Source organism: Psychrobacter pocilloporae, assembly GCF_029872915.1.
Classification (GTDB): Bacteria; Pseudomonadota; Gammaproteobacteria; order Pseudomonadales; family Moraxellaceae; genus Psychrobacter; species Psychrobacter pacificensis.
The window spans coordinates 1441787-1903159 of the sequence record NZ_PGFT01000001.1; the positions used below are offsets into that span (position 1 = coordinate 1441787).

General features: G+C 43.5%; 359 protein-coding genes, 2 tRNA genes, 1 other RNA gene and 15 pseudogenes (2 of these 377 only partly in view). 173 read left to right on the forward strand and 204 right to left on the reverse strand.

What is annotated here, in order from left to right; genetic code table 11:
- Positions 1 to 987, forward strand: the 3' portion of a protein-coding gene (locus CUR83_RS06235; protein WP_093069056.1) for a YbfB/YjiJ family MFS transporter. 270 nt of this gene lie to the left of the window's left edge; the window shows 987 of its 1257 coding nt (coding positions 271-1257); the start codon falls outside the window, past its left edge; it ends in the stop codon at positions 985 to 987.
- A 22-nt stretch (positions 988 to 1009) separates the two neighbouring features.
- Here CUR83_RS06235 and CUR83_RS06240 read toward each other — a convergent pair whose 3' ends face one another.
- A complete protein-coding gene (locus CUR83_RS06240) occupies positions 1010 to 1498 on the reverse strand; it encodes an Lrp/AsnC family transcriptional regulator (RefSeq protein WP_284719313.1) in 489 nt (162 codons plus the stop codon).
- 221 nt (positions 1499 to 1719) lie between these two features.
- Between CUR83_RS06240 and leuA the strand changes: the two genes are divergently transcribed.
- Positions 1720 to 3504 (forward strand): 2-isopropylmalate synthase, encoded by a 1785-nt coding sequence (gene leuA / locus CUR83_RS06245; RefSeq protein WP_071001441.1) that lies wholly within the window; start codon positions 1720 to 1722, stop codon positions 3502 to 3504.
- Between the two features lie 279 nt (positions 3505 to 3783).
- The gene (locus tag CUR83_RS06250; RefSeq protein ID WP_071001442.1) at positions 3784 to 4404 is read left to right on the forward strand and encodes a hypothetical protein; all 621 of its coding nucleotides are present in this window, start codon (positions 3784 to 3786) and stop codon (positions 4402 to 4404) included.
- Between the two features lie 162 nt (positions 4405 to 4566).
- Here the strand turns inward: CUR83_RS06250 and accC are convergent, their stop codons facing one another.
- From accC to CUR83_RS06270, 4 genes are all read right to left on the reverse strand, one after another.
- Positions 4567 to 5928, reverse strand: a complete 1362-nt coding sequence (gene accC, locus CUR83_RS06255) for an acetyl-CoA carboxylase biotin carboxylase subunit (protein ID WP_071001443.1) — start codon at positions 5926 to 5928, stop codon at positions 4567 to 4569.
- A 125-nt stretch (positions 5929 to 6053) separates the two neighbouring features.
- The gene (gene accB, locus CUR83_RS06260) at positions 6054 to 6482 is read right to left on the reverse strand and encodes an acetyl-CoA carboxylase biotin carboxyl carrier protein (protein WP_277077867.1); all 429 of its coding nucleotides are present in this window, start codon (positions 6480 to 6482) and stop codon (positions 6054 to 6056) included.
- Positions 6483 to 6723: 241 nt separating this feature from the next.
- Entirely contained in the window at positions 6724 to 8091 is a 1368-nt protein-coding gene (locus CUR83_RS06265; protein WP_284719824.1) for an MATE family efflux transporter, read from the reverse strand.
- Between the two features lie 345 nt (positions 8092 to 8436).
- Positions 8437 to 8925 carry an EVE domain-containing protein gene (locus CUR83_RS06270; protein ID WP_284719314.1) on the reverse strand — a complete coding sequence of 163 codons (489 nt, stop codon included), beginning with the start codon at positions 8923 to 8925 and terminating at the stop codon, positions 8437 to 8439.
- A 508-nt stretch (positions 8926 to 9433) separates the two neighbouring features.
- Here CUR83_RS06270 and hemW point away from each other — a divergent pair.
- Positions 9434 to 10699, forward strand: coding sequence for a radical SAM family heme chaperone HemW (gene hemW, locus CUR83_RS06275; protein WP_284719825.1), 1266 nt, complete (start codon positions 9434 to 9436; stop codon positions 10697 to 10699).
- A 108-nt stretch (positions 10700 to 10807) separates the two neighbouring features.
- Here hemW and CUR83_RS06280 read toward each other — a convergent pair whose 3' ends face one another.
- Positions 10808 to 10948, reverse strand: a complete 141-nt coding sequence (locus tag CUR83_RS06280) for an entericidin A/B family lipoprotein (protein ID WP_071001446.1) — start codon at positions 10946 to 10948, stop codon at positions 10808 to 10810.
- 261 nt (positions 10949 to 11209) lie between these two features.
- On the opposite strand from CUR83_RS06280, the gene CUR83_RS06285 reads away from it, so the two are divergent.
- The gene (locus CUR83_RS06285; protein ID WP_284719315.1) at positions 11210 to 11770 is read left to right on the forward strand and encodes a tRNA (cytidine(34)-2'-O)-methyltransferase; all 561 of its coding nucleotides are present in this window, start codon (positions 11210 to 11212) and stop codon (positions 11768 to 11770) included.
- A gap of 92 nt (positions 11771 to 11862) precedes the next feature.
- Here the strand turns inward: CUR83_RS06285 and CUR83_RS06290 are convergent, their stop codons facing one another.
- From CUR83_RS06290 to tusD, 4 genes are read right to left on the reverse strand one after another with little or no spacing between them, the layout of a single operon-like run.
- On the reverse strand, positions 11863 to 12222 hold the full coding sequence (locus CUR83_RS06290) for a TusE/DsrC/DsvC family sulfur relay protein (RefSeq protein ID WP_071001448.1): 360 nt from the start codon (positions 12220 to 12222) through the stop codon (positions 11863 to 11865).
- Complete coding sequence (locus CUR83_RS06295; RefSeq protein WP_071001449.1) at positions 12219 to 12548, reverse strand: hypothetical protein; 330 nt, start codon at positions 12546 to 12548, stop codon at positions 12219 to 12221. Before CUR83_RS06295 ends, CUR83_RS06290 begins: the two co-directional genes overlap by 4 nt.
- A gap of 53 nt (positions 12549 to 12601) precedes the next feature.
- Positions 12602 to 12925 carry a hypothetical protein gene (locus CUR83_RS06300; protein ID WP_071001450.1) on the reverse strand — a complete coding sequence of 108 codons (324 nt, stop codon included), beginning with the start codon at positions 12923 to 12925 and terminating at the stop codon, positions 12602 to 12604.
- Positions 12926 to 12977: 52 nt separating this feature from the next.
- Positions 12978 to 13442 carry a sulfurtransferase complex subunit TusD gene (gene tusD, locus CUR83_RS06305; protein ID WP_284719316.1) on the reverse strand — a complete coding sequence of 155 codons (465 nt, stop codon included), beginning with the start codon at positions 13440 to 13442 and terminating at the stop codon, positions 12978 to 12980.
- Positions 13443 to 14120: 678 nt separating this feature from the next.
- On the opposite strand from tusD, the gene glnE reads away from it, so the two are divergent.
- From glnE to CUR83_RS06335, 6 genes are all read left to right on the forward strand, one after another.
- On the forward strand, positions 14121 to 16985 hold the full coding sequence (gene glnE, locus CUR83_RS06310; RefSeq protein ID WP_156770946.1) for a bifunctional [glutamate--ammonia ligase]-adenylyl-L-tyrosine phosphorylase/[glutamate--ammonia-ligase] adenylyltransferase: 2865 nt from the start codon (positions 14121 to 14123) through the stop codon (positions 16983 to 16985).
- A 583-nt stretch (positions 16986 to 17568) separates the two neighbouring features.
- Positions 17569 to 18498: a branched-chain amino acid transaminase gene (locus tag CUR83_RS06315; RefSeq protein WP_071001452.1), complete on the forward strand. Its 930-nt coding sequence runs from the start codon at positions 17569 to 17571 to the stop codon at positions 18496 to 18498.
- A gap of 106 nt (positions 18499 to 18604) precedes the next feature.
- Positions 18605 to 19441 carry a glycosyl transferase gene (locus CUR83_RS06320; RefSeq protein WP_071001453.1) on the forward strand — a complete coding sequence of 279 codons (837 nt, stop codon included), beginning with the start codon at positions 18605 to 18607 and terminating at the stop codon, positions 19439 to 19441.
- A gap of 73 nt (positions 19442 to 19514) precedes the next feature.
- Entirely contained in the window at positions 19515 to 20381 is an 867-nt protein-coding gene (locus CUR83_RS06325) for a glycosyltransferase (RefSeq protein WP_284719317.1), read from the forward strand.
- A gap of 65 nt (positions 20382 to 20446) precedes the next feature.
- A complete protein-coding gene (locus CUR83_RS06330) occupies positions 20447 to 21526 on the forward strand; it encodes a glycosyltransferase (RefSeq protein WP_071001455.1) in 1080 nt (359 codons plus the stop codon).
- Between the two features lie 65 nt (positions 21527 to 21591).
- On the forward strand, positions 21592 to 22701 hold the full coding sequence (locus CUR83_RS06335) for a glycosyltransferase (protein ID WP_071001456.1): 1110 nt from the start codon (positions 21592 to 21594) through the stop codon (positions 22699 to 22701).
- 66 nt (positions 22702 to 22767) lie between these two features.
- Here CUR83_RS06335 and CUR83_RS06340 read toward each other — a convergent pair whose 3' ends face one another.
- The 4 genes from CUR83_RS06340 to CUR83_RS06355 all read right to left on the reverse strand — a co-directional run bounded on the left by CUR83_RS06340 (position 22768) and on the right by CUR83_RS06355 (position 26891).
- Entirely contained in the window at positions 22768 to 23535 is a 768-nt protein-coding gene (locus CUR83_RS06340; RefSeq protein WP_284719318.1) for a hypothetical protein, read from the reverse strand.
- 81 nt (positions 23536 to 23616) lie between these two features.
- Complete coding sequence (locus tag CUR83_RS06345; protein ID WP_093069079.1) at positions 23617 to 24630, reverse strand: NAD-dependent epimerase; 1014 nt, start codon at positions 24628 to 24630, stop codon at positions 23617 to 23619.
- Positions 24630 to 25796, reverse strand: coding sequence for a nucleotide sugar dehydrogenase (locus CUR83_RS06350; protein ID WP_093069086.1), 1167 nt, complete (start codon positions 25794 to 25796; stop codon positions 24630 to 24632). Before CUR83_RS06350 ends, CUR83_RS06345 begins: the two co-directional genes overlap by 1 nt.
- 93 nt (positions 25797 to 25889) lie before the next feature.
- The gene (locus tag CUR83_RS06355; protein WP_284719319.1) at positions 25890 to 26891 is read right to left on the reverse strand and encodes a stealth family protein; all 1002 of its coding nucleotides are present in this window, start codon (positions 26889 to 26891) and stop codon (positions 25890 to 25892) included.
- Between the two features lie 289 nt (positions 26892 to 27180).
- Between CUR83_RS06355 and CUR83_RS06360 the strand changes: the two genes are divergently transcribed.
- Complete coding sequence (locus CUR83_RS06360) at positions 27181 to 28305, forward strand: glycosyltransferase (RefSeq protein WP_284719320.1); 1125 nt, start codon at positions 27181 to 27183, stop codon at positions 28303 to 28305.
- Here CUR83_RS06360 and CUR83_RS06365 read toward each other — a convergent pair.
- The 5 genes from CUR83_RS06365 to aspS all read right to left on the reverse strand — a co-directional run bounded on the left by CUR83_RS06365 (position 28302) and on the right by aspS (position 33066).
- Positions 28302 to 28670, reverse strand: coding sequence for a hypothetical protein (locus CUR83_RS06365; RefSeq protein ID WP_284719321.1), 369 nt, complete (start codon positions 28668 to 28670; stop codon positions 28302 to 28304). The two genes, CUR83_RS06360 and CUR83_RS06365, sit on opposite strands and share 4 nt — an antisense overlap.
- Before the next feature lie 8 nt (positions 28671 to 28678).
- Complete coding sequence (locus tag CUR83_RS06370) at positions 28679 to 29161, reverse strand: hypothetical protein (RefSeq protein WP_227674310.1); 483 nt, start codon at positions 29159 to 29161, stop codon at positions 28679 to 28681.
- Between the two features lie 105 nt (positions 29162 to 29266).
- A complete protein-coding gene (locus CUR83_RS06375) occupies positions 29267 to 30061 on the reverse strand; it encodes a glycosyltransferase (protein ID WP_284719322.1) in 795 nt (264 codons plus the stop codon).
- Between the two features lie 130 nt (positions 30062 to 30191).
- Positions 30192 to 31172: a lysophospholipid acyltransferase family protein gene (locus CUR83_RS06380; RefSeq protein ID WP_284719323.1), complete on the reverse strand. Its 981-nt coding sequence runs from the start codon at positions 31170 to 31172 to the stop codon at positions 30192 to 30194.
- 67 nt (positions 31173 to 31239) lie between these two features.
- Entirely contained in the window at positions 31240 to 33066 is a 1827-nt protein-coding gene (gene aspS / locus CUR83_RS06385; RefSeq protein WP_284719826.1) for an aspartate--tRNA ligase, read from the reverse strand.
- Positions 33067 to 33440: 374 nt separating this feature from the next.
- On the opposite strand from aspS, the gene sohB reads away from it, so the two are divergent.
- From sohB to CUR83_RS06410, 5 genes are all read left to right on the forward strand, one after another.
- A complete protein-coding gene (sohB, locus tag CUR83_RS06390; protein ID WP_071001464.1) occupies positions 33441 to 34421 on the forward strand; it encodes a protease SohB in 981 nt (326 codons plus the stop codon).
- Positions 34422 to 34691: 270 nt separating this feature from the next.
- Positions 34692 to 35939 (forward strand): acyl-CoA dehydrogenase family protein, encoded by a 1248-nt coding sequence (locus tag CUR83_RS06395; RefSeq protein WP_071003587.1) that lies wholly within the window; start codon positions 34692 to 34694, stop codon positions 35937 to 35939.
- A 175-nt stretch (positions 35940 to 36114) separates the two neighbouring features.
- Positions 36115 to 37359 carry a phosphotransferase family protein gene (locus tag CUR83_RS06400; RefSeq protein WP_284719324.1) on the forward strand — a complete coding sequence of 415 codons (1245 nt, stop codon included), beginning with the start codon at positions 36115 to 36117 and terminating at the stop codon, positions 37357 to 37359.
- A gap of 42 nt (positions 37360 to 37401) precedes the next feature.
- Positions 37402 to 38163 carry a histidine phosphatase family protein gene (locus tag CUR83_RS06405; protein WP_093069100.1) on the forward strand — a complete coding sequence of 254 codons (762 nt, stop codon included), beginning with the start codon at positions 37402 to 37404 and terminating at the stop codon, positions 38161 to 38163.
- Between the two features lie 159 nt (positions 38164 to 38322).
- The gene (locus CUR83_RS06410) at positions 38323 to 39192 is read left to right on the forward strand and encodes an SDR family oxidoreductase (RefSeq protein WP_186474628.1); all 870 of its coding nucleotides are present in this window, start codon (positions 38323 to 38325) and stop codon (positions 39190 to 39192) included.
- Between the two features lie 88 nt (positions 39193 to 39280).
- Here CUR83_RS06410 and CUR83_RS06415 read toward each other — a convergent pair whose 3' ends face one another.
- The 5 genes from CUR83_RS06415 to CUR83_RS06435 all read right to left on the reverse strand — a co-directional run bounded on the left by CUR83_RS06415 (position 39281) and on the right by CUR83_RS06435 (position 46120).
- Positions 39281 to 40981: an AMP-binding protein gene (locus tag CUR83_RS06415; RefSeq protein ID WP_093069102.1), complete on the reverse strand. Its 1701-nt coding sequence runs from the start codon at positions 40979 to 40981 to the stop codon at positions 39281 to 39283.
- A gap of 561 nt (positions 40982 to 41542) precedes the next feature.
- Positions 41543 to 43240, reverse strand: coding sequence for an AMP-binding protein (locus CUR83_RS06420; protein ID WP_093069107.1), 1698 nt, complete (start codon positions 43238 to 43240; stop codon positions 41543 to 41545).
- Positions 43241 to 43809: 569 nt separating this feature from the next.
- The gene (locus tag CUR83_RS06425; protein WP_227674309.1) at positions 43810 to 44586 is read right to left on the reverse strand and encodes an ABC transporter permease; all 777 of its coding nucleotides are present in this window, start codon (positions 44584 to 44586) and stop codon (positions 43810 to 43812) included.
- A gap of 103 nt (positions 44587 to 44689) precedes the next feature.
- Positions 44690 to 45526: an ABC transporter ATP-binding protein gene (locus CUR83_RS06430; protein ID WP_093069109.1), complete on the reverse strand. Its 837-nt coding sequence runs from the start codon at positions 45524 to 45526 to the stop codon at positions 44690 to 44692.
- A gap of 6 nt (positions 45527 to 45532) precedes the next feature.
- Entirely contained in the window at positions 45533 to 46120 is a 588-nt protein-coding gene (locus tag CUR83_RS06435; RefSeq protein WP_093069112.1) for a hotdog family protein, read from the reverse strand.
- Between the two features lie 314 nt (positions 46121 to 46434).
- On the opposite strand from CUR83_RS06435, the gene xthA reads away from it, so the two are divergent.
- The 3 genes from xthA to CUR83_RS06450 all read left to right on the forward strand — a co-directional run bounded on the left by xthA (position 46435) and on the right by CUR83_RS06450 (position 49451).
- Positions 46435 to 47259, forward strand: coding sequence for an exodeoxyribonuclease III (xthA, locus tag CUR83_RS06440; RefSeq protein WP_093069123.1), 825 nt, complete (start codon positions 46435 to 46437; stop codon positions 47257 to 47259).
- A gap of 173 nt (positions 47260 to 47432) precedes the next feature.
- Positions 47433 to 48656 carry a bifunctional glutamate N-acetyltransferase/amino-acid acetyltransferase ArgJ gene (gene argJ, locus CUR83_RS06445; RefSeq protein ID WP_093069124.1) on the forward strand — a complete coding sequence of 408 codons (1224 nt, stop codon included), beginning with the start codon at positions 47433 to 47435 and terminating at the stop codon, positions 48654 to 48656.
- A 396-nt stretch (positions 48657 to 49052) separates the two neighbouring features.
- The gene (locus CUR83_RS06450) at positions 49053 to 49451 is read left to right on the forward strand and encodes a DUF4377 domain-containing protein (protein WP_058024290.1); all 399 of its coding nucleotides are present in this window, start codon (positions 49053 to 49055) and stop codon (positions 49449 to 49451) included.
- Positions 49452 to 49849: 398 nt separating this feature from the next.
- Here the strand turns inward: CUR83_RS06450 and CUR83_RS06455 are convergent, their stop codons facing one another.
- Positions 49850 to 51283 (reverse strand): L-serine ammonia-lyase, encoded by a 1434-nt coding sequence (locus CUR83_RS06455; RefSeq protein WP_093069127.1) that lies wholly within the window; start codon positions 51281 to 51283, stop codon positions 49850 to 49852.
- Positions 51284 to 51830: 547 nt separating this feature from the next.
- Here CUR83_RS06455 and CUR83_RS06460 point away from each other — a divergent pair.
- Entirely contained in the window at positions 51831 to 53255 is a 1425-nt protein-coding gene (locus CUR83_RS06460; protein WP_284719325.1) for a solute carrier family 23 protein, read from the forward strand.
- 145 nt (positions 53256 to 53400) lie between these two features.
- Here the strand turns inward: CUR83_RS06460 and CUR83_RS06465 are convergent, their stop codons facing one another.
- Entirely contained in the window at positions 53401 to 54333 is a 933-nt protein-coding gene (locus tag CUR83_RS06465) for a DMT family transporter (RefSeq protein ID WP_284719326.1), read from the reverse strand.
- A 383-nt stretch (positions 54334 to 54716) separates the two neighbouring features.
- Here CUR83_RS06465 and CUR83_RS06470 point away from each other — a divergent pair, with 383 nt between their 5' ends.
- Positions 54717 to 55727 (forward strand): WG repeat-containing protein, encoded by a 1011-nt coding sequence (locus CUR83_RS06470; RefSeq protein WP_284719327.1) that lies wholly within the window; start codon positions 54717 to 54719, stop codon positions 55725 to 55727.
- 111 nt (positions 55728 to 55838) lie between these two features.
- On the opposite strand, the gene CUR83_RS06475 is transcribed toward CUR83_RS06470, so the two are convergent.
- Positions 55839 to 56888 (reverse strand): alpha/beta fold hydrolase, encoded by a 1050-nt coding sequence (locus CUR83_RS06475; protein ID WP_186474614.1) that lies wholly within the window; start codon positions 56886 to 56888, stop codon positions 55839 to 55841.
- 27 nt (positions 56889 to 56915) lie between these two features.
- A complete protein-coding gene (locus tag CUR83_RS06480; protein ID WP_057759803.1) occupies positions 56916 to 57080 on the reverse strand; it encodes a rubredoxin in 165 nt (54 codons plus the stop codon).
- Positions 57081 to 57430: 350 nt separating this feature from the next.
- Here CUR83_RS06480 and CUR83_RS06485 point away from each other — a divergent pair, with 350 nt between their 5' ends.
- Entirely contained in the window at positions 57431 to 57997 is a 567-nt protein-coding gene (locus CUR83_RS06485; protein WP_083328800.1) for an adenine phosphoribosyltransferase, read from the forward strand.
- Positions 57998 to 58083: 86 nt separating this feature from the next.
- On the opposite strand, the gene CUR83_RS06490 is transcribed toward CUR83_RS06485, so the two are convergent.
- Complete coding sequence (locus tag CUR83_RS06490) at positions 58084 to 58536, reverse strand: surface-adhesin E family protein (protein ID WP_186474613.1); 453 nt, start codon at positions 58534 to 58536, stop codon at positions 58084 to 58086.
- A 102-nt stretch (positions 58537 to 58638) separates the two neighbouring features.
- Positions 58639 to 59583 (reverse strand): transaldolase, encoded by a 945-nt coding sequence (locus tag CUR83_RS06495; protein WP_284719328.1) that lies wholly within the window; start codon positions 59581 to 59583, stop codon positions 58639 to 58641.
- 499 nt (positions 59584 to 60082) lie between these two features.
- Between CUR83_RS06495 and pheA the strand changes: the two genes are divergently transcribed.
- The 6 genes and pseudogenes from pheA to CUR83_RS06525 all read left to right on the forward strand — a co-directional run bounded on the left by pheA (position 60083) and on the right by CUR83_RS06525 (position 67216).
- Positions 60083 to 61255: a prephenate dehydratase gene (gene pheA, locus CUR83_RS06500; protein WP_071001479.1), complete on the forward strand. Its 1173-nt coding sequence runs from the start codon at positions 60083 to 60085 to the stop codon at positions 61253 to 61255.
- Positions 61256 to 61365: 110 nt separating this feature from the next.
- The gene (hisC, locus tag CUR83_RS06505) at positions 61366 to 62508 is read left to right on the forward strand and encodes a histidinol-phosphate transaminase (protein WP_186474607.1); all 1143 of its coding nucleotides are present in this window, start codon (positions 61366 to 61368) and stop codon (positions 62506 to 62508) included.
- A gap of 222 nt (positions 62509 to 62730) precedes the next feature.
- Entirely contained in the window at positions 62731 to 65022 is a 2292-nt protein-coding gene (locus CUR83_RS06510; RefSeq protein WP_186475544.1) for a bifunctional prephenate dehydrogenase/3-phosphoshikimate 1-carboxyvinyltransferase, read from the forward strand.
- A gap of 226 nt (positions 65023 to 65248) precedes the next feature.
- Positions 65249 to 66198 (forward strand): annotated as a pseudogene (gene rarD, locus CUR83_RS06515) (EamA family transporter RarD).
- 57 nt (positions 66199 to 66255) lie between these two features.
- Positions 66256 to 66693 (forward strand): dihydroneopterin aldolase, encoded by a 438-nt coding sequence (gene folB / locus CUR83_RS06520; protein ID WP_186474603.1) that lies wholly within the window; start codon positions 66256 to 66258, stop codon positions 66691 to 66693.
- Between the two features lie 19 nt (positions 66694 to 66712).
- Positions 66713 to 67216: a 2-amino-4-hydroxy-6-hydroxymethyldihydropteridine diphosphokinase gene (locus CUR83_RS06525; protein ID WP_228724592.1), complete on the forward strand. Its 504-nt coding sequence runs from the start codon at positions 66713 to 66715 to the stop codon at positions 67214 to 67216.
- Between the two features lie 170 nt (positions 67217 to 67386).
- On the opposite strand, the gene cysE is transcribed toward CUR83_RS06525, so the two are convergent.
- The 5 genes from cysE to ggt form a co-directional block, all read right to left on the reverse strand.
- A complete protein-coding gene (gene cysE, locus CUR83_RS06530; RefSeq protein WP_186474601.1) occupies positions 67387 to 68298 on the reverse strand; it encodes a serine O-acetyltransferase in 912 nt (303 codons plus the stop codon).
- Between the two features lie 188 nt (positions 68299 to 68486).
- On the reverse strand, positions 68487 to 69365 hold the full coding sequence (locus CUR83_RS06535; protein ID WP_186474599.1) for an RNA methyltransferase: 879 nt from the start codon (positions 69363 to 69365) through the stop codon (positions 68487 to 68489).
- Positions 69365 to 69745: an Hpt domain-containing protein gene (locus CUR83_RS06540; RefSeq protein WP_186474597.1), complete on the reverse strand. Its 381-nt coding sequence runs from the start codon at positions 69743 to 69745 to the stop codon at positions 69365 to 69367. The genes CUR83_RS06535 and CUR83_RS06540 overlap by 1 nt, the downstream gene beginning before the upstream one ends.
- 71 nt (positions 69746 to 69816) lie before the next feature.
- Positions 69817 to 73536 carry a DNA polymerase III subunit alpha gene (gene dnaE, locus CUR83_RS06545; RefSeq protein ID WP_284719329.1) on the reverse strand — a complete coding sequence of 1240 codons (3720 nt, stop codon included), beginning with the start codon at positions 73534 to 73536 and terminating at the stop codon, positions 69817 to 69819.
- 296 nt (positions 73537 to 73832) lie between these two features.
- Entirely contained in the window at positions 73833 to 75797 is a 1965-nt protein-coding gene (gene ggt / locus CUR83_RS06550; RefSeq protein ID WP_284719330.1) for a gamma-glutamyltransferase, read from the reverse strand.
- 311 nt (positions 75798 to 76108) lie between these two features.
- On the opposite strand from ggt, the gene CUR83_RS06555 reads away from it, so the two are divergent.
- Positions 76109 to 78247, forward strand: coding sequence for a hypothetical protein (locus CUR83_RS06555; protein ID WP_284719331.1), 2139 nt, complete (start codon positions 76109 to 76111; stop codon positions 78245 to 78247).
- Between the two features lie 55 nt (positions 78248 to 78302).
- Entirely contained in the window at positions 78303 to 79886 is a 1584-nt protein-coding gene (locus CUR83_RS06560; RefSeq protein ID WP_240364972.1) for a hypothetical protein, read from the forward strand.
- A 110-nt stretch (positions 79887 to 79996) separates the two neighbouring features.
- On the opposite strand, the gene CUR83_RS06565 is transcribed toward CUR83_RS06560, so the two are convergent.
- A complete protein-coding gene (locus CUR83_RS06565) occupies positions 79997 to 80512 on the reverse strand; it encodes a Spy/CpxP family protein refolding chaperone (RefSeq protein WP_240364971.1) in 516 nt (171 codons plus the stop codon).
- Positions 80513 to 80787: 275 nt separating this feature from the next.
- Between CUR83_RS06565 and CUR83_RS06570 the strand changes: the two genes are divergently transcribed.
- The 5 genes from CUR83_RS06570 (at position 80788) to CUR83_RS06590 (ending at position 83940) form a co-directional block, all read left to right on the forward strand.
- The gene (locus CUR83_RS06570) at positions 80788 to 81474 is read left to right on the forward strand and encodes a response regulator transcription factor (RefSeq protein WP_252962413.1); all 687 of its coding nucleotides are present in this window, start codon (positions 80788 to 80790) and stop codon (positions 81472 to 81474) included.
- On the forward strand, positions 81474 to 83069 hold the full coding sequence (locus CUR83_RS06575) for a sensor histidine kinase (protein ID WP_284719332.1): 1596 nt from the start codon (positions 81474 to 81476) through the stop codon (positions 83067 to 83069). The genes CUR83_RS06570 and CUR83_RS06575 overlap by 1 nt, the downstream gene beginning before the upstream one ends.
- Before the next feature lie 244 nt (positions 83070 to 83313).
- On the forward strand, positions 83314 to 83517 hold the full coding sequence (locus CUR83_RS06580; RefSeq protein WP_071001493.1) for an ESPR domain-containing protein: 204 nt from the start codon (positions 83314 to 83316) through the stop codon (positions 83515 to 83517).
- A gap of 44 nt (positions 83518 to 83561) precedes the next feature.
- A complete protein-coding gene (locus CUR83_RS06585) occupies positions 83562 to 83771 on the forward strand; it encodes a hypothetical protein (protein WP_071001494.1) in 210 nt (69 codons plus the stop codon).
- The gene (locus tag CUR83_RS06590) at positions 83701 to 83940 is read left to right on the forward strand and encodes a hypothetical protein (protein WP_156770947.1); all 240 of its coding nucleotides are present in this window, start codon (positions 83701 to 83703) and stop codon (positions 83938 to 83940) included. Before CUR83_RS06585 ends, CUR83_RS06590 begins: the two co-directional genes overlap by 71 nt.
- 135 nt (positions 83941 to 84075) lie before the next feature.
- Here CUR83_RS06590 and maiA read toward each other — a convergent pair whose 3' ends face one another.
- Positions 84076 to 84723 carry a maleylacetoacetate isomerase gene (gene maiA, locus CUR83_RS06595; protein WP_212564520.1) on the reverse strand — a complete coding sequence of 216 codons (648 nt, stop codon included), beginning with the start codon at positions 84721 to 84723 and terminating at the stop codon, positions 84076 to 84078.
- A 181-nt stretch (positions 84724 to 84904) separates the two neighbouring features.
- On the opposite strand from maiA, the gene CUR83_RS06600 reads away from it, so the two are divergent.
- Entirely contained in the window at positions 84905 to 85762 is an 858-nt protein-coding gene (locus tag CUR83_RS06600) for an IclR family transcriptional regulator (RefSeq protein ID WP_284719333.1), read from the forward strand.
- Positions 85763 to 85880: 118 nt separating this feature from the next.
- Here the strand turns inward: CUR83_RS06600 and CUR83_RS06605 are convergent, their stop codons facing one another.
- From CUR83_RS06605 to CUR83_RS06625, 5 genes are all read right to left on the reverse strand, one after another.
- Positions 85881 to 86105: a hypothetical protein gene (locus CUR83_RS06605; protein ID WP_284719334.1), complete on the reverse strand. Its 225-nt coding sequence runs from the start codon at positions 86103 to 86105 to the stop codon at positions 85881 to 85883.
- Positions 86106 to 86350: 245 nt separating this feature from the next.
- A complete protein-coding gene (locus CUR83_RS06610) occupies positions 86351 to 86926 on the reverse strand; it encodes a VOC family protein (protein ID WP_071001498.1) in 576 nt (191 codons plus the stop codon).
- Between the two features lie 140 nt (positions 86927 to 87066).
- Positions 87067 to 88356 (reverse strand): fumarylacetoacetase, encoded by a 1290-nt coding sequence (gene fahA / locus CUR83_RS06615; protein WP_284719335.1) that lies wholly within the window; start codon positions 88354 to 88356, stop codon positions 87067 to 87069.
- 200 nt (positions 88357 to 88556) lie between these two features.
- Positions 88557 to 89753: an amino acid aminotransferase gene (locus CUR83_RS06620; RefSeq protein ID WP_284719336.1), complete on the reverse strand. Its 1197-nt coding sequence runs from the start codon at positions 89751 to 89753 to the stop codon at positions 88557 to 88559.
- Positions 89754 to 89910: 157 nt separating this feature from the next.
- A complete protein-coding gene (locus CUR83_RS06625) occupies positions 89911 to 90858 on the reverse strand; it encodes a LysR family transcriptional regulator (RefSeq protein ID WP_284719337.1) in 948 nt (315 codons plus the stop codon).
- A 161-nt stretch (positions 90859 to 91019) separates the two neighbouring features.
- Here CUR83_RS06625 and hppD point away from each other — a divergent pair, with 161 nt between their 5' ends.
- From hppD to CUR83_RS06645, 4 genes are all read left to right on the forward strand, one after another.
- A complete protein-coding gene (gene hppD, locus CUR83_RS06630) occupies positions 91020 to 92135 on the forward strand; it encodes a 4-hydroxyphenylpyruvate dioxygenase (protein WP_284719338.1) in 1116 nt (371 codons plus the stop codon).
- Positions 92136 to 92276: 141 nt separating this feature from the next.
- Entirely contained in the window at positions 92277 to 93218 is a 942-nt protein-coding gene (phhA, locus tag CUR83_RS06635; protein ID WP_284719339.1) for a phenylalanine 4-monooxygenase, read from the forward strand.
- A 115-nt stretch (positions 93219 to 93333) separates the two neighbouring features.
- Positions 93334 to 93675 carry a 4a-hydroxytetrahydrobiopterin dehydratase gene (locus tag CUR83_RS06640; protein WP_058024261.1) on the forward strand — a complete coding sequence of 114 codons (342 nt, stop codon included), beginning with the start codon at positions 93334 to 93336 and terminating at the stop codon, positions 93673 to 93675.
- Positions 93676 to 93777: 102 nt separating this feature from the next.
- Positions 93778 to 95184: a Na+/H+ antiporter NhaC family protein gene (locus CUR83_RS06645; protein ID WP_093069194.1), complete on the forward strand. Its 1407-nt coding sequence runs from the start codon at positions 93778 to 93780 to the stop codon at positions 95182 to 95184.
- 77 nt (positions 95185 to 95261) lie between these two features.
- Here the strand turns inward: CUR83_RS06645 and CUR83_RS06650 are convergent.
- The 6 genes and pseudogenes from CUR83_RS06650 to CUR83_RS06675 all read right to left on the reverse strand — a co-directional run.
- A pseudogene (locus CUR83_RS06650) lies at positions 95262 to 95645 on the reverse strand (transposase family protein); the annotation flags it as partial.
- Between the two features lie 8 nt (positions 95646 to 95653).
- Positions 95654 to 96094 (reverse strand): IS5/IS1182 family transposase, encoded by a 441-nt coding sequence (locus tag CUR83_RS06655; RefSeq protein ID WP_071001767.1) that lies wholly within the window; start codon positions 96092 to 96094, stop codon positions 95654 to 95656.
- An 81-nt stretch (positions 96095 to 96175) separates the two neighbouring features.
- Complete coding sequence (locus CUR83_RS06660) at positions 96176 to 96922, reverse strand: siderophore-interacting protein (protein ID WP_093069197.1); 747 nt, start codon at positions 96920 to 96922, stop codon at positions 96176 to 96178.
- Positions 96923 to 97106: 184 nt separating this feature from the next.
- A complete protein-coding gene (locus CUR83_RS06665) occupies positions 97107 to 99365 on the reverse strand; it encodes a TonB-dependent siderophore receptor (protein WP_284719340.1) in 2259 nt (752 codons plus the stop codon).
- 124 nt (positions 99366 to 99489) lie between these two features.
- Complete coding sequence (locus tag CUR83_RS06670) at positions 99490 to 101298, reverse strand: ATP-binding cassette domain-containing protein (protein WP_284719341.1); 1809 nt, start codon at positions 101296 to 101298, stop codon at positions 99490 to 99492.
- Between the two features lie 211 nt (positions 101299 to 101509).
- The gene (locus tag CUR83_RS06675) at positions 101510 to 103831 is read right to left on the reverse strand and encodes a TonB-dependent receptor (RefSeq protein WP_093069204.1); all 2322 of its coding nucleotides are present in this window, start codon (positions 103829 to 103831) and stop codon (positions 101510 to 101512) included.
- Positions 103832 to 104293: 462 nt separating this feature from the next.
- Between CUR83_RS06675 and CUR83_RS06680 the strand changes: the two genes are divergently transcribed.
- The 4 genes from CUR83_RS06680 to CUR83_RS06695 all read left to right on the forward strand — a co-directional run bounded on the left by CUR83_RS06680 (position 104294) and on the right by CUR83_RS06695 (position 107927).
- On the forward strand, positions 104294 to 104896 hold the full coding sequence (locus CUR83_RS06680; RefSeq protein ID WP_083328806.1) for a cytochrome b/b6 domain-containing protein: 603 nt from the start codon (positions 104294 to 104296) through the stop codon (positions 104894 to 104896).
- A gap of 37 nt (positions 104897 to 104933) precedes the next feature.
- A complete protein-coding gene (locus CUR83_RS06685; protein ID WP_071001505.1) occupies positions 104934 to 105605 on the forward strand; it encodes a response regulator in 672 nt (223 codons plus the stop codon).
- Between the two features lie 60 nt (positions 105606 to 105665).
- Positions 105666 to 107150, forward strand: a complete 1485-nt coding sequence (locus CUR83_RS06690; RefSeq protein WP_284719342.1) for an ATP-binding protein — start codon at positions 105666 to 105668, stop codon at positions 107148 to 107150.
- Positions 107151 to 107228: 78 nt separating this feature from the next.
- The gene (locus tag CUR83_RS06695) at positions 107229 to 107927 is read left to right on the forward strand and encodes a VIT1/CCC1 transporter family protein (RefSeq protein WP_071001507.1); all 699 of its coding nucleotides are present in this window, start codon (positions 107229 to 107231) and stop codon (positions 107925 to 107927) included.
- 38 nt (positions 107928 to 107965) lie between these two features.
- Here the strand turns inward: CUR83_RS06695 and CUR83_RS06700 are convergent, their stop codons facing one another.
- From CUR83_RS06700 to CUR83_RS06715, 4 genes are all read right to left on the reverse strand, one after another.
- The gene (locus CUR83_RS06700) at positions 107966 to 108817 is read right to left on the reverse strand and encodes an SDR family oxidoreductase (RefSeq protein WP_071001508.1); all 852 of its coding nucleotides are present in this window, start codon (positions 108815 to 108817) and stop codon (positions 107966 to 107968) included.
- 77 nt (positions 108818 to 108894) lie between these two features.
- Complete coding sequence (locus tag CUR83_RS06705; protein ID WP_284719343.1) at positions 108895 to 109878, reverse strand: TauD/TfdA family dioxygenase; 984 nt, start codon at positions 109876 to 109878, stop codon at positions 108895 to 108897.
- Positions 109879 to 109917: 39 nt separating this feature from the next.
- Positions 109918 to 111543 carry an AMP-binding protein gene (locus CUR83_RS06710; RefSeq protein ID WP_252962418.1) on the reverse strand — a complete coding sequence of 542 codons (1626 nt, stop codon included), beginning with the start codon at positions 111541 to 111543 and terminating at the stop codon, positions 109918 to 109920.
- Between the two features lie 56 nt (positions 111544 to 111599).
- The gene (locus CUR83_RS06715) at positions 111600 to 112451 is read right to left on the reverse strand and encodes a thermostable hemolysin (protein WP_284719344.1); all 852 of its coding nucleotides are present in this window, start codon (positions 112449 to 112451) and stop codon (positions 111600 to 111602) included.
- A 581-nt stretch (positions 112452 to 113032) separates the two neighbouring features.
- On the opposite strand from CUR83_RS06715, the gene CUR83_RS06720 reads away from it, so the two are divergent.
- A complete protein-coding gene (locus tag CUR83_RS06720; protein WP_201606695.1) occupies positions 113033 to 113680 on the forward strand; it encodes a glutathione S-transferase in 648 nt (215 codons plus the stop codon).
- A gap of 115 nt (positions 113681 to 113795) precedes the next feature.
- Here CUR83_RS06720 and CUR83_RS06725 read toward each other — a convergent pair.
- The 6 genes and pseudogenes from CUR83_RS06725 to CUR83_RS06750 form a co-directional block, all read right to left on the reverse strand.
- A pseudogene (locus CUR83_RS06725) lies at positions 113796 to 113990 on the reverse strand (integrase core domain-containing protein); the annotation flags it as partial.
- 12 nt (positions 113991 to 114002) lie between these two features.
- Positions 114003 to 114221 (reverse strand): annotated as a pseudogene (locus CUR83_RS06730) (transposase); the annotation flags it as partial.
- A 384-nt stretch (positions 114222 to 114605) separates the two neighbouring features.
- Positions 114606 to 115700 (reverse strand): NADH:flavin oxidoreductase/NADH oxidase, encoded by a 1095-nt coding sequence (locus CUR83_RS06735; protein WP_093069215.1) that lies wholly within the window; start codon positions 115698 to 115700, stop codon positions 114606 to 114608.
- Positions 115701 to 115838: 138 nt separating this feature from the next.
- The gene (locus CUR83_RS06740; protein ID WP_071001513.1) at positions 115839 to 116684 is read right to left on the reverse strand and encodes an IclR family transcriptional regulator; all 846 of its coding nucleotides are present in this window, start codon (positions 116682 to 116684) and stop codon (positions 115839 to 115841) included.
- Positions 116685 to 116965: 281 nt separating this feature from the next.
- The gene (locus CUR83_RS06745; RefSeq protein ID WP_186474569.1) at positions 116966 to 118234 is read right to left on the reverse strand and encodes an MFS transporter; all 1269 of its coding nucleotides are present in this window, start codon (positions 118232 to 118234) and stop codon (positions 116966 to 116968) included.
- 115 nt (positions 118235 to 118349) lie between these two features.
- Positions 118350 to 119504 carry an acyl-CoA dehydrogenase family protein gene (locus tag CUR83_RS06750; protein ID WP_058025401.1) on the reverse strand — a complete coding sequence of 385 codons (1155 nt, stop codon included), beginning with the start codon at positions 119502 to 119504 and terminating at the stop codon, positions 118350 to 118352.
- Positions 119505 to 119870: 366 nt separating this feature from the next.
- Between CUR83_RS06750 and CUR83_RS06755 the strand changes: the two genes are divergently transcribed.
- From CUR83_RS06755 to CUR83_RS06780, 6 genes are all read left to right on the forward strand, one after another.
- Positions 119871 to 120647 carry an enoyl-CoA hydratase gene (locus CUR83_RS06755; protein ID WP_284719345.1) on the forward strand — a complete coding sequence of 259 codons (777 nt, stop codon included), beginning with the start codon at positions 119871 to 119873 and terminating at the stop codon, positions 120645 to 120647.
- A 64-nt stretch (positions 120648 to 120711) separates the two neighbouring features.
- The gene (locus CUR83_RS06760) at positions 120712 to 122298 is read left to right on the forward strand and encodes a 3-hydroxyacyl-CoA dehydrogenase (protein ID WP_284719827.1); all 1587 of its coding nucleotides are present in this window, start codon (positions 120712 to 120714) and stop codon (positions 122296 to 122298) included.
- Between the two features lie 66 nt (positions 122299 to 122364).
- Positions 122365 to 123567 carry a 3-oxoadipyl-CoA thiolase gene (locus tag CUR83_RS06765; RefSeq protein ID WP_284719346.1) on the forward strand — a complete coding sequence of 401 codons (1203 nt, stop codon included), beginning with the start codon at positions 122365 to 122367 and terminating at the stop codon, positions 123565 to 123567.
- Positions 123568 to 123628: 61 nt separating this feature from the next.
- On the forward strand, positions 123629 to 125317 hold the full coding sequence (locus CUR83_RS06770; protein ID WP_212563564.1) for a fatty acid--CoA ligase: 1689 nt from the start codon (positions 123629 to 123631) through the stop codon (positions 125315 to 125317).
- A 165-nt stretch (positions 125318 to 125482) separates the two neighbouring features.
- On the forward strand, positions 125483 to 125962 hold the full coding sequence (locus tag CUR83_RS06775) for an acyl-CoA thioesterase (protein WP_071001519.1): 480 nt from the start codon (positions 125483 to 125485) through the stop codon (positions 125960 to 125962).
- Between the two features lie 198 nt (positions 125963 to 126160).
- Positions 126161 to 127156, forward strand: coding sequence for a hypothetical protein (locus CUR83_RS06780; RefSeq protein WP_227517170.1), 996 nt, complete (start codon positions 126161 to 126163; stop codon positions 127154 to 127156).
- A 145-nt stretch (positions 127157 to 127301) separates the two neighbouring features.
- Here CUR83_RS06780 and CUR83_RS06785 read toward each other — a convergent pair whose 3' ends face one another.
- Positions 127302 to 128216 carry a LysR family transcriptional regulator gene (locus CUR83_RS06785; protein WP_071001520.1) on the reverse strand — a complete coding sequence of 305 codons (915 nt, stop codon included), beginning with the start codon at positions 128214 to 128216 and terminating at the stop codon, positions 127302 to 127304.
- 190 nt (positions 128217 to 128406) lie between these two features.
- Between CUR83_RS06785 and CUR83_RS06790 the strand changes: the two are divergent.
- Positions 128407 to 129003, forward strand: a pseudogene (locus CUR83_RS06790) (IS1595 family transposase).
- 813 nt (positions 129004 to 129816) lie between these two features.
- Here the strand turns inward: CUR83_RS06790 and CUR83_RS06795 are convergent.
- Positions 129817 to 130812, reverse strand: a complete 996-nt coding sequence (locus CUR83_RS06795) for a phosphatase PAP2 family protein (protein ID WP_071001521.1) — start codon at positions 130810 to 130812, stop codon at positions 129817 to 129819.
- A 386-nt stretch (positions 130813 to 131198) separates the two neighbouring features.
- On the opposite strand from CUR83_RS06795, the gene CUR83_RS06800 reads away from it, so the two are divergent.
- The 5 genes and pseudogenes from CUR83_RS06800 to CUR83_RS06820 all read left to right on the forward strand — a co-directional run bounded on the left by CUR83_RS06800 (position 131199) and on the right by CUR83_RS06820 (position 135830).
- Complete coding sequence (locus tag CUR83_RS06800; RefSeq protein ID WP_071001522.1) at positions 131199 to 131651, forward strand: DoxX family protein; 453 nt, start codon at positions 131199 to 131201, stop codon at positions 131649 to 131651.
- Positions 131652 to 131787: 136 nt separating this feature from the next.
- The gene (locus CUR83_RS06805; protein WP_071001523.1) at positions 131788 to 132612 is read left to right on the forward strand and encodes a DODA-type extradiol aromatic ring-opening family dioxygenase; all 825 of its coding nucleotides are present in this window, start codon (positions 131788 to 131790) and stop codon (positions 132610 to 132612) included.
- Positions 132613 to 132935: 323 nt separating this feature from the next.
- Positions 132936 to 134063, forward strand: coding sequence for a M14 family metallopeptidase (locus CUR83_RS06810; protein ID WP_071001524.1), 1128 nt, complete (start codon positions 132936 to 132938; stop codon positions 134061 to 134063).
- Between the two features lie 286 nt (positions 134064 to 134349).
- Positions 134350 to 135204: an SDR family NAD(P)-dependent oxidoreductase gene (locus tag CUR83_RS06815; RefSeq protein WP_186474529.1), complete on the forward strand. Its 855-nt coding sequence runs from the start codon at positions 134350 to 134352 to the stop codon at positions 135202 to 135204.
- Between the two features lie 45 nt (positions 135205 to 135249).
- Positions 135250 to 135830: pseudogene (locus CUR83_RS06820) on the forward strand (IS1595 family transposase).
- 478 nt (positions 135831 to 136308) lie between these two features.
- On the opposite strand, the gene CUR83_RS06825 reads toward CUR83_RS06820, so the two are convergent.
- From CUR83_RS06825 to pqqA, 6 genes are all read right to left on the reverse strand, one after another.
- Positions 136309 to 137358 carry a dipeptidase gene (locus tag CUR83_RS06825; RefSeq protein ID WP_186474528.1) on the reverse strand — a complete coding sequence of 350 codons (1050 nt, stop codon included), beginning with the start codon at positions 137356 to 137358 and terminating at the stop codon, positions 136309 to 136311.
- A gap of 2 nt (positions 137359 to 137360) precedes the next feature.
- Positions 137361 to 138518: a pyrroloquinoline quinone biosynthesis protein PqqE gene (gene pqqE, locus CUR83_RS06830; RefSeq protein ID WP_284719347.1), complete on the reverse strand. Its 1158-nt coding sequence runs from the start codon at positions 138516 to 138518 to the stop codon at positions 137361 to 137363.
- Entirely contained in the window at positions 138515 to 138811 is a 297-nt protein-coding gene (pqqD, locus tag CUR83_RS06835; RefSeq protein ID WP_058025981.1) for a pyrroloquinoline quinone biosynthesis peptide chaperone PqqD, read from the reverse strand. Before pqqD ends, pqqE begins: the two co-directional genes overlap by 4 nt.
- On the reverse strand, positions 138808 to 139569 hold the full coding sequence (gene pqqC / locus CUR83_RS06840) for a pyrroloquinoline-quinone synthase PqqC (RefSeq protein WP_284719348.1): 762 nt from the start codon (positions 139567 to 139569) through the stop codon (positions 138808 to 138810). Before pqqC ends, pqqD begins: the two co-directional genes overlap by 4 nt.
- 21 nt (positions 139570 to 139590) lie before the next feature.
- Positions 139591 to 140502 (reverse strand): pyrroloquinoline quinone biosynthesis protein PqqB, encoded by a 912-nt coding sequence (gene pqqB / locus CUR83_RS06845; protein WP_284719349.1) that lies wholly within the window; start codon positions 140500 to 140502, stop codon positions 139591 to 139593.
- A 79-nt stretch (positions 140503 to 140581) separates the two neighbouring features.
- Complete coding sequence (pqqA, locus tag CUR83_RS06850; protein ID WP_075107140.1) at positions 140582 to 140656, reverse strand: pyrroloquinoline quinone precursor peptide PqqA; 75 nt, start codon at positions 140654 to 140656, stop codon at positions 140582 to 140584.
- Positions 140657 to 140902: 246 nt separating this feature from the next.
- On the opposite strand from pqqA, the pseudogene CUR83_RS06855 reads away from it, so the two are divergent.
- Positions 140903 to 141046: pseudogene (locus tag CUR83_RS06855) on the forward strand (IS3-like element ISPar2 family transposase); the annotation flags it as partial.
- Between the two features lie 309 nt (positions 141047 to 141355).
- On the opposite strand, the gene CUR83_RS06860 reads toward CUR83_RS06855, so the two are convergent.
- On the reverse strand, positions 141356 to 142825 hold the full coding sequence (locus tag CUR83_RS06860; protein ID WP_284719350.1) for an ATP-binding protein: 1470 nt from the start codon (positions 142823 to 142825) through the stop codon (positions 141356 to 141358).
- Position 142826: 1 nt separating this feature from the next.
- The gene (locus CUR83_RS06865) at positions 142827 to 143549 is read right to left on the reverse strand and encodes a heavy metal response regulator transcription factor (RefSeq protein WP_075107096.1); all 723 of its coding nucleotides are present in this window, start codon (positions 143547 to 143549) and stop codon (positions 142827 to 142829) included.
- A gap of 383 nt (positions 143550 to 143932) precedes the next feature.
- Here CUR83_RS06865 and CUR83_RS06870 point away from each other — a divergent pair, with 383 nt between their 5' ends.
- From CUR83_RS06870 to CUR83_RS06920, 11 genes and pseudogenes are all read left to right on the forward strand, one after another.
- Positions 143933 to 144217 (forward strand): hypothetical protein, encoded by a 285-nt coding sequence (locus CUR83_RS06870; protein WP_284719351.1) that lies wholly within the window; start codon positions 143933 to 143935, stop codon positions 144215 to 144217.
- 173 nt (positions 144218 to 144390) lie between these two features.
- On the forward strand, positions 144391 to 144669 hold the full coding sequence (locus CUR83_RS06875) for a hypothetical protein (RefSeq protein WP_071001531.1): 279 nt from the start codon (positions 144391 to 144393) through the stop codon (positions 144667 to 144669).
- An 86-nt stretch (positions 144670 to 144755) separates the two neighbouring features.
- Positions 144756 to 145349, forward strand: a complete 594-nt coding sequence (locus tag CUR83_RS06880) for a c-type cytochrome (protein WP_071001532.1) — start codon at positions 144756 to 144758, stop codon at positions 145347 to 145349.
- Positions 145350 to 145484: 135 nt separating this feature from the next.
- Positions 145485 to 146126 carry a DUF411 domain-containing protein gene (locus CUR83_RS06885; protein ID WP_284719352.1) on the forward strand — a complete coding sequence of 214 codons (642 nt, stop codon included), beginning with the start codon at positions 145485 to 145487 and terminating at the stop codon, positions 146124 to 146126.
- Positions 146127 to 146381: 255 nt separating this feature from the next.
- Positions 146382 to 146789, forward strand: coding sequence for a multicopper oxidase domain-containing protein (locus CUR83_RS13435; protein ID WP_284719353.1), 408 nt, complete (start codon positions 146382 to 146384; stop codon positions 146787 to 146789).
- A pseudogene (locus tag CUR83_RS13440) lies at positions 146746 to 146841 on the forward strand (hypothetical protein); the annotation flags it as partial. The gene CUR83_RS13435 and the pseudogene CUR83_RS13440, both read left to right, overlap by 44 nt.
- Before the next feature lie 15 nt (positions 146842 to 146856).
- A complete protein-coding gene (locus CUR83_RS06900; RefSeq protein WP_284719828.1) occupies positions 146857 to 148059 on the forward strand; it encodes a multicopper oxidase domain-containing protein in 1203 nt (400 codons plus the stop codon).
- A 25-nt stretch (positions 148060 to 148084) separates the two neighbouring features.
- A complete protein-coding gene (locus tag CUR83_RS06905) occupies positions 148085 to 149167 on the forward strand; it encodes a copper resistance protein B (protein ID WP_223332678.1) in 1083 nt (360 codons plus the stop codon).
- A 27-nt stretch (positions 149168 to 149194) separates the two neighbouring features.
- Positions 149195 to 149680 carry a DUF305 domain-containing protein gene (locus CUR83_RS06910; RefSeq protein ID WP_058025818.1) on the forward strand — a complete coding sequence of 162 codons (486 nt, stop codon included), beginning with the start codon at positions 149195 to 149197 and terminating at the stop codon, positions 149678 to 149680.
- A gap of 63 nt (positions 149681 to 149743) precedes the next feature.
- Positions 149744 to 151801: a polymorphic toxin-type HINT domain-containing protein gene (locus CUR83_RS06915; RefSeq protein ID WP_284719354.1), complete on the forward strand. Its 2058-nt coding sequence runs from the start codon at positions 149744 to 149746 to the stop codon at positions 151799 to 151801.
- Between the two features lie 5 nt (positions 151802 to 151806).
- The gene (locus CUR83_RS06920) at positions 151807 to 152199 is read left to right on the forward strand and encodes a CDI toxin immunity protein (protein ID WP_284719355.1); all 393 of its coding nucleotides are present in this window, start codon (positions 151807 to 151809) and stop codon (positions 152197 to 152199) included.
- A 190-nt stretch (positions 152200 to 152389) separates the two neighbouring features.
- Here CUR83_RS06920 and CUR83_RS06925 read toward each other — a convergent pair whose 3' ends face one another.
- From CUR83_RS06925 to CUR83_RS06945, 5 genes are all read right to left on the reverse strand, one after another.
- On the reverse strand, positions 152390 to 152917 hold the full coding sequence (locus CUR83_RS06925) for a hypothetical protein (protein WP_284719356.1): 528 nt from the start codon (positions 152915 to 152917) through the stop codon (positions 152390 to 152392).
- A 107-nt stretch (positions 152918 to 153024) separates the two neighbouring features.
- Positions 153025 to 153603 (reverse strand): integrase arm-type DNA-binding domain-containing protein, encoded by a 579-nt coding sequence (locus CUR83_RS06930; protein ID WP_284719357.1) that lies wholly within the window; start codon positions 153601 to 153603, stop codon positions 153025 to 153027.
- A gap of 111 nt (positions 153604 to 153714) precedes the next feature.
- Positions 153715 to 153790, reverse strand: a tRNA-Arg gene (locus CUR83_RS06935).
- A gap of 70 nt (positions 153791 to 153860) precedes the next feature.
- On the reverse strand, positions 153861 to 154694 hold the full coding sequence (locus tag CUR83_RS06940) for a hypothetical protein (protein ID WP_284719358.1): 834 nt from the start codon (positions 154692 to 154694) through the stop codon (positions 153861 to 153863).
- A gap of 73 nt (positions 154695 to 154767) precedes the next feature.
- Entirely contained in the window at positions 154768 to 155268 is a 501-nt protein-coding gene (locus tag CUR83_RS06945) for a hypothetical protein (protein ID WP_223332669.1), read from the reverse strand.
- A 405-nt stretch (positions 155269 to 155673) separates the two neighbouring features.
- Between CUR83_RS06945 and CUR83_RS06950 the strand changes: the two genes are divergently transcribed.
- From CUR83_RS06950 to recD, 3 genes are all read left to right on the forward strand, one after another.
- Positions 155674 to 160182, forward strand: a complete 4509-nt coding sequence (locus tag CUR83_RS06950) for an exodeoxyribonuclease V subunit gamma (protein ID WP_223332667.1) — start codon at positions 155674 to 155676, stop codon at positions 160180 to 160182.
- A gap of 72 nt (positions 160183 to 160254) precedes the next feature.
- Positions 160255 to 164769 (forward strand): UvrD-helicase domain-containing protein, encoded by a 4515-nt coding sequence (locus CUR83_RS06955; RefSeq protein WP_186474511.1) that lies wholly within the window; start codon positions 160255 to 160257, stop codon positions 164767 to 164769.
- A gap of 73 nt (positions 164770 to 164842) precedes the next feature.
- Complete coding sequence (gene recD / locus CUR83_RS06960) at positions 164843 to 167047, forward strand: exodeoxyribonuclease V subunit alpha (protein ID WP_071001541.1); 2205 nt, start codon at positions 164843 to 164845, stop codon at positions 167045 to 167047.
- An 82-nt stretch (positions 167048 to 167129) separates the two neighbouring features.
- On the opposite strand, the gene CUR83_RS06965 is transcribed toward recD, so the two are convergent.
- A complete protein-coding gene (locus CUR83_RS06965) occupies positions 167130 to 167693 on the reverse strand; it encodes a hypoxanthine-guanine phosphoribosyltransferase (RefSeq protein WP_071001542.1) in 564 nt (187 codons plus the stop codon).
- Positions 167694 to 167785: 92 nt separating this feature from the next.
- Entirely contained in the window at positions 167786 to 168454 is a 669-nt protein-coding gene (locus tag CUR83_RS06970) for a hypothetical protein (protein ID WP_071001543.1), read from the reverse strand.
- Between the two features lie 307 nt (positions 168455 to 168761).
- Between CUR83_RS06970 and CUR83_RS06975 the strand changes: the two genes are divergently transcribed.
- The 3 genes from CUR83_RS06975 to CUR83_RS06985 all read left to right on the forward strand — a co-directional run bounded on the left by CUR83_RS06975 (position 168762) and on the right by CUR83_RS06985 (position 171949).
- Positions 168762 to 170444: a carbon starvation CstA family protein gene (locus tag CUR83_RS06975; protein ID WP_071001544.1), complete on the forward strand. Its 1683-nt coding sequence runs from the start codon at positions 168762 to 168764 to the stop codon at positions 170442 to 170444.
- A gap of 115 nt (positions 170445 to 170559) precedes the next feature.
- On the forward strand, positions 170560 to 170871 hold the full coding sequence (locus CUR83_RS06980) for a cory-CC-star protein (protein ID WP_093070887.1): 312 nt from the start codon (positions 170560 to 170562) through the stop codon (positions 170869 to 170871).
- Between the two features lie 52 nt (positions 170872 to 170923).
- Entirely contained in the window at positions 170924 to 171949 is a 1026-nt protein-coding gene (locus tag CUR83_RS06985) for an ArsA family ATPase (protein ID WP_093070889.1), read from the forward strand.
- A gap of 28 nt (positions 171950 to 171977) precedes the next feature.
- Here CUR83_RS06985 and CUR83_RS06990 read toward each other — a convergent pair whose 3' ends face one another.
- From CUR83_RS06990 to CUR83_RS07000, 3 genes are all read right to left on the reverse strand, one after another.
- Positions 171978 to 173672: a DUF3482 domain-containing protein gene (locus CUR83_RS06990; protein WP_093070892.1), complete on the reverse strand. Its 1695-nt coding sequence runs from the start codon at positions 173670 to 173672 to the stop codon at positions 171978 to 171980.
- A gap of 125 nt (positions 173673 to 173797) precedes the next feature.
- Positions 173798 to 174772 carry a sterol desaturase family protein gene (locus CUR83_RS06995; RefSeq protein WP_093070894.1) on the reverse strand — a complete coding sequence of 325 codons (975 nt, stop codon included), beginning with the start codon at positions 174770 to 174772 and terminating at the stop codon, positions 173798 to 173800.
- Between the two features lie 121 nt (positions 174773 to 174893).
- The gene (locus tag CUR83_RS07000) at positions 174894 to 176273 is read right to left on the reverse strand and encodes a DUF2868 domain-containing protein (RefSeq protein ID WP_186474508.1); all 1380 of its coding nucleotides are present in this window, start codon (positions 176271 to 176273) and stop codon (positions 174894 to 174896) included.
- Positions 176274 to 176460: 187 nt separating this feature from the next.
- Between CUR83_RS07000 and CUR83_RS07005 the strand changes: the two genes are divergently transcribed.
- Positions 176461 to 177240 carry an SDR family oxidoreductase gene (locus CUR83_RS07005; protein ID WP_284719359.1) on the forward strand — a complete coding sequence of 260 codons (780 nt, stop codon included), beginning with the start codon at positions 176461 to 176463 and terminating at the stop codon, positions 177238 to 177240.
- A 61-nt stretch (positions 177241 to 177301) separates the two neighbouring features.
- On the opposite strand, the gene CUR83_RS07010 is transcribed toward CUR83_RS07005, so the two are convergent.
- From CUR83_RS07010 to CUR83_RS07065, 12 genes and pseudogenes are all read right to left on the reverse strand, one after another.
- Positions 177302 to 178843 carry a bifunctional 2-methylcitrate dehydratase/aconitate hydratase gene (locus CUR83_RS07010; protein WP_284719360.1) on the reverse strand — a complete coding sequence of 514 codons (1542 nt, stop codon included), beginning with the start codon at positions 178841 to 178843 and terminating at the stop codon, positions 177302 to 177304.
- Between the two features lie 152 nt (positions 178844 to 178995).
- A complete protein-coding gene (locus CUR83_RS07015; protein WP_284719361.1) occupies positions 178996 to 179622 on the reverse strand; it encodes a GNAT family N-acetyltransferase in 627 nt (208 codons plus the stop codon).
- Between the two features lie 109 nt (positions 179623 to 179731).
- Complete coding sequence (locus CUR83_RS07020; RefSeq protein ID WP_284719362.1) at positions 179732 to 181585, reverse strand: ABC transporter ATP-binding protein; 1854 nt, start codon at positions 181583 to 181585, stop codon at positions 179732 to 179734.
- Positions 181586 to 181623: 38 nt separating this feature from the next.
- Positions 181624 to 182868 carry a 2-methylaconitate cis-trans isomerase PrpF gene (prpF, locus tag CUR83_RS07025; RefSeq protein ID WP_284719363.1) on the reverse strand — a complete coding sequence of 415 codons (1245 nt, stop codon included), beginning with the start codon at positions 182866 to 182868 and terminating at the stop codon, positions 181624 to 181626.
- Positions 182869 to 182879: 11 nt separating this feature from the next.
- On the reverse strand, positions 182880 to 184562 hold the full coding sequence (locus CUR83_RS07030; RefSeq protein ID WP_284719364.1) for a hypothetical protein: 1683 nt from the start codon (positions 184560 to 184562) through the stop codon (positions 182880 to 182882).
- A 38-nt stretch (positions 184563 to 184600) separates the two neighbouring features.
- Positions 184601 to 184861 (reverse strand): Txe/YoeB family addiction module toxin, encoded by a 261-nt coding sequence (locus CUR83_RS07035; RefSeq protein WP_037025847.1) that lies wholly within the window; start codon positions 184859 to 184861, stop codon positions 184601 to 184603.
- Between the two features lie 101 nt (positions 184862 to 184962).
- Positions 184963 to 185223: pseudogene (locus CUR83_RS07040) on the reverse strand (type II toxin-antitoxin system Phd/YefM family antitoxin); the annotation flags it as partial.
- 218 nt (positions 185224 to 185441) lie between these two features.
- A complete protein-coding gene (gene acnD, locus CUR83_RS07045) occupies positions 185442 to 188075 on the reverse strand; it encodes a Fe/S-dependent 2-methylisocitrate dehydratase AcnD (RefSeq protein WP_186475537.1) in 2634 nt (877 codons plus the stop codon).
- A gap of 303 nt (positions 188076 to 188378) precedes the next feature.
- Entirely contained in the window at positions 188379 to 189506 is a 1128-nt protein-coding gene (prpC, locus tag CUR83_RS07050; protein ID WP_284719365.1) for a bifunctional 2-methylcitrate synthase/citrate synthase, read from the reverse strand.
- Positions 189507 to 189572: 66 nt separating this feature from the next.
- On the reverse strand, positions 189573 to 190466 hold the full coding sequence (gene prpB / locus CUR83_RS07055; RefSeq protein ID WP_284719366.1) for a methylisocitrate lyase: 894 nt from the start codon (positions 190464 to 190466) through the stop codon (positions 189573 to 189575).
- Between the two features lie 359 nt (positions 190467 to 190825).
- Positions 190826 to 192112 (reverse strand): NRAMP family divalent metal transporter, encoded by a 1287-nt coding sequence (locus CUR83_RS07060; protein WP_425301269.1) that lies wholly within the window; start codon positions 192110 to 192112, stop codon positions 190826 to 190828.
- A gap of 316 nt (positions 192113 to 192428) precedes the next feature.
- Complete coding sequence (locus tag CUR83_RS07065) at positions 192429 to 193442, reverse strand: LysR family transcriptional regulator (protein ID WP_186474499.1); 1014 nt, start codon at positions 193440 to 193442, stop codon at positions 192429 to 192431.
- Between the two features lie 246 nt (positions 193443 to 193688).
- On the opposite strand from CUR83_RS07065, the gene CUR83_RS07070 reads away from it, so the two are divergent.
- Positions 193689 to 194651, forward strand: a complete 963-nt coding sequence (locus CUR83_RS07070) for a hypothetical protein (protein WP_186474498.1) — start codon at positions 193689 to 193691, stop codon at positions 194649 to 194651.
- Positions 194652 to 194836: 185 nt separating this feature from the next.
- Here CUR83_RS07070 and ppc read toward each other — a convergent pair whose 3' ends face one another.
- Together ppc and CUR83_RS07080 are read right to left on the reverse strand one after the other, a co-directional pair.
- On the reverse strand, positions 194837 to 197623 hold the full coding sequence (ppc, locus tag CUR83_RS07075) for a phosphoenolpyruvate carboxylase (RefSeq protein WP_186474497.1): 2787 nt from the start codon (positions 197621 to 197623) through the stop codon (positions 194837 to 194839).
- A 233-nt stretch (positions 197624 to 197856) separates the two neighbouring features.
- Positions 197857 to 199131 carry a tyrosine-type recombinase/integrase gene (locus CUR83_RS07080; RefSeq protein ID WP_284719367.1) on the reverse strand — a complete coding sequence of 425 codons (1275 nt, stop codon included), beginning with the start codon at positions 199129 to 199131 and terminating at the stop codon, positions 197857 to 197859.
- Positions 199132 to 199827: 696 nt separating this feature from the next.
- Here CUR83_RS07080 and CUR83_RS07085 point away from each other — a divergent pair.
- Entirely contained in the window at positions 199828 to 200121 is a 294-nt protein-coding gene (locus tag CUR83_RS07085) for a DarT1-associated NADAR antitoxin family protein (RefSeq protein ID WP_227517171.1), read from the forward strand.
- Here the strand turns inward: CUR83_RS07085 and CUR83_RS07090 are convergent.
- Positions 200118 to 201074, reverse strand: coding sequence for an EamA family transporter (locus CUR83_RS07090; RefSeq protein ID WP_071001563.1), 957 nt, complete (start codon positions 201072 to 201074; stop codon positions 200118 to 200120). The two genes, CUR83_RS07085 and CUR83_RS07090, sit on opposite strands and share 4 nt — an antisense overlap.
- 162 nt (positions 201075 to 201236) lie before the next feature.
- Between CUR83_RS07090 and CUR83_RS07095 the strand changes: the two genes are divergently transcribed.
- Positions 201237 to 202637: an aminotransferase-like domain-containing protein gene (locus tag CUR83_RS07095; RefSeq protein ID WP_071001564.1), complete on the forward strand. Its 1401-nt coding sequence runs from the start codon at positions 201237 to 201239 to the stop codon at positions 202635 to 202637.
- 95 nt (positions 202638 to 202732) lie between these two features.
- Here the strand turns inward: CUR83_RS07095 and CUR83_RS07100 are convergent, their stop codons facing one another.
- Positions 202733 to 202930 (reverse strand): HPP family protein, encoded by a 198-nt coding sequence (locus CUR83_RS07100; protein WP_227517172.1) that lies wholly within the window; start codon positions 202928 to 202930, stop codon positions 202733 to 202735.
- A 237-nt stretch (positions 202931 to 203167) separates the two neighbouring features.
- Between CUR83_RS07100 and CUR83_RS07105 the strand changes: the two genes are divergently transcribed.
- The gene (locus tag CUR83_RS07105) at positions 203168 to 203341 is read left to right on the forward strand and encodes a hypothetical protein (protein ID WP_156770951.1); all 174 of its coding nucleotides are present in this window, start codon (positions 203168 to 203170) and stop codon (positions 203339 to 203341) included.
- A gap of 101 nt (positions 203342 to 203442) precedes the next feature.
- A complete protein-coding gene (locus CUR83_RS07110; RefSeq protein WP_071001565.1) occupies positions 203443 to 204447 on the forward strand; it encodes a virulence RhuM family protein/type II toxin-antitoxin system death-on-curing family toxin in 1005 nt (334 codons plus the stop codon).
- A gap of 396 nt (positions 204448 to 204843) precedes the next feature.
- Here CUR83_RS07110 and CUR83_RS07115 read toward each other — a convergent pair whose 3' ends face one another.
- Complete coding sequence (locus tag CUR83_RS07115) at positions 204844 to 205329, reverse strand: hypothetical protein (protein ID WP_071001566.1); 486 nt, start codon at positions 205327 to 205329, stop codon at positions 204844 to 204846.
- A gap of 210 nt (positions 205330 to 205539) precedes the next feature.
- Here CUR83_RS07115 and CUR83_RS07120 point away from each other — a divergent pair, with 210 nt between their 5' ends.
- The gene (locus CUR83_RS07120) at positions 205540 to 206208 is read left to right on the forward strand and encodes a hypothetical protein (protein ID WP_071001567.1); all 669 of its coding nucleotides are present in this window, start codon (positions 205540 to 205542) and stop codon (positions 206206 to 206208) included.
- A gap of 130 nt (positions 206209 to 206338) precedes the next feature.
- On the opposite strand, the gene CUR83_RS07125 is transcribed toward CUR83_RS07120, so the two are convergent.
- The 6 genes from CUR83_RS07125 to yghU all read right to left on the reverse strand — a co-directional run bounded on the left by CUR83_RS07125 (position 206339) and on the right by yghU (position 216127).
- The gene (locus CUR83_RS07125) at positions 206339 to 207094 is read right to left on the reverse strand and encodes a M90 family metallopeptidase (protein ID WP_071001568.1); all 756 of its coding nucleotides are present in this window, start codon (positions 207092 to 207094) and stop codon (positions 206339 to 206341) included.
- 378 nt (positions 207095 to 207472) lie between these two features.
- Positions 207473 to 210040 carry an excinuclease ABC subunit UvrA gene (uvrA, locus tag CUR83_RS07130; protein ID WP_284719368.1) on the reverse strand — a complete coding sequence of 856 codons (2568 nt, stop codon included), beginning with the start codon at positions 210038 to 210040 and terminating at the stop codon, positions 207473 to 207475.
- A 234-nt stretch (positions 210041 to 210274) separates the two neighbouring features.
- Positions 210275 to 211519 (reverse strand): DUF819 family protein, encoded by a 1245-nt coding sequence (locus tag CUR83_RS07135; protein WP_071001570.1) that lies wholly within the window; start codon positions 211517 to 211519, stop codon positions 210275 to 210277.
- A gap of 264 nt (positions 211520 to 211783) precedes the next feature.
- Complete coding sequence (locus tag CUR83_RS07140; RefSeq protein ID WP_284719369.1) at positions 211784 to 213400, reverse strand: DEAD/DEAH box helicase; 1617 nt, start codon at positions 213398 to 213400, stop codon at positions 211784 to 211786.
- A 561-nt stretch (positions 213401 to 213961) separates the two neighbouring features.
- A complete protein-coding gene (locus tag CUR83_RS07145) occupies positions 213962 to 215044 on the reverse strand; it encodes a DUF1176 domain-containing protein (protein WP_284719370.1) in 1083 nt (360 codons plus the stop codon).
- Positions 215045 to 215287: 243 nt separating this feature from the next.
- Positions 215288 to 216127: a glutathione-dependent disulfide-bond oxidoreductase gene (gene yghU, locus CUR83_RS07150; RefSeq protein WP_093071037.1), complete on the reverse strand. Its 840-nt coding sequence runs from the start codon at positions 216125 to 216127 to the stop codon at positions 215288 to 215290.
- A 783-nt stretch (positions 216128 to 216910) separates the two neighbouring features.
- Between yghU and CUR83_RS07155 the strand changes: the two genes are divergently transcribed.
- Positions 216911 to 218287 carry a DHA2 family efflux MFS transporter permease subunit gene (locus tag CUR83_RS07155; RefSeq protein ID WP_093071035.1) on the forward strand — a complete coding sequence of 459 codons (1377 nt, stop codon included), beginning with the start codon at positions 216911 to 216913 and terminating at the stop codon, positions 218285 to 218287.
- Between the two features lie 156 nt (positions 218288 to 218443).
- Here the strand turns inward: CUR83_RS07155 and bfr (CUR83_RS07160) are convergent, their stop codons facing one another.
- From bfr (CUR83_RS07160) to CUR83_RS07170, 3 genes are all read right to left on the reverse strand, one after another.
- Positions 218444 to 218926 (reverse strand): bacterioferritin, encoded by a 483-nt coding sequence (bfr, locus tag CUR83_RS07160; protein ID WP_284719371.1) that lies wholly within the window; start codon positions 218924 to 218926, stop codon positions 218444 to 218446.
- A gap of 62 nt (positions 218927 to 218988) precedes the next feature.
- Positions 218989 to 219477: a bacterioferritin gene (gene bfr / locus CUR83_RS07165; protein WP_093071032.1), complete on the reverse strand. Its 489-nt coding sequence runs from the start codon at positions 219475 to 219477 to the stop codon at positions 218989 to 218991.
- A 374-nt stretch (positions 219478 to 219851) separates the two neighbouring features.
- Positions 219852 to 220043: a (2Fe-2S)-binding protein gene (locus CUR83_RS07170; RefSeq protein ID WP_058025142.1), complete on the reverse strand. Its 192-nt coding sequence runs from the start codon at positions 220041 to 220043 to the stop codon at positions 219852 to 219854.
- Positions 220044 to 220349: 306 nt separating this feature from the next.
- Between CUR83_RS07170 and CUR83_RS07175 the strand changes: the two genes are divergently transcribed.
- Entirely contained in the window at positions 220350 to 220679 is a 330-nt protein-coding gene (locus CUR83_RS07175; RefSeq protein WP_071001576.1) for an ArsR/SmtB family transcription factor, read from the forward strand.
- Between the two features lie 131 nt (positions 220680 to 220810).
- Here the strand turns inward: CUR83_RS07175 and CUR83_RS07180 are convergent.
- The 5 genes and pseudogenes from CUR83_RS07180 to CUR83_RS07200 all read right to left on the reverse strand — a co-directional run.
- Positions 220811 to 221530, reverse strand: a pseudogene (locus CUR83_RS07180) (sulfate/molybdate ABC transporter ATP-binding protein); the annotation flags it as partial.
- Between the two features lie 97 nt (positions 221531 to 221627).
- Positions 221628 to 222566, reverse strand: coding sequence for a sulfate ABC transporter permease subunit CysW (gene cysW, locus CUR83_RS07185; protein WP_093071030.1), 939 nt, complete (start codon positions 222564 to 222566; stop codon positions 221628 to 221630).
- A gap of 1 nt (position 222567) precedes the next feature.
- Positions 222568 to 223452: a sulfate ABC transporter permease subunit CysT gene (gene cysT / locus CUR83_RS07190; protein WP_071001578.1), complete on the reverse strand. Its 885-nt coding sequence runs from the start codon at positions 223450 to 223452 to the stop codon at positions 222568 to 222570.
- 227 nt (positions 223453 to 223679) lie between these two features.
- Complete coding sequence (locus CUR83_RS07195; protein WP_071003608.1) at positions 223680 to 224771, reverse strand: sulfate ABC transporter substrate-binding protein; 1092 nt, start codon at positions 224769 to 224771, stop codon at positions 223680 to 223682.
- A gap of 258 nt (positions 224772 to 225029) precedes the next feature.
- Positions 225030 to 226157: a sulfate ABC transporter substrate-binding protein gene (locus tag CUR83_RS07200; RefSeq protein WP_284719372.1), complete on the reverse strand. Its 1128-nt coding sequence runs from the start codon at positions 226155 to 226157 to the stop codon at positions 225030 to 225032.
- Positions 226158 to 226523: 366 nt separating this feature from the next.
- Between CUR83_RS07200 and CUR83_RS07205 the strand changes: the two genes are divergently transcribed.
- On the forward strand, positions 226524 to 227042 hold the full coding sequence (locus tag CUR83_RS07205) for a hypothetical protein (protein ID WP_284719373.1): 519 nt from the start codon (positions 226524 to 226526) through the stop codon (positions 227040 to 227042).
- Between the two features lie 104 nt (positions 227043 to 227146).
- Here CUR83_RS07205 and sat read toward each other — a convergent pair whose 3' ends face one another.
- Entirely contained in the window at positions 227147 to 228409 is a 1263-nt protein-coding gene (gene sat, locus CUR83_RS07210; RefSeq protein WP_071001581.1) for a sulfate adenylyltransferase, read from the reverse strand.
- Positions 228410 to 228764: 355 nt separating this feature from the next.
- On the opposite strand from sat, the gene CUR83_RS07215 reads away from it, so the two are divergent.
- The 3 genes from CUR83_RS07215 to CUR83_RS07225 are packed head-to-tail and all read left to right on the forward strand — an operon-like array spanning position 228765 to position 231723.
- Positions 228765 to 230450 (forward strand): nitrite/sulfite reductase, encoded by a 1686-nt coding sequence (locus CUR83_RS07215; protein WP_212563540.1) that lies wholly within the window; start codon positions 228765 to 228767, stop codon positions 230448 to 230450.
- Positions 230443 to 231033, forward strand: coding sequence for a DUF934 domain-containing protein (locus tag CUR83_RS07220; RefSeq protein ID WP_212563539.1), 591 nt, complete (start codon positions 230443 to 230445; stop codon positions 231031 to 231033). Before CUR83_RS07215 ends, CUR83_RS07220 begins: the two co-directional genes overlap by 8 nt.
- A 51-nt stretch (positions 231034 to 231084) precedes the next feature.
- Positions 231085 to 231723 (forward strand): phosphoadenosine phosphosulfate reductase domain-containing protein, encoded by a 639-nt coding sequence (locus CUR83_RS07225; RefSeq protein ID WP_212563538.1) that lies wholly within the window; start codon positions 231085 to 231087, stop codon positions 231721 to 231723.
- Positions 231724 to 231757: 34 nt separating this feature from the next.
- Here the strand turns inward: CUR83_RS07225 and CUR83_RS07230 are convergent, their stop codons facing one another.
- Positions 231758 to 231943, reverse strand: a complete 186-nt coding sequence (locus tag CUR83_RS07230) for an SDR family NAD(P)-dependent oxidoreductase (RefSeq protein WP_284719374.1) — start codon at positions 231941 to 231943, stop codon at positions 231758 to 231760.
- Positions 231944 to 232253: 310 nt separating this feature from the next.
- Here CUR83_RS07230 and cysG point away from each other — a divergent pair, with 310 nt between their 5' ends.
- The 3 genes from cysG (at position 232254) to CUR83_RS07245 (ending at position 239555) form a co-directional block, all read left to right on the forward strand.
- Positions 232254 to 233876, forward strand: coding sequence for a siroheme synthase CysG (gene cysG / locus CUR83_RS07235; RefSeq protein WP_284719375.1), 1623 nt, complete (start codon positions 232254 to 232256; stop codon positions 233874 to 233876).
- A 153-nt stretch (positions 233877 to 234029) separates the two neighbouring features.
- Positions 234030 to 235601 carry an exonuclease SbcCD subunit D C-terminal domain-containing protein gene (locus tag CUR83_RS07240; protein WP_212563536.1) on the forward strand — a complete coding sequence of 524 codons (1572 nt, stop codon included), beginning with the start codon at positions 234030 to 234032 and terminating at the stop codon, positions 235599 to 235601.
- Between the two features lie 78 nt (positions 235602 to 235679).
- Positions 235680 to 239555 carry an AAA family ATPase gene (locus tag CUR83_RS07245; RefSeq protein ID WP_284719376.1) on the forward strand — a complete coding sequence of 1292 codons (3876 nt, stop codon included), beginning with the start codon at positions 235680 to 235682 and terminating at the stop codon, positions 239553 to 239555.
- Between the two features lie 135 nt (positions 239556 to 239690).
- Here the strand turns inward: CUR83_RS07245 and CUR83_RS07250 are convergent, their stop codons facing one another.
- Positions 239691 to 244535 (reverse strand): NAD-glutamate dehydrogenase, encoded by a 4845-nt coding sequence (locus tag CUR83_RS07250; protein ID WP_284719377.1) that lies wholly within the window; start codon positions 244533 to 244535, stop codon positions 239691 to 239693.
- A 567-nt stretch (positions 244536 to 245102) separates the two neighbouring features.
- Between CUR83_RS07250 and purD the strand changes: the two genes are divergently transcribed.
- Together purD and CUR83_RS07260 are read left to right on the forward strand one after the other, a co-directional pair.
- A complete protein-coding gene (gene purD / locus CUR83_RS07255) occupies positions 245103 to 246413 on the forward strand; it encodes a phosphoribosylamine--glycine ligase (protein ID WP_093071009.1) in 1311 nt (436 codons plus the stop codon).
- A 391-nt stretch (positions 246414 to 246804) separates the two neighbouring features.
- Positions 246805 to 248199, forward strand: coding sequence for an ABC1 kinase family protein (locus tag CUR83_RS07260; RefSeq protein WP_071001591.1), 1395 nt, complete (start codon positions 246805 to 246807; stop codon positions 248197 to 248199).
- Positions 248200 to 248376: 177 nt separating this feature from the next.
- On the opposite strand, the gene CUR83_RS07265 is transcribed toward CUR83_RS07260, so the two are convergent.
- The gene (locus CUR83_RS07265) at positions 248377 to 249033 is read right to left on the reverse strand and encodes a class I SAM-dependent methyltransferase (RefSeq protein WP_071001592.1); all 657 of its coding nucleotides are present in this window, start codon (positions 249031 to 249033) and stop codon (positions 248377 to 248379) included.
- Between the two features lie 182 nt (positions 249034 to 249215).
- Here CUR83_RS07265 and CUR83_RS07270 point away from each other — a divergent pair, with 182 nt between their 5' ends.
- Both CUR83_RS07270 and CUR83_RS07275 read left to right on the forward strand, forming a co-directional pair.
- Positions 249216 to 249407 carry a DNA gyrase inhibitor YacG gene (locus CUR83_RS07270; RefSeq protein WP_058025847.1) on the forward strand — a complete coding sequence of 64 codons (192 nt, stop codon included), beginning with the start codon at positions 249216 to 249218 and terminating at the stop codon, positions 249405 to 249407.
- Positions 249408 to 249448: 41 nt separating this feature from the next.
- The gene (locus CUR83_RS07275) at positions 249449 to 250630 is read left to right on the forward strand and encodes an aspartate aminotransferase family protein (protein WP_071001593.1); all 1182 of its coding nucleotides are present in this window, start codon (positions 249449 to 249451) and stop codon (positions 250628 to 250630) included.
- A 108-nt stretch (positions 250631 to 250738) separates the two neighbouring features.
- Here CUR83_RS07275 and CUR83_RS07280 read toward each other — a convergent pair whose 3' ends face one another.
- The 7 genes from CUR83_RS07280 to CUR83_RS07310 all read right to left on the reverse strand — a co-directional run bounded on the left by CUR83_RS07280 (position 250739) and on the right by CUR83_RS07310 (position 258961).
- Positions 250739 to 251638 carry a LysR family transcriptional regulator gene (locus CUR83_RS07280; RefSeq protein WP_071001594.1) on the reverse strand — a complete coding sequence of 300 codons (900 nt, stop codon included), beginning with the start codon at positions 251636 to 251638 and terminating at the stop codon, positions 250739 to 250741.
- 234 nt (positions 251639 to 251872) lie between these two features.
- A complete protein-coding gene (dnaX, locus tag CUR83_RS07285) occupies positions 251873 to 253966 on the reverse strand; it encodes a DNA polymerase III subunit gamma/tau (protein ID WP_284719378.1) in 2094 nt (697 codons plus the stop codon).
- 158 nt (positions 253967 to 254124) lie between these two features.
- Positions 254125 to 255651, reverse strand: a complete 1527-nt coding sequence (gene lysS / locus CUR83_RS07290; protein ID WP_093070814.1) for a lysine--tRNA ligase — start codon at positions 255649 to 255651, stop codon at positions 254125 to 254127.
- Positions 255652 to 255734: 83 nt separating this feature from the next.
- A complete protein-coding gene (locus tag CUR83_RS07295) occupies positions 255735 to 256085 on the reverse strand; it encodes a helix-turn-helix domain-containing protein (protein ID WP_071001597.1) in 351 nt (116 codons plus the stop codon).
- Complete coding sequence (locus tag CUR83_RS07300) at positions 256075 to 256383, reverse strand: type II toxin-antitoxin system HigB family toxin (protein WP_071001598.1); 309 nt, start codon at positions 256381 to 256383, stop codon at positions 256075 to 256077. The genes CUR83_RS07295 and CUR83_RS07300 overlap by 11 nt, the downstream gene beginning before the upstream one ends.
- Before the next feature lie 104 nt (positions 256384 to 256487).
- Positions 256488 to 257579, reverse strand: coding sequence for a peptide chain release factor 1 (gene prfA, locus CUR83_RS07305; protein ID WP_058024705.1), 1092 nt, complete (start codon positions 257577 to 257579; stop codon positions 256488 to 256490).
- A gap of 236 nt (positions 257580 to 257815) precedes the next feature.
- On the reverse strand, positions 257816 to 258961 hold the full coding sequence (locus tag CUR83_RS07310; protein ID WP_071001599.1) for a beta-ketoacyl-ACP synthase III: 1146 nt from the start codon (positions 258959 to 258961) through the stop codon (positions 257816 to 257818).
- A 278-nt stretch (positions 258962 to 259239) separates the two neighbouring features.
- On the opposite strand from CUR83_RS07310, the gene pnuC reads away from it, so the two are divergent.
- The 4 genes and pseudogenes from pnuC (at position 259240) to CUR83_RS13450 (ending at position 260939) form a co-directional block, all read left to right on the forward strand.
- Entirely contained in the window at positions 259240 to 259944 is a 705-nt protein-coding gene (gene pnuC, locus CUR83_RS07315; RefSeq protein WP_093070811.1) for a nicotinamide riboside transporter PnuC, read from the forward strand.
- Positions 259895 to 260494, forward strand: a complete 600-nt coding sequence (locus CUR83_RS07320) for an AAA family ATPase (RefSeq protein ID WP_284719379.1) — start codon at positions 259895 to 259897, stop codon at positions 260492 to 260494. Before pnuC ends, CUR83_RS07320 begins: the two co-directional genes overlap by 50 nt.
- Positions 260495 to 260554: 60 nt before the next feature.
- Positions 260555 to 260806: pseudogene (locus CUR83_RS13445) on the forward strand (inner membrane CreD family protein); the annotation flags it as partial.
- A gap of 4 nt (positions 260807 to 260810) precedes the next feature.
- Positions 260811 to 260939 (forward strand): inner membrane CreD family protein, encoded by a 129-nt coding sequence (locus CUR83_RS13450; protein WP_425301272.1) that lies wholly within the window; start codon positions 260811 to 260813, stop codon positions 260937 to 260939.
- Between the two features lie 109 nt (positions 260940 to 261048).
- Here CUR83_RS13450 and CUR83_RS07325 read toward each other — a convergent pair whose 3' ends face one another.
- Positions 261049 to 261732: a DUF421 domain-containing protein gene (locus CUR83_RS07325; RefSeq protein WP_284719380.1), complete on the reverse strand. Its 684-nt coding sequence runs from the start codon at positions 261730 to 261732 to the stop codon at positions 261049 to 261051.
- A 287-nt stretch (positions 261733 to 262019) separates the two neighbouring features.
- Between CUR83_RS07325 and CUR83_RS07330 the strand changes: the two genes are divergently transcribed.
- On the forward strand, positions 262020 to 262937 hold the full coding sequence (locus CUR83_RS07330) for a DMT family transporter (RefSeq protein WP_284719381.1): 918 nt from the start codon (positions 262020 to 262022) through the stop codon (positions 262935 to 262937).
- 500 nt (positions 262938 to 263437) lie between these two features.
- Here the strand turns inward: CUR83_RS07330 and CUR83_RS07335 are convergent, their stop codons facing one another.
- A complete protein-coding gene (locus tag CUR83_RS07335) occupies positions 263438 to 263851 on the reverse strand; it encodes an organic hydroperoxide resistance protein (protein WP_284719382.1) in 414 nt (137 codons plus the stop codon).
- Between the two features lie 165 nt (positions 263852 to 264016).
- Between CUR83_RS07335 and CUR83_RS07340 the strand changes: the two genes are divergently transcribed.
- Positions 264017 to 264877, forward strand: coding sequence for an AraC family transcriptional regulator (locus CUR83_RS07340; protein ID WP_284719383.1), 861 nt, complete (start codon positions 264017 to 264019; stop codon positions 264875 to 264877).
- A gap of 621 nt (positions 264878 to 265498) precedes the next feature.
- Positions 265499 to 265828, forward strand: coding sequence for a hypothetical protein (locus tag CUR83_RS07345; protein ID WP_071001605.1), 330 nt, complete (start codon positions 265499 to 265501; stop codon positions 265826 to 265828).
- 70 nt (positions 265829 to 265898) lie between these two features.
- Here the strand turns inward: CUR83_RS07345 and hrpA are convergent, their stop codons facing one another.
- The 5 genes from hrpA to CUR83_RS07370 all read right to left on the reverse strand — a co-directional run bounded on the left by hrpA (position 265899) and on the right by CUR83_RS07370 (position 273561).
- On the reverse strand, positions 265899 to 270113 hold the full coding sequence (hrpA, locus tag CUR83_RS07350; protein ID WP_071001606.1) for an ATP-dependent RNA helicase HrpA: 4215 nt from the start codon (positions 270111 to 270113) through the stop codon (positions 265899 to 265901).
- A 234-nt stretch (positions 270114 to 270347) separates the two neighbouring features.
- Positions 270348 to 270665 (reverse strand): hypothetical protein, encoded by a 318-nt coding sequence (locus CUR83_RS07355; protein ID WP_071001607.1) that lies wholly within the window; start codon positions 270663 to 270665, stop codon positions 270348 to 270350.
- Between the two features lies 1 nt (position 270666).
- A complete protein-coding gene (locus CUR83_RS07360) occupies positions 270667 to 271254 on the reverse strand; it encodes a DUF1543 domain-containing protein (protein WP_071001608.1) in 588 nt (195 codons plus the stop codon).
- 68 nt (positions 271255 to 271322) lie between these two features.
- A complete protein-coding gene (locus tag CUR83_RS07365) occupies positions 271323 to 271505 on the reverse strand; it encodes a hypothetical protein (protein ID WP_071001609.1) in 183 nt (60 codons plus the stop codon).
- Positions 271506 to 272139: 634 nt separating this feature from the next.
- On the reverse strand, positions 272140 to 273561 hold the full coding sequence (locus CUR83_RS07370; protein ID WP_071001610.1) for an SLC13 family permease: 1422 nt from the start codon (positions 273559 to 273561) through the stop codon (positions 272140 to 272142).
- Between the two features lie 402 nt (positions 273562 to 273963).
- Here CUR83_RS07370 and CUR83_RS07375 point away from each other — a divergent pair, with 402 nt between their 5' ends.
- Entirely contained in the window at positions 273964 to 274128 is a 165-nt protein-coding gene (locus CUR83_RS07375; protein ID WP_167669405.1) for a hypothetical protein, read from the forward strand.
- Between the two features lie 64 nt (positions 274129 to 274192).
- On the opposite strand, the gene CUR83_RS07380 is transcribed toward CUR83_RS07375, so the two are convergent.
- A complete protein-coding gene (locus CUR83_RS07380) occupies positions 274193 to 274891 on the reverse strand; it encodes a YoaK family protein (protein ID WP_093070797.1) in 699 nt (232 codons plus the stop codon).
- A 135-nt stretch (positions 274892 to 275026) separates the two neighbouring features.
- Complete coding sequence (locus CUR83_RS07385; protein WP_075107468.1) at positions 275027 to 275836, reverse strand: enoyl-ACP reductase FabI; 810 nt, start codon at positions 275834 to 275836, stop codon at positions 275027 to 275029.
- Between the two features lie 384 nt (positions 275837 to 276220).
- Between CUR83_RS07385 and folE the strand changes: the two genes are divergently transcribed.
- The gene (folE, locus tag CUR83_RS07390) at positions 276221 to 276817 is read left to right on the forward strand and encodes a GTP cyclohydrolase I FolE (protein ID WP_186474442.1); all 597 of its coding nucleotides are present in this window, start codon (positions 276221 to 276223) and stop codon (positions 276815 to 276817) included.
- 643 nt (positions 276818 to 277460) lie between these two features.
- Here folE and CUR83_RS07395 read toward each other — a convergent pair.
- The 11 genes from CUR83_RS07395 to ffs all read right to left on the reverse strand — a co-directional run bounded on the left by CUR83_RS07395 (position 277461) and on the right by ffs (position 292133).
- Complete coding sequence (locus tag CUR83_RS07395; protein ID WP_093070795.1) at positions 277461 to 278765, reverse strand: iron-containing alcohol dehydrogenase; 1305 nt, start codon at positions 278763 to 278765, stop codon at positions 277461 to 277463.
- Between the two features lie 183 nt (positions 278766 to 278948).
- Complete coding sequence (locus tag CUR83_RS07400; protein ID WP_071003609.1) at positions 278949 to 280616, reverse strand: ABC transporter ATP-binding protein; 1668 nt, start codon at positions 280614 to 280616, stop codon at positions 278949 to 278951.
- Between the two features lie 16 nt (positions 280617 to 280632).
- A complete protein-coding gene (locus tag CUR83_RS07405; protein ID WP_071003610.1) occupies positions 280633 to 281691 on the reverse strand; it encodes an ABC transporter permease in 1059 nt (352 codons plus the stop codon).
- A gap of 62 nt (positions 281692 to 281753) precedes the next feature.
- Entirely contained in the window at positions 281754 to 282824 is a 1071-nt protein-coding gene (yejB, locus tag CUR83_RS07410; RefSeq protein WP_093070793.1) for a microcin C ABC transporter permease YejB, read from the reverse strand.
- A 101-nt stretch (positions 282825 to 282925) separates the two neighbouring features.
- A complete protein-coding gene (gloB, locus tag CUR83_RS07415; RefSeq protein ID WP_093070791.1) occupies positions 282926 to 283705 on the reverse strand; it encodes a hydroxyacylglutathione hydrolase in 780 nt (259 codons plus the stop codon).
- Between the two features lie 145 nt (positions 283706 to 283850).
- Positions 283851 to 285683, reverse strand: a complete 1833-nt coding sequence (locus CUR83_RS07420) for an extracellular solute-binding protein (protein ID WP_093070822.1) — start codon at positions 285681 to 285683, stop codon at positions 283851 to 283853.
- A gap of 440 nt (positions 285684 to 286123) precedes the next feature.
- Positions 286124 to 287266 (reverse strand): 3-phosphoserine/phosphohydroxythreonine transaminase, encoded by a 1143-nt coding sequence (serC, locus tag CUR83_RS07425; RefSeq protein WP_284719384.1) that lies wholly within the window; start codon positions 287264 to 287266, stop codon positions 286124 to 286126.
- A gap of 92 nt (positions 287267 to 287358) precedes the next feature.
- Entirely contained in the window at positions 287359 to 288249 is an 891-nt protein-coding gene (locus CUR83_RS07430; RefSeq protein ID WP_093070785.1) for a DNA polymerase III subunit psi, read from the reverse strand.
- 62 nt (positions 288250 to 288311) lie between these two features.
- Positions 288312 to 291191, reverse strand: coding sequence for a M48 family metalloprotease (locus CUR83_RS07435; protein ID WP_284719385.1), 2880 nt, complete (start codon positions 291189 to 291191; stop codon positions 288312 to 288314).
- Between the two features lie 39 nt (positions 291192 to 291230).
- Positions 291231 to 291827: a LemA family protein gene (locus CUR83_RS07440; RefSeq protein ID WP_071001620.1), complete on the reverse strand. Its 597-nt coding sequence runs from the start codon at positions 291825 to 291827 to the stop codon at positions 291231 to 291233.
- A 209-nt stretch (positions 291828 to 292036) separates the two neighbouring features.
- An RNA gene (ffs, locus tag CUR83_RS07445) (signal recognition particle sRNA small type) lies at positions 292037 to 292133 on the reverse strand.
- Between the two features lie 252 nt (positions 292134 to 292385).
- Here ffs and CUR83_RS07450 point away from each other — a divergent pair.
- Positions 292386 to 293102 carry an SIMPL domain-containing protein gene (locus CUR83_RS07450; RefSeq protein ID WP_093070777.1) on the forward strand — a complete coding sequence of 239 codons (717 nt, stop codon included), beginning with the start codon at positions 292386 to 292388 and terminating at the stop codon, positions 293100 to 293102.
- A gap of 106 nt (positions 293103 to 293208) precedes the next feature.
- Here CUR83_RS07450 and CUR83_RS07455 read toward each other — a convergent pair whose 3' ends face one another.
- Both CUR83_RS07455 and glnA read right to left on the reverse strand, forming a co-directional pair.
- Positions 293209 to 293901: a DUF4124 domain-containing protein gene (locus CUR83_RS07455; RefSeq protein ID WP_093070775.1), complete on the reverse strand. Its 693-nt coding sequence runs from the start codon at positions 293899 to 293901 to the stop codon at positions 293209 to 293211.
- Between the two features lie 222 nt (positions 293902 to 294123).
- Positions 294124 to 295533 (reverse strand): type I glutamate--ammonia ligase, encoded by a 1410-nt coding sequence (gene glnA / locus CUR83_RS07460; RefSeq protein ID WP_093070773.1) that lies wholly within the window; start codon positions 295531 to 295533, stop codon positions 294124 to 294126.
- Positions 295534 to 296347: 814 nt separating this feature from the next.
- Here glnA and CUR83_RS07465 point away from each other — a divergent pair.
- The 5 genes from CUR83_RS07465 (at position 296348) to CUR83_RS07485 (ending at position 300785) form a co-directional block, all read left to right on the forward strand.
- Entirely contained in the window at positions 296348 to 296971 is a 624-nt protein-coding gene (locus CUR83_RS07465; protein ID WP_093070771.1) for an anthranilate synthase component II, read from the forward strand.
- Positions 296972 to 297072: 101 nt separating this feature from the next.
- Positions 297073 to 298194, forward strand: coding sequence for an anthranilate phosphoribosyltransferase (gene trpD / locus CUR83_RS07470; protein ID WP_093070769.1), 1122 nt, complete (start codon positions 297073 to 297075; stop codon positions 298192 to 298194).
- 72 nt (positions 298195 to 298266) lie between these two features.
- Positions 298267 to 299142 carry an indole-3-glycerol phosphate synthase TrpC gene (gene trpC / locus CUR83_RS07475; protein WP_223332524.1) on the forward strand — a complete coding sequence of 292 codons (876 nt, stop codon included), beginning with the start codon at positions 298267 to 298269 and terminating at the stop codon, positions 299140 to 299142.
- Positions 299143 to 299249: 107 nt separating this feature from the next.
- Complete coding sequence (locus tag CUR83_RS07480) at positions 299250 to 299981, forward strand: Smr/MutS family protein (protein ID WP_186474426.1); 732 nt, start codon at positions 299250 to 299252, stop codon at positions 299979 to 299981.
- Between the two features lie 171 nt (positions 299982 to 300152).
- On the forward strand, positions 300153 to 300785 hold the full coding sequence (locus CUR83_RS07485) for a DNA-3-methyladenine glycosylase family protein (RefSeq protein ID WP_212564472.1): 633 nt from the start codon (positions 300153 to 300155) through the stop codon (positions 300783 to 300785).
- A 40-nt stretch (positions 300786 to 300825) separates the two neighbouring features.
- On the opposite strand, the gene CUR83_RS07490 is transcribed toward CUR83_RS07485, so the two are convergent.
- A complete protein-coding gene (locus CUR83_RS07490) occupies positions 300826 to 302793 on the reverse strand; it encodes a mechanosensitive ion channel family protein (RefSeq protein ID WP_284719386.1) in 1968 nt (655 codons plus the stop codon).
- 400 nt (positions 302794 to 303193) lie between these two features.
- Here CUR83_RS07490 and CUR83_RS07495 point away from each other — a divergent pair, with 400 nt between their 5' ends.
- The 9 genes from CUR83_RS07495 (at position 303194) to CUR83_RS07535 (ending at position 318720) form a co-directional block, all read left to right on the forward strand.
- A complete protein-coding gene (locus CUR83_RS07495; RefSeq protein WP_284719387.1) occupies positions 303194 to 305131 on the forward strand; it encodes a TonB-dependent receptor in 1938 nt (645 codons plus the stop codon).
- Positions 305132 to 305443: 312 nt separating this feature from the next.
- The gene (gene ahcY / locus CUR83_RS07500; protein ID WP_212564469.1) at positions 305444 to 306868 is read left to right on the forward strand and encodes an adenosylhomocysteinase; all 1425 of its coding nucleotides are present in this window, start codon (positions 305444 to 305446) and stop codon (positions 306866 to 306868) included.
- 13 nt (positions 306869 to 306881) lie between these two features.
- The gene (gene metF / locus CUR83_RS07505) at positions 306882 to 307730 is read left to right on the forward strand and encodes a methylenetetrahydrofolate reductase [NAD(P)H] (protein WP_071001631.1); all 849 of its coding nucleotides are present in this window, start codon (positions 306882 to 306884) and stop codon (positions 307728 to 307730) included.
- A 297-nt stretch (positions 307731 to 308027) separates the two neighbouring features.
- Entirely contained in the window at positions 308028 to 308894 is an 867-nt protein-coding gene (locus CUR83_RS07510; RefSeq protein WP_071001632.1) for a 16S rRNA (uracil(1498)-N(3))-methyltransferase, read from the forward strand.
- 160 nt (positions 308895 to 309054) lie between these two features.
- Complete coding sequence (locus CUR83_RS07515) at positions 309055 to 310767, forward strand: putative bifunctional diguanylate cyclase/phosphodiesterase (protein WP_071001633.1); 1713 nt, start codon at positions 309055 to 309057, stop codon at positions 310765 to 310767.
- A 494-nt stretch (positions 310768 to 311261) separates the two neighbouring features.
- Positions 311262 to 313055: an acyl-CoA dehydrogenase C-terminal domain-containing protein gene (locus CUR83_RS07520; RefSeq protein ID WP_071001634.1), complete on the forward strand. Its 1794-nt coding sequence runs from the start codon at positions 311262 to 311264 to the stop codon at positions 313053 to 313055.
- Positions 313056 to 313384: 329 nt separating this feature from the next.
- A complete protein-coding gene (locus tag CUR83_RS07525; RefSeq protein WP_212564468.1) occupies positions 313385 to 315169 on the forward strand; it encodes an acyl-CoA dehydrogenase C-terminal domain-containing protein in 1785 nt (594 codons plus the stop codon).
- 233 nt (positions 315170 to 315402) lie between these two features.
- Positions 315403 to 317850 carry a site-specific recombinase gene (locus CUR83_RS07530; protein WP_071001636.1) on the forward strand — a complete coding sequence of 816 codons (2448 nt, stop codon included), beginning with the start codon at positions 315403 to 315405 and terminating at the stop codon, positions 317848 to 317850.
- Positions 317851 to 318084: 234 nt separating this feature from the next.
- A complete protein-coding gene (locus tag CUR83_RS07535) occupies positions 318085 to 318720 on the forward strand; it encodes a BLUF domain-containing protein (protein WP_071001637.1) in 636 nt (211 codons plus the stop codon).
- A 194-nt stretch (positions 318721 to 318914) separates the two neighbouring features.
- Here CUR83_RS07535 and CUR83_RS07540 read toward each other — a convergent pair whose 3' ends face one another.
- From CUR83_RS07540 to CUR83_RS07550, 3 genes are all read right to left on the reverse strand, one after another.
- Positions 318915 to 319751: a symmetrical bis(5'-nucleosyl)-tetraphosphatase gene (locus tag CUR83_RS07540; RefSeq protein ID WP_071001638.1), complete on the reverse strand. Its 837-nt coding sequence runs from the start codon at positions 319749 to 319751 to the stop codon at positions 318915 to 318917.
- A 51-nt stretch (positions 319752 to 319802) separates the two neighbouring features.
- The gene (rsmA, locus tag CUR83_RS07545) at positions 319803 to 320657 is read right to left on the reverse strand and encodes a 16S rRNA (adenine(1518)-N(6)/adenine(1519)-N(6))-dimethyltransferase RsmA (protein WP_071001639.1); all 855 of its coding nucleotides are present in this window, start codon (positions 320655 to 320657) and stop codon (positions 319803 to 319805) included.
- Between the two features lie 621 nt (positions 320658 to 321278).
- Entirely contained in the window at positions 321279 to 322112 is an 834-nt protein-coding gene (locus CUR83_RS07550; RefSeq protein WP_186474716.1) for a cation efflux transmembrane domain-containing protein, read from the reverse strand.
- A gap of 172 nt (positions 322113 to 322284) precedes the next feature.
- On the opposite strand from CUR83_RS07550, the pseudogene CUR83_RS07555 reads away from it, so the two are divergent.
- Positions 322285 to 323166: pseudogene (locus tag CUR83_RS07555) on the forward strand (IS982 family transposase).
- A gap of 205 nt (positions 323167 to 323371) precedes the next feature.
- Here CUR83_RS07555 and dsbD read toward each other — a convergent pair.
- On the reverse strand, positions 323372 to 325543 hold the full coding sequence (dsbD, locus tag CUR83_RS07560) for a protein-disulfide reductase DsbD (protein ID WP_093070750.1): 2172 nt from the start codon (positions 325541 to 325543) through the stop codon (positions 323372 to 323374).
- 113 nt (positions 325544 to 325656) lie between these two features.
- Positions 325657 to 325860 (reverse strand): annotated as a pseudogene (locus tag CUR83_RS07565) (transposase); the annotation flags it as partial.
- A 55-nt stretch (positions 325861 to 325915) separates the two neighbouring features.
- On the opposite strand from CUR83_RS07565, the gene CUR83_RS07570 reads away from it, so the two are divergent.
- The 5 genes and pseudogenes from CUR83_RS07570 to lspA all read left to right on the forward strand — a co-directional run bounded on the left by CUR83_RS07570 (position 325916) and on the right by lspA (position 329656).
- Positions 325916 to 326566, forward strand: coding sequence for an IS1595-like element ISPssp3 family transposase (locus tag CUR83_RS07570; protein ID WP_284719388.1), 651 nt, complete (start codon positions 325916 to 325918; stop codon positions 326564 to 326566).
- A gap of 53 nt (positions 326567 to 326619) precedes the next feature.
- Positions 326620 to 326847, forward strand: a pseudogene (locus tag CUR83_RS07575) (threonine synthase); the annotation flags it as partial.
- Between the two features lie 348 nt (positions 326848 to 327195).
- On the forward strand, positions 327196 to 327939 hold the full coding sequence (locus CUR83_RS07580; protein WP_071001644.1) for a TorF family putative porin: 744 nt from the start codon (positions 327196 to 327198) through the stop codon (positions 327937 to 327939).
- A 202-nt stretch (positions 327940 to 328141) separates the two neighbouring features.
- On the forward strand, positions 328142 to 328792 hold the full coding sequence (locus CUR83_RS07585) for an IS1595 family transposase (protein ID WP_284719389.1): 651 nt from the start codon (positions 328142 to 328144) through the stop codon (positions 328790 to 328792).
- Positions 328793 to 328948: 156 nt separating this feature from the next.
- On the forward strand, positions 328949 to 329656 hold the full coding sequence (gene lspA / locus CUR83_RS07590) for a signal peptidase II (protein WP_284719390.1): 708 nt from the start codon (positions 328949 to 328951) through the stop codon (positions 329654 to 329656).
- Positions 329657 to 330261: 605 nt separating this feature from the next.
- Here lspA and merA read toward each other — a convergent pair.
- From merA to pdxA, 6 genes and pseudogenes are all read right to left on the reverse strand, one after another.
- Positions 330262 to 331653 (reverse strand): annotated as a pseudogene (merA, locus tag CUR83_RS07595) (mercury(II) reductase); the annotation flags it as partial.
- A gap of 68 nt (positions 331654 to 331721) precedes the next feature.
- Positions 331722 to 332141: an organomercurial transporter MerC gene (gene merC / locus CUR83_RS07600; protein ID WP_186475527.1), complete on the reverse strand. Its 420-nt coding sequence runs from the start codon at positions 332139 to 332141 to the stop codon at positions 331722 to 331724.
- Positions 332141 to 332425, reverse strand: coding sequence for a mercury resistance system periplasmic binding protein MerP (gene merP, locus CUR83_RS07605; protein WP_008110847.1), 285 nt, complete (start codon positions 332423 to 332425; stop codon positions 332141 to 332143). The genes merC and merP overlap by 1 nt, the downstream gene beginning before the upstream one ends.
- Positions 332426 to 332471: 46 nt before the next feature.
- Positions 332472 to 332819 (reverse strand): mercuric transporter MerT family protein, encoded by a 348-nt coding sequence (locus CUR83_RS07610; RefSeq protein WP_016899520.1) that lies wholly within the window; start codon positions 332817 to 332819, stop codon positions 332472 to 332474.
- Positions 332820 to 333006: 187 nt separating this feature from the next.
- Positions 333007 to 333378 (reverse strand): mercury resistance transcriptional regulator MerR, encoded by a 372-nt coding sequence (merR, locus tag CUR83_RS07615; RefSeq protein WP_033011277.1) that lies wholly within the window; start codon positions 333376 to 333378, stop codon positions 333007 to 333009.
- 430 nt (positions 333379 to 333808) lie between these two features.
- The gene (gene pdxA / locus CUR83_RS07620; RefSeq protein ID WP_071001651.1) at positions 333809 to 334891 is read right to left on the reverse strand and encodes a 4-hydroxythreonine-4-phosphate dehydrogenase PdxA; all 1083 of its coding nucleotides are present in this window, start codon (positions 334889 to 334891) and stop codon (positions 333809 to 333811) included.
- A gap of 298 nt (positions 334892 to 335189) precedes the next feature.
- On the opposite strand from pdxA, the gene dnaB reads away from it, so the two are divergent.
- From dnaB to argF, 3 genes are all read left to right on the forward strand, one after another.
- Positions 335190 to 336593, forward strand: a complete 1404-nt coding sequence (gene dnaB, locus CUR83_RS07625) for a replicative DNA helicase (protein ID WP_284719392.1) — start codon at positions 335190 to 335192, stop codon at positions 336591 to 336593.
- A 164-nt stretch (positions 336594 to 336757) separates the two neighbouring features.
- Positions 336758 to 337864: an alanine racemase gene (gene alr, locus CUR83_RS07630; RefSeq protein WP_071001654.1), complete on the forward strand. Its 1107-nt coding sequence runs from the start codon at positions 336758 to 336760 to the stop codon at positions 337862 to 337864.
- A 216-nt stretch (positions 337865 to 338080) separates the two neighbouring features.
- On the forward strand, positions 338081 to 339004 hold the full coding sequence (argF, locus tag CUR83_RS07635) for an ornithine carbamoyltransferase (protein ID WP_071001655.1): 924 nt from the start codon (positions 338081 to 338083) through the stop codon (positions 339002 to 339004).
- 119 nt (positions 339005 to 339123) lie between these two features.
- Here the strand turns inward: argF and rpiA are convergent, their stop codons facing one another.
- Positions 339124 to 339783, reverse strand: coding sequence for a ribose-5-phosphate isomerase RpiA (rpiA, locus tag CUR83_RS07640; RefSeq protein WP_071001657.1), 660 nt, complete (start codon positions 339781 to 339783; stop codon positions 339124 to 339126).
- 288 nt (positions 339784 to 340071) lie between these two features.
- Between rpiA and ilvA the strand changes: the two genes are divergently transcribed.
- From ilvA to CUR83_RS07675, 7 genes are all read left to right on the forward strand, one after another.
- Positions 340072 to 341625 (forward strand): threonine ammonia-lyase, biosynthetic, encoded by a 1554-nt coding sequence (ilvA, locus tag CUR83_RS07645; RefSeq protein WP_071001658.1) that lies wholly within the window; start codon positions 340072 to 340074, stop codon positions 341623 to 341625.
- A 171-nt stretch (positions 341626 to 341796) separates the two neighbouring features.
- Positions 341797 to 342219, forward strand: coding sequence for an RNA-binding S4 domain-containing protein (locus CUR83_RS07650; protein WP_284719393.1), 423 nt, complete (start codon positions 341797 to 341799; stop codon positions 342217 to 342219).
- Between the two features lie 170 nt (positions 342220 to 342389).
- A complete protein-coding gene (locus CUR83_RS07655; RefSeq protein WP_083328818.1) occupies positions 342390 to 342887 on the forward strand; it encodes a low molecular weight protein-tyrosine-phosphatase in 498 nt (165 codons plus the stop codon).
- A 237-nt stretch (positions 342888 to 343124) separates the two neighbouring features.
- Complete coding sequence (gene murB / locus CUR83_RS07660) at positions 343125 to 344234, forward strand: UDP-N-acetylmuramate dehydrogenase (RefSeq protein ID WP_071003614.1); 1110 nt, start codon at positions 343125 to 343127, stop codon at positions 344232 to 344234.
- The gene (locus CUR83_RS07665; RefSeq protein ID WP_071001661.1) at positions 344224 to 344997 is read left to right on the forward strand and encodes a YdcF family protein; all 774 of its coding nucleotides are present in this window, start codon (positions 344224 to 344226) and stop codon (positions 344995 to 344997) included. Before murB ends, CUR83_RS07665 begins: the two co-directional genes overlap by 11 nt.
- Before the next feature lie 129 nt (positions 344998 to 345126).
- Positions 345127 to 345402 (forward strand): cbb3-type cytochrome oxidase assembly protein CcoS, encoded by a 276-nt coding sequence (ccoS, locus tag CUR83_RS07670; protein ID WP_058024050.1) that lies wholly within the window; start codon positions 345127 to 345129, stop codon positions 345400 to 345402.
- 99 nt (positions 345403 to 345501) lie between these two features.
- Positions 345502 to 346380 carry a sulfite exporter TauE/SafE family protein gene (locus tag CUR83_RS07675; protein ID WP_093070024.1) on the forward strand — a complete coding sequence of 293 codons (879 nt, stop codon included), beginning with the start codon at positions 345502 to 345504 and terminating at the stop codon, positions 346378 to 346380.
- 113 nt (positions 346381 to 346493) lie between these two features.
- Here CUR83_RS07675 and CUR83_RS07680 read toward each other — a convergent pair whose 3' ends face one another.
- Positions 346494 to 347648 carry a DEAD/DEAH box helicase gene (locus CUR83_RS07680; protein WP_093070021.1) on the reverse strand — a complete coding sequence of 385 codons (1155 nt, stop codon included), beginning with the start codon at positions 347646 to 347648 and terminating at the stop codon, positions 346494 to 346496.
- 278 nt (positions 347649 to 347926) lie between these two features.
- Positions 347927 to 348142: a cold-shock protein gene (locus CUR83_RS07685; RefSeq protein WP_058024053.1), complete on the reverse strand. Its 216-nt coding sequence runs from the start codon at positions 348140 to 348142 to the stop codon at positions 347927 to 347929.
- 417 nt (positions 348143 to 348559) lie between these two features.
- Here CUR83_RS07685 and aroQ point away from each other — a divergent pair, with 417 nt between their 5' ends.
- Both aroQ and CUR83_RS07695 read left to right on the forward strand, forming a co-directional pair.
- Complete coding sequence (aroQ, locus tag CUR83_RS07690; RefSeq protein WP_093070019.1) at positions 348560 to 349096, forward strand: type II 3-dehydroquinate dehydratase; 537 nt, start codon at positions 348560 to 348562, stop codon at positions 349094 to 349096.
- Positions 349097 to 349237: 141 nt separating this feature from the next.
- On the forward strand, positions 349238 to 350539 hold the full coding sequence (locus CUR83_RS07695) for an ABC1 kinase family protein (protein WP_093070016.1): 1302 nt from the start codon (positions 349238 to 349240) through the stop codon (positions 350537 to 350539).
- A 36-nt stretch (positions 350540 to 350575) separates the two neighbouring features.
- Here the strand turns inward: CUR83_RS07695 and CUR83_RS07700 are convergent, their stop codons facing one another.
- Positions 350576 to 351406 (reverse strand): ion transporter, encoded by an 831-nt coding sequence (locus CUR83_RS07700; protein ID WP_093070013.1) that lies wholly within the window; start codon positions 351404 to 351406, stop codon positions 350576 to 350578.
- A gap of 318 nt (positions 351407 to 351724) precedes the next feature.
- Between CUR83_RS07700 and CUR83_RS07705 the strand changes: the two genes are divergently transcribed.
- Complete coding sequence (locus tag CUR83_RS07705; protein WP_093070005.1) at positions 351725 to 352474, forward strand: YebC/PmpR family DNA-binding transcriptional regulator; 750 nt, start codon at positions 351725 to 351727, stop codon at positions 352472 to 352474.
- 118 nt (positions 352475 to 352592) lie between these two features.
- Here the strand turns inward: CUR83_RS07705 and CUR83_RS07710 are convergent, their stop codons facing one another.
- Positions 352593 to 353165, reverse strand: coding sequence for a methylated-DNA--[protein]-cysteine S-methyltransferase (locus tag CUR83_RS07710; RefSeq protein ID WP_093069992.1), 573 nt, complete (start codon positions 353163 to 353165; stop codon positions 352593 to 352595).
- A gap of 54 nt (positions 353166 to 353219) precedes the next feature.
- Positions 353220 to 354131, reverse strand: a complete 912-nt coding sequence (gene ftsY / locus CUR83_RS07715) for a signal recognition particle-docking protein FtsY (protein ID WP_228724683.1) — start codon at positions 354129 to 354131, stop codon at positions 353220 to 353222.
- Positions 354132 to 354883: 752 nt separating this feature from the next.
- On the opposite strand from ftsY, the gene CUR83_RS07720 reads away from it, so the two are divergent.
- From CUR83_RS07720 to CUR83_RS07730, 3 genes are all read left to right on the forward strand, one after another.
- A complete protein-coding gene (locus tag CUR83_RS07720) occupies positions 354884 to 355036 on the forward strand; it encodes a hypothetical protein (RefSeq protein ID WP_186474399.1) in 153 nt (50 codons plus the stop codon).
- 64 nt (positions 355037 to 355100) lie between these two features.
- Positions 355101 to 356600, forward strand: a complete 1500-nt coding sequence (locus tag CUR83_RS07725; RefSeq protein WP_252962459.1) for a M16 family metallopeptidase — start codon at positions 355101 to 355103, stop codon at positions 356598 to 356600.
- A gap of 68 nt (positions 356601 to 356668) precedes the next feature.
- On the forward strand, positions 356669 to 358243 hold the full coding sequence (locus tag CUR83_RS07730) for a M16 family metallopeptidase (RefSeq protein ID WP_284719394.1): 1575 nt from the start codon (positions 356669 to 356671) through the stop codon (positions 358241 to 358243).
- Between the two features lie 132 nt (positions 358244 to 358375).
- Here the strand turns inward: CUR83_RS07730 and CUR83_RS07735 are convergent, their stop codons facing one another.
- Both CUR83_RS07735 and CUR83_RS07740 read right to left on the reverse strand, forming a co-directional pair.
- Complete coding sequence (locus CUR83_RS07735) at positions 358376 to 358969, reverse strand: hypothetical protein (protein ID WP_143007420.1); 594 nt, start codon at positions 358967 to 358969, stop codon at positions 358376 to 358378.
- 254 nt (positions 358970 to 359223) lie between these two features.
- The gene (locus CUR83_RS07740; RefSeq protein WP_284719395.1) at positions 359224 to 360126 is read right to left on the reverse strand and encodes a D-Ala-D-Ala carboxypeptidase family metallohydrolase; all 903 of its coding nucleotides are present in this window, start codon (positions 360124 to 360126) and stop codon (positions 359224 to 359226) included.
- Between the two features lie 348 nt (positions 360127 to 360474).
- Here CUR83_RS07740 and rodA point away from each other — a divergent pair, with 348 nt between their 5' ends.
- Together rodA and CUR83_RS07750 are read left to right on the forward strand one after the other, a co-directional pair.
- The gene (gene rodA / locus CUR83_RS07745; RefSeq protein ID WP_284719396.1) at positions 360475 to 361617 is read left to right on the forward strand and encodes a rod shape-determining protein RodA; all 1143 of its coding nucleotides are present in this window, start codon (positions 360475 to 360477) and stop codon (positions 361615 to 361617) included.
- 909 nt (positions 361618 to 362526) lie between these two features.
- A complete protein-coding gene (locus CUR83_RS07750) occupies positions 362527 to 363141 on the forward strand; it encodes a septal ring lytic transglycosylase RlpA family protein (RefSeq protein ID WP_071001681.1) in 615 nt (204 codons plus the stop codon).
- A 90-nt stretch (positions 363142 to 363231) separates the two neighbouring features.
- Here the strand turns inward: CUR83_RS07750 and radA are convergent, their stop codons facing one another.
- The 11 genes from radA to CUR83_RS07805 all read right to left on the reverse strand — a co-directional run bounded on the left by radA (position 363232) and on the right by CUR83_RS07805 (position 373922).
- Positions 363232 to 364668 carry a DNA repair protein RadA gene (radA, locus tag CUR83_RS07755; RefSeq protein ID WP_240366385.1) on the reverse strand — a complete coding sequence of 479 codons (1437 nt, stop codon included), beginning with the start codon at positions 364666 to 364668 and terminating at the stop codon, positions 363232 to 363234.
- Between the two features lie 267 nt (positions 364669 to 364935).
- Positions 364936 to 365715 (reverse strand): LPS export ABC transporter ATP-binding protein, encoded by a 780-nt coding sequence (lptB, locus tag CUR83_RS07760; protein WP_071001684.1) that lies wholly within the window; start codon positions 365713 to 365715, stop codon positions 364936 to 364938.
- A 66-nt stretch (positions 365716 to 365781) separates the two neighbouring features.
- Positions 365782 to 366264, reverse strand: a complete 483-nt coding sequence (lptA, locus tag CUR83_RS07765) for a lipopolysaccharide transport periplasmic protein LptA (protein ID WP_223334273.1) — start codon at positions 366262 to 366264, stop codon at positions 365782 to 365784.
- A 153-nt stretch (positions 366265 to 366417) separates the two neighbouring features.
- Positions 366418 to 367002 carry an LPS export ABC transporter periplasmic protein LptC gene (gene lptC / locus CUR83_RS07770; RefSeq protein ID WP_058024069.1) on the reverse strand — a complete coding sequence of 195 codons (585 nt, stop codon included), beginning with the start codon at positions 367000 to 367002 and terminating at the stop codon, positions 366418 to 366420.
- Positions 366999 to 367565: a KdsC family phosphatase gene (locus CUR83_RS07775; protein ID WP_093069982.1), complete on the reverse strand. Its 567-nt coding sequence runs from the start codon at positions 367563 to 367565 to the stop codon at positions 366999 to 367001. The genes lptC and CUR83_RS07775 overlap by 4 nt, the downstream gene beginning before the upstream one ends.
- Before the next feature lie 76 nt (positions 367566 to 367641).
- Positions 367642 to 368634 (reverse strand): KpsF/GutQ family sugar-phosphate isomerase, encoded by a 993-nt coding sequence (locus CUR83_RS07780; RefSeq protein WP_093069980.1) that lies wholly within the window; start codon positions 368632 to 368634, stop codon positions 367642 to 367644.
- 220 nt (positions 368635 to 368854) lie between these two features.
- Positions 368855 to 369385 (reverse strand): RNA chaperone Hfq, encoded by a 531-nt coding sequence (hfq, locus tag CUR83_RS07785; RefSeq protein WP_058024072.1) that lies wholly within the window; start codon positions 369383 to 369385, stop codon positions 368855 to 368857.
- A 417-nt stretch (positions 369386 to 369802) separates the two neighbouring features.
- Positions 369803 to 370966, reverse strand: coding sequence for a tRNA (adenosine(37)-N6)-dimethylallyltransferase MiaA (miaA, locus tag CUR83_RS07790; protein WP_223334202.1), 1164 nt, complete (start codon positions 370964 to 370966; stop codon positions 369803 to 369805).
- A gap of 52 nt (positions 370967 to 371018) precedes the next feature.
- Positions 371019 to 372755 (reverse strand): DNA mismatch repair endonuclease MutL, encoded by a 1737-nt coding sequence (gene mutL, locus CUR83_RS07795; RefSeq protein WP_284719397.1) that lies wholly within the window; start codon positions 372753 to 372755, stop codon positions 371019 to 371021.
- 41 nt (positions 372756 to 372796) lie between these two features.
- Positions 372797 to 373327 (reverse strand): tRNA (adenosine(37)-N6)-threonylcarbamoyltransferase complex ATPase subunit type 1 TsaE, encoded by a 531-nt coding sequence (gene tsaE, locus CUR83_RS07800; protein WP_284719398.1) that lies wholly within the window; start codon positions 373325 to 373327, stop codon positions 372797 to 372799.
- Positions 373320 to 373922 (reverse strand): 6-pyruvoyl trahydropterin synthase family protein, encoded by a 603-nt coding sequence (locus CUR83_RS07805; RefSeq protein ID WP_212564460.1) that lies wholly within the window; start codon positions 373920 to 373922, stop codon positions 373320 to 373322. The genes tsaE and CUR83_RS07805 overlap by 8 nt, the downstream gene beginning before the upstream one ends.
- A 342-nt stretch (positions 373923 to 374264) precedes the next feature.
- Here CUR83_RS07805 and CUR83_RS07810 point away from each other — a divergent pair, with 342 nt between their 5' ends.
- On the forward strand, positions 374265 to 374411 hold the full coding sequence (locus CUR83_RS07810) for a hypothetical protein (RefSeq protein ID WP_212564459.1): 147 nt from the start codon (positions 374265 to 374267) through the stop codon (positions 374409 to 374411).
- 72 nt (positions 374412 to 374483) lie between these two features.
- On the opposite strand, the gene CUR83_RS07815 is transcribed toward CUR83_RS07810, so the two are convergent.
- Positions 374484 to 374816, reverse strand: coding sequence for a YnfA family protein (locus CUR83_RS07815; protein WP_212564458.1), 333 nt, complete (start codon positions 374814 to 374816; stop codon positions 374484 to 374486).
- Between the two features lie 197 nt (positions 374817 to 375013).
- Positions 375014 to 375535: a PhzF family phenazine biosynthesis protein gene (locus CUR83_RS07820; protein WP_223334195.1), complete on the reverse strand. Its 522-nt coding sequence runs from the start codon at positions 375533 to 375535 to the stop codon at positions 375014 to 375016.
- Between the two features lie 352 nt (positions 375536 to 375887).
- Between CUR83_RS07820 and htpX the strand changes: the two genes are divergently transcribed.
- Positions 375888 to 376802 (forward strand): protease HtpX, encoded by a 915-nt coding sequence (gene htpX / locus CUR83_RS07825; RefSeq protein ID WP_223334193.1) that lies wholly within the window; start codon positions 375888 to 375890, stop codon positions 376800 to 376802.
- A gap of 1011 nt (positions 376803 to 377813) precedes the next feature.
- Here htpX and CUR83_RS07830 read toward each other — a convergent pair.
- Together CUR83_RS07830 and CUR83_RS07835 are read right to left on the reverse strand one after the other, a co-directional pair.
- Complete coding sequence (locus CUR83_RS07830) at positions 377814 to 379088, reverse strand: saccharopine dehydrogenase family protein (protein WP_223334191.1); 1275 nt, start codon at positions 379086 to 379088, stop codon at positions 377814 to 377816.
- Positions 379089 to 379393: 305 nt separating this feature from the next.
- Positions 379394 to 380635 carry a carboxynorspermidine decarboxylase gene (locus CUR83_RS07835; RefSeq protein ID WP_071001704.1) on the reverse strand — a complete coding sequence of 414 codons (1242 nt, stop codon included), beginning with the start codon at positions 380633 to 380635 and terminating at the stop codon, positions 379394 to 379396.
- Between the two features lie 99 nt (positions 380636 to 380734).
- On the opposite strand from CUR83_RS07835, the gene CUR83_RS07840 reads away from it, so the two are divergent.
- Positions 380735 to 381400, forward strand: coding sequence for a DUF924 family protein (locus CUR83_RS07840; RefSeq protein ID WP_083328820.1), 666 nt, complete (start codon positions 380735 to 380737; stop codon positions 381398 to 381400).
- Between the two features lie 120 nt (positions 381401 to 381520).
- Here the strand turns inward: CUR83_RS07840 and CUR83_RS07845 are convergent, their stop codons facing one another.
- The 3 genes from CUR83_RS07845 to lpxB all read right to left on the reverse strand — a co-directional run bounded on the left by CUR83_RS07845 (position 381521) and on the right by lpxB (position 385150).
- Positions 381521 to 382693 carry a CAP domain-containing protein gene (locus tag CUR83_RS07845; RefSeq protein WP_093069955.1) on the reverse strand — a complete coding sequence of 391 codons (1173 nt, stop codon included), beginning with the start codon at positions 382691 to 382693 and terminating at the stop codon, positions 381521 to 381523.
- 245 nt (positions 382694 to 382938) lie between these two features.
- The gene (locus CUR83_RS07850; RefSeq protein WP_284719399.1) at positions 382939 to 383811 is read right to left on the reverse strand and encodes a ribonuclease HII; all 873 of its coding nucleotides are present in this window, start codon (positions 383809 to 383811) and stop codon (positions 382939 to 382941) included.
- Between the two features lie 22 nt (positions 383812 to 383833).
- On the reverse strand, positions 383834 to 385150 hold the full coding sequence (gene lpxB / locus CUR83_RS07855; protein WP_223334187.1) for a lipid-A-disaccharide synthase: 1317 nt from the start codon (positions 385148 to 385150) through the stop codon (positions 383834 to 383836).
- Between the two features lie 453 nt (positions 385151 to 385603).
- Here lpxB and CUR83_RS07860 point away from each other — a divergent pair, with 453 nt between their 5' ends.
- Complete coding sequence (locus tag CUR83_RS07860) at positions 385604 to 386686, forward strand: 3-deoxy-7-phosphoheptulonate synthase (protein WP_284719400.1); 1083 nt, start codon at positions 385604 to 385606, stop codon at positions 386684 to 386686.
- 229 nt (positions 386687 to 386915) lie between these two features.
- Here CUR83_RS07860 and pepN read toward each other — a convergent pair whose 3' ends face one another.
- Positions 386916 to 389516: an aminopeptidase N gene (gene pepN / locus CUR83_RS07865; protein WP_284719830.1), complete on the reverse strand. Its 2601-nt coding sequence runs from the start codon at positions 389514 to 389516 to the stop codon at positions 386916 to 386918.
- A 394-nt stretch (positions 389517 to 389910) separates the two neighbouring features.
- Here pepN and CUR83_RS07870 point away from each other — a divergent pair, with 394 nt between their 5' ends.
- The 3 genes from CUR83_RS07870 to CUR83_RS07880 all read left to right on the forward strand — a co-directional run bounded on the left by CUR83_RS07870 (position 389911) and on the right by CUR83_RS07880 (position 392614).
- Positions 389911 to 390546, forward strand: coding sequence for a DUF6231 family protein (locus tag CUR83_RS07870; RefSeq protein ID WP_284719401.1), 636 nt, complete (start codon positions 389911 to 389913; stop codon positions 390544 to 390546).
- A 281-nt stretch (positions 390547 to 390827) separates the two neighbouring features.
- The gene (gene pal, locus CUR83_RS07875; protein ID WP_093069940.1) at positions 390828 to 391346 is read left to right on the forward strand and encodes a peptidoglycan-associated lipoprotein Pal; all 519 of its coding nucleotides are present in this window, start codon (positions 390828 to 390830) and stop codon (positions 391344 to 391346) included.
- Between the two features lie 464 nt (positions 391347 to 391810).
- Positions 391811 to 392614: a 4'-phosphopantetheinyl transferase superfamily protein gene (locus CUR83_RS07880; RefSeq protein WP_284719402.1), complete on the forward strand. Its 804-nt coding sequence runs from the start codon at positions 391811 to 391813 to the stop codon at positions 392612 to 392614.
- Between the two features lie 116 nt (positions 392615 to 392730).
- Here CUR83_RS07880 and CUR83_RS07885 read toward each other — a convergent pair whose 3' ends face one another.
- A complete protein-coding gene (locus tag CUR83_RS07885; protein ID WP_284719403.1) occupies positions 392731 to 393597 on the reverse strand; it encodes a hypothetical protein in 867 nt (288 codons plus the stop codon).
- 592 nt (positions 393598 to 394189) lie between these two features.
- Here CUR83_RS07885 and CUR83_RS07890 point away from each other — a divergent pair.
- Positions 394190 to 394948 carry an IclR family transcriptional regulator gene (locus tag CUR83_RS07890; RefSeq protein ID WP_284719404.1) on the forward strand — a complete coding sequence of 253 codons (759 nt, stop codon included), beginning with the start codon at positions 394190 to 394192 and terminating at the stop codon, positions 394946 to 394948.
- Positions 394949 to 395108: 160 nt separating this feature from the next.
- On the opposite strand, the gene mmsB is transcribed toward CUR83_RS07890, so the two are convergent.
- From mmsB to CUR83_RS07935, 9 genes are all read right to left on the reverse strand, one after another.
- Complete coding sequence (gene mmsB / locus CUR83_RS07895) at positions 395109 to 396050, reverse strand: 3-hydroxyisobutyrate dehydrogenase (RefSeq protein WP_284719405.1); 942 nt, start codon at positions 396048 to 396050, stop codon at positions 395109 to 395111.
- A gap of 286 nt (positions 396051 to 396336) precedes the next feature.
- Positions 396337 to 397596, reverse strand: a complete 1260-nt coding sequence (locus CUR83_RS07900; RefSeq protein WP_284719406.1) for an enoyl-CoA hydratase/isomerase family protein — start codon at positions 397594 to 397596, stop codon at positions 396337 to 396339.
- A gap of 326 nt (positions 397597 to 397922) precedes the next feature.
- A complete protein-coding gene (locus tag CUR83_RS07905) occupies positions 397923 to 398225 on the reverse strand; it encodes an enoyl-CoA hydratase-related protein (RefSeq protein ID WP_284719407.1) in 303 nt (100 codons plus the stop codon).
- A complete protein-coding gene (locus CUR83_RS07910; RefSeq protein WP_284719408.1) occupies positions 398177 to 398362 on the reverse strand; it encodes a hypothetical protein in 186 nt (61 codons plus the stop codon). Before CUR83_RS07910 ends, CUR83_RS07905 begins: the two co-directional genes overlap by 49 nt.
- Positions 398363 to 398394: 32 nt before the next feature.
- Positions 398395 to 399555, reverse strand: coding sequence for an acyl-CoA dehydrogenase family protein (locus CUR83_RS07915; RefSeq protein ID WP_284719409.1), 1161 nt, complete (start codon positions 399553 to 399555; stop codon positions 398395 to 398397).
- Between the two features lie 186 nt (positions 399556 to 399741).
- Positions 399742 to 401226 carry a CoA-acylating methylmalonate-semialdehyde dehydrogenase gene (locus CUR83_RS07920; RefSeq protein WP_284719410.1) on the reverse strand — a complete coding sequence of 495 codons (1485 nt, stop codon included), beginning with the start codon at positions 401224 to 401226 and terminating at the stop codon, positions 399742 to 399744.
- Between the two features lie 317 nt (positions 401227 to 401543).
- Entirely contained in the window at positions 401544 to 403565 is a 2022-nt protein-coding gene (locus CUR83_RS07925; protein ID WP_284719411.1) for a propionate--CoA ligase, read from the reverse strand.
- A gap of 314 nt (positions 403566 to 403879) precedes the next feature.
- The gene (locus tag CUR83_RS07930) at positions 403880 to 405550 is read right to left on the reverse strand and encodes a fatty acid--CoA ligase (protein ID WP_284719412.1); all 1671 of its coding nucleotides are present in this window, start codon (positions 405548 to 405550) and stop codon (positions 403880 to 403882) included.
- Positions 405551 to 405857: 307 nt separating this feature from the next.
- On the reverse strand, positions 405858 to 407012 hold the full coding sequence (locus tag CUR83_RS07935) for an MFS transporter (RefSeq protein ID WP_284719831.1): 1155 nt from the start codon (positions 407010 to 407012) through the stop codon (positions 405858 to 405860).
- A gap of 465 nt (positions 407013 to 407477) precedes the next feature.
- On the opposite strand from CUR83_RS07935, the gene CUR83_RS07940 reads away from it, so the two are divergent.
- Both CUR83_RS07940 and CUR83_RS07945 read left to right on the forward strand, forming a co-directional pair.
- Complete coding sequence (locus CUR83_RS07940) at positions 407478 to 408224, forward strand: hypothetical protein (RefSeq protein WP_071001719.1); 747 nt, start codon at positions 407478 to 407480, stop codon at positions 408222 to 408224.
- An 88-nt stretch (positions 408225 to 408312) separates the two neighbouring features.
- Entirely contained in the window at positions 408313 to 409059 is a 747-nt protein-coding gene (locus tag CUR83_RS07945; protein ID WP_071001720.1) for a hypothetical protein, read from the forward strand.
- Between the two features lie 207 nt (positions 409060 to 409266).
- On the opposite strand, the gene CUR83_RS07950 is transcribed toward CUR83_RS07945, so the two are convergent.
- Positions 409267 to 410634 (reverse strand): DASH family cryptochrome, encoded by a 1368-nt coding sequence (locus tag CUR83_RS07950; RefSeq protein ID WP_071001721.1) that lies wholly within the window; start codon positions 410632 to 410634, stop codon positions 409267 to 409269.
- Positions 410635 to 411136: 502 nt separating this feature from the next.
- Here CUR83_RS07950 and CUR83_RS07955 point away from each other — a divergent pair.
- On the forward strand, positions 411137 to 411382 hold the full coding sequence (locus CUR83_RS07955; RefSeq protein ID WP_071001722.1) for a hypothetical protein: 246 nt from the start codon (positions 411137 to 411139) through the stop codon (positions 411380 to 411382).
- A 118-nt stretch (positions 411383 to 411500) separates the two neighbouring features.
- Here the strand turns inward: CUR83_RS07955 and CUR83_RS07960 are convergent, their stop codons facing one another.
- Complete coding sequence (locus tag CUR83_RS07960) at positions 411501 to 412985, reverse strand: aldehyde dehydrogenase family protein (RefSeq protein ID WP_071001723.1); 1485 nt, start codon at positions 412983 to 412985, stop codon at positions 411501 to 411503.
- Positions 412986 to 413333: 348 nt separating this feature from the next.
- Here CUR83_RS07960 and CUR83_RS07965 point away from each other — a divergent pair, with 348 nt between their 5' ends.
- The 7 genes from CUR83_RS07965 (at position 413334) to CUR83_RS07995 (ending at position 421819) form a co-directional block, all read left to right on the forward strand.
- Positions 413334 to 413939, forward strand: coding sequence for a TetR/AcrR family transcriptional regulator (locus tag CUR83_RS07965; RefSeq protein WP_071001724.1), 606 nt, complete (start codon positions 413334 to 413336; stop codon positions 413937 to 413939).
- Positions 413940 to 414228: 289 nt separating this feature from the next.
- On the forward strand, positions 414229 to 415440 hold the full coding sequence (locus tag CUR83_RS07970) for an iron-containing alcohol dehydrogenase (RefSeq protein WP_284719413.1): 1212 nt from the start codon (positions 414229 to 414231) through the stop codon (positions 415438 to 415440).
- Positions 415441 to 415710: 270 nt separating this feature from the next.
- Complete coding sequence (locus CUR83_RS07975) at positions 415711 to 416760, forward strand: NADP-dependent oxidoreductase (RefSeq protein ID WP_284719414.1); 1050 nt, start codon at positions 415711 to 415713, stop codon at positions 416758 to 416760.
- Positions 416761 to 417006: 246 nt separating this feature from the next.
- A complete protein-coding gene (locus CUR83_RS07980; RefSeq protein ID WP_277077760.1) occupies positions 417007 to 417684 on the forward strand; it encodes a type 1 glutamine amidotransferase domain-containing protein in 678 nt (225 codons plus the stop codon).
- Positions 417685 to 417727: 43 nt separating this feature from the next.
- Positions 417728 to 418357 carry a glutathione S-transferase family protein gene (locus CUR83_RS07985; RefSeq protein ID WP_071003624.1) on the forward strand — a complete coding sequence of 210 codons (630 nt, stop codon included), beginning with the start codon at positions 417728 to 417730 and terminating at the stop codon, positions 418355 to 418357.
- Positions 418358 to 418725: 368 nt separating this feature from the next.
- Positions 418726 to 420414: an efflux MFS transporter permease gene (locus tag CUR83_RS07990; protein WP_284719415.1), complete on the forward strand. Its 1689-nt coding sequence runs from the start codon at positions 418726 to 418728 to the stop codon at positions 420412 to 420414.
- 88 nt (positions 420415 to 420502) lie between these two features.
- The gene (locus CUR83_RS07995) at positions 420503 to 421819 is read left to right on the forward strand and encodes an HlyD family secretion protein (protein WP_075106054.1); all 1317 of its coding nucleotides are present in this window, start codon (positions 420503 to 420505) and stop codon (positions 421817 to 421819) included.
- 106 nt (positions 421820 to 421925) lie between these two features.
- Here CUR83_RS07995 and pdxH read toward each other — a convergent pair whose 3' ends face one another.
- From pdxH to cysS, 5 genes are all read right to left on the reverse strand, one after another.
- The gene (gene pdxH / locus CUR83_RS08000) at positions 421926 to 422570 is read right to left on the reverse strand and encodes a pyridoxamine 5'-phosphate oxidase (protein WP_284719832.1); all 645 of its coding nucleotides are present in this window, start codon (positions 422568 to 422570) and stop codon (positions 421926 to 421928) included.
- A gap of 88 nt (positions 422571 to 422658) precedes the next feature.
- Positions 422659 to 424026 (reverse strand): phosphoglucosamine mutase, encoded by a 1368-nt coding sequence (glmM, locus tag CUR83_RS08005; RefSeq protein ID WP_071001729.1) that lies wholly within the window; start codon positions 424024 to 424026, stop codon positions 422659 to 422661.
- A gap of 197 nt (positions 424027 to 424223) precedes the next feature.
- The gene (gene guaB, locus CUR83_RS08010; RefSeq protein ID WP_093069890.1) at positions 424224 to 425696 is read right to left on the reverse strand and encodes an IMP dehydrogenase; all 1473 of its coding nucleotides are present in this window, start codon (positions 425694 to 425696) and stop codon (positions 424224 to 424226) included.
- Between the two features lie 259 nt (positions 425697 to 425955).
- Entirely contained in the window at positions 425956 to 427920 is a 1965-nt protein-coding gene (locus CUR83_RS08015) for a mechanosensitive ion channel family protein (RefSeq protein WP_227517175.1), read from the reverse strand.
- 164 nt (positions 427921 to 428084) lie between these two features.
- Positions 428085 to 429545: a cysteine--tRNA ligase gene (gene cysS, locus CUR83_RS08020; RefSeq protein WP_071001731.1), complete on the reverse strand. Its 1461-nt coding sequence runs from the start codon at positions 429543 to 429545 to the stop codon at positions 428085 to 428087.
- A 191-nt stretch (positions 429546 to 429736) separates the two neighbouring features.
- On the opposite strand from cysS, the gene CUR83_RS08025 reads away from it, so the two are divergent.
- Entirely contained in the window at positions 429737 to 430333 is a 597-nt protein-coding gene (locus CUR83_RS08025) for a cob(I)yrinic acid a,c-diamide adenosyltransferase (RefSeq protein WP_071001732.1), read from the forward strand.
- Positions 430334 to 430623: 290 nt separating this feature from the next.
- Here CUR83_RS08025 and CUR83_RS08030 read toward each other — a convergent pair whose 3' ends face one another.
- On the reverse strand, positions 430624 to 431571 hold the full coding sequence (locus CUR83_RS08030; protein ID WP_071001733.1) for a hypothetical protein: 948 nt from the start codon (positions 431569 to 431571) through the stop codon (positions 430624 to 430626).
- A gap of 345 nt (positions 431572 to 431916) precedes the next feature.
- On the opposite strand from CUR83_RS08030, the gene CUR83_RS08035 reads away from it, so the two are divergent.
- From CUR83_RS08035 to CUR83_RS08080, 10 genes are all read left to right on the forward strand, one after another.
- Entirely contained in the window at positions 431917 to 432645 is a 729-nt protein-coding gene (locus tag CUR83_RS08035) for a glycerophosphodiester phosphodiesterase (RefSeq protein ID WP_284719416.1), read from the forward strand.
- 472 nt (positions 432646 to 433117) lie between these two features.
- On the forward strand, positions 433118 to 434296 hold the full coding sequence (locus CUR83_RS08040) for an acyl-CoA desaturase (protein WP_284719833.1): 1179 nt from the start codon (positions 433118 to 433120) through the stop codon (positions 434294 to 434296).
- 446 nt (positions 434297 to 434742) lie between these two features.
- A complete protein-coding gene (locus CUR83_RS08045; protein WP_071001736.1) occupies positions 434743 to 436209 on the forward strand; it encodes a protein adenylyltransferase SelO in 1467 nt (488 codons plus the stop codon).
- Between the two features lie 351 nt (positions 436210 to 436560).
- On the forward strand, positions 436561 to 438879 hold the full coding sequence (locus CUR83_RS08050; protein ID WP_071001737.1) for an NADP-dependent malic enzyme: 2319 nt from the start codon (positions 436561 to 436563) through the stop codon (positions 438877 to 438879).
- 270 nt (positions 438880 to 439149) lie between these two features.
- A complete protein-coding gene (locus CUR83_RS08055; RefSeq protein WP_071001738.1) occupies positions 439150 to 440328 on the forward strand; it encodes a tRNA nucleotidyltransferase/poly(A) polymerase-related protein in 1179 nt (392 codons plus the stop codon).
- Between the two features lie 35 nt (positions 440329 to 440363).
- Positions 440364 to 441176 carry a pteridine reductase gene (locus tag CUR83_RS08060; RefSeq protein ID WP_083328827.1) on the forward strand — a complete coding sequence of 271 codons (813 nt, stop codon included), beginning with the start codon at positions 440364 to 440366 and terminating at the stop codon, positions 441174 to 441176.
- Positions 441177 to 441269: 93 nt separating this feature from the next.
- A tRNA-Ile gene (locus CUR83_RS08065) sits at positions 441270 to 441346 on the forward strand.
- Between the two features lie 170 nt (positions 441347 to 441516).
- Entirely contained in the window at positions 441517 to 442788 is a 1272-nt protein-coding gene (locus CUR83_RS08070; RefSeq protein WP_071001740.1) for an integrase family protein, read from the forward strand.
- Between the two features lie 328 nt (positions 442789 to 443116).
- A complete protein-coding gene (locus tag CUR83_RS08075; protein WP_284719417.1) occupies positions 443117 to 446650 on the forward strand; it encodes an SIR2 family NAD-dependent protein deacylase in 3534 nt (1177 codons plus the stop codon).
- Positions 446651 to 451948, forward strand: a complete 5298-nt coding sequence (locus CUR83_RS08080; RefSeq protein ID WP_284719418.1) for an AAA family ATPase — start codon at positions 446651 to 446653, stop codon at positions 451946 to 451948.
- Positions 451949 to 451976: 28 nt separating this feature from the next.
- On the opposite strand, the gene CUR83_RS08085 is transcribed toward CUR83_RS08080, so the two are convergent.
- From CUR83_RS08085 to CUR83_RS08105, 5 genes are all read right to left on the reverse strand, one after another.
- Positions 451977 to 455237 carry a site-specific integrase gene (locus CUR83_RS08085; protein ID WP_071001751.1) on the reverse strand — a complete coding sequence of 1087 codons (3261 nt, stop codon included), beginning with the start codon at positions 455235 to 455237 and terminating at the stop codon, positions 451977 to 451979.
- Positions 455230 to 457554 carry a hypothetical protein gene (locus CUR83_RS08090; protein ID WP_071001752.1) on the reverse strand — a complete coding sequence of 775 codons (2325 nt, stop codon included), beginning with the start codon at positions 457552 to 457554 and terminating at the stop codon, positions 455230 to 455232. The genes CUR83_RS08085 and CUR83_RS08090 overlap by 8 nt, the downstream gene beginning before the upstream one ends.
- Positions 457554 to 458114 (reverse strand): hypothetical protein, encoded by a 561-nt coding sequence (locus CUR83_RS08095; RefSeq protein ID WP_071001753.1) that lies wholly within the window; start codon positions 458112 to 458114, stop codon positions 457554 to 457556. Before CUR83_RS08095 ends, CUR83_RS08090 begins: the two co-directional genes overlap by 1 nt.
- A 233-nt stretch (positions 458115 to 458347) precedes the next feature.
- Positions 458348 to 459973 carry a long-chain-fatty-acid--CoA ligase gene (locus tag CUR83_RS08100; RefSeq protein WP_071001754.1) on the reverse strand — a complete coding sequence of 542 codons (1626 nt, stop codon included), beginning with the start codon at positions 459971 to 459973 and terminating at the stop codon, positions 458348 to 458350.
- A 198-nt stretch (positions 459974 to 460171) separates the two neighbouring features.
- Positions 460172 to 461373: the 3' portion of an alkyl/aryl-sulfatase gene (locus tag CUR83_RS08105; RefSeq protein WP_071001755.1), read on the reverse strand. It continues 766 nt past the right edge of the window; only the last 1202 of its 1968 coding nucleotides appear in the window; its start codon lies off the right edge, out of view — the gene reads right to left on this strand; the stop codon is at positions 460172 to 460174.

Genomic DNA, 461373 nt, shown 5'->3' on the forward strand with positions numbered 1-461373 from the left:
ATAATCAGTGTTGTCACAACAATGCTACTCGTTATACCAAATATGTCGCTCACGTTATGGTATATCATTCGCCTAATCGCAGGCATTGCAAGCGGGGTAGCGATGATATTGAGCTCATCGTTTGTGATTCAAAACCTGAGCCCCGAGCGCCGTTCTATACTCTCGGCCGTACATTATGCAGGTATTGGTGTTGGTATTAGTGCTTCTGCCATTGTGACATGGTGGCTTCTAACATTGGGCTATCACTTTGATGTGATTTGGCTGGTTGCAGGCTGCACCAGTTTACCGCTGATATGGCTCCTCTACGCGATAAAACCCAAACCAGTAGATAGTTCAGTATCACAGCGGACCGACTATGATCAGCACGTGTCCGTTTATCAGAGCTATTTGAACTTCAAACGCTCTTTATATGAAGCGATTTCTGGACACCATAAAGCGCTTGCTTTGCTTTTTGTCAGTTATATATTGGCAGGATTTGGTTATATCAGCTCAGCAACTTTCCTGCCCGTTATGGCAGCGCAGCGCTTAACGACACAGACCTATGCTGGATTGATGATTTGGTTGGTGGTTGGTGTTTTTGCGATGCTATCAAACCCGTTATGGGGCGCGCTTGCCAAACGTATCGGTGAGGTAAAAACCCTAATGGGTCTCACGGTATTACAAGCGTTTGGCATGTGTTTGCCTATATGGTTTGATGGTGCGCTTGGATTATACGGCAATGCTATTATTCTAGGGTTGACCTTCGTCGGTATGGTATCGATGACCCTCACGTTGTTTAAAAACATCAATCCTGCTTATTCTAATTTACTGATTGCATTGGCAACGCTCGCCTATGCGCTAGGGCAGTTCTTGGGACCTTTGGTGACGGTAGCATTGGCAGGAGAGGATGGCAATTTCAATGCAGGGTTACTGGTCGCTGCTATTGGGTTGATGATTGGACTGATTTTGATAATAATGTTTCGTAGACAGTCACCAACGCTCGCTTAGCATTTTTAACGCCATGAGCGCTCTATACGACGCTACGGCTGAATACCTCCCGCAGCTCAAAACTGGTATGTACTTGAGCAACGCCCTCAATACGATTGAGGCGATGCAATAAAAACTCCTCATAATGTGCCATATCACGCACTCTGACTTTAATCAGATAGTCTTCTGTACGTCCTGTGACAATACTACAGCTGACAACTTCATCAAAACTCTGAACGCTACGCTCAAATTGCTCAAAACGCTCAGCCGTATGACGATCCATACTGACGGCGATAAACACGGCAAGCGGATAGCCCAGTTTTTGCGCATCGGTTTTGGTATGGTAGCCTGTAATGATATTAGCGTCTTCTAAGCGTTTAATACGGCGGGCACAAGGGGTGGCAGAGAGATTGACACGCTCAGCAAGCTCCGTGATACTCATACGTGCCTGCGTCTGTAACAAGCGCAATAATTGCTTATCGATGTCATCTATATCTATTGTGCCCATACTTCTAAAATGACTTTCTGGCATTTTTAGTACCTCAATAGTGAATTTAGTTGATTGTAACTACTAAATTGGGTTTTTTCACTAAAATCATAGAAAATAAAGTAAAAAATAGCAGGTTTCTATTCGCTAAACTTTGCTATTATTATGGTGTAACTACTCGTTATCTCGTATGATAAATACAATTCTAAACAACAGCTAATCATCTAGCTAAACATACAAATAACCATATCATCTAAGGATTGATTATGTCTGACCAAACCACGCCTACGGCAGTCGCAAAGACTGCAAAGATTACACCGAAAAATGCCGCTTTTGACTTCCGTAAATACCGTCCATTTGCCTTTGCGCCATCGCTGCCAGATCGTACGTGGCCGAGCAAAACAATTGAGAAGTCGCCAATATGGGCAAGTGTAGATCTGCGTGATGGTAATCAGGCACTGATTGATCCAATGACCATTGAACAAAAAATGCGCTTTTTTAAGACCTTAGTAGAGGTGGGTTTTAAAGAGATTGAGATTGGTTTCCCGTCAGCGGCGCAGGTTGAATTTGACTTTACCCGTAAACTTATCGAAGAAAACCACGTACCGGATGATGTGACGCTACAAGTATTGGTACAAGCACGTGAGCATTTGATCGCCCGTACTTTTGAATCATTAAAAGGCGTCAAACGTGCCGTCGTCCATGTCTACAACTCAACCAGCCGTGTACAACGCGAAAAAGTCTATGCCAAAAACAAAGACGAAATTAAAGAAATTGCTATCACTGGCGCCAAACTACTGAAAGAGTATGCGGCCAAATACCCTGAGACAGATTGGGTGTTCCAGTACTCGCCAGAGAGCTTTAGTCAAACAGAGACTGAGTACGCAGTAGAAGTTTGTGATGCGGTTTGTGATGTGTGGCAGCCACAACAAGGCCAAGAGGTGATTTTTAACTTGCCAGCGACTGTTGAAGCATCTATGCCGAATGTCTTTGCGGATCAAGTAGAGTATTTCTGCCGCAATCTTCCTCAGCGTGAGCATGTCATTATTAGTCTTCATACTCATAATGACCGTGGCTGTGCTGTAGCCGCAGCCGAATTGGGTGTTTTGGCAGGTGCAGATCGTATCGAGGGCACGTTGCTTGGTAATGGCGAGCGTACAGGTAACATGGACATTATGGTCATGGCCATGAACTTGTTTAGCCAAGGTATCGATCCCGAGCTTGATTTTAGCAACATGAGTGAAATCGTACAGGTCGTGAGCGAGTGCAATAACTTACCGCTACACCCGCGCCATCCTTATGTGGGTGAATTGGTCTTTACCGCCTTTAGCGGCTCACATCAAGATGCCATTAAGAAGTCACTCGATTACAATGAAAACAACCAAACTGAGACTGACAACGTGTGGGATGTGGCCTATTTGCCAATTGATCCTGCGCACATTGGTCGTAGCTATCAAGATGTAGTACGTATCAATAGCCAGTCGGGCAAAGGTGGTGTTGCGTATATCTTGCAGCGTAATTATGGCTTTAACCTACCACGTTGGATGCAGATTGACTTTAGCCGTGTGGTACAAAAGCAAGCGGAAGCGGTTGCCCGTGAATTACAAAATGATGAAATTTTACAAACCTTTGAGGATACCTACTTGCAGCAAGGTAAGTTTGAGTTACTAGATTATAATGTCAGTAACAAAGGCGGTGAGGTGTATTTCAGCGGCCAAGTCCAGATGAATAACGACACCATTGATATCGATGGTACGGGTAATGGTCCATTATCATCGTTTATCGACGGTCTTGCACAGCATACGGGTAAATCATTGCATATTATTAACTATGCAGAGCATGCCATTAACCCGCATCATAATAGTGGTAACGGTATCGATGATGATACCAATAGTGATAATAAAACCAATGCAAATGCCGCCGCTTATATTCAACTGAATGTAGATGGCGAAGTGTACTCTGGCATCGGTACATGTAGTAGCACGGTCTCAGCCATGCTAAAAGGGGCGTTATCAGCCTTTGCTCAAGCATTGAGTGTAGCAGCTGCTTAGTATTAGATAACTATATCGTAATACTTTACTGGTCTTGATTTCATAAATATATAACACCGTAGCTCTTTGTACTCAACAAGCAAAGCTACGGTGTCATTTTTTTATGAGTAGAAAGCGACTAGATTATCGGGCATTATCTTACTTCAACGTCACTACTGACTAAGGTTTTGCTTATCGTTTGGATTAAGGTATTTTGCCCAATAGCATAATGTTACTTGTGTTTTTGGTGTCTACGACTTACGCTAATGTATATAAAATATTATAAATAAAAGGTTAATCATGGAACCTATATCATTTGCTTCATTTACATTGGCATCTATTCTGGCTTCATTGCCAGTGAATGGTGAGACAGTTACTGAGCCGACAATCACTACGCATATTAGTCCAGCCATTACAGGACAGTGGGAGATAGATTTAAACAGTTCTATCACCATGACCAAAGACGCGAAAGCTCAGCAAGCGGCATCATCGAATAGTCTGCAAAAAAACAGTTCAGAGCCTAAGGTGGTAGCTGATATGGACGGTGGCATAATCACTCAAAGTGAAGCGCGCATCGTGAACGCTGACCCAACAAGCCGCAAAAACTTAATGGCATCCGTAAATAAGTCAAACCAATGCCGTGAGCTATATAATTTTGGCGCGGACAATGAGATGTGGGCGGTCAGTGGCAAAGAGTGGACATACGGTCGCTATCTAGTCACACACCGCGAAGAAGGCCTGCCCGTCATCGCTATCAAGACGATTTATGATAATAACGAAGTAGACTGCTCAGGCAACCAAGTGGATCAAAGTGACGAAGCGTTGATTGCGTTTTTATACCATGATGGCAATCAGATGCAGTGGTGTGCTGATCCTGACGGTACAGAGTGCTTTATGACTTTTAATAGAGTATTGCCATAATAAGTGGCTTGTATCATATTGCACGAGTTATTCGACATCTACTAAGCATAAAAAAGCCGCTATATCGATAGCGGCTTTTTTTGTGGAAATTGATTTTTATGGGAAATGACTACTGTCCCAGTCAGTACGAGTAAGCAAACTACAGCTTAGCGCTGTTTTGATCTATGCCTCTTTCTCGGCTTTGTCTGTGTTTAGAAGCTCTCTTTCGAGATAATGAATGTTTTGCGCTTCCTTGGCAAAATTATCATCTGACAAAATCACATCACGGTGTAGCGGTATATTGGTTTTGATGCCTTCAATGATCAATTCATCTAATGCATGTAAGGTTTTAGCAACCGCTTGCTGACGAGTTTGACCATGGCAGATAAGCTTACCAATGAGTGAATCATAGTAAGTCGGTATCTCATAGCCAGGGTATAGATGTGAATCGAATCGAACACCTGCGCCACTTGGCGCAAACAGTTGATTGACAGTACCAGGGCAAGGAACAAAAGTTGCTGGATCTTCAGCATTGATACGGCACTCAATCGCGTGGCCTTGGATTTCAATCTCACTTTGACGATAAGATAAACCATAGCCGGCTGCAATTTTTAGCTGTTCAACGACGACATCGATACCAGTAATCATCTCGGTTACTGGATGTTCAACCTGTACGCGCGTATTCATCTCAATAAAGAAAAATTCATTATTCTCAAACAAAAACTCAAACGTACCAGCGCCGCGGTATTTCACAAGCTCACAGGCTCTCACACAGGCCTTCAGGATAGGTTCGCGGACATCATCTGGGATATCTGGCGCAGGCGCTTCTTCTAGTACCTTTTGATGACGACGCTGCAATGAGCAATCACGGTCATACAGATGGATAGCATTACCATTGCCATCACCCAGTACCTGTACTTCTACGTGGCGCGGGTTTTGAAGATAGCGCTCCATATAGACAGTATCATCACCGAACCAAAGCTCAGCTTCTTGCTTAGCAGCCTGCACTTGACCGACCAGCTCATCAAAACGTTCAACCACACGCATACCGCGTCCACCGCCGCCAGAAGCCGCTTTGATCAATAGCGGAAAACCGATATTGCGCGCTTGTTCTTCAGCATTATGTAGCGTAACTGCACCCACAGAGCCAGGCACGGTTGGTACGCCCGCTTTTTTCATGGCGTTGATCGCAGAGACTTTATTACCCATCAAGCGAATGTGATCTGCATTAGGGCCAACGAAGGTCAATCCTGCTTCTTCTACGCGCTCAGCAAACTCAGCATTTTCAGACAAAAAACCATAACCCGGATGAATAGCATCCGCGCCAGTGATTTCAGCGGCAGTTAAGATAGTATTAATATCAAGATAACTTTGATTGGCATTAGGCTTACCAATACAAATTGCCTCATCAACAAAGCGCAGGTGCATCAAGTTGGCATCAGCAGTAGAGTAGACGCCTACCGTTTCGATACCTAGCGCTTTACAAGCTCGAACGATGCGCAGGGCAATCTCACCTCTATTGGCAATGAGCAATTTTTTTATCATGGGTTCATCCTTGTCGAAGCATCAGTTATTGACCAAGTTTTGATATCTAGCATCCTGTTATTTGACTTTGATGCGATACCTATATCAAAAACCAGCCATAATGAAATAAAGTATGGCAAATATCGTTACGCTTTATAACGTATGACAGGTTGGCCGAACTGTACGACTTCAGAATTATCTACCAAGATTTCGTCAACAATACCGCTTTGAGTCGCTTCAAGAGGGTTCATAATTTTCATCGCTTCGATAATACCTAGAGTATCACCCGCTTGAACTTTTTGACCAACTTTTACAAATGGTGGGTCGTTAGGACTTGGCGCTGAATAGAAAACACCAACCATTGGCGAGTTTTCGACGCTACCCGCTTTTTCCGCAGGTTTTCCTTCAGCAGCAATAGACGCTGCGCTAGCAGTTGGTGCGGCCATCATGGTGGGTGTAGGCGCATCATAGTGACGAGTCAAGCTAATATGCTCATCGTCTGAACTGATTTCTAAATTAACCAGTTCACTTTCTTCCATAAGGGCGATGAGGGTGCGTATTTTTTCAATATCCATAGTTTTTATCTGACCTTGTACTAAATTCGAAAATAGTGTAACTAAATATTGTCTAATTAGTTGCTAATGATACCTAGATTCAGAGTAATGAGCAATCAATGTACAGTTGTTAACTGAGATTTTTTACATATTTTGACGTAAGCCATCTTTTTAGCAAGAAATCATCTACGATTTATCATAGTCTATGTGACCATATATCGCTAGCAATGGTTATGAGGTGTGACGTTTTAATCAATCAGTTTCAACCCCACAGCGCTGTTAAACGTCTTTGCTGATAGCGCAAACGAAGGGTCAATAGAATAGAAGATAAGAATAGGCCAGTGATTAATGCCATCCAAAAGCCTTGAGCGCCAACATCAGTGAAACGCACTAAATAGATACCTAGTGGTAGCGCCACTAACCAATAGCAAAAAAGCGTGACCCACATCGGTATGGTGGTGTCTTGCATGCCGCGTAATATACCCGCGACATTGACCTGCCAGCCATCAAATAACTGATAGGCAAGGGCAAAGATGAGCAAGTGCATCGACTCCGTTCTGACCGCTGGATTATCGGTAAATGCTGCTGCCAACTCTGGTCTAAATAGCCATATACCAAGCATACAAGTGAGCGCAATCAATACGGTCCAGACAAGTCCAGTTGCTTGTACTTGACGTAAGGCTAAGAGGTTTTTTTGACCATAACGATTTGAGACCATAATCGTGAGTGCCATCGCAACAGATATCGGTATCATAAACAGCTGTGACGTCACTGATAACGCTACTTGGTGTGAGGCTGTTGCAAGCTCTCCGAGCGGGCTGATAACAAGAGCGCCCAAACTAAATAAACTGGCCTCAAAAAAGATAGAGACACCAATAGGAATCCCCAATTTTAGAAGTTTTTTGATCTGTGTGCGATTTGGACTCGCAAATCCATAAAAAAAGCGAGTGCTGGCAAATTCCCGCCGCTTGCTGACGCTGGTATAAGCCGCCAGTAACAACACATTTATCCACAATACCAGTGCTGTTGCCACACCGCAGCCTGCACCGCCCATCTCGGGCATGCCAAATAAACCATGGATAAAAATATAGTTCAGAGGAATATCTGCGAGTAGACCGACAATGCTAATAACCGTCACTGGCTCAGGTCGACCAAGCGCTTCGCAATAACTGCGTAACACAGCATAGACAGCTAATGCAGGGAAACCAAAAGACACACCATGCAAATATTGTGTTGCTATAGGCTGAATATTCTTAGGCACACCCATGATGCCAAGGACATTGGGTGCCAAATTGACAACAATAAAACCAATAAGGCCAAGAGCGCCTGCTGTCCACAAAGACTGCTGAGTAATATGAGGAACATGGTGATGCTGGTCTTGACCGACAGCCTCACCAATGAGAGGGGTGGTGGCAATCAATACACCTGTTGCTAATAAAAACAGCGGTAGCCAAATGCCAGATCCAACTGCCACGGCTGCCAAATCAAGCGCAGATACTTGACCTGCCATAATGGCATCGACAACCCCAAGCGCTGCTTGGCAAAACTGAGTAATCAAGATAGGGAGGGCGAGTACCCCTAAGCGTAAACTGTAGCTTTTAAAGTCTCTGAAAGATAATGGGAAAACCATGGTAAGCAACTTTTTATTCTTTGCGGTAATTGTTATGAAAGTAGTAACGATGAATAAGCAAATACCGTCGTCAATTCAATATTGACACAGTATGAGAAGAGTCGTGCCGACGATGATACTCCGATAAATAATATGAGCAAGCTTATACAGACGGAGTCAGAAAATAAAAGTGAAGGCACTAAAATAAAAATAACCCGTCAATCCAAGCAGTAGATTGACAGGTCATATACACATAAGATGGTAAAGAAGCCAGACTATGATGTCAACGATTTAGAAGCGCTATATGAATATTCATCTTAGGCTTGTTTTACCTTGGTATTGATAATCAGTAGATAGAGGGTCGAGCTAATCGGTGTGTTCTGGCAGGAGTTCGAGTGTCTCGGCCATGTTCATAATCGCGTGCCAGTGTTTGGGCTCTAATGGAATGACCGTTAATTGCTCGCAGCCCTTTCTCAGCAGTAAAGAGTCCTCAAGCGCAGGCAAAAATTTCAGCGCTGATAACGGCAATACATCTGTAAAAGCTTGCTCAAAAGTGAGATCCACCATATACCAGCGTGGTTCTTCTTCGGTTGCAATAGGATCGTAATGGCGATGCTCAGGATGAAACTGAGTGGGGTCAGGGTAACCTGCTTGACTGACCGTCATAATACCAGCCACACCAGAGGGTCTTGCGCTAGAATGATAAAAGAATACCTGATCACCAACCTTCATGTCGTCGCGCATAAAGTTGCGAGCGCGGTAGTTACGGACACCATTCCAGCTATCTGTACCGAGCCGTTGTAAATCGTGAATACTAAAAAACTTTGGGTTTGATTTCATTAGCCAATAAGCCATATGTCTTATCCTTTGCTTCATGTTTAAATTTAATATTATCAGGGTGGTTTTTTATTAAGCAGATTTCAAGCGCGCCGCAAATGTAACGGTTATATAGTGAATTCAGTATAAAAACGATACAGTAGGACTGGGATAAATTTTTCGCAGCATCGAGCAGCGTAGGCACAGCACGCAAGGAAAATTTAGACCAGTTCCACCTTGATATATAATGTATCTGTTTTATTTAGGATTGACTATATTCTGAATACAGCGCTGCGCTTTGGATGCTGTACTGTTAATAGTCTCTTTATATACTGCCTGCAAGTTACCATAGTGAATAAGGGATTTGTGCGTGGCTTTGTTAATAGTTTTACGTCAGTTAGGCTTTTCTTTATATCATCTAGCCGTTATCCTAGCGATACTTTTGATACTGATCATTATTGCCCATTACACAATAAGTTTATTTATGTCCAAAATGAATGCTGATAGCTCGCCAAATAACCTTGATACGTTACAACTCACAGAAAAGATGACAGAGACTAGCGTTGTAGAGGTGACGAGCATTCCACTGTCGCTCTATATCCATATCCCGTGGTGTGTGAAAAAATGTCCTTACTGCGACTTCAACTCGCATGAGCTGCCTATAAACAGTCAGTTGTCTATGTATGATGATTATGTCGATGCGCTCCTTTTGGATGCGAATATGCAACAGACATTGGCGCAAGGGCGTAAAATCAGCTCAATATTTATTGGCGGTGGCACACCATCACTATTGCCAATTGCTCAGTATCAGCGACTGTTCTCTGGTTTGCGGTCATGTTTTGAATTTGCAGAGGACATTGAAATTACGATGGAGGCCAATCCCGGAACACTCGAGCATGCACCATTTGCTCAGTATCTAGAGGTTGGTATCAATCGATTGTCTATCGGTGTGCAGAGCTTTGACGCTGATAAGCTCAAAGTGCTTGGACGTATCCATGATCCTGTACAAGCGTTATCAGCGATACGCGCTGCTAAGGCTGCTGGGTTTGCGCGAGTCAATGTCGATCTCATGCATGGTCTGCCGCAGCAAACCATGAACGAAGCATTAAATGATATTCAAATGGCGCACGATGCTGGCGCAACGCATATCTCTTGGTATCAATTAACGATTGAGCCTAACACGGTGTTTTATCGTAGCCAGCCTATTTTACCCGATGAAGACAACTTGGCAGATATCGAACAAGCGGGGCAAGCGCTGTTGCAGCAACTGGGGTACAGCAATTATGAGGTGTCTGCGTGGGCGGGCGAGTCAGATAAGCCTTGCCGTCACAATATCAACTATTGGCAGTTTGGCGACTATCTAGCAATAGGTGCTGGTGCACATGGTAAAGTGACGATTGGTTGTCACGCAGACAGGGGTAGCGCGCCGTCAAAGGAAAGTGATAAATCAGAAAACGATTTGTTAGCAGAATCTGGCATCTATCGTTTTAGCAAATCACGTTTGCCAAAAGATTATGTAGGAGATATAGAGACAGAAACATCCAAGAGCACTCAAAACGTACCAAAAATGGTTGGTTGGCAAGCAATCGATACAGATGAGCTGGTTAGCGAGTTTATGTTAAATGTACTGCGCTTACATGGCGGTGTCGCTTGGGCGTTGTTTGAGCAGAGAACAGGGCTTAAGCTTGAAAGCGTTACCACACAAGTAGACAAGTTGATTAAGCAAGGGCTACTGATAGATAGTAAAACTCAGTTACAACCAACATTGTTAGGTCAGCGTTATCTCAATCAAATACTGCGTGCTTTTTTGTAGCATCTGATAAAGTGTATGTGCAGTAACTACTTAGAATAAAGAATTCGTGACCAAAAAAAAGGACTTACAAAATAGTAAGTCCCTCAAAAAATCTAAAAAAAGCAGACCTTAGATTTTATCTTGTACGTCTTGTGCGCTGCCAGTTACAGCATTTCCGGCGCTTGATACGTCTTGGCCAAGGCCTTTAAACGTGTTGCAACCAGTTAGAACAAACATAGCAGCTAAAGATGCGATGATTACTTTTTTCATAATAGTATCCTCAAAGATAAATGAATGGTTATAAATAACAACAGTGACGCTAAGTATCCTGTTCAAGCTTCACTGAAGGGGTATTGGATGAGACAGTCATACATAAATGCTATCTCGCTATCCATTACAGACATCATAGTGAAAGTTAAAAACCCTGCACAGTATCAAAATGTAATTATTGGCAGTAAACTGTAACTTTTAATTACCTATCGCTCATAAATTTAAATAACAGAGCATCGACTAGTTGTGGAGTAAACAAATATGACCATTCATATCGTGTTGGTCGCCCCAAAAATGCCGAGTAATACTGGCAATATTATTCGACTGTGTGCCAACAGCGGCGCGCAGCTGCATTTAGTCAGACCGCTGGGGTTTGAGCTTGATGACAAAAAACTACGCCGCGCAGGCCTTGATTATCACGAATATGCACATTTGCAGGTGCACGAAGATTGGGCTGCAGCGAGGCAAGCCTTGCAAGCCGCCGACTGCCATATTGTCACCGCATTGACCACCAAACTGAGCAAACCATTCTATGATTATGATTTTGGCGGGCAAGCAGACAGTGAAAAACCTGACAATAAAACCATGCCCAATATCGCGCTGGTATTCGGTTCTGAGACAGCAGGTCTGGCAGATGATATACGAGAAGATATCGGTGCTGATAATTGGTTGAGATTACCAATGTTGGCTGATTCGCGCAGTCTCAATTTATCCAATAGTGTCGCCATATGTTTGTATGAAATATGGCGACAGCAAGGATTTTTGGGTGATGAAGGACGAAGTGTCGGTTATGAAACGCTGACAGTCTACGATCCGAAATAGCGATCCAAAGTAGCGATGTACCAAATGAGTCGATGATATGACTTATTCATCAGTGCTCACTTGGTAAGCAGCTACAGTTAAAAAAGACACTTTTATAGGCAATTGGGCGGCTTGGGTAGTCCAGCTAGACGATTGACATGGCGCGCAACCAATCCTGTATTAAATAGCTGTTGTAGTTTTTGATTGCTAATATCGTACCCAGGCAAAGTTTTCTGTAGCCATTTAATCAATGGGCGAGTCGCTGGCGCATGATTAAATTTGACAAAAAACGCGCGCACTTGCTGCAAGATTTGTAAGTGCTCACTCGTTAGGCTGACATCTAGCGTGTCTGCTAGTTGTTGTGCGATAACAGGTGTCCAAATCGTATGGTCACACAAATGCCCATCTTGATCTAATGCAATATCGGTCGATGCTGTGGCAGTATGAGTTGTCGTAGAGGTATGAGTCGTCATAAGGCAATCGTCACCACTTTATCAAACTGACTATCCTGAGATAGGCTAATCCATTCTTCATCCGTTAAAATATCAGTCAATTTGCTCTCTAAATTTAGCTTGCCAGCAGTGTTAACTGTCAGCTGCGATATATCATCGGCTAATGCATAAATACCTGCAATACCATCTATTTCACTATCATTCAAATAGGCGTTGAGCCAGTCAATAAAAGCGGCTGTGGTGCCAAGTAAGATAATACTGTCGCCAGTACGCCAAGTGCGAGACATCTCTTCAGCACTGCGCCTGAGGGTATCCATCGTGCTGTGTAATTGATATAAAGTTGCCATAACAGTGTCCAAGTGTGTACTTTATTATTTTATAAGTCTGATTATATTGCCAATTAAAAAGTTAAAATCTGCTCAAAATCTTGCGAGCGGATCATTTCTGGCACCAGCATGAGCTGTGAAGTCAGATCTACTGGCAGCATCCCAATCACCCAACCACTAAAGACATCATCAGGTAGCCAAGCCGCTGGCATGTCGTAAAGATCAAGCGACTGAATCATACCGTGCAAACGTGATTCAGGCTGCATCAATAAGCCAAAAACAGGTGCATCCAAGTACAGCTGCACTTCATGACCGAATGTCGCTAATGTCAGTGCCAGAGCGCAGCCTTCGTAGCTTGCTGCTTCGGTGGGTGTATGCAGCTGGATTAATAATCTCATCATGTATTCCTAAATATATTTATCGCAGGCTAATGTCGTAATGGGTACGCTATCAAAACTGTATTAAGCGGCAGCCATCCTGCATCATCAGAGCGAGCTCACTGAGTCCCACCAACGTAAATCCTGTCGCCAGATTGTCACCATCAAGCTGATGGCGGGTACTGTTATCTGTGTCACTCACACCGCGGCTAAGAGCTGTGCTAACACAAACAGGCAGTGGCAACTGATATTGTTCAGCCAATATTTGCCATTCTTTGGTCAAATTCATTTGATCAGCGGACTGCCAGCGTAGCCGATTCGCCAGATGCGCCGAATCCCCATAAAAAAAGACATTGAGCAATGGCCGTTTGGTGATAGGATTGTCGATGTCTTCTTTATTGACGATATCGTCTGCATGACTATCGATATTATGATCAGCTGATGCGCTCTTAAGATACGCGCGTGCATAACGTAATGCTAAATGCGCTAATGGGTGACTAGGATCAGCGGTAATGAGTAGTAGCGGGGTAGTAGTCATAGGGGACAGTATCACATATTATAAATAAGCGTTTGAAGAGTGTTATAAGGGTGAGACAATATTATTGAAAGGCTATAAATGTTTTGTGTAAAGTAATCTAATCGATTTATAGTCGAGTTTTAGGGCGTGTTGAACATTCGCAAATAGGCACTGCTGATCGCTAAAATGGTTCCAGACAAGGCACAAAGCGACGATAATGCAGATGCCTTAGCGAGATTTGTAACGCAGTATGGGGCAATTTTAGCATCAGCCCCAACGATAAAAGCAGGGGACAGGACTCTTTTTTGCCGCTTCATCGTTAAAAATAAGCGCTTAGAATGACTAAACTTATTATTTTTAACATCGAATCGCCTAAAAAATAGTCGCTGTCAGTGCCATGGTCGAATGTTCAACACGCCCTAATATTTCTTAATACCATTGAGTCAAAACGCTATTTTTATTGAGTATAAAGGTGCGCTGCAATGAAGCTGTCTCAAAGCATTTTGATTAAAGATGTTTATGCTACCATAAAGCGACTCAAAGCAAATAGAGTCACTGTTACTAAACAGGGCTTTATGTTTTGTAATGATATATTGAGTATGTTCATCTGATGCTGTGACTGTCTCGTAAGAAAAAACAATAAACTTATGAGTTGGGTTCACGTAGTCTTACCATTCTATGTAAGGAGTTTTTGTCACTATGTTACCTGCTATGCCCTCACGTATGAACAGTGGTACAGATTATCAGCCGACAGCAGAGCAACTGCAAGTACTGCAAACAGCCAGTGAGTTTGCTTATCAAATTTGGGAGAGCCGAACGGTTTCCTGCCAAACATTTTTGCGTAGCTACCCACTGAACAGTACGCTGACTCGTCAGCAAATCGATGATCTGATACAAGATTATACGCTAGATGAAAACTATCAACTCGCCGATGAAACGAAAGTCATGAGTGGCTTACGTAATTTGCGTAAGCTGTTAATGATGCGCTGGATTTGGCAAGATGCCTTGCAGATGATTAGTCTTGAGCAATTGACTGATGAGCTATCAGAGTTTGCAGGCGGTTGTATCTCCTTTGCCAAGGACTATACCTATCAGCATTTGATTGCTAAATACGGTGAGCCAACCTTTATCAATGAACAAGGCAATGTGCAGATCGATGATATGGCCATCATGGCCATGGGTAAGCTTGGTGCTCAGGAACTGAATTTATCGAGCGATATTGACCTAATATTTGTACATCAAGCGCGCGGCGAAACCAATGGTGACAAGGCAAAGGGCACGCGTAGCATAGACAATAAACGTTTTATGACTCGTCTGGGTCAAGGGATTATTAAGCTGCTTGATAATAAAACGGCTGACGGCTTTGTCTTTCGGGTTGATATGCGCTTGCGTCCATGGGGTGATGGCAGTGATTTGGCCATCCATCTCTCAGCGTTACAGAAATATTTTGCGTTGCATGGACGCGCGTGGGAGCGTTTTGCTTGGTTAAAAGCACGAGTCGTTGGGCAGATAGATCAGCCATTTTATGATGCGATTCAGGCGCTAATCAAACCATTTGTCTTTCGCTATTATGTGGATTACAGCGCGTTTTCAGCACTCAGGGAGATGAAGTCGCTCATTCAAAATCAAGTTGCACAGCGTGAAGATCTAGACAATATTAAGCTTGGCGCGGGCGGTATCAGAGATATTGAGTTTATTGTACAAGCGTTTCAGCTGATCTACGGTGGTCGGCATCCTCAGCTACAGGTAAAGCCTTGTTTGGAGGCGATGCAAGTGTTGCGTGAGCTTGGATATCTAGAGCAGATTACCTACGATAACTTACAAGCCGCGTATCGGTTTTTGCGTCGACTTGAACATGCGATTCAAGCCATTAACGATCAGCAAACCCAAAGACTGCCGCATGATGCTTATTGGCAGCATAATCTTGCAGTGACGCTTGGGTTTAATGATTGGCAGGCATTACTGACCCAATTAAATGCTCATCGAGACAATGTGAATGTGCCATTTGAACGTATGGTGACAGAGCGTCAAGTACCTGACAATGATGATACCGATCTAGAGCCTGAGCATTTAGAAGCGCAAATCAAGCGCTTAAATGAGGTACTAACAAAAGAAAATCGCGAGTTATTGCAGAATTTTTGGCAATCAAAGATGGTTGCCAACCTCAGCGAGGAGGCCCGAGAGCGCTTAGATGATGCGTATCCTGTCATTGTCCATGCGCTATTAGCCCATCAAGAGCAGCAAAAACTTGCCAATGCTGCCTTACCGCGATTGATTGCATTGCTTGAAGCCATTTGCCGACGTTCAATCTACTTGGTCATGATTGCAGAAAACCCCAATGCAACGATTGAGCTGATTCCGATGCTCTCGGCAAGCCCGTGGATTGCAAAAGAGTTGGCACAGTATCCTGTATTGTTAGATACCTTTTTACAGCAACACTATCGCCACCTGCCAGATAAGCCTGAGCTGCGTGACATCCTGCGCCAACAGCTATTGCGTGTCGAACCCAATGACGAAGAAGAGCTACTGAGTGTCCTGCGACTGTTCAAGAAAAACCAAGTGTTGGCTGTGGCTGCCAGCGATGTGTTGGCTGAGCGTCCAATCATGAAAGTCTCAGACTCACTGACTTATATTGCTGAAGTGGTACTAGAAGCCGCGCTAGAGCGAGCGTTTACCGAAATCGTCAACCGCTATGGCTATCCTATCGGTCAAGATGGCGATCCAGTCACTGAGGCTGACTGTGGTTTTGCGATCATTGGCTACGGTAAACTGGGTGGTTTAGAGCTCTCGTATTCTTCCGACTTGGATTTGGTATTCTTACATAAGATAAAAGAGCAGGGCATGACCACTGGTGAGAAGTCAGTCAGTGGCATGAAGTTTGCCGCACGTCTGGTACAAAAGCTGATGAATTATCTCAATACCCAAACGCGAGATGGTAGGGCATATGAGATTGACATGCGTCTGCGTCCGTCGGGCAACGCTGGCATGATGGTGGTATCTTGTCATGCCTTTGAAACTTATCAAATGGACAAAGCGTGGTCATGGGAGCATCAAGCACTGGTGCGCGCTCGGGCGATTTGTGGTGACAGACGAGTGACTGCGCGCTTTTGTGATATTCGCCGAGATGTGCTGGCGCTGCCGCGGACGTTAGAGCAAGTACGCTCTGAGGTCACCAGTATGCGTATCAAAATGCAGAAGCACTTAGGCACCAGCCAGTGGCAACAGCAAGCGGGTAAGTTTCAACTCAAACAAGATGCAGGCGGCATTGTCGATATTGAATTTTTGGCACAGTTTGCGGTATTGGCTTACTCACATGAGCATCCAAGCTTGACCAAATGGAGTGATAATGTCCGTATTTTTGAAGAAGTTGCTTCACTTGGTATTTGGGAGGAGCAAGTTTGTCAGGCATTAACAGATGCTTATCTTAGAATACGTGCTGCGACTCATCAACTGGCACTATCAGAGCAATCATTATTGGTCGATGAGTCGCTTTGGCAAGAGACACGCGCACTGGTACAAGCGCAATGGCAGCATCTAATGGGCGTAAAATCTGTCAAAGAGTAATAGAGTAATTTTGAGATTTGTTTTTATTAAGGCCTTGCTGATAACCAAAGAGGCGCTTAAACTGTAAGGCCTTATGATAATTAAAAACCGTAATTAAAAACTATAGGGTCTCAAACCAAAAGATTTCATTTGCCAATACGGCCAGTGATATAATCGGTCACACATCATTATAATACAGTCAAGTGTTCGTCATAATGAAGCGGTATTTGAGCAATAAAAATGAACGCTGCAGTATTATCACACGATGTTGATCACTACTATTAGGGCGTGTTGAACATTCGACCATGGCACTGACAGCGACTATTTTTTAGGCGATTCGATGTTAAAAATAATAAGTTTAGTCATTCTAAGCGCTTATTTTTAACGATGAAGCGGCAAAAAAGAGTCCTGTCCCTGCGGGCTGATGCTAAAATTGCCCCATACTGCGTTACAAATCTCGCTAAGGCATCTGCATTATCGTCGCTTTGTGCCTTGTCTGGAACAATTTTAGCGATCAGCAGTGCCTATTTGCGAATGTTCAATACCCCCTAAATAAAACCTACTTAAAAAAGTTAGACGTTAGCGCTAGCATAAGGACTATAAAATGAATATGGCAACACAAGACGGTAAGCTTTGGATGAATGGCACAATAATTGAACAACCAGATGCCAACGTTCATGTGCTTACCCATAGCTTGCACTATGGCATGGCTGTGTTTGAAGGCGTACGCGCTTATCAAACAGCTGACAACCGCACCGCTATTTTTCGTCTAAAAGAACACACCGAACGTCTACTTGGTTCAGCGAAAATCTTTCAAATGGACGTGCCGTTTGATGCGGCCACGCTAGAGCAAGCACATAAAGATGTGGTCAAGCAAAATAACTTAGCAGAAGCTTATATTCGTCCGCTTATTTGGGTAGGTGCAGAAAAGCTTGGCTTATCTTCGCGTGATAACAGTATCAATGCCATGGTTGCTGCTTGGCATTGGGGCGCATATCTTGGTGAGGAAGGTATCAAAAATGGTATCCGTGTAAAAACCTCATCATTTACCCACCACATGACCAATGTGACCATGTGTAAAGCCAAAGCCTCGAGCAACTATCCTGTCTCTATCATGGCCAATCAAGAAGTCACCCGCAATGGCTATGACGAAGCCATCCTAATGGATCCACAAGGTTATGTCTGCCAAGGCGCAGGCGAAAACTTGTTTTTGGTCAAAGACGGTGTGCTACATACGCCAGATCTGGGCGGCGGCGCGCTTGATGGTATTACTCGCCGTACTATCCTTCAGTTCGCGGCTGATCTAGACATCAAAGTTGTTGAGCGCCGTATCACTCGTGATGAGTTCTACTTAGCAGACGAGATCTTTATGACAGGCACCGCTGCTGAAGTGACACCTATCCGCGAATACGATGATCGTACTATCGGGAATGGCGGCCGCGGACCATTGACTGAGAAACTCCAAACTCTATATTTTGATGTGGTTCATGGTCGTAATGAGAAATATATGGATTGGTTAAGCTTTATTGACTAATAAAGTCGTTAGTTTAAAGACCAAAAAGGCTGAACATAATTGTTCAGTCTTTTTTTTATGCTAATATAGCCATCATATTTATTCTTAAGATTAAAGTGAGCAGTCCATGCCAATAGATTCTAGTACAGTAGATAATAAAAATATCAAACAAATTATTTGTATTAAATGGGGTACAAAGTACGGGGCTGATTACGCCAATAAACTGTATGGCATGGTATCTCGCAATATTACGCCACCGTTTCGTTTTGTCTGTTTTACTGACGACACTACTGATGTACGTCCTGAGATTGAATGCCAAGAATTACCGCCTTTAGATGTCACCATGCCAACCAACACACTTGGCAAGTGGCCAAAATCACGTTTGTGGGGTGAGAAGTTAGGTGATTTGACAGGGACAGTATTATTTGTAGATTTGGATGTGATTATAGTAGATAGCCTCGATCCTTTCTTTGAGTATGGCGAGCCGGACGATGTTATTTTGTCTTATAACCCAAGTAACCCGCTAGAGCGCCTCGGCCAGACTTCTTGCTTCCGCTTCCAGGTAGGGTCGCTTGTCTCACTACAAGAAAAATTCAAAGCAGATCCACAAGGCATCGCGGACAAATATCGTTTTGAGCAGCGCTTTGTGACGCGTAACGCCCCAGGCGGTGTCAAGCTGTTTCCAAAAGCATGGGTTGCGCACTTTAGACGCAAATGTCGTCAACCGTTCCCACTTAACTATATCAAAGAACCAAAGATTCCTAAAGGTGCTCGAATTGTTATTTTCCCTGGCGACTTATATCCTACACATGCGATCGAAGGTAGATATAATAAAAATGCTGCTAACAATGCCAAAGATCATTTAAAAAGATTAGCTGAGCCCAAAAATCTAAAAAGACCGCTACGTCACTTGCGTCATTTTATCTTGCCAGTAGGGTGGATCGAAAAGTACTGGAAAGAATAGGTCCCATTATATATTTGAGTATTATCGCATTGCATTAGCAAAGATAAACATTAGTCAGTGAACGGATAAAATTATGAATACAGAAGATACTATTAAAGTCTTTGTTGGTTGTGACCCAAATAACTGTGATCTAGAGCAGATGATGGTATTAGATTATAGTATTCATAAACATACCAGTGTACCCGTTGAGATAGTATGGATGCAGCTGTCACGTGATCCTAATAGCTATTGGTATTCTAATCCTGAGACTGGAGAGGGTTGGAATACCACTAAATGGTCAACGCCTTTTTCAGGCTTTCGCTGGGCAATTCCAGAGTACTGTCAATACTCTGGTCGTGCCATCTACATGGACGCTGATGTCATTATTTTAGATGATTTGGCAAAGCTGTGGCACCATCCTATTGAAGGACAGTCTGTTGTAGCTGCTAAGACTAATGCGGATATGACTCGATTGTGTACATGCGTATGGGATTGCAAGGCGGCAAAAAACATTGTCCTACCAATTAAAAAACTCAGGAAAGATCCCAAAAGCCATAAAGAAATGATGGCTGTATTTAAAAATAATAATCAGCTCATTGAGCCTTATCAGGATAGTTACAACTGTATAGATGGCGAAAACTTAGCGTTAGAAGATATTAGGATTTTGCATTATTCAGATATGGGTACGCAGTTCAGTCATAAATATTCATTACCTAGAGTCAGTGAAGAAGGTATCGAGCACTGGTTTGACGGTGAAATAATGTCGCACCCGAGGCAGGATTTATCTGAGGTTTTTGATGAATATTATAACGAAGCACTTGCTGCTGGATACGATTTAGACAGTTATAGGGTGGAACCTTTTGGTCATTTTCCTAAAAAATCTCAAGAAGGTTATACCGGTAATAAGGTGACTCGTCCACACGCTTCTAAATCATTTTTTTCGAAGCTATTTAAACGCTAGTTTTTTAATGAAGCAATGATAAGCCTTTCTAAGAAAATGAAAAATTACTCCATAGGTTATCGTGTATGAAGCAGCATAAAAAAACAGTGTTACTCGTTATTAATTGTCTACAGGGCGGTGGTGCGGAACGTGTCGTATTAACATTGGGGCAAGGGTTTTATGAATTGGGCTATGAAGTACATATTCTAAGATTTAAGCCGTTAGTACAATATGACTTAAGTCCGAATCTTAACTACCATGTACTTAAGTTTAAGCCGTATAAACTTATACCAGGGGCACAAAGACGTGACCAGATTTTTGCACGTGCTGTTGATAAATACGTGTCGAAAAATATCGGTCAGCCTGACATCATACTGTCCAACTTAGATCGTGCCGATAGTATACTAAGTAATAGTAAACTGCCTAATATCACTTATATTATTCATAATACAGTATCACTACTCTATAAGTTTAATAAAAATCACGACGCTGAGCAGTTAAAGCAAAGAATGATAGATATATATGCCAAGCATCCTTGTGTGTGTGTCAGTGAAGGCGCTCAAAAAGATTTTATTAAGAGCTTTGGTCATATTACGCCAACCACTGCCATTCATAATCCAATTGATAAAGAGAGTATTCAAAAGCAGGCTAATGCTTTTGTCCCTGACTACCAAAACTATATTATCCATGTGGGTAGCTTTAAAGATGCCAAGCGTCATGATGTATTGGTAAATGCTTATGCAAAAACAGATCAATCTATGCCTTTACTGCTCTTGGGTCAAGGTAAGCATAAAGGTGAAACAGAGCGACTGGTAACAGAGTTAAGCCTAGAAGACAAAGTGATATTTTTAGGATTTCGTGATAATCCCTTCCCTTATATCAAAAATGCGCAGTTTAAGATACTGACCTCTGACTGGGAGGGTTTTGCTTTAGTTATTGCCGAAGCTCTTGTGCTAGGTACTCCTGTTATCAGTACCAACTGTCCATCAGGCCCAAGTGAATTACTACCAGAACGTAACTTAATGCCGATGGGCGATGTTGATGCCATTGCCGCAAAAATGCAGCAAGCGATGAGTAATCCGCAAGCGTTTCATGCGCCATTCGATGAAGCGCTGCTACCAGCCAAAATAGCAGAAAGATACGTAGAATTTACCCAAAATCTTTAGCTGGTAAAACAGTTGGGCCGCTACATCTCTAAGTCTAAATATTTATTTTTAAGAATACTTAATAAATGATTGATAATACTACAGAAAAAAAAGACAATTCGAATAGTAAAGAAAAAGTGCTATTGGTTATTAACTGCTTGCAAGGTGGCGGTGCAGAACGTTCGGTCTTGACGCTGGGACAAGGTTTTCACGAGTTAGGTTATGATGTCCATATTTTACGCTTCAAATCCAAAGTAGCTTATGAGCTCAATGATGATATTACTTATCATCAACTAGACCTAAATGATTATAACTCTATACCTACTAAAAGTCTTAGGTACTGGTATTTTGCAAAAGTATTAGACAGATACGTGCTCAAAGAGATTGGTACTCCAATATTGACGCTAGCGAATTTAGATAAAGCCGATATGGTCTTGCGCCATAGTAGTCTGCCCAATATTGCACACGTAATTAGAAATACTATTTCTAAAAAAATTGAATTGTTTAGAAGCCAAGGCAAAAAAGCAAATGATAAAAGATTAAGCAATATATATTCTCGGCATCCTTGTATATGTATTAGTAAAGGAGTCGAAAAAGACTTTCAAGCTACATTGGGTGTGATGAATACAACGACAATATACAACCCGATTGACCAAAGACAGATTGTGCAATTGGCATCAGAGTTTGAGCCAGAGTTTGACAGTTACATTATTCACGTTGGTAGTTTTAAGACTCAAAAAGCTCATGAAGTATTGATTAGAAGTTATGCAAAGACTCGGAAAACATTGCCACTTCTATTATTGGGTGAAGGTGTATTGCTAGCGTCAATGAAAGAGCTGGTTACTTCTTTAGGTTTGGATAACCGTGTACATTTTTTAGGTTTTCAAAAAAATCCATATCCTTATATCCAAAAAGCACAGTTTATGGTTTTGTCATCAGTCTTTGAGGGATTTGGACGGGTTATTGCTGAATCACTGGCTTTAGGGACACCTGTTATCAGTACAGACTGCCCATCGGGTCCAAGTGAGTTGCTACCACCACACAACCTCGTCCCTGTGGGAGATATTGATACATTAGCTAAGAAGATGGATGAAGCAATGGAGAAGGCTGATACATATCAGTCCTCGTTTGACAAAGAGTTATCACCAATTAATATTGCTCAACAATATATAGATTTTATGAGAACTAATGGTTAGACATTACTCGGTTGCAGCCTTGATAAAAGGTGTAGGGTGTAGTCGTGTAGTAATATATGAAATAGACTAATCCAACCACCATTTAGACCAATCATCTCTGTGCAACTGCCGTAGAGTAGCAAAAGCACTGTCATTATTCTGCAGTTTTTCAAACACTGCCAGTAACATGGTCGTGGCCAATTTATCAACTTTCTGAAATTTATTATAGCGTTTTCGCATATTTCTCAAGCTATCATCGGTGCCGATACGAAAATAAGTAAGACCATCGTACAGAGGCAAGTCACCAGCATAAAGCATATCGGTTTTTTCAGTTAGCAATGGCATAGATTCAGCATTAGTGGATAACTGCAGAAAGTTTTTGGTTTCATAAGTACGTAAAGTATTCATTAGAGTTACGACATTCATCAAGATAGCTGCTCTATGAGTATTGTTTGAATGATCAATAAACGTATCGCAAGCAGAGACAATCCAGCGCAACGACAGATGTGTCAATAAATAGTCGCTCTCTGCTTCCCATAGTCTTTCAAATTCAACGAATGTTTTATCTATTTTGTACTTACGGCGCATTAGTATAATAAGTGTGTTGTGATAAAAGCAGAGCTCAGACTCACCAAGCGATTTGTATTTCAAGTTATTCAAATGGTTTTCTAAATCTGTACTTTTACGCTCATTAGTTAATGCTTCAATATCACACATTGATTCAGTAATGGTTGTTGCTTTCATCTCATCAAAGCTTCTATCATTATAGGTTTTGATAATCTTACCCGCATTCAATCTTTTTTCGCTTCGAAAGATCAATATCAATTTTCTCTGCCAACTTGAAGGTGTAGCCATGTTATCAAAATCCTTTAAAAATATATAAAGATATTAGCGCCCTAATCTCTATGATATAAGCCTTAGATCATTGTTATTTGTTTAAACTGAATAATATTGTCTATACCAATCGACAAATTTTTTGATACCTTCTTCGATACTCGTTTCAGGTTTAAAGCCAGTATCCTCTACCAACTCATCTATGTCGGCGTAAGTAATAGGCACGTCGCCTGCTTGCATGGGCAATAAGTTTTCCTGTGCCTTTTTACCACAAGCATCTTCAATGGCAGTAATAAAACGGCGCAAAGTGACAGGCTGATTATTACCAATGTTGTAAATCTTGTAGGGGGCAGCTGCAGTCGTAATAGTAGAATGCTGGGGCGAAGGGGCCTTATTCATAATGCGAATGATACCGTTGACGATATCATCAATGTAGGTAAAGTCACGCTGCATATCACCATTATTAAATACATTAATTGGCTCGCCAGCTAGAATTTTCTTTGTGAACGAAAAATATGCCATATCAGGTCGACCGTAAGGACCATAAACAGTGAAGAACCTTAATCCTGTCGTAGGAATATTATATAAATGGCTATAGCTATGTGCCATAAGCTCGTTGGATTTTTTGGTGGCGGCATATAGACTAATAGGAAAATCAACACAGTCAGACGTCGTGAATGGCTGCTTTATATTCATACCATAAACAGAACTGGAGCTGGCATAGATCAGATGCTTGACATCATGATGACGACAGCCTTCTAGAATATTAACAAAGCCAACCACATTTGAGTCGATATACGCATTAGGGTTTTCGATAGAATAGCGCACACCTGCTTGGGCACCTAAATTGATGACAATATCAAATTGATAGGTTGCAAAAAGTTCAGACATGGCTTTACGATCAGCCAGATCTAACTTAATAAACGCAAAACTTTCTGGATCTGATATCTCACCTAATATTCTCAAACGCGCTTCTTTTAGATCTGTATCATAATAATCGTTGATATTGTCGATACCAACGATACAGTAATCCTTAGCAGATAGATCTGTTTCTAGTATTGCCTTGATTAAATGAAAACCAATAAAACCTGCCGCCCCAGTTACTAAAACTTTCATTAATCGCTCCCAAATAGATCTCGAGTAAACACTTTATCAGCCACATCTTTTATCTCATCAGATAGGCGGTTTGCGACAATGACATCACTCATTGATTTAAAGGCTTCTAAATCTTGAATCACACGCGAATTAAAGAAATTGTCTTCTTTTAGCACAGGCTCGTAGACAACGACTTCTATACCTTTTGCCTTGATACGTTTCATGATGCCTTGTATGGCAGATGCTCTAAAGTTATCTGACCCACTTTTCATTACTAGGCGATGTATTCCCACGATTTTTGGCTGTCTTTCGATGATTTTATCGGCAATAAAGTCTTTGCGGGTTCTATTAGAATCGACAATGGCTTTTATTAGGTTGCTTGGCACCTCATCGTAATTTGCTAATAACTGCTTAGTATCTTTGGGCAGACAGTAGCCGCCATAGCCAAAGGAAGGGTTATTATAATGATTGCCAATACGAGGGTCTAAGCCAATCCCTTCGATGATTTGTTTGGTGTCGAGTCCAAACGTCTGCGCATAAGTATCAAGCTCATTAAAATACGCTACTCGCATTGCCAGATAAGTATTAGAAAATAATTTAATGGCTTCTGCCTCTGTTGGCTCAACGAACAATAGCGGTACGTCTTTTTTGATTGCGCCTTCAAGTAATAAATTGGCAAATATTCGAGCCTGCTCAGTCTGTGCGCCTACAATGATACGTGAAGGATAAAGATTGTCATGTAGTGCCTTACCTTCTCGCAAAAACTCAGGCGAAAAAATAATGCGATCAGTGGCATAACGTTCTTTGATACTGGTTGTGTAACCTACTGGCACTGTAGACTTAATAATAATGGTTGCTTGTTGATTCACTAACAGCACTTGCTCAATGACGGCTTCTACTGTGGAGGTATTGAAATAATTGGTCTTGGTATCATAATCAGTCGGCGTGGCAACGATGATGAAATCTGCATCTTTATAAGCTTCTTTGGCATCCAGCGTTGCAGAAAAATTGAGTTTTTTGTTCAATAAAAAATTGTCGATATCTGTATCTTCTATAGGAGACTGCTTATTATTTAGCAATTCTACCTTTTCAGCGACAATGTCGACAGCAACGACTTCATTATGCTGTGCTAACAGCATTGCATTCGATAAGCCTACGTAGCCTGTACCTACTACTGCTATTTTCATAATATATCCAAGTGATTTTTGAGCTTTTATTGGTTTAGATCAAGAGGAAGTGAAATTAATCACCATTCAATCTTAAACTAAATATATTTAAATTTATTTATCGGTGCTTGCTATCAAAGAAGCAGGTAGATAAGCCAAGAATTTGTGCCTCATGGCTTGACTGATTTTTTTATATAAGTCTGACTCAAGAAGATCCAAACTTTGAATACAGCCATATTTAATAGTTTTATCTTCTAAGGCAAGAATAAAATCTTCTACGCTATTCTCATTTTTTAAATAGTTGATAGAGGTGTTAGGTTTTAAACTTGCTTCGCCTTTTTGAATTTTTAGATGATTCATTAGCGTTATAGGATTCACTTGGGCCACATCTCTAAATTTATATTTTATCTGCTCGGTCAATAATTGCGGATGATTCAACAAATGGGACTTTAAGATATTTTTATCGACAATATGAGGGTAGTGATGAATTTCAAAAAACTGATTCATGCCCAGTATTTTAGCACTTAACATTTGCGCGATAGTATGCCTTGGCTGTATCGGTGTGCCAAACAACTTAAAGCGTGATTTTCGAAAGTTGAGCTTGGCATTCAAAGCAGCACTTTTACGCCACTCACCATGAATGATTAGCTTCTCACTGTCTAAAAAGTCATCTATCGTCACTGGTTGATTAAAAAAGAAATCATCGTTCATATAGATAAAATAGTCAGACAATCCTTGGATATTCCAAATCATCGTCTCAATTGATCGAGTGTTGAAGGTCGGTAAAAATTCTTCATAACCCGAAAATATTTCCTTGTGATCGACAATACGTATTTTATCTGCTGCACAGATATTTTGCTTGGCAAATTCATCAATGAATGCAGGTTTTTGTTGGTCGGTGACCACATAAATATGACGACAAAAAGGCACGTATTTGATGATAGAGGCGATATTGTAATATATCTCATCATCACTTGCGAAGCGGGTGGCAGTTATGGCATCTGACGCTACGATGTTACTTGGCTTGTAGGACTCTCTTTTTTGTTTGAGTACAGGGTCTGAACCATCCACCCAAGCGATAACAATGTCTATTGCTTTCTCATCAAGTTGCTGCATGATTGATCCTGTTTTTTTTCAATAGGTGTCTTTAGTGGCTATACATTCTATTTAAATGTTGATTCTACTTAGATCAGCTATGATATTTATTGATACCTGTATTAGCAAGGGTTAACTGATTTATAAAATCAACAATATTCATGACTTTTTACGCGTCAGTTGATAAGCCTAGCTTATACTGTAGTGAATAAAAGTAGATGAGACTAGCATAAAGAACCAAAATCCTGCAATCATTGTGAACATGGATGCCTTGTATGACTATCATTCAAAAAACCAAGTTGAGATATCAATGCCCATCATTCTATTTATTTTAAAAGCGCTTGAAGGCCGCGGTGCTGAGCGGATGGTGACTACATTGGCAAGTGCTTATGCAAAAATGGGTCATAGCGTCCATATTTTATGTCTAGAAGAAACACAGGATATGCCGTTAGATGCTGACGTTCACTATCATATCGTGCCATACGATGAGATGTTTTCTGAGCAAGATATTGAGCCAAACTCTAAACAGGCACAGGCTTACGAGGCAGTCGCTAAGCGCATTGATGAGTATGTGCTTAGCCAAATAGGGACACCAAATCTGATATTGGCTAATATTTATAAAGTGAATTGGATTATGGCGTACAGCCAATTACCCAACATCGTGAATGTGCTGCATACCGCGCTATCTAAGCAGTTTGAGTATCAATTATCTGATAAACCACGACAGACGATAAGTCACTTACGTATGGTCTATGGTGCTCATTTCTGTAGCTGCGTCAGCGATGGCGCTCGCAAGGAATTAATCTCACTTTTAGGAGACATCACTAAAACCACAACCATTTATAATCCTTGCGATGCCACTTGGATCCAAAGCAAAGCGTTACAAAAACCACATATCGAACAGTTTGGCTTAGCAGATAAACAGTATATTATTCATGTGGCTTCATTCGATACCATGAAAGGTCACCGAGACTTGCTACAAGCCTATGCGAAAACAGAGCGGAAGCTGCCATTAGTATTGGTCGGTAAAGGCAAGCTTGAAGCAGAGATTAAAGCGCTAGCGTTTCAACTTAATATTAGTGACCGTGTTAGGTTTTTGGGCTTTCAGAGTAATCCTTATCCGATCATTGCCTCAGCGGCATTGATGGTGCTCACTTCCAAATTCGAGGGTTTTGGCTATGTTATTGTAGAGGCGCAAGCTCTTGGCGTACCAGTAATCAGTACCGATTGTCCATTTGGTCCAAGAGAGTTGCTACCTGTCAAAAACTTGATACCTGTCGGTGATATTGAGGGATTGGCGATACTCATCGATCAAGCAGTAAACAATCTGACGAATTACATAGTGCCGCTAAATCAGCAGCTACTGCCAAATCATATCGCGCAGCAATATTTAGAGTTCGGTGTAGCGTTGAATTCATCAGATAAGAATGACTAAAGATCATCAAATAGAGATTTGGAGACAGGAGAGTGATTGATGACATCGATACCGTGAGTCTTATAAGTTCTACCCAATAAGTTAAACGAAGGTACGATGCGCTCGTTCATGACTTTATTTAGCGTGCTTGGCGCGCGGTTGTGGTTGTTTTCATAAAACCGTGGTTGATCGCTATTGAGTAAGTCAATCCCATATAGGTGAATGGTCGCTGCATGGCGTGAGAAAGCCAGCTGTGTGGCTACGTAAGCAACCGTACCCGCCTCGACAAATCCATGAGTAACATTGAGTGAGACGCCGATCTCAGTTGCGCTTTGACCGCTATCAATAACAAAATTCGGATGATTGATAAAGTAGGATAAAGGCATTTTCTTATTCAGGCGTTTTTTCTTAAATATGAGCTTATTGAATGATAGCTTATTTGATTTGACCCCCCCCAGGGTCTGTCTACTGGATACAATACCCGCATGGCATGATGGTGCGTGCGCATGATATCAGGGTGAGTCGTGGCCATCGCTTCAAAGACGGCTAATGTTGCATACAAAGGTTGACCTGTATAATACTGACGTAGAATTTCAGGTTGATGATTGATAAAGCGCGCATCACTGATGACATAACCAGCAATATGATCGAAGGCGTGGTGCTCAGTAAGGCTGATACTACCGTTGACAAAAATAGTGGGCGTGTCTAATAGTTCTGACAACGATAGTTGTTGTACCGATGGCCCTGAGGCAATAATATTGACGTCTTGTCCAAGCAAACTTTGCTCTGCTTCATTGGCATTAAAAGCACTAATAACGATGAGCTCGCTATCAATGTTGAACCCAGCGGTAGCAGGTAACCTCAAATATAACGCCATACTATGTTCCAGTCATTGATCTCAAATAACTTGTATCCTAATGCATTGCCTTCAAATTGTTTGGACTAATGGTGAACTATATACACATGGTTCATGGCTATATATTTACTGCCAGTGTTGCTTTAACCATGGGCTTGGTTTCACATGTCGATACCATTTACCGCCGCTACCAGCAATGGCATCAGGCGGGTTAATCTCACCATGAAAGATGACGATTTTTGCATTATCAGGTAGAGCAGGCGCTCGCACAAAGTTAAAAGGGATGGGCGCGATACATTGATACTTGAAGCTCACGCACCATGTCTTATCCCAGTACTCTAGGTGATGATGCTCGCGCAAATAGTTAGAGAGGTAAGCCTGCTCGTGACGCACTTGCGTGCGAATAGTCTCAAAATTGCGCTCAAAGTTTGCCAGCAAATCAGGATAGGTATTCATGCCAACATTGAAGCGATACACGGAGCTATTACCAATCATACGCCACGGCTTTTTCCAGTCGCGGATAATGACCACACTGTCTTCGTGCTTCGCTTGATAAGTGAAAAACGCATCAATATTATCGACAATCACAATATCAATATCTAAGAATAGTGCCACCCCTTTTAAATCATATAGCTCAGGTTTAAAGGTCGTGAGCTTTTTCCAACCACGTTCAGGACCTGCTGGTAGATCTATGTCAGGTATAGGATAACAAGCAATCGCAGGATCAATACCTGTGCTGTCATCAGTTAGGCAAACCATTTGAAAATCTAAGCTCAGATGACGGCTCACCATATTGTACAAACGATTGACGTATTCAGGACCGTATTTATCACCCCATTTCATACAAATAATATAACGCTGTTCAGCAGTATGGTTTTGTGTTGGTTCTATAGGTAAGGTTTTAGTTACGTCAGATGTCATAATGCACTCGTAGTGAGATAATAGTGAGGTAAATGAAGGGCTAATAGAAATTAGAGGGTACAGAACTTAGCCAATATTAGCATAACTGTGATTGATGATATGTCTAAATCAGTAAACGATAGTACAGTTATTACTTGCGATTATCGATGTTAGTGTCATCAGTGAAAGAACCACTTACATCGTTACCAGAACGACTACCAGTAGCGTGATGAGACTGAATAAAGGCTGCTAAAGTGGCTTTATCTTTTCGGTAAGGATTGCCTAGATTTGGTATGCGCTTAAAACGTCGATAGCCCCACATATAGTGACTATAGTTGTCTTTAATCATATGCTCCATGGCTTGATTGAGTGCGTGAGTCGCGACTTCGGTATTGCGGTCATATAGCGCTGGATCGTCGAGCTTATAGCAGTAAATATCAAAACCGCGTCCATCATTACGACGAATACAAGACAAGCCAACTAAGTCACATTTGGTTTTGCTCGCCAGTTTTGAGGCAAGGGTACTGGTTAATGTTTTGATACCAAAGAAAGGAACGACTACGCCGCCTGACGGATCTGGGACGTGGTCTGGTAATACAATACTAAAGCCGCCTTGCTTGAGGGTTTTAAACACGGCTTTAACACCGCTACCATCGGTAGGCACCAAGGTTGCATTGAGACGCGCACGACCTTGCAAGATAAATTCATTAGCGAATCTGCCGTCTACAGGCTTGTACATAATAGTTGGCGAACCAAACTGATTGAGCCACGCGTTCATCATCTCCCATGTACCAAGATGAGGGACGATAGCCAGCATGCCGTTGGGATTGGCAAGACCTTCTAGTAGAATATCTTTATTATGGACGTCACGAATCTGGGCAATACTCCATTCAGGTGGCATTGCCCAGCTTTTGATAGATTCGATACTGCTCAGACATTGATGATAGATGATGTCTTTGGTCAGTGCGCGTTTTTGTGGCTCAGACAATTTGTCAGTAATCAGCGCCATATTAATATGAATGGTACGCATGATGCTAAGACTTGGTATCTTGACGATCACCCAAGCGACAAAACGTGCCAGCATCTGTAGTACAGACAGTGGCACGAATTTGAAAACATGATACGGATTCATAACCACTCACATGGCGATGAATCGCGTAACAAGCACTGTAGACAGCAATAGTACATCATCAAAAGTTTTATTGAGCAGGTTTGTTGGTGTCAGCCTGTGCTTTTTCACGCACACGGATACCAAGATCACGTAGCTGCTTACTATCCACTCCAGCAGGAGCTTGAGTTAGTGGGCACTCAGCAGTTTTGGTTTTCGGAAATGCGATCACATCACGGATAGAGTCAGCGCCTACCATAAGCATAATCAAGCGATCCAAACCAAACGCCAAACCGCCGTGCGGTGGTGCACCGAATTTTAGGGCATCAAGTAAGAAACCAAACTTGTCTTCTGCTTCTTGCTCGCCGATACCCAATGCCTCAAGGACGGCTTGCTGCATATCATAAGTATTGATACGTAAGCTACCACCACCAATCTCAGTGCCGTTCAACACCATATCGTAAGCGATAGATAGCGCAGACTCTGGGTTGTTTTTTAACTCTTCAACAGAGCCTCTAGGCTTGGTAAATGGATGATGCATTGACGTCCATTGACCGTCATCGGTTTGCTCAAACATCGGGAAGTCAGTCACCCATAGCGGCGCCCACTCACAAGTGGTCATGTCTAAGTCTAGACCGATTTTCTGGCGTAATGCGCCGATTGCGTCATTCACGATACTGGCTTTATCTGCACCAAAGAAGATAATATCGCCATCTTCTGCAGCAGTACGCTCAATCAAGCTCACAAGTACATCATCAGTCATATTTTTGATGATTGGTGATTGTAGGCCAGACTCTTTATCCACACCATTGGTGATGAGGCTTGCGTCATTGACTTTGATATAAGCCAAACCGCGTGCGCCATAGATACCGACGAATTTGGTATAAGCATCGATTTGCTTACGGCTTAATGAAGCGCCACCAGGAATGCGAAGGGCAGCGACGCGACCTTTAGGATCGTTAGCAGGACCGGCAAATACCTTGAAATCAACGTCTTTCATCAAATCGGCAACGTCAACCAGTTTCAGTGGAATACGTAAATCAGGCTTGTCTGATGCATAGTCGCGCATTGCTTCAGCATAAGTCATGCGAGGGAAGTCTTCAAACTCAACATCCATCATGGTCTTGAACAAATGCTTGATCAGACCCTCGTTGATGTTCATGATCTCTTCTTCGTTCAAGAAAGATGTCTCGATATCCACCTGAGTGAACTCAGGCTGACGATCGGCACGTAAATCTTCATCACGGAAGCATTTCGCGATTTGATAATAACGGTCAAAACCTGACACCATCAATAATTGCTTAAATAGCTGTGGTGACTGCGGCAGGGCAAAGAAGTTACCAGGACGGGTACGTGATGGCACAAGATAATCACGCGCACCTTCAGGCGTTGCACGAGTCAAAATAGGCGTCTCTACATCCAAGAAACCGTGATCGTCGAGATAACGACGAATCGCTGAGGTGGCCTTGGCACGGAATACCATACGCTCTTGCATGTGCGGACGACGCATATCGAGATAGCGATATTTTAGACGTAAGTCTTCTGACACAGTCGTTTTTTCGTCATTCAATGGGAATGGCGGTGTTTCAGATTTGGCCAGTACTTCAATTTCTTTGCCCAATAGCTCAATTTGGCCACTGGTCATATTGTTATTTTCAGTACCTTCATAACGACGACGTACGCGGCCAGTGATTTTTAGTACGTATTCAGGACGTACCGCATCGGCCGTTGCAAAAGCTTCTGGTGTATCAGGATCGACAACCACCTGCAAGATACCCGCGCGGTCACGCATGTCTAAGAAAATCACGCCACCGTGATCGCGACGACGATGTACCCAGCCTACGATACTAATGGTTTGCTCAAGCAAGCTCTCGGTTACAGCTCCGCAATATTCGTCTCGGTATTCGCTTTGCGTCATAGTGCTTTGCGTCATAATATTGTTATCCAGTTATCAGCCCAATTCGAAGTACAATAATGCAGCCACTGCTGTGCTTTTCAAGCGATTTGCCAAAAAAACACACAAACAACGCGATCAAGACAAAGGGTCATCACGTTGGCTGCAGAAAATTTGATATAAACGCATATTATGCCTAATCTACCTTTGTTATACAACCGGCTGAGTTCAATCAAAGCGTAGCCATGCATTGGTATCGGCTGTATTTATTGAGCGATATCTATATTAGGTTAAATATTGTCATTTTGCTTGAAAATAACAGCGAGCGTGCGCATATCAACCGTACCTGAATAAAAACATCTATAGTGATATACCTACTGACTTGAGGATTTGTAATCATGCTATTTCATCCACCAAAAAACCCGGTTGAGCTAAAAGTAAGACACTTAAATGAAGCGCAAAAACAGCGCCGTGAAGATTTAATGGAAGCCACCCAAGGCAAAGCTGCGCTTAAAGCATTCAAAAAAACTATGGCAAAAAAAGCCAAGCAGGCGCTAAAAGCAAAAAGTAAAAAGCAGAAAAAAAATCCTGACAATGCCTCGCAAGTTTTTGTTTTGGATTTTGAAGGTGATATCAAAGCCACTGCCGTTAAGCATCTGCGCGAAGAAATCAGCACCTTAATCAGTACGGCTAACAAAGGCGATGAAGTGATTGTACGCCTCGAATCAGGTGGCGGTTTGGTGCATGGTTATGGATTGGCAGCCGCGCAATTGGTGCGCTTAAAGGACGCTGGTCTAAAGCTAACGGTCTGCGTCGATAAGGTAGCGGCAAGTGGTGGCTACATGATGGCGTGCGTGGCAGACAATGTGGTGGCAGCGCCATTTGCGATTATTGGCTCAATCGGCGTGGTGTCACAATTGCCAAACTTTCATAAATGGCTCAAAAACCATGATGTCGATTATGAGATGTTTACGGCTGGCGACTATAAACGCACGGTGACTGTGTTTGGCGAAAACGATGCCGAAGATCGTGCCAAGTACCAAGAAGAGCTAGAGCAGACGCACGAGCTATTCAAGCATTTCGTCAATACCTATCGTCCAGAACTTGATGTTGCCAAAGTAGCCACAGGTGAGCATTGGTATGGTGAAGATGCGTTGAAGCTTAACCTGATTGACAGCTTGCAGACCTCTGACAGCTACATCTTAGAGCGTATGGAAGACAATGAGGTGTACGCATTACATTCACGTCAAAAGCCGACGCTGGCAGAGAAGCTGGGCCTTGCGCAAGCCGCAGAAGCGACGCTCAGTATGGCAGTGGATAAACTGCCAGATGCGCTCGCACGTTTTGAGCTAAACAGCCGTTTGAATATTCTAAAATAGTGTTAGATATCATTATGATGTCTGATAGCTAATATTTTAGCGGTCATATGTTCAGCAATACACTGTTTGTATTTTGTAAAAGGCGTGTCCTAACGGGTCGCGCCTTTTTGCTGTTTAATCATAATTGCTGTGTTATAAATGTAGGATACAGAAAACAGTATACGTCAGTACACTAAAGCTCGCATTAAAGATCTCGCAGAGCTTTTTGTCAAAACCCGATTTAGACAATCAATAAAGAAAAGGAAGTCATTTATGTCTAGCGACAATTTAATGTTTACCGCAACGGAACATGGTCAAGCCATGCATGCCAAAGTCAAAGCGTTCATTGAAACGCATATTGAACCCATCGAAGCCCAATTCTGGGAAGAATGTCATAAGAAAAATCCTGATGGAAACTGGGAAAACTGGGAATGGCCAGACGCTTATGACAACCTACGCAAACAAGCACGTGAAGCGGGTTTATGGAACTTATTCTTACCTGACGACACCTTAGGTGCAGGGCTTTCAGTCACTGACTATGCACCGATTGCAGAGCTGACGGGGCGCAGTTTGCTCGCGCCGCATGTGTTTAACTGCAATGCGCCTGACAGCGGCAATATGGAGCTATTATGGCGCTATGGTACGCAAGAACAGCAAGACAAATGGCTCACGCCGCTATTAGAAGGTGAGACCCGCTCAGTGTTTTGTATGACTGAGCCTGATGTGGCCTCAAGCGATGCCACCAATATGCAAGCAACTGCTGTGGTCGATGGTGATGAAATTGTCATTAACGGTAGCAAATGGTGGTCATCGGGCCTTGGCGATCCTGCGGTTGATATTTTGATTGTTATGGCCTATACCGCGGATGAAAGCGCAGATCGTCATCATCAGCATTCGATGGTGCTGGTACCAGTCAATACTGCGGGTGTGAATATCAAACGTATGCTTAAAGTGTTTGGCGATTATGATGCGCCGCACGGTCATGGTGAGATTAGCTTTGATAATGTACGTGTGCCCGTCAGTCACTTTATTGGTGGGCCGGGTAAGGGTTTTGAGATTGCGCAAGGTCGCTTGGGGCCAGGTCGTATTCATCACTGCATGCGTTGTATCGGCGCGGCTGAGAAGTCTTTAGAGCTGGCGGTGAAACGCGGCATGTCGCGCACGGCCTTTGGTAAACCATTACTACAATTGGGTGGAAACTTTGAGCGTATCTCTGAGGCGCGTATCAAAATTGATCAAGCGCGCTTGCTAACCCTTTATGCAGCGCAAAAAATGGATGCTCAAGGAACCAAAGCGGCACTCACTGAAATCTCTGCGATCAAAGTGGTTGCGCCAACGGTGTTACAAGAAGTGGTTGATATGGCGATTCAGATTCATGGTGGCATGGGTGTGTGCCAAGACACTTTGTTACCAAATTTCTATGCGCAAGCTCGTGTGCTACGGTTGGCAGATGGTCCTGATGAAGTACATAAAACCATGATTGCCAAGCTAGAGCTAAAGCGTCAGGGCTTTAGCCGTTCTAAGTCTAACAAAGCCTAATATTAATCATTGGGTGTGAGTAAACCTTAAGTTGTTCACGCCACTATTGCTGAAAATAAAAAACTGGAAATTCACTATTAACGATTTAGTAGTGAATTTTTCATCACTATGACTGTTTTTTACTACTATAAGCATAAGTTATAAAAATAACTGATCACATGATAAGGAATGTCACATGTCAACTGACCATAGAGTATTAGATAAAGGCGGTGCCGTACGTGAGGGTGAGGAGCTTGATGCCAAAGCGGTAAGTGAATGGCTACGTAGCCAAGGTGTCGATGTCGTAGGCGAGCCTACAGTCACTCAGTTCTCAGGCGGGGCTTCTAACTGGACGTATCGCTTACAATATGAAGGCGATGATAAAAACCAAGATCTTATCTTACGCCGTCCACCAAAAGGTACCAAGGCAAAATCTGCGCACGACATGGTACGCGAATATACCGTTCAAAAAGCATTAAAAAATGCTTATCCTTATGTGCCCGAGATGATTGCGCTATGTACAGATGAATCTGTCATCGGTGCTGATTTTTATGTGATGGAGCGTATGGAAGGGATCATTCCCCGTGCCAATTTACCAAAAGGGGTCGATCTGGATCCTGAACAAATCCGTCAGCTTTGTACCAATGTTTTGGATGCGTTGGTAGAGCTGCATCAAATAGATTACACAGCGCATCCTGATTTGGTTGATTTGGGTCGCGGTGATGGCTATTGCGCCCGCCAAATTAGTGGCTGGGACAAGCGTTATATCAAAGCAAAGACACCCAACGTCCCAAGCTTTGCCTTGGTCAGACAGTGGCTCAAAAAGCATACCCCTGCTGATAGCAAAACGTGCATTATTCACAATGACTGGCGCTTTGACAACGTCATACTCGATGCAAACGAGCCGACTAAAGTTATCGGAGTCCTCGATTGGGAGATGGCAACCCTTGGCGATCCACTAATGGACTTGGGTAGTGCGTTGGCTTACTGGATTGAGGAAGACGACAATATTGTCATGCAGCAGTTTCGTCGCCAGCCAACTCACTTAGAAGGTATGATGACGCGTGACGAAGTGGTTGCTTATTATCTAGAAAAATCTGGACTACAGATAGATAACTGGACCTTTTATGAAGTGTTTGGGCTGTTTCGTCTATCAGGTATCATTCAGCAAATCTACTATCGCTACTACCATAAACAAACCACCAATCCAGCATTTAAAAACGCGTGGCTTGCCATACATGTCATGCATGCCAAATGTCTCAAACTGATTGCACAATATGAAGGCGAAGCGCTGTTCAATACACACGTTCAGCCATATTTAGAAGACAGAGGAGTCGATGCGGCAACGATTGAGAAATTGCCAGACCCTGTACAAAAAGTAGTGAAAGGCATTTTACCAAAAGGCTATTTTGCTAAGCCCTCTGATTCAGCTGAAGTATAAGAAAAATCGCAATTTGGACAATATAATAAAAGGCAGTATTTTATGACAACCATACTTTTAGCCCGTCATGGTCAGGCTTCTTTTGGTCAAGAAAACTATGATCGGCTGTCAGAGCTAGGTGAAACCCAAGCAAAAATGCTGGGTCAACACTATGCAAATACTCAGCGCCGTATCGATGCGATATTTACGGGTAATCTGGTCAGGCAACAAGACTCTGCTCGCCACTTTTGGCAAGGGTATCAACCGTTTGCTCAGGCCAATAATGACGACATGGCCATTGCGACAGTCATCAACTTTGATGAGCCTGACAGCTATATTTTGCCACAGTTTGACGAGTTCAATCACAAAGATGTGTTTGTGAAATCCGCTGGTGATTTTGATAACCAAGCTGAGATATCCGCTGAAATTGCCAATGCTCAATCACCAAATCGGCGTCTTGCTGAGCTGTTTGATCAAGCGATGCAGCGCTGGCATGGTGGCAACAATGATCAGGATTATATTGAAAGCTGGCCGCAGTTTAATGAACGTGCGCAGCAAGCGCTTGAACAAGTACGTACAAAGATAGCCGATATGCGCTTAGACCAAAATAGCACTGTATTGGTCTTTACCTCAGGCGGTGTCATCGCTGCCATTACCGCACAGCTACTGAGCCAAGGCAGTCAAACCGCTTATCAGTTAAATAAGAGCTTAGTCAATACGGGCGTGACATCGATAACTCTAAAGAGTCAGCGCGCGCATTTATTGTCTTTAAATGAATACAGTCATCTATTTTCTGAAGGTAAGCAGTTTGTGACGTGGCGATAATTGAGTCAATGGGTTTGGATGCGCTTTTATACATAATCGCCACGTATTTGTAGAGCATTAGCCATTACAATAAACGATTTTAGTCAACCAGTTTTTGTCGTTGGTACAGAGGATCTATAAAACTGGAGTGTCATTTAGAGTCGATACAAGGGAGGGCTTATGCAACACAAACTGCTTAATTTAGTCACTAAAAGCGCCAAACAAAGTAAAGCTCAGGTATTTAGCGCCGTTCAGCCATCACGCTATCTAAAAGACCTAAACAAACAGCAGGTTGGTCAAGGCAAAACCGTCCTGATCACAGGAGCAAGCTCAGGATTGGGCGAGGGTATGGCAAGATTGTTTGCTAAGCTTGGTTATAATCTTGCTATCTGTGCGCGCCGTACTGATCGTTTAGAGCGCTTGCAGTCAGAGCTGGTAGCAGCATATCCTAATATACGCGTTGAATACCAAGCGTTAGATGTCAGTGATTATGATGCTGTTTTTAAGGTATTTGACGCATTTGCTGCTGACTTTGGCACTATTGATCGTATCGTGGTCAATGCAGGGATTGGCGATAGTCGCCGTATTGGTAAAGGACGTTTTGATACCAATCGCCGTACCGTTGAGATTAATTTCATCTCGGCATTGGCACAATGCGAAGCGGCGATGAATATCTTTCGGGCTCAAAACAGTGGTCATCTGGTCGTCATGTCGAGCATGTCAGCGATGCGTGGCCTGCCTAAGCACCTGACAGCTTATGGCGCGAGTAAAGCAGGTTTGGCACATCTTGCAGAAGGGATTCGTGCTGATATGCTATTGACTAAGTTGCCTATTAAGGTCTCTACTATTTATCCTGGTTACATCCGTACTGAGATTAATACGAATGCCAAGCCATTGCCGTTTGAAGTCGATACTGAGACAGGTACCAAAGCGATCGTTGCCGCGATTGAGGCCGAGGTAGAAGAGGCGTGCGTACCGAGCTTACCATGGTCAATCGTGGGACAGGCGATGAAGCGTTTGCCGCTGCAAGTGATGAGTCGATTGAGCTGATGCAACACGCTCGTGCAATAAAAACAAAAAAGCCCACTCTAATAACAGTGGGCTTTTTTGTCTCTATGGCTAAATAATCATGTACAGATTATAGCGTTTGCGGGTTGTCTGATATGTGCTGCTCACGTAGCTTTTGACGCAATACTTTACCGACATTACTTTTTGGTAGTTCGCTGACAAACTCGATATGACGCGGGCACTTATAACCCGTTAAATTGTCTAATGCAAACTCTTTGATGTCTTCTTTGGTGACATTGTTGTCTGCAGGCACAATATAGATTTTGACGGCTTCACCTTGTTTTTCATCAGGGATACCAATCACGGCGCAATCGACGATACCTTCATGGTCAAGCATGACCGCTTCAATCTCATTTGGAAATACATTGAATCCTGACACCAAAATCATATCTTTTTTACGGTCTAGTAAAGTGAAGTAGCCTTTTTCATCCATGCTCACAATATCGCCAGTACGGAAGTAACCATCGCTTGTGAAATCATTGGTATTGTCTCGATTGAAATAGCCTGACATGACGTTTGGGCCTTTGATGCACATCTCACCTGCCTCATGCATGGCGACACGTTCACCATTTTCGTCGACGACGATGATATCGACACTAGGAACTGGTATGCCGATTGTACCGTTGAACTTACGATCAGTAATGACGTTGGCGGTACCCGCTGCAACACCTTCAGTCATACCCCAACCTTCAACCATCGGACAGCCAGTAACTTCTAACCAACGGGCTGCTGTTTGCTCGGTTGCCGCCATACCACCCGCCTGAGTGATACGCAATGAGCTAAAGTCCAAATCTTTGAAATTTGGCTGATCAAGTAAACCTTTAAACAAAGTGTTTACCGCAGGGAAAATATGGAACGGTTGTTTTGATAGCGTTTTGATAAACCCTGGCATATCACGCGGATTGGGTACTAGAATAAAAGTGTAGCCTGAACGCATACCAAGTAAGCTGAGCATAAACGCAAAAATATGATAGAGCGGCAATGCCATTACCATATTGATATATACCTCATTGATATCTGAGGTGACTGGACGATACCATGCTTCTGATTGCATCGCCGCTGCGACGACATTACGCTGCGTCAAAACAGCACCCTTAGACAGACCCGTTGTGCCGCCTGTGTACTGCAAAATCGCTTTTTGCTGCAAGGTGGCTTTGGGTGCTTGAAGCGGTAGATTACGTCCTTTTTTCAGTACTTCAGGGAATTTCGTGACGTTGTACTTAGGGTCATTTAGATTGTATTTAGGCACTAAGCGTTTGACTTGACGGATAATGGTATTTACCAAAATACCTTTTAAGCCCATCATATCGCCCATTTTTGAGAGGACAATCCGTTTGATATTGGTTTCTTCGATAACCTGCTCTAGCGCTTGAGCAAAGTTATCCACCACAAAAATCACCTGAGCGCCTGAGTCATTCAATTGATGACGCAGCTCGCGACCTGTATATAGTGGGTTGATCGGGGTACAGACGTAACCTGCGCGTAAGATACCAATCATGATTGGTAAATATTGTGGGACGTTTGGCATCATGAGTGCCACGACGCTGCCTTTAGGTAAGCCTTGAGCTTGTAACCATGCTGCTACTGCCAATGATGCTTTGTCAACGTCATCATAAGTATGAGTCACACCCATGCAGATAGTCATCGGATGCATACGAAAACGGTTGAAGCACTCTTCATACAACTCTATGAGGCTTTCATATTGATCGGGATTAATGGTCTTGGGTACGTTTTCTGGGTATTGAGCAAGCCAAGGTTTCTCTACTGTCATGCCAAGCGTCCTTAAATTAAGATAAGTTAAGGGTCTATAAAAAAGTAGTCACATCCATGTCGACGATATACATCAGTGCTCTTTGAGCGATGAATTGTCGAGTGCTATCCTTTGTTTTCACATACTGCTAACGTACAGAGTCCTCTATAAAATTTGATTTAACTACCAAGACTAAACGCTTAATAAATACGCTTCTGGGTAGATCAAATAACGGGTTACTGTTTCTAAAATTGAAATACCTTTCAAATCAACAGTTTTGACGTGTCTAAAGTCAATATTCGATTAATCTAAATCGACAGAAAACTTAGTGACACATTGCGGGCTTACATTAACATAACTACAACTAAACTCGTTACATGCATACGAGAACTTGGTAGTTTATATTTGGGTTTGATATAGGAAAAAATATATGTTGGAGAGTAAAGGGTATACAGAATTGATCAGAGTAGATAAAAATTTGTGCTCGATACATTTAGCTTTCAATGAGACATTCAAAGCAAATAGGCGCAACAAAAAAGCGCCTTATTATTGATATAGGGCGCTTTTTTCAAGAGAAGTTACTTATTGTTGAGGGTGGTCTGCATGATGTTTCTCACGCAGTTTTTGACGTAATACTTTACCAACATTACTCTTTGGCAGATCACTCACAAATTCAATATAGCGCGGACATTTATAACCCGTTAAGTTGTCCAACGCAAATTCTTTGATAGCTTCTTTGGTGACATTGTTGTCCGCAGGCACCACATAGATTTTGACTGCCTCGCCTTGGCGCTCATCAGGAATACCAATGACCGCACAATCAACGATACCGTCGCAGTCAAGCATGACAGACTCAATCTCATTAGGAAAGACGTTAAAACCAGAGACCAAAATCATGTCTTTTTTACGGTCCAACAGTCTAAAATAGCCTTTTTCATCCATACTAACGATATCACCAGTACGGAAGTAACCATCGCTGGTAAAGTCATCACTGCTGTCTCTGTTTAAATAACCTGAGGTGACGTTAGGGCCTTTGATACACAGCTCGCCTGCTTGGTTTACACCGACGCGCTTGCCCTCATCATCAATCACAATGGCATCGACGCTAGGGACAGGCACACCAATTGTTCCGTTAAACTTACGATCTGTGATGACGTTGGCCGTACCGACCGCCACGCCTTCGGTCATCCCCCAACCTTCGATCATCGCACAGCCAGTGGTCTCAAGCCAGCGAGTGGCGGTTTGTTCGGTCGCCGCCATACCACCTGCCTGCGAGATACGTAGCGAGCTAAAATCTAGGTGTTTAAAGTCTGGATGATCTAGCAAGCCTTTAAACAGCGTATTGACCGCTGGAAAAATATGGAAAGGCTGTTTTGATAAGGTTTTGATAAACCCTGGTATATCGCGCGGGTTGGGTATCAAAATAAAGGTATAACCTGAGCGCATGCCGAGCAAGCTGAGCATAAAGGCAAAGATATGATACAGCGGTAGCGCCATGACCATATTGATATATACCTCATTGATCTCAGAGGTGATAGGGCGGGTCCAAGCCTCTGATTGCATCGCCGCCGCCACGATATTACGCTGCGACAAGATGGCACCCTTTGATAATCCTGTCGTGCCGCCGGTATATTGCAAAAACGCCTTTTGATCAAGTGACATTTTTGGCTTTTGAAAGGGAAGGTTTTTGCCTTTTTTGAGCACATCAGGGAGTTTGGTGACTTGATACTTTGGGTCGTTGAGCTTGTATTTGGGGACCAGACGTTTGACTTGGCGAATGATAGTATTGACCAAGATGCCTTTGAGCCCCATCATATCACCCATTTTTGATAAGACAATACGTTTGATTTTGGTCTCGCCGATGACCTGCTCGAGCGCTTGGGCAAAGTTGTCTACCACAAAGATAATTTGTGCGCCTGAGTCGTTGAGCTGATGACGCAGCTCGCGGCCTGTATAGAGTGGATTGACTGGGGTGCATACATAGCCTGCCCGCAAGATACCAATCATCGTGGGCAGATATTGCGGCACGTTTGGCATCATCAGTGCCACCACACTGCCTTGTGGTAGTCCCTGAGATTGTAGCCATGCGGCGACGGCCAACGAGGCTTTATCCACATCATGATAAGTATGAGTCACACCCATACAGATACTCATAGGGTGCATACGAAAGCGGTCAAAGCATTCCTCGTACAGCTCCATTATGCTGCTATATCTATCAGGGTTGATAGTCTTAGGTACACCATCGGGATAATTGGCAAGCCAAGGTTTGTTCGGCATCATAGTCAGCGTCCTTGCAGTTTGATATAGGTGAATGTTTTTTAAGAAAGCAGTCATATGCATGCCAATATCACAAATCAGCATTAATGTGATTAACCCGCTATTGGATGCAGTAACGTCCATGTCTGCTTGCTGTTGTTGCCGTTGTTCAATCTAATTAACTACTGATGGGTGAGTTAAATGAATCAAACAATTAGATAATCCGATGACAGAAATAACCTGTATTTCAAGTAGATATTATCTGGTTTTTGCAACTACGGTATCAAAAAAACGATACATTTAAGCAATACAGTAGCATGAATAATGTTGAAGACAATAATAGAAAGCAAGACTGAGCAGTACATAGATGAAGCTGAACACTACAGCAGGTATATGATGTATAAGAAATTTGCTACCGCAAGATAAGTTTTTGAGTGAGTCAAACGTGTCAATAGGGTAGAAGGATTTATTGATAAAACAGAGAAGTGATTGCGTAAGTATTAAAATGGATATGACTCATTCATGGTGCAAGTCACTAAGCTGGCAACGTTTGATGGTCAATAAGATGAATATCATGCAAAGAGAAAATGGCATCAATGAGGCAGAACAAACTGCTTGTTTTTATTAAAAAAGCGTCGATAAATGAGCAGCGCGCTGATGGTACAGCCAAGTGTGCTACTCACACAGATCAAAAACATCGTGATTATTTGATAGCGGACCGCTTGTGTGGGGTCGGCACCAGCCAATATTTGCCCCGTCATCATACCGGGCAAGCTGACAATACCGACGACTAGCATAGAGTTGAGCGTTGGGGTCATGCCATTTGTGATTGCGGCACGAATCTGCTCATGGACGGCCTCAAATGGTCGAGCAGAAAGACTCAGCATCATCTCGATACGCCCTTGCTGCTCATGAAAAGCTTCGATCAACTGATTGCTCGTTAATGAGATGGCAGTCAAAGAATTGCCTAATATCAGCCCCAGTATAGGAATAATGAATTGCGGCGTATACCAAGGCTGTACTCTTAGGATAACGATCATCGCTATTGCAGTGACCAGTGTCGCTGAGGTGCCGACGGCTATTAGCGTATCGGTTAGCAACCCTTTATAGCTGCGTTTGACACGATTTTTGGCAGCACTCCCTGCAATCAGGGTCATAATGGTCAAAATCAGCAACACTTCATACCACTGCTCACGGGCAAAAATCCATGCCAGTATCAGACCGATAAAGCTAAGCTGCACAATGGTGCGAATAGCAGCTATCAACAGCGTTTTTGTCAGTTTTAAGCGCAGTTGCCATGAGATGAGTAATACGATGATAATCATACAACTGGCAAGCGCAATATCACTGTAAGTTAAAAATACTTGCATATGATTCATACCGTTGATGGGGCTCATTATAAAGGAAGGCAGTAATGTCATGAGCACGATGTAATGAAGGTTTCGAGCAAGTTTTTGAGCATCATATCGTGCCCTAGGGCGCTTCGGTTAGTACACCTGCTTGCATATGCCAATGTCTACTGGCCAATGACATAATCTCTTTGGTATCGTGAGTTACCCATAATAACGAGCGCTGCCTGTTGGCCTGCAACCATCTCATCAGCAAGCTGACCAACTGCGCTGAGGTGTCGATATCTAGCGCGGCGGTTGGCTCATCTAGTAATAGTACTCGCGGATTGAGTTGTAGTAGGCGTAAGGTATTGACCAGCTGACGCTCACCACCCGATAAGTGGTTGGCCTCTTGTTGCAAAAAGTCTGCATTTTTATTCAAAGACGCAAGTTGGGTCAAATGCCAGTTTATATCAAAACTTTGGGTCTGATGCGCGTCTAAAGCATAAGGCATCTTTAAATTATCAAGGACATTGCCCTCTAACAGCTGTGGCTGTTGAGCAAGCAGCGCCACTTGCTTGCGCCAAGTAATTGGCGATGTGGTGTGAATGCTTTCATCTCGCTGATGTGGTGTGGCATCACTACGCAAATGAATATCACCAGTGCTCATCGGCAACAATCCTGCCAGCACCCGCAAGAGGACAGATTTGCCACTACCAGAAGCCCCTGTCAACACGGTGATTTGACCTGTTAGTAGCTTACCACTCGCACCGTTTATCAATATGCGGCTATGAGGCGATAGTCCATCAGATAGCGCATTTTTTTGTCGCTTATTTAACCACCTTTGATAGAGTTTATGCGGTACAAAGGTTTTTGTCTGTTCACCACTACTATGCTTAGGATTATCGCTACCGACTACCGGCCTGCCATGCACCCAGAGATTATTAAATTCAAGCAAAGTTCTATCAGGATCAATGCGCATAGCGTTCTACAGTCGCTCGTTCGTTTGCTCACTAATCGCCTGCTCAATGGCATCGCGTAGCTCTTTTGGTACACGGATAGGTCGCATGGGTGTGGTATTTACTGCGTTGTCAGGTTGAGCGTTATTTGTTTCGTTATTAGCCATTGGTTCTGGCTTAACGAGGTTTTGTACACAAGCAATGACGATTTTAGTGCTACTTAATATCTGGCTAGTGGTTTTGTCTGTAGCGCTATTATCTGATGTGCTACGGCGAATGCTTTGATAAAATATGATGCTAGCAGGCTTTAGCTCTACTTTATCGATACGTACAGAGATGACTTCATCTAAGAGAATGGCTCTCTTGTATTGTAAATCCGCCTGACTCACGACAAAATGCTGTATGTCGCCATCATCAGTTTGCAAAAAATAACCGTTTAGACCCAGCTTGGTAAACCAATCGCGGCGGCAGTTCTCAAAAAACACCAGATGGTTGGCATGATAAACGATGCCACCTGCATCCGTATGGTTGATGTAGACGTTATAATCTTTAGCAAATAGTGGTTCAATGTCGTTATTTACGGCTGTATTTGTATTTTTATGCTCAGTTGTCGTCATAACGGGCTCAGTATTTTTGATAAAGGTTGTTTAGCGAACGTAATTTATATATGTGGGCAAATAAGAAACCCGACAAGAAATAGTCTCTATTAGATCTCTTGCAAAAGTACCAGTTCATTGACTTCCACTGACGGAGTTACAAGGGCTGACGATGACTTATGCAAGAAGTCTATTATATTTATAATAAGCGCTACTCTAGCTCAAGATATAAGGCCATGCAACAGCTAGGGCAGCCTAGGTCTGTTATCATAGGCATTTGCATCGTATACATCTATATCAGCATCGTATTTTAATCAATCAGTATAGGACAGTTTATGACCCGTTTTGTCAGTTTTAATATCAATGGTATCCGCGCTCGCCAGCATCAGCTTGAGGCAGTGCGCGAAGTAATCGATCCTGATGTCATGGGTCTACAAGAGACCAAAGTCCATGACGATCAATTTCCACTTGATGACATAAAAGCTCTAGGATATCACGTAGAGTATTTCGGGCAAAAAGGACATTATGGCGTGGCACTACTGTCAAAAGTTGCGCCTATATTTGTACAAAAAGGCTTTCCTGGTGATGACGAAGAAGCACAAAAGCGTTTTATACATGCACGCTATGAGCTTGAAGGGCGTGAAGTAGATGTGCTCAATGGTTATTTTCCACAAGGAGAGAGCCAAGACCATCCGATCAAATTTCCGATGAAGCGTGCTTATTATGCAGATTTAATGGCTTATATTGATGCACTAAAGGCAGAAGGTCGTTCGATCATTGTCATGGGTGATATGAATATTGCACCAGAGGACATCGATATCGGTATCGGTGAGGTCAATGCAAAGCGCTGGTTAAAAAATAGAAAAACCTCATTTTTGCCAGAGGAACGCGAATGGTACTCAGCATTAATGTCGCGTGAGTTGACCGATACGTACCGTTTGCATTATCCAGAGAGTACAGAGTTATATAGTTGGTTCGATTATCGCAGCCGCGGCTTTAATGATGAACCCAAGCGCGGTTTACGTATCGATCATATTTTATGCACCTCAGACCTCGTTAGTGAATGCATTGGTGCTGGCATCAGCTATGAGCTACGCGCTATGGAAAAACCCTCTGACCATGCACCCATTTGGTCAGCATTCGATCTAAAAAAACCGTAATATTCAGATATATAGTCAATCCACTATAAAGGCGTTACGGCGTTAACCTTGCTTGAAGTATGACAGATACATCTGCACTCGGTTGCCTTGTACCACCTTTAAATTGGATCAATTATAGTGTTTATTGCATCACCTAAAAACAACGATAAAAATTGAAAAATAAGGATTTTACTATGTCTGTTGGAAACGTAGCAGTACCTGATATTATTTATCCCATTGATGGCATTAAGCTGAGCGCAACTGCCGCGGGCGTACGCTACAAAAATCGTGATGATTTGGTCGTGATTGAAATCGCTGAACATGCCACGACCGCAGTTGTCACGACCAAAAATACATTTTGCGCCGCGCCTGTACGTATATTACGTGAGCACTTTACCAAGGCTAGTCCGCGTTATCTGGTAACCAATACAGGTAATGCAAACGCAGGGACGGGCGCTGATGGTAAACGCCGCGCTACTGAAATCTGTATTGCCTTGGCTAAAAAAGCTGGCGTAGAGGCTAATACAGTATTGCCATTCTCTACTGGCGTGATTGGCGAGCCATTAAATAGTGACGCGGTCATTGCAGGCTTAGACGATGCGTTAGCGAACTTAGCCTCTGATAACTGGTTGGCTGCTGCTAACGGTATCCGAACGACAGATACTGTCCCTAAGCTTGCAAGCCAAAAAGTCGACGTTGCAGGTACTAGCTATCATATCACTGGCATGTCAAAAGGCTCAGGCATGATACGTCCAAATATGGCGACTATGCTGGGTTATGTCGCAACCGATGCCAATATCGCGGCCGACTTATTGCAAGAGATGCTCAGCGCTATCAATGAGCAGTCGTTTAACCGTATTACCGTTGATGGGGATACATCGACCAACGACTGCTGCGTGTTGATTGCGACAGGTGCTGCCAGCTCAGAGGTGATTGATAGTCCAGCGCATCCGCATTATCAGGCCGTTTTTGATGCACTGCGCGACGTCTTTGTACGCCTAGCGCAGCTTATCGTGCGTGATGGTGAAGGGGCGACCAAGTTTATGACGGTTAAAGTGACTGGCGGGCAGACCACGCAAGAGTGCTGTGATGTGGCTTATGCTGTGGCGCATTCGCCGCTGGTAAAAACGGCGTTCTTTGCGAGTGATGCAAACTGGGGGCGCATCTTGGCGGCAGTCGGTTATGCTGGTATTGACGACCTAGACACCGAGCAAGTTGATGTGTATTTAGATGAGGTGATGATTTGTCAAAATGGCGGTGTCGCGCCCAGCTATACAGAAGAAGCAGGTAAAAAAGTCATGAGCCGCGCTGAGATTACTATTCACATTGATTTGGCTCGTGGTGATGCTAGCGATACGGTGTATACCTGCGATTTGTCATACGACTACGTCAAAATAAACGCTGACTATCGCAGTTAGAAACGGTCTTAAAAGTTTCAATCTTGACAGATTTTTTAAATCTATTTATAAAAAGCCAGAGTGATTATTGCTCTGGCTTTTTTATGTCTAATATTAAGCTGTTATCAAATTACTCTTTTATTCAATACGCTTTATTAACATCAGTTGCAAAAGCTGACGTTACTTTACAAAGCAGTCATAGAGAGTAAGGTGAATTGCGACCTATACTTGCTGGGGTAAACAGATGATATTCACTACATCGCTAGTAAAGCTGGCTAGAGATTTCAATTAGCGTGACTCTAAATATCATCATGATAGAAAGAAGCTTTGTTGTATGAAGAAATGCAGTAGAGTTTTTAAAATAATAAATTTAGATAGAAAATGAAGAATTATTACCAATTATCTGAGGATTGAATAATGAAAAGATTAGCACTTGCAGCATTGATGACAACTTTTGCTCTTACTGGTTGTTCTACTATGGACATGGACAATGAACGTACAATGGTTGTAGAAGGACAGCCTATGAACGTCAAAGTGGTAAATATTCCAAGTTTTGAAGTAGAAATCGCACCGCGTAAAGCAGTTTGTGACCTGACTGCAACAGACGGTACGATGGTTGAATCACAGTGCCTACAGTATCGCCAAACTTATCAGAAAAACTACACCACTTTAAGTGGTAACATTCAAGGCTTCACTTATGAGCCAAACTACCGTTATGTATTAGATGTACGCCAAGAAGCAGTCACTGCTGAAGGATCTAATGTGGTCAAACCAGTTTGGATTTTAAACGAAGTCGTTTCAAAAACTGCTGAATAGTACAGCTTGAAAGTATACAACTAGGGCGTGTTGAACATTTGCAAATAGGCACTGCTGATCGCTAAAATGGTTCCAGACAAGGCACAAAGCGACGATAATGCAGATGCCTTAGCGAGATTTGTAACGCAGTATGGGGCAATTTTAGCATCAGCCCCAACGATAAAAGCAGGGGACAGGACTCTTTTTTGCCGCTTCATCGTTAAAAATAAGCGCTTAGAATGACTAAACTTATTATTTTTAATATCGAATCGCCTAAAAAATAGTCGCTGTCAGTGCCATGGTCGAATGTTCAACACGCCCTAATAAAAAGGCCGCTAATATATAGCGGCCTTTTTATTGATACGATATCTGCTGCTATGATGAGATAGCGTGGTTAAAGGTAACATTTATCAATTGCATTAACATTGACTGTAGTTAACACTAACGCCGCGCATCGCAGTAGGAATTCTATTATCAGCATAGACAGCTAGGCCACCACGAGCGGTCTCTTTATATTTATCAGACATATCAGCACCTGTCTGCTTCATAGTTTCTATAGCCTTATCCAAAGAGACGAAGTGCTGGCCATTTCCTCTACAGGCTAAACGTGCTGCGTTGATAGCTTTGACCGCCCCCATGGCATTGCGCTCGATGCAAGGCACCTGCACCAGTCCACCAATAGGGTCGCAGGTTAGACCTAAATTATGCTCAATACCGATTTCTGCCGCATTTAAGCATTTAGCTGGTGTCCCATTCATGATCTCTGCTAATGCAGAACCTGCCATAGCACATGCCGATCCAACCTCGCCTTGGCAGCCGACTTCAGCACCAGAGATGGAAGCGTTTTGCTTGATTAGGCTACCGATAGCGGTGGCGTTCAATAAAAACTTGCGGACACCATCTTGGCTATAGTTAGGTAAAAAATCACGATAGTAGTGCAATACTGCAGGAATAATACCTGCTGCGCCATTGGTGGGTGCGGTCACAACTTTGCCGCCATTGGCGTTTTCTTCATTGACGGCGAGCGCGTACAAGTCTACCCAGTCCATGGCGGCCAATTTGTCATTGTTGGTGATAGGTTGGTCTTTTTCCGCAGACAGCTGCCTGTGCAAATCTTGTGCGCGGCGTTTGACATCCAAGCCACCTGGCAAAATACCGCCATTTTCACAGCCTTGCTTAACACAATCTTGCATGACCTCCCAAATACTATCTAGGTAGGCAAACACTGTCTCTTTGTCATGGAAGTGGCATTCATTGGCCAGTACTAATTCGCTGATGCTCAAATCATACTGACGACATTGTTCTAGTAGTTCTGCTGCATTATTAAAAGGATAAGGAACGCTATCGATCGTTGGGCTGGCATGATCTTCATCTGGATCGGTGGCATCTTCTTTATTGATGACAAAACCACCACCAATCGAATAGTAGGTCTGCTGATAACGAATACCGTCAGTCGATATAGCACGAAGCGTCAATGCGTTAGGGTGATAGGGCAGGACAGTATCGTCGTACCAATAAATATCCTGCTCTGTATCAAATGCAATCGTGTGAATACCTGACACATTTAATGTCTTGCCAGAAAAAATAGGAGAAAGATAGCTGCTGGTCATACGTGTATCGATGGTGCTAGGTGTATGGCCAAGTAACCCTAACAATATGGCAGTATCTGTTGCGTGCCCTTTTCCTGTCGCCGCCAAAGAGCCATAAAGCTCGATTTCAATCTTTGCGATAGCCGTCAGTTCCATTTGCTTGGTCAATGAGTCTAAAAATAAATTGGCTGCCACCATTGGTCCCACTGTATGTGAGCTCGATGGACCAATGCCGATTTTAAATAAATCAAAAATACTAATCATAATGAGTTACCGAAAATTCAAAGGCTTGAACAATTGTGATAATTGCCTTGAGCGCTTTTATTGAAAATATAATAGGCAGTCGTCACTCTCAAGGCCCACTACAGAAGACTTGTGAGCGACCGTCTATAAAAATATTGCTATTAAAGAGTACAGATGGTGACTGAATAATCACTTTTATTTGTTTTGAAACTCCGCTATCATGCTCGGAGTTAACGACTATGTAACATCCTGTAAGTCAATATCTCTATTAAATAGGCTGGTTGGCAGAAGAGCAAACGTGCTTTTGATCACACAGCATCTTTGGTTATACATAGTGATCCAATACAACCAGCCAAGAACTGGCTATCATACCAAATAATACTTTTGGTTTGTCATATTACAACATAAATGAATGAATTGGGATGATATATTATCGATAGAAGACGATAGTGCTTATTTATATTGTTTACGACTTCTATCGCGTTCGCTACTATCCCCCAATTTCGCACCGTTTTTACTTTTTCCATTATTTTAGCCTATTACCTCAGCTCACATAGGACAAGCGCGCATGCCATCTCAAAAAGACCCATCATCAGCTTCAGACAACAGCGCTCAAAATCAGTCAGCTCACAATGCATTGGAAGCTGCAGGTATTGATTCAGCAGCCATCAGTTATCCGCACAATCCAGATTTTGAAAATGGTCGCTGGTTTCCGACATGGCGACCTTACAAAGGTGATTTGGATCGTGATCCTGTGGGTATCAATGATTATTTGCCACCGTCAAAGAGTGTATTACTTGGTATACAACATACATTTGCCATGTTTGGTGCGACCGTCCTTGCGCCATTATTGATGGGATTTGACCCTAACTTAGCCATTTTGATGTCTGGTATCTGTACGGTGATGTTCTTTATGATCACTGGTGGGCGTATGCCAAGCTACTTGGGATCAAGCTTTGCTTTTATTGGTCCAGTGATTGCGGTAACTGCGTATGCAGGGGCAGGGTTCAATGCCAATTTGAATGTCGCGCTAGGCGGTATCATGGCCTGCGGTATCATTTATGCGCTGATTGGCCTGTTAGTGATGAAAACAGGCACTGGCTGGATTGAGCGCTTGATGCCGCCTATCGTCACTGGTGCTATTGTCATGATTATTGGTCTTAATTTGGCACCAGTTACTATCCAAGGGGTTTCTGCCAATCAGTTTGATGCTTGGATGGCTACGTTGACCGTACTACTCATCAGTGGAGTGGCGGTATTTACCCGTGGCATGTTACGTCGTTTGCTGCTACTCGTGGGTTTGGTATTATCATACATCGCTTATTTTGTGTTGACCAATATCCTAGGTTTTGGGACGGCAATTGATTTTAGCGCAGTCGCTGCGGCTGCATGGTTTGGTCTGCCCAGCATTCATACCCCACGCTTTGAGATGAGCGCTATTATTCTCATTGCGCCTGTCGCCTTTATTTTGGTCGCTGAAAACTTAGGTCACTTTAAGGCAGTGGAAGGTATGACCAAGTCTCGCGTGACCCCTTATATGGGCCGAGCATTTTTTGCCGATGGCTTGGCAACGACTTTCTCAGCAGGATTTGGCGGTACAGGTGTGACTACCTATGCTGAAAACATCGGGGTGATGGCGGTCACCAAAGTATATAGCACAACGATATTTGTCGTCGCAGGTGTGGTCGCTATTATATTAGGGTTATCACCAAAATTTGGTGCCATTATCCAAACGATACCAGCGGCTTTATTGGGCGGCGCTTCTATCGTCGTTTTCGGTCTGATCACGATCGCTGGGATAAAAATCTGGATCGACAGCCACATTGATTTTAGTAAAAACAGCAATCTGATCATCGCGGCAGTGACCGTAATCATGGGTACAGGTAACTTTAGCTTGCACTTAGGTGGTTTTGATTTGGGTGGTATTGGTACTGCCACTTTAGCCGCTATTGTGTTGAATGCTTTATTTAATAAAAGTTCTGACGTTAAATAAGTAATGCTGATAAGATTAAAATTTGAGCCTATCGAATAAAAATAGTAAACGTATATCTTCTCTAATAAAAAGCGCCCATGCTATGAATAGTATGGGCGCTTTTTATTAAATGTCTGCGTGAGACAATCGTATCAATACTACTTAATTACTTATAGTCTCGCTTATAAAATCTTGAAAAAAATCGATAGCGGCGTAGCGCGCGTGGTTTTGGTTTTAGTGACCCTAAATAAATAGCAAGCATGGTTAACAAGGCGCCGCCCCATTGTAAGCCATTGATAGGTTTGTCCAGCCAGCTATAGTCAATAACCAAAGCGGCGATGGGTTCAGTTAACAATAACAGACCCGTCAATGCAAGAGACAACTTAGGAATAGAATAAGCAATCAGACCCCATGCCAAACACTGCATCACTGTGCCGTAGATAAGCACCCAACCAATCTTAGACCATGTGTTGGGCAAGATATGACCTGTATCGAATACAAACATAGGCACAATCATGGCTAAGACGCCACCGATACTAATCAGCTGCATCAGCATAAATATCGGTGTCGGTTCGGTATCATGTGTTTTACGAATAAAAGTCATCGACGCGGCTAGCATTGCTCCTGACACAATACCCGTGACAAATCCCCAAGTGGCAGCGGTATTGTGTGCAAATTCAGGACTGCCTATCATTGCAACGCCCAGCATCGCTAAAAATAAACTGATGATCTGCACGATAGATTGGCGCTCATTGAAATATAAAAAACCAATGGCAGCTAAAAAGAAGATTTGTAAGCTATTGAGCAGGGTCGAAATACCAGGACCCACAGCATAAATGCTCTCGTGCCAAAGCGCCAAGTCTAATCCTAAAAATGCACCTGACAATAAACCATAAAAAATAGCACGTTTTGATTGTGGCATCTGTTGGCGCATCACCTTGGCTAAGATCGCAAAGACAATACCTGAAATGGCCAGTCGCCAAAATGACATCGCCCAGCCACCGATATCAACGTGAGCGACAATCAGACTGCCCAGCCCAAAGATAATACAACCGATAACTAGGCCAATAGGGGCAGCGCGTGAAGAAGCAGTCGCCATAAAACGTCCTTATATTATTATTCTTATGGTCCTAGACCAATGTGAGGGTTAGCCAAAACCCTATTGTCGTGGTTTTAAGCAAAAAATAAAATGGCAAAACCAAAATTTATTCTGGTTATTAGATAGATCGTTGCTATAGATAATTTATTAAACCAAATAGTACGAAAAAGCCTTTAAGGCAGTAGAACCATTAGGGCAGTAAAACCATCTTGTGATCTTACTCACACAATAATGCTTGTACAACAGCGCTTATATAATCGAGTCACATCCTTACAGGAATGATATTGGCTCTGATATCGCAATTTGTTAGTCTAGTATTCATAAAATCACCAGTCATCAACCACTATATTATTTGCCTAGGTTTGCTTATGCTCCGACATTTTATGTCAAAAATACAACCAAATGTGACCTCTTGTTTGCCTCTAAAAATATCGCAATTTAGCTTTGCGATAGGTATCGTCTCTAGTGCAATTTTTTTAATGCCTAGCGCCCAAGCGGCCAGTTGCAAGCTCCCCAAAAGCTACTATAAAAACGTCTCTTGTACGTCTACTAGCGGCTATTTTTTAGCAATCAAAGATTTTGGTGCGCCAGTCGCTCTGATTGACAGCAAAGGTAAAAGGGTCGTTGATTTATCACGTTATCAGAAAGTCGATGCCGACAAGATATCGGGCGGGTTACTACCTGTATTGCGCAACAGTCGGGTCGGTTATCTCAATATGCAGGGACGTGAAGTCGTGCCTGCAATGTACGATATGCTCAAAGGAAATCAAGGGTGGGCGCGTCCAGTATCTGAAGGACGTATCGTCGTAAAAAAAGATGGTAACTACGGTGTTATCAATACCTCCAACAGCACGGTTGTCTCGTTTTCAGCATCGATTGACGAGATCGATGATTATCGTAATGGGAGAGCGCGCGTCCGTAAAAACAGTGTGATAAGCTGGTTAGATAAAAATGGTAATGCAACGCGTGATCCAAATGCTCAGGATAAGAGTCAGTCGACTAAAAAATCCACAGCTTCTACTAACAATACGTCATCACAATCAAGACAACCTGCACCTACACGTTTTACGACATTACAATCACGTCAGCAAGATGGAAAATGGGGCTTTGTTGACGACAACGACGTCACGATGATTACCTATTCGTTCGATGAAGTCCGTCCATTCTCTGAAGGATTAGCGGGCGTTCGTATCGGAGAGGAGTGGGGCTTTGTCAATCTGGGCGGTGAGCTAGTGATTCCTTTTCGCTTCACTAATGATGGGGTATTAACTGATGATAATTATAAGGGTCAACCCTCATTTGTATTTACAGGTGGTAAGGCATGGATCGGCAATTTAAAAAACGGCAATAAAATGTGCATCAATAAAGAAGGCACAGGTGTCAGCTGCGATTAGCGTTATATCCATAATCTATAATTGGTATACAACGAAAAAGAGTGTAAACCCTATTCGTTATCGATAGGGTTTACACTCTTTTTTATGGCTAATGTTACTATAGGCGAATAGCTATTTTTCTAACAAATGATTGCTAATCAAATCGACCATATAAGGCTGATAATATTCTGGAATATCATGCGCCATACCTTCGATTAAATGAAACTTGGCATTAGGAATGGTTTTTGCCACTACTCGACCTTGTGACGCCGGTAGCAGTCCGTCAGCGCTACCGTGTAAGACAATCGTTGGTGCTTTGACTTGCTTACTAAAGCGGCTGATAGAGCCTGATGCCAAGATAGCATTGAGCTGCTGCACCGTACCGAGTGGGTGAAAATTGCGTTGATAGCGGATTTTGGCAATTTCACGCACCATGCGCACATTGACGTGACCTGGTGTGCCAACCGTTTTCATAAACCAGACACTATGGCGTACGATATCACGCTCAGAGTGGCTCTCTGGACGATTGATAAGGGTGTATAGCTGCTTAGGTCTTGGCGGTTTTAAAAATGCTCGATTGGTCGTGGTAAACATAAGCGCCATACGCTGCACCAAGCTTGGATAACGTGCCGCCACAATTTGAGCAATCATCCCGCCCATAGAGGCACCAAGCAGATGCGTTTTGCCAAGCTTTAGCGCCTTGATCAACCGGGCGGTGTCTTCTGCCATGTCAGTCAAGTTATAAGCCACCTGAGTGCTTTTGTTCGATAGCCCCGTTTGTAGGCGTACCATCATTTTGAGCTGGTTGATACGCGGTAGGCCCTCGATCTGTACTTTAGAAGACAGGCCGATATCACGATTGTCAAAACGGATCACAAAAAAACCAGCATCAATAAAGCGCTTAATAAAATTGTCTGGCCAAAATATCATTTGCGAACCCAGTCCCATGATCATCAGTAGGGGCGGATTATTAGGGTTGCCACCTGCTTCGACACACAACTCTATACCATCACCAATATCAATCATCGCTTGATGAAGGTGTTGGCTAAGATCGGAGTCGCGCCACTGATGTTCCCCAAACCGTTGCCATTCAGGAGTAGGGTAAAAGTCTAGAGTATTGTCTAAACTGGTATCTGACGTTTCCGGCAATTTGGCACTATTAATGTCATTTGATGTTGTCATGAAGTGTCCTAATTAGAGGGTCATCTACTACAGCTCAAGCATCTCAAAATCAAGCTTGCCGACACCGCACTCAGGGCAGGTCCAGTCATCAGGGATGTCTTCCCATTTGGTGCCAGGGGCAATACCTTCTTCAGGGCAGCCAAGCGCTTCGTCATAGATCCAGCCGCAGACAATACATTCATAACGTTTCATAAATAGTCCTATCGATCATTACCAGTGTCACAGTGCGCCATAAACGCTTATATTTCGTATTACAGTCAATTATATTAGACGGTAAAAGCGCACGTAGTTTAGCATATAACCGTTATTTTCATAGTTAAGTTTACACTTGTATATTGAGATGAAATTGGCTTTTATCAAGTCCATCATCTGTACCATTGTACCGAAGCGAAGTACGATCTTGGGCTATAAGCCGCCATAAAAAAGCCAATCATGCTATAATAACGGTCGCTAAATTGACACTGTCAGCCATAATTGCCTGCTGATCTATCAGTGTCTAACTATTGTCCAAGCCATATAACATATACAAGCTAAGGGTTTTCATGAGTATTAACGCCGCCACATCTGCCACTACCGAAAATGAGACGACTCCAATGCTCAATACAGACCATCCGTTTTGGCAGATTATTCGCACAGTACCAGACTTTCCAAAAGTCGGCATTGATTTTTATGATATTACCCCGTTACTGCGCAGTCATATTGATGCTGTCATTGATGCGCTGCTTGCCGCATTGCCAGAGGGACTGATGGATGAGGTGGATTGCTTAGGGGCTGTTGAAGCGCGCGGGTTTGTATTTGCCAGTATGCTGGCAGGAAGATTGGGTAAGGGTATGATCTTGCTCCGCAAACCAGGTAAACTGCCACCACCTGTCGCTAATAAAGCATATGCGCTTGAGTATGGCAAAGACACGCTTGAGATGCAAAATAATTTGCCACCTGAACGTGTACTACTGGTCGATGATATCTTGGCGACTGGAGGCACATTGACGACCGCTTATGAGTTATGCCAGTCAGCCGATCATACTGTGGTCGGCGCATTAGTTTTATTAGATTTGGTTGAGCTACATGGCGAGTTCCCAGTACCTGTCTATACGGTATTAAAGGCGTAAGTCTGATTGTTCAAGAGAGTTTATAGAGTATAAAAAAGCGCCCTGAAAATCATCAGGGCGCTTTTTTTGTGGTGAGTCTAATGGTATTACGATTTGTTTTGCTCATAGCTTTTACAGGCGTACTCGATCAGCGTGCGACCAACCGTCTTTGGTGTGGTGATCCTAAAGTCTTTGGTGGTCAGTATAGGCTTTTCTGATTGCCACGACTTAATGACTTTATTATCAGCGCTATAATCGACGTAAGCTCTTTTATAGTAACTGAAATCTTTACAAGAAATCAGTAATTGCTGATCGCTATGATGGATGGGTTTTTCTTTCACTGTGCTCTTATCTTTTTGCGTAGGATAGGTTCTTAGCAAAGAGACAGTGATATTTTCGACGTCTTTTTCGTCTATGATGTTGATGTCAGAGTGTTCGATAGAGTCTACATCTAAGCTAAACGTCGATCCAGAGTCGCTCTCGGTCACCTCTACCCAATTGACCGCATGGGCGCTGGTCACTAAAACACTGCCTGCCAATAACATTGATAGCCGTTTCATACTTAAGCCTTGCTTCTTGTTATTTGAAGTCGCTCATGATAGCCAACTTACTGTGGGCAGGCAAATATCTTTTGTGCCAGACGAGTGCTTATTGTGTCTCGTTTATTGCCCGCGGATGGCCGCTAACGTCTTCGCCAGCTCATCACGTGCCCCAATAAAACCATCAATACCTTTTGGTAATAGGTCTTGTGTGACTGTGTCTTGCTGATAGGCCGCGCTAAACTCTTCATGCGTCAAGCTCACTTGGCTCATCGCTTGCATATCCATGGACATGCTCGGCGATAACTGACGAGGCACATCAATATCCATGACTGCCAGCTCATCGATTAGGTTGGGCGCAATGGTCAACAAATCGCAACCTGCAAGTGCCAATATCTGCTCAGTTGAGCGGAAACTCGCCCCCATGACTTGCGTATGATAGCCATGCTGCTTGTAGTATTGGTAAATAAGTTTGACAGATTGTACGCCCATATCCTCAGAAGCTGGTACATTTTGGCGATTTTGTTGACGTTTTTGCCAATCTAAAATACGCCCTACAAAAGGAGAGATGAGCGTCACGCCCGCATCTGCGCAGGCGATTGCTTGATGCTGACCAAATAGTAGGGTCAAATTGCAGTGGATGCCTTGAGTTTCAAGATAACGTGCCGCTTCAATGCCTTGCCAAGTTGCTGCCATTTTGATCAATACTCGCTCTGAGTCGATACCAGCTTTTTGATAAGCGTCCATAAACCCAAGGGCCTTATCGATCGTCGCTTTAGTATCATAAGACAAACGCGCATCGACTTCGGTAGAAACGCGCCCTTCAACAAGCGCCAAAATATCACAACCAACTTGAATGGTCAGGGTGTCAATCACTGCATCGACATCGCCATTATGGCGGCTCATTGTTTCTGATAGCATACCTTGGTTATCAGGATGAATGAGGGCTTTGGTGATGAGGCTTGGATTGGTGGTCGCATCGATAGGTTTTAGTCGGGCAATAGCAGCAAGGTCGCCAGTATCAGCGACAATGGTCGTCATGGTGCGTAATTGTTGTAATGCGCTCATCAGATATCCTTTTTCTTATTAATGATAGGGTGCTCCTCTTATATATCGCAGGGTAGGGAGCTGAATGGAAACTGTAACACAGTTTTCTACGTGTGTTTGCTCATAGTTGTGCTATGCGCCACTGTCATATCACTTAACTGTTATAATATTAATAATAATTTGCTGACTTATCACTATTTACGAATGGGCACTGACCTGAGTTTTTGCTATAGTAGAGCCGGTCATCCGCTGGTCTGCTGTACTTGGCGACCAATATAGCAGTAATACCAGAGAACGCCAATGACGTGCGATATTTCTGATAGACTGTTTTTGGATGATGGTTAAAATAGTTTTGGTCATTGACCGCTATTTACCAATGACTTCATAATGACACTCTCAAGCACTATCGGTATATAGAGATAGTCGAAGCATTTAAAAAATACAGTAAAATTTAGCAGATATTCATATCTAAATATTAATAATACCTAACAGTGATAAAATCTAAAAAGGATGGGCGGTAATGAGCGAGCAGTCACCAGAACAAACCATGGATAATCTAAATCAAACCGCCGCAGGCGCTAGCGACACCGCAACTGAAAAAGAATTTTTAGATAATATTCGCCAAAACATTGATGCGGTCGACTGCGAGATTCAAACACTCATCAATAATCGTGCCAAGCTGGCGCAACAAGTAGCAGCGGTAAAGAAAAACCACACGGCCGCTGATGACAGTAGTGACCCTATCTTTTATCGTCCTGAGCGTGAAGCACAGGTGCTAAAAGCGGTCATGGAGCGCAATACGGGTCCAATCGCTGACGAAAAGATGGCACGTTTGTTCCGTGAGATTATGTCGGTATGTTTAGACTTAGAAGCGCCGCAGCGTATTGCTTTCTTAGGACCAGTTGGCACCTTTACCCATGCCGCTGCATTAAAGCATTTTGGTAAAGCTGCTGATACCGTGCCAATGACGACCATTACCGATGTATTCCGTGAGGTTGAAGCGGGCACGGCGATGTATGGCGTTGTCCCTGTCGAAAACTCTTCAGAAGGGGTGGTCAATCATACTTTGGACGGATTCTTATCTTCTAGTCTAAAAATTATTGGTGAAGTTGAACTACCGATTCATCAAAACTTCTTGGTCGCTGAGCATACTAAGCTTGATGGTTTGAGCCGTATTTATTCGCACCAGCAGTCATTGGCGCAGTGTCGTCATTGGCTAGATGTGAATTTCCCTAATGTGGAGCGCGTTGCGGTATCAAGCAATGGTGAAGCGGCGCGTCGCCTCAAAAACGAATGGCATTCAGCAGCAATCGCTGGCGACGTTGCGGTTGCAGAGTACGGCTTGCATAAGCTTTACTCAAACATTGAAGACAACCCAAGCAATACCACCCGTTTTCTTATCATCGGACATGAGGCCATTGCGCCTTCTGGTCAAGACAAAACCTCCATCGTGGTCTCAGCCCATGACAGAGCTGGTGCATTGATCGAAATCTTGAAACCTTTGTCATATCACGGCGTCTCGATGACCAGTATCGAGACACGTCCTGAGCGTCCTAATAAGTGGGCATATGTGTTCTTTATTGATATGAACGGTCATATCAATGATCCAAATGTTAGCGCCGCTATCAACGATATTCGCCCATTGGTAAAAGATCTGCGCATCTTAGGCTCGTATCCAAAAGCAGTATTATAAAGATATATTGGCTCATCTATTAGCTTGTTTATCTATCGAGATTGACACCTACGAGATTGATACCTAATAGATGGGCGATCGCATTTAGTGATAACCTCCAAGGATAAACCATGCAGCCTGATCAATTGACAGCGTCAAACCTATCGCCATTAACGCCAGCTTATGACAGTATTCTGGCGTTGGCACCTTATCAGACAGGTAAACCAATTGAAGAGCTGACGCGCGAATATGGTGTCTCAGATGTGGTGAAGCTGGCTAGCAATGAGAACCCGATGGGGTGCTCACCGCGAGTGACACTAGCCATCACTGAGCAGCTTGGTCAATTATCACGTTATCCTGATGGCAATGGCTATTATCTGAAGCAAGCGTTGGCTGACTTTAATGATGTCAAGGTCGAGCAGATTACGCTTGGCAATGGCTCTGATGATTTGCTCGATATTTTGGCACGTAGTTTTGTGGGTGCTGATGATGCTATCGTCTATAGTCAGTATGCGTTTGTGGTCTATTCTATGCTGGCAAAGATGCAAGGCGCGATGGATGTTGAGGTGCCTGCTCATCGGTTTGGTCATGACCTAAAAGCCATGAGCCAAACGGTACAAGATAATCCCAATACCAAAATCGTCTTTATTGCCAATCCCAACAATCCAACGGGCACGCAGTTAGAGCAAAAAGAGCTGCGCCAGTTCGTTGCCAGTGTGCCAAGCTCAGTCTTGGTGGTACTAGATGAAGCTTATATCGAGTATAGCCCTGAGAGTAACAACCGCGCATTGTTAGATGAGTTTGATAATGTCATCATTGTGCGTACGTTTTCTAAAGCTTATGGGCTGGCAGGTTTACGTGTGGGCTATGCCTTAAGCTCAGTAGCTGTTGCAGAGTTATTGAACCGAATTCGTCAGCCATTCAATGTCAGCCGTGTAGGCCTAGCTGCTGCCGCTGCAGCACTTGCTGATCAAGATTTTATCGAAAAAACGCGCCAGATGAATGATGAGCAAATGCGTTGGTTAGAAAAGCAGTTTGATACATTAGGATTGGGTTTTGTGAAGTCGCATGCCAATTTTATTATGGTGGAAGTGCAGGTTGAGATGGAAGATATAACTGCCGCTTCAATCCATCAAGCACTCCTTGAGCAAGGCGTTATTGTTCGGCCATTGGGCGCTTATGGGCTGCCAAACTGGTTACGCATTACGGTAGGTGTGGCTGAGGACAATTTACGTTTGATTGATACTTTGCGTTCTATTCTCAGTGAAGACTAGAGCATGTCCCCAATTCAAACGTTTATCACCATTTTTAAAATAGGGACATGTCCTCATCACATCCATCGATATGTTTTGATCAAAGGTATTATTTAGTAAGAAGTGATCTTAACTAGCCATTAACTTATATAACGCTGGAATTTACCGAAATTTATCCGAGCGCGTTCAACGAGAAAAGCCGTGAGTCGTCAGAAAAAAAACAATCTTCAGCCCTCTTTAAATATGCATCGACCTATCTTCGAACAAGTTTGTGTGATTGGACTTGGGCTCATTGGTGCTAGCTTCGCACAAGCTATTAAAGATAATGGCTTAAGTGAGCGACTGGTCGCAGTCGATAGGCATGCACCAAGTATTACAGAAGCTATCGAGCATGGTCTGCTTGATGCTGGTAGTGCAAACCTACAAGACGTCATAAGCGGTAGTGATTTAATCATCATTGCAGTGCCTGTACAGGCAGTACAAGCAGTGTTTGTAGATATCAAACAGGCAATGGATAACGGACAGCTTGCCGCTGACTGTATCTTAACCGATGTTTGTAGTACCAAAGTCAATATCATTGACGCGGCCAAAGCGGTGTTTGGTCCGTTGCCGGTAGGTCTAGTGCCAGCGCATCCAATTGCTGGGGCTGAAAATTCAGGGTATCATGCCAGACGCGTCAGTTTATTTGTCAATCATAGTGTCATCATCTGTGAGCTAGCTACCACAAGCAATGTCGCGATTACTAAGTTGCGACTATTGTGGGAATCAGTGGGTGCAAATGTCATATCGATGGATGCAGGTCACCATGATCGTATATTGGCGCATACCAGCCATTTGCCGCATCTGCTTGCCTTTAACTTGGTTGAGCAATTGGCAAGCCACGATGATAATTTAGATATGTTTCGTTATGCTGCCGGTGGGTTCCGCGATTTTACGCGTATCGCCGCAAGCGACCCTAAAATGTGGCATGATATATTTTTTGCCAATCAAAGCGCCATTGTGAGCGCCCTTGATGAGTATGGTGTCTATCTGCAAACCATGCGCCAGCTCATCATTGATAAAGATTCAACCGCCCTGATGGGACTTTTGGGCCGCGCGCAAGCCGCACGGCGTCATTTTGGCCATATGTTAGCCAGCACCCCTTATACGGATACTTCTGCCATGTCAGCTTCTTATAATATTACCCCTAGCAATACTGTCTCTGGCACCATTGCCATTCCTGGTGACAAATCTATCTCGCATCGCAGCATCATGCTTGGCAGTCTTGCCACAGGCGTAACCCACGTTACTGGATTCTTGGAAGGGGAAGATGCCCTTGCAACGCTGCAAGCATTCCGTGATATGGGTGTGACCATCGAAGGCCCTGATAATGGTAACTTGACCATTCATGGTGTCGGTATGAATGGCCTAAAGCCTAGCAAAACGCCTTTGTATATGGGTAACTCGGGCACGAGCATGCGCCTGCTATCTGGTATCTTGGCGGCGCAATCGTTTGATAGCGTATTAACGGGTGATACTAGCCTAAACAAACGCCCGATGGAGCGTGTGGCTGCACCGTTACGCACGATGGGTGCCGTCATCCAAAGTACGGGTCATAGTGGTACGGCACCGCTTAGCATTACGGGTCGTGATACCGCTGGTAAGCCATTGCAAGGCACCGAATATGATATGCCAGTGGCGTCAGCACAAGTAAAATCTTGCTTGCTGCTAGCAGGTCTATGGGCCGAGGGTACGACAACGGTCACTCAGCCTGAGATCAGCCGTGACCATACCGAGCGTATGCTATCCGCTTTTGGTTATCCAGTAATTGTAGAAGGCAACCGTATCAGTGTCACCGGTGGCGGCACACTAACAGGTGGCGATATTGCGGTTCCTGCTGATATCTCATCTGCGGCGTTTTTTATGGTGGCTGCTGCTATTAGCCAAAATAGTGAGTTGACCTTGACGCAAGTCGGTATCAATCCTACGCGTACTGGCGTTATTGATATTCTAAAATTAATGAATGCAGATATTAGCCTAAGCAATGAGGCCCATGTTGGCGGCGAGCCGGTGGCTGATATTACGATTCGCAGCTCAAACTTGGTCGGTATTGAGATACCAGAGCATCTCGTACCACTAGCAATTGATGAGTTCCCTGTACTGTTTGTCGCGGCTAGCTGTGCCAAAGGGCGTACCGTCTTGACTGGTGCTAAAGAGTTACGCGTCAAAGAGTCGGATCGTATTGCTGTGATGGCTGAAGGTTTACAGACGCTTGGCATCGATTGTACTGTCACTGATGATGGGCTGATTATTGAAGGCAAAGGCACTGCTACTGAGAACGGCGATATAAATAATAGCCAGCCTGTTTTTGGTGGTGGTCACATTGTCTCGCATCATGACCACCGTATTGCGATGAGTTTCTCTGTTGCGAGTCTGCGTGCTGCTGAGCAAATTACCATTGAAGGGGTTGAGACGGTCAATACCAGCTTCCCAGGCTTTGCTGAGCTGGCTAACCAAATCGGTATGTCTATTCAAGTGGATACTGATGCTGAATAAATGAGTGAGTGTGGATCAACATTTTCCTATAATCATGTACTGTAAAGCATCCATAAAAAGCTCAATCTAATATCGTTAGCAATGTACTCATGTCACTATTGGCATGAGTATATTGCTTTTTAACTTATAATTTCACTGTAGTGACCCTGCGCTTTCACCACTAAATTGATAATAATAATCAGAATTAGGTGAGGGTGCGCTTTGCTCTAAAAAGTTGTCCTGTATTATGACTACCCAAAATGTCGTCAAAAAACCTGTTGCCCCGATTACCACAACCAGACGCGGTATTATCACTGCCCTTGGTGCCTTTTTTATCTGGGGTGGTTTCCCTTTATACTTTAAGCAATTATCCAATTATGATGCAACAGAGATTATCGGGCACCGTATTGTTTGGACGTTTTTTTGCCTACTCATTGTATTGGTAGCGACCAAGCGTTGGGGTGGATAGAGACGCTCAAACAAAACCCAAGATGGATCGCGTTGTCACTCGTCTCTGGGTTAATTATCGCAACCAACTGGCTGACCTATGTATGGGCGGTCAATCATGATCGTATCCTTGAGGCCAGTTTGGGATACTTTATTGGGCCATTGGTAGGTGTTGGCTTATCGATGATTTTATTCAAAGAGCGCCTGCGCACGCTACAATGGGTAGCCATTGGCTTTGCACTACTGTCTGTGGTCATTCAAGTGGTGATGCTTGGTAGTCTGCCGTGGATATCATTGATTTTAGCATTCAGCTTTAGTACTTATGGCACCATTCAGCGGCAAACCCCATTGACTGCTGTCGATGCTATGTTTGTTGAAACGGCCATGCTAGTACCCTTATGTATTTGGTGGTTTTGGCAGTCAGATGTCGTCAGCCATCAGCTAAGCTTTTGGTTCAGCTCAAACATTTGGCTACTGATGCTCGCAGGCCCGATTACGTTGATACCGCTGTTATTATTTAATAAATCGACCAAGCTTGTGGCATATAGTATCTTAAGCTTTATGAATTATCTGACGCCGACCTTTATTTTCTTCTTAGCGGTATTTTATTACAATGAACCATTTGATCTACATCGTCTGGCAGTATTTGGTTTGATTTGGTTAGGGTTACTCTTATTTAGCATTGATCTGTGGCGACATCGTCCAAGTAAAGTGTTAAAGGCTGAGCGTCTCCGTGAAGAGGATTTATAATCGGTTAATTAAAAAATCAAAAATACGCACAAAAAATTAGCAAACAAGGATGGAAGCATGTTTCATACTCAGTCTGATGTAGTATTTGTAAAAGGTCTAAAGGTTGAGGCGGTCATTGGTGTGTTTGATTGGGAGCGCGCCATTACTCAGCCGTTACTGATCGATATCGCGCTTGAGACGGATATTAGCCGTGCTGCTGTGTCCGATGATGTCAGCGATGCGCTGAGCTATAAAGAAGTCTGCGATGATGTGAGCGTGTGGTGCAAAGAGATTCAGGCAAAGCTGCTTGAGCATTTGGCCGGTCAGATCTCTGATAAGCTATTTGCAAAATATGACTGTCAAAAAATCACGTTAAGTATTGCCAAGCCGACTGCTATTGCTCAAGCAGATGCGGTAGGGGTACAAATAACACGCTATGCGCCAGCGCTAACCAATGAGCCAGCTACTAAAGACGTTACCAAAGAAGTTAATGACAGCCAAGCCGATGATGCATAAAACGTCGATGGATTTGAATATGGCAACGCTAACAAAATGCGCACCTGAGATTCTGCAAGCGCAGTCCTTGGTAGAGGTGGTGTTAGCGCTGGGTAGTAACTATCAAGCCGAAAAATATCTACCGATTGCTCGAGAGAGTTTGGCAGCGCTGGGTGAGATACGATTGTCTACTGCTTTTCAAAACCCTGATTTTACTGCAACCTTGGAACAGCCAAAGCCTGACTATACCAATCAATGTGTCCATCTAGCACTGAATACACCGATGAGTTTGCAGCAACTACAGCAAACCTTTAAAGCGCTTGAGGGGAACTGTAATAGACGTCGACAGACTAAGCCGAATCAAGTGCGACGAGTGACAATGGATATTGATATTTTGATGATTAAATTGGCTACTATAGAAAATAGCCTAAGCAAAAAATTGATATTTAAATCAATATCTGATTGGATTGTAATGGCGAATCGTTATCCCTTTAAAGCACATGAAATTGTAGGGATTGAAGAGTTGACTGCATTTACTGATTAGCTGTTTGAATAGCGTTTTGAGAAAAAATTAATAATAAATAGACAGTTAGTGGGGTGACTTATTTTAACTCACACTGATAACATCTGATATTTTTGCAGTAGATAAGGCTAAGGGGCGTAAAATGTATTGTACGCCCCCTGGTTTTATTTGTTTTACTGAAACTCTCGTATTCACTTCTGCTCGTTATCTGCTGCATCGATATCAGCACGACCAATCACATCTAAATCCTCTAGGCACAGCTTATCGTATTTCTTTTTACAAAAATTAGGATCAATATCACACATCGCTGACTGCAACTGATCGAGACGATTCTCTGATTGTTGAATGTGTTCGAGCATTTTAGCAAATGCTTCTGCAACGGGATCTTGTGAATAGGGATCGATACCGTAGGCGCGAAAGGTATTGGTGCGTTTTGCAGTAGAGGTGGTGTCAGCTGCTTGATCCTTAACGCTCTCGCCAGCTTGCGCGACTTTTTCTTGTTGCTTGGCATCTTGTACTTTTGTCGCGATGGGATTGCCTTTTTCATCGTGATGATCTGAGATCATACGAGCAGCACTGCCAACCATCGTAGCGCCTGCTGGTACTGGTTTGACTACCACTGCATTCGAGCCGATTTTGGCGTTTTTGCCGACGGTAAATGGCCCTAAGACTTTGGCACCAGCACCGACCGTTACACCGTCTTCTAGCGTTGGATGGCGTTTGCCATTATTCCAAGACACACCGCCTAGAGTAACACCGTGATACAACGTCACATCGTTGCCAATCTCAGCAGTCTCACCGATGACGACCCCAACACCATGATCGATAAAAAAGCGCTTACCAATCTTGGCAGCAGGGTGAATCTCAATACCTGTAATAATACGCGAGCCATATGAGATGACGCGAGCCGCCAGTTTCTGTTCATGATTCCACAGACAGTGCGCACCGCGATGTAGAATGAGCGCATGGATACCTGGGTAGGTTAGGATGACTTCCAGACTATTGCGCGCTGCAGGATCGCGGTTAAATACCGCATCGATATCTTCTTTCAGATCTTTTTTGATGCTGACAAGCGATCTGAATAATTTGGATGGCAATGACATAAAGCGTCCTATCTATTCGTCGGTAAAGTAGCGTTGCTAAAGTAGCAATGTCTTTATTTTATGGACATGATGGTTAAATAATGATGAGAGTATATTGTTGCTCATTTTTCTAAGTTATAACAGCTTTGTACCGCAAAATATAGTAAAAAGCTGTCAAATGAAGGCAAGCTGATAAACAATGACTTGTTTTAGTCTTTGGATAGTTTTGCAATCAAAGCACTTAATAGCTGATACTCTTTTTGATCAAGCTGTAAGCGTGACCCAAGTCTAGACAAGCGTGATGGCAATGACTTTAGATGTTCGCTATTTGCAAGACCGCGCTGTACCATAAGGTCAGTAGTACGCTGAGTGAGCTGTTGCAGCTGCTGCTGATTAATAGCAGGCTCATCCCATTGCTGACGCAAATTCACGTTGATTGTCGATTGGGAATCGTTGTTCTCGTCTAAACTGTCCGCTGTCTGAGTATGCGTTTGAGCATAAGCAAAAATAAAGCTGGCAATGACTTGCACTGCTGAGGCGACATTTAGTACAGGGTAAGCAGGATTGGCGTCGATTTGAATGTGATAATCAGCATAAGCCAACTCTTCATTGGTCAACCCACGATCTTCACGCCCAAATAATATAGCGATATTTGGTTTGCTAGCAACAGCGTCTGATGAGGTGTCAACGTTATTATCATTTGCACGTAAAGCCGACTGTGTATCAATAAAATCAAACATAATCTTAGCGGCTTGCGTGGGTGTCACAACGGGGCGCGGCATATGACGACTGCGGCTGCTGGCTGCAAATACCAGCTGACAGTCGGCAATGGCAGACTCTAGAGTAGGTGCGATCACAGCACATGACAGCAGCTCACTACCACCTGCCGCATGAGAGACACTGGTCTCATCAATTGGCAATTTGGGGTCGACAACGGTCAAACGGGACAAACCCATTGTATGCATGGCGCGTGCGGCTGAGCCGATATTGGCAGGCAACGTCGTATTGACCATGATGACTTGTAAGCAGTCGAGGTAGTCATTCACTGTACGGGGTTGCTCAGTAGATGATAAAGAGTCGTTACTCATTACTGCCCCAATCTTTGATGGATTTCTTGTTCAGCACGTTGTAATGCGGCGGCAATCTCTTCAATAAGATCAGCTTGTTCACTAATGTGGCGCTCACGGCAGCATTCTTGTAGTTGGCTGCTAAGACGAACCAGCTGAGTCGTACCCAAATTGGCACTTGCGCCTTTTAGGGCATGAGCGGTCTCAAAGCCATTGGCGTTATCATCTTCTTGCTGAGCGATTCGCAGTGCTGCAACGCGTTTTTGACTGTCATTGAGGTACACTTGTATCAGCTCGCCAAAATCTTCTTCTAGCAAGTCACGCATGTCTTCGAACTGTTCGTGATTGATAATCTCTTCATCAGTCTGAACAGTCATATTATTATTCGTCATGTCAGTCATGGCTTTTATCCAATTGTTAAAAGTTAAAGCAGTCAAATTACTATAGTAAATTTTTGGTTGGATTGTGCATTTTAGCTGTAATGAAAGTGTAAGTTATCTTCACTAACTAACGTCTTCAGTTGTTGCAAGTTATCATCGTTCGGGTAAACCCGCCAATGTTCGGATAGTCCCACATTTGCGATACCATAAACGTCATACACGCTCAAACCAAGTGGCAAGCAGTTATCATTGATAGAAGTATCTGTATTACTGAGCGCATTGTTTGCATAACTTTGGGGCATGCTATTTTGATTAAATGCGTCATGGTTCATATCGTTCTCTAGAGCCAGTAAGTCATTGCCATTTTCATCATACAAACTGCCGCCCATGGCAGGGTCGTAAGTGTTACTACCACTATTGCCTGGCTCATCTTGCTCTTGATTATAAGCCAAGCGTGGCTCAGGTATGATATCAGCCTGTGCAGATTTGAGTAATGGTTGCAAGCGTGTGAGTAGGTCGATATCGCTACCATGGACTTTGATACTGATTTTTTTGAGCCAACGCAGGCGCGCATCGACCATGCTCATGGCACTATCGAGACGCGCAAACAAGCGCCCATCACGCTCACGAATACTGCCTTTGATAATGACGACTTCATCGATTTTCAATTGCTCTTTGACACGGTTGAAACGCTCGGCATAGCAGCTGACTTCCAATCTCGACGTGCCATCATCTAAAGTAATCACATTACGATTACCAAAGTTGGCGATATCGATGATGAGGCCTGCAAAATAGCAGCTGCCGTTATAGCCAGTATCTGTCAATTTATTGAGGCGCGTGCCTGAGGTGTAACGTTTTAACTCATCTAAATATTCATTAATTGGATGACCCGTTAAGTACAACCCTAAGGTGTTCTTTTCCGCTTTTAGGCGGTGTTTATCACCCCAGATCAGCTCTGGCGACATCTCAAGTGGCGGCGCTGCAACAACACCGTCCATTTCGCCAAACAGATCCATCATGCCAAGCTCGTTATTTTGACGATCTTGCTCAGCCGCTTGGACGGCGCTTGGTAGTTGGCTCATCAAGGCACCGCGAATCTCGTAAGCTTCGTCGGCTGGTAAGTCGGGTCGTAGCGTCGCAGCAAAGTCATCAAAACAGCCCGCACTCACCAATGCTTCGAGAGTACGCTTATTAACCTTTTTGATATCCACACGGCGGCAAAAATCATATAAATCTTTAAAAGGTCCATCCGTTCGACGAGCATTAACGATGGACTCGACAGCCCCTTCACCTACGCCTTTAATCGCGCCCAATCCATAAATGATATTGGTTGGAGTGTCTGCGACAAAGTGCCACTCGCTGCGATTGACTGACGGATTGACCACAGTCAAATCAAAGTTTTCACGGCAATCATTGATAAAGAACACCACATTGTCGGTGTTGTTCATATCGGAGGTTAATACTGCCGCCATAAATTCAGCAGGATAGTACTGCTTGAGATAAGCCGTCTGATAGGCAAGTACCCCATAAGCCGCAGAATGCGAGCGGTTAAAACCATAACCTGCAAACTTTTCCATCAAATCAAACACACCGCCTGACGTGACTTCATCGATGCCTTGTGAAGTTGCACCAGTGACAAAGATATCGCGCTGCTTTGCCATCTCTTCAGGTTTTTTCTTACCCATGGCGCGGCGCAGCATATCAGCACCGCCCAAACTATAACCTGCCATCACCTGTGAGATTTGCATCACCTGTTCTTGATAGACGATAACGCCATTGGTATTCTCTAAAATCGGCTCAAGATTGGGATGGTCATAAATGACCTCTTCACGACCGTGCTTACGGTCGATATACATCTCTACCATGCCGGCATCAAGCGGGCCGGGACGATAGAGCGCACACATGGCGATGACGTCCTCGATATTGGTCGGCTGCAGTTTGGCCAGATACTTTTTCATGCCCATACTTTCTAGCTGAAAGACGGCGGTGGTTTTGGCATCTTGTAGCAGCTTATAGGCTTTGACATCATCTAACGGCAAATCTTCCAATACCAATGCGGGTACATTTTCTTTGGCACGGCGCAAGTTGATGTTCTCAACCGCTGCGTTGATGACCGTTAAGTTACGTAGACCCAAAAAGTCAAACTTCACTAGTCCTACGGCTTCGACATCGTCTTTATCAAACTGGCTGACACGGTGACCCTCATCGTCACAATAAATGGCGCTAAAGTCTGTGATTTTGTGCGGCGCAATCAATACACCACCAGCATGTTTACCGACGTTTCGGCAGACACCTTCGAGCTTGACTGCCATCTCCCAAATCTCAATGGCATCTTCATAATCCATGTTGTCAGGGTTAGAGATCAAGTCTTTGAGCTGTGGTTCTTGCTCTAGCGCTTGGCTGAGGGTGATACCGGGTGTTTTGGGAATGAGCTTGGATATTTTATTGGCCAAGAAGTACGATTTACTTTGGACGCGTGCCACATCGCGCACCACCGCTTTTGCCGCCATGGTACCAAAAGTGATGATCTGTGAAACGGCATCACGACCATAGGTTTGCGCCACATAGTCAATCACGCGATCGCGCCCTTCGATACAAAAGTCGATATCGAAATCGGGCATCGATACCCGCTCAGGGTTTAAGAAGCGCTCGAATAGTAGATCGTAATGAATCGGATCAAGGTCGGTAATATTGAGCGCGTAGGCGACCAATGAACCTGCACCAGAACCACGTCCAGGGCCTACTGGCACGCCATTGGCTTTCGCCCAGCGGATAAAGTCCATGACGATAAGGAAGTAACCCGGGAAACCCATTGATAGGATAATATCCAACTCATAGGCGAGACGCTCGTCATATCTTTGACGGAAATCGCTCCAATTGTCCGTACGGGCCTCAACAGGGAAAAGCTTATCTAAGCGCTCTTCCAGACCGCGCTTTGACTCTGCCCGAAAAAACGATTCAATCGTCTCGCCTTCAGGGACAGGGAAGTCGGGCAGTACGTTAATGCCCAGCGTTAAAGTCACATTACAGCGAGTCGCCAAGCGTAAGGTGTTGTCAACCACCTGCGGAATATCGGCAAACAGCTGCGCCATTTGCTCTTGGGTTTTTAGATACTGCTCATCAGAATAATTCCGCGGACGGTTAGGGTCAGCCAGTACGTACGAGCCTGCGATACACACGCGGGCTTCATGCGCATCAAAATCCTCTTGCGCCAAAAAACGTACGTCATTATGCGCAATGATGGGGATGTTGTGTTTGGCACCTGAGTGAATGGCTGCTCTAATAAAAGCGTCCTCGCCTGAGCGATTGGTACGCTTGATGGCAAAGTATAAACGATCGCCAAATTGCGCTTGCCACTCGGTGAGCAGCTCATCGGCTTTTTCTGGCATAGAGCCAACCAGTGCTTGGCCTACGTCTGACTTTTCGGTGAGTAGGACAATGACGCCTGCTGCATGTTCTAGAATATGACTGCGTTTAATCACAGGTGTGCCATGATTGACAGGGTCAGCGCGACCTTCGGTAAACCCAAGCGACACGATACGGGTAATGTTTTGATAGCCTTCGTTATTCATCGCAAGTAGGGTGAGGCGTGTGTCTTCATTATCCATGATGACTTCGCTGCCGATAATGGGCTTGATACCCGCGCCTAGGCAAGCACGATAAAACTTCACCGTGGCATATAAATTGGACAAATCAGTCAAAGCCAGCGCCCGCTGATTGTCAGCTGCCGCCGCTTTCACGAGTGGCTTGATGCGCACGATAGAATCGGTGATGGAATATTCGCTGTGGATACCAAGGTGTACAAATGCCATAGAAGACTCTTACTAGTACGATCAAAAGAAATAAGCTAGCGATAAAATACAGGATGATTATCAATCATTTGTAGTGTTATCGAGAGGTGGTTAAGACCTCGGTAGCCATGTTGATACGCTTTAAATGGGGTCGTTAATAATAGCATTATTTGCGGCATGCAGCCACTGATTGCAAGGGTTTAATCTGAGGGATGTGAATTATCATGTCAATTTAATTACGTAAGAAATGATATAAAAAACCCTCAACACGGTAAAGTGCGGAGGGCTATATAATTGATAAGTAATGACAATTTAACTTAGTACCCAACCACCGCTGCATCCACAATACGGGGATCAGAAGATCCATACAGGCCGTTTGGTGTGAGCATAATCGACTGCGTGGAGCCCATGGCGGACTTTGGACTGACCGTGTGCCCCATAGATTCAAGCTTTTTGACCGTATCGACATTGAGCGCTTTTTCAATCCGAATCTCATCAGGGAGCCACTGATCATGAATACGCGGTGCGTGAGTTGCCTCAGCGATATTCATATCATGGTCGATGACGTTAGAGATAATCTGGGTGACAGTCGTGATGATACGACTGCCCCCTGGGCTGCCCGTAACGATATACGGTTTGTTGTCTTTAAATACCAGCGTTGGACTCATCGAGGAGAGCGGACGCTTATTGGCTTCAACAGCATTGGCGTCACCACCAATCAATCCGTAACCATTGGGTACACCCGGCTTGGCAGAAAAATCATCCATTTCGTTATTTAACAAGATACCTGTGCCGTCAGCCACGAGACCAGTGCCATAAGAGAAGTTCAACGTATAGGTGTTGGCGATGGCATTGCCGTCTTTATCAACAATAGAGAAATGCGTGGTTTGATCGCTCTCATAAGGGAGCGGGTTGTTGGCTTTGATGGTCGCGGCTGGCGTGGCTTTATTGGGGTCAATCAGTGTACGCAGGTTATCCGCATAGGCTTGTGACGTTAGGCCGCTAGCAGGTACGTCGATAAAGTCAGAATCCCCTAGGTACTCAGCACGATCTGCATAAGCCAGTTGCATCGCTTCCGCCATCAAATGAATGGTCTGTGCGCTGTTTTGACCATAGTCCCCCAGTGGATAGCCTTCTAAGATATTTAATATTTCGATAATGTGAATACCACCAGAGGAGGGCGGTGGCATAGAGACAATCTCATAACCACGGTAATCGCCTTTGACAGGCACGCGGGCGATGGCTTCGTAATCGGCTAAATCCTGCAAGCTCATGCTACCGCCTGCTTCATTGACGGCTTTTACGATGTCACGCGCGGTTTTCCCTTTATAAAATCCGTCTGCGCCTTGTACCGCGATTCGCTTTAGCGAGCGGGCAAGCTCAGGCTGCTTTAATCGCTCACCCGGTTGATAAGCGCTGCCATCAGGCTTGAAAAATACCTTTTTGGTGCTCGGCCATTTTTGCAAGCGATCACTCAAAGCAGTAAGCGATTCGGATAAACCAGCGGTGACTTCTATGCCATCTTCTGCCAATGCGATCGCTGGTGCCATGACTTGCTCGCGGTTCATGGTGCCATGCTCTTCTAATGCTTTTAGTAGCCCTGCTACTGTCCCCGGCACCCCAACGGCTAAGCCATGATAGCGAGATAAGTCACTGACTGCGTTGCCTTCATCATCGAGATACATATCACGAGAGGCACTACTGGGTGCTTTTTCGCGGTAATCAAGCGCGACGGTTTTGCCTTGCTTGGCGTCATAAATCATCATAAAGCCGCCACCACCAATGTTGCCAGCACGTGGTAAGGTCACAGCGAGAGCAAAGCCAACCGCAACCCCAGCATCTACCGCATTACCACCGTCTTTCAAAATCTGTAATCCGATGTCAGAGGCTAGCGCTTCTTGGGTGGCGACCATGCCATTTTTTGCCCATACTGGATGATGAATTGCATCTTCAGAGTAGATAGCCTGATCGTTATTGGCATTGTTTGAGGTGGCGTTGTTTGAGGTGGTTGTGAGAGTAGTGGTTTTTGCCCGTGTGATGCGTTTGGTTTCAGATATAACGGTTGGATTGTCCGTCATAATGGCTAGATTTAGCGCATTGGTATCAATCGAGGTGTTGTTGACCGTGGGGCTGTTGGCTGAAACGGTTGGATCTATTGCATGGGCTGAGACAGACAGTAGTAGCGCACTCGTAATAAGGGCTGCGCTAAATTTTAATTGGTTATGAGTCTTGGGTTTTTTTTGCTGAGTAATTCGATGCTGGTGAGATAATGATGGTGACATCGCAAAGTCCTTTTTGGGAGAGTAGGAAAAACAGAGTATCGAATAAATACACTTAAATAGTAACGAAAATATCAAATAGTAGAAAGTTGTTTATCATATTTTGTCATTTGAGTTTTTATATGATGTGCAGTATGAGTGGTCTTCTATCGATATATGCATAATTAGTGTCATGTAAATTGTGCAGAGAAGCTCACTAACCAGTGAAGATTTTCTTTAAAAATAAGTCTTAATATTACTAAATTGTAACGTCTTGTGATATAAAGTACAGTACTAATGTGCATCCGTTAACGATTGGCTATAAAGAGATTCTTATGTCATCAAACCATGTTAATAACCGTAATCGACAGTGCCACTCTGAGATGGCGAGTAATTATTTGCCTATCATCAACAATAAAAATAATAATGGTCATGTATCTCAAACAAGCAAATTAACCTCTATCGCTTTGCTAGTTGGTAGTGCGTCGCTTGTGCTTACAGGTTGTCAGTCAAATCCGACTGCCTCAGCGGATGTGGCAGCCTCCAGTACCCTTATGGATTTTAGCACTGCAAATCCTGCTCAGAGCCAACGTCAAGGTCGCGCTTTTACGGCTAGTCAAGAGGCCCAAGCTGAGCGTTACGCGCAACTGTTTAATCAAGAAAAATATCCCAACACTGAGCACCAAGCCAAGGCGCATTTATTGGCAGCGATTCGCCAGCATTTGGCAACAGAGCATGTGGCCGTCGCGCAAGCCAATTACCAAGCAGTACCATTTATCGATGCCGATAGTATTGATGCAGGCTCAAGCAGCTTACTTAGAACGATTATAGAGACCTATGCCTATCAGCCTGAGGGAATGTACGATAGTAGCGATGATGAAGCGCAAGCTGAGGCTAGAGCAGAATTAGCAGCGGTAGGTGTAGAGTCGAATAAATGCAATGAAAACGAAGATGATGACGCTTATGAAGTCTGTGTGGTAGAGGGTATTAACTACGATTATGATGATGCGAAAGATTCGATAGAGTCCGACTATCCTAGTGACTATGATAAGTCTAGAGCAGAAGCTGAAGCAGAAAGAAAGACCATTGCTGCTATATTGGCTGAAGCAGGGGAGAATGAGCCAGCAAGCGACAGCATGTATGATACAGATGACTATAGCAGCAACGACTATGATAGTAATGATTTTGACAGTGACGACTATGATAGGGACGACTATGACAGCTATGATGATTACGGCAGTGGCGCTGGCGGCATGCTCTCAGGTCTGTCAGGGTTAAACCCGAAAAAAATGGCTGCAAAATATGAAGCCATGCAAATGGCAAAACAGCAAGCTAAGACAGAGCCGACCAATAGCGAGGAGCTATCAATGTCTTCTACTGGCTTGATTGGTAACATACTGACGATGTTCAGCCGCACTCCTGAGCAAATCGCTGCATCCAACGCCTATCAATATCAGCATTTGACGTTCAATAGCGTCAGTCAGTACAACCCAAAACAGCGGCAATTACAAAGCGTATATAGCTACGACTACGCCACGCCAACCATCAGCTCATCCATACAAGTACCAGTGGCCTTTGATTTTAACAAAAGTAGTGTCACAGTTGATCCATCGGCAATCATGCCAATCGTTGCGCTCGTCAATCCTGAGAACACCCCATTACCCTCGCAGATGGCCTCACATACGGTCAGCTTTGGTTTGCCTGACAGTATCACGGCGCAGTTGCCACCAGCAGTGCTTTATGATGCGGTGCTCAATGCCATACAGAGCAGCATGGCAGAATTGGCACCTGAGCATTTTAGCGCCGTAGACATCAGTGGTGATGCGTTTGCCAAAGAAGTTGGCGCGACTCGAGCAGTAAAAGTTTATTTTGGCAGTCAGCAAGGCGGCGAGATGATAGGCAAAACTCTAAAATATGTGACAAAATCGCTGCAAGAGTATGTAGATGTCAACCCAAAAAAATATCCTAATGGAGCCATGCTAAAAGCCGCGCTTGCCAAAGCACAGCTATACAACAAAGGCTACCAAAGTGCGGATGTGGGTTCGCTACTACAGCTGATCGAAGCCATTGGCCCTATCTCTTTTAATCAGATTAATTACTATTATTTAGATAACTCAGATCGCCTGCTTGCCAAGCAGCAGCGCGTCAATATCGGTGGTGATTTACTTGGCTCTACGACGACCATGCTCAATCAAGTCCGCTATGATAAAGCCAGCTTTGACCACCATGCCCTAACGCCACTATTGGCAGAGTCATTTGGCTCAAATGCGGTAGCGCCTATCGATGGCAATGCATGGATAGCAGCACAGCGCCAGAAAAAAGACAGACTACAAACGGCACGCTATGCGCGTTACGATTATGAGGATGGCCGCTTAGAGACTGATTATAGTAGTGACGAATATGACAATCGTTATGATGCAGAATCAATTGATGAGAGCCGTATTGGCGATGCTAAAGATGATAATGAAAAATAGAGACGACGTCGCATTAGCTTATCGCATTTACGCATATGTCTATTAAGGATAAAAAATGAAAAAAGCACATCAAACGCTTACACTACGTCTGTCATCTATGATGAAAAATCACTTATTATTGACCAGTACATTGCTGTCAGGAGCATTACTCTTAACGGGTTGTCAATCTGCCAATTTGAACCAGTCAAATGCATTGACAGTTAAGCAATCACCTAGCACCGCTAAAAAGACATTAGCGACTGCATTACAAAAACAGCGCCGGCAATCGTTCAGATACCATAGTAATATCGAGATCAGTAACCGCCAGCAACGTACGGCAGCATCTGGCACACAAGTCGTGGCATCAGATTATGTGGATGCGCACTGCGAAGAGACACATGACCAAGCCTATGCGGCATTGATCATGCAGGCAGAAAAACAAAACAAAGATATTTTAGCTGCAGATTATGATGACAAGCGCGATGCTCTTAAACAGTCTTATTTTGAGTGCGTCGATGCTTATTATGCGTGGGAGGAGCACCAGTACGATAGCGATGTGACAGTGCCAGCAGGTTATCAAGCGCTGTTTGATAATTATGAAGACAAACCAAAGCCGCTAGATATAAAAAAAGCGCAACTGCTAGATGAGTACTTGCTAAAACCGTTATCTATCAATGCTCAAGGCATCTATCAGCCCATGGCGGGCAAGGCGACGATGCTCGCCAGCGCCCAGTATCAAGCGCGCAATCATCATAGCAGTATCAATCAGCCTGTCTACATCGACATGAAAAATGGTGATATCTATTTATGGGCAGATAATGTTGCGATGTTCAATTCTGAGCTATTAGACGATAAGCTCGGTACAAAATGGCGAAACAAATGGTTAAAAATAGCCATTGATGATGGAACATTGCCCAAAGGGTTCGGCCGTGAGGTAATCAAAGCCCACTTTGCCGCGTTAGATCTGACGTATGATGGAGCCCCTGTTAGCCAGTTCGATTATGTCGCGCCCAATACGCTTGCCGCGCTCTCGTCCAAGTTGCCGGCGCATCAGCTATCAGCAATGCTCTCAAGTGCCCAAATCATTCGCCGAGTACAAAGCTTTGAGAGTTATCAAGAGGACTATCAAAATTATCTGCAAATCTTCTACAAGCGCATTAGCCAAAAATATCCGGAGCTGGTAAAAGAAGCCGAGCCTATGACAGCCTTTGAGACGATTCAAAGCTCAAAGGAACTCACTAGTAAAGCGATGGTGCAAACAATACTGGCTATGATAAATGCTCAAATAAATGATGAAGATAAGACGGAATCTAAAGTCGCTGCAAACGCCACAGTAGAAGAGCTATATGGATTTGACAAAAGTGGTCAGCTCAAATGGCAGCATCTGCACCGCCAATTAGATAACACTGGCAAAACTGCGCCAGATAAAAGTATGACAATAGATGTCTTGCAGCAGTATTCTGTTATTAATAGCAAAGACAAGGCATTCCCAAATCTACCACGTGAGGTTCAGACACCAAATGCGAGCAACAGTATTGATCTGCGAGACTATGCGTCAGAGTTGCTGGAATATTATCGTGACGGTAATGGCACAGCAGTGGGTAAAATGATATTTAACATGATGCCAATGGCGAAAGAACGTTTTGGGGCGACAGACTAACTGGAAGATAGCATCATTGAGTGTTAAGTAGGATACTGTCGTAAAAAAGCGCATCGTATAAACGGTGCGCTTTTTTTAATATGGCCATCACTTATGTTGTGACAGACTTTTTACATGCCTTGATGATGTGGCTTGTCATGGCCTTTACGATCTTTTAAGTGCTTACGACCTTCTTCTTGTCTTTCTGATTTGAGCTGTTCCATTTTTGCACGCTGCTCAGCGGTCAACACCTGAGAGATGGCATGCTGCGTTTGGACGCGCTCAATAAAGCGTTGTTTTGCTTTTGCCGCTTGCTGATCGGCCAAACGATTTACCGCCGCGTTGTTCAACGTACTTGCATTGGTCAGTGCTTGTATTTGTTGTTCCATTTGTGCGCGTTCTGCCTGATGTTTTTCACGGTCAGCTACGCGGTCGCCATGTTTTTCTTGCATGATGGCTTTGATTTGCGCTTGCTGCGTCGCTGTTAGATTCAGTTTTGACATTGGGCCTCTCATGGCGCCGTCTTTATGGTTCTTTTGCACTTGATTCATTGGCGCGGTGTCAGAGGCTGCATTGACACTAGAACATGCTGTCACAGTAAATACGCTAGAAGCTGCTAATATTGAGCCCAATAATAATTTTTTCATGATGACATCCTTTAACTACAGTGAGTTTGGTTAAGTAAACACTAAAGTCTTATCTTGCAAGCATCGCATTCTAAGCGCTATTAATCGTTGTGATTGGTCGTCTTAAAAGTGCAGGTCTTGCGGTTGATAGAAGCTATCTTACGGCAGTTAAAGGTTACGAACATTTATGAAGTATTAAGAAAGGTAACGTTTATAGCGAATTGACACGCGCTTGCCTGATAATATGGGCAAGTAAATGAATAAAAGCCAATTAAAATCATGGAAAGGAGGTGAGTGTGCCAAATATATTGATAGGCGATGATGATGAAGAATTGACTCAGTTACTACAAGAGTATTTGCACAACCATGGTATTCATTGCGACTGTGTCCATGATGGGGCGGCAGTTATACAACGATTAAAAGCGGTGGCGCATGATGATTCCGCTTATGATTTGCTCGTCCTCGATATCATGATGCCAAAAATAGATGGGCTAAGTGTGCTGCGGCAACTGCCAAATATCAGTGATATGCCCGTGATTATGCTGACGGCAAAGGGTGAGGAGATTGATCGTATTATTGGTTTGGAGCTGGGCGCTGACGATTATATCACCAAGCCCTGTAACCCCCGCGAGCTACTAGCGCGTATCAATGCTGTGATTAAGCGTACCAACACGACCACGTCTGAGCATACGCCGCTACCAGAGAGTCGCTTGCATCTTGATCAAAATCAGCGTGTTTGTGAAATAGATGGTGTGGCGCTACAAGTGACGGGAACAGAGTTTGACTTACTCGTGGCGCTGCTCAAGCAAAAAGGAGATGTGGTTAGCAAAGCATGGCTGTCAGAGAATGTCTTGCAGCGTGAGTTGCAGCCTTTTGATCGTAGCCTTGATGTGCATGTGTCTCGCCTGCGCAAAAAACTTCAGCCTTTTCATGACGAACCAATAAAAGCAGTGCGCGGTAAAGGCTATCAACTGGTGCTCTAATGATAAAAACTTCCAGTAATCCCGTCAAATCACCGAAATTCAAAGTGCGAATCACGCTGTTTTGGCGTTTATTCCTGAGTCTATTACTGACGATACTAATTACCTCACTGTTATCCATTATGGTGGAGCGCTGGCTGGCTGAAAAAGAGCTAACGGCTCGTATGGACGTACAAATTGAGAGTCTATTAATTCAGCGTCAAGAGATGGTCGATGCGCTGCGAGTGGGTGATTTGATAGCTGTCAGGCAGATGTATCGTCAAGATCGACGCCTCATGAGTCAAATCAGAGTCTACGATGAGCAAGGCGCTATTATATTTCCGCGTTATCGAGATAGAGACGAGCGCACGCAAGGACGTGGGCAAAGCGGCCAGCAGTCGATGGAACGTGCCATGCAGCAACCACTGCCGCCACCGCCTAGAGCTTACGATAATAAACCAAGCAATCTGAATGATGAGATGCTCATAAAACAGCCTTCTGTTTTGCACGAGATCCTAAAACCAATAATGTCGAGCAGTGCTGCGATAGCGGATATTGATGCGCGTCCTGAGCTGGCAGACATCTCGGTTGAACTGCCTGATGGACAATCAGTCATCATACAGTTGCGCCCGCATTTACGTTTTGCAGATGTGGTAGAGCTACAGCATGGTAATTTTCCCCTACGTTTGCTATTGATTATTGCTTTTAGTGTATTGGTTTGTGTCTGGCTGAGCCGTACGTTGACTCAGCGTATTGGACGTGTGCAGAGTACCGTGCACCGTATGATTGATGGGGACTATCAAGCCAATCCAGCGCTATCAAAAATGGGTGATGATGAGCTGGGATTACTGGCCAAAGATGTGGCTCATTTGTCAACGAGACTGGCTGATAGTGAGCTGGCGCGTAAGCAGATGCTCAGTGATATCTCGCATGAGCTGCGCTCACCGCTCGCGCGTCTCGATGTTGCAACTGAGCTGACTCGTGATTTTGCACCCAACGCCCATCGTTATTTAGACCGTATTGACAAAGAGTCTGCGCGGATGAATGAGTTAATTGAGCAAATTATCCATATTCAATCCCTACAAATGCAGCAATACACGATTGATAATTTGGAGAGCGAAGCAGTCGATTTGTCCGAGATTATCAGTGACATCGGGCAGGATGTGTGTTTTGAGTTTCAGCATAAAGAGGTGAGATGGCAGTGGCAACCACCTGAATATTCATTTGCCAATGACTTAAAAAGCGCTTGGACAGTACAAGGCAATCAAGAGCAGCTGCATAGTGCACTTGAAAATGTCGTTCGCAACGCTTTTATGCATACGGCAGCGGGCTCAACAGTCATCGCTGAGATGAAAGCGGTGCAGATAGATAATAAGATGCCTGCGATTCAAATCAGTATCACGGACGAGGGCGGCGGCGTCGCTGACAATGACTTAGAACGTATCTTTCAACCCTTTGTCCGTCTCGACACGGCTCGTCATCGTGATACTGGCGGTTATGGGTTGGGGCTGGCTATTGTTCATGCTGTCGTGATGGCGCATAAGGGGTATATCAACGCCCATAATCGACGAGATGGTGTACTAGGATTGGTGGTGCAGATAGTATTACCGATTAAATAGTAAAATTTATCATGAGGAAGAGGAAAAAGCTCAACGTATCAGTAGATGCTTTTCATGGATTGATGTTTCATATTCTATCCAAAAGAAAATGTCTTATTTCTCAAAAACTGAAACCAGTAACACTTCAAAAGGCTGCATGATCCCTAATTCATAACTCGTTTTATTTGGTCATATCGATTCTCTTGCACCATAGATTTTATTTCTGATTTTTTAAATCTGACAAATCTGTAAGGGAGTATACATCATGAACCGCATCTATAAAGTCATCTGGAATGAAGCATTGAATTGCTTTACCGCAGTCGGTGAATACGCAAAAGGGCGTGGCAAATCTTCCAAATCTAGTGTTAGCGCTAACGCTACTATCAATACCACATCCAATGTATCTGCTATCAAGACATTACGCTTAAGTGCCATAGCACTTGGGCTAATGAAGGCAATAACAAAATAATCAATGTCGCTAATGGGGCAATCAACTCTACGAGTAAAGATGCAGTGAATGGCTCACAGTTAGATAACTTAGCTAAGAGCGTCGCCGCTAACAAAACCAAGTACTATAGTGTTAATTCAACCGCTATTGGCAATGTCAACAACGATGGCGCAACCGGACCCAATGCTATGGCGATGGGTGGCAATGCTAGTGCTACTGGCGGGCAAGACATTGCCATTGGTAGCGGTCAAAGTGGTCAGAACACCTCGCTATAAGATTAATACCGAATCAGGCGGCGCCGCCTCCATCGCTATTGGAGCAAAGGCATTATCTAAAGGTGCATTATCTACCGCAATTGGTGTGCAGTCATCGTCATCTGGTGTTGCGCCTTCTGCCTTTGGCATCGGTGCTTCAGCAAGCGAAAAATGCCATGGCTGCTATTAATGCTTTTGTAGTATGCTTCATACGAATCCTTGTAAAGAAACTTTGAGTGATAGGGCGGTTAAGAGTCGATATCATTTACCATCAAAAGTTAACATAATAATACCCTTATTAAGTCCTGTTTTAATATATTGATATTTATGCATGTTTTGGCGCATCAGGCTGCACCATAGGATCGGCATCTGCAAAAGCCTTTAGTGTGCGGCAATGCGTATCAATAGCGACGATATTGGGATAAGGAGTCAGGTCTACCTTAAAGCGCCGCGCAGAAGAAACCTGCGGGATCAGATAACAATCTGCAAAAGTGGGCCTGTCACCATAGCAGAACTGCCCCCGGTTTTTATCTGCTGCCAACCGTGTCTCTAACGCTGCAAACCCTTCAGTAATCCAACGATTGCACCATGCAATGACTGCCTCTTTATCTACTGACAACTCATTACGTAAGTACTGTAAAATACGGCGGTTATTAATCGGATGGATATCGCAGCCAATCATCGCACTTAGCGCACGCACGTGCATGCGACCAGCGGCATCTTGGGGCAATAAAGCGTGCTCAGGGTAGGCTTCTTCTAACCACTCCAAGATAGCGGGACTTTGGTATAATAATAAATCGTCCGCTCTTAAGACTGGCACCAGTCCTTGCGGATTAATCGCTTTAAATGCGTCCTCTAACTGCTCATCTTGTGCCAGATTGATCGCGATATCATCATAATCTAAGCCTTTTAAATTCAAGGCAATACGGGTACGGTGAGAAGTACCACTGCGAAAATAGCCGTAAAGTGTCATCATTATTTATGCCCTTATTGTGATAGGTTATTTGTATCAAGCTTATGTGAGATAAAGTTAGTATTATTGAGTCGTGTCACTATTAATTTGGCCTGTATGTCACCGCCAGTTCATTGAGCAATTCTCATTGAGCAACTCAGTATCAAGAAAACATAATTAAGTACACTAGAGACGAGCCATCATGTCAGCAGATAAAAATTTTTTAGATAAATCCGTCACGAGTAAAAACCAGAGTGGCATCCAGTCACTTGAGATTGGATTGTCGATACTAGATGTGCTTATCGATCGCCATGAGCCTATGATGCTAAAGGATATCGCTGAGACCATGCAGATGCATCCCGCAAAATCCCATCGTTATTTGGTCAGCCTCATTCGCAAAAACTATGTTCGCAAGCTTGATGATGGGCGCTATGGGCTTGGCGATAGAGTAAATGCATTGGCAGCATTAGGTCATACTGGCTTAAATCCAAACAATATTTTGGCGCAATTGACTCAAGTGGCCAATGAGATTAAAGATACCCTAAATTGCGGTGTGCAAATTGCTAAGTGGTTTAGCGAAGGCCCAATTATTATTCAGTCCGTTGAACCAGACAGTCCGATTAGCATCATCACTCGCATCGGCTCACGTATGCCTTTGACGACATCAGCTACAGGACAATTGTTTGCCAGCTATCAATCTGACGCGGTCATTCAGCCATTAGTCACCGCTGAATGGCAGTCGAGTCATGCCGCAGCAGATATGACAGAGAAGTGGCAGAATTTTGCTCAGCTGCAAGCCAAGATACGTACGCAAGGCTATGCGACAGTGACAGGCGATATGCTCATGGGTATTAATGCCATTACGATACCTGTGATATTGCCGCATTTTGCCAATAGTGCTGCTAATCTATCCGCGAGTAGTGACAAAACCGCTAGCGAGGCTCTGCCGCTAGAATATGCCATTACTATCATTGGCACCACAGAGCAACTACCAATGAGTGAGCAACAGAACGTGGTTGAGCAAATACTAGCAATCGCACAGCGCTACCAAATAGCATAGCCAAAATGTTAACTACAAACTGATAGGCTATAGTAGAACCTTAATAAAATTAATACAGCATATGCATCATAGGTGGCACCTGGCTTACTGAGAGTGGCAGACGGATAAATCTCAATCTTTAAACGGCCCTTTGAGTCTTCTTCGATTTTTTGGCCCATGGCTCCAATGCTTCGGTATTGATATTGTCATTGGCGGTTATAAAGTGTGAAAATCTCAGTGTCGTCACATCGTCTGGATTGGTATCCGCGCTTTTGGCTTGCTCATTTTGATCATTGTTAGAGCAGCCAGTCATCGCAACTGAGGCCGCGAAGAGTATGCCTAAAGGGAATGTTACTTTCCTCATTGAGTCCTTTCATGATGGTGAGATATGGTTCGCAAGCTATGCTATCTCTTCATTATAGTCGAACCACTATTAAAGTGTTACAGCGTTAGCCTCGTTTAGCCTACTACTGTAGTACTTGCACTCGTCTGCCTTGTACCACTTTTAATATTGATTGACTATATTTTGAACTGATCACTACTTATCTAATTTCAAAGTAATGATTGATAGATAATGTAAAAAAGGTAGCAAGTAGAAAGACGACGCAGTTACTCTCCGACAGGCGCAATGTCACGGGCTTCAGCGAACTCATCACTGTGTAAAAACTGTGTGTGGGCTGGGGCGCGTTTGGTACGAGACCATTCATCTAGCATGTCGTGCTTGATGGCGTCTGTAATCATCGAGACTTTGTCCTCTGAGGTCGGGTCGTCATAGGTCAACTCGAGACGATGCCCATTAGGATCAAAGAAATATATCGAGTGAAAGATACCGTGATTGGTCACGCCAATGACATCAATACCTGCACGTTCTAGTTGTTCTTTGGCGGCCATCAGCTCATCACGATCTTTGACTTTGAGCGCCAAGTGTTGCACCCAGTTTGGAGTATTGGGGTCAAAGCCCATTTCAGGCTGGTTGGGCACTTCAAAAAACGCCAATACATTACCATTACCAGCGTCCAAAAAGACGTGCATATAGGGGTCAAAGGCTTTGGTTGAGGGTACATGGTCTTCTGCAAATGCCAAGATAAAATCCATATTGAGGTTTTTTTTATACCATTCGACCGTTTCTTTGGCATCCTTGCAGCGATAAGCCACATGATGGATTTTTTCAATTTGAAAGCTCATATTCAACTCCTTTTGATAAGGCCTAGTGTGAATGTAAGAGGAACGATGCCCGTACTAATAGACCAAATGTCATGATGGTTCTAACGGCTCACCTCTACTGTCACTACGCCTTTTTTCTATGTCTTTTTTCTATGCCATTATTATTCATTAAAATCGAAGCTAAGCGCGGGCAGTACCTTGCCTCGTACTTCACCAAACCCAACACGCACGCCATCTTTTTCGCTATAGCCTTTCATAATGACGGTATCGCCATCTTCGATGAAGGTGCGCGACTCACCGCCCTCAAGTGCTACGGGTTTGGTGGCATTCCAAGCAATCTCTAGCATCGAGCCATAAGAATCAGGCGTTGGCCCTGAGATTGTGCCCGAGCCCATCATGTCACCGACTTCAACTTTGCAGCCAGTGATGGTGTGATGCGTCAATTGCTGCGCCATTGACCAATACATGTATTTAAAATTGGTCTTGCAAATAACCGTAGCCGTTTTTGCATTTTCAGGCAGTAGCTCGACCGACAGATTGATATCAAAGCTGCTCTCTTTGTCTTTTTCATTGAGATAAGCCAGCGGCTTGGGCTCTTGGGTTGGGCAAGCGGTGCTAAATGGTGCCAATGCATCCATCGTGACTATCCACGGAGAAACTTGCGAGGCGAACGTCTTGGCATTAAATGGGCCTAAAGGGACATATTCCCACTTTTGGATATCTCGAGCCGACCAGTCGTTGAGCAGTACCATACCAAAGATATGATCAGCGCCATCGTCTACGGCGATTGGTTGACCGATATGGTTGCCTTTACCAACGACAAAAGCGGTCTCGAGCTCAAAATCTAGGCGCTGACAGGCGGAGAAAACAGGACGCTCATCAGGGTTAGGCTTTAGCTGTCCTGAGGGACGTACGATATCAGTTCCACTAGCGATGACGGTGCTGGCGCGTCCGTTATAACCGACAGGCATTTCCGTCCAGTTGGGTAGCAGGGCATTGTTTGGATCGCGGAATATCGTACCGACGTTGGTCGCGTGTTCTTTCGATGAATAAAAATCGGTAAAGCCAGGTACTTGAACAGGTAGATGCATGGTAACGTCTGCTTGCTTGAACAGCGCCTTTTTTTGCAGATCGACATTGTCACGTAAGTCGCTGTTGTCACTAGACAGTAGCGACTGAATGGTCGTGCGCGCCTGCGTCCAGTTGTCTCGACCAGAATCAATAAAAGCGTTTAGCGTCGACTGATCAAAGTAAGGCCCACCATTTAGGCTCAGTAATCCTTCTGACTCTAGCACAGACAAGTCTAGTACCTGATCGCCAATGGCAACGCCCGCACGGCGCGCACTATCTTTAGTGTCGCTAAAAATACCATACGGCAGATTATGGATAGAAAAGTCAGAGTCCGCTTTGATGTCGATAAAAGAGGTGAGAGTACTGTCAATCGTTGACATGCTTTGCTCCTTGCTAAAAGTATTATTTAATTACGTTATAGTTAATTATTTACGTATAATGTAATTTATTGATATGTTGATTGCAAGTTTTTTTGTGCCATGTCTTTTGCTTAGTGATTGATAAGACAAATCCTAAGCACAAAAAAAGGCCAAGCAATCGCTCAGCCTTTTTTATTTTTTAGTCCATATGTCTGATTAATTTAGTCTTTTAAAACGTCTGCCATCGCATTGGCGACGTAGTCGATGTTGCTGGTATTTAGACCTGCGACACACATACGAGAGTTAGATACCATATAGATACCATACTTGCTTTGTAGGCGCTCGACTTGCTCAGGCGTCAATCCAGTAAAGCTAAACATACCGTTTTGACGCGTGATGTAGTCAAAGTTACGGTTGGGGATTTTGGCTTCTAGTACCGATTTTAGCTTTAAGCGCATGGCTTTGATACGATCACGCATCGCATAAACCTCGCCAACCCACTGCTCATGTAGGGCGTCATCGTTCATGACGATATCAACCACATGACCACCATGTGATGGCGGGCTTGAATAGATACGGCGTACCATCGCATTTAGCTGACCAAATACGCGCTCAGCTTCGTCTGCGGTAGGGCATACGACCGACAGACCGCCAACGCGCTCGCCATATAGCGATAAATTTTTAGAGAATGAGTTGCTGACAAATAAAGGCAAGCCCATCTCAACGGCTTTACGAATGGCGTAAGCATCGCCGTCCATGTCCTCGCCAAATCCTTGATAAGCGATATCCATGAATGGAATCAATTCATGCGCTTTGATGACGTTGAGCACGGTATCCCATTGTGCTTGGGTCAAATCCATACCTGTTGGATTGTGGCAACAAGGATGTAGCAAGATGACATCGTGTTTGTTCAATGTTTCAAAAAACGCAATCATCTCATCAAATTTGATACTGCTGTTGGCTTTGTCGTAGTACGGGTATTTACCCACTTCAACGTCAGAGCCTTCAAAGATAGCGATATGATTGCCCCATGTTGGATCGCTCACATAGCACTTGGACTGTGGGAACCATTCATGGATAAACTCAGCACCGACTTTCAGGGCGCCAGAACCACCGATAGTGGCGATGGTCGCAACCAAACCGTCTTGTAAGATTTGTGCGCCTTTGCCAAACAATAACTCCTGACAGCCTTTGCGGTGTCCAGGCAAGCCTGCCATTGGTAGATAGGGACGCGGCGCAATAGGATCAGCAATACGCGCTTCGGCAGTTTTGACACAGTCGAGTACTGGCAGTACGCCACTTTCATCGTAATAAATACCAATGCCTAAATTGACTTTATTGGGATTATTGTCCGCTGAGTATTTTTCCATCAGCCCTAAGATTGGATCGCCAGCGTAATAATCGATACGTTCAAACATGCCATTTCCTTATAAGAATATAAACCAAGCAGCCGAAAATCATAGAGCAAATTGCTGATGAACTCAACACGCGAGTGCGTTATCTTGCGCAATTAATAAAATAAATCACCAAATATCTTGTCTCTTTATCTGGCAGATGAGTTTGTGGCGTGATGCATCACTTAATCGACAGTGTTTCAGGCTGATGTAAGTCGTGATAATGGGTGGCAAAGTAAGTCTGCAAAAACTGCTTAAAGGCGATGGTTGCAGGAGACAGCGCCCGTGAGGCACGCTGATAGATAAAGAACTGGCGCATTTTTATAGGCTGCGTCAATGGGCGCATTTGCAAGCCGTTGGCGCTGACCCAATCGATGACCTCAGGCATATATGGGAGGCATAAGGTAATGCCGAACCCTTGGCGGGTCATCTCAAGCGCGGTGGACATAAAGTTGACTTTGTAGCGCGCTTGCTGAATCTGAGCGGCGATAGAGTCATCCAGCTCGACTGTCACCTGCTCAAGAAACGGGCCTTGTAGAGTGATAAGTGGAATATCAAGCAACTCCTGCCAAGTGATTTCGTCTTTTTGCGCCAGTGCATGATCGTTTGGCATGACCACGCAAAACGGCAGCTTGTATAACAGATCAGCACCGATATCATCTTCAGTTTCTATAAAACCAAGTTCAGTACCAACCCCCAAATCGACCTCGATGTCTTGAACATGCTTGAGCAAATTTTCTGCTGAGCAATCCAATAGCGACACTCCGATATTTGGATATTCCTTAGCAAATTGCGCGATGACGGCGGGCAGGGAGGATGCCGCAAACTGCGACACCGCTAAGCGCACCTGACCTTGCGCCAAGCTGGTCAAGCTACTTGCTTCGTTTTCGAACAGCTGCATCTCATTCAAGATACGCCGCGCTTGTGGCAGCAGATGGCGTCCGACAGCGGATAGTGACAACTGGCGGGTAGTACGGTCAAATAACACGATGCCAAGGCCAGTCTCCAGCTCTTTGATCAGTCCGCTAACAGCAGATTGGGTCAGATACATCTGTTCGCTGGCAAGAGTGAAGCTGCCGTTGTCAGCGACTTTGATAAAAGCGGTCAGTTGACGAATGCTGATATTCATAAGTAAACCTGATAAATAAATCATAAAAAACAATTAGTCTTATAAATAAAGCTAATCTAATATAAGTACAACGTCAACAATAAAGATTGATTATCAATCGTTTTATCGCATTTTATTACTAATCGACTTTTTACCACCAATTGACATTAAGGATGATTGCAATGGCAGATTTATTTGACAACCCAATGGGACTAAACGGGTTTGACTTCGTCGAGTTTGCTTCTCCGCAGCCTGATGCGGTCGATGCATTGTTTAAACAGCTGGGATTTGCACATATCGCCAATCACAGATCAAAAGATGTGGCGCTATATCGCCAAGGTGACATCAACCTAATCTTAAACCGTGAGCCAAGAAGCCCAGCCAGTTACTTCGTCGAAGAGCATGGCGCTGGTGCTTGCAGCATGGGATTTCGGGTAAAAGATGCCAAAAAAGCCTACGAGCGTGCTATTGACATGGGTGCGCAGCCAGTAGAGGTGCCAACAGGTGTGATGGAGCTGAGACTGCCAGCGATTAAAGGTATCGGCGGCTCACTGGTCTATTTGATTGACCGTTATAAAGACGGCGAATCTATCTATGATGTTGACTTTGAGTTTTTTGCAGATATCGATAGAAACCCTGTCGGATATGGTTTCAAAGTCATCGATCACCTCACGCACAACGTCTATCGCGGCCGCATGGCGTACTGGGCAAAATTTTATGAGCGTATCTTTAATTTCCGCGAGATTCGCTATTTTGATATCAAAGGCGAGTACACGGGGCTGACCAGTAAGGCCATGACTGCCCCTGATGGCAAAATCCGTATTCCGCTCAACGAAGAAGCCAAGCAGGGCGGTGGTCAGATCGAAGAGTACTTAATGCACTTCAATGGCGAAGGGATTCAGCACATTGCTTTGGCTAGTGATGACTTGTTTGCCAGTATTGATATGCTAAAAGCCGCCGGTATTCCACTTATGACTGCACCAAATGCAGCCTACTACGAGATGCTGAGCGAGCGCTTACCAAACCATGGTGAAAACGTTGCTGACTTGCAAACGCGCGGTATCTTGTTAGATGGTACGACAGAGGGCGGCGCACCGCGTCTGCTACTACAGATTTTCTCTGAAACCATCTTGGGTAGCCCAGTGTTTTTTGAATTTATCCAGCGTAAAGGGGATTATGCAGAAGGTTTTGGTGAAGGTAACTTTAAAGCCTTGTTTGAATCCATAGAGCGCGACCAAGTGCGTCGTGGCACGGTCGGTCAGCAAGAGACCAATCAATCAGAAACAGAAACGCCGTAGATCACACTACATTTAAAAAAAATTTAAAAAACAAACGGACAAGGCAAAAGGATTTTGGCTTGTCCTGCATGAGTGACTGATATTAGCCACTGACTAATCAGTATGAGTGCAAATATTCACTGCGATAAAAGGAACACAGGCATGGAACGCCTCTCACAGATAGATTCTCCTAATACAGCCATCGGTGCCAATAGTTCTGTAGCCAAGCAGCAAGGCGGTGATGCATCTGCTCATCATAATGCGACCGATAAAAAGCAGCCCTATATCTCACATCAGCCAGATAGCCATGGTCATATTCATTATAGTGATGATGAAAATGCAATGTGGCAAGCGTTGCTTACGCGTCAAGCTGAGCAAATCCCTAACCGCGCTTGTCCTGCCTATCTAGAAGGTTTGACGAAGCTAAATCTACCGACGACGCATATCCCGCAGTTGCATGATATCGATGAGGTATTGCAAGCGACCACCGGTTGGCAAACCGCAGCGGTGCCTGCATTAATCAGCTTTGGCAAATTCTTCAAACTATTAGCCGATAAATCCTTTCCTGTCGCGACGTTTATTCGCCGATTTGAGGACATAGACTATATCGAAGAGCCAGATATTTTTCACGAAATCGTTGGACACTGCCCGCTATTGACTCATCCAGCCTTTGCAGCTTTTAACGAGACGTATGGCAAGCTGGGTCTGAGTGCAACGAAAGAGGAAAGATGGTTTTTGGCACGGCTATATTGGTTTACCATTGAGTTTGGCTTGGTCGGTAGTCAGCCTAAAGACCGTAGAATCTACGGCGGCGGTATATTAAGCTCGCCCTCTGAAACCATCTATGCTCTTGATCAGACATTGTATGCCCAGCCAGAAACCCAAATACAACCCAAGCCTACACCCCAACCTGAGCACCGCGCATTTGATTTGCTTGATGTGTTGCGTACGCCTTATCGTATCGATCAAATACAGCCGATTTACTATGTGATTGACGAATTAGATACGCTATTTGATATCGTTGATAGCGACATCATGGGGACGGTCAAGCAGGCGATGTCACTTGGGTTATTTGAGCCGACCTATCCAGAAAAATCCCATTAAAATTTTATAAACATCCGCTCTACTACATAAGGACATAGCAGTGGAGTGGCGTCAACAAACCTCAGTATCACAAATCAGCATCACAAAACAATAAACTCGATAAAAGGACATTATCATGACAGTATTATCACAAAGCAGTTGCGAAGCTTGCCGTATTGGCGCACCAAAAGTCGACGAGGCCGAGGCACGCGAGCTATTGACACAAATTCCTGATTGGTCATTGATTGAGGTGGAGGGTATTCAGCAGTTGCAGCGTCAGTACAAATTTAAAAACTTCGTCGCAGCGATGGATTTTGCCAATCAATTGGCAGACATTGCTGAAGCAGAAGGGCATCATCCCGGCATATTGGTAGAGTGGGGCAAAGCGACCGTCACATGGTGGTCACATAGTATCAAAGGGTTGCATCGTAATGACTTCGTCATGGCGGCTAAAACCGATGCGTTACTTGATAAGTAACGCATCAGTCATTCGGTTATTCACTAGCAAACCAGTTCTCTAACTCTTCCAAACTCAAACCCAATCTAATGCCAGCTTGAGCTGGCATTTTAAGGATGTGTCATGCCACCAAAACCGCTCACCCAGATCAGCGCCAAGCTTGCCTTTATTATCTCAGCCATCGTCATCGCCATCATGGGTATTACCATGATTGGCTTTGGTTGGGTGCCGCACCTGTCTCTTATCCTTGCCATTTGTGTATTGCTGGCTATCGGTATGACCAAAGGTCTGAGCTTTAACGACATGCAAGCACAAATGGCCTCAGGCGTCATGCGCGGTATCGGCGCCATCTATCTATTCTTCTTTATTGGCCTCATGGTCGCCGCCCTCATGATGTCAGGGGCCATACCCACCTTGATGTACTTTGGTTTTCAGCTCATCTCTCCTGAGTATTACTATATCTCCGCCTTTATCCTCACCTCTATTATCGGTATCGCCCTGGGCAGTAGCTTGACCACTGCAGCTACCTTGGGTGTAGCCTTTATCGGCATGAGTAATGCCTTTGATGCCAATGTGGCGATAGCGGCTGGGGCGGTGGTATCAGGTGCGTTCTTTGGTGATAAGATGTCGCCCTTGTCGGATACCTGTACCATTGCGTCCTCTGTGGTCGGTATTGATCTGTTTGAGCACATTCGCAATATGATGTATACGACAGTACCTGCGTGGATACTGACAGTAATTTTGTTCTGGATATTCTCAGGTCAGACCGTCAGTGCTGATCTGAGTCAAGTGACCATACTACAAGGACAGCTGATTGACAGTGGCTTGGTGCATGGGTATTCGGTACAGCCCTTTGTGATATTGGTTGGATTGGCATTGTTTCGGGTCAATGCGATTTATACGATTATCTGTACGATTGCCGCGGCGCTGATCATTACTTATATGCACAGCTCACCCAGCTTTGGTCAATTAGGTGGTTATCTGTTTGCCGGCTATGTCCCTGCTGAGTCATTAGAGCTGGGTGAGGTGGGTGGTATGCTGTCGCGCGGCGGTGTACAGAGTATGTTCTTTACCCAAGCGATTGTGATACTGGCATTGAGTTTGGGCGGGTTGTTAACAGCACTAGGGATTCTACCTGCACTACTGTCTGGTATTAAAGATACACTGACGACATCAGGACGGGCGATCTTTGCGGCGGCCATGTCGGCACTGAGCATTAATGTGCTGATCGGGGAGCAGTATTTGAGTATTTTATTATCCGGTACGGCATTTCGGTCAACGTTTGAGCGTTTGCACCTGCATCCGAAGAATTTGTCTCGGACGATTGAGGATGCAGGGACGGTGATTAATCCATTAGTGCCATGGAGTGTGTGCGGGGTGTTTATCAGTCAGGCGTTAGGGGTGCCAGTACTGGATTACTTGCCCTATGCGTTCTTCTGTTATTTGTCATTGCTATTAACATTGGTGTTTGGCTTTACGGGGCTGACGATTAGCCGAGTGGATAAAGAAGCAAAAGTCGTCGAAGCATAATAGGTGATGATTTATAAAAAGACGCGGCTTATATAAGCTGCGTCTTTTGCATTTAAATATTAGACCTCTTGCAAAAGTCATAGTCTAAGCTCGGAATTAATGATACCAGCAAACAGCTTCATTCTAAGATCATAGCGCTGACGACGGTTGCGATATTTATGAGCCACGATTTTGAACAACTTGATTAAGCCTATTTTGTGCTCAACCACAATACGGAACTTTGCCAGATAGTGATTGGCCTGTTTGCATATCTCCAATAACTGACCACCACGAGGTTTCTTAAATGGTGTGAAGGTTTGCTTATGTAGATTTGCTATACCCTGATAACCACTGTCTGCTAGATAGTTAGTATTCTCAGGCAACCAATCAGGACAAGTATCTTTATACAGCTTAAAATCGTGGATTGACCCTTTGCAGGTTTGTACATCAAGTATCAACCCTGTTTGCCAATGAACGATAACCTGCGCTTTTAAGGTGTGTTGTTTTTTCTTACCGCTATAGTAGTCGCTTTGGTTTTTTTTGGACGCTCAATAGGGGTTTCGGTGGCATCGACAATGACGACTGACCAATTGGTATCCTCATCGACACGACTAGGCAGCTTTTTAGGCAATTCAAACTTGCCAGAGTCAATCAGGATGTCTTCTACTTTACGAATGATACGGCTAGCAGAAGACTCATGAATACCAAAGTCCATACTGATATGATAAAGCGTGCGGTATTCACGCCAATAAGTCAGGGCTAATAGTATTTGTGCTTTAAGACTGAGCACACTTGGTCTGCCTGATTTGGTCTTAGATGCTTCATGCTCTTGCATGGCCTCAAGCATGTCATAAAAGGTGGCTTTATGAATGCCAGTGTAGCGTTTAAAACCAGCGTCACTTTGTTTGAGTAGCTTATTTATGTTTGGCATGGTTCCTAAAAAGTTATGAGTGTCTTCCTATTTTAATTCCCTTTGCTACTTTTGCAAGAGGTCTATTCATTAAATAAGCTTTTATAGATCTGCTGTTAGGGCATCCTGATTTTTCACCACTTTATGCTGATCCTCTGTGCTATCGACTTTCCAATAACTAGACACATATAGATGCGTCTTTGGTACGTCGCGCTCAACTTTGAAGTATTGGCGCAATACTCGCATACTATGAAACTCGCAAGCCGCCCAAACCGCGGGCTGTCCCTCAAGCCAAGTCAGTGATTTGACGCAGTCAAGTAATGGACTGCTGTCTGCATTTGGATGAGGGTTGACCACCCATTGAATCTCGACGTTATCTGGTTTTTTGAGTGTTTGCTGGTCTGCTGTAGTCGTCACTTCAAGCACGGCATAGCCGCGAGAATCGGCAGGCAATTGTGCCAAATTGACCGTGATCGCTGGCAATGCTGTCATATCACCGACCAATAAAAACCAATCGGCGTCATTGTTGATGAGTTTTTTTGGGCCAGGGCCGCCCACCAATATTTGATCGCCAGCTTTAGTGTTGCGTGCCCATATCGACGCAGGGCCTTCAGCCTCATGTAATGCAAAATCAACGTCTATCTCATCATCACGCTGAGCGATGATGGTATAGGTACGCATCAATGGCTTGATGTCGTCGCCTTGAGGAAATATCAGTTTGATATAAGCGCTTTCTTGATCTGTCGGGAAGTCTATTAAACCTGCACCGCCAAGAGTAATGCGGCACATATTTGGGGTGAGGTATTTGCTACCGATCACATCGAGTAATCTAGGGGTAGGTTTTGCCATTTGCTATGTCCTTCTTTTTTAGCATGTAACGATAGTGCGCAAAGCATGGTTTGTTATCATCTGATAGCTTGTAAGGCTAGCATATTACTTTGATGATCGACTGTCTTAAAAATGTATGGGTAAAAATGATTGTAGAAAGTGGATGATTTTATTAGGGCGTGTTGCTAAGTTCAAAAAATCAGGTTTAAAAACTGGCTTTTAGGCTGACCGACATTTCACGCTCAGGCCCCATCCAGCAATTGTTAATATCATAACAAGCACCGACGTAGGTTTTGTCAAAAAGGTTGTTCACACTTGCGCCTAACGTGAGCATCGGATTGATCTGATAACTACCGCCGACATCGACTAACGTCACACTTGGTAGCTCATCTGAATTTTGTTTGTCTAACTGCATCCCACCTTCATAGCGAACACCAGCATTGAGAGTGAGTTTGTCTGTCGCATAGTAGTCGGCCCATAGCGTGGCTTTGTGCTTAGCCGTTTGGGCAGGGGTGTTGCCAACCACGTCAGGGTTGAACTCATCTTTTGTAATCTCAGCGTCGGTATAGCTATAGCTTGCCGCAACATCCACCCAGTCATTGAGCATATGACTGCCTGATATCTCAAAACCTTTTGACTCAATCTCACCGGTCTGAGTTTGGCTTCTATAGTTGATTTCGTCTGCGACCACGACGTTTTTTTGCTTGATATCAAAGACAGCGAGCGTGCCTTTGGTCGCGCGATCTGAGGACAGATATTTGATACCCGCTTCTAGCTGGTCGGCGGTGGTGGGTTTAAACGCTTCATTGGTAATAAAGTTGCTACCAACGACAGGCTGAAACGACTGCGAATAGCTGGCATAAGGCGATAAACCATTATCCAAATCATAAATGGCCGCCAGACGACCACTGGTTTTTGAGGCATCATTATCGATCATTTGTGCATCGTACACCGCGCCTTGTGCGGCTTTGGTCTGCTCAGTGATACTCTCAAACTTATCGTGACGCAAGCCTGCGACCACGGTCAAATCTTGCCACTGCATCTCATCTTGTACATAGAGCCCAAGCTGGCTTTGCTCGATGTCTTCGTCTTGACGATAGGTATCTAGTGGCAGCGTAGCCTTATTTATTTGTGAGAAGTCTGGATTAGATAGGTCAAGGTTTGGCGTACCCGCTGCGCCCGCATCATAGTAAGTCGCGCTACTGTCGGTTTCTTGATACTCAGCACCAAACAATAGATTATGTGAGGTATTTTCAGTATCGAATGTATAAGCCAGCTGGTTGTCTGTGGTCCAGTTTTTCATGCGCTCATCAGTGGTATACGCCACGCGATTGAGAATCGTGTCACTACCATCGACAAACCCGCCACTATTATACATATTGCGCTGCTCAGCTTCGGCATCGGTGTAGCGTAAGATGTGCTTAAAGGTGAGATTGTCATTGATATCCCAGTTTACGGTGACGCTTGGCATCAGTACTTCTTTACTAAAATGATTCCATTGATCTCCTGCATAAGCATCGCTACCCAATTTGCCATAGCTGGCGTTGTAGACCGTACCGACAGCGGGTAGTGGGGTGGATGGCACCATCTCTGGATCATCTTGATAAAACAGATTGGCAAGCATAGAGACATCGTCAGTCGCCTGCCACTCAAGCGACGGGTTAATCAACAATCGCTCTTCTTCGGTGGTTTGCATTTGACCGTCTTTTTGCCGTTTTAATGCCACCAAGCGATAGTTAAGCGTATCGCTGACTGGTCCTGTCGTATCGACCGCTACCTCTTTTAAGTTTTGATTGCCAAGTCGCAGTTGTACTTCGGTTTCTTGCGTGCCCTTTGGGGTTTTGGCGATCTGGTTAACCATGCCGCCCGGTGAAGCATAGCCGTATAGCGAGGACGCTGGCCCTTTCACCACTTCGACCGCTTCAGTCGCATAGACATCGACTTGTGGCATGAGGTTCCAAGCGCCATCGTAGGGCAGTCTCAGTCCATCATAAAAGTTTGAGTAGGTTTTAAATCCACGAATGTTGTACTCATCAAAGATAGAGACTGTACCGCGGCTCTCAGAGCTTATGCCTGGCTCATAACGCAAAGCAGCGTTGACACTATCTGCTTGGCGCTTTTGTAACAGCTCCTGATCGATGCGGGTATAGCTCATGGGCGCATCTTCAGGGTCTAAGGCGGTCTTGGTACCGGTGCTGCGGTAACCATCTGAATAAACGGTAATTGTATCCAAGGTAGCTGATGGTGCTGCCGTCGTATCATTACCCACTTTATTAGTATTAAGAGAATTTTCTACGCTTGTCTCAATCACGTTATTTTCAATATTGTCGACCGTATTGTTTCCGATACTAGTTGGGCTGTTCTCAGCATAGACTGAATGACTTAGACTCATTGCCAAGCCCAGTTGGACGGCTAAAGTTAAACGTTTTTGACGAATGGATTTGGACGTTGAGACAAAGCGCATTATATTTCCTTGTGAGTTGTGATTAGATGTCGAAAACAAAAGAAAATAAATAATAACATTAATGATAATAATTATCATTAATGTTTGAAAATAAATCTTCTCTCAAATGATGTGAAATTCGTTCTTACGCCAACATGGCAATGGCATCTTTACTCGCCCGCTGTCGCTCTTCAGCATTTAACTCAATGAGGCGGCCTTCTTTCATGAGTAACAGTCGATCTGCATGCTCAAAGTAACCATCATCGTGACTGATAATAAACAGCGTTTTACCGAGTGCTTTTAACTCAGGGATTAGGGTTTGATAGAACACGCGGCGAAACGCAGGGTCTTGGTCAGCGGCCCATTCATCAAGTAGCAAGATGTCTTTTTGTTCAGCGACAGCAATAAGCATGGCCAAGCGTTTGCGTTGTCCCTGCGAGAGCTTATCGGTAGACAGCTGGTTGTCAGCCACACTTATTTTATCTTGCAAGTCCAATTTATGCAGCCACGCATTGACCAGTGCTTTGTCTGGCTGCCGTCCTTGTCTGCCAATCAATTGCTTAAAAATATGCTGATCGCTAAAAATGGCAGAATACAGCTGTCTATAATCGGCATTATTCTGTGAATTAACGGGCTGTTTGTCGATGGTTACCGCACCTGTGGTAGGGGTGAAAATGCCTGTAATAATCTTAGCAAGTGTCGATTTGCCGCTACCATTCGCCCCGATCAGAAACACCACATCGCCTCGTCGTAGCGTTAGATTGACGTCTTTTAAAATATTACCAGAGTGATCGCTGTCTTTAGCTATTAATGCCTGAGCACCAGTATCATTGCTATTACTGACACTGCTATTACTGGCATTATCACTGGCATTATCACTGGCATTATCACTGGCATTATCACTGGCATTCGAAACACTGTTATTGGAAACATTGTAGCGATAGTTAACATCAGTTAGCGAGATGGTTTGCCAGTGTTGGCTGGTGTTGTCCGTTCTAAATAAAGGTTGGTACTCAGCCAGTTCTAGCGATTGTATTTTGTCTAGGGCAACTTGAGCCGTCTGTAGTGTTGGATATGCACCGACGGCGTGAAGCAGCGGCGACTGCATAAATAGAATCGTTAAAGAAAAAGTGGTGGCGATGCCCATCGAGATGCCGAGATAATTTGATATGGCAAATATCACCCCAATCGATGCAAACATCATAATATTTGACCAGTTCACCGCTGATAAATGAAAAGTATCAGACTTGGTGACAGTCTTTTCATAGGATTTAGCATGGGCCAAAAAATCATCTGTATACAGTTTTTGTGCTCGGTGTTGGTTAAGTGCCAGCTCTTTACGACCTTCTATAATCGATTGATAATCCTGATATAAGGCGTCATTAATCTCTCTCAACTTTGTCAAATGTGTATAGACATGCTTGACCAATAGGGTGCTTATCCAAATCGTCATCGCAATCCAAAACATGACAATCAGCAGTAATGGTAGCGACAGCCAGCCCAGATATAACCCCACACCAACAGAGAGGATAACGCCTTGCACCAACTCCGGCATCCGAACAAAGGCGACGGTAATAGACTGAATATCTGAGGATAGACTGGCAAGTAACCGCGCACTACCCAAATGATCTATCTGAGGAACGGTGGTATCGATGATTTGTTTGACCAGCTTGGTTCTGAGCTCATAGACAAACTTGTGCCCCAAACGGGTGAGTGCATATTGCGATACAAAGGTAGTCACCAGCAACAGCAGTACGAGCAGAGCAAACTGCCCTAAGCTCGACCACGATAAGGTATTGAACACAGGCTGACTGATAAAGGTTTGGTTGATATAAGCAATGATACCCACACTGACGGCAGCATTGATTAAGTTGAGTAAAATGACTTTTAGAAAGGGCAGACGATACTGTGCCCAAATCATATGATGTAGAGAAACGCTGGCACGAGAGGACATAGTGACTCAGTAATAGTATGGATGTTTGATGGCATAAAAGGGAATAGGTCACACCTAATCCCTTTTACTGAAGTTCGTTAGATAAGTACGTTTTATAGTCAATTCTCTATAAAAGAATTACAGCGTTAACCTCGCTTCAAGTATTACATATACATCTGCACTGGGCTGCCTTGTACTACTTTTAAATTGAATCAACTATAGCTGATATATGTTAAAAATTGAATGTGGCTGACACTTTTAAGGCCGTTGGCTCACCTGCATTTAGATAGCCTGAATCTGCATAACCGCCTACTGACTGCCAATAATCTTCACCCGTGACATTGGTTACCACACCTTTTAGAGTAACGTCTTGTCCTGCTAGCATAGTGCGATAGCGTGCACCAAGGTCTAAGGTCGTATAACCATCAACCTTTAAGGTATTGGCATTATCCGAATAACGAGAGCCTGTGTGGATAATATCGCCCGTTAATGTCAGTCCTTCAACTGCGGCTAAATCATATTCTATGTTAACATTGCTCTGCAAGGTAGGCACACCAATCACTCGATTGCCATCTAATGCACTATCACCGGTGTCTTTTTGTTTGGCACTTAAATAACTGACGCCCGCATTGAGGCGCATGTTTTCACTTGGGCTACCAAAGACAGTCAACTCCACACCTTGATGGCGGTTTTCTCCAGCCGCAGTAAACGTATTTGAGTTGTTGATATAAGCACGTGGTTCATCAGTTCGGAAGACAGCGAGACTACTGCCAATCATGCCATTGTCGTATTTCACACCCAGTTCAGTTTGCTCACTCACGTACGGATCTAGATTTTGACCACCATTAGTGACAGCGTCATTATCGTTAGTTAGAGGCGCTCTTTTACCTGGTGCTAGACTTTCAATATAGTTACCGTAAATCGACCAGTCCATATTCGGTTGATAGACAATACCGATACTTGGGGTCCACTCACTCTTATCGTAATGAGCCGTTTCTGCCTGCGTGTTGGCATCATAGCTGGTGGTTTTTAAGTTCTGATGACGCACGCCTAAAGTAGTTTTTAGCTTATCGTCGAACAGTGATATGGTGTCTGCTAGCGCAAAGCTTTGGAACTGCTTTTCATTGGTTAATTTTGGATCGTCTAAGTTGCCGCCAAACGTAGTTGTACTTGTAAAAGGGACTTCCGTGTAGTCGGTAGGGCGATAAAAATTGGTTGCGAGTTGGTTACCAAAATCAAAAGCATAAGCGCCTTTTTCTTCTTGATCATAGAGGTTTGCGGCCAACACTAAGCTATGAGCCACTTCACCGGTTTGTAATTTACCACGTAGACCAAGCTCGGCGCTTTGTACTTTATCTTCTCGAGTATTGTCAAAGCGATAAACTGTACCCGCACCATCAACGTTGTTGACAGTTAACGTGGCTAGTGAGTTTTCTTCCTCGCCACTTCGCACACCGTAAGCACCATAAGCGGTGATATTGTCATTAAAGTCATATTCTCCTCGAATCGTACCAAAGACATCTTTTTCATCTGAGTACGTCCAAGGCTGCGCCCAATTTTTTGAGCCATCTGGCGCATTTGGTACACTAGACACCCCACCAAGATTGACACTAGGACGAGTCTCTGACAGCTTATTGTCTTGCCAGCCTAAATCTGCTGATAGGCGATACTGATCCCCTCTATAGTCCAAACCAAGTGCAGCCAGACCCAAGGTCGACGACTCATCATCGATAGCACTGTCACCATCTTGATAAGCAGCATTAAAACGAACACCAATAGCATCATCGCTACCAAAGCGATCACTGACATCTACCGCGACCTTACCTTGGTCACCTTGACCATAACCAAGCGTCACTTCACGTAGCGGGTCATTGCCAGCACGTTTTGGTAATAGGTTAATCGTACCACCTGCGTTACCGCCACTAGGTGCGGCACCATTTAGCATGGCAGAAGCGCCGCGTTGGACTTCAACACGCTCAAATAATTCGGTGGCGATATACTGTCGGGGCAAAATACCGTATAAGCCATTAAACATCGTATCATCTGATGTGGTGATAAAACCGCGCATAAAGTAGGCTTCTTGAAAGTTACCAAAACCCCTTGCCACGCGAACAGTAGGATCCTTTTTGAGTAGATCGCCTACACTTTGGGCTTGCTGATTGGTGATATATTCATTGGTGTATGAGGTGGTAGAGAACGGCGTATCCATGATGTCTTGGTTACCCAAGATTCCGACGCGGCTACCGGTCGCAACTTGGCCACCTTCATAAGCATCTGGCAATCCATCCGCTGAAGCATCAGCGCTACTAGTGACAACGATAGTATCAAGTACCACATTAGGAGTGGTTTGAGCATCTACATCATCTGCCTGTGCCCATGCCGATTGACTCGTTGTTAATACGATGACAGAAGTAGATAGACAGGTTGAGCATAGTGTCTTTAAAGATAGGGATTTCGTCGATACCAACCTCGAAGGTATAGATACTAATCGTAGAGAAGAACCAGATACATTCGAAAGATTAAATAACGCAGCAGATAAGCGAGACAGTTGCATGAATATTTCCAGCATGTAATTTAAATCGTTATTATATTGATAATAATTTTCATTATCAATATTATTGCGGAACTAATGCTAAATATATTTTCAGGTTAAAATTCTAAATGTATTATTTATATTGCCAATAGTGGTCTTGCCTGCTCAATTCCTTATTTTGAAATGTAAGGCATCTGCATTATCGTCGCTTTGTGCCTTGTCTGGAACAATTTTAGCGATCAGCAGTGCCTATTTGCGAATGTTCAACACGCCCTACTTTTAATTATCTATAAATGTCAGGTAGATTATTCACTACTTTAAAGTTCGAATTCTTAGTTTCCTAAGCTCCTCTTAAGGTTTGTTTGTTGTAATAGCGGTAGAGCAGACGATGTGATGGCGAGTCTACTAGCGGTATCTCGCCTAGATTCGATGTTTAGCAATCACGTCGTCAAAAACAAACGAACCATTAAAGGAGTGACGGTCATGACCCAACATAGCACAAGCAATCCGGCGCACGAGCCTGATATGTCTTTATCAAATACTCCTAAAACTCGACAAGTACGAGTTTGGGATATGTTGGTCAGAGTGACTCACTGGGCCGTCGCGGCTGGTATCACTGCCAATTTGCTGTTTACCGAAGAAGGTAGTGAGCTGCATCAATATGTCGGTTATATCGGGGTGGGGCTAGTGGTTGTCCGTCTACTTTGGGGATTTGTGGGGACACGTTATGCACGTTTCAGTGACTTTTTCCCCACGCCATCTCGTATCAAACGCCATTTATCTGATTTGAGTATTCGCCACACAGACGAGCAGCATTTGGGTCATAATCCATTGGCTGCCATCATGATGTTTGCGTTATGGGCGGTGATTATTGGCTTGGGTATTAGTGGCTATCTGATGGAAGCCAATATTTTTGCCAGTAAAGATGTCCTTGAAGAAGTTCATGAGATACTGGCCAATAGTTTATACTTACTGGTGCCGCTGCATATTATCTCTGCGATTGCCATGAGCTATTGGGAGCGGCAAAACCTGATCAAGTCGATGATAACGGGTAATAAAACGGTGACGCCGCGTCGCCCACAATAAAAAAAGACAATAGAGTACATAACGTAATAGGACAGTCATGGCACGCATACTATTAATAGAAGACGATAGCAATATCGCTGAAGGTTTGGTCGTTGGGCTCAAAAGCCATGGTATGATGGTCGATTGGTTTAGTGATGCCAAGCAAGGTGAGATGGCACTGCAAGAGGGTATGTTTGACGCGGTGCTACTTGATTTGACTTTGCCAAGAGGGGATGGCATGACGGTGCTACAAAATTGGCGCTACAAACAGCTAGATACGCCGGTATTGATCATTACGGCTCGTGACGCGATTGCCAACCGCGTGGCTGGACTCAATGCGGGCGCCGATGATTATCTGGTCAAGCCATTTGCACTAGACGAAGTGGTTGCCCGCCTGCAAGCCTTGATACGGCGCAGTCAAGGACGTAGCCAGCCTGAGATTCGTTATGGTGACGTCGCTTATTGGCCGCACAATCACCGAGTCTCTTATCAAGGCCAAGTCGTTGAGCTCACCATCAAAGAAGTGGCGATACTCGAGCAAATGCTGACCCATCCCAAACAGATTCACAGCCGCGCAAGCTTAGAGGACAAGCTCTACGGCTGGCAACAGGATATTGAGAGCAATGCGATTGAAGTACATATCCATCATTTACGCAAAAAGCTGGGCAATGACTTTATTTTAACCAAACGTGGCATCGGCTACTACCTCAATCCAGCCCATAATCATTAATATGTTTATATTCAATTTGGCTTTCAATATACAAACCATATATGAGCAACCTATGAGCTTATGAAAAGTATCCAGCAGCGACTGTTCATCTCCTTACTCATTGGGCTGCCTTTGCTGTGGCTTATCACATCGAGCTTTATTGCTTGGCGGTTGTGGCACGAAATCAATGAGATGAATGACACACAAATCACCCAAGTGGTTCGTTATTTGATGGGCATATCCGCCAATGACGATGAGCAAAGTGACCGCGACAATAATAACGAGACAGAGCACAATGGAAAACCTGTCGCCAAAATATATAATTTAAAAAGTAAGGCGCTGTCAGGTAATCTGGGTGATGCAGAAGACGATTACATGGGTTTTGCTATTTGGGATAAAGATGGTCATTTATTAGCGGCTGACGAGAACGGACAGTCGTTTTCTTTTTTGCCAGATCAGCGCGGTTTTGTAGAAGAGGACAGCGCTATTTATCAGCGTCTAAACCCTTTTAGTAAACGCTGGCGGTTGTTTTATGCGCATGATGACTATCGTAGCGATGGTATGGGTGAGGAGCGTGTGATTGCCATTGGTCAAAGCCTTGCCTCTCGTAGAGAAATGATTGTTGAAGCGATGTCTGTGCAAGTACTGCCGATGTTAATTGGGCTGCTTTCCTTAATGATCTTGACTATCGGATTGATACGACACGGACTGATGCCATTAAGTCAGATTAGTTCTGAGGTAGAACAGCGCAAGCCGCAAGACGATCGTCCGATTACAGCAGACGTCCCACAAGAGATTCAGCCTTTAGTGACCGCGTTAAACGTGTTGTTTGTGAAAGTGGCAGACACTCTAGCACGGGAGCAGCGCTTTACCGCTGATGCCTCTCATGAGCTGCGTAGCCCACTGGCTGCGCTCAAACTACAAGCCGATCTTTTGCAGCAGCAGCTATTACAGCTGTCTGGTATAGAAAACGACAGTCAACTGTTTTATCACACGCAAAAAATCAGCGATGGTATTGAGCGCGCCACCCATTTGGTCGATCAGTTATTGGTGTTAGCCAAGATAGAGCCGCAACAGCAGTTGCCTTTTGAGCAATTAGAACGTCCAGACTGGCTGATGCTCACCGATACTGTGCTGAGCGACGTCAACCGCTTAGCGCGTGAAAAACACATCCAATTAAAACGTACCGTACACTGTGACAATTCTGCCGATATTTTACCCATTCTTATTAATCCAGTGTTGTTTAAACTATTAATCCGTAACCTATTAGACAATGCCATTCGTTATTGCCCAGAGGGCTGCCAGATTGAACTGCAGTTGGATACTGATAGTATCAAAGTGGTGGATAATGGCTTGGGCGTCGACCCAGAGCAGCTAGCGCGGCTAAGCGAGCGCTTCTATCGTCCAGCCGGTCAAACCCAAATAGGTAGTGGGCTGGGGCTATCAATTGCCAATCGAATTGCCGATCTGCACAATCTTACCTTAGCATTTGCCAACCGCCCTCAACCAGAAACAGGCTTTATCGTAACGGTCAGCAGTAAGAACGCACTCTCAAAACCGTTATAAGACATAAAGCATACTGTATTAGTCTGTATCAGTTACACTAGGGCATACCCATTCGCGTTTCTACCTTTTGAGGATTTTATGCATCATTCTATTCATGACGAAGCACATTTGAGCAATCGCAATCATTGGTTGAGGGCAGCAGTGCTGGGGGCGAACGATGGGTTGATTTCGACCGCCAGTCTATTGGTTGGGGTGGCTGCTGCCAGTACAAGCAGTCAGACATTGCTGCTGACAGGTATGGCGGCGCTGACCGCAGGTGCATTATCAATGGCGGCTGGCGAGTATATCTCGGTCTCATCACAGGCGGATACCGAAAAGGCGGATCTCGATAAAGAGCGACATGAGCTGAGGCACAATGCTGAGCGTGAGCTGCTTGAGCTCACCAAAATTTATGAGGCGCGTGGACTTGAGCATGATTTGGCGCATCAAGTGGCCGTGAGCTTGACTGAGCACAATGCGTTAGAAGCCCATGCCCGTGATGAGATTGGCCTGACGGATATTAGTGAAGCAAAGCCCATTCATGCCTCAGTGGCTTCAGGACTATCATTTATAGCGGGGGCGATACTACCCATTATTGGGATATTACTGTTACCAGCGGAAACACTGGTTTGGTCATTGTCATCTTTGACAATATTGGGTTTGATGCTACTTGGGATCATCTCTGCTCGTCTAGGCGGTGCACCTGTGATCCCTGCGACTACCAGAATCGTGGTTTGGGGCGTGCTTGCCATGGTGGCAACCTCGTTAATTGGTCGCTTATTTGGTGTGGCAATTTAAAGGCAAACTCACTCACTCCACGATTGCCTAACTGATTATCATGATTTTCTAGCATACTGTTTGATGGTGGGCAGGTCTTTGACAATGGCGTTGCCAACGATGTTGGGAAACAATCGATTGAGCCATGCAAAAAACCGTTCGGGAAACCCCAAATGCTGATGCGCTTGTTTGGTTGATATAAAGTGAATCAGTGCCTTTGCGACGGTCTCAGGCGAGTCCATTTTTACTTTCAATGCCTCATTCATGGCGACGACTGCGTCTTTATTCATGGTGGTTTTGGTGGCTCTGGGCGCAAAATAGCGAAACCTCACTGAGGTGTCGGCATACTCGCGGCCTAACGCTTCACTTGCACCGCGTAAGGCAAACTTGCTCGCGCCATAAGCACTAAAACCTGGGTAGCCAATACTTCCAAAGGTTGAGCCAATGCTGATAATTTGGCTCGGGCTAGGCTGCGCTATCAAGATAGGTAGCAGTCTTTTTATAAGCTGTAGTGGATACGCCACATTGACGAGCATTATCTGTTCAATCGTGTCATCATTTTGATCCGTGAGCAAAGCAAAATCATTGATACCTGCGTTGAGTATGACCGTATCAATGACGTTTCTATGGCCTTGTGTCATTTCCCCCAGTCCCTCTACCAGTAGCGATTGCGATGTCTGCGAGCTTAAATCACACGTATGAGACACAAGTGGGATATCAGGATAGTCTTTGGTCAACTCATCTACCAAATGAGTCAAGGTCTGGTTGTTACGCCCGACCAAAATGACAGGCTGATTATTGGCACATAATTGCCGTGCGATCTCCTGCCCGATACCACCCGTGGCACCGATTAGTATGGTGTAATTGAGCGTAGCTTGTACTAGATCTGATTGGCCATTAGCTGGTGTCATGATGTCGCATCCTTGTTGAACATTGATTGTTAGAGCACGGACTATTGAAGCACGGATTGTGGTGAGATGTGCTGTTGCTAATCGTTTGAGTGATTCATGCCATGCCTAATGCCAAGCCCCATCGCAATATACAGCTTACGCTCTGTTAAAGGCACATCAATTTGTCGACGACCATGCATGATGCGTTTGTTGTCGAGTATCACCACATCGCCATTTTGCCACGCAATGTCTTGAGTGTATTTTTCACAAAGCTGAGTCAGCTCATCTAGGAGCGCATCATCAACGTGTTGACCGTTTGCTAGGGTGAACTCAGGTTTTTCATAGTTAAATGAGGGCCCAAGTAAAGTATTTGCAAAGGCCAGTTGACCGCTTACGTTGTCTTCTCGAATTGCAGGTATCTGTAATACGTACCGAACGCCGCCGTCTGTCTGAGGTTCTACGTGATGCGTTAACGTCTTGCTCGTCGTCGCCGTGATAAATGTCTCTAAATCATCCAAGCTTATTTGATCGGCGTCTGCTCTGCCGGTCGCAGTCGCCACATAATTTTGCCAAATGGCCTGAGGTAAATAGCGACTGATACGCATCGGCTGACTAAAGGTGGCTTTTAGCTCAGGTGATAGCGCTTGATACACTGCATGCCCATCACATATCGTTGTTTGTGAGCCTTTTTTGGCGCTCAATTCACTAAAAAAAGCAATGACGTCAGGCGGCATCGGCGTATTGCCATTTTCGATATGTAGTCCAATAGCATGCGTGCCTGCATCCACTTTTTGCGCTTCAGAAGTGATGTTTTGGCGGGCGGGATCGTAGGTCAAGGTTTGACAAAGTTGACTCATCAATTGGCTAAACGTCTCTACATCGTAGTGATAGCCTCGAAGTAACGTCCAACCATGGGTTTGCAACTCCATTAAAATATCAGCGGTTTTAGGCAAGGATACGCTAGCAGACGCGTGGGAGGTTGGTGCCTTAAAAGTGTCAAGTTCGATAACGTCGCTTTTTATCAAGTTGCTTTGTATCAGGTCGTTTTCTATCAAATCATTTGGCATCAGAGTGGTTTGCATAATATGGTCCTATTGTTGTACTGCTGGTAAAAGCGTCCGTTATAAGCCGAGTGCCGATTGATAAGCGGTAAAAATGTGCGCGCGTCGCAGTTTGCCGTTATCAGTCAATAATTCATTGTCCGTACTAAAAGGGTGCTCGGCGAGATGCCACTGTTGGATACGCGCATAGTCGGGCAAGGTTTGGTTAACGACATCTATCGCTTGCGCAATCGCAGATTGTGGATCATTGCTCGTTGCGACCATGTTGGGGTTGGCGACTATCACCGCAGACAAATGCGGCTCACCATCTCCGAGTACCGCGACCTGATAAATAATGGGCTGCGTTGAGAGCTGCGCTTCTACCCATTCAGGCGAGATATTACGGCCAAAACTACTGATGAGCACGTTTTTGCGTCGACCCGTGATGTATAAATAGCCGTCGTCATCTAAATGACCGATATCCCCTGTGGCAATGATGCCATTGTCATCCTTACTATTGTCATGGTTTAAGTAGCCTTGCATCGCATTGCCCTTTACCATTACTTCGCCACTATCTGCGATGCTGACCGAGGCGTGAGGCATAGGTTTGCCCACACTGCCTTCGCGCTTTGCTTTTGGCGTATTGAGACTGACTACCGAGCCGCATTCAGATAGGCCATAGCCTTCATAAACAGGCAAGCTTAAGGCACTGGCGTCTTGTAGTAATTGAGGGGAGACTTTGCCGCCGCCGACTGCCATAAACTTTAATGATGGCACAGCAGCATTGGCGCTGGATTTGGTTGCTCCCTTGTCTGCCATGTGCTCACAAATGGCTTTTAGCATTTGCGGTAATAAAATAACGCTGGCGATGTCGTATGTTTGTACCGTTGTCATCAAGCGCTTAGCATCAAATGCTTGATTGGATAACAAACCCAATTGATCAATGTGCCCTGTCACTAAGGTGCGCCCCATATATAGACTCACGTAAATACCTGCCACATTTTCTAATAAAGTGGCAAAAGGCAACACGCTTAAATGACTAAAATTACTTGTGGCATTGCTCACTTTTGGCGCGTGAGTAGCGTCATCTGTCAAGGTATCAGCGAGCGAACCCGATAACGACTCGACAATACGCATCAATGTCTCTTGACCCAAACACACGCCTTTTGGCATGCCCGTACTGCCTGAGGTGTAAGTCACTTTGCAAAAATCGCTGGCAGTAGAGGAATTTTGAGCGGTGAAGGTATGGTCAGTGATGGTGCCAGCAAGTTGATAAAAACTACCTGTGATATGAGTCGCCTGCTCAGACTTGATGGTTTTTGTCTCTGGTGTATCAGCAATTATCCAGTTATCCGTATTGTCTATGGTTGGCAGTTGTAAACCAGCGCCAACGTATACCATCTCTATCTGCGCATCTTGTAGTAAGTGCGCAATTTGCGCGGCACTAAAAAATAAGGGGATTGGCACAACGACCGCGCTGACGGTACTCAATGCCAAATCGAGTATGATCCAATCTATATCGTTATGCGCATATAAGGCGACACGCTTGCCTTGCCATGTCTTTAGTGTTTGATGAAGCGCGGATAGCGTGCGTTGTAGCTGGCCATAGGTCAGACTGGTCGTGTTATGGTCAGCTATCGTTTGTATCGCTACCTGCTTGGGAGTTTGGCGGGCATGCTGACATATCGCGGTATAAATGGGGGTCATGTTGTTCTCACTGTCTTGTGGTGGTGCAGTGTTATTGGTTGGCTAATGCATGCGTATTAAACGGCTATCTTATTTAGCGTCAAACGCGTGGTAGCATTCATCTCTAACGTTTCGGTATAGCGATAATGTGGGGCGCATACCCGCTTAGCATCGGCCACATTGATAGCGACGACCAAGGGATTGTGCTGATAGTAATGGCCCCATGAGGATACTTGCTCAGGGTCTTCTAGCGCTTCTGCCGTGGCCTTGGCAATGACATGACTGCGAATGCCCATATGTGCCAATATATGCCGTACCGCATCGGTGCCAGTACACACGACCCAGTCTGCTTTGGTTTGGTGTTCATGAGTCGTAGAATTCAGGGTGGGGGTGGATAAATAAAACACCAAAAATGCTATCATAAGCCGCGCGCTACCCGCACAACCTGATGCCAAATTGCCAATCTCAAAAATGCGCTGGCGACTGACTGGCTCGCCTGCCACTCTGCTGATCTCATGTTGTATCGGCGTGTTCAGATACTGCTCTAAAAATATCTTATCTTCACAGATAGGCTTTAGACCGATAGCAACGCTCGTGCCTTTAAATGTAGGCAAAGTATTATCATCAGTGGATAACCAATCGCCATAGCATGACATATCGGCAAAACCTGAAAACAAAATGGGCATAAAGTAGCTTAATCGGGCGTGATGGATATACGCATATATGCGTTTGATAAATGCCTGGGCATCTTGGTTTTGAGCATAGGAAGTAGGCGATGTCGCTATTGGCATTTGCGTACTGGCACGAATATAGAGGGAGGAGGGTATGCCTTGCACTTCCAATATTGACATTGGCTTAACCGCTTCAATATAAAAGGTCGTATTTAGAACATTCTGTAAGGTATGAGTGCTATCAATAGATAATGACATCAGCTGTCTCCAAATGGTTAAAAGCTTTTAGCACGATTAACATCATGAAAGCATCATAAAGGAGCAACCTTAACTGAACCTTAAGATAGTATCGTCTTTAACAGGCGATATAGTTAGTTAGCAGTCGATATAGTTAGAAACGAGTATTTAGCCCAGTATTTAACCTCCATTCATGTGCAGTAATTACGGACATGATTCGCCCTAAAGCCGTAAACCGACTCAACTGCTGACTTATCATCCTCAAAAACTGCATGTATCAGTCCTTATACTATAGAAAATAGTCCAGTATAAATTCAAAAAAATGATATTTACAATAGGTGTCAGCGGTTTTTAGCCAACAATAAGTTGCCATTATAATAACTTTGACTGTGATTATATTTTGAGTTTTTTGGTGTTTATTTATCAGTCAAACAAGAATTTAGGTGCTGCAAACGCCATCAACATCGAGAGTGAAATCGGTGTGATCTCATCGCGCCTAATAATATTTACCTACTCTCTAATAAAATCCATATCAGTGTGTTTGAGCCTACTGGTTCTTATTGATATGCTATTTGGTTTTTATTCAATTGTGGAAGACAACTATGACTTTACCGCGCCATCGATTGTATTCTTTTCGCCGCTGTCCCTACGCCATGCGTGCCCGTCTCGGTCTTTTATTTGCCGAGCAGTCTGTAGCGCTGTGGGAGGTTACGCTGAAGAATAAACCCGAGCAAATGCTAGCGATTAGCCCAAAAGGGACAGTACCCGTTTTACAGTTGGCGGATGGGACCGTCATTGAAGAAAGTGACGAGATTATGATGTGGGCACTTGCGCAGAATGACCCACACGGCTTACTTGATAAAAATACATTACCGCAAGCAAATGCCTTGATTGTACAAAATGACAATGAGTTTAAATATTGGCTAGATCGATACAAATATGCAGATCGGTATCCTGAGATGACGCAGAGCGAGTATCGACAGCGGGGCGAGGTGTTTTTGCAGGTATTGGAGACGCTATTGACAAAAAATGTCTATCTATTAGGAGACAGTGTGACCACAGCGGATATTGGTATCATGCCGTTTGTTCGTCAATTTGCGCATGTTGATCGTGAGGTGTTTTATGGTTTGCCATACCCTAAATTGCAGCAGTGGTTACAAGATTGGCTTGCGCATCCGTTATTTTTGCAAGTCATGACTAAGTTTGAACCATGGCAAGAAGGCGATGAGGTGGTGATTTTTCCTTGTTAATATCTGGTATTTGAAGTTATTTATATGATCACATGAGTGGTGAGTGGTAGGTAAAGTATAGATTTGAAAGAACGTAGGAGAATACACATTGTATACTTGTAGTGGTCAAATATTTTTAGACAGTACTTAAGAGGTTTTTGTTGAAATAAAGTCTCTTTTTCTCGCTCGGTGTTAAATACTCATTAAAGCTGTGTGGTCTTACACTTTGATAATAGCCCCAAATATAATCATTTACTGCCTGCCGAGCCTCATCAATATTGTCATAGCCGTTTTTTGGCATCCACTCTGTCTTAAAGCTTCTAAAGAACCTCACATGTTTTTCAAGCTCTTGTATACGCCGTAATTCAGGCGTTAGGGCTTTGCCTTCTGATGGCATGACACCTTGCTGTTCTTTACGGTATTTATATACCCAATTCTCTAAGGTGGTTTTGCCGATACCTAATGAGTTGGCTACTTCTGGTATCTTCCTGCCTTGATCTTCAACCAGTTTAATGGCTTCTAGCTTAAATTCTTGGCTGTAGCGTCCGCGTTTGGTGGTCATATCTTCTCTCCAGTTTTGGTGATAGTATAACCTCTTATCTACTGTCCTATTTCATTATGCCACTACAATGACACCTGCTGAGTACAGGCAGGTGGCTTAATTATTCTACGATGATGTTGTGTTAAGAATGGGGTATTTACAATGAGGTAATTCCGCTTATGGAACATTTAGCAGGCCTAACAAGACCGTAAGTTGACCTCCCTGCGCTACACTTCAGCCGGTAAATTATGGCAGCGTTGATATCACTACCACTTGCCAAGTTGAATACACTGATGACTATCTAACTTGTAAGCCATAATTACTTTAGTTTGAATTAAAGTGAGTGAATGCATAGACTGAAGCAAGTAATGTTGTCTTCAGTCTATGTTCGTAGTTCGATTACACTTATTCTATAGGAGACGGCTTACCGTGCGGGCTTGAGCGTAGGTACTGTTTGGGCGCTTTGACGGTTGCGCCAAGCTCGGCCGCCGCGTGCCACGGCCAGTGCGGGTCATAGAGGATACCGCGTGCCAAGGCAACCGCGTCCGCTTGCTGCTCGGTGATGATGCTTTCTGCCTGCTCGGCCTCGGTGATTAGGCCCACGGCAATGACGGGTATATTGACCGCTTCTTTTACGGCTGCGGCAAAAGGTACTTGATAGCTCGCCTTTACAGGGATTTGCTGCTCTGGGCTCAGTCCTGCGGTGCTCACATGGATATAATCACAGCCTAATGCTTCTAAGGCTTTAGCCAGCTCAATCGTTTGGGTAAGGTCCCAGCCGCCTTCGACCCAATCGGTTGCAGAAACCCGCACGCCCACTGGCTTGTCACTTGAAAACTCAGCCCGAACCGCTGTAAACACGTCAAGTAACAAGCGCATTCTGTTTTCAAGACTGCCGCCGTATTGATCATCACGCTTGTTAGAAAGCGGCGATAAAAACTGATGCAATAGATAGCCGTGCGCACCATGCAGCTCAATTAAGTCAAGCCCCAGCGTATCTGCGCGTTTTGCTGCATTCACAAAATCACTGATGAATGTATCAATGTCATTTTGATCCATTGCTGTGGGTACAGTAGAGTTTTCGTCATACGCAAGCGCTGATGGTGCCACCGTTTGCCAGCCATTTACCTCATCAGGGGCAATCGAGCCGTCGCCGTCCCATGGTTTTTTGGTTGACGCTTTACGCCCAGCATGGGCCAACTGGATGCCTATCGGCATTGGGCTGTACTGTCTGACAGCAGTGAGCGTTTTATCCAGTGCCGCTTGCGTCCTGTCATCCCATAATCCCAAATCAGCATAGCTGATGCGTCCTTGCGGGTTGACCGCCGTCGCTTCTAAAATAAGTAGCCCTGCACCGCTCAAACTCATCTGACCGATATGAATCGTATGCCAATCGCTTGCCGCGCCGTCATTGGCAGAGTACTGGCACATGGGGGCGATGATAATACGGTTATCTAGGGTGAGTTGCCCAAGTTGTAAAGGCGAAAAAAGCTGGCTCATAATAAATCCTTAAAAAAACGCGCCTCGCTTAAAGGCATGGAAAATAACAGGAAAAATCGATATAAATGGTTTATATAATTAGCGCTTGAATACATGATGGGGATGAATGGTTTTTTTATAGGGTACATTTAAGTGAGGCTAGCTGATATATAGATTACTCTCAATCATGTTTTTCATATGCAGCAGGCGAGGGGCGATGTCTTCTTCTAGCTTGGTGCGACTCAGGATAAAACTTGGCGCGCCGCAGTTAAACGTGAGCAACCCTTCCGTCGGGTGCATCAGCGCAATGGCGACCGCATTGACATCCTTTTGCCATTCACTGATAGAAAAACAATAGCCGTAATCTTCATAATCTTGAAAGGCTTTGTCCAGCCCTCGTCTGATCTTTAGCCAATCATCCTTGTACTTATTGCGAATCGCATTTAGGATAAATTCTTGTTCAGCAGGCGGCATGCTGGCGAGGCAAGCGCGTCCCATTGAGCTTAAATGAATGGGGAGATATGAGCCGATATTGCGCTGCATGGTCGTACTACCAGCGCCCTGTACCACATTGAGATAGACCATCATCAACCGATCACGCGTCGCCATAGCCACCGCACTATTGGCATAATCCGCCAGCTCTTCCATATAAGGGGTCGCGAGATTGTTGATGGAGATGTTGGTCATCATGGTATAGCCAAACCCAAGCACGCCGGTTGAGAGCTGATACTTACTGCTCGTAGTAGACTGTTTGAGATAGCCTAATTTGACCAGGGTATAGGTGAGGCGAGTGATGGTACCCTTAGGAATCCCTGTCAGTTGACTCAGCTCTTGATTGCCCAGATAAGGTCGCTTCGGGGTAAAACAGCGCAGTAGCTCAAGACCACGAGCCAACGCGGTGACAAACTGTCTGTCGTTTTTGCCCTGCATCTCTGCAATGGGTTCTAACAGCTCCATATGCATCTCATTATTAGGGTCGTCATTGGCAAGGGTGTCGTTCGTCATAGGCGGTCTATTATCCCCAATTCAGTCCATACAAGCATAGTAAAATTATCACTACCTAGCGCCACTGTGAGCCAGTATTGCTCTATAGAACAAGTATTTAGCAAATACTCATTATAGGCTTTATCACTGACTCACAGTCACATACCAAAGGTAGTTTATCTTGTTCATTATACTATATTACCGTACATTTATATTCTCAGCATAGCATGATATGGGGAGATTGTTTCGCTATGCGGTATGAACGGTCGTAATATAGGGAGTCAACGGCATTATAAAAGATTTTATGAGGCCTCTTGTGGATCATACTGCTTTTCTTTGATAAACAAAGTTGGGATCAGACCACATAAGAAGTAAGCACCTGCCATCAGCAGCAGACCTGCACCGATGGAGTTATGCATGGCCATATAGCCAATAGCAACAGGGGCAATCACAGAACCAAGTCGTCCGATATTAAAGGCACCGCCAATGGCTGTCCCTCGAATAGCTGTTGGGAAGCTCTCGGTCAGATAGGTGGCATTGATGGCATAAGGAATCCCATATAAAAAACCAAAGGTAATCATTAACCAGCCAATATTCTCTGGGGTGTGCGTGTATACCAAAATAGGGATAAACAGTGCAGTACCCATGGTACCAAAGGCAAAGACGATCTTACGGCCGATTTTATCCGCCATAAATCCTGCCACTACTTTGGCAAACATCATGGTCAAGTAAGTGCCCGCCATATATAGCGCCATCTCTTTAAACTTAATTCCAAGCTCGGTCTCTAAATAAGACGGCAGCCAGTTGCTTACCCCAAAATAGCCAAACAGTAACAACCCTGAGCTCATCGACCACAATATAAACATGATGCGATGCTTGGGGTTTTCAAAGATGGCTTTGTAAGGGTTTTCCGCTTTTTTGGTTGTGTCTTTTTCGCCGCTTAATTTGCGCGCACGCGCCTCTTTCCAGGATTGTGGCTCAGGTACTAAGAAGTACATGGAGATGGCTAGCAGCAGTGGCAAAAACGTCAATAGATATAAAGTGCGCCAGCCATAGCTAGGGATGATCCATGCTGAAACGCTGGTAATCACCAAAGATCCGAGCGTAAACCCTGTCATGAGCGCGGCAAGTACCGTGGTTCGATGCTTAGTCGGCACCATCTCAGACATCAACGTGTTGGTGGCGATATATAAGCTGCCAAGCCCTAAGCAAGCAATAAATCGTAGTGCCACAAACTGCTCATAGCTCTGCACAAGCCCACTAAAACCAGATAGGATAGAAAACATCCCAGTCGCCAGAACGATCACGCGTACCCGTCCAAAGCGGTCACAGGCCCAGCCACCAAAAACCCCGCCAATAGCCATGCCAAACAATGACCAGCTGCCCAGCGCGCCAGCTTGTACATTGGTCAATCCAAATTCTTGCTTGAGACTAGAGAGGGTAAAAGCAAGAATACCGATGTCAGCGCCATCACATAGCAATACCAAAAAACAAAAAACAAAGGCCAGCTTCCAAGGCTGTTTTTGGACCGTGCTTGCGCTTGGGTCTGACGTTATAGCGACACTTTTCACAATGTATATCCTTATCGTTGTGAGAATCAAAGTCTGAGTTATAAAGAGAAGGGAACGGCATCAGCATCCTAGCAAATACCGCCTTGTGTTTTGGTGAGCACGCCTGCGAGATAGATTACTCGCTGGCTTCTTTGATCATATTGCGGGCAATGATGACTTGCTGAATTTGGGTCGTACCTTCATACAGACGATAGAGACGCACATCACGATAAAAACGCTCAATACCATAATCTGCGATATAGCCTGCGCCGCCATGGATTTGTACGGCTCTATCCGCCACGCGGCCGCACATCTCGGTGGCAAACATTTTGGCGCATGAGGATTCGGTCACGACATCTTTGCCCTCATCACGTAGACGCGCTGCATCTAGTACCATGGATTTGGCGGCATAAATCTCTGCTTTTGAGTCAGCGAGCATGCCTTGAATGAGCTGAAAACTGGCAATAGGCTGCCCAAATTGCTTACGCTCGACGGCATAATGTAATGCATCATTTAGCATGCGAGTCGCAGCGCCAGTACTGGCGGCTGCAATGTGCAATCGTCCTTTATCAAGAACTTTCATCGCGGTTTTGAAGCCCACACCTTCGACACCGCCAATGAGCGCATCGGCTGGCACGACACAGTTGTCAAAGATGACATCACAGGTATGCGCGCCTTTTTGTCCCATTTTTTTGTCAATTTTGCCCAAAGTAATACCCGGTGTGTCACTCTCCACAATAAATGCCGAAATGCCGCCTGCGCGTTTGTTTTGTGGGTCAGTACGTGCCATGACAGTGAAGATACCCGCTTGCGGGGCGTTGGTGATATAGCGTTTGGTACCGTTGATGATATAAGTATCACCATCTCTAACAGCGGTTGTCTTTAATGAGGCGGCATCTGAGCCTGAATCAGGCTCGGTCAAGCAAAATGAACCAATGATCTCACCGCTGGCAAGGCGAGGTAGATATTTCTGCTTTTGCGCTTCTGTCCCATCAATCACAAGACCAGATGAGCCAATACCATTATTGGTCCCAATCAGTGAGCGAAAGGCAGGAGAGGTACGTCCCAGCTCAAATGCCAAGGTCACTTCTTCTTCCATCGTGACACCAAGACCACCGTACTCTTCAGGAATGGTCAGCCCAAATAGTCCAAGCTCGCGCATCTGCTCAATGATCTCTTCTGGTAGGCGATCGTTTTCTGCCACCCAGTGCTCCAGAGGAACGAGTTGGTCATTAACGAAGTTGCGGATAGTATGAGTGATATGGTCGAGGGTTTCTTTATCTCTAATCATATGAGTCTTCCTTGTTGGATAAATGCCTGTTTGATTGATGACTGATAGTCATAATGGTTTTTAACCTGATAGTCATAACGGCTTTTTGACGATGTTAGTCATGTGACGTCCTTGGATAATTAGCATAATCGATGAATAAGTAAATTACAATAGTTTTGGTTTAAAAAACCGCATTGCGGTATTTTTATTATAAATATGATAATTATTCTCTATAATTTTTCTCATTTAACCAATTTTTTTCCTTCACAAACCAAAATAAACAGTATATATTGATATTAAATACCGCATAGCGATATTTTTATTTCAAAATAATCGTTTTAATATGTATTTGTACTTTATATCGGAATGAGGTTTAAGGAGTGGATCATGGAAGAGCAACTCATTATTTGTGAAAAACCGAAAGAGGGCGTTAGTGTCATTAGACTGAATCGCCCCAAAGTGCGCAATGCACTAAACAGTGAGCTACGCCAACAAATGGCAGATTTGTTTATTCAGTTAAATGATGATCCACAAACCAAAGCGATCGTGCTGACGGGTGGTGACAAGGTGTTTGCTGCTGGTGCCGATATCAATGATTTCTTGACGACTGGCACAGCAGATATGTATTTGCGTCGTAGCGAGGGCTATTGGGATGCCATCACTCATTGCCGCAAGCCCATCATCGCGGCTGTCAATGGTTACGCACTTGGCGGTGGCTGTGAGCTGGCCATGCATGCTGACATAATCATCGCTGGCAAATCTGCCAAATTTGGGCAGCCTGAGATCAAAATAGGACTGATGCCAGGAGCAGGAGGCACGCAGCGTTTGTTTCGTGCCATTGGCAAACACAAGGCCATGAAGATGGTACTGACTGGCGATATGATCAGTGCTGATGAGGCGGACACAATGGGGCTGGTCTCTGAAGTCGTCGACGATGAGGCTACCATCACTCGCGCCATTGAGATTGCCGAGCAGCTATCAAAGTACTCTCCCATTGCCTTAGCGCAAATCAAGGAGGTGGCAACGCTGGGTGCTGATATGCCTTTAGAAGGCGCGTTGGCCTTAGAGCGTAAAGCCTTTCAGATTCTGTTTGATACGCATGATCAAAAAGAAGGCGCCAAAGCTTTTTTGGAAAAGCGCTCAGCCGACTATAAAGGCTATTAAGGGGCAGATGCCGCTTATCTCTTTTGTCCACGCCGACCAACTCCTATCGCAAACTATGTAGAGAATCATTATGACCGTGAATACACTTGCCATTGTTGGCACTGGTATTATGGGTATGGGTATTGCCCAAATTGCTGCCCAAGCTGGTATCCAAGTCCTTTTATATGACGCCAAAGCAGGCGCAGCTGAGCAAGGGCGACACTCCTTGCAAGCCATGCTCGAAAAGCTCACCGCTAGAGGCAAATTCAGCGATGACGAGCTACAAGCTATGCTAAACCGTTTAACCGTCGTTCAAGAGTTAAGCCAAATCGCGACCGCTGAGATCGTGGTTGAAGCCATTATCGAAAATCTAGACATCAAAAAACAGCTTTTTGCTCAGTTAGAAGAGGTGGTTACCGCCGATACTATTTTGGCGACCAACACCTCCTCATTATCAGTCACGGCAATTGCTGCTGACTGTGAATATCCAGAGCGCGTGGCAGGGTTTCATTTCTTTAACCCCGTACCACTGATGAAAATTGTAGAAATCATTCCGGGCCTTTCTACTCAGCAATCAGTCGTTGACGCGCTCACTGATTTGGCCAAACGGATGGGTCATCTGGGCGTGGTCGCCAAAGACACACCAGGTTTCATCGTCAACCATGGTGGCAGAGCCTATGGCACCGAAGCGTTAAAAATACTGGGCGAGGGCGTCGCAAGTTTTGAGCAAATCGACCGTATTTTGCGTGATGGCGCAGGCTTTCGCATGGGGCCGTTTGAGCTGTTAGATCTGACGGGCATTGATGTGTCACACCCCGTGATGGAGTCAATTTACGACCAGTTCTATCATGAAGCGCGCTATCGCCCGCATCCATTAACCCGTCAAATGCTGGTAGGTAAAAAGCTCGGCCGTAAAGTTGGCGGCGGTTTTTATCAATACGAAAAAGGTCAAAAGATTTCTGTAGATAGCGCTCAAAATCAATCGTCCGAAGTGCTTGTATCTGATGCGACTATTAGCTCAGTTTGGATTTGCGCTGATTTGGCAGAAGATAAGACGCAGCTGGTCGATTACCTAAATGCTCATGACGTCACTATCGATGACAACGACACACCACACCCTGATAGTTTGGTGCTACTCGCCATCTATGGCGAAGATACGACCAATGCCGCGATTCGTTATCAGGTTGATCCCAAGCAAGCCGTTGCCATTGATATGCTCACCGAACTTACAAAGCATCGTACGTTGATGCCAAGCATCGTCACACAAGAACGATTCGTGGCGCAAGCTTATGCATTATTTGGCAGTAGCACGGGTAATAAAGGCTCAGATAGTCGTGAAGCAGATGCGCAGGAGGCGTGCAGTGCCACGCTGATTGCCGAAAGTACAGGTTTTGTGGCACAGCGGGTGGTCGCCATGGTAATCAATCTCGGCTGTGATATCGCCATGCAAAAAATTGCCACGCCAGAGGATATCGATAATGCCGTCAAGCTTGGGTTAGGGTATCCGTATGGCCCGATCTCTTGGGGCGATCATCTTGGTGCCTCGCGTGTCCTGCTCATTTTAGAGCGTATCTACGCGCTCACAGGCGATTCACGCTATCGCCCAAGCCCTTGGTTACAGCGCCGCGCCAAGCTGGCTGTGTCATTGTTCACTCAGCAGGCCATTTATTAGTACAAACAACAAAATATCGTTATAAAACTATTTATTCAAAGTGAAAAAATACAACAAGGACACGTTATGTTAGATGCCTATATTTATGATGGCTTAAGAAGCCCTTTTGGTCGCTATGTCGGTGCATTGGCAACGGTGCGTCCTGATGATCTGATTGCCACCGTGATAAAAGCGCTGGTCGAAAAACATCAATTGCCGAGCGATGTGTTTGATGAAGTGCTGCTAGGCAGTGCCAACCAAGCGGGCGAGGACTCTCGTAACATCGCGCGCAATGCCGCTCTGTTAGCAGGGCTGGATGTCACCACGCCGGGCCAAACCGTCAATCGCTTATGTGCGTCAGGTCTGTCTACCGTGGTCGATGCTGCTCGCAGTATTACGTGTCATGAAGGGGATATTATTTTGGCGGGTGGGGTCGAGTCGATGACGCGTGCGCCTTTTGTCTTTGCCAAGACAGAAAAGCCGTTTAGCCGTGACTTTAAAGTATTTGATACGACCATCGGTAGCCGTTTTCCTAACCCAAAGATTATTGAGCAGTTCGGTAGCGATACCATGCCGCAGACGGGTGACAATGTTGCTCATAAATATGGCATTACGCGCGAGGAAGCCGATAAGTTTGCCGCCGCATCACAAGCCAAGTACCAAGCTGCCAAACAAGCAGGATTCTTTGACGATGAGATAACGCCTATCACCGTCCCACAAGGTAAAAAGTTGCCCGAAAAAGTCGTTACCGATGATGAGCATCCTCGTGCCAGCTCCGATATTGCAGCGCTACAAAAGCTTAAACCTTTAAATGAAAATGGCATAGTTACGGCAGGTAATGCCTCCGGTATCAATGATGGTGCTGCTGCGCTTATCATCGGCTCAAAACAAGCAGAAGAGAAGCTAGGCTTTAAGCCCATTGCCAAAATCTTATCATCAGGTGCGATGGGGGTTGAGCCTAACATCATGGGCGTGGGTCCTGTTGAAGCGATTAAGCTGGCATTAAAGCGTGCAAATTTAACGCTAGATGACATGTCTGTCATTGAGATTAATGAAGCTTTTGCCTCACAGGTACTGGGTTGTCTAAAAGGGTTGGATATTGATTTTGATGATAAGCGCGTCAATCCTAATGGCGGCGCCATCGCGGTCGGGCATCCGCTGGGCGCATCTGGTGCACGAATCGCTTTGAGTACCGCTCGAGAATTACAACGTACGGGCGGCAAATATGCAGTGGTTAGCCTATGCATTGGCATCGGGCAAGGGCTTGCCATGGTGATAGAGCGCGTCTGATATTAAAAGCACGCGCCACATTACTGATTATCAAGAACAGTTTATTATCAAGGATGACACTATGACAACCATACTCAATCAACATGACAACTACCATCAGGCCGAAGAAGCGTATGGGTTTCCGTTAATTATTAAGCAGCTACTCAACCGTGCCAAAATCGCTTCCACCAACCAAACCATTAGCTATGCGGACAAAGTGACTTATACTTATGCTGAGTTTTTTAAGCGTATCAATCGCTTGGCCAATGTCTTAAAAAACATGGGTTTGCAGGCAGGTGATGTGGTCGCGGTCATGGATTGGGACAGTCATCGTTACCTTGAGGCATACTTTGCCGTGCCGATGTCGGGCATGATTTTACAAACGGTCAATGTGCGCTTATCTGAAGATAAAGTGCTGTACACCGTCAACCATGCTGCACCCAAAGCACTGCTGTTAAATGCTGAATTTGCGCCGATGATCAAAGATTATCGTGACGATGCACCGTCTATTGAGCATGTCATCTGGGCAGACGATGCAGAGGATGACAATGCAAGTAGTGAGAAAGCTGAGCTGCCTGACTATGTTGACGGTGAATATGAGGCGCTATTAGCAGCTGCTAGTGACGAGTTTGACTTCCCAGATTTTGATGAAAACACCATCGCGACCACCTTTTATACCAGTGGGACGACAGGCGATCCAAAAGGAGTTTTCTTTACCCATCGCCAGATCGTACTACAGACGATGGCAAGCACTTTGGCATCAGCGCTCAATGCCGAAGGTCAAGGCGCGCGCTACGACGATGTCTATATGCCAATGACGCCTTTATTCCATGTTCATGCGTGGTGCTGGCCATATGGCGCAACAATGATAGGGCTAAACCAAGTATATCCGGGGCGCTATCTAGCTCCAAAGCTTGTCGATTTGATTGAGCAGCATAAAGTCACGCTATCGCATGGCGTCCCCGCCATATTGCAGATGCTCCTCAAAGAAATGGCCGCGCGCGGTCGTAAGTTTGAGAATCTCAAACTACTGCTAGGGGGCTCAAAGCTCAATGAGGGCTTAGCTAAAGCCGCTATCGAGTGCGGTATTGAGTTTATGTCAGGGTTTGGGATGTCAGAGTCCTGCCCTGTGCTGTCTCGAGCGGTATTCGATGACAAAACCGAGTCAATGACCCTAGAGGACAATCTCAATTATCGCTGTCTGTCAGGCTCGCCCATCATGCTGGTATCGATGGAAATTTGGGACGAAAATGGTCAACCCCAACCGATGGATGGTGAGTCGACAGGCGAGCTTGTGATACGAGCGCCGTGGCTAACGCAAAGCTACTTTAAAAATCCCGATGCAGGCAATGCGTTATGGAAAGGCGGCTGGATGCATACGCAAGACATTGCCTGCATAAGCGCCGATGGTACGCTGAGCATCACCGATAGACTAAAAGACGTTATCAAGTCTGGTGGCGAATGGGTGTCCTCGCTTGAGGTTGAGACGATTCTATCCTTTCACCCAAGCGTTGCTGATATCGCGGTAATTGGTGTCCCAGATACGCGCTGGGGCGAGCGCCCTCTTGCATTGGTCGTGCTAAAACCAGACTATGCCGATACAACGTCGACAGATATTTTGGCACTGGGTCATCAAGCGGTTGAGAGAGGTCATTTGCCAAAATATGGCGTCCCAAGTGAAGTGAGGTTCTTATCCGAGATGCCAAAAACCAGCGTCGGTAAACTCGATAAAAAACGCATGCGCTCGATGTATTCAGAAAACCTCATCTAGCCAAATAGACCTGTCACCATCACAGCGAGTTTACTAACAGAAAAGACGTATATAAACCCTAGTATCTGCATAAATGCTAGGGATGGAGGAGGTGTGTGTCATGAGTACCCTGAGTCACACGCATCATCTATATAACAAAACCTACCTAATAAAAAGAGACAAGCTATGGAAGCGGTTCCTACATTTCCAGAAATACAAGAAGCTGTCACCAGTGATGACAGTCATCCATTACACGACTTTACGGTGATCTACCCTCAACAAGTGGAATGGGGTGATATGGATACCTTTGGTCATGTCAACAATGTGGTCTATTACGAATACTCTCAAAATGCTCGTATTTACTACAACAGGCGGCTTGGTTTATTTAATGAAAAAACGTTTTCGGTGATGGCGGCCTCGTCATGTCGATACCTTACTCCAGTTGCTTATCCTGATACGTTGTGGATCGGCGTCAAGGTCAAAAAAATCGGCAACTCAAGTCTGGTGCACGAATACACCTATTATAGTACCGCACTAAAAAAAGTCGTTGCAATCGGTGAGTCGGTTTTGGTCTATCTCGATAAATTGAGCGGACAAAAAAAGCCAATCGATGAGACGCAAAAAGAAGCCATTGCAGCATTAGAGAGTATCGACCAAGAAGCATAACACCCAATAGAACATCAATTCGTTACTGACTCTTTGATGAGACAGCAGGTAATAGGTAGGAGGCAATTTATAAAAAACGCATTCATGGTTATGAAGTAAAGAGCGCGTAATCGCCATTGGCATTGATAAGGATATCAACATATAACAGGGAAGAGAGGAATGATGCTTTATACAAAAAGGCTATCTATAGGATTGGCTATGGTAGCAACCTGCGCATCTGCGCAAGCGATCGATATTGTGACAACGGGCGATACAACATTGAGTATCGGGGGTTATATCAAAGCAGAAGGGGCATTTAATTCGCCTGATGAGGGAGATTCAGAATTTAAAGGAAACTTACGCCAGTCACGTATTAATATGAAGACGACCAAGTCTGTGGAGGATAAAAAGCTCACAGGTTTTATTGAAGGCGATTTTTATGGGGATTATGCCAAGGGCGGATCCAACCTGCGCTTGCGCCATGCTTATGTGCAAGTGGATGATCTGACAGTGGGTAAAACGTGGAACGGTCAATTTTTGGCCGTTGCACCCCTCTCCACCGAGCAGCTTGATTTTTGGGGAACAGGTATCGGCACAGCCTCCGGTGGCGGCTCATACATTCGTCCAGATTTGACGGTGCATTACACTTACAAGGGGCTGCGTTTTACCGCTCAAGACCCCGTGTATGACGATGCCAGCCTGCCTGACATGGTGGTCAGCTACAAAGATAAGATAGCCAATCTCGACTATAATGTCGCTGTCACGGCGCGTGAGGCTGAGAACGGAGAGGACTCGGATGTGGGCGTCGGCGTGTCTTTAGCAGGCAAGCTGGCTTTGGGAGAGCATTCGCTCCATGGTAGTGTGTTCAATGGTAAAGGCATGGGTGCTTATTCTGCCATATGTGTGGGCGGGCCGCTTATTATGAATGGCGGTGCCGATTGTGACGCTGAAGATGGCAAACTGATCTCTCAGACAGGTTATAGTGTTGGTTATAAGCATCAGTTCTCTCAAAAACTGCGTGGCAACTTGCGTTATGGTGAGGTCAATGTCGATGACGCGGCAAATACCTCTGCCAATGTCAAAAGCGCCAACCTTATCTATGAGTATCTGCCAGATTTAGACTTGGGGATTGAGTGGCGAGAGCAAAGTGCGACGACCTTTCCATGGATGCCAGCAGGTCAGCAAATTGAAATAATGGCCAAATACGAGTTTTGAGAGTGATGAATTGAGAGGGGTGCTATTTTTAATGATATTTATAATATAGCTCACGATAGACTTGTCATGCTACCAAGCGCATTAAACAACACCCTAGACATTTATCAATGCATGGGGTGTTTTGGTGAGGGTCGCTAATAGTTATCTACAAGTGTTGTATCGATTCATCCCAATAGGGCGGTGAACCGTAATACCCTTCGATAAAATCGATAAAACATCTGATTTTGTGCGGCAACAGCTTTCGATGGGCGTACACCGCATACAACCCCAATGTCTCGGGTTCATAATCAGGTAACACCATCATAAGCTTCCCTTTACTCAGTGCTTCGCTTGCAATAAACGTGGGCTGTAATGCTATTCCAGCGCCAGCCACTGCCGCATTGACAAGCAAATCTCCGTTATTACTGCTCAGCTCTGGGCTTAGCTGATTGGTCGCATCTAGCCACTGATAAATATCTTCTTTGCCGTATTTTTCCATATAACTGTAATGCAAATACCGATGGTTTTTTAGGTCTTCAGGTTTGCTGGGCACGCCATATTTCTCTAGATAGGCAGGGGAAGCACACAAGATGACGCGGACAGGCGCAACTTGCTTAGCAATCAGTGACGAGCTTTTGAGCTGACCGATGCGCAGCGCCACATCAAATCCTTCTTCAACGATATCTACTTTGCGGTCGTTGAGCTGCAAATCGACATTGACCGAAGGATAACGTGTCTGAAAATCCGTCACCAATTTTGCCATATGTTTGAGGGCAAAGGACACAGGCGCGCTTATTCTCAATGTGCCTTTTGGGTTCTGCTGAAACCCACCTAATTTGGACTCCATATCATCGATACTGAGTAACACTTGCTGTGCATGCTCGAAATAGTGAGTACCTGCCTCCGTCAGACTGACTTTACGGGTCGTGCGGTTCAGTAAGCGTATATCCAGTCGCTCTTCTAGCTTTGACACATATTTGCTCACCAACTGCGGCGACAGTTGCATGGCTGTAGCGGCATTGCTAAAACTGCCCTCAATCACCACTGATACAAACGCCCGCATCGCATCAATTCTATCCATTATTCAGGTTTTCCTTCCAGCGGTTATCAATATTCTCTCGTCAGTCATCTTACGCTGTTGCTTCACCGATAGTAAAGTCGTGCGTTCTATTGACCTTGGATAGCAGCGTTGATTTTTCATCTAAAATGTTTCTATTTAATATAAATGATAATGGGGCTGTAGTAGATAAGCACTATGCTAGACTACTTTTATGAAGATAACCCGTTGTAAACTAAGTAAAAAAGTACAGCGAAGGCTGTTAGGGTTTTTCACAGCTGAAGTGACTGCTAGAACAGCCGCAGATTTGCTTGATATTCAGCCTAATACTGCTGCACTTTTTTATCATAAAATAAGACTTGTGATAGATGACCATCTCTCATTAGAAGCTGATGAGCTTTTTGATGGTGAGGTCGAATTAGATGAAAGTTACTTTGGCGGTGTACACAAAGGTAAAAGAGGTCGCGGGGTCGTAGCAGACACCAAGCAGACCACGCTAATGCCTGCCATTAAGCGTAACATCAAGCCTGACAGCTTTGTTTATACGGATAGCTATCGAAGTTACAATGCACTGGATGTGAGCGAGTTTAAACATTTCAGAGTCAATCACTCTATAGAGTTTATTTGCGGTAAAAACAATCACATCAATGGCATTGAGAACTTTTGGAATCAGTCTAAATGAACACTCAGAAAGTATAATGGAATCGATAAGAAGCACTTCCATTTATTTTTAAAAGAGTGTGAGTTTAGATTCAACTATGGTTCACCATCTAATCAGCTGAAAACCTTGAGAAAATGGTGTGATATTTAATCCTTGAAGAAATTCAATCTGCAATCGTCTTTGCTTATACTGCTTTAGAAGCACTTGCTAATCTTAGTATTCCTCATGGGCACATTTACCAAGCTAAGAAAAACTCAAAAGGTATTATAGAGTCATACGATAAAGTAGCCATTAAGCGGTGGCTTAGTTTAAAAACTAAGATTAAATACATTCTTCCTGAGTTGTACGAAACTAAGGCTGTAGAAAAGCAAAAATGGTGGGGACATTTTGTTACTCTTGAAGAGTACAGAAATGAGATAATCCACCAGAAATCTATCGATGCAACTGAGTTTTATAAAGCATATTTCAAAGACTCTATTTTTAATATTATCAACTGCATATAGTCGAACCACTATTAAAGTGTTACAGCGTTAGACTCGTTTAGCCTACTACTGTAGTACCTGCACTCGTCTGCCTTGTACCACTTTTAATATTGATTGACTATAGAGCCCGTAATATCATTTTTCTACGTAGCTCATCAGGCTAATGGTAAAACTAATGAAGTGTGGCCTTGGTTAAAAGACCATATTGATATTCCATCGGTAGAGTTTCAGCAAAATCAATTTGAAGTTACTGGGAGTGTTCATCAAGGCTTCAACTAATCGTTATAATAAGCCATTAAAATATACAAAAAATGGCTGTTTTTTTAACTTTTTATTTCAGGAGCTATTTGATTTTCTTAATGATCCGTGGGTATAACTCTGATCATTGCCTAACTTATTTCATGATGACATCAAAGAGTACATTTAGCCAGTTATAAGCGCTGAGCGTTTTATACCTTCCAAGCCAATTTAGTTTCCACCACTACCCAAGCAGTGGAAACTGATACATATTGGCATAAATCAGTGTGGCCACAAACACCATGATGACGCCCAGCCATACCAGTGAGATTTGTCCTTTTGACCATGACATGTGCCAATTAATCTTACCCCTTGCGGTCAGCCACTCCGTCACACTGATCGCAATGATCAGCCACAGCGACCCCACCAAAAACCCGCCTAGCACATCGCTCAGATAGTGCTCGTTTAACACAATTCTACTCAGTCCAATCAGCACACACAGCAAAACAGCCAGTGAGAGCAGCCGGACTTGACGAACAAAGCGACTGCTAAAACGAATCGCCATATAACCCAAAAACCCATAGAGCGCGATGCTGACCGTCGCATGACCACTTGGGAATGAGTAGGTATGCTCATGCAACAAAATATCGACAGGGCGTGCGCGTTGAAACACCATTTTATTCACAAAGGTAAAGGCTGTGCTGCCGATGGTCGAGACCAGTAGTCCTATAATGACGTAAGGCCGGCGCACCACCATACACAAAATGGCAGTCAGTACGACAATCAGGCAAGTGACGGGCGTAGAGCCTAAACTGGTGATCAACACAAAGATATCTATGATGCCAGACTCGCGCAGTACGCTCATATGCTGCGATACAAACAAATCAGTGGTCACGATAGAGTCGGCCTCCACCACATCCTCAACCAAACCTGCAAACACTGCCAAAATATATACATTGAGCAGCGTTAAAACCGTGAGTATCAGACCAGAAAAATGACCGCGGGCAAAGCGCTTGGCGATAAAGCCAAACAATACAGGGTATTTGTCCTGTAAACGTGTGATCAAGGGTAGGCGGGCGATATGTCCACGCAGCCACAGCTCACCGCGTGAGATCAGACTGAGCGCGGGCTTGCCATAATGAATCAATACATATTGTAGCACCCACAAGAAAACAACGATGCACAATAGCGCCATCGCCAAACTGAATAACTGCTGGTTTTCTTGTATAAATGCGATCATGAACAGAGAAGCCTTTGTGTCGTGCGTCATAAAAATGGGACAGATGGAGGTGGCTTGGCAACGCGCCAAATAATAAATGCCGAATATCAAATACCAGATACTAAATCAGAAGCGGCTGCTACTGTAGCAGACCTATTGATGATTGCTGTCTGCTTTTGTTTACGGTGTGTCAATGCAGAAAAACCCCATTGATGAGATGACTGACCAGACTCTTTTCTTCAGACCCTTACTATGTTTGATAGTCTTGGTGTCCAACCAATTAACAACACTACGTTGATAATTATTCAATATAACTTGGCTTACTCTTCCATAACGATGATAGTAAAGTATGTTTATACCAATATCTAAACACTTTATCTTACTATTACGTTATGGAGTACTCATCAATGCAATCCTCATTATTCAATAGAGTTTTAACATCGAAAGCTGGCACAGCTGCCTTAATCCTTCGTGTACCTGTGGGCCTAATTTTGATGGCACATGGCGCGCAAAAGCTATTTGGCTGGTTTGGCGGCAATGGGCTGGCAGGTACGGCAGGCTGGTTGAGCAGTATGGGTATGGAGCCCGGCTACCTGATGGCTATCTTAGCAGGCGGTGCTGAGTTTTTTGGTGGTCTTGCGTTAGTATTAGGATTATTAACGAGACCTGCAGCATTGATCGCCGCTTTTACGATGTTAGTTGCTATTTTTTCTGTCCATATCGGTAGTGGCTTATTCATTGCCAATGGCGGCTACGAATATGCATTGACCTTGATGGTGGCGCTGCTGGCACTGGTGGTACAAGGTGGCGGTGCGATAAGTATGGATAAGGTATTATCAAAAAATCTAGGGCGAGCTTAAGCGGATTGTGTAATAGTTACCTTTAATGGCTATCAGTAACACTAAAAAAGTGTCACCTTCAAGATCGTCATGACTCACGTTAACCGCTTTATATCAACCAATAAAACCATCTTATAAAAGTGACAAGGAGAAAGTGATGAGCATATACACATCTAACGAGGCAGTAAGCCTGCCTGTATTCTTTATACCGCATGGCGCAGGACCTTGTTTTTTTATGGATTGGCAACCTGCGGATACATGGGACGGTATGGCAAGTTTTTTAGCGAGCATTACCACTCGATTACCTGAGCGACCAAAAGCTATCTTGATCATTAGCGGCCATTGGCAGACGCCTGAATTTCGTATCACCTCTGGCGCAAAACCTGATCTGATTTACGATTATTATGGCTTTCCTGAGCATACTTATGATTTGGCTTACCCGGCATCAGGTGCGCCCGCGTTGTCTGAGCGAGTCAGTAATCTGCTGACAGCGGCAGGCATTCCAAATGAGCAAGATGCGGCGCGTGGATTTGATCACGGCGTCTTTATACCGTTAAAGGTAATGTTCCCTGAGGCAGATATTCCCGTGGTACAGATGTCACTACGTAATGATCTCGACCCAGAAGCGCATCTGGCAGCAGGTCAAGCCCTGCAATCATTACGCCAAGAAGGGGTGTTGATCATCGGTAGCGGTATGAGTTTTCATAATATGCGCGGCTATGGTGATGCAAACTTCACCGCACCGTCTGAAGTTTTTGACGACTGGCTGACCGATACTGTCGCAGCGGATTGGGAGACGCGATGGTCAGCACTGGCTAACTGGTCAAAAGCCCCTTATGCAACAGCCTCACATCCATTAGGCGCAGAGGAGCATTTGCTACCGCTGATGGTGGCAGCAGGTGCAGCAGGCAATGATAAAGGGGATAAAATTTACTCTGAGCAAGTGCTAAAAACGCAGCTATCTGCTTTTCAGTTTGGATAAAGTCCAAGTAGAGAGCGCCATTCAGCTGATCACTTGAAAAAGAGGGCGTGATGACCAATAAAATAATACGCTACTGTATAGTGAAACCATTATAAAAATGGTATAGCAAGATTAAACGCTATTTTTCGCAGCCTCTGGAGACGCAGTCACAGCAAGCAAGAAAAGTAGCGTTTAATCGAGCGCGTTTCCTATGCTGTATCAATTTTATTGAGGTTCTACTGTATTAGATTGGCCCATATCTAGCATAAAACAGACTATCATATGTCTTTATGCCTCAATTGAGCTTATCAAATCCACTCATCACAACCCATCAAGGAGCGATCATGCGTATCACTGCCAATTTTGACGCAGGTAATATTGACGTACTTAATATAGAAGATAAAAATAATATTCAGCTCGCCATTCGTCCAGACGTTGGCGAAGAATTTTTTCAATGGTTTAACTTCCGTCTCTCTGGCGAGGTTGGAGGGAAGTACGTTCTCAATATTATGAATGCAGGTGAGGCTTCCTATCTCGAAGGGTGGGAGAATTATCAAGCAGTCGCTTCCTACGATCGTCAGCATTGGTTTCGTTTGCCTACTTCTTACCAAGATGGCAAATTAACCATCGTGGCAGAGCTGGCGTGCGAGACCATTCAAATTGCTTATTTTGCCCCTTATAGCTATGAGCGTCATCAAGATTTATTAGCCGCTGTACAGACACATCCGCTAGTGACGCTAGAGCATTTGGGTGACACGCTGGATAAGCGTGATTTGACTTTGGTCAAAATTGGTGATGGCGATACTAATAAACGCAATATTTGGATCACTGCGCGTCAGCATCCGGGTGAAACGATGGCGGAATGGCTGGTCGAAGGTTTACTCTATAGCTTGTTAGACAGCGACAATGCCAATAGCAGGCTATTATTAGATAAAGCCAATTTCTATATTGTGCCCAATATGAATCCTGATGGCAGTGTACGCGGTCATCTACGTACGAACGCCGCAGGTACGAACCTAAACCGTGAGTGGGCAAGTCCAAGCTTGGACAAAAGCCCTGAAGTGTTTTATGTGATTAAGAAGATGGAAGAGACGGGCGTTGATCTGTTTTATGATGTGCATGGCGATGAAGCATTGCCGTATGCATTCCTTGCGGGCTCTCAAGGCACGCCGAGTTATAATGAGCGCCTCGCACATCTACGTGATCGGTTTTCAGACGCATTGAAATTAGCCAATGCCGATTTTCAGACCGAGGTCGGCTATGAGATTGATGCGCCAGGTGAGGCGAACATGACGCTTGCAACCCATTGGGTCGCTGAGCGTTTTGATTGTCTTGCCAATACGTTAGAGATGCCATTTAAAGACAACGATAATCTACCTGATACAGAGATGGGCTGGTCACCAGAGCGTTCTATTCAGTTAGGGGAAGCATCGCTTATCGCCATGCTAGCCGTCGTTGACGATTTACGTTAATTGACGCTAACTGAAGATTTAGATAGACAGTCGTTGTTCAAACGCTAGTAAGTACTCACTTACTAGCGTTTTTTATTTATCAGATATTTATGTGTATAGTTATGATTTTCCTATAGTAAACAATTATATAAAGCGTTCGCCACTTTTAAAATAATACTGAAAAATGATCAATAGTGGCTGTATGAAGTACAACACTTTCATAACAATGGATACCATGACGGCGGATAAAATGTAGCGTGTACCTAATAATATAACCATAAGTTAAATAATCAGGATGGTTGCAATCATGAGTAAAACTAAAACAATTTTAATTACCGGTAGCACAGATGGCATTGGTAAGTTGGCTGCTTTAAAGCTAGCAGAGGCTGGGCATCAAGTGTACCTGCATGGCCGCGATGCTGACAAACTTGCCAGCGTCATTGCAGAAGTTCAAGCAGGGGCAACAGGCGATGCGGTAGATCATATTGATGGATTTGTCGCTGATTTCTCTGACTTAACAGATGTACTCAAGATGGCCACAGACGTCAATGAAAAGCTACCAAAGCTGGATGTATTGATAAACAACGCAGGGATTTATACCACGGCATCAGCGATAACTAAAGATGGTCTGGACGTACGCTTTGTGGTCAATTACCTAGCGCCTTATGAGCTGACCAATGCTTTATTACCGTTACTCAAGCAATCTAATAAAGCGCGTATCGTAAATCTGAGCTCGGCTGCTCAAGCTCCAATATCATATAAGGCATTTGTAGGACAAGAGCGTCTCGATGACAAAGCTGCCTATGCGCAAAGTAAGCTGGCGCTCACGATGTGGAGTATGGATTTGGCAGATAGAGTCGCTAGCGATGGTATCAATGTGATCGCTGTTAACCCAGGCTCACTGCTGAACACCAAGATGGTTGATGAAGCCTACGGTCATCACTGGTCATCAGCAGATAAAGGCGCAAATATCTTAACGGCATTGGCTGTCTCGGACGAGTTCGCGGACGACACGGGTAAATACTTTGACAACGATATCAAAGATGGTACACATGGCGATGCTAGGGGCGAATTTGGCCAACCGCATGCCGATGCGTTAGACAAAGAAGCCATTTCAGAGCTAGAAAGCCAAACACAGCAGGTGTTACAGTCGTTATATTAAAAATAGGGGCTGTCCTAGATAAGTAAAATTATTTAGGATAGTACTATGAGAAAGAGTAAACTAAGTTGGTATAAACAAAACAGACTCATCGAGCTATTTGTTGCCGGTTCTACCGCGAGAACAGCAGCAAGCCTAATTGGTGTTAATAAAACCACAGCCAGTTATTACTTTCATAGGCTACGAGTGCTTATTTACGAGAATAGTCAAGACCCTGGTCTATTTGAAGGCGAAATCGAAGTAGATGAATCATACTTTGGTGGCACTCGTAAAGGCAAGCGAGGGCGAGGTGCTGGTAGCAAAGTGCCCGTGTTTGGCCTATTAAAGCGTAAGTGAAGCCTGATAGCATTGTTTATACTGACTCATTTAAAAGCTATAACGCATTAGATGTCAGTGAGTTTACTCATTATCTCATCAACCACTCCAAAACCTTTGTTAATGACAAGAATCATATTAATGGTATAGAGAACTTCTGGAACCAAGCTAAACGGCATCTACGTAAGTTTAACGGGGTCCCAAAAGAGCATTTTCACCTCTATTTAAAGGAATGTGAGTGGCGTTTTAATCACAGTGACCCAAAGTCGCAATTACTACAATTAAAACAATGGATTAAACAGGGTTTGAACTAGTTATCTAGGACAGCCCCTTACATTTTATTTAGTACAGGCGAAGGTGAAGGGGGATATCTGTACAATATAGAAGATGACAGTGTATGGGATTTTCAGATGGGACAGCTACAGCAACTAGCGGACGGTACATTACCGCATTGGGATAGCTTCTATGAGTTTATGGAGTGGTACTTGACCGATGAAAATGAGGCTTAACGCTCGATGATTTTTATCATAGAGCCTAAGGTAATCAGTTAGGCTTTATATTTTTAATAGTAAATAGTATGAAAAAGCACCTTGGGAGTCAGGAAAAATTCATACCCGTTATAGTCAACCAATATTAAAAGTGGTACAAGGCAGACGAGTGCAAGTACTACAGTAGTAGGCTAAACGAGTCTAACGCTGTAACACTTTAATAGTGGTTCGACTATATCCAACTCTTAGAGCAATACGCATCGATATAGATATTTTATTTCGTGGTATCCAAAGATATAAACCATCACTCCCATATCTCATCCAACACCCTAAACCAATTCTTTGACGTGATCTTTTCAATAAGCGCATCAGAGAAGTGACGTTGTTGCATCCGCTCAATCAGCTTAGAGATTTGACTGATATCAGACAATTCATCAGGTAATAGACAACCATCGAAATCAGAGCCAAATCCAACGTGATCTTCGCCTAGATGGTCTATCAGATAAGCAAGATGATCGACAATCACATCAAGTGAGGTCTGCGTATCTCGCTGCCCATCCGCACGTAGAAATGCCACGTCGAAGTTCACCCCAACCAGACCACCATTTTGTTTAATGGCAGCCAGTTGTCGATCAGTCAGGTTTCTTGCTTGCGCGCATAAGGCGTGCGCATTGGAATGCGTTGCGACAATCGGCTGATCGGCAATCTCTAACGTATCCCAAAACGCGCGCTCGTTCATATGCGACACATCAATCAGCATATGCTTGTCACGACACGCCAAAATAAGTTCTTTACCTTCACGGGTTAGACCAGAGCCTGTGTCTGGCGAATGCGGAAAAGACGCATTTAAACCATCACCAAATAGGCTTTTTCTATTCCACAGTGGGCCAATACTTCTGAGTCCTGATTCATAAAACACATCCAGCAAGTCAGGCTCAATAGCCAAAAACTCAGCGCCTTCAAGATGCAAAACGATGGCCAGTTGCTGATTCTGCTGACAGGCTTGAATTTGTGCCATAGACGTACAGATCTGAATCTGACCGTTTGATCGCGCCTGCAATTGCTGGGCAAGTTCTAGTTGCGCGCAGCAAATATCAATGATTTCTTGCGAAGTGAAGTCTGAGTTTGATGGGTTGGATAACTTATCAGGATGGTTGTTTTTCACATAAGCGTAGGGCGGTAAGAAAATAGAAAACAAGCCGCCCATCCATCTTGCTCGTCGGCAACGCTTTAAATCTAAATGTCCCGGTAGTGTGCCATAAATAAAATCATGCACCGGATCGTCAGCAGAGCTTAGCCATAGACGGGTTAACAGATCATTATGACCATCAAAAATTATAGGCTGGTTATTCATCATTAATCCGTGACCATACGCGTGGGAATCAGTTGCTCTTGACTCATACTTAATCGTTTAGAATTTTTAGGGTTCCTAAAGCGCAGATCTTCAAACGGAGTTGGCGTCTCGCTATTAATACGTGCTTCCTCGATCAGGTAGTGATAAGGCGATTTGCCGCACACAGGATCGGCGTTTTTGGCATCGCCCGTCAGCATAAACGCTTGGCAACGGCAGCCGCCATAATCGCGCTCTTTATCAGGGCAGCTTTGGCACATGTCAGGCATCCAGTCATCACCGCGAAAGTGATTGAAACTGTCTGAGTCATACCAGATGTCTTTTAATGGCGTCTGCCTGACATTGGGAAAGGATATGGGCAGTTGTCTGGCAGCATGACAGGGAAGCGCGGCGCCATCAGGTGCCACGGTCAAGAAAATCTTACCCCAGCCATCCATACAAGGTTTTGGCCGTTCTTCGTAGTAATCAGGCACCACAAAAATGAGTTTGCATTTGATACCACGTGCTTCGATTTTTTGGCGATATTCGTTAGTAATGCGTTCGGCTCTGACCACTTGTTCTTTGGTCGGTAGTAGGCCTTCGATGTTTTCAAACGCCCAACCATAAAACTGACAAATAGCCAGCTCAACTGTATCCGCTTCCAGCTCTAAACACAGATCAATAATCTGGTCAATCTGATCGATATTTTGCCGATGGATCACAAAGTTAAGTACCATCGGATAGTCGTACTGCTTGACCAGACGTGACATCTCATATTTTTGTTCAAAGGCATGCTTTGAACCTGCCAAGAGATTATTTACTACAGGGTCACTGGCTTGAAAGCTGATTTGAATATGCTGCAGTCCTGCGTCTTTTAAACTGGCAATGCGCGCTTCAGTCAGTCCCATACCTGAGGTGATGAGATTGGTATAAAAGCCTTTTTGATGCGCATAAGCGACCAGTTCTTCTAGGTCTTGACGCACCAGTGGTTCACCACCAGAAAAGCCCAGCTGCACCGCGCCCATGTGCCGCGCCTGATCAAACACATCAAACCACTCCTGTGTCGTCAGCTCGTCTTTATACTGAGCATAGTCAATGGGGTTGGAGCAATACGGGCATTGTAAGGGGCAGCGATAGGTCAACTCAGCGAGTAACCATAGCGGCAGTCCGACGGGTGCAGTCATACTAAATCAATCCAATGTTCACGCTGGGCGACCAGCATATATTCGATAATGTCTTGCTCGATTTCAGGCACGTCGCCAAACATGGCTTGCACCTTTTGGATAATATCAGCAACCGATGCGGTGCCATCGATATGTTGTCCAATGATGCTGGCGCTGTCATTGAGTTTTATCATCCCTTCAGGGTAGAGCAGGACATAAGCGTCTTGCGCTGGCTCAAACTGAAAGCGATAGCCATGACGCCATGTGGGAACCAGAGATTGATCCAGCTCAGGTAAACTCGCGGGTATACTCATTTGAACAATCCTTTATGCCAGACATTATCATTGGTGACGCTTTGGTACGGCGCTTGGTCATGCACATAGGCGAGGCTCAAGGCATCCAAGATCGTCCACAAAATATCGAGTTTAAATTGTAATATCTCAAGCATGCGTTCTTGCTGCTCTGCCGTTTTGAATGAGTCAAGCGTGATGGTCAGACCATGCTCAACATCGCGGCGCGCTTGGCTGAGGCGCGAGCGAAAATAGGTATAGCCTTCTTCTTTGATCCAAGGGTAATGCTTGGGCCAAGACTCTAAGCGTGATTGGTGAATCTGCGGGGCAAACAGTTCGGTCAATGAGCTACTCGCCGCCTCACGCCATGAGGTACGGCGAGCAAAATTGACATACGCATCAACAGCAAAACGCACACCCGGTAAGACTAGCTCTTCCGAAATCACCTGCTCACGCGTCAGGCCAACCGCTTCTGCCAGACCGAGCCATGCTTCGCGCCCGCCGCCATCAGGATAGACGCCATCTTGATCAATCATGCGCTGGATCCACTCTTGACGCACGCGCTGATCGGGACAATTGGCCATAATCGCCGCGTCTTTTAGCGGGATATTGATTTGGTAGTAAAACCGATTGGCAACCCACGCTTGGATTTGCTGCTGCGTGGCGCGCCCTTCATGCATCATGATATGAAAAGGATGGTGGATATGATAATACTGACCTTTGGCCATAATTGCTTGTTCAAACGCTTCTGGACTGAGTGCGGTTTCTTCTGTTGTTTTCATTTTATTGCCTTACTGTTTGTCTTATAGTTCTATCTGCATACCATCAAAGGCCACTTCAACACCGTGCTGTTTTAAGGTCGCTGCTTGTTCAGATTGCTCGTTCAATATCGGGTTGGTGTTATTAATATGAATAAGCACCTTACGCGCGTTATCGAGCTGATCGAGATAATGCAGCGAGCCATCCTCACCACTGATATGCAGATGCCCCATGTCTTGGCCTGTTTTGGTGCCGACGCCGCGCTCTTGCATCTCGTTGTCTGTCCATAGCGTACCGTCAATCATCACGCAATCAGACGCCTTCATAATTTGCATCACTTCATCGTCGATTTTGCCTAGCCCTGGGGCGTAAAACAGCTGCTTTTGTGTTTTTAAATCTTTGACAATCAGCGCGATATTATCGCCATCGTGAGGGTCGTTACGATGCGGTGAGTACGGCGGCGCTGAACTTCTAATGACCAAAGGCGTCAGTTCTAAATTGCTATAGCCGTCAATTTGAAAGCGCTGTTTTGGGTCGATTTGATTGTACTGTAGGCCGCCATTCCAGTGCTTTAGCATGTTGAACAGCGGAAAGCCTGTGCTGAGATCTTCATGCACCATGTCCGTACACCAAACAGAGATGGGGCAGCCTTCACGTAAGGTCAATAGCCCCGTGGTGTGGTCAAGCTGACTGTCCATCAATACCACATCGGTGATGCCTGTGTCTCTTAGGTGACGAGCTGGCTGAGCCGCCTTAAAGTCAAATAATTGCTGGCGAATATCGGGGGAGGCGTTGAATAAAATCCAGTCAACGCCATTTTCTGAGATGGCGATTGAGGATTGGGTACGGGTCTTTGCTTCGATGGTGCCTTGACGTACACCGTGGCAGTTTTCGCAGTTACAATTCCACTGCGGAAAACCGCCACCAGCCGCTGAGCCTAAAACGTGAATATACATAGCGCAATATTTCCAAATGTCAAAAAAAGTAAAAGCCCTAATCATCTAGGGCTTTTAAGGTATTCAGGTTTATAAGCTTTTAGCGTGCTTCAAAATACATGGTGATTTCGAAACCGATACGGATGTCTTGAAAAGCGGGTTTAGTCCACTGCATGGGATTGCTCCAAAAAATTATTATAGGACCATCGTTGAGATGAATGAAAGTAATTATCAATGGTATTATAAGCCGACCCTGAATGTCAATTTGTTAGATGTTAACTTTCAAACTCAACACACTCTAATATTTAGACTAAAAGCGATACGTCACTCTACCGACTACATTTAAAGGCTCGCCATACGTTAATCCAAAAAAATTTTCGCCAGCAAGATATTTTTGATTGAATAAATTGTTGACGTTAAGCTGTGCTTCTTATATCTAAGAAATGTACTCGGACTGCCTTATAACCATAAACGTGTTTATCGTATCTACCGTGAGCTTGAATTAAACTTAAGAATAAAGCCTAAACGCCGTATTAAACGAGACAAACCGCAAAAGCTTGCTGTGTCCACTTGCCTCATCGTAGGGTCTCAGGCGTGCAACCTATCTTTGGCGCTATGGCTTTGATGGCTGACCAAGTGGATGGGTAGTCGTCTTTAGTTTCAATTAGTATACAGACGGCGCGCTCTTTCATTTCAGGGGTATAGTTTCATGTTTTCATTGTCGTATTTTCTTGGAGCGTTGAGTCTCCGACAATCCCGGGGCGGTTCAATATTCAAGTCCTCACTAGGGTACTGTTATTACTATCTTAACATTCTATTAATTCATCCATCTTTAAAGTTCATAAAATCCAAGCTTCATAGAAGATAGTCAATACTAGGCCAGCAATAACTCTACAGTGACCTCAAAATAATACTCATCTTTGATAGCAATATTTACTTTGCCTTTATGGGCATGAGCGATAGCCCGAACAATAGACAATCCTAGCCCTGTCCCTGAATGTTGACTGCTTGTCTTATCATGACGATAGAATCGTTCAAACAGCTTTTCAGCTTCACTCTGCTCTAGTGGTTTGTCTAAGCGATTAGTTAGGACGATTTTTAACAATCGTTGTTTTGCGGCTAGAGCCTCTTCTTTTGAACCATCAAGGCCGATGCCTGAGGTAATGATGGTAGCTGATACTGTGATAGTACTGGCACTCGCAGCGTAATAGATGGCATTTGACAGCAGATTAGCAAATAATCGCTGAAGCAAACCTTCATCACCTACTACTGTCACAAATTCACCCGATTTTTCAAAAGTGATCTCACGATCCTCGGCCAGCATTTCATAGTAGTCAACGAGCTTAGTCATTAAGCGCTCAGTATTTACATTACCGATTTGCGACTCGCTTAAGCCTTTTTGAGTTTTTGCCAGCAGCAACATATTATTAATCATAGCCGATAGCTGCTCTAACGTATCATGTTGATGATGTAGCTGCTCAATGTATTCATTGCCATCTCTTGGCTTATTCAACATGACTTGCGTTTGCGTACTAAGCGTTGCTATTGGGGTACGGAGTTCATGGGCAATATTATCTGAAAACCGAGACAAAGATTCAAAGTTACTCTCAAGTTTGACCATCATCGAATTATAAGATTGTGCTAGTGATCGTAGCTCTAAAGGCATATCACTGACGGTTATTCTTTCATCCAGTCTTTCAGGGTTAATTCTTTTCATTTTTTGTACGATAGTGGCTAAAGGTGCAAACCCCCAGTACACACTGAATGCAGCTACTGACACCAGTAGTAAGGTGATCGCGAATAAAATCATACTAAGCTGACGATTAAAATGGATGAGATAGTGGTGATGGACATCGATGGGGAGGACAATAAGTGCCAACAACTCTTGGTGTTCGATGATGATGGCTCGGTAATTTCTATTTTTTATCTCAACCGTGAATTGTTGATCACGATAGACTTGCCACAATTGTGGCAAGCTGAAATCTGAAGGTAGGTCGTTGGCAAAGCTGGTTGGATCGCTAGATAATAGCGCACCGTTTTTATTTGCGATGACAGTCTTTAAGTCATAATCACGCTGAGAAGAATGTAGATGATTGGTGCTAGTTAATGACTGAGATTTTGAAGCTGCTGCTGACTTTGTCTGAGCATCAACATTATTGATGCTTCTGCGCAGGTTAAAAGCTGCATGCGTGAGAATCTCAGAGTCCATTTGTTCAAAGTGCCCACTAACAGAACGCTGCACCCATGCATAAATAATCACTTGAGAGATAATCACGAATACAGTGAGTAGAAAAACGGTGCGCCACAGTAGAGGCAAGCGTCGATTATCTAATCGATGTTTCATATTAAATAGTGCCAGTGTCGTCAGATTGATTGCTATCAAGCGCTGTATCGATAGCCTCTAGCCGGTAGCCCATCCCACGCACCGTATGAATCAGCTTTGCCTCATGGTCATCGTCTATCTTTATGCGCAGACGTCTTATCGCCACATCAATCACGTTCGTATCATTTTCAAAGTTCATATCCCATACTTGCGAGGCGATGACTGAGCGGGGTAGGACTTCACCTCGGCGCTCTAATAAAAACTGTAATAACGAGAACTCCTTTGCCGTGAGCTTAATAGGCTTCACTCCTCTATGCACCGTGCGCTTGGCAATGTCCATCTTGAGATCCGCTATTTGTATAATCGTACTTTGATAATCGGTTTGATTGGCACGTCGCAATAAGCTTTTTATTCTGACTACCAATTCTGCAAACGCAAACGGCTTGGTTAAATAATCATCGCCACCAATCTCAATCCCTTTTATCTTGTCACTCAAGTCATCTTTTGCTGTTAAAAATAGCACGGGAGTATGCTTACCTGCCGCTCGGTAATTACGCACCAGCTCAAAGCCACTAACATCCGGTAGCATGACATCCATCAGTATCACGCTAAATTCTTCAGTCATCAATGCGTGATAGCCATCTAGGCCTGTTAGATGATGATCCACAATAAACCCAGCTTCGGTTAAGCCCTTTTTTATATATTCGCCAAGTTTCAACTCATCTTCTACCAGCAGTACTTTCATTGTAATTCCTCAATACGGTCAAGATTGTCTAACGTTCTAACCAGCACAAGTGACAGCATTGATTGGTAGCTGACAAAGATGTCATGTGCTCGTAATCAAACTGTCAGTTTTATTTTGCTAATCTATATAAACGGTATATAGGTGCTCGTTTCCAATACCTAGCTACTATCCAATACTTAGCTATAGTCAAGTCAATTTAAAAATGACACAACGAGATTAAAGGCTATTTTTCGCAGCATCAAAAGACGAAGTCACAGCAAGCAAGGAAAATAGTATTTAATCGAGTGTGTTTGTGATGCTATATCAGTTTTATTTGGGCTTTACTATACGATGAATTATTTTTATCGGTAATCAATTTAAATAACTTACAGAAGAGGTTTTATATGAAGATTCACGGCTCATTTAAAAAAGTAGTACTGCTATCAGTCTCGGCGCTCATCGGGATTACTACTGCTAATGCGCATACGACTGATCTAAGCACTTCAATCATCAATAACTGCGACGCTTTGACTGAGTTTGCAAAAAACTTGGATCATAACGATGCTCAGCTCTCAAATTCACAAATGAAAAGCTATATCGATGCAAGAGTGGCTTGTGAGATTGAACACAAAGATCAACATCTACAGTCTGAAAAGTACTTCATCAACAAATATGGTAGCGATAAGTAATATCAGCTCTGATGTCATACTAAAGGATTACTGACAACATTAAAAACCATAAATAGTAAGATGACAGAATTGTAATGTTGTCGTCATGCCTCTGTCAGAATCGCTACAGTATGCTCTAAGGCAACTTAATATTCTGAAGTCCTACTGACTTCATAGCCAATCAAGGATGAGTTATGTCACTTTTTAAATCAATGCCACTGTCTCAATCAATCGTAGCAGCTGCTGTAGCCTTGGTCGTTTCAACCTCTGCACTGGCACACGATCCAAAAATGCATGCTGAAAAAGACCAAATGAATTGCGAAAAAATAGCAAAGCACATGCAAATGATGAAGGAAATGGATCATAGCAAAATGGATATGAACGATCCGGCTATGAAAGCTATGATGACCAATATGAGCAAAATGAAGCAGATGTACCAAAAACATTGTATCCCTAGCAAAAATGATTCTTAAAGATGTTTATAGCGTTTTGATGTTGTTGGACAAGGTGGTCGAGCAATAAGCGGATATGAATAAAAATGGATTTTTAGGACAGACCTATGAAGTTTTTACTAGGAATACTTTTTACCGTCTGTATCATCATGATAGGTATTTTTATTGTAATAACTAGCGGCGTGATAAATATCGGTGCTGATCAAGCCCATAGCCCCTTAGTCTATAACTTTTTAGAGACAGCACGTAGTCGTTCAATTGAACATGCCAGTAAAGATATTTTGGTGCCAGACTTACAAAAGGCAGAAATGATCAGTTCAGGTGGCGCAGATTACAAAGAGATGTGTGCTGGTTGTCACTTGTCGCCGGGAGTCGCGGGTACAGACCTGAGTAAAGGACTGTATCCACAACCACCAAATTTTACTGACGCAGATGTCGTTAAACGATACCAAAGTGAAGACGGTGCCAAAAAAGGTTTTTGGGCAATAAAACACGGCATTATGGCATCAGGTATGCCCGCATGGGGTGCTTCTCATGATGATGATAGGATGTGGGCAATGATGGCTTTTATCAGATCGCTACCGGATTTGAACAAAAACCAGTACACGATGTTAACGACTCGGCTAGATGATGAAACGCTAAATATGTCGTTTGATAGTGATATGGGCATGTCAGGTAATGAGTCTGATATGCAGCATTGAGTATTCGTGAGTATACAGTGCTGCATAGTGCTGTTTTTATGATTTAAGTTTTAAAATTTATCGGTATAACTTGGTCAATATTACGGCTTCAATGCTTATAGATTGATCGCTAGATAGGCGCTTAGGAGTGATTTTATGAGAGGCTATATCAATAGATATATAAATACAAATAGTCTTATATCAAGTCATATACTTACAAAAATGGCTGTTTTACCATTATCCTTAACGATAGCTGCTTGCAGTCAGCCTAATATTGCAGCTGAATCAAAGCCTGCAAATGAATCAGCCAGTGCTACGCAAAGTACATCAGAGGTGAAGCTAGAAAGCAAAACAGCACCCGCTAGCGTTCATTCAAACACTCAATCAGCGGTTTTGCACAATGTTTCAGCCACTGTTTATAAAGATGCCAATTGTGGTTGTTGCAAAGAGTGGGTTAGTCATGCTGAAGGTTATGGCTTAAATGCAACTGCTCAAAATGTTGAAGATGTATCGTTATTTAAAGACCGTTATAGCGTACCCCAGCAAATGCGCTCTTGCCATACTACAGTAACTACCGATGGCTACGTTTTTGAAGGTCATGTTCCTGCTAAGTATATGGCGCAGTTCATAAAGAATCCGCCACGTGATGCAATCGGTCTTGCCGTACCTAGTATGCCTGTTGGCAGCCCAGGTATGGAATATCAAGACAAATTTATGCCTTACAAAGTGATGCAACTAAATAAAGATGGGTCAACAGCTGTTTATGCAACTATTGACACACCGCAGCAGCAAATCTAGCTTGGTTATCGTTTAAATATAGTCGAACCACTATTAAAGTGTTACAGCGTTAGACTCGTTTAGCCTACTACTGTAGTACTTGCACTCGTCTGCCTTGTACCACTTTTAATATTGATTGACTATAGCTTATAAAGCTCTATTAATAAGCGGCCAAAGGCATAGACTTAGCTGATAAATATAGACTCAACTCTCACTTTATGGATATAAATCAGGTAAATTATTCTGAACAAAACTATGCTTAACCGCAGGCGTTTTTTGACAGGATCTTCTACCTTGTTAGGGGCATCCATGTTGTCCACCCTACCGTCTATTGCCAATAGTGCGCTCGGTAAAGGTCAACAAAACGTCGCCGTCAATAGTGACAAAGCCGACCATATCGTACCCATCTTAACCGGTAATGAGTTTGACCTTTATGTCAGCAAAAAGCCGATTACCGTCAATGGCAAGTCGAGTATAGCGACACTGATTAATGACTCGCTACCAGCGCCAACGCTAAAGATGCAAGAGGGCGAGACTGTCACCATCCGTGTCCATAATCAGATGAATGAGTCGACCTCTATTCACTGGCATGGTCTGCTCGTACCTTTTGAGATGGATGGCGTACCAGGCATCAGCTTCGATGGTATTCCCGCGAACAGTACCTTTACTTATAAATTCAAATAAATTCAAACTTAAACAATCAGGCACCTATTGGTATCACTCACACAGTGGCTTTCAAGAACAAACCGGTATGCGTGGTGCTATTGTCATTGAGCCAAAAGGCCGTGAGCGTCACCCAGTCGCAGAAGACCATGTGATCGTGCTGAGTGATTGGACGCACCGCGATCCGCACAATCTATTGAAGCTGCTCAAACAGCGCGCTGACTTTGATAACTACCACTTGCCAGATTTCAAAAAGCTACTATCTGATATTGCCGCAACAGATCTAGAAGCCGCTTATGACAAGCGCAAAATGTGGAATCAGATGCGCATGATGCCAACGGATTTTACCGATCTATCTGGTGAAAAGACCTTTACGTACCTGATGAATGGTAAGACGACAGCCGCCAATTGGACGCAGTTAGTGAAAGCAGGACAGCCTGTTAAACTGCGCTTTATCAATGCCTCAGCACAAACCATCTTTGATGTGCGCATACCTGGTCTCAAAATGACTGTAGTGGCAACCGATGGTATTGATGTCGCACCCGTTGCAATTGATGATTTCCGCATTGGGGTGGCTGAAACTTATGATGTCATCGTAACACCAACCAAAGAAGCGCATACCATATTCGCCCAAAATATTGACCGATCAGGCTATGTTGCCACTACACTTGCTACCAAAAAAGGCGCACGTGCTGCGATACCTGCTATGGATAGTATTGAGTGGTTAACTATGGCTGACATGATGGGTGCGATGGGAGATAAAGGCTACAAAGCAAAGCATGCTAAGACCGAATATGACTTTAAATCAGATATGCGCGTAGACAATCCACGTATGAACCTTGATGATCCGGGTATCAATCTGCGTAATATTGATAGAAAGGTATTAACTTATGATCAGCTTCGCTCTGTTGATGAGCAAGTGCTAGCAGAGCAGCGTAAGCCTACCAGAGAGATTGAAATACATCTAACTGGAAATATGGAGCGTTATATCTGGGCATTAGATGGGGTTATGTTTAAAGATGCAACGCCTGTAAATATTAAGCCTAATGAGCGTGTACGCATTACTTTAGTGAATGATACGATGATGAATCATCCTATGCATTTGCATGGAATGTGGAGTGATTTGCGCACGCCATCAGGAAATTTTCAGGTACGTAAGCATACGATTGTGGTTCAACCTGCGCAAAAGATTAGCTTTGATGTGACGGGTGAAGTTGGACGATGGGCTTGGCATTGCCATCTGCTATACCACATGGAAGCCGGCATGTTCAGAGAAGTTGCCGTTGTTTAATAAACCTTCGAATATGAGCCTTATTATGAGAATATATAAAGTAGGTCTACCGTTTATTGGCATGTCGTCTTTGATGTTATTAATGTCACCGTTAGCAAATGCTGCTGAGATGCCGAGCATGGATCACAGCGGTATGGACATGTCTGATATGGATCACAGCGGTATGGACATGTCTCATATGGATCACAGCGGTATGGACATGTCTGGTATGGATCACAGCAGTATGGACATGTCTGATATGGATCACAGCGGTATGGACATGTCCGATATGGATCACAGCGGTATGGATATGTCTGGTATGGATCACAGCGGTATGGATATGTCTGGTATGGATCACAGCGGTATGGACATGTCTGATATGGGTCATAGCAGTATGGATATGTCTAATATGCAGGGTGGTGAACCACCAGCCGATGCTCGTAGTCCAGACTATTCAAATGGGATTCCCTACGGGCAGTATGGTAAGCCAGTGATGATGGGCAGCATGCCGTTATGGGGAGTGTCAGTAGACGACTTGGGCTATCAGTTTGATGACGATCAAATCAACTTCGAAGCGACGGGTTGGTACGGTACGGATAGTAATCGTATAAGGCTACGTACCGAAGGTAGTGCTCAGACTAAAGATGATAAAGAAATCGATAGCTTGAGCTCGCTCGCTTATTGGAAACCACTGAGTATCTTTTGGAACGGTGAGGCCGGTGTCGCTTACGATACTGAAAACGACAAATCTGCAGTGATGGCAGGTATTGTCGGTACCGCGCCATATTTTATCGAAACGGACGCTAGGGCGTACTTATATACCGATGGTCAGATTCGTCTTGATTTGGGCGCAGAATACGAGTGGCGTTTGGATCAGCATTGGGTAGTTATACCGGAGGTGGGGTTGACTGCCTTTAGTAAAGATGACCATGATAATGACATTACCAAGGGCTTTAATGAGATGGAAACTGAGGTCAGGCTTACTTATGAGACATTCAGTCGCCAACTCGCGCCTTACATCGGTGTGAGTTATGAGACAGCGCTTGGCAAGGCTCGTGGTCAACGACGTCAACATAATGGATCGGTTGATAGCAGTAGTTTGACAACGGGGCTTAAGTTCTGGTTTTAATATTATTAAAATAATAGGAGATATACTATGAATGCTTCAGATCAAAACAACATGAATCATCAACAGGGCATGAACCCTTATGTGAAGTTCACTCTGATGATTGTGACGTCTACGATTGTGATGTATATCATGATGTACTTCAATACCTACCAGTGGGATCACATTTACTTTAGTGAAACCAGGGCTTATATGGCGCTCTACATGGGTGCCGGTATGGCAGTCGTCATGTTGGCATTTATGACTAATATGTATAAGAAGACCAAGATTAACTTGATGATTTACGGTCTGAGCGTATTGATGTTTGCTGTCGGCATTTGGGGCGTGAGATCGCAAGCAACGGTTAATCAAGTCGATTGGATGCAGGCCATGATACCGCATCACTCGATTGCTATTCTCACCAGTAGTCGTGCTGATATTGAAGATCCGCGTGTGCAGCAGCTTGCTGACGATATTATAAAAGCACAAAAGCGTGAAATTGATGAAATGAAGCAGTTGATTGATGAGCTGGAATAAAGGGTATTGATATCGCTGTTTGAACCTTTACACATTGTCCTTAAGGAGTCGTTTTTATGAAACATGTGGCCAAGCAAGCGCATATCACAAGTAGTAAATACGACAAAGTGCCAGAAGGTAACAACGGCCTCGTTACCTAAGTTTAATCAGGTCCCAACGATCACCTCACCAGGTGGTGTGACAGTAGCTGTGCCAGTTGAAGTTACTGTTGATGCTAATAATAAAGCCAAAACGAATATACAAAAAAGCCAAGAAGAACTAGGAAAGATTGCTCTTAATCTTTCTAAACAACCGGGTTATGAGTACCTTGCGACACTGGACAAAGATAACGATATCAATTGGGTACAAGTCGATCTGATTCAGAAGAACTGGGACTATACACAAGAGGGTTTGACGTCAGGTGCTGCGGCTTTAATCGCTATTGCTATCACTGTCGCTGCAGGTCCAGCAGGTAGCGGCCTTAGCGCTTCCATGGTGGCTACTAATGCTGCTGGTATTGCTTTGCAGACGCAAGCGGTTATTACACTGATTAATAACAAAGGCGACATTAGTAAAACGCTAAAAGATATGGCGAGTAGTGATACTATACGCAATATGGCAACGGCTGCATTGACAGCAGGCGTAGGCGCTAAACTAGGTCTTGGAGGAACTGCTACTGATACCTTTGGTCAAAAACTTGCTAATGGTGTCGGTACTGGTGTCACCCGAGCTGTTGCAGATGCTGCGCTTAACGGTGCAAGCTTTGAAGAGGCTTTAAAAAATAGTCTTCGTGGTGCGCTAGTCGATGTGTTTGCAGCGGAAACGTTCGGGAAGTTTGTAAAAGATTTCGAAGGTGATGACTTTGCGAGCGATTTGGCTCACAAATTAGTCGCTGCTGGTGTTGGCTGTGCTACCGCTAGTGCCAAAAAGCAGGATTGTAATGCAGGTGCTATTGGCGCTGCTGTTGGTGAGATGGTTGCACAACTTAGTACTAGCGAAGAAGATGAGTTGCTTACTAAGTTGGGTATTGCATCACCTGCTCAACTAAAAAGAACTGAAGATATAGCTACATTAACAACCGGAACTATTGCGCTCATGCTCAATGTGGACGTTAATACAGCAGCAAACAGTGCCAATCAAGCTGTAAAGAATAATCATAATCTTGAGTCTGCGAACAAAGTAAAAATTAGTGATGCAGATGCTTTAAAAATGAAAGCAATGATTTCGGCTATACTTCCTATTGATACTGTAGAGGCGGTGGTTAAGGCTGTAAAAAATGGCTCAAGCTATCGTGAAATTGGTCTGATCATAGGTGCTGGCGGTGGTGCTCTCTTGCTTAAATCAGGCAAACTCAGTGATCTATCTACGTTCATAAAAGTAAAGAACAGAGCTTGTTTTGTCGCTGGAACCCTTATTGAGACTATTAATGGTCTGAGAGCTATTGAAACCATTAAGCAAGGCGATCTTGTCTGGTCGCGTCATGAAGAAACATTAGAATATGGCTACCGCCCTATTGTAGATACTTTTAGTCTCGATAACAAAGAGATTTATGAAGTAGTCGTCCGAGACAATCATGGTAAGCTAGAAACTTATCAAACGACCGAGGAGCATCCGTTTTGGGTAGTAGATACAGGCTGGTTGCCAGCGTCATTATTACAAATCGGTATGACGCTCGTTAATCGTGATGACAAAGCAGTATTGACAGTAGTTAGTCAAAGTAAGCTTGATAAAACTGATACCGTTTATAATTTTGAAGTCGAAGAGTTCCATACTTATCATATTGGTGAGTTTGGTACTTGGGTGCACAATAGCTGTATTGAAAAAGTTTTGCCTTCAGTTAAATCATTTGAACAAGCAAGAAACAAAGCATTTGATTTAATAGAAGAAGTAGCACCAATGGGAAGCTCAAAACCCGTTATTGGTAGATTAAAAACAAGTAAAGGATATGGTCAGGTTGTAGGACGCGAATCTTTAGATGGAAAAGTAAGATGGCGTTTAGATTATGATGATAGTAAGGGTATGCATATTAATGTAGAGGATTTTAGATTAGGTAAAGGTGACAAAGCTAAGAAATATGCTATACCGATTGAAGGTGGTAAAGAAGCTGATTTTACCAACTATCTTAAACAATTTAACAGGTAATCTATATGAGTATATTATTTGATGAAGCTCTAGAAGCTCTTAAAGAAGTCAGAGTATTAAAAGATGAAGAGTCTAAGGAAGTAATAGATCATTTTATTAGCTCCTTTCCAATACAGACTAGTGGTAGCGGTAGAATTGATTGGGACAAGATCGATAACAAAGTCTCGTTAGTTTCTGTTCAAGAAATTAAGACCCAAATAGATTTTGGATTAACTGAGAAATGCCTAGTAATTTGGAACGATGAATCACATCCAATTTTGGAAACAACTATCGAAAATGTAATTCATGCTTTTGACGATGTTACCGCTGTCAGTTTTGATACGTGGATATTTTTTCCAAAAAGTAATAACGTGATTGAAAATCTTTCTTCTAGTCTAAAAATGACCACACTTTTTTAAAGTGTGCATTATATACCACCTAAAAATTAATAATTTTGACAACGTTACTTCATTTATAATGGCAGCATATTTTTGGAAAAGGTATTTAGATTGGATAAAGTAAATAAATAGCTTGTATACATTTTCATTATAAAAATTACATGAATAACTCTGGCTACGTACCAGAGTTATTTTCAACATTTTTATTCAATCAATTATTAATGATAATCGGATAAGAAACAACCCTCGTCTCAGGTGGTGGCGCAGTTCGTACTACCTCAGTCACGGGTTTTTCTGTCGCTTTGTCTTTGATCCAGAAATCAACATAACTATCTTTACTAAACCATGCCGTACCAATATCAGTAGCGAAATCTAGCTGATAGTTAGTGTTGGCTTTAGCATCAAAGGTAATTTTAGTAGGCAGAGTATAGTGCCCTGCCATACGGTAAGTGACGGTCAATGTGTGCTCGCCTGTCGTAATCGGGTAGACATTGTCCCAAGTATCGCTGTAAGCCTCTTTTTTATCTTTAGGGACGCGCTTACCATCAATCTCCATGATATAAGCAATACGATCACCAACGAGTCTGGTATGTCGTGGCTCCATTTTACCCATGACAGTTGCACTCGCGCCCGATATAGGCGGCTGATAGATCAGCTCGCTTGGTAATTCTTTTACATTTTTCATGCTCATACAAGCGGTCAACAACGGTAACGCACACACCAATACAGTCCACTTCATCGCTTATCCTCGATAGAATTAATTCAATTAATAGCAATTGTCTTTTATCACTGTTAAAAAACATTCATTGGCGAAATTTCAACGTTTATAGTTTATCTCTTTATCTTTCAATCAGCGATATTTTTATTAGAAATTATCGTAATAGTTAGGACATAATGAACTTTTATGCGCATCTTTACCGCTGTCTCAATATATCCTTGCGCCTCAGCTGATCTGCAAGCTTCTAATACATCCATTGGCTTGATATCAGTTATAGGCATGATGCCAAGGTATGCATTTAGCCGTTTCATCTGCCTATAGTTATTTTTGATAGTAGAGGGGGCGATATGAGTCTTGCGGCTCATGTACTCTTCAGCAACCATAGCGAATGTATTTTTAGACTCAAGTAATTGCTTGCACTCTTCATCTCTTTTGATATCGCGTGGATCATCACCGTTAGCAAGATGATACTTAATATCAGTCTGCATCTGTCTGGCAGCTGCTAAAGTGATCTCTGGGTATTGACCTAGTGTTACTGTGACACGTTTTCTTGTGATAGGTGTTGTATAGTCAATGCGCCAAGCTTTTGTGCCGGCCTTACTGATATGTAAATAAAGACCACCGCCATCGGTTAAGGTATAGGGTTTGTCCAAAGGCTTGGCCTTATCGACTTGAGTATTGGTAAGGGGTTTGACGGTTTTTGCCATTTTTACAGTAAGCAAGGGTTAATTATGGGTATATAAGGTAAGTTTTGGTCAATAAAAAACCCCTAAAAGCCTTGTTGGAGGGGCATTAAGGGGTGTTTTAGTATATTCATGTGGTGCGCCCACAGGGACTCGAACCCCGATCGATCGCTTAGGAGGCAACTGCTCTATCCTGTTGAGCTATAGGCGCATTATGGAGAGCCATTGTAGGAAAAAGCAGTCATAAAAGCAATCAACAAAAGACAAATAGAGGCAATTTGTCATTTATCTCCATTGCTAAGAGCATCAGCGACATCTACTGGATTATCGCGTGATGCTTTTTTTGCCCGTGATGTTGGTTGAAACAAGTCGTTTACGCTATTCTTATAACCATTAATATTATAATAATCGTATTTCTCTAAAATACCTTGGCCCGTACTTGAGAGTAAGAAGTTGCGAAAACTAACGGCAACCGTACGGTCTGTCAAAATAACGCCTTCGAGTTCTTGCTTATCTTTCAAGGCATAATTAAAGGAGGTTAGTGTACGTGCCTCTTTATTATCGTTCTCGGTAGCTGCCTGTTCACTATTAGCATTTTCACTATCAGTATTTTCGCTATCGGTTTCATCCTCTGTAATAACTGTATTGGCGTTTGCCTTACTCTGGTTATCTTGGTGTTGAGACGCTGTCAGCTTTGCTTGTAGTTGCGCGAGACGTTCTGCCGATAGCCTATCATTTGCGATAATGATGTCTGTATTAAAAGCGGCGTCGCTGTCATTGTTAGCATTGATATCATTATCTAATAAGGTTAAAAGTGTGTTTGGTGCCACATAGCTTGCTAACACTTGAATATGAGGATAACGAGATTCAAAACTGACAATGATATCGTCCAATGGCACTTGCAGGCTTTTTGCTGCACGGACATACAGGATGCTATCAGGCACAGTTTTGGCAGTCTCATCGCCTTTGGCAGCGGCAGATTCATTCTCACCTGCCATGATAGGTAGCGGATCTATACTTTTACGATTGTGGGTCCACAACCATGCAATTAGAGCGATAAAAATTGCTAGCAGCAATAAAATTAGCCCAGCCAGTAGCAGCTTGTAGTCTTTCATATATTACCGCTCTTTTATTAATGGATTCAGTTCAAAATTTACATAAGACACTATAGGTGATATATGGCTTGAGTCAAAGCTTTTGTTCGAGTACTTCATTGGTTAACTCTGTCAGCATCTCTGCAAACACATCTGTATTCACAAAAGAAGGCATAGACGCTGGGGTTTTATTCTCAGTAGGGTTATTACTAAGCGATGCAGGCTGGCTATCAATCGCTTTTGTATAAGCTGTCGCTTGATGTGCAGCCAATGGTGACTGACCGATCATAAGCTTGTCTTTTAGCCATTTAAACCCATGCGCCTCCCACCACGCTTCAAAACGCGATAAGGTGCTACCACGCACTGCAACAGGCAAATCTAATGTACGTAATTTTTGTGCCAACACAGGATCGCTGATGGCTTGGTGAATGCTCAGATAAAGGGAGCTACTATCGTCAGTATAAGGACGTCTGTTTTGCCATGATTTATCATCGATTTTCATACGCGGTAATTGCCATAGCTCACCACGATAGTAAACAACGTATAAACGTTGTTTCGGATGAACAAAGACGGCATCAATAGGACGCAAAGGCATAATGTTAAATCATCTCGTGATAATGGATATTAGGTCTAGATAAGGTATAGAAAATAACTTAAAAGAGCGGCAATGTATATTTTATTATCATAATTATAAGCAGTGCCACAAAACGACATTAGATGTCGCAAGATAGTATAATGCTGATATCTATACTGGTAAACATCGAGCATCAGTGGCACACTGACAGAGCATATACGTGGCTTATAAAAGCGTATTGTACATCATATAATGCTAGCAGAAATGCATGACAGTGACGACTGCCAAAGATGTATTGATGAGTATCAATTCGGGCTTCATTGCTACTTTCTGTGGCACTTTTATTACAAGCGTAGTGATTGACAGGTTAGCTGTAACCAACAGTAGCCCTCAGCGCTTACGCTTATTCTAATCAGATTATTGTCTATGTTTACTATCATTCAGTCACATCGTACCGAAAATCTCGTTGACCAACTACTGGTGCAATATCAGTCAAAGAGTCAGAACATTTTTGAACCTTTTATTGTTATTGTACCGTCAATGGTATTGGGCGACTGGTTGGATAAAACCATTGCTAGCCGTGCTGGCATCAGTACATTGGTGCGTACCAAATTTTGGGGTCAGTATCAGTGGACACTCATGCAGGATGTGCTAACTCGCCATAATGCCTATTTGTTAGAGGGTAATCCTGAAGCAGCAACCTTGAATGTACCTGAAGTTGCCGTGCTGTCGCCTACGGTGATGCAGTGGCGCCTGTTCGGCTACCTAACTTACTATCAAGCGTTGATTGTCAACGATGACACGCATCCTGTGAACCCATTGTTGGCATCTTTGATTGACGAGCCGCAAGAAGGGGTCAAGCAAGATAAGGCGCAACAAGACGCGCGCATTTGGCAGCTGGCAAGTGATTTGGCAAGGGTGTTTAACCGTTATTTGACTCATCGTGAGGACTGGCTGGCGCTATGGTCGGATAACAAGCCACTTGATGTAGATAAACTAATCGCAGATAAAGATGCACTCTCACTACGTTTTGATCAGTATGCACGCGGTACGCCTGAATGGTTAGTGGCGCACTATGTAGAGCTTGAGATTGCGCAGCGCTTTTTGTGGTCGCATTTATTTGCGGATGTACATCAGCACCGTGTGGCCATTGAGAATACCTTTTGGTCAGCCTTAAAAGATAACAAAGCAAATGAACGTGAGCAGCTACCGACAGTGCTGCGAATTTTTACTATTCAGCAATTGCCACAGACTGAGCTTGATTTTTTGCAGCGCTTGTCAAAATATATGGACATCACGTTACTACACTACAATCCCTCAAAGTTATTTTGGGCAGATATTGTTGATAAAACGTGGCTACAGCGTCAGCAGATTATTAATCCCCAAAGCGTGTTTTTACGTGATTACGGGCACAGTTTACTGTCGCGTTTAGGCAAACAGTCTCGTGATACTTTTGCTATGTTGGCCAATTTGTCAGGTAATGAGCAATACCAAGAGGCGCTGGTGGAGTGGCAAGACAACTTTAGTGATAGGTTTGATGATGAAACTGGTAGCGTCATCGATGGCAGTGCCAGTAACAGTGATGATGATAGGTTGCAAGCAGCAGAAAACGGCCCAAGTTTATTGCGCCGTTTGCAAAACGATGTGTTGATGCTTGACGAGCAATCAACCCAACAAGCGACAGCAGCAAAAGTCTCAGAGGCCGTCAGCAACCAAATAGCATTGGATTTTGAGCAAGAAACGTCATGGTACGACGATGAGGTACTAGAGAATAAGCGCTTTGAGAAAGACCGTTTTTGGGCTATCTCTTCTCAAGATAATAGCCTAAGCATTCATTCTTGTCATAATTTACAGCGCCAACTTGAAGTACTGCGCATTATGATTGGACGCTGGCTCAATGAGCCCATCAAAGCTGGTGAGAAAAAACGCCATATATCAGACATTGTGGTGTTGCTACCTGATGTTGAGCGTCATCATGCGCTAATTAGCTCTATTTTCGTCAATGGTAGGGGACAAGATGGCCTGACCTTGCCTGCGAAGGTGACTGGTGTTGTCGATGCTGATATTCGCCAGTTATGGGAAGCGATTATTGGATTTTATAAGCTGCTTGGCAGTCATAGCGCTCGTTTTGAAGCGGCTGAGGTGTTGGACTGGCTGATGCTGCCACCCTTATTTGAGAGTTTTGGGTTGACCCATGAGCAAATGAGCCGTGGTTGTGATTTGTTGGTGGAAGCTGGATTTATCCGCGGGTTTGATGAGCTGCATCTAAAGCAGACCCTAGACGTCAATGACTATGATTATCGCTTTAGCTTCGCACAAGCGTTAGACAGACTGACTTTGGGTTTAATTATGCCAGAGGCGGGCCTGAGTGATTGTTTATACCCTTTGCATGAAGATGAATGGCCAAGTACGGCTGTACCTGAGATGAGCTTACCACTCGCGCAAGTGAGTCTAAATGACGCCATGATTGTAGAAGCGCTTTGCCGTATTTATACTGGCTTAGTGGCAAGGCGTGATGACCATACACAAAAAATGAAAGCGGAAGATTGGCTAGATCAGATTGAGACCCAAGTGATTCATCAATACTTTGGCGATGTCGATCAAACGCGTACGATGCGCGCTATTTATAATGCGATGAATGGCTTTAAATCGAGCTTACGTGCCAATCGTCATTATAGACAATACTCTAGTGGTGATAGCAGTAGGGTAGAGGTGGAGCAAAGGCTGGCAGGGGTCGAGCAATTACCGCTCAAGCTGAGCTTTATGCTAGACAGTATCGAAGCTGAGCTTGAAAGCCAGCAAGTCAGTGCTGAGCCAACTGGTGTGATTACTTTTGGTCGATTTGGTGCACTACGGAACGTCCCTTTTGAGCTGGTGGTCATGCTCAATATGGATCTCTCTGAGTTTCCTGGGCGCGACCGAGACAACCGATATGATTTGATGAAAGCGACCAATTCACGGCGCGGTGATAGAGTCAGCGAGGACGATGATAATGGGGCATTTTTGGATGCGCTACTATGTGCGCGTAGTGCATGCTGGATATTCTACAATGGTCAAAGCTTGACTGACACTCACGAGCATCTACCAGCGAATCCTGTAAGTGAATTATTACAGTTCTTACAAGGTGAGGTACAGTGGCAGGTTAACTCGCTTGATACTTTGCCTGAAAGTATTGATTCAACGGCAGAAAGTCTTAAGCGTTATTTACCAAAGCTCATCAAGCAATGGCTGGTCACTGAGCATCCAGCACTACCTTTTCACAAGAGCTTGTTTGAAGCAGATATTGAAGGAGCTTCTGAGCAAAAGGCTGATACGTCCAATACCAATGTTGATCCAAGCAATACGTCTGATGATGTTAGCGATAGTAACCTTGATACTGCTGTAGCCGATGAGCTAGATAGGTTGCTAAATAAAGCCATGCGCAAAACCAAGCTGGCTCAGAAAAAACAATTTCCTCCAGCGCCGCTATGGCAGGCTGTGTTTGAGACACTACAGAAAAAAAGATCTAGCGAGCATCCACAACTGATTGGCTTACCCACAAAAACACAGTACGAAGCCATTGCTCAAATGCTGGGTCATCGCTTGGGTGGACTGGGGAACATAAATCATCAAATCGTGTCTACATTAGCTAATATGCTGGGACTCGATACTTCTACTGCTGCTAATGATATGAGTGATAGGACTCAGGTGCTCACCCGAATGGTGCGTGATACCGTATTTAATATTGGCGAGATAGATATTGAGGGTATGCTGGTGTATCAAGTGCGCCATCCTGCCAAAGCGTTTTTACGGTCTCAAAAAGTGCATGTGGTACAAGGTGAGGAAGCGATGGCGCATCAGGAACCGTTGTTTTTGGATCACCTGACAACTTATCAGATTAAAGATCATTTGATTAAAGGGCTGGCCGCCGATAAGCGTACTGACAATACGGCTCAGCAAGATAGCTCAACGTTGATGTATCAAAAAATCATACCAGCAGGGGTAGCACGCCAAACCACGTTGCCCAATCAGCAACAACAATTACAGCAGCAGTGTTTAGAGTTTAAAGAGCAGTTGATCACTAATGGTTTTGGTGAATGTGTCGTACCTAATATAAGTAGAACAGAGGACATGCCAGCTTTGCATTTACTGACACCCACCGCAGAGCACCCCGTTCAGATAGAGCTGGCAGCTATACTTAATCGTGTAAATAGCGACGCAAACAGTCAAATAGATACAGACGCATGGCTTAAAATTCTGCCTAAATCTATTAAGATAAAAGGTATAGTGCCGCTTTTGACGCCAAGGCTATCACCAATATCAGTATCATCAGATAACGATGATAAAAACGCTCATATTCAGGCAGGCATGACCTATACCGAGCAATCACCTAAGCAATGGTTAAATATACTGCCTAATTCTGCCAGTCCAAAACATCTCCTTAAGTTTTGGTTGTCCCATCTATACTGGCAAGTAGCCAGATGCACCACGGCTGAGCAAGTGGCAGCAAATGATGGCGTGAGTATTTGGCGCTTTAATAAATCGAGCTCAAAAGTAGATGCCTACAAAAATGTCATCGCATTTAAACTAAGCCCAATCGTCTATGAGGATGCGGTACTGGAACTGATAAAGTGGGCGATTTTTGGCAATCTATCGGGTCAAACACCCATCACATTACTGCCTGAGTATGCGCTCAATTATCTGGCTAAGTGCTCAAAATCGCAAGCAGATGATAATGAAAATAGCAGTTATTGGCCAAAACGGGCAGACTTCTCAGATTGGCTAAGACCTAATTATAACTCAGACACGGTATACGATACTTGCTCGCAGCATGCCATCTGGCAATATGTACTGCGTGACCAAGATGCCTTTAGAGCCTTATCAGCAGCGTTGACCACCTTGGCGCAACCACTGTATAGGCCGATGTTTACCGCATTAGACGGGTTAGACAATTAGCTATAGCAGTTGTTTTTAGTTTTCTTTTTATCCTCTAGATTTTATAGATAATAATTAAAAGTATGCGCTTATATGACAGATTTTACTGACACAACCGACATTATCGAACCTACTGTACAACCAAATTTATCTGACGATCATCCAGATGTTTCGGGTGACTTAGGGGCTATAGTTGAGGAAAAAGAAGAAATAGCACCGGCGGTTGCGGTTGCATTAACGGGTCGACACCTTATCGAAGCCTCAGCGGGTACAGGTAAAACGTGGACGCTGACTGGTATTGTGCTGCGCCTACTGATTGAGGCACGGCGTGCGCCAGAGCAAATCATTGCCACCACCTTTACTCGAGCCGCCGCTGCCGAGATGCGTCAGCGTATCCATGATCGTTTGGTAGAGTTTTATCAGCTATTACAATGGGTCAATAACCTGAGTGCAGATACCAAGAACAAAGATAACTTATATCCCAATATATTGCAGGTACTGCCTGATAGGGGCGATAACAAGAATAACAAGGATAAGCCAACAAGCAACGACTCAAGTATCGAATCAAATGCTAAAACAGAGGCTGATGAGTTTAATCAAGATATTGACCATGACCATAAACATGCTCAGCAGGTGGCTCGAGAAAAGCGCGCGCAAGTCAAAAAAGCGCGTGAAGATTGGTTAAAAGAGCAAGCCAAACATGCACGCTTAAACGCTATTATGGACGATCCCATTAACCTACATTTAGTCGGTTATCTATTAGATCATGTGTATAGCTATCCGATGGCGGAGGCGATCCGGCGTACTGCATTAGTGTTAACCACGTTGGATAAGCTGTTTGTCGGGACGCTCGATAGCTTGGCGCAAAAGTGGCTGACCGAGTACAGTAGTGAAACCGGTCATCAGCAAGGCATGGCGATTATAGAAGACAGTAGTATCGAGCAGGTTACCGATAGTATTATCCATGATGAGCTGCGTCAGTTTCAAAGCCGTTTGTATCATGAGCAGCCCAAACTGTATGCGCTTATGGATCAGCAAGGTAAGCTGACTGCAGTAGGGGATCATAAAAAATTCGTTTCTCGCTCGCTGAACTTTATTTCTGCGCCGATTGATGAGATGAGGGCTATTGAGTTTGATATCCAAAATTATGAAGAATTTTTGAATCAGTTCTGTAATTTTGACTTTAATGACATTCAAACCTATCTTGATAAAGATTTTAGAAAAAAAGAAGGGTTCGATAATCGTAAAAGTGTTGCTAAAAATTTAGGTTTTTATCAAGATTTCAAAGATCTTATTCAAAATAAGCAACTATCCTTTTCTCAAAGCTTATCTAAACCACAATTAAATTTTTTAAAACAACTCAAAGCTACTTACGATGACTCAGAGGAATCTGGATTCTTAGCAGACAAAGAACAAGGAAGAGTGAGGTTTATTAGTACTAAATCCGTTCAGATGATGCTTAAGCTATATAAATATATTCAACAGTTTAATAGTTACATCATTACTATTTTAGCCAACCTTAACCGTCATATCGTGCTTGCGGTACGCAATAGACTGCCAGTGATTTTAGAGGAGCGAGGGGAGACCACCTTTAGTCTGCAGATGGTGCGCTTAAACCAAGCACTAACAGGTCGGCAAGGCGATAAGCTAGCACGTTATATACGTCACCATTACCCCATTGCATTAATTGATGAGTCGCAAGATATCAATGGCGAGCAAGCCATTATGATCGAAAGTATCTATTTGCCAAAGCGTAAACGTAAACAGTCGGATAATGACAAGCAATCCACTACTAAAAAATCCAGCCATGAGTTTTTGCTACTGGTTGGTGACCCAAAGCAGGCGATCTATGGGTTCCGTGGCGGTGACGTGACCAACTATAATTATATGAAAGGGCAGTTTGACAAAAGTACCATTTGGACGCTCAACACCAACCGTCGCTCAAATGCAGGGGTGATTCATGCACTAAACTGCTGGTTTGGTATGCCGACAGCAACGACTGCTGACAACAAGCTGGCACAGTTGGGCAGTGATATTTATTACCAGCATACGAAAGCTAGGAAAGAAAAAGAAGGTGAGGAAGCCAAGAGTAAACTATCTTGGTTTAGGGATTCAGACGCAAAAGATAGTAGCTTGGTGACGGAAGTGCTTTCTGCTCAGCCGGTGAGCATCTTGCACCTGCCTAATGGTAAAGATGGTGAGCTTGATTATGATGAGTATGAAATCACCGCTCGTCATATTGCTAGCTTGCTCAGTAGTGGTCAGACATTAAAAGATAGGCCGATTCAGCCTAGTGATATTGGAGTGTTGGCACGTACCAAAAAAGATTTAAAGCAGGTTGAAGACGAGTTGGTCAAACTAGGCGTCCCAACCCTGACCACCAGTGACGTCAGTATCTTCGAGACGATTATGGCAGAAGATGTCGCAGCGCTACTGAGCGCCATGCTCTATCCGTATCGTCATGACATGATTAATCGGGTCTTAACCAGTCATCTATATGGCCTAAGTATCAACGATATCAAAGCCATGATGACGGATCATGAGTCAGGCGTGGCTGAGAGTGACGATAGACTTAATAGTATCAATCTAAATAGTAGCGATGTTCAAAATACAGAACATAAAAAGAGCTATCAAGATTTTATTACGTATCTAAAGGAAGGGGCACAGCGCTGGCAGCATTTTGGTGTTTTGTCGGCGCTACATTACTTACTAGATAAAAGCCCCATACAGACACAAGGCGTTTGGCAAGCACTAGCCGCTCATCCAGATGGCGATCGACATATCATGGATTTGCGTCATATCATGGATGTGTTGGCGCAGTATGGCCTAAGTATGGGTGAGCATGAGCTATTAGCTTGGTTTAGGCAGCACATAGAGGCTGCACCCAACAGCGATTGGGCGAAGCAGTATCCGCTACCCACAGAGTCTGGCGTGCAGCTCATGACCATTCATAAATCAAAAGGGCTTGAGTTTCCGATAGTCTATGTACTGGGTATGGGAGATGCCAGTAGGAAATCAGGTAATAATGAGAAGTATGGTCTGTATCTATATAATGCTCAGCAAGCACCTTCAGCGTTAGTGCAGCAATCAGCAAAGGATCAATTTATAGGTAATCAGCGCCGCTTCTCACCATTGCAAGGCTCTGCTACGGTAGAGGACTATTATACTGATATCGAAACAAAAGAAGGCTTTGATGAGCTGCGCCGACTTGGTTATGTGGCATTTACGCGGGCTAGCGAGCAGCTTTATATCGTGCTGCGAGATCCAAGCAACAAAACAGGATTTGAGCTAAAACCGGTATTTTATTGGTTTGATTCTCCAGACGCAAAGTTTGAATTACCTGATAGGCTAAAAGGCACGATAGGTATGCTTAGAGGTCATAATATTAATGAGTTCTATAATAGTCACTATACTAAGACAGTAACGTCAACAGATACCAAACTTACCATCGAACCCACGACACAAGCGATTGAGTATGTTCCTTTTGCTGAGGTCATGAAAACGAGTTATTTTTATGGTTGGGCTAAGACCAGCTTTACAGCTTTGGCTCGTCAGCTAGACGAATCAACACAAGCAATGGCTGTTGTTGATGAGCGTATTGATGATGCGATAGACATTGATATGGCAGACGCTGCAATGTCGTTAGAGCCTTATCCTAATAGTAGCCTTGATAGTAATACGTCTCTCGAAAAAATTGATGAGCTAAGTCTCAAGTCAGAAGAGGATATTCGCTTTACCTTTGTAAAAGGTGCTAATGCAGGTACGTTTTTACATGAGATATTTGAAAAAATCGATTTCACTAATAAATCCCAGTGGTCTGGGGTGATCGATAGAGCGGTCAGTAGTTATCAATTACCGCTGATGTATAGCAGTGCTGAACACCAAAGCCGTAGAGCACAAGGTAACCGAGAAGAGAGTTCTGTCTCATTTAACGCTGATGCAATAGATACGACAAAGCATGAGGCCTTGATTGCTTGGATTGAAGAAGTGCTGCGTACTCCGCTGCTAGCGTCCAATCAGCCACTTTATTCTCTCAACGAAGAGCAACGCTTTGCTGAATTAGAGTTCAATATGGGGCTGTCAGAGCGCTTTAAAGCAGAGGATATCAGTCAGTTATTTCAACAGTATCTACCTGATGAGACAGACAAGCATGTCAATCTTGTACCGCAAAATAGAACGCACTTGTATCGTTACTTGCGTGGTGAGATTGATTTGGTTTATGAGTATGCTGGCAAGTACTATGTGGTCGATTATAAGAGTAATTTTTTAGGAAATAGCCTAAGCGATTACAATGAAAATACACTCAGAAAGGCTATGACAAAAGCAGGCTACTGGCTACAAGCAGCAATTTATCAAGTAGCTTTGCATCGATTCCTTTCGATGAGAATTGCTGATTATGTAGGCAATGAGTCTAGGTATTTAGGGGCGGTAGAATATGTCTTTCTAAGAGGGGTATATAGCCCCGACGCTCAAGCAACTGCTACCGTATCACAAGAGGCTATTAAGACGAGCGAATCACCACATAACGGCCGTTATGGACTTGTGACGTGGGATATACCAATCGATTTTATCAAAGGTTTAGATGCGCTATTTGGTGTACCTGATTAGTAGATCATACCTAACGACTATCATTAATCAAAGATTCTAAAAAGATCAAACAGGTCAAAATAGAGACAAATATATCATGAGCAATAATAATAAAAGCAGTGCAGCAATGGGCTTACAAGAAAGCTGGGCCAGTAATATCAGTGATTATATTTTGCTACGCCGTGAGCAAACGCGTATAGCGTACGACGCAACGTATGCAAAAGCGAATAATGAGAGCAAACAAGCTGATAAGAAAGAAGACGATTATTTATTTAACGCATTGTTCATGATGTTAGCGACGCATTTAGAAGAGGGCCATACCGTACTGACCATTAAGTCCTCTGAGCATGAAGAGGTATTGCAAGGTGAAATCAATAATGAGTCAGTCACATTATACACTTGGCAGCAACAGTTATTAGAGGTGCTAGCAATGCCAATCTTTGCGCTCATAGATACCAAATCAAATACTCAACCAGAAGATCAATCTACCGCCGAAACGTCGATATTTACATTGCTAAGCACATTATTTGATAAGCGGAATCAGCTATGGATACAGTTGGCGCTGAGTAATCATGAAAAGGACATGCTAACCAAGCGTTTTGATACAATTGCCAAGGTATTTCAGCTACTAAAAAATACCGACTTTAATTTTTTCATAAATCTAGTTAATAAGCATGCTTTGTTTGCTGAGGTTAAGGCTAACACTAATAGTAACAATGAAGAAAATAGCCTAAGCAATAATAACCAACCTATCATTTACGACATAACTAACAGCCAAAATTCAAAAGAATCTATTACTTTTTGGCTACATCGCGCATGGCAGGCCGAATTTAATTTGGCAAAAAATATTAACAATATCTTGAATCAAAAAGTAAAGCCTTTACCAATAACAATACCTGAAAGCCTTCACGAAAATCAAATAAAAGCAATTAATGTCGCTAATAACAACGCGTTTAGTATCATTACCGGTGGTCCAGGGACAGGTAAAACATACACCGTTGCTCAGTTAGTTATTGCACTGCAACAAGCGACAGAGAGTGGAGGGGAGGGTTCTGAAAATATTAGATTTAGTACGGATAGTGCGAGTCTCGCACTAGCAGCGCCTACTGGTAAGGCTGCACAGCGTATGCAAGAGTCTTTACAAGCTGCTTTGGATACAGCGGGCATTAATTTGCAGCTGCAAGAAGCCAAAACCATTCACCGTTTGCTAGGTATTGGGCGGACGGGCAGACCTCGTTACAATGCCGATAATCCACTTGGCGAAGATATTATCATTGTTGATGAAGCGTCGATGCTAGGGGTTGAGTTGGCTAATTACTTGGTGAGTGCAGTGAAACCAGGCGCAAGGCTCATACTGTTAGGTGATGCTAACCAGTTGGCAGCAGTCGATGCAGGGGCGGTATTGGCGGATTTATGCTGCATACCATTGCTACAATCCATTCATGCAGAGCTGACTGAGAGTCGCCGATTTGGCGCGGACTCAGGTATTGGCAAGCTGGCTATCCAAATCAATAGAGCAGAGACAAATCTTCAAACTATTTGGCAATTATTAAGGCAAGACGATGCCTTGAGTTTCCAATACGTGAATACGTTGCAAGTAGACTCTGTACCAAGCAATCAAATAAAAAATAGCCTAAGCAATGAAAAAAATATCTTAAAGATCTCCCAAATTTATCAACCATATATAGAAATAGTTAAAAATTTACTAAGAAATCCAATAGAAAAATCTATGCCAGAATCAATAAAAAACACTATTGCATCATTGATGGAAATATTTAGTGAGTTCAGAATATTAACTGCTGGTCACAATGGTGAGTGGGGCGATCATTACATCAATAATTATCTCACCCAATGGCATCTCACTGAACTAAAGCTCCCACTGGGTCAAAACGCATGGTTCCACGGTCGCCCTATTATGATTTTGCAGAATAACTATGAATTAGGGTTATTTAATGGTGATATTGGTTTTTGCTTACAGACATCAGATGAACGAAATCAATTGGAAGTATTTTTTGAAAATAAGACCCAAGGGATTGCGGTCAATCTACTCAACGAGGAGGTAGTTGCTACTGCATACGCTATGACGATTCATAAGTCGCAGGGATCTGAATTTGATCATGTCGCAATTACGTTTGATGATAGTCATGCAAGATTATTAAGCAAGGAGCTTATTTATACAGCGGTGACTCGTGCCAAAAAACAAGTGACGATATACAGTACGAAACACGCTTTTGAGAAAGCTGTCCAAACACCGACCGAAAGACATACCGGTTTGTCCCTACAGTTTGAGTACTTATGATTATCATTCTAAGTTCAAAAAAAGCATCCAAATTGGATGCTTTTTTTGAACTTAGATATTGTTAGTCACTTAGAGGTAAGACTTAAACCTTATCTTCTTTGATAGCATAGATACCTGGCAGGTGACGCAAGTAACCATGGAAGTCCATACCACAGCCATAGACATAACGATCTGCGACATTAATACCAACGAAATCAACATCAAAATCGGCAACTTTGCGGTCATGCTGCTTGTTTAGCAGCACACAAGACTCGAGAGATAATGGTTTTTCTTTATTTAGCTCTTCGACAACAGCCTTTAGAGTAATGCCTTCATCAAAAATATCATCAATCAACAAGACATGCTCGCCTTCGATACTCACATCAGGCTTGAATTTCCAATCAAGATCGTCAGTACCTTCGTTGTCACGATAGCGTGTCGCATGGATATAATGCATACGATGATAGAATGTCAGATGCGTCAATAATTGACCAGCGGGAATTAATCCACCGTTCATAACAACCATCACAATTGGGTTCAAACCAGCGTAGTGTAGGTTAAGCTGAGCGGCCAAGCGCTCATAAGCGGCAGCAACTTCAATGCTGCTGATCAGGCACTCTGAGTTACGTAATGTTTTTTCGATTTCTTGATTGCTGATTTGGGTCATCGGGCGCACCTTTGGTGAAAAATGCCAAGTATTTTAACAAGTTTTGGTAAATTTTCCCAATGTTATATGACCATTTGATCAAAATTTAGCAATTACTCTGGTTTTTCAATGATAAATGGACGGTAATAATTCGCCAAACGATTGAGAGAGTCATTTGGTAGATCAGGTAGTAGCTTGTTAAGCGCCATATTCATTCCTTTATCAATCGCAGATTTGGCAACTGGCACTGATTTGCGTTTGATCATACCTAATTTTAACGTTTCAGCGTAGCGGCTGACGAAGTGGGTTAATGTCGCGTCATTCATGGTTTCGAGCGCTGTTTTAAACTTGGCTCTATCTACGTGCTCTGGTGTGATAGCAGCAAAGCCTTCAACGATAGTTCTAGCATCTGCTTCTGACAACTTAAAGCCAATACGTTTTACGCCTTCATTATCAATAAAAGTTGCCTGATCTTTTAGAAAGTGAAAGCTTGGCAGCACATCTTCGTTATTTTCTTTACCTAACAAGATATTGAGTAGGGTATCTGTGGCACGTTCAATGGTGGCAACAATCTTGCGCATGGCCGCTTGACGCTCAGGATTTGGAATAATCTCAACCAAACCGACTAACAAATTGTCCGTTAGATCTCGTGCAGTCTGATGAGTGAGCGCGTCTCGGTAAGGGTAATATTCTACTTGCTCATTTGAAGCAACGACTTGTTCGGCCTCGCTGATTAATACTTTTAATTTATCTGAAGGTACGAAACCAAAATAATGTGCCATTATGCTTCCTTTATTTGTTGTTTTTCATGTCTTACTTGCGTTACATTTGCCGTGAAATCGGTTACCATTTAACCGGAATTTGAAACAAAGACTCACCACGCTATATGCTACTTAGTGACGCACCTTAATTGTACAATGTGAAAATTTGTTGGCTAATATTTATCACACATGATTTTTACAATTTATTCGGTGACGGGTCGGTTTATATGAATGACTCGCTGCACACTAATTTAGCATATTTTTTATATTTTGATTTAAAAAGCTTGAACTTATAAGACTACCTACTACTTGTCTAGGGAGAGATAAGATGAATAGTGCTATTGTACTGATATTCGGCGTTGCTGCTATGCTTTGTGGCTACGTGTTTTACTCAAAATTCATTGCTACTAAAGTTTTAGCATTGGATAACAGTCGCCCCACGCCAGCGCATACGATGAAAGATGGGGTCGATTATGTTCCTACCAATAAATATGTACTATGGGGGCACCATTTTACCTCGGTGGCAGGCGCTGCACCGATTATCGGTCCCGCAATTGCGGTTATTTGGGGCTGGGTACCTGCCATCATTTGGGTGGTGCTCGGTACGATTTTTATGGCTGGTGTACATGATATGTCGGCCATTTGGGCAAGTATGCGCAATAGGGGACAGTCAATTGGCTCTATTGCGGGTACAGTCATGGGCACACGTGTCCGCAGTTTGATGATGGTTGTGATTTTCTTATTACTATTGATGGTCAACGCGGTGTTTGGTGTTGCTATCGCTAATATGATGATCAAAACGCCATCTGCTGTACTGCCTGTTTGGGGCGCCTTAGTGGTTGCCTTTATCATCGGTCAGTGTATTTATCGCTACAAGATGAATTTGGTTTGGGTATCTATTCTCGGGGTAAGCGCTTTATATGGGCTGATCTATCTTGGCCCTATGTTCCCGATTGTGTTACCTGAGACCGTAATGGGCTTACCTGATAACGCTGTATGGATTCTTATTTTATTCGCCTATGCGGCGATTGCTTCGTTGTTGCCCGTATGGATGCTGCTGCAACCTCGTGATTATATTAATGGTTTGCAGCTGTTCGTTGGTTTGATTTTATTGTATGCAGCTATCTTTATCGGCACGCCAAATATTGTCGCGCCAGCAATAAACACAGCACTGCCAGTTGGCACGCCATCAATAATGCCGCTGTTGTTTGTGACGATTGCTTGTGGGGCGATATCAGGATTCCACGGATTGGTTGCGACAGGGACGACGTCTAAGCAGATTGATAAAGAAGAAGACACGCGTTTCGTTGGTTATTTTGGTGCGCTAGGTGAAGGTATGCTGGCACTCGGCGCAATTCTAGCAGCAACCGCAGGTTTTGCTACCCTTGGTGATTGGCAAGCGGTCTATCAAAAATTTGGCGACGGTTCTATCGGTGCCTTCATTGATGGTGGTGCGACCATATTAAATGCGGGTGTTGGCATTGACATGGTACTATCACAGACGATGCTTACGGTCATGGCTGCCTTGTTTGCAGGTACCACTATGGATACTGGTGTACGCCTGCAACGCTATATTTTCCAAGAGTTCGGTGAGTTTTATAACCTGCCAGTCCTCAATAAAAGCGTGGTCGCAACATTGCTTGCTGTCGGCAGCTGCTTGCTATTAGCATTCGGCGCGGGCGGTATTGATGGTGCTGGTGGTATGATTATCTGGCCACTATTTGGTACGACTAATCAGCTAATGGCGGCGTTAACACTAATGATCGTAACGGTTATCTTGTTACGTAAAGGCAGAACAGTTTGGTACACTTTAGCGCCATTGTCGTTCTTGCTAGTCATGACGGTATTTGCACTACTTATTCAGCTCAAAACTTTCTTCACTGATGGCAATTGGCTGCTTATCATTATGGATATCATTATCTTGATAGCAACCATCTTAGTAACGTTTGAGAGTCTGTCTGTATTACGCAAAGAATGGTCGATACACAAAGGCAAAAGCGGTGACATTTAAACGCTAAACCATACTAAATATTTATCAACTTAAAAACGCTAGCAGCAATTGCTGGCGTTTTTTGTATCACATAGGCATGATAGGTAATAAGAAATAAGTAGGGTATAAGCGAATTATGGAAAATAAAAACACATCAAATGATATAGAAAACGCCCAACCACCAGAGAGTACTCAACCATGGTGGCAACGATTTGTGGCAGGACTCAATGAGTTTTATCATGCACCTTATCGCCAAACGATGGCACGTGCTGCCCGTGATGAAGAAGATTTCTTTATGCTGCTGATGTTTGCTGAAAGCTTAGGCATTGATAATCCTGCCAGCTTTTATACCTTAGAGTTACAACCGTTATTTTTAGAAAACTTTCACGAGTGGCACACGCGCATGGGTATGGATAGATGCCCATTTGACCATGTTGGCTGCTGCTAATCGTTTATTTATGATTGAAAAATAAAAATAATATAAGAAATGAGATAAAAATATGGCATTACATCCTCTACATACATTAGTAGAACAACTAAAAGCACAACCGATTATATTTATCGGCGGTAAGGGCGGTGTGGGAAAAACCACTACTGCCGCCGCACTTGCCAGTTATTACGCAAGCCAGCAGCAAAAAACGCTGATTGTCTCAACCGATCCAGCACACAGTTTGGGCGACGTGTTGGATACACAGCTTAATAACGCGAAAACAGCAATATCACCTTATTTCGATGCCATTGAGTTAAATCCTGATGTAATCGTTGACGAGCATTTTTCTCAAGTTGAGCGTACGATTAAATCCTATGCCAATCCAGATATGATGCCCAAAATTCGTGAGCATCTGAAGCTCTCAAAATCAGCACCCGGCGCCCAAGAAGCAGCGATGCTCGAATCCATGTGCCAGCATTTAGTCGAAGCGGCAGATGCAGGCTATGAGCATATTATCTTTGATACTGCACCGACAGGGCATACGCTACGGTTGCTAGTACTACCAGAAATGATGGGTGCATGGACAGATGGACTGCTTGCTCAGCAACGACGGCAAGCCAAGCTACGCTCAGTAGCGACGCATTTGGACAGTCACAATCAAAAAAGCAGTCAAACGGATAGCGCTCAAAAGAACCATGTGGCCAATCCGTTTGCCGCAAAAAAGCCTGATCGCTGGGAGCAAGCGGTATCCGTGCTAGAAAAGCGCAAGCAGTTGTTTCGCCAAGCAGGACTGCTGCTGCATGATCGTACACAAACGGCAATTGTGTTGGTTATGACGGCTGACGTGTTGCCGTTGGCTGAGACCAAACGGGCTATCGAACAGCTAGAGGACAGCAAGCTCACGCCCGCAGCAATCGTCATCAATCAGTTGATATCAACAACGCAGTCGGATGAGTTTTGGCGCCGGCGTGCTGAGCGTCAGCAGGATTTGCTGCAGGATATTGAAAACAATTTTTCTAAATATCCGCTATATCCAATTTATCTGCAGCAAACAGACGTACGTGGCACAGAGGCATTGAGTACATTGCTAGGCTAGATGCAGCAAACGATAGAACGGTAAATGACTACGACTCACGCTTGTACGATTGCAGCTTACCCGATAGCGACCATGCCATATCTGCGCGCAGCAGCTGCGCCTGTTCAGAATTACCACTGCTAAGCGATGACCATTGCGGTTTGCCGCGAGCCTTTTTTAGCTCACTAGGTAATTTATTCGCAGGCCATACGGTAATCGGGTTGCTATCTTCATTAGTATTGCTGTTGCTATCATTGTGGTAACTACCATCATCTGACGATGTCTCAAGGCTGCTTTTCTCGCCTTTGTATAATAGCTGGGTGGCATCAGTCGCAGCATGACCGCGATGGCGTAGGGCAGTGAGTAAGTCGATCGCTCGCGTTGCTAGCAATGTCAACGTCGCAGGATCGATATATAAGCGTTTTACCCCAGTGATCCTATCGGCAATACTACTGGTGTTAGATAGTAACCCGCCTGCGATACCACCTATCGCTGCACCCAAGCCCAATGTCGTACCTAGCGCTGCTGCATCAATACCCAACCCTAACAGCGCGCCCGCTGCTGCGCCAGAAGTGGTACGGATACCATAGCTCTTGAGTAACTCAGGATCAAATGGGTCTTGCTGATAGGCTTGCAATTCAAGCGGGGTTGCTGCAACGGCATTGTCATAAAACTTATAGAGGTTAAGTAAATTGTGCTGCATTGCACGCTCACTTTGCCTCACCGCTTCTTGCATTTGTTCTAATACAGGCATCGGGTCGTCATCTTCATTGATCTCGCGTACAAAAGAAGCGACATTCAATAAAAAGTCAGCAATAATAATATTGGCCTCATCATACAACTGCGCCCAATCTTCAGTCCGGCGCTGCATCAATTGCTCAAGCATCTCAGAATGAGTGAGCATGGTGGCGAGGTTTTGCCAAAGATGCATCTCATCTTCAAATTCAAAAGCAACGGAATCAAAACGTGTGGAGATATGTAGATTGCGTCTTGCCAGCATGGTTTGCCAATCATCAATATTGGCATTCTGACTGTCGGTAAAGTTAAAGACAGGCATCACCGGAATGGCAGCCCACGATAAAATCGCTAGCTCATCTTTATACTTGCCCAATACTGGCTCACGAGCATCTACCACATAGATGGCCATATCACTTGCCAGCAGCTGACGAATCACTTTTGCTTCTTGGCTATAATCATAGCTGTCTAGAACACCGCTATCTGCACCTTGAGCGATATTTGATGCCAAAAACTGCTGCAAGCGCTCAATACCATCACGGCGACTGGCGGTGTTGTCCTCCAACCAGTCCATGAGTCCTGATGCGTCCTCTAGGCCTGGTGTGTCGTATAGTGCTACCAGCACCTCACCCGTTTGACTGTCTGTCAGACTTGCTTGCTCGACGTGACGCGTGGTCGCCGCTTCGTTTTTGACTTCACCAAAATAGACATCACGCAGTAACGTGCGCAATATGGAGGTCTTACCGGTATTGGTGTGTCCCACGACCGCCAATTTTAGCGCCTCACCACTGGCGGTGGTTTTTTTTGTCACATTTGTGGTGGCTGGCGGTACTGATTCAGTTGATATGGATGGATTATCATGAGTCACTTTCGAATGAGCGGCCGTTTTTGACACTGTCGAATGCGAGGTCTTGGCGTTATTATTTGAGTCGCTGGGGAACGCCTTGTCTGCAAAAAGACCTGTAGGCGTGTGATGCTCGTGATTTTGGTTTTTATTGTCATTATTCATAGTCGCGTCTTATTGTTATTGATGATCAAACTTTAGCCATTTATTGTAAAACAAATCTGGTGGCAGGTTGGTTCTGGATGCGTAGTGTCCATATCGTAAACTGTATTTTATGTATTCATGATACGCTATGAGATTGCTGTAGGTGGTCGCAGCAGTACCTTGATTTTTTTCTTAATGCCCTTGGCACGAAAAAACCGCTGCCACATTCGGTAAAACACCCAAAATATCAGACCAATAATATTATCGTGACTGGTCTCACCAACAGCCCCATATTTGACGGGATTATTGACGGTATCTTCTTCTACATAAGTGCCAAACCAGCGATCAAAAATAATAAGAACGCCGCCATAATTTTGGTCAATATATTCGTCATTAGTACCATGATGGGCGCGGTGGTTGGATGGGGTGTCAAAGATATACTCAACCCATTTTGGAAATTTTCCCACCGTCTCGGTATGGATAAAGAACTGATAAATCAAATCTAACGCATAAAAGAAAAACACCCAGACAGGATGCACACCCAGCAGCATTAATGGGACGAAAAATAACCACCAACCTGTCACCGAGTACAGCAGGCTTTGGCGCATGGCAGTGGATAGGTTCATCTTATCATCTGAATGGTGCACGACATGCGCTGACCAAAACCAATTCATGCGGTGTGAGGCACGGTGAAACCAGTAATAGCTGAACTCAACCGCGACAAATATGGGTATGGCTGTCAGCCATGTCACCTCAATAGTGAACAGTCGGTATTGATATAGCCACAGGCAAATAGGCAGCACAATAATTGCTTGGACAATCAATTCAAACCCGAGATAAGAGCCGCCCAAGCTAAAATTGGTCATCGCACGGCGCCAGCTAAAGCTTTCACTTTTCCCACGCTTAGACTGATAAAACCACTCTGCCAAAAACAATAAGAGAAATGGGCCACCAGCCAGCGGTAACAGCCATTCTTGCCAGTGAGCAGGTAAGATACTTGCCAGCATTGGCTGCCATGACTCTGGTGCAGCGGTTAAGATACTTTGGTTTAACGCCTCTTTGTAATTATCCAATATCTGACCATACTCACCTGATGTTAAGAGGGTGTTGTCTGTTGACATATTTGGCTCCTAGCCACTATAAAACATCCTTGTTACCCAAGAGATAACTATTTTCTATATTACTGATTTATTTTGTCCTTTTTATAAAAATAATTTTTATTAAGTATCGCATTCAAAAACTTTAAGAATCAATATCTACCAAGCCAATTTTTCGCGCAGAGAGCGCTGTTTGCCACTGCTGATAGCGTACAGCTTGCTTATCCACTGGTTCATCCTCATGTGTCAAATCAGCATCACTAAGCAGCTGTACAATAAGACCATCTTTTGCATGAGCGGCGATTTGATCAAGTTTGCGTAGCGTACCGCGGTCAGGCAGCGCTTTGCTATGGATACCTAATAGGACTTGCACAGGGTGCTCGTCTAAGTAGTTTTTTAGCCGTGCCATATCCTCACGATCATCAACGATACCAAAATTCTCAATCTCACTTGATTCTGAAAAATCATGACGGTCATTAGTCAACCCTGACTGCCACCATTTATCCTGATTTGAAGGATATTCAAGCAAGGCGACCAGTTTCTTGCCTGCACTTACCGCCGCTTTGGGCGCGACAGGTGCGGGTGCTTCCGTAAAGTCATCTGCATCAACCACCTGACGCTGCCAAAAATTTATGATCTTTTGATAATACGGTTGCTTGATATCCAAGCGCATTTTTTTGCGGCGGAACATCAAAGCACAAAATACCCACGCTATCGCACGCGGGACAATACCGTACATCAGCAAGCTACCGACTAGCAATCCTGCCCACTGCCGCGCCACAGACAATGGCATCGCTTCTGTGACCAGCCTGCTTTGTGCAATCGCTGTACTATCTGGCACATCAAAACCAACCATGCCTGGTAGCCAGCCGAGTATTTGCGTTAAGCTCACCAGCGCCTGATCAGAGAGTAGGGTCGACTCCCAGCTAAAGCTATACTGACGCACAATCAATAAAAATATAATCGCAAGCAGCATGCCAGTCAACGTCGCAAGCCATAACTGATGGCTAAACCGGCCCAAATACCAGCGCATACCGCTATGCTGTAATTGGCGCTCATACAGATCGACGGCCGCCTTGGTCACATCGTCTTTACCGCGTATGAGATAGCTGGGACTGACAAAGCTGGCAAACCAACTGGGCGCTTGCTGGTCTCGATTGATGAGTGTCATCACCAGCCAGCCACCAAGCATAATAGTATGAAAACCAAGCAAGCAAACCAAGACATAAAAGAAGTTCACCACATTGGACTGCAATAGCGTGAACAGACCCAAAAATCCCGAGATGCACCACACCACACTCATGACGATCATGATGCCTTTTATGCGGCCATCAATCTTACCCAGTACCCGCGCAAGCGCCCCATTGCTATCGATGCGTGAGGCCCGTCGATGCAGCTTTTGGATAGGTGTGCCATCCTCACTCTGTAGCTTTTCCGTGATAAGTAACGGGTCAGTGGCAAAGACGTGCTGATCAGTCTCTAAGGCACGTACCAGCTCGGTCAGTTGGTCTTGGGGTGATAGCATAAGGCGCTGATATCCGTATAAAAACGTCAGTATAAATAATGGAAAGCAAAAAACGCGAGTTATAATCGCTAAAAATTATTGTAGCGTATATAGAATAAGAATAATGTCTATTATTTTTATCATAGCAAACACTTATAAAATCAGCCAAAATGAATCTATCAAGGTTTGTAAAACAGGACGCTTCTAGATGAATAATAAAATCTATCTGATCATCGGTGGCACAGGTGGTATCGGTCAGGCCATGGTCAAGCAGCTGGTACAAGAGTCAGCTGCCGATCAAAATGACGGCGCATCTGCTAAAAGACATAGTACACGAGTATTCGCCACTTATCATCGCAGTGAGCCGAACTTTGAAGCAGAAAATCTACACTGGATACCGATGAATATCAGTGACGAAGACAGCATCCAAAAAGCGGTCGACACTATCAGACAAACAGTCGATCACGTGGATTGGGTCATTAACTGCGTGGGACTATTACATACCAAGACGGCGCAGCCAGAAAAGGCCTTGAGGCAGATTGAAACGGAGTTCTTTTTACAGAACATGCAAATCAATGCACTAGCAAGCTTGCTGATAGCCAAGCATATCAAACCGTTGCTCGCCAAAGCTGAACGCAGCGCTAGCCATCCTGCGATTTTTGCGACCATATCAGCTCGTGTCGGTAGTATCACGGACAATCAGCTAGGCGGTTGGTATAGTTATAGAATGAGCAAGGCGGCGCTCAATATGGGGATGAAAAACTTGAGTATCGAATGGGGCCGATCACTCAAAGAGGTGTGCGTAGTCGTTATGCAACCGGGAACCGTGAATACCCAACTGTCTGCGCCGTTTCAAGGCAATGTCGCTGAAGGACATCTATTCTCGCCAGCGTATAGCGCCGAGTGTTTATTGGAAGTGCTATCAGGGATGACGGCTGCCCAATCAGGCAGTTTTGTCGATTGGGCAGGAGAGTCGATACCTTGGTAGTCAATATCTTGGTAATGATACAAATGATAGGGTGGTTTAGGGTGGTTATCCTGTTAAAACCCTAATAAGCCATAAATAAGTCCATAAACTCATTCACTGGCGTTTGCTCCAATTTTTCTTGATCGTTACACAGCTCAATGATTTGCTGACAACGACTGTCGATAAAGCGGGTGGCAAGACTGGCTCGGAACTTTGCCTCAAGTATAGGAATGCCCTCGGCACGGCGGCGTTTATGACCGATAGGATACTCGATGGCGACTTTTTCTGTGCTACTACCATCTTTGAAGAATATTTGAATGGCATTAGCAATAGAGCGCTTACTGGGGTCATGGTAATCTTTTGAATACTGTGCGTCTTCTTCTACCACCATTTTTTCGCGTAGCTCATCGATTGATAAATGCTCTTCATGATAGTCATCTTCATAGTTCTCCGCCATCAGATCGCCTGTCAATAAGGGAACAGCCACCATATATTGTAAGCAGTGATCCCGATCAGCTGGGTTAGCAAGCGCGCCCTCTTTTGAGATGATGCGAATTGCTGAATCATGCGTGGTTAGAACAATTTTTTCGATCTCATCAATTCGACCTCTCACATGTGGATGTAAAATAACCGCCGCTTCACAAGCAGTCTGCGCATGAAACTCAGCGGGAAAGCTGATTTTAAATAAGATGTTTTCCATCACATAACTGCCAAAGTCACGCTGAAAGGTAAATCGACGCTCGTCTTCGGGTTTGGTCGCAAGATCCTTATTGGTATGGCTAAACAGCACATCATAAAACCCCCATTGCGGTGCGGTTAGTGCGCCAGGGACACCCATTTCACCACGTGCAGTGATATCTACCAGACGTACCGCACGGCTGGTTGCATCACCTGCCGCCCATGATTTTCGGCTGCCGGCATTAGGTGCATGACGATAGGTGCGCAGTGCCTGACCATCGACAATGGCTTGTGAAATGGCCGCCATGATGCGCTCGCGTGGCAGCTGATAGAGTTTGGCGACGACCGCAGTTGAGGCTAACTTTACCAAAAACACATGATCAAGACCCACGCGGTTGAATGAGTTTTCGAGTGCCATGACGCCTTGAATTTCATGCGCCATGATCATGGCCTCAAGCACGGCTTTCATGGTCAGAGGTGCTTGCCCTTGGCTGATGTTTTTTTGACTGATATAGTCGGCGACCGCCAAAATGCCGCCCAAGTTATCAGACGGATGACCCCACTCAGCAGCGAGCCACGTATCATTATAGTCAAGCCAGCGCACCATACAGCCGATGTCAAAAGCGGCTTTGATGGGGTCTAGTCTATAGGAGGTGCCAGGGACGCGAGCGCCATGCGGCGTTATTTGATCAGGGCAATCAGGCCCCAAGTGCTTGGTACACTCAGGGAAGCGCAGTGCCAGTAGTCCGCAGCCGATGGTATCCATAAGACAGTGGCGCGCAGTATTCCATGCATCAGTGGGATTTGATGACTCGTTATCTATGGAATAATTGAACACATAATCGGCGATTTTTTGGATTTCATCGTCATATTCTGGACGGATATTGCTCTCTACCGTTGCCTCATTTGTATTTGAATGGGCTGTATCTGAATGGGTATTTGACATGGTTGTTTCCTCTTCCTTGAGTGTGCTAACTTTTCGCTTTGTTGACCCATGCTCGCAGTCATCCTTTTAAAGCGGTTATCATTCAAAAGTAGCATACTCAATATGGGACAACCAGACTGAATTGAGTTAAGAGGTAAAACTTTGTAGGCCGTTTAAATCATCAAATAGAGCAGACCTAAAATAAACAGCGCTGCTATAATAAACAGCAGGAAGCTTAAAACTTTGGTCGTGGTTGACGCAGTATCCACACTTTCTTTTCTTACTTTGTTTTTCTTAGCAACGTATAGCACCATCTTCACGTGCTCGATATTATCTTCAAGATAATGCTCACCTTCAGGTACAAAACCCAAAGACTCATAAAAACTAAGCAGGTAGGCCTGTGCCGAGATAATAATCGGGCGTTTTTTACCGTATTTTTTGCGGCAATGAGCAATAGCCTGAGTCATTATTTGACGTGCTAGGCCGTCACCTCTGTGCTCTGATAACACAAGCACTCTACCGATGGCAGGCATGGCAGTGTGGTTGGACTTGATCGTAGGGTCGGCGACCGATAGATTGGATTTTAGTTTATTGAATTCAGGCGGGACAATGCGGCAATAGCCCACTAATGCTGCGTTTTGATGAGCAATCAAATGCAAGCAATCAAAATCGACTTCATCCATATCTTGATAGGCACAGTTTTGTTCGACGACGAACACTTGCGAGCGTGCTTTTAGGATATGGTAAAGGTCAACTGAGGTCAGCTCATCAAAGGTTTTGATAGAAAATTCACAATTCATAATGGGCAAGCTTCTGGCAATAGGCGGTAAAATAAGGGCATTATAACGATTTAGGGACATTATAACGATTTAGGGGCATTATAACGATTTAGGTAGTCATTAACCATTCCTAACCCTTTAGGGTCTGACTGATTTTGTCTAAATTTAAGCTATCAGACATGGCACTAAATATCTCAAAGTATTTGCCGCGTTGGGCATAAAGTACCTCATGGGTACCTGTCTCAACCACTTCGCCATTTTCTATGACTACCAGATCATCGGCGTCGATAATCTGAGCAATATTGTGCGAAACCATAATAACGGTACGATCTTTTTTGATCAGATCGAGGCTTTTTTTGACCTGTTGGCTGGCGATAGCATCGAGACTGGCGGTCGGCTCGTCCAAAAACACAATCGGTGGATCTTTTAAAAACATCCTTGCCAGCGCGATACGCTGCTGCTGCCCACCTGATAACGACTTGGCAGTGCTCTCATAGCCATCAGCTAACCCCATAATTTGATCGTGTATCGAAGCTTTTTTTGCCGCTACAATGATGTCATCAGTGCTAGCATTCATATTGCCATAGCGGATATTTTCAATGATCGTGCCCGAAAATATATGATTGCTTTGTAGCACCAGACCAATGTTTTGACGCAGCTCATGAGTATCACAGTCAGCCAAATCATGCCCGTCTAGGCATATCGAGCCTGCGTCTGGGGCATAGAACTTGACCAATAGATTGATAATCGTGCTCTTGCCAGCGCCAGAGAGGCCAACCAGCGCCGTGATACGGTTGGGCCTAATAGTGAAGCTGACGTCTTTGAGCGCTTGCGTCCCATTCGGGTAAGTAAAATCGACATGTTTAAGCTCGATATGACCTTTTAGGTTGTCGCTACTAATACCAGCGATGCTCTCGACTTGGCTGTCATCTTCTAAAATATCAAAAAACCCTTCGGCATAGGTCAATGCATTATTTATCTGGTCGTAGATGCGGTGTAATTGACGGATAGGGGCGGCGACATTTTGAAACAGCATGACATGAAACAAAATCATACCAATGGTCATCTCACCTTGTAGGACAAAATACGCGGTGAGCAAGATAATAACCACCACACCAATCTGCTCGATAAAGGTTTTGATGGCATCATACACAAAACCAATACTGCGAATACGCAGCTGATTATCGGTCATTTCCTTTTGAATGGCTAAGTGCTTTTCTGCTTCTATCGACTCACGGACAAAGGATTTCACCACGCTGATCGAATTGATCAAAGATATTACCAAACCGCTTTTGGCTTCTCTATAGCCGCGCATCTGCCGACGAAACCCTTGTAGACGCCGCGCTTGTTTTTGGCTGATAAAAAAGTAAATGGGAATGATAATAAGACCGACCAAGCCTATCCAAAAATTGGTCGAAAACATGATGATAAGCGCCACGATTGCATTGGCAAACAGCGGTAGCATATCGATAAAGAAGTTTTGCACCAAACTGGTTAAGCTGCTGACGCCATAATCAATACGGGTTTGCAACTTGCCGCTGTCGTTTTCGCTACTGGTATAAAATGCCATCCGATAGGTCAAGATGCGCTCAATGATTTTTTGCGATAAATCACGTGATAGATTGATACGAATCTTTTCGCCGAAGAAGCGTTGCCCAAACGAGATGAATATCGATAATATCTCTTTGGTTAAGAGTACCGCACTGATAATGGTCAGCATGCGCACGCCAGCTTCCCAAGGCTCAGCGAGGGTAGCGATTTCGGTCAAGGTATCAACGGCATAACGTAGTACAAAGGCATTAACTTGCGCAGTAAAGGAGCCTAGAGCAGTCAGCGCTAAGGTGGCGATGATAAGCAAGCGATAAGGCTTAGCAAATACCGCCAGTTTTTTGAGGATATCCCACAACAGCGCCCGCCGTTCTTTCTTCTCGACTGGCGGTTTTTTGTCTAATTGCACACGGCGAGGTTGGGGAGATGTCGGCATAAAACTCTATCACAAATTGAAATAAGCCATGACGACGCTTAAAATGCATCCGCAGGCACAAAAATTTCACCAACCATGATACGCCTTGCTGAACGACTCATCGACACTTTTTTGGCTTGCCAGCGCCCATCGACCTGTTCGGTTTTTCCGCCAACGAGCAATGTCCCTGATGGATGACCAAAACGTACCTCTGTCAGCTCGCCACCACCAGCAGCTTTGTTAACAAGCGTGCCTTGCGTGGTTGCTGCTGCAGCAATAGCGACTGCTGCTGTCCCCATCATGGCGTGATGCAATTGCCCCATACTCATGGCACGGACGACTAGATCAATCTCTTCTGCATCGACCGATTTACCACTAGAGGCGCTATAGCTCTGTGCGTTACCAACCCATGCGATTTTAGGAATGTGTTGGCTGGTTTGCGCCTCGCTCACATCTTTAAATAATCCCATCGCCACGCCGCCTGTGGCACGGATTTTTTCAAGCTTGGTAAGTAGCTCACTATCACTATTAATGTCGCCTTGTAGCTCAGTACCCGTAAAGCCCAAATCTTCTGCGTTTATAAAGATGGTTGGGATACCTGCACTAATGAAGGTCGCTTTGATGCTATCAGCATTTAGACCGCAGCCTGATACATCGAAATCATCGACCAAATTGCCCGTCGGGAACATGTCGCTGGTGGCATCAACCGGATCGATAAACTCAATTTTGACTTCAGCTGCTGGGAAGGTGACACCGTCTAATTCAAAATCACCTGTCTCTTGAACCTGTACTTTGTCATTTGCATCTTTATAGACTGGCACATGAGCAATGATGGTTTTACCAATATTTTCTTGCCAGATACGCACTTCACAAATCCCGCTTTCAGCATTGTCATCGATACTATTAGCAATTTTGTCGGCATCAACTAGACCCATATTAATGGCACAGGCACCGACGGCTGCAGTTAAGTTACCACAGTTACCCGCCCAATCAATCATGGGCTTTGCGATATTAACTTGTCCAAACAGATAATTCACGTCATGATCTGGTCTGTCAGAGGCCGATAAGATAACGGTCTTTGAGGTACTAGAGCTGCCATTGCCGAGACCATCAATTTGCTTACCATAAGGATCTGGGCTACCGATGACACGCAGCAGAAACTTATCACGTGACTCGCCAGCAACTTGGCAACGCTCAGGTAGGTCGGATAATTTAAAAAACGTACCCTTTGAGGTACCGCCACGCATATAGGTGGCAGGGACGGAGATTTGCGGAGCGAAAGAAGCTTTTGATTGGGAAGTCATTTTTATTCCTTTTAATTATTTTTATTACTTGATTTAAATAGTAGCCCGACAGGTGATTTTTTAACTGCTTTATCCTCAGCTGAAATTTCTTTGTATTTTTTTGGTATATCTTTTAGCTGAGGCGGATCTAGAAATTGACCTGCTATAATTGCACCCATTCCCCATGACTCAGTTCCAGTTAAAGCTGCTGCCACTTCAATTCCTCCCATCACAATCCATGAACCAATATCGCGTCCTGCAAACTTCCATTTTTTTTGTCTAAGTTCTTCTAGCTTTTTTCTATGCATACTTAAAGAATTATCAATATTCTTATGCAATTGATCACGAGTTGCATTGAAATTTTCTGGATTGGTTTCAATAAGATTTTGAATACTATCACCTAGTATATCCCGTATCTCGTGTAAAGCGCCTTGTCTTCTTAACTCTATCAGCGACTCTGGAGGTATATCTCCAATCCAAGGCATATCTGCATGAGACAAATCATCTAAACCCTTCAGAATATGTAAACCTTCAACTGAATAGTGGTTTTCAGCTCTTAGAGAGTCATACTCTAACTTCCAGTTAAAGTATTTCCAAGATGTTGGCGCCTCAATAATAGGGACGCCTGATAACTGTTTTGACTTAAGTAGTAGCTCATTACTAATAGCCATCCTGCTAACTATTTGTGAGTGCAATATATTGCCTGGAGTCGTTCCTACAAGGATATTTTCTGGTATTGTCTTTTTATATCTATTGAAATTATCTCTAAAGTTCCCATTCCACTCAGTATCAAATAATATTCTATCTTTATTCATTATTTGATCTTCTAAATCTTCTATAGTTTTGAAGGCGCTCATGAAATCAATTAGATCTTCTTCACTTGAAAAATCAGTTCTAAATATATTTTGAGCATGAATAATAGCGTCATTTCTCCCTAAAATCCTAAAAATATCTCTTCCATCATCTTCTTCAAGATTTTGCATATCTGGTAAAATAGCAACGATAGGGTATGTCAAATCTATACATGCTAAATCTTTATATTTTAGGACATTCAAACCATGCTTTATAAAATAGTAAACTCTAGTTGCATCATCGGAATTCTCGAGTACATATTTAGATCGCACGAAAGGATCTGGTAAAGCAAGAGTATCTGTATAGATGCCACATTTGGAAGCTATGTTTTCGCTATATGAGGGAAATAAATCACCACCGTATATTCCGTTCAAATTATCAATACTATCCTCTAAATGCCAACAACCAACATCACCAATATTTCTCCAAAATTCATATACATTATTAATAAATTCATTAATCTGTGGTGCTACGTTTTTGATAAACCGATCATTGGATGAGTAAAAAGAAGCTAATTGATGTGCATTAATGTTCTCTTCAATCATTTTCTTAAAAATAGGCTGAAACTTATTTTCTATTATCTGGAAATAAGCGTTTTGAATATCGAACAATGAAAATTGCTTTTTTAGCTTATCTCTTTCATCAAAATGGCTAATAGCTAATGCCATAGACCTTATACGGTCATCAACTGTATATAAGATTACACCTCCATCTTCCGAATATTGAATGTTGGCAATACTGTTTCTAAAATCGTCGATTAGATGAGGAGCAATTTTAACCTTACCATCGTTTATTTTTGTTTTGAGTATTTCTAATCTAGCTTTTAAATTATATTCATACTCTTCATCATTATAATCAGCCATGTCTATATCACTCTCTTTTAATGAATAATTTTTTTAAATTAATAATGATAGCGACAAGAGATAATCGTCAGATAATTATCATCGACGGCATATACCAATCGATTGGCGTCATCGATGCGTCTTGACCAAAATCCAGATAGGTTTTCTTTTAAAGGTTCAGGTTTACCAATCCCTTCAAACGGATTACGCTTACATTCGGTGATAAGTTTATTAATACGCTTGAGTGTTTTTTTGTCTTGCGTTTGCCAGTACAGGTAGTCTTTCCACGCAGCGTCTGTCCATGCTAATTGCTCACTCATTGTTAGACCCTTTGGATTGATTAAAGCCTTTGAGTTCAAGCACTCTCAATATCGCTATCCGTGTGCTCATTATCATCGCTGCGACCGTCACTTTTATCACTATTTTCTGATGTATCAATTAACTCACGCGTGACAGTCTTGCCAGCTTTATATTGGGCAATAGAGTCCGCTAAGTGCGCCGCATTGGCAGGGGATTTGAGCAGATAGACGGTTTCCATCAGGCTATTGTAGTAATCAAGTGACATCACAACGGCATCATCAGCGTCACGGCGGGTTACGATAGTGGCATTGGCATCATCGTTTACCGTATCTAGGACAGATTTTAGATGCTTTCTGGCTTCTGAAAAACTAACGACTCTCATGGTTTACTCCTTTCATAATACGCTTCATGACTTGTACAATATATAGTACATATTACGCCATTGGTTAAGCAAATTCAATATTTAGCTGCTATCTAGTACTTAGGAGTAAGTAACAAAACTCAGTGTATAGAACGCAAAAGCAAATAAAAACCGACGTCATATAAGGTTATACAACATCGGCGTCTTCAGATAAGTTTGTTAATCAGAACATATAACACTTATACAATATCTAACGTACCTTCGATAAACTCTTTAGCAAAGCGTTGTAGCATACCGCCAGCGTTGTACATTTTTACTTCATCAGCCGTATCTAAGCGGCAGATAATAGGCGTCTCAGTGGTACTACCATCGGTACGATGGATTACTAGAGTCATCAACCCGCCAGCCGAGACTTCACCTGTGACGTCAAAGGTTTCCGTGCCATCGATATTTAGCGTATGACGAGTCACGCCTTCCTCGAACTGTAGCGGCAGCGCGCCCATGCCCACTAAGTTTTGACGATGAATACGCTCAAAGTCTTCAGCGACAACCGCTTCCACACCAGCGAGACGGACGCCTTTGGCCGCCCAGTCACGGCTTGAGCCTTGACCATAGCCATCACCTGCGATGATGATCAGCGGCTGCTCACGGTTCATGTAGGTTTCAATCGCTTCCCACATGCGCATGACTTGACCTTCTGGCTCAACACGCGCCAGTGAGCCTTGGATAACTTCACCATCTTCATCGCGTACCATTTCGTTCAATAGTTTAGGGTTGGCAAAGGTGGCACGTTGCGCGGTTAAATGGTCGCCGCGATGGGTCGCGTATGAGTTGTAGTCCTCAGCAGGCAAGCCCATAGTGTCCAAATACTCGCCAGCTGCGGACGTACCAAGAATAGCATTTGATGGCGACATATGATCGGTTGTGATGTTATCGCCTAATACGGCAAGCGGACGCATACCTTTTAGTTTGTTCATCGCTGCCATTTGACCTTCCCAATACGGCGGACGACGAATATACGTGGTCATTTCACGCCAGTCGTACAATGGGCTTAACGCTTTGCCCGTATCTTTTTTGGCCTCATCAAACATTGGGATATAGACGGCATTAAACTGCTCAGGCTTAACAGCAGAAGCAACAATGGCATCCACTTCTTCGTCATCAAACCAGATGTCTTTTAGATAGACATCATTGCCGTCTTGGTCTTTACCCAACGAGTCTTTTTCAATATCAAAACGGATGTTACCAGCGATGGCATAAGCGATAACCAGTGGCGGCGATGCTAAAAATGCTTGCTTGGCATACGGATGGATACGACCGTCAAAGTTACGGTTACCAGATAGCACTGCCGTGGTGAACAAATCATTGTCGATGATTTCTTGCTCGATGTCAGGGTCAAGCGCGCCGCTCATGCCGTTACATGTCGTACAGGCAAAGCCTACTACATCAAAACCGATTTCTTGTAGCTCTGGCATTAGACCTGCTTCTTCTAAATACATTTTGACCGTTTTTGAGCCGGGTGCGAGTGAGGACTTAACCCACGGTTTACGCAATAGTCCTTTGGCATTCGCGTTACGGGCGACAAGACCTGCAGCTACCATGTTGCGAGGGTTTGAGGTATTGGTACAGCTGGTAATCGCCGCGATAATCACTGCGCCATCTGGCATGAGACCATCTTTTGGTTCAGGGAGTTTTTGATCAGGCGCGTGGGCGATGCCTTTGGCCACCAAATCATCAGTAGATACACGCGCATGGGGACGCGACGGGCCTGCCATGTTACGACCGACTGATGACAAATCAAACTCAAGGACGCGTGCATATTCGGCTTTTTCCATGCCATCAGCCCATAGACCCGTTTGCTTAGCATACTGCTCAACCAGTTTAATCTGTTCCTCAGAACGACCCGTCAGACGCAGATAGTCAATGGTTTGCTCATCGATATAGAACATCGCAGCAGTGGCGCCATATTCAGGCGTCATATTGGAGATAGAGGCGCGGTCACCAACACTTAGCTGGCGTGCACCGTCACCAAAGAATTCAATATAGGTAGAGACCACACCTGCGTCGCGTAAGAACTCCGTCATCGCCAGTACGAGATCCGTACCAGTAATGCCTTTTTGCAGTTTGCCTGTTAATTTGACCCCAACGTAATCAGGCAGGCGCATATAAGAGGGGTTGCCTAGCATGACGCTTTCGGCTTCTAGACCGCCCACACCGATTGAGATCACACCTAGGGCATCGACCATCGGCGTGTGACTATCCGTACCAACCAACGTATCAGCGAATGCGACTTCTTCACCCGCTTTATTGTGTACGACCTGTACGACAGGTGACATTTTCTCTAGGTTGATCTGGTGCATGATGCCGTTACCAGGCGGTACGACGTTGACATTGTCAAAGGCATACTGGCACCAGTTGATGAAGTGAAAGCGGTCATCGTTACGGCGCTCTTCAATCGCACGGTTTTTCTCAAAGGCGTCTTCTTCAAAGCCTGCGTGCTCAACCGCCAATGAATGGTCAACGATAAGCTGAGTGGGCACGATAGGGTTTACCTTGGACGGATCACCGCCTTGCTCAGCAATGGCATCACGCAAGCCTGCCAAATCAACAAAGGCCGTCTGACCCAAGATATCGTGACAAACGACGCGGGCAGGGTACCAAGGAAAATCAAGATCTTGCTTGCCTTCGATATGCTGCTTTAGTGCTGCCGTTAAATCCTCAGGTGGGCAACGGCGCACAAGGTTTTCACACAATACTTTTGAGCAAAATGGTAGCTTGTCATAAGCACCTGCTTCGATGCGCTCGACAGCTTCGCGAGTGTCAAAGTAGTAAAGGTCAGTATCAGGAAGTGGTTTTTTGAATTCATCGTTCATGGGTTGTACGAGGGCGTTGTCCATAAGTCACCTTTGGCTGTTGTCTAATTTTGATAAGTAGTTAAACGTCGATATTAGATAAAAATTCATTCCTTTAGCAAAATCATCATCATCGTCCATTATTGCAGGCTTTGCTAAAGAATCGATATTGAAAGTTAAGATGGCATGATCTATAAAAAAAATAGCGTATGACGATCAAACCTAAAAATATCATAGCTAGGCTCAATCGACATACCTGTATCAGCTAGCACTGCCGCTAGCTGATAATAAGTACGTAACAATAGCTACTTAAAAGAAATCAACTTAACGCGCGCTCATATCTGGTACAGGACGCAGCTCTTCACCCGTATATTCGGCACTTGGGCGAATGATACGGTTGTTGGCACGTTGCTCAAACACGTGAGCGGCCCAGCCAGTCAAGCGTGAGCAGACAAATATTGGCGTGAAGAGTTTGGTCGGGATACCCATAAAGTGATAGGCTGATGCATGGAAAAAATCAGCATTCGCAAACAGTTTTTTCTCGCGCCACATCACGTCTTCAACACGCACAGACACAGGGTAGAGCACCTCGTCACCAACATCAGCGGCCAGTTTTTCAGACCAACCTTTGATGACGACGTTACGTGGATCTGATTCGCTATAGATGGCATGACCAAAGCCCATGATTTTGTTTTTACGTGCTAGCATGGCCATCATCTTTGTCTCGGCTTCATCAGCTGAGCTAAAGCCCTCAATCATATCCATCGCCGCTTCATTCGCGCCGCCATGCAATGGACCACGTAGTGAACCGATTGCGCCAGTGATACAAGAATGGATGTCAGACAAAGTCGACGCACAGACACGCGCAGTAAAGGTTGAGGCGTTGAACTCATGCTCTGCATACAAGATAAGCGACACGTTCATGACTTTTTCGTGTAGCTCGTTTGGTTTTTCGCCTTTGAGCAGATGCAAGAAATGACCGCCGATGGTCGCATCATCCGTCTCAGTCTCGATACGCACGTTATCATGGCTAAAGCGGTACCAGTAGTTGATGATTGAGGAAAATGCGGCAAGCATACGATCAGTTTTATCGTTTTGCTGAGCGAAATCCGTTTCGCTCTCAAGGTTGCCCAGCATTGAGCAGCCCGTGCGCAGTACATCCATTGGATGGGCGTCGCTTGGAATACGTTCAAGCACGTCTTTTAATGCTTGTGGTAGGCCGCGCAGGCTTTTGAGCTTAGCTTGATAATTCTCAAGCTCGCTTTGCGTAGGTAAATTACCGTATAGCAGTAAATACGCGACTTCTTCAAAAATACATTTATCCGCCAGCTCTGATACGTCATAGCCGCGATAGGTCAGACCAGAGCCCGATTTGCCAACGGTTGATAATGCTGTCTTGCCAGCGACTTGTCCGCGAAGTCCTGCGCCTGAAAGTTCTTTCTGTGCTGCCATGTCTACATTCCTTTTGTGGGTAGCTTTTTATATTGTTTTGTTGAGTGAAAATACTGCTTATTATGATTATTTATTGTCCGCAAACAGTTTGTCTAAGGTTTGCTCAAACTCGTGATAGTTTAAGAAATCATAAAGCTCCATGCGCGTCTGCATGGTATCGACGACTTTTTCTTGCGTGCCGTCATCTAATAGATGTTGATAGACATTCAGTGCTGCTTTATTCATGGCGCGGAAAGCGGATAGTGGGTACAGCACCATATCGACGCCCACACCGTACAGCTGGTCAGTGGTATACAGATCGGTCTGACCAAACTCGGTCATATTAGCGAGGACGGGAATGTCGAGTACATCGGTAAATTTACGATACATCTCGATATCGGTCAGCGCTTCTGCAAAGATCATGTCTGCACCTGCTTCGGCAAAGGCAACAGCACGTTCAACAGCAGCGTCTAAGCCCTCGACTGATAACGCATCAGTACGAGCCATCACCACAAAATCAGAATCCGTTTTCGTATCCAATGCCGCTTTTAGGCGATCAACCATTTCTGAGATGCTAACAATTTCTTTGTTAGGACGGTGACCACAGCGCTTTTGCGCGACTTGGTCTTCGATATGGACGGCTGCCACGCCTGCCTTTTCCATTTTTTTGATGGTTTGAGCAATATTAAACGCACCGCCAAAGCCGGTATCAATATCGACAAGTAGCGGGGTATCGACTGCATCCGTAATACGGCGAGCGTCTTCTAGCACGTTATCAAGGCTGGTCATGCCCAAGTCAGGCAAACCAAATGACGCGTTTGCCACACCGCCACCAGAGAGATACAGCGCTTGGTGACCGACTTGGGTCGCCATCATCGCGGTGTAGGCATTGATCGCGCCTGCAATTTGTAGTGGCTGGTTATTATCATTTTTTTGTTTAAGCGCACTGCGAAAGCGTGCACCTGCTGAGAGTGAGGTCATGTGAGTATCCTTTCATGAGCTTGTATGGATATAAAATAATCTTGTTGTTGTCACTGATTATACCCAATTATCCACGTCTGCAAAGGTTAGCTTGTAGATTATTGTTTATTATGTTTAATTGTTAATTGTAGTTAATTTAATATTATTCATAAAACAAATACCATTATGTATTTTTCAATACTTCGCTATGATAAGTATTCATATTACCCAAATATTCAAATATTAAGAGGCTTTATAATTTACATTTAGTTACAGTTACAATAGGCATATTGCTCTACGAATTGTCCTGTTCCTACCAAAAAGCCCTAACAGCTGAGCTATTAGGGCTTCATTTATCATGAGCTTAAAAAAGACTAAGTTTAAGCAAATAAACCTGCCAAATTGGCTAAGAACAATAAGGCAAATCCTGCCAAGAATATCAAGCCTGCGATAGACAGAGCGTTCATACCTGCGGACAGTTTTTTATGTTTCTTAACCAATGAGTAGTTGAGCCAACCAAAGATAGGCGCAGAGACAAACGCGGATATCATGGCAAACTTAAGCATTGCGCCCAATTGTCCCGTGAAGAACGTAATAATCACCAGCCCGCCACCGATAGCGTATGTCGTCCAAAAAGCGATTTGCCTTTTATTGATTTCGCTTTCGCCTTTTAGCAAACGCCAGCACTCAGCATTGGCACGGCCATAGCCGTCGGCACAAGTAATCGTGGTGCCAAACATACACATGAAGGCGACGAACGCTACCAGCAATCGTGACCATTCACCGATAGTTGCCGTATACATATTGATTAACTGGTTGATATAAGCACCGCCGACCAACTCAATCTCTTGTCCTGAACCATACTGGACAAACACACCAAGTGACAAGAAAAACAAGGCTAGAATCGCTGAAACGGTATAACCGACATTAAAGTCGAGCAAGCCTTGCTTGTGCGTGGTGTGATCGGTTTTGACTTTGGCAGAGGTCCACATAGAAGTAATCGCGGCAAACTCAAGCGGCGCTGGCATCCAGCCCATGAGTGCGACGATGAAACCGAGTGTCGCTAGGTTCCAAGGAGACACAGCAATAAAATCTGCTGCCATAACCGTGGGCTTGCCAGCGGCAATCATGACTGCGGCAACGGTAGCTGCCGTCAAAGCAATCATAATCCATTTAGTCACGCCATCGAGCAATTTATAATGACCGGCTATCAAAAAGAACCAAGAGACGGCTACGATGATCATAGACAGCACCATCGTCGATAACTCAAGAGAGGCGGGTAGCATAAAGCCTAAAATCACCGCTGCAATTAGCGAGACCGCACCCGTACTGATGACCGCTGATAAGATAGAGAGGATAAAATATACCCACAGATACACCTTTGAGCGCTTGGCGTAGCCTGCAATCAAGCTCTCGCCCGTATCGTAAACATAATCAGTTGCAAAGCGAAAAAACGGATATTTAAATACGTTGGCTAAAACAATCATAATCGCCAACTGCCAGCCGTAGATAGCGCCAGCCTGCGTTGATGAAATCAGATGCGAGCCACCGATTGCAGCGGTCGCCATCAAAATACCTGGACCAAAAATACGCCAACTAAAGCCTTCTTGTTGCTCAGTAACGATATCGTCAGTGGTACTTGGGTTGTTGAGTGGTTGTGTGGACATGAATACCTCGAAATGGTTAAAACGGCAAAACATCACTTACCTGTGTCAGTTTGCCAGTGATCACTAGACAACCGCTTTAGACATGTTTATACGTGCTTTTTTATAAAACGATTAATCTTGTATCGACTTTAGCACACCAATACGATTCAGGAGAATGATTATTCTATTTATTAACAGTGATAGTTATTACTATTTGTTTGCATTGCCATTCTTTTTGGTTAGCATATTAATCTGATAATATCAAGTATTAAGGCAGATTATTTTTGGCGTTTCTTTATAACACAATATCCACGCAATATCTGGTCATTTAAGGACGTTACACAAATTTTTGTCGCCGGTAGGTGATGCCTCTTTCTTCATAGACCTGATAGATAGCATTCAATAACTCAGAGATACTTGGATGCACAAAGTCTTTGAGAGTATGCAAATAAATAGGAGAGGTGACGTTTTCGTGTACCAAACGCTGATAGCTGATTTGTTCTGTACGTACTGTGGTTAAGCTGGCAGGTACAAGCGTGATACCTTCGCCCGCAGCGACTAAGCCTAGAGCTACTTGCAAGTCACTCACCGTGGTAGTCATAAAGGGTGAGATACCGTATTGTGCAAACAAATGTAACAACGGCTCCGTAATCGGCTCGCTAAGTGCAGATTTTTCATTGATGACACGCCTGGTTTTTGTATTGGCTTCCTGCTTTGCTTTGATGGACTCTGATGTCGGTAGTGTGGTGGCAATCGGCAAATGCGTTTGATGGTATAAAATCAAGCGATTATTTGCCAAATCTATCAATCGCTGCTCCTTTACATGGGCAAGAGGATGCGACTTTGGTAAGGCCACCACGTAGCGCTCATGACGCAGTAATATTTGTTGAATCCATGGATCTTGATGGGCAAAACGCCCAAAACCGATATCAATCTCACCAGATTTGAGTGCCTCCATTTGCTGATAAGAGCTGATATCTTTGAGGTTGACCTCTATATCAGAATTGGACTGCTTGAGCATGGCGATGATTTCAGGGAGTAACCCATATAATACTGACGGCACAAAGCCAATGTTTAGCGCACTACTTGGCGCTGATAAACGCTGGGTCATACTCGTGACGGTCTCGATTTCTGTCAGTATGGTGCTTATCTTATCGTAAAAAAATTCGCCCGCTTCAGTCAGATGTAATGGCCTGTGGTAACGATCGATAAGCACGACATCCATATCGGTCTCAAGCTGTTTCAGCAGGCGGCTCAAACTTGGCTGTGACAGTCCTGTCTTTTCTGCGGCTGCACTAAAGCTGCGCAAATTCGCGACAGCAATAAATGCATTGAGCTGTTTTAAATCCATGTTATTAAGCCTGTTATGGTATATGTTGTCTCTATACAAGCCGTTTTTAATAAGCTTCTACCTCACTACTTAACTTAAGACAAGCTGTGCAAATATTAGCGACCTAAAATAAATTGTGCTTGAAGATAGGGGTGTGAGCAACTATATTGGGGACTAGTGATGCTGTTACATTTGAGCAATAAAAATCACAACTTCATTTTATCAGTCATTTACTGTCAGTAGCATAAACTGGCTTGGTTTTATTTTATGAACGACGAAAAAAAAGACATCGGTACTGATTTTGACAAAGAGTTGTCTCAACTCGTTCATAAAAAATCGCGTAAGCGTGTCAAAAACAATATTTACGAACGTTTTATCAGTCGAGTCCAAAGCGCTGAAAATGATACCCAAAATGATAATGATGATTCAACATCCTTAAAAACGGCAAGTAAGTTACCTGCTTTTGAGCCTCTAAGCGTAGAAGAGTTGCAACTATTCGAAGATGAAAATAACGATAAAGAGCCAAGATTAGAGTTTGCCGACATCGGCACAACAAACGCTACTTTTGATTTTTCAGGTCAAAATGCATCGACACAAAACAAGGTGTCAGATACACGAATGGATAATTATGCTGGTGTTGACCATAACTTAAATAGTGATTTAAGTAAGAATAATGAAGAAAAAAAGCCATCTTCTGTCGTTCTCGATCAAGCGACGCCTTTATCTAACACAACGATCGATGACCCTTTAGATACTAAATCCAACCCATTGGAACCAGATCATAGGGATGCTATAAAACCACAAAAAAAAGTGGTCAGTAGTAAAAAACCTCTCATTATTGGTATGATTTTTGGTTCACTACTCATTGCTATCGTCGTACTTACCCTTATTTTTACAGGATTTTTATCGATTTCTATTTCTGATACTACTGTTAGCAATGATAGTGGCTTAAATGGGACAACGCCTGCGTCGACCACTAGCACGCCAGTGGTCGGCGCCGAACCTGTAGTGAATAGCGATGACGATCCATTACCTAATGACGCCAATACGGTCGAGGAGCCGTTAGTGTCAGTACAATCGATTAATGCAGACAATAGCGAACAAAACGTGCCAGCAGCTGAAGTTGAGCCTATAGAACCCTCTCCAGCTCCAGAGAGTGAGGCTGCCATTACCTATGAAGACTTTAGGCAAGAGTCACAAACCACGTTGTATCGTGAGACTAACGATTAGAATAGTTAGGTTTAGGCGCATTTTAATTACAGCAGAGGCATATAGTACCTTGTACCGTGCCACGGAAAAATAATGGGCGACCGTACATTTTTTTTATCACCATCGTGCTGGCAAGCACACTAAAATAACTATGACAGTAGCAATCTATCAGAATATTCTCGTTGGTTGGTCAGTCGTATCGTCTCTTACCCCGTATTACGTAAACCCGCTGCCAGTGCGTTAATACTACGGATCAATGGGTCTTCTACATTGAGATCGCCATCTTTATGGTTATCTGTCGTATCTTCATTTTGTTGTCTAGCACGCTTCAACAGCTCAATCTGTATATAGTTAATCGGGTCTAGATAAGCGTCTCGCCACTGCAGAGATGCTGCAAGGTTTCGCTGACCAGATAAAAGCGTTTCTTGATCTAGCAAAGAATTCAGACCGGAAGAAGTCAGCTCATGCTCATCGAGCACCTCACTCATGATCTGTTCGCGTAGCGCCTCGTCATCACACAACTGGCTATATGCTTGTGCAATATTCATCTCAGATTTGGTAAAAGCCATCTCGATATTACTGATAAAGACACTAAAAAATGGCCAGCGCGCATTCATCTCTTTCATCAAAATCTCGTTGTCTCTGACACTGTGCAGAGCACTACCAACGCCATACCAAGCAGGTAGGGTAAAGCGTGCTAACGACCAGCCAAATACCCAAGGAATCGCTCGCAATGTGGTTTTACTTGGCAAGCCTTTTTTGCGATGGGCAGGACGTGAGCCAATGTTCAGTAAGGAGATTTCTTGTACTGGGGTCACTTGTGAGTAGAATTTATAAAACCCTTCCGTATGATCGGTCAGCTCTCGATAACGTTGTTCGCCTGCTTCTGCTAACCGTGCAAACAAGGCTTCATACTCTGGTAACTCAGTCGGTTGCACGACAAATCTTGTCGAGCAGGCTTTGAGTGTACCCGTGATTGCCATGGTCAGCTCAAACACGGCAGTATCCGTATTGGCATATTTGGCATAAAGCACTTCGCCTTGTTCGGTCACTTTAATCTGACCATGTAACGTGCCAGCCGGCTGTGCCGCAATGGCTTTGTGCGTTGATCCGCCGCCGCGACTCACCGAACCGCCGCGACCATGGAATAACCGTGTTTTTATACCATATTGCTCAGCAATACTATTAATGGTTTGCTGCGCACTATACAGCTGCCAAGCCGAGGTGATGATACCGCCATCTTTTGATGAGTCCGAATAACCTAGCATGATCTCTTGCGTATTATCTGTATTCTGTAGCAATCCGCGATATAGTGGATTGTCTAACACAGCAGGCAAGATTTTATCGATGTTTTTAAGATCTTCGATGGTTTCGAACAACGGTGCGACAGGTAGATCAGCAGACAATTGACCGTCAGCATCAATCGTACATAAGCCTGCAAATCGCATTAACAGCAACACTTCTAGTAGCTGGCTGGCATTGTTCGTCATTGAGATAACATAGCTGCCAAAAGTCGCCTGTCCCACCAATTTGCGTAAGGTGGCGACCGAATTCATCAATGACAATTGCTCACGCGTTTTGTCTGTTAGGTTATCAGTATAGATGAGCGGCGTACCCGGTTTTTCTAACAAGCGTGTGAGCCACTCTTGACGTTCGGTTTCGCTTAGCGTTTGATAATCAGGCAGGTTGGAAGCACTCGCAAAGATATCTGCAATCACTTCACCATGATAAGACGACTCTTGACGGATATCGAGCGCCGCCAAATGAAAGCCGCAAGTTTTTACCAGGCGAATCACATCGAGCAACAACCCATCTGCATGCGCCTTGTCGTGAGTAGCGACACTTTGGCGGATAATACGTAAGTCCTCTAGCAGCTCTTCTGGATTGGCGTATGCGTCTTTTTCAGCCTCGATGTCAGTCCCTTTGCTTTGAATGCGGCGATTGGTGGCATTGACCTTAGTGAGTATTAAAGAAAGCAGACGGCGGTATGGCTCGTTGCCGTAATCATCGAGGTTGTAATCAAATACACGCTGATCGAGCTCATCATAACTTTTGATCTTGGCATATACGTCGGGAGACACGGTGACAATAGTGTCACTATGAATGAGCTGTCGGCGCAGTTTTTTGAGTAGTACTTGATAGTGACGCAGTACGGTATCAGCATGCATCAACACGGCAAGCTCTGTGGTCTCAAACGTCACAAAAGGATTGCCATCTCTATCACCGCCAATCCACGAGCCAAAGCTCATAAAGGCAGGCAGTGGATAGTCGGTCAGCTCTGGATAGATATCAACAATGGCTTTTTTGATATTACGATATACTTTGGGAATGGCATTGAATAAGCTGGCGTTAAAGTAATGCAGGCCGTTGTTAATCTCGTCATATACCAATGGCTTGCGCGTGCGCACTTCATCTGATGACCATAGTAGATCAATCGTCTGAGCGGTTTGCTCTTTGGCTTGCTCGTAGGCGAAGCTGTTTTCAGACACATTGTTTAAAGCGTCGCTGTGCGTGAATAGACTTTGTAAGATATTCATTGTGGTACGGCGACGCGCTTCGGTAGGATGAGCGGTAAATACAGGCGTAAATTTGAGCTGATCAATCAGCTCTTGCATTTGAGCCGGCTCGATATTGCGCTCACGGCACTCAAGTAAGGTACGGCGAAATGACCCCTCCCAGCTTTGCTCCGATTGCATACGCAGCTTATGACGCTGCTCACGCAAGTAGTTTTCTTCGCTGAGATTGGCTAAGAAAAAATAGATAGAAAAGCCGCGTATGACGTTTTTTAAAGTTTGATTGTCCAGAGACGCAATAAAGTCGATAAGCTGCTGTTTATGTGCCTCATTTGGCTCACGGCGCTGTTGAATGAAACCTTTACGCAGGGTCTCAATGGTCTTTATTGTCTGCTCTCCAGATTGGCGAGAAATGGCATCGCCTAGCAATGAACCCAATAAGCTGGTGCGTTTACGTAGTACGTTATTATCTAAAGTCATCCTTAACAACCTTCTTATTAAATGAGTGAGTACAGTGTTAACGAGTATAATATTAGGGCTATCATAGACTTTTTATCTCTACAGATATCCTTACCGTTTTTTACAATTTAACATGAATGGGTAGTTATGTTTAACGCTCAAAGCAATTTTTTATCAATTGATGTTCGTCATATTATAGTGTATTTAACGCCCCGTCTATTTTTCAAACGATTCTTAGCGCGAGTTCACTTGGCTTACGTCTTAGCGTAATCTCGCAGCTTATCTATATAATCCGCCCAATCTTGCATCATCTGTACCCTGGTATCGATTTCATCAAGTCTGTTGTAAGCCCCGCCGTGCGTGTCTTTTATCCTGTGACCCAGCTGTAATTCTGTGACAATGTCTGAGTAGCGTAACTCTGGCTGTTCCATAAGCAAAGTTTTGGCCGAGGCCCGAAAGCCATGCGCGCATTGCACGTCTTTGTATCCAAGCCGGTGAAATATCTGTACCAGTGTGGCTTTGCTGATATAAGCATTGCTTGAACCGCGCATTGAGGCAAAGACATACTCTTTATGTCCTGTGATAGATTGAATGTTTCGTAATCGCGCAATCACTTGCGTCGCTAATGGCACGACTAAGTGCGATACCATGTCGTCGCGACCTTCGCCTTTGGTCGGGGAGAATGCCCATGTATCATTATCCCAGTCGATATCCTGCCAGCGCATAGAGCGCAAATCAATACTACGGACAAACACATAAGGCAATAAATTCATGGCTTCTAATGTAAGCTTGCTTGCCCCTTTAAAATTGGACATATCATGTAAAAGCGTCGCAAACTGATCGGGCTTGGTAATAGCTGGCAAGTGATTGCCTGAATTAGCAGGTGCCAACTCGCCACGGGTGTCAATCGCTACATTTTTATCGCATAATCCTCGTGCGACAGCGAATGAAAATACTTTTTCCGTATAAAGCCGCGTACTGGCGCCAACGAAGGTCGCTTGATTGTCGTTATGTTGGATTGCTTCACACACACTTAATATCATCTCACTGGTGATATCATTCATCCTTAAATCGCCAATATCACGGCACATGTATCCCAAGCACAAATCCCAAAATTTGAGTGTCGACTCACTAAACGCAGGTTTTTTTGATTTGCTTTGCTGACGACTGGATGTTTTGTGATCTCGCCATGCTTGCGCAATGTCAGCGAAGGTGGCGTTCTTTAGGTGAGCATACTTATTCACTTGCTCTTTTTGCTGTATGGCTTTAGGGTCAGAGCCGTTTGCGACCATATTAAGTATGGTCTCTGCTTTGTACTTGACCTCATATAGACTGATGTCCTCAACCTTGCCGAGCATCATTCTGGGCCGCTTGCCATCGATATGTGGATGAGAGTAGCGCAGATAGTATTCTTTTTTACCGTTTGGATAGACACGTAGACTTAGACCCGCGATACCTGAAACACTGACCGAGTAATCCTTATCTCGACATTCAAGTTTATTGATATCATTTATGTTGTCGACAGCCATGTTCTTATCCGTAATTACTATAATAAAAAATGAGAGAGATACGATAAAAATATAATCAGTGATAACTGCTTTGTTTAGTGGGGCAATTATCTACATAATACTTGGACACCGCGATGGACACTGATATTTATTAATACACAAAATAAGTCCTTATTCTAAAGGCATACAATGTTAATTTATCCCCAAGGCTCACTTGGGGATAATTGTAGCATATTGGGGAAATAAGGAGTAGATCATACGCTTATTGGGTTGAGCACCGTTTTTTTGCTCATCATTTCAGCACATACTTGGAGGGATTTATAAGGCGAATCGTCCATTTGGTAAACGATAGCGCGGATTTATTAAAAAAAACACGGTCGCGTACACGCACAGAATATAAAAATCAGGGTCATAGTACTATTCTGTGCAAATCTGGAAGGTACTGTTTTAAGGTCTAATATCAGTGCAGGCACGTAAAACGACTAAAAGCCAATTTTCTAAGTATTCATAAAAACAAAACTCAGCAAGTCTATTGGTAAATTTAAAATAGGGCAGATAAATGATGCATAATAAGATAAACTGCCTCGTTCTCGTTGTGCGCGCGGCGTTTGGATTTAGCATCTATAAACCAAGTAGCGATGACCGAAAAGATAACTGAAAATTTATAAAAGACGATGGATATAAGGCAGCCTATTATGGAGCAAAAAAAATCACCCTATGGCACACAGACAAAATGGGGTAGAGCATAAGCCTGTCTTTATGCCGAGAGTCAACAGCGACAATCTAGTAAAAACAGACATGGTCAGATTTGAACGCCATGTGGGATTTGCGACCAGACAAAAGAAAAAATCTACCAATGATATGCATCAAGTCATTCGTAAAAAATACGGTTTTAAGCATGTTTTGGAGTTATCCAGTAAATCTGGCAATAAGCTGAGCTTTCCGCTGAGTCCGTTTAGTTTAAAGATCACTAACTATCGTTTATCCATTTATCTAAGAGTGAACTATTAGACTCCGTACTTATGAGCAGGTTTTTTCCTTATCCCAAATTTCACATTTGCTAGTAATAACCCCGACAATATCAATATCATTGCCAGCATTTTCCACCACGTTACAACTTCGCCCGTAAGCACTACGGACGTTGTCATACCGAATACCGGCACTAATAGAGCAAATGGCATAACCTTGGAGGCAGTATTTTGACTGAGTAGATGTGCCCAGAGTCCGAAGCCGACTAGGGTTGAGATATACACGATAAACCCAAGCGACAGCCACGACTTCATCGACGCTTCGGTAAAGGTTGCCAGCTGCCATGCATCGGTCTCAAATATAAGCGAAGATAACGTCAAAAACACGCAAGCGATCAGAGCGCCCCATGCGACCAGTGCAAGAGCAGACAAAGCAGAGGTTTTGTTTTTAACGGTGGTAGGTGCTGTTGCTGTTTTTTGTTGTGCCGCTTTTAAGGTCGCTTGTGCTGAGGCTTGCTTGGATGCAATGTTGCCAAAGCTCCAGCCCACTGCGGCAATCAAAATGCAGACAAATCCAGCCACAGGCATATCTCCGCCGAGATTGAGCGCAATCACACCAAGGCCCAATACCCCAACCATCATACCGATGACTTGCATGCGACTGACTGCTTCACCCAAGATAAAGTACGCCAACAACACAGTGATAAAAATTTGCATTTGTAGCAACAACGCCGTCAAACCCGGTGACGCACCTAGATGCATGGCCGTAAATACAAAGGCATATTGCATGACAAAGGTACCGATAGCATAGATGAGTAAGGTACGGTTAAAGGTAGGCGGTTTAAGAAAAAACACCAAGGGCACTGCGGTAAAGAAAAAGCGTAGGGCAGTGAGCATTAGTGGCGGGAAGCTCTCTAATCCCCATGCAATAAAGGTGAAGTTCACACCCCAAATAAAGGTAACCAGTACAGCCAGTGCAGTGTATATCGGGTTCATAGTGTCATCCTAAATAATGACGATCCATATGGAATGTCTCAACTATAGTTTATATGACCACAACAAACCCGATACAGTTTCACTTATGATGAACAAAGTGTATAGTCGCTCTTAGCGTGACAATTTTTTAGATTTTTATTATCAACGATAAGTACTTTTATCATGGTCGAAAACTACAAGCTCAATCCTAACTTAACAAAGACTGCTGCCGTCGCTGAATGGCTAAAGCAGCGCATTGATTGGCAAATTTACTTGCCCAACCAGCGTGTGCCATCGGTGCGAAAACTATCCAAACTCATGGGTATATCGAGCTTCACCGTTGTGCAAGCTTATGAGCAACTGGTGGCAACCAATGTCTTGGTCGCCAAGCCAAGCTCAGGCTATTATGTGAATGAGCAGACAAGACTAGTACCGCCCAACCGTGACAAAAAAGTTGCCCCCAAGCAGCCAGTCATAGATACTCGCTGGCTGGTACAGCAAGTGTCGAGCGATATTCCGCATCACCGATCCCCAGGCGTGGGCACGCTACCTAGAGACTGGATACGTAATGACAAGATGGAGTGGGCGATACGGCAGGTCACCCAGCAAGCAGACGGCTTCATCTATGACTATAGCGCGGTGCAAGGCTATTTGCCGCTGCGTCAGCAACTGGTGCAGCAGCTGAATGTGCTAGGTATGCAGACCTATACAGACAATGTCATGACCACCGCAGGCATATCACACGCCATTACTATGATTGCCCAACTATTGACTGAGGTCGGTGATACGGTGATGGTCGATGGGCCGGGCTGGTTTTGGTTATCGAGCTGTCTACAACAGCAGGGACTCAATGTTGTCGCGGTCGAGCGCGATCACCAAGGCCCCGATATTGAGCAGATGCAACAGCTGTTTGAAACGTATCATCCAAAGCTGTATTTGACCAACAGCGTGCTACACAATCCCACCTCTTATAATCTGCATCCTGCGCGGGCGCATCAAGTGCTTAATCTTATTCATCAATACGACGCGTATATTTTTGAGGATGACTTATACGCCGCGTTTTTGCCGAGTGGTCAAGTCCTGCGTTATGCTAGTCTTGACCAGTTCGAGCGCGTGTTTTATGCGACAGGATTTTCAAAGTCGATGTCATCAGGCTGGCGCGTTGGCTTACTGGTCTGTCCCGATCATTTCATTGATGATGTGCTGCGTATCAAAACCTTGAGTAATATGAGTACGCCAGAGTTTGGTGAGCGCGTGATTCACCACTTATGGACGCATGGTGAATACCGCAGGCAAATCAAAAAAGTCCAGCAGCAGTTATATCGTGCGCATGAGCGGATGCGCATAGCATTGCCTAAGATCGGACTTGTCTATCCTGAGCATACGCAGGCAGGCCTCTTTGTGTGGGTGGATACGCATCAAGACACCAGCCAGCTGGCACTAGATGCCTATAGCGATGGCTGGCTAGTGGCACCGGGGCATTTATTTCATCCAGATGCCAGTGCCTCAACCTATCTGCGCCTGAACGTATCGACGAGCAGTGATGCATTTTTGGCTTGGCTGGGCGATTATTTGAATCATTGACAATACCAGCCTGCCTGCTATGTCTGTTCAGCCTACGATGTCTTTACTTACAGTGAATATTTACCACCAATAGGTTGGATACTGGCTATTCTTACCTAGGTTGTTATGGCAATGGCCGTACCGACCGCCATTGCCATACTCCACCATTGAATACCAAATAGTGTCATAAATACAAGCCCTGTAAAGGTTGCGATAACATGTCCACCGATGACATTTCTTGGCCATGCAAAGGGGCTGGCAGAATAGGCAAAGATAAGTAAATAGCTGGCACCGAATGATCCTAGAAACATCATCAGTGCTAAACTATTGCGTACCACTGCAAGGATGCAGTAGCAAGTGTGCCACCAAGCCACTATCATCACCAGATGTTTATGATGCAATTAAAAGGTTATTGTGAGAAATGGGATGTCAAACCAGCAGAAGACGTTGCTAGGAGCTGTTTGGGATTTTTGACCGACTGGAGCTCATCAGAGGGTTTTCACGGATGTATGTTTATCAATGCGTGCGCCGAATATTAAGCTGCTGAGTCTATGCCGCATCAAATCGCCAATCAACACAAAAGGGAGGTTAGACAATGGTTATTTGCTCAGTTTGAGCGAGTAGGCGCTCATCACCCTCAGCAGAAAGCCGATACTTTATTTGTATGGGGTGAAGGCCTTATTGTGACAGCGCAAACCGATCAAAAAACCACTGCCACTGAATAATGAGCTTTTTATAGAATTAATAAAAAAATAGCTTGTCTTAGGTATTGGCTGGTAGTATCGGTATTAGAACAGATGCTGTCGCCATGGTAAAGGAGGCATAATTGGACATCACCAACACTGACAATCAGTTTGAAATATACACCACCGATGATGGGCAAACGCAGATTGAGATTCGCCTAGAGCAGGAGACGCTGTGGCTGTCGCAAGCGCAAATGGCAACCTTGTTTGACAAAGATTCAGATACCATAGGACTACATCTAAAAAACATTTACAAAGAAGGCGAATTAGATCAAACAGCAACTACCGAGGAATCCTCGGTAGTTCGCCAAGAAGGGTCGCGCCAAGTACGCCGTAAGATTCGTTTTTATAATCTAGATGCCATTATCTCGGTGGGTTATCGGGTCAATTCCAAAAAAGGCACGCAGTTTCGGATATGGGCGACTCAGCGTTTGCGTGAGTACTTACTACAAGGCTATGCCATCAATGAACAACGCTTTGACAAAAACGCCGCCGAGCTACAGCAAGCCCTAGCCCTCATCAAAAAAACTGCCCAAAGCCCCGAGCTACACACCGATGAAGGGCGCGGACTCATTGAGATTATCAGCCGCTACACACAGACGTTTTTGTGGTTACAGCGTTATGACGAAGGCTTGCTCAATGCGCCAGTAGGACAGGCAGGCGGTATTCTGCCCAGTACAGTTGAGGCCATGGCAGCGCTCACGCATCTAAAGGCGCAGCTGATAGCACGAGGTGAGGCGACAGTATTGTTTGCCAAACCGCGCGGCGATGGCTTGGACAGTATCTTGGCGACATTAGAGCAAACGGTGTTTGGTGAGCCAGCTTATCCGACAATTGAGAGCAAGGCGGCGCATTTACTCTATTTTATGGTCAAAAATCACGTCTTTACTGATGGTAATAAGCGTAGCGGCGCATTTTTATTTATCGACTTTTTGCATCGCAATCAGCGCCTACTTGACAGTAAAGGCGATACAGTGATTAATGATACTGGACTTGCCGCGTTAACCTTATTGGTTGCTGAGTCTGACCCCAGTCAAAAAGAAACTTTGATCAAGCTAATTATGAATATGCTGTCGTTAGAAAACTGATAACGATTATAACTATGATTGGCTTTATTTTGTGATTCGTATCATCGTATAGAAAGACAGATATTAAGGATAGTGTCTGTCTTTCTATACGGTGATTGTTTATGTGGAGCAAGAAAGTATTCTATTGAGCAGTGCTAGATAGAATATCTTTAAATTCTAATAGCTAACAACTTAATCAAATAAGAGTTTATTTATGCTGTGATAGTATCATGGGTTCCATAAATAAATTACTCGAGATGTCTTATTTAACATAATATACATTATGCGAAAACATACCGGCGGTTTCAGTATAAGAGTAAATATCAATCTGCGTCATATCGTTTCTATATTTAACTGCGTATTTTTAAATTTAAAATAGCTTGGCGCTGACATTTTTAATATCAATTCAGTTTTCTACTAACGACAAGTTTCAAGCAAATGCTTACTCAAAGTTCCACCATCTTCATTTAAGCTAACATCTGCGATTTGGCAATCTTTATCATTGCATGTCAAATCATAATAAATATTGCTACCTTGCGCCAAGCTGACTTTAACCAATCCTTTATCAGTCATCGAAAACTTCTTGTCTTGAGTATAATCAGGGTCTTGAGAATCCCACAGCACATCATAATCAACATTGCAGGACGTTTGATTTTTATCAAAGTAATCTTGTTCTAGCTGCATGGCTGCTTGTAAATCAGCATTGGCATATTGCTGTAGCACTATAGGATTACTCATACCTTGGTCATCGATATCTTGTTGGTACATTTTTGTGATGGTCGTGATTTTCATATCAGCCACAGCAGCTTGTTTCTGAAATGCTTTTGTCACATCTGCTGTGGCAGTACCGACAGTTGTCAGTGCTATGGTTGATAGTAATATCAGCGATTTGTATGTTGGCATGTCGTTCTCTACGAGCTTTTATCTTATAAGTGTTACGGTCTATTACATCATAGCCATATAACGACTCTGCTGTATTATCGTATCATTCAGGTTCACTCATCAAAATTCCGATTACATAGCGCTTTTATGCTCTTTTATCTATTGTGATGACAACTTTTAGTGGCTTATCGTGACGTTTATTTCACTAATAACTGTGGTAAGGATGCTTTTATGATAATACTACCTACCTTTTTCAAGGAGAAATCTGCGGCATTGGCCTCTAGTAGCCTTTTATTGCTTGCTTTGACCGCGACTGGCTGCCAGTCCGCTTCTGAGTCCAGCGAAGCGATTGTCGCTCAACCTACCAGCACCTCAGCAACGGCTATAAGTACTGATATCAGTCAACAAACCCTAAAGCAGCAAGCGTTGCGTATACAGCGGGCACTCGCCAATAAGGATTTTGCTAGAATTACTGATGATATTCATCCCACACGTGGCGTCCGTTTTTCGATGTATGCCTACGTGCGCCCTGAGTCAGACAAGGTTTTTAGCCGCGCGCAATATGCACAGTATTTGCAGCAGTCCAAAATCCGCTTTACTTGGGGTGAACGTGACGGCTCTGGTGAGCCATTAATCATACCGCTACCAGAGTACCTAGACACTTGGGTAAAGGCCAAAACCTTTAATGACGCTACCCTTAGCGTCAATGAGTTTCAAAAAAGTGGCAATAGCATCAATAACCTAAATAAAATATATCAAAACTCTGATGTCGTTGAGTTTTACTATAAAGGTAGTGATGAATACAGCGGTTTAGACTGGCGGGTGTTGCGCTTGGTGTTTGATGAGTATCAGGGTAAGCGTTATCTCGTCGCTGTCGTTAACGATCAGTGGACGGTTTAAATAACAGCGTAAGCATCTTTATGGTCAGATAAATTATATTAAACAAGGGCAATGCGTCATATATGAAGCACTGCCCTTTTTGTCTCTTTATCATATTGAATTATATTTAATTTTTGATATATATTTTACTTTATGCTTTTGGCTGAAGTGGACTTTGCTTAAAAAACTTCACCATAATATCGTAAATGTCAGGATAAGCATCCACTAGCTTTTGCGGCGTCTCAAAAAATACTTCGCTCAATACCGCAAAAAACTCGGCAGGATTGGTCGCACCATAACGATCTAAACCTGACTTACGATGCGTTTGAAAGTCTTCGAAATCTCGCGACATGATTTGTGTCCAACGTGCAGGATCCATGTCAGGCTGCATCGGTGGAAAGCCATTAGCGCGGCCATTCATCATATCAAGCTTATGCACAAACTCGTGAATCACCACATTGTGTCCGTCACGCTCACCTGAGTGCTTGGCATCCTTCCATGAGAGAATGACAGGACCTCGCTGCCATGCTTCCCCACTACGGTGCTGACTGCCCTCATGGACGATACCAAATTCATCTACCGTTGTACTCTCACTTTTGTACGAACCTTGATAAATAATAATAGATGACCAACCGCTATACCACTCAAGGCTGAGGTTTAAGATAGGCAAGCACGCCTGTAGTGCAATGGATTGTCTGACCGCATTAGTAATCTCAAAACCTTGTGCACCCACAATCGACTTATCATCCAAAAACAAAGTCGCCAAGTCAAACAAGCGGCTTAGCTCGTCTTCAGTCAACCTATCCAATATCATGATACACTCAGCCGCCCGCGCCCAGTCTTCATGCGTGAACTTGCTGTTGTCCAATATACGCTGCTCACGCCAGTCTTTTATGATGTCAAACATACACTTTATCCCTATTCTTCTTAGTATATAGGCCAGCCGTTCTACGTATATTATAGCGATAACCAGTAGCACGCCATGATAATTACTATATTAAAATGTATAAAAACGCCGCTCATAAATACATTACTGAGCGGCGCAGACTGTCATCCATACATTATGTTTTAAAATTGATATTGTAAGCCTAACTGTAATGACAGTTTAATCTTACCCAAAGGTCGCCGTATTGATGAGGGTGATGAGTACTTTAATACCATCCGTCATCAATGGTCAGATGCGTTGCGTCGCACGTTAGTTGAATTGCCCAAATGCCCTGATAATTATTGGGGATACCCTTCACTCTTAGACCCAATTTGAAAACTGGTCGTCACATCAATAAAATCACACCAATAAAAACGGTGCGGTGCGACTGTCTTCTGATTGGGCCACGTCTTCTGGCGTACCTTGAGCGACAATTAACCCGCCCTCATCACCTGCCCCTGGCCCCATATCAATCACCCAGTCGCTATTGCTGGCCACTTGCATATCATGCTCAACCATGATGACGGTGTTCCCCGCATCGACCAAACCGTTTAATTGCGTCATCAGCATGGATACATCAGCAGGATGTAAACCTGTGGTTGGCTCATCTAAGATATAGAGCGTATCGCCTCGTTGCGTGCGTTGTAGTTCAGTGGCAAGCTTAATACGCTGTGCTTCACCCCCTGACAACTCAGTGGCGGGCTGCCCCAAACGTAAGTAGCCAAGCCCCACTTGCAGCAACGCATCCAATGCGCGCAAGATAGGCGCTTCATCAACAAAGAACTCATGAGCCGCTTCAACGGTTAAATTTAATACTTCAGCAATGTTTTTATCTCGATACGTGATGGTAAGTGTTTCTTCATCATAGCGTTGCCCGTGACAGACCTGGCAAGGTGCATAGACACTTGGTAAAAATAGCAGCTCCACACTGACAAAACCCAAACCTTCACAATTTGGACAGCGGCCTTTTTTGGTGTTAAACGAGAAACGTCCAGCGTCATAGCCATGTGCTTTTGCTTGCTTAGTTGCGGCAAACAGCTTACGCACATCATCGAACAATCCTGTATAGGTTGCTAGGTTTGAGCGCGGTGTCCGCCCAATCGCCTTTTGATTGATATTAATAAGACGACGGACTTGCTCCATGCCAGCGACGATTTCACCACCAGTGATTGTCTCAAGCTCTTGCTCAAGCAAATCTGCCTCACCTACAGGCGCTTCAGTAACCGTCTTTTGCCCCAATACTTCACTGATAAGCTCTACCAATGCTTGGCTGATAAGACTCGACTTACCTGACCCTGAGACACCCGTGACACTAGTCATCACCCCAAGCGGAAACTCAACATCCAAGCCGATTATATTATTGCGCTCGATATTTGCGAGTTTCAGCCACGCTGTCGGTTGCCTTGTGTCAGATTTTGACTGATGATTCGCCGTGTCGTTAGCAAAGAGATATTGACCCGTATGCGACTGCGCAACCTCACGTAGCCCTTCTACAGGCCCACTATAGACAATCTCGCCGCCATGCGTGCCAGCCTGTGGCCCGACATCGACCACCCAATCAGCATGCCCAATCACACTCACGTCGTGCTCAACCACAAACACCGAGTTACCAGATGCGATCAACTCATCTAGCGCCCCAAGTAGCGCCTGCGTGTCAGCAGGGTGCAGACCTGCTGATGGCTCATCAAGGACATAAACCACGCCAAACAGTTGCGAGCGAATCTGGGTCGCTAATCGCAATCGCTGTAGCTCACCAGGCGATAGTGTTGGTGTGGTACGCTCAAGTGACAGATAACCGAGTCCAAGCCTTGTTAGTGCCTCAATACGAGAGAGAATATCACTGGCAATACGCTGGGCAACGATGGCTTTTTCGCGGTTTGGTGTATCATCAGCTATCTTGGTATGCGCTGTTTTCTCAAGTTTTTGGGCCATGTCCGTCAATGTAAGCTGTGACAGCTCACCGATATCGAGTCCTGCAAATTTAACCGACAGTGATTCTTTCTTAAGTTTTTTGCCGTGACATTCTGGACACTCGGATATCTGCATAAATTGCGACACGCGTTTCTTGGTGCGCGGGCTTTGAGTGGTGGCAAAAGAATGCAAAACAAAGTTTTTGGCACTGGTAAACGTACCCATATAGTTTGGCTTTTCCCCTTTCTCAATGGCCTCCCGTGTCTGTTCTATATCATACTCAGGATAAACAGGCACTGTTGGTGTCTCATCGGTAAACAAGATCCAGTCGCGGGTCTTCTTTGGCAGGGTGTGCCAAGGTTTATCAATATCATAGCCGAGCGTGGTCAATATACGGCTCAGGTTTTGACCTTGCCATGCCGGTGGCCATGCGGCAATAGCTCGCTCGCGAATGCTTTTGGTATTATCTGGTACCAGCAGATCCTCGGTGACCTCAAATACACGGCCGATACCTGAACACGTGGGACAGGCACCATCTGGCGTATTGGGCGAGAACGCATCGGCATACAGCATCTCTTGGCCGGCGGGATACTCTCCGGCTCGTGAGTACAACATACGAAGACCATTAGATATGGTTGTTACACTACCGACGGACGAGCGTACTGACGGCGTACCCCGCTGCTGCTGTAAGGCAACTGCTGGCGGTAACCCTTCTATAGTATCGACATCGGGTTCATCAACCTGATCGATGAGCCTTCTGGCATAAGGCGATACTGAATCAAGATAGCGCCGCTGTGACTCGGCAAATAGCGTACCAAATGCCAGTGATGATTTTCCCGATCCAGATATACCCGTAAAGACCACTAAGGCATTGCGCGGTAAATCCACATCGACGTTCTTTAAATTATGAACACGCGCACCTCTGACCTGAATATTTTCTTGATTAGGGTTGTATAGAGCGTTCTTGACGATACTTGTCTTATTTTCTGTTGCTTCTAATTGTTTTGGATTGGCCATGACGCTATTTTTCCTATTGAGACACTATTTATTGCTAATGTATTTATTATTATTCATCTGAGTAGCAGGAAGGTTAACACGTACTCATGCAGGGGTGTGGCAAAGCTTACGTATCAATAGCATCGATAGACAAAACGACAACTTAAGTCATTAGGCACCTTATAATAAAAAAACCCGCAATCATTGCAGGTTTTTTGAGGAAAAAATGCTATCAGAATATGGATAACCTAAACACTAACCCACTACCAAGCGCATCAATTGGGTACTGATATACCCGCCAAACGTACCCACCGCATAGCCCATAATACCCAAAAACACGCCAACAGGCGCAAGCGATGGATGAAAAGCCGTCGCGACGATCGGTGCCGACGATGCGCCACCTGTATTGGCATTAGAACCTACCGCCAAAAAGAAAAACGGCGCACGGATAAGTCTGGCAACCCCAAAGATAATCACCACATGGATACTCATCCATAAAAAGCCGATAAGCAATAGCCGCCACTGCGAGACAATACCTGCCAAATTAATCTGCATACCAATCGCGGCAATCAGCACGAAGATAAATACGGTACCCATTTTGGACGCGCCCACATGGTCGAGTCTGCGAATCTTAGTAAAAGAAAAAATGACGCCTAACAGAGTAATAATGACCACCATCCAAAAGAATGAACTGGCAAAACTATATTGCACCGCCCATTTATATGGGGCAAAAAAGTCAGCAATTTGTCCACCAACAAAGTGCGCCACTCCTACCATGGCAAAGCACAAGCCAAACATCACCATCAAATCATTAATGGTGGCTGGACGGGCATGATCGCGCTCATAGCTTTCGACGGCTTTAATGACTTTATCAATACTACTGGTATCAGCGCGCAAGAATCGATCGATCTTTGCGCTGTGTTTTGCCATCACCAAGATTGCGAGTAACCACAATGAGGCATTGGTGGCATCCACCAAGATCATCATGCCAAACAAATCATCACTGACCCCAAACAGCTCTTTCATTGCCGCTTGGTTAGCTGCACCGCCGATCCAACTGCCTGCCACGGCTGAAAATCCACGCCATAATGTATCATCGAGGAACATTTCAGGCGATACCCACTTAGCTATTCCTAAACTAATGGGACCGCTAATAACAATAGCGATACTGGCGGCAAAGAACATGGCAATCGCTTTCCAACCTAATCCTAGTATTTTGGGAACATCCATGGATAAGGTCATCAATAGCAAACTGGCTGGCAGCAGATACGTCGCGGTAAATCCATAAATCTGTGAACCCACCCCATCGGCGAACATCCCTAAGCTATTTAAAGTAGCAGGTATAAAGCAGCACAGCACAATACCGGGCAATACCGCATAAAACCGTCGCCAGAATTTACCCGGCAAACCTTGGGTATAGAATACTAGGCCAATGATTGCCATAATGATACCGAAAGCTAATGGCAGGCTATCAATTGCTAAAGAGGAGGTAGTAGGCATCAAGGCGCTCCGAGGCAAACAACTGGCAAAAGTGAATCAGTATAGACAAGCTAAAAAACTCGTGCAAGCAGCCATGTCAATGATCTTAATAACTGCTGAGCTCTAAACGAATCATAGTTAGTCATGCCTGCAAAAGCTTAACTATACCATCAGCGAACAATGGGTCACACACAAAAAAGCCAGATAACAAGTATCTGGCTTTTTACTACTTTAGACGATTAATGAATTAGTAATTAGTAGCTTTAATCGTTCGTTATAGCGATATTATGAGTTTTTACCACGGTTGCCACCGTTTGGACGACCTTGACCACGGCTGTCAGAACGATTTGCTGGGCGACCTTGGCTGCCACTTGGACGACCACGGCCTGTAGCTGCACGGTCACCGCGCTTGCCCTGATATGGTTTACCACCAAAACGGTCTTTTGGCTTACCTGATGAATCACGTGACTTGCCAGCACCTTGGCCTTGGTATCCACTATCATTGCTGGCGCGCTGGCCTGTTGCTGCGCGATCGTTTGAGCGACCACGGCCACCGCCAGTAGACTTGCCAGCATAACCACCGCTTGAGCGTCCGCGACCACGGCCACGCCCGCGTCTTTTGTTTTCGCTTGGTACGTAGGTTTTCTTAGGCTCCATGCCTTCGATAACGCACACTTCCATCTTGCGATCTAAGTAACGGTTGATGGCGGCCAATTGTGGACGATCGTCCATGCTGCATAGGCTGATAGCCACACCAGTACGGCCAGCACGGCCACAACGACCAATACGGTGGACGTAATCTTCAGTCTGACGTGGTAAATCATAGTTGATGACGTGCGAGATGGCTGGCACGTCAAGACCACGGGCAGCAACGTCAGTCGCTACTAAGATTTTTACCTTACCATTACGCAAATCTTGAACGATGCGGTTACGCTTGCTCTGTGGCAGGTCACCATGTAGGAAGCTTGCTTTATGACCCGCTTCTTGTAGTTGTTTTGCCAATTTTTCAGTGCTACGTTTGGTTGCAGCAAAGATAATGATTTGATCCATCTCTTGTTGGCAAACGATTTTGTCAAGCAAGCGGTTTTTGTGATCAAAATCATCACAGTAGTACACTTTTTCTTCGATGTGTGCAGATTCTACTTTGATTGATACGCGCTCAGGGTTCTTAGTGAAGCTGGCAGCGATTTTACCGACTGGGCCATCCCAAGTTGCTGAACACATGATCGTCTGACGATCGATTGGCGCGGCGCTTAAGATATCACTGATGTCATCAGCAAAACCCATGTCTAGCATACGGTCCGCTTCATCTAGTACCAACACTTCAAGGTTTGATAAATCCACACGGCCTGCTTTTATATGGTCAAGCAAACGACCAGGCGTGGCGACGATGACCTGTACACCTTTACGTAGGGCGGTGATTTGACCGTTGTAAGGCGCGCCGCCGACCAAGGGCACGCAGAACAAACCGCGCATGTCTTTTGAATACGTGCGTACGCTGTCATGCACCTGCTGAGCAAGCTCGCGCGTTGGCGTTAGGATAAGTGCTTTGGTCAGTTTATCAAAGCTGGTGGCACGGCTTAAGCGATCGAGTACTGGGATTACGAATGCTGCTGTTTTACCACTACCTGTTTGCGCTGACAATAAAAGGTCACGGCCGGCTAGTGCAAACGGAATGGCTTGTTCTTGGATAGGGGTTGGATTGGTATAACCGATACGATCAAGCGCGGTCAAAATCGGCTTGGCAATATTAAGATCGCTAAAGGTTGTTTTGTCTTCTGAGGCCGCATCTGTTGCTGCTTGAGCAGTAGCGTCATTGTTAGAGGTGTCAGTGTTTGCAGTAGTGTCGTTGCTTTCGATGATACCGTTTTCAGCGGCAATTGCAGATAAGATGTCAGTCATAGGAATCCTTGGTAAGTATAAGCTGCTGTAAATTCAGCAAACTTGATGCATACCACTGATAACCGTTCATTACGCTGCTTTTATTAAAGGTTACCGAGCAACATAAAAGTGTCGATAATCAGAAACCAAGCCATTAGAGCTTAGCGTCTTTATAATAAATGCGTTCGTGCTGTCTGACGTATTTTGGTGGTAGTGCCGAGTGTCTTATCCATGCTTGATATACGCGCATTATCAATGCTTTGTCCAAAGCAGATAATCGCAAACAGCAACCAATCTAGACCATAGGTCAGTAGATAAGATATGAGTCAAAAATAACTGATATGTTTAAGACGTTATTTAAGTACACAAAATCATCGGCAACAATTACTTATGGTCATCCTAGACCCAAAATCGCAGGCGATGTTATCAATCTCATAATTCACGAAAGCCTAAGCTTGCGTGGCGACGCAGTATAGCACAATAAAAAATTATGTGTAGCCATTTATTCAATTACTGAGTAAATAGCCCGAATAAGTCCTCTATTGAGCATGCTAAACGTCTCATTCAACAAAAAATCGGTGATTATTTGACTACTTTAACATCCGTGACATAAGTCGGCAGCTGCCATGCCCCGCCCGCTTCAATAAGACGGCACAGTCCAGTGGTGCTTTCATGGCTTTTCTCAAACGAGCGGCCCGTCCACACCCAATCGACTTGACTCATACAGTCGCCAATACCGCGACCTTTTTGTACTGAGCTAAGCTTACCTTTGTCGTAATTGGTGGCGCTAGTCGTGACCAATGTCGGCTTGTAAGGTTTGCTATCATTGATCACCCACACCCCACTACCCACATTGTAAGCAGCTGTCCAACAATCATGCTGTGCGAGCAGCTGTGAATCATTTAGGCGACTGACACGCCAAGGTGACTTGTCTGATAGATTTGGGCAGTCAGCATCGGCATCTTTCATCGTTCCTTTCATCAATGAGGCCAATTGAGAGGATCTCATGACAAACTTTTTATCGCTAGCAGCAGACTTACCACTAGGCTCTACAAAACGTAGTACAGGTACTGCTTTAGGGGGTAAGACATTACTATTAGATTTGGTCGCATTATCATGGTTCATCAGCGCACTTGGCGTACCCACGCGTCCTTGGACATCATCGGCCTTTAACATGACCGCACTAGCTCCTCTGTCTGAGAGTTGCCAGCGCGAGTTACGTAATACGAATGTGATTTTGCTTGATCGCTGAAGGGCGCTAACTAAGGCGGTAACTTGCGCTTGAGTAAGCTCAGCATGGCCTGCGGCTGCAGAATACGGCTTGGTTTCACCATAGTTTCTATCGTTAATAAACAAAGAGATACGGTGGCGGTTGCCAAGCTGCATGAGAGCTTTAGAGGAGCTGTCTTTGGTACCACCAAGCTTGACTTTGCCATCTACAGCGGCGTTTGCCCCTGCACGGCGGGTCAATAAGACAGAGACAGGAAATTCACTGTTATTTTCTGCTTGATAGCCTGCTATCCGGCAAGTACGGGTATTATCACAGACCACCTGCCAATCTTGGCTGGTAAATTCAGTTTTGGCGTTTACCATACTTGCTGTACCAAACAAAGCCATACTAACTGCTGCAAGCATGGGTAAGTGCATTTTATTATTGTGTTTCATAATCCATTACTCATCAATTAAATAAGTATAAACATCTGTCTGTTACAGTGATAAGCGGTTATCTTAACGCATTAATGTTTCTATCTGTTGTGCTAATGTACCATTATGTAAATGCAAAAGAAAGTGGTCATCAATTTTATATTTATTATTTTAAATATAATAAAAATAAGCCGATAAGTGCGTAACTTAAACTTACCAGCCTAAATGTCATTGAAAATAATTAAATGATGCTCGTGCTAATAATTAATCGATTGGTTTTAGTTCTAGCTCCACAGCACGCTTGACGGCAGGTCTCTCAGCAATTTTTTTCGCCCAGCGCTGTATGTGTTTGTAGTCTTGTACTTGCAAAAACTCTGCCGCATCATATAGCTTACCGAGTACCAACTGTCCATACCATGCCCAAATAATCATATCGGCAATATTATAATCAGCTTCATCATTACCGCATAAATACTCACTGTCTTTTAGATGGGTATCTAATACATCAAGCTGACGTTTAGTCTCCATGGTGTAACGATTAATTGGATATTCTAACGGCTCTGGTGCATAGGCATAGAAATGTCCGAAGCCGCCACCTAAAAAAGGCGCACTACCCATTTGCCACATCACCCACGACAGACAGTCTGCTCTCGCTTTTCCTAGCGATAAAGGTAGGAATCTATCAAATTTTTCTGCCAGATACATCAAGATAGCGCCCGACTCAAAAAGAGCAATCGGCTCGCCAGCGGTACCAGCAGAATGATCGACCAACGCTGGAATTTTTGAGTTAGGGTTAATCGCTACAAACCCTGAGCCAAACTGTTCACCTTGCGAGATATCAATTTTATAAGCATCGTACTCAGCACCGCTAATACCAAGCTCTGCCAGCTCTTCTAATAAGATATTAACTTTAACACCATTGGGTGTGTTCAGTGAGTATAGCTGTAGCGGAGCATCGCCTACTGGTAGCTCTTTATCATAACGAGCGCCAGAGGTTGGGCGATTGATGCTTGCGAACTTACCGCCGTTGTCTTTGTCTTGTGTCCAAACTTTAGGCGGTACATATTTATCGTTTTGTGTGTCACTGGTTGATGCATTACTCATAAAATATCCTTAGTTATTATTGCCATTATTTTTGGTTATATTAGGGCGTGTTGAACCTTCGACCATGGCACTGACAGCGACTATTTTTTAGGCGATTCGATGTTAAAAATAATAAGTTTAGTCACTCTAAGCGCTTATTTTTAACGATGAAGCGGCAAAAAAGAGTCCTGTCCCCTGCTTTTATCGTTGGGGCTGATGCTAAAATTGCCCCATACTGCGTTACAAATCTCGCTAAGGCATCTGCATTATCGTCGCTTTGTGCCTTGTCTGGAACAATTTTAGCGATCAGCAGTGCCTATTTGCGAATGTTCAACACGCCCTAGCTTTTACTTATCTTAGTACTGTTTTTCTTGATATAGTCAATCCTAAATAAAACAGATACATTATATATCAAGGTGGGACTGGTCTAAATTTTCCTTGCGTGCTGTGCCTAGGCTGCTCGATGCTGCGAAAAATTTATCCCAGTCCCACTGTATCGCTTTTATACTGAATTCACTATAGCCATGCTAATTTCTCTATTAATTACCATGCTATTTATTAGCTAGGCTTTACTATAACGATAACCTCTGCTGATATTAAAGTCTTCTCTTGTAATCAATGTTACGATTTTACTGTGATTAATGACATACCACTCAATGACCCAAGCCCGCCATAATGCTTCGTTACCTTGAGGCACTTTAATTACCCTCTAAGCTTTCTTATACTACTCAACTTATATCGCGCAATCTGTTCGTAAAGACGCGAACCTCACGATTTTATAATAAGATATCCAATGGGATTGACATGCTGACGCTCACCCCAGCTCAAAATAAATACCTACCCTATGTGTTAGCAGTGGCGCTATTCATGCAAATTCTGGATGCCACTATCCTGAACACCGCACTGCCGCAGATGGCCTTGGCATTAGATGAGTCACCGTTAAAAATGCAGTGGGCCGTTATCAGCTATGCATTGACCTTGGCAATTTTTATTCCAATTAGTGGGTTTTTGGCAGACAAATACGGTACGCGCCGCGTTTTTCTCTCTGCTATTGTGATATTTTGCATCGGCTCACTGCTGTGCGCGATGGCCTCTACTTTAAATTTTTTGGTCGCATCACGGGTGATACAAGGTATTGGCGGCGCTATGATGACCCCAGTTGGGCGTTTGATTTTAGTAAAGTCCTACCCACGTAATCAGTTATTGACGGTAATGAATTTTGCAGTGATTCCTGCCTTGGTCGCGCCGCTGGTTGGACCCTTGCTTGGCGGGTATTTGGTCCAATATGCCAGTTGGCACTGGATATTTTTGATCAATATTCCGATGGGTGTGGTGGGGTTTGTCATTGGCAAAAAACTCATACCTGCGCTGTTTGGGGATAAGCAGTCTTTAGACTGGGTCGGTTTTGGGCTGTTTGCATTGGGTGCGTGCGCCTTAACCTTGGCAGTTGAGATGGGTTCAAAAGTGGGTCACGGTTACAATGCGCTATTGCTAGCTGCCGCATCGATTGGTTTTTTACTGGCCTATGTATGGCATGCCAAACGCCATGTTGCGCCGCTATTTTCTTTGACACTCTTTAATGTGCCCACTTTTCGTATTGGTATTACTGGCAATCTATCCACGCGTATTGGCATCAGTGCCGTGCCTTTTTTATTACCATTACTATTACAAGTCGTTTTTGAATACACGCCTTCGCAGGCAGGCTGGTTATTAGCACCCATTGCAGTTGGTGCACTTGGGATAAAACCCTTTGTCAGCAAAATTATCCAGCGTTACAGCTATCGCGTGGTATTGGTATACAACACCCTTATTTTGGGTTTACTGATTATTGTACTAGGACAGTTCTCAGATGCGGCGCAGTGGCCATGGATGATTCCGGTGCTGATTGTGATTGGTGTTTGTAACTCAATCCAGTTCAGTGCCATGAATACCATCACTATCGGCGATCTACAAGGGGCACAGACCAGTAGTGGCAACAGCTTAATGGCCGTCAATCAGCAAATGGCAATCGGATTGGGTATTGCCTTTGGTGCCGCACTGCTCAACTTGTTACGTGATCGGTTTCAAGTAGATACCTTACTTGCTTTTCAGGTCACTTATTGGATACTGGGCGGCTTTACTATTCTCTCAGGATTGGGCTTTTTACGGTTAAAACCAGAAGATGGGCGTGGTTTGTACTAACTACCTCGGTAAATACTTAAAAGCTGATTGCCGCATATAAGCCTTTAGTGGTTTCTAAACGTAAAAAGCCAGCGTGTATTTTGGTTAAAAACCAATCACACGCTGGCAAGTTTGTTTCATTGCTGATTGAGACGAATGCTAATTAAGACAAATTACTTATGGCTCGTCATCATCACTGATTTGTGATTGAATATAGCGTTCTGCACCCATACTTTCTATCAAATCTTCTTGCGTCTCTAGCCAATCCTGGTATTCTTCATTACCATCTTTTATCGTAACCAGTAGGTGACGAGACACATAGTCAGACTTTGTCTCGCATAGGGTAATCGCATCCGTAATGATATCAAATTTTTGTTTTTCTAAACGCAAGTTGCAATCAATCACTTCTGGCACATCCTCGCCGACCAATACCTTACCCAATTCCTGTAAGTTAGGTAAACCACCTAACAGCAAGATACGCGCAATCAAATCATCTGACCATTTCATCTCAGCGATAGACTGCTTATAAAGTGAGTCGTTAAGCGCTTCTAAGCCCCAATGACGGACGATACGTGCGTGCAAGAAATACTGGTTAATCGCAATTAATGATTGACCAAGTACCTTGTTTAATGCACGAATGACCTCTTTATCCCCTTTCATAATCTCTCTCCCTTTCTTATTTATATTAAATACTATAGTTTTTATTCGTATCTATGATGATATCAAACAAGATTAGGAGTGACTTCAGCCATCTGGGTCTGTAGATAATTAGGCAGACCAATCATGTCAATTAAGCGTAACTGTTGTTCAAGCCAATGCGCATGGTCTTCTTCCGTATCTTTTAGCTGCTCAACAAGCATCTCACGTGTGACATAGTCGTGCTCTGCTTCACAAAGCGCAATGCCTTCTTTTAGATGTTTTTGTACTTTATATTCTAAATCAAGATCAATCTGTAGCATCTCAGGAACCGTGCTGCCGATATTGACCTGATCGATCGTCATGTTAGGTGTACCACTTAGCATTAAGATACGACGAATAATTGCTTGTGCGTGTAGTGTTTCGTCTTCCATTTCATGATGGATACGATCGTACAATTTGCCATAATGCCATTCAGCATACATCTCTGAGTGAATAAAATACTGGTCACGTGCCGCCAGCTCGCCGCCTAACAAGAAATTTAAATAATCAATAACTTTTTGACTGCCTTTCATAATGCACACTCCTCTATATGTTTTTGCCGATCTATATATTCATATTTTTATATATAAAGATACCTAAATACGTAAACTGATCAGTAAAGGGTCAAATCAATAAAACGTCTTACAATCTTTGACAGATATAGTAGCATACAGTCGTCACCTGGCATGTAATGTTGTGAACTAAGAATAAGATGCTAATTGAGAATTGTAATTAGCTACAGTTGTCAGTTACGATACTTGATACATATTGATAGCAGCGATGTTGGCATATCTATGAGGTTATATGGACGCCTGCTATTTACTCCTTATGTATAATAAAAGAATAGATGCAATATATTGAATATATTTGGTTGGATTAGAGATAAGATCGACTAAGCTAAAAGTAGTTATACTGCATACGCTAAGACATCGAGTGCTGCGTGATGTTCGTCTAAGTAATCATTGACCATAGGCTCACAGCATCCACAGCAAGTTGCAACGTCGAGAGTGTCTTTTAGACCATCAAGGGTATCTACACCAGAAGCAATGGCTGCTTGGATTTGCTTTTCTTTGACGTTATTACAGATACATACGTACATGGATTGGCTCCTCTGATTACCACTATTTGATAGCGACTACTTGCTTAGCATCACGCTGATTACATGCAGTATAATAACGATAATTGTTATCATTTTCAATAACATTCGGAACTTTTTTGGTCGTGATGGTACAGTTGTATTTCGCACCATTCACCTATGTAAGTGGCTATAAGCGTCCATGTAACCGAATATTATAGAAGGTAGTAAATTAACGACGAACTGTAATTTTGCTTATTTTTTAATCGATTTTCTAGATAACTGCTATTATATTGAACCCCTATAAACGAAGTCCATTGGAATTTTCCTATGTCTGATAATAATTTTACGATACGACCTATCGATTTGTTCAAAGTCCTATCTGATCAAACACGCCTAAAAATATTTCAAATTCTTTTTAAAAAAGAAGCACGTTGCGTGGGTGATTTGGTAGACATGCTTGATCAACCGCAACCAACGATATCGCGTCATTTGAACCATTTGAAAAAACTGGGTATCTTAAGCTGTGTACGTGACGGTACATGGATGTGGTATGAAGTCGCTGATGACTTACCAGAATGGTGTCAAGACATCTTGAATATCACTTATGATCAACTCTCTCCAAGTGATTCAGATAAAGATGAATCGAGACTTGCTTAAATGTTATAGATAGACAAGTGTAGTTAATTGCATTCTGTATGATTCAACAAGCCAAAAAAAAATCCTACCTAAGTAGGATTTTTTTTGTCTCATCAGTTATGAATGACAGTGAGATAAAAGCTGAGCCGCTAAGCCAAATCTAAGAAGTCGCTGATAAAGGCATTAGCTGGCTGGTGTATCAGCTCCTCTGACGTTCCTACCTGCTCTACTCTACCTTGATTCATGACGACGATCTCGTCAGAGACGGCGCGGGCTTCTTCTTGATCATGGGTCACCATAATACTTGTGATACCAAGCTCGTGGTGGATATTCTTTAGCCAAGTGCGCAGCTCTTTACGTACTTTGGCATCTAACGCACCAAATGGCTCATCCAGCAATAGTAGCTTTGGCTTGACCGCAAGTGCCCGTGCTAGTGCAATACGCTGACGCTGACCGCCTGACAGTTGGTGCGGATACGCATTGGCAACTTGTGGGAGCTGTACCAGATCTAACAGCTCTGCCACGCGCTTATCGATATCCGCTTTGCTAGGACGTTCATTCTTTGGTAGTAACGTCAATCCAAAGGCAACGTTATCTGCGATGTTCTTATGACGGAACAACGCATAATGCTGAAACATAAAGCCAATATGACGCTTCTGTACTGGCGTATTGGTGACATCCATCTCATCAAACAGTACCTGTCCAGAGTCGGCATATTCCAGACCCGCAATGATACGTAGCAATGTGGTCTTACCGCAGCCTGATGGACCTAGCAAGGTCGTCAGCTTGCCAGTTGGCACAGTAATATTGATATTGTCTAAAGCCGTAAAGTCACCAAATTTTTTATTAACGTTGCGAATCTCAATGCTCATAATGGTATCTCTTATAATATCTTTTGTCGTATTGAGACTGATGTCTTAACGACTGTGTCAATATGATTGAACAATCCTGAATACTTACCCAAACAACTTATAGCTTACTAGCACTCTCAGCCGTTGACGTCGTCGCATTGGCACTCACTGGTAGCTCAGGGGCAGCCGCCAAACGTTCAGACTTAGCAAATTTTCGCTCTTGTACTTTGGTCATGACTTGCTGAATCAGTAGCGTCACTAAGGCAAGTGCGGCAAGTAAGCTCGATAAGGCAAATGCAGCGGTAAAGTTATAATCATTATAGGCAATCTCAACCAATAGCGGCATGGTATTGGTCTCACCGCGAATGTGACCAGATACCACACTGACCGCACCAAACTCGCCCATCGCACGTGCATTGGTCAAAATCAAACCATACAGCAGCGCCCATTTAATATTAGGCAATGTCACATGCCAAAAAGTCTGCCAGCCAGTCGCACCCAAGGTTAATGCGGCTTGCTCTTCAGAGTCGCCTTGGGTCTGCATCAATGGTATCAGCTCACGTGCCACAAACGGAAAGGTCACAAATAGCGTCGCCAGAATAATACCAGGCACCGCATAGATGACTTGAAAACCCATACTTTCAAGCCAGCCACCAATCGTAGAGTTCATTCCGAATAGCAGCACAAACATCAAACCGGCAACGACAGGTGATACGGAAAATGGTAAATCAAGTAAGGTGGTGACCAGCTGCTTACCTTTAAACTGATAGCGTGTGACCAACCATGCAATCGCAATACCCATGACCATGTTGATCGGTAAAACAATCGCCGCTGTGATCAATGTCAGTTTGATCGCTTGTAATGCCTCAGGGTCAACCAATGACGCAAGATATAACTGCCAGCCGTTTTTAAAAGCCTCATAAAACACAGCCAATAATGGCACCACCAGCATTAAGACCATAAACAGCACAGCGATCACAATAAAGGTACGGCGTATCCATGGCGTGTCTTTGGTCGCAGCGTTGCTTTGGTAGTCGTAGCTATTAGATATTTGCATATTAGCGAGCTCCTACGCGGCGTGACAGTTTCCACTGCATGATATTGATGGTCAATAAAATCACAAATGAGATGAGTAGCATAAACAGTGCAACCGCAGAAGCGCCTTGAACATCGAACTGCTCAAGTTTACTGATAATGATGAGCGGCAAAATCTCAGACTGCATCGGAATATTACCCGCGATAAAAATAACGGAGCCATACTCGCCAGTAGCACGGGCAAACATCATACCTGCACCCATTAGTAGTGCAGGCAGTAGTTCTGGCAAAATCACTTTACGAAAAGTGGTTAAGCGATTGGCACCCAATACGGCTGCGGCTTCTTCAAACTCAACCGATAGCTCTGCGAGTACTGGTTGTACTGCACGGACGATAAAGGGAAAGCTCACCACAACCAATGCTAGCCAAATACCTATCGGCGTAAAGGCGACCTGAATATCGAACTTGGCAAACCATTGACCAATCAAGCCATTAGGCGCGTATAGCGTCGCAAGCGAGATACCTGTAACGGCGGTTGGTAGTGCAAATGGCAAATCAACCAAGGCATTAATTAACGACTTACCCCAAAACTCATAGCGGACAAGTACCCACGCAACCAGTGTACCAAAGACCATATTGGTCAGCATCGCCAAAAATGACATCCATAAGCTGAGCTTAATTGCAGCAGTGACTTGCGGCTGGGTGATGGTTTCCCAAAAACCCGTCCAACCCATCTGAGTTGTGGTATAGGCCATCATGGCAAACGGTAGCACCACTAGTAATGACAAACTAAAGACAGTGATGCCCATGCTCAGACCAAACCCAGGTAGCACATTGCGCTGACGCAAGCGTGTCAACCACCCTTTTTTGTTGGTGGGTTTGCTGGCAGAAGAAGATGTTGCACTCATAGTGATGTCCTATTGCCTAACTGATGGTACTTAGCGAGGGTGCTCACCGTAAGACCATTATTATCACAACTGTTATTAAAATTATTATTGGTCGGCTTACAATATAAAGGACATAGTGCATACGACCATGTCCTTTATGGGGTGCTTAATGACTGACTGTACGATTAACTGCTTCAACCAGTTTTAGTGGTTAGCGCACTAGCAGTTCTTATATACGTAGCAGGCGATTACTGCGGCGCATTAACAGCCAACTGATCAAACACACCGCCATCACTGAAGTAGGTGCTCATGATCTCATCCCATGTGCCAAAGGCATCGTTCGGGCGGAAAGTTTCAACAGGTGGCAATTTGTCACTGTTTTTGTCAAGAACGCTCTTAACGCTAGGACGTAAGTATAAATCGGCTGCTAGTTGCTGAGCAGGCTCACTCCACAAGTAATCAAGATACGCTTTGGCCGCGTCTGTGGTACCTTTTTTGTCTGTTACCGTCTTCACAACTGCCACAGGGCTTTCTGATTTGATTGAGTATTTTGGATAAACGATATCTACTTGACCCGCACCAAAATCAGTCGCTGCAAGGTTGGCCTCGTTTTCAAAAGTGACCAATACATCACCGATACCGCGCTGTACGAAAGTCGTTGTCGCGGCACGTCCGCCGTTTTCATAGACTTTGACATTTTTTAGCATGTCTTTGACGTAGCCTTGAGCTTTTGTTTCATCTTGATTAAAAGCATGTAGACCATAACCGTAGGCGCCTAAGAATGCATAACGACCGTTACCTGTGACCTTTGGATTGGCCATGACAATCTCAACACCGTCTTTGGTCAAATCTTCCCAGTCTTTGATATTTTCTGGATTGTCTTTACGTACCAAAAATACGATCGTACTGGTAAACGGCACTGCGTTGTCAGGGAATTTGCTTTCCCAATCTGACTCAACCAAGCCTTTTTTCTCAAGTAGCTCGATATCAGAGCCTTGGTTCATGGTGGCAACATCGGCTTGTAGACCATTAGCCACAGACAATGCCTGTTTGCTTGAGCCCCCATGTGACTGCTTGATTAGAATCTTGCTGTCTGGATGTTCCGCTTTATAATGCTCAACAAACAAAGGGTTGTAGTCTTTATAGAAGTCACGTGCCACATCGTATGAGACATTGAGTAGCTCAATATTCTGCCCTTCTGTCGTCGCTGAACCGTCAGCTGCCGCCTCAGTCGTCTCACTGTTGCTACAGCCAGCTAGACCCAATGTCAGAACAACGCCAGCAATGCTCAAGGCACTAAGGGTTTTACTCTTTTGTTGATAACGAGCTACGTCTGTCATAAATACCTCAAAGATGTCTGTTGTGTAATGCAAGTATGCTAACAGCGCCATCTTATTATGTTTAATGATGAATATGCGTATGTTATTGCCAAAAGGGAATAACAAGCAGGCAAAGCCAATCATATCAATAATTTATGAAAATTATATACGCATAACCAACTGTTTTCTGATTTTAGCATTGGATACGTCTTATCTATCTTGTCCGTGTTTCACTGATAACGGCCAAGACAGATCATTCTACAAGCCAGAAATTAACGACTACTTAGTACTTGCCAGCTGATCGAAACGACCACCGTCTACAAAGAAAGTATCCATAATCTCTGCCCATGGGCCAAAGACGGCGACAGGCTCAAACGTTTCAATATCAGGTAATGTGTCCTTGTGGGCGGCAAGTATTTGCTCATCACTCGGACGCATATACATTTTTGCCATCAGCTCTTGGGCAGGCTTGTCCCATAATCCTTTTAGATAGGCACTTGCCGCTTCGGTCTTGCCCGCTTTATCAGTCACTGCCGTAACGACTGCTACTGGGTTGGCAATCGTAATCGTGTAACTGGGATAGACAATATCGACCTGACCCATGGCGAATTGCTGAGCGGCCAAATTCGCCTCATTTTCGGTGGTGATGAGTACATCACCTAGACCGCGCTGGGTAAAACTGGTCGTCGCAGCACGTGCGCCATTGTCATAAGTGACCACGTTTGCCAACAGCTTTTTGATAAAGTCATTGGTTTTAACAGGGTTGTCGCTACTGTTTTCTTTGAATTGGTGCAAGCCATAGCCATAAGCACCCAAAAAGGCATAACGCGCTGTACCACTGGTCTTGGGATTGGGCGTGACCACATCGATATCGTTACGGGCTAAATCTGACCAATCCTGAATGTTTTTTGGATTACCTGCACGAACCAGTAGTACCATAGTGCTGGTGTACGGCACAGCATTATTGGGTAGTGCCTGCTGCCAATCAGAAGCGACTAAACCTTTTTCCACCAACAGATTCATATCACTTTCTTGGTTAAAGGTGACCACATCTGCTTGCAAACCATTGGCAACAGAGAGCGCCTGCTTGCTTGAACCGCCATGCGACTGATTGATATTTACTTTGCTGTTTGGATGGGCTTTTTGATAGTCAGTGCTAAATAGCGCGTTATATTCTTTATAAAAGTCGCGAGATACATCATAGGAGACATTGAGTAGATTGACATCCTGCGTCTCACCATTAGCGTTGTTTTCTGCCTCGTTTTGCGTCCCTTCGGTTGGACTACAACCTGTCATCATGATCGCTGCTGCGAGCATGCCGCTAGTGGTAAGTACCCGCGCTTTTATGTGTTTATTATTGGTTGGCTGGATGCTAGCCATGCGGAATTTTTGGAATTTTTTTTGCATGATGCTCTCGATAAAGGTGGTAGAAGCGTGTTGTCAAAATTTTGACCATCATCATAGGGCTTACAATCATTTGAGCTTGGTTCTTTTGACTTTTACTCTGTTGATTTCGGTTTTCGGATGATGAAAGCTATGCTAGCAGCATAAATAGCAAACGCTTAGTGACGAATCCGCTTATCAAGTCTTGATGTTGGCATAAGCACTTAGCATGTGCTTTTAGGAAATTATGGGAAACGTGAGGTAAATCATTGCAGGCAGGCTTATTAAATAGGCTATAATTTAGCTAGGCTGTACCCTCATTCTATATGGTAGGGCCCATGCGCCAATGCTATATCCATTTTACCGTCTTATTTAACCAAAGGCCTTTTTATGACTCTTTCGTCCCATCGCTTACATTCTATTGCAGCATTAACATTGATAGCCACTACCCTAGCTGCCGTAACAGGTTGTCATAATGTGACGCCCGCGGTGAAGAGTTCTGCGAACAATGCTGTAGCGGTTTATTCAATTCCAGTGGATGTTATGAAAGACTATATTTCTGGTGATTATGCTTCTGCGGATTATGACAAACGCGCACAAGGCTATGACTGGGTTGGCGTCATGGTGCGTGCAGAGAGTGACCAACAAATCGATATAAAAGTTCGCTCGCGTAGCGATATCAAAAAACAGACTTGTCAGTTTGATGGTAAGGCGACATTAATGGGGCAAGACGCGGCACACGGTACAATTTTTCAGGCACAGGCAAATGACAGCACCGTCTTTTTTCAATTTAAAGACAATATGCTGACGATTGATAGCCCAAATAAATATGCGCTGAATTATTTTTGCTCAGGCGGTGCCTCACTTGCGGGAGAGTATCAAAAGCTGGTAGAAGATTTAGCGATTTGATAGCTCACGCTAACTGCGGTGAGAGATGCTAAAAATGACAAAAACAAAAGGTGCCAGACCATAAGTCTGACACCTTTTTTATGCTTGAAGATTTTAAAACTATCTTAAACTGCAGAAGCGCCAGTCAGCTTAACCTCAGCGCGTTCTTCTTTAGCAATACCGGCATAGTAATTACGCAAAATCTCTAGCACTTCTGGACGGCTAAAGTTGTCGGGTACCTCCAGATCTTCTGATAGCGCTTTACGCAGTTTAGTGCCTGAGACTTTGACGTGCTCGCTTGCATCGTGCGGGCAAGTTTTATCAGAGGCCATCGCTTGACACGCATTACACCAAAAGGTCCAGCCAATTTTTAGCGGCTGGGTGATGAGATCGTCTTTGCCAACCTGTTCAAAAATGGTTTGTGCATCAAACGCGCCATAGTAATCGCCCACACCAGCATGATCGCGACCAACGATCAGATGACTACAGCCATAGTTTTGGCGGAATAACGCATGTAATAAGGCTTCACGTGGACCAGCATAGCGCATATCTAATGGATAACCCGCTTGAATGACTGTGTCTTGTTTGAAGTAATTATCAATCAAGGTTTTGATGGCTTCTTGACGCACTTCTGCTGGAATATCACCTGGTTTTAGTGCGCCGAGCAATGAATGAATCATCACGCCATCGCAGATCTCAATTGCGATTTTGGCCAGATATTCATGTGAGCGGTGCATCGGGTTACGCGTTTGGAAAGCCGCCACAGTCTTCCAGTTTTTCTCTTCAAAGATTTGACGCGTTTGCGCGGGCGTTTTATAGATACCAGGATAACGCGTTGGGAACTCGCCCTCGCTCAGTACTTCTACGCTACCTGCAATATTGACCTCATCTTGATCCAACACTTGCTGGACGCCTGGATGCTCTGGATCTGTGGTGGTAAATACTTGCTGACACTCGTGTTCTTTATCAATGGTATAGGTCTCTTCTACTGTTAAGATGCCCATAACTTCACCATCTTGTGCGACCAATGCCACTTTGTCGCCTTGACTCAAACTATCCGCCGTCGCTTTTGGTGCAGACAAGGTGATCGGAATGGGCCAAAACAAACCTTTATTATCCCCACTTTGCAAGCGCATGTTGTCAACCACACCTTGCCAATCAGCTTTATTCATAAAGCCATTTAATGGTGTAAAGCCGCCAATACCGAACATGATCAGATCACCACGCTCGCGTGAGCTTAAGGTAATGGTTGGTAAGGTGCTGGCAAGCTCTAGGGCTTGCTTGCGTGCTTCGCCTTCTAACAACAGTGGCTTTAGCTCGGCACTGCCATGTGGTGGAACCAACTTTGATTGAGTTTGGCTTTGGGTCTGAATCTGGGTCTGAGACATATCGTTATTAAAACCTCTTATTAGAAAGAATGGTTGGAAGAGATGAGCAAAAATACGAAAGTGATTAAATATACAAAACTGAGAAGAAAGCCGTCGATAGATAAGAAGTAGCGTACTAGTGATCAGGCGTTAAATTTGATAAGCATAGGCTACCTAACTTTCGTTATGAAAATTTATGCTGTGTTTGGATATGGATATGTCTGAAAGGAATTTATGTTTATAGATAGAAGCTTATATGATGTGACCCTGAATTGTTTAAATTGCGATTTGTGGTAAAGTCTATCACCTACGAGCACAGATATTAGATTGCTGCCATCGCTGCTTTTAAGACCAAAAACAAAACTGAGATTACGTCATGTATCAATATAATTACGCTGACCAGACGTTAGTAGACGAACGAGTTGCCCAATTTCGCGACCAAACCGCACGATTTTTGGCAGGTGAGCTGCCAGAAGAGCAGTTTTTGCCACTGCGATTGCAAAACGGCTTGTATATCCAGCGTTATGCACCGATGCTCCGTATTGCCATTCCTTACGGCTTGCTTGCCAGCTATCAGCTACGCAAATTGGCTGAGATTACCCGCAAATACGACAAAGGCTACGGGCATTTCACGACTCGTACCAATATTCAGCTGAACTGGCCAAAACTAGAAGAAGTGCCAGACATTTTGGCAGAATTGGCAACGGTACAGATGCATGCCATCCAAACCTCAGGCAACTGTATTCGTAATACCACAACCGATCCTTACGCTGGTATCCATAAGGAAGAAATCGCTGATCCACGTCCTTATTGCGAAATCATTCGTCAGTGGTCAACCTTCCACCCTGAGTTTGCTTTTTTACCACGTAAATTTAAAATTGCAGTCATCGGTACCGAAGCGGATCGTGCGGCAACGCAAGTACATGATGTGGGTCTGCACGTCGTTACCAATGACGCAGGCGAGCTTGGCTTTGAAGTGATCGTTGGTGGTGGCTTAGGACGTACGCCTATTATTGGTAAAACAATTCGCAAGTTCTTACCGCGCGAGCATTTGCTCAGTTATCTTGATGCGATTTTGCGCGTCTATAATTTGCATGGTCGTCGTGACAATAAATACAAAGCCCGTATCAAGATTTTGGTCGACAGCTTAGGCGGCGATCAGTTTGCCAAACTGGTAGAAGCTGAGTGGGAGGCGCACACCAAAGACGGTCCGCTGACCTTGACGGATGACAATTTTGACACCGCTGCCAGCTACTTTAGCATGCCTGATTATCAATCATTTGATGCGCTCGCAGTACAGTCTGAGTTACAACAACAACTAAACGCTGATAAAGACTTTGCCAATTGGTATAACCAGAATACTGTGGCACATAAGGTGGACGGTTACCGTGCGGTCGTAATCTCTTTAAAAGCCGGACTGGTGGACGGTCGTTATGTGCCATCAGGTGACTTGAGCGATGCGCAAATGGATGCGCTTGCCGATTTGTCTGATCGTTATAGCTTTGGTGAGTTGCGCGGTACGTATCAGCAAAATCTGGTATTCGCTGATGTGCAAACCAATGAGCTTTATGAATTGTGGCAGCAGTTGTCAGATTTGCATTTAGCACGTGCCAATATCAACACCCTAACCGACATGATTGTCTGCCCAGGTTGGGATTATTGCTCACTGGCCAATGCGACTACGCACAATATCGCTGAGCAAATCGAAAAGCAGTTTGATGATTTAGATTACTTGTATGATCTTGGTGATATTCGCCTAAACATGTCAGGCTGCATGAATGCCTGCGCCCACCATCACACAGGTGATATCGGTATCTTGGGTGTGGACAAAAAAGGCGAGCACTGGTATCAGATTAGCCTTGGCGGTAACTCTAGTAATGACGCCAAATTGGGCAAAATCTTAGGAAAAGCGGTGCCAGCGGATGATGTGGCCAGCACCTTACAAACCATTTTAGATGTGTATCTCGATATACGCGGCACTAACGAACAAGATGTTGAGGGTTTTGGTGACGTGATTGACCGCGTTGGTATCGCCCCCTTTAAGGAGAAGGTCTATGGCTAATCATCATGTGCTCGATAGCCATGGCGCAGACATCAGTGGCGAAGATACTTGGCAAGCGCTAGTGACAGCGCAGCTGCCTGACGGTATCGCGTTATCAAACCTGACCTTACTTGAGCTGTTACACAAACAAGAAAAAGTTGATGTACTTGTCCCATTAGCAGATTTATTAAATGCTGATGGAAAACTGGCAAACGGTTTGCTCGCGCAAGTATTGGATATCCTCAAGCAGCACAGCAGCCGATTGGGTGTGTGGATCACGTCCAACACCGATGCTGATGATCTGCCTGATGTAAAAGACTTTTTATTGACGCAAGACTTGATCGTCATTCATGTCCCAAGTTTTGCGGACGGTCGCGGTTTTAGTTTTGCACAGACCCTGCGTCAGCTTGGTTATGAAGGTGATATTCGTATGGCAGGCGCGTTTGGTCGTGATCAAATTGCTTATTTGCTGCGCGCTGGTGCTACTAGCTTTGTACTCAATGAGCATGATGCTAAATCTGATATTAGCCAAGCCTTCACTGCCCTAGCCAGTAGCTATGATGGTCGAGACGCTTCAGCATTACCGATGTTCTCAAAAACCTAAACTCGATATTAAAGAACCATTTTTATATTAACAATTATTAAGGAATATATTATGAGCCAATTACACCCAAACCTAGATATCGACCAAGCAAACCAAGATTTGCAAGGTAAATCACCAGAAGAGATTGTAGCGTGGGCGCTGACGCAAGCCAAAAACCCAATCATCACCACCAACTTTCGCCCATATGAGTCTGCTATCTTGCATTTGGTTGCCAAGCAGCGCCCTGACATCACAGTATTGTGGGTAGATTCAGGCTATAACACCGATGCGACCTATCAATTTGCCAACAAATTGATTCGTGATCTTGATCTCAACGTTGTGACGTATATCCCAAAACAAACCGCTGCACACCGTGATTCAACCATGAATGGTATCCCAGGCATTGACAACCCGCAACATGGCGAGTTCACTGAACAAGTGAAACTTGAGCCATTCCGCCGCGCCCTTGCTGAGCTAAAGCCTGACGTATGGTTTAACGCGATTCGTAAAGACCAAACTGAGTTCCGCCAAGGTCTTGATGTCCTTAGCTTATCAAAAGACGGCGTATTGAAAGTAGCGCCATTGTTTGAAAAAACCGATGCAGATTTGGATGTGTATCTAGAAGAAAACAACCTACCAAACGAGCATGACTACTTTGATCCAACTAAGGTAGAAGAAAGCCGTGAGTGTGGTCTGCATACGCAGCTGTAATTTTAGTGTTTTCTGAATGAAAAAAGCCCTTTCTTTAATTTAAGAGAGGGCTTTTTTTATGATTGACGATCATATTTGCAACTACTAAAGCTATTTGCGACCTAAATAATAGCGCCGCCACCTCATCGCGTCCTGTGACGACGACTTTAGCACCTTCATTAGCAAACGCCTTTGCCGTCGCCTTGCCCAACCCTGAAGTGCCACCAAATATAATCGCCACTCTGTCTTATAGTTTCATAGTATGCTTACTCTTTTTAAATATTGTAAATTATTGATATACGATTAATTATCTTAAGACATGCTAGCACACCCTAATTTTGGGATATGTTAGCGTGTATTAAATAATTTATTGATTTAAGAAAGTCATTTAATCTATTCCTATTAGCAAGAAAAATATCAATTAATATTTCAAAAATGAATATACTAATGCCAATTCATTAGGTGAGAGTGTGTCTGTGATACCTCATAATGGCGGCATTCCTTATATCTTTTCTACTTTTATAATAAATAATCCAATATATGGTGACACTATGAACACCTTCCCGCTATTTTTTAAATTAGAAGGCCGTAAAGTGCTCATCGTGGGCGGCGGCGAAGTGGCACTGCGTAAAGCGGACTTGCTCAGCCGTGCTGGCGCGTGCATTACGATTCTTGCGCCTAATATCAGCCACGAAATACGAGAGTTACTGAGTGACAATAAGCACGAGTTGATTGAAAAAAACTATCACAAATCCTATATGTCAGGCGCTCGCGTGATCATTGCCGCGACTGACGATGAAACGCTTAACCATGAGATTTACGCAGATGCGACTGAGCTAAATATCCCGGTCAATGTGGTCGATACGCCGCCATTGTGCGATTTTATCTTTCCAGCCATTATTGATCGTAACCCTATTGTCATCGGCATTTCATCAAATGGTAAAGCGCCTGTATTGGCACGGCTATTACGGGCACGCCTTGAGACCTTAATCCCGCAAGGCTATGGCAAACTGGCCAAGCTGGCAGGGGATTTTCGCAGCGAGGTAAAGTCCAAAATACCAACGCTGACTGGACGCCGCCAATTTTGGGAGCGTGCGTTTGAGGGTCAAGTCAGTCAGTTGATGTTTGCGGGTAATGAAACGGAAGCCGCTGCCCAGTTGCAAGCGGATTTAGATAGTACTGCCGCTGCTATTCATGATAAAGCCCATGCTGCGGAAAATACAACGCCTACGCTATCAGACGAGTCAGAAAAAAAATCACCCCCCGTAGGCGAAGTCTATATCGTTGGCGCAGGCCCTGGTGACCCAGAGCTTTTGACATTTAAAGCGCTGCGTTTGATGCAGCAAGCAGATATTGTCTACTATGACGCATTGGTATCTCCACAAGTGCTGGATCTTTGCCGCCGTGATGCAGACAAAGTGTTTGTCGGTAAAAAACGCAGTAACCATACTGTCGCGCAGCTTGGCATCAATGAGTTATTGGTCAATAGCGCCAAAGAAGGTCGGCGTGTGGTTCGATTAAAAGGTGGCGATCCATTTATCTTTGGTCGTGGCGGTGAAGAAATTGAAAGCCTGCGCGCTCATGGTGTGCCGTATCAGGTCGTACCAGGGATCACCGCTGCCAATGCCGCTGCTAGCTATGCTGGCATACCCTTAACTCACCGTGACCACTCACAGTCCGTACGTTTTGTGACAGGATTCTTGAAGGCAGGCACGCCCAACAACAACTTTAAAAACTTCTTGAACACCGATGAGACGGTGGTCTTTTATATGGGTCTGCATTCGCTGGCGCGCTTGACTGAAGGCTTGGTTGACGCTGGTCGTAGTGCTGATACGCCAATTGCCATTGTCTCTAATGCCAGTATGCCCAATCAGCAAGTCCTAACAGGTACGCTTGCCAGCATCGTCAGTCAGCAAGAAACCGCTCAGCTGCCGACGCCTGCCCTGCTTATTATGGGCGATGTGGTCAGCTTGCATCATGATTTGGCTTGGTACAATTTACAAAATCAGCAGCACAACCAAAGCAGCGATGACATAGCTAAAAACTGGTTACGTGAAGGTTCAAGAGGTGAAGCAGTCAAACAGCCCATAGATCAACAAGCTCATGCGCTATCGATGATTGCAAATCTTGCGACAAATTCAGGGGACGATCTAGAGCAGCTCATCATCGATTAATCTTCTGTGTTTTATTATTACCTGTACCGCAAAGCGACCCTGTCAATTATCTATTGGTAGGGTTTTCTTTTGGCAACAGAGAAAATCTCAACGATTCTTGCTAGAATGAAAGCTACCTAATTAATGTTCTGACGTTTAATGATAAGCCAAACTATGCCCCTATCTATTGCTTCTAAATATATCTCTGTTAGACCTTTAAAAATATTGCACACGTCCGATTGGCACTTGGGGCGCAGGCTTTATGGTCGTCTGCGTTATGAAGAGTTTGAGGCATTTTTGCAGTGGCTAAAAGACACCATTAGCGCACAGCAAGTAGATATATTGATTGTCGCAGGTGACATCTTTGATACCATGACGCCCAGCAATAAAGCCCAAGCGCTATATTATGAGTTTTTGGGGCGAGTCTCACGTTCCTGCTGTCAGCATGTGGTCATTGTCGCAGGCAATCATGACTCACCGACGTTTTTGGATGCGCCAAGCAATGTGCTCAAATTTTTGAATGTCCATGTGATTGGGACTGCTTGTGATGATTTAGAAGATGAGGTATTGGTCTTAGGTGATGATGATAACAATCCTCATTGCATTATCGCCGCTGTACCCTACCTGCGCGACCGTGATGTACGTAGCAGTAGCGCTGGCGAGTCTGCGGATAGCAAAGACGCCAATGTTATCAAAGGTATTCGCGCCCACTATGATGAAGTAGCAGCGATTGCTAGAGAACAGCAGGCCAAATTAATCGAGGTACATCAACGGCATATCCCTATCATTGCCACAGGTCATCTATTCGCCGCTGGTGGCAAAACAACCGATGATGACGGCGTGCGCGATCTCTATGTTGGCTCACTTGGCAAAATCTCCGCTGATATGTTTGATGAGGGTTTTGACTATGTCGCCCTTGGGCATTTGCACGTACCACAGCGCGTTGGCGGTCGTGAGAGTATTCGCTACTCAGGCTCACCCATTGCAATGGGCTTTGGGGAGGCAAAACAGCAAAAACAGGTATTGCTGGTACAGTTTGGTGCTATAGCTAATGTTGATAATGAAATCATAGAAGTAAACATCACATCTGATAGCGTTGTACCTCATCTATCTAATACGGTTACTAAGGTTGAAAAATCAGCAGAAAAGACTGCTAAGAAAATAGCGAGTCAAGCCACTGTCTATATGGATGACTTATTTGGATTTGACGCGCCAGCTGATAATCATGAGATAACAACAGCGGCTCCTCAAGCGAACACTGACGATCAAAAACAGCATAAACCCAAGCCTAACGACTCCATTACTTCTAACAAAGTTTTGCATCATGATGACCACAATCAGATGCAGGTAGTTTCTCTACCCATTCCAAAGTTCCAACAGCTAGCGCAGATATCTGGTGACCTAACCACAATCTCACAAACGATAAAATCACTCACACCAACGGATTCTGTTTGGTTAGAGGTGGTTTATACGGGTGACGAGATTGTCAGTGACTTACGTGAGCAAGTACAAGCGATGGTAGATGGGCTGACATGTGAGGTATTAAAGATTAAGAACACCCGCACTTATAATAAAGTGCTTAACCAACAGCAAACCTCGGAGAATTTGCAAGACTTGAATGAGATGGAAGTATTTGAGCGCTGCTTGACGATTAATGAGGTGGCTGAGTCACAAAAAGACTCGTTGCGTGATGCCTATGGTCAGATACTTTATCACTTACATCATGAGGACAAACAGGCAGAATAATATAAGTGTGAATCATTATCGCATTTCTATTTTCTAAATTTTTGCAGTTGCTGCTATCACTAATAATAAGATATATCCATGCGCCTAATCGAACTCAGACTCAAAAACCTCAATTCTCTCAAAGGTGAATGGCACATTGATTTTGCTGACACCGCCTTTACCAATGAAGGTATCTTTGCGATCACAGGACAGACTGGCGCTGGCAAGACCACCATATTGGATGCGATTTGTCTGGCGCTATATGGTGAAACACCAAGGATCAACAGTATCAGCAAAAGCAGCAATGAAGTAATGACGCGGCAAACAGCGGAATGCTTCGCTGAAGTCGTGATTGATTTAAATGGTGAGCAGTACCGCTGCCGTTGGGGACAGCGCCGTGCTTATAATAAGGCAGATGGCAATCTGCAAGACGCCACTCATGAAATTGCTAAGATAAACGTTGATGACTCGTCAAAAAAAGATGAGCTGTTAGAGAGCACGCTAAAACATACCAAAAATAAAATAATTAAACTGACTCGGATGGACTTTCAGCAGTTCACTCGCTCTATATTGCTGGCTCAGGGCAGTTTTTCAGCTTTTTTGAAGGCAAAAGCTGACGAGCGTGCCGATATTTTAGAAAAAATTACAGGTACTGATATTTATGCCACCATTTCAACACATGTTCATAATAAAAAACGCACTGAAGAAGAGATATTGAGTAAACTGCAATATGGTTTAGATGGCTTGGCACTTTTAGATACCGAAGAAGAAGGTCAATTAAGAGCCGATTTGCAGTTATATCAAAGCACCCAGAGTACGCAGCAGCGAGAAATTCAAGATTTGGTCGAAAAAATAAAGTGGCTAGATAGCGTCACAGAATCAAAAGAAAAACTGAACACTTATCAAAATGATCTAGCGCAGGCTCAGCAGGCTCAGCAAGACTTTATCCATGACGCTAGACGCTTAACCGCTGCCAATAAGGCGTTGGAGATTGATAGTCAATACGGAAAGCTTGCCTCTGACCGCAATAATCTAAAACGTTTACAAAATGAACAGCAAGGAATTAACGATACGCTGCCGCAAACACAGAATAACTTACACCAAGCGAACGTGCTGCTAGATACCGTAAAAACTCGCGTACAAGCCGCTGATGAAGCGCTGCGATCCACCTTACCTAATATTAGAGAAGCGCGTAGACTAGATATCGACATTACGCAGCAAACGCAGGGATTAAAAGAAGCGCAGCAAAGGGAGAATACGTTATCGGACCATACTCAGCGCTTACGCCTAGAGATTGATCACCATCAACAACAAGCAGTACAAAATAAATCCCAATTAGCAGATATAGCGCGCAATCTTAATGGTGCAAATGACTTAAATGACATCGACGGCGATATTGCTAATTTTAAGAGTTATTGCACCAGTTTAAAAGCACTGCTCCAAGACAATGCTGATTTAAATATCAGCAAGGCCAACCAAAAACACAATACAGACCAGTATCAAAGCCATCTTAGAACCTTGTATCCACTACAAAAGGATCAAGCGGCTAAAGAAAAAGCTCTGCAAGCTCAGATCGAGGAATTACAACAAAAGCAAGCCGAATTAATTGAAAGACAGTCTCTACCTGAGATACACAGCGAACAAGAACAGATAGATGGCCTCGATCGTCAGCTTGAACAAATAGAGTCAAAAGTAGATAAGCTCAATGAGCTTCGCGCACAGATCAAAGATATAGACACTGAGCTACCAGTAATACAAGACGATTTGGTAGTGCTGGCTGATATCATTACTAATAAAGCATCCACTATCCAATCCACTAAAGACAAGCGGCAAGACAAACAAACACAGTTATATCTACTACAAAAAGTAGCCACTCTAGAAAGCCACATTGCTGATCTAAAAGACGGTCATCCCTGCCCGCTGTGCGGATCGCTTGAGCATCCTTATGGCGCAAACCACCCGCATTTGATATCAGATACCGAAGCAGATCAGATTCAGCAACAAATGATAGAGCTGGACACCACCATATCCGATTTGGAAAACAGATTATCTGTACATCGTATCAATCAAGCAACCAAACAGCAGCAGCTTGAGCGACAGCAAAATCAGAAAAACCTACTACAAGATCAAGCACAAAAACTAGCAGCTGATATCAAGCAGTCAGTGAGTTTAGTCCTGAAGGAAAACTACTCACCTTTTATCGCGGCAATGATACAACCATTGCAGCAACTTGAGACACATGTAGATATAATACCGGTGTTAAAGAGCACTCAACATCAATTGACCGAACGTAAAGCATCACTTAGAGGCACGCTGTCCAATTATCAGAGGCTTGGCGAGAAGCTCGCTACCATGCGCGAGGACATTAGCGCATTAGCACAACAGCAGCATAAGCTGGCAAGCGATATTAATGGGATTGAGACGAATATCAAAATAACATCCGTGAGTATAGATAATACAGATAAACACATTCACGATAATTTCTCTGAATTAACCACCCTTAAAAATGACATCATTCAGCTCTTAGAAAGATACGCCGCTGGCACGTTTCAGTCAAACGCAATCGCGCAGATACGCGCCTCGAAGTCAACTTTACATCCCCTGATGGAAAGTATTGATAGCCAAGTTATCCTAAACGAGGCGGATTATCATACGCATATCACGACATTGCGTCAGCAGCACGCAGCGCTTATAACCATAAAAAATGGGCTTAATAATTATAAAGAGCATCAGCAAAAGCTAGCGACAGAACTAGGCGGTCTAGAAATACAGATCGATACCAAACAAACCCAGTTGGATAAAGACCAACAGGAGCTTGATAGTCTGGTTCAACTCGTGATTGAAAAAATAAAGGCGCTTGAGCAGCTACAAACACACAGAATCAATGTCTTCGCCGACAAAGATCCCGATGCAGAAGAGCAGCGTTTGCGCGCGGCATTAGAACAAGCGAAAACCGATCAGTCCGTTGCCCAAAGACAACTAGACAGTGCTGAATACACGCTCAAGCAGCTAAAAGACCAACGAGAGCAGATCACCCAGCAAATCAAAGCAGCAGCTGATACCGTGCAGGTTCTAGAAAACCAGTTCCAAACGGCACTTGCCTCCTCCAGCTTTGATACGGAAGCAGAATTTTTGGCGGCGCGCTTGCCTATGGATGAGCGTAATGCACTCAAACAGCAGCAAGAACATATTGATTATGCACTCAAGCAAGCGCAATCCTTATTGAATGAAACCGAGAAAGCATTAGAAGATAAGCAAGCTAATCCGCTGACAACAGACGATAAAGAAACGCTTATCCAGCAGCAAGCGCAAGTCCAAGAGAAGTTTAATAGCTGCATTGAGTCAATTGGTGCAATCAGTCAGCAGTTACGAGACAATGAGGATAAGAAAAGCACGCAACAGGCACAGATTAATGCCATCAATGCCCAAAAAGATAAGTTACAAGTGTGGCGACAGTTAAATGATTTGATCGGCTCAAATAGTGGAAAGAAGTTTCGTACCTTTGCTCAAGGACTTACCTTTGACATTATGATCAGTCATGCAAATACTCAGCTGCAAAAGATGAGCAATCGCTACCTGCTGGTTCGTGATGATGGCAACCCCCTTGAGCTCAACGTCATGGATGACTATCAAGGCGGTGAGATTCGTAGTACCAAAAATCTCTCAGGCGGTGAAGGCTTTATTATTAGCCTTGCTCTGGCACTAGGACTATCACAAATGGCCAGCCAAAATATTCGCGTAGACTCGCTATTTTTGGATGAAGGTTTTGGTACCTTGGATGAAGAGTCTTTGGATATTGCGCTAGATACACTGACCAATTTGCAGCAAGAAGGAAAATTAATCGGGGTAATCTCCCATGTACAGACGCTAAAAGATCGTATCTTAACCCAAATTAAGGTCGAAAAGCTCTCGGGCGGCTTTAGCCGAATTAGTGGTCAAGGATGTCACAAAGTTGTCAGTGAAAAAGCCTCGTAATTTAAGCTAGTCAGTTTGCTACTTTCTACTCTACTTTCGATTAAACGATTTTGTTTAGACAATAAAAGACCACCGAACATTAAGAACGGTGGTTTTTTTGAACTTACAGATATTTATTTCTTAATGAGTAACTGATTATTTAGTGACTAAACCACTCAGCTCACTCATCAATACTGACAGCGTTGACAGACCAATTTGACCTTCTTCATCGTTGCTATGCAGCTCATCTAACTTATTCATCTCTGTCGTGACTGCTGCAAGCTGATCGACGTGTCTTGCTTTCCATTCACTAAATGCCTGCTTGGCATCTGGTTTAGACAGTACCGCATCCATTAGTAGGCGCAAGCTACGTGACAACTCGTTCACTAACGCATGGCGTGCACGGCGATCCCAGTAGTCTTGCTGTGGTAAATTGGCAATATTGTCCATCATCCAATCTAACTGCAACACTTGATAGGCTTCAAAGTATAGGGTTGCAATCTCATCAACAGGACGCTCATATTGCTCAGCCAGCAATGCAGCATCAAGCGCATCGACATGATACGGTAGCATCGCAAATAAGGTAGCATCGTTGTCAGACAGATCTTTTTGCATCAAACGCTCGGTGTCTTCTTGCAAATATTGGGCAAACTGCTGCTCGATAAAACCACTTGGCTTAGTCAGTTTTTCAACACTATCGCTAAAGCGGCTAATCATATCAGCAACTTGCAAGTTTTGACCAAAGGCATTGATGAACCAGACCACACCGCGCTCAAGCGCATCACGTAGACGCAGCTCAAGATTCAGAAGTAGTGTTGCTTCAACTTGGTTATCCAATGCTTCCAATGCTTGCCAAGCGCGCGATACGTTGAATACATCACGGCTAATCGCATAACCACGCACGATAGTCGCTAGTGATTGATCGGTTTCCTCAAACAGACGGAATAACGCTTCAATACCTAAGCGGTTGACCACACTGTTGGTCAAGTAAGTGCTGATGATTTCACGATGCAAGCGGTGCTCAGTCATTTCATCAAAAAAGCGTGACGCAAGCTCATCTGGGAAATATTTGCGTAGCTCGTTAATGAAGTACGGATCATCTGGTAAATCAGATGATAATAGATTGTCATAGACCCACATTTTGCCATAAGCCAAGACGACTGCGAGCTCAGGGTTGGTCAGACCAGTATCTGCTTTTTGACGCTTCGTAATCTCTTCGTCTGATGGTAGATACTCAATCGCACGATCCAGGCGCCCTTCACTCTCTAACATTTGGATGAAGCGCTGATGATCGCTTAGATTGGCTGCGGCGCGAATATGACTCAGCTCAATGGCTTGTGGTTGCAAGTAGTTCTGACGTAGTACCAATTCTGCTACGGTGTCAGTCATACTCTCAAGCAATTCATTACGCTGCTTCAGCGTCATATCGCCTTGCTCGACCACCTTGCCAAGTAAGATTTTGATATTGACTTCATGATCCGAGCAGTTTACACCGCCTGAGTTATCGATGGCATCTGTATATATGCGTCCGCCCGTTTGAGCGTATTCGATACGACCTTGCTGAGTTAGACCTAAGTTACCACCTTCACCAACGACGGCTGCACGTAGCTCATTACCATCGATACGTAGCGAATCATTCGCACGATCGCCAACATCGGCATGCGTCTCATTTGCACTTTTGACATACGTACCGATACCACCATTCCAAATCAGATCGACAGGCGCACGTAATAACGCACTGATCAAATCGTTCGGTGCAAGGCTGTCTGCACTGATATCAAAGAGCGATTTCATCTCAGGACTGATAGCGATAGTCTTGTCTTGGCGCGAGAATATCCCACCACCTTGACTGATCAATGATGCTTCATAATCTGCCCATGATGAGCGCGGTAGCTCAAACAAGCGTGCGCGTTCCGCGTATGAGGCCGCCGTGTCTGGATTAGGATCAATAAAGATATGCAGGTGGTTAAAGGCAGCAACGAGCTTAGTATGCGTTGAGAGCAGCATACCATTACCGAATACATCCCCACTCATGTCACCAATACCGACCACGGTAAAGTCATCACGGTTTTGGATATCCATACCGCGCATACGGAAGTGACGTTTGACCGACTCCCAACCACCGCGCGCTGTGATACCCATGGCTTTATGGTCATAACCTACTGAACCACCTGAAGCAAAAGCATCATCCAGCCAGAAGTTGTACTCTGCTGCGAGTGCATTGGCGATATCAGAGAAAGTCGCTGTGCCTTTGTCCGCTGCGACAACCAAGTACGGATCATCTTCATCATAGCGTACAGTGTTGGCTGGCGGGACGATCGTTCCATCAACGATATTGTCAGTCACATCAAGCATACCGCGTAGGAATGTCTGATAACAGGCAATGCCTTCTGCTTGGAACGCTTCACGACCATCAGCCATGCTTTTGGTTTTGACAATAAAGCCGCCTTTAGAGCCAACAGGGACGATTACTGCGTTTTTGACCATCTGTGCTTTGACAAGGCCAAGTACTTCGGTACGGAAATCTTCCATACGATCTGACCAGCGCAGACCACCACGGGCGACTTTGCCACCACGTAGATGCACCGCTTCAACGCGCGGTGAATACACAAATATCTCAAACATTGGCTTTGGTTTAGGCAGATTTGGAATGTCTGCTGCCAAGAACTTAAACGACAAACGATCTTTGCGTTGACCGTCGCAATCTACTTGATAGAAGTTGGTACGTACCATCGCATTGATCAAATCTAAGTACCAGCGCAAGATACGATCTTCGTCTAGGCTATCGACATCTACTAACGCAGCAGTGATTTTCTCTTGAATTTTCGTTGTTTTTTCTTGGCGCGTCTCATCACTATATTCAGGGTTCATGCGCGCATCGAACAAGCTACCCAATGCCACACTGATATCACTGTTTTTAACAACAGTTTGCTGAATATAAGCACTGGAGAATGGCGCACGAGCTTGTAGCATATAGCGAGACAGCGCACGTAATACGACGACATCGTAAGTGTCGAGCTTGGTCGTTAGTACCAACTCATTGAACGAATCGCTCTCAACACGGCCTGCCCAAATTTGCTTGAGACTATCTTCGAACTGACCACGCACGACTTGCATATTGACCGTATCGACATGCTCTAGCGTCAGCTCGTACTCTTGCATCCAAATAGGCTGCTCTGGCAAATCAAACTCATAAGTTTGTGCTGAGATAACCGATACACCAAAGTTTTCAAGTATTGGTAGTACTTTTGACAAGATAACAGGCTGCTCGCGACCGTATAGCTTTAGGTGAAGTTGGTTACGTGCATCGCCTGTCGAGTGGTATAAATGCCAAATCATTGGGTTTTCTGCGGTCAGTCCCGCCAGACGCTTCGTATCTTCGACTGCGGTACGAGCATCAAAACGCTCTTGGTAAGCTGCAGGAATATAGTCTAAAAAGCGACGAGTCAAAGCGTTGGCTTGTTGCTCACCCACATTATCGAGTAGCATTTTTTGATAATTGTCATCCCATGACTGCATAAGTGCTGACAATTTGGCTTCAAGTGTCGCGATATTGACGTCATTTACCTGACCTGGGACTGTACGCACATGGACATGGACGCGGGCGTGCGCAGATTCATTGAATTCAGTGGTAAAACCTGAAGACAGACCGTTATAAGCATCTTTTAGAACGTTTTGTACTTTGATGCGTAGCTCAGTGTTGAACTTATCACGTGGAATATAAACTAAGCACGAGACAAAACGTTGGTAATGGTCGATACGGCTAAATAAGCGTAAGCTCTTTTTGTCTTGTAATTGGCTAATACCTGAGACAATTGGGTACAGCTCTTCGACGCTGGCTTGGAACAGATCATCACGTGGCAAGGTATTAATCACATGCATCAATTTATGATGAGCATGACCATCACGTGGCAATTCTGCCATGGCCATAATCTGGTTGGCCTTTTCGCGTAGTAGCGGTATTTGCTGTACGGTAAGCTGATACGCTTGCGATGTCAGCAAACCGATAAAGCGATACTCACCAATCAATTTACCATTATCATCGAACTTATGGATACCCAAAAAGTCCATATATACCGAGCGATGTATCGGAGATACACGGCTTGATTTAGACAGCATCAACACGCGCGGCTCAGTTAATAATTGTTTTAGCCCTTTAGGCAGTTGATTGAAGCTTTCTGATATCTTGTCTTCTTCTGAACCGCGCAATAGACCAAGACCGCTATTACCAATGGCAAATAAATCCAAATTAGTAGGTTCGGCGACTTCGATTTCGTGACCGCCTTCTAAGCGGTACTCGCGATAACCTAAGAAGATAAAGTGGTCATCTAATATCCAATCTAAAAATGCTTGGATTTCTTGTTGTGAGTAGAACACTTCTGGCAGTGGTTTGCTAGACAGCTCAGCTTTAATGTCATTTAACTGCGCACGCATTTGTTTCCAGTCGCCAACGACGGTATCAAGCGTGTCAATTTTAGACATAAGCATTTGTTGTAATGCTTCCAAGTTTTCATTATCTTGATACGCAATTTCACAATGAATCAACGACATATGAGAAGTGGCACTTTCATGTGCGCCTTCAACATAAGTAATCTGGCCGTCCTCATCGCGTTTAACACTTACGATGATATTGTAAGTACGATGCACATCGATACCTTCAGCTTCAAGGCTCATCAAGATCGTATCGACTAAAAATGGTCTATCATATGCCACGATCTGAATGACCGTGTGCGAGCTATGAAAGTGCTGCTCTTCTGCTAAGGGATTCAATACTGCCAGTTGTGGTTTGCTGCAATCATAGGCTTTGAGCAATGTAAAGTGATGTAGCGCCATGCCCGCCAAATCAGCATTACTGATCGCCTCTGCAGTTTCTTGATGCAGCGGCTCATAGTAGCTATGGATAAAATGATCAAATAGCGATTTGTCTTTTTGTACATAACTGGTAGCAATATCGCTTATCTGGCTAATGCGCTCTTTTGCGATACTGAGGGAGTTTGGCATTGTCCTTCGTCCTTTTTATAGGTTTGGTTTATCTATTTATGTTTATCAATCTGTGTTAATTACCGTCATTGCATATAGGGCTTTATATAGTCAATCAATATTAAAAGTGGTATAAGGCAGACGAGTGCAAGTACTACGGTAGTAGGCTAAACGAGTCTAACGCTGTAACACTTTAATAGTGGTTCGACTATAACTTGTGATGCAATGGCAATATATCCAGTCACGCGACTTATTCTTTTATTATGACGTCTAAAGACTTTCTCCTTTTTTACTCTTATTTTTATGAATATGTAGCCATCAGGATTTAATGCCATCAATATAGTGAAGTTTAACGCACCTGCGGCGCGAGCTAAAGCGTACAACATCATTTCATGAATCAACGACATGTCGATAACCTTTGCTAATGAGACAATGATGTTCAATGCCATAGCATTAGCATTCGAGATTAGGTGCTGGCAAGTGGATACTCATAGTAATCAATACTGTTTTTTTGTTAGAATATGCCGATATATCTACGAGCGTACGAATAGCTCATTATTAACTTTAATGCTAAGGGCAAGAGGTATGATGAATATTTTGGTGATTGGTTCAGGTGGTCGTGAACACGCGCTGGCATGGCAGTGTGCAAAAGATGACAATGTCGAAAATGTCTATATCGCTCCTGGTAATGCTGGCACGGCCCTTGAACCTAAATGCCAAAACGTTGTCTTAACGTCTACTGATGCCAGTGAGCACAGCGCTGTTATCGAATTTTGCCAAAACAATGATATTGACATGGTCATCGTCGGACCAGAAGCACCTTTGGTCACTGGTATCGTTGATGCGTGCCGTGATGCTGGTATCAAAGCATGGGGTCCAACAGCCTACTGCGCTCAATTAGAAGGTTCGAAAACCTTTGCCAAAGAATTCATGGAACAAAACAATATTCCAACGGCTGCTTATCAAGGATTTACAGACGCTACTGCTGCCAAAGCTTATGTTGATGAGCAAGGCGCGCCTATTGTTATCAAAGCTGACGGGCTTGCTGCTGGTAAAGGCGTCATTGTTGCTGAGACTATTGAGCAAGCGCATGAAGCGATTGACGATATGCTAGCGGACAACAAATTCGGTGATGCTGGTAGTCGCGTGGTCATCGAGCAGTTCTTGCAAGGTGAAGAAGCCAGCTTTATTTGCATGATTGATGGTGACAATATCTTGCCAATGGCGACCAGCCAAGATCACAAACGTGCTTTTGAAGGGGATACGGGTCCCAACACTGGCGGTATGGGTGCTTATTCACCTGCGCCAGTCGTGACCAAAGACGTTCATGACAAAGTGATGTCACAAGTCATTCAGCCAGTCGTCGATGCGATGAAAGACGCAGGACACCCTTATACTGGATTTTTATATGCTGGTCTTATGATTGATAAAGCAGGCGATCCTTATGTCATTGAATTCAATTGCCGATTTGGTGATCCAGAAACGCAGCCTATTTTGATGCGCCTGCAGTCATCAATGGTAGACTTGGTTGCACAAGGGTTGGCAGGTCAACTGCCTAGCGAAGCCAAATGGGACAACCGCCCTGCTCTAGGTATCGTAGTTGCATCGAAAGGCTATCCTGAAACATCATCAAAAGGCGATGTGATTGCTGGCTTGCCAGAGCTGGACACTACGAACGATAATGCGGTTAAAGTCTTTCATGCTGGTACGGCATTCTCGAATGACAATGAGAACGAAGTTGTGACTAACGGTGGTCGTGTATTGTGCGTGACTGCTTTAGCAAATAATATTTCTGAAGCTCAGCAAGCAGCACTAGCAGTCACTGCTGCGATTAGCTTTGATGGTGCGCAATATCGCCGTGATATCGGGCATCATGCCATTGCTCGTGAAAATGCTTGATGAGTTAATCCTTGTCAGATAACGTGAATTTTTCACTCCATATGTCTGATTAAGCAAATATGACTGATACGATATACATTATTTGACCTAGCATCATGCATGCTAGGTCTTATTTTTTGACAGTCATTTTTAGGTCTATTTTTGATGAAATGCTCATAAAAAATGAGATAGCGGCTTAACGATAGACCAAACATGAGCACAACTCTCAACATTAAATCGGTAAAATATCACGCAATTATTTTGACTTACAAAGTAACTATCAACAGCCTGTGTGCGCTCATAAAACCCATGCACTTTATATGATACAATTTTATACCCGTGCATCACATCTCCCTTGTATTGTAGGTCTCGAACCCGCAAATCAATACCAACTGGATGAATGATTATATTTATGGCAAATGATACGTCTAAACCTTCTAACAATAAGCAATCAATCGATAGTCTAAAAACCTCAGGGTTTGATCGCCGCATGTCGATTGCTAAAACCTCCTTAAATATTGGTCGTCGTTGGGCGGGTAATAGTGTGTCTGGCATGTTTTTGAATAAAGAAGCACGGACCGCACGTAACCAAGCATTTATGGAAGCTCAAGCGAGTTATCTGGCATCAGAGCTTGGTAAATTGAAAGGTTCAGTTGTCAAAATTGGTCAAATGCTAGCCATCTATGGTGAACATATATTGCCACCAGAGATTACGCGTGCCTTGCAAACGCTCAATGATGATACGGCGACGCTTACCTGGCCGACAATTGAGCAAACATTGCGCCAGCTATTGGGTGAAAAACTAAATGAGCTTGATGTTGACCCTGTTCCTATTGGAACGGCTTCTCTTGCCCAAGTCCATCGGGCGACAGTATTAGCAACTGGTGAACAAGTCGTGTTGAAAATTCAGTATCCGGGGGTGGCCGATGCCATCAACTCTGATCTCGCCCTATTTAAGCGACTACTAAAGGTAAGTAACATCGTCCCCCAAACGCGCGCGCTCGATGCTTGGTTTGAGGAAATACGGGACCTACTCCACCATGAAGTCGATTATGAAGCAGAAGCAGCAACAACAGAGCGTTTCTACGATCGTCTAAGCAATGATCCACGTTATATCGTGCCTAAAATTAATCGTAATTACTCAAAAAAACGTCTGCTATGTATGTCATATGAGCCAGGTATCACTGTCGTGTCTGAAGCACTACAGCTATTGCCTCACGAGCGCCGCAGTGCAATTGGTCAAGCTGCCATCGAAATTATGATGCAAGAGATTTTTGTCTGGGGTGAAATGCAGACGGACCCTAATTTTGGTAACTATTTAGTTCGAGTTAGTGAAAGTACAGATGATATGGATAAACTTGTTTTGCTAGATTTTGGTGCTATTCGCCAATTTGACAGTAATTTGCTTACGATTGCCCGTGGACTATTGAGGGCAGGATATCACCACAACCATCAGGCGATGATTCTAGCGATGACGGGTTATGATTTCTTCGATAGTATGAGTGATAAAGTACGCTCTGATATTGCCTCATTGTTCCTATTGGCTACCGAGCCATTCAGTGATCCTGAGAAAAATGATGACATCCCTACAGATTGTTTGGATGAGCAAAATCGCTATATTTGGGCCAATAGCAAATTGCATTCACGCTTATCCACTAAAGCTACTCGTGCGATGCAATCTTTTGAATTTAACCTTCCTCCAAAAGAATTCATGTTTATTAGCCGCAAATTTATTGGTGCATATACTTTTTTAACAGTGCTTGACGCACATACCAACCCTAGTACCTTGGTCAAACCTTATTTATAGTTTTTAGTAGTGCAAAATTTTGGCTGTCTTTTAGTGAAGGATTTTTTTATTTATATTTTCTGCTTAGGCTATTTTATATTTAATTTTCGCATTATATTGTAATATTGTAATGACACACTTTTAACTATATTTTTTATTACTTAATTTTTTATTACTTAGGCTATTTTTCGTCTATTATTAAGCTTGCCAATTATCAAACCGGGTTTTATACCATTTTGGCTTACGGATGCTTAACTCCCAGCATACCTCTTGCCGCGCTAGGTACTTCACTTCAAAATGCGTACGCTGGCTGTCGACAGGCACTCGGTAGCGAGTATTTGGTAGGCACCAAAGCTTAGCTGCTTGATGCTCTGCATTGTCCATATAGGATTGAATATTGGTGGCCAGTATTATCTCTCCCCCTACTTGCAAGCGAGATAGTAGAAACTCAAAAAAGGGCATATTTAGCCATTGCTGATTGGGATTATGCTGTTCAGGGTTGGGATAAAGAATAAATATTTTAGCCACACTATTGGGTTTTAGCGCATGCACCGTCCAAGCAATCGCATCTGCATGGATCGCATCTAGGTTTGGTAGATCTTGCAGTGTAGCCAGCCTTGAGAAAGCATCAAACTTATTGCGTGTGCGCTCAATGGCGATCAAATGCTTATCAGGATTTTGCAGGGCAAAGCTAAGTGCATGCTTGCCCTTCCCTGCTCCAATCTCCAAGATTAACGGCTTTTCGTCTTTATTATCACTGATGATTTTTGGAATCATAAAGTCGCGCGGTGCGGAGAGTCGTTGTGGTTGAAAGGCACGCGCTTGCTGATGTGTGAACTCGATATTGTCTGTCATCTACTATCCTTAAAGCATTTGTCTTTTGTCATTATTCTGCCCCATGCTATTATATAGCCAATCTAATTGAATAGTAATATACCGACAACTAGTACTCCTCAATTCATCACAATTTATATGATAATAAATAACTATCGTGCGCAAATGATACTAATAACATCAAGGATACTCCCACCTTTATTATGACTGACTCTAATACCAACACTGCACCCAAAACCTACCCTTGCCCACGTTGTGGCACTCAAACTGCTTGGCAAGACAACAAATATAAGCCATTTTGTAGTGGTCGCTGTAAGCTGATCGACTTAGGTGCTTGGGCAAATGAAGACTATACGTTACCTGCAGAAACCACACCTTTTTCTGACGAGCTATAACCTACCTCTTTACTCAATTTATTATACCAAGGATGTTTTACATGTCTGCTACTTACCTAATGCCCACTTATAATCGTCAACCCATCAGCTTTACCCGCGGTGCAGGCAGTTGGCTCTATACAAAAGACGATACGCCATACTTAGATGCCTTAACTGGTATCGCGGTATGTGGATTAGGACATTGCCATCCACAAGTGACCGATGCTATTCAGCAGCAGGCAGCGACCTTGGTTCATACCAGTAATTTGTTCGGTATTGACTGGCAAGAGCGCGCAGGAGAGATACTATGTATGTCAGCTCAAATGGATAGTGTTTTTTTTGCCAATAGTGGCGCTGAAGCCAATGAAGCCGCATTAAAACTTGCACGCCTGTATGCGTCGCAACAAGGCTTTGCACGCCCAAAAGTCATCGTGATGGAGCAGTCATTCCACGGCCGTACATTGCTATCACTATCGGCCACTGCTAACCCAAAAGCCCGCGAAGGGTTTTATACGCTAGATGACGACTTTATCCGTGTGCCATTTGGTGACATTGCCGCGGTAAAGCAAGCGGCGTTAGACCATGAGGACATCTGCGCCATTTTTGTAGAGCCGATCCAAGGTGAAGGTGGTCTTAATACTGCGGCCAATGGCTTTACCTATTTAGAAGAGCTACAAGCAGAGTGTGATGCTCATAACTGGTTATTCATGCTTGATGAGGTGCAAACCGGTAATGGTCGTACTGGCAAGTATTTTGCCTATCAGCATAGCAATGCGCGCCCTGATGTATTAACCACTGCCAAAGGCTTGGGCAATGGATTTCCAGTCGGCGCTTGTATGGTACGTGGGCGTGCCAATGGATTATTTGGCGCAGGGAGCCATGGCTCTACTTACGGTGGTACGCCATTAGCCAGTCGCGTGGTACATAGCGTGTACGATGTACTTGCAAATAGCGACATCATGGAGAATGCGGTGACGGAAGGATTGTTTATCCGAGAAAGTCTCGCCAATGCACTAGGACAACACGGCGTAAGTAGCCGCGGTGCTGGTATGATGATTGGTATTGCGCTACCTGAAGACATGGATTGTAGCCAATTGGTAGATCGTGCCCGTGACGAGCAAAAACTTATCATCAATGTGACAGGTGGCCATGTGGTACGTTTGCTACCACCGCTCAATATGAGCCGTGATGAAAGCACACAAGTCGCTGAACGATTGATCAACTTATTAAAGCCAACATTCTAAAGCTTGCTTGAATATGTAGCATGTAATAAAAAAGCCTATGGACAATTCTATCCATAGGCTTTTTGCTGACCGATTATTGAAACAACCAATATTTAGTCTGCATAACACTTAGTTTGCATGAAAATATTTCTTCAGTACTTCTAGGCAACGAGTGATTTTAGCTGGTTGTTGGTCGCGGTTTAAGGTAACGGCATATAGTACAAAGCTCGGCAACTGATAACCAGTCAATACCTCTACCAACTCTCCACTCTCAAGCTCTTTTTTGATGTCCATTTCCATCATTCTCACCAAGCCATGACCTTCTTTAGCTAAGGTTGTCGCCATGAAGACATTGTTGGTGTAGATACGTGAGTTCATTTTTACACGCGTTTTTTTGTTGGTCTCTGTCTGAATCATATCAATCTGATTGGCATCTTTCATGATTTCAATACAAATTAATTGATGATCAGCCAAATCTTTTGGTGTATTAATCTTAGGATGCTGACGCAGATATTGGGGTGAAGCCACGAGTAACTGGCGCACATCGGTGAGCGGATAGCTACTTAGACTCGAGTCATTAATCGATGGACTCATGCGAATCGCGATGTCGATACGTTCATCAATCATATCGATATAATGATTGTCTGCGAGATAAGTGACACTCAGATCATCATGCGCAGCCATCCATGTAGAAAGCGCTGGCAATATATGATTTACGCCAAGCTCAGGCGTCGTCGACACCCGTAGACTACCTGCTAGCTCATCACGCAATTGATTAACTTTGATTCGACCTTGCTCAGCCGCGCTGACCACATCTTTTGCCGACTCATAAAAGCTCTCACCAGCTTCCGTTAAGCTGAGCTTACGAGTCGAGCGATGCAATAGCACAACGCCAAGCTCATTCTCTAGTGAACGAATTTGCTGACTGACTGCACTAGTAGTAATACCAAGCTCGCGAGCAGAACCACTAAAAGAGCCGTGTCCGACCACACTGGCGAACACAGCCATACCGCGTAAATTATCCAACATATTCTCACCTAAACTTCATTTCAGTTTTTAATATAACTTAACCATTATAACGAATTTTAATTTATATTATCGTTATTAAATATTTTTCATTTTTTAAGAAGGCAAATTGCTTATTCAAAAAAAACAAAAAAATATCAAGGCGATAGCACAATATCACCTTGATATTTTATATAAAACCATTGCTAAAACATATCTATATTTTTAAATGATGTTAATAACAGCTTTTTTTGAAACTTAATATAGCTGTACCTTACCCATTTTTCCTTCACCGCGCTCAGTCAAATATTGCATGACGGGTGTATGTCGCAACTTCATCTCAGCAACCGTTTTGGCTTGCTCCAAACGTTTTTGCTGGCGACGCTCTGGTGTTTTGTTATCGCTTTGCATAATACTACTATCAATTTTTAAATCAATCTCTGCACTTGTGAACTGTTGCTGCAGCTTAGCAGCTAACTGCTGGAAAGTCGCTTGTAAATGTCTACTATCGACACTGGTCAAAAAAGTGGCTGTGCCATTACATTGACCTACCATCGTACCTTGACGGGCAAGTGCCAGCTCGTCCTGTGCCAACACTTCTGCCTCACGAGCTGTCTGTAGCCAGTAATCCCATTTTTCCGAGTTCCACTCCCCTGTCAGCTCTTGAGGGGCGCAGCGTAATAAAGTACGAGGATCTTCATCTGATGGTACTGCTAACTGAGAATCATTTGCGTCAGGCTCAACAATTGGTTCAGGCTCAACAATTGGTTCAGGCTCAACAATTGGTTCAGGCTCAACAATTGGTTCAGGCTCAACAATTGGTTCAGGCTCAACAATTGGTTCAGGCTCAACAATTGGTTCAGGCTCAACAATTGGTTCAGGCTCAACAATTGGTTCAGGCTCAACAATTGGTTCAGGCTCAACAATTGGTTCAGGCTCAACAATTGGTTCAGGCTCAACAATTGGTTCAGGCTCAACAATTGGTTCAGGCTCAACAATTGGTTCAGGCTCAACAATTGGTTCAGGCTCAACAATTGGTTCAGGCTCAACAATTGGCTCAGGGCCAGTAGCCGCTGACAGTGTCACATCATTATCATCAATAGTGCTTTGAGGCTCATCTAGAGGCTGTGGATGGTAGTCAACATCGTAAGCCTCTAATGGGGCTGAGGCTTCATGCGTCATAGCATTTGGAACCGACTCTGCTGCTGCGATAGAGGCCATATTATTGCCATAGTTATCAGTCAACACTTCATCGACAGGCAAAGGGCGAAACGCCAGCAGTCGCAAAATGCACATCTCAAGCGCTTGCATCGGCGTACTAGCAAGCTTGACGCCTTCACGTGCTTGTACAACAATTTCATAGTATAGCTGTAGCACATCAGGGCTAATATGTTGGGCAAGTGTATAGATGTTTTTGGCTTGCGCCTCATTGACATTGAGAGCGACCTCAGGCAACAGTTGGGTCAATGCCAATTGATGGAGTAGCTCAGCAAGCCCATCAAACATACTCGTTGCATCAACCATTTGCGCGCGCATTTGCTCAATATGCGCGGCAACAGCGGTTTTGTCATGGTTATAAATATCTGTGATCAATCGTACCAAGTCGGCAGAGTCAATAAGACCAAGCATTGCATTGACAGTGGCATCATCAAGTGACCCTTGACCAAATGCAATGGCCTGATCTGTCAGTGACAATGCATCACGCACAGAGCCTTTAGCCGCACTTGCCAGTTGCCAAATGGCAGGCTGAGTATACCCAACCTGCTCTTGGGTTAAAATATTTGCTAGATGCTCGCTAAGTAATGTTTGTGGTAATGGACGCAATACGAACTGCAAGCAGCGCGAAATAATCGTAATCGGTAATTTTTGTGGATCAGTGGTCGCTAGCAAAAACTTTACATGCTCAGGTGGCTCTTCTAACGTTTTGAGGAGTGCATTGAAGCTGTGGGTCGACAGCATATGCACCTCATCAATGAGGTACACCTTATATCGCCCTTGGCTTGGCGCATAAGGCACATTGTCAAGCAGCTCACGCGTGTCCTCGACCTTGGTACGAGAGGCGGCATCAATCTCAATAAGATCAATAAAACGTCCCTGATCAATCGCCACACAATTATCACAAACACCGCACGGCGTGCTAGTAATACCCGTATCACAGTTCAAGCATTTAGATAAAATACGCGCAATCGTCGTCTTACCCACACCTCGGGTACCAGTAAACAGATACGCATGATGCAAGCGATTATAATCAATTGCATTAATCAGCGCTTGCGAGACATGCGTCTGCCCAATCAACTCATGAAAGTTTTTGGGTCGATATTTGCGAGCTAAAACTTGATATTGCTGCGACATAGCTATCCATTGTGCCAAGTAATTAATATTCTTATTTTTAATACGATTTTTCGGTATTCATTATAGCAAAAAGCCAGCGCATTCGTCTGGCTTCTTGCTGATTTGATTATGACTCAGCCGCGCTTAATAAGCGGCTTTGGTTAACGACTCATTCATCATTAATCGTGTTTGCGGCGCATGTGTGGGAATAAAATCACATCACGGATACTGGCAGAGTCAGTAAATAGCATCACAAGGCGGTCGATACCAATACCTTCACCAGCGGTTGGCGGCAGACCGTAAGACAATGCTTCGATATATTCTTCATCAAAGTGCATGGCTTCATCATCGCCTGCATCTTTTTCGGCAACCTGACCACGGAAGCGCTCAGCTTGATCCGCTGGATCATTAAGCTCGCTAAAACCATTCGCCAACTCGCGACCACCAATAAACAACTCAAAACGATCGGTAATCTCAGGATTGTCATCATTACGGCGTGCCAATGGTGACGTTTCAGCTGGATATTCAGTAATAAACGTTGGTTGACGTAATTGATGCTCAGCCGTTTCTTCAAAGATGATGGTTTTGAGCTTGCCCACACCGAACACCTCTTTGACCTGCTGTTTAAGGGTCACTGAGGCGTATTGTGCCAGATAGTCACGATCGTCGATACGTGACATATCAAAGTCTTTGGCATATTTTGCAATGGCGTCAGACATGGATAGACGAGCAAATGGCGCTTTTAGGCTGATGGCTTCTTCTTGATAGGTAATCTCTGTCGTACCCAAGACATCTATCGCTAGCTGATTAAACATGCGCTCAGTCAAGTCCATCAAATCATGATAATCAGCATAGGCTTGATAAAACTCAATCATGGTAAATTCAGGGTTGTGTCGGGTTGAGACCCCTTCGTTACGGAAGCTACGGTTAATCTCAAATACTCGCTCAAACCCACCAACGACTAAACGCTTGAGATAAAGCTCAGGCGCGATACGCAAGTATAATGGCATATCCAAAGCATTATGATGTGTCTCAAATGGACGAGCCACCGCGCCACCTGGAATGGGATGCATCATTGGCGTTTCAACTTCCATAAAACGCTCATTCAGCATAAACTGACGAATGCCGCTGACGATCTGACTGCGAACCATAAAGGTATCGCGAGTCGTCTCATTGGTCATCAAATCAAGATGACGGTTGCGATAGCGCGCTTCTACATCTGCTAGGCCATGGAACTTATTTGGCATCGGACGTAGGGTCTTAGTCAACAGCGTAATCTCTTCAATATGCACATATAAATCGCCTTTACCTGAGCGACCAATATAGCCTGACACACCAACAATATCACCTAAATCCAAAGATTTGATGCTTGCACGCGTTTCCTCATCAAGCTCTTTACGTGCCACATATAATTGGATGCGACCTGTCATGTCTTGGATAACGATGAATGAGCCACGGTTTAACATGACACGGCCCGCCACATTGACCTGTGTTTTGTCACCATTCGCCGCTTTTTCTTCAATTTCTTGTTTTGACACACCATCAAAAGCCGTTTGCAAATCTTTTGCATAATGGGTGCGTTTAAAGGTGTTTGGGTACGGCTGTTTATCTGAGGCAGTGATATCATCTAGCTTGGCTTGAAGTTGCGCGATCAGTTCATTGGTGTCTTCTGGCGCTTGGGTTTGGTCTTGGTTATTTGTTGACATAAAACTCTCATAATACGATAGCCGTAAACTATCTTTAGTTAATATTTGATACTCAAAACAATAGTATCTCAAATAGAGGAGACCTAGTGAATAAGACTTTCATAAGGAATGTGCAGCCCTTCATGTAGTTTTCTTATCATTGGCAAACTCAATCGGCGTTTACGATTTAATACTTCAGATACTTTACTTGCCGATCCCAAATAAGGTGTCAAATCCTTTCTACTTAAATTTAGATTTTCCATCTGAAAAATAATAGCATCGACAGCTTCGGCATGTTCGATAGGATAATATTTGTTTTCGTAAGCTTCAATTAAGGTTACTAGCACTTCACGCTCGTCAGCCTCAGGTGTACCCTCATCAGCTTGAAACACAGCTTGTAGCTGAGCAAATGCATGTGCTAGATCTTGATCATTACGAATTGGTTTAATATTCATTGACAACCTCCACATCAATTTTATCGTATTCACTATGAGTACCGATGAACTTGACCCAAGCAATACCAGCCTGATACTGCATCTCAACCACCAATCGGTATTTATTGCCTGCAATATTAAAAACGACTCTATTATTAGCGCAAATACTCGCATTCTTAAAATCGTTTTTGATATCTTGCGGCGATTGCCAACTGGCTTTTAGTGCAAAATCATGCCAAGCTTCTAGCTGACCTTTTGCATCACCATTGTTAGGCTGTTCCCAGAATTTACGTAAACTGCTTTTGGCAATAACTCTCATATGACTTAGTGTATAGTATCCAATTATATTCCCAATTTGGGAATATGGCAACGCTAATCGCTATACCCCTTCTTAACCTCACTCGCATAGTTCACCGCTATGGCTTACATTTCGCCGCCGATGCTGGCCATCAAGTCAGCCTGATGCTCACGTAACAGTGCATCAAGAATCTCATCCAAGTCACCTTCCATGATGGAGTCAAGCTTGTATAAGGTAAGGTTGATACGATGATCGGTCATGCGCCCTTGCGGGAAATTATAGGTGCGAATACGCTCTGAGCGGTCGCCACTACCGACCAAGTCACGGCGTATAGAGTCCGCTACATCGACCTGCGCTTGTACTTTGGCTTGCTGGATTTTAGAGACCAGCATTTTCATCGCATGTGCACGGTTTTTGTGCTGGCTACGCTCTTGTTGACACTCTACCACAGTACCCGTGGGAATATGCGTCAAACGTACGGCTGAGTCAGTGGTGTTAACGTGCTGACCACCCGCGCCACTTGAGCGAAAGGTGTCCATCTTAATATCCGCAGGATTGATATCAACGGTATCATCGATTTCAACTTCTGGCATGACTGCAACCGTACAAGCTGACGTATGCACGCGACCTTGACTTTCGGTCTCAGGGACACGCTGTACACGGTGAGCGCCAGACTCAAACTTTAAACGTCCATAGACGCTATTACCCGATACGCGAGTAATGATTTCTTTATAACCGCCGTGTTCACCTTCGTTCGCGGATAGAACTTCAACAGTCCAGCCCTGGGTTTGCGCGTATTTTTGATACATGCGGAACAAATCACCAGAGAAAATCGCTGCTTCATCACCGCCCGTCCCAGCACGAATCTCCAAGAATGCTGGCACCTTATCGTTAGGATCTTTTGGTAGCATCATGACATTAAGCGCTTCTTCCATCTCTACAATGGTATCACGTGCCGTTTCAATCTCATCGAGCATCATCTCTTTCATGTCAGGATCTGTCGCGTCAGCTAGCATCGCTTCTGCATCGGCTTGATCCGTTTCTGCATTCAGATAGTTCTGCCATAAGGTCGTGATGTCCATCAAGTCGCTGTGCTCGACAGACAATTCGCGAAATTTATTATTATCACTGATGACACTAGGATCTGATAACAAGGCGGTGACCTCTTCATAACGGTCTACCATCTGGTCTAAACGCAGGCGTAAGGATTCTTTCATAAAAGGACTTTTAATTGGATAAGAGGAATAAGCTCGTGATTATAGCAAATTTTTTGGGGTAAATTAAAACCTCTAAGCATTCTTCTCAATATTCGCAGCAATCTTGTCACTATACTCTCAAATATCTCTACTTATTCTTAAATAAAGATACTTGGTTCTGATACCATTAGTAGACAAAAAAATAGCTAAGAAGACTCTTAGCTATTTTTATCTATCAAAAACATCGTATTAAAACGTTAGACTTTACGAACCAATACTGAGCCAATAGAATAACCGGCACCAAATGAGCAAATAACACCTAGATCACCTGACGCTAGCTCATCCTTATAGCGATGGAATACAATCATTGGGCTCGCTGAGCTGGTATTGGCAAATTCAGCAATCACGCTTGGTGCGATTGATTTGTCAGCATCTTTACCGATGACAGTGCGTAAAATCAAATCTATCATGTTGGCATTAGCTTGATGTAGCCACATCATCTTAACATCAGAGGTCGGTATATCATTTTCTTGCAGATGCTCAGTGATAACTTCAGACACCTTTGGACAAACTTCACGGAATACTTTGCGACCATTTTGCAAAAACAGTTTATCAGTGACCGGCGCTTTGATGTCTGGATACATCTCCGTTTGCGCGGCTAGATACTCTGAGCGATCCATAAAGCCATATTCGTTTTTGATGTTGGTCGAAAACTGAGTAAATAGCTTAGCGTTTAGAATCTCATAACCCTTTGGCGTGTCTAATTCTTCAACAATAGTCGCCGTTGCTACATCACCAAAAATAAAGTGGCTGTCACGATTGCGCCAGTTTAGATGCGCCGAGGTAATCTCGACATTGACCACAGCCACACGTTTGGCAAGACCAGAGATGATAGAACCATGCGCTTGTGATAGGCCAAACGTTGCCGCACTACACGCAACGTTCATATCATAAGCGAAGCCGCCAACCATACCAATGGCATTTTGGATTTCAATAGCAACCGCAGGATAAGTGCGCTGGAAGTTTGAGCAAGCAAGGATAATACCATCTAGATCGTTGGCCTCAAGTCCAGCATCAGCCAATGCGTCTTTTAACGCAGCCGCGCCCATTTCTGCCATCACAGACAGCTCTTCACCTAAGTTACGATAGGCAATGACTGGTGCCATGATTTCAGGGTCTAAAATACCGTCTTTTTCCATCACATAACGTGATTTGATACCAGATACTTTTTCGATGAAAGCAGCTGAAGAAGGCTCAAGTGCCGTCATTGTCTCTGCAGCTATCTCTTCAGCATGTTCGGTATTATAGTTTTCAACATACTGGTTAAATGACTCAACTAGCTCTTCGTTACTAATACTGTAAGGTGGAATATAAAGACCAGTGCCTGTGATACAAGTCGTCATGATACGCTTCCTTGTCTACTACTGTGGTGCTTGGAATAAGCATAAAAGTGGAAAATAATAGCCATTCAAATTCAGTGAATAACTGTAAACTTAAAATCAGTGTGTTTATTATGCCTGAATATTAAATTTTTTCTAATGCTTTGTTACAAATAATCTGTTTCTGGCGATAAATAAGCAAAGACTCACGTCATTCTTTGATAGCTACGTTATAATTAGCGCCATTTTGCTCTGTATAACCACCCAAACACATCGATACACGCTCATCTTTAGGAATACTAATGGCAGAACTTCTTACTTGGTTATTTGGTCAATATGCGGATTACTCCACGACATTTATCGTCTTAGAGTTGATTGCCGTGGTTTTTGGTGTGGCAAGTGTCTTGCTTGCCAGCAGAACCAATATCTTAGTCTTTCCAATTGGCTTAATCAGCACTGCGATATTTGTATATTTACTATGGAAATGGCAGCTGTTTGGCGATATGTTCATCAATGCTTACTATACGGTGATGAGTTTATATGGTTGGATTAACTGGTCAAAGAACAAAAAGAATCAGCCTATAGAGACTCATGAGTCAAACAATGTCCGTATTGAGCATTTGCATGCAGGCGATGTACCTATCTTGTCTGCTTTGGCAATAGCAACCATGTCTTTTGTGGCGCTGATATACTATTTCCGTCCGGTGATTAATAACGGCTTTAGTTTTGATGGTGCCGTTCTTGGTGTACATTTATTTACTTGGGTGGACTATACCGACATGCTCACTACGGCTCTGTTTTTGATGGCAATGTGGCTTATGGCACGGCGCAAAATTGAGCATTGGATACTATGGATCATTGCTGATGCGATATCAGTACCACTGTACTTTTATAAAGGCTTTACTTTTACCGCGCTACAATATGTAGTCTTCACTCTCATTGCAATCTGGGCCTATTATGAATGGCAACGACGCTACCGTGTACAACCTCGAACAGCATACGCCTGAATCTGTCATTACTGTCGCAGTTTTGGGCGCAGAAAGTACGGGGAAAACAACCCTATGCCGTGATTTGGCAGCGCATTTCGATAGTCTGTGGGTGTCAGAATATATGCGTACTTACTTGCAAGCGAAGTGGGATGATGAGCAGCTTACTTGTACATGGGATGACCTGCTACCTATCGCACAAGGTCAGATTGCGTTAGAGAACAAACTGGCCAAACAAGTCACCCAAACGTCTAATGAAAACCGCTATTTGTTTTGTGATACCAGTCTGTTTGAGCTAATGGTCTACTCTCATTGGTATTATGGTAACTGCCCCACCGCTCTTGAGCAAGCAGCATTGGCGCATCATTATGATTTGATACTATTGACTGAGGTTGATATACCCTGGGTAGCTGATGACCTGCGAGACAGTCCGTACCAACGTGATGAGATAAGCGCCTATTTTGCCAGTCAATTAGACAGGCATCAAAAACCCTTTGTGCGTATTGGCGGTGATAGACAAAAGCGTGTCCGGCAAGTAATCGCGCAGCTCGCTCATCTCGGTAGTCCCTAGAATGGTTTTCCACATACTATTCATCTTCCTTGCATATTTTCTCGCCACCTCTTCTCTATGATGTCTATTAACGCCGCAGCCAACTGTATCAGCAGCTGTGGATTCAAGACATTTAGGAGGCGCCAACATGCAAAAAACACTATTAACCAAATTGTTTTTTATGTCCTATTGCTACCACTTGCTGAGCAAATTGTCTTTTGGCAAGCATATACTATAGCCGCTAGCGCGTGCGTGGGACTTATTGGTTGGTATAGCTACTATGTATTTGGCGGTTTGAAACGGGCTTTACTCTTTACCGCAACACTTGCTGGACTATATGTTGCCTTTTTTCGGCATTTTAAGTACAGAAGATCTCAATCTATTACTGGGCGCGATATTCTGCTTTATGGTACTTGCCTATGTCATGGTGATGACTCGCAAACTTGACTGGTACAAAGTCACATAAGCCAAGCGCTGTATAAATAAAGTCACATAAACTGATAATAGTTTGAATTAATGCTGCCTTAGCTTAGTTGATAAGGCAGCATTATCGTTATATTAGCCTAGTCGTTACGCTACTTGACGATCTGATTGTTTAACGCTTTAGCCCAATTATTGCAATCATCCTCACAGCGCGGGCAGCATTTATCAGCTTCTAATATTTGCTCGACATAACCACAATACATACAGGCGTAATGAGCCCCTATCTCTACTTGCTCAACAGCTTGATATTGCTTGGGAAACAGCGGCATGCCGTAAACTGTATTTTCAGAGGAATGCAATAAAATACTAAAGTTGCCGTCTGTCTCAAGCAAACCGATGCGCACTTGACCCAAATGCTCAACGCCCTGTTGACGCATTTCAGCAAAAAACTCATCGTGAGACATTTTGCCTTTCTTAATTTTATCGAGCACCAGCATGCTATCTTCTACGATATAAAGTGACTTGCCTTCCAATAAGTCTTCAAAAGGCTGCCATTTCATCATAACCCACGTACAGATTCGGTAAAGAACAATGACTGAACCCATGATTAGTACGGCTTGAATAATCGGCAAATCCTCAGTAAACATAGGGTCACCCGCGATAGAGCCAAGTGATAGGATAATGGTTAGCTCAAAGATAGAAAGCTGACGAACGCCGCGCTTGCCAGTGAAGCGCAAGAACGTGATAATTAATACAAACATGACGGTGACACGTATTAAGATTTCAACGGCAAACGACCAAGTTGTGTCATGAATAAAAATACTTGCCCAATCCATATTCTCATTTCCAATTTATTTATCTGATGTATTGTGTTTAATGAATGATGTTCTAATAGTTCGTTTGATGCGAAGCACATCATCCCTATTTTCAGACCTTATCGTCAATACAACTATCGTTATTCGTATTTAAGAAAGACTTTTTGTCACAAGCATGAAAAAATGCTCTATTTTGTCAGACCATGATTATTTTTGCTCAAAAATACGTTATCGTTATATTCTAAATTCACCATTAAAGCGCTATGCAAGCCTGTTTTATGCTCCCTTATTCATTGTAGGAATTATTTTTGAAAGCCATTGTTTATACTACTATTGCGTTGATCGCATTTGCCGCAAACTCCCTGTTTTGCCGGATGGCGTTGGCAGAAGGTTATATAGATGCTTGGAGTTTTACGGTCATTCGTCTGCTCAGTGCGACTGTTTGCTTAGTGTTTATTATGACGATTCACGCCTACAAACTACAGCGTCAAGTACTCGCCTCTGACAAGCCTTCTATTGATGCTATCTTAAATGACAAAGGCAGTTGGCTTAGTAGTGTCAGCTTGGTCATTTACGCGTTATGTTTTTCGATTGCCTATGTAGAGCTTAATACTGGTACAGGTGCTTTAATTTTGTCTTCGGCCGTTCAGATTACGATGATTGGCTGGGGTATCTACAAAAAAGAGCAACTTGGTGCTGTACAGTGGCTGGCATTTATCGTCGCAGTCGCAGGATTTGTGTATTTGATGTTACCATCAGCGGCCGTTCCATCACCCAACGCTGCAGCATTGATGGCACTGAGCGGTGCGGCTTGGGGAGTATACAGCATACGCGGTAAATCATGCATCTCACCGCTACGAGCGACAGGGTTTAACTTTGTGCGGAGTTTGGTGGCCGTTCCGATATTACTACTGGTGGGCCTAATGTATCTGGATGAAATAGGTTTAAAAAACATCAGCTTAGAAAGTATTACCAGCGAAGGGATATTGCTCGCCTGTGCGTCAGGAGCGATCGCATCAGGGCTGGGTTACAGTATTTGGTATACGGCGATGCCATTGTTAAAAACCACACAAGCGGCGATCGTTCAGCTGTGTGTGCCTGTGATTGCGACTGTACTAGGCGTGATATTTTTATCTGAGCAGCTAACGTTACCATTTATCATTGCCAGTGCAGTTATTTTAGGCGCAGTCTTGGTGTTTACGTTAAATAAAAAAGTGCCAGCCTAGGGCGTGTCACTATTTTAAAAATGGTGATAAAAATGAGATAAATCGCAGACAAATAAGGATAATAGTGCAGACAATATCGAGATACTGACCAGCTATTTGATGCTATTTGTCAAAGATTGAGCCATTTTTAGCTTATTTAGTGATAAATGCTTGAACTAGGGACACGCCTTAGTGAGGATATTACTTATGATGCTCTATCACTATAGTTAGATTACTATAAAATCGATACAATAAGATTCAACGTTATTTTTCGCAGCCTCTGGAGACGCAGTCACAGCAAGCAAGAAAAATAGTGTTGAATCAAATGAATTTATTGTCCTGTATTGTTTTTATTTAGACTTGACTATAGCTCGGCTAATGACAAAAAGTTCGCGCTATCAATCTATTCTACTAGATAGCATAAAACCGCCCTGATTTATAAAAATCGGGGCGGTTTTGTGTAAGCTATCATATTGAGTTAATGTTTCGCTTGCTACCAGTAAAAGCAAAGCTAAAAGCCTTTAGATAACGGTCACTTCTAAGCGGGTATCTACATTGCCACGAGTGGCATTAGAATATGGGCACACCTGATGTGTGGCTTCGATCAACTGTTGTGCTTGCGCTTCATCAATACCTGATACTTCGACATGCAATTCTATATCCAAGTTGTAGCTACCATCTGCTTTCATACCGATGCCAACTTGCGCAGAAGTTTTAGAAGCGGTGACAGGCAGTTTCATTTGCTGTGCAACCATGCTCAAAGCGCTATCAAAACAAGCGGCATAACCCATAGCAAAAAGCTGCTCTGGATTCACACCTTCTTTATCTTGTTCTTGAAAAGACACCAAATCAAATCCTAATGAACCATCATCTAATCCAGTATGACCAGAACGTCCACCAGTGGCTGTCGCGCGAGTTTTATAAAATATTTTCATGATTTATAGTTCCTTATCTATATTATTAGAGGTTGTACTTACGCTGTTGCGATAAGACTATTATAGAATCGCTGGCAGTTATCCGTTAGAACAGACCTCTATAACTCTTGCCTAATCCTATAAATTTTTATACTATCAGTCAGTCTTATAAAACAAGCTATCCTCATGAATCAAGAAACTATTGACCGACTTCTTAATATACTGCCTAGGAATCAAACCCTTGAATCTGCTGTCGCAGGACTATTTTTTTACTGTGCCGATAAACCAAGCAAAACTGTTAGCTATATCCAAGAGCCAAGCATTTGTATTGTCTTGCAAGGTGAGCGTGAGATTTATTTAGGAGCAGACTGCCAAAGATTCAATGATAGCCACTTGATGTTTTGTCCTGTCAATATTCCGCTGAGCATGCATATAAAACATGCCTCAGTAGAGAGTCCTGTTATCGTCTTATCTATGAAATTAAATCTCGCCATGATTAGAGAAATATTGGCACAAATACCCTCTAAAACACCCATAGCAAATGGTCATTTAGGCATAAAGTGGCCGTTAGATGACGCGATAATGGCGGCATTTGATCGATTGATACGCTTGCTTGATTATCCAAATGATATTGAATTTTTGGCGTCACTGATTCAGCAAGAAATATATTATCGACTACTCTCAGCGGAGCAAGGTAACAAGCTTAGGCAGTTGGTCGTTGATGGTAGCCATACACACCGTATTGCCCAAGCCACTGACTGGATAAAGTCGCATTTAAATGAGCCTATCATGGTAGAGAGTCTAGCCAGTAGATGCGGCATGAGTGTCTCAGGGTTTCACCAGCACTTCAAAGAAATCACCCAGTTGAGTCCACTACAGTATCAAAAAAGCTTAAGATTGATGGAAGCAAAACGATTGATTAAAATACATGGGCAAGGAGCACAAATATCGCAAATAGCCATGCAAGTTGGCTATGAAAGCCCCAGTCAATTTAGCCGAGAATACAAGCGGCAGTTTGGAGTCAGTCCGAGCAGTGAGCTGATGTGATAACTGTCTCACCATTGATACCTATAGCGGCAGGATTTTATTATCGTTGTGATGGTAACTCTAGGACTTATCGATTTTGGCATAACAGACTCAATGTCAGGCCTACCTCGCTTATCTTGGTCAACTTCAAGCACTTATCAACGTGAGGTGGGTGACGCCTTTAGAGCAAAACTATCCCTATAGCGTACTTACAGAACGATTCAATGAATTGATCATTTATCTATTACTACAGATTATTGATTAACTATTCTTCTAACCCTTTCTAGCGCAAACCTCTTGTGGATACAAGAGCTCGTCTGAGTATCGAGATATCCACTGATATAGTTGATTCAGTTTAAAAGAGATACAAGGCAACCGAGCGCAGATGTATATGTAATACTTCAAGTGAAGTTAACGCTGTCACTATTTTATAGAGGATTGACTATAAATAGATTTTAGGGCAAATATCTACTCAAGGTATCTCTATACTTTCTTATTTTTTAGCTAAAAGAGATTTGTTATTCGAATAAAAAACAGTTGACTCCCTAATATATTCGTATTATAACATATAATATATTCAAAATATTGGATATAGCGTAGTTTTTTATGCACATTTGTCGAAAATCTTGGGGAGGAAATGATATGATTCGTTTAAGCTACACTCTCAAATGCTGGGCGCTAGCCATTACTTATTTTTTAGTATTTTACTTTATGGTCGTCATGAGTGACCCAGGCTTTGGCAAATATATCTATATGCTGGCCCTCAGCACTCTACTCTTCCCCATTGCCAAGCGTGCCGTGGATGTGATGACAGATTTTTTCACCCCAGATCTCGAGCTATTTAATGGATTGCTGCCGTCAATTCTGATTAACGTGGTGATTTGGATACTGACACCATTTATCGTAGCACTGACAGTGATTGCGTTCATGCTTTATAGTATGGGCGTGCTCACAGAAAAGATGAGTCATTAAAACCTACTTAAATAAAAGGCCGGAGTAGCAATTGCTGATCCGGCCTTAACATTCAAAGAAACTTTTAGTTCTAGCCCACCTTATCCCACATTTTACTAAGACGCTTGGGCGAAACTGCCACACGAGTTTTCATCGGTTGGGCAAATAGCTGGATACGATACTCCTCCACCATCCAGCGATATTCGCTAATGGCTTCTTTGTCCGCACGCCCTGCTAACCGCTCCATATGTAAGTCAAGCGCGTAGACACCGTCGAGGTCGGCATCCAAATTATGCTCAAGACGCTCTAAGCGAATCTCTAGTGCCTCAAGATAACGTGGATACTGTTGCCAATGGCTATAATCCATGCGGTAAACAAAATCAGCCAAATACAAATCTTCTAATTGATCTTCGATATCATCGATAGATTCCCCAAATATCTCGCGGTCTAACATCAACAGGCTCTGGCGAATACGCTGCCAGCGCGTATAAACATTTTTCAGCGTTTTTATGACGCTTTGACCGGTCAATAAGAAGTTATTTAACACAACTTCTAGCGTCTGTGCATACTCTTCAGGCGTAAACGGTAACTCCTCGCTCAATCCAACTGCGATATCGTCAGCGCTCTCAGGCAGGCTCTCGGTATGATCAAATAACACATAATGCTCTTCAAGCGTCGCATCCAATGTAGCATCAATGACGATTGTTTTTAGCTTTTCCATATCACCAAGCGGTGCAAATGCCAGTTTGAATATTTTATCCACTTGACTGGTGAGCTGTTTTTTCTTTGCGCCAAGCTTCCCTTTGATCAAGGTCAATACGCCGATACGATGCGCTTGTAGTGCGGCATTGACATCGGTGTACTGATGGATCGATACCGCTTCGCCTGCTTCATCAGCCACGAGCGCCGCAAACTGCTTCATAACCACGCCTGCACTATGATGATTTTTGCTAAAGGTAAAATGCTCAGGGAATTCAGTATGCGCGCCTTGTTGCTCATTCACCGCTTGACTGGTCTCAGAGGCATGACGAATCTGTAGCGTTTGTAGATCACGACCTTTTTCGATAATGCGGTTTTTGTCATCGACCACACAGATTTGTGGCTGCAGATAACGATCAATCGTGGAAGGGCTAAAGCTCTCTGGCGTCACCGACATAATACCGCGGCGATTGAGCGCTTGGCACAGCTGTTTTAACAGCCCTTGTCCACCTTGCTGCTGCAGCTCATCAAACAAATTATCTGCGGTATCAGGTATCGGGACGATCTGACGACGGATATCTTTTGGCAATGATTTGAGCAATTGCAACACCAGCTCGTAGCGCCAACCAGGCACACCCCATAGTAGCTCAATCGCGTCGAGCTGTGGTAATGCGGCAAGCGGTACGCGTATGGTCACGCCATCATCATCACTTGCTGGATCAAAGACGTAACGCAGTGGCAGTTTTAGATCACCCAGCTTCCATACTTCTGGGAAATCGCCCGTGGTCGGTGCTTGACTAGTGAGTACATCCTCATCGGTAAAAAACAGATACTTAGCATCGTTTTTTTCTACCTCTGCGCGCCAGTCTTCAAACGTTTTGCGGCTGGCGACGTGTTCAGGAATCTTTTTGTCATAGAACTGATATAGCGTTTCTTCATCAACCAATAGATCACGGCGACGTAGCTTATCTTCGATGCGCTCAACATGGGCAATCTTGTCCATATTGTGCTGTAAAAATGGCGCATTACGACCGAAGTTACCAGTCACTAACCCATCACGAATGAAAATCTCTCGCGACTCGACCAAGTTTACTTGCTCATAATTGGTCAGCTGCTTGCTAATGATGATCAAGCCAAATAGACTAATCTGCGCGTATGCTTTGACCCGTCCTGTTTTTTTGGACCAATGCGGTTCAAAATAATGATACTTGAGCAAGTTTCCTGCCGCTGAGATGATCCACTCGGGTTCAATTTTGGCAACGGTACGCATAAATACTTGCGAGGTTTCAACCATCTCAAACGCCATCACCCAAGGCGGTATTTGTTTAAATACCGTACTCGCTGGGAATATTTTGGCTTTTTGCTGACGCGCTGCCAAATACTCACCGCGGCTTTCAGTCTTATGCGCAATAATAGACAGCAGACCCGTCAATAACGCTCTATGCAAATTAGCATATTTGACCGCTTTTAACGCTTCGTCTTCGATTGCAGTCGGGTCATTCTTAGCGACATTTTTATCGGATGCTTGTGCATCACTGGTATCTATCAGCTTAAGATCTGTCACCATTTGTAGCAATTGACGATGCGTTTGATGCCATTCACGAACACGCGGGAAGCTCAGATAGTTCTTTTTCGCAAACTGCTTACGCTGATTACCAGACAGTTTATTGCCGTCTTCGTCTTTTTCAAACAGTGCCTTCCATAGACTCAAATAAAACAAGAAATCTGAATCATCTTGACGGAAGACCGCATGCTTTTGATCCGCTTGCGTACGCTTGTTGGCAGGGCGCTCACGAGGATCTTGCACAGCGAGCGCCGCCACCACGATAAGCATCTCACGTATACAATCAAAGTCAGAACCAGCCACCAGCATACGTGCCAGCCTTGGATCGATTGGCATACGTGCCATTTTCTGACCTGTTGCGGTCAAGCGCAGGTGATCAAGCCCCTTTTGCCGTTTTGATGGGTTTCGTTTATCTTGAGTACTGTCCTTTTTGGACGTAATGGCTCCTAGCTCATCAAGCAACTTGTGACCATCTGTGACTAACCTACTATCAGGTGGCTCGATAAAATCAAAGTCATCGACACTGCCCAGACGCAGATTGGCCATCTGCAATATCACAGATGCCAAATTGGTACGTAGAATCTCAGGCTCAGTAAATTCAGGACGACCGTTGAAGTCCTCCTCAGAATATAAGCGAATACAGACACCTGGCGCGACACGGCCACAACGACCTTTACGTTGGTTGGCAGCCGCTTGCGAAATCGCTTCAATCGGTAGACGCTGCACACGTGAGCGATACGAGTAACGCGAAATCCGCGCAAACCCCAAGTCAATCACATAGCGAATACCCGGTACAGTCAACGCAGTCTCAGCAACGTTGGTCGCAATGACAATACGTCGACCTCGACCTGATGGCTGAAAGATACGCTGCTGCTCTTCATACGTCTGCCGTGCAAACAGCGGTAGCACCTCGGTATGACGTGGGCCATGGCGCTCAAGCACTTCTTGCATTTCACGAATTTCTGCTTCAGTCGCGGCAAATATCAAGATATCAGCCTGATCGGCATGGCCTTTATTTTGCGCGTCGCTAAAACATTCCTCGACAGCAGCAACCACCGCACGCGGCAGGTTCTCTTCAAAATCATCATAGCTGTCATCTTCTGAGCTGTTTACTGGCTCATCGGTCAGCGGACGATAACGAACTTCTACTGGAAAACTGCGTCCCTCGACGTTAAAGATAGGTGCAGGGACTTGCCGTTTTAGCTTGGCATCATAATGACTAAAGTACTCACTAAAGCGCGTGGTATCGAGGGTCGCTGAAGTGATAATGACTTTTAAATCTGGGCGCTTAGGCAGCATCTTTTTGAGATAACCCATAATAAAATCGATGTTCAAACTACGCTCATGCGCCTCATCGATAATAATCGTATCGTACTTACTCAAAAAACGATCGTGACCCAGCTCAGCCAGCAAAATACCATCGGTCATCAGCTTAACAATCGATTGGGCGGAGCCTTGCTCATTAAAGCGAATCTTAAAACTAACCGTATTACCCAAAGGCTCACCCAGCTCTTCGGCAATACGGTTTGCGACGCTACGAGCCGCCAATCGCCTTGGTTGCGTATGCCCTATCTGTCCAGTAATACCGCGTCCTGCCAGCATGGCGAGCTTAGGCAACTGTGTGGTTTTACCCGAACCTGTCTCACCCGCCACGATAATGACCTGATTATCAATGATCGCTTGTACCAGATCTTCTGCGCGTTGACTAACAGGCAGGTCAAGATTTAATTTGGCAGGTAAGTCACTTGGGATGCTATCAATACGTGCCTGCACTGCTTTTTGAGAGCGCGTTTTTATCTTGTCGTATTGGGCACGCTTCTTGGTAAGGACCTCGTCGTGATTGTTTTTTTGCTCAGAATCATGATTAGATTTTTTGTTTTTGGACACCGCAGCGCGCGCCAGCTCTCGTTCGAGACGGCTTAAATAATAGCTATCTTTAGCAAGTACTGGTAAATCACTCAGTAATTCCGCTGGTTGCTTTGTACTGTTATTTTCATTTACGGTAGATGTTTTTAGACTGGTATTTTCAAAAGTATCAGACATATTTGCTTAGGCTATTTATTATGTATAAGTGGTTAGATTATGGAGGCAAATGCAGGGTGATTCAAGGTAGTTATGATGCTTGTATGATGCTTAGTTGCAAAGCTGAAGTTTTTTCTATGGCTATGAGGACGATAATGCCTCTATCTAATAATCAGTGTTAAATCAAGACACACTTAGACCATAAATATTAAATTTCACACCATTAAAGGCATAGAAATGGTCTAAATGAGAAAACTAATGACTAACAGTATAAATAACCTGTTGGTGAGTCGCAGCCCCCACAAAAAAGGTATGCATTTTTTGCAGTGCCAGCCTAGGAAAAGGAAGATGTAGTGACAGTAACAATTTTTCAAACCCTAACATCTCATTAGCTAACTCTTTCGCTACGTCAGGACGAATCTGCGGGTTTTTATAAATATTGTCAATCAACCACGTTAATCGTGGAAATTTTGCGTTATCGTGAATCTGATAAAGGATGGGCAGCATATCATCAGATATCTGACAGCGCGCTTTGCGGATTAGACCACTTTTATAATACATATCTAGTGACATATTAGGATAATTTCCTTAGATTTTTAATACTCAGATAACCCACATATTCTTTATCTTCTTTGATATCGACACCGCCTGCATCAACGATAGGCTCAATCAACAGCTGAGCATTTGAGAGCAGATCATTCACGTTATAGATATCATCTATATCGACCTCAAACTTATCATCAATATGTGAAGCGGCGTCGAACGGCGATGCATTATCTTTAAAAGTGAACTGTTTATAAAACTCGCTTTGTTTGGCTTGCTTAATGGCCTCGGCTTGACTGGGGGCAACGATCAGAAGCTTATAATGAAACTCTTCAAAACTTCCCTGCTGATAGCCGCCCAAATTGATAAAAAACAGCTTTAAGTTAGCATCTTTGCTTACCTGCTCACCTGATTTAACCAGTTTGATCGCATAGCCATCAACTTTAGTAATCGCTCGATACGAATCAATGTGCCATTTGTTTTTGACTTCTGGCCAATGCTGATTGATATCCTCTACCAGCTCGCTGACGTGATTGGCCACGCCAAAAAAGATGTCATGCTGTTCAATCAGGCGACCTTTAGGACGGCCACCAAGTTGAGCCATATATAAAGTTAACATGTAACGCCGTCCTTATAAATTTTTCATTGTAGCTAATTTTAATTGAACATAATATCGAGCGCGTCTTATTACAATACCCGCCCTGTTTTTAAAGCAAATGCCCAATCTCTACGTTCATTTTTGAGCGCCAGTTCTGCTGCTGCTTCATGATCATAAGCGATCTTAATATGCTCAGTCTGCCAGCGTTTACCTCGCGGTGTCTCTATACAGGTTATCAGCGCGTAATTGCGCTTTTTGATATCGGCAAGCACAGCGTCAAGCGCGAAGACATTACTATGAATATCTGAAATATAGTTAGATTACTATAAAATCAATACAATAAGATTCAACGTTATTTTTCGCAGCCTCTGGAGACGCAGTCACAGCAAGCAAGAAAAATAGCGTTGAATCAAATGAATTTATTGTCCTGTATTGTTTTTATTTAGACTTGACTATAGCAGCGATTGTAATGCAATTTTTATTATTGAATGTCGTCATAATGTCTAGGGCGTGTTGAACATTCGACCATGGCACTGACAGCGACTATTTTTTAGGCGATTCGATGTTAAAAATAATAAGTTTAGTCATTCTAAGCGCTTATTTTTAACGATGAAGCGGCAAAAAAGAGTCCTGTCCCCTGCTTTTATCGTTGGGGCTGATGCTAAAATTGCCCCATACTGCGTTACAAATCTCGCTAAGGCATCTGCATTATCGTCGCTTTGTGCCTTGTCTGGAACAATTTTAGCGATCAGCAGTGCCTATTTGCGAATGTTCAACACGCCCTATTATCCCCCATAAGTTATGATGTAATAAATTAAGAGAGTATAAAAAATAAAAACCTGATGCCTCATTAATATTGGGACATCAGGTTTTATTTATCATGGTAATGCTAATGGTTCGTTAGACTTATAGTAGGAAGAAATACGCCCAACACCCAACGATAACAGTAGAGATAATATTAAGGATGACACCTGTACGTACCATCTCTGTTTGTTTGATCAAACCGGTACCAAACACGATAGCGTTTGGCGGCGTCGCAACTGGTAGCATAAAGGCACAGGACGCACCGATACCAATAATAAGTACTAAGACTTCGCTCGGTATACCCATATGCTCGGCAATTGCCGCAAATACAGGGACTAAGAGCGCAGCTGATGCCGTGTTTGATGCAAACTCTGTTAAGAAAATAATGAAGGCTGAGATTGCAAGCATCACAACCAATAGCGGTGCAGTTTGTAAGCCATTAGCAACCGTCTCACCCAGTACTAATGACGCACCTGATACTTTTAGAACATTTGATAGCGCAATACCGCCACCAAATAACATCAATACACCCCAATCTGTGTTGTCTGATACTTGTTTCCAAGACACCAGACCCAAACTCACGACCGCCACTGCTGCAAGCAATGCAACAACGGCATCTGTATCTTCGATACCAACTGCAGCACCAATTTGCTTAGAGAGTATCCAGCTCATCGCTGTCACAATAAAGACAATAATCGTCAGCACGCGCGGTTTGGTCCAATGAATAGTTTCATCTTGCTGTAGGGTCATCGTGCGGTTTAGATTAGGCTTTAGAAATAGGTACATCGCGCCCAACAATACTGGTAATAGTATTAGCATCATTGGAATACCAAATTTCATCCAATCAACAAACGCAATATCCAAGGCTTTTGCGGCGATCGCATTTGGTGGCGAGCCAACAATCGTACCCAAACCACCGAGACTTGCTGAATACGCAATACCGAGCAGTACAAACACAAATGTACCGCGATCTTCTTTACTATCGACTTGCGTCAAAATACCGAGGGCAAGCGGTAGCATCATTGCCGTTGTCGCCGTATTTGAGATCCACATTGACAAAAACGCAGTCACGCCAAAAATCAATAGTACAGCGGTACTTAGCTTACCACCTGATAACGAAAGAATTTTTAGCGCAATCTTTCTATCAAGCTTTTGTACATGTAACGCGGCCGCCAAGGCAAAACCACCAAAGAAGAGATAAATAATGGGACTGGCAAAGCTTTGCAGACCGACTTCAGCATTAAAATCAGGAATGCCAATTAATGTCCCAACCACAACCACCAAGATCGCAGTGATTGTGACGTGTATCGCCTCAGTGAGCCATAGCACGCCGATAAAAAACAGCATTGCTAGCCCTTTGTTAGCACTGACCTCAAATGGCAATACACTGTAAATAATAAAACTAATGATTGCCGCAATGGCGACCACGATCAATCCTTTTCCCGTTCCCTTTGGGAATGTATCCGTAAATAAATACTCGTTACCATCATCAGGAATATGGCTATCCAGCTTTTTCTCTGACATAAATTATCCTTATCGCATCCAAAGTGAGTATGAAGTCAAAGTTATTGCAACACACTTATTATAAGACATCATGATATTCATATAGCGAACATTACGCGCGAAAATATCATATCAGAATAACTTATATATGAATACATTTTGATTATTTTTGTTTTTTTAGGATGTCTGTTTGATTCGTTGATGATAATCACCTCTCGACTTTGTGAGATTTTTCAATAGTAACTCTCTCACTACTTTGTTCTCACTACTTTGTTCTCACTGCTTTGAATGGACGCCTTGGTTGATAAAAATTACATAAAGCATTCAAACATTTATCATTTGGGGCTATACAAGTAAAAACCGATACCACATAATCTTAGGGTTAGATAGATAATCATCAATAAAAACAAGAGGAATGACACTATGACAGATGCAAATAAAACCGATGCAACCACAAAAATGGCGCCAAAAGACATCAATCAAGATAGTCTGGCCAAAGAAGATCAACAGCGTACTGACGACTCAGCGCTAGATATGATGCAAGGTATGCATGAACATGAAGATCATCAAGAAGAAGGCGCAAAATAAAAGATGGCAGAACGGCAGATAAAGCCAGTTATCTAGTATTAACAGCAAAAATAAGGAGCGCTTGTCATGATGATGAGCGCTTTTTTAGTTTTGTTTCTCTTTGTTCTGGCAAGTGATTGGAGACATAGTTATATATAAATGCTGCTGTTAGAACAATTGCAATGGGTACAAGCAACGCATCATAGCCAACTTTGGCAAACAAAAAAGCCCCTACTGTACTGCCACCGCAGAAGCAATACCAAATAACGGCCTGAAAGCCCAATGTCGGCTTACTAATGGAGCGACCCGCAAGCCAGTTACCGATTGCTGCACCCATATCAGATGTCAGTCCTGTCAAATGAGTTGTGCGAATAACTGCTCCACTATAAGTGGCTACCATCGCGTTTTGTAATCCGCAGGCCATCGCTGCTGCCAATTGTCCGAGATAGTCATGCTGCTGATATAACCAGTAGGCAGCTATTAGTAATGCTGCTTCAAAATATAGCGCACGCCCGTAACGACGGCCTAGTGTTAAGGATGTCTGCCCAATGACAAAACCGCTTAATATTGCCCCTGCCAAAAAAGACAATAGTAGCGCTCCGATGTACAAAATACTGTGGGCGTCTGAATAAGCGATAGCTGCTGCAAACAAGCTGACATTGCCAGTGACATGCGAGACCGATAAATTGGCAAATCCCATCAATGCGGTTGTGTTCACGCAGCCAGCGCTAAATGCCAATACCGCCCCACCCCACAATATCCACTTTGGTAACTTGGTTATCATATTTGTCACCTAAAGGTCTACTGCCAAAAAGACTCATAGTATAACGAGAAAAGGCAGCCAATTGGCTGCCTTTTCAATTTCAATAGCTGAGTGAATCATTGGTAATGACCATCAACGCAAAAAATACTTAAATGATTATTGCGCTGGCTCATCCAGCATCATCAACTGCTCACTGATAGCGACGGTATTAAAACCTGCATCAACAAACATGATCTCACCCGTGATACCAGATGCCCACGGAGATAATAGGAATAGTGCTGCGTTACCTACTTCCATCTGATTGACATTACGTTGTAGTGGTGCGATTTTTTCGCTGATATCGAGCATTTTGCGGAATGATTTAATGCCACTAGCAGCTAGCGTACGAATTGGACCTGCTGAGATCGCATTGACACGGATACCTTCGCCGCCCATAGAAGTCGCTAAGTAGCGCACGCTGGCTTCAAGACTGGCTTTTGCCATACCCATGACATTGTAGTTTGGCAATACTGAGATACTGCCTTCATAAGTTAATGTCAGCATAGAACCATGACGCATTGCAAGCAACTCACGAGCTGCTTTTGCCAATGCCACAAAGCTGTAGCTAGAGATATCATGTGCTATGTGGCTGCCTTCACGCGTGGTGGCACTCACAAAGTCACCATCGAGCTGATCCATTGGGGCAAAACCAATGGCGTGTACCACACCATCAATACCATCACCCCAATGCGCGGTTACTTGCTCAAAACATGCAGCAATCGACTCATCAGAGGCGACATCACACTCTAGCACCAAATCCGCTTCGAACTGTTCGGCAGCCATGTCCACACGCTTTTTGATTTTATCATTCGGATAAGTCAGGATCAGTGAGGCGCCTTCGCGATGTAGCGCTTCTGCAATAGCCCAAGCGATAGAGAGTTTACTTGCGATGCCAGTTACGACAAATCGTTGTCCTTGCAATAGCATAAGATTTCCTTTTGAATCAATCGAGATGATTTAGAATATAGGTTTATTTAGAGTAATCAGAAAGTGACGCGTCATGAAATGATGCAAATCAAAAGATGACTTATTATACACGAATTAGTTTAAGTAAACAGTCGTAAACTGTACTTGGTTACTATCATTAGTATCGCAATAATACTAATGAAATATCATCATGGTCACCGTTCTAATTGTATCTCTGACAGCCCTATAATGACTAAACTCCGAACTACTCACCATAGCAGTATGAAGTTCAGCAGATTTCGAGTATAATCACAGCCCTTCCCAGCTTGCACAATTTTATAAGAATCCTGACATGATAGGATTCAACGTTAAGCTACACCCACATTTTGGATGGCTGCCAAACTTATGAGTAACACCCCAATAATAACCCCAGATTATAAAGAAAGTATCGAATCCTATCGCCAACTGATTGGTTCGACTGGCGAAGACTTAGATCGTCCTGGTTTATTAGACACGCCTGTACGTGCGGCAAAGGCTTTTGCTCACTTAACCAAAGGCTATCATCAAAGCATTGAAGAGGTGGTCAATGATGCGGTTTTTCCATCAGCCAATCGTGAGCTAGTACTGGTGCAAAACATTGAGTTTTATTCACTGTGCGAGCATCATATGCTACCGTTCCATGGTGTGGCGCATATCGGCTATCTGCCTGACGGCCAAGTACTGGGACTGTCGAAGTTTGCCCGTATTGTCGATATGTTTGCTCGTCGTCTACAAATACAAGAAAACCTGAGTGAACAGATTGCACAAACCATCATGGATGTTACTGGCTGTCGCGGCGTGGCGGTAGTCATGGATGCCTCGCACATGTGTATGATGATGCGCGGCGTCAGCAAACAGCATTCAACCACGCGTAGTACCGCGATGCTTGGTGAGTATCAGCACAACAATCAAGCCCGTAATGAATTTTTGGGTGCCGTCCCTAAGCGCCAACCGGCGTTTTAAACTATTAATATTTTAGGCTGTTATGAGTAACAACAAACAAAAAGGACGCTAATGCGTCCTTTTTGTTTTAGCTATACAAAGTAAGATTTCAAGTTTTAGCAAATCAAGCTCATAGTCTTTGCCGTATACGCCAGAGTCTTGCAATGATTGTTACGATAGCTAGGCCAATCATTGTAGATGATAATATGCGATTCATAAAAATCTCCCAAACATAATATCATTTAACTATCGTAACGCTTATGTATAGTTAAGTCTAAATAAAAACGATACAGGATAATAAATTCATTTGATTAAACGCTATTTTTCTTGCTTGCTGTGACTACGTCTCTAGAGGCTGCGAAAAATAGCGTTTAATCTTATTGTATCGATTTTATAGTGAACCGACTATATCAATAACACATTCCTGTATTGTTATATACTTACAATTTATTAAGTTATTTTTTATTAATTAAGTCGTAGCACAAGATAAATTACAAAATGATTTGATCATGACACAGGCTTTAGGATAGTTAACATATAGAGATAAACTATTTTATTTCAATATCTTATATTGTTTTAAACCTGTTAAAAAAGCCTATCCTCAAAAGAGTCATAGGCTTTTTTTGTCTATCATAAGTCTATCAGTACAAGTACAAGTACAATGCTATGATGCTTTCTGAGTGTCTTTATCAGCACTCTCATCACTTACTTGCTTAATTTTCGTTAAGATTTCCTTAATTTCAGCTGCTGAGAGATAGGTTGGTACGGCATAAGTATCGCTGACTTCTTTTGCTGCTGCTTTTGCAATATCATCAAAATCACTGGTCTGCATACCGCTAACGGTCGGATCAATATTTAAATTTGCGATAAGCGCTCTGACTTGTACGATGAGATGATCTGCTATTTCTTTATCACCATGACCAGCTTGGCCGTCTGCTACCATACCCGTTCTTTTTGCCAGTGCGGCCAGTCTCTGCTTGCTTGCTTTACGATTAACATCAAGCACATAAGGCAACACGATTGCATTAGCACGACCATGAGGAATGCTATAGTAGGCACCTAATTGGTGAGCAATGGCATGCACATAACCCAAGCCCGCTTTGTTAAAGGCGATACCACCATAATGGGCGGCAATTCCCATCTCTTCTCTTGCTTTTAGATTGCCACCATCTTTGTAAGCTAATGGTAGATAATGCATGACAGATTTGACGGCAGAGGCTGCATAGTAGTCCGTCTCCACGCTGGCATTGGCACTCATCCATGCTTCTAATGCATGGGTCAATACATCAATACCCGTATCAGCGGTGATGTGTGCTGGCATACCTTTCATGATAATGGGGTCAATCGCTGCGGCGAGCGGCACCATTCTTGGATCAATAGACAATGCTTTTTGGTGTGTTTTATCATCAGATATCACTGCACCAAGGGTTGCCTCTGAGCCAGTACCCGCTGTTGTAGGCACGCAATATAATGGCGCCGACGGCTTTCTTGCTTTAAGGATCCCGATCAGTTGCTGAGGCTTGCATTTATTGCCTTGAGACATAGCGATCATTTTGGCAGCATCGATCACTGAGCCGCCGCCGATGGCGATAATAGCGTCGCAATTTGCTGCTATAGATTGGCGCAGTCCTTCTTCGACTACGTTAAAAGTAGGGTCTGGTGTAATGCCATCATAGACATGATAGCTGATATTTTTTGCATCTAGATAATCAGTGACTTTTGCAGGGATACCGAGTTTGTTTAGCACGGCATCAGTGACGATAAAGACATTGGTATTGCCTTCGTTGATGAGCATGTCGCATAGCTCATTACAGGCAGCCTCACCGACAAACAACATCGGTCTTCTGATAGGTATCACGTAAGAGATTGCTTTTAGCACTTTAGCGCGTGTCTTAGCCACTGCCAAATAACCAGCATACTGCAAGCTGTTATTCTTTACTAATTTAGTAATACTGTTTTGTTTTTTCATGGGTACAAAAATCCTTTTTAATGATGATTTTAACCGCGATAACAATAGTTTGAGCTAGTTGATAAAGGCTAAACGACGTTTGCCAATAGCAGAGTAGATAAGTATATGTACAGCAAGGATGTTTGAATAAAGCAAACCACTGTCTAGCATGATTGTACCACTGCCTTTTTTGGTATGTCGCTATTATTGTGTACTGCTCGCCTTTAATAACTGCTTGGCATACGGATGCTGTGGCTGGCTAAAGATATCTTCTGTGAGCCCAGATTCCACGCATGCCCCTTGTTTTAGTACCATAATATGCTGACATAGTGCGCGGACTACTTTGAGATCATGACTGATAAAGACATAACTTATTTGCAGCTTTTGTTGAATTTCACGCAATAAACTGACCACCGTTACCTGCGTGGTACTGTCAAGCGCAGAGGTAGGCTCGTCCAATATAAGTAGGCTCGGTTTCATGATGAGTGCGCGCGCCAATGCCACGCGTTGACGTTGACCGCCGGACAGCTCATGCGGATAACGCTGCGCGAATGCTAAAGGCAAATGGACGGTAGCCAAACTCTCCATCACCGCCTGCTGACGCGCGTCTTTATCCACGCCTTGTACCAACAGTCCTTCTTCCACAATTTGCATGACCGTCATACGAGGGTTGATACTGGCAAAAGGGTCTTGAAACACCATTTGAATCTGCGAGCGAAAGTTACGTAGCACTTTTTTGGACAGTGCTGAGATATCTTGCCCATTCACCACTATCTGTCCATGCACTCGTGCTTGATTGCCAAGCAGCTGACTCAGCGCCAGTGCAATGGTGGTTTTGCCAGATCCAGACTCACCGACGATCCCTAATGCCTGCCCTTTTTGCAAGGTCATATCAACAGCTTTGACCGCATCAAACCAACGTTTTGTACTCCCAAATAGACTTTTTTCGATTGGGAATTGTACGTTGAGATTGCTCACTTTTAATACAGTTGATGGTCCATCTGCATGATCTGCTACTGGCTGTAGCGCTTGACCGAAGTCTTGCTGAATGAGCGTGCGAGTATAATCGGCTTTAGGCTGATCAAATACCGCTGACGTTTGACCCTGCTCAATCGTCTGGCCTTGGCGCATCACGATGACCTCATCACTATAGCGCCTGACCAGATTGAGATCGTGGCTGATTAATATCATCGCCATATTATGCTGGTATTTGAGATCATTCAGTAGTGCCAAAATCTCATGCTGTAATGTCACATCAAGTGCGGTGGTTGGCTCATCAGCGATCAAGATATCAGGCTGCTGAGCCAATGCCATCGCAATCATTACTCGCTGACGCTGACCACCTGACAACTCATGTGGATAACGATTCAACTTGTCAGAGGGATCCGTGATATTGACGTCATTTAGCAAGGCAATGCTGGTGGCTCGCCATTGTTTTTTGGGTACGCCGCTTAAACGCAGTGATTCAGCGATTTGTTTTGCAACGGTATGTAGCGGATTTAGCGCTGTCATCGGCTCTTGAAATACCATACCGATCCGCTGACCACGAATAGCACGTAGTGCGGCATTACGCGATTTGTCATTCGCTATCGGTAGTTGAGACATGCCTGCCGTGCTTGCCAGCTGAACCTCACCCTTAATCGTCAAATTCTCTGGTAGCAGACCTAGTAGTGCAAGACTGGCAATCGATTTGCCAGATCCTGACTCACCAACGATAGCCAGAGTTTGCCCCTGTCTTAGCTCATAAGATAATTCATCGACCAGCTGGATGCCTGTAGCAGTTGTGATACTTAGGCTATCTACTGTCAGCACGAGCTTGTCTTGCGCGCGATTAAGATTTTCAGTTGGCGCGTTGTATTGCTCGGTAGCCATAATATTATCGGTCATATCAAGAGCGCCTCGGATCAAACGCATCACGCAGTGCTTCGCCAACGAAGATGAGCAATGACAAAATAAAGGTCAAACTAAAAAACCCTGATAAAGCCAGCCAAGGGGCATCAAGGTTATTTTTTCCTTGTACCATCAGCTCACCTAAAGACGGCGAGCCAGGCGGCAACCCATAACCCAAAAAATCCAGCGCAGTCAACGCAATGATATTAGCTGTTAATATAAAAGGGAGCTGAGATAAACTTGAGGCTAACGCATTGGGCAGAATATGTCTGAGCATGATTTGGCTATCAGACACACCGAGATTGCGCGCGGCACGCACATAATCAAAATTACGAGCACGCAAAAACTCTGCTCTTACCAAACCGACCAGCCCCATCCAACCAAATAACAGCATCATGGCAAATAGCATGATAATACTGGGACTAAATAAACTGACTAAGATAATAATCATAAATAGCTGAGGCATACCGCCCCACACTTCCATAAAGCGCTGCCCTGCCAGATCTACCCAGCCGCCATAATAGCCTTGTATTGCACCGACAATAATACCGATGAGAGCACCAGCGAGCGTCAGCGCCAGACCGAACAACAATGAGACGCGCATACCATAAAGTATCCGTGTCAGCACATCGCGTCCCATATCATCAGTGCCAAGCCAGTTCTGAGCGTTTGGAGCCGCTGGATAAGGCAGACCAAGCTCGACATTGGGTGTCTGATCAGCAAACGGAATAGGCGGCATTATATAAAACCCTTGCTCATCAATCAGCGACTGCACTGCAGGATCTTTATAATTGGTTTCGGTCTCAAATACACCGCCAAATGTCGTTTCAGGATAGGCCTTTAATACCGGAAAGTAATAGTCGCCTTGATATTGCACCAGTAAAGGTTTGTCATTGGCAATGACGTTAGCTGCCATGCAAATGACAAATATCACTGCAAAAACAAACAGTGATATTACCCCAAGACGATTTTGGCGAAAGCGATTTAAACGCGCTTGCCAAATGGGGTTTAAGCGCTGCTTTTTCGGTAGCGCTACCTGAGGATTGTGCTCAGGCATTGGCGCTTTATCTGGTTCGCTATTAATAGTACTGCTCTTTGATGAAGATTGATTATTTGACATTAGCGCCCCTCAAAATCAATACGGGGATCAATTAAGTGATAGCTTAAGTCGCTGATTAATTGCAGTAGTAGCCCTACCAAGGTGAAGATAAATAGCGTGCCAAATATCACTGGATAGTCGCGTTGTTGAATGGCCTCAAAACCTAACAACCCCAACCCATCTAGTTTAAAGATAATCTCAATCAAAAAGTTACCGGCAAAGAAAATACCAACGATAGCGGCTGGGATACCTGCGATGATAATCAACATAGCATTGCGAAATACATGACCATACAACACCTGACCCTCACCCAGTCCCTTTGCGCGAGCGGTCAATACATACTGCTTGCCCAACTCTTCTAAAAAGCTAAATTTGGTCAGATACGTCAAGCCCGCAAAACCACCTACGGTACTGGCTAGCAGCGGTAGTGCCAAATGCCAAAAGTAATCTTTCACCTTACCAAGCGCGCTGAGTTGGTCAAAATTTTCGGACGTGAGCCCTTGTAGCGGGAAAATATTCCAATAGGTGCCACCTGCGAAAAATACCAATAAAATAACTGCAAAGACAAACACAGGTATCGCATGTCCAATAGCCAGCAGCATAGCAGTGAATTTATCAATGCCTGAGCCATGATGCATCGCTTTATACACCCCTAAAGGAATGGCAATCAGATAAATGAGTAGCGTACTCCAAAGACCAAGCGATATCGAGACTGGTAGCTTCTCTATAATGAGATCGGTCACCGACTGCCCTTTAAAAAACGACTCACCAAAATCTAGCTGAGCGTAGTTCTTTAACATAAGCCAAAATCGTTCTGGAGCGGATTTGTCAAAGCCATATTGAGCATTAATAGCAGCGACCATTTCCTCAGAGAGACCGCGCGTTCCTTGATAAGTGCTGTCATTGCCACCTGCACTGCCCGCGCCAATATTACCACCAAGTGCGTTATCTTTTGACCCCTGCTCAATAAGGGCAAGCTGCTGCTCAACAGGTCCGCCTGGTGCCGCTTGTACGATTACAAAGTTGGCAAGCAATATCAAAAATAGTGTCGGTAATATCAGTAGGAGTCTTTTTAAGATATAACGACCCATAATAGCGACTTCCTAAATAAAGAGAGAGGGCGATGACGACAGCAGTATATTCTTTCGTGCTAAAGGTCTACACAAATATATCTATGTATTAAAAACTTGCATTAAAAATTATTTTTGAGCTCGCGTAACGCTGCAAATACCGTCAAAGAGTTATCATCGTCGATAGTTACTTTTGATTTAACCCCTGCAATCACACTTGGCTCTTGGGTACGCAAAAATACGTTGATCGCACGCTCATGCTCTAGCGTCACTGGCAGTGTCGGCACACCTTGTGCCGTTTGTGCCTCAGCTTGCGCTAATGCTTGTTGCATTGCCTCGTTGTCAGGCTCGATAGACAATCCAAAGCGTAGGTTACTAGCCGTATACTCGTGCGCAGGATACAGTAGTGTCTCATCAGGTAATTCATTTAGACGTTTAAAACTATCATGTAACTGCTCAATCGTACCCGTAAAGACACGTCCACAACCTGCACTAAACAACGTATCCCCGCAGAAGCAGTGCTTTTGCCCATCAATATCTAAGATATAAGCCATGTGGCTGGCGGTGTGTCCTGATACGTCCCAGACTTGTGCAGAGCAGCCCCATGCACTCACCGTGCTGCCATCTTTAATAGTTTGATCCTCATCAACCCCATGCTCACTATGCGCAACCAGATGGGTCATCGGATACGACTCCTGCAATTCTGCGACACCACCAATATGATCATGATGATGATGCGTGGTCCAAATCGAGGTTAGCTCTAGTCCATGCGTCTCTAGATAATCGATAACCGGCTGGGCTTGACCTGGATCAATGACGATCGCCTGCTTATTATTTTCATTAATTAAGGTCCAAATATAATTATCATTGAACGCTTTAATGGGGTGAATACGGATACTCATGTCAAATCCTTACCAGTAGTTATTTTTTTACTCGTTATTTTGAATTATTTCGTTTTGATTTTACTTCTCGCTTTTACTGCGTGGTAACAGCCTATGCGTTTGGCAGTCAGCTATTACTAGACCAGATCCTGTCAAAAGGTACTGCTTACTGCTTCAAATATTTGTTGATGCGTCCTTCTGCTTCTTTGTCCACCCACCAGTAGTCGATGCCGACGGCGTTGGTCGGTAATGTGTCTGTATGACGGTATTGGTCCCAATAAGCAACGTTAGTGCCAGACTTACCATACAATGGTACGACATAATGACCCGCTCGCAACAACCGATCAAGCACCTGCGTATATAACACAATTTCGTCACGATTTTTGGCATTACCAAGATTAGCAACCACCTCATCGACGGCTGCATTTTTGATACCAGCACTATTGTGATTGCCAGGCTCATCAGCCGCCGCACTACCCCAAAATGCAGCCTGCTCAGCACCAGGCGATAGACTTTGGGCAAACACATCGACGACCATATCATAATCAAAACGGCGCGTTCGCTCATAATATTGCGGCCCATCCACTTGGCGCAAGGTTGCCTCAAACCCTAAGCGTTTTAAATTACGAATATAAGGCAACAAGACACGGCCCATGGTCTCACCTGTCATCAAAATTTCAATTTGGGCGGGCTGACCATTCGGTTGATATAGCTTCATATCATCATAATAAAATCCAGCATCTAGCAATAACTGCCGCGCTTTTAGTAATCCTTGTCGATTAAAGCCATTGCCATCACTGCTGGGTAGCTGCCATTCTGCTAAGACGGCTTTACGCTGAATCGGTTCAAGCTTAGACAATAAAGGCGTTAACACCTGCATCTCTTCACTAGACGGTGTACCAGTTGCCGCAAGCTCCGACCCGTGAAAGAAGCTCTGCAAACGTTCGTACTGTCCATGAAATAATGTCTTATTCATCCATTCAAAATCATAAGCAGCCGTTAGGGCTTGGCGCACCCGAATGTCCTGAAAGATTGGGCGGCGCAAATTCATCACCAATGCCTGCATGGGCACTGGGTTTTGACTGGTTATGGTCTCTTTTTTGATAAGACCTGCTTTCACTGCAGGAAAATCATAACCACTCACCCAATTTGATGCTTTGTTTTCGGGGCGAAAACGGTACTGGCCAGATTTAAATCCTTCAAAGGCAATCTCATCGCTTTGATAATAAACGAACTTAATCATGTCAAAATTATAACGACCACGATTGACCATCAAATCACGACCCCAGTAATTGGGATCACGTATGTAGCTTACTGAACGCCCCGCATCGACACGTCCCAGCTTATAAGGCCCACTACCCATTAAGGGTGTCAGGCTGATCTTTTCAAAATCAGCCTCAATTGAGGATTTGGCAAAAACAGGAAACTGCCCAACCGTCAGTAGGATTTCTTTGTTTTCAGCGGAGGCAAAGACAAATTTGACTTGCTGCTCGTCGATGACTTGAACGGCTTTGATATCAGCCAAATAGCTACGAATAGACATCGGACCTTTGTTTAATATTGCATCAAAAGTCGCTTTGACATCATGACTGGTCACAGGCGTCCCATCCCAAAAACGGGCAGCAGGATTGATGTGATAGACAATCCAGCTGGTATCGTCTGGATCATAGGTTACCTTACTTGCCAGCTGTGGATACATGGTAAACGCTTCATTTAACGAACCTGTCATCAAGGTATCATACAGATAGTCGGTGCCGATCATTGGCACGCCCGTGGTCATCCACTTATTGGCACTATTAAAGGTACCACGCGCATCTAGCGAAAGCGTGCCTCCTGAAGGCGCTTTTGGATTGGCATAGGGCATGTAAGGCGCATTGATGTATTTCGTAGGACTGTTATGTCCAAGCGCTGTCGTTGTGATAGGCGCCGCAATACTGCTCGATATCCAGCTGACAGTGATGGCTAGCAAAACAGCTTTTAGCAGAGCATTTTTTCTTATCATAACGTTATAACAAACCTCTATGCTAACCAATGCGAGTATCAAAAATTAAGCGCTGACGGCAAAATAGCCTGATAGCAAAATTTCATCATAACAAACTTAGGTTTTTTAACCTAATATTTTGCCATGTTACGCGGCGTCAGTGCGACATCCATCAGTATGACATCATTGGTATAGTGAAACCATTATAAAAATGGTATAGCAAGATTAAACGCTATTTTTCGCAGCCTCTGGATACGCAGTTACAGCAAGCAAGAAAAGCAGCGTTTAATCGAGCGCGTTTCCTATGCTGTATCAATTTTATTGAGGTTCTACTATATTAGATGTAATGGCAGCAGATATTGAACGCTTTTTACTCAAACTGTGCATCGATCAATATACTCATAAAAAAAGACGCAACTTATAAAAGCGGCGTCTTTTATTTTAAAGTCTAGTATGACCTATGCATGCTTTTTCTCAAACGCTATCATAAAATCAACCAACTGCTGTACCCACTCAAGTGGCACGGCGTTGTAAATACTGGCTCGCATACCGCCTACGTCACGATGGCCTTTTAGATTAAGTAGGCCAGCTTTTTCTGACTCTTCTAAGAACACTTTATCAAGGCTGCTGTCTGCTAAAGTAAATGGCACGTTCATGATAGAGCGATACTGAGGATCGACTGGGTTGTGATAAAAACTGCTCTCATCGATTGTCTTATAAAGTAAATCGGCTTTTTGCTGGTTGATTTTGCCAATAGCAGCCACACCACCCTGCGCTTCCAACCAATCAAATACCAGTCCTGCTAAGTACCAAGAGTACGTCGCTGGCGTGTTAGACATAGACTCTTTGTCTGCTTGGTGCTCATAATTCAGTAGCATAGGACACCATGCGCTAGCCTGCCCCAACAGATCATCACGGATGATTGCAATGACCAAACCTGCAGGACCGATGTTCTTTTGGGCACCTGCATAGATCATACCAAATTTAGACACGTCTATCGGCTGTGACAAGATACAAGATGACATATCGGCAATGATTGGCGCGTCTACTTGTGGTGGCTCAAATATCTGTATACCATGGATAGTCTCATTGGCACAGTAGTGAAAATAAGCGGCATCGTCACTCACATTCCACTCACTTTGGGCGGGTACAGTCGTAAAGTTGTCCTCTTTGCCAGTCGCGACCAAGTTAATCTTACCCAGACCAAGTGCTTCATAGCGCTGGGCTTCTTTAATCGCCTTACCTGACCATGCACCCGTCGTCAAATAATCGCCGCGTCCACCATTGAGCAGGTTCAATGGAATGGCAGAAAACTGCAAGCTAGCGCCGCCTTGCAAAAACAGCACTTTATAGTTGTCTGGTATCTCCATAAGCGTGCGTAGCTTAGCTTCTGCTTTGTCAGTAATCGCCATGTACTCTTTACTACGGTGGCTGACTTCCATGACCGATAGGCCGCGACCTTGCCAGTCGAGCAATTCGCTCTGAGCACGCTCCAATACGGATGTTGGCATGGCGGCAGGGCCAGCACAGAAGTTTGGCAGACGATGCGGCTTACTACTATTAGTATTAGCAGTGGGTGTAGACGTTTGGGTTATAGACATAATCACAGTCCTAGGTATGATGAAATAAAGAAGCGACCTTTATTTCAGTTTGTTGATAAAAAAATTTACATCGATATCAGTTTTAATATCACTCAATGAGATATGCGCTCCCACAGCTGACGTTTAGCATCACTATCTACAATCATGTCATCTAATGTAGGCACAGTCATAAGGTTGGGGTGCTGAAGACCTTCAGGTAGTACTGTTAAAGCAGCAACTTTTATCTCTTCGCGCAGACCAATTCTAAAGACATATCCAGCAAGGCTGGCATTGGCAAGCTCTACTGTGTCCATACCGGCGCAAATCGGAAATGAGGTCGTCTCATGAGTCATTGAGAGTGCTTGAGTGATATTATTCCATAGCTTTTGGCTATCACTATTAAGTGCCTGAATATCAACCAATATCACCCAATCCCCATAGCGTCCACCTTGTAAGCTAAATGGTGCTACCTTTTTCAAGCTGTCGTCATTTACACTATCACTATTATGACTGCTTTGAGATAATTGCTGTGGCGCAATAGGCGCAGTTGTTGACTGCACCACTTCATCTATAAAAAATGCGGCGGTTTGGTTTGATTCGATATCTGGACTATTGTGAAGACGAGGTGCATCTGAAGTAGCAGATATCTCATTGCTCACACTATCAAAACTATAGGTGACTGGGCTTTGCTCGGTGGCTGCCTGTTCATGAATACCTAGACCATGAGCATCGTTATTCACATCATCATGGTTGCTGCTATAAGAGTCATTCGTATCATAACCACTGGTCGGCTGAACGACTGTCTCTACAGCAGCTCCAGCACTCGCGGATTCAGTATCAATAGAGCCACTATTTGAGTGCTCAACCGAATCTATCGTGATATCCGCTATATTTACGGTACTTGACTCAGGCCGCACCCATTGATTGATACCCATCATCGCTAGGATTTGGCGCTGCTGCACACGGCGCTGCAATACACTTAGCGGGTCTTGGATATCACTCATACGACTCTACTATCCTAATTATGTTGTCTATATAGTTTTTTAGATGATTTTGGTAGTTCTTATCAAAAAAGCTGCCGTACGCCTAGCCAGCGCTCTGACATTGCGATCAGGCAATCATATTCATCTTGGCTGATTATCGTATCGTGTAACATCACGGTATGCAATGTACTTAGCCATTGTCGATACTCATGATGAGCAGGTCTTATCGTGCTATCGTCATTATAATCTATTTGACTACCATCCTGTTGTCTCTCTGGATAATTAGTACTACCCAAAGTATTTATGGGGCGATTGATAGAATGAATAGTAGAAATAGGAACCGCAGCAATAATCGCTAATAATTGAATACTATTTAAGTGTTGTGCCGTTAATAACAACCATTGCAAATTGACATCGCTCACTGTCGTCAAATCAATATAAACCAAACGCGCATGACGTCTTAAATCTACAATGTAATGCGCCACACTCTCATCACCTTCACTCAATAATGAGCGCTCATATATTGAGATCATCTGGCCTTTAGCGTCTTTTGATAGGCGATACGCCAGTAAAACTATTTCCGAAATCTGAGCATTGCTCAGTGCTTCAAATACTTGACCTGAAGGATCTAGCTGTACCCTTACGCCTTCTATACCAGTTTTGAGTGTCTGTGATGATAGAGCTTGCGTATCCGTATCGTGTAAAACCTCAGACAATATCGGTAGTAACTGCTGTAATTGTAACGCTTGCCATAATGACAGTATGGATGATTTTTGCCTCTCTACAGCTAATGAATGATTGAATGAATTCGCTGCCGAGTAAGAGCGATCACTCGATATTTTTTGATCTACAGAATCACAAGCTAAGCTTTTAGTTAAGTCAGATGTCAGCTGTTGGTGAAATAACTCAACCATACCTTGTTGGTAACGCAACAACATCGTACGGCATTTTGCTTGTTTTTTATAGTACTGATCGCTTTCGTGACTGTGTTCGCTGTCACTTCTAAGCTTTAATTTTTTGATATGTATTTCAGATAAGTCATGACGACGTAACTGGGCTAATGCAAATACAATCAAAGCACTGTCCAAACGTCTATCCAAATTGGCCACTATGGCCAGTAGCTTAGCATCTATCCTATGGGGTAATACTTGCTTATGACTAGTAGAGTCACTTTCAATAGAAAAGCCCTCACCCCAAATATCTGCCAAACCATATAATGCATTTGTTGACAATGGTTGATGCTGATGGCAAAGCATGACTGCTTCTATTAGCGCTTGTGCACCAAGTGGATGATAAATATGATCGAGTACATATTGCGGGAGTGACACCTTTTGAATATCGCTCGCTTCAATTAATGTATCTTCTGGTAGGTGAGCGTCAGGTCTGGCCTGCCAAGGCTTCAGCAAATTATCGGTATCTATTGGTGCTATTTCTACCTGCAAGCGACCATCGATAATGGTATCTACCTCTTTAGTGAACTCAAGACCTTTATCTGTCTGGCTTTCACTGTTACTTGCAGTGTTATTAAAAATAGCGTTCTGCTTATGGTTTTCTTCTGCATCAATATCGAACAATGATCGATGCGGCAATTGAGACTTTTGAGACTTTTTCTGTGAATTTTTGCTTAGGCTATTTTTTATTACAGCTCCCCAATCACCTAGATGGCGCTGCCGATATATTTCTTTTATCTTCTGCTGATTGATCCGCTTTTCTTTAACGACTTGTACGGCAAACTTACGATAGGCATCAGCATTAATAGCACTCATACGCTCCGTCAAGCTTGGATGAGTGGCAAACCAAGACACATCACCCAAGTCCGCGCCACTACTGGCAAAGAAAAAATGGCTGAGTCCGTTGATATCAGCAACACTCGATAATCGTGAGCCCAGTGAATCTTGGTGAATAGCTTTTAAGGTTTCTATGATCGCAGGCGAGCGCGTTAATTGTACGCTGGTTGCATCAGCAAGTAACTCACGCTCACGATTAAAGCTGTGTTTGATTAGCTGGGCACTTGCCATACTCGAGAAGCTCAGACCATGGAGCAGTAGTGTCCAGACACTACGGGGTGCTCTGTGAGGCATCGCTGGTGTATTTTGTACCCATCTAGACTGATGCTGGTGAGACTGCTGTTGCCAGTACGCTACCCACTCGCTGTGGGTCGTAAAGTGATTAGTCTGAGCTTCGGTATTGCGCGCGCGTCCATCAACGTGTCTCTGTGATAGAGGAATATCGGTGGCAACTGTATTGTCAGAATAGCGAGTATTAGGAATGGGATCGCTCCAATCATATAGAATCTGTAGGCCAGCCAGTACCACCATCAGCTGTAGATTGAACGTGGCATCCCCATGCAAGATATGACCATACTCATGACCAATCAGCCCATATAATGCTTTATCAGACAATTTATCTAGCGCGCCTTGGGTCACGATAAGCACCATATCTTGACGATGGCGACCCGCGACAAAGCCATTGATTCCTTGCTCATTGGGTAGTACGTATAAGAGAGGCGCAGACAAACCTGACGCAATCGCTAACTGATGGGCAATTTCATAATAACGACGATAGACTGGTGGGAAATCACGCTCGCTTCGTACTGCTATATGATGTGAGCGATAGTGAACTTTTTCTTTGATTTCATATTGATGCGCGACCCCATGACTGTGCTCCCATGGTTCCTGACTGTTATCAATAAACAGTCTGACCGCCCCTACTCGCTGGGCAATAGCGCGTCCCCCCGCTCGCAAGCGCCGATATTCTAAAAAACTCCCACCAACGAAACTGCCTACTATAAAGAGAATGACTAGCATCAATACCCAATGATATATACCACCCGTGAATATCGTTAACAGCAGTCCCATGATAGCCAGTGCCACCACGATATGGGCGAGCACAATAAGGAAAAACAGCCCATACAGTAATAGACTGCGCCGTGTACGTATCCGCTGTTCACCAAAAAAATCCATTAACTGGGCTGCCTAACCTTGGCCAAATTTATCTAAATCTTAGCCCAGATTAACATTCGGTGCTTTAGCAATGACATCTCTGTCTGCAAATACCAAGGGGCTAAGCGGACGAAAACCAAAGGTTGTACTGACAAGATTGTTAGGGAACACTTCACGATCATTATTATAAAACATCACACTATCGTTATAGTGCTGACGAGCAAAACCGATTCTGTTTTCGGTATTGGTCAGCTCATCCATCAACTCTTTGATCATACTGTCCGCTTTAAGCTCAGGATAGGCTTCTACCACTGCCGAAAACTGACTCAACGCTTTGGACAACATGCCTTCTGCTTTGGCAAATAGTGCCATGTGCTCTTTTGAGTCTGGCTGATGCTTATGCGAGTCTTGTAGGTTTTGAGCATGATTACGTGCGCTAATAACTCGTGTCAGTGTCTCTTCCTCATGAGTCAGGTAACGCTTAGCTGTTTCGACTAGATTTGGAATCAAATCATGGCGACGTTTGAGCTGCACATCTATCTGCGCAAAGCCGTTCTTTGCTTGGTTACGTGCACGCACCAATTTATTAAATATGGACACCCCAAACATAACGATTAGCACCACAAATATAATGAACAGCCAAACAAACATCTTCATAACCAAACCTCAAAGTGTCTAGAATGTTATTAAAACTTAATACATTGTATTTTAACGCATATTAATCAATGACGCTTTTAATTTAAATAAGAAATCGAATGAAATTTTAGACAAAAAAAAGCCCTTTACAATGAAGGGCTTAATACAGAATACCGGTATATTAGGTACTTTATTAGAATATCTATCAAATTTTAGGCAAAAAAAAGCGACTCCATCAGCACATCCTCGGCACACATCAAATCTATTACCGTTGCTACCTTCCGGTCCTGGCGGGATTCATAGAACAATGTTGCGAGGCTACCAATGGAGCCACCGGATGAGATTATACAAGGATTTTTTAATTTTACAACCCCTATCTCAAAACTGTTTGTTTTAATCGAAAAATAACCCAGTAACCTAGCTCACAAAATTCTCACAGCAACTTATACAGATTTTGTTATTTTAGTGAATGAAGTTGCACACATGTCAACACTTAAAAATAAGAGGTACAACTTCCTTTGTAAATACCTTTTGAAAGTATTCATATGAATACCCTTAACATTGATTTAGGAGATAACCATGAAAAATGCTCTATTGAATAAACTGGCCATCGCTTCTGGTACTGCTTGTTTAATGACAGCCATGATAGGTAGCGCCCATGCAGAGCCAACAGGCTATGACCAACTGACGTTTCAGACAGAAGTAAAAGAAGAAATCCAAAACGATGAAGTACGTGCCAGCTTATATAAAAAGGCTCAGGCAACGGATGCCAAAACTTTAGCCACGATGCTTAATACGTCAATCAATAATGCCATGAAAATTGCCAAACGCTACCCAAGCGTGACTGTGAGCACTGGGCAGCAGCGTACCTATCCACGCTATGACAAAAACGACAAAATCATTGGTTGGACAGGTCAAGCAAACATAGACTTGAAAAGTACAGACTTTGCAGCAATCAGTCAGCTGATTGCGGATTTACAAGAAACCTTAGTCATGGATAATCTTAATTTTGGGGTTTCAGACACCAAAAAAGATGCATTAGAGCAAAAACTAATGACAGAAGCGTCTCGCGCCTTCCAGCAGCAGGCCAAAAACCTGACGCGCGCTTGGAATGCACGCGGCTATCGCGTCGTGAATGTTAATTTGAATACCGGTAGCAACTATCCACGCCCAATGTATAGCGCTATGAGCATGAAATCAGGCATGGCAGACGAGTCGGTACCAAGCCAAAGCTTTGAGTCTGGTAATAGCACTATCTCAGTGACTGCCAATGGTACCATTGAGCTGACCAAATAAGTAAATGACAACAGGCTTATTTAAAGCTCAGTAGAAGCAATACATAAAAAGGGCAGACGCGATGATCACGTCTGCCCTTTTTATTTATATATTACTAATGACTTTGCTATTGAGATACAGCGTCATTACCGCGCATTTTTAACAAGACCTTTTGGTGCCATGGCAAGCGCTCGTAAGCAAGCAGCTGCTCGGCAAGCTTCTTTTTCTTTTGTAGAATCAAGGTGTTTTGAATGACATGTACCGTACGATTGACCTGCTGCCCTGTTTGTCCTGATACCTTCTTAACTACAGCGCGGATGCTATGCGGGCCTGGCTGCAGATCGACTGTCGCGACAGAAGCACTTAATCCTTGGGCGATTTCTTTACCATCCAAATATATACTCACTTGATCGCCATTCTGTAGCGCAGGCTTTACATCAAGCGCGATGACGATACTCTGTGCAGGGCGCTGATAGGCACGCTCTGTACTCGGCTCAATCATACTCAACTGATAGTTGATATTCACCGCAGGTTTGGTGGCAGCGGCAGCTGGAAGATCAGTATTGCCTCTGACCTCACTTGGCATTCCTTTGGGGGCGCTACTTTCGCCGGTATTAACGCTGGTCTGGCTGACTTGTTTTCCTGCCTGCTCCTCATAGGATTGCGGACGATCGGTAAAGGTGATTTGCCCTGTTTGCTCATCAATCACTTTATAGATGGGTGCTGCGTTGCTGAGAGGCGCACAAAGACTAGCCATGATAGCCAATGCTCCTAACTGTATATTACCTCGTAACAAATCTCGCTTTGATAACAAACTCATAGTCAGTCAACCTAATTAGTATTTACTATTAATATACTTTTATAAGAACTATTATGCGACACTTTTGGTGCAAAATCAGTAGGATTTGATGTGAAATCAATGGTATTTAAAAAAATATCATCCATTTATACCACTATCTTTTCCAACAGGTACAAAAAAACCAGCCAAAATTCACTTGACTGGTTCTTTTTTATCGAATTAACTTAACGGACTAATTCGTTATTAGCAGCTGTAGTACATGTCAAACTCGACAGGGTGTACAGTCACGTTTAGGCGTTGTACTTCTTCTTCTTTCAATGCAATAAACGCTTCTAGCATGTCTTTAGTGAACACATCGCCTTTTAACAAGAAGTCATGGTCATCTTTTAGTGCTTGCAATGCAACATCTAGACTCTCTGCAACCGTTGGGATTTGTGCTTCTTCTTCTGGTGGCAAGTCATATAAGTTCTTGTCAGCCGCTTCACCTGGATGCATTTTGTTTTGGATACCGTCAAGACCTGCCATCAATAGCGCGGCAAATGCTAGGTATGGGTTCGCTGTTGGATCTGGGAAACGCGCTTCGATACGTACCGCTTTTGGGCTGCTTACATGTGGCACACGAATAGACGCTGAGCGATTAGACGCTGAATACGCAAGCTTGATAGGTGCTTCATAATGCGGTACAAGGCGCTTATAGCTGTTCGTTGATGGGTTGGTAATTGCGTTCAGCGCACGAGCGTGTTTGATGATACCGCCGATGAAATACAGTGCCGTTTCAGATAGTCCAGCATACTCATCACCAGAGAAGGTGTTTAAACCATCTTTTGAGATTGACATATGTACGTGCATACCTGAACCGTTGTCACCAACGATTGGTTTTGGCATAAAGGTCGCTGTTTTACCAAACTGGTGCGCCACGTTATGGACAACATATTTCAATTGCTGAACTTCATCCGCTTTACGTACCATCGTGTTGAATGCAACACCAATCTCAGACTGGCAAGAAGCCACTTCGTGATGATGAACTTCTACGCGGCCTTCACCAACGATTTCTTCGATGCGTGCACACATGACAGAACGCATATCGTGTGAACTGTCGATTGGTGGTACTGGGAAGTAACCGCCTTTGACGCGTGGACGATGCGCCATGTTGCCCCACTCGTACGTCTCGTTAGTTGACCATGCTGCTTCTTCAGCCGTGATTTTATGACTCACGCCAGACATGTCAACTGACCATTTTACATCGTCAAATACAAAGAACTCAGGCTCAGGACCAAAGTAAGCAGTATCACCAATACCAGTGGACTTCAAGTACTCTTCAGCGCGGCGTGCGATAGAGCGTGGGTCACGATCGTAGCCTTGTAGTGTTGATGGCTCGATAATATCGCAAGTCACGACGACAGTAACCGCATCAAAGAACGGATCAACGAACGCCGTTTCTGGATCAGGACGCAAGATCATATCAGACGCTTCGATACCCTTCCAACCAGCGATAGATGAGCCGTCAAACATTTTGCCATCTTCCATGACATCTTCATCGATAGTCGATGCTGGGAAACTGATGTGCTGCTCTTTACCGCGCGTATCAGTGAAGCGAAAGTCAACCCATTTAGCATTAGAGGATTGAATAAGATCTAATAATTTGTTCGACATACATAATCTCCGTTGTGTTGGTCACGTTATTGCAATTTAAAATTGTTGGTGCCATTTCTTGTGCAAGAATTCCAGATGTCCTTCCAATACCAAACAGCGCATTCGATATTATGCTTATTATCAGCACTATTTGTTGGATTAGTCAAGACACTCACCTAAGACGCTTTCTTAATTAGACCAATAGTCATCTCAATGGTCTACAAACATCTTAAGTCAATTCTCATATCATTCTAGCAATATATAACTCGTCATGCTGAACTCTTCTAGCACTTATGAATAATTATTTTTAGACCCGTTTTTATGGTCATCAATAATCATACCAACTTCAATAATGCAAAGGCTATGCCAATATCTCAAAGAAATTACTATTTACCTCACTTAAAACAAAATTTTCCCAATAATTACAGAGCCTTACGCAAAATAACTTTTATATAAAAATATATTTTTGCTAACAACCTTTATATTGAGAGGTTATTCGACGCACTAATTGTGATAATTTTGCACTATATTGGTGCTGAGAAAATCTTATAATTATTATATTGTTCTTTTACGGTGCAATAATAAAATATCGATTTGCTGATGTTTCTCTGATCGTGAAATCATTATGATGAGAGAAAAATATTTTTATGTAATGCTTATTTAGCTAGCCCATGCTCTGCATTTGATAGAGAACAAAATAGTGGTAAGATAACCGCGCGCCATAACGCCCTATGTCGTAATCATAGCTGCTTGTGTTTGGTAACTAAAGCCCTGAACATCGGTAGGCGTATATCCTATATTACAAACAGAATAAAACTGATAAGTTGAAACCTTCATGATTTTGATGATCGATAATTACGACAGCTTTACGTACAATATCGTACAATATTTCGGTGAATTGCAGCAGGACATCACCGTTTGGCGTAATGATCAAGTGACTATCGAGCAGATTCGAACGTTAGCACCGGACGTGATTGTTATTGGCCCAGGTCCATGCGACCCTGATCGTGCGGGTGTTTCGCTCGAAGTTATCGAGACATTCAAAGGCATTATTCCGATACTTGGTATTTGTTTGGGTCATCAAGCGATTGGGCAGGCGTTTGGTGGGCAAGTCGTCAAAGCAGGTGAAGTTATGCACGGACGGTTATCAGCCGTCTATCATAATGACCAAGGCGTATTTGCCGGACTACCAAACCCATCGCAAGTCACACGCTATCATTCACTTGTCATTGATAAGCGTACCCTACCAGATTGCCTTGAGCTGACCGCATGGACGCAGAACGTTGATGGTAGTATTGAAGAGATCATGGGTATCCGTCACAAGTCACTTGCCATAGAAGGCGTCCAGTTTCATCCTGAGTCCATTTTGAGCGAAGCAGGTTATCAACTACTTAATAACTTTTTACACACTTATGGCTTGGCAAAACTAGCATCAGATGCGCTACCACAGGTAGGCTAGTTTTGACTTAAGAACCTGCTTTCATTACTCTATCTCAAATCATAGATAGATTCACACAAAAAACAGATTCACATAAAAAAACAATCATAAGCGAGATCATCATGAGTACGACAAAAACAGAAGAAGCTCACACGCCAGAGGGTATTGCAAAACTGTCTGATGCCCAAATACATCAATTATTGACGACGGCTTTGAGTAGAATCTTTCAGCACATCGATTTGACCTTTGATGAGATGTATCAAGTGATGCTGATTATCATGCAAGGTAGATGTAGCGACGCGATGATGGGCGCTATTTTGACAGGTCTACGTATGAAAGGCGAATCCATCGATGAGATCACCGCATCAGCCAGTGCGATGCGTGCGCTGGCTGCCAATATTGAGCCAAAAAACTGCGACTATTTGGTCGACATCGTTGGTACTGGCGGTGATGGTGCCAACTTATTTAACGTATCGACTGCATCGGCATTCGTTGTCGCGGCGGCTGGCGCACAAGTTGCCAAGCATGGTAATCGTGGTGTCTCAACCAGATCTGGTAGCTCAGATTTGCTTGAGCAAGCAGGCATCAGTCTTGCGCTGACTCCAGAACAAGCAAAAGATTGTATCGAGAATGAAGGGATTGGATTTTTGTTTGCGCCCAACCATCACAGCGCCATGCGTTATGCCAATCCTGTACGTCGTGAGCTAAAAGCGCGTACCATCTTTAATATTTTAGGTCCATTAACCAACCCTGCTGGTACGCCCAATTTAGTTATTGGTGTCTTTACCGCGCAGCTGTGTGAGCCAATTGCCAAAGTCATGAAAAACCTAGGCGCACGGCATGTCATGGTCGTCGGCGCAAAAGATGGTTTGGATGAAATCAGTCTAGCAACCTCGACCACAGTTGCTGAACTAAAAGATGGTGAAATATCCGTTTATGAGATGATGCCAGAAGATGCAGGTATTGAATCGCAAACCCTGATTGGTCTCGATGTCGACTCTCCTGAGCAAAGCCTTGCACTGATCCGCGCTGCTCTATCTGGTGCTGATACCCATGACCGTGCTGTACTTAAAGCCCGCGATATGATTGCTTTGAACGCAGGTGCGGCAATATATACCGCCGGACTTGCCAGCAATTATCCTAATGGCGTTAGCCGAGCTCAAAAAATCATCCAAAATGGTGATGCTTTACTCAAGCTTGAGTCTTTGGCCAAATACACGCAGCAGCTAGTGATTGAGGGTTGATTTATACGCACCAATACAGTGCAAAACTATATATCACTACCTATTTACCTTTAACAATATTCGGATAACAGCATGACCACAACTCATTCAGACATACCTTCGGTACTACAGCGCATTGTCGCAACCAAAGTAGAAGAAGTAAAAGCAGCTCGCGCGGCGCTATCCCTTGCAGACTTAAAAGCGCAAGTCGCAGCTGCTAACAAACCGCGCCGAGGTTTTGCTGCTGCCCTACGTGCTGCTAGCCCTGAAAATAATGGTGTTGGCATTATTGCTGAAATCAAAAAAGCCTCGCCATCTAAAGGCGTTATCAATCATAATTTTACCCCTGCTCTATTTGCGCAGCAGTACGAGCAAGCGGGTGCCAGCTGTCTATCAGTGTTGACTGATCGCGATTATTTTCAGGGCGATGATACGTACCTTATTCAAGCGGCAAATGTCTCAAGCTTACCAATACTTCGCAAAGATTTTATGATTGATGTCTATCAGATATATCAATCTTACTTAATGGGTGCTGACTGCATCTTACTCATCATGGCCTGCCTAGATGACACACAAGTACAAGAGTTACACGCGCTCAGTATTGAGCTTGGTATGGATGTGTTGATAGAAGTGCATACACAGTCTGAGCTTGATCGGGCGCTACAGCTACCACGCTCAGCGCACAATATTTACGGTATTAACAATCGTGATTTAAACACGTTTGATGTAGACCTACAAACCACGCTCGATTTGAAAAATATCTTAATCGAAGCACTCTCTGCTGATGCTGATAATGCCGATCAAAAACCACTGATCGTGACCGAGAGCGGCATTCATAGCAGTGATGATATTCGGCTTATGCTAAGTCATGATATTCAGCACTTTTTAATCGGTGAACAATTTATGAAAACCGATCATCCGGGACAAGCGTTACAATCCTTACTTGCGGGCGTCGCAGTAGACGAGTAAAGTAACTCAATAGTTCAAGCCTCAATAGAATCAGATAGCTTGAATAAAATATTTACTCTATAAATGACTCAACCTTTCATTCATCAACCAACGATACGTTAACTTTTATGTCAAACTCTCTGTTTTCAAAAGAAATGCAAGACCAACTTAAAGAATTAAAAGGCCAATTGAGTAAAGGCCGTGATACCAATAGCCCTGAAGGTGAAAACCAAAAGCCCACTGAGCCTGTCGCTTTGCCAACGCAAAAGCAAGTGAAAAAGACCGTCAAGCAGCTAGACAGTGAACATGTTGACGATGACAAAGTACTGTTCATGCAAGCTATGCATGGTGTCATTCAGCTAGAAGACAAAAACGTACGCTCACCTACTAGTACGGCAAGAGTAGGCAAACCTGATGCCGCAACACTATCAAAACGTGCGGCCGCTCAAGGCAGTGAAGCCAGCGATTTAGGCGCAGGCTTGTCAGACATGCAAGCCCTACTGAACCCTGTCGCCGCTGAAGCCTATTTGTCATATAAGCAGCCAACCTTGCAAAATAAAATCTTTGATCAGCTCAAAAAAGGCAAGCTGCGTTGGTACGATGCGGTAGACATCCATGGTTGTACGATAGAAGAAGCACGTGACGCCATGACGCAACTGCTAAGCCAAGCGAAGCAAAAAAATGAAACCATGGTAAAAATTGTCCATGGTAAAGGCTCTGAGGCCATCTTAAAGACTTGCGTTAATGGTTGGTTACGTCAATTGCCAGAAGTATTGGCATTTTGCTCTGCACCGCCAAAAGACGGTGGCAATGGCGCGGTATTGGTACTGCTCAAAAAGCCTAAAACAGATGGCGAATAGAAGTCATCGCTTATGATAACTCTATTAAATAAAAAAGGACTGCTTACTTGCAGTCCTTTTTTTATCGATTATCCACCTGTCAATCCTTAACGATTATTCCTTTGATATTCGCCTATCAGCCTTTACTATTGAATTATCCACTCACTATTTAACTGCCAAAGTGACATCAATATGAGCATACAAACCATTGAGACACCCCAAGAGCTATCCGAAAACATCAGCGCATTGATTGCAATTGAGCCAAAATTCGCGGCTATCTACGAGCAAGTTGGTCTACCTGATCTTAGGCACAATGCAGGTGGGTTTGAGCAATTAATGAGAGCAATGGTCGGTCAGCAGTTGTCTGTTGCGGCGGCGGCAAGTATCTGGAAGCGGTTGGTTGATGCTGCGTTGACAACGCCGTATAAAATCGGTGAAGCAACTGACGAGGCTTTAAAAGCTCAGGGATTGTCTAAGCAAAAAACTCGCTATATCCGCTCCTTAGTGGATCATAATATCGATTTTGCAGCTTTAGAAAATATGCCTAATGAAGAGGTAATAAACACACTTACCGCGGTTACGGGCATCGGACGCTGGACCGCTGAGATGTACCTGCTCTTTTCTTTAAAACGCGCAGATGTGCTTGCTGTTGACGACTTGGCCATCAAGGTTGCGGCGATGGAGTTATTAGGCTTAGCAGAACGACCAACACCCAAGCAGCTTAACAACCTCACTCAGCACTGGTCACCGTATCGCAGCGCTGCCAGCTTACTGCTCTGGTCATACTACGGCTTATTACGCAATAAAACCGCAGTACCTTTATAGCTGACCGTGTAGAATAATTGCCTATATGGAAAAATCACTTCTAAGGCTGATTCCATATAGACAAGCTAAATTTGTTTTTAGTATGCTTAAATTTGCTTTTTCTTAGCATACGACTTTTGTGTTTGAGCGCTTTGAGCGCACCCTTTCTACTGACAGTTGCCATAGATGACTTTTGGTTATTTGCCATATCATCGTTAGCATTGTCGGGGTCTTTGTTGATAGCCACACCGTTAGAATTATCATCATTGTCTTCTAAACTGACATTTGTTTCATTGCTATTCTTATCGCTATGGTCTTCTGAGGCGTCACCCTCTGTTTTAATAGTATTGTTTTCCATATGATGTTCAAGCTCAGCTTGATTGACAATCAGCTGCTGGGTTGGCAATGCATGTTCGACATCATATTTTGCGACTTGGTTTAATACATCAACGAATACCACGTTTTGCTTATCATAAAACTCCATCACATCATTGGCATTGATATATGCCTGTAGCTGAATGACATAGCAGTCTTGGCGTAGCTCTAAAATATTAACTTGATTCCACTCTTGGTTGGTCATCTCATGCTCTTTTAAAAACTCATCTAAGTCTTTGACCATTTTGAAGACCACATCGATATCCGCAGTACGCTTCAGATATAACTGATGAAAGAAGCGGAACATATCACGCGAGGTAAAGTTTTCAATCTGCATCGATGAAAAATCACCGTTTGGCACCGTGACAATGGTCCGTGTCAATGTGCGCACACGTGATGAGCGAATACCGATGTCAATAACAGTACCTTCATAAGTGCCAAATTTGCAATAATCACCGATACGTACTGGTGAATCCGCGACGACTACGACACTACCAACAAGGTTTTCAATGGTCTTTTGTGCACCAAGTGCCAATGCCAAACCACCCACACCCAGTGCAGCAATACCTGTGGTTAAGTCAAAACCCAAATTACCAAAAATGACAATGACCGCAAATATTAAGAGTAGCGCTTTGACGACTTTTCGGAGCAGTCCCAAGATTGAGACACGCTCAGTATAGTTTTTCTTATAGCTTAGGTTGACCGCTCGAGTAAATATGGCATCAATAACTCGTAATAGCAGCCAAGTTAGCGCAAGCCAAGAAGCAATATCAGTAAAGCGATTGACTGGTTCGCGCAGCGTGACGGACACGCCTGCATAGACCATCACTTCAGATAAGATCAGCGCCATAATGACCACAGAAAGCGGCAGTATCACTTTGTCCGGTAATGGCAAAGGCACACCGCGCACACGAGGATAAACAATCCTCAATAGATGGTATAACAGCCATACTGCGATATAAGTGAGGACAAAGCTGCTCACAATCATGGATAGCGCAGCGACCAAATCAGCCAGCTGATAACCAAAGAGCTTTTTGCCATCTAATGAATCCACCGTATAGCGCGATACCAAGGTCGGCTCTGAGTTTTCTATCACTTCCGGTATAGAACTCAGCGTCTCACTCGAGAACTGCCAATACTGCTCGTTCTCCTTGGAGACCACTCTTTCTAGTAACAACGACACACTTTTTTCACCGATGTTAATCACACCGACATTTTCTTGACTTGGTGGTAGTTGATCGGTGAGATTGCCCTCAGGGGTATTACTGATTTGCAAATCAGGTTGGAATCGCCCACCCGCATCAAGCGCTTGTTTAAACTGACGTACGACAGTCGTTGGGTTATCGGACTTGGATAAATTTAGATAGTTACTTGCCAGCAAGTAGTCGTTTTCGCTCAGCGCACTGATAAAACCCTGTACAGTATGACGCGGTGTATCTCGCCCAAATGAATCAGGTAAAGGTGTAGCTACCGTCTCCTCACTACTATCACCATTCACGCCAAGCGCGCCCGCATCCACAGCAAAAGCAGTATGCGGCACCACCATACTCAACACGGCAGCCAGCACCAGCGCTATGACTATAGAGGATATTTTGATGATGGAATTTAGGAGAGAGGACGCGGTACTGGGAGTCAGATTATGCTGAGTAGACAAAACAAACCTCTTAACTTTATGAGTGGCACAATGAAGAACACATAATATCGGCACTATGATAACAATTATTTATAACAGCAGTGCTTTTGATTATAGGTTTTTGTCGCTAACTGTGTGAGTCAGTTGTTTTTAGCGCTCTGTGCAATCCATTCCGCTTACTAAAATAATAGGCGTTAATAAAAAAGTAGCTCTCTAATTAATAATCAGCATCTCATCATGAATTATATTCATCCTACCGTGAAGAAACATTAGGTTAAAGTGGTTTATAAAGGCGGAACTTTTGTAGATAATGAGCGCAGTTTTGCTTATATACTGTTTTTTGTAACTTTTGACACCTTTTACGTCTTAATAGTTATTTTTTATGTCTGTATTTTTTAATTTGATTATTTTGGAATCGATCATGTCTTTATCACGTTCATCTTCACGTACCTATCTTCGCCTAAGTATTTTAAGCGCACTTGGTTTATTTGCAGTCAACACAGCAATGGCGGCGACCCCTGAGATAATCAATACTAACGATAGCGAGATGCCCCAAGTTGAGCTTGACAAAATTGTCGTAACAGCCACACGTACGCCCACTAAAACCAGTAATGTGATTGCACAAACTCGCGTGATCGATAAGGAAGAGCTGCAGCGTTATCAGGGTCAGACCGTGGTCGATGTATTAAAGAATCAGCCTAGTATTAATATCACACAAAGTGGCGGCATGGGCACAGCCAGTAATTTTTATATGCGCGGCTTTGATAGCAAGCAAGTCTTGGTGATTATCGATGGGATACGTTATGGCTCTATTTCTTTAGGTAGCCCATCTCTGAACTTGTTGGCCGCAGACCAAATCGACCGCATCGAAGTTTTGTATGGTGCGTCAGGCTCTAGCATCTACGGCTCTGACGCCATGGGCGGCGTTATCCAGATTTTTACCAAAGGCAATAACGTAGAGCAATCCAATGTTTCTACAACTGTGGGTTATGGTAGTAACAATCACTACCAAGTCGGCATCACAGGTCAACTGAAAAATGACAAGTCATCCTTGAGCTTGGGTGTCAGTCGTAACGAAACAGATGGCTTTAACGCCATTGCCAACTCTGACTCTTATGATTTCAACGCAGACGATGATGGCTTTAAATCTACCAATGCCAGCCTAGCATTGCAGCATAAACTATCAGACTCGCTAAGCGCGGGAATAAGTGCCTTGTATACCGACTCTACCACTGATATTGACTCAGCAGGCAACGCCTTTCCAAATGCCTATTCAGACCAAAAAAACGGCAGTGCCAATGCTTATCTTCAATACAAAACGCCTTTGACAGTCAGCAAGCTTAGCTACGGTCAAAGTATCGACAAATCGACTACTCATGACGCCAATTCTATTGATTATCAAAAAGGCAGTCAGTACGACACCACGCAAGAGCAAGCACGTTTAGAGACCAGTATCAACGCGCAACCTGGTACTGTGATTGTTGGCGCAGAATGGTTGTCACAACAGCTAGACGCCTCAGATGTTTTAGATTTTTCAGGTTATCCTGATCCAGCTGTGCAAACCCCTTATAACCCTGATGACAGAACGGTCAAAAGTGCCTTTGTTGGTTATCAGCTGGCAGACACTTATTATGACGTGCAAGCCAACTACCGCGTGGATGACAACTCGCAGTATGGTCATGAAAGCACCTACAATCTAGGCGCGGCGATACGCCCGTTGGCTGGCATGCGAATCGGTGCCAACTATGCGACCGGATTTCGCGCCCCGACATTCAATGACCTATACTATCCCGGTTATAGTAATCCTGACTTAAAGCCTGAAACCAGTAAAAATACTGAAGTATTTGTTGAATACGTAAATGATGCCCAAACCTCACGATTGACAGGCTATTACACCGATGCAGAAGACCTGATTTCTAGTGCAGCAAATATCAGTGAAGCGAAAATCAAGGGGTTGAGCCTGACCTCCGACTGGAATATGAATGCCTTTATATTTGGTCTCGGTTATGACTACTTGGATGCCAAAGACAAAACGGCAAATAGCGCAAGCTATAATCAACAGCTTGCCTATCGCCCTAAAAACAGCGGTATGGTTTATGTGGGCTATCAGCAACCAATGTTCGATGTTCGCCTCGAAGCCAAACATACCGATGATAGATTGACAGCGGAAAACAATAAACTTGATAGCTATACCCTGCTGAATTTGAGCGGCGCTGCTTATATCACTCCTAATCTTCGTGCCAACTTGCGGGTAGACAATATTACTGATGAGGATTATACCCTCGCCAGCCAATTCGGTAATGAATACGCCACAGAAGGCACCAGCTACTTCGGCTCACTTACCTACGATTGGTACTAATACTGACACAAAACTTAAATTGTAAACAAATCAAGGTCACCCAGCGGTGGCCTTTTTTTATGACGACAACACTTACGATTTTCCGCAGCCAATAGGTGACAATCACAGACTCATCTATTACAATAACGACCTCCGAGAGGTGTTGCGCCATAATGACGGATGGCGGTGTTTATGTTGAAGCACTTGCTATTCAACCCTTATGTTAGGCTCGGTTAACTGTTGGCTACCTATTCTTGGTCATCAACAGCGCAAACAACGGCACCTGCGTTTTTATTCTTTTTATCATTCGTTAACCACTGATAGGAGCATATTATGGACGCAGTGTCTACTACACCCTCTGCCCATACGATCGATCCCTCTTTTACTGACTATAAAGTCGCTGACATCAGCCTTGCTGATTATGGCCGCCGTGAAATTACCCTTGCCGAAGCTGAAATGCCTGCCCTAATGGGCTTGCGTCGTCGCTACGAAGCAGACCAGCCGCTAAAAGGCGCGAAAATCGCTGGCTGTATCCACATGACTATTCAGACTGCTGTCCTCATCGAGACACTAGTCGCACTAGGTGCGGAAGTCCGCTGGACCTCATGTAATATCTTTTCGACCCAAGACCATGCTGCTGCTGCGATTGCTGCTGCTGGCATCCCTGTTTATGCGTGGAAAGGCGAAACAGAAGAAGAGTACGAATGGTGCTTGCGTCAGCAAGTACACGTTGGCGGCGAAGCCTCAGGTCAGCTGTGGGATGCCAACTTAATCTTAGATGATGGCGGTGATTTGACTGCTTTGATTCATGATGAGTATGCTGAGCTTCTTGACAACATCCATGGTATCTCAGAAGAGACCACCACTGGTGTACACCGTTTGGTTGAGATGTTGAATAAAGGTACATTAAAGGTGCCTGCCATCAACGTCAACGATGCAGTTACCAAGTCTAAAAATGACAACAAATACGGTTGCCGTCATAGCTTAAACGATGCTATCAAACGTGCTACCGATATGTTCCTTGCTGGCCGCCGCGCTTTGGTTATCGGTTACGGCGATGTGGGCAAAGGCTCAACCCAAAGCCTACGCCAAGAAGGCATGATCGTCCGTGTCTCAGAAGTGGATCCTATCTGTGCCATGCAGGCATGTATGGATGGCTTCGAAGTATTATCACCATACATCGACGGTGACAACACTGGCAGCGCGGACAATATCAATAAACGCTTGCTTGAAGACACAGACTTGATCGTCACCACGACTGGCAACTATCACGTTTGTGACCGTCATATGCTAGCTGCCCTTAAGCCTGGTGCGGTTGTATGTAACATTGGTCACTTTGATACCGAGATTGATACTCAGTTTATGCGTGATAACTGGCGCTGGGTTGAGATCAAGCCACAGGTGCATCAAGTATTCCGCTCAGACGATGAAAACGATTATTTGATCTTGCTTGCTGAAGGTCGTCTAGTGAACTTAGGTAATGCTACTGGTCACCCATCACGCGTCATGGACGGCTCATTTGCCAACCAAGTATTGGCTCAAATGTATCTGTTCGAAGAAAAGTTCGCTGATCTGCCGACTGATGAGCGCTTTGATAACTTATACGTAAAAGTATTGCCTAAGAAGTTGGACGAAGAAGTGGCCGCTGCTATGGTTGCAGGCTTTAACGGTACATTGACTAAGCTGACCCAAAAGCAAGCTGAATATTTGGGTGTGCCTGTCGAAGGTCCATTCAAACCTGACACTTATAAATACTAAAAGGAGCCTGACTGTGAGTAAGCCTGCTTTCTCCTTTGAGTTCTTTCCTGCAAAAACTGAGCAAGGTCACGAAAAGCTTCTTAGCACTTATGATGAGCTAAATAAGTTGTCACCGGCGTATTTTTCGGTGACCTACGGTGCGGGCGGGTCAACTCGTAGCCGTACCTTAGACATCGTACAAGCACTAAGTGCGCGCAGTGAGACTGAAATTGCGCCGCATATGTCTTGTATCGGCGATGACAAAGCGCAAATCGCTGAGTTACTTGAGTTTTATAAAAGCCTAGGCATCAGACGTCTTGTCGCACTACGTGGCGATTTGCCATCCGGTCAGGTGGGTATGGGTGAGCTGCCATTTGCAGTAGATTTGGTCAAGTTCATTCGTGAGTACTCAGGCGATCACTTCCATATCGAAGTGGCGGCCTATCCTGAGATGCATCCACAAGCGCGTAGCTTTGAGTTTGATGTTGACAACTTGGTGAATAAGTACCGCGCTGGTGCCAATGCATCAATTACGCAGTTTTTCTACAATGCAGACAGCTATCTGTATTTGCGTGACACGTTAGAAAAACGCGGTATCGATACCATTGCCCAGCCATTGGTAGCTGGCATCATGCCGATCACCAACTCTAGTAACCTGATACGCTTTGCTGATAGCTGCGGCGCTGATATTCCGCGTTATGTGCGCAAGCAATTGGCGGATTTTGGCGATGACAGCAAATCTATTCGCGAGTTTGGTTTTGATGTGGTGTATCGCTTATGTGAGCGCTTAATGAGCGAAGGCGTGCCAGCCATGCATTTTTATAGCATGAACAAAGTTGAGCCAAATAAACGCTTGGTTGAAGCATTAGGACTTACTGTTTAATACTTGATAATCTTGATAATTAAACAAGTATATAATGAATTTATAACTAACTGGCGCTCTTCGGAGTGCCAGTTTTTTTATTGGAAAATTTTATCTACTGGACATTCATGTATCAAAAAACACATTTCATCTTAATGTATTTCTTAAATTTTTCTGACTATATGATAATGTCGTTTATCCGTTGAGCGCTGTTATCTGGCAGTAAGTATCATAAAAGGAATGCCTTTCGTGGCATCAAGTGATATTCTATTGGGTCAATAATAACCACTCACAATCAAATAATAGGAATAAGACCAAGTGCGACGTTTTTTTTATGCCATTAATAACGACAATATTGATGCTATGCCTTTACCTAAGTTGGGTGACCTACCTCTAGGGAGCCACGTTGAGTTGCCAGACAGCATCGTCCATCATTGGTGCCGAGTGCTGCGTGCAAATATCGGTGATCAAGGTATCTTGTTCGATGGATTTGGTGGTGAATATAAAGTAGAGCTAAAAGCAATCAGTAAAAAAAACGCGACGGCTACCCTCCTCACTCATCTAAAGGATGATCGTACGGCGCCTATTATTAGTAAAATCGGCTTAGTAATGAGTCGCGGCGAGCGTATGGATTATGCGGTACAAAAAGCAACCGAGCTTGGCGTCACGGCTATTCAACTGCTTAGTAGTCATCATGGCGAGGTCAATCTGAAACCTGCACAAATCGAGAAAAAACTGGCTCACTGGCAACAAGTCGCTATAGCAGCCTGCGAGCAATGCGGCCTGAATCGCCCACCTCTGATACTTGCCCCACTATCTATCAATGAATGGCTGAATCAACCTGCGTCTGATGCGTTGAATACAGCAACATTGGTCAGTCCTATCGTCTCTATACTCAGCCAAGACACTTATTATCAAGTGCTACGTAGCGCTGCAAATCTACGTATGCAGATGAGTGTGCCAGCAGCAGGACAACCTGCAAAACCCGAGAAACTGGCCTCAGTTCTCAAGCAAGAGTCTCCCTATATTGAACTATTGATTGGTCCTGAAGGAGGTCTCAGTGACGATGAATGTCAAAAAGCCGAATCTGTAGGTTTTATGCCTTGGCAAATTGGCAGTAGGGTATTACGTACAGAGACAGCACCCGTGGTTGCATTGACTACTTTACTCGCTTTGTATGGTTAAAATCAGTATTATTAATGAGATTTACTATCATTTATAGACACTTTAAAATAGAACTTTTGTTTTATACTCTGTAGAATCAAAAGTGATCTTAGTTTTAATTTAGTAAATTGAATCACAGTACTTATTTTTTATAAGCCTTTATTTTTTGTGAAACATTATTATGAGCAACTTTGACCCCATTCCAGTATCGATTAAACAGCGACTCATGGCCCAACTGTGTGAGCAGATCGAAGATGCTATTTTTGTGCTAGACAGTAATTTACGCTATCTATCTGTCAATGCCAGCTATGAGCTTATGATTGGCTATAAAGAATCCTTTTTGGTCGGTCGTCCACTCGGTATTTACGCGGCTGAATTTTTGTCAGAAGAAGAGCAGCTTATCCTAAAAGAGATTAAGGATAATTTAAGAGAGTCAGGTTTCTACAAGTTGGATTTTTCCATGGCCAATCGCTATGGTGAGACGATCGATTGCCAAATCACCTATCGTAAAATTTGTATCGACCAAACGGTGTTTCATGTAGGTATGCTACGTGACATGTCTGCCGTCGTTAAAGACAAAAAGCAGGTTGCTCATTTACTCAACTACGATCAACTCACTGGATTGCCCAATCGCAAAGTGTTTTTGAGTCAGGCCAGTGACGTTTTATTAGACACCTATCAAGAAGTTGTGATTGTACGTCTCAATATAGACCGCTATCGCAATCTGGCAAGCTTGCTGGGATCTGAGGGAATAAACACTTTAATACAGAAGTTTGTGAAACGTATCAAAGAGCTCCATTTAGAGCATTTACGCTGCTTTTCCCACTTTGGCGGGGATGACTTTGCGTTATTGTTTGAGTGTCAAGATGGCAATATGGTACGTCATCAATTAGATACGCTCATGCAGATGTGCGAGATACCCTTCACAATGAATGGAAACGCGGCCACAAATTCAAATATCTACTGCCATATTTCTGTAGGCGTCAGTTACTTTCCCAAAAATGATGCTCAGGTAACAGGACTGTTGAGCAAAGCAGAAAAAGCCTTACAGTATGTCAAACAACACGGCGGCGATGATATCCGTTGGTATGACAAAACGATTGAGGAAGCCACTTCAGGTAGCCTACAGTTAGAAGCCGATCTGAGAGCAGCATCGGCTGAAGGACAGTTCATACCGTATTATCAACCAAAATTCTTATTGGATACGGGGATTATCACAGGGTTTGAAGCCCTAGTTCGCTGGCAACATCCCACTCGCGGTCTACTAAAACCAAAACATTTTATCGATGCTATTTTGACCCATAAGCTCTCGTTTGAGCTGTTTTCACAGATGGCTAACAAGATTGCCAAGCAGTTATCTGAATGGCAACAGCAAGGGTTTTGTCAGCATATCTGCATCAATGCCGATGCGGCCGAATTTAGTCATCCTGAATTTTTTGACATGGTGAGCGGCCTATTGGTAGAGCACAATATTGCGGCGTGTCAGTTGCATATCGAAGTGACTGAATCCTCTTTGATTCAGCGCCATGATGATGTCAGAAAACAACTCAACTCTCTCAAAGAATTGGGCGTCCGTCTTGCCTTAGATGATTTTGGTACGGGCTATGCATCCTTGAGTTATCTGCAAGACTACCCCTTTGACTTTATCAAAATTGATAAAAGTTTTATCTCAAAAATTGATACCGACCGTACTCAGCATGCCATTGTAAAAGCCATTCTAGACTTGGCAGATGCTCTAAACATGCATGTGGTGGCAGAAGGTATAGAAACCGAACAGCAGCGCGATGTGTTGCTCGATATGGGCTGCAAAAATGGACAAGGCTATTGGTTTGGCAAACCTGTGCCCGCTGATGTGGCCACTGAGATGCTGGTCAAACAGTATGCCACCGAATAGCTCTTGTTTTCTGGGTATCATAAAACCGTTTATTGGCGACTTTGACTCTAAAGCGGTTTTTCTTTATGTGAACGTTATTTTTATGATGAAAATTGGCTGATATAACTCTGAATCTTTGATCTGTCCTATTGTATATCGGTCAATGTTTCATAGGGTTATTAATGATTCAGATTGAGGCCTAACGTTGATTGCACAATCGATGCAAGACAGGTTCATGACTTATCAGTGCTTTCACCAAACTTGTATAATCGCTAATGAAAGCCTATCTTTTATAGTGAATTTGTTAGAGCACATTTAATCTTTCTTTGACTCTGACAATCACCACTCTTTTCAACACTATTTTATGTAATCGATAGCATGGTTGACCTGCTTCACTGTTTATCATTTATTTAGATTTCCAGACTGGCTAGGTAAGAATAACGCACTAGAGGATAGTGCGGCCATATGCTCATTGTTGGCTATGATCGGTTACATTCTAAAAAGGACAGGAAGTTATGCAATACAAAGCGCCCTTACGTGATATTCAGTTCGTGATGCATGAACTACTCGATAGTGAAAGCCACTACAAAACATTACCAGCGTTCCAAGAAGCTGACCGCGAGCTAATGGACAGCCTATTTGAAATGGCTGCAAGCTTTGCTGAAAACGAGTTGTCACCACTGAACCAAAGCGGCGATGCAGAAGGCTGTAAGTTTGACAATGGTAAGGTCACCACGCCAAAAGGCTTTAAAGAAGCTTATAAGCAGTACTGTGAGCTTGGCTTCCCTGCTTTATCTGCTGAAGAAGAGTTTGGTGGTCAAAACATGCCGTTCTCACTATCAACGGTCATCAATGAGATGGTCGGTACGGCTAACTGGTCATTTTCTATGTATCCTGGCCTATCGCATGGCGCAATTCAAACCATCGAGCACCATGGCACTGATGAGCAAAAACAAACTTACCTAGAAAAAATGGTCACCGGCGAATGGTCAGGCACCATGTGCTTGACAGAAGCCCACGCAGGCTCTGACTTGGGTATTATCCGTACCAAAGCTGAGCCAAATGATGACGGTACTTATAGCATCACCGGTCAAAAAATCTTCATCTCAGCAGGCGAGCACGACCTCACCGACAACATCATTCATATCGTTCTAGCCCGTCTACCAGGCGCGCCTGCTGGCACCAAAGGCATCTCACTGTTTATCGTACCTAAAGTGTTGGTCAATGAAGACAACAGCCTTGGCGAAAACAACAACGTCGTCTGTGGCTCTATTGAGCACAAAATGGGTATCAAAGCCTCAGCGACTTGCGTGATGAACTTTGATGGTGCAAAAGGCTACTTGATTGGCCCAGAAAACCGCGGTTTACAGTGCATGTTTACCTTTATGAACGTCGCTCGTATCGGTACAGCAGTTCAAGGTTTGACTGCAGCAGAGTACGCGTTCCAAGGCTCATTGACTTACGCAAAAGACCGCCTAGCGATGCGCTCACTATCAGGTGCCAAAGCGCCAGAAAAAGTCGCTGACCCAATCATCGTTCATCCAGCCGTTCGCAACATGCTGTTGACCGAAAAAGCCTTTGCCGAAGGTGGTCGCGCATTGGTTTATTACCTCTCACACTTTGCCGATACCGTTGCCAAAGGCGAAGGCGATGACCTGAAGTTTGCTGACCAAATGCTGTCACTATTGACACCGATTGCTAAAGCTTTCTTGACTGAAACGGGGCTCGAAGCTGCCAATCACGGCGTCCAAGTGTATGGTGGTCATGGCTTTATCAGTGAATGGGGCATGGAGCAAAACGTCCGTGATACCCGTATTGCTTGCCTATACGAAGGCACCACTGAGATCCAAGCTCTTGATCTTCTTGGACGTAAAGTGCTGGGCTCGCAAGGCAAACTACTTGCAAACTTTGTCAAAATTATCCAGACGTTCTGCCAAGAGCACAAAGACAATGACGAGATGGGTCAGTTCATCCGCCCGCTTGCCAAACATGTCAAAGAATGGGGTGATCTAACATCACGTATTGGCATGCAAGCCACCGAAAACCCAGACGCTGTTGGCGCTGCCGCGGTTGATTACATGTACTTTAGTGGTTATGTAACTTTGGCTTATTTATGGGCGCGTATGGCATTGGTTGCTCAAACCGCTATTGCCGACGGCACTGGTGAAAAAGCATTCTATGATGCCAAGGTTAAAACGGCTCAGTTCTATTTCACTAAACTACTACCACGCACCACGACCTATGTACAGCGTATCAGCACAGGCGTTGAGCCATACATGAGCATGGATGTAGACCAGTTTGCTTTTTAATTAGCCCCAAATCCCTCTCATATCGTATTTTTATCGGCAACATACCAAGCTGTGTTGCCGATTTTTTTGGTATGGGTCTTACTATGCTGATTATGATCGTTGATAGCAACCAGTCGCGTGCTTTTTATAAGTAGTTGCTCTGTCCAAAACCTACTCAATGACTGCAATAGTGGCTGCTAACTTTTGGTGCACGCACAATTCACGAAGAAATACACCCGCCTACAAGCTTATTTGTTAAACTTTGAACATGAATCGCTAAGGTTACATCAAGAGAACAGTTGATAATCTTAACAACTCCAATTTTATCTATTTAAACCAAAGGAATGTTTATGGCTGTTTATAACGCCCCTCTTAATGACATGCGTTTTATATTAAATGATGTATTTAAAGCGCCACAATTTTGGCAAAATAACGAAAACCTAGCTCATGTCGATACCGAAACCGTCGATATGATTTTAGAAGAAATGGCAAAACTGTCAAAAAACGTTTTGTTGCCTATCAACCGTAGCGGTGACGAAGAAGGTGCAACCTTTGAGGGTGACGGCGTTGTTACTACGCCAACAGGTTTTAAAGACGCGTACAAACAGTATGCTGAATCAGGCTGGGTTGGCTTAAGCGGTAACGCTGAATACGGCGGTCAAGGCTTCCCGAAAATGGTTACCATGCTCACCGAAGAGATGGTTTTTACGGCCAACCAATCGTTTGCCCTATACCCTAACCTAACCGTCGGTGCAACGCTGTGTCTGAATGCCGCTGCCTCTGAAGAACAAAAACAGACTTACTTAGAAAAAATGTATAACGGTGAATGGTCTGGTACCATGTGCTTGACAGAGCCGCATGCGGGTACTGACCTCGGTATCATCAAAACCAAAGCCGTGCCAAACGATGATGGTAGCTATAATATCTCTGGTACCAAAATCTTTATCACTGGTGGTGAGCATGACCTCACTGACAATATCATTCATTTGGTATTGGCAAAAACCCCCAATGCGCCAGAAGGCTCAAAAGGCATTTCATTGTTTGTCGTGCCAAAATTCTTGGTCAATGAAGATGGTAGCTTGGGCGAGCGCAACACCTTGGCGGTTGGCTCTATCGAGCACAAAATGGGTATCAAAGCGTCTGCCACTTGCGTGATGAACTTTGATAACGCCAAAGGCTGGATGGTTGGCGCAGAAAACACCGGATTATCTTCTATGTTTATTATGATGAACTATGAGCGTGTGACCATGGGTCTGCAAGGTCTTGGTGGCTCTGAGCTGGCTTATCAAAACGCAGCATTATACGCCAATGACCGTGGTCAGGGTCGCAGTGACACTCAAATCCAAAGCCCAGAAAAACCTGCCGATGCCATCATCCACCATGCTGATGTGCGCCGCATGCTGCTAAATGCCAAAGCCAACACCGAAGCGTCACGCTGCTTTGCCATGTATGTCGCCAAAAACCTTGACGAAGAAAAGTTTAGTACTGACCCAGAGGCCGCTCAAGCCGCGGCGGCGCGCGTTGCCCTACTGACGCCAGTTGCCAAAGCCTTCTTAACCGACAAAGCACTAGAAGCCACGGTTGATTGCCAGCAAGTATTTGGCGGTCATGGTTATATCCGCGAATGGGGTATGGAGCAAATCGTTCGTGATACTCGTATTGCGCAGATTTATGAAGGCACCAACGGTATTCAGGCACTTGATCTGTTAGGCCGTAAAGTGGCAAAAAATAACGGCAAATATGTCACCCATTTCTTGGGTGAGATTCGTGATTTTGTTAACAATATGCAAGCGGATCATGGTATCAAACAAGCTACTTTAGATGCAGCGGATACGATTGAAGAGCTCACCACAACGGTGCTGAACAATATTGGCGAACGCAAAAACGAAATCAATGGCTGCGCGGTTGACTACATGCATGCGTTTGGCTACCTTGCTTACTCATACATGTTTGCGTTGATGGTCGAGGCCGCCAATGGCAAAGAGGGTGAGTTCTACACCAACAAAGCCAAGCTTGCTGATTATTTCGTTGGCCGTATCTTGCCACGTATCAATGCGCATGCACAGATGGTCAAAGCTGGTAGTGACCCGATGATGAACTTTGATCTTGACTACTTTGATGTACCAGCCAGCTAAATGCTCATTATGAAGACCCGATAAAACCATGAAAAAAGGACAGTTCAATGACTGTCCTTTTTTTTGGCAAAATAACTGCTAACAAAATAATTCACTATCGATGCGTGGTTACGATTAAAATAGCGCAAGATAAGGTGTCACTTAAGTGCCATAAAAAGCCATGATTCCTAACAATATCATGCACAGTGTTAAATAATAAAAACGATTGAAACAACCACAATAAAGGGTGCGACGTGTCAGAATTAAAACGCATATTACAACAGATTACAGCCCTAAGTGATGTGCCCGATCCTGCGGTGCTCAAACGCTTGATCGATGAACTACGAGTCAGCGACAAAGAACCTGCTTTAGCCAACCAAAACATTCAAACCCTTATTGATATTCTCCATCAACATCCAGAATACGGCGATGGACTCTCTAGCTTTGTCCTGAAATTGATTATCCAATATCGTCAAATCTCGCTATATACCGATACAGGTATTATGTCGGATCAAGGATTCTTTAATAGCTTAAGACGATTGGTCGGACATCGGTTTTTGCCGATACTCCCTCAAGATGACTCCGTCGTTGAACTGGTTGGTTACTTGTTTGATAAGCGTACTGATGAGCGCTGGCTTGCCAATATTGAGACAAAAAAATGGGACGAACTCGTGCAGCTTCTGAGGGTGGAAGAAAAACACCTAGACTTGGTTGCTACAGCAAAGAACAGTATTTTGAATGCGATTATTATTTTGTCTTATCGCATCAGCGGTCTTGGCTTACATCCTGATTTGATGGATTCTTATCCGCAGATGCTCAACTACTCTGCTTCTTTTGTTGCTCAAAACCAAGAAGCGGTGCTCTTTGTTAATCAATATAGACAAGCGCACGAGCTTGATACCTTAACCGACATTACCCCAGAGCAAGCCGTTGATCCAGCGCCATTGCTGGTTATGATTGAGCAATGCGAAGATATCGTTGCGACTATCCGCAAACGGATCTACAAAACAGGTATTTCTATTCGTTTGACCAATATGATGCTGCGCTTAGATCAAAGCTTGCAGCGCATGCGTATCTTGACAGAACTTGTCACAGACGACAATCAAAGAAGAGATCGCGCCGTCATTGAGTTGATCCAGACCCTGATCACCACTACCAATCGCCGCTATAGCATTGGCCATTTGATTGATAACAACACAAAACTGCTGTCACGTAAAGTCACTGAAAATGCCAGTCGCGTGGGTGAACACTATATCAGCACCGATAAGACTGGCTATCAAAAGATGCTCAAAAAGGCCTCTATTGGCGGTTTTGTCATTGCCTTTATGGCCACCATAAAAATACTGGCTTACCAATTGGCGCTCGCACCGATGGGTCGAGCATTTATTAACAGTATGATTTATGGCTTGGGCTTTGTGTTCATTCACGTGATTCGCGGAACGGTCGCTACCAAGCAACCAGCCATGACCGCTGCTGCTATTGCTTCTACTATATCTGAAGGCTCTGGCAAGAAGTCTCATCAGCTAAATAAGCTATCAGAGTTGGTCGTTGATATTTTACGTACTCAGTTCATCGCTATCATGGGCAACGTTATGTTAGCGATACCCGTTGCACTTATCATCTCTTTTGCTTGGTTACAGTACACAGGCGCACCGATGATTGGTACCGAAAAAGCAGGTCATCTACTCCATGACTTGGATCCATTTCACTCATTAGCGCTTCCTCATGCGGCTATCGCTGGCGTATATTTGTTCTTAGCGGGTTTGATCGCCGGTTATTACGACAATTTAGCGGTCTATAACAAAGTAGGTGCGCGTATTCAACGCCATAAACTACTACAATATATACTGCCTGTATCATGGCTTAAGCGCTTAGGCGGCTTTATAGAAGCGAACTTGGGCGCTATCATGGGTAACTTTTTATTCGGGGTTTTCTTAGGTAGTACAGCAACCATCGGCTACATATTCGGCTTACCAATTGATATTCGCCACATTGCTTTTGCATCAGCGAACTTGGCACACGGATTGTTCAATATATCTGCTGATGACATCAGCTGGAGCCTCATTCTGATTTCTATATTGGGTGTGGCGCTTATTGGTATGGTCAACTTGATAGTCAGTTTTTCGCTGGCGTTATTTGTTGCTTTACGTTCAAAAGAAGTGCGTTTCTTTGAATGGAGTCGTCTCACAAAGCTAGTTTTTGGACATATCATTAGCCATCCTTCTGACTTTTTCTGGCCACGCGACAAGCCAATGAAATATGCACGAATCGATAGTCAAGGTCACATGATATTTGATGACACTTCAGCACAAAAAAATGGAAAAGCCATACCAAGCAATTATGTGGTACGCCGATTGTCTGATGTCAGAATATTACCCGAGTCTAAGCAAGCAGTAGCGCAAAACGCGGAAGCGAGTACAGACATATACTATGACAGTCAACCACAAGGCGATCACACCCAACCTCACAACTCTCCTAAGAAGGTTGTCAATCTTGATGATGGTCTGGCAGATGAAGAGCTAAATAGCACGCCTTATACCGACGATATCCAATATGACAAAGTCACCAAGACGCTCAATACCATCGATAATGAGGATACTGTTGGTCACAAGTCAAATCATGCGGATGCTGACGGCAAGTCTACTGTCGATGCCAAAACACCTTTGCCAAAACCTAAAAAGCCGCCAAAGCTGCCTGATTAAAAGGCTCGCTTGGGCGGCTTTATGCTTGGTGAATTATTGAGATTAAAACTATTTGGTACAAGGCCTGAAACACTCACACAACTTAGCTAAAGCTTTTACCCCTTAATCTTGAAAATATGGACGTAGAAGCAAAACTCTCGCACAGCTCAACAAACTTAGGATTCAAAAATCATCTAAAATAATGAAGAGCGGGCTCAATAAGATATTGGGATAGATCACTAAACAAGGACAAGAATGAATATAGCCAGCCATAGCAAACTGGAAGAATCTATGAAGGACGTTGCATCAACCTCCCTTGTAAGACTCATCTATGTTAGTAGAGTTAATACCACCGATAGATCTGTATTTGAGCATATCCAAAGACACTCGCATGTCTACAATAAAAATAATAAAATTGCAGGTTTTCTATGCAATGATGAAAAAAGCTTCCTTCAATGCTTAGAAGGCGCAAAAGACGTTGTATTTTCTCTTATGCAAAGAATATTTAAAGATAGGAACCATAAAAAAGTAGACGTCGTTGCTGTTGAGCAGGTCAGTCAATGCCGCTTTGAAGATTGGCGTATGCACAGTCTTAACTTAAGCGCCAGCAATTGGCATAGACTGTCTGATCATGCGCAGTTAGGAGAGATCTCACCATTCAAACCAGAACACTGGCCATACTGGTTTATTGAATACTTTATTGAATGTGTGAGGAAGTTCGAATACTCTAACATCAGTCATGACACAAACTACATCACCTTTGATGACTTAGGTTACTCTGAGCTTGAAGAAAAGTTAACTCAAGATAATATCTTATTATTTATATTTCTTGGGCTACTGGTCGCGTCAACCGCCGCTGTCCTATTATTCAGGTACGACGTTATTCCTTAATGACTCAGTTAGACACCTTATGAATCATTTGAGCATAACTCAATCATCTGAGTATATCTCAGTAGAACCATCAAAACAGGGCTGTTAATTAATCAATAGCCCACTTGAAACAGACGGCTTTTGCGGACCTATTTAAAAAGATTATTTAGGCTTTTATACTAAGGTATTTGTAGTCCGGGTATTTGTAGCCTACGTTATGAACTCGGGCACTGTGCACTTGAGGCTATTACCTTGCCGTCGCTGAGACGATACGCCAACAGACAGTTGCCCCATACACACCCACCATCGAGTGCACGCGCATGTGGTAAATCAATCTCGCCTTGTAGCGCGGCCCAATGACCAAATAGTATCTTACGCGTGCGCGGTACTTGCCACTCAAACCATGGTAAAAAATCGGTTGGCATAGGCTCATCTAGCCCAGCATTAAAATCAAACTCAAGCAAACCATCCTGCTGACACAGGCGCATACGAGTAAAGTAATTGGCGATTGCTCGCATTCTGGTAAAGCCTTCAATACCTGAATGCCATTTATCGGCTTTTTTACTATAGAGATTTGGCAGTAGTTCATCAAGCTGCTCTAAGCTCCCTTGCAGCTGCGATTCTAGCTCTTTTGCATATGTTGCTGCTGCCTCAATACTCCAATGTGGTGGAATCCCTGCATGTACCAACACCGTATGCTCATCTGGATACGCCAATATCGGCTGCCTGCGTAACCACTCAAGCAATTCATCACAGTCATCCGCTGCAAAAATTGGCGCAGTTTTGTCTTTGCTCTTGAGTTTTGCAGCGCCGCGCCAGACTGCAATTAAATTGATATCATGATTGCCTAATACCGTTGCTGCAGCGCCCTGCTCACACAACGCTTTGACGTCGCGTAAGGTATTTAATGAGTCCTCACCACGCGCTACCAAATCACCGGCGAACCATAACTTGTCTTGATTAGGATCAAAATCTAATGTCTTTAGTAATTGTAGATAAGCCGCGTGGCAACCTTGTAGGTCACCAATGACATATTGATGGCGAAAACTCATAATCCCTCTATGATTTTTATATAATAATTGGTCATTATTTACATTAAACGTCTATTGACGAGCCTGATTGCTTAGATTGACAAAATCTGTAACGCTCAACGTCTCAGGACGTGCCTGTGGGTCGATACCGCAAGCGGCAAAATCATCCTCACTCAGCGTCGGCAGCAAGGTTGATTTTTTGAAGATAGCGCGAAGCGTCTTGCGACGATGGTTAAAGGTCTCACGTACCACAATGGCAAAATACTCTTCATCCTCTGCTACTATCGGTTTGTCAATATGCGGCGTTAGGCGAAAAACGGCACTGGTGACTTTGGGCGGTGGATTAAAAGCGCCGCGAGGCACAGTCAGCAAATAATCTGTATCACAGTAATACTGCATAATCACAGACAGACGACCGTAAGTTTTGCTACCAACGTCGGCTGTGATGCGCTCAACCACTTCTTTTTGTAGCATAAAGTGCATGTCTTGAATGACATCAGCAAACTCAAGCAAATGAAACAAAATAGGCGTTGAGATGTTATATGGTAAGTTCCCGACGACACGTAGCTTACCGCGCTCCTCGCTGTAAAGCTCACGATAGTCCACATGCATGGCGTTATCTTTAATAATCGTAAAATTTGGATGGCTATTGGCACCAATACGAATGCGCAAGCTGTCTGCCAAATCGCGATCCAACTCTACGACTGTCATCGCATCTACTTCTGCCAATAAAGGCTCGGTCAATGCGCCCATACCAGGCCCAATCTCAATCAAATTGTCATCGCGCTCGAGACGAATGCTTTCCACGATTTCGCGAATGACGCTGGTATCATGCAAGAAGTTTTGACCAAAGCGCTTACGCGGTTGGTGCTTGGCTGTACGTAAACTGTTAGAAATGGCTTGAGCATCAAATGTAGAGTTGGACATAAGAGAGTCTTAATGGATAAAAGATAAATGAGAGATGATAGCAATGTGCTGGTGTTATAATGGCAAATTATAACACAGCTCATAATTAGGCTGTGTTTTTGAGGTAGTTTATCTATAAGTCATCTAAAATGTATCACAACCGACATGGCACTTTTTTGTTCTCGAACCATCTAGCATAAGACCCATAATGGGAATAAGGATGGTACCCTAGTGAGGACTTGAATCTTTGGCTGTGAGCTAATGGTATTAAGGTTTCAACTTGCTGAGATAGCCACAGTGTACTTCATGATGTACTTACCATAGATATTCTATCTATGATCGGTGCGCTAGTGAGGACTTGAAGAGACCATCCCAGATTCTGTGTAACTGACGTTTAGATTAAATACTTACACAAAATTTAGGAAGGTCTCCCAGATTCTTATCAAAGACTTCATCATCTATTATTCGCCAAACGGCAACTTGCTGATGGTCTTTGGTGGTGACTAGATTTAAAGTTTGTTCAATCATTGCTTGAGGTCTCATATCCTTATGATGTTTATTTGCTTCAAACCCAGTTACTTTACACTTAGCGGTTTAATTAAGCTACTTACTTGAGCTATTTGCTTCAGTTATTAGGCTTGGCTACTTACTCAACTTCAATATTCTAAAGGCGCCCTGAATAACTACAGCAAATACGATGCTACCAATAATCAAATCAGGCGTACTAGAGTGTAACCAATTAACCAAAATCCCTGCAACAATTACCCCTAAATTGATAATCACATCGTTTGAAGTGAAAATCATACTGGCTTGCATATGGGCTTCTTCTTCTTTGCTTTTCGATTTTTGTAGTAAATAGAGGCAAATCAAGTTTGCAATTAGCGCAAGAATCGATATGACTATCATGGTAGAAAAGTCAGGTAACTGCTCATTGCCAAAGAAACGTCTTAGTACTTCTAAAAAACCAAGAATCGCTAGCGTAATTTGAAAATATCCGGCAATTCTAGCAATCCGTTTTTTCTTAATGACCGTTCCACCGACCGCAAATAAGCTAATTCCGTACACGAAGCTATCTGCTAACATATCTAAGCTGTCGGCGACCAACCCCATCGAACGAGAAATCAGTCCCGTGCTCATTTCAATAATAAAGAAAGCAAAGTTAATGACCAGCACTATCCATAGTAGCTTTCTTTGCTCAGCATCTTTTTTGTGACTAGAGTCAGCATCAATTTTAAAATTATTGTTGGGATCAGAGGGGTCAATGGTTTCGGTCGAGAGTAGGGTGTCTCCTAATTTTAGGTCATGAATAGCAGTCTCTATCCCTTCTATATTGTCATGATGAAACACAGTTAATTGACGGTTAGGAATGTCGAACTCAAGATGTTCAATATTCGAGTGGCCCTCTAATTTCATTCGGATTAGGTTTTCCTCCGAAGGGCAGTCCATCTTCGATATTTTAAAAGTTGTTTTATTCATAGTTACATTTATATCCGGGTGGTGGTTCAAAAAGTAGGCTGAAAAAAAACAGGCTGAGAAATTGATAAATAACCCCAGTTCGGGATAAGCGCTCAAAAAAAAGATAAAAAAAGAAGTCCGAAGTTGCTAAAGTGAGTTTACCAAGACAAACTTCACAACAAGGACTTCTTACATGGACAACCTAACCGAACTCTACTGCCATATTGACGACTTTTATTAGCAATTCAAACCTGAGTTTGACGCTCATTTAATCGCAACGGGACACCAAAGGTTAAGAGCATGCCAGATAAGTGTAGCAGAAATGATGACCATCTTGGTACTGTTTCATCAACTGCGGTATCGACAGTTTAAGTCTTTTTACTACCACCATATGCTTGGCATGATGAAACGGGCGTTTCCAAATCTGCCGAGCTACTCGCGATTTATAGAGCTTGTGCCGCGCAGTATCATGCCACTGTGCAGCTACTTGCAAAGCATGATGGGCGACTGTACGGGTATCAGCTATATTGATTCAACCAAGATAGCAGTTTGTCATAACAAGCGTATCTACCGTCATAAAGTCTTTAAGGGACTTGCAACCCGAGGCAAAAGCAGCATGGGCTGGTTCTATGGCTTTAAGCTACACGCCATTATCAATCATAAGGGCGAGCTTGTATCTGTTAAAGTCACTGCGGGTAATACGGATGACAGAGTGCCTGTTAAGGATATGGCAACGCCTGTGTTTGGCAAGGTGTTTGGGGATAGAGGCTATATCAGTAAAGCCCTAAACGAGTGGCTCACAAAACACAATGATACCACGTTGATAACCAAACTTCGGCGTAATATGAAACCCCAATTACTTGAGCCTATGGATGAGGCACTACTCAATCATCGCTCTTTGGTTGAAACGGTGTTTGGAGAGCTTAAAAACTTGTGCCAAATCGAACACTCACGCCATCGTAGTGTCACGGGGTTTATCACAAACTTGCTGTCAGGTTTAATTGCTTATTGCTGGTTTCCCTATAAACCCACCATCAAAAATATGCCTCAGCAGGGACAGGTAGCAACATTGTAAATAGTATCAATGAGTTACAATGTGGCTTATCCCGAACTGGGGTTAAGTAGTTAAATGAATAGTAATAAATAACGTTAAACCAAGGATTTAGCGTCTATATTAAAAAGGCTATTTAGTAAGATTGAAAAAGCCAACGTCCTATTATCAAAGGACGTTGGCTTTTTAATGGGTAGAAATGATGTGGAATTTATCTACATTTAAACGATTAATTTAGCGCGGTTAAGGTTTGCTCAAACGCTGCGCGCCCGATTTCACCCACTTGCTGATTGACCAATTGCCCGTCTTGATAATACAGCAATGCTGGCGGACCAAATAGTTTATAACGCGCTAAGATTGCTTTTGAATCCGCTGTTGTCTCCGTGATATCAAGTCTGACCAATTGCCAATCTTGCATTTGCGCAGGGCGATTATGAAATAAGTTTTTCTCCATAATCCGGCATGCAATACACCATTCGGCGGTGACATCGACCAGCACTTTAGGATTGGCGGCGACAATGGCATCTAACTCAGCCAGCGTCGTGACCGTCTTATCGGTTGCATTACTGGTGGCTGGTTGACCAGCAGTTGTCTGCAGCACCGGAACCGCAGTTAGGGAGGCAAGCGGATGCAAGCTGTCGTCATTGCCCAATGCGGCGCCGACGATTAAACACGTCGCCCAAATACCAGCGATTAAGCCTAGCGCTTGGGTCAGCATCCGACCTTTGCCTAGCCAGCTCCACGCCCACATCGCCACGACCATAAACCACAGCGCCCAAACCATCAGCATCACAGGCGAGATAAAGACGCGTTCAATTAATAACAATGCCACGGCAAAAAGCAACAAAGCAAAGCCCTGCTTGACCCAGTTCATCCACTCACCCGCTTTTGGCATGATTTTACCTTGGGTCGCGCCGATTAAAATAAGCGGCGCTGATAAACCAAAACCGAGCATAAATAAAGCCGCAAAGCCAAGTAATGGACTTCCAATCGTTGATACAGCAAGCAGCGCCCCAAATAAGGGTGCCGAAACACAAGGCGATACCACGAGCGCCGATAAGAATCCCGCAATTAAACTGCCGCCCGTACTACCAAGCTTGCTATCCCCCGCTTGGCTTAGACCCTGCATTTTACTACTGATAAATCTCGGCAGACGAATGCTAAATACGCCCAACATATAAAGGGCTAATAAGACAAAAACGATGGCAAACCCAATTAAAATAATCGGATTTTGTAGCCAACCGATAATGCCTAACGATTCGCCAAATACCGCAATGACCGCGCCTAAAATACCATAAGCGATGGCAACACCAATAGCGTAGCTGGTCGTTAAAATGACACCTTTTTTAACTGTTGGGTTTTGCTGGCGAGCGACGATATTGGCGACAATCGGTAGCATCGGTAATACGCATGGCGTCAATGCCAAGCCTAATCCTGCCAAAAATAATAACACCAATGCCAACCACGGATGCGAGGCTAAGCCAAAAGGGTCGCTATCAATCGTGTTATCACCAACAACGGTATTGCTTGTTGCAGCAGCATTATTTATGACAGCGTCATTGTTCGCTGCTTCACTTGTGACATTATCGCCTACCACTTCTTCATCGGCTCCAGAGATGGTATTGATTGCACCAAGCTCTGCATCTAACGCTTCGTCATCTAACAATGCATAATCAATCACCTCGTCATCTGGCGTAGTTTGCTCTGTAGCAAGACTATTGGTAACTGTCCCATCTGTAGAGGCTTGCGCAGTTTCTGCATTGCTGTTATTGCTCGCAGAACCTGTAGCAGTGCTACTTGAACTATTGGCTGCCGATTGTGACGCAGCAGCAATATTGACTGTGGTTTTTATTTTCTCCGGTGGATAGCATAGACCCGCTTTGGCACAGCCTTGCCAACCTATCGTCACGGCGGCATTATTTATCGCCTTGCCATTACTACTACTCAAAATGGTAGTAGCAACCATATTGGCTTGGTCAAATACCAATACTTGCCCAAAAGTTGGATCGTCGATGGAGACTGGCTTTTGGCTAAAGGTAAAAGGTGCGGCGCTCACGCCTGCAGGCAGCGTTAGCTTAATTTGGTCTTTATAAACATAGTGCTCAGGCGTAATGTCAAATTTAATGGCTAAGCGCGTGCCATTATTGGTCGGTTTGCTGCTGCTGCTAACTTGAAACGCTTCGTTAACGGGCAAAAATTTCGGTTGGGTCGCGCTTTTATCACTGCTAAATAAATCGCCCAATCCTGCCGCTTGCGATGCCACTGGCACGGCCGTCAGCCCAGTCGCTGCTAGCCCTGTCAATAATGAACCCGCGCTGAAAGCGAACGCCAACAGATAAGATTTTTTCGACGATTTATTTTGCGTTAATGACGGAGACTTTTCTGCGCTCTTAAGGGACATGAAGGGCTACCTATTATTTCCAATATTCGAATTGACCAATTCACTGTCTGTATGGACTTGTCTATTTACAACCCCAGTTCGGGATAAGCCACATTGTAACTCATTGATACTATTTACAATGTGGCTACCTGTCCCTGCTGAGGCATATTTTTGATGGTGGGTTTATAGGGAAACCAGCAATAAGCAATTAAACCTGACAGCAAGTTTGTGATAAACCCCGTGACACTACGATGGCGTGAGTGTTCGATTTGGCACAAGTTTTTAAGCTCCCCAAACACCGTTTCAACCAAAGAGCGATGATTGAGTAGTACCTCATCCATAGGCTCAAGTAAGGGGCTGTCCTAGATAAGTAAAATTATTTAGGATAGCACTATGAGAAAGAGTAAACTAAGTTGGTATAAACAAAACAGACTCATCGAGCTATTTGTTGCCGGTTCTACCGCCAGAACAGCAGCAAGCCTAATTGGTGTTAATAAAACCACAGCCAGTTATTACTTTCATAGGCTACGAGTGCTTATTTACGAGAATAGTCAAGACCCTGGTCTATTTGAAGGCGAAATCGAAGTAGACGAATCATACTTTGGTGGCACTCGTAAAGGCAAGCGAGGGCGAGGTGCTGGTAGCAAAGTGCCCGTGTTTGGCCTATTAAAGCGTAATGATAAGGTCTACGCTTGTATTATACCCAATGCTAAAGCAGATACTTTGATCCCCATCATAAGAGAAAAAGTGAAGCCTGATAGCATTGTTTATACTGACTCATTTAAAAGCTATAACGCATTAGATGTCAGTGAGTTTACTCATTATCGTATTAACCACTCCAAAACCTTTGTTAATGACAAGAATCACATTAATGGTATAGAGAACTTTTGGAACCAAGCTAAACGGCATCTACGTAAGTTTAACGGGGTCCCAAAAGAGCATTTTCACCTCTATTTAAAGGAATGTGAGTGGCGTTTTAATCACAGTGACCCAAAGTCGCAATTACTACAATTAAAACAATGGGTTAAACAGGGTTTGAACTAGTTATCTAGGACAGCCCCAAAATGACCAAACCTAATCCAAGAGTATTAGAAGTAAAAGGCGTATTCGTTGAGCCTGCATCGGCGGCTTCAATCGGCGGTGCAATCCGTGATATTAAAGTAGGTAAAATCGCTGAAGGTTCGGTGATCGTTTGCACAGTGACGGGTAATGGTCTAAAAGATCCTGACACTGCGATCAAACAATGTGCCGATGCCGTGATGCTCACCATCAATGCCACATTGGATGATGTCAGAACATCAATCCTATCAAATATGGAAAAATAATTTTTCATGCTTTGCTCAGAAGAAAATACTTAAAAAGCCAACCAACTGCGGTTGGTTTTTTTTATTGCATCGTGCAGAATATAAACTGTATAAGAATAATTCCTATTTACAAACAATTTGATACAGTTTGATTTGTTTTGGTGCAAAATCAATAAATCGCCCAATATTTGTGCAATACAATAATGCTTCAAAGTTGGTTTTGTAAGTTATTGCAGTTTTATTGCAAAGAAATAAGATAAAACAGTAACTTAATAAAGTTGGCACGCCCTTTGCTATTTCAATAACAAGTTCAGAGTCAAATCATTTCGATTTGAACATTTGTAATAAACAGCTTGGGGGAATACCAACATGAACTTTAAACTTTCTACATTAGTGGCTGCATCTTTACTCACTTGTGCAAGTGGCTTGACTATGGCAGCTGAAAGCGATGTATCATTCTCTGGTACTGCAGCAATGACTTCAGATTACCGCTATCGTGGTATGACACAAACTGAAAGCGACCCTGCCGTTCAAGTTGGTTATGGATTAACCCATAGCTCTGGCTTATACGCAGGTGTCTGGGGCTCGAATGTCGGCTTTGGTAGCTCATTAGAGCTCGATCCATATGTAGGTTATAGCACTGAACTTGGCTCTTTGGCGTCTAAACCAGTTTTAGATGTCGGTTTATGGTACTACGGCTATCCAAGTGCTTCTGATTTGAATTGGCTTGAGCTGTATGCACGTCTAGGTTTTGCAGACACCATCACTGTTGGTGACAGTTTGCTTGCAAGCGTGAATTTCACTAATGATTTTTTTGGCTTAGATACTGATGCATGGTATTTAAACCTGACTTATAGCATGCCATTGAGCGCATCTTTCGGTGGTGTAGCAAGCTTAGGTTATACCACTGCTGACGATTATGATTTCAGTGATAACGCTAGTGGCGATGATAACTACATCGACTGGAAAGTTGGTGTGACTTACAGCTTTGCTTCTGTTGAAGACCTGTCAGCTGAGCTTGCTGCTGTCGGCACAAATATTGACGCCGACACCAACCCGTACAAACGTGGTGTAGAGACTGGTGCTGTATTTACAATTACTAAAGCATTCTAAGTTGTAAATAGCATAGGCTAGAAAATTAGCCTTGCGATAAAAAAATCCTGTCTTACTTCAAGGCAGGATTTTTTTATGGAGAATTGGTTCTAAATACGTCTTGGCATGTTAAATGCTTAATATTTATATCGAATAAAGATTGTTTGAATAGATTAAAAAGAAGGGGCTGTCCTAGATGAGTAAAATTATTTAGGATAGCACTATGAGAAAGAGTAAACTAAGTTGGTATAAACAAAACAGACTCATCGAGCTATTTGTTGCCGGTTCTACCGCCAGAACAGCAGCAAGCCTAATTGGTGTTAATAAAACCACAGCCAGTTATTACTTTCATAGGCTACGAGTGCTTATTTACGAGAATAGTCAAGACCCTGGTCTATTTGAAGGCGAAATCGAAGTAGACGAATCATACTTTGGTGGCACTCGTAAAGGCAAGCGAGGGCGAGGTGCTGGTAGCAAAGTGCCCGTGTTTGGCCTATTAAAGCGTAATGATAAGGTCTACGCTTGTATTATACCCAATGCTAAAGCAGATACTTTGATCCCCATCATAAGAGAAAAAGTGAAGCCTGATAGCATTGTTTATACTGACTCATTTAAAAGCTATAACGCATTAGATGTCAGTGAGTTTACTCATTATCGTATTAACCACTCCAAAACCTTTGTTAATGATAAGAATCACATTAATGGTATAGAGAACTTTTGGAACCAAGCTAAACGGCATCTACGTAAGTTTAACGGAGTTCCAAAAGAGCATTTTCACTTCTATTTAAAGGAATGTGAGTGGCGTTTTAATCACAGTGACCCAAAGTCGCAATTACTACAATTAAAACAATGGGTTAAACAGGGTTTGAACTAGTTATCTAGGACAGCCCCAAAAATTATTACCGTAAGTTTCATAATACCAGAGCGGTAAGTGGAGCCGTTTATGAAAGTGGCGCGATTAATAATCGTATACCAAAAACATATACGTTTAACATTGTTCATTGTATAAACATAGATAAAGGAAACAACTATGACTGAATCTACCGACAGATTAGATAGTACTAAATTGAATAGCGTTGAATCGGCTAGTACTAATATTGCTGACAATAAAGTACCTATAGCTGTGAGTAGTACTCATCAATCGATTGACTCTAAAACCATAAATCATACGCCTAAAGCTATGTACGTGACTTCAGGCAACTCAATAACACCTAAAGATAAGTTGGACAAAATGCCAAAAATGGTTGCCAATGGCAGTCGCGCTTTTATCTGGTATTTGTTGGCGATAATGGTATTAATACTTGATCAATGGACTAAGTGGTTGGCCCAAACCACATTAGCGTTCAATGACCCCGTACCGGTCATTGAACCATTTCTCAACTGGACACTCGCTTATAACTATGGGGCAGCATTTAGCTTTTTAGCCAACGCTGGCGGTTGGCAGAAATGGTTTTTCTCAGGCTTAGCTTTTGTAATGGCTATCTTTTTAACGGTTTATTTAATCAAAGCGCCACGTGCAGCCAAGCTATTATCTATGGGGTTGGCCTTAATGCTTGGTGGTGCGATTGGCAACTTAATCGATCGTTTAAGAATTGGTAAAGTGGTTGACTTTATCCATGTGCATTATGCTGATGTCTGGAATTATCCTCTTTTCAATGTTGCAGATATAGGTGTCTGTGTCGGTGTCGCATTGATTATAATTGACATGATATTTTTAGAAAGTAAGCGTAATAAATAAGCACATTGATGCCGATTATCACAAACAAAATGAACTAGCGTCGTATTCACTCTATACGGAAAAATACTTTTTATACTTGAGTATGTTTATAAAATGTGAACTGGAAGGTAATGTATGACTGGTATAGGTACTCACTCATTTTAGGTCTTAAAACTCAATACTTAAAAGCTCTGCGTAGAGCCATTATTATAGAGAAATTGAATAATCCATAAATTCTTTATTGATAATAACAAAAGGAAAATACAGTGTCACAGACTCAGCCAACTATTGAAAAAATTCACAGCCTTAGAAAAAAAACAAGAGACAGCGTTAAAAAGTCTTACCCTTATATAGTCGATACACTCTAAAAATGTCATAGCACTACTGGGATGAATTTTGCGCAGCCTCCTATCGTGCGCTCAAAGAAATTTGAAGCGGACTATAATAATTACCATCGTTTGTCAGGCGAGGGTAAGCGGGATACAGACACATTCAGAAATGAAATGAAGAATTTTATTACTATGTATCCTGAAGATTTTGAGAAAAAACCGCTAGAAAATTATTTGAAATAACAGCTATTAATGGCACTCCATTAACATTTCTGTAAGTACATTACCGTTAAATGATTACCCTGCGCAGCAAGATAGCTCTTTAACGTCTTTGCTAAAGGTTTGAGCGCATAACTTCAATCCTTCAACCATCGTCAAATACGGAAATAGTTGACCTGCCAATTCTTCGACTGTCATTTTATTATGAATAGCAAGAGCCGCACTTTGAATCAGTTCTCCGCCTTCATGGGCTAAAATTTGTGCGCCTATCAGTTTTCCCGTGGATTCTTCAGCTACCAACTTGATAAAACCATCCGTTTCAAAATTTGCTAAAGCTCTTGGTACGTTTTCCATATCAAGTACACGACTTATCGTATTTATTCCTACCGCTGAAGCTTGTACTTCGGTTAGACCTACCGTAGCAACTTGTGGGTCGGTGAATATAACAGCAGGCATGGTAGATAAGTCGAGTTGCGCATTTCCACCTGTCATATTAATTCCAGCCCTACTTCCGGCAGCAGCAGCAACATAAACAAATTGTGGCATATTGGAGCAATCTCCAGCGGCATAAATGTTAGCTGTTGATGTTTCCATCATACTATTAACAACAATGGCACCACTTTTATCTGTTTCAACACCAACATTTTCTAAACCAAGCTTTCCAGTATTTGCATGGCGACCCGTAGAGATAAGCAATTTTTCAGCGATTAATGTTCCTTCGTTAGTTTCCAATGAAAAACCATTGCTATCATAAGAAACATGACTTGCTTGCGTATTATTAAGTACCCTAATACCTTCTTTTTCAAAGCACTCTGCCAGTTTTTCACCTAATAACGGATCTTCAGCATATAAAAGGGTATGTCTGGCTAGAATTGTCACACGGCTACCTAAACGGGCATAAGCTTGCGCAATTTCCAGAGCAACAACGGAGGAGCCGATGACAACTAGACTACTCGGTAACTCTTCTGCAAATAAGGCTTCTGTTGATGTCCAATAAGGTGTATCAACTAAACCCTTAATTGGCGGAATGCTTGGTGTAGAGCCTGTTGCAATTAAAATGCGATCTGCAACCAGCTCTTCTTCACTACCATCAGACTTGTGAACTAGCAAGGTATTTTGATTTTTAAAACGTGCATAACCTTTAAGTAAAGATAGCGCGGGATTACTCTCTAAAATACGTTGATATTTAGCATCGCGTAGTTCTTCGACGCGAGCGTTTTGCTGATGTGCTAATAAGGAGCGGCTAAGTTGTGGCTGAATATTTTCTAAACCATCAAACGGGTTAGTACGTTGCTGATGCGCTAATTGCGCAGCACGGATCAATATTTTTGAAGGAACACAGCCGACATTTACACAGCAACCTCCGATTACATCGGCTCTTTCAATGATAGTAACTCTTGCTCCGCCTTCTGCTGCTTTAATCGCACTGGCAAAGGCCCCTGAACCACTACCAATAATGGCTACATGTAATTGTTCTGGCTGGATGTCATTTGGCGAGCAACAACTATTCGTTGACATATTTTATTCCTCTTAAAAAGTTAAGCGGTACAAGTTTCATCATCACAGCGTTTATTCGCAGGAGAAACCATGTCCCAAATTGATACAGCAACCATTAGTCCTAGCCCCGTATAAGTAACGTATGAACTCCACCCGTACTGGAACCAAGGGTATAAAGAGAGTAAAACCAAAATGGGGCCAATTGAACCGATAAAACTACGGTGCCATTGACGATGGCTAAACCAGCCTAAGATATTCATTACCAGCGCTAATACTGCAAACAGTGGTAACAACGTATTGATAAATACCCCTTCCCACTGACTAAGAAATCCCATCCCAATTGCCGCACCAAGACTAGCTATCGCGGGAAAACACATGGCGCATCCCATTGCCGAAACAAGTGCACCTATAGAGCCTGCTTTATCTCCGATACGCGTAACTAGTTCTAAGGGGCTAAATATTACTTATTTTCACTTTTTAAATTTGAAGGGTAGCCAGCGTTGGTAGTCGCTGCAATTAATGCATTGATGTTGGTTTTAGTGTCATCAAAAGAAACAACAGCTAGCTTAGGCTTGTAGGTAACTTTCGCATTTTCAACGCCATCAACATTTTCTAATGACTTTTTAACTGTGATTGGACATGTCGCACAGTTCATCGTTGGCACTTCCAGTGTAACTGTTTTTACTTCAGCAAAAGCACCAAAACTAGAAAGTGAAAGCAGTGCGGTTAATAATAATTTTTTCATAATTAGCTCCAAATTTTAAAATGTTATAAATTTCTTGATCTGTATATTAAGCAAACAAAAGTATCCAATAATTACTGGTCACTAAAATTGTCGCAACTATAGCGCTCAGCCAGAAAATGACTTTTCGTTGTTGCTGTTTCTTAGGAATTGCACAGGCCGTTCCCGGCTCACACTCTTCTACAGGACGGTAAATTTTCCAACCTGAGTAACCAAACAACAACACTACAAATGCGATAAATAATGGCCTATAGGGTTCAAATGCAGTTAAATTACCAATCCATGAGCCACTTACCCCAAGTAATAACAGGAGCAAAGGACCTACACAGCATACGCCTGCGCCTAATGCTGCTATGATGCCTCCTATCATTGGAAGGTTTGATTCTTTTTGATTCATATAGATACCTCATTAGATAATGCAAGTGTATTGCATGTACCTAAGTACGGAGTCAAGGGTGATTTATAAAAAATTTATCTTTGATAATCTGCTACGACAGATACGGGGAATAAGCTAACTTGAATTAAGGCGCAGAAGTAAAATTGGATATGCTGTTTTAGTGGGAAATGGTAGTTAAGTGAATCATTTACTTCGGTTGCAACGAATCAATTATTGGGCAGTGGCTATCGTCATCATTATTTTGGCATTGTCCTAAATGTTCTTCCAAAGCGTGTTCTAACAACAACAAGTCAGCCATCTTTTTTTGTACTGCGATCAGTTTTTTATTAGCTAATTCTTGTACTTTACTACATGGACTATCGTTTAACGCAAGTAACCCTTCAATCTCATTTAGCGTAAAACCTAATTCTTGAGAACGCTTGATAAAATGTATTCTATTTACCGTTTCTTTCGGGTAATGTCTATAGCCCTGCATAGGCTTTGGTGGTTGTTTAATTAAGCCTTTGCGTTCATAAAAGCGAATTGTTTCGACATTTACACTCAGTTCTTTAGCCAACATACTTATGGTTCGTTTAGACACGTTATCAATTACCTTACTGACTTTTTGTTTACTTACTTTATATCTAATTAAAGTGACCATCAATGAATACCAGTTTAAACATCGCTAATTGATTTTGTTTTTTCTTCTATTAAATAAGTAAAGTTACCGTTGTTACAACAATATTAAACCACAACAATGTATGGTTTATCCTTTTTCATTATCAAAGTCCAAATTAGTGTTATTACATGCAGTTCTACATGAGTATACCCTAGCGGAACCATCTATTTCAGCATTTAAACCTATTAACAGACCACTTAAAACAGACCGGTATAATGGAACCACTTATATTAAGTCGTCTTTGATTATTTATAAATAGGTATTATTCACACTAAAATAATCAAGTACGACGTGAACAATACCTATACGGCGATGAGCCATAACAAATATATCAATTAGTAAGCGACTTATCCGCCATTTCATTAGCCATCTTCAATGCTTGGTATAAACTCGTCGCACTTGCGCCGCCGCGTCCCGCCAAGTCTAGCGCCGTACCATGATCGACAGAGGTGCGAATATAAGGCAGTCCTAAGGTGAGATTTACCGTATCACCAAAGCCGTGTGATTTGAGTACGGGCAACCCTTGATCGTGATACATGGCGATGACTGCATCGCAGTTTGCTAAGTGTCTGGGGGTAAACAGCGTATCGGCTGGCATCGCCTCTGAAATATTGACGCCTGCATCGGTGAACTCTCGTAAGACTGGATTGATAATCTCAATCTCCTCCATACCCAAATGCCCGCCCTCGCCTGCATGTGGATTGAGACCGCACACCAAAATACGAGGCTGCGTGAGGCCAAACTTTTCTCTCATGTCATTGACAACGATTTGTACTGTTTGACGTACATTATCCGCGGTGATGGCAGCAGGTATGTCTTTTAATGGCAAATGGGTAGTGACAAGCGCGACTTTCATCGCTTGATTGGCAAGCATCATCACCACTTTCTCACAGCCACTTTGCTGCATAAAAAACTCGGTGTGACCGCTAAACATAGTGCCATCCAATAGCTTGATACCAGCATCTATCAGCGCTGATTTTTGTAAAGGACCTGTGACGATAGCGGCAACTGTTCCATTTACTGCTAACTGATGAGCAATGTCTAATTGCTGAGCCACCATCGCTGAGTTGGCAATATTGATTTGTCCGCCAGTAACTGGTCCTGCACAAGGGACGTTAAGCAAAATAAAAGCACTATCAGCATCTATATCCTGCTGTGCTATCTGCTCGGCCGCGTCCATATCAAAGTCACCAGCCTCGTTGTCAATGGTTTGCCAAATAGGCACTTCTGTCAACACGCCAGCTGAAACCAACTCCTCTGCACGGACTTGCATCGTGCTCGCATCAGCGGTTACCCAAATGGGACGGTCAAAATCTTGCAGCTTGCCCTCTGCCGCCAGATTCAATACGACATCCATTCCAATGCCCGCAGGTTCACCTGTCGTGATTAATAATGGTCGTTTTTGTTCTGTCATAGCAATAGCCTTATTTTATTTAAATTTTTGATTTTATTATATTTATCGTCAATATTTTCAGTTGTTACGTTTAGACAATGGATGCGGTCTCTTATTTTATGCATAACAATCACTGTAGATTTAGTTGCTTACCCAGCCTAAAAAATCACATTATGTGTTAAACTTTCGCTTCTGATTGTAGCATTTGCAGGCAAATCTAAAACCACGTTTTGGTACATCTACCGTAGAGATGTACCATATCTGTTTTGCGCTACCATCGACATCTTTTTTTATACCCATTTTGACTCATTAGGCACTCATGGCAGAAAACGACAAAACCGACGACTTACTCAATCAGACACCGCCGCACAATATCGATATTGAAAAGGCATTGCTCGCGTCTTTGATGAGTATCGAAGAGGCGTACGACAAGATTGCCGATATCGTCACCAAAGATGACTTTTATGCGGGGCGACATCAATATATTTTTGATGCGATTGCTCACCTTGCAGCCGTTAATGAGCCTTATGATACGGTCATGGTACACGACTGGTTAGAGGCGCAAAAGTTACTCAAAGGTGCAGGTGGGGACAGCTACTTAGCTGATATTTTGAGCCAAAGTCCGGCGACCTTGTTTAACCTGACTGCTTACGCTCAGCGCGTACGTGAGCTCTCAACGCTGCGTCAGCTCATTACCACGGGTAATGACATGCTAGCGCTGGCCTACAATCCAAAAGACCAAAGCGTTAGTGATATCTTGGACAATGTCGAAGGTAAGATATTTAGCATCAATGAGCAGCATAACAAACGCGCGGAACAGCGTGGCCCTGTCGGTATTACTTCGGTCTTAACCAATGTTATCGATCAGATTCAAGAGTTAAAATCCAACCCCGATGGCATGATTGGTTTACAAACGCCATTTGTCGAGCTGAATAATAAAACGCAAGGGCTACAATCAGGCGACTTGATTATCGTCGCCGCTCGTCCTTCTATGGGTAAAACCACTTTTGCAATGAACTTGGCAGAAGGGATTTTATTTAATGAAGATTTGCCTGTTGTGGTGTTTTCGATGGAGATGCCGGCAGAGTCTATTGTCATGCGTTTGCTGTCTTCATGGGGCGCGATTAACCAGACGCATCTACGTTCTGGGCAAATGAATGAAGATGAGTGGGCAAAGATGATGAACGCCATTCAGCATCTACAGTCTAAGCATTTATATATTGATGACAGTACCGCCTTGCCGCCATCCGAGATGCGCTCACGCTGTCGACGTATTGCCAAAAACCATGATGGGCGCTTGGGTGCTATCGTGGTCGATTATCTTCAGCTGATGAAAGTGCCGAGCCTAGATGGCAACCGTGTTGGCGAGATTTCTGAGATTTCGCGCAGTCTAAAGGCGCTCGCACGTGAGCTTGAATGTCCCGTGATTGCGTTGTCACAGCTTAATCGTAGTCTAGAAAACCGTCCAAATAAACGCCCAATTATGTCGGATCTACGTGAGTCTGGTGCAATTGAGCAGGATGCCGATTTGATTATGTTCATCTATCGTGATGAGGTTTATAATGAAAACTCAGACCACAAAGGTGTGGCGGAAATTATTATCGGCAAGCAGCGTAACGGCCCTATTGGTACCGTACGTTTGGGTTTTGAAGGTCAATTCACTCGCTTCATTAATCTAACGCCAGAATACTATCAAGGCGCCAGTTTTGAGAATGATGAGTAATCAGCGTTATAACATTTAAGTCTTAGTAAAATGTAAGCCCATACCGATTTTGGCTTACTCATAAGCTAGTAAGTAGCTTTAACCACATAGCCAGTATAGTATCAACTCCATTGATGCTGTACTGGCTTTATCACTTCATAATTCTACTCATAAAGAAGGCGATTATGCGCACCATTACCATAAAACCAAAAGCCATTACTCATAATCTCAATCAAGTAAAACAACGCGCACCGCAAGCAAAAGTCTTAGCGATGGTCAAATCCAATGCGTATGGGCATGGCGTGGCGGCGGTATTACCAGCCCTGCAGCAAGCAGATGGTATTGGGGTTGCGACTTTAACCGAAGCATTAGAAGCCAGACAATTAGGTTGGGAGAAAACCATTGGTCTAGTAGAAGGGGCATTTAGCGCTGATGAGTGGCAACAAGCCATTGATCATGATATTAGCTGCGTGATTCACCACGGACCACAGTTAGAATGGGCACTACAAAACTTCCCGCCAGCTGGTAGTGCAACTAATGTGGTTTGGCTAAAATATAATACAGGTATGAACCGTTTGGGTTTCAATGCTGAGGGTGTGCTATCAGCAGCCAAGCGTTTGCATGAAGCAGGTTATCAGCTGATCCTAGCCACCCATTTTGCCAATGCTGATGATCATGACCATCCATTAAATGCCATGCAGATTGAGCGCTTCTCAAGCGTACTTGCGACTTTGAAAGATACCATTAGCCTAGATATCAAAGGCTCATTATGCAACTCTGCTGGCATCGTCAACTTCCCAGAGTACCATTATGATTGGGTACGCCCAGGCATCATCTTATACGGTAGCTCGCCTGTCGTCGATAAAAGCGCACAAGAGTTAGACTTGCAGCCCGCGATGGAATTTAGTGCTCAAATTATGGCATTACAAACGGTCAGTGCCAATGATGCGATCGGCTATGGTAGCCGCTGGCGTGCGCAGCAAGACACCAGAACCGCTCTCGTGAGTGTGGGTTACGGAGACGGCTACCCGCGTGTAATAAGTGACGACGCTTATGTCACCGTCATCGATACTAACGACAATCAAAGCTACCGTTGTCCTGTGATTGGGCGTGTGGCAATGGATATGATCGTCATTGATGTCAGCAAAACGCCTGAAAGCCTTGCTTTGGATAGCAAAGTCATGCTCTGGGGCGATGCGCCGCGTGTCGATGAAGTGGCAGGTCATGCTGGAACGATTAGCTATGAGCTGTTATGTCGCCTCAGCATACGTCCAAACCGTACACAGGCATAATCATTAACGGCACAGGCATTAGCATACGAGTACTATGGCTTGCTAATGCGATTTCGGTCTATTTAGCAAGCCATTCGATCTTGATAAAATTGCACGTTTACATTGAAAGTAAATACGCTATACTAAAAGTTTGTTGTCAACCCAGTATACGCACTGACGCGATGATATTGAAGACTGATGACGTTTCACTGACTGCGATCGACTGCTAGGATTACTATGAGTTTGCGCCATTTTTTAACCTTATCTGATTTAACCAAACAAGAACTAGAAAACTTAATCAAACGCGCAAGCGAATTGCGTAAGATGCAACACGCAGGCGAGATATATCAGCCTTTCGTTGGTCGTACGCTTGGCATGATATTTGAAAAATCTTCAACGCGTACCCGTATCTCATTTGAGACCGGCATGGGTCAATTTGGTGGTAATGCTATATTTTTATCACCCAACGATACGCAGCTCGGTCGCGGTGAGCCATTAGAAGACTCAGCACGCGTGATCTCCAGCATGGTTGATATCATTATGATTCGTACCTTTGGGCACGAAAAAGTCGAGACCTTTGCTGAATACTCAAGCGTCCCTATTATCAATGCGTTGACCGATGAATACCATCCTTGTCAATTGCTTGCTGATATGCAGACTTATTATGAGCATCGCGGTAGCATCGAAAATAAGATCGTCACGTGGGTCGGTGACGGCAACAATATGTGCTCGTCATTTATGCAAGCCGCCAATCAGTTTGGTTTTGAATTACGCGTGGCAGCGCCTTATGGGTTCGAGCCTGATCCGAAACTTATGGAACGCTTCTCACATTGCGTGAGCTTGGTCGAAAACGTACAAGACGCAGCCAAAGATTCTAATTTGATTGTCACCGATGTATGGGCAAGTATGGGTCAAGAGTCCGAGCAAAATACGCGCGCACGTCGTTTTGCCCCTTATCAAGTGACGCCGTCTCTACTAGACAAAGCCGACCCTGAAGTGGTGTTTATGCACTGTCTGCCCGCCCATCGTGGTGAGGAGATCTCTCATGATATGCTAAATGATCCGCGCTCTGTTGTGTGGGATGAAGCCGAAAATCGTCTACATGCGCAAAAAGCCTTGATGGAGTTTTTGCTAAAAGACAAAATCAAACTACCTGCCTAACTTACCGTGTAAAAAACAGTAAGATAAGTTATTAGTCCGTTCATAAATAAAAAAGCCGTTCAGATTTGGACGGCTTTTTATCTGTAAAAATGGCTTGAGACTGTATTCTTGAGACTGTATTAGCGCGTAAGCGTTGTTACGCCATCTGCACTGGCTTTTAATAGCACATCCGCTTGGTTTGCCGCAAAGATACCATTACAGACCACACCCACGATATTATTCAGCTCTTTTTCAAGCGCGATTGGATTACTCACATCCAAGTCATAAGTATCTAGAATAACGTTGCCGTAATCAGTGACAAAGTCTTCACGATAGACAGGCTCACCGCCCAATTTTGCTAATTGACGCGCGACATAAGAGCGTGCTTGTGGTAATACTTCAATTGGCACTGGAAACGCGCGACCTAAGATCTCAACGCTTTTGCTCTCATCAACCATACACACAAACTTTTTGGAAGCAGCCGCGACGATCTTTTCGCGAGTCAATGCACCGCCGCCGCCTTTGATAAGTTGCAAGTGCTCATTGACCTCATCAGCACCATCGATATAAACATCAAGCGTACCAGCAAAGTTTAGATCAACAATTTCGATACCAAGCGCACGCAGTTTGTCTTCAGTCACCTGTGAGCTGGCAACCGCACCAGCAAGCTTCAATTGTGGCAACAACTCAATCAAACAGTTGACCGTACTACCCGTCCCTACCCCAAGTATCATATCATCTTCGATATAGCTTAGGGCAGCGCGGGCGGCGGCTTGCTTTTGTGCTTGCTGATCACTCATCATAAATCCTTGGAAAATAAACGTATGGTCTTAAAAAAAGTAAAAGGCTAAAACAAATAAAATGCGTGGCTATTATAACCGATGATATTGATCGATGTTAGCGCAATCACAATTCTAATTCGGTAGTCATATAATACTTATCTCACAACGTTCTTCACCACACGCTTTCACTTTATATTCATTCAGGCATAAAATCCCAAGAAAACTGCAATTGAGTCTTGCAAGATACTCAAAATCAGCATAGGCTAATCTATTTCATTTTTATATTCATTCTGTTTAGGGATTACTATGCTGTCACACTGGGTACGAGCCATACTACAAGCCACCGTCTATGACGTTGCGATTCAAACACCACTTGAAACGGCGCCCAAGCTGACCCAACGTTTTGCCAATGACATTCGTTTTAAACGTGAAGACTTACAACCTGTCAAATCTTTTAAGTTACGAGGTGCCTACAACCGTATCAGTCAGCTAAGCGATGAGCAAAAAGCGCGCGGCGTTATCTGCGCCTCAGCAGGCAACCATGCTCAAGGCGTGGCTTACTCTGCGCGCAAACTGTCACTAAACAACATCATCGTTATGCCAACGACTACGCCTGATATTAAGGTAGAAGCCGTCAGAGCGCTTGGTGGCAATGTCGATCTGCATGGCGATAGTTTTGATCAAGCAAACCGCTATGCAATAGATCGTGCTGAGCGCGAGGGCCTGACCTTTATACCGCCTTATGATGATGAATTGGTGATTGCTGGGCAAGGAACCATCGCGCTTGAGTTGACCCAACAGTGGCGTAACATGGATTATGTGTTTGTTGCCGTTGGTGGTGGCGGTCTCATCTCAGGTGTCGCCGCATTTTTGGGAGAAGTGGCACCGCATGTCAAAGTGATCGCGGTAGAAGCGGAACAATCAGCTTGCCTAAAAGCCGCACTTGAAACGGGTGAACGTGTCAAACTTGAGCAAGTCGGACTGTTCGTCGATGGCGTGGCAGTCGCGCAAATTGGTGAACTGCCTTTTGACGTCGTGCGTACTCAGAAAAGTGACAATTCAGGCCCTATCGTGGAGCCTAACGTCGTCACCTGTAGCAACGATGAAGTCTGCGCAGCAGTCAAAGATGTGTTTGAGGAGAGCCGCAGTATCGTAGAGCCTGCAGGTGCGTTGGCAGTTGCTGGTATGAAAAAATATATCACAGCGAACAATATTCAAGGCAAAAACTGCGCGGCCATCATTTGCGGCGCTAATATGAATTTTGACCGTCTGCGTTATATTGCTGAGCGCACTGAGATTGGCGAGAAAAAAGAAGCTATCTTTGGGGTTACTATACCAGAACAAACTGGCGCTTTCTTGAACTTCTGCCGCAGTCTGCACGGTCGTAATATTACTGAGTTTAACTACCGTGCCGATAGCAAAAAGTCACCAGACTCAATGGAGCCTGCCTCAATCTTTGTCGGTATTGCATTAAAAGAAGGTGAAAAAGAGCGTCAAACTATTAGTACTCAATTGGCAAATGATGGCTATACCGCTCACGATCTGACTGACGATGATATCGCCAAGTCACATATCCGTCATTTGATTGGTGGTCACGCTAAGGTCGAAAACGAGCAGTTACTACAAGTGATATTCCCAGAGCGTCCGGGCGCCCTGCTGACTTTCTTAGAAAAATTGGGCGATGACTTTAATATCACTTTATTCCATTACCGCAACCATGGTGCCGCTGAAGGCCGTGTACTGGTTGGTCTACAAGCCTCAGAAAGCAACTCTCGTCAGCTACAAGACGCCTTACTAGACATCGGCTATGACTGCACGACGGTCAATGACAATATTGGCTATCAGTTATTTTTGAAATAATGACTTAACGGGATATATTTAGACCTTATTATAAAAGCGACTTGTCATATGATGGGTCGCTTTTTACTTTCTATAATCTGCTACAGACGGCGACGAACACAAAACCTTATTTGTAAATACCAAATATGCCCTCATATTATTTGATATAAAAACAAATACAGATTGAGCTTTATGAAAAAAAATACTGATGATAACACCCAAGGTTTGGTCAAAATTCGTCTCGATAAATGGTTATGGGCCGCTCGGTTTTACCGCACACGCACCCTTGCCAAGCAAGCCATTGAAAGCGGACGTGTGCATTATGGTGGCAGCCGCGTCAAGACCAGTAAAGAGATTTCAGTCGGCGATGAGCTAACCATTCGTCAAGGCTCAGCGACCGCCATGACTGAAAAGACTGTCATTGTTGAGGCGCTATCTGCACAGCGGGGCAATGCGACCGCCGCTGAGGTGCTATACTCAGAGACCAAAGAGAGCGAAACGCGGCGTGCTTATTATGCTGAACAGCGCAAACTGGCCAACCTTGCTCGTCCTGATGATAAGCCCAACAAAAAAGAGCGCCGTGACTTACAGCGCTTTAAAAATAAACAAGATTGATATGGTCAAAGAATCAGGGGCACGTGACGCTATTGTCTAGTCTCTGTCCTTGCCATTCAAGCGATTAAGCATTACGCTAGTCGTTGGTTCAATCGATTGCATGCTAATAAAAGCCGCATTAACAGTGCTGGTTTCTTATAGCATGTTTTTTTGTTATAGAAGGTCATATTATGCTGATGAAAGCCTGTACTCCCTCGTCTGTATTATTGGTTTGTTTAGGAAACATCTGCCGCTCCCCTACCGCTGAGGAAGTTTTCCGTCAGCAAGCGGCGATTGCTGGACTCTCAATAAAGATAGACTCAGCAGGTACCAGTGATTCACATGTCGGCGACAAACCTGACCCACGTTCGCAGCGCCATGCGAAATCACATGGCTACAAAATTAATAAATTGGTTGCACGCCAAGTCAGCGCCGATGACTTCCGTGATTTTGATTTGATCTTAGCCATGGATTCACAGAATTTGGCTGACCTACAAGCCATTAAAGACGACATGGCAGAGTCAGAAGAGGACTTGGCAAAGCTGGCCCTATTTAGTGAAGAAGACCCTACCTATTGCGGCAGTGATGTGCCAGATCCATATAAAGGCGATAACGATGATTTCGAAGAGGTGATCGAGCGCATCGAATCAAGCGCCCAAGCTTGGATCGAAAGCTGGAAGGCTTGCTAGCTATAAATTCTATATTTCTGCTACTCTTGCATCCGGTATCCTCTATAATATGGTTAATCCTCTATAAAAGAGCTGCAGCGTTAACCGTGCTTGAAGTAACACAGTTACGTCTGTACTCAACTGCCTTGTATCTCTTTTAAATTGAATCAACTATAGCTACCTTATTATTTATTATCCTTTTGCCCCATAGGCTATGTTATGACCCAAGCTGCACGCCTTGATCTCGACGCTCAGACCATGACTATAAATGACTCATCAGCGACTCTGTTAGTCAGTAATTCAGTCGATTTGGCACATAGCAATACGATGGCACTGTCGTGTGTCGCTGACTCTGTAGTGACGTTGACCAATGAGGCACAGCTTGATGACTTTATGGCAACCTATGCAGAGGATGTAGAGCATCAGCTGTCATTATTTGTCTTATCTGGCGGTAGCAATGTTTTATTACCAGCAGCGTTAAATGCAGTGGTATTGCAACCCAAAATGCGCGGTATTCATTTGACTGCACAAACCGACGATTATGTTGATATCGAAGTAATGGCGGGCGAAAACTGGCATGATCTAGTCGTACATACAGTCAATCAAGGCTGGTATGGGTTAGAAAACCTTGCGCTCATACCTGGCCTAACTGGTGCAGCGCCAGTACAAAATATTGGTGCGTACGGTGTGCAATTAGAAGACTGCTTACAATATGTACGCGCCTATCATTTACCGACACAAACTTGGCACCATTTATCAGCGGCCGACTGTCAATTTGACTATCGTGATAGTATCTTTAAACGCACGCCAAATACATGGCTGATCAGCCGCGTGGCTTTTAGACTGCATACAGATCCCACCCATATTTTAGCCAGCTATGGAGATGTACAGACTGTGGCGCAGCGCTATGCGGAACAACAAGAGCGCGAGCAAGCCAATCCTCATGACGTTATGCAAGCCATTATAGATATTAGACAACAAAAGCTACCAGACCCAAAACAGCTACCTAACTGTGGCAGTTTTTTTCAAAATCCTATTATTGGTCAAGATCAATTTACGGCGCTGCAAACAACTTATCCAGCTATCGTTGGTTATCCGATGCCTGACGCGATGGTAAAAGTTGCCGCAGGTTGGCTCATCGAGCAAGCAGGATTAAAAGGGGGCGGCATCGCACCTATCATGACTCATAAACATCAGGCGCTGGTACTGACCAATCATACTCCTTATCAAGCAACTCAAGAAGATGTGGAAACAGCACAGCGCTATATCGCCAACATCGTCTATGAGAAATTTGCAATTCAGCTATCACGTGAGCCAGTTTGGGTGAATGCTGATGGCTCAATTGGATATCCTGAGCATGTGGTCTAAACAATCATGGTCTAAACGCTTATGGCGAAACTATTTGCGTTCAGCCGAACGAATGGTGAAGCTATTCCGTATCATCAATATTACCTTTGTATTAGGCTCGACGTCTGTTATTTTAGTCCTAATCAGTTTGTTCACACCGCTATTTTCACAAGCCGTTGTCTATATATTTGCGCTTCTTCCTTTACCAAAAATGCCTTCTGCTGCTATGAGCTCTCCGCCGACTGCTTACGTGGTATTAGGCGGTGGTCTAACTAATGATAATAACAATCAAATCATCCTCAATCGCTATAGCCTGAATCGTGTCCGTACCGCGGCTGGGGCCTATCACGATCTTCCCTTACCTATTGTACTAAGCGGCGCTGAAGCCCCTTGGCTAGGTCAATGGCTCATTGAGCATGGTATCGATGGGCTGATAAGCGAAAATGCCAGTATGAATACGTGCGAAAACGCCCGTTTTACAGCCAAGCGTATTCCGCTTCATCACGTTTACCTTATTACTGATAGTTATCATATGGCACGTGCGCGCAGACAGTTTGCCTTGAATGGTATTAATAGCACACCGCTTAGCGCACCATTGCCAGTGAGACGCGACTGGATGAAACCTGCGCAAAACCTAAGTCATTCACGGCGGGCTGTTTATGAAATCGCCGCCTATCTACGGGATGTGATACGTCCGCAAATGAACTGTCGTCACGCCGATGATGTGACTTCACAGCAGCTCCTAACACCGCGAGGCAGTGCCAAAAAAGCATCTGATGAATAGGTTTTTATACTAAACGCGCAGCTAATATCGTCATATGATGCTACGCCTCATTCTAATCGCTACAGATCATCCACTGCATTTGCGATGGGTGTATAATAATAAAAGACACTGCTATTGAAGAGAGTTACCATGCTCAGTATATTTTTATTAATCCCATTAAGTCTCATGCTATTTGTGGTTGCCATCTGGGCGGTGCGTTATGCGGTAAAATCAAACCAGTTCGAAGATTTGGACAATGCATCACAGCGTATCATATTGGATGATCGTCAAGAGCGCAGGCAAACCATGCAGGCTCATGAGCGCGCGGTGCAGTCTCAGCCTTCTGCTGATACCGAGCCGTCAGATGATAACGTTGATAAAGATGCGCTCGTTCGTACTGATGTAGAGAAAAACACAAAAATCTAACCTTTATTCTTCTCTCTTTTCATCGTGTAATGATGAGCTTTCGTTAGATAATAATCGTGTCTATAGATACGGCCTTTATGACTTTTAGGAGATGCATCCATGACCATGGCTTTACTTGCTGCGGCATTACTGATGGGGTTTTTTGGCTCGCCGCATTGTTTGGGTATGTGTGGCGGTCTTGTGACGGCATTTGGTCTGTCTATGAAAGATGTCAGTCCTACTAAACGCCGCGCGCTGGTGGCCACCTATCATCTTGGCCGTCTGAGCAGTTATGCACTGTTAGGTCTGCTGGCAGGATTTATCGGTACGACGGTGTTAGAGCCACTCATGAAAGGCAATAGCTTGCCACGTATTTTACTGGGCGCAGTGTTGGTCTTTGTGGGTGTGACCATGCTTGGCGCACCTTTTTTGAATAAGCTCGAGCGTTTTGGTATGCGCTTTTGGCAATACCTCAGCCCGCTACGCCAAAAGGTCTTTCCCCTAAACACCTTTCCACGTGCATTGACAGCTGGTTTGCTTTGGGGCTTTTTGCCTTGCGGTTTGGTATATGGCGCCCTACTCATCGCGGTGGTGGCTCACAACCCATTAAGCGGTGCAGCGTTGATGTTTGTTTTTGGTCTTGGCACGGTGCCGATGTTAGTTGCAACGCACGAGACAGTCGGCTGGTTACGTGACAAGATTGGTCGTTTTCGCTTAAGGCAGTTAAATGGTGCGGTGATGGTACTCTCAGGTTTGGCAGTTGCTGTCGTTCCTATGGTCATGGCAAACATGCATGGCGGGCATGGTGGTGGACACGCACAGATGGATCATAGTAGCCACTCTGCTATGATGTCTGAGACAGATGCTCATAATATAGATCAGATGAATCACGATATGACGCCAGCTATGGATCATGATATGCAAGACATGGATAATCATATGGATCATAGCATGCATGATATGGGTGATGACGCCACCTCCATGCATCATGGTCAATAATTTCTAACACATAACTCGAGTACTGCGCGGACTTTACCAAGCGTACAAAAACCCCTTAATATCAAAAATGATATTAAGGGGTTTATTGGTTAAGTGTTACCTATTTATAGCAATTATTCCTGCCACTGCTCAAGCGTAAACTTGGTTTCTAAATGCTTCTCTAATGCTGGTATATTAAATGCGTCATCTTCACTGACAAAGCTAATGCTAATGCCTGTTTGCCCAGCGCGGCCCGTACGACCAATACGGTGGACATAATCATCTGGTTGATCGGGCAAGGTATAGTTAACGACATGACTGATATCATCAACATGGATACCGCGCCCTGCAACATCTGTCGCCACCAAGATAGACGTGTGACCATCCTTGAAGCGCTGCAAGTATTTCTCACGTTTTTGCTGAATTACATCACCTGAGAGCATGACAATCTTATGCGCTTGACGCAGTTTATGATAGAGACGCTTGACTTGATCTTTGCGATTGGCGAATACAATGACCTTTTCAACGGCCTCCTCACTAATAATACGCTGAAGGGCTTCGAGTTTTTGATCTTCTGTCAGTAAGTAAAAGTGCTGATCAACCAATTCGCTGGTCTTGTGTTCTGGCTCGATTTCCACAAACTGCGGCTCATGCAACCAGCGATACGCCAAATTCATCACATCTTGGTTAAAAGTAGCAGAAAACAGTAAGCTTTGACGGTCTGTATTGGCGGGCATACGCCCCACAAGGCGCTTGATATCAGGGATAAAACCCATGTCCAGCATACGGTCTGCTTCATCAAGCACCAGCACCTCTACTCGATCTAAATACACCATGCCTTTATTGGCAAGATCAATTAGACGGCCAGGCGTCGCCACCAAAATATCAACGTATTGGCGCTCAAGCTCATGCTGCTGGGTTTCGTAATTGGTCCCACCCATAATACAGACACTGTGTAATGAGGTGTATTTGGTCAGTGCAATGCAGTCCTCAAATATCTGTTGAGCCAGCTCGCGAGTTGGCGCCATAATCACGGCACGCGGCTCACCTAGATAACGCGTTTCATCATGCGTAAAAGGACGTTTGAGTAACGCTTCCATGATTGTCAATAAAAACGTTGCTGTTTTACCCGTTCCCGTTTGCGCCTGTCCGATGGCATCTTGACTTGCTAGTGTATGCGGTAGTATTTTCGCCTGAATCGGCGTGAGTTCCGTGAATCCCAAATCACTCACTGCCCGCAGGGTCGCGGTTGAAAGTGGCAAATCAGTAAACGTTGTAAAATTACTCAAAAAAATATCCTTTTAAATTAGTTGCTTGTATTTTATCAATCACAAATCAGCTCACAATAAAATTTTATACTGACATAAGCGTGACCAATAGTAGTCGCAACATTATATCTATAGATGGCCGCTAGACATACGGGTACAAAAAAAGCCAAGCCCAATACCTGACCTACCAAATATGCTGTTGTTCACTCAACATGGGTAAGACAATACGGGCTTGACTCAGTAGTATATCAGTAGTTCATACAGACATTATAACTAAACTGCTTTAATGTCTGGATAGATTACTCTTCTAACTTTCTGACTTCTTCAGCTTGTAGGCCTTTTTCACCTTCTACTACGCTGAACTCAACTTTTTCGCCATCTTTTAAAGAACGATAGCCATCACCCTGAATCGCGCGGAAATGGACAAAAATATCTTCTCCGCTGTCACGTTGAATGAAACCAAAGCCTTTTGAGTCATTAAACCACTTAACGATACCTTGCTCACGAGCTGACATAATATTACTTCCTAAAAAAGTTCGCTTAGCCCCAAATTCCTTTGCAACATTGCATATAAACGGGATCTAAGATGATGAAATCAAAAACTTAAGAGTACTAATCTAGTCACAGTCATCTTTAAAACGCTTATATAAAAGAAAGCCAATCTTGCAAACTATCTCTCATATCAATGACAGTAACAAACTTGCAATACTTATTGCATAAAAAATATCATAGCACGGGTTTTTAGCAACATAAAGACTTTTAACACGCTTTTTAAGGCATGGGTGAGTTTTTCCTGTAATTTTTTTATAACCCAGCCTACAAGCTGCTATTATAAAGGGATACGCTGGATCAGCGTGTGCAACCTATTTGTCATGCATACCTTATTCATTATAATAAATCATTCACATATTTAAACAGCGATAGAGATTACTATGACGTCCTCTTCTCCATCTACAGCAGCAGAAAATCCTGCTGACCAACACATCGATCAGACCCTCAATCACAAACTGCTATTGGTGAATGGCGTCAACCTGAACTTATTGGGTAAGCGTGAGCCTGAAATTTATGGCCATATGACGCTGGTAGATATCGAAAAACGCTTGGTCGAACGAGCCGCTCAGCACAGCATTGAATTAATTTGTGTACAGTCAAACCATGAAGGCGATCTAGTAGATAAGATTCAATATTATGGTTTATTAGCAGAAAAATCTGCCCAAGCTGATGCCGTTATTATCAATCCTGCTGCCTTTACCCATACCTCAGTTGCCCTACGCGATGCGTTACTAGCGACACAGAAGCCTTTTATAGAGGTCCATTTATCCAATGTCCATGCACGTGAGCCTTTCAGGCATCATTCCTATTTGAGCGATGTCGCAGTCGGTGTCATCTGTGGTTTGGGTCATATGGGTTATGAGATGGCACTAGACTACTGGCTAAGCAATATTTATTCAGTCAATACAAGCACTTAAGGTGTTTTCTAATTTTATAGATTACTAGCTTTGTTAATAAAGTAAAACTTCTTATTTTTCACACATTAGTTAAACAGTAATTGTTTGATGAAAATAATAGAATTATGACTGAGCAAAACAATCCACTATATGGTGATATGAATGGCAAAAACGTCCGGAAAGCGCTTTATGAAACTCGCTGGCATGACAGCAAGCATCGCCGGCAAAGCCGCTAAAAACTCGTTTAAGCATCTCTCGAGTGACGAAGAAAAGCGCCTACAAGCTCGCTCAGACTTGATGCAAGACGTGGGTATCCAGATTGCCGAGACGTTGGGTGAGATGAAAGGTGCGGTGATGAAAGTCGGACAAATTGCCTCACAGTACAAAGACGTGTTCCCGCCTGAGGTCGCAACTGCCCTAGAAAAACTCCAAAAAGATGCACCGCCCATGCCTTATGCGCAAATACGTGCACAAGTTGAGCGTGAGCTTAAAGCACCGATGGCAGAGCTGTTCAGTGAGTTTGACGAGACGCCATTTGCCGCAGCATCTATTGGGCAAGTCCATAAAGCTGTGCTACCTTCTGGACAAAGGGTCGTGGTCAAAGTCCAGTATCCTGATGTCGATGAAAACTGTGATAGCGACCTCAAACAGGTGCGCATGGCGCTAAAAATTGCAGGTGTGCTCAATATGAGTAAGCAGTTGCAAGAGCAGTTATTTAATGAGATTCGACAGAGTCTACACGACGAGTTGGACTATACCAAAGAGGCGCACAATCTGCGTGTATTTGGTGCCTTTCATGCTGATGATGAAGGTCTCATTATCCCAAAAGTCATTAGCAGCCACTCTTCTAGACGGATTTTGACACTGACTGAGGAGATAGGAGAGACATTGACCGTCGCTGCAACATGGGACAATGCCATTAAGCAAAAAATAGCAAAGCGCTTGTTTCATTTTACCGCAGGACAACTATTTAGTCTGTACCGTATGCATTGTGATCCGCATCCAGGCAACTTTGCTTTTCGGCAGGATGGTAGTGTTGTGGCGTATGACTTCGGCGGTATCCGTAGTTACAGTGATAGCGAGGTCCAACTATTCCGTCGTTTTGCCAAGCATGCTATCAAAGGCGATGTGACCGCGCTTGAGCAAGACCTTGTCGCCTTAGATATTCGCCGTGATGATGATAAAAACATCCCTGGCGAGTTTTATGAAAAATGGCTATCTATTGGTCTAAAACCACTATCTATCCGCCCATACCAAGAAGGGCCATTTGATTTTGGTAGCAGTCAAATACACCATGAGGTGATTGCCCAAATGCGCACTTCATTAAAATACTTCGGTCAGTTTCAGCCCTCTGCCACCACCATGATGTTAGACCGTACCGTATCTGGACAGTACTGGAATCTGGTCAATCTTGGCGTTGAGACTGACCTCTCGCCGCTCGTTGATGAGTACATTGACGTATAATAAGCGATCAATTGGCAATAACAGTCAAACCTGTCATTAAATGTGGAGCGCGTGCCCGCAGCGATCGCAAAAGTCTGCGCCCACTGCATGACCGAATTTACCACAGTTCGGACAAGTGACAGGATTAAGCTGCGGACGCATATTACGAGCCAGCTCAGAGGTAAAAATACCTGTCGGTACAGCGATAATCGAATAACCTGTGATCATAACCATGGTTGCAATTGCTTGGCCTAACGGCGTCTTGGGCGACATATCACCATAGCCAACTGTCGTCATCGTGACGACCGCCCAATAGATAGACAATGGAATACTAGTAAACCCGTTCTCAGGCCCCTCTACTACGTAAATGATTGAACCAAAGATGGTTACCAATAGCACAAGCGACAAGAAGAAAACGGTAATTTTCTGCTGACTGGTTTTGAGTGCAGAAGCCAAAAAACCTGCTTGTTGCATATAGGCTTTAAGTTTTAGGACACGGAATACACGTAAGATACGTAGCACTCGTATGACAAGTAGATACTGCACACCTACAAATAGTAAGCTGAGATAGCTTGGCAAAACAGACAACAAATCCACTATGCCAAAAAAACTAAACGCATAGCGCAAGCGATTGGGTGCTGAAAACAACCTTAGTGCATACTCAATGGTAAATAGAATCGTAAAAAACCACTCTGCATAAAAAAACAACGTGCCATATTGCAAGCGCATGTACAACACACTATCAAGCATGACGACAGCCACACTGGTCAAAATCGCAATCAATAATACAATATCAAAGAGCTTACCCAAACGGGTATCTGTACCTTCAATAATAATATGCGTACGGTTACGCAAGTGTGTTAGGGCTTCAGCAGTTGGTCGCTTCATAGAATCAGTAACTTTATAAAATCAATGGCTTGATAGCGTTCCATGACTTAAAATGTGATGGATAAGGGCAAGTTGGTCAAAATAGTTAAAACTGGTTTATAATATTGCTCACTTATCACAGTGAATACAATCTATAATTTGCCACAGTGTAGCAAAAAAGCACTCTCAACAACATACAAATCGTTAACGTGCAAGTAGCGCTATTACCTGATATAGACAAAATAATGATAGTATAAAACAAGGTGATCAGACATCGAAGGCTGTAATTCATCGCCTTCTTGCACATAAAAAATAATACGTAAACCTTAAGGATGTTATATGGCAGGCCATTCAAAATGGGCAAATATTAAACACCGTAAAGCCCGTCAGGATGCAGTAAAAGGTAAAATATTTACCAAAATTATTCGTGAAATCGTCTCAGCTGCCAAACAAGGCGACCCCGACCCTGACAAAAACCCGCGCTTACGTGCTGTTATCGAAAAAGCGCTATCAGTCAACATGACTCGCGACACGATCAACCGTGCTGTCGACCGTGGTACAGGCGGCGGTGATAATGAAAAAATGGAAGAAGTCAGTTACGAAGGCTACGGTGTCGGCGGTGTAGCGGTACTGGTCGAAACCATGACTGATAACCTCAATCGTACGGTCAGTGAAGTCCGTCACGCCTTTACCAAATGTGATGGCAATCTTGGTACTTCAGGTTCAGTGGCTTATCTGTTTACCAAACGCGGCGAGATCACTTTTAATGATGTAAGCCTAGAAGATGAAGTCATGATGGTGGCACTAGATGCGGGCGCCGTTGATATCGAAAACGATGGTGAAAGCTTGCTTGTCATCACTGAGTGGGAAACTTTCGGTCAAGTTCAAGACGCGCTTAACGCTGCTGGTCTTGTCTCTGATAATGCTGAAGTCACCATGTCACCATCTACCACGGCTGAAATCGACAATGTAGAAGATGCTGAAAAGATCCTAAAGATGATCGATATGTTAGAAGATGCGGATGATGTGCAAGAAGTTTATACTAACGTGAACTTCTCTGCTGACGTCATGGCACAGCTTGAGGGATAGCCAGCTTAATAACTAAATACTGGCAAGAACACCCCCAGAAAAAGCACCAATCAATTGTCGGTTTGGTGCTTTTTTCTGCTCACTCACTCACTCACTAGTTGAAGCGTTATATTTATCTTTACGTTCTACACCTAACCCCTTCAAGCGCCAGCAGATATTCCTTCTTATCTAATCCACCTGTATAACCGCCAAGCTTACCGTCGCTCGCAATCACTCGATGACAAGGCACAATGATACTAAAAGGATTTTTGCCATTAGCCTGTGCAACCGCGCGGAACCCCTTCGGGCTATTAACACGCTGCGCGAGGGTGGCATAGCTGATGGTTTCGCCATAGCCAATCTCTTGCAGCGCGCGCCATACGCTTTGTTGAAACTCAGTACCCATAGAAAAATCTAAGGGCAAGTCCAATGTCTTGCGTTTACCAGCAGCATAATCTTTGAGTTGGAAAATCGTTTCTATCAGTAAAGCTTGAGTAGGCTCTTTCATGCTTAGGCTATTGCTGTCTATAAAGGTAAAGTCTTCATCTGTCAGGCCATAATATTTTTTAAGCTTGGGGACAGATTTTGAGCTGTGCCAAGTATTACCGGGCAGCAGCCAGTTGGCTTCAACGAGCACAGGCTGGTCATGCTCATCGAGACGGGCAATGAGCGTTAATCGATACGATCCAAAAGATGCTTCGGTCACTATCATGGCTTTGATTTCCAAATTATTTTAAAGATTGTTTAGCCGTTACAAATAGCGGTTCTACTCTTTGTCATCTGTCTCAAACAAAGCGGCGACAAACTGTTTCGGACTAAAGGCGCGCAAGTCATCAATCGACTCACCCACACCAATATAGCGGATAGGCACGTCTGTCGTTTCGGCAATGTTAAACACCACGCCACCTTTTGCCGTACCATCTAGCTTCGTAATGGTGATACCTGTCAATGGTACAATCTTGTTAAATAGCTCAACTTGGTTAATGGCATTTTGACCCGTGCCAGCATCGAGTACGATCATACCTTCATGCGGAGCGCTTGGATCAGCTTTACGCATCACGCGCACCACTTTCTCTAACTCTGCCATCAAATGTGTCTTGTTTTGTAGACGGCCAGCGGTATCTGCTATGAGTACGTCGATATTTTTTGCTTTGGCAGATTGCATCGCATCAAAAATGACAGAAGCACTATCAGAGCCATGACCTTGTGCCACCACTGGGATATGATTACGCTCGCCCCAAATCTGTAGCTGCTCGGTGGCAGCCGCGCGAAAAGTATCCCCTGCCGCTAGCATGACTGATTTACCCTCACCTTGTAAGCGCTTGGCGAGCTTACCGATGGTTGTGGTTTTGCCAACACCATTGACACCCACAACTAAGATAACAAATGGTTTTTTGCTGGTATCGATCACCAGCGGCTCAACCTTAGGCGTTAGGATATCAACCAGCTCACTTTGCAAGGCTTTATAGAGTGAGTGAGCATAAATCAAGTCACCACGGGCAGTCTGCTCGGTCAGGTTCTTGATGATACGGTTGGTTGCATTAACGCCGATATCAGCAACCAATAACTGATCTTCGACCTCTTCTAACAGCTCGTCATCGATCTCTTTACCACCGATAAGTATGCTGACCATCCCTTCGGCCAAATTTTTACGTGACTTACTCAGCCCCGTCTTCATACGGTTAAACCAGCTGCCTTTTTTCTTATTGTCTTGTGGCTCTGCAGCAGGCTCTTGTGGCGTGGCTGCTTGGGTATTGCTGCTAGCGACTGGACTTACCCTTGGTGTATCCCCAAGTTGCTCTTGTAATGGCATGGCAGGAATGGTTGTCGCAGTGCTAGGTTTGCTCGTAGTGCCTGTCTCTTTAGCACTTGAAAAGCTCTCAGAGGCACCTTTAGGGACGTTATGCTCTTCTGTCATAACAATTGGCGTGGCCAAAGCAATATTTTCTGCTGCCTGATTGTTTGAGACATCTGGATTTGCCGTATTATCCCTTTGTAGCGCAGCACGCTCTGTTTCATCAATGATTGGCACCGATTGCACCGGTAGACTGGGTAAGGTAATATCATCGTCATCTAAATCATCGAGACCATCATCAAGATTGATGACCACACGGTTGCTATTGTTTGGGTTATTCATAAGTTTGCCCTAAAAGTTATCGCTATTAATTATTTGTTTATTGTAAATGGATTTTTAGATTGTCATAAGCTTGCCAGCTATATGACCATGGACTTTAGCCTATTTTAGCATAATTCAAGTCGCGCTTAGCCCTTACCATAGTAGACTGTCGTCAAAAATTATCTGCTCAAAAAATCACATAATGATTTGAGAGAGTTTTGCTTAAGGTTTGGACACAAAATTCTGACTTGTTCCTTGCAAGACTTCGCCTACTCTACCAAGACTCATCTAAAAATTCTTATTAGGAAACGCTTATGTCATCACTCTCTAAACACTATAAAAGCATTGCCAATATCAGTGTGGCGATTTTGCTAACGACAACTGTATTATCTGTGGCAGGTTGCAATACGACGCAAGATATTAGACCGACCGCTAGTGTCATGGTTGGCACACAGACATCACTGTGATGCATTGTATTGCTATGATTACGTCCATCACTTCAGTCATTATTTTATATAAGTAGACCATACCATGCCATTGTCTTCAACGCTCACTACTACGCCATTACGTATCGCCTGTGCTCTAACGGTGGCAACATTATTTTCTGCCTGTCAAACCACCGCATTACCTTCTAGCACGACTACCACTACAAAAAATACGGTCACGACAGATGGGTCATCTCAAAGCGCATTTAGTAAAAATAAAACAACTGATGAGGCAAAGCCCTCTGCTTTGACAATGGATATGTCAGGTCGACATGAATACCAGTTAGAAAATGGCCTAAAAGTGGTCATAAAAGAAGACCACCGTGCACCCGTCGCCATGACCCAGATTTGGTATCGGGTGGGCTCGGCAGATGAGCCGCTGGATAAAGGCGGCATCTCTCACTTACTTGAGCATATGATGTTTAAAGGCACTCCTGATGTTTCAAGTGATGATTACGAGCGGTTGATTGCCAAGTTTGGCGGGGTTAACAATGCTTTTACCAGCTATGATTATACGGGCTACTACGAGCTATTTCCTGCCAATCGTATGCCGTTGGCGTTAGAGCTTGAAGCAGATCGAATGAAAAACCTCACCTTCAATGACAAAGAGTTTACCAAAGAGCACCAAGTCGTCATGGAAGAGCGACGTCAGCGTACTGATGACAATCCCCTTGCCAAAGCTTACGAATTATTTCGTTTGCTAGCATTGCCTAACAGTCCAAAGGGTGAATCTGTCATTGGGCCCATGAGTGAGCTAGAATCCATCAAACTCTCGGATCTAAAAGACTGGTACAAGACATGGTATGCACCCAATAATGCTACTTTAGTCATCGTCGGCGATGTGCAACCACAAGAAGTACTCACTCAAGTCAAACGCTATTTTGGTGAGCTGGCGCCAAGCAACGTACCTAAGCGTAACGCTGTCACTCAAAAAGGCTTTCGTGGTTATCAAAAAGTAGACTCTGAGCAAGCGGTGCAAGTGCCCGTCCTACTTATGGGTTACAACGTACCTAGCCTAGTGACAGCAGGCGCAAACAATGAAAAACAGGCTTACGCCCTCTCGCTTGCTCAAGACGTACTCGATGGCGGTCTATCTGCACGCTTGGAGAGTCGATTGATACGTGAGCAAGGTCTACTGACCACGGTTGGTACTTCTTACGATTTGTTAGATCGCGGCGATGGGCTATTTATGATTCAAGCGACACCACGTGAAGGTGTCAGTTTAGAGCAAGCGCAACAAGCCATAATATCAGAGATAGAAAAACTCAAAACCGATCCCATTGCTGCCGATGAAATCAGTCGCGCCAAGACCAATGCCGTCACTGGCCTAGTATATGCACAAGATAGCATGGAAGGACAAGCACGTATGATCGGCTCACTACAGTCTATCGGGCTAGATGACAGATTACTTGCTAAGTTACCAACCAAACTAGATGGTATCAGTGTCGCTGACATTCAGGCTGCCAGTAAGAAGTATTTGGTTAAGGACAACTTAACGGTGATGCATATTGTGCCCCCGAAAGAGAACACTACCAAAGCACAATAAATACTGCCTGTTATCAGAACGTTTCATAAAAGCGACGATATAACCGTATTCTTAATAAGAAGAACATCATGATTCAGAATAAATATGACTCTCAAGCAACACACAAATCTTTGAGTAATGCCTTGCCCTCTACATCATCTAATCTCTCATTAAAAAAGCTATCATACCTTAGTACCAGCATAGTTTTTGCATTGAGTATATTGGCTAATACTGCCCAAGCCGACACTACAGGCGCTGAAGATTACCGAGCCCCTACTGCTGTTGATGCAAGTGCGCCGATTGCAGCTTTATCTAAACTTACCAGTATCGATGATGCCAAATCTTTAAAAGTCACAGTGCCAACGATTCAAGAGTTTAAGACCAAAGCTGGTGTTCCTGTCATGTTCGTTCAGACCACAGCCTTACCGATCGTCGATGTGGACTTACGTTTCAACGCTGGTAGTGCCCGTGATGGCAGCATCAGTAAAGACGGTTTTGGCATCGCCAACATGACCGCAACGATGCTTGAGCAGGGTTCCAAAAGCTTAGATGAAGATGCGTTCACGCGTGCTGTTGAAACACTAGGCATCAATCTAGGCAGTAGTGCCTATAAGGATATGTTCATTGTTTCGCTACGCAGCTTATCAGACGATAAACACCTTTTACCAGCTGTTGATTTGATGACGCAAATGGTGAGTGAGCCTACGTTTAATGACGAGGTATTAGCACGTAACAAGTCACGATTACTCGTTGGCTTACAGCAGCAAAAACAAGACCCTGGCAGTCTTGCCAGTATTGCCTTTGATAAGGCTTTATACGGCAGTCATCCTTACGCTCATCCCTCAGTCGGTACGCTAGAGAGCGTGCCAACTATCCAGAAGCAACAGCTGATAGACTTTAAAAATCGGTATTTAGTGGCGGCAAATGCCTCTATCGCTATGACAGGCAATCTGACCTTGGTACAGGCGAAAAAGCTGGCTGAAGATATCACGATTAAACTATCTGCTGGTCAAGCTGCCGCTGATTTACCTGAGCCTAAACCTCTCACTAAATCACAGCACATTCATATCCCCTTCCCAAGTACCCAAACTACCGTATTGATGGGGCAATTAGGCAGTAAACGTGCAACCAATCCAACAGCCCAGCAGCAGCAAACCAATTTTGCGGTTGGTAACGAGGTAATGGCAGGTGGTGACTTTAATGCCCGTTTGATGACTGAGATTAGACAAAATCTCGGGTACACCTACGGTATTTCAGGATCAATGAATCCGATGCTAGCACGCGGGCCTTATCAGATTGGCTTTTCGACACGTAATGACAAAGCACGTGCGGCAATCGATGCAAGCTTAGCGGTTATCGATGACACGTTAGAAAAAGGAGTCACTCAGGACGAGATACGCCTGACCAAAGACAATCTCAAAAATAGCTTCCCGATGGGTTTTGCAAGTAACGCAGGGATCAATGGGTTGTTAGGAATGATGAATTTCTATCAATTGCCAAACACTTACTTGGCCGATTATGTCAACCGTATTGATCAAGTCACGCTGTCAGGGGTCAACAAAACGCTGCGCGATACCTTAAATCCGGATAACTTTTTAATCGTGACAGTTGGGCAAGACGATCCTTGGAAGGGGATAGAAGCTACGACAAAAACGACCAAATAACAAGAGGGAAATAAGCTAGGTTAAATTCACTCAGTTAGATAACAAATAGCGTGAGTGATGAGCGATTCAGTATGCCCGACTCATCACTCATGTGTTTATTATCTTGTGACTGACTTGTGCTATCAAAAAAGACTACGAATACTCTTTATCAGAGTTATCAGAAATGGTCATTACGATGTCGTAATTGAGGTTTTGAGGCTTATAGGTGGCACCATTATAGCTCAGTCGAATGATATGCTTGTCGTAAGACATGACCTTATAACCACCATTAGCAAAGTTATGTAGCGCGGGGACTATAAGTAAGGCCTCGATTTGGCGATTGTTGGTGGCGACTGAAATATGCTGACCCTCTCGAGGATATAGAAAATAGTCACAATAATCGTTTACCATTACTTCTGCAACGCGCTCAATAACCTGACTACCCTGTTCTTCTATCAACTTTGGGCATACATCAGCGCGCTCTGAGGCCAAACGAGCATAAGAGTTTCTAATACTGTCTTCAATGTTTTCAGAATTTTGTGCGATGCTATCACGTGTTAGCGCAGCTTTATCTGTCACCAGCGAGCTGTTTTCAGGATAGGGTTCTGGACTGCAGGCACTCACCAATAATATGGAAAATGATGCCATTCCTATTAATGTGGTGTAAATATATTTTGAGCGAAAAAAACGTTGTTTCCTTTCATTCGATTTACTGCATCTTGCAACTGCTGAATGCTGCTTTGTCATAAATCCCGCTTATATTAACCATAATCTTCTTCTTTGAAGAGTGATAAGGATATAAAGATAGTAAATGAAAATATTCATATTAGAACATAAATATTAAATTCCAAACAATTTTTTGGTGAACTTGCGCGTCTAGCCAGCTCATCCTATTAATCATTTAGCTGTAAAATTTATAAGCGATATTATACTGTTTCTCGTTTTTTTATTGTCACTAATTTGAGTGTGCGCTTGCTTATGACGCGTTAACCCTTAGCTATCTAATAGCGACAATAAGAGCTACTACTGGTATGGTTAAAACCCCATTTACGATAACCATCGGTATCTAGATGAATCGCACCTGTGGCATATAAACCCAAGCCAAAGTTGTAAGACTGTCCTTGATATTGCCAAAACTGGCACAGGCCATCCTGCATCGTACTAAGCCGCCATAGGTTGTCTTCGTACTCTGGCACCCAAATATCCATGGCACTTGCATTCATATGCTTGCTACTGCCAGCACCGCCAGCACAGTCGTTCAGCCCAGGGCTACGATACACCGAGCGTATCTCAGTACTTAAAGGCAAAATGCCTTGATTTTTTAGCTCACTATAGAGGTGTAGTGTTGGCACGATATTGGCCCACAACTCTCGCGGTGGCAGCTGATAAGGCTCATAACCGCATTTGTCCCAGCTGCGCGCGGTGGTAAGTAGCTGAGACAGTGGTGGTACATTTTGTGCACCCACACGTGCGCTCAAATAGCGCTGATATTCGGCTACTTGCCTAGCACGGTAACTGTTACTGTTGAGCCATGCATTAAAGTCCATGCTCGTAAGATCGTTATTAGCACTATTATAGGTGTTATTCGTTGTGCTGTAGCTGTTATTACGGTAAGTTGTATTATAAGTCGGTCTTCGTTGATTCACATTGACGCGTTTGTTTTCCTCGATAGACAGACTGGCATCAATTTCAAAATCACGCTGCTTTTGTGCAATCAAGCTTTGCATACTATCGCCATTTGATGCATTTGCGCCACTTAACATAGTGACACTAGGGCGCTGACTAGAGACATTGTTAGAAGGCGATATATAAGCATTGCTAGTGTCGCCACTGCCTTGACGCACTTCGATACGGCGTTCACTACTATCAGTTATAATAGCGGCATGAACACTGATGCTACTCATACAAACAACCAGTGCAAGAATAGGCTTCTGGATTTGTCCATAGTTATGGTTTTTTGATTTTATCATTGCAGGAATCTACCGCTAAAAACGTTTTATCGATACTATCAAATTTTCAGCAAGCAGGCTAAACTATCGCCTCTAATCTGAGGCAGGATATTCGTAATTAACACTTATCCTTATCACTTTTATAATTACGTGACTTTATTGCCTAGATGTTAAGTATCTGCTTGTTTTTTTGTCCGTGGGCTTCTATTAGAATAGAGACCATCAAATACTCATCACATATTTTATATAAGACAGCTTAGATAACCTCTCCCTTTTACTCCAACTGCTAGCCAAATTTTGCCTATGTCTTCTAACCCGCAATACCGTTTTTCACGTCAGAGCCATCACTTAGGCCAAGGTCATGCACCGACGATCTGGCAACGTATTCACATCGATCCGTGGTTGACCTTGCTTTTGTTAACGGTTTGCTGCATTGGCCTGACGATTTTATATAGTGCTGCCAGTCAAGACATTGGCATGGTCATACGTCAGATGGTAAGTTACGGTGTGGCATTCACCGTAATGTTTGCGATGGCACAAATACCGCCAAGCCTTTACCGTACCTTTACGCCTGTGTTTTATGTATTGGGTCTTATATTATTGGTATTGGTTGATATCATTGGTGAAGTGCGTATGGGTGCTCAGCGCTGGATCAACTTACCTGGGTTTGGTAGTGTGCAGCCGTCTGAGTTTATGAAGCTTGGGATGCCGATGATGTGTGCTTGGTTTTTGTCCAAGCGTGATCTTCCGCCATCACCGACCAGTATTGCCATCACTCTGGCATTGATTATCGTTCCTGTATTGCTGATTGCAAAAGAGCCTGATCTTGGCACTTCGCTTTTAGTCGCTGCTAGTGGCATTTTTGTGCTGTTCTTGGCGGGCCTATCTTGGCGTCTGATTTCTGCTGCTGTGGTTTTAGCGATACCTTTTATTGCGTTTGCTTGGAACTTTTTGTTGCATGATTATCAGCGTACGCGCGTCCTAACCTTACTCAATCCTGAAGCCGATGTACAAGGTGCTGGGTGGAATATTATCCAATCAAAGACAGCCATTGGGTCAGGCGGGCTCACTGGCAAAGGGTATTTAGAAGGCACACAGTCGCATCTGCATTTTTTACCAGAAGGTCATACTGACTTTATTATTGCAGCTTTTTCTGAAGAATTTGGTTTACTAGGTGTCATGCTGCTGATGTTTATTTACTTTTGCCTTTTGTCGCGTGCCTTGTATATCGCTTTCACCCATCCTGACATTTATAGCAGGCTGCTTGCGGGCGCTATTGCCATGTCTTTCTTCGTTTATATATTCGTCAATGTCGGTATGGTTGGCGGTATTTTACCTGTTGTTGGCGTACCCCTTCCTTTCATCAGCTATGGTGGTACCGCTATCGTGACTTTGATGGCAGGTTTTGGCTTATTGATGTCGATTCACACTCACAAATCTGGTTAAAAACACTGATAAACAATACCTTATATATAAAACATTAGTAAATTATCATTGAAATATGACAAACACACATCATTTATATCTCTCAAAAACACTGAGCATAAAATAAAGCACTCTCGCATGACTAATGACAACAAAGTTTAGATTAAATCAAAGTATCAGCGATTTTGCTACTATTAATATTTTGTTACTTTTAATAGATACTACATAATCCCCATTCATGACCAGCCTATCAAAATGCTGTCATGAGACATAAAGTATTGTTATTTAATTACTTGTATCATACTGTCATTAGCAGTGATTTTTTTAACCAAAATGAATTGCAAATCAAGGCTGAAATATTTTATTTCTTGTTTTTTACAAAAAATTGCGTTAACCTCGTTTTACTGTACTTTGATACATAACCCGTACATAGCCACTAACAAAATTTGCATTTAATTATACTTTGGTTGTAGATTGGTCGTATAGTTAGCATCTTGTAGATTTCAGACTTTCAAATACACTACTTAATTAACGGTTTAATAACAAAGCATCACGCAAAAACTTTTAAACCCTTCATTACTTTAGCAATATCAGAAAGTTTGTATATCGGAAGTTTTATAGATACGACATATAGTGACATTGGTACTTACTCTCTAAGTTAAAAATAAGTACTCAATGAATATCGCTGACTATCATTTAAGCATGTCCTAAGTAACTACGGTCATTACTACCGCTACTTATGATCATAAAATGAAAAATTACCATATATTGAAACCTGTAAGAGTCTCGCCCTAAATATTAATCGCTATCAAAACAATAGATTAATATAAAGATTCTAGAGTTTGATTCACTGTTAGATTGGTCTAACGCTGTCATACTCAATCTAAAAATTTAGAGTTAGGTTTTGGTGTATAAGTTATAGAGGTATTTATGAATAAGCGTTTATCTGGTTTACTTACAATGTCGGCAGTTTTATTCGCTGGCTCTGCAGTTGCTACAAATGTAAATGCTGTAGAAGCAAAAACCTCCCTTGCGATGATTTCACAAGATAACGCCTCCCATATCGATCGTGTACTTGGTGAGCTTAGCCGTCAGCATGATGGTGCATCAAGTTTGGTCAAATCAGCACGTCAGCCTACTTCATTAGCACTTAGTAGTTCACTATTAGCGAGTGATACCACTCAAGTCACTAATGATGAAGATGTGTTAGAGCGTCTAACCGCAGTAGCCTCTAATTCTGTTAGTAAATTTAAGCAAACTGGTCTTGCCTCTTGGTACGGTCGTAAGTTTCATGGTCGTAAAACTGCTAGTGGTGAAACTTTTGATATGAATGGTTTGACGGCAGCACATCGCTCATTACCACTCAACTGCTATGTTAAAGTCACTAATAAAACTAACGGTAAAAGCGTTGTAGTAAAAGTGAACGATCGTGGTCCATTCCATGGCAACCGCGTATTAGATTTATCGTATGGTGCAGCTAAGCGCCTAGGTATCACTAATAAAGGTGTCGGTAATGTCGCTATTGAGCGTGTTTCAGGACCTTAGTTTTAAAACTTATAGCATATAAAAAAGCCCTTAACTTATCATGAGTTAAGGGCTTTTTTGATCAAATCTTTTTATACTTTTCAAGATTGGTTATAACTCAAACGCACTTTCGATGGCATCGTCAAGACGTTCAACAGCAATCACATTGATACCCTTAAACTGAGGAGCTCCTTTAGCAGGTGCATTGGCCTTTGGAATAATCGCATGTTTAAAACCATGCTTCATTGCTTCTTTCAAGCGTTCTTGACCATTCGGTACTGGACGGATTTCACCAGATAAACCGACCTCACCAAACACTGCTAATGACGATGGTAATGGCTTTTCTTTGATGCTTGAGGCACATGCCAACAACACTGCCAAATCAGATCCAGTCTCTATGACTTTGACGCCACCAACAACGTTGACATAGACGTCTTGTCCACTGGTATGAATACCACCGTGACGATGCATCACTGCTAGTAGCATGGACAAACGCTGGAAGTCCAAACCCAACGCCATGCGTCTAGGCTGTCCTTGGGAGTCATCCACCAACGCTTGCACTTCAACCAGTAATGGCCTAGTCCCTTCACGGCTAACCATAACAACAGATCCAGCAACGGGCTTATCATAACGGCTCAAAAATATCGCTGATGGGTTGGCAACTTCTTTGAGTCCCATGTCAGTCATGCCAAAAATACCCAGCTCATTAACCGCACCAAAACGGTTTTTGACTGCACGAATCATCCGAAAACGTGAGTCAGACTGACCTTCAAAATACAATACCGTATCGACCATATGCTCAAGTACACGTGGGCCTGCTAAAGTGCCTTCTTTCGTCACATGTCCCACTAAAAATAGCGCTGTACCTGTTTGCTTTGCATAGCGCGTTAAGATCGCGGCAGACTCTCTGATTTGACTGACGCCGCCTGGTGCAGAATTGATGGCGTCAGTATAAATAGTCTGGATAGAGTCAATAATAGCGATGGCTGGCTGCTCTTGGGTCAAGGCCGCACAAATGGTTTCCACATTGGTCTCTGCGAGTACGCGAAGTCTATCAGCAGGTAAATCTAAGCGTTTGGCACGCATAGCTACTTGTGCAAGTGACTCTTCGCCAGTCACATAAAGCGCGCTACCTGCCAAAGAATCGGCACGTGCCATATTAGTCGCTGTCTGCAACAATATGGTTGACTTACCAATACCCGGGTCACCACCGATTAGTACGACAGAACCAGCTACCAATCCGCCACCCAGCACACGATCAAACTCGCTAATGCCTGTTGGCAAGCGTGTGTCTAGCGTCACACTGACTGCGTTAAGTGGCATAACTGCGCTGTGAGTGCCAGAGTAGTTACCAACTGGTGCAGCAGTACTACGAGAAGTGGATCGGCCGGCATTAGGCTTGGCGGTATTTTTATTGTGATGCGGCATACTGACATTTGGCGCTTCTACCAAGCTATTCCATTCGCCGCAATCTGTACACTGCCCTGCCCATTTGCCAAAATGCGCGCCGCAATTCTGACAGACATAACTGCTTTTATTTTTTGCCATAAATGATGAGCCTTATCCAGATGATTAGTCGAGAATAATGAATAAAATATCGTACGCTCTTTGATGAGTGGGAATGTAAGAGTGTTTGTCGCGATCAGCCAGTTGTGAGTATCGAAAGCTGTATTTGATAGAAGGAAGAGCGTTAAGCGTAGGTTATTCTAAATATAATGAAGATGTTGACTGCTGGCTTTATAAGTTAGTTGCAATGCTAAAATCAGCAGTTCGTGTAGATAAGAATATGAGTAAAAAATGATTTAGCACAGCGGGCTATACTTGAAAGTCTTTACCTAAGTAAACAGATTTGACCAGATCATTTTCTAAGACTTCCGATGAAGTACCTTCGGCAATGATAGCCCCTTCTGAAACAATATAAGCCTTTTCACAGATGGCTAACGTATCACGAACATTGTGATCAGTGATTAAGACACCAATACCACGATTTTTCAGTGTCAAAACAACATCCTTGATATCGCCAACAGAAATGGGGTCTACACCAGCAAATGGCTCATCCAATAAGATAAATTTAGGATCCGCTGCTAGCGCACGAGCAATTTCACAGCGACGACGCTCGCCGCCTGACACACTCATTCCAAGTGAGGTACGTACATGTTCTAAATGAAATTCGCCAATCAGCTTTTCAAGCTCTTGCTGCTGCTCAGCTTTACTTAATTCTGTACGAGTCTGCAAAATCGCCAATATATTGTCTTCGATAGATAATTTACGGAAAATCGACGCTTCTTGCGGCAAATAACCAATACCAGCACGAGCACGCTCGTGCATAGCGTATTTAGACAGATCCATTTTTCCTAGAGTGACACGGCCCTTATCCATATTGACCAGTCCCACCACCATGTAAAAACTGGTCGTTTTACCAGCACCATTCGGGCCTAGCAGTCCAACAACTTGGCCTTGCTCAACAGAAAACGAGACATCTTTGACTACCCAGCGCTTGCCGTAACGTTTACCCAAATTTTGCATAGTCAAGCGAGCGACAGGCGCCGTATTGCTATTTGATACTGAAGAATCTATATTTTTATTGTCACTCATAGCTTACTCTTGCTTTCACGATATTCGTATACTACCAAAAACCTATTCATGCTTTGGTTGGCTAGGTTAGCGAACGCCACTTTGGTTGGTATTATTATTTGGTGGAAATACCAACTCTACTCGCTGATTACCACCAGCGGTCGCTTCTACATCACCTGCTTTTAGACTATAACGAATAACATTACCGGCAAAACTTGCCCCATTCTGAACCAGCTTGGCATTTCCTGTTAGAGTGATAATGCCAGATACCGCGTTATAATCAATCTTATTTGCCTGACCTTTTGCCAAGCCTTTTTCTTGCGTCACAACCTGCTGCATAGTTGCTGGACGACCCGTCGCTACCGCTGAATTAATGCTGCGCTGCTGCGAGAGATTGACTGTGATATTGTCCGCAGTCATTTTAAAAGTGCCTTGAGTAATAATGACATTACCTGAGTAACTAGTGACGCCAGTACGCTCACTATAAGTGGCCTTGTCCGCTAGCAGTTTGATTTGCTGATTGGCATCTGATGGCAGTGCATGGCCATACAATGGTAGGGCTAACAACATAAACGTTGGAACAACACGTAGCTTATGTGAGCAGATTGATGCGCATAAAGTAGGCAAAAATTTAGATTTCATATAATAACTCGTTTCATAATTGTTGATAGGATTTGCAAACTTCATGATGGCTGCTGTTTTAATGTAGTAGAAAACGCTAGTTTAAAATAATGCTTTGTCTTGACGATCAGCGGGCGTAAAAGCGACAGCAACTTGCCCAAACTCATATTCACCCGTTTCCAGATTGGCAGTCATGCTGGATGCTTCAAAACGATTCATCCCTTGTTCAATTTTGACGGGCTCATCGCTATACACTTGACCAGACTTTGTATTGCCTTTTAGGGTACTACCAGTCACTTTGATTGGCTCAATATCAGACGCCTCTTTATTACCTTCGCTAACCAGTGTAAAGCCACCTGATAAGCTCAACTCCCCTGTTTGCTGACTGATGGCTGCACTACCTGCTTGAATACGGTAGCGCTGCTCTGTTGACGGCTCCCAATTCATCGTGATGCCTGACATCTCATCCTGATTGGTCTCAGGATTATGCGTTAAAGACTCAGCAGTAAGTTCATACTCAGTTTCACCTTGCTCATTTGTCTGAACTGCTTTGATATCAGTGGCTTCATAATCGACATCTGTCGTCTCGATATTGACTGGTGGCGACACATCCCCTTGTTGCTGGAAAAACCAGCCCGCAATACCAGCAATAATCAACGCTAATATAATGAGAACACGTGTATTCACGACAGTTCATCCTGAGCTTGAGTTTCATCAAGCGTATAATGTGCAATAAAGTCTTGATAATGTCCGTACCCCTTTAAGATGAGATCACATACTTCACGTACTGCACCTGCACCCCCTGCTCGAGTGGTGACCATATCACTGCGTTTTATGACTTCCGCGTGTGCATTGGGTACGGTTGCTGCAAACCCTACCGTTTGCATCGCTTTAATATCTGGCAAGTCATCACCCATATAAGCGCAGTCGGCAGCAGTAATATTGAGCGCAGGGTCAAGAGACGATAATAACTCTTTTAGTGCAATGAGCTTATCATCCCGTCCTTGTACCACATGATTGACACCCATTTCTGTTGCACGTTTATCAACCATAGCGCTGCTACGCCCAGTAATAATAGCAGTTAAAATGCCATAACGCGCTAGAGACTTAACACCGACGCCATCCTGTACTGAAAACGCTTTGGTTTCGATACCATTTGCGTCGTAGATAATTTGACCATTAGATAAAATCCCATCGACATCCATGATCAATAGCTTTACTTGTCCGGCTTTTTTTATTAAATCTTGCATTATTTGTCTCTTTTTGACGAATATTTTTCTAACTATTTTATATGAAAAACCAATCGTTCTATCAACTATTAATGAATTACTTTACACCAGCTTGTAATAGATCATGAACCGTAATGACTGCTTCTAAACGATCTTCATCATCAATAATTAGTAATTGACTGATACCATTTTCATTCATGACACTCAAGGCATCCGATGCGCGCATTGTTTTACTGATATGGCGTGGGTTACTGACCATTACCTCATTCATCGGCGTTTGTAGATCAATACCTTTTTCAAGACCACGGCGTAAGTCACCATCTGTAAATACGCCAACGACTTTATCATTATCATCCGTCACCACGGTCATCCCTAAGCGTCCAGCAGACATCGTAAATAGTGCTTGCTGTAGCGGTGCTTGTTGGTGAATCAAGGGTAAGTCTTCTGACTTGGTATGCATTAAATCTTCGACACGCGTCAATAGCTGACGACCTAATGCGCCCGCTGGATGCGATAATGCAAAGTCCTCAGAAGTGAAGTTACGAGCATGTACCAAGGCGACCGCTAGAGCATCCCCTAACGCTAAGGTAGCCGTTGTACTCGATGTAGGGGCAAGATTGAGCGGACAAGCCTCTTGTGAGTGGCCAAGGGTCAAAACAATATCAGCCGCTCGTGGCAGCATACCGCGTTTATCTCGGCTGATACTAATTAGAGGGATGTTCAAGCGTTTGACCACTGGCAATAGCATCTTAATCTCATCGGATTCACCAGAGTTCGAGATAGCAAGCAGTACATCACCTTTGACCAGCATGCCCAAATCGCCATGACCTGCCTCACCAGGATGCATAAAAAAAGCAGGCGTACCCGTCGAGGCAAAAGTCGCTGCTATTTTACGTCCAATCAATCCTGATTTACCCATGCCCGTTACTACCACTCGACCCTGACAAGCCAAAATAACGTCACATGCTTGTGCAAACCTGTCATCTATCTGCTCCGTCAACAATGCTAATGCAGATATCTCAGTATTAATCGCGTCAATAGCCGTTGTGATAAATTGCTCATGGGTCAAATCAGTTGTAGTATCGCTCATGAATCTGCTCTATTTTTATAATGAATCAACCTAGTATTTTACTATACTCTGTTTCATATTAATAATGGCCTACCATTTATATAATGGAGGCAGCCATTATTTTTTACAGTAACTATCTGCTTATTTATATAAAAAAAACCCACTATAGCAGCAGGTCTTAATCGTATAAATCATGTCTTTTAATGTATAGTTGGATAATATACTCAATGCGTGCAGCTAATTAACTATTGGTATCATTCGATCCGTTGTCCGGCTTTTCTTCAAAGCCCGTACCGTCTGTCGGTGCATCAAAACCACGATCCTGTCCAAAGCCGCCGCGCTCAAAACCGCGTTCCTGACCTTGTCCAAAGCTACCACGCTCAAAGCCACGTTCTTGACCTTGACTAAACCCTCCGCGATTAAATCCACTACGACTAGAGGCAAAACCACGCTCTTCAAAACCGCCCGCAGCAGGATTGCTGCCACGCTCAAAGCCACCACCTTGATAGCCAGTTTGCGCTAAGCCTTGAGGTTGAGCGCCAGTACCTGTAGTGGTTGTACTACTACGCGGGTTACGAGCTGGCACTACGGTTGAGATGGCATGTTTATATACCATCTGACTAACTGTATTTTTGAGGAGTACAACATATTGATCGAACGATTCAATTTGGCCCTGCAGCTTGATACCGTTAACCAAAAAAATAGAGACAGGAATGCGATCTTTGCGCAGCGAATTCAAGAATGGATCTTGTAAAGTTTGTCCTTTTGACATGAAATCTCTCCTAAATATTATATAGTTATATTTTGAGTGCCAATTATTTTAAGTGTTAATTTAATTATAATGGCTGAAAGGCAGATACAATAAGGTGTTTTCTTTATAAAACGTATCTAAATAAATATTCGTTGCTCTTAAGTTATTCCACTTTATCGCGAGTAAGTTATCATTGTCAGTAATTAAGTAACCACTTGTTTCACTAATTATTTTATCTACAAATGTCAACTAATGCTCATTATCGAAGCAGTTATATTCGTTTCCTACTGCATTTTCAGAGAATTTAAATTATAACAGCTATCTATGCTAATTTTTGAAACTAATTGTGATTATGCTTTCATCTCTGAATAGAGCTTTCTACGAAAATAATCCACATTAAGTTTGATTCTTATAAAGTAAAAAGCAAGAAACATCTTTTCAATACAGATAATTTCTTGCCTGCTCCATCGTCGCAAATGTTTTTAGTACTATGGTGTTATTAGTAGCAGTACTATCAGATCCCATTGCCAATGCTGAAGAAGTATTAGGGAGCTGTATTACTTTTCGCAACCATGTGTACTGACGCTTTGCCAGCTGCCTTGTGGCATATAATGCCTTATTTTGCATTTCCTGACAAGCAAGCGCTTCGGTCTCAGCATAGGATACATCTGGCTGAGCATTTGTGTAAACGCCCTCGCCTTGTATCTTATTTATGGCCATTAGGCTTTTAGAGTCTGCGAAGGCTTCATAAAATTGGGCTTTGTCCAAATGGGTTTTATCCAATACTGGATGCTGCGTACGAACGAGATATTCCAATACTTGGCGATAACCCACACAGCGCATCGACGGCATATTAGGGGTCAGCGGGTACTTCTCAAGTAAGCCAACAACCTCTGCCACTAACCCTTCTTGCCACATGATATCAAGGCGCTGTTCGATACGCGCATGTAACCATGGGCGGTCTGGTATCACTGACAATGCATGCCACTGCTGTTCTGGATGATGGGCCAAAGCTTGTTTTGGCTCACGCTGCCAGTCGCTTATAGGCCTATCTGTCTGCAAATAAACCTCAATTGCCCGAGTAATGCGCTGAGTATCCGTCGCATTCAAACGCTGATGGCTAACTGAGTCAACATGGCCAAGATAATCATATAAAGCACTGATACCTTCCTCTTGACGCCATTGTTCTACGCGTGCACGTACGCTGTCATCGCTATCAGGCACTGAAGACAGGCCATCGAGTAGCGCCATGTAGTACATCATAGTGCCGCCTACTAACAGCGGTATCTTTTTGCGCTCATGACACTCATCAATAAGACGTGCTACATCACCAACAAACTCAGCGACGCTATAGCTTTGCATGGGATCAATAATATCAACCAAATGATGCGGATAACGCGTTAACTCATCCGCTGTTGGTTTTGCCGTACCAATATTCATATCACGATATATCAGCGCTGAATCTACCGAAACAAGCTCATATCTCCCTGTGTCATATAGCTCATATGCCAATGCTGTTTTTCCGCTGGCAGTGGGCGCCATCAAGCACACCACGCTATTATCAGGCAGATTAGTAGAGACGCTATCAGACGAATATTGCATAGAATTGCCTTTCTCAATATGTAGTTGACTAAAATAGTAGTCAGCTTGATATTTATTCGGATGTAGAAGATAACATTAGTGTGACTAAACGATGACTGTCTAAGATTTTGATCGCATTTCTTGTCAGTATATCAGCGAGATCTGCGACAAAAACTGCTGAGTCTTGTGCAGTCATTTGCGAGCTTACTGTTGTAAGCTGTTGATTGATCTCCATAGCACTGTTTGACATTTTATCTTTTTTAAATACCTTATTGCTAAATATAGATGATTCAAACAACTGGCTTACCTTTGACTGCCAGTCTTTAGTACTTATTAATAGACATTGCCCTTGATGATGAAATAAGAGCCAAGGTAGGTTTTTATCAGTTGCGGTTGAGTCAATACCACGAGTCTCTACATCATTAATAATATCCAAGCAGATTGGTAAGGATGAAACTGTAGGCGCTTCGGATGAACGATACGAAGTATGGCGACTTTGCTGTAACGGCTCATCGACATAAGATGGTGTTGATTCTTTAGCTGGCGACTTATTTGAAAATGATTTGCTTGAGGCAGATTGATATGATTGTCTAGGAGCTTGTACTTGCCTGCTCTGTCTTGTGTGATCTATAGGCATATCATTGGGCAAATGTGTGTCAGACAAATTATCTACAAAGACGTCTTTTTTTGACACTTCTGGATTATCGGGGCTAGCAACCTTTGGCGTAGCATCGACTATTTTTAGCTGTGAACGAATCGTATGGCTTAGATGCGCCATAATATTGTTTAGCGGACTGATTTTGATACGCTGCTTCGATGGATGCACATTGACATTGAGCCACTGAGTTGGCAAATCAAAATAAAGCGCGTACCCCATACCTGCTAGCTGAGCACTCTGAGCCAGTTGACGCATTTGATTGCTAATCAATGCTTCTTTTACCAGCCTGCCATTCACATAAATTAGCTTTGGCAAGTCTTTTTGCTCATCAGTCATCGGCCATAACCAGCCACTGATTGCTGCCTGATTGACCGTGCTATCGCCGTACGCTACAGACGACTGCACAAGACTCGATAGATCTATCGATACTGCTAGCGCATTGTCCGTTAATGGCATACCAGTCGCTTGTTCTAAACGCGGCAACGGTAGACGGTTAGCATCATTATCGTTAACGTTTGTAGCATTTGCAGACAATGATAACCGCTTTTTATTGTCATGAAAAAGTGTCAGTGCGACATCAGCTCGCGCCAGTGCGACTTCACGGACGATGGTCTCTATGTGGCCAAATTCAGTGGCAATAGATTTTAAATTACCGCGGCGGGCAGGTACATTGAAATATAAGTCTTTGACTATGATTGTTGTGCCGCGATTATGAACGACTGGTGTGAGCTTTGGGGTATCATCTAACACCCCAGCGACCTGCAATTGACGACCAATACCACTATCATCATGGCTACTCGTCAAGGTCAAACGAGAGACAGCCGCCATCGCTGCCAATGCTTCACCGCGAAAACCGAGCGTCGTAATGCCGTGCAAGTTCGCAACATCGGCGACTTTGCTAGTCGCATGACGAGTAATCGCCATCACCATATCATCAGGATGAATACCCACACCGTTATCCACCACTTCAATCATGCCCATACCACCTTGAGTAATACGTATCTCAATATCGGTGGCACCAGCATCGATGGCATTTTCGAGCAGCTCTTTGACGACCGCTGCTGGACGTGTCACGACCTCACCTGCTGCTAGTTGATTAATGAGCAGCGGCGATAGTTTTTTGATGCGGGTATTGGGGTGATTATCTGGCATTGATAGATGTCGTATTTTAAAAGAATGGCAAGTGGTGTGATTTAGATATTAAGTTTTGATAAATCCAGACCTTGCGCTTGGCCTGCTTTTGATACTTTTAAGTGCACTTGGCGTGCTTCGTTACCTTTATCATCGTTTTCAACTTGCGTAATATCGATAAACAAAGTTGGCATCGGTAGATAACCATCAGCACGGCTCGCCCATTCAATGATAACGAGCGCTTCAGGCTCATCTAAATACTCATCAAAGCCAATAAAAGACAGCTCTTCTGGATCTTGGAGACGATATAAATCTGCATGATAAACTGGCTTAGTCGTGCCATTGTTTTGTTCAATGCTATAAGGCTCAACCAAGGTATACGTTGGGCTTTTTACCGCACCAGTATGACCGAGCGCTTGTAACCAGTAACGCGTTAAAGTGGTTTTACCTGCACCCAAATCCCCTGCCAGCCACACACTACCCGTCAGCGGCAATGCTGCCAGTTGCTTAGCCAATAACTGAGTGCCTTGCTCAGAGTTCAGTATCAAAGTTTGCACGCTGTCACTGTTTTCTATTGATTGATCATTATGCATCAGTCTGAACCTGCATAGTCACCGTTGGATTGGTGAAGCTTTCACCGCGAATCAGCTTGGCATACAGATCAGAGTCCGTCCACTCAGCACGAACTTGTTCACTAAATTCGAAATCCTCTAAAACCAGCTTACCCATTTGCTCGTTTGCCACATCATCGGCGAAACACTGCGCGTAACCCGTCGCGGTTTCATGAGCAATCACTGAATACACACTGACATCCGCCTCACCATTTTGCATTTGCGTCTGTCGCAGTATTTCTTGCGCCCAAAAGAATATCACACGTGAAAACTGCTCTGCTGACGGAGATACTGGTAGGCTAATCCAGCGTGCGCTAAATTTCTTGCACGCTGCGATATATTCAGGATCGTCTTTGTTCCAAAAACAAATGGCATGATCAAAGCTGTCGATAATGTCTTTGATCGAAGATTTTAGTAGCCCAAAGTCATAAACCATTTGCCCATGGTCTAGACGGGTGGCCTCTAAAATCAGCTCAATCTGATAGCTGTGACCATGGATGGAGTGTTTGCAGCGCTCAGAGCTACAGTTGCGAACGATGTGAGCGTTTTCAAATTTGAATAGTTTACGTATACGCATAATAAGGTGACCAAAACAGTGAGCACGATGGTGCTAAATGTTAATAAATAAGAGTTTGCCGCGTTTATGAATCGGTTTATGGCTAATTATAGCAAATCGCCATGTATCCGTAAGTAAGCACTTATGAATACCATGATTAGTTGAACGAATCGATTAGCGCATAACTTGGCTAAAGCAATGATTTCGCTAAAGGAAAGAAGCAAGAGAACTGAATCGTAGGCGAATTGAATTGTGCGAGTACTATCTATTACTAATGCTTAAGCCTATACTCAATTTAGTAAGCGACTATGTTAGTCGTCACCATACTTACCTTAAGTCAGCCCAATTGGCTTAGCAGGTTCTATGCGTTATCTACAAAGGAATTACCATGAGCAAAGTCAAGACAGTAAGAAGAATGTCAAAAAGAATCCGCTTCTGACCGCCAAAGAAAAGAAAGCGGCCAAACAAGCGAAGAAAGACGACAACGGTAGTATTTTAGGTAAACATTAATATTTTTCGTATCAATATGCCAATCTGACCTAGTGGTTTGATTGGTATTTTTTTAGTTGGCCACTCGTTTTTTTAGGCACTGCGCGGCGCAAACATAATAATCGCCATTCCTAATAGTGCAACTACTGAGCCCACTATGTCCCACACGGTTGGTCGTATCCCATTGACCGTCCATAACCATAAAATCGCCATACAAATATATACGCCACCATAGGCCGCATAGACCCTACCTGCAGCAGTCGGATGTAATGACAGCAGCCAGACAAACGCGATCAAACTCAGCGCGCCAGGTATTAATAGCCAGATAGATTTACCTTCTCGTAACCATAGATAAGGCAAATAACACCCTGCAATCTCAGCCAATGCGGTCAGCGCAAACAGGCTAACGGTCTTTAATTCTGTCAAACTTACCTACTCCTCAACGGTGATAAATCCAGTCAAATATGATACAGCATTGCCAGAAATAAGCACTCTATCGTCTGCCACGGTACAGTCAAGCACACCGCCGCGACTATTTGCTGGCCAAAAGTATCTAGAGATAAAATCATAATCATGATACTTCTCTGAGGTTGCCTGACAAGTTACCACTACATCATAAGGCGCTATAGCTGCTTCAACTTTTCATTATCACGCACGACATTCAGCACATCGGATTCAGCATCATAGATGACGAAATACGCTTGAGTATTACGATAGACTTCAGCAGGCACAATGGATAGACCTGCTAATAAACTATCAGGAATCTCATCGATTCTTTCAGGCATTCTATTGGGAAAATCCATTTGCATTTTGCCAGAATCCGTTTTTGCGACTGTCAAAATACCAACCGCTTTGGCTGAAAAGTTAATCGACTGTACGTTTGAATTTTTATTAAACAATACATAGGCAGCGGCTAAAGTCGCATGACCACAGAAGTCAATTTCGGTCAATGGTGAGAACCAACGAATATGATAAACACCTATGCCATCAGCAACAATAAAAGCGGTCTCAGACAAGTTATTTTCAGACGCAATAGACTGCATCAAAGCATCATCTAACCATGTATCTGTCACAATAACCGCTGCGGAATTGCCTTTAAACAAAGTGTCAGTGAAGGCGTCTATAATATTTATTTCTAGTTGCATGAGATGTTCGCATTTTTATAATTTTTTAAAGATTAATCTTGGTCATCATTATCTTCCGAGAAATCAAAATAAGAAATAGTTGACCAAAACTTAATACTTAGATCAATAGGCAATAGTTTCGGTGATGTTGTACTGTAGCTAACCAGTCTTGGCAACGAGCTAATATATACCTAGTTCGCTAATTGTCTCAAAAAATCTCACTATAGCTAGGACAACATAATTATTTTAGCATTTTGACAATATTGAAATAGTATGACACACAAAACCCCAGTAAAATCTATCATGGCAAACAAACCTCTTAGATAACCGCCTATCTAGGCCATACCAACACTTTAAATAGGAAATTAGCGTCATGATGCGTATTGGATTGTTTTTATTGACCAACTTGGCCGTGATCGTGGTCTTTAGCATTGTGTTTGGGATACTATCCAGATTTTTTGGGATTGGCGGTGTATATACGGCAGGTGGGCTAGATTATGTCAGCCTTGCAGTTATGTGCGGTATCTACGGTATGGTCGGCTCAATGATTTCGCTATTTCTGTCAAAATGGATGGCCAAAAAATCCACGGGTACGGTGGTAATAGAATCTGCACGCAACCCAACTGAGCAATGGCTGGTCGATACAGTGGCAAAACAAGCGCAAGCGGTAAACATCGGTATGCCTGAGGTTGGTATTTTTAATAACTCGCAGCCAAATGCTTTTGCGACTGGCTGGAATAAGAATAAAGCGCTGGTAGCGGTATCCTCTGGTCTACTACAGAATATGAATCAAGATGAAGTCGAAGCGGTATTGGCGCATGAGATTGGTCATGTAGCCAACGGTGATATGGTAACCCTTGCCCTCATTCAAGGCGTGGTCAATGCGTTTGTGATGTTCTTTGCGCGCATTGTCGGTAGCTTCGTGGACCGTACTGTGTTTAAAAACACCAGTGATCGCCCAGGTATCGGTTACTTTATCACCAGTATTGTGATGGATATTTTGCTTGGGTTTTTGGCGTCTGCCATCGTGATGTGGTTTTCACGCTTACGTGAATTCCGTGCGGATCAAATGGGGGCCAAACTTGCCAGCCGCGAAAAAATGATCAGTGCGCTTGATGCTCTGCGTCCTTCTGCACAGCGACCAGATCAAATGCCTGAGAGTATGAAAGCATTTGCAATCTCGTCTGGACAAACGCAAGGCTTTAGTATTGCCAACTTATTCCGCTCACACCCCACACTTGATGACCGTATTACGGCGCTACTAGAATATAATCCTAGTCAGGTTTAATGGGTTAATTATATTCTAGTTGTACGCTGAACGTACCCTAATTGAGCTAATTTAATTTTAAAAAATTTTAGTTGTCTTTTTAGTACAACGATATCTATTCGATTAATATAAGATTCTTAGGTAAGCGGCCCACCAAAGGCCACAAAACTTGTTCCCAGCGCCTGAATAATATCAATCACTGAAGCTGCAAAAATTTTTAAGATTGCTACTTTTCCCATAGAATTATCCTCCCTTTCAGAATTGCAGTCTGAATCTAAAGTTGTCAACATACGATTTTTCAAATAAGACAAAACCATCAACACGAGACAGATAACTAGGAACAAAACAAGAGCAGAAGGATTTGAACCTCCACCGCTAACCGCTGACCTAAAAATCTTATAAGGCAAAGCTTTAAAAGTTGTATTGAATGCCTATAATGCCAGCTGCCACTGACATTATAGGGCTTTTCAAAGATTGAAATAAATCATAGCAATTGTAAGTATAAGTCCACTTATGGCTGTAATTACTGCTGCTACATTTACTTTAATCTCTATATTGGTTGATATTTTCATGGCATTAATCCATTTAAACGACTCAACCGGTTGAATCATTAAAGATTCGCATTTATATACCGCGTTGCCACGCGGTTGGGCTTACTTTGACTAGTATAAGCTTACCCGTTCGGACGACTTCTGCTGGCACAACCAGCCCAAATTTCGAGACTACTCTAGATAAGGGATCGCCCTTTAGCCGCTTATCAAGCGACATTCGGAGTTGATGGCTCCGAAACCTTTTAGAAAATAATTACTAGATAATATACACGGTATTGAACTAGAAAACACGCTATAAAGTATTATATATCTTACTACTTATTCTGCTATATGTGCTAAGTTAAAGCGTATATAAATATACCTCAACCACAATAAATAGTAGCAAGAACGTAATGACACCGCCAGCCCCCATTATTCATAAACGCAGACATAAAAAAAGCCTATCTATAAAAGACAGGCTTTTCTAAATCAAACTCGTTATTTAAATATCAAACTCAAGCGCTCTATCACCTTCGCTATCTTTGATACGCGTTGGCAGACCAATCTTATTCAATAGATTAATAAATGGCTTAGCATCTAGCTCTTCGACGTTGACCATTGTGCCTGCATCCCATTCACCAGTCGCAACTAGCATCGCAGCCGCAACAGGTGGCACGCCTGCGGTATAAGAGATACCTTGGCTGCCCACTTCGTTATAAGCGTCTTTATGATCTGAGACATTGTAGATAAACACTTCCGTCTCAACGCCATTGATTTTACCTTTAACTTTATCACCAATGCAAGTCTTGCCTGTATATTCTGGTGCAAGCGAGCTTGGATCTGGTAGTACCGCCTTCACGACTTTTAGCGGCACCACTTCTTGGCCTTCAGCCGTCATCACTGGCTGCTCAGACAGTAGGCCTAAGCTCTGTAGCACGGTGAATACATTGATATAATGCTCACCAAAGCCCATCCAAAAACGAATGTTTGGTACATCTAGGTTGGCTGACAATGAATGCACTTCATCATGACCACTCAGATAGCTGTTCTGCACACCCACAACTGGCAAATCATCTGTACGTTTGACTTCAAACATTTTATTAGACTGCCACTTGCTATCTTGCCAAGAGTAAACTGTCCCTGTGAACTCACGGAAGTTGATCTCTGGGTCAAAGTTAGTCGCAAAATATTTGCCATGACTGCCCGCATTGATATCAATGATGTCAATATCAGTCACAGATCCTGCATCCATCATGTCATAACCCAAGCGTGCATACGCATTGACCACACCGGGATCAAAGCCTGCACCTAAAATAGCAGTGACATTATTGTCTGCACAGCGCTGTTTGCGTTGCCACTCGTAGTTGTTGTACCACGGCGGCGTCTCACAAATCTTGCGTGGATCTTCATGAATAGCCGTATCTATATATGCCGTGCCTGTTTCAATACAAGCTTCTAGTACGGTCATATTGATAAATGCCGAGCCAACATTAATAAGTATCTGTATTTTTGTGTCTTGTATCAGCTGCACGAGTGCTTGGCTGTCCATCGCATCGACCTGATGCGTATGCAAGACTGCAGCCTGCTTAAAGCTGTCTTTTTCTTTTACGCTCTGCGCGATGGCATCGCATTTGTCTTTGGTACGTGAGGCGATATGGATCTCGCCGAGCACATCATTGTGCATCGCACATTTATGCGCGACCACTTGAGCGACGCCGCCTGCTCCGATGATAAGTACGTCTTTTTTGTTAGATTTGGCTGGTTGGTTTGTGTTCAATGAACAATCCTCCTTTGTGTCCCTGTCGATACCATTGATTTTGGCTATGCAAAACAGAAACGAGTGAATGATATGCGTGAATTAAAAAGGAAGACCGAGGAAAACCCACGCACCCGTCGGGCAGATAATACTCCATTATTTGCCCGACGCGATTATAACAATTTTTATTCCCTTATCGGTAAAAAATATGTATAAAAAGTAGAGATATTAAAATGCATACTAATACAGGTTAAGCCTTTGTTTTTTAAACATTAAAATACAAAACCCGACAATAACATAGTCTTAAAAACTAAGGCTACTAAGGCTTAAGATAGGCTGGCTTTATATTCCTCATAGTCGAACTCACGCTGGATATCGGTACTGCCGTCCAAACGACGAATCACAATCGCTGGCATATTAACCCCATTGAACCAGTTTTTCTTGACCATCGTATAACCGGCAGCATTACCAAAGGCGATCTTATCGCCTATCTGAAGATTACTCGGTAATGCATACTCACCAAAGATATCACCTGCCAAGCAAGAACGACCATAAATAATGGTATGGTCTGCCGACTCAGCATTGGCTTCAGACGGCGCAGCTTCTGCTGGATTGCCAGTAGGTGCAATATTGCTAGCAGTATTATTGATCGCGACAATCGGTGCGGACTCACGATAGATAAGCAAGTCGAGCATATGTGCTTCAATCGAAGCGTCGACGACGGCGAGATTTTTTTGATTGTGCATGGTGTCTAACACTGTCGTGACCAACGTGCCCGCGCCATGGATACTTGCTTCGCCTGGTTCTAAATAAACTTGCACGCCATAGGTCTCACTAAATACTTTTAATCTGTCAGCCAGCTTTTCTAATGGATAATCAGGCGCGATAAAATGAATGCCGCCGCCTAAGCTTACCCATTCAAGTTGCTGCAAAATATCGCCAAATCTAGATTCGATATCTGCCAAACTTTCACTAAAGGCTTCAAAACTGTCATTCTCGCAATTGTTATGAATCATAACGCCTGTAATATCGCTTAGTACCGCTGCGATTTTATCTTTATCGTGCTCACCAAGGCGGCTAAATGGACGTGCAGGATCAGCAATCAAAAATGATGAGTTGCTGGTTTTTGGATTTAATCGTAAGCCTACTGGAACACCTTGCGCTGCCGCTTGATTTTTAAAAGCAGTTAGCTGTGAGATTGAGTTAAATATAATCTTATCAGCATAACTGAGTACTTCAGGAATTTCATCTGCACTATAGGCGACGCTATAAGCGTGGGTTTCTTTTTTATCGCTGCTACTGGCATCAGCGTTATTACCAAAGGTCTCATAGCCCAATCTCACTTCGTTAAGTGAAGACGAAGTCGTGCCATGCAGATAAGGCTGCATCACATCAAAAACACCCCATGTGGCAAAGCATTTTAGTGCCAATAATGCTTTTGCACCAGACAGCTCACATAGCCTAGCGATGATTTTCATATTGGCAACGATCGCCGCTTCATCAAGCACGTAGTATGGCGTTGGTGGCAACGATACGTTGATAGAATTCTCTAGATTTTTTGCATTCATAATAGGTTACCTAATAGACACTCTGCTGTTGGTATCTTGACAGACAGATATAAATATTTGCGCTATAGTAGACTAAATCCATCATAATTAGAATATCTTATGGCACTCTCAACCGATTATTCCACCTCTGCCAGTCGATCCCATGCCTCTCAATTAGACCCAAAACATATAGACTTGACGCACCTCCACCCGGATGCGCGTGCAGTATTGGATTTTTGGTTTGATAAAGATAATGAAGCGTGTTGGTTTGAACAAAACGATCGTTTTGATAAGCAGATAAAGGACAAGTTTGGTGACATTTGGCAGGCAGCAAAGCAAGGTGAATGCGTTAAATGGCGCCTCGCAGAATCTTCTCTAGATGGCAATAGTTCAATAACAGCGCTAGCAGGACGATTGGCAGAAATCATTGTCTTAGATCAGTTTTCACGAAACCTGTGTCGCGAACAAGCCTGTGCTTTTGCCCAAGACGGTATGGCATTAGTTTTAGCACAAGAAGCCACTCAGCAGCCCTATTTTGACACTTTACCGATGCAATGGCGTAAGTTTATGATTATCCCATTTATGCACTCTGAATCTGCCTTAATTCATGAGCGCTATTTGCCATTATTTAGACAGTTAAATGATGCCACTACGCTAGATTTTGAATATCGTCATAAAGAAATTATTGATCAATTTGGGCGTTACCCACATCGTAATGAGGCACTAGGGCGCAAATCAACTGAGGATGAAAAAGCCTTTTTGCAACAGCCAAATTCTTCATTTTAAAGTAGGTTTTATCCAGTCTGCTTACTTTGTCACATTCTTATAGTGTCTTTATATAAAACAAGGACTGAGCCAGTTATCTGGTTCAGTCCTTTTGTTTGTACAATTGATTAAACGGCTTAACTAATAATTTACCTTACCCGTCGTAAAAGTGAATGACTTACTTTCTAAGTTTTTATCATCAATCAAGATATCAAAGCTTACTTGATACTTTGTATTGCCATACAGACCACATTGCTGGCTTTGATTTGCCGCGCGATTAACTTCGCAGCTCTTTAGTGCATCTGTTAATGGCAAAATAAATGCCTCATTCGCTGGTAATGCGTAGTTGGTGTTCACATACGGATCGTTATCAAAGTCGATCAATTGAATCGGTATATTAGTATTTCGCTGAGTATCTCGGAACTTGATGTTGCTGACTTTGATTTTGTTTGCTGATGGCATACTCACATAAACAGGCTGTCCGATAGGATCGGTACGTAAATCGCGACCTGTGCCTTTAACAGGGTTTGGCGACTCACTATACAGAGCAGTTACTGTATCAGTCACACCTTGACAGGGATAAGTAAAAACACCTGACACGGTTGTATCTTTGGTCGCTTGTGTCGCTGAGGCATGGCTAACCAAGACATAACCTTGGTTAAGAGCTGGATTTTTGGCATCCGGTTTATATAAAACCATGCCTGAGCCAACAGCGCTTGAGGTGGGTAGCATCAATGAACGCAAATGATAGGGTGCTGCCAACAACGACTTGGCCATTGATGTTGCCACCACATCCGTTTTCAGAAAGCTTCCTGCTGAATTGAAGTAGACAGATTGAGCAATATTTTCTGTGGCACCATATTGTGCGTTGCTGTATTTTGCGTTTAATAAGCGATCTGAGAAATCTAATCCACCGAAGAATGGGTTATTGCTACCTGTCAAACTAGCAATATCGCTGATTTTATTTTCGACATGGGCATTAAAACTGGTCGGCGTGCTATTAGCAAAGACGTATTTGATATAGTTTGCGTGCTTAATCGCAATATCATCAAGCGCGGTATCAACAGATAAACCACCTAAGCCACAGCTGGTTCTTGCCAGACTAAATTGATTATTAGCACTTAAGGCTGCTTGCGGATTATTCTCAGTAGGATTACTATCGCTTGGCTCACTATCTTGCTCTTCTTGTGTTTCGCTCTGTGGATTATTGGATGTAGAACCATTATCAGAGTCACCACCACCACCGCAGGCCGTTAAAAATACCGCTAAGAAAAGCACTACAGCAAGGTTCTTTTGAGGGGGATGAGCCATCATTTCTTATCCTATAAAATAGTAATATATATAATTCTAGTGAGAATAAAATTCAAAATAAAAGCTTAGTCATTGATTTAACAGCACTTTATACCAAGAGCAACATATTGTATTACATTTTATAAATTTTCGCTCGTTATTTTTCCGAAAATTTGCCTGTTTGTTAACATAGGTATATATCTTCTTTCTGCTGGTACATTAAATCTTTATCATTAGACGATTTCTAGACGAGATATTGTCGTTTAAAATTAGCTCTCTAATGCCTTTCTCACTGGCGCAAAGCTGCGCCTATGTGCTGATAAGACACCATGTCTCTCAATGGCTTCCATATGTGCGCGAGTTGGATAGCCTTTATGTTTGGCAATACCGTATTCTGGATACTGCATGTCAAGGGCATACATGGTCTCATCACGGCTCACCTTTGCCAATATACTAGCCGCTGCGATACTGGTATGACGTGCATCACCCTTCACCCATGCTTGGCAATCAACAGAAGATGGCGATATGCCCAATTCGTGAAATGTAGCATGGCTCAAATCAGGACAGCGATTACCATCAAACAATACTTCAATTTGTAATTGTTTAAGCAATGTATTCTCATTGTTTTTAGTCACCAAGCATGTAAGAGCGGCATCTAGCAGTGCCTCCGTACACAAGCGCATACCGAGCATGGTAGCCTGCAAAATATTGACTTGATCGATGACAGCTGCGGGTACATCAGCGATGATATAACTGACTGCATGCTGTTGTACCAATGGATAAAGAAGAACGCGCTTTTTTTCGCTCAGCTTTTTGGAGTCTGTCAGTATCGACAATGGTGTGTCTTTGAGTGGTTGTTCTTCAATCAATCCTGACCAAGACGCAGGCAATATCGCGGCGGCCACATTGACACTACCTAGTAACGGTCCACGTCCTGCTTCATCAACGCCAATTTTTAATATTGACTGTTCTAAGCGTTGCGCTTCATCGCGCTCATATTGAGCAAACAGCTTAGAGGTATTCAACTGTCCATATAAGCGTATAGGCGCCGCCAATTGAATATACTGCCCTTTGACATCAATATGATCAATACTGACGTCAATTATCTGGGCTAGGTTTTTTGTGCTAGGTTGAATTTGCATAATATTAGAAAGTCTTTCTAGGTTAGGTAAGATTGGAGGCATTACTATCGCTCATAAAATATTGTTCAATCACGCTATTCGCTGGCTCATGATTGCTTTGCTGCTGCAACGTGTGCTTTGTCGCTAATAGATCTTTTAATTGCTCAGCATAAGCACGCGGTTGTAATAGACGCATCACCGTACGGCAAATATTATCCCCACTTGCCTGCTCTTGAATAAGCTCAGGCACAATCGGCGCATTAGCCAAAATGTTAGGCAGTGCCACATAAGGCACTTTTACCAGACGTTTGGCAATCTGATAAGTGATCTGATTCAATTGATAAACCACCACCATCGGACGCTCAAGCAGCATTGCCTCCAATGTTGCTGTCCCAGAAGCTAGCATCACGATATCTGACGCTGCCATCGCATGCTGACTAAACTCTGGCTGAGTATCATCATAAACGACGACAATAGCTGCCCGCAGCTGCTCTGAGCATTGATCAATGACTTCTTGCACAATATATTGGTGATTTTGATCAACCGTTGGAATGATAAAACACAGTTTTGGGTCTAATAATATGAGCTTTTGAATGCCGTCAAGCATCAATGGCAAGATAGCGGTAATCTCACCACGCCGAGAGCCGGGCATCACGCAGATAAGCTGGCTGACATCATCAAACCGTTCAATAAAAAACTGCTGTAAACCATCATTGTGCCAGACCAGCTCGCTACGGCGCTGATTGATTGGCGAGTCTATCAATGCTTGATCAATGGTTCGTAGCAACGGATGCCCCACACAGATCGCCGGATGATTATGACGCTCATAAACCGGTAGCTCAAATGGGAATAGGCACAATACCAAATGGGTCGCCGCTTTAATATTATGGATACGCGACTCACGCCATGCCCAAATAGAAGGACTGACATATTGCACACAGAACACGCCTTGTGGCTTGAGTTTTTTAGCGACCCGTAGGTTAAAATCAGGTGCATCGATACCAATAAACCAATCGATATTGGCTGTCTTAAACGCACTCAATAGCTCGCGGCGTGCTTTGAGCAAATCTGGTAGCTGCGCCATGACTTCAACCAGACCCATCACTGCCAAACGCTCTAATGGAAAAATGCTTTGCAATCCTTGCGCTTGCATCTTAGTGCCGCCCACGCCTACCCAAACGATGTCATCACGCAGATTATTCATCTGTTGCATAAAATCTGCGCCTAAACTGTCACCTGACACTTCACCTGCGACAATGGCTATCACTAGCGACGTGGCAGTCGTTTTAGGTTTATTAAAATCCGTCTCTGTTTGGCTGATGGAATCAGTATGTGGATGAGACGTAGCAGAATCTGTCATGACAAGCTCTCAATATTGAAGATATACAAATAAAATAAATCGTTGTTGTAAAATATAACACAGTCAGTCAATGATAGAGGTTGATGACATACACATTTTATCTGTGTCTATTTTTTGGCGTTCATGTTTTAGTGTGCAATCGTTTTAGTGCGCAATCATAAAGCCATCGCGGTCGCTATCATACGTGACGATGATACAAATAGCTAAATTCACGCATAAAATCTGATCGTTGAACACCCAGCACTTAATTCATCCTTATTAATAGACAGAAAAAACGAAATACCAAACGTGCATTTGCGAATTCAAATATAACCTTAATCATGTGTAAGTATAACTAAGTTTTAGTTTCCTCATTCCAGTTATCAGTCAATTAACTACCGGACTACCCTTGTCAACCAACACTTTTGTCCGCATAATGAATATTCCTATAAATCAGCTAGACGATATATAACCATGACAACATCAGTTACCCATAATGCAGACATTGACGACGTGAATATTGAAAAATTTATTCCTTTGATTACTCCCGCTGAGCTAAAAGCTGAGCTACCTCTGTCAGACGATGCATACACAACCGTACTAAACGGTCGCCAAACGATCCAAAATATCTTGGACGGTAAAGACAAGCGTCTGTTTGTGGTCATTGGACCCTGCTCTATCCACGATATTAAAGCGGCCCATGAGTATGCCGATCGCTTAGCCGTATTGGCAAAAGAGATCGAAGACAGCGTATTTGTCGTCATGCGTGTTTATTTTGAAAAACCTCGTACCACAGTCGGTTGGAAGGGTATGATTAATGACCCTGACATGAATGACAGCTTTGATATCGAAAAGGGCTTGCGTACGGCGCGCAAGCTACTGCTTGATCTCAATGAAAAAGGCTTGCCTTGTGCGACTGAAGCCCTTGATCCAAACACGCCGCAGTACATTCAGGATTTGATCAGCTGGTCAGCGATTGGCGCCCGTACTACCGAGAGCCAAACACACCGTGAAATGAGCTCAGGCTTATCTTGCCCAGTTGGCTTCAAAAACGGTACTGACGGCGGTATGACGGTTGCTGTCAATGCGATGCAAGCCGTTAAAGAAGGGCATAGCTTCCTAGGTCTATCCTCAGATGGCAAAGTCTCTATCATCAAATCGAAAGGCAATCCTTACGCACACGTGGTACTCCGCGGTGGTAATGGCAAGCCTAATTATGATGAAACGGCAGTTGCTCAAGTTGAGAACGAACTGGCAAAAGGCAAAACCAATGGCAAAATCATGATTGACTCAAGCCATGCCAACTCAGGTAAAGACCCTTACTTGCAGCCAATGGTTATCCAAAACGTCGCTGAGCAAATTCAAAATGGTAATAAATCAATCATTGGCATGATGATTGAGAGTCACCTAAAAGGCGGCAATCAAAAACTAACCGCTGATTTAAGTCAGCTTGAGTACGGTAAATCTATCACTGATGGCTGTCTAGACTGGGATAGCACTGTCACCGCATTGCGCGGCTTGCGTGATATGGTAAAAGATGTGCTACCAAACCGCTAATAGCCATTAACGATAGTATATCGTCAAGCAAAAACTAAAAAGCCCTTTTCGTACTGACACGAAAGGGGCTTTTTATTGGGAGAATTTTAAGAAAAACATTTTCTTGAGCAGCTTAATTCTTAATGACAATTAATGCCATACGCTCAATTAAATAAAGCCAACTCTAGTTTGAGGTTGGCTTTATTTTAAAGTTAATACTACAGCTAAATTATTTCCTAGCTATTATCAATCAGCTATTTGCAGCACCTAATACACTCTCTAAGCTTTCAAGCACATGCTTGGATGCAACGTTCTTGCGTAAGTCTGTTAGCTGCTCATGTGCCATTTGACGACGTGGTTCAGCCAACGTATTCCAGCGTGCCAGCACTTGTAGCAGTCGCGACGCCAATACAGGGTTGGCATCATCGAGTTTTTTGATCACGTCTGTATACATCTTCAGACCCTCTGCTGTCCATAGTACTGTTGGTTGCGAGCTAAAGGCACCGATAACTGAACGGACACGATTAGGGGTATTCCAATCAAAATCGGTATGCGCAATTAACGACTTGATAACAACAGGTGTCACATCATCAGCGGCGGCTTGCACACTGAACCACAAATCAATCACCAGATCGTTTGCTTGGAAACGCTTATAGAAATCGGTCAAATAATCATTGGCTTTTGGCAGCTGATGGTTAACCATCGCCTTCAACGCACCAAAACGCTCTGTCATACAGCTAGCATGATCATATTGCTGTTGTGCCCAGTCGGCTGCACCTTCGACGTTAGCAGTCAGTGCCATATCAAGCACCACATTACGCAGCGCACGAATGCCTCGAGCTTGAGCACTGTCTTCATAAGACTGCATTGGCAGATCATTGTACAACGTAGCCCATTGATCTTTTAATTTATCTGCTACTTGCTGATATAGCCCATCGCGCTGCTCTTTCACTAGTACCGGATCGTAGTCTTGAGGAATAGCAGAAGCCAGCTCTTGCGCTGAAGGAATATCAAGTAATCGTGCAGCCAGCATCGCATCATCAGCTGCTAAAACGGGCAACGTCTGTGCCAAGGCTTCTAAATACACTTCAGGACTGCTCTTCGCACCTTGGCTTTGCAGTAAAATACGGTTGACTAGCATTTGGGTGACTTGCCAGCGGTTAAACCCATTGGTTTCATGCTTGAGCAAAAAGGCCAAGTCTGCATCTTGGTAATCATAGTTGAGCTGTACTGGCGCACTAAAATCACGCAGTAAAGACACAACAGGCTCACTTGCGACATTTTCAAACACAAACGTTTGCGTCGCCTCGTCAAGCAATAACATACGTTCAGCGACGATAGCGCCTGAGTCTTTATCAAACAGTGCGGTTGCTACAGGTATCGGCAACGGTTTTGGTGCATCAAAGCCTTTCACATGACGTGTTTGCTGGTTCAAGGTAATCGTTAATGTCTGCGCTGCACTATCATAAGTTTGAGAGCCCGATACCACTGGCGTACCTGGCTGACGATACCAGTCGATAAAGTCCTCGATTTTGTCATCAGTGATACTAAGGGCCGATAAAAAGTCTTCTACCGTGACCGCTTGTCCATCATAACGACGGAAATACTCGTCTGTTCCTTTGCGAAAATCATCCGGCCCTAATGTGTTCGCAATCATTCGTACGATTTCAGCGCCTTTCTCATAGACGGTTGTCGTATAAAAGTTATTAATCTCAACAAAGCTCTCTGGGCGTACTGGATGTGCTAATGGGCCTGCATCCTCTGCAAATTGATGTGCACGCAAGGTCGCCACATCATCAATACGCTGTACCGCACTTGATTGCTGATCTGCTGAAAACGACTGATCACGGTAAACCGTAAAACCTTCTTTCAAACACAGCTGAAACCAATCACGGCACGTGATACGGTTACCCGTCCAGTTGTGAAAATATTCGTGAGCAATAATGGCTTTTACGCTAAAACTGCGCGCATCAGTAGTGGTCTCAGGGCTAGATAACACACAAGCGGTGTTAAAGATATTAAGACCCTTATTCTCCATTGCGCCCATATTGAACTGACTGACTGCCACAATCATATAGCGATCTAAATCATAGGCTCGGCCGTAATTGACCTCATCCCATCTCATGGCGTCTTTTAAGGCTTGCATACCAACATCACATTTATCGATATCGGCAGATTTTGCGTAAACCTCAAGTAATACGTCCCGACCTTCGCTGGTCGTATAAGAGTCTGTCAACACATCCAAATCAGCAATAACACAGGCAAATAAATAGCTGGGCTTGTTGGTTGGATCCTGCCAAATCGCATAATGACGCTCTGGCGCATCAGCAACCTCGCCTGCTTCAACTAAATTACCGTTAGCCAATAACGTCGGATAGCGCTTATCGGCTTCCAGTCGAGTGGTAAATATCGCGAGTACATCAGGGCGATCAGGATAAAAAGTAATCTTACGGAAACCTTCTGGTTCGCACTGAGTCACAAACATGGTGTCGTCACCACTACCTGCCATGTATAGACCTTCAAGCGCGGTGTTAGTTTGCGGGGAGATACGTACCTGAATGTCTAAGATAACCTCATCAGGTGCTTCATAAATCGTTAGCTTGCCATCTTCTTGCTGGTAGTGCTCAGATGTTAACGCTTTATCATTCATGATAATAGACAGCAGCTCTAACGATTCGCCAAATAAGACAATATCCCCTGTGGTTTGGCGTACCATCTTAAGCGTACTATTTACCTGAGCATAATCTTCAAAAAGCTTAATGTCCAAATGGACCGTTTCCACATCAAAACTTGGTTTTTGGTAATCCTTTAGATTAATTTTACTTGGTGCATGTGGGGGTACATCTGGCATTTCAGGGTTGATGATCTGAGCATCGGTTTCAGCAGTAGACATGGTAATTTCCTATTATTATTGATGATATGTTATGAGTGTTATTGTTTTGCTATTCGCATTATAGCTTTCGTCTTGATAGCAACGTTTATGGCGCTCAAAGTCACAATGAAAGTCACAACGGGCGCATGTTATATATGGTTTCCTGCTTATAGGTAGATTGACCTAAATCCTTATATTTCAAGTACGAGCATCGAGATAACTGAGTTTATCCTTCATATACATTCATGCTTGTTAATAAGCTTCTATATGAATGATTAAATCAACAATTGGCTCACGTTATCAATTGGATAATGCCGATGAAAATGATTTAATAGGCGCACTAATAACTCACCTTTCATAAACGGCTTATTATATGACAACACACACTGCCAAATACTCAAAGATCACGTTACCTCTACTGATAGAGTATGTTGATGCTCTCATGCCTTCGCTTGATAACTCACTTGATAAACAAGCACAAACGATGACTAGACAGACTGATGACACTACTCAGCTGTTATGGGTAGCACACGACAAAACAGAATTATCAACTCTGCAAACACAGCTCAAGAAAACTACACATATTAAAGATACGAATGTTAAAGATGATAATAACGTATCAGCTGAAGCATGGCACGTCTCCACTTTATCAGAGCTTGCTAAACAGCCTGTGCTTGAACGATACGAGCTTGCTTGCTTTTGGCTACCCACCCTCTCACAAGAGCTGTTACATCAATACATCCCTGCCCTCATGCGTTATCGTGATCTTTATGCAGCACACTTGCTGGTTGCACTTGATAGTTCCATTGATTTGAAACCTTATGGATTTACGCCATTTGATATCTTAAGCGAGCCATCTTTAGATATTAGTGATATTGAATCCATCACGTCTTCCAATGTATCAGCGGCGCTTTGGCAGTTCAATTTATATGATTATAAACAGCTACCGAATTGGCTCAATGCTGATTACTGGGCCAATCCTGAAAACTGGGGCAAATACCGCTGGTGATATAGTGAATTCAGTATAAAAGCGATACAGTGGGACTGGGATAAATTTTTCGCAGCCTCTGTCTGCGTAGGCACAGCACGCAAGGAAAATTTAGACCAGTTCCACCTTGATATATAATGTATCTGTTTTATTTAGGATTGACTATACGTTACATATCTATCGTTATTTACAGTAAAAATACTTACATAAATTAACAGTTAGTATATGATGTCTAAAGATTGCTTGAGTTTTATCGTAAGCAGTTTAAAAAATAAATTTAATTAAAATTTTAGGAGCTCGTCATGTCAATCAGTTTTTCTAAGATCGCTGTTTTAGCTGTACTATCAAGCGCCGTTGCACTCACTACAGGTTGTGCGACTAAACGTGCTACCTCAGAGGTTGTGGTCGCGCCGCTAGGTATTCCAGGTGGTCAAGTTGGCTATAATGGTGCCGTCATCGTTGATAACTCAGCCGCTGTCATTACTGGTGCTGAAAACTTACAAGCGGTTGTCTACTTTGCTTTTGATAGCAGCGAAATCACTGCGCAAGCGGCGAGTGTCCTTAACCAACACGTGAGCCTATTAAACTCAAACCCAGCAGCTGGTGTCGTTATCGCAGGTCATACTGATGAGCGCGGTAGCCGTGAATACAATATGGCACTCGGTGAGCGCCGTGCCCAAGCAGCACGTAATTATCTTGCTGCTCAGGGTGTCGCCGCCAACAACATCCGTGTCATTAGCTATGGTGAAGAACGTCCTGCAGCGGCTGGCAACACCGAAGATGCTTATGCACAGAACCGCCGTGCTGAGCTGTCTTACTAAGCGTCATTAAAAATCATTTGCTTTAAAAAAGCCCAGTAATGTTATATTACTGGGCTTTTTATATTCTATTGAGCTAAGTAATATATAAATATTTCAAACTCAAATGTAAGATACCTAATTTTAAGTATATTATTTATATTTCTAAAAAAACTTCGTTTTCAATTAAAAATACTAGGGCGTGTTGAACATTCGACCATGGCACTGACAGCGACTATTTTTTAGGCGATTTGATGTTAAAAATAATAAGTTTAGTCATTCTAAGCGCTTATTTTTAACGATGAAGCGGCAAAAAAGAGTCCTGTCCCCTGCTTTTTATCGTTGGGGCTGATGCTAAAATTGCCCCATACTGCGTTACAAATCTCGCTAAGGCATCTGCATTATCGTCGCTTTGTGCCTTGTCTGGAACAATTTTAGCGATCAGCAGTGCCTATTTACGAATGTTCAACACGCCCTAATGACCACTCATGATAATACCAGTACTAAATATCACTAACGTCCAACTTACTCAACTCGACCATGAAACTTGGTGCGTGACTGCTCAAGTAAGTGATTTATCCAGTCCTGTAGGAATGAGCAACTTGTGGAACGACTTATACTGGTTATCAGTATATCCATCATCACATATAGTCTTTACTGAGCTTCGTCATTTCAAATGGCATTATCATGCAGTACAAAAACCAATATCAAAACGTAGTATTGCTCATAGGCAACGTCAACAGCAGCGCCAAGGTGTGAGACAGTTACTACAAGCGCTACTCAATAAGCTAGAAATCAGCGATACCTTAGATGAGTCGAGCTTTCCCTATCGCCTTAGCAAAAGCAAGTATTACGTCTGTTTTAGCCATACAGCCGCTCATAACAAAGACGAATTTAATAAAAAATCTCATCAAAATATCGCTGCTATTTCATACAACAAAGTAGCAGCGGTCATCAGTCGTCGTCGCCCTGCTGGCATCGATATCGAGCACAATGATGTTGCTTGGCATATCGTCAAGCGTTTTTACTCAGATCATGAAGTTACTATCTTACAGACATTACCAAAAAATCAGCGTGATTATATTGCAAAGTTACTATGGCAAATCAAAGAAAGCTTTATCAAGATCCATCAGTACACTTTGGCACAAGGTTTAGGTATAGATTACTCTGATGTCATTCCTGCCTTGACTGATGATATAAATAAAGACTTTATTACTATCAGTCATACTAACGATCAATCCAATCACCAAATTGCAGTATTGCAAGCAGATCAAACAGTTGTTGTTTTTTGATCATATCTGGCAATGCTCTTGTATTTATTATCTTCACTTTCTTTTAAACATAAAAAAACGACCTTAAAAAAGGTCGTTTTTTTTGTTCTAATGACAGTATTTACACTGTGATTAGATTAAAAACGGTAAGTTGCGCCAAGTTTAACGATTGGCAACCACTCTAACCAATCTTTATCTTCAAGCTCACTCTCAGCACGTCTTGCAACTTCAGCGCCAGTTACAGGCAGTTCATCTCCACCTGTAACTCTGACAATTTGTGTTGGGTTACTTGAGCGAACAGTAGCATCGGTTTTACCCATGTAGGCTGCACCGATTTCACCAAACACACCCCATCTATCAGAGATATTTGGACGGAAACCAACGGTTAGGTATGGAGCCAAATCATTACGATGCTCCAAAGTTCCAGACAAGGTACCAACGTCTTCAGCATTGTAATCAATGTTATCAATTCTAAAGTTTGGACCTTCAGCACTTGCAGTTACTTCAAAATCATTATCTGGTACAATGATGCCAGCACCCACAGTAAACCAGTTCGCTGCAGGGCGCATCTGTACGCCTAAGTATGGGTTACTAAAATCTGCATCATCAATATCATAGTTGATGTCGTCTACATCAAAGTCATCTTTGATATCAGATACATCGCCACCTGCCCAACCAGCTTGTAATTCAGTTTTCTCGTTAAGTGACCAACCGATGTTAGCACCATAACCTAGAGTACCAACTTCAGCACTAACAGATGCTGGATTAACAGCTGTTTGGAAGAAAGTTTTAGTACCACCAAATACAGCACCAGTAGTGTTGCGTACGATACCAGCATCAGAGTTATATACGTAAGCAGGTTCTGCTTGGTAGGCAACAGCCACTGGTTTAGCTTCGTATACTACTGCATCGTTGTTATCAACAACGATAACCGGATCAGCTGCTAATGCAGCAGTTGATGCTAGAACAGCAGCAGAGATAGCTGTAAGTTTAATAAGTTTCATAATTATTCTCCTAAAGTGTAAAGTAACTCGCCCGTAAAAAATGATAATTTTGCTCTTTTTTAAACCACCATTTTGTTGAAGAGATTAAAACAATTTTGACTCAAAAAGTCACCCCCATGGATGCGCTTTTTATTTGCCGTTATGTAAATATTGCATAGTTACTGTAATAATTACTACACTAACCTGCAAAACTTTGAATTCCTGTTACACAACTCTCTCAAAGCAATTAATCAGCGTAGACATGAATACTGATCCGCTTAATGTTCATGTGAGGGTATTACAAAATGTTTCATCATAATGTCTGAGTAAGCCACTCAACTCAACAGCAGTTATATAGCTTATTACTACAGAATGTTGCAATGTGTGAGTTGAGGTATCTACTGTTGCGCTTAGAAAAAATTGTAAATATGGAAGCTAATAGTACAAATGTTCTTATATAGTGTCACCAAGCCTTGTCTCAGCTTGATATTGTGCTAAATTAGACATAGAGATAGATCTATTGTGGGAATGCAGATTTATTACTATTTGTCTTCGTTATGAAAACATTATAGTCTCGTCAGCCTCACCCTTTTACTACTACCGAGCCTTTTATATGCCTAAAGTATCCTCGATCACCCGTGTGTTAGAGATCATAGAAGCCGTGTCATATGCTTCTAAACCTCTCTCTCCACTTGAGCTATCGCAAGAGTTGGATATTCCTAAACCGACCATACACCGTTTAATTCAGAATTTGGTCGACGATGGTTTTTTGACCGTTGATATCGGTGGCGGTATTGTTCCTGGTAAACGGGTTCGCAATCTGAGCGTTGAGCTTTGGCAGCAGCGCTTATTCTTTAATGAGCGCCAGATGATTTTGCAAAAACTGGTTGATGAGCTCAAAGAAACTTGCGGTATCGGTGTTCCTTATTATATGAATATGATTTATACCAACCGCGCACAAACGACCTTACCATTGCAGATATACCTCCCAGTAGGTGCAAAGTCGCCCATGTGGTGTACGGCAACTGGTAAATTGTATTTAAGCCAGTTGTCTACCACCAGTCGTAATAAAATATTGCAGGGTTTACCATTAGATAAATTCACCAAAAACACCATCACTGATATTGACGCCTTGAATGCCGAGCTCGACCGTATCGCTACCACTGGCATTGGTATTGATAACGAGGAGTTTATCTCTGAAATGGTGGGGGTGGCGGTGCCTATATTAGATAAAAAGTCGCGCTATCTGGCCTCATTGTACCTGCATGCACCAACGATACGCGTATCGCTCGACGAATTACTGATTCATGTACCTCGACTACAGCAAGCAGCGCAAGATATTCAAGCTCTCGTGTATGACTTACAAAGCTAATAGAGTCATTGCTCATTCATTCCTATGATCAAATAAAAAAGGTTCACACTATAAATGTAGCATGAACCTTTTTGCATCTAACAAGCGCTCTTTAATCAGTCCTCACTATTCACGATAGTAAGAGTGATTGAGTATATGAGTCGTTATTTCTAAGATAATTCTAAAACAATACCGAGGCATCATGACGGCCCATAATACTAGAGAAATCTTTATCACCGTTCTCAAGCGCATGCGTGGCATATAACTCTGTTGCCTTGGCACCCATTGGCGTGTCTACATGAGTATCCTTTGCCGTTTGCATGGCAAGATTGAGATCTTTTTGCATCAGCTTACTCATAAAACCACCTTGGTAGCCATTGCTAGATGGGACATTTTCCATGACTTGCGGATAAGGGTTATAGACCTCTAACGTCCAGTTACGGCCTGAGCTTTGTAGCATAATATCTGATAATACTTTGGGATCTAGACCGTTCTTTACCCCTAAATTAATCGCCTCTGCCGTGCCTGCCATTAGGATACCTAACAGCATGTTGTTGCAAATCTTCGCAACTTGTCCTGCACCATGTTCGCCTGCATGAAAAATATTTTTCCCCATTACAGCGAGTATCGGCTCAGCTTTGGCAAAAGCGTCGTCATCACCACCCACAATAAAGGTCAAGCTACCAGCAATCGCCCCGCCTGTCCCGCCAGACACGGGGGCATCCAAAAAGTCGATGCCAAGCTGGCTTGCAGCGTCTGCCACTGTCCTAGCATCAGCAGCCGCTATTGTACTACTGTCAATCACAAGCGTGCCTTTTGGTAATTCTGCCAGCAGACCATTAGCGCCACTATCGCCCAGATACACAGAGTGCACATGCTGACCCGCCGGCAGCATACTAATGACAACTTGAACATTGCTCGCTGCATCTTTAGGACTCTGTGCCACGCGAGCACCTGCTTTTTCTAAGCGCTGGGTTGCTGCATCAGACAAATCAAAGACAGAAAGTGTATATCCTGCCTTTAATAAGTTTTCTGCCATAGGCGCACCCATATTACCAAGCCCAATAAAGGCAATATTTGGTTTAGAGTTATTATCCATCATCACTGTATCTTTTGTACCCATCTCATCACTCCTTGATGATTTATGATGTAGCCATTGCTACATACTATTTGACAATATTTTTTAGTAATATATTTACGTTATGTTTTACAATGCTTTTTTAAAAGTATAGTCGATACACTCTAAAAATGTCATAGCGCTACTGGGATGAATTTTGCGCAGCCTCTGGGAACGCAGCACGCAAGTAAAATTTATGCCAGTAGCGCATTTAAATCCATAACAGTTTTGCATTCAGCTAACTATATTAAAAAACGCTGTCTGTCTTACTTTTTGAGTTGTCTGTAAATAATTAGCGCACATACTGACTGCCCAAAGCTTCCTCACCCAGCCAATCTTCTAGAGGGTGCTCACCTTTTGGATAAGGATTGGCAAAGTGCTTATCGATATACGCTTGGCCTTCTACACTTACGCAGTCTGCCAACGAGCGCGACCACTGCGGATCTTTATCTTTATCAATCAATAATGCACGCACACCTTCTTTGAAATCAGGATTGGCTGCACAATGTACCGCCACGTTGGCTTCTAAATATAAAACTTGTTCTATCGATAAATCAGCGACTTTGTGATACAGCGCGTAGGTTAACGCTGCCGTCACTGGGCAACCATGACGATAGGTTGCAACTGCTCGCTGAGTCCAACTGTCTTCTGAAAAATCTTTATTTAACTGTACTAGCGCTTCATCACTTTGTAGCGATGCATCGATATCTGCCAAACTGCCACTGTTCATCAATTTTTGGATAGGCTGCCAGTAGGTCGCGAGCTTACTATCAGACAACTCGGCTACTGGCAGCTCAGCAAGTGCACGGCTGACGATACTATGCGCACTATTATGATGGAACTTGTTTGAACTACTGGCACTATCGAGCGTTTGCCAGTCGCTCTGCTTAAGACGTTGTATGACAGCATCATAATCATGACTTGCAACAGCATACTCTGCTAGGTTGGCCAATAGCGCGTCATTGCCATTGCATATCGCGCCAGTCAAGCCTAAGAACAAACCTGTTTTGGCAGGCATTCGCTGCAAAAACCAACTGCCTGAGGCATCAGGAAATAGGCCAATGGTAATCTCAGGCATAGCAAAACGTGTGCGCTCAGTGACAATACGATGACTGCATCCTGCCATCAGCCCCATACCGCCGCCCATGATGATGCCATCACCCCAAAGTATTAATGGTTTTGAGTAAAAGTGCATTTGACGATATAGACGATACTCGTGACTGAAAAACTCAGTGGCATAAGGGTTTGGTATCGGCGCACTAGTAGACATACTGTCATAGAGCTTACGAATATCACCGCCTGCACAAAAGGCCTTATCGCCTGCACCTTTTAACACAATCGCCACTATTTGGTCATCCGCTTGCCACTCCTCTAACTGCGCTGCTAGAAGTTGACACATATCGACACTGAGCGCATTAAGCGATTTTGGGGTATTAAGTGTCATTATCCCAATCAAATGCCCGCAATCTGTTGGTTCAGTATTGAACAATACAGATGCCTCTTGCTCGGTATTGTTCGAAGAGTTTTGGGTATCGTCGGTAGCTGCTGTCATAAAAGTGACCTACAAAGTTAAAAAGTTAAAAAGTTAAAAAGTTAAAAAGTTAAAAAGTTAAAAAGTTAAAAAGTTAAATAATGTCATGAGTGTTATGACCCAAGCATTTTAAGCAATGCTTATTTGTTTTGCCAATTGGGTTGACGCTTTTCTAAAAAGGCTTATACCCCTTCACGCTGATCCGTTGTGTCAAATATAGTTAGCTGAATGTAAAACTGTTATGGATTTAAACGCGCTACTGGTATAAATTTTACTTGCATGCTGCGTTCCCAGAGGCTGCGCAAAATTCATCCCAGTAGCGCTATGACATTTTTAGAGTGTATCGACTATAGCTTAACGAAAGCTTCACGCTCATGGATCAAATTTTGCGCAGGAGGTGTATTTCTAGCTGCTTGAATCAGTGCTTTGGAATAATTGATGGCGACGGGCGATTGTTTAGCGACTTTTTTTGCCAAATCTTGAGCGGCTTGTAGTCCCTCACCTTTTGTAGTGACCTCTTCAACCAGACCGATACGCAGTGCGGTATCTGCATCAACGCGCTCACCGCACAGTATCATGCGCTTGGCCCAACCTTCACCCACTAGCCAAGGTAGGTTTTGCGTACCGCCTGCACAGGGCAGTAATTCCACACCTGTCTCTGGCAGTGCCATCTGGGCGTGCGCTTCTGCAATCTATCCATCGTCCACGTATGTGCAGGTGGATTGTTCAACGTCAATGTTGCGGTATGACCCTCAATTGATAGCTGTAGATTGGTATAATCTGTCATAAAACATCCTTGTTTCAGTAGATCGAGATAAATTAGCGAAGTTGGCTTAGCCCTTCATCTTGCAAGACTTGACGTGAAATAATCACGCGCATGATCTCATTGGTGCCTTCTAAAATTTGATGCACGCGCAAATCTCGTACATGGCGCTCGAGCGGATACTCGTTTAAATACCCATAGCCCCCGTGTAATTGCAGAGCTTCATTGGCAACATCGAAACAAAGGTCGGTGGAGAGACGCTTGGCCATTGCGCAGTAGGTAGACGCTTGCCCATCATTGTTATCGACTTTACTCGCTGCAAGATACAGCATTTGCCGTGCAGCAATGGTCTGAGTCAACATATCAGCAAGCTTAAACTGTACCGACTGTAAGCTGGCAATTGGACTGCCAAATTGACTGCGCTCTTGTACGTAACTGGTTGCCGTCTCTAATGCAGCCTGCGCCGTTCCTACCGCGCAAATACCGATATTGATACGACCACCGTCCAGCCCCTTCATCGCGATACGAAAACCTTGACCTTCTTCACCTATCAGGTTTTCTGTTGGGACTTTGACATCTTTAAAGCTAATCGTTCGTGTCGGCTGTGCTTTCCAGCCCATCTTATGCTCGTTTTTGCCATATTCGATACCAGCACTATTGGCATCTACAACAAACGCTGATACCCCTTTTGGCCCAGCACCACCAGTACGCGCCATCACCACCAATACATCGGTCGAGCCTGCACCAGAGATAAAGATTTTTTCGCCGTTCAGTACGTAATAGTCGCCTTTTTTATCCGCTTTGGTACGGAGTGAGGCCGCATCAGAGCCTGCATTTGGCTCTGTTAAGCAATAGCTGCCAAGCCACTCACCGCTGACCATATTGGGCAAGTATTTTTTGCATAAGGGTTCGCTACCATATTCGCCGATCATCCATGCGGCCATATTATGGATGCTCATATAAGCCGCCACGGACGTATCACCCCATGCCAACTCTTCGAATACCATTGCTGAGTCGAGCCTTGGCAGGCCCAAGCCATCATATTCTGGATTGGTGTATAGTCCCAAAAAGCCAAGCTCACCCGATTTTTTGATGATGTCCACTGGGAAATGCGAGGTGCGATCCCATTCAGCAGCGTTCGGTTTAAGCTCTTTTTGCGCAAACTGACGGGCTGTTTGACGAAAAGCAACTTGGTCATCGGTCAATGAAAAATCCATAGGGTCATCCTTGTTCTTATAGATCAAATAGAGGGCTTAAATCTCAGATAAACGTCAATAAAAACGCTGGTCAGAGATTTTATAGGACATTAGCGTTATATGATAACGGCATAACGATAATAAAATTGCGTTCAATAGTACCGCAAGTCGTATTAACGTTATACCGAAAATACAGTAATCTGACGATTAAATCGAAATCGTCGTGTTAACACCGCGGCTCGCTTCATCATCGAACCAACGTGCCGTCACTGTCTTCGTCTGAGTATAGAACTGTACGGCTTGCTTGCCATAAGGACCTAGGTCGCCAAGTTTACTGCCACGTGAACCTGAGAATGAGAACATTGGAAGTGGCACAGGAATTGGCAAATTAATACCGATTTGACCGACTTGGATATCTTGTTGGAATTTGTGGGCTGCCGCTCCTGACTGGGTAAATATCGCGGTACCATTGCCATGTGGATTGGCATTAAGCAGTGCAATTGCTTCATCTAAGCTATCAGCGCGCATAATACACAGTACGGGACCGAATATTTCTTCTTTATAGATTTGCATGTCGCTTGTGACATTATCAAAGATAGTCGGCCCAACAAAGTTACCGTTCTCAAACCCTTCAACAGTAATTCCGCGACCGTCAAGTAGCAAACTTGCGCCCTCTTCTACCCCAGTTCCAATCAAATGCTCGACACGGGCTTTTGCAGCAGGAGAAATCAATGGTCCTAAATCTTTATCATTTTTACCTGCTGAAACAACTAAACTTTCTGCTTTGGCTTTAATCTCGTCAATCCATTCACCAGCTGCGCCTACTAGCACGACCACTGACAATGCCATACAGCGTTGACCAGCGGCACCGAACGCCGCGCCCGCTAGCTGATTGAGCGTTTGCTCTTTATTGGCATCAGGTAAGATAACACCGTGGTTTTTTGCACCCATCATGCATTGGGCGCGCTTACCTGATTGGCTGGCACGCTCATAGACATGTTTACCAACGTTGGTAGAACCCACAAAAGAAACCGCTTTGATATCTGGATGATCACAGATAGCATCAACGGTAGCCTTGCCACCGTGCACTACGTTCAGCACGCCTTCTGGTACTCCCGCTTCAATCGCTAGCTCAACTAAGCGCATAGTCACCATCGGATCTTGTTCAGACGGTTTTAGGATGAATGTATTACCCGTAGCAATCGCCATTGGGAACATCCATAGCGGAATCATCGCGGGGAAGTTAAACGGCGTAATACCAGCACAAACACCGAGTGGTTGCCAAATACTATAAGTATCAACGCCTGATGCGACGTTTTCTACAAAGTCGCCGATTTGCAAATTGGCGATACCAGCGGCATGCTCTACCACTTCTAGACCGCGGAACACATCACCGCGCGCATCAGCAATCGTTTTGCCTTGCTCTGCGGTCAAGATTTCTGCCAACTCATCCATATGCTCGCGAATAAGTGCTTGATAGGTCAAAAAGATACGCGCACGTGTGGTGATTGGCGTTTTGCGCCAGGTTTCAAACGCTGTCTGTGCGGCGGCAACCGCTTGATTAATCTCATCATTGGTGGTTTGAGGGACTTTTGCGATGACTTCTTGAGTTGCTGGATCGGTGATATCAATCCATTCGTCGGTATTTGATTGTACGAACTGACCATTGATGAGCTGCTGAACGTGGTGCATAAGATATCCTTATCTTTTTTGCGAGACTACCGTATGACGGTATCTGAGTATTCATTAAAAGTTAAGCGCTATAAATAGTTATTTGCAAAATATTTATAGAAAACCAAATTTTAAAATGATTTATTTTGTATCGTTATTGACTATAACAATAAATCAATTTTACGGTCAAGCGCTTTATCAAAATTTTCGCTAAGTTTGTTTTGTTAAAGGGGATTTATCCAAATAGTAGAAACAAAAAGCCCATGATTGCTCATGAGCTTCTAATAAGATCAACCTAGTTTTTAGGCGGAACCAACATAGTTGCTAGCCTATACCAACTAATAATCCTTCATTGATTGCTTAATCGCATCAATAGCGGCTGGATTATCAAGCGTCGACATGTCGCCGGTAGGCCTGTCCTCTGCTAACGCCCGAATAGATCGGCGTAGGATTTTGCCAGAGCGCGTCTTTGGCAATGCCTGCGGGAAATAAATGGCCGCCGGCCTTGCAATACCGCCTAAGGATTTGACCACAGCGCCTATGACTTGCTGCTCAATGCGGAAGCGGTTTTCGGTGGTTTCGACTTGCGATTGATCTTTTAGGACGCAGAACGCAATTGGTAGCTCGCCTTTTAGCTCATCTTGGATGCCTACCACAGCGCATTCTGCCATCTCTGGATGAGTACTAATTGCTTCTTCTATCTCTTGCGTACCTATTCGATGGCCTGCGACGTTTATCACGTCATCGGTACGCCCCAAGATGTAAAAGTAACCGTCTTCATCTGTCACTGCATAGTCTGAGGTAGAATACTGCTGGCCATCAAACAGACCAAAGTAGCTGCTGACAAAGCGCTCATCGTTACGCCATACCGTGGTGAGACAGCCAGGTGGTAGTGGCGCTTTAATCGCAAGCAACCCTTTTTCACCCGCCCTGCAAGGTTCACCTGTTTCCTCATTGAGGACTTTCGCTTCATAGCCATACATAGGATAGCCGGGCGAGCCCTGCTTGTGCGGTTTATGATTGAATTTTGGTGTATGGCTCAAGATCGGCCAGCCAGACTCTGTCTGCCAATAGTGATCTAGAATCGGTACGCCTAAATGCTGAGATAACCAATTAGCCGTTGACTCATCAAGCGGCTCACCTGCCAAAAAGAACGACTTGACACTAGACACATCGTAGCGCGTCATCCAGCTTTCATCTTGCTTTTTGAGCATACGTACGCCTGTAGGCGCCGTAAATAGAATATTAACTTTATTAGCTTCAACGATACGCCACCAGATACCTGGGTTCGGTAAGTGTGGTAAGCCTTCGTACATAACACTGGTCATACCCGCTAGCAGTGGCGCATAAATCGTATACGAATGCCCAACCGCCCAGCCAATATCTGATATCGCCCAGAATGTCTCGCCTGCCTTACCATCATAGACATAATCCATCGATGTTGTCAGCGCGACTGCATAACCACCAGTATCACGTTGCACCCCTTTTGGTGTGCCAGTCGTACCAGAGGTATAAAGCAGATAGGACGGTGTGTTGGATTCAAGCCAAACTGGTGCCACAACTGCATGGGCCTCGCAGCTGTGACGTCGTTCAGTCGCATAATCGACGTCGACACCTCTCGGCTCAAACGGTAAAATACCACGATTGACAACTAATACATGCTCAGGCTTGGTTGTTGCTTGTTCAACGCCTTGATTGACGAGATTTTTATAGTTAATAACCTTACCATCACGCAGACTTGCATCCACTGTAATGACCATTTTTGCCTCAGCATCATCCATGCGGATCGCCAAGTTATGCGCGGCAAATCCGCCAAATACGACTGAGTGTATAGCACCAATGCGAGCACAAGCCAGCATGGCATATGCTGCTTCTAGAATCATTGGCATATAGATAATGACACGGTCGCCTTTGCCAATACTATGACGCTGTAGCACGTCTGCGAAGTAATTCACTTCTTTGTATAAATCATTATAAGTCAGGCGGCGCTTGGCGTAATCTGTATAAAACTCAACGTTATTGCCCAGATCTTTAAACGAATCAACGACCGCTGGAAAGGTTTCTATTAACTCTTGATTGATCTCTGATGACACCCACACAAAGGCATCTTGCTCTGCACGGTCTGGCAGATGACGATCGACACAGTTATAGCAAAGATTGGTTTCACCGCCAACAAACCATTTCGCAAAAGGCAGATTGCTGTCATCGAGAATCTGCTCAGGCTCTTTATGCCAGTAGATGCGCTTTGCTTGCTCAGCCCAAAAATTCTCTCGAGCCATAATGGAATCATGATAAATATCCGCGAACGTGGGCACGTCTGCCGCTAGAGTAGAGACTGGGTGTTGGGCGTGGTCGCTCATAGTAGCTGTCCTTAGCATAAACGAGAAATGGGATAAGAATTTTTTATAATCGGCGCATTGGTAAGTTGTTATTGCACTTGTATCGCGTGATATGATCTTTGTACGCGATTGGCTTTATCAACGCTACACTGTTGTGACTGCGGTAAAAAATGTCCTGATAAATACTGGTCATCCTTGCCAGAATTAAAAAACCGATACGTTATGTATCGGTTTAAAATGTAGCAGAGCCCATCACAAAGGTCAACTGTTAAGCGTGCAACACGCATTACATTTTGATGAGCACAAGCGTTTTGACATTCAATCGATAGATAATATTATACTTGAGTTTGATTGGCATACATCTCACGCATGACTTTTTTGTCATGCTTGCCAACAGAGGTTTTTGGCAGTTCATCAACGAATTTAAATTGACTTGGCACGCCATATTTAGGAATGATACCGCGCTCTACCGCTTTTTCTGCAATGGCTTTAATATCGTCAGCACTGGTTTCTTGAGCATTTGGTTTTAGTACCACCAAAGCCAACGGACGCTCGCCCCATTGCTTATCCCGAACGCCAATCACTGAGACATCCGCTACGGATGGATGCAGTGATAAAATCGTCTCAATCTCAAGCGATGAGATCCACTCGCCCCCTGATTTGATCACATCTTTTAGGCGATCAGTGATTTTAATATAACCATCAGGACGTATGTAAGCGATGTCTTGAGTGTGCATATAGCCACTCTCCCACAGTTCCTTACCAGCGTCGTCATTTTTGAAATAGCTTTGGGTCAACCAAGGTGCCCGTAGCACCAGCTCACCCGTATTCTCTTGACCCTTACCTACTGGTTTGTTGCCCTCACCCCATACTTGTGCATCGACCATAAGCACTGGCTTACCTGTCATACAGCGACGGGCGATGTCTTCATCTTCCGTCATTTCAGGCTCATTGAGACTAAATTCAGTCAGACTGATAAGCGGTGCCGTCTCTGACATACCGTAGCCGGTGTAAACTTCGATGCCTTGAGACATTGCTGTTTTTGCTAGCCCTTCGGTCAATCTTGAACCACCAATGATCATTTTTAACCCATTAAAGCTGGCATCGCGATCTTGTGCCTCTTTGAGCACCATCTGCAAAATCGTTGGCACACAATGTGTGATACTCACCTTTTCATTGATGATCAAATCAAGCAAGCTATCAGGCGCATAACGTCCTGGATAGACTTGCTTTAGACCCACCATCGTTGCTGTAAATGGGAAACCCCATGCGTGTACATGGAACATCGGCGTCATCGGCATATAGACATCACCGTAGCTAACACCTTGCTTATTTGGTAGCATACCCAAGGTTGCCGCTTCCGCTAGACTGTGTAGTACCAACTGACGGTGACTAAAGAAAACGCCTTTGGGATTCCCTGTCGTACCTGAGGTGTAGAAGGTCGTCGCGATGGTATTTTCATCAAAGTCTGGAAAGTCAAAATGACTATCAGCAGCTTCTAGCAATGCTTCATACTCGCCTGTCACGCGGCTTTGATTACTGCCAAAAACCCCTTCAGCGGTCACACCATTGTCGTCCAGCCAAATAATGTGCTCGATACTAGAATTTTCAAATTGATAGTCTTTGACCAATGGCGCAAACTCAGAGTTGAGCATCAGCACTTTAGGCTTGGCATGGTTGATGGTATAGAGGACTTTTTCTGGTGATAGACGGATATTGACAGTTTGTAGAATGTACTCTGACATCGGTACCGCAAAATAAGACTCAAGATAGCGATTGCTGTCCCAGTCCATAACGGCAACGATGTCGCCTGCATCAAGGTTCAGGTCAGCAAGTACGTTTGCCAAGCGATTGATACGCTCAAACAAGTCCTTGTAAGTGAGTCGCTTTTTGTCCGCATAGACAATCTCTTGGTCTTGTGACACTGTTTTTGCACGGTTTAAGAGCTGCTTGACCAGTAATGGATAATCATAGGCAGAGGGGGCACCATGGTACATATTTGACATAGACCTAATTTCCTTGTTTGTCGCGCTTATAAGTTATAGATAGTAATAAATAAGTAGCAATAAGACATACTAATACAGAATGAACCGCTATAACCACACTATTTTTATAATATAGAGTCATTATTACTGTTGATAGCGTCCTGCTGAATACCAATCGGTTTTGGCGCAGTAAAAGCAACAAGCTTCACTGACCGCAATAAGATTGAATACCTCTTTGATAGTAAGAAAAAACCATCACCATGTAAAGCGACCTTACATTACGTATCATAAGACGGGTAACCAAACATAGATAATACCTGATATACCGTTAAGTGGCGCGTCTTGTCGTTTTAATCATCCCAAAACTGGCTATCAAGAGTGCCAATACCTGAACAAACAATAACAACCATACGGTAAGAGACCACTGCCCTCGCGCATAGGCTATACCACCCAGCCACCCTCCAAGTGTACCGCCTGTGTAATAGCCCATGTAATATAAGCCTGATGCCAATGATCGACCTTTTTTGACATTAACAGCAATATAGCTGATGGTCGCTGACTGCGTAATAAACACACCAGATGACATAACAGCAAGTCCTATGATTACCCCCCATAGTGGGGTCACCAAGGTCAACAGAACTCCAATCATGGAGATAATGATGGCTACCCGAACCGTACGTGCTGAGCCAAACCGGCGCAGCAAGGTCGTTGATAGTGGCGTAATAATCACACCAAGCAAATACACGGCAAAAATATTGGCGAGCGCACCTGTACCAAGCTCATAAGGCTTATCCGCCAAATGTAAGTTGATAAAAGTGAAGCAGCCTACAAGGGAGAACAGCACACAAGCGCCAAGCAAACAAGCGGTCACCACATAACGATTGGTGACATGCTCACCTAACGTCTGTATCGCTGAGCGAAAATTAGGATTGGCCTCAAAGTGACGAGACGATGGTAGCATATTGCCAACCCATATCGCTCCCAGCAGCGTCATCGCTGTCATCACATAGTAACCGTCACGCCAGCCAATCAGCTCATGCAAATGCCCCATCAAAAACCGGCCCATAAAGCCGCCAAGCACGCTTCCTGACACATAAAAGGACATCAGATCAGTCATTGCTCGGCCCTCAAACTCCTCACCGATATAAGCAATCGTCACCACCGTAATACCGGGTACAGACAGTCCTTGCATAAAACGCCAAATACCGACCCATTCAATACTCGAGCTTTGGGCAATCAGCGCTGTTGGTATGGCCAAAAATAACAAAGCACCGACGATAAAGGATTTGCGCCCGACGGCATCTGAGAGCATACCCAAAAATGGTGACATGATGGCAATGGCCAATACAGTAGCGCCAACGATCATGCCCGCTTGCACTTCCGTCGCAGAAAAGTCCACCATCATGACTGGCAGCACGGCTTGGATAGAGTACACCTGTAAAAAAGCAAACATACCAATCAGGCCAATCGTGAGCTTTAATATCCACGACGTAGAGTGACTGGATGAGGCTACTGCCTTTGGTGCAAAATTTTGATTTTTATCTTTAGAATTATTCACAAGGGCGCTTACTATAATTGATTATGCTATGACAAGGAGGCGTCATTGGCTTGGATAATGAAAGAATATAATGTGAAACTATGAAGGAGGTGCACAGCCATACAGGATATCTATTTATCATAATGACCAGAAAAGCATGTTAGCACACCAACCGATATACTCAGGTTTAAATGTGTTATTGGCGCTTGGTTAGACTCTCCATTTAGAATAAAGACTTGGATCTATACCCTCAATGATGACATTTACCTAACAACTTTTTATTTTTACACATCTATATTGCTTATATCTTTTCTATTACAGACTTTACGCGCTCAAAAATCAATAATCATAGGGTGCTACCTATCAATAAGCAAAATAATTGAACAACTAAATGATTAAGGAGTCATGTCAATGAATGATGAGATTTACGATTTAGGTGCAGGATTTTGGAGTATTCGAGGGTCATTTATAAAAAACGGCATTATAGATATCGGCGTCCAATGTGCGCTTATAAAGCTATCATCAGGCCGATTTATTTTTTTGGACAGCTATACTTTAAAAGACGAGGTTCGTCAGCAAGTGATGGCATTGACCAATGATGGTCAAGATGTCGAAGCCGTCTTAAATGTTCATCCATTTCATACGATACATTGTGCGCAAATGGTCAAAGACTTTCCGCAAGCCACGTTTTACGGTAGTAGTCGACACCCAAAACAAGTACCAGAAGTAAGCTGGGCAGAGGATTTGGTCGAAAGCGATGCGGTCGCTGAGCGTTATCCTGAGCTGAAGTTCTCCCTACCTCAGGGCATCTACTACATCGCCCCTGATGAGTCAGTCCATGCAAGCTCACTATTGGTCTATCATCCTGCCAGCCAAAGTATATATGTCGATGATACGTTTGAGATACCACCTTCTAAGCTGTTTGATGCCGTACAGCCAAACCTAGGTTTACACCCCACCACCAAACAAGCACTAAAAGATGAGCCCGACGCTGGCAAAGCCTATTGTGATTGGGCGATAGATCTTGCACACGAATGGCGCAGCGTACATCATTTTTGCGGTGCACATTCAGGATTAGTCGTATTTGAAGAAGGCCAATTTGAAGCAGCGTTATTATCTGCTATTGATAACGCGCGTAGCGAGCTTGAGGCAAAATAACGACTCTAAGAAAAACGTAAAATATAAAAATTTCGACAAGAAAAACAATCACTTGTTGATTCAATCTATTACATAAGGAAAACGATAAATGTCAGATAAAATTCATGATTTAGGGGCAGGATTTTGGAACATACGCGGGTCATTCCGTATCGGCGGTGTGATAAACATTGGTACCCAGTGCTCACTGGTCAAGCTATCCTCAGGACGCTTTGTCTTTTTGGACAGCTACGCCTTAACAGGTGACGTTCGAGACGAAGTCATGGCGCTCACCAATAATGGTCAAGATGTCGAGGCGGTGCTAAACGTTCATCCATTCCATACTGTATATTGTGCGCAAATGGCAAAAGACTTCCCTCAAGCCACGTTTTACGGCAGTAGTCGCCATCATAAAAAGATACCAGAAGTGCGCTGGGCTGACGATTTGGTAGAGAGTGACGCGGTTGCTGAACGCTATCCTGAGCTTAAATTTTCAATGTCAGAGGGCATTTACTATATATCGCCTAATGAGATGATTCATGCAGGCTCCTTGTTGGCCTATCATCCTGCCAGCCAAAGCTTACACGTTGATGATACGTTTATGAGTCCGCCCATCAAGCTACTAGAAGCGGTATTGCCTGAGCTGATATTGCACCCTACCACCAAAAAAGCACTCAAAGACAAGCCAAATGCAGGCGCACAATATTGCGACTGGGCAACCAACCTAGCACATGAGTGGCGCGATGTTCGAAATTTTTGTGCCGCACACTCTTATCTTGTTAGGTTCAAAGACGGTGAGTTTGAGAAGGCACTGATAAAAGCCATTGATAAAGCTCGACCCAAACTTATCAAAGCCTAATCTCTTCTTATATTGATATCGCGTAATGATAAAAAAGGGGCTAAAAGATAGCCCCTTTTTACCACGTGCTTATTAAGTCGCATGAGAGTAGTCTGGCGGTCGCTATCTGTATACTCTAGTATCGCTATGTTTAATGCAAAAGAGCATGATGTGTCATTGAAGCGCTGCCACGACTAAAGAGACAACCAAGATAGTGGTCGCTTATGATTAGCTGTCTTGTTTTAATACCCCTTGCCACTGATGGATAAACTCACCGTTTGGATCATATTGCTGGGTTTGTTTATCAAGATTAAATTGCCGACATCCTCTTGGATCCGCCCCCACGCCCGCCAGATATTGCCAATTCCCCCAGTTACTGGCGACGTCATAATCGATAAGATGCTGCTCAAAGTAAGTCGCCCCATAACGCCAATCAAGACCCAACTCATGGATAAAGCAACTGGCGACTAACTGTCGTCCACGGTTTGACATATATCCTGTTGCCTTCAGTTGATGCATACAGGTGTTGACAATAGGATATGCTGTATCACCATTTCTCCATTGTTCTAATTTTTTCTGATCCAGTTGGGTTGATGGCGTGTGCTGACCAATACCTTTAAACCAGAATAATTTTTGCTGATGGGTGACAGCGTACCAATAAAAATATTCACGCCAAAGCAGCTCAAACCATATCCAATAAGTGGATTCATTTGCGATGACATCACGCTCATAATGGCGCAGTCGATTCAATACAGTATTGACAGACAACGAGCCATTCGCCAGCCAAGCAGAAAATTTTGTGGAATGCGTCCATTCATCAAGCGCGTTTCGTGTGATTTTATAAGTACTTGGCGCGTCGGAATTAAAATAATTCTTTAAGTGATTTAGCCCGTTCGACTCACCACCTTTGAAATTAGGCGCTTGCTGTTTTTGTTGGGAGATTGCCTGCGCATTATCTTCGCCTACTTTAAAGAAGTACTCGCACCTATCCACCAGACTCTCAGGTATTGGGGCCAATCGCTCTGGCGTCGCGCAAATAGTGATGTCTTGTGCTGCATGCAATAAATCATAATCTGCTTCAATTTTTTTGCGGAACTGCGTAAAGCTTTTGGGCAAATCATTTAGCGGTAATTCATCAAACAAAGTAGCCGTTGTCTCAATATGCCAACATATCTGTGGATGTTTATTCTGTAGTCGTACATATATTTGGTTCTGATAATAATCAGCCGTTTGACTCACACAGATATCTGTCACCTGCTGCGCTTCAATGAGCTCATTCAACTGCATGAAGGTATTCGGTGACGTTGGGGTTTTGTGTAGATGTAGCAACTTGTTACCAAGCAGCTCTAATGATGTATTTAAGTCCGCCAAACTCTCTTGCAAAAATTGCTGGCGGGCGATGCCTATCGTGTCATAATGATAAGCAGCCTGAGAGTTTTGATTGTCCAATATATCCATCAAGGATGAGGCATAAACCAGTAATAATCGCCCATCACGCGCGAGCTTGGCGGCTTTCGATAACGTGGCATTATCCATTACTCGCAGGTCATTGTGAAAGAGAACCAATACATTTTTACCAGATAGCTGATGGGACATGGCATAAACCTCTTATTGTTCGATAGCTTTTAATTAGAGCGTGTTGAACATTCGACCATGGCACTGACAGCGACTATTTTTTAGGCGATTCGAGGTTAAAAATAATAAGTTTAGTCATTCTAAGCGCTTATTTTTAACGATGAAGCGGCAAAAAAGAGTCCTGTCCCCTGCTTTTATCGTTGGGGCTGATGCTAACATTGCCCCATACTGCGTTACAAATCTCGCTAAGGCATCTGCATTATCGTCGCTTTGTGCCTTGTCTGGAACAATTTTAGCGATCAGCAGTGCCTATTTGCGAATGTTCAACACGCCCTAATCTCAATACTCTTTTTTTATTGGGCTTTATTATAAAATAGCATATCTTGCTTACGACAAGTTTGGTATTGACTCATGGCATTAATAACCTACTAGCAAGGTAGTAATTATCCAAGCTAAAATCTACTTATCGCCATTGACTCTCATGCTCCGGACTGCTTAAATGGCCTACCTCTAGGAGAATACCATGACTGAAAAAAATATCGCTGAAGAGAACAAATCGGATGAAAAACGTAAACTTATCAATCAATTCTTGATGAGACTGACAAAAGAGCAGCCACAAATGTATTATGCCACCACCTCTGAGATATCTCGGAGCATCCATACCATGATAAAAGAACATACCAATCGCTTGTCAGTAGAAGAGCAAGCGCTGGTCAGACGTATGAGTATCGAAGAGATTGAAGGGTTATTGGGCTTTCATGCTAGATAGATGACTAGACTATAGACTAATTGTCATATAAGTAGGTTCAAGCACAACCATCGAACATCACAAAAAAAGACCGCTATCGAAGCGGTCTTTTTTTATTATTTATCGTAGTGCAATGCTATTAGAACGGATACTGACGTGGCTCGTTTTGCATTGAAATCCAATGTGTTCTGGTGAACTCTTCTAGTACCCATTCACCGTTAAAGCGACCGATACCTGAGTTTTTTTCACCACCAAATGGCGTATTGCTTTCGTCATTGACCGAGATGTCATTGATATGGGTCATACCTGCTCTGATACCACGAGCAAAACGCAAACCTTTTTGCATATCAGCAGTGAATACCGCACTAGATAGGCCATACATAGAGTCATTGGCGATTGATAATGCATCGTCTTCGTCTTTAGCACGAATGATACCAACCAATGGGCCAAATACTTCATTACAGGATAGATCCATCTCGCGAGTGACTTCAGTAAAGATATGCGGCGGTACGACTTGGCCTTCAATCTCACCACTGAGTATCATTTTCGCGCCTTCGTCCTGCGCTTTGGCGATTTTATCTTTGAGCGATTTGAGTTGTTTTTCGTTGATGATAGGGCCAACAGCCGTATCTTGCTTATTAGGATCACCGACATTCAATGTTTTGACATGTGCCAAGAAACGCTCTACGAAGTCATCATATATCTCGTCTTCCACGACAACCCTATTGATCGCGATACAGATTTGGCCTTGATGCAAGAATTTACCGAAGGCAGCTGCTTTGACTGCTTGCTCAATGTCAGCATCCTTGAGTACCACAAATGGACTGTTGCCGCCAAGCTCAAGCGCGACTTGTTTGATATACTCACCGCCATTTGCTAGCTCACCGATGTGCTGGCCTACTGAGGTTGAGCCTGTGAATGATACTAAGCTTGGCGCTTTGTGCTCGACGATGGCATCGCCTATCTCACTACCGGAGCCGACCACGACGTTTAATAGACCTTTTGGCAGACCCGCTTCTTCAAACACTTTTGCTAGTAGTAAGCCACCTGTCACTGGTGTGTCGCTTGCTGGCTTTAATACAACCGCATTACCAAGGGCTAATGCTGGTGCGATAGAACGCTGGGTTAAATGCAGCGGAAAGTTCCATGGGCTAATGACTGCTACCACTCCGATGGGCTCACGGTAAATGAAGTTTTCTTTGCCAGGAGTGTTAGAGGGGCGAATCTCACCGTGTACGCGGTTAGGAAAAGACGCTGCTTCAAGCGTGATGGCACGTGCCGAGCTAAATTCAACCATGGCTTTAATGCGTGTACTGCCCGACTCTTTGATCAACCAGTCAACGATTTCATCTTGGCGCTGATCTAGGATACTGACTACCTTATACATAACAGCTGCACGCTCAGCTGGCGTCGTTTTTGCCCATTTGGCTTGCGCTTGGTCGGCAGCATCGTATGCTTCATCAAGCTGGTCTTTAGTCGCTTGCTGAATTTCTACAATCGTATCGCCATTGTAGGGATTGGTATCAGTATTAATGCTATCATCTTTACCTTTTTGCCATTCACCGCCAATGAATTGCAAATGAAAATCGCTATAGGCATTACTGTTATTATCATTGCTTGACATAATTATCCTTATTTTTGCTTTGTTATATAAAAATTTATTTTCAGTACTTTGAATAAAATAGTTGAAGCTGTCTTATAGGTAAGATACTCACAGTTATGGTTAAATCACAAATTGACATAAATTAAAATCGAACATTTATGATAACTGATAAGAACAAAACCTACCTTGATAGACGACTGGTCTAATGCTACCATAGATATTAGTAAAACAGGACTGTTTTTTCAGCCAATATTGTCGATAAAACGTAACACATATAAATGTATAGCATTAGAATATGCCATCGACATGACGCTCAAATGAAACCTGACGACCCTATTACTACGATTATCAAGGGAGAAAATTCTATTTATGTCTAATATCATAGACACTGGCACCACACCCGATACCAAAGCTCATTTGCTTGCCACTGGTTACCAATTAATAGCCAAAAAAGGCTTTACCGCTGTCGGCCTCAAACAAATATTAGACACAGCTGGCGTGCCTAAAGGCTCTTTTTATCATTATTTTGCCTCAAAAGAAGCCTTTGGTGAGGCCATCATCAATCATTACTTCAGCTTATATAAAGCTCGTCTTGATATCATCGATGCACAAAATGTGAGCGCCCAGCAAAAGCTATATGATTACTTCCAAAACTGGTACGACACCCAGCAGAACGGCTGTGATCACGATAAATGCTTGGTAGTGAAGCTAAGCGCAGAAGTGGCTGATATATCAGAAACCATGCGTAAAGCACTTGATACTGGCTATCAACAAACGACCATGTGGCTCGCCGAGCAGATCAAGGCAGGCTGGATAGATGGGTCTGTACCTCGCCACGATAATATATCAGCTGAGAGTATGGCCAAACGTTGGTATTTCGCGTGGCTTGGCGCCAGCCTAATGGCTAAGATCAGCCAAACGAATACGCCCCTAGCGGAAATTTGGCAAATGACGACGACTCAGATGGGACGTTGATAATAAGATAATAAGATAATAAACAGTAACGTTTTCGGTATTAGAGCCCCTAAATTGGCGGCTTATGTTTGCGCCCACACATCATATTGTTATTTAAAAACCCAATGCTTGATAAAAACGTTGTATGAGAGTTTTGTAATCATTTATAAACAACCACTAGACGACTGGTCTAATTGGTGTACAATGCGCATCAAGCATTTAGAGCAAATATAAAACAAGCATTGCTTACCACTCATTGTTTAACGTCAACATATTTGACGGAACCATTTTTATCAACATTAGGAATTTTATGAATAACTTTCAATACTACAACCCAGTCCGCATCGTTTTTGGTGAAGGTCAAATCGAACAGTTATCAGACCTAGTGCCTACTGATGCACGCGTTCTTATTACTTACGGTGGTGGTTCAGCACAGCGTACCGGTACTTTGGATGAAGTGAAAACTGCATTAGCGGCAAGCGGTAACCGTACTGTGTTTGAATTTGGTGGTATCGAAGCCAATCCAGAATTCACCACACTATTAAAAGCAGCCGACATGGTGAATGAGCATAACATCGACTTCTTATTAGCAGTTGGCGGTGGTTCAGTGATTGATGGCAGTAAATTTGTGGCACTCGTATCTTCATTAACTGAAGAAGATGGTACGGTCTCACGTGATCAAGCTTGGGACGCGCTAACGGGCTATTGCAAGAACATCGATTCTGCTATTGACCTAGGTGCGGTATTGACCATCCCAGCAACGGGTTCTGAGATGAACTCAGGCGGCGTGATTAACTATAGCGAACGTCAAGCAAAACTACCATTTGGTAACCCACTGGCCTTCCCTAAATTCTCAATCCTAGATCCAGTAAAAACCCTTACATTACCTGAACGTCAGGTTATGAACGGCGTTGCTGATGCCTTTGTCCATGTGATGGAACAGTATTTAACTTATCCAGTCAATGCCAAGGTTCAAGACGCTTTTGCTGAAAGCTTGCTCAAAATCCTTATCGATGAAGGTCTAGTCGTTAAGCAAGATCCAGAGAACCTAGAAACACGTAAGAACATTATGTGGACAGCAACCATGGCATTGAACGGCCTGATCGGTACTGGTGTGCCACAAGACTGGACAACCCATATGATCGGTCATGAGCTTACGTCTTTGCACGCTATCGATCATGCACGTACCTTGACCATCGTCTTGCCATCGGTCATGCGTGAGCTAAAAGAAAGCAAAAAAGAAAAACTACTCCAGTACGCACGTAACGTATGGAACATCACTGATACTGACCAAGACGACGATGCCATCATCGAGACGGCCATTGTCTATACTGAAAACTTCTTCCGCGAACTTGGCTTGCCAGTGAGCCTAGAAGACGTCGATTTGACTGAGTCAGCGATTGATCCAATTATCAAGCAACTTGATGCACATAACATGTTCGAACTTGGTGAGCACGGTAAAAATGATTTGGACGTCTCACGTCGTATCTTACAGCGTGCTGTAACTAGCAAAGCGTCTTAATAAACGATATAGCAAGAACTGTCAGAAGAATTATAAGAAAAATCGCGACAGTAACAATAACTACATAACGTTATGCTATTTATAGTAGTTGTAGTCAATCAATATTAAAAGTGGTACAAGGCAGACGAGTGCAAGTACTACAGTAGTAGGCTAAACGAGTCTAACGCTGTAACACTTTAATAGTGGTTCGACTATATTCAATTCAATATTGAGTAGTTACTACATCTAATACCTCTATAATAATGACAATGAATATAAAGGAGTCCTACTATGAGCTTCGATAAAGAGCAGAATCAACAAACCAACCGTCAAATTAAACTTGCCAGCCGCCCGAACGGCGAGCCAACCGCTGACAACTTTGATCTGACAACCAGCGACATCCCAACGCCAAACGATAACGAGATGTTATTACGCACGGTATATCTGTCATTAGACCCATATATGCGTGGACGTATGAGCGATGCAAAAAGCTATGCAGACCCATTAGCAGTCGGTGACGTCATCATGGGGGGCACAGTCGCGCAAGTGGTTGAGTCTAATATCGATAAATTTGCTGTCGGTGATTTGGTCGTATCAAATTCCGGCTGGCAGGACTACAGTGTCAGTGATGGCGAAGGCGTCCTGAAACTGGACAAAAACATGGCAAACCCTTCTTATGGTTTAGGTGTGTTAGGTATGCCCGGCTTCACTGGTTACATGGGTCTGACTGATATCGGCAAACCGCAAAAAGGCGAAACGTTAGTTGTCGCTGCAGCCACTGGACCTGTCGGTGCTACGGTCGGTCAAGTGGGTAATCAATATGGTCTTCGCACTGTTGGTGTAGCAGGCGGGAAAGAGAAATGCGATTTCGCGGTCAACGAGCTTGGCTTTGATGTCTGTATCGACCACAGAGCTGATGACTTCGCTGAGCAACTAAAAGCCGCGTGCCCAGATGGGATCGATATCTATTACGAAAACGTCGGTGGGCACGTGTTTGACGCTGTCATGCCATTATTAAATGATCATGCTCGTATTCCCGTATGCGGTCTGGTCTCACAATACAATGCAACCGATCTACCTGATGGCAAAGACCGCCTAGGTCAATTGATGGGACTCATTCTCCGTCAGCGTCTCACGGTCAGAGGCTTCATTATCTTTGAAGAGTATGGCGACCACTTCCCAGAGTTCTTAGAAACCATGAGCAAATGGGTAGAGTCAGGCGACGTCAAAACCAAAGAATACATCGCTGATGGTCTAGACAATGCACCAAAAGCCTTTTTCGGTATGTTAAACGGTGATAACTTTGGTAAAACCGTGGTTAAGGTCTCTGACGTTCAGTAACTTATGTTAAATAATTGATTGTTAAATAATTAACAATAGTTAATAACTATTGTTAACAAAAAATTAACAACACAACTTGCTAAAATCACTACTGAAAGTTACGTCTGAAGCAGGGATAATATTAGCGGTCATCAATTCTATTGATATGACTTGATGCTTAAACCGAGTCATTGTTGATAAAGACAAAAAACACATGACTGTTAAACACTTGCTTTACTCGCATATAAACAATAAATAAGGATAATCATGAATATTTTAATGGTACTAACCTCACACGACCGTCTAGGCGATACTGGCAAAAAGACAGGATTTTGGCTAGAAGAATTTGCAGCTCCTTACTATGCGTTTCTCGATGCAGGTGCCAATGTCACTCTAGCGTCTCCTGCAGGTGGTCAGCCACCACTAGATCCTAGTAGCGATACTGAAGATACACAAACCAAAGATACCAAGCGTTTTAAAGACGACAAAGAGGCGCAAGAGCACTTGGCTAATACCAAGAAACTTGCTGACATGAAAGTAGAAGATTTTGATTCAGTTTTCTACCCTGGCGGTCACGGCCCATTGTGGGACTTGGCAGTAGATAAGAACTCTATCGAATTGATCGAGAATTTCGTCAAGCAAGACAAGCCTGTCGCGTTTGTTTGCCATGCACCTGGCGCGCTTAAAAACGTGAAAGTTGATGGCGAGTACTTAGTAAAAGGCAAAACAGTCACAGGCTTTACCAACTCAGAAGAAGATGCCGTTGGTCTAACAGACGTAGTACCGTTCCTAGTAGAAGACGTATTAAAAGCTAATGGTGGTAACTACGAAAAAGCGGCCGATTGGGAATCGTTTGTCGTGGAAGATGGTTTATTGATCACTGGTCAAAACCCAGCATCTTCAGAAGAAGCGGCTACGCGCCTTGTTGCCAAGCTAAAAGGTTAGGACTCAGAAACCGATAAATCAAGCCATGCCTAAGGTCGATATTATGATTCGCTTACATCATCTTAATCAATCACGTTCATTACGTACGCTTTGGCTTTTAGAAGAGCTAGGTGTGCCCTACGAAGTTGTTAGTTACCAACGTGATGCCAAAACTCATTTGGCACCGGATTCTTTAAAAGCGGTGCATCCACTCGGTAAATCTCCAGTTATCGAGATGGACGGCCAAATTTATGCTGAATCAGGGGCCATTACTGAGTTACTGATTGAGCGATTTGCGCCCGAGCGTCTACGTCCTGCGACAGACAGCTCGGACTATGGGTATTATCTACAGTGGATTGACTTTGCAGAAAGCTCGCTGATGTTGCCATTAATGCTTGAACTATTTACCAAAAAAGCAGGCATTGATGACAATGAGTTTTTGAATGGCTATATCGATAGAGAAAAAACCAGATTGTTTGAATATCTGGATGCTTCGGTTGAAGGTAAGTCGTTCATTGTGGGTGATAAACTAAGTGGTGCTGATTTTATGCTGTCATTTGACTTAATCATTCTTGCTAAGCGCCAAAAGCTTGACGCGTATCCAAATATCAGACAGTATGCCGAACAGCTGGCTCGTCTTGATAGCTATCAGCGCGCTATGCAGCTAGAGGCTAAGTACGATCAATCTGTTTAGCATTGCATCATAATTGACAGACCAATTTTCCGATACACACAAACAGCTCTGTATAGAGCTGTTTTTTATGCGTGCTTTATTTTACGATTGCATGAATAACCATCGAATTATAGTCATCAATGTTACATAAGAAAATTAAGCTGTAGAGCAAATAAATTGCTCAGCACCATCCATCAATTACGTGTCGATGACAAAAGCACGATAAAATTTATGATAAAATCCTTTCTGAATTTTCTGGGTTATCTTTCAGATACCATCAGTGAGTTGACTGGCGTTTCACGCTATAAATGCTAACTGCACTGACCTGACTCCCCGCCTGGCATCTGTCCTATTTCACTCTATTTCCTTATATAGATTGTGGTACGCCCATGAGTAACGAATACCAGTTTAAGCCCCACGAACAGCCAATAATGGTAGGCTCTCCAGCCAATCCTGACCATCCGGCACGCCGTAAAGTATTTTATTTGCTCATTGGGATTTTTGTGGGTCTCACAGCCAGCTTCCAAAATGGTCTACTTGTCGCCAACCTGACGCAAATTCAGGGTCAGCTAGGCTTAACGCCAGCTGAAGGTGGTTGGATATCGGTCAGTTATAATATGACCAATGCCTGTATCACCGTTCTGCTGTACAAAATTCGTCAGCAATTTGGCATGTCGCTTTTTAGCAAAATCACCCTGTCATTTTTGTTAGCCGCCACCAGTCTACAGTGGCTGATCAGCAGTCACTTGTTAGACACACCTAATATTAGCATTGAGCCCTATTATTTAGAGATTGTCGCTAGGGGACTTAGTGGTATGGTGGCAAGTGGTATGACCGTATTGGGCTTGTTTTATTGTCTTCAGGGTATGCCAACCGTCAAACGTACTAGTGGTCTGATATTGGGATTTGGTCTGGTACAGTTTGGTATTCCATTATCACGTGTCATCTCGCCCTACCTCGCCATCGACGGTCAGCTTGAAAACTTATTTTTATTTCAATTTGGTCTGGCGCTGATTTGTTTTGGGCTGATTAATATATTAGAGCTACCACCAGGGAATACAGAAAAAGTATTTGAGAAATTGGATTTTGTAAGCTTTGGTTTTTTTGCTAGTGGTCTGGCTGCATTGGCTGTCGTTTTGGTACAAGGTCGAATTTTATGGTGGACGACACCTTGGCTCGTCTATCCACTGATGATTGCTATCGTCGGGATTAGCATCGCGTTATGGATTGAGACGCATCGCAAAAATCCGATGCTACAAGTGCGCTGGATGCGTAGCCGCAATATTATTGCCTTCATGGTGACGGGCGCTGTTATGCGGATTTTGCTATCTGAGCAAAACGTCGGAGCGGCAGGATTGCTCGCTAACCTCGGCTACGGTAACGATCAGCTGGTTACTTTTTATGCTGTTATTATAGCCGCCAGTGCACTGGCTTTGATTATTAGTATTTTTAGTACCAATGCGATGGATTTGCGCCGACCTGTTATTTTTGCCGTGGCATTGATTGCCTTAGGTTCTTGGATGGATGTTGGTGTATCTATTAATTCAGCACCCTATATGTTTTATCTCAGCCAGTTTTTGATTGCCTTTGCCGCGGTGTATTTCATGGGGCCTTTGGTTTTTGAAGGGTTTTTGCGGGCTATTGGCAGTGGCCCTGCATATATTATTAGTTTTTCAGTGATTTTTGGCATCTCCCAAACAGTTGGCGGACTGGCAGGTGCGGCAGCCATTCAGGCATTTACGACCATTCGTACACAAATGCATTATGCAGATATGGTCAGCTCATTGAATTTGGGCGATCCTGCATTTAGCGCCCAGGTGGCAGGCACTCGTAACGTACTGTCGAATCAGACTACTGACGCGGCCCAAGCAAATATCGGTGCAATGAGCCAAGTACTGCAAGGCATTCAGCGCCAAGCAACGGTCGCAGCATACAGCGACCTGTTTTTTCTGATGGCCTGTCTTGCTACTGCCGTTACGATTATTTTGCTGCTCAATTATCTTTATAACCGCTACCACAAGCGCAATCCACTGGCCAAAGAGCTCGCCGTCATCGCCAAGATGCGCGAAACAAAATAATTCAACTTATTATCTTAGTGATTTTTTATCATATTCATTTATAGTCAGACCCATCAGATATCTGCTTATTAACATTTAGGAGCATATCATGAGCCAAGAAAAACCAAATGAGCTTAATAAAATACCTCAGACGTCAACTGATGCTCCAGCAACAGACACACGTACAGAGTCTGCTACGGCTCCAGTAGAGACCGCTACAAGCGCTACGCAAAAGAAAACGGATACATCCGAGATACAAGCAGCTACTGATACGCCTGATAGCGTGCGTGAGGATAACTCTGTAGAAGGCTCTATAGAAAATCAAGACGATGATAATGAAACGCCTATGCCGCCAAAAGAGCCGATATCAAATACGGCTGGCTGGTCTCCCAAGAAAAAATCCTATCTAAATTTGGGATTATTGATTGCGCTGATTGTCATTGGTGTGGCCTTGATTTTATATGCTTGGAAGCTGCCACCATTTACGCCTACGGTGCAACAAACCAATAACGCCTTTGTCAAAGGTCAAACCACTATTATTAGTCCGCAAGTTTCCGGCTATGTCACCGAAGTGGCGGTGCAGGATTTTGCTGATGTAAAAGCGGGCGATCTACTGATAAAAATAGATGATCGAACGTTTCAGCAGCAACTTGAACAAGCCGAGGCCAATACTGAAGTGGCGATCACCAGCCGCTCTACCAATGACCAAGACACGCAATCTAGCCAAGCACAAATCGAAGCACGCAAAGCAGACTTATATAGTGCCAAAATCAATGTCGAGAGCGCTCGTGAAGACGTCAATCGCTATCAGGGCTTAGATGCTATCGGTGCGGTATCAAAAGCAGAAGTGGCTCATATCAAAGCAAAGCTGGCTCAAGCACAGGCAAGTGTGCAACAGGCTGAAGCCAATTTACAAGCCGCTCAACAAAACCGCGCCAAAACCAGTGGCACCCAACCCTCGCTGGACGCAAATATCAAAAGTGCTGAGGCAGGTGTGAAGCAAGCACAAATTAATCTCGATAATACGATCATCACAGCACCTGAGTCCGGTCAGCTGAGCCAAGTCAGTGTCAAAGAAGGCCAGTACGTTAGCGCGGGCACCCAGCTCATGTATATCGTGCCAAAAGGCATTTGGATTATCGCAAACTTTAAGGAAACCCAAATAGCTAGTATGGCAATCGGCGAACCAGCTACTATTCATGTGGATGCGCTTGGCGGTGCCAAATTTACGGGTCATGTGAGCAACATCTCACCAGCCACTGGCAGTGAGTTTAGTGCAGGTGCCGCCAATCCTGCGACAGGTAACTATATAAAAATTGCGCAGCGCATCCCAGTACGTATCGACTTGGATCCGAACCAACCTGAGCTTGCACGCTTGCGTCCTGGTATGTCCGTTTCTGTGGATGTCGATACCAATGCCAAATAAAGCAAATAACTGATATAAAAAATCCACTCTAAATACCCGAGAAACTGGATATAGATTGGATTTTTTATATTTTTAAATGATCTAGGATTTCAAAATCAGCCAAACACTATGGTAGTAGACGCTTGGTCTGCCAGTTGTTGTTATCGTCTTTGCTATAGACGATGCGGTCGTGCATACGGCTGGCGCGCCCCTGCCAAAACTCGATGTGTTCAGCAGTAATCTCATAACCGCCCCAAAACGTCGGCGTTGGCACTGTGGTGTTTTCTGGATATTTGGCCTGAAGTTGCTCGAACGTTTGCTCCATCACCTCACGATTGGTGACTTCACCACTTTGCGGTTGACTGACCCAAGCACCTATTTGGCTATCATGTGGACGTTTTTGAAAATAGGTAGCAGATTTTTCAGCGTCAATTTTAGCAATACGACCACTAATACGAATTTGGCGCTCCAGCTCATGCCAAAAAAACAGCGCTTCAGCATTGGGGTTTGCTGCAACGTCCTGTCCTTTCGCGCTGTCATAATTGGTATAAAAAATAATACCTGTATCCGTAATTTCACGCAGTAACACGATACGGACGCTAGGCTTATTGTCTGCACCGCAAGTTGCCAAACTCATAGCATAAGGTTCTTGCACTTTTTGCGCTATTGCCTCATCCATCCAAACCTTAAATAGCTCAAATGGTGACGCTGGTACTGACTGTTGATCAAGCGCGCCTTTTTCATATGAAAGGCGCTGGTCGGTAAAGTCCATGCTCATGGTCATTCCTTATTATAAAATTATGACATCTCAACATTGTAATCTTGAGTGCTAAGCTTTGAATATTAAGCTTTGAATACTATTAGCCTAATACCGACTTGATATGATCAGCCAAATCATTTGCCATCACATCACACTCTATCTCATCATCAGACTCAACCATGACTCGAATCATAGGCTCTGTACCTGATTGGCGAATAAGAAGACGACCACGACCTTCTAAAGTCGTCTGTGCTTTGTCAAAAGCGGCGACCAGTTCTTCATGCTTGTATGGGTCTTGCATCTGAGACAAGCGTACATTGACCAGCTTCTGTGGTAGTACGTCAAACCCTTCGACCAGCTCACTCAGTGCACGTCCTTGCGCTTGCATCACAGCCAATACTTGCAACCCTGCTATGATCGCATCGCCTGTACGGCTTTTGTCCAGGCACAGAATATGTCCAGATGGCTCACCGCCTAGTATCCAACCATTGGCCTCCAAGTCTTGCATGACATAGCGGTCGCCTACTTTTGCACGAGTAAAATCAATGTCAGCCGCCTTTAGTGCTAACTCTAATCCCATATTACTCATAAGCGTACCAACGACGCCTTGCGCTTTGGTGAGTCCTTGGGTCGCGAGCACATATAAGATACCGTCACCATCAACCAGCTTACCTGTCTCATCAACCATCACAATGCGATCGCCGTCACCATCTAATGCGATACCAACATCTGCTTCATGCTCAAGCACCGCTTTTTGCAGACCTTCAGGATGGGTAGAGCCACACTCAGCATTGATATTGATGCCGTCTGGAGTGTTATTGATAGCGATAACATTAGCACCAAGCTCCCGCATGACTCTAGGTGCGACGCTATAGCCTGCACCATTGGCACAATCAACCACGACGGTCAGATGGCTAAGATCATACTGATATGGGAAGCTGCCTTTGCAAAATTCAATGTATCGACCTTTTGCATCGTCAATTCGGCGGTTTTTGCCCAAATTTGCTGGATCAAGAATCGGCATCGCTGCTTCTTTACTATCCGTGTCATTTATAATCGCTGCTAGTTTTTCGTTGATGGCATTCTGCATCTCATCACTGATTTTTTTGCCACTACCTGAGAAGAACTTGATACCGTTATCATAATAAGGATTATGTGACGCTGAGATAACCACACCTGCATCGGCATTAAAACTGCGAGTCAAATGTGCAATCGCTGGCGTCGGTAATGGACCAAGCATATAAACATCGACGCCAGCCCCGTTAAAACCTGCTTGCAGAGCAGCTTCAATGACATAACCTGAGAGACGAGTATCTTTGCCGATGACCACACTTGGTTTGCGCGTAGAATTTTCGTTGGCTTCTATGAGCACCTGTCCAGTCGCATAACCCAGTTTTAAAATAAAGTCAGGGGTAATAGGCAATTCACCAAATTTTCCACGGATACCATCAGTGCCAAAGTAACTCATTATTTATATTCCTCAAGTCTAAAAATAAAAGGCCAAGCGTATACGCAGGCAATACTGCTATTGTAATAATATGCTTTTATATTCTACAAAAAAAACAGCCAACAATAACAAAGCATTGTTGGCTGTTTGTATCTTAACGTCACTACAGCTCTGCAACTGGGCCAGTTCTCAAACAGTGCAGAGCTATAAAATACCGATTAGTTTACACGGTAGTTCGGCGCTTCTTTCGTGATCTGTACATCATGAACATGCGACTCTTTCATGCCTGCTGATGTGACTTTGATAAACTGTGGGTTGGTGCGCATATCTTCGATAGTCGCAGAGCCTGTATAGCCCATTGATGAGCGTAAGCCACCAACCAATTGGTTGACAATACCAGCGACAGGTCCTTTATAAGGAACGCGGCCTTCAATACCTTCTGGTACGAGCTTCTCTACGCCATCTTTGGCATCTTGGAAATAACGATCCGATGAGCCGTTTGATCCAGACATTGCACCCAGACTACCCATACCGCGGTAAGCTTTGTAATAACGGCCTTGGAACAGCTCAACTTCACCTGGTGCCTCTTCCGTACCAGCCATTAGTGAGCCTACCATAATGCACGATGCACCAGCCGCAATCGCTTTTGCCATATCACCTGAATAGCGGATACCGCCATCAGCGATTAATGGGATGCTGTCTTTTAATGCGCTAGCAACATTATCAATAGCTGATATTTGTGGTACACCGATACCGGCAATGATACGCGTGGTACAGATAGACCCAGGGCCGATACCGACTTTTACCGCATCAGCGCCAGCATCACGTAGTGCAAGTGCCGCTTCGCCTGTTGCGATGTTGCCACCGATAACTTGAACATGCGGATAGTTTTTCTTGATCCAAGAGACTTTTTCAATTACGCCTTTTGAGTGACCATGCGCCGTATCCACTACGATCACATCAACATCAGCAGCGATTAATGCTTCGACGCGTGCTTGCGTGTCTGCACCTGTACCAACCGCTGCACCAACACGCAGACGACCTTTCTCGTCTTTACACGCATTTGGATTGTTTTCGGCTTTGGCAAAATCATTGACCGTAATTAAACCACGTAAGCGGAAGTTGTCGTCGATAACGATGACTTTTTCGATGCGATGCTCATGTAGCAATTTTTTGATATTCTCGTTGCTCTCACCTTCATGTACGGTGACCAACTGCTCTTTTGGTGTCATGATCTGACTAACTGGCAATGACAAGTTGGTCTCAAAACGCCAATCTCTGTGAGTCACGATACCTACTACGTTGTCTGTACCCTTTTCGACCACAGGTACGCCTGAGATATTATTGTCTTGCGTCAAGCGTAGCAATTCACCAATCGTCATCTCTGGATGTACGGTGATTGGGTCAACAACCGTACCCGCTTCAAACTTTTTGACGCGGCGTACTTGTGTGGCCTGCTTTTCGATGTCCATGCTCTTGTGCAAGATACCCATACCACCAAGCTGTGCCATGGTAATGGCCATCTCAGACTCAGTGACGGTATCCATAGCCGCAGAGATCAGCGGAAGGTTTAGTGTGATGTTTTTGGTCAAACGGGTAGACAGATCGGCAGTTTTTGGCAGAACTTCAGAATAGGCTGGCAATAATAAAACGTCATCAAAGGTTAAGGCTTCATCGACAATTCGCAACATACAGACCCCTAGTGGTGGTTATTTTGATGGGTAGGAGCTCAGAGTTAGGCATATCAATCATTGCAACTGCATACACAGTGCTGACTCATGGCTAACCACTCAGTTATCCTATAAAAATAACGCCACATTATAACAAATAAGCACCTCTCTGACATACTATATTTATCAGATTATTTTACACAAATACGTCTTTGTCGATGATAATCATGCACTATATGTTTAATGGCGCTTTTTTATAGCGAATAGCTCTCCTTGAACGTTACAGACTTTCTGTTAACGTAAAACGCTCTGTCGGCAAATACTTGTTTTGCTGCTGATGCAAGTAGCCAAGCATCTGCTCACGCACTTCGCAAGCAAGCGTCCATGCTTCTATGGGACCTACTGCTGAAACAGCACCGCGCAGCTGAATGGTGTTTTCTGTCACTTTAACAACAAATATTTCGGGCTCAGTTTCATTGTCCCAAAGCTCATTATCTTTAGTTACTGAGACAAACTGCTGGCGAATGGCCTCTATATCTGCACCATAATCAATGTATAAAAACACAGGACAGGTTTGATGCACTTCTGTATGTGACCAGTTCTCTACCCTTTCAGTGATCAACTGGCGCATCGGCACAATTAATCGACGCTCATCCCATGTTTTGAGTACCGCATAAGTGTAACGCAAGTCTTCCACAGTGCTGAAATTACCATCCATTATCACGCTATCGCCAATCCGTACAGGCTGCGTCACTGCCACCTGCACCCCAGCAATGATGTTACCCAATATAGGCTGAGCGGCGATACCAATAACCACGCCAGCAATACCAGCTGAAGTCAGTAAGGTTTTGCCAAGACCTTCCATGTTGGCAAACTCACTCAGTCCTATCCAGATACTACCCAATATCATGACAAAAATGAAAACGCGGCGGAATATCGACACATAAGTGCGACGACGGCGCACTTTATCAAAATGCTCTTCTCCTAGGTTTTCAATCTGCATGTCTTGGTAACGATTGGCAAAAAAATTAATAGTACGAATGCCTAGCCACATCGCACTAAATACCAACCCCGTCCAAATCAGCGGACGGGTTGATGAAGCCACTGCATCTAGATAAGGAAAACCACCAGAAACTAAGGTAAAAACGAGCGAAAAACTGATGGTAAAGGTCAAAGGCACGGTTAGCTTATTGGCCAAATCTGCCACGCCATTGGCACTGCCAGCAGAGATGTTGTATTTTTCATTATCAACATAACGGCTGATGAGTTTTTCCGTGCTTTTACTTAGTATCCAACCTACGCCCATGGTAAATAAGAAAAACAGGATGAGCGCTGAAAACTCCCATAAGGCAATACCAAAAAACTGGAATTTTAACCAAGTAGGTAGATAACGCTCAAACTCCGATGGATGATATTGTTTATAAAGATTTTCAATATTACCCACTGTCTGCGCAGAGAACATCCAAACTGGCGCCTGATCACCTACCCTTACCCGCTCCAAGTAAACAGGAACACGACGTTCTCGGTACTCGATATAACCCAGCTGGATAGAGCGTCTAGGGATACCCATGACACTACTATCGTTACCCAATGGTGGTTCAATCAGACCATCAGGACGATCGGGCATATCATCAAATACGTATAGCTCTTTTTCAGATAGTAAAAAATCAAGCTGCTTGGTCAAATCAAGCGAACGGGTACGCTGGTTTTTCTCATCAATCAGATTCATATTGAGTGCATAAGCGGCCAAATCATACTGCTGCTTCATCACCGCAGATTGAAAAAACCCCAAAGTCGCAAGCGGCGTCGCCAAATTTGGTGGCTCAGCTAATGGTGGTAACCCGACATTGAGCTTGTTGAGTAAGTAGTAATTCTCGCTATACTCCCCTGTCAGTCCCACATCACCTTGCAACGTCCCTGCTTGCTGTACTGCGCTACGCTCAGTGGGATCAAATATCTCTTCGGTAATACCAGAGACGCTAATATTTTCGTCTTTGATTGTATTTATTTGTTGGACAGCGTACTCAGCCAAATTGTCAGGTTTGCTAGCGACTTGTGAGCGGCCTTCCTCATTTGCTGCACTGGCAGGTATATAGATAGCGCTGATGGCTATAATAAGAAACCCTAAAACTACCTGCAGTGCATTGTAGCGGATATTATTACGCTCTACATCGCGGCGGTGACCACCGTCAATATCCATTGCTATGCCACGATCATCAGCATTACTATTTTTAAGAGTATTCATATTTTCAAAGCCACTGGTCTACAAAAGGAACGGATATAAAAGGAATGGATATAAAAAGTGCATTCGGTATGCTTTAACCTAATGCACTCTGCAAAAAAAAGCCAGCGTGAGCTGACTTAATTTATTAGCATGCGTATGTAATCTGATGCACAGCGTCTATATATCTATGCGCGGCGCCATGTTGTACCAGCGCGGCTGTCTTCAAGCTCAATACCAGCCTCTTTTAGCCGCTCGCGTATTTCATCAGCACGCGCAAAGTTTTTGTTGGTTTTGGCATCGGCACGCTCGACGATCAATCCGTCAATAGCCGCATCAGTCAAACCATCTTCTGCTTTATCACCAATCACCGCTTGCAAAAACTGCTGCACAGGTTGTTGTAAGATATTCAACACCTGTGCCAGTGCTTTTAATTGCTGTGCCAACTGCCATGCTGTCTCGACTTCTTCAGCTTTGATGGCTTTATTGATGTCGCGTGCCAGACCAAATAAAACACTAATCGCTGTTGAGCTATTGAAGTCATCATTCATGGCTTTAATAAAATCTTGTCCAGCAGCCGTACGATAAGCTTCGCTCGTCAAGTTGTCATCGATTACGATTGTTTGCCCTTTTTGCTGTTCAGCCAGTTTTAACGCATTATACAGTCTGCTTAGGCTATTATGGGCTTCATCTAATGCGCTATCAGAGAAATTAACTTGGCTACGATAATGGCTAGATAATAAGAAAAAACGCACCGTTTCAGGCAAGTATTTTGCTATAACATCGCGAATGGTTGAGAAATTAGCCAACGACTTGGACATTTTTTCGCCGTCAACATTGATAAACCCGACGTGCATCCAGTTACGCGCGTACTCGCAACCCGTCGCTGCCTCAGACTGGGCAATTTCATTCTCATGATGCGGGAACTGCAAGTCGTGACCGCCGCCATGAATATCAAAGGTATTGCCCAAGCACTTGGTCGACATGGCCGAGCATTCAATATGCCAACCCGGACGCCCCTGCCCCCAAGGTGACGCCCATTGCGGCTCATCAGGTTTCGCCGCTTTCCAAAGCACAAAGTCAAATGGGTTGCGCTTATCGTTTTCGACATCGACACGTGAACCTGCCTGCATCTCATCAAGATTGCGCTTAGACAATTTGCCATAATTCGCAAAACTATCAACAGCATAGTAGACATCGCCATTGTCGCCTGCATACGCATAGTCACCTGTGACCAGCGTCTCAATCATTTGCTGCATATCATCGATATGATCAGTCGCGCGCGGCTCAGCATCAGGTGCCAAGCAGCCAAGGGCTGCAAAATCCTCGTGCATCGCTGTAATAAAGCGCTGGGTCAACGCCCCAATCTCTTCGCCATTTTCAGCGGCGCGCGCAATGATTTTGTCATCGATATCAGTGATATTACGCACGTAATTGACGTCATAACCCAATTGGGTGAGCCAACGTACCACCATATCAAATCCAATCATCATTCGAGCGTGCCCGATATGACAATAGTCATAGACGGTCATACCACACACATACATACCCACCTTCCCTGCTTTGAGCGGTTCAAACGGACGCTTGCCGCCAGTCAGTGAGTCATAAATAGCAAGTTGAGACATCGCATCTGCAAGTGGTGTGGTCATAATAAAAGAGCCTTTTAGCATAAATAAAATAAATAAATTGAAAATATCAGCCGCAGCAAGTAAGCAAGCCGTACCGATGATATGATTATAATTTTAACGTAACCCATTATCTTAGCGAAAACAGGCGTAAAATACTACAATGAGCAGGCAACTACCACCATTCAATCATAAAAACCGTTAAGGATATAAAGATGGGCAATCGATTAAGCAAAATATACACGCGTACTGGAGATGATGGCAGCACGGGTATGGCTGATGGCAGTCGACTCAGTAAAGCTGACAATCTGTTCGGTGTCATGGGTGATATCGACGAGCTCAACTCACATATCGGACTGGTGCGTGCTCAACTACAAAGAAACAAAGGCCAATCGATTAGTAAGGATTTTTCTCAAGCCTTAGTTATTATTCAGCATCTATTGTTCAATATCGGCGGTGAGCTTGCCATGCCAGAATATGAGGGCGTCAATGCCACCCATATCGAGTGGCTAGAGCAACAAATCGATATGATGAATACCACGCTGCCACCACTAAAAGACTTTATTTTACCCACAGGCTCTGTACTGGTGAGCCAGTTGCATGTCGCACGTAGTGTGTGTCGCCGAGCTGAGCGCCAAGCTGTGTTATTGCAGGAGCAGCGCCCAGCAGCCATACGCCGCACTGCCATCAGCTTTATCAATCGTTTATCTGATTGGTTGTTTGTCGCTGCGCGCTTTTGTACAGATCCCGAACAAGTCTCTGAAGTACTATGGGACAGTCAAGTCTTGCAAAACTTCGCTGACAATCGCTAGTGAATTAAACCTAATCTTGCTAGCATTCTCTGAACTATAGTCGGTTCACTATAAAATCGATACAATAAGATTAAACGCTATTTTTCGCAGCCTCTGGAGACGTAGTCACAGTAAGCAAGAAAAATAGCGTTTAATCAAATGAATTTATTATCCTGTATCGTTTTTATTTAGACTTAACTATAGGTTGATTTTTCGATTATAAAAAAACCCGCAGCACTCATGTTACGGGGTTTTTATTACTTAGCAATATCTATCGACTACCAGTTGCTAACTACTCATAAAATTGCAAATTAGTAAGTGGCGCTATCATCTTCAATGATGACCATATCGATGGTTTCATCTTTCGGCACTGATTTTGGCGTCGCTGGCGTTACTGGTTTTTTGGTCTCAGTAGTAGCCGCTGCTTGATTGTTTTCTGTCGAGCTGTTTTGGTTGCTGGTCGGTTTATTGATGGTTGGCGGCGTCGCAGGTTCAGTAGGACGAATTGGCTCAACTGGCGTGATGGTTCTAGGCTGCTGACGAGCGGGTGCTGCTTGAGTATTATTGTTTCTGCTTTGGGCTGCTGCACGGCGCTCAGCACGCTCCTCATCCATCGCAGATTTCAACACAGAGCCTGCCATCACATCTGAAACCACAGTAATCAACGCTGGCTGTCCAGCAATACGCGTGCGCACTTGCCCGCCTTGAGTACCGACAACGTAAGTAAAGGCGTCATCAACGAGCATGTTGTTATTGATACGGATATTGTCTTGCGCCAAACGAGATTGCAGGCTTGGCTGATTGTTAGCCGCTTGCACTTGACTGGCTTGATACAAGTCTTCACTTGGCAATGTCATGCTGACACTTGCTTGGCACGTTGTCATACCATTGTCATTGGCTTTTTGTAGTATGGCAGCGTTTTGTACATCGATAACCACGCCATTGATTTTTTCAGTGACAACGCCGCTTTCTAGACTAATCTCGGCATCATTGGCATAATTAGCAGCCAACGCTTGTGCCTGTTGGTTGAGTGTATTTTTTAAAGCAGATTTGAGACGGTCTTGTACCATCGGGTCATCACAATTGATAGCAGGAGCGACGGCACTTTCGGTCGCTACTGGCTCTTGTTCCGTCATCTCTGCCGTATCGGCAGTATCTTCTTTCTCTGAGCGATCACAGCCTGCAAGCGCCAAACCACATACTATTCCGATTCCAGCCACTTTATGCCACTTGCTCAAACTTATATTTGCTACGCTCATATTTACTTCACTCCCAATTTACTGGTTCTTACCGCCACTGATAGACAGTATTTAACACTCAAACTGCATGGCAGACTTATAAAACAATGGTGTCATTAACGGTCTGCGATAGATTTGAAAACCACATCATTATACGGTGTTTGGTTGAAATGGTCATTAGTGTAGCCCATGGATATACAAATAGCGCCCCTCATTATGGGTAAAACTTGCGTTTGGTTGCAAAAACATAACAAATACTAGAGAAACATCAGACGCAAAGTATATTGGTCACGCCACAAATTCTATTAGACGTTGATGTCATGACAATATATGATGAGTCGTAAAATCAGTCAGTAGTCATGTGATATGGTAAATTTTAAAAACACGCGTTTATTAGGTCATCGTGGCGCTCGCGGAGAGAGTTTAGAGAATACCTTTTCAGGCTTTAAGTATTCTCAAAATCTAACTTCACAAGGCTTGGCAGGGGTTGAATTTGATATTCAACTGAATGCCGATGGTCACTTGATTGTGTTCCATGACGATGATTTGGAGCGTATGTGCGGTCAACAGTCGCGTATTGATCAGCTCGGGCTCACAGAGATTCAGTGCCGTTTGCAGTTTGGGCAGCCAATCATGACTTTAGCCAATATAGCGCCTGTACTGAGCGGATTTAGGGTGATTGAGCTTGAGATTAAAACACACAATCGAACCAATTATGCAGTATTGGTCAATGCACTGGCGCAAGAGCTTATCGATACACCGCTTGCCAGCTTACCAGTGGTGCTGACCAGCTTTGATGTGGAGCTGCATAATCGGTTGCAACGCCACAAACTATTATCTCGCATACCACGAGGATTATTGATTCGCACGCCAGACGCCTTGGCAAAAGCGACATACACCGCTTTGCAGCTTGGTTGTATTCAGTTAGGTATTCATTATCCGCTTTTGACCCAAGACGTTATCAAACATAGTCACCGTTATGGGCTACCCGTGAGCGCTTGGACGGTCAATGATGTCCATACGATTGAACAGCTTATAAGCTGGAATACCGACGTGATTATTACTGACTTTCCACGTCATTTATTATTATCTTGAACTGTCTATCCATATTTTTTCACTTTTAGATAAATCTCTTTTTTCACCCTTACAGTCCCTACATATCTATAGCGTTACTTACACTTCCCCTTAATGCCTGACAAGTTATCGGCATTTTTGACTCATACAGTCTATAATTCATACAAGTTATTGTTATTTAGCAATATTTTTATAGTGTATAAGTGTTCACTTTATATGATTTTTCAGGTACTATGGGGACTTAAATTAATACCGTTAGGGATATTATATGATTGCAAAAAAAGCACTTGGCTTACCGCTTAAAGGCTTACGTTTCGCTATCAAATCTGGCGATACCTTTGTAAAGAACGCCAGCACTCAAGTCACGCGTTTCAAGACTCGTTTTGATGAAAAGAAAGCGCAAATGGCTCTTGACGAGCAGCCTACGGCAAAACGCAACTACGCTAACGCTTCTGAGCAAACGGATGTTCTGACAAAAGAGCAAAGCATTGATATGCGTGAGTTTGAATTTACAAAAGCGCCAATCAACTGGATTCCAGCGACTTTTTTGGTAACGACGCCGATTGCTGCTGCTATCATTACACCATGGTATTTGTTTACTCATGATGTAAGCGCCCCTGTCTGGGGTGTATTTGGTGCCTTTATGGTATGGACTGGTATTAGCATCACCGCCGGTTATCATCGCCTGTTGGCGCACCGTGCTTACAAAGCGCATCCAATCGTCAAAAACTTTTTATTGCTAGGAGCTACCCTAGCGGTACAAGGGTCTGCATTTGACTGGGTTTCAGGTCACCGTGTTCATCATCGTCATGTCGATGATGTGATGGACGATCCGTACTCAGCAAAACGCGGGTTCTGGTTCAGCCATATCGGCTGGATGCTACGTAACTATCCTAGCGGCAACTTTGACTACAAAAACATTCCTGACTTGACCAAAGACAAAGTCCTACAGATACAGCATAAATATTATGGCCTATGGGTACTAGCCACCAACGTTGGTTTGGTAGCGGCTGTTGGTTGGTTGTTGGGTGATGTTTGGGGCACGCTTGTGTTGGCAGGTTTGCTGCGCTTGGTATTGACGCATCACTTTACTTTCTTCATTAACTCATTGTGTCATATGTTTGGTAGCCGTCCTTATACCGATACCAATACTGCTCGTGATAACTTCATTTTAGCGATATTTACGTGGGGTGAGGGTTATCACAACTACCATCACTTCTTCCAATACGACTATCGTAATGGCGTAAAATGGTGGCAGTATGATCCAACCAAATGGTTGATTGCTGGTTTGTCAAAGATTGGTTTGGCTTCTGATCTACGTACTGTGGATGATACAACGATCAAACATGCTGAAGTTCAAATGCAGTTTAAAGCAGCTCAGCAGAAAATCGATACCGCGACTGGTGGCGGTATTGACTTAACTCATGCGATGAAGAGCTTCCAAGATCGCATTAAGTTTGAATATGATGCCTTTACGCAGACAGTTGAAGAGTGGCAAGCGCTAAAAGCAAAAACGATTGAACTCAAAAAGACAGAGTTCGCTGATCGCTTGCACGAGGCTGATGATAAATTGAAGCATGATTATGCTAAGATTGAACAAAAAATTCTTGAGCATAATAATAATTTGAAAAATGCTTTTCGCTCTATTGGTATCAGCAAAAAAGCCGCTTAAATAGCATAATCAGCTACTATAATCGTAACGTTTCTCCTTCCCTCTATCTGCCCTAGATAGGGGGATTTTTTTGTTTATAATTTATAATTTATGGTTTATGTCACTACCTCTACTTTTAATAATCTTATCCTCGTAGTAAATGATGAAATATATAGGCTCAATCGTTGCAACCTCCAACCTAGAGACAGTAACCAACTATAGTCAATCAATACTAAAAGTGGTACAAGGCAGACGAGTGCAAGTACTACAGTAGTAGGCTAAACGAGTCTAACGCTGTAACACTTTAATAGTGGTTCGACTATAATCCACTAAACTCAGCTCACCCAAAGTAGCTAGTTTTATTTTTTGGCTGGATATTACAAGAGATGGACAGAGTGCAACGATGCCATATGAGTGCTATGTTATAGTGACATTCTCACTTTTATATTTTAATGGAAACGGCCTGTATGCGTTATCAAAATACTTATGTCAATCTCGACACGCGCCTTTATCATGAGCAGCCGCCCACGCCACTGGACACTCCACGTGCTGGACACTTCAATACCCAAGTCGCACAGCAATTAGGTTGGGCAGACAATGAAGATCTGATGACCAATTGGGTTGAGATATTGGGTGGCCAATATGTGCCATCTGACTTTAAACCATTGGCAATGGCATATGCAGGTCATCAGTTCGGACAATGGGCTGGGCAACTGGGTGACGGACGCGGTTTGCTGATGGCGCAAGTGCTCGATAGCAACGGACAATTACAAGACTTGCACCTCAAAGGGGCTGGCCTGACGCCCTACTCACGCATGGGTGACGGACGTGCGGTCTTACGTAGTACGATTCGAGAGTACTTATGCGGTCACGCATTGACGCAGCTTGGTATCTCCTCTTCTAATGCTTTGGGGTTTGTTGTCTCTGATACGAGAGTGCGCCGTGAGCGTATCGAAGCGGGTGCGGCATTGATGCGTGTCGCTGATAGCCATATTCGCCTTGGTCATGTTGAATGGATTGCCAGCTTTGCACCTGACTTACTCGGTGAGTTTACCGACTATATGATTGATACTTATTATCCAGAGTGCCGCGATAGCGATGCGCCCATAGCAGCTTTTTTGACTTCAGTCGTTGAGCGCACTGCTCGGATGATTGCTGATTGGCAACTGATTGGCTTTGCACATGGTGTGATGAACACGGATAACTTATCTATTACAGGCAGTACTTTGGACTTTGGGCCGTTTGGCTTTATGGAGCGCTTCAATCCTGCATGGATTAACAATCATTCTGACCATACTGGTCGCTACGCCTACCAAAACCAGCCTGCTATCGGTCATTGGAATCTGAACGTTTGGCTGCCGCATTTTATGCGCCTGCAAGGTATTAGCCGTGAGACGCTCTCTGAGTGCTTGGCACCTTACGAAGCAACCTTTATGCAGCATTATCAGCAAGGTCTATGCCGCAAGCTTGGACTACCACACCAAAGCGACAGCCTGAGCTTGGCTTTTGAATGGTTAACGTTGTTAGAAGACAACTTGCTCGATTATACCAATAGTTTCCGTGCGCTCCTCGGTTTGGTCGCGCCGAACGATCACCCATATGAGCAAAAATTACTGACTACCATGACTACTGAATTAAGCAGTGATGCACAGCAAGTGTGGCAAGATTGGTCTATACGTTATCTGGCACAGGTTGAGCAATCATCAACTGAGCAAGCAATCAATGATATGCAGACCAATAACCCTGTGTACGTTTTGCGTAATAGTATGGCGCAGCGTGCCATTACTGCCGCAGAGCAAGGTCAGTTTGAAGAAGTCGATCGTGTCTATCGCCTGCTAGCTAATCCTTATCACGTCCAAGATATCGCGACTGATCTCGATACGAGTACACCGGCGCCAAACGTACCGCAAATGCCTATTAGCTGCTCATCTTAATATGGATGTATACTGTAATATTTTGAAGTATTATCAAATTAAGGTTGATATTGGTCGGTGTTTTTTGGCATTATCAACCAGATAAATAACGAATATCATTTTATTATATTATTCGCACGCTTCCATACGGTCGACTAGGCAGCGAATTGCCAATAATGGTAGAATGACTATTTTTGCTAGATTGCTTTTCTGACCTGATTTTTGATCAACGACCATGATTCCGATGGTCGTTAGTCATTTAACGTTCAAAACCCTTTGCTGATGATTATAATCATTCAATTATTTCTGAGGGTTAGACGTTTTTTATCACCATTTAATTTATTCCAATTTATTCCAACCATGGCAATTATTATGAATGACGATACCACTTCGAATACGGATAACCTCAGTACAGAAAAAGAGCAGTTTGAACAAGCTGCCTTACATTACCATGAATTTCCACGCCCAGGTAAAATCTCAGTAACTCCAACTAAGCAGCTGGCTAACCAACGCGATCTGGCACTCGCCTACTCTCCAGGTGTGGCTGTACCGTGTCTTGAGATCCAAAAAGACCCAAAGCTCGCTTCTAAATATACGGCACGTAACAACTTAGTTGGTGTCATCACTAACGGTACTGCCGTACTAGGTCTGGGTAATATCGGTCCATTGGCATCAAAACCAGTGATGGAAGGTAAAGGCGTTCTATTCAAAAAGTTCGCAGGTATCGACGTTTTTGATATTGAAATTGATCAAGATGATCCAGATAAGTTCATCGAAGCTGTTGCTTCTCTTGAGCCTACCTTTGGTGGTATCAACTTAGAAGATATCAAAGCACCAGAATGTTTCAAAATTGAGCGCGTATTACGTGAGCGTATGAACATTCCTGTGTTCCATGATGATCAACATGGCACCTCAATCATTGTTGCCGCAGCGATGCTAAACGCTTTGTTGATTACTGGCAAAAAAATCGAAGAAATTAAAGTTGTCTGTTCAGGCGCGGGCGCAGCCGCCATCTCTTGTCTAGACATCATTTGCGCGCTTGGTGTTAATAAAAACAACATTATTGTTTCAGATTCACGTGGCATTATCAGCACTAGTCGTGAAAACCTTGATGAAACCAAACAACGTTATGCTCGTGAGACAACCGCTACCTCTATCGAAGAAGTGATGGACGATGTGGATATGTTCCTAGGCCTATCAATGCCCGGTACACTATCAGAAGATATGGTTCGCCGTATGGCAAAAGATCCTATTGTCTTTGCACTTGCCAACCCAACACCTGAAATCATGCCAGAATTGGCACATGCGGTACGTCCAGACGTCATCATGGCAACTGGTCGCTCAGATTATCCAAACCAAGTAAACAACGCACTATGCTTCCCATACATCTTCCGCGGTGCATTGGACGTTGGTGCGACAACCGTCAACGAAGAGATGAAAGTCGCTTGCGTAAAAGCCATCGCTGCCATGGCACACGTCGAAGCAACCCCTACGACCAACGTCAGAAACATCGAGACGATGAAAAGCTTCGGTCGTGATTACCTAATCCCTGGCCCACTAGAGCCAAACCTAATCATCGAGATTGCCTCTGCGGTTGCCAAAGCGGCAATGGACTCAGGCGTAGCGACACTGCCAATCGAAGACATGAAGGCATATCGTCAGCGTCTGTCTGAGTTTGTCTACAACTCTGCGTTTGTTATGAAGCCTATCTTTGCACGCGCTAAGTCTGCGCCAAAGCGTATCGTATACTGTGAAGGCGAAGACAATAATATCTTATTGGCCGTACAAGTGGTCGTCGATGAAGGCTTGGCTCAGCCAATCTTGGTTGGTCGTCCAGCAGTCATCAACGATCACATCAATAAGTTGGGCTTACGTCTAAAAGATGGCGAAAACATCACGATCGTCAACCAAGATGATGATCCTCGCTACAAAGACTACTGGCAGGGCTACTACGAGAAAAACAAGCGCCGCGGCGTGAGTATCGAGCTTGCTCGTCGTGATGTTCGCCGTAAAACCACGTTGATTGGTTCTTTATTGGTTGACAACGGTGATGCTGACGGTATGGTTTGTGGTACCTTTAGTGACTACCAGATGCACCTAAAGTATGTCGAAAGCGTCATTGGCAAAAAAGAAGGCATCAATGATTTTTATTCGATGAATGCCGTATTGATGCAAGATCGCAACATCTTTATCGCTGATACGTACGTGCATGAAGATCCAACCGCTGAACAGTTGGCTGAAATGACCGTTCTGGCTGCCGATCAAATCCGCCGTTTTGGTATCACGCCACGTGTTGCATTAGTCTCTCATTCAAACTTTGGCGCTTCAAATCTTGCCAGCGCGGTCAAAATGCGCAAGGTTCATGAGCTACTAACTGACATGAATGTCGACTTTGATTTTGAAGGCGAGATGCAAGGAGATGCCGCACTGAATGAACATATCCGCCTAAACGATATGCCATCAAGCCCACTAAAAGGCGCTGCGAACTTGCTGATCTTGCCAACGCTTGACGCCTCAAATATTGCCTTTAATTTACTTAAAACGGCAACCAGCAGTGCGTCTATTGGACCTATCTTGTTAGGTACGAATAAGCCAGTGCATATCTTGACGCCATCAGCGACTGCTCGCGGTATCGTTAATATGACTGCGCTTACGGTCACGGAAGCTCAAGACCTAGAAAACGAAAAATAGTCATTCACCATACACAGTATGAATGCACTATAGTCGGTTCAATATAACTTGGATACAAGGAAGCCGAGTGACAGTACTACAAATAGTAGACTGAGCGAGGCTGACACCGTAGCCAATTTATAGAGGATTGACTATATTAAGAAGGGCTCTGTCATCCATTGACAGAGCCCTTCTGCTATACTAAAACCGGTCAATGCACTTCACGCATGGGCGGTTTTTTGATTTATTGCGATTGGGCCGCTGATATCGGTTCAATAAGAAGAGGCTTTTATGCAAATTTATCTTGTGGGTGGTGCGGTTCGAGATCAACTATTACAACAACCTGTCAAAGATAAAGACTTCGTCGTCGTTGGTGCAACTGTCTCAGAGATGCTTGATGCAGGGTTTCAACAAGTAGGTGCGGACTTTCCTGTGTTTTTGCACCCCACCACTCATGAAGAATATGCCCTTGCGCGCACGGAGCGCAAGCAAGGCTCAGGATATAAAGGCTTTAGCGTACATGCCAGCCCTGATGTGAGCTTAGAGGACGATTTACAACGTCGTGATTTGACTATCAATGCAATGGCTATCGAGGTTGTGAGTCTCACCGATGATACCCCTGTCAGTGGCGATGTCATTGACTATTACGGAGGATTACAAGATTTAGAGAACAAAACGCTACGTCATGTATCTGACGCTTTTAGCGAAGACCCATTACGAGTGCTGAGGACGGCTCGATTTTACGGGCGTTATTATGATTTGGGTTTTACCATTGCGGAAGACACCTTGACCCTAATGCGTCAACTGGTCAACTCAGGAGAGCTTGCTCATTTGAGTGCGGAGCGTATCTGGCAAGAGTCGAGCCGTGCAACGATGCAACTATCACCGCAAGTATACTGGCAGCAATTGTTTGAGATTGGTGCGCTTACAGAGTACTTTGCCCCATTGCATGATGCTTGGGAGGACACTCATATACGAGAGACGGTTCAGACAGCATTATATTTTGCAGGCCAAATGCGCCTAAACTTGCCACAGCGTTGGGCACTGTTAATGGTCAGCCTGACCCCGTCACTATTTAATAATGAACATACGCATGACCAATCAAAAGCGCTAAGAGATATCAATGATATCGGTAATAAAGCTAAAGTCCCCAAAGCGCATACGCAGTTTGCTATCCTATTCGCTCAGCAAGCCGAAACGCTGAGCATGATAAACAGTCTGAGCGCTGCCAAAAAGATTGACCTTATACAAGCTTGTGGTGCTCATAAAGAGCCAGATAAGCTGTCACAGCTCCTTGTCTGCAGTCACGTCTTACAGCTGGCAACACAGCACCGTCAGATGATGCTAGCACTAAATAGCTTTCATGCAATCGGCATGACAGATATTGCACCAGATCTTAAAGGGCCAGCTATCGGGGCAGCCTTACGTCAAAGCAGAATTGAACACTTACAAGCGCATGACACCTATTAAAAAACATTTTAAAAAACATTGTCAATATTGTCACTATGAACCAAGAACCTAACACTCTGCTATCAAAGAATACTGACATCCAACCTCCGGTGATGCTGGTAACCGGTAGCGCTAAGCGCATCGGTGCGGCAATTATCAGAGCAGCGCACACTCAAGGCTACCGTGTCATTATTCATTGTCATCGTAGCGAAAAAGAAGCTAATAGCTTAGCTGACCAACTTAATAAAAGCCGTGCTAATAGCGCAGTGGTTATTGTTGCGGATTTGGCAGTAGTCAATCATGGAGCAGCGTTAGAGGATTTTGTTAAAAATATCATAGAAGCCTTTGGACAGCTAGATGTACTGGTACATAATGCGTCACGGTTCTACCCAAGCCCAATTGGCTACATCAATCATGAGCAATGGAATGAGCTTTTCTTAACCAATGCCAAGGCACCCCTATTTTTGAGTCAAGCACTACTGCCCTATCTCAAACGTCAGCAAGGCTGTATTGTGAGCTTATTGGATATTCACGCGCATGATAGACCGTTTAACAATTATACGGTCTATAACATGGCAAAGGCTGCGCATCGAATGATGGTTCAGTCGCTAGCGTTAGAGCTGGCACCAGACATACGCGTCAATGGTGTTGCACCTGGCGTCAATATCTTACCCGAACCCAATGGCGACCAAGCCATGGATGAAGTACAACAAACCCATATTATCGATTCAATCCCTATGCAAAGAATCGGCAAACCTGAGGAGATTGCTCATAGTGTACTGTACTTGGTACAGGCGCATTATGTCACAGGTGAAATTATCACAATCGATGGGGGGCGTAGCCTGACTTTGGCTGGTAGTGGCTTTTAATCCGCTTTTAAACCGATTAAAAATTTATTGGTTACTTGCTATCTTTTACTTGAAAAATTCAAAAAATCAGGTATCATTGTGCGTCTAACGTTAGGGCCCATAGCTCAGTTGGTTAGAGCAGAGGACTCATAATCCTTTGGTCGTAGGTTCAAGTCCTACTGGGCCCACCATATTCAAACCCTTACAGTCATTGACTTGTAAGGGTTTTTTATTGTCTAAAATTTATGCGAACGCATGGACTTAGTTGGTTTTTTGATACTATCTTGATACTTTGACCCTTATAGTAATTAAAGTATGATATTACTAACACTATGGTTATATACTGCTGCATGGGTGATATATGAAGGTTAAACTTACCAAAAAATTTATAGATTCAGTAGACTATACCGCTAAAGGTACTGAAATCTATATGGACGATGTGTTAACTGGTTTTGCGCTACGCGTGGGCAAACAATCCAAACGTTATACATTACATAAGCGTATTAACGGAAAGCTATATAGAGATGAAGTGGAAGAAACGCACTTGATTACGCTAACCGAAGCACGTGAAAAAGCCAGCATAATGATGGCTAATATAAAAAAAGGTCTGCATGTTTATGACGGGCTTCATGAGGTCTTGGAAGAGCCGAAAGATAAGACCAATAATGTACCAACACTGAGAGATGCATATACCTACTTTAAATCAGCAAAGACTAGCTTAGCTAAAGGCACTATTGACACTTATGATGGTCAAATACTAAACAAGCTAGATGATTGGCTAGATATATCTTTAAATGATATATCTAAGTCAATGATAAGTGATAAGCATAAAGAGATAAGCAAGCATAGTAAAGCTCAGGCTAACGCAACTATGAGAGCTCTAAGGTCAGTTTGGAATTATTGTCGTGATAGCTTTTTAGATGATAACGAAGACTTTTTAATTAAAGAGCAACCAGTACGCATACTTAACGCCAAGAAAGATTGGAATATAATTAAGCCGCGTACTAAACATGTTGAAGAAGAATATTTAGGTATGTATCTCAAAACACTTTTAAATTATGTTGATAGAAGCTCACACCTGCAAGCGCCCCATAGCAATAATGCACGAGATATCATGCTACTTTTTATGTTCACTGGTGTGCGTTTAAATGAAGCGCAGCCCTTAAAGTGGTCTGACGTCGACCTTATAGCTGGCAGGATAGTATTCAAAGCTACAAAAAATGGTTCTAATTATCATATGCCTACTAGTGATATCTTACAAGCTCTGCTTGAAGAAAGATTCAGATTAAGCGCTGGCAAGCAATGGGTATTCCCGAGCAACTTGAAAGCTAGCGATGACCATATAAAAGATTTAAGCCGTAGTTATAAGGCCATAAGTAATCAAACAAACTTGTATATTACACCACATGATTTGCGCCGCACTTTTGGAACGGTAGCTAATAACTCAAGCATCAGCTATCCAGTCCTTAAACGCTTGCTCAATCACCGTGAAGCTAAATCAACCGATGATGTTACCCTACAATATATCCAAGTGTCACAGCGGCAACTAAGAGACGCTTCAAATTCAATAGAGTCTTTCTATTGTCGGCTTGCTGGCATGACACAAGATGAAATCATCAGTAAATATTACTAACCTACTAACATTTCAAGAAGAGTACTCTAAAAATATCGTCAACTAATTTAGTAAGAACGAGCCGTGATGGCGACCAGTTACACTACCTATATTCATTTGTAATAGCTCTATGATTGTTTGCAAGAGTTTAACCAACGCAATTAGCGCTTCTCTGTGATGGGTTTTACTACTACTCTATTTTATAAGCAGTATACTTCTTAGTATGATAAATTGGACTGTCATAGCTGTGAGAGCAGTCATTGTTTGATCGTGCTTTACGTTCAGTTTCGGGTACGCTGTGTTTGACTAAATATAATGATAAATATTTAACTATTTACGAGTAGCCATTATGAGTATTGAAAGCTTACCCGACTATCCATTACTAAAAAAGCTCGCCGAAGCTCTTTGGCGAAATGAAACTTCATATCAAGGCGCTGCTATAATGGTAGGCTCTGGCTTTAGTAGAAGCGCTGCTAGTAGTGGTGATATAAATAGTAAGTTACCTTTGTGGAATGATCTTCTAAAAATACTATCAGAAGATTTAGGATCCGATCCATGGGGCGACCCGCTACAAATCGCTGAAGAATATAGTTCTTATTTCGGTAAACAAGCTTTGAGGGATTTAATCGAACAAACTGTTAATGACCCTGCATGGATACCAAGCGACTTGTATGGCTCACTGTTAAAGCTACCTTGGACAGAAGTGCTTACAACTAATTGGGACACGCTGTTAGAACGCGCAGCATCTGATATTTATAAACCTATCTATAGTATCGTTAACAAACCTGAAGATCTATCCTCTTCTCGCTCTCCTAGAATCGTAAAATTACATGGAACAGTACAAATATCTCATAATCTAATATTTACTCAAGAAGATTATCGCCAGTATCCCAAGACTCATGCGGCATTTGTAAATTTAGCCCGTCAAATATTTATCGAAAACGAGTTTTGCTTATTAGGATTTTCAGGTGATGATCCTAATTTCTTACAATGGGTTGGATGGGTAAGAGATCATTTAGCAAGTCATGCTCGTCGAATATACTTGGTAGGAGCGTTAGATTTAAGTCCAGCTAAACGCAAATATTTAGAGTCAATCAATGTAGCACCTATTGATTTATCAAGTCTAGTTAAACACTTGGATAACCATGATCAAAGACATCGTGAAGCAACAAAAATGTTTCTCAATGCTCTTCAGATACTTAAGCCTAAAGATAGCTGGGATTGGGAACCAACTTCGATTACTCGTAAAACTATCCCAGAAAACGAAATAGGTAAAGTACATAAGGAGCATAGCTACGCAGCAGCTTTACTTGAGACTCAGTTAGATCAACTTGTTAAAGATAGGGAGTCTTATCCAGTATGGTTGGTATGCCCATCTAATATACGGTGGAGCTTACAAAATCAAATTACCGATCCTTTTCCAAACTCTAAAAACTTAGCTGAAATGAAACCTGATTTGCGATCAAGGATGCTTTACGAAATCGTATGGCGTAACACCATTACTTTTAGTGTGGATGCTATTCATTTAGCTGAAGAACTTCTAGAAATTTGTGATCCTTCTCAACTTAGTGGACTAACTAGCAAACAGCAGATTGAAATAGCATTATGGCTTTTTAGAAGTACACGCTGGTTTGATGATAACGATTATAAAAATATTAACTCAAGAGTAGCTCATATTTTAGACACAGTTAAACTGACTTCTTCAGAAGTAAAAAACGAAATAAACTATCATAAAGCTATTTTAGCTAGAGAAAGCTTCGATTACTCTGGTTTAGAAGAATTAGTTGAAGATATTGAAGCCATAGACCCATCATGGAACATGAAAAAAGCATCACTTCTAGCCGAGTTGGGAAGGTTTGATGAAGGTGAGTTTCTTTTAAAGGATGCTTTTAAAAATCTTAAACTACAATCTAGAAATGATCCAACCTCAGTTTACGTTTTATCACGTTTAGCTTGGGTTAGTTTTCTTCTTCAAGGAGCTGATTTCTTTAACCGTAATGATTTAGAAGTTAAGCCCAATGATTTTGACTATATGGATTCAAATCCTTGGACTTATCTTGAACATATCAGGAAGAGATTATCAGAAGCATTGGATAAACAAGCTAAGAATAATAGTATAGAGCCTTCTTTTGACCCTGGAAGCTATACAGACCATTCTAAATCTCTTTCATTCAGTAATGAGTTACACCCTTTATTACTTGTAGAGGGGTTAACTAACACTGTCGGAGTTCCTATTAGATGGAGAGATGTCAATTTCGTTAAAGATATAGTAGAGAATTTAGCTAAGCTGGAGAGTTTAGAAAATAAAAATCGTTTCATATATGCTATACGAGCATCAACCTCAGATACTACAGATATACTTAAAACAACTCTATCAAGAATTAATATTGCAAAGCTAACAGAGGAGGATTTAGAGTATCTATTAGATCAGACGTATAAAGGTTGTATTTATTGGCTAGAAAAAATTATTCAAACTAGCAATAAGTCTGTACATTATTATTTTAGTAGATTACAAGTTTTTATGGAGGCTTTAGCTAGGTTCGTTATACGGGCGAAGCCAGACAAGGCTATAGAAGTGTTTAAATGGGGTTGCAGTATTGCAATCATAGATGGAATAAAGCATTTCTGGCTGTCCAAACCTTATAGTCATCTCATAGAATACAGCTTACTAGCTATATCAGATAATCGAAAATCAGAGATATTTGAAGATGCCCTCATATTTCCTTTAGCTACCGAAGTGAATATTGATAATGATTTTGGTCAGAGATGGCCAAACCCTGTTGTAAAATTACCTCCCGTAAGAAATGATAGTCTTAAAATCAGTTCACGTTTAGATGAAATCATAAACCATATTTCTCCGAACAATGAGGACAGCGTCCATGCTTTAATAAAGCTATTTCCTTTAATTGAAAATAACTATTTGAATGCTAACGAGTTAGAATCTATAAAATGGAAAATATGGGGAAATCCAGCCAACTACAATTTCATTCCTAAACTAGGTATTTTAGACCATGCTTTGTTAGGACTGTCTGGCGATGATAGTCAAGCGTTGGCTTTAGTTGTTAGAAAACATCTTTTTGAAAGTAATGATTTAATTAATATCCATACGCTTATAGCGATTAAAAATCTTGTTTTGAATGAAAAACACAGAGAACTGCCTACGAAGAAACAGTCTAACAAGATATTCAATACTTTAACTGCATGGCGGTTCACTGCAGAAGACACTGATGTTCCTGAGTTTTTTATAGATAATACGGAAGAACGTTTGGCCAAAGAAGTTGCATACACTTTGAACCATGCTATAACACCTTATTTAGGAAAATCCAATTTAAATGAAGCTAACTTAAATAAGTTACTTGATTTTTACGAGAAGACGGAGACCTTTGAGGTATTGTCTTCATTCATATTTTTCTCTAAGAAATTTGATATAGCTTTTGATACTCTTATGAAAGATATACGTGAAGGTTTCTATAAAAAAGACACAAGAAAAGTTGTATCATCAGCAACTGCTTTACTGAACTGGTGTAAATTAGACTTTAACGATGCATTGAAGCCATTAATTTCAAAGTTAATTTATTCAATAAATTTGAATCGCACTAGTGGACTTACCTCATTGATATATATAGCTAATGAGCTCTACTCTCTAGCATATTTAAGTAACGAAAATATTTCAACACTAATTGAAGTCATTCCAATAATTTTTGATGGTAGTGCCTACGAAAATGTAAATCTAGCCAGCCATTTAGCGATTAATGTTACTTCAGTTAGAACTGAAAGTATTAAACTTGCTCGAAATCTACTAAAAAATTATTCAGATAGTGAATTGAAAAGAATCATTGAAGAAGCCAAAACAGACCCTCTACCAGAAGTAAGATTCGCATAAATGAAAAATAGAAATACTTCACAGTCTCCTGAGTTAGCAGGTGGTGATGGCTTTACCTACGAAGGTCATGTCGTGGCCTTCTATTTAACCGCATTATTAGCTGAAGCGAGTGCACCTGGCTGTGATGGTACAGTAGTCAATGTAGCTAGCCAGCAAAGAGACTTCGGCTATCCTTTAGATGACGTTATTATAAAGTGGAAAGATGCATCAGATCGAATTGGAACCACTAGCTTACAGGTCAAACGTGACCTCAAGATTAGCTCTGCTGAAAGCAATAAAAACTTTAGAGATATTATTCGTGACAGCCTTGCTAGCTACCAAGATGCTAGTTTTAATGATGATATAGATAAGTACGGAGTGGCGGTTAATGAGATATCCTCTGCTAAATTTCGTGATTTAGGGTTTCTTTGTCATATAGCTGCTGAAAGTGGCGATATTGAACACTTTGAGCAACGGTTTAGCAATGAAGGAAACGCCAGTGCACATATTAAAGCTATTAGAGATGTGGTATATCAGTTATTGAATGAGTTCTCTGCTACCCCGTTAACACCTACTCAAAAACATGACTTTCTAAAACATTTTATTATTGTTAGGTTTGACTTCTTACATGATGGTGAAGTTGATGCACATATAGCAGAACAGCAGATTCAATCACAGTTACCTACCAATAGTATTGTATCGCCCGTATTGGTCTGGTCTTATGTTTACGAGTTAGGAAGAGAGTCTGCAGGGAAAGCGGGTCAGTTTGATAGGGTTCGGTTGGTCCACGAGTTAAGTAAGGTGGTTAAACTCAAAGAAGGTAGAACTTTTGAAGAGCAGATTGCAAAGATAAAAGAGCTTACGAATACTTACTTGCATCAAATTCAAAGCGATATTGATGGGTATAGTTTAGATAGGACTGGTTTAAAACTAGAGTTTACTGAAAAGATTAAATCAAAACGCTTTATTCAAATAACTGGTATGCCGGGTACTGGCAAGTCGGCTCTGCTACGTCAAGTAGTTGAAGGTTATTTGAATAGCTCGTTTGTGTTGTTTTTAAAGTCTAATCAATTGGTCGGTAAAAATTGGTCTCAATACGCTCAAAGCTCTGGGATACCTTCAACTCATAATTTAAAAGATCTATTAGTTGAAATTCAATCAGCAGGCACACCTATCTTATTTATTGATGGTATTGACCGTGTAGACAATCAGCATCGACCAATTATCGAAGAGTTAATAAGCTTAATTTTAAATGACCCATTGTTAATAAAGTGGAAAATAGTCGTTACCTTACGTGAGACAGGGCTAGAGCCGCTAAGAACATGGCTTGGGTCTGTTCTTAAGCAGGCTTCAATTGGTAACGTCACTGTCAATAAATTAGATGATAATGAAGCCAATATTCTCTCAACACAGTTTCCAAATTTAAGAAGCTTACTTTTTAGTTCTTCTGAAAACGTGAAGCATGTCACTAGAACTCCATTTTTTGCAAAGGTTCTATCTACGCTAAGTTTATCAAACGATACATCCCCAGAGTCTGAACTGGATTTGATTCATGAATGGTGGAAACGTGGTGGATATAGTGCGACGAGTCAAAAAGTTATAGATAGACAGAACGCTTTACTAGAATTAGCTGAGCGTAAGGTAAAAAATCTTAGTAAGCCCGTAAAAAGAAGATCGCTTAATAGCAATTCGGAATTAGATGAACTAAACAGCGACGGTGTGATTAGAGTCGATAATAGAAAATCTGTAGTAGATTTTGCTCATGATATCTTTTTTGAATGGTCATTATTGTACAACCTATTTGAAGCTGATGATGCATGGCTTGATAAAATTGAAGCGTTCGGTCAACCTCCTGCTATTGCTAGAGTTGTTGAGTTATTGGCTCAGCAGAAGCTCCAGGACGAAGAGTGGTCTATAGCAATAGAAAACCCAAAGTTTAAAACACTTCGTTCACAATGGTTGCGAGCTTGGCTATTAGGTGCTATCAGCCATCCAAATACAGCACAATACAGTGGTCAATTTAGAGGCAAACTGGCTGAAAACGACTATGATCTCTATGAGAAGTTATTGGTTTGGTTTCAAGCAGAAAAGACACAGCCAAACCCGCTGATACTTGCTACTTCCAAAGATATAAAAGTTGCTACCTCTCTTGCGTGGCCGACTGATTTAACCCTATGGTTTCAAGTTATTATTTTTATATTAGAAGATACTCCTTCATTGCCAGAAAACATATATCCAAGAGTTGTCGATGTCTTTAAAGTTTTTCAAAACCTAGCAATAAATTTTGAAAACGCTACACAGCCTTCACAGGTTGTTATTGAGTTTTCATCCAAAATATTACAAATAGCTTTAGATTGGCTATCTGAAATCGAAGGGATAAAAGATCATCCTAGTACTCATAACTGGCAATTAGTTAATGACATAACAGGATTTAAAGATGCGCTACGTAATTTGATTATAGTTTCAGCAAATTCTAATCCAACTTTCATTCAAACCTATTTGAATAGGCTACTCGATCTAGATGAAATACCTAATGAGATTTTCAAACATATAATCCAATTATCTGGATTTATAGTACAAAAACATGCTGACCTAATTGTTGAGTTTTGCTTAAAAAAATTATTGTGTGAATTACCATTAGATAAATATAAACGTGACTGTGAAGAACGAAAACGATCTCAAGAGTATTGGTTGGAATTAAATAGCATTCCACAAGAAGAGCTTACTGATAAGCAAAAAAAACTACTTCAACGTAGAGCAATGTTTTTAAGTCCATTTCCAACTGAAGTCGTTAGCGACAGTGACTGGAAAAGCCTTGCTATTAACAGTGACTTTATTGGCTTCTATCCTTCCTCTCCAATCAAAGAGCCATTCCATTCATTATTAAAATATGCTCCCGACTCTGGCTTAAGACTAATTACAGCGCTATCAAACCATGCTAATAAGGCTTGGCGACAGCTTCATGAGCTATCAGATGAAAAGCTCACACCAATTCCTATTACATTAGAATTTCCTTGGGGATCTCAAGCATTCTGGGGCAATGAGAAAGAATATATTTGGTCACGTCCATACTGGATAAATGATACATTGTCATCAGCATTTATGACCTTAGAAAAGTGGTGTTTTGAGCAGTTAGAAGCGGGTGCGAATCTAGACGAGTTAATTCAAAAAATAACTAAAGATCATGAATCAGTAGCTATCCTAAGTGTTGTATCTGTACTTGCTCTTGAACAACAGTGCATTAGCAAAACTGTATTTCCTTTGGTGACGAATCAAAAGGTGCTTGATCTAGATTACTATCGATTTACTCAAGATATACGTGGTTCATCGTCAGACAGGAAAAGCTATAAATTTTGCTTGTCAAATTTACTAAGTGCATTCGTTTTTTCTAAATTTAGTGAGGAGATCAAAAAAAGATTAATTGGACTTGCAAACTTTCTACCATACAATTTCGAAGAACAGATGGATAATGCAGTAGTTACTAAAAGATTAATAGAACGAGCTAAATTTTATGCCGAATATGCAGATGAAGCTACTTATATAGTTCAGCCTACTGAAAACGAAAGTATAGTCACTATTTCGCATCATAGCCCTTCTTTGAATAATAGCAAAAACATAGAAGAACAGAAGAAAAGTGTAGATTTTCTTAGTTTTAATAATATAGCCTATTGGGCTCATAAATCTCTTTTACAAGACTCCATTGTAGAAGGATATTCTATTCAATCTGCTCTAGAGTTTATGAAACAATACGATGAGCTAGAGCTCTTTGAAGATGGTTGTGAAGGATGGACCGAGGAATCTACTCATAAACGCATGAAACAAAATGCTGTTGTCGCCGTAGCAACGATGGCCTTATGCTTTAGAGAAGCGCTAGCTGATACAGATTTAGAATGGGCACGCGAGGTAATAAATAAAATATTAGATTTACCATTTAACTCATATGAGTGCAGCACCCCAGAAGCAAAACTTACATTTCATCCAAAGATATTTGCTAGTAAAGCACTAGCTTCTGAAATAAAATTTGATACAGCTGATGATAACTCAAAAATCCAAATATTATGCATTATTGCGAGTCCAGTAAATGAAATATCCATATCAGCTTTAAACGAATGTCTCTCATTATATGAAGTTGATAGAAAACTCAGTTACTCCGCTATATTCATAGCTATATCAATGAGTCATAATCATTTGAAATATCGTAATTGTAACTCAGATGATACAGCTAAAATAAATGTGGAGTTACAGAGTATAGAATCTATTTTAGCTGAATATTATGAGTCTGATAAACAATTCATTGAACTTCCAAAATGTGGAAGTCCTTGGGTTGAGTTGGAACAGGAAAAATATAGACCTTCTTTGAACTATTCTTTAAATAAGTCTTTTGACGCTATAAAGTGGGAAAGATCTGATGAACAATGGGATACTACTTTTTTGAGTCATATCTTAAAGCAGCTACCTATTAAGGAATTACTACAGTCAGAATTCAAAGAAGAACTTCTAAGTTTTATAGAGAATTTAATTAATTGGACTATTGAGCTAATTGAGCCTTCATGGTCTGAACAGTCTAATCACAAAGGCAACCATGGCAGTCTTTATGAATTCTCAGATGCTCTATGTAATATCATTGGTACAATCTGTGGAGTATTGCCATTCAACGTGACTTATCATAGGTTTGTAAAGCCTATATTGAACCTAAAATCTCAAGAAGGTTGGCAACTTATAGAACCTTTAATCAGCTATTGCAGCTGCAATCTATATGACGAGATCGTTGCATCAGAAGATATTGTAAGAATACTTGAACACTGTATGGAAAGATTCTTGCAGGTCGAAGAGTTGAACACAAATAGCTATCGCATTGGAGAGTTTGATGTATTCAAAAATAATGCACTAGAGACGTTAATGTTTACTCGCATCACTCAATTTGATAGTGCTAAACGATTCGCAAATGGTAACTGGACTGACATTCATTTGGTAATGCCCATAATTAATAAATTGGTTCGTGAAGCTGGTTGGGTTGGTGCTGTAATGCAAAACTTTGTGCAATTATGCGACCATGCCAAAAATGACTATCCTGCTGAAGTTTTCGCAGATCAAGTCTTAACCGTCATATCTAAGCCTAAGCTTGTAGGCTGGCAAGGTAGCACATTGTATTCTCGTATAGCTGAACTGGTGCAATTCCTTGCAGAAAGGGACAATCCTTTAGATTTAGAGACTGGTAAGAAGCTCTTACGAATTATTGACTGGCTGATTGACCAAGGTGATAGACGAAGTGCTTCACTACAACAAAGCGAATTGTTTAGAAGCATCAAGGTTAATTGAATAAGCTAGCTATAAATAGCTCTAAACTCTATACTTTATTTTTTGTTAGTACCATCAACAGATATCCTAGATATTTAAGCACCCCCGATGACGCATAATAGTGATTAGTGGTAGCCAAGTTTTTGTCAGAGTGTTTACGTTTTTTCTGTACAACCCTTACTTCATAGCCATGAAAACTCTCACGTGCACCGACACGTATTGAGCTGTTCAGACTCAAGTCTTTTTTAACATCACTTACAACTTGCTCGCTATATGCCCTCACCTGCCAATGACTGGCATCAATAAGCTGACAACCTACTAGCATAAAACTCTGTAGCATCTCAATCTGGGTCTCCTTAATACCAAAATGGATCGATGAGTTATTTAAGTTATGCTTATGCGCAAATATCTCAATAAATACTCTCAACTTCTCAGGATCCTTTATAGACATCTGATATGCTCTATCTAATGCTCTAATTATTACTTCCTGATTCTTACTACCTTTAGGCCTACCTAGTAATAGCCTGTCATCGTCGAACAGCTCACTAGCGCGCAGGTATAAACATTTAGAGTCATTTAGACTTATACCATGTCTAATAGCAACTTCAGGTAACAGCTGATCTCGAGAGTTTTCTTTTAACTCCTGCATCTGCTCTAGAAAACCTATGACGTCCGCATATTTAGGATGAATGAAAATTGAATTTGCATTCGACTCTTTAAAGTCATCCAAATTACTATTCAACAGTTGCTGGCTAGTATTGTTATCAGGTTGATCTATATTCTTAAATAATCGTGTTTTATTAACAGCTGTTTTTTTAACAAAGTATGATCTTATCTTATTTAGCTGCACCGTCTTTGTCGTTGCATCATAAGCAGTTTTGTCTTGTCTATATATAACAGAATAATCTAGTCCTGTTATTAAGTCTAAAACGGTTATAGGTAGCTCTAAGTAAGCGTTACTGAGCTGTTCCCCTGCCAGCAGATGAGCAGTATGAATATAATGCTCGAAGGTTGTGTCGCACGTTAAATGCCCTGCAAAGCTAGCCAGCCCAAACCAGGAGCCTTGATCCTTGTGATAGCCAAGGACGCCTTTTATTACTTTTTCGCACTGCTCATTATCATAATCAGTCATCACCTGTGCCAATGGCGACTTACTTAGTACTAACGCCAGCTGACTAATCGCAGTATGCCTAAAGCTATGAAATGTGAAGTCGTGCTTTCCTAGCAATCTGTCCCAAATTAACTTCATGAGATTACTAAAAACCACACTGGGTAATGGCTGATCGCCTGAACCTTGAGAAAAAAAGTAACGACGCTTCAATCTTTTCTGCTGACGATATAACTGAATAAGTTGTTTTAGCTCGTCTTTCTTAAGTAGGCAGTTAATGGGTATAAGGCGGCTTGCGCTGCTACTTTTCAATCTCCGATAGCGATTTGGTCTTAACCATATTTGTGGCTGCTCTATTCGTTGTCCATGCTCATCAATATAGATGTCAGCTATATCACGAACTTTAACACCGATAAGTTCTTTGATTCGCAACCCTGTCCGATACGCAAGACTTAAGACTACTAAGCACAGGTTTTTCTGTTCATCGCCTAAATCCGAGTTGACCAGATACTCTTTCATCGCATGATATATCCGAGGTGATATCATGTTCGCATTTACCACTTGGCGTTTATTACCCCACGGGAAATACACAAATGGCGCATTATAGTGCGCTCGCTGATAATCATGGAAAGCTCGTAGTCTGCCATAAGTAAATTTTTGAGTATCTTTGAGCTTATCCAGATATGAAACTTTATTTTTCTTTAAATACACATTATTCAAGACATTGAGACTACCTTGACTTAACACATCGTCTGCACAGCCAACTAAATCATCATCCGTATCTAGATTGTCTTCGCCAAAGTCTGATTCTTTGTTTAAAATAGACTGCTTTCTTCCATCCTTAATCTTACTTTGAATGATCTCCTCATATACAGCTTCAAAGTCCTCACCAGACCATTCATCAAGATTCTCATCCATTGTTAGCATCAGCCAATCCCGACCAATACATCCCAGATATTTACTAATGGTATCTAACCTGTTGTTACTATCACTCAACAAGCTTCTGACCCATCCTAAGAGACGCATGGCATTAGGCTGGGTAAACCCCTGTTGTAACAACTCTACTTGCGTAATAGCTGATGCTTTACTGCCTTTAAGGGCATCTTGAACCTCTTTAATGAGATTCTTACTAAAATTTGGATACTCCCTACTATTGGTACCCTTTTCGTCAGATTCTGAAAAGCTTGCTACAAATAACTCTTCCCAAGTGAGCGGCTGTAGATTTGAGTTAATCACCTCTTGATTATAATTAATAAGCTTATTTGTGGTTAAGCCCGTCGTTTTAATCTTGCCCTGTCTAACAATAGCCAGTGCAGTGTCTATATCGCCTCCTTTCATTTGCCGCCAATGATAGTCAGCGTATTTTATTAACTGTGATAAATGCGGTTTACTTTTATCTTTATTTTGTAGTTTTAGCTTCTTACAAATATCACTGATAATGGTTTCAAACGACTTCACATTTTCTTTTTTTAACTTTTTATCTTTTAGCGCGTATAAAAAGCAAAGTGTCATATCATCAGGTATGTACTCTACATAGCGCTGTAAGCTTGTAGCAGATACATCCTCTGAGGTATGACTTTGCGTATAAGAACAACCGTAATTGTCATCATCAATACTGAGCAAGATTAGCGCCAAACTCTCGCTGCTGACACCTGAATCTGGTAATTCATCAGTTGCTGGTAGCTGCAATTGATATATGTCACGTTCGCCTAGGAGCCATTGATACAGTGCTTTTAACACATCTATGTCATTCAATCCCCCATACATCACGCTACAGTAGAGCACTGACTCAATCAAATCATTGTTTGAGAACCTTCTTTTCCGTTGCCATATCTCAATTATTTGCTGGCTAGCAAGGCTTACTTGAGCACCACTTACCATCCAATCATAGGATATTGTTAAATGATCACGCTCTGCTATGACTGGCACAACTGGTTCATCCATACTCAGTTCATGAGCTTTGTTATAACTCCGTATGTATTCTAAAAATCCTTGTCTGGCTAAGTGATAGCTATGCGCAGTATCAAAATGCACCTCAAGTATGCTACCAATGGTTTGATAGTATTCAGTTAGGTCTGTTCCTGTGGGTATGTGATTGTCATCAACATAAGACGCTATCAAAACTTTCGCCTCATTTTTGATACTCTCATGACTTTTGCTTTTATTTTCTTCTCTTAACTGATGAGCAACGGCATTATCCATATATATTCACCTCAACTTGTCGTAGATTAAGCTCAACTGCAACTTTCTCTAAGTCAGCGGATAACGCTTTTAGCTCATTAATGGATAATGACGACATGGGATGCATAGCCTCCTGATCTGGATGTTCATGACCATATAGGGCGCAGATCAAATGCTCAGGAGACTTATTCGTTAGTAGTGAGCGTAATTGATGTCTAAGCCAATTATCTTGATGACTAAAAAAGTGTTTTATCTGATAGCGAACCTTACTAGGCGTAATACCGGTAAAGCCTTTTGGATTTTGGCTAAATAGCTGAATGAGTGGCTGACTAGAGTTCAAAATGTTATTTATAGGAAATTGATCATTGGGATATATAGAATTATGCATGACCGCAAATTGCTTGATATATTCAATATAATTTTGAATCGCTATGATTAAGAAATCACTAAGAGGAATAAGCCTTCCCTGCCCTTGTCCCTGACGTTCTTCTTTATCCGATACCCATAACAGCCGCTGCCTAAAGTCAAACTGATTTAAAAGCCCAGGTGCGTGCTTTACGGGTCTAATCCCAGTCTGAATAAAGATGATATGCCATAGCCAGATACCATAAGCATTGAACTGCTCAATATAACGGTCCTGCCTTATGCTTACGTTCCGCTTTAATCGACCGTTATAACTCTCAGTTGCTTCAGCAAGCTCATCAAAAAATCTTTGGCAGATATCAATATTTAAAGTCATGTCACTACCAATATATTTTTTATAACGATTGCTTTTCGTGCTAGACATACTAAGCTGTCGCAGCTCACCTTGGCTGTCCGCAGTACAGTATTCGGTCAATAGTTGTATGGCGCTGTAGTAAGTCTTCTCTAAGCTTATTGTCTCAATACTGGTGTAGTACAAGGGCGAGCTGTGTTTCACATCAACTCCAGTAATCATGTCGGCATGTAATGACTCTTGCAGCTCATTCTTTATAACTGTATATAAACAAGCGTCAATATGCTGATTTGATAACACCGGTAGCTCTAGTTGCACTTTCAAGCTTGCCAGCACTTCAGACACTTCATCGCCATCCACCGAAAACTTATTTTCAATAACTGCTTGTAGCCTCGCTGGCAGAGGTAATTTAAATTCATTATCATGGCTTTGACGATGTGGCAATAAGTGGCTTCTACGATTTGAAGTTACGTTAATAGTATTACTCATAGCATAACTATCAGCAGCCGAACCGCTCTCATGACTCAACCACTTGCGCTGACTTTTATCCAACGCCAGCTCATAAATCACGTCTTGGACCTTCCGACCACTTAGCATTGATAGTAATATAACGGCATAAACCCGACGCTGTTTATAGCTGACAACGCCAAAAATCTGCCACACCCGAGCAAATAACATCTGATAGCTCAGTAGACTTAGCTGACGTAAATTAGTAGGAAAATAAAACTGGTTACGGCGGGCATGTCGATAGTTGTTTTTTAGCTTCCATTGCTGTAATTCTGAGGATTTAGCGGTTGTCCTGGAAGGCTTAAAGTCATTGTCTAGAAGCGCAGGCGGGTCATCATCAGCAGTATTTTCAGCGTCCGCCACGTTATCATTTTTATGGGGTTTGCCGAATACTGTTGCTCTTAATGGTTCATCAGTACAATCAAGGTATCGCTTATTAGTGTGTTCTTTGCTAAATTTATTGTTTTGTGAGTTGGTATAGGTTTTACCCACAAACGCTTTATTATCTGCAATCACTTCATAGGCAAGTCTTATTTGACCAATTTTACCCGCCAACTTTTGATTAACCACTTTGCCTGACTCTTCATCACTTCTTATCTTAGCTTCATATACGCGTAATGCTTCTAGTGCATTCTTCAGTGAAGCACGTTGAGCATGGATATCAAACAGTTTTTTAACAATCTCAGACTGTGGGTTATTGTCCTTTAACCCCATCCTTAGACGCACACTTAGCTGACTGACTTTGGCAGAGTGCTCATCCTTACGTATAGCAATCATTATAATTATCTGCAGATATGCACTCATAAACTGCCATGCTTCATCATCCCTACGTGCTTGGCCATACATCTGGTAAAACAAGACCAGCATATAAGTGACTGCCCAAGCCTCGATCTTTTTCTCTTTGACGACTTCCCTGGCAATAGCTTCACATTCAGACGATGCAAATACTGGCATATCTATGTTGGCCTGCTTACCAATATGTAGGCAGAAGCCTGGATTAATATAAAGAGTATTAATAATCAAGGTTTGTACTTTTATACAGTACGGTGAATCAAGTGGCACTAGATGATCTAAAACCCTCTGTAATTCGCTGTTATCAAACTGCTTTATATTCATTAGGGTGCACCACTCAACCAGCTCATACTTTGAGGAATACCTAGAACACGCTCTTCTAGTGCAAACTTACATTGGCGATATTCATAACTACTCTGGCTAATACCTGCAAAATGGCAATACTCCCTTACAGTCAGTTGCCTAACCCCCATAAGCTGACATATTACACTTTGAGGTGCAGTGCTTTTAAGCGCTTTAAACAAATCAGGATGATGAATGCCTTTCAAGAACATCAAGTCTATGACCTCCATCCATGCGAGCTGCTGAACGTCTTTAATACTTTCAGGGATTATCAAGCATGGATAATCCCTATTATTCTCGAACCTTAAGACCTGATCGACTCTTTGGAAATCATTAAAGAAATAGAAAGTACCGCTTCCTCCATCAACCAAGCGCAGTGGTGGACGGTAGAAGTTATCCAAAAACTTCGTATTGATATAAGTCGTTTTAGGTCTCAATCTCTGCCAAACACATAACGCGGCTCTAGCATACGGATGTACATACAAATCATCCTTACTAGGATTGGCAAGCTTTTGCCCAACCTTAAGTTTATTATTTTTCATCTTTTTTACAAAAATAGTGAATATAATTCATGTTATCTAATGAACACTTAGGTGTCAAACGCTTTATTATTGCGGTCTTAATATCATAAAATAATTAGTATTATTAAGTAGTTAGTATTATTTTAGGCATAAAAAAACCTCTTGAAACTATAAAGAATATAGCTTTAAGAGGTTGTTGATTTTTATACTTTTATTAGCTGAGAAGGTTAAACTTGGAGTTTCATGCCTCTTAGCTATTCAAATAAAATTCGACTATACTTCTCACGTAAATCCTTTTTTACCATTTTTCCAGTACCGCTAATTGGAATTTCATCAACAAAGATAACCTTGTCAGGTATCTGCCATTTAGCAATTTTTCCCTGATAAACCTGCAGAACGCATTCTTCTGTAGCTTGATTCTCGCTATGTTTTTTTACAATTAAAACTGGGCGTTCATCCCATTTCGGATGCACAGCAGCAATTACAGCTGCCATCGCAACTCCTGGATGTTCTAATGCAATATTTTCAAGTTCAGCAGATGAAATCCACTCACCTCCTGATTTGATTAAGTCTTTGGCACGATCACTTAAACTGAGATAACCATCACTATCGATTGAAGCGATATCGCCTGTATCAAACCAACCGTCTTCAGTTAGTAAGGCCATATCTTTGTTATAATAATGCTCAATAATCCAATGTCCTTTAATCTGTAGGTGTCCTGTCTGTCGTCCATCCTCAGCTAAACGATTAGTTCCATTTTCTTCGTCTGTAATACGGATAGAAACACCAAAAGGTGGGCGCCCTTGAGATAAACGGATCTTAAGCTGTTCATCTTCAGACAATTCACCATGCTTTGCCTTCAACTGATTAATCGTACCTAGCGGACTTGTTTCAGTCATTCCCCATGCATGAATAGTGTCACAAGCATAGCGATCCTTAAATTCTGAAATAATTGATGGTGGACAAGAAGAACCACCCACGACAGTTCTTGTTAAACTCTTAAGCTTGGTAGCTGAAGTTCGAGCATATGTTAAAAGCCCTTGCCAAATCGTTGGTACACCCAAAGCCATAGTAATGTCATAACGATCAATGAGTTCAACTAAGCTTTTGCCATCTAAATCTGGCCCTGGTAGTACTAAGCTACATCCAACCATTGCAGATGCATAGGGAATACCCCATGCATTTACATGGAACATCGGAACTACGGGAAGGACAATTTCGCGTGAAGATAAACTAATAGTATCAGGGAAGCAGGTTACAAAACTATGTAGAACCGTTGATCGATGTGAATATAAAATTCCTTTTGGGTTCCCTGTAGTTCCAGAGGTATAACATAATGAACTTGCTGTATTTTCATCAAACTCAGGCCACTCAAAACTTGCTTTTTGTGCTGCAACTAACTCATCATAGAATTTTACGCCTGGCAAAACCTTAGTGATCTCAGGATCTGCTTCGCTCATACAAACAAAGTGTTGGACGTTTGGAATCTCTTCTTGGATAGATGCAATTAAAGCCACAAATGTCTTATCAAACATTAAAACCTTATCATTCGCGTCATTAATAATATACGTCAATTGCTCAGGAAATAGGCGTGGGTTAATAGTATGACATATCATACCTGAGCCAGAAATTGCATACCAAGATTCTAGATGACGATGGTTGTTCCATGCTATTGTAGCTACTCTATCATTCGGTTGTAGGTTTAGACTTTTTAATGCATTTGCATACCTTTTTGCATTTTTAGAAATTTCTAGCCATGTGGTTTCAACGATGTGACCATCCACCTCTTTAGAAAAAATCTTTGTATCGCCATGGTAGTGTGCAGCATGTTCAATTAAACTGCTAATCAGCAGCGGTTTAAACATCATATTTCCTAACATATAAAATATCCTTATTTCAAATAACAATCAGCCATTTGATATTATCTGCTGTAATAAAGTGCTTCGCTCAATACTACAAAGCAGTTTAAAAAACAGCTATGAACATACCCATGAAAAGCTGATAAATATCACTTTACGAAAACCATTACTATGAACTATCTAAATTTTATTAGTGAACTTAAGTTATTTTTCACCTTATTAAGGTGTTGCCAGATTAAACCCATACTCAAAGTCATCTAGCATAGAGAAAAACTGCTGAACCAATTTTAAATCACCTTGGTGCTGTACTTTCCCCTGTGCCACTAACGTCTCAAAAGAGGCTGTTTTTATTAACAATTTATTAAAATCTTCACGATTTAAAGTGAGAGTCAAATCAGCATCAGGTGCTTGAGTATTGGCCATCACATTTAAATGTGAATTCTTTAATTCTAAGGCGATCTTTTCATTGCGATCTGGCAGTACAAAGTTGATTTTAAACGCTTGGTCTAGCGCACGCTCAGCATTTAAGCGCACACCCATGTAGTCAAATACCAACTCTGTATCCATCGCTATTACGAGGTCTGGACCAACTTGAGTCGTTTTGACCTCTTTAGGCACACCATGACGTAATTCATAAGCTGCCGATAGATAAGCATTTCGCCATCCTGCACTTTCAGCCTGATAGCCTAGTTGTTCCAAAGTGTCTGCTTGTAAGGATTTTGCTTTTATGTTGTCAGGCTCTGCAAATACTAAATGATTCATCAGTTCTGCAACCCAGCGATACTCACCACGGTCAAAAGCCACTTTCGCTTTTCTTAATAACGCTTCACCACCACCCGCCAAAGCCACATAGTTCTTACCTGCCTCTTCTGGACTGAGTTTGTTTAGGGTAGCTGGATTACCGTCGTAATAACCTATATATTTATTGACTACACCTCGCACATTATGACTGACTGAACCGTGATAACCGCGGTTATACCACTCTTGGTCCAAAGCTTTAGGCATCTTAAATTCGTTATGAATTTCGTTAATTGTTACCCCACTATTTGCTAAATGTAGGCTCTGATCATGCAAATAACCATACATGTCACGTTGCTTTTCCATGTACTTCACAATATTTTCTTTACCCCAACGCGGCCAATGATGGGAAGCCATTAACACATCCGCCTTCACCCCAAATTTTTGTAATGCAACGTTGATGCTTTTACTCCACATAGAGGCATCCCGAGCTGCTGCGCCACGTATGGTGTACAAGTTATGCATACCTGCGACGGTGTTTTCTGCCATCCATAAGGTTTTAAACTGAGGGAACCATGTATTCATCTCTGATGGGGACTCTGTATTTGGTGTATTTTGGAACACCATTTCTACACCATCAATATTTAAAGTTTCTTGATCTTTTTCTACGATATAAGTTGGCG

Bases quoted from the DNA above. Each gene is read 5' to 3' on its own strand.
- prpB (WP_284719366.1), bottom strand. From the start codon at position 190,466: ATGACCTCACTCTCAGCAGGTGCACGCTTTCGCAGTGCGCTTAAACAA.
- CUR83_RS07265 (WP_071001592.1), bottom strand. From the start codon at position 249,033: ATGACAGACAATATCGAGTTCACACATCAGCAAGCGCGTGCCTTTCAA.
- CUR83_RS07970 (WP_284719413.1), top strand. From the start codon at position 414,229: ATGAATAACTTTCAATACTACAACCCAGTCCGCATCGTTTTTGGTGAA.
- trpD (WP_093070769.1), top strand. From the start codon at position 297,073: ATGAGTACGACAAAAACAGAAGAAGCTCACACGCCAGAGGGTATTGCA.
- CUR83_RS06770 (WP_212563564.1), top strand. From the start codon at position 123,629: ATGACAACCATACTCAATCAACATGACAACTACCATCAGGCCGAAGAA.
- CUR83_RS06290 (WP_071001448.1), bottom strand. From the start codon at position 12,222: ATGACGACTCATACCTCTACGACAACTCATACTGCCACAGCATCGACC.
- CUR83_RS07295 (WP_071001597.1), bottom strand. From the start codon at position 256,085: ATGAATATTAAACCAATTCGTAATGATCAAGATCTAGCACATGCATTT.
- prpC (WP_284719365.1), bottom strand. From the start codon at position 189,506: ATGGCAGCACAGAAAGAACTTTCAGGCGCAGGACTTCGCGGACAAGTC.
- CUR83_RS06490 (WP_186474613.1), bottom strand. From the start codon at position 58,536: ATGAAACGGCTATCAATGTTATTGGCAGGCAGTGTTTTAGTGACCAGC.
- yghU (WP_093071037.1), bottom strand. From the start codon at position 216,127: ATGAGTAATGCATCAACCAGTGACACACAAAACGATAAATATGTACCG.
- ftsY (WP_228724683.1), bottom strand. From the start codon at position 354,131: ATGAAGACGGGGCTGAGTAAGTCACGTAAAAATTTGGCCGAAGGGATG.
- CUR83_RS07170 (WP_058025142.1), bottom strand. From the start codon at position 220,043: ATGTACGTATGTATCTGTAATAACGTCAAAGAAAAGCAAATCCAAGCA.
- CUR83_RS06740 (WP_071001513.1), bottom strand. From the start codon at position 116,684: ATGACGAACGACACCCTTGCCAATGACGACCCTAATAATGAGATGCAT.
- CUR83_RS07485 (WP_212564472.1), top strand. From the start codon at position 300,153: ATGAGCATACAAACCATTGAGACACCCCAAGAGCTATCCGAAAACATC.
- CUR83_RS06405 (WP_093069100.1), top strand. From the start codon at position 37,402: ATGACAACCATACTTTTAGCCCGTCATGGTCAGGCTTCTTTTGGTCAA.
- CUR83_RS06605 (WP_284719334.1), bottom strand. From the start codon at position 86,105: ATGAGGAAAGTAACATTCCCTTTAGGCATACTCTTCGCGGCCTCAGTT.
- bfr (WP_093071032.1), bottom strand. From the start codon at position 219,477: ATGAAAGGCAGTCAAAAAGTTATTGATTATTTAAATTTCTTGTTAGGC.
- CUR83_RS06715 (WP_284719344.1), bottom strand. From the start codon at position 112,451: ATGTCATTATCTATTGATAGCACTCATACCTTACAGAATGTTCTAAAT.
- CUR83_RS08015 (WP_227517175.1), bottom strand. From the start codon at position 427,920: ATGAATACTCTTAAAAATAGTAATGCTGATGATCGTGGCATAGCAATG.
- CUR83_RS07400 (WP_071003609.1), bottom strand. From the start codon at position 280,616: ATGGCTACCGAGCAATACAACGCGCCAACTGAAAATCTTAATCGCGCG.
- CUR83_RS07890 (WP_284719404.1), top strand. From the start codon at position 394,190: ATGCCTAAAGTATCCTCGATCACCCGTGTGTTAGAGATCATAGAAGCC.
- CUR83_RS06540 (WP_186474597.1), bottom strand. From the start codon at position 69,745: ATGACTGACATGACGAATAATAATATGACTGTTCAGACTGATGAAGAG.
- ggt (WP_284719330.1), bottom strand. From the start codon at position 75,797: ATGTCACCATCATTATCTCACCAGCATCGAATTACTCAGCAAAAAAAA.
- CUR83_RS06930 (WP_284719357.1), bottom strand. From the start codon at position 153,603: ATGGCAAAAACCGTCAAACCCCTTACCAATACTCAAGTCGATAAGGCC.
- prpF (WP_284719363.1), bottom strand. From the start codon at position 182,868: ATGACTTCCCAATCAAAAGCTTCTTTCGCTCCGCAAATCTCCGTCCCT.
- hrpA (WP_071001606.1), bottom strand. From the start codon at position 270,113: ATGTCTGATACTTTTGAAAATACCAGTCTAAAAACATCTACCGTAAAT.
- CUR83_RS08100 (WP_071001754.1), bottom strand. From the start codon at position 459,973: ATGTTAGGAAATATGATGTTTAAACCGCTGCTGATTAGCAGTTTAATT.
- CUR83_RS07385 (WP_075107468.1), bottom strand. From the start codon at position 275,836: ATGCTATTGCAAGGACAACGATTTGTCGTAACTGGCATCGCAAGTAAA.
- lpxB (WP_223334187.1), bottom strand. From the start codon at position 385,150: ATGACAGATTCTGCTACGTCTCATCCACATACTGATTCCATCAGCCAA.
- merR (WP_033011277.1), bottom strand. From the start codon at position 333,378: ATGTTGGCTAAAGAACTGAGTGTAAATGTCGAAACAATTCGCTTTTAT.
- CUR83_RS06535 (WP_186474599.1), bottom strand. From the start codon at position 69,365: ATGAGTAACGACTCTTTATCATCTACTGAGCAACCCCGTACAGTGAAT.
- CUR83_RS06355 (WP_284719319.1), bottom strand. From the start codon at position 26,891: ATGCAGCAACTTGATGAGAAAGCAATAGACATTGTTATCGCTTGGGTG.
- CUR83_RS07585 (WP_284719389.1), top strand. From the start codon at position 328,142: ATGAGAAAGAGTAAACTAAGTTGGTATAAACAAAACAGACTCATCGAG.
- CUR83_RS06285 (WP_284719315.1), top strand. From the start codon at position 11,210: ATGACCATTCATATCGTGTTGGTCGCCCCAAAAATGCCGAGTAATACT.
- CUR83_RS07950 (WP_071001721.1), bottom strand. From the start codon at position 410,634: ATGTCCCATCAGCTATCTGGTAAAAATGTATTGGTTCTCTTTCACAAT.
- CUR83_RS07335 (WP_284719382.1), bottom strand. From the start codon at position 263,851: ATGAAAATATTTTATAAAACTCGCGCGACAGCCACTGGTGGACGTTCT.
- CUR83_RS06325 (WP_284719317.1), top strand. From the start codon at position 19,515: ATGAATACAGAAGATACTATTAAAGTCTTTGTTGGTTGTGACCCAAAT.
- CUR83_RS07205 (WP_284719373.1), top strand. From the start codon at position 226,524: ATGACTCTTTCGTCCCATCGCTTACATTCTATTGCAGCATTAACATTG.
- CUR83_RS06560 (WP_240364972.1), top strand. From the start codon at position 78,303: ATGAAAAAAGCACATCAAACGCTTACACTACGTCTGTCATCTATGATG.
- CUR83_RS07850 (WP_284719399.1), bottom strand. From the start codon at position 383,811: ATGCAAATTCAACCTAGCACAAAAAACCTAGCCCAGATAATTGACGTC.
- CUR83_RS06915 (WP_284719354.1), top strand. From the start codon at position 149,744: ATGTGGCCAAGCAAGCGCATATCACAAGTAGTAAATACGACAAAGTGC.
- cysG (WP_284719375.1), top strand. From the start codon at position 232,254: ATGAACACCTTCCCGCTATTTTTTAAATTAGAAGGCCGTAAAGTGCTC.
- guaB (WP_093069890.1), bottom strand. From the start codon at position 425,696: ATGTTGCGAATTGTCGATGAAGCCTTAACCTTTGATGACGTTTTATTA.
- CUR83_RS07995 (WP_075106054.1), top strand. From the start codon at position 420,503: ATGAGCCAAGAAAAACCAAATGAGCTTAATAAAATACCTCAGACGTCA.
- CUR83_RS07115 (WP_071001566.1), bottom strand. From the start codon at position 205,329: ATGCCAACATACAAATCGCTGATATTACTATCAACCATAGCACTGACA.
- CUR83_RS07720 (WP_186474399.1), top strand. From the start codon at position 354,884: ATGTCATCACTCTCTAAACACTATAAAAGCATTGCCAATATCAGTGTG.
- CUR83_RS07655 (WP_083328818.1), top strand. From the start codon at position 342,390: ATGCTGATGAAAGCCTGTACTCCCTCGTCTGTATTATTGGTTTGTTTA.
- CUR83_RS06695 (WP_071001507.1), top strand. From the start codon at position 107,229: ATGCATCATTCTATTCATGACGAAGCACATTTGAGCAATCGCAATCAT.
- CUR83_RS06475 (WP_186474614.1), bottom strand. From the start codon at position 56,888: ATGACAACATCAAATGACATTAATAGTGCCAAATTGCCGGAAACGTCA.
- CUR83_RS07525 (WP_212564468.1), top strand. From the start codon at position 313,385: ATGGCTGTTTATAACGCCCCTCTTAATGACATGCGTTTTATATTAAAT.
- tusD (WP_284719316.1), bottom strand. From the start codon at position 13,442: ATGACTACTACCCCGCTACTACTCATTACCGCTGATCCTAGTCACCCA.
- CUR83_RS07220 (WP_212563539.1), top strand. From the start codon at position 230,443: ATGGCTAATCATCATGTGCTCGATAGCCATGGCGCAGACATCAGTGGC.
- CUR83_RS08070 (WP_071001740.1), top strand. From the start codon at position 441,517: ATGAAGGTTAAACTTACCAAAAAATTTATAGATTCAGTAGACTATACC.
- CUR83_RS07495 (WP_284719387.1), top strand. From the start codon at position 303,194: ATGTCTTTATCACGTTCATCTTCACGTACCTATCTTCGCCTAAGTATT.
- CUR83_RS06400 (WP_284719324.1), top strand. From the start codon at position 36,115: ATGTCAACTGACCATAGAGTATTAGATAAAGGCGGTGCCGTACGTGAG.
- CUR83_RS07735 (WP_143007420.1), bottom strand. From the start codon at position 358,969: ATGACAAAGCAGCATTCAGCAGTTGCAAGATGCAGTAAATCGAATGAA.
- hppD (WP_284719338.1), top strand. From the start codon at position 91,020: ATGGCAGATTTATTTGACAACCCAATGGGACTAAACGGGTTTGACTTC.
- CUR83_RS06735 (WP_093069215.1), bottom strand. From the start codon at position 115,700: ATGAGCCAGCTTTTTTCGCCTTTACAACTTGGGCAACTCACCCTAGAT.
- CUR83_RS07945 (WP_071001720.1), top strand. From the start codon at position 408,313: ATGTCAGATAAAATTCATGATTTAGGGGCAGGATTTTGGAACATACGC.
- yejB (WP_093070793.1), bottom strand. From the start codon at position 282,824: ATGGGTCGTTATATCTTAAAAAGACTCCTACTGATATTACCGACACTA.
- CUR83_RS06675 (WP_093069204.1), bottom strand. From the start codon at position 103,831: ATGCAACTGTCTCGCTTATCTGCTGCGTTATTTAATCTTTCGAATGTA.
- CUR83_RS07135 (WP_071001570.1), bottom strand. From the start codon at position 211,519: ATGCCTACTACCTCCTCTTTAGCAATTGATAGCCTGCCATTAGCTTTC.
- CUR83_RS08030 (WP_071001733.1), bottom strand. From the start codon at position 431,571: ATGAGCGTAGCAAATATAAGTTTGAGCAAGTGGCATAAAGTGGCTGGA.
- CUR83_RS07015 (WP_284719361.1), bottom strand. From the start codon at position 179,622: ATGAATTGTGAATTTTCTATCAAAACCTTTGATGAGCTGACCTCAGTT.
- CUR83_RS07260 (WP_071001591.1), top strand. From the start codon at position 246,805: ATGGCAAATGATACGTCTAAACCTTCTAACAATAAGCAATCAATCGAT.
- CUR83_RS07955 (WP_071001722.1), top strand. From the start codon at position 411,137: ATGACTGAAAAAAATATCGCTGAAGAGAACAAATCGGATGAAAAACGT.
- CUR83_RS06590 (WP_156770947.1), top strand. From the start codon at position 83,701: ATGCTAGTGCTACTGGCGGGCAAGACATTGCCATTGGTAGCGGTCAAA.
- CUR83_RS06900 (WP_284719828.1), top strand. From the start codon at position 146,857: ATGCGTGGTGCTATTGTCATTGAGCCAAAAGGCCGTGAGCGTCACCCA.
- lptA (WP_223334273.1), bottom strand. From the start codon at position 366,264: ATGTTGTTAGCCCTACCATTGTATGGCCATGCACTGCCATCAGATGCC.
- CUR83_RS06295 (WP_071001449.1), bottom strand. From the start codon at position 12,548: ATGGCAACTTTATATCAATTACACAGCACGATGGATACCCTCAGGCGC.
- rodA (WP_284719396.1), top strand. From the start codon at position 360,475: ATGTCTTCTAACCCGCAATACCGTTTTTCACGTCAGAGCCATCACTTA.
- CUR83_RS06330 (WP_071001455.1), top strand. From the start codon at position 20,447: ATGAAGCAGCATAAAAAAACAGTGTTACTCGTTATTAATTGTCTACAG.
- folB (WP_186474603.1), top strand. From the start codon at position 66,256: ATGTTTCATACTCAGTCTGATGTAGTATTTGTAAAAGGTCTAAAGGTT.
- CUR83_RS06865 (WP_075107096.1), bottom strand. From the start codon at position 143,549: ATGAAAGTACTGCTGGTAGAAGATGAGTTGAAACTTGGCGAATATATA.
- CUR83_RS07930 (WP_284719412.1), bottom strand. From the start codon at position 405,550: ATGTCAAATATGTACCATGGTGCCCCCTCTGCCTATGATTATCCATTA.
- CUR83_RS07310 (WP_071001599.1), bottom strand. From the start codon at position 258,961: ATGACGACTTGTATCACAGGCACTGGTCTTTATATTCCACCTTACAGT.
- CUR83_RS07250 (WP_284719377.1), bottom strand. From the start codon at position 244,535: ATGCCAAACTCCCTCAGTATCGCAAAAGAGCGCATTAGCCAGATAAGC.
- dnaB (WP_284719392.1), top strand. From the start codon at position 335,190: ATGGCAGAAAACGACAAAACCGACGACTTACTCAATCAGACACCGCCG.
- pqqD (WP_058025981.1), bottom strand. From the start codon at position 138,811: ATGAGTATACCCGCGAGTTTACCTGAGCTGGATCAATCTCTGGTTCCC.
- CUR83_RS06690 (WP_284719342.1), top strand. From the start codon at position 105,666: ATGAAAAGTATCCAGCAGCGACTGTTCATCTCCTTACTCATTGGGCTG.
- CUR83_RS06380 (WP_284719323.1), bottom strand. From the start codon at position 31,172: ATGAATCCGTATCATGTTTTCAAATTCGTGCCACTGTCTGTACTACAG.
- CUR83_RS07910 (WP_284719408.1), bottom strand. From the start codon at position 398,362: ATGACAGATTATACCAATCTACAGCTATCAATTGAGGGTCATACCGCA.
- CUR83_RS06480 (WP_057759803.1), bottom strand. From the start codon at position 57,080: ATGAAACGTTATGAATGTATTGTCTGCGGCTGGATCTATGACGAAGCG.
- CUR83_RS06810 (WP_071001524.1), top strand. From the start codon at position 132,936: ATGCGTATCACTGCCAATTTTGACGCAGGTAATATTGACGTACTTAAT.
- CUR83_RS07665 (WP_071001661.1), top strand. From the start codon at position 344,224: ATGTGGTCTAAACAATCATGGTCTAAACGCTTATGGCGAAACTATTTG.
- CUR83_RS06925 (WP_284719356.1), bottom strand. From the start codon at position 152,917: ATGAAGTGGACTGTATTGGTGTGTGCGTTACCGTTGTTGACCGCTTGT.
- CUR83_RS07145 (WP_284719370.1), bottom strand. From the start codon at position 215,044: ATGAAACACAATAATAAAATGCACTTACCCATGCTTGCAGCAGTTAGT.
- CUR83_RS06620 (WP_284719336.1), bottom strand. From the start codon at position 89,753: ATGTTTGAACGTATCGATTATTACGCTGGCGATCCAATCTTAGGGCTG.
- CUR83_RS07775 (WP_093069982.1), bottom strand. From the start codon at position 367,565: ATGCAAGATTTAATAAAAAAAGCCGGACAAGTAAAGCTATTGATCATG.
- CUR83_RS06410 (WP_186474628.1), top strand. From the start codon at position 38,323: ATGCAACACAAACTGCTTAATTTAGTCACTAAAAGCGCCAAACAAAGT.
- CUR83_RS06435 (WP_093069112.1), bottom strand. From the start codon at position 46,120: ATGACGACAACTGAGCATAAAAATACAAATACAGCCGTAAATAACGAC.
- trpC (WP_223332524.1), top strand. From the start codon at position 298,267: ATGACCACAACTCATTCAGACATACCTTCGGTACTACAGCGCATTGTC.
- ccoS (WP_058024050.1), top strand. From the start codon at position 345,127: ATGCTCAGTATATTTTTATTAATCCCATTAAGTCTCATGCTATTTGTG.
- pqqB (WP_284719349.1), bottom strand. From the start codon at position 140,502: ATGTATATTCACGTTTTAGGCTCAGCGGCTGGTGGCGGTTTTCCGCAG.
- ppc (WP_186474497.1), bottom strand. From the start codon at position 197,623: ATGACTTTAGATAATAACGTACTACGTAAACGCACCAGCTTATTGGGT.
- fahA (WP_284719335.1), bottom strand. From the start codon at position 88,356: ATGTCAACGATTGACAGTACTCTCACCTCTTTTATCGACATCAAAGCG.
- CUR83_RS06315 (WP_071001452.1), top strand. From the start codon at position 17,569: ATGAATATGGCAACACAAGACGGTAAGCTTTGGATGAATGGCACAATA.
- merP (WP_008110847.1), bottom strand. From the start codon at position 332,425: ATGAAAAAATTATTATTAACCGCACTGCTTTCACTTTCTAGTTTTGGT.
- CUR83_RS07980 (WP_277077760.1), top strand. From the start codon at position 417,007: ATGAATATTTTAATGGTACTAACCTCACACGACCGTCTAGGCGATACT.
- CUR83_RS07455 (WP_093070775.1), bottom strand. From the start codon at position 293,901: ATGAGTTTGTTATCAAAGCGAGATTTGTTACGAGGTAATATACAGTTA.
- ahcY (WP_212564469.1), top strand. From the start codon at position 305,444: ATGGACGCAGTGTCTACTACACCCTCTGCCCATACGATCGATCCCTCT.
- CUR83_RS07070 (WP_186474498.1), top strand. From the start codon at position 193,689: ATGAACGACGAAAAAAAAGACATCGGTACTGATTTTGACAAAGAGTTG.
- CUR83_RS07960 (WP_071001723.1), bottom strand. From the start codon at position 412,985: ATGTCAAGCAATGATAATAACAGTAATGCCTATAGCGATTTTCATTTG.
- CUR83_RS06495 (WP_284719328.1), bottom strand. From the start codon at position 59,583: ATGAGCGCATTACAACAATTACGCACCATGACGACCATTGTCGCTGAT.
- CUR83_RS07060 (WP_425301269.1), bottom strand. From the start codon at position 192,112: ATGTCCACACAACCACTCAACAACCCAAGTACCACTGACGATATCGTT.
- CUR83_RS07355 (WP_071001607.1), bottom strand. From the start codon at position 270,665: ATGTCACTAGATATGTATTATAAAAGTGGTCTAATCCGCAAAGCGCGC.
- CUR83_RS06455 (WP_093069127.1), bottom strand. From the start codon at position 51,283: ATGATTAGTATTTTTGATTTATTTAAAATCGGCATTGGTCCATCGAGC.
- CUR83_RS06640 (WP_058024261.1), top strand. From the start codon at position 93,334: ATGACAGTATTATCACAAAGCAGTTGCGAAGCTTGCCGTATTGGCGCA.
- CUR83_RS06510 (WP_186475544.1), top strand. From the start codon at position 62,731: ATGCATCGACCTATCTTCGAACAAGTTTGTGTGATTGGACTTGGGCTC.
- CUR83_RS06685 (WP_071001505.1), top strand. From the start codon at position 104,934: ATGGCACGCATACTATTAATAGAAGACGATAGCAATATCGCTGAAGGT.
- pheA (WP_071001479.1), top strand. From the start codon at position 60,083: ATGAGCGAGCAGTCACCAGAACAAACCATGGATAATCTAAATCAAACC.
- CUR83_RS06680 (WP_083328806.1), top strand. From the start codon at position 104,294: ATGACCCAACATAGCACAAGCAATCCGGCGCACGAGCCTGATATGTCT.
- cysS (WP_071001731.1), bottom strand. From the start codon at position 429,545: ATGACCACACCACTTGCAGATGCGATGTCTCAACTTGCTATTTATGAC.
- CUR83_RS07090 (WP_071001563.1), bottom strand. From the start codon at position 201,074: ATGAACCCGATATACACTGCACTGGCTGTACTGGTTACCTTTATTTGG.
- CUR83_RS06870 (WP_284719351.1), top strand. From the start codon at position 143,933: ATGAAGATTCACGGCTCATTTAAAAAAGTAGTACTGCTATCAGTCTCG.
- CUR83_RS07300 (WP_071001598.1), bottom strand. From the start codon at position 256,383: ATGAGAGTTATTGCCAAAAGCAGTTTACGTAAATTCTGGGAACAGCCT.
- pqqE (WP_284719347.1), bottom strand. From the start codon at position 138,518: ATGACTGCACCCGTCGGACTGCCGCTATGGTTACTCGCTGAGTTGACC.
- CUR83_RS06265 (WP_284719824.1), bottom strand. From the start codon at position 8,091: ATGGTTTTCCCATTATCTTTCAGAGACTTTAAAAGCTACAGTTTACGC.
- CUR83_RS06785 (WP_071001520.1), bottom strand. From the start codon at position 128,216: ATGGATAGAATTGATGCGATGCGGGCGTTTGTATCAGTGGTGATTGAG.
- CUR83_RS07840 (WP_083328820.1), top strand. From the start codon at position 380,735: ATGGCACTCTCAACCGATTATTCCACCTCTGCCAGTCGATCCCATGCC.
- miaA (WP_223334202.1), bottom strand. From the start codon at position 370,966: ATGCAATATTCGTCTGATAGCGTCTCTACTAATCTGCCTGATAATAGC.
- CUR83_RS07535 (WP_071001637.1), top strand. From the start codon at position 318,085: ATGAATATAGCCAGCCATAGCAAACTGGAAGAATCTATGAAGGACGTT.
- CUR83_RS07345 (WP_071001605.1), top strand. From the start codon at position 265,499: ATGATTCGTTTAAGCTACACTCTCAAATGCTGGGCGCTAGCCATTACT.
- murB (WP_071003614.1), top strand. From the start codon at position 343,125: ATGACTATAAATGACTCATCAGCGACTCTGTTAGTCAGTAATTCAGTC.
- CUR83_RS07065 (WP_186474499.1), bottom strand. From the start codon at position 193,442: ATGGATTTAAAACAGCTCAATGCATTTATTGCTGTCGCGAATTTGCGC.
- prfA (WP_058024705.1), bottom strand. From the start codon at position 257,579: ATGAAAGAATCCTTACGCCTGCGTTTAGACCAGATGGTAGACCGTTAT.
- CUR83_RS06370 (WP_227674310.1), bottom strand. From the start codon at position 29,161: ATGGCGTTATATTTGAGGTTACCTGCTACCGCTGGGTTCAACATTGAT.
- accB (WP_277077867.1), bottom strand. From the start codon at position 6,482: ATGGATATTGAAAAAATACGCACCCTCATCGCCCTTATGGAAGAAAGT.
- CUR83_RS07540 (WP_071001638.1), bottom strand. From the start codon at position 319,751: ATGAGTTTTCGCCATCAATATGTCATTGGTGACCTACAAGGTTGCCAC.
- CUR83_RS06420 (WP_093069107.1), bottom strand. From the start codon at position 43,240: ATGATGCCGAACAAACCTTGGCTTGCCAATTATCCCGATGGTGTACCT.
- CUR83_RS06395 (WP_071003587.1), top strand. From the start codon at position 34,692: ATGTTTACCGCAACGGAACATGGTCAAGCCATGCATGCCAAAGTCAAA.
- CUR83_RS06580 (WP_071001493.1), top strand. From the start codon at position 83,314: ATGAACCGCATCTATAAAGTCATCTGGAATGAAGCATTGAATTGCTTT.
- CUR83_RS06460 (WP_284719325.1), top strand. From the start codon at position 51,831: ATGCCATCTCAAAAAGACCCATCATCAGCTTCAGACAACAGCGCTCAA.
- CUR83_RS07515 (WP_071001633.1), top strand. From the start codon at position 309,055: ATGAGCAACTTTGACCCCATTCCAGTATCGATTAAACAGCGACTCATG.
- CUR83_RS07870 (WP_284719401.1), top strand. From the start codon at position 389,911: ATGACAACACACACTGCCAAATACTCAAAGATCACGTTACCTCTACTG.
- cysE (WP_186474601.1), bottom strand. From the start codon at position 68,298: ATGTCATTGCCATCCAAATTATTCAGATCGCTTGTCAGCATCAAAAAA.
- CUR83_RS08045 (WP_071001736.1), top strand. From the start codon at position 434,743: ATGCGTTATCAAAATACTTATGTCAATCTCGACACGCGCCTTTATCAT.
- CUR83_RS07360 (WP_071001608.1), bottom strand. From the start codon at position 271,254: ATGTTAACTTTATATATGGCTCAACTTGGTGGCCGTCCTAAAGGTCGC.
- tsaE (WP_284719398.1), bottom strand. From the start codon at position 373,327: ATGCATAATGATCAATCAATAGAAAACAGTGACAGCGTGCAAACTTTG.
- CUR83_RS06805 (WP_071001523.1), top strand. From the start codon at position 131,788: ATGAGCATATACACATCTAACGAGGCAGTAAGCCTGCCTGTATTCTTT.
- CUR83_RS07035 (WP_037025847.1), bottom strand. From the start codon at position 184,861: ATGAGTGAGCAATTAGCATGGACAGACGCTGCGTGGAAAGACTACCTG.
- CUR83_RS06990 (WP_093070892.1), bottom strand. From the start codon at position 173,672: ATGAATAATGACAATAAAAACCAAAATCACGAGCATCACACGCCTACA.
- CUR83_RS07915 (WP_284719409.1), bottom strand. From the start codon at position 399,555: ATGGATTTTTCATTGACCGATGACCAAGTTGCTTTTCGTCAAACAGCC.
- xthA (WP_093069123.1), top strand. From the start codon at position 46,435: ATGACCCGTTTTGTCAGTTTTAATATCAATGGTATCCGCGCTCGCCAG.
- pdxH (WP_284719832.1), bottom strand. From the start codon at position 422,570: ATGGACTTTACCGACCAGCGCCTTTCATATGAAAAAGGCGCGCTTGAT.
- CUR83_RS06825 (WP_186474528.1), bottom strand. From the start codon at position 137,358: ATGAATAACCAGCCTATAATTTTTGATGGTCATAATGATCTGTTAACC.
- CUR83_RS07985 (WP_071003624.1), top strand. From the start codon at position 417,728: ATGATTCGCTTACATCATCTTAATCAATCACGTTCATTACGTACGCTT.
- CUR83_RS08080 (WP_284719418.1), top strand. From the start codon at position 446,651: ATGAAAAATAGAAATACTTCACAGTCTCCTGAGTTAGCAGGTGGTGAT.
- CUR83_RS06660 (WP_093069197.1), bottom strand. From the start codon at position 96,922: ATGGCAAAACCTACCCCTAGATTACTCGATGTGATCGGTAGCAAATAC.
- CUR83_RS07200 (WP_284719372.1), bottom strand. From the start codon at position 226,157: ATGCAAAAAAAATTCCAAAAATTCCGCATGGCTAGCATCCAGCCAACC.
- CUR83_RS07000 (WP_186474508.1), bottom strand. From the start codon at position 176,273: ATGCTATCACCCCAAGACCAACTGACCGAGCTGGTACGTGCCTTAGAG.
- acnD (WP_186475537.1), bottom strand. From the start codon at position 188,075: ATGAACGATGAATTCAAAAAACCACTTCCTGATACTGACCTTTACTAC.
- CUR83_RS07695 (WP_093070016.1), top strand. From the start codon at position 349,238: ATGGCAAAAACGTCCGGAAAGCGCTTTATGAAACTCGCTGGCATGACA.
- CUR83_RS06340 (WP_284719318.1), bottom strand. From the start codon at position 23,535: ATGGCTACACCTTCAAGTTGGCAGAGAAAATTGATATTGATCTTTCGA.
- CUR83_RS07805 (WP_212564460.1), bottom strand. From the start codon at position 373,922: ATGCGTATACGTAAACTATTCAAATTTGAAAACGCTCACATCGTTCGC.
- CUR83_RS07085 (WP_227517171.1), top strand. From the start codon at position 199,828: ATGGCACACAGACAAAATGGGGTAGAGCATAAGCCTGTCTTTATGCCG.
- CUR83_RS06270 (WP_284719314.1), bottom strand. From the start codon at position 8,925: ATGGCTTATTGGCTAATGAAATCAAACCCAAAGTTTTTTAGTATTCAC.
- ilvA (WP_071001658.1), top strand. From the start codon at position 340,072: ATGCTGTCACACTGGGTACGAGCCATACTACAAGCCACCGTCTATGAC.
- CUR83_RS07450 (WP_093070777.1), top strand. From the start codon at position 292,386: ATGAAAAATGCTCTATTGAATAAACTGGCCATCGCTTCTGGTACTGCT.
- CUR83_RS06780 (WP_227517170.1), top strand. From the start codon at position 126,161: ATGGTAGCAACCTGCGCATCTGCGCAAGCGATCGATATTGTGACAACG.
- CUR83_RS06375 (WP_284719322.1), bottom strand. From the start codon at position 30,061: ATGACATCTGACGTAACTAAAACCTTACCTATAGAACCAACACAAAAC.
- CUR83_RS07340 (WP_284719383.1), top strand. From the start codon at position 264,017: ATGAATCAAGAAACTATTGACCGACTTCTTAATATACTGCCTAGGAAT.
- CUR83_RS08085 (WP_071001751.1), bottom strand. From the start codon at position 455,237: ATGGATAATGCCGTTGCTCATCAGTTAAGAGAAGAAAATAAAAGCAAA.
- CUR83_RS06980 (WP_093070887.1), top strand. From the start codon at position 170,560: ATGGAAAATAAAAACACATCAAATGATATAGAAAACGCCCAACCACCA.
- CUR83_RS06985 (WP_093070889.1), top strand. From the start codon at position 170,924: ATGGCATTACATCCTCTACATACATTAGTAGAACAACTAAAAGCACAA.
- hisC (WP_186474607.1), top strand. From the start codon at position 61,366: ATGCAGCCTGATCAATTGACAGCGTCAAACCTATCGCCATTAACGCCA.
- CUR83_RS07380 (WP_093070797.1), bottom strand. From the start codon at position 274,891: ATGATAACCAAGTTACCAAAGTGGATATTGTGGGGTGGGGCGGTATTG.
- CUR83_RS08040 (WP_284719833.1), top strand. From the start codon at position 433,118: ATGCGTGAGTTTGAATTTACAAAAGCGCCAATCAACTGGATTCCAGCG.
- CUR83_RS06700 (WP_071001508.1), bottom strand. From the start codon at position 108,817: ATGACACCAGCTAATGGCCAATCAGATCTAGTACAAGCTACGCTCAAT.
- aspS (WP_284719826.1), bottom strand. From the start codon at position 33,066: ATGACGCAAAGCGAATACCGAGACGAATATTGCGGAGCTGTAACCGAG.
- glmM (WP_071001729.1), bottom strand. From the start codon at position 424,026: ATGAGTTACTTTGGCACTGATGGTATCCGTGGAAAATTTGGTGAATTG.
- CUR83_RS07010 (WP_284719360.1), bottom strand. From the start codon at position 178,843: ATGTCAAATACCCATTCAGATACAGCCCATTCAAATACAAATGAGGCA.
- pal (WP_093069940.1), top strand. From the start codon at position 390,828: ATGTCAATCAGTTTTTCTAAGATCGCTGTTTTAGCTGTACTATCAAGC.
- mutL (WP_284719397.1), bottom strand. From the start codon at position 372,755: ATGCCAGATAATCACCCCAATACCCGCATCAAAAAACTATCGCCGCTG.
- CUR83_RS06955 (WP_186474511.1), top strand. From the start codon at position 160,255: ATGACAGATTTTACTGACACAACCGACATTATCGAACCTACTGTACAA.
- CUR83_RS07120 (WP_071001567.1), top strand. From the start codon at position 205,540: ATGATAATACTACCTACCTTTTTCAAGGAGAAATCTGCGGCATTGGCC.
- CUR83_RS07820 (WP_223334195.1), bottom strand. From the start codon at position 375,535: ATGCAACTAGAAATAAATATTATAGACGCCTTCACTGACACTTTGTTT.
- CUR83_RS07580 (WP_071001644.1), top strand. From the start codon at position 327,196: ATGAACTTTAAACTTTCTACATTAGTGGCTGCATCTTTACTCACTTGT.
- pdxA (WP_071001651.1), bottom strand. From the start codon at position 334,891: ATGACAGAACAAAAACGACCATTATTAATCACGACAGGTGAACCTGCG.
- CUR83_RS07325 (WP_284719380.1), bottom strand. From the start codon at position 261,732: ATGGATTGGGCAAGTATTTTTATTCATGACACAACTTGGTCGTTTGCC.
- CUR83_RS07990 (WP_284719415.1), top strand. From the start codon at position 418,726: ATGAGTAACGAATACCAGTTTAAGCCCCACGAACAGCCAATAATGGTA.
- CUR83_RS07900 (WP_284719406.1), bottom strand. From the start codon at position 397,596: ATGACAGCAGCTACCGACGATACCCAAAACTCTTCGAACAATACCGAG.
- CUR83_RS06525 (WP_228724592.1), top strand. From the start codon at position 66,713: ATGGCAACGCTAACAAAATGCGCACCTGAGATTCTGCAAGCGCAGTCC.
- CUR83_RS06720 (WP_201606695.1), top strand. From the start codon at position 113,033: ATGACTTTACCGCGCCATCGATTGTATTCTTTTCGCCGCTGTCCCTAC.
- CUR83_RS08035 (WP_284719416.1), top strand. From the start codon at position 431,917: ATGGTAAATTTTAAAAACACGCGTTTATTAGGTCATCGTGGCGCTCGC.
- leuA (WP_071001441.1), top strand. From the start codon at position 1,720: ATGTCTGACCAAACCACGCCTACGGCAGTCGCAAAGACTGCAAAGATT.
- CUR83_RS06600 (WP_284719333.1), top strand. From the start codon at position 84,905: ATGTCAGCAGATAAAAATTTTTTAGATAAATCCGTCACGAGTAAAAAC.
- CUR83_RS08090 (WP_071001752.1), bottom strand. From the start codon at position 457,554: ATGAATATAAAGCAGTTTGATAACAGCGAATTACAGAGGGTTTTAGAT.
- CUR83_RS06280 (WP_071001446.1), bottom strand. From the start codon at position 10,948: ATGAAAAAAGTAATCATCGCATCTTTAGCTGCTATGTTTGTTCTAACT.
- CUR83_RS06555 (WP_284719331.1), top strand. From the start codon at position 76,109: ATGTCATCAAACCATGTTAATAACCGTAATCGACAGTGCCACTCTGAG.
- CUR83_RS06365 (WP_284719321.1), bottom strand. From the start codon at position 28,670: ATGCCTTTATCCTACTTTATCAATCATCCGAATTTTGTTATTGATAGC.
- CUR83_RS07080 (WP_284719367.1), bottom strand. From the start codon at position 199,131: ATGGCTGTCGACAACATAAATGATATCAATAAACTTGAATGTCGAGAT.
- hfq (WP_058024072.1), bottom strand. From the start codon at position 369,385: ATGTCAAAAGGACAAACTTTACAAGATCCATTCTTGAATTCGCTGCGC.
- CUR83_RS07435 (WP_284719385.1), bottom strand. From the start codon at position 291,191: ATGGATTTTTTTGGTGAACAGCGGATACGTACACGGCGCAGTCTATTA.
- CUR83_RS07675 (WP_093070024.1), top strand. From the start codon at position 345,502: ATGACCATGGCTTTACTTGCTGCGGCATTACTGATGGGGTTTTTTGGC.
- CUR83_RS07780 (WP_093069980.1), bottom strand. From the start codon at position 368,634: ATGAGCGATACTACAACTGATTTGACCCATGAGCAATTTATCACAACG.
- CUR83_RS07240 (WP_212563536.1), top strand. From the start codon at position 234,030: ATGCCCCTATCTATTGCTTCTAAATATATCTCTGTTAGACCTTTAAAA.
- CUR83_RS07965 (WP_071001724.1), top strand. From the start codon at position 413,334: ATGTCTAATATCATAGACACTGGCACCACACCCGATACCAAAGCTCAT.
- CUR83_RS08075 (WP_284719417.1), top strand. From the start codon at position 443,117: ATGAGTATTGAAAGCTTACCCGACTATCCATTACTAAAAAAGCTCGCC.
- lspA (WP_284719390.1), top strand. From the start codon at position 328,949: ATGACTGAATCTACCGACAGATTAGATAGTACTAAATTGAATAGCGTT.
- CUR83_RS06670 (WP_284719341.1), bottom strand. From the start codon at position 101,298: ATGTCCTCTCGTGCCAGCGTTTCTCTACATCATATGATTTGGGCACAG.
- argF (WP_071001655.1), top strand. From the start codon at position 338,081: ATGAGTTTGCGCCATTTTTTAACCTTATCTGATTTAACCAAACAAGAA.
- CUR83_RS07320 (WP_284719379.1), top strand. From the start codon at position 259,895: ATGAATGGCAACGACGCTACCGTGTACAACCTCGAACAGCATACGCCT.
- CUR83_RS07275 (WP_071001593.1), top strand. From the start codon at position 249,449: ATGTCTGCTACTTACCTAATGCCCACTTATAATCGTCAACCCATCAGC.
- CUR83_RS07835 (WP_071001704.1), bottom strand. From the start codon at position 380,635: ATGAATGCAAAAAATCTAGAGAATTCTATCAACGTATCGTTGCCACCA.
- CUR83_RS06860 (WP_284719350.1), bottom strand. From the start codon at position 142,825: ATGAAACATCGATTAGATAATCGACGCTTGCCTCTACTGTGGCGCACC.
- CUR83_RS07195 (WP_071003608.1), bottom strand. From the start codon at position 224,771: ATGACAGACGTAGCTCGTTATCAACAAAAGAGTAAAACCCTTAGTGCC.
- CUR83_RS07940 (WP_071001719.1), top strand. From the start codon at position 407,478: ATGAATGATGAGATTTACGATTTAGGTGCAGGATTTTGGAGTATTCGA.
- CUR83_RS06430 (WP_093069109.1), bottom strand. From the start codon at position 45,526: ATGCGCATTGATCCTGATAGAACTTTGCTTGAATTTAATAATCTCTGG.
- CUR83_RS07440 (WP_071001620.1), bottom strand. From the start codon at position 291,827: ATGAAGATGTTTGTTTGGCTGTTCATTATATTTGTGGTGCTAATCGTT.
- CUR83_RS06875 (WP_071001531.1), top strand. From the start codon at position 144,391: ATGTCACTTTTTAAATCAATGCCACTGTCTCAATCAATCGTAGCAGCT.
- CUR83_RS06335 (WP_071001456.1), top strand. From the start codon at position 21,592: ATGATTGATAATACTACAGAAAAAAAAGACAATTCGAATAGTAAAGAA.
- CUR83_RS07225 (WP_212563538.1), top strand. From the start codon at position 231,085: ATGAGCCAATTACACCCAAACCTAGATATCGACCAAGCAAACCAAGAT.
- CUR83_RS07030 (WP_284719364.1), bottom strand. From the start codon at position 184,562: ATGGCTGATTATAATGATGAAGAGTATGAATATAATTTAAAAGCTAGA.
- CUR83_RS07245 (WP_284719376.1), top strand. From the start codon at position 235,680: ATGCGCCTAATCGAACTCAGACTCAAAAACCTCAATTCTCTCAAAGGT.
- CUR83_RS07430 (WP_093070785.1), bottom strand. From the start codon at position 288,249: ATGAGTGATATCCAAGACCCGCTAAGTGTATTGCAGCGCCGTGTGCAG.
- CUR83_RS06800 (WP_071001522.1), top strand. From the start codon at position 131,199: ATGCAATCCTCATTATTCAATAGAGTTTTAACATCGAAAGCTGGCACA.
- purD (WP_093071009.1), top strand. From the start codon at position 245,103: ATGAATATTTTGGTGATTGGTTCAGGTGGTCGTGAACACGCGCTGGCA.
- pepN (WP_284719830.1), bottom strand. From the start codon at position 389,516: ATGCCAGATGTACCCCCACATGCACCAAGTAAAATTAATCTAAAGGAT.
- dsbD (WP_093070750.1), bottom strand. From the start codon at position 325,543: ATGTCCCTTAAGAGCGCAGAAAAGTCTCCGTCATTAACGCAAAATAAA.
- CUR83_RS06950 (WP_223332667.1), top strand. From the start codon at position 155,674: ATGTTTACTATCATTCAGTCACATCGTACCGAAAATCTCGTTGACCAA.
- CUR83_RS06910 (WP_058025818.1), top strand. From the start codon at position 149,195: ATGAATGCTTCAGATCAAAACAACATGAATCATCAACAGGGCATGAAC.
- CUR83_RS08060 (WP_083328827.1), top strand. From the start codon at position 440,364: ATGAACCAAGAACCTAACACTCTGCTATCAAAGAATACTGACATCCAA.
- CUR83_RS07375 (WP_167669405.1), top strand. From the start codon at position 273,964: ATGACAGATGCAAATAAAACCGATGCAACCACAAAAATGGCGCCAAAA.
- CUR83_RS06970 (WP_071001543.1), bottom strand. From the start codon at position 168,454: ATGGCACATTATTTTGGTTTCGTACCTTCAGATAAATTAAAAGTATTA.
- CUR83_RS06250 (WP_071001442.1), top strand. From the start codon at position 3,784: ATGGAACCTATATCATTTGCTTCATTTACATTGGCATCTATTCTGGCT.
- CUR83_RS07650 (WP_284719393.1), top strand. From the start codon at position 341,797: ATGAAAAAAAATACTGATGATAACACCCAAGGTTTGGTCAAAATTCGT.
- CUR83_RS06645 (WP_093069194.1), top strand. From the start codon at position 93,778: ATGCCACCAAAACCGCTCACCCAGATCAGCGCCAAGCTTGCCTTTATT.
- CUR83_RS06485 (WP_083328800.1), top strand. From the start codon at position 57,431: ATGAGTATTAACGCCGCCACATCTGCCACTACCGAAAATGAGACGACT.
- CUR83_RS06940 (WP_284719358.1), bottom strand. From the start codon at position 154,694: ATGAAAGACTACAAGCTGCTACTGGCTGGGCTAATTTTATTGCTGCTA.
- CUR83_RS06765 (WP_284719346.1), top strand. From the start codon at position 122,365: ATGTTAGATGCCTATATTTATGATGGCTTAAGAAGCCCTTTTGGTCGC.
- glnA (WP_093070773.1), bottom strand. From the start codon at position 295,533: ATGTCGAACAAATTATTAGATCTTATTCAATCCTCTAATGCTAAATGG.
- CUR83_RS06995 (WP_093070894.1), bottom strand. From the start codon at position 174,772: ATGTCAACAGACAACACCCTCTTAACATCAGGTGAGTATGGTCAGATA.
- aroQ (WP_093070019.1), top strand. From the start codon at position 348,560: ATGACGTCCTCTTCTCCATCTACAGCAGCAGAAAATCCTGCTGACCAA.
- CUR83_RS07125 (WP_071001568.1), bottom strand. From the start codon at position 207,094: ATGTTTGACATCATAAAAGACTGGCGTGAGCAGCGTATATTGGACAAC.
- CUR83_RS07880 (WP_284719402.1), top strand. From the start codon at position 391,811: ATGATAATACCAGTACTAAATATCACTAACGTCCAACTTACTCAACTC.
- mmsB (WP_284719405.1), bottom strand. From the start codon at position 396,050: ATGGGTACAAAAGATACAGTGATGATGGATAATAACTCTAAACCAAAT.
- sat (WP_071001581.1), bottom strand. From the start codon at position 228,409: ATGTCTCAGACCCAGATTCAGACCCAAAGCCAAACTCAATCAAAGTTG.
- CUR83_RS07975 (WP_284719414.1), top strand. From the start codon at position 415,711: ATGAGCTTCGATAAAGAGCAGAATCAACAAACCAACCGTCAAATTAAA.
- CUR83_RS07270 (WP_058025847.1), top strand. From the start codon at position 249,216: ATGACTGACTCTAATACCAACACTGCACCCAAAACCTACCCTTGCCCA.
- CUR83_RS06965 (WP_071001542.1), bottom strand. From the start codon at position 167,693: ATGACCCAAATCAGCAATCAAGAAATCGAAAAAACATTACGTAACTCA.
- CUR83_RS06575 (WP_284719332.1), top strand. From the start codon at position 81,474: ATGATAAAAACTTCCAGTAATCCCGTCAAATCACCGAAATTCAAAGTG.
- CUR83_RS06795 (WP_071001521.1), bottom strand. From the start codon at position 130,812: ATGATCGCATTTATACAAGAAAACCAGCAGTTATTCAGTTTGGCGATG.
- htpX (WP_223334193.1), top strand. From the start codon at position 375,888: ATGATGCGTATTGGATTGTTTTTATTGACCAACTTGGCCGTGATCGTG.
- CUR83_RS06885 (WP_284719352.1), top strand. From the start codon at position 145,485: ATGAGAGGCTATATCAATAGATATATAAATACAAATAGTCTTATATCA.
- dnaX (WP_284719378.1), bottom strand. From the start codon at position 253,966: ATGTCGCAGCAATATCAAGTTTTAGCTCGCAAATATCGACCCAAAAAC.
- CUR83_RS07005 (WP_284719359.1), top strand. From the start codon at position 176,461: ATGAATAATAAAATCTATCTGATCATCGGTGGCACAGGTGGTATCGGT.
- rpiA (WP_071001657.1), bottom strand. From the start codon at position 339,783: ATGAGTGATCAGCAAGCACAAAAGCAAGCCGCCGCCCGCGCTGCCCTA.
- CUR83_RS06905 (WP_223332678.1), top strand. From the start codon at position 148,085: ATGAGAATATATAAAGTAGGTCTACCGTTTATTGGCATGTCGTCTTTG.
- hemW (WP_284719825.1), top strand. From the start codon at position 9,434: ATGACAGAGACTAGCGTTGTAGAGGTGACGAGCATTCCACTGTCGCTC.
- CUR83_RS07570 (WP_284719388.1), top strand. From the start codon at position 325,916: ATGAGAAAGAGTAAACTAAGTTGGTATAAACAAAACAGACTCATCGAG.
- CUR83_RS08050 (WP_071001737.1), top strand. From the start codon at position 436,561: ATGAATGACGATACCACTTCGAATACGGATAACCTCAGTACAGAAAAA.
- bfr (WP_284719371.1), bottom strand. From the start codon at position 218,926: ATGAAAGGGGATAAAGAGGTCATTCGTGCATTAAACAAGGTACTTGGT.
- CUR83_RS07105 (WP_156770951.1), top strand. From the start codon at position 203,168: ATGCCGCATCAAATCGCCAATCAACACAAAAGGGAGGTTAGACAATGG.
- CUR83_RS06975 (WP_071001544.1), top strand. From the start codon at position 168,762: ATGAATAGTGCTATTGTACTGATATTCGGCGTTGCTGCTATGCTTTGT.
- CUR83_RS07610 (WP_016899520.1), bottom strand. From the start codon at position 332,819: ATGAATCAAAAAGAATCAAACCTTCCAATGATAGGAGGCATCATAGCA.
- CUR83_RS06465 (WP_284719326.1), bottom strand. From the start codon at position 54,333: ATGGCGACTGCTTCTTCACGCGCTGCCCCTATTGGCCTAGTTATCGGT.
- CUR83_RS06705 (WP_284719343.1), bottom strand. From the start codon at position 109,878: ATGCAAACCACTCTGATGCCAAATGATTTGATAGAAAACGACCTGATA.
- CUR83_RS06755 (WP_284719345.1), top strand. From the start codon at position 119,871: ATGGAAGAGCAACTCATTATTTGTGAAAAACCGAAAGAGGGCGTTAGT.
- CUR83_RS07020 (WP_284719362.1), bottom strand. From the start codon at position 181,585: ATGCCGACATCTCCCCAACCTCGCCGTGTGCAATTAGACAAAAAACCG.
- CUR83_RS07845 (WP_093069955.1), bottom strand. From the start codon at position 382,693: ATGATGGCTCATCCCCCTCAAAAGAACCTTGCTGTAGTGCTTTTCTTA.
- CUR83_RS06320 (WP_071001453.1), top strand. From the start codon at position 18,605: ATGCCAATAGATTCTAGTACAGTAGATAATAAAAATATCAAACAAATT.
- alr (WP_071001654.1), top strand. From the start codon at position 336,758: ATGCGCACCATTACCATAAAACCAAAAGCCATTACTCATAATCTCAAT.
- CUR83_RS07885 (WP_284719403.1), bottom strand. From the start codon at position 393,597: ATGAAACTTATTAAACTTACAGCTATCTCTGCTGCTGTTCTAGCATCA.
- CUR83_RS07860 (WP_284719400.1), top strand. From the start codon at position 385,604: ATGACAACATCAGTTACCCATAATGCAGACATTGACGACGTGAATATT.
- CUR83_RS08025 (WP_071001732.1), top strand. From the start codon at position 429,737: ATGGGCAATCGATTAAGCAAAATATACACGCGTACTGGAGATGATGGC.
- CUR83_RS07740 (WP_284719395.1), bottom strand. From the start codon at position 360,126: ATGAGTAGCATCAGTGTTCATGCCGCTATTATAACTGATAGTAGTGAA.
- CUR83_RS07710 (WP_093069992.1), bottom strand. From the start codon at position 353,165: ATGATAGTGACCGAAGCATCTTTTGGATCGTATCGATTAACGCTCATT.
- CUR83_RS07920 (WP_284719410.1), bottom strand. From the start codon at position 401,226: ATGCACCACGTTCAGCAGCTCATCAATGGTCAGTTCGTACAATCAAAT.
- CUR83_RS07175 (WP_071001576.1), top strand. From the start codon at position 220,350: ATGTCTGATAATAATTTTACGATACGACCTATCGATTTGTTCAAAGTC.
- CUR83_RS07405 (WP_071003610.1), bottom strand. From the start codon at position 281,691: ATGCCTGAGCACAATCCTCAGGTAGCGCTACCGAAAAAGCAGCGCTTA.
- CUR83_RS07370 (WP_071001610.1), bottom strand. From the start codon at position 273,561: ATGTCAGAGAAAAAGCTGGATAGCCATATTCCTGATGATGGTAACGAG.
- CUR83_RS06880 (WP_071001532.1), top strand. From the start codon at position 144,756: ATGAAGTTTTTACTAGGAATACTTTTTACCGTCTGTATCATCATGATA.
- CUR83_RS07280 (WP_071001594.1), bottom strand. From the start codon at position 251,638: ATGTTGGATAATTTACGCGGTATGGCTGTGTTCGCCAGTGTGGTCGGA.
- CUR83_RS07750 (WP_071001681.1), top strand. From the start codon at position 362,527: ATGAATAAGCGTTTATCTGGTTTACTTACAATGTCGGCAGTTTTATTC.
- CUR83_RS07700 (WP_093070013.1), bottom strand. From the start codon at position 351,406: ATGAAGCGACCAACTGCTGAAGCCCTAACACACTTGCGTAACCGTACG.
- uvrA (WP_284719368.1), bottom strand. From the start codon at position 210,040: ATGGCCAATCCAAAACAATTAGAAGCAACAGAAAATAAGACAAGTATC.
- CUR83_RS07395 (WP_093070795.1), bottom strand. From the start codon at position 278,765: ATGAAAAAACAAAACAGTATTACTAAATTAGTAAAGAATAACAGCTTG.
- CUR83_RS06425 (WP_227674309.1), bottom strand. From the start codon at position 44,586: ATGCAAGTATTTTTAACTTACAGTGATATTGCGCTTGCCAGTTGTATG.
- CUR83_RS06775 (WP_071001519.1), top strand. From the start codon at position 125,483: ATGGAAGCGGTTCCTACATTTCCAGAAATACAAGAAGCTGTCACCAGT.
- argJ (WP_093069124.1), top strand. From the start codon at position 47,433: ATGTCTGTTGGAAACGTAGCAGTACCTGATATTATTTATCCCATTGAT.
- lysS (WP_093070814.1), bottom strand. From the start codon at position 255,651: ATGTCAACAAATAACCAAGACCAAACCCAAGCGCCAGAAGACACCAAT.
- pqqC (WP_284719348.1), bottom strand. From the start codon at position 139,569: ATGAAAACAACAGAAGAAACCGCACTCAGTCCAGAAGCGTTTGAACAA.
- CUR83_RS07705 (WP_093070005.1), top strand. From the start codon at position 351,725: ATGGCAGGCCATTCAAAATGGGCAAATATTAAACACCGTAAAGCCCGT.
- gloB (WP_093070791.1), bottom strand. From the start codon at position 283,705: ATGAGTATCCGTATTCACCCCATTAAAGCGTTCAATGATAATTATATT.
- CUR83_RS06710 (WP_252962418.1), bottom strand. From the start codon at position 111,543: ATGACCCCCATTTATACCGCGATATGTCAGCATGCCCGCCAAACTCCC.
- CUR83_RS07550 (WP_186474716.1), bottom strand. From the start codon at position 322,112: ATGAATAAAACAACTTTTAAAATATCGAAGATGGACTGCCCTTCGGAG.
- CUR83_RS07925 (WP_284719411.1), bottom strand. From the start codon at position 403,565: ATGAGCGACCACGCCCAACACCCAGTCTCTACTCTAGCGGCAGACGTG.
- CUR83_RS07730 (WP_284719394.1), top strand. From the start codon at position 356,669: ATGATTCAGAATAAATATGACTCTCAAGCAACACACAAATCTTTGAGT.
- CUR83_RS06625 (WP_284719337.1), bottom strand. From the start codon at position 90,858: ATGAATATCAGCATTCGTCAACTGACCGCTTTTATCAAAGTCGCTGAC.
- CUR83_RS06565 (WP_240364971.1), bottom strand. From the start codon at position 80,512: ATGAAAAAATTATTATTGGGCTCAATATTAGCAGCTTCTAGCGTATTT.
- CUR83_RS07810 (WP_212564459.1), top strand. From the start codon at position 374,265: ATGCGTTATCTACAAAGGAATTACCATGAGCAAAGTCAAGACAGTAAG.
- lptB (WP_071001684.1), bottom strand. From the start codon at position 365,715: ATGAGTGACAATAAAAATATAGATTCTTCAGTATCAAATAGCAATACG.
- CUR83_RS08055 (WP_071001738.1), top strand. From the start codon at position 439,150: ATGCAAATTTATCTTGTGGGTGGTGCGGTTCGAGATCAACTATTACAA.
- folE (WP_186474442.1), top strand. From the start codon at position 276,221: ATGAGTAACACCCCAATAATAACCCCAGATTATAAAGAAAGTATCGAA.
- CUR83_RS06920 (WP_284719355.1), top strand. From the start codon at position 151,807: ATGAGTATATTATTTGATGAAGCTCTAGAAGCTCTTAAAGAAGTCAGA.
- pnuC (WP_093070811.1), top strand. From the start codon at position 259,240: ATGGCAGAACTTCTTACTTGGTTATTTGGTCAATATGCGGATTACTCC.
- CUR83_RS06750 (WP_058025401.1), bottom strand. From the start codon at position 119,504: ATGATTAGAGATAAAGAAACCCTCGACCATATCACTCATACTATCCGC.
- CUR83_RS07520 (WP_071001634.1), top strand. From the start codon at position 311,262: ATGCAATACAAAGCGCCCTTACGTGATATTCAGTTCGTGATGCATGAA.
- CUR83_RS07685 (WP_058024053.1), bottom strand. From the start codon at position 348,142: ATGTCAGCTCGTGAGCAAGGTATCGTTAAGTGGTTTAATGACTCAAAA.
- CUR83_RS06345 (WP_093069079.1), bottom strand. From the start codon at position 24,630: ATGAAAGTTTTAGTAACTGGGGCGGCAGGTTTTATTGGTTTTCATTTA.
- CUR83_RS06610 (WP_071001498.1), bottom strand. From the start codon at position 86,926: ATGAGCTTTCAAATTGAAAAAATCCATCATGTGGCTTATCGCTGCAAG.
- phhA (WP_284719339.1), top strand. From the start codon at position 92,277: ATGGAACGCCTCTCACAGATAGATTCTCCTAATACAGCCATCGGTGCC.
- sohB (WP_071001464.1), top strand. From the start codon at position 33,441: ATGCTATTTCATCCACCAAAAAACCCGGTTGAGCTAAAAGTAAGACAC.
- cysT (WP_071001578.1), bottom strand. From the start codon at position 223,452: ATGAGTGCAACATCTTCTTCTGCCAGCAAACCCACCAACAAAAAAGGG.
- glnE (WP_156770946.1), top strand. From the start codon at position 14,121: ATGTTACCTGCTATGCCCTCACGTATGAACAGTGGTACAGATTATCAG.
- CUR83_RS13450 (WP_425301272.1), top strand. From the start codon at position 260,811: ATGTTGCCTTTTTTCGGCATTTTAAGTACAGAAGATCTCAATCTATTA.
- CUR83_RS06415 (WP_093069102.1), bottom strand. From the start codon at position 40,981: ATGACAGTAGAGAAACCTTGGCTTGCTCAATACCCAGAAAACGTACCC.
- CUR83_RS07100 (WP_227517172.1), bottom strand. From the start codon at position 202,930: ATGATGTTTCTAGGATCATTCGGTGCCAGCTATTTACTTATCTTTGCC.
- CUR83_RS06450 (WP_058024290.1), top strand. From the start codon at position 49,053: ATGAAAAGATTAGCACTTGCAGCATTGATGACAACTTTTGCTCTTACT.
- CUR83_RS06350 (WP_093069086.1), bottom strand. From the start codon at position 25,796: ATGAAAATAGCAGTAGTAGGTACAGGCTACGTAGGCTTATCGAATGCA.
- CUR83_RS06665 (WP_284719340.1), bottom strand. From the start codon at position 99,365: ATGCGCTTTGTCTCAACGTCCAAATCCATTCGTCAAAAACGTTTAACT.
- CUR83_RS07215 (WP_212563540.1), top strand. From the start codon at position 228,765: ATGTATCAATATAATTACGCTGACCAGACGTTAGTAGACGAACGAGTT.
- CUR83_RS06815 (WP_186474529.1), top strand. From the start codon at position 134,350: ATGAGTAAAACTAAAACAATTTTAATTACCGGTAGCACAGATGGCATT.
- CUR83_RS07465 (WP_093070771.1), top strand. From the start codon at position 296,348: ATGATTTTGATGATCGATAATTACGACAGCTTTACGTACAATATCGTA.
- CUR83_RS07480 (WP_186474426.1), top strand. From the start codon at position 299,250: ATGTCAAACTCTCTGTTTTCAAAAGAAATGCAAGACCAACTTAAAGAA.
- accC (WP_071001443.1), bottom strand. From the start codon at position 5,928: ATGATAAAAAAATTGCTCATTGCCAATAGAGGTGAGATTGCCCTGCGC.
- cysW (WP_093071030.1), bottom strand. From the start codon at position 222,566: ATGCAAATATCTAATAGCTACGACTACCAAAGCAACGCTGCGACCAAA.
- rsmA (WP_071001639.1), bottom strand. From the start codon at position 320,657: ATGTCCAACTCTACATTTGATGCTCAAGCCATTTCTAACAGTTTACGT.
- serC (WP_284719384.1), bottom strand. From the start codon at position 287,266: ATGTCTATAACCCAAACGTCTACACCCACTGCTAATACTAATAGTAGT.
- CUR83_RS06470 (WP_284719327.1), top strand. From the start codon at position 54,717: ATGTCAAAAATACAACCAAATGTGACCTCTTGTTTGCCTCTAAAAATA.
- CUR83_RS07095 (WP_071001564.1), top strand. From the start codon at position 201,237: ATGGTCGAAAACTACAAGCTCAATCCTAACTTAACAAAGACTGCTGCC.
- CUR83_RS07155 (WP_093071035.1), top strand. From the start codon at position 216,911: ATGCTGACGCTCACCCCAGCTCAAAATAAATACCTACCCTATGTGTTA.
- CUR83_RS07140 (WP_284719369.1), bottom strand. From the start codon at position 213,400: ATGACTGACATCTTATCTGCAATTGCCGCTGAAAACGGTATCATCGAA.
- CUR83_RS06240 (WP_284719313.1), bottom strand. From the start codon at position 1,498: ATGCCAGAAAGTCATTTTAGAAGTATGGGCACAATAGATATAGATGAC.
- radA (WP_240366385.1), bottom strand. From the start codon at position 364,668: ATGGCAAAAAATAAAAGCAGTTATGTCTGTCAGAATTGCGGCGCGCAT.
- CUR83_RS06300 (WP_071001450.1), bottom strand. From the start codon at position 12,925: ATGAGATTATTAATCCAGCTGCATACACCCACCGAAGCAGCAAGCTAC.
- CUR83_RS08095 (WP_071001753.1), bottom strand. From the start codon at position 458,114: ATGAAAAATAATAAACTTAAGGTTGGGCAAAAGCTTGCCAATCCTAGT.
- CUR83_RS06655 (WP_071001767.1), bottom strand. From the start codon at position 96,094: ATGCCAAACATAAATAAGCTACTCAAACAAAGTGACGCTGGTTTTAAA.
- CUR83_RS06945 (WP_223332669.1), bottom strand. From the start codon at position 155,268: ATGCCTTTGCGTCCTATTGATGCCGTCTTTGTTCATCCGAAACAACGT.
- maiA (WP_212564520.1), bottom strand. From the start codon at position 84,723: ATGACACTTTACGGCTATTTTCGCAGTGGTACTTCTCACCGTACCCGT.
- dnaE (WP_284719329.1), bottom strand. From the start codon at position 73,536: ATGGCATTTGTACACCTTGGTATCCACAGCGAATATTCCATCACCGAT.
- CUR83_RS07725 (WP_252962459.1), top strand. From the start codon at position 355,101: ATGCCATTGTCTTCAACGCTCACTACTACGCCATTACGTATCGCCTGT.
- CUR83_RS06360 (WP_284719320.1), top strand. From the start codon at position 27,181: ATGCCCATCATTCTATTTATTTTAAAAGCGCTTGAAGGCCGCGGTGCT.